Raw genomic sequence first — 400,820 nt, 5'->3', positions numbered from 1 at the left:
CTGCACCGCCCTGACCGCTGCCTGCACCGCCCTGACCGCTGCCTGCGCCGCCCTGACCGCCGCCTGCGCCGCCCTGACCGCCGCCTGCGCCGCCCTGACCGCCGCCTGCGCCGCCCTGACCGCCGCCTGCGCCGCCCTGACCGCTGCCTGCACCGCCCTGACCGCCGCCTGCGCCGCCCTGACCGCCGCCTCCTTCCACCGTTCCCGGCAAGCCCCCAGGCGAACCGCAGCCCCATGCCATCAGGAAGACCAACCCGAACCCCACGCTCCGACCCATGGCGCGCTCCTGTCTCCCCCGGCATTACAGCAGGTGCCGGGCCTTGATTTCGAGGTAACGATTGATGAGCGCGGGCGTGAGGTCGCCGGGCGCGACGTCGAGGACGAGCGCGCCGTGTTGCTTCAGGCGGCGCACGAGCTTGTCGCGAAACGAGAGGATCTCCGCGGCCGCGCCACGCAGATAGGGGCCGACGCCGGCAAGCGCCGCGGCCTCGCCCGAATGCCCCAGCGCGAGGGCGTCGACGTCGACGTCGCGCAAAAGCACGAGGAGCGGCAAATGGCGCGGCATGAGGCCACGCATGAGCTTTTCGAGCTCGGCGGCGGCGACCTCGTCGACGACCTGCGTGAAGAGCACGACGAGCGTCCGCTTTTTCACGCGGACGGCGAGCGCCTCGAAAGCAGCTCGATAATTCGTGGGGGCGAGGTCGGGCTCGATGTCGTAGCCGGCCTGCACGATCTTGCGCGTCGCGCGGGCGCCGCCCGTGAGCGGCGCATACGCGAGCACCTCCTCGGCGAACGCCATCATGGAGACCTTGTCGCCGCCGCGCGAGGCGACGTGCGAGAGCATGAGCGTCGCGTTCAAGGCGTGATCGAAGAGCGAGAGGCTCGCGAACTCGGCCGTCATGAGGCGGCCGGCGTCGATCAAGAAGACGACGTTCTGGTCGCTCTCGAGCTGGTACTCGCGGGCGGTGAGCTTCTTGCGGCGCGCCGTGGCCCGCCAATCGATGCTGCGATATTCGTCCTCGCGACGATATTCACGGAGGCGCTCGAACTCGCTCTCGCCGCCGAGGCGGCGCGAGGCGCGGACGCCGGCCGGGTCGCGGTCCTGCCGCGCGAGCAGCTCGTAGCCGCGGACGGCTTCGAGGTCGGGATACACCTTGACGGGCGAGCGCGCCGAAATGGGGTACTGGCGAATCCAGAGGCCGAGGGGCGAAGGATACCGGACGTGATGATCGCCGAGGACATGGGCGCCGCGGCGGGAGGGCGTGACGCGATATTTGAGGGTCGCATGCCCGCGCGGCAGGAGCTGCGTTTCGAGCGGGAGCTCTTCGCTCTCGGCGGAGGGAAAGAGCTCCTCCTGCACGCGCACGTGGAGCTTGCGCCGCGCGAGGGAGCGGACGTCGAGGGAGATGACGTTGGGCCGGCCAATCGAGAGCACGGCCGGGGCGCGGCGGACGACGGAGACGAGGCGGCGCCGCGCGAGCAGGGCGTCGAGGAGCGCGAGCAAGAGGATTGCTGCGTCCGTGAGGAGCATGGGGACGATCAATCCCCGGTCGAGCAGCGTAAAAAAGGAGAGGACGAGCGGCCCCGCGAACAGGAGGACGAGCGCGCGCGAGGGGACCATGTCGAAATCAGGCCGCCGTGCGCGGGACCTTCGCCTCGCGCAGGATGTCTTCGACGCAATCGTCGGCGCTCGTGCCTTCGATTTCGGCGTCGGGGTGGAGGATCAAGCGGTGGCGCAGGACGGCCGGGGCGAGCGCCTTGACGTCGTCGGGGGTGACGAAATCACGGCCCTCGCTGGCGGCCCGGGCGCGCGCCGATCCGAGCAGGCCAATCGATCCCCGCGGGGAGGAGCCGAGGTAGACGGCGCGATGGGCGCGGGTGCGGGCGACGAGGTCGGTGATGTATTCGAGGATGCCGTCGTCGACGCGCACGCTGCCGAGGGCCGCGCGCATCTCGAGGATCTCCTCGGCGGAGGCGATCCGTTCGAGGCCGGCGCGGTCGAGCTTGGCCGCGGAGAAGCCCTCGACGTGCTGGCGAAGGATCTGCTTTTCGACGGCGGCCCCCGGGTACCGGACGTGCAATTTGACGAGGAACCGGTCGAGCTGGGCCTCGGGCAAGGGATAGGTGCCCTGGGACTCGACGGGGTTTTGCGTGGCGATGACGAGGAAAGGCTCGGGCAAGGGGCGCGTGACGCCGTCCGTCGTGACGGCGAGATCCTGCATGGCTTCGAGCAGCGCCGATTGTGTCTTCGCCGGGGCGCGGTTGATCTCGTCGGCGAGCAGGAGCTGCGTGAAGACCGGGCCCTGGTGGAAGACGAAGCGGTCTTCTTTCTGGTCGAAGACGTTGCCGCCGGTGACGTCGCTCGGCATGAGGTCGGGCGTGAATTGAATGCGGCGGAAGCTCGCGCCGAAGACCTGGGCGAGGGTGCGGACGAGCAGGGTTTTTCCGAGGCCGGGGACGCCCTCGATGAGCACGTGGCCGCCGGCCAGGATCGCGAGGAGCGTGGTCTCGATGATCTCGTCCTGGCCGAGGAGGGCCTTGCCCGCCTCGCGGCGGATGCGGTCGAAGGTTTCGCGGAAGAGGGACAGGTTCATGCTTTTCGGGTCTTCTTGCGGGAGCGCTCGCGGGAGGTCCGCGCGAGGAAATGGTCGAGGGCGCGCATGACGGCGAAATCGGCAGCGGCCTGCGCCCGGTCCTTCCCGCGCGCGCGGCCAGGGACCTCGCCGGCGCGGAGGGACGCGGGCGCTGCCTCTTTTTGCGCCTCGGTGGCGTCCACGAGGACACGCATGACCTCGCCCGTGGGCTTACCGACGCGGACGCCGATGGCCTCGGCGAGCCCGGAGAGCCCCTGGCGGCCCTCGCGCGGGACACGCTCGCGGAGGCGCTCGACGGCCCACGAGGCATACAGGCCGAGGGCATGGCGCGAGGCGCCGGCGCGGGCATAGGCGAGGCCGAGGGCGCGGACGTGGTCGGCGAAGGCGCGGCGGCGATTCGCGGGCGGGTCGCGGAGCACGCCAAAGGCGCGGCCCTGCCAGAGGAAAAAGAGGCCGAGGAGCAAGACGAGCTGGAGGAGAATGGGCAAGAGGTGCGCGCGGCTCAGGGTCTCGAGGGGCGTGTCGGCGCCGAGGGAGGTCCACGCGTCGCAGAGCTCGACCTCGCGGTGGAGCGGGCGGAAGAGGGAGATCAGGAAGGCCGCGTTCTCCTCGACCGTCAAAGCGACATTCAGGAAGAGTTTGTCGTCGGCGAGGACGATGACGCGCCCGTCGCCGACCTGCTTGAAGGACGCATACACGCCATTCGAGCGGGCCAGCATGGGTTCGGCGTCCGTGAGGGTGAGCGAGGGGCCGCGGGGCACGGCGAGGACGAGCTCGCCGAGATCGACGCGATACCCCGGGGAGACGACGATGTCGCCCTCGCTGACGTTATCGAGGTCGAGGGACGCGCCGGCCCACGCGGGAAGATCGGAGACCCCCGCGACGACGAGATCACCACCGGCCTCGACCCAGCTTTGCAAGCGACGGAAATCGGCGGCCGAGATGTCGAGGTCCGGCAAGACGAGGAGGGTCGTGTCGTCTGCGTCGGGCAGTTTGTCGAGGGGCCCGCGGCGATGGCGGAAATCGATACCATACGCCGCGAGCATGGCGCCGACGCCGTGCGTGCCCGAGGGGGAGGTATCGCCGCGGAAGACGCCGTCGGATTCGTCCAATGCGGCGACGCGGCCACAAGAGACGGTCGCGGAGAGGCCGAGGATCACGGCGAGGATGCCGAGGGCCCGCGAGACGATCGGGACGACGCGGTCATGAATGCGAGCGAAGGCTTCGGCCGAAGCCGCGCGGGATCCGAACTGAACGCTCTCCACCTCCGCGACGATGCTGCGCATGTCGGCGGCGATCTCGGGCCGCTCGCGGCGGAGCGCGCGCACGTAATCGCCGTTCGTGCGAGACGCGTGGATCTCGATGATGCCGTCGCCGTCGAGGCGCCGGAGGAGCGCGGCATACACGTCGTCGATGGCGGGCCCGAACGCGCCGCGCTGGGCCGCCGCGCGGGCGCGGGCGAGCAGGCGCGCGACGTCGGTCTCGACGGGGCCGCGGGGCCCCTCGCGCCGCGGCCCCGGGGCATTCGCGGGCAGATCCTCGGGGAGAGGCTCGTCCTCGGGCGCGTCGCGCTCGGAGAGGACGTTTTTCAGGACCATCCACGCGACGAAGGCAATGAAGCCGCCGAGCAAGACGAAAAAGAGGACCCGCGCGAAGCCACTCGCGCCGGCGGCGTCGTCCGGCTCCGGAGGCGCGGGCGGCGGCGGCTCCGCGGATTTCGGGTCGGCCTGCCCCTTCCCCTCCCCCGCCCCGGGGCTCTGGCCAGGAGAGCTGCCGGGTTTGCCCGGGCCAGCCGTGCCGCTGGGTTTGCCCGAACCGGACACCTCACCGCTTCCATCCTTGCCGTGCTCGCCGCCGGGCTTGTCCTGCCCGGGCGCGCCCGCGCCGGAGCTGTCTCCATCACCGCTGGGGCCACCCTGGCCCTTCCCGTCGCCCGGGGCCCCGTCCGCCGAGGCGCTGCTGGACGAGCCGTCGAATCGACGGACGGCCGTGCGGTCATCGCGGCCGGACGATCGTCCGGCCAAACAGCGGGAGCCCGCCTTGCAGCTCGGGGAGATGCCGGGCGGGGGGCCGCCCTTCTCGATGGACGCAGACGGCTTGCGGCAGGCGGCGGGGAGCGAAGGACAAACCTCGCTGGTCTCGCCGACGAGGGGACAAAAGGCGCGCTCGTCCTCGCCGAGGGGATATTCGTCCTCGTGGCAGAACCGATAGCGCGGGTCGGTGAGGACCTCGCGGACCCGCTCGTCGGCGTTGTAGACCGGGCTCGCGCCGAGGATCGAGAGGAGCACGACGAACTTGATCACGCGGCCCTCCTGCGCTCCTGGGCGGCCCGCGCGCGGATCGCGGTGAAACGGAGCTGGATGTCCCAGCCGTCCTCCCGCGTGCGGGTGTCGATGTAATAAAGGAATCGCGCCGTGGAGACAAAAGGCACGGCCAGGAAAAACCCGGCGAGGGCCGCGAGCGAACCACCGTCGTGGAAGAACCAGCCCAAAGGACGGCCGAACTGGAGGAGGTCGTTCACGAGCCCGTCGAAGAGGAGTTCCGCCGTGAGGACACCACCGAATCGGGCGCCGAGGAGCATGAGGAGGACGAGGAACGCGTCCCCGGTGCGGCTCGCGACGAGGCGCTGGGCGCGCTCATACGCGCGCATCCCGGAGAGGCCTTCGAGCATGCAAGCCTCGTCGAGGAGCAGGAGGCGAATGCCCACGAAGGGCAGGAGCAGGAGGAACGTGACGACGCCGATCACGAGGCCCACGATGCGAAGGACGAACGAGCCGAGCAACGCGCCGAGCCGCTTGCGAAAGAGGGCAAAGACCGTGCGCGGGGTGATCGAGGGCGAAAAGATGATTTGGCTGACGGCGACGGTGAAGAGGGCCTCGACGAAGGGCACGGTGAGGAAGGCCGCGAGCCAGACGAGGAGCCAGGAAGCGTCGAGCGCATACCGGAGCGCGAGGCACCCGGCGAGGAGCGGGACGATGGCAACAAGGGTGAGCCGCGCGTAGAGGGAAAACGCGAGGGAGAAGCAGAGGCGAAACGCGAGGTCCATGACCTCGGTGAGGCTGCGCGGGCGCAGGACGATCGCGGCGTCGCCGAGGTTCAAGGTGCCTGCCCGCGTTCACGTCCGGCGAAAACGAAATACGCCGTGACGAGCAAGGAGAAGAGGGCGGCGACGGCCCATTTCACGGGCGGCGGCGCGGCCGAGGGGGACCAGAAGCCCTCGATGGCGGCGGCGATCAGCAACATGACGGCCGCGCCCACGACGAGGCAAACGATGTCGGGCGCGCTCTCGCGGAGGGAGCCGAGGCGGGTGCGGCCATGCGTGACGACGAGGGAATGCCCCATGCGGAGCCCCGCGGCGCCCGCGACGACGATGGCCGTGAGCTCGAAGGGGCCATGGCCGCACATGAACGTGCCGATGTTCCGGCCAAACCCGGCGGCCGTGACCCAACCGGTGACCATGCCGATGTTGAGCCCGTTGTAGATGAGGTAAAAGACGCTGCCGAGCCCGAAGAAGATGCCCGTGGCGAAACAACGAAACGCGATGCCGACGTTGTTCCTGACGTAAAACCCGGCCATCGCGGAATCGGCCCCCTCGCCGCGGCCCTCGTCGAAGCCCTTCGAATACATGTCGGCCATGCCGTCGAGCATGCTGCGCGGGAGGATCTGCGACGCCGCGTCGGGCACGAGGAGGGCGAGGACAATGCCCATGGCGCAGGGGATCAAGAAGAGCGCGGCGGCGAGGGCGAAAAACGACGCATTCTTGCGGAGCACCCGGGGAAATTCGCGGGTGAGGAAGGCCCCGAAGGCCGGAAGAGGGAACGGCTCGGCGCCGTACAGGGCGCTGTGCGCGCGGCCGGCGAGGTTGTCGAGGTACGCGACGAGGTCGGGCGTGCAGCGGGCGCGGCAAAGGACGAGGTCACCCGAGAGGGCCCGGTACAGCGCCGCGGCGCGGGAGATGGACGGGCCGTCGAGGTGGTGGAGGGCCTCGGCGCGCGAGACGAGGGTTTCGAGCTCGCGCCAATCGGCGCTCCGCGCCGCGACGATCTCGTCCTGGCTCTTCACAGCGGCCTCCTGCGCTCGCTGGCGCGGGCGTGGAGCAAGGCGAGGAGGCGCGCGGAGTCCTTGTTCCGGAGGCCCATGCGGCTCGCGAAGAGGGGCGCGACCATGGCCGCGAGCTCTTCTTCCCGCGCAGGGCCGAGGCCCTCCTTGCGGCGAAGAAAGAGCTCGATGGCTTCGAGCTCGTCGCCCGAGAGCGGGAGGCGCTGGGGGAGGCTCGCGAGCTCCTTCGGCGTGGGCGGAGGATCGATACGAAGCGCGGAGGCGACGGCGCGGCGCTCCTCGACGATGACCATGGTGCCCGCGACCATGTCGCCGAGGCGTCGAAACCGGCTGTCGCGGGCCATGACGACGAGGCCGATGGCATACCCCAGGGGGAGGAAATCCGCCGCGCGGAGGAGGTTGCGGAGGAAGCTGTCGCCCGTCCGCAAAGGATGGCCATGGACGGAGACGACGCGCAGATCGAGCGCGCGTTTGCCCGGGGTGCGGCCATTCCAAGCGACCTCCCAGAGCGTGTAATACCCCCACTCCAGAAGAAAAAGGATGACCAGGAGGAACCCGGTGGAGAGGCCGGAGACGGCGTCCCCGACGGCGAGGCCGCCCAGGAGGGCGATGAAGGCGAAGAGGAGGAGGACGGCGCCGCGAATCAGCCAGTCGAGCGCCCAGGCGACGACGCGGCGAGCAGGGCCGGCCACGGGGTAATGGAACCGCACGTGCTCGGGCGTCTCGATCTCCGCGGTGGTGTCGATCGGCTGGAGGCGTCGGGCCTGTTCGGCCATGGCGCCCGGATGACATCACAAGGAGGGGTGCGGGTCAAAGGGTGTCGACGTCTTCGACGACATGACCCCCCAGAGGGAGCGGCGTCACAGGCAGGGCATGTAGAGCGTCGCGTAGTTGCCGAAGCTTTGGTTCCATGCCTCCACGTGAATGACGAAACTCGCCGGCGCGCTCCCGGGATCGTGACAGTTACCCCAGTTGACGGTGTTCGCGCTCGGGAGCATGGGCATCGGCCCATCGAGCCACGCGGTATTCAAGTAATCGTACTGCCAGTACGCCGAATTGCCCCCACCCGAGTAATTGCAGACCATCCCGAAGCCGTTCTGGTGGGCGCAGCTCAGGTAGGGGACGGAGTTGTACCATTCCTCCGAGAGCCCCGGCCCCTCGATCTCCACGACTTCGTCCCCCACCTCCTCTTCCCCCGCCACGCACCCCGCGGCGAAGGGCATGACGAACAGCGCGGCAGCCAGCGACAAAGCGCGGTGATGAATCATGATTCTCCTCGACCTCTCTCCTCGCGCGGAGCACCCGCGCTCTACAGGAGTCGTTGCTCGCCGGCGTGTCCATCCTTCAGGAAATCGTTCGAGGCGGTCGCATCGAGCCTCCGATGCCCCGCTCACTCCTCACAGAACCCCTCCGTGCACATCCATTTCAAGTTCGACAGGAGGCGGCGGAGGTCGCGCAGGCAGCCGGTCCCGCCGTCGTACCCGAGGCTCTTGCCCGGGTCGTCGCCCCGCGGGAGCACCTCCTGGCGCTTGAGGTAGAGCGGACACGCGCATCCGGGGCAATCGTCCCGATCATGCCAGTAACAACGGCCGGCGCGGACCGGCGAGGCGTGGTGCGTCACCCGGGTGATCTCGAGGAGCTTGCGATCACAACGCTCGTCCCACGTGCCCTCGCAGCAAGACGGCTCGAATTCGCACACGTTTCGCCCACAGACGTCGCCGTCCCCGGGGACCTCCTCCGCCTCGCCCTCCGGCGCGCGGCTGCGGAGCTCGTCCGGGCTCCCGGCGACCCCAGGGCGAGCCTCCACGCGCGGCGCCTCCCGCACAGGCGCGAAGCTCTCTTCCTCGGCCTCGATGCGCGGAATCGTGTCGTGCGCCGAAGCGCCGAATACGAAGGCGACGGCCGCGAGGGCAAACACCACGCGGGGCGCACGGTCGAGCCACCGGGCGAGGCTGCCGCGCGACGGTTCGTTCACGAGCGCAGCGACGAACGCCGCCGAACGAATGCGCTCGGAGGGGCGCATGCGGCGAACGGGGCGAGAGGCCGCGAGCAGGCGCTTCGCCAGAGGAGAGAGCTCCTCGCCCCTCGGAGCGTGATCCCGCGCAGCCATCAGCGCCGCCCCGCCTTGCCGCCCGCCGCGCGCGCCGCCGCGCGCGTCATCGCCTTCTCGAAATCACGCCGCGCCGCATGAAGACGCGAATACACCGTGCCGACGGGAATCCCGAGCAGCACGGCGATACGGTCGCATTCGATCCCCTCGATCTCGTACATGACGAGGACGGCACGTTTGTCGAGGTCGAGCATGTCGAGGACCCGCTCGACCTCGCGGCGCTCCTGCCCACGCGCGAGCGCCTGCTCGGGATCGGCGTCGATGTCCTCGATGTCCCATTCGGGGTCCACGGGGATCTCGTGACGCACGTGGGCCCGGCGCCGGTGCGCCGCCGCGACGCGCCGGCAAATGCCGAAGAGCCACGCCGTCATGCTGGCGCGGCCGTCGTACGAGGCGAGGCGGCGGTGCACGACGAGGAAGACCTCCTGGTGCGCGTCCTCGAGCGCCGCGCCGCGCACGCCGAGGCGCTGCAAGCAGGCAAAGACGAACTCGGCGTGGCGCGCGTGCACGGCGGCGAGCTCGGGCGCAGGCGTGGATGCGTCCTCCCCGGCTGCGCCGGCGAACCACGTCGCGCTCTCGAACCAGGACCAGCTCACACGGGCACCCGATCCCATGTTGCTGGCACGAGCCGCAGTCCTTCACCAAAAAGGACACGGCCCGCGAGATCACCTGTATCGCCGGCTCAACCCACCCCAACGTAGAGCACGAGCACAATCGCCGCGACGAGGAGCAGCGCGCCGAGCCCGATGACGACGACCAGCCGAACGGACCGGGACGCCGCGGGCGCCGCGCGTGGCGTGGCCGTCGGCACGACCGTGGGCGCGGCGGCGGGCGCCGCGCGTGTCTCCGGCGGGAGGGGAATGCCGTGCTTCTGGAGCCAGGCACAAAGCGCTTCGTGCATCTCCGCGGCCGTCTGGAAGCGGGCGTCGGGGTCGCGTGACATCGCGCGACGAATGACCGCCGAAAGCTCGGGATCGAGCGAAGGCAGGTGCGTCTCGGGCGGCGGCGGGTCCTGCGAGACCACACGAAATGCGAGCTCGACCGCGTTTCGCACGTCGAAGGGGACCTTGCCCGTGACGCTCTCGTAAAGGATGACGCCCGCTGCATACACGTCCGTGCGCGGGTCGACCTTGTCGGAGCTGCGGATCTGCTCGGGCGACATGTACATCGGCGTGCCGACCATGGCCCCGGTGCGCGTGAGGGCCTGGCCCGCATTCGTGAGCTTCGAGGCGCCGAAATCGAGGATCTTGAGGAAGGGGCCGCCCTGGGGGCCCGGCACGAGGAAGAGGTTCGCGGGCTTCAAATCGCGGTGCACGATGCCGAGCGCGTGCGCCTTTGATAAGCCGGCGAGGAGCTGGACGACGAGCGAGGCGGCCTCCTCGGCCGGGAGCGGGCGGCGTTTCCGCATGAGATCGGCGAGCGTGCCGCCGTCGAGGTATTCGAGGACGATGAATCGTCCCTCGGGAGAGGCGCCCGCGCCGTGCACGAGGACGATGTGCTCGGAGCCGATGCGGCTCGCGGCCTCGGCCTCGCGCTCGAATCGCTGGACGATCTCGGTGTTCTGCGAGAGCTCGCGGTGCAAGAGCTTCACCGCGACGCGCTGGCCCCGCACGTCGTCGACGGCCTCGTACACGGCGCTGACCGCGCCCTCCCCGAGGAATCGCACGACACGAAAGCGCCCCGCGACGAGATGACCAGGCTCGAGCTCCATGGGTCTCCGTCAGGCCTCCAGGACGACCGCGCTCTTGGGATTCCAACCGACGACGACCGAGGTGCCCTGCTCGAGTTCCCCGTGCGTGGCCGGCGGCTCGGTCGCGACGACCCGCTCGCCGCTCTTGAGGCGCACCACGGTCTTCCAGACGGAGCCGACGAACACCGTCTCCTCGACGGTCCCGGGAAGCACGACGCCCTCGGATTCGTGGCCCTCGGCCTTGCGGACGGTGACCATTTCGGGGCGCACGCTCAAGGAGATGCCACGACCCGATTCGAGCACGGCGTCGGGCTCGATCGGGATCCGCGCGCCGCCGAGGGAAAACGCATGCGAGGAGCCCTCGCGATGCACCTCGCCCGCGAGCAGGTTGGTCTCGCCGATGAAATCGGCGACGAAGCGGGTCTTCGGGCGGTTGTAAATGGCGACGGGCGCGTCGATCTGCTCGATCCGGCCGCCGTTCATCACGGCGACGCGATCGCTCATCGTGAGCGCCTCCTCCTGGTCGTGCGTGACGTAGACGAACGTCATGCCGAGCTTGCGCTGGAGGCTCTTCAGCTCGAATTGCATCTCCTTGCGGAGCTTCAAGTCGAGCGCGCCGAGGGGCTCGTCGAGCAGGAGGACAGTGGGGCCATTGACGATCGCGCGCGCGACGGCGACGCGCTGCTGCTGGCCGCCGGAGAGCTCGCGCGGCTTGCGCGCGGCGAACGTGTCCATACGCACCATCGCGAGGACCTCCGTCACCTTGCGCTCGATCTCGGCCTTGGGGAGGCGCTTCTGTTCGAGCCCATAAGCGACGTTCTGGCGCACGCTCATGTGGGGGAAGAGGGCGTAGCTCTGGAAGACCGTATTGACGTCGCGCTTGTACGGCGGGAGCGCGGAGACCTCGCGGCCGTCGAGGTAGATCTCGCCCGAGGTGGGCATCTCGAAGCCGCCGATCATGCGCAGCGTCGTCGTCTTGCCGCACCCGCTCGGGCCGAGGAAGGTGAGGAATTCGCCCTTCTCGATGGATAGATCGAGCGATTTGACGACCTCGACGTCGCCGAAGCGCTTGACGACCTTGCGTAGCTCCACGATGCCCAAAACGTTTTACTCCTTGTCGCGGCCGCCGAGCGCGGTGCCGAGCAGGATGAGGCCGATCGATCCAGCAAAGACGAGGGTCGAGATCGCGTTGACCTCGGGAGAAATGCCCCGGCGCATCATGGCCCAGATCTGAATGGGCAGGGTGTTGTCGCCCGCGATGAGGAAAAACGTGACCGGAATCTCGTCGAGCGAGAGCGTGAACGAGAGGAGCGCCGAGCCGATGATGGCCGTCTTGATGTTCGGCAGGACGACCCTGAAGAAGGTCGTGATCGGCGGCGCGCCGAGATCCGCCGAGGCCTCTTCGAGCGATGGATCGAGGCGCCGGAGGCGCGCATAGACCTGCGTGAGCGTGATCGCGATGAGGAACGTGCCGTGGCCGATGAGGACGGCGAGGAGCGAGACGGGGACGCCGATGAGCGGAAAGAAGCTCAACATAGCGACGCCCGTGACGATGCCTGGCAAGGTGAGGGGCAAAAGGACGATCCGTTCGAGGATCCGTTTGCCCGGGAAATCGTGGCGCGCGAGCGCGATGGCGCCGGGGACGCCGAGGAGGAGGCCGATCGAGGTGCCGCCGAGCGCGACGAGGAGGCTGATGCGCAGCGCCGCGAGGAGCTGCTCGTCGTCGAGCAGCATGCGATACCAGCGGAGGGAAAAGCCGCGCATCGGGAAGACGTTCACCGCGTCGGGATTGAACGAATACACGACGACGACGACCATCGGCAGGTAAATGAACGCGAGGACGAACGCCGCCGCGGAGCCGACGAGGAACGTGGGCAGATCGAAGCGGCGCTTCAACGCGCGCCTCCCAGGCGGCCGCGGCCCGATTCGAGGCTCGCGAACGATTTCTCCGCGCGCGACGTCGTCTCCAGGAGCGCCACGACGACGACGAGCAAGACGATCCCGACGACGGAGCCGAGGGGACGATCGTTCGAGGTGCCGAAGAGGTTCTGCACGACGTTCGAGATCATGAGGTTGTCGGTGCCGCCGAGCAGGACGGGCGCGAGGAAATCACCGAGCGTCAGCACGAACGCGAAGGTGCCGCCCGCGATGACGCCCGGGAGCGAGAGCGGGAGCACGACGCGGAAGAACGTGGTGATACGGCCGGCCCCGAGGTCCTTCGAGGCCTCGACGAGCGAGCGCGGGATCTGCTCGAACGCGGTGTACACCGGCATGAGCACGAAGGGCGTGTAGATGTGGACGAGGCCGATGATGATGGCCCATTCACTGTAGAGGAACGCCTCGACGGGCGCGTCCGTGATCTTCGCCCATTGCAGAAAGGAATTCAGGATCCCTTCACGGCCGAGGATGATCTTCCACGCATAGGCGCGGACGATGTAGCTCACCCAGAGCGGGACGATGATGAGGCTGTAGAGCAATTCCTTCCCGCGGCGCACCTTGAAGGCGATGAAGTACGCGAGCGGCACGCTGAAGAGCACGGCGAGGCTCGTGACGGTCAGCGCGATCTTGAAGGTGTAGAGCAGCGTGCTGCGGTAGAGGGTCTTCGTGAAGAAGGCCTTCCACGCGTCGAGCGAGGGCTCGAGAACGACGTCGCCGAGGTCGTTCGTGCCGAGGAAGCTCTGAAAGAACAGGCCCAGGTAGGGCAGGACGAGGAAGCAGAGCAGCCAGAGCGCAGGGGGCAGGACGAGGAACAGGAGCGCCCGCCGCTTCGGCGGAGTTTGCGCGTGAATCGATGCCTTCGCGGCGGGCGCCGTATCCATTCGTGTTCGCCTACTTCGCGCTCTTCACCTCGTTCCAGAGCTCGTTGTACTTCTTGCGCTCCTTCACGTATTGCCAGAAGTTCAGGCGCTTGAAGTACGTCTCGCCCTCGGTGACACACGGGCTCTTCTTGAGGTCCTCGGACATGTGCTCCTTGGCCTTCGCGTTCGCCACGCAATATCCGCCCGTCGCCTCGAAGACAAGCGCCTGGGCCTTGGGCGTCGTGACGTAATCGAGGTACGCGAGCGCGAGGTCCTTGTTCTTCGAGGACGAGGTGATCATGAGCCTATCGATCCAGCCCGTCGCGCCCTCCTCGGGGATCACGCCCTTGAGGTTCAGCCCTTCCTTGTTGAGCGTGCCGACCGTGAGCGGCCAGCCGACGGCCAGGACGACCTCTTTGTTCTTGAAGAGATCGTTGAGCTCCCCCGCCGTCGCCCAGTACTTGCGCACCTGGGGCTTGAGCTCGACGAGCTTCTTCTTCGCCTCGGCGAGCTGCTCGTCCGTCATGTTGTAGAGCGCCGCCTGGTTCGTCTTGTCGAGCCCCATGATCTGGCCGACGAGATAGATGTTCGAGATGTCGTCCCAGAGCGTGACCTTGCCCTTGTACTGGGCGTCGTAGAAGACCTTCCAGCTCTTCGGCTCCTCCTTCACGACATTCGCGTCGTAAATGAGGTAGTCGGGGCCCCAGGTGAAGGGGACGCCGTATTGCTTGCCGTCCTTCTTCGCGTCGTCGAGGTTCTTCAGCGCATCCGCGAGGTCGCCCCAGCTCGCGATCTTGCTCGTATCGATCGGATCGACGAGGCCGCCCTGCACGAGGGTATACGCGACGTCCGAGGACGGCGAGACGATGTCGTACACGCCGGGGCTCGACTTGAGCTTCGCCACGAGCTCATCACTCGAACCGAAATACGTGCCCTTGACGGTGACGCCGTATTTCTCCTCGAACCCCTTCGTGAACTTGGGATCGGCATACCCCTCCCACGCGAGGATGTTCAAGGTCTGGCCCTTGAACTTCTCGGCAGGGTCGGCCGGCTTCTGCGCAGCCGCCGAGCCTCCAGGCGCCGCGCTGCCCGTCGGCGCCGCGCCCTCCGGCTTCTTTTCGCCCTGACAGCCGAGCGAAACGATCCCGAGCATGGCGAGGCCCGCCGCCGATACCCACGAAGACATACGAATCATCGCGAATCCTCCAATCCCCACGGTAGGTTCATCCCCTGTACGAAATGACGGTCTTGCGCTCGCTGTACTCTTCCATCGCGTAACGCACGCCCTCGCGGCCAAGACCGGATTCCTTCACGCCGCCATAAGGCATGTGATCGGCGCGATAGGTGGGGACCTCGTTGATCATGACGCCGCCGACCTCCAGATCCTCGACCGTACGGCGCGCGACGCGCAAGCTGTCGGTGAAGACGCCCGCCTGAAGGCCATACTTCGAGCGATTCACGGCCTCGATGGCCTCGCCGACGTCGCGGTACGTGAGCAGGTTCAGGACCGGCCCAAAGACCTCCTCCCGCACGATCGCGAGCGCCTCGCCCGGACGATCGAGGACCGTCGGCTGGAGGAGGTTGCCCTCGCGCTTGCCGCCGCAAAGGACGTTCGCGCCCGCCTTCTGCGCCTCGTCGATCCACGCCGTGATGCGATCGGCCGCCTTGCCGTCGATGACCGGGCCGACGAGCACGCCCTCGCCGCGCGGATCGCCCGTCTTGATGCGGGCGACCTCCTCCAGCAAGAAGCCGCGGAACGCCTCCTCGACGCTCTCCTCGACCCACACGTTTTGCACGGAAATGCAGACCTGGCCGGCATACGCGAAGGCCCCGTACGCGACGCGCGCGGCGGCGCGGACGAGGTCGGCCCCGCCATGCACGAGGACCGCCGCATTGCCGCCGAGCTCGAGCACGCTGCGCTTGCCGCGCGCCATGCCCTGGATGCTCCAGCCGACCGAGGCGCTGCCCGTGAAGCTGACGACGGCGACACGCGGATCACGAATCGCGCGGCCCGTGACCTCGTTCGGGGCGTTGATCGTCTGGAGCGCGGCGAGCGGAATGGTCTCGCGGCTCTCGGAGACCTCGTTCGCCGCCGCCTCGAAGACCTCGGCGAGCAGGCGGACGGCGCCCGGCGTTTGCGGCGCCGGTTTGATGAGCACGGGCGCGCCGATCGCGAGCGCAGGCACGACCTTGTGCGCGACGAGGTTCAGCGGGAAGTTGAAGGGCGTGATCGCGAGGACGGGCCCCCGCGGGACGAAGAGGCTCGTGCCCGGCTCGTACGCGCGGCCCGCCGCGTCGATGTCGACGGGGAAGACCTCGCCGCCATACCGCTTGGCCTCCTCGGCGCCGACGATGAACGTGGTGATCGCGCGGGACACCTCGGCGTCCGCGAGCGCCGCGGGTTTGCCGGCCTCGTCGACGATCGACGTGACGAACTTCGCCCGCTCCTCGTCGATCCGCCGCGCCATCGCGGCGAGGAGGCGGCTGCGCAGGTACCGGCTCGTCTTGCGGAAGCGCGTCTGCGCGGCCTTCGCGGCCGAGAGCGCGCGCTCCATGAGGGCTTCGTCCGCCTCCTCCGCGACCGCGACGATGCGGCCGCTGTAGGGGGATTTGATGGTGTGCGTGCGAGACGATTCCCGCCACGCGCCGTCAATGAAGAGCAGGTGCCGGCTCATGCGCTCCTCCCGAGTTCTGCGAGCCCCGCTTCGAGAATCACGAGCCCTTCGTCGAGCTCGGCATCTTCGAGGGTGAGCGGCGGGGCCAGTCGAATGACGTTGCCGTACGTGCCAGCGCCGAGGACGACGACGCCGTGCTGGTAGCAGTATTTCGCGAGCGCCTGCGCCGCGGCCTTGTCGGGCTCGCGCGTCCGAGGATCCCGCACGAGCTCGATGGCCCGCATGGGGCCGATGCCGCGCACGTCGCCGATGATCGGAAAACGCTCTTTCCAGGCGAGGAGGCGCGCGCCGATCTGCTCGCCGACGGCCTGAATGCGCTTCAAAAGCGCGCCGCCGTCGGCCTCGAAACGATCGAGCACGGCGAGCGCAGCCGCGATGGCGACGGGATTTCCGCCGAACGTGCCGCCGATCGCGCCCTCGACGGGCGCATCCATGATCTCGGCGCGGCCGACGACCGCGGAGATCGGAAGGCCCGATCCGAGGCCCTTCGCGAGCGTGACGAGGTCGGGCTCGACGCCGTAGTGCTCGCACGCGAAGAGCGCGCCGGTGCGGCCGAAGCCGGTCTGGATCTCGTCGACGATGAGGACGATGCCGTGCTCCTTGCAGAAGCTCGCGAGCTCTTGGACAAAAGGCACGGGCGCGTCGACGAAGCCGCCCTCGCCGAGGATGAGCTCGATGACGACGGCGGCGACGTTGTTCGCGCCGACGTGGTGCAGGACGAGCTCACGGAACTCACGCAGGGCCCACGCGGAGGCATCCGGCTCGGGCGAGCGGTAGGCGTAGGGGAACGGCGTGCGGTACACCTCGGGGACGAAGGGCGCGAAGCCCTGCCGATAGCCGACCTTGCTGGTCATGCTCATCGCGAGGTAGGTGCGGCCGTGGAAGGCGTGGTCGAAGACGACGACGCCCTGGCGTTTCGTGTGGGCGCGGGCGATCTTGACGGCGTTCTCGACGGCCTCGGCGCCGCTGTTCGCGAGGAAGGCCTTCTTCGCGAAGCTGCCGGGCGTGATGCGGTTCAGGCGCTCGCAGAGCGTGACGTAGCCCTCGTAAGGGACGACGTTGAAGCTCGTGTGCAAGAAGCGCTCGGCCTGCGCCTGCACGGCCTGCACGACGTCCTCCGGCGTGTGGCCGAGGTTCGTCACGGCGATACCCGACGCAAAATCGAGGAGTCGATTGCCGTCGACGTCCTCGATCACCGCGCCGTGCGCCTTCGCGACGAAGATGGGCGTGCCGTGGAACGGCCCCCGAGCGACCGCCGCGCGCCGCTGCTCCATGAGCGCCCGGCTCCGAGGCCCCGGGATCTCGGTCTTCAATTCGATCCGCATGCGGTCTCTCCCAAAAACGTCGGCTAGTACCAGCCGAGCGGGGCCTCGTCCAGATTGATGTTGACCTGCTTGGTCTCGAGATACGCCTCGATGCCGTAGAGCCCGAGCTCGCGGCCGGTGCCGCTCTGCTTGTAGCCGCCCCAAGGCATCTCGTTGAACGTCGGATGATACGTGTTCACCCAGGTGATGCCGGCGCGAAGCTCACGGATGACGCGGTGCGCGCGCGTGAGGTTCTTCGTCCAGACCGCCGCCGCGAGGCCGTACTCGCTGTCGTTCGCGAGCGCGATGGCCTCCTCCTCGGTGTCGAAGGGCAGGACGCTGAGGACCGGCCCGAAGATCTCCTCGCGCGCGATGCGCATCGAGGGCTTGACGTCGACGAAGATCGTGGGCTCGAGGAAGTGCCCCTTCGCGAGCGCCGGATCCGCGGGGCGTTTGCCGCCGCAGACGAGCCGCGCGCCCTCGTCGACGCCGATGCGGATGTACGACTCGACCTTGTCCCGGTGCGCCGCCGAGACGAGCGGGCCCATCTTCGTCGCGGCATCGAGGCCATGGCCGACCTTCACGCGCGGGATCTTCTCGACCATCGCAGCGACGAGGCGATCGTGGATCGATCGCTCGACGAGGAGGCGAGATCCCGCGGAGCAGACCTCGCCCTGGTTCGCGAAGGCGCCGAAGAGCGCGCCGTCGACGGCGGACTCGAAATCGGCGTCGGCGAAGACGATGTTCGGGTTCTTGCCGCCGAGCTCGAGCGTGACCTTCTTCAAGTTGCCCGAGGACGCGAGGAGGATCTTGCGGCCGGTGACGGTGCCGCCGGTGAAAGCGACCTTGTCGACGCGCGGGCTCTCGGCGAGCTCCTCGCCCGCGCCGGCGCCCGGGCCCGTGATGATGTTGACGACGCCGGGCGGAAACCCGACCTCGGTGAGGATGCGGCCGAGCTCCAAGGCCGTGAGGGGCGTCAGCTCCGACGGTTTGAGCACACACGTGTTGCCGGCCGCGAGGGCGGGGGCGAGCTTCCACGCGGCCATGAGGAGCGGGTAGTTCCAGGGGATGATCTGGCCGCAGACGCCGAGGGGCTCCCGGACGACGAAGCTGACGCTGTTCGCCGGGACGTTCATGGTCTCGCCGGCGATCTTGGTGGCGAGGCCGCCGTAGAACTCGAAGCAGTTGGCGGCGTCGGCGACGTCGAACTGGGCCTCGGCGAGGGGCTTGCCGCAGCTCTGGACTTCGAGGCGCGCGAGGGCGTCGGCCTCCTTGGTGAGGGCCTCGGCGAGCTTGAAGAGGAGTTTGGCGCGATCGAGCGCGGTGGTCTTGCGCCAGGGGCCACGATCGAAGGCCTCACGAGCGGCGTCGATGGCCGCACGCGCGTCCTCCCGGGAGGCCTCGGGGACCGTGGCGACGATCTCGCCATTGGCCGGGTCGTGAAGCTCACGCGTCTGACCGGAGACGCTGTCCACCCAATTCCCACCGATGAGCATCTGATAGCGTTTCATTGCGCGGCCCTCTCCTCCCCTCGGAAGGCGGGGAGTCTACCCGGGAAGAGGGCTGCCGCGGGAGAAAAAAGGGCGCGCGGGCGGACGAGGGAGCGACGCGGACGGAGGGGTGGGAGTGAGCGTGGGGGCGGGCGGAGGAGCAGGGGCAAACGAGGGGTGGGGTGCGTTGCGAGGTGCGGAGGGGATGGAGTAAGGTGCCCGAGCGCGGGCGCGGTCGAGTCGCGAAGCGCACGGATGGGACGGAGCGCATGGCGAAGCTCAAGCGGCTGAAGATCAACAAGTTCCGGAATGTCGAGCCGGTCGAGCTGCACTTCAGCGATGGGTTCAACGTGCTGCTCGGGATCAATGGGTCGGGGAAGACGACGCTGCTGGAGTTGATTGCAGCGCTCTTAAGCCGGGATCTCTCCACCATCGAGGACGAGGAGTTCTCAGTCGAGTATCGAATCGCGTTTGAATCTGCGGTGGTCGAGGTTGTGCTCGAAAACCGCCTGCGCCGCTCGGAACCTGTCGTCGCGATGGGGAGACGCGCACTCACGAAAGTAGAAAACGAACACGACTTGCTCGTCAAGCTCCGCATACGCGAGCACTCCGCCCCCGAGGAAGACGCGGAGGAGGATTGGCGCGATATCCCTGACGACGAATTCGGCGGTTCGCCATGGTCCCTCGGCATCCAGAACCGTGGAATCTGCGAATCGATGGAAACGCTCGAGCGCATTTCTCGATTCGACGAGTCCATCGACTTTTTCCGTTCACTGTTCAGCAATGACGACGTTCAACGGTTCATCACCGCCGTGGGCGATCTGGAAGACGAAGCCTCGGCGCTCTTCTTCGCATATCCTCGCCAGAAGGTATCACGCGCGCTCATGACCGCGCTGAGTGAGGAGAGCAAGGGCCAATGGTCCAAATGGCGCGAACCGAAGTCGTTCAGGTTCTCCACGGAGCACTTGCCATTCCTGTTCGAGATGATCCGCCTCGCCGGGTTGAAGGATGGATGGCTCGATCTCCGTCTCTTGATGACGCATAAAAACGTCGCTGAATCCGTCATGTATCAAGGATTCGGCGACATGGAGTTCTGGTTCGAACGTCAAGACGGCTCCCGCGTCCGCGCCGACAAGCTCAGCCACGGCCAGAAGCGCCTCCTCGCTTTCCTCTACTACCTCGACTGCAACCCGCACATCGTCATCGCCGACGAGCTCACGAACAGCCTGCACCACGCGTGGATCACCGCCTGCCTCCAGGCGATCGGCGACCGCCAAGCCTTCCTCGCGAACCAGGATCCCCTCCTCCTCGACGAGCTCGAATTTTCTTCGGCTGAAGACGTCAAGCGCGCCTTCATCCTCTGCCGCTGCGATACGAGCTCGGGCAAGGAGCGCCTCATCTGGTCCAACATGAGCGACTACGACGCCGAGCGCTTCTTCGAGGCTTACAACGTCGGCCTCCAGCACGTCAGCGAGATCCTTCGAGACAAGAACTTATGGTGAGCGGCCGACGCTTCGTCGCCAGCATCCTGGTCCTCACGGAGGATGGCCACCACGAACCCCTTCGCGCGCTCGTGCGGCGCATGCTGCGCCTCGTCGATCCGAACCACGACCCCACGTCCATCGACGTGCAGGGGGATCATCCCGAGGCGCAGGAGGCCGCAACGGCGAATCTCGCCAAAGGAAGCCACAAGCGCCTCGTCGCTCTCGCGCGCGCCATCGCGACGCACATCTACGTCGAGGCGAACTTCGTGTTCCATCACGTCGACGCGGACCGACCCTTCAGCGACACACGCCGCGATGTCCCGGAGAACGTGAGGTTCCACGAGCGGGTGCTCGGCGTCGTGCGCCAGCACATCGAACACCTGAGGCAGAAGCACAGCGACGGCCGAGCGCCCGACTCGTTCATGCATCGGGTTCGCGTCCTCGTGCCCTACTACAGCATCGAGGCCTGGCTCTTCCAGAATACGCGTGTCGGCCGCTCGTTGTGCCAGAAGCACCACCGGGGCCAACACGCAACGCAGTGGAACAGGTGGGAAGAGAAGCGTGAGGCGCTCGACGAGATCGAGAAGCCCAAGAAGAACCCGTGCGTGGACGCGCGGTACTACGTCGACCTGGCCAGCAAGGATTACCCGTCGAGCGCCGTTTACGACGTCGGAAAATCGTTCACGCAAGCTGTGGACGGCCTAAAGAAGTGCGAGCCGCTCTGCGCCGCACTCGCCGCGACCTACGCACCGGACACGCCGAACGCGGGCTCGGACGCGTAGGACGTAGCCCCTTATTGCCCCGCCCCCTCGGCCGCCTCCTCCACGCCCTTCGCCCGGCGCACCTTCCGGAAAAACTGATCCGCCCAATCCCGCGAGAGCCCTCGCTCGCGCGCGCGGGCCGTCAATGCATCGTGCAGCCCGTCCCGCTCGCGCGTGAGATCCGCGGCGAGCTTCTCCCGGCTGATACGCGTTTCGCCGCGCACCGTGGCCACCGCCGTCGTCCGCTTGAGCGCGACGTCGGCGGCCAGCGCCCAGGGTTCGAGGTCGCCGCGATGCTTGTCGAGGACGGGGTCGGTGGATTCGAACCACCCGAGCACACGCGCGACCTGCCGCGGCAATGCTTGGCGAATGAACTTGCTGACGGGGACCGGGAAGAACTGCGTCCACCGCGCCACCCCGCGCTCCTTGCCCACAGCGAGAAAAAGCTCGTCCCCGAACCGTTGGCAAGCACGATCGAGCCGCGTATTGGCGACGACACGCGCGGCGTCCGCGTCCGCCTGCGCCTCGCGAGCCGAGCGCTCCTTCGTACGAACGAGGTCGATCCTGGCGAGCCAGCCGTCCGTGAGGGGGAGGAGATCCTGCGCGTCGGGGTCGGCTTTCAGTCCGGAGCGCGTGAAAAAGACCTCGGCCTCGGCGTCGTCGAGCAGCAGCGTGGGGAAAACCTTGCGGGGATGGGACATGGGAACCTCCAGAAAGGGGTCACGTGCGAAACGTCGTGAGGCAGACGCGGAGGCCGAGGCGGCGATGCAAGGGGAGCACACTATCGACGGAAAACGCCCGTCGAGCGTCACGAGACCCGGGTGCAGCCGTTGCAAGGCGCGATGTGCGCGTACAAACGCCGGTTGCACGCGTTGCAAGCGGCATTCGTACACGCCGAGAGGTGTTTGCAACGCTTGCAAGCGGCTTTCGGTACACACCGAGAGGCGTTTGCAACGCGTGCAACCGGCGTTCGTACACACCGAGAGGCGCTTGCAACGCGTGCAAGCGGGTCTCCGAGCGGTGCATATGCCGTTTGCAACCGTTGCACGCGGCATTCGGACGTCACCGAGAGCGTTTGCACGCGTTGCGCGCGTCGATCGGCGCGAAAAAGCCTACTCCGCAAGCACCTCGGCCATCGAGCCGACCGTGGCGGCCCGGACGAGCCAGCGCTGGAGCATCTCGGGGTCGGCGCAGGAACGGACGCGCTCGCGGTCGTCGTCCGAGCACGCGATCCCCCGGGCGGCGATGATGGCGAGCAGGCTGTTCTGGAGGCTCGTGAGGGCTTGCTCCACTTGCGCCTCGGCCTGCTCCGCCTTCGCCTCCAGGCTCTGCATCATGCCTTTTAGACGGCCGATGAGATCGTCCGTGCCGAAGAGCGCGGCCATTCCGTAGAAAAACTCGAGCTTGCCGTTCTCGATGGCCAGGTCGAGCCCCAGCACGCCGGAGGCGTAACGCCCCCCCTGCGGCACGATACGTTGATAACGGCGCACCTCGGGGCTCGGCAGGCGGTAGCCGTGAAGCTGCTGCTTCTTGCGGTCGTAGACGAAATACTCGGGGATCCCGAGGCGAGCATATCGCTCCACGTTGTCGACGAGGTCTTTCTTGCGATAGCCCTCATAAAGGACCTCGATGACGAGGTCGAGCCCGCGCCCCTCGTCGGCCACGACCCAGGCCATCCGCTCGTCGTCTTCGGGCTGGGGGACGTCGAGGACGGCCAGGATGTCCGGACAAAACGCGCGCTCGCCGGGGTAAAGGACGTTGAGCTCCTCGGCCAGATAGATGCGGCGGCCGATCGCGTCGAAGTGCCTGCGGAGCCGGTCCGTCGCTCGACGCTTGGCCAGGTTATGCGGCTGGCCGTTCCCCATCGTGAGCCGCGGGTCGGAGAGCGCGTCGATCACCTCGACGAGGAACTTGTGCCGAGCGTCAGGCGTCATCGCGCGCCACGCCTCCGCCGACGGCGTCACGGGCGGTTCGGGGAGAGGAGCGTCACCCTTCTCGGCCGGAGGTGCCATGCACGAACGTATACCACGTCCATCCGCTCGACGTCGCACGCTCGTCTCCGCCCCCTCCCCGACCCAGCACGGAGCGCCCGCGCGTCGTTCAAGGACAGTATACGCGCATCATTGCCGCGTAGCCTCCCACCGACCGCCGTCCGTTTCATTCTGCAAGTTGCCCCAGGTCCCGGCGAAGTTCGGGTCTGCCGTGGAGCTACGCCGGAGCGAAGCGCGGCCCGCGCCGGCGCGCGGGAAAAACGTCATCCAGGTGCAGGAGAGCTGCACGCTCCCCGCGTCCTTCACGCAATCGAGGCGGCCCGGCGCGCCTCCGTCCTGAAAGCTACAAGCCACCATCGAGGCGTTCTCCGAGCATTGCATCGGCCCTCGCGTGCTCGAATAGGTGCCGGTGAACGAGACCGGAGCGGTCGGCACCGGCGGGGGCGCCGGAGGTGCGGGGGGCTGCGTGGTGGGGAAGGGGAACGAGGGAAGGGGGAAAGGCAGGCTCGGCAATGGGAGACCCGCCATGGGGAACGGGAAGGTCGTGCCGGGGAAAGGCAGGCTCGGCTGCGGCGTCGGCAGCTCCGGCGCTCCGCCGGTCCCGTAAAGCACCTGAATCGCGGACCGATCGAGCTGGGAGAGGCCCTCGCGCTGGCCGATACGGGCGTTCGGGTCCCGTGGGACGATCGTGGGCCTGCCGGAGCGGCTGAACGCATGCGGCGCGTAATGCATGATGCTCTGGTAATCGTAGGGGCCGATGTCCTGCCCCGCGCCGCCCCGCTGCTCGAAGTCGCTCCGATATTGAGACGGGATCTCGTCCCACACGATGGTGACGTACTGGTCGCGGTCATTGCGCGATTGCTCGTGGAAGAAGCCGGCCGCGTGCAGGATTTCGTGGACGATGCTGCCGCGCCCGCAGTCGGCGACCTGGATCTCCTGGGGGCCCCCGATGCGGCCGACGTACGAGCTGCACCCGCTGCCCTCGCCGCTGTTGCGAAAGACGACGTAATCGGCGTCGCCCGCGCGGGGGCGGAGCCGGAGCTGCGTGGTGTTCACGTGGGAGACGGCCCAGCCAATCCCTTCGACCGTGGCGGGCGGGACGGAGGCGTCAATCACATAGGGGATCTCGCCCCTCGGCCAGAGGTCCGAGCGGTTCTGGAGGCCCATCGCGCCTTTGATTTCCCCGGCGGGGCGCGGCGGCGTGCCATACCGGAAGGGCACGAGCGTGGCCGGGCCGAGCATCATGTCGCCCTCCATGACGGCCCATCCGTCGACGACATCAAAGCCGACGAGTTGCCTCGACACGTTGTTGGCGAGGTAGATGAATGCGCTGCCGAAATACCGAGGCGCGGCGGGGCGGTAGGCCTCGGTCTGCTGGGGAGCGGCCTGGGAAACACCGCTCCACGTGCCCGGCGGCGGGCCTGCCGTCCGCGCCGGCGCGGAGGAAGAGCCCTGGTTGCACCCCACGACGGAGAGGAGCAGCCCGAGCGCACCGGAGAGGGAGCGAAGGCTCTCGTTCATGCTCGAACGATTCCAGGCGTCGAGCGACGATTCCAGGAAATTCGCACGAGGGCCCGAAGAATGAGGTACGTTGCGCGAGCCATGGTCTCCGCATCGCGTCAAGCCCTCGTCACCCTCGTCCTCTTCGCCGCCGCCTGCGCGCCGAGCGAGACGCAGAGCAGCACCACCGTCCCCGTCGGTACCCCGGAGGAAGCAAAGCCGGACGCGCCGCCCGATACGTCGAAGGCGACCGAAGAATCGCCCGCGAAAGACGGGGAAACGACGCTCTTCGTCCACGCGGAGCGGGTCGACTGCATGGGCGTCGGCCCGATGCGGTGCATGCAAGTCCGCGAGGCGGAGAACAAGGAATGGGAGCGCTTTTACGACAGGATCGAGGGGTTTTCGTACGAAGAGGGGTACGCCTACGAGCTGCGGGTGAAGCGGGAGCCAGTGGCGAATCCGCCGGCGGATGGGTCGTCGGAGAGGACGCTGCTCGTCAAGATCGTATCGAAGAAGAAGCCGTGAGCGGACGAAGGACCTCGACGAACGAGGTCATCGTTTTCCGCCGCCGCCCCCGCCTCGACGAGCTCCGCTCCCCTTCCCCGCCGGCTTCTTGGCCGGCTTCTTGGCCGGCGGTGCGGGCGGCGGCGCGGGCGGCGGTTCCTTCGTATACGCGACGAGCACGGCACGCCCATCCCTGTATTCGGGCGTGATCTTCGTGAATCCGCTGGCCTTTGCGAACCCCGCCATGTCCCCGCGGTGCTCGCCCATCCATTCGCTGAAGCGCTTCCAGAGGTCGCGCGCCTCCTCTTCGGGCAGCGCGACGCCGTCCACGAGGGCGGCGAGGTTGCCGGGCTGGGCGGTCATTGGATTCCGTACTCCTTGAGGCGCCGATAAAACGTGCGGCGGGGCAAACCCACGAGGCGCGCGGCCTTCACGCGGTTCCAGTTCGAGGCCTGGAGCGCCGCGAGGATACGCTCGCGCTCGTCGGCCTTGTGCGCTTCGAGCGAGGAGAGCTTCCGCGAGGGCTCGGGCGAAGCGCTGCGCGGGCCTTCGCGGAGGCTCTCCGGCGGAGGGGGCGGGCGCGGGGCGAGGCGCGCCTCCGGGAGCTCGAAGTCCTCGGGCTCGAGCTCGGCTTGATCCGAGAGGACCCACGCATTCAAGAGGACGTTTTCGAGCTGGCGCACATTGCCCGGCCAGCCATGCCCCATCAGCCGGCGAAGCGCGGCCCGCGAGACGCTCCGGCGCTCACGGCCATAACGAGCCGCGAAGATGCCGAGGAAATGGTCGATGAGGATCGGGATGTCCTCGATGCGCTCGCGCAAAGGCGGGACGCGGACCTCGACGACGTGCAAGCGGTAGAGGAGGTCCTCGCGGAAGGTGCCAGCCGCGGTCATCGCCACGAGGTCCCGGTGGGTCGCGGCGACGACGCGCGTGTTGACAGGCTCCTCGCGGGCGCCGCCGACCGGGCGGACGACCTTTTCCTGGAGGACACGGAGGAGGCCGGCCTGCATTTTCGGGGGCATTTCGCCGATTTCGTCGAGGAGGATCGTGCCGCCCTCGGCCTCGCGGAAGAGGCCACGGCGATCCCGATCGGCGCCGGTGAAGGCGCCGCGCACGTGGCCGAAGAGCTCGCTCTCCAGGAGGTGCTCGGGAATGGCGCCGACGTTGATGCCCACGAAGGGTTTTTTGGCGCGCGGGCCGGCGTTGTGAATGGCCCGCGCCACGACTTCTTTGCCCGTGCCGCTCTCGCCGATGACGAGGACGGGGATGTCCGTGTCCTTGACGCGATCGATGAGCGCGTAGACGCGGCGCATGGCCTCGCTGCGGCCGACGAGGCCCTCGTAGCCGAAATGCCCCTTGATGACCGCGCGGGCGGAGCGGAGGTCGCGCTTCGTGGCCTTGAGCTCCTCGGTGCGCAGGCCGAGCAGCTCTTCGAGCTCGGCGCGGGCCACTTCGAGGTCGCCGTTCGCCCGTTCGAGCTCCTCGCTCTTCTTTTCGAGCTCCCGCGCGCGGCGCGCGTTCTCGCCGACGAGGCGCGCGGTCTCGATGGCGATCGCCACCTGATCGGCGAGCGCGACGAGCGTGGGGAGCTCGTCCGTGAAGGCCATCGCAGCGCGGAGGCGCGTCTCCAGGTAGAGCGCGCCGATGACCTCGCCGCCACGCGCGCGGATGGGCACACACGCGATCGACTGGAGCATGAGCTGGTGGACCGAGACATACCCGGCCATGCGGGCGTCCTCGCGCGCGCTCACCGTGACGATCGGCTCGCCGACGTGGACGACACGCTCGGCGATCGACTGCGAGAAACGCGCGTGCGCGTCGTCGCCCTCGCGGCCGCGGAAGGCGTGGACCGAGAGCGCGAACGGGAGCGCAGCCGTCGGATTGGCCTCGTCCCGCGGCAACGTGCTCTTGAGAATGACAAAGCCCCGCTCGGCGCCGAGGAGGGCGATCGCGTGGTCGGTGACCTTCTCCAGCAGGCGCGCGAGATCGACCTCGCCCGCGATGGCGCGGTTGATCTCCAGGATGCGCGCGAGGCGCTCCTCCGTGGGGGCCTTGCGCGGCGCGGCGAGCGTGCTCGAAGGCGAGGCGTTCGGCTGTGCGGGCGCCGCAGCCGGCGGGGTGTGCACGGAGGGCACGCAGAGCGCGCGCAAGGCGCGGCGGCGCGGGTCGTCCCAGAAGACCTCACGCAGGTCGCGCGGCAAGACGGAGGCGATCTCCTCCAGCACGGCGAGCGCGGCCTCCCGGTCGCGCCGCGCGAGCATGGGCTTGCCGCCGTCCTCGTGCAGGGTGGCGCGTGCTTCGAGGGCACGAGCGACGAAGTCCTTCTGGCCCGAGGCGCGCGCCGCTTCGAGCGCCTCTTCGCAGTGCGCCGCGGCCTGTCGTTCGTCGCCGCGCAGCGTGGCCACACGGGCGCGCGCGAGCGAGAGGAGCGGGCGATGCGCCGAGCCACCGCCGAGCGCCGCCGAGGCACGCTCGATTTCGGCATCGAGATCACGCGCGTCATCGCCGGACGTCGCAGGGGCGATCATCACGCGTTCGAGCCGCGCTTCGGCCGCGTCGACGCCTCGGCCGAGGCTCTCCCAGCTCTCGGCGCAGGCGCCGCAGAGGCGCTCGGCCGCGGCGGGATCTCCCGAGCGCGCGGCGTGTTCGGCTTCGAGCGAGAGGAGCTGCGCGCGCTGGCTCGGGCCGAGCTCGCTGCGCTGGAGCGCGAGCTGGTCGATGGAGACACGCGCCCGCGCGAGGCGGCCGAGGTAAAGCTCCAGGTTCGCGAGGTTCAAGAGCGCCTGGCGAAGCGTGGGGACGCGGCCCGAGCGGTGGCCCATGTCGACCGCGGCTTCGAGGTGCATGAGCGCGGCCGCGAGGTCGCCTTGCGCCTTGGCGATGCCCGCGAGGTTCAAGCGCGTCGTGGCCACGCTGCCCGCGTCGCCCGCTTGCTCGGCCGCGGAGAGGGCTTCTTCGTAGGCAGCCTTCGCGGGGTCGAGCTGGTCGTCGCGCTGGAGCGCGAAGGCGAGGGAGCCGAGCGCGACGGAGAGGATACGCGGCTCGCCGCCGACCCCACGCGCGAGGCGCACGGCGCGCGTGAGCGTGCGCTTGGCGTCGTCGTGCCGCGAGGAGAAGCTCTGCGCGAGGCCCGAGACGGCGAGCGCATCGGCGGCGATCGCCAGCATGGAGAGCGCGCGGCGGCCCTCCGCGCGGGGCAAAGGCGCGGCGTCGTCCGCGGCCGCCGGGAGGCCCGTGCGTTCGGCCGCGGCGCCGGCCTGGGTCTCGGCGCCCGCGTAGTCGCCGGCGCGGAGGAGCGCGCGCGCCGCATGGAGGCAATACGAGGCGGCGATCTCGGCGTCGGCCGCGAGGGCCTCGTCCTGCACGCGCTCGAGCTCGGCGATCGCGCGCAGGGCGTCGCCGCGGCTCGTGAACAGGCGCGCGCGGGCGATCGCCACGGCCGGTGAGGGGTCGTCTTCGAGGCGCGCGAGCACCTCGGCGGCCTCGTCGACGTGGCCCCGATCGAGCAGCTTCATCGCACGCTCACGATCGGTGCCGCGCTCGTCCTCCTCGGCGAGCAAGCGATCGACGTCCGCGGCGCTCGCGACGGGGGCACGCGCGATCGCCTCGACGATCGCGCGGATCTTGCCGGGCAAGTGGCCCGCGCGGCGCGCGACGTGATCCGCGACGACGTCGCCGAGTGAAGGGATCGCCGAGCGCACGAGGTCCCGCGCACGCGCCTCGTCGAGCGGCGGGACGGCGAAGAGCTCGAGCGTCGGGCCCGGCAGGTTCGGCAGGCGCTCCGGGTCGAAGGTGACGACGACGCGGGCGCCGGCCTCGCGCAGGGCGGCGAGGCGCGTGAGGTCCGGTTTCGCGAGGCGATCGGCGTCGTCCACGAGGACGATGGCGCCCGCAGGCTCCTCGGCCCCCGCGAGCTCGAGGTCCATCGCCTGGCCCGGGTCGGGCGCGAGCGCAGCTTCGACCCACGCCACGCCGCGCCCCTTCACGCCGAGCCACCACGCGACGCGTCGGAGGAGCGTGCTCTTGCCAGCGCCCGGCAGGCCCGTGACCACGATGCCGCCGCCCGAGCGCAGGTCCTCGATCTGCGCGTCGAGCGCGGCGGCGTGCTCGTCGAGGCCAACGATGGGCCAGACGAGCGCGTCGCGCGAGGCGAACGCCTCGGGCATGGGCAAGGACGCAGCGCGGCGGATGGCGCTCGCGAGCTCGTCTGCGCTCGGGAAGCGGCTCGTCGGATCGGTCGCGGTGGCGCGGCGCTCGACCTCTTCGAGCGCCGCGACGACGGCCGGATCGAGCCGAGGTCCCACCGCGACGAGGGCCTCGCGCAGCGTGACGCCGAGGGCATAGATCTCGGCGCGAACGCCGAGCGGCGCGCCCGTGAGCAGCTCGGGCGCGGCGTAACGCGGCGTGAGGCCCGACGGGCGCTCGCCGCCGTCGCGGAAGTTCGCCGCGAGCCCGAGGTCGACGAGCGTCGCCTTGCCGAAGGGCCCGACGATGATGTTCGCGGGCTTCAAGTCCCCGTGCAGCAAGAGCGCGCGGTGCAGGCGCGTGAGCTGATCGGCGGCCTGCGCGATCGCCGCGAGGATCTCCAGCGGCTCGTCTGGTTCTGCGAATCGCGCGGCCAGGCTCTTGCCGACGACGAGCTCCCGCACGAGGTAGGCGCGGGGGCTGTTCGGCAGGCGTCCGAAGCCGAGGATGCGCGGCACGCCGAGGCCTTCGAGGCCGGAGAGGGCCACGGCCTCGCGCACGAGGGCGAGCATTTCGGCCTCGTTCGCGCCTTCGGCGAGGACCTTCACGGCCACGGTCGCGCCGGTGATGCGGTCTTTGGCCGACCACACTTCTCCGCCGCCGCCCTTGCCAAGGGGCGCGATGGGCTCGTATCGGGGCGGGAGCTGCAACGTTCCCCTGGGCTCCTCGTTCAGAGGATGTAGTCGATGCTGGCGCCGAAGTAGACGCCCGAGCTAATGGCGAAGCCCACGTCGGCGCGCGCCTGGAGCATCTTGATGGGCTTGTAGCGGAAGCTCACCTGCGGCACGGCGATCCACGGGAAAATGAACGGCTTGGAGCCGCCGCTCGCCCAGCTCGGCTCGGCGTAGTCGCCGAAGTGGCCGTTGTCGACGTCGCAGTAGGTGGCGTCCGGTTCGCCGAAGGCCGTGCAGTCGTTCCACTGCGAGGGCACGCCGGGATCACTGCCCGAGCCCGGGTAGACCTGCCTCCGATGGAGGTCGCCGATGACGCCGCCGATGCCCACGCCGCCGCCGAAGAGGAGCGAGAAGCGGCTGCGGCTGTCGAGCGGCACCTCGTAGAGGATCTCGACCTTGCCGTAAATGACGGCGAGATCGCTCTGCACGCGCTCGTACGCCGTGACCGGCTGGCCCTTACCTTTGAAGAGCATCTCGCCCTTCGAGTAGTCGGCGTACGAGAGCGAGAAAATGTATTCGAGGCGGTCGCGCCGCGTGCCGAACTCGAGGCCCCCCATCGGCACCCCGACCGTGGCGCCGCCGTCCGTGAAGAGGTTCAGGATCGCCTTCGGGATGATGGCGTGGCGGTAGCGGAGGCCGACGTAACGGTACGCCTTCGTGGGATCCTCTTTCGTGTCCCAGATCCCGGCGTCGCCGCTGTCCTCCTTCTTTTTCTCCTTCTCGCCCGGCATCTTGTCGCCGGCCGCCGCCTCCTCCTTGTCGTTCGCCTTTCCGGCCATCGTATCTTCGGCGTCCTTGTCGAACCCGTCCTCGGAGGGCTGCGCATACGCGGTGCCGGCCACGAAGAGGGACGCGCCGAGGGTCAAGGGAGCAAAGCGGGTAAGCAGGGCCATGCGGGACATGGGGCGCTCTTTCGTCGGTGTGCTCGAAGGGAGAAGGACGCCCGAGACAGTACACGAGCCCGCCCGTCTTGAAAGCCCCCGCGACGCACCCACCCCACCGACACGCCCAGCCACGTGATCTTCCCAACTCGACATGGCCCACGTGCCATCCATTCCGGGGCCTCATGCGCGCGGCTTCCCGGTTTTCCTTGGAAACGAGGAGACACGCGAGGCCCCAATGTCCGGGAAGTGCTCGGCGCGTTGCATGCTCGGCGCATTCTTGTAGGTAATCGGAGGGGACCGATGATCCTGCACCAGCTCCGGGTCGAACAAGCGATCGATCGCGACGCGCGCGGGCGTTTCGTCAAGGAGCTGTGCGTCGTGCGGGGCGGCGGAGCCGAGGATGGAATTCCGCTGGCGATGGTGCGAAAACGCTCGGCGGAGCTTGGCGGGACGCGGGGGAGCGTGCTGCTCATTCACGGCTACGGGCAAAATCGGTACGCCTGGCACCTGCCCGCCCGGAGCCTGTCGAACTACCTGGCCCGCGAGGGCTTCGACGTCTTCAACCTGGACCTGCGCGGCCACGGCCGTTCCCGACACCTCGGCGCGCGGCGGCCGACCGACGTGAGCGAGTTCGTCAAGCAGGACGTCCCCTGGGCGCTCGAAGAAGTGCAACGGCTCGCCGGGCCGCACCCGGTGTTCCTCGTGGGACATTCGCTCGGCGGGCTCGTCAGTTACGCGGCGGCGCCCCTCGCCCACGGCGCGGTGGCCGGCGTGGTGACCCTCGGCAGCCCCTACCATTTCACGCGCGGCTCGCTGCCGCTGACGCTGGCCGGCCACCTGCTGCTCGCCGTGGACCGGCGGATGTCGTTCGGCCACGGGGCGCTCGGGCTGCGCGCCATCGGCGAGGTCGTCCGGCTCACGCGCGTGCTCGTCGAAAGTCCCGTGTTTCCACTGCCGATTCGCGGCTTCCGTCCGGGATCGATGGAGCCCGTGGTGCTCGCGCAGCACATGTCCCTGGCGATGGATAGCGGGAGCATCACGGTGCTCCGGAACATGTTCCTCGCGGCGGCGGAGGCGCGGCAGAGCGGGCACCGGCTCGGAGGGTTGTCCGGGTTCGTCGAGGGGTTCGAGGCGATGGACGTTCCGCTGCTCGTGGTCGCGGGCGAGAGCGACGATCTCGCGCCGCCCGCGTCGGTCGAGCCGGCCTATCGATCGAGCCGATCGGGGGACAAGACGTACCGCGTGTTCCCGCAAGGCCACATCGATCTGATCATGGGCAGCCGCTCGACGCATACGGTTTGGCCGCTGCTCACGCGGTGGCTCGGCGCGCGCGTCGCCCATTGAAGCGTCGCGCGGGAAGGGAAGAAAACAACGCTCGGGGGCCCGGCGCGGCCTGCGAGCCGAGCCCCCGAGCGCAAAGGCCGAATTCACCAGCCGACGGTGATCGCCAGCGGATCGGTGGAGGACGGGGGCGTCGAATCCGGCACGGGCTCTTCCGGCTGGCGGAGGACGACGCGGATCGGGCGCGGCGGCGGCGGCGTCGATTGCGCCTTGCGCCCGAGGGCCACGGCCACGGTGATGTCGGTGACGGGCATGATGACCTCGGCCCACGAGACATACCCCGGCGCCACGGCGCGCAGGACACGCCAGCGAAGCTCACACGGAATACGCCCGCGATGCGGCCCGACCGAGATCAACGTATCGTCGAGGAAGATACGGGCGCCGGGCGGCATGACCTGGACGCAAAGCAGGACCGTGGAATCGGGCGACGCCTCGGCAGAGCGCTTGGTCCTGGGCTGGGTCGACGGCGGATCGTCGTCGGATTCGTGAACGCCCGGCACGCAGCCATTGGCGAGGCCGTTCGAGTGCATTCGCTCCCCTCCCCGAGCCCACGCGCGGGGAAAATCCGGCGCGAATGGCTCTGCAGGACTCTGACAAACGTAATGGCAAACGCAAATCGAACCCACTTTTTATGAAAGGACGGGGGACAGAGGGCCGCCTACGCTGCACCCTCGGCTTGCCCGGGTCTGCTAGGCTCCGTCCATGTCCATCAAGGATCGGATCGTCTCCGAGGGAATGAAGTTCGCGTCGAGCCCGCAGGTCGCGAAGCTCATGCAGGACGAGCGGTTCATGAAGCTCGTGATGACGGCGATGAGCATGCCCGGGCGCGTCTCGACGTTCACGACGGAGCAAAAAGAGGCGTTCGCGAAGTCGATGGGCCTGGCAACGTCCGACGAGGTACGCGACCTGCGGCGGGTCGTCTCGTCGCTGGAGCAGAGTGTGTCGCGGCTGCGCGCGAAGCTCGAAAAGGACGCATCCAAGGACGCATCCAAGGACGCGTCCTAGGGCGCGGGCTCGGTCTGCCGGACGGTCTGAAGGAAGGTCCCGTCCTGGGTGGGCTCCTCGCCCGCCGCCTTGGCCTTCTCCTCGATGCCGGCGAGCTGCCCGCGGGCGGCCTCGATCTCGCGTTTCTCGTCGGGCCGCAAGGTCCCGGGCCGCTGGGCTTCGACCTGCTCGGCAAACCCGAGCCAGCGCTCGGCGCCGTCGTGGTCCCCGAGCTTCATCAGGGACAGCCCCATATACAACCCGTAACTCACCTGCTTGCGCGGCGAGAGCGCGGTGACTTCGTCCTCATGGTCCCCGAGCTTCTCGGCCGCTTCGAGGTAGCGACCGTCCTGGTAGGCGCGCTGCGCGCTGCCAAGGTATCCGCCGCAGCCGGCGGAAAACACCAAGAAGAGGGACGAACCAAGGAGCGCGCCGAGGCGTCGCATGACCGATCTATACCCCGGGAAAGACCAGGGCCCAATGGGGAGATCCGCGAAAATAGGCGCGAAATGGGTTTTGCGTAGCGCGAAGGCGGCTGCGCAGCGATGCAATTTGCGACGTTTCGCGTGTATTCGCGGGCGGGGCCGGGTTCACGGCGCACCGCGGCAAAATGAAAAAAGCTCCCCGCTCGGTGGGAGCGGGGAGCCTGGGGACGCGTTCGCGAGGGCTGGCTACTTCGTATCGCCGCGGGCGTAGATGCTGGCGACGTAGTCGAGGACGTCGCGCGCGGAGACCTCGTTGTACCCGAAGTATTTGATCATCCGCGTCTTGATGATGTCGATCTTCTCCTGGGTCTCCTTGTCGATGACGCTGGAGACGAGGGTCTGGAGCTTGATCGCGTCCTTCTGATCCTCGAAGAGCTTGAGCTCGAGCGCGCGGCGCAGGCGGTCGTTCGTGTGCCACTCGAACTTCTTGCCGTCGACCGCGAGCGCGCCGATGTAATTCATGATCTCGCGGCGGAAGTCGTCCTTGCGGTTCTCGGGGATGTCGATCTTCTCCTCGATCGAGCGCATGAGGCGCTCGTCCGGCTCGACGTCCTCGCGGGTGAACCGATCCTTGACCTTCTCCTTCAGGGTGTAGGCCTTGATCGAGTCGATGTAGTTCGCCGCGAGCTTCTGGATCGCGTCCTCGTCGGCGCTGATGGCGCGCTGGACCTCGTTCTTGACGATCTCCTCGTACTCGCGCTTCACCATGCCGATGCACTCGCCGTACCGCTTGCGCTGCTCGTCGCTCGAGATGAGCGAGTGGTGGCGCAGGCCCTTCTCGAGCTCGGAGAGGACCATGAACGGGTTGATCGTGCCCTCGCCGATGTCGTTGACGAGCGCGTTCGAGATCTTGTCCTGCACGTAGCGCGGGCTGATGCCCTCCATGCCCTCGCGCGGCGCCTCCTTGCGCAGCTCCTTCACGGTGTCCTGCGTGTAGCCCGGCAGGACCTTGCCGTCGTAGAGCTTCATCTTCTGCACGAGCGAGAGGTTGTGCTTCTTCGGATCCTCGAGCCGCGTGAGCACGGCCCACATCGCCGCGACCTCCAGCGTGTGCGGGGCGATGTGCTTGCCGCGGATCTTGTCGCGGTTGAAGTCCTTCTCGTAGATCCGGATCTCCTCCGACACCTTCGTGATGTACGGGATGTCGATCTTGATCGTGCGGTCGCGGAGGGCCTCCATGAACTCGTTCGAGAGGAGCTTCTTGTACTCGGCCTCGTTCGTGTGGCCGAGGATGACCTCGTCGATGTCCGTCTGGGCGAACTTCTTCGGCTTGATCTTGTGCTCCTGCGACGCGCCGAGCAGGTCGTAGAGGAACGCGACGTCGAGCTTCAAGACCTCGATGAACTCGACGACGCCGCGGTTCGAGATGTTGAACTCACCGTCGAAGTTGAACGCGCGCGGGTCGGAGTCGGAGCCGTACTCGGCGATCTTGCGGTAGTTGATGTCGCCCGTGAGCTCGGTCGAGTCCTGGTTCTTCTCGTCCTTCGGCTGGAAGGTGCCGATGCCGATGCGGTCCTTCTCGCTGAGCACGAGGCGGCGCACGCGGATGTGCTGCATGACCTTGCCCCAGTCGCCGCCGTAGCGCTCCATCAGCTTGTTGAAGATGAAGCGGCACGCCGGATCGAGGTCACCGTCGACGCGCACGTGGAAGGTGGGGTTCGAGAGCTCGAGCTCCTTGACCGCGCGGTCACGCCACGTCGGCGGGATGAGGCGCAAGGGTTCCTCGTGCATGGGGCACTTGAAGCGGCCGCTCTCGGGGCCCGCCATGCCGACGCCGTCGAGGTTCACCCAGTCGAACGTGTAGAGCGCTCCGTCCGTCGACATCGAGTAGTGCTCGATGCCCTTCTTCATGAGGCGCGCGATCGTCGACTTCGAAGAGCCGACAGGGCCGTGGAGCAAGATGACGCGCTTCTCGGGGCCATACCCTTCCGCCGCCGCCTTGAGCACGTGCACGAGGCGCATGAGCGGAATGTCGAGGCCGTAGATGGCGTCCTGGCCGCCGTTCAGCTCGTCCTTGAAGAAGTTGTACCGGACGAGCTTCTTCTTGTTGTCGGTGTACTCCTCGGTCCCGTACCGGATGATCATGTCGTACGCACGCTGGAACGCGTTGCGCGTGACTTGCGGCTGCTTGCGAATGAGCCCCAGGTACTCCTCGAAGCTCCCTTCCCAAGACAGGTCCCGATACAGGGCGTAATCCTGCATCGCTGCAATCTTGCCCACCAGACTTTGCGCGTCGCCCATGTGGATACCTTACATCACGGATCACGGTGACGCGAACGCGGCCGCGCCGTTCAAGAACGCCTTCCAAGAAGCCTTTTCCTGACCCTGCTCGGTGAAGAGGCCGAGCGAGCATGCATAGGCTGCGTACGGTCCTTCCGCAGGCTCGCCCAAGACGGACATGCGCTCTCCGCACCGAACAGAGCCGAGATCGTGCAGCGCCTCGACATTCACAAAGACGAAGCGATCCCGTCGCGGCGCGAGCGCACCAAAAAACGTCTCGAGGAAAAGCGCCTGCTTGTCGTCCGATCCCCCGACGAAGGACGAGCTCGGAGCCCCGACGGATTCGAGCACGATCTCCTTGTCCGCAGCACGCGCGAGGATCGTGTCGGCATGCGCGGAGATGTCGCTCGCACGTCCCGCCTCGACGGCGCCGAGCCCAGGCAGATACGAAGCGACCGCGACGTCGCTCGTATCGAGGAGCGGCAAGAACGAGGGATCCGGAGCCGCCACGCCCTCGAACGAGAAGCCCACGCCCGCGCGGACGTCCGGCGCAGCGAGCGGATGCGCGCGGACGTAGTCGAGGACGTCGCTCGCGAAGAGTTCGAAGGCCGCGCGCTCGTCCGGATGCGCGGCGAGGCGGACGTCGACGTCGCGGCCAAGCACGAAGAAGCGCGCCGCGCCGCCGAGCGCTGCGAACGCCGTGTCGATCGAGGCATGCGTGAAGGCGAGGACCTCAGGCGCGTTCCACGGTTTCTCCGCGAGGTCGGGCGGGAGGAACGCGACGGCGCGATCGAGGATGACGAGCGAGAAGCCGAGGACGACGCCGCGGCTGTGGAAGAAGGTTGCCTCCTCGGCGAGCGCCTGCGTGCCTTCATCCGTGGCGAGTTCCATCGGCGTGCGCCGGAGCATCGTGGCCCGCGCGCCGAGCGCGAGCGCGCCGAGGCGGGCCGCGATGACGTCGCCGGGCTTCGGCGCTCCATCCCCGACGGGGTTCGGCGTGAGGCCGATCCAAACGGGCGTGGAAGGGGCGTCCGGCGCATCGGGATCCCCGGCGTCGCCGTCGGGCAAGGCGTCGGCCCAGGCGGCGTCGAAGGAGGGACCGCCGTCGCCGGGATCCCCCGGACGAACGATGATCTGAGGGTAGCCGCTGTCGTCACACGCGAGCGGCGCGAGGGCGACGCCGAGGGGCACGCCGCCGAGCAAGAGCCAACGAAGCAAAGCGCGCACGAAGAGGATCGTAACGAATTCTTCGCGTGGTGGCTCGCGCGTGGACGCGCGAGGCGCGCTACGGCGGCCCGCCGTACCGCGGGGGCGCAGGCATGCTCGCTCCGGACGGCAGGCGAGAAGACCACTCCACGACACCAGGCGTGGCCTGCGCGGGCGCCCAGGCCATGCCGCCCTTCTCGAGCACGCCCGGCCACGAATCTACGTACTGCGGGGGCTCGGAGGGGCCGGACGCGTCGATCCAGAGCGCGTGTCCCGTGCCGGGCCTGCGCACGTCGACATGGACGAACTTGCTGTTCGGATAGAAGCCACAACCCACGTCGTCGAGCTTGCGGCAGAGCTCGAAGATCGTGGCGTTCGGGATGCCGTGGACCTGGATGTCCGCGGCGCGCGCGGCCGCGTGCATGCTCTGGTGGCTCGTGCCCGCGACCTTCGCGCCGGGGCGATAGCCGCTGTAGATGTAGATCGGACGCCACGGGAACGAGTCGGCGATGCGCTGCAACGCCCAGAGCAGGCGCGGGTGCACGAGGCGCACGTCGGAGATCCACTCGCCTTTGCGCACGGCCTCGGGATCGGGCTCGTCGGGGAGGAGATCGGCGGGGCGCGCGACGTCAGCTGGGCGCATCATGAGCGAGAGGCGATCGAGCGCCTCGGGCGCGACGGATCCATCACAACGCACGAGCGGGAAGACGTCACGCTCGCCGGAGCCGCGGACGAAGGTCACGGGGCGACGACGGCATCGCCAATCGCGGACGGGCTTCGGCGGCGGCGCCCAGAGCGAGTCGAAGCCGTTCGAAGCAAAGCTCGGTCCGGTCGAGGCGAGCAGCGCAGGTGCGCGCGCGGGATCGAGGCCGTTCCACGACCAAGACGGCAGGACGTCGGGCTCGATGCGCAGGATCTCCGAGCCCTCGGAGGCCACGCGGAACACCGGGAGCGCCGCGAAGGCCGCGGACGCGTCGTCGAGCAGACGAACGCGGCTCGATCCGAACGCGTGAAGGTCGTCGTGCGACGCGTGGGGTTCGTCCGCGGCGTCGCCCTCCGCTTGCGCGTGGCGCCACGCGAGCTGCAACCACGGCTCGTTCCGCCACTGGCCGAAGGGTCCCCAGATGTAGCGGCGCAGCGGGCCGGGGCTCTCGACCTCGGCGTTGAGGTACGAGCGCAAGAGGCCGAGGCGCGGCGCGGACGGGTCGTCGAGCTTGAAGGTGTAGAGCTTGGGCGGCTGATCGAGGAGCGGCCCCGCGTGGGTCGACGTCGCGGCCGCGAGCACGAGCGCGGCGATGCCGATCGAAGGAAGCGTGGACCCGAGCGAACCACGCGTCGTACGCGCAGGGCGCTTCGTCTTTTGATCCGAGCGAACCACGAGCTTCGTCATCCCAAGAGCTGGCTCTCCCGTTTTGCCACAACCCGCGAGGGGGCGTCAGCAATTCCCGCGCTCAAGCAGAAGAGGCGCGGCGCAGGCGATCGTGGACGGCAGCCCACGCAGAGCCCGCCGGAGGCGCTTCGACCACGACGCTGTCGCAGCCCGCGTCGTCGAGGCGATGGAGCGCCGCATAAAGCGCGGCCGCGTACCCCTCGGGGTCCGCAGGCAAGATCTCGACGGGAGGATCCACGGCGGCGCCAGGCGCAACCAAGGCCGCGCCGGTGACGAGGCCCGCAGCGCGGCGCCGCACGAGCTCGGCGCGCGCCTCGTCGGCAGGGACGACGACGAGCGTAGCGCGAGGCGCGTAGTGCCGCGCGGAGGTGCCCGGCGAAGGCGCGCGTTCGTCGAGCGAGACGGTGATTACGCCGGGATCGACGACGTCGACGTGGCGGCGTAGTTCGTCGAGCGAGACGGCGCCCGGGCGTAAAAGAACAGCGGGACTGCGAGAGACGTCGACGATCGTGGACTCGATGCCGTGCCGGCAAGGGCCGCCGTCGAGCACGAGCGGGATGCGCCCGCCGAGCGATTTCAGGACGTGCTCGGCCGTCGTGGGCGAGAGCGAGGTCGTGCGGTTGGCGCTCGGCGCCGCGATGGGCAAACGGCACGCTTCGAGGAGCGCGCGCGCGACGGGCGCGGCAGGCACGCGAATCGCGACGGTCGATCCGCCGGCCGCGACCTCATCGGCGACGGCGCCGGGACGCCGCGTGACGACGAGCGTGAGCGGGCCAGGCCAGAAGAGCGCGGCGAGGCGCTCGGCAGCAGGCGGGAAGTCGAGCGCGAGCGCGCGCGCCTCGGCGACGCCGGCGACGTGCACGATGAGCGGGTTCGTCGCGGGACGACCCTTCGCTTCGAAGATGCGACGCACGGCGGTCGGTTCGTCGGCGCGCGCGCCGAGCCCGTAGACGGTCTCGGTCGGAAAGGCGACGACGCGCTTGCCACGGAGGAGCGCGGCCGCGCGTGCAACAGCGGGCGGGTCGAAGGGCAGGAGCTCGGTGCGGATCACAGGCGCGGCGATCATGGAGCAAGGCGGGCCGCTTCGCACGCGGCGCGCGCGTTCTTCAAGGCGCGGCGCGGAGGTAACGCGGCTCGAAAGGCACGAGGGCGGCGAGGGTCACGAGCGCGACGTGCTCGGCCACGGGGCTCATGCCCGCCTGGCAGTCGGGCGGGATCGTCACGACGAACCCTCGCTCGAGCGCGTCCTTCGCGGTGGCGAACATGCCGATCTCGGTGGCGCAGCCCGTGAGGATGATTTGATCGGCGTGGAGCTCGTCGAGCAACGGCCCGAAAGAGCTGCCCGTGAAGGCGCTGTACGTCCGCTTGTGCACGAGGTGATCGCCGGGCGAGGGCGCGATCATGGGCCACACCTCGGCGCCCTCGGTGCCGGCGACGGCGTGGCGCGGCCAATCGCGGAAGTCCTCGTCGTCGGGCTCGTGCGTGTCGCACACGTAGATCACGGGGACGTTTTTCTCGTGCGCCCACGTGATGCGCTCCTTCACCGCCGGGACCACGTCCCGCGCGCGCGGGACCTCGAGCGGGCGGCCCGGCGTGAGGTAGTCGTTGATCATGTCGAGCACCACGAGCACGGGCCGCCTCGGACCACGCGGCCGCGGGCGCGTCGCGAGGAGGCGCTCGCGCAGGCGCTTCGGCGGCTCGACGGGCGGCGCGGCGTGCCCGAGGCGCGCGAGGTCCTCACGCAGCGCAGCGAGGTCAGCCGCGTCCTCGGGCGAAGCGGCGACGAGCGACGCGAGGGCCCTGTCGGGCGTGCCCGCGAGCGTGAGTTCGAGGAGCCGTTCTCTGCCGAGCCGATCCACCATGGAACGCGCTTTTTTTTCGTAGCACGTCCGTGCGGACGAACCCACGGCGGAGGCGCGCGCGGGCACCAGTTCCTTTGGTGGGGCCCAGGTGCCGCGGCGGTCAGGGCGCGGGCGTACCGCCCTCGGGTACGCCCTTGGCGGGCACGGGCGCAGCTTCTGCGCCCACGGTGATCGTCGCCTGCGTCACCTCGCCCGACGTCACCTCGATCGGGACGCGGGCGAGCGCGCGCAGCCCTTTTCCGCGAAGGTCGAGCTCGTACGCGCCCGGAGGCGCCTCGGCAGCGGCGCCGGCTTCCGCAACGGAAGATCCGATCCGAAGGAAGGGGACGAGCGTATCCCGTGGGGACAGGAACTCGACGCGCGCATCCGCGGGCGGAGGGAGCGGCTTGCCAGCCTCGTCCACGAAGCGCAGCTCGATCGCGCCCGGCACGCGCGCCTCGCGGACGAGGGCGAGCTCGGTGACGACGCCGAGCGTGTCGCCGCGCGGGGCCACCACGAAGAGCCGCTCGTAACGCGCCGAGCCGCCGGGCGGCAGCGTGACGTTCCGGGCGAAGCGGAGGCTCGTCGCCCCCGCGGCGCCTTCGATCTCGAGCGTGGGTCGATCGTCGGCGGGCGCGATCGCGTATGCCACGGAGGTCCCGAGCGCAGCCGCGAACGGGGCTTCGGCCGTGGCAGCGGCGGCAGGCGGCGGCTCGTGGCCGATCGCGGGCAGCGGCTCGGCCGAGCCCCAGTGGACGGTGTCTCCGAGGCTCGGGATCACGAGCGGCTCGTCGGCCTTCGAGGCGATCAGGGTCGAGACGAGGATCACGCGCGCGCCCGGGACGAGCATGTAACGCGTGGCGATCGTCACGCGCGGATCCCCCTCGGCGTGGCCACGCGCGAGCACCTGCGCCGCTCCGTCACGTCCTTGCGCGAGGCTCATCGTCACGCCGGTCAGGCAGCCGAGCGGCGCACCGAGGCACGTCCGCACGCGCCCGAGCGCGTCCTCGCGGATCTCGGAATCGGCAGCGTCCACGAGCGCGCCGTCCGAGGCGCTGATCACCGCCGCGATCGCGCCGTTGTCGAGGAGGACGTCGCCCGCCTTGGCCTCGACGAGCGCGCCGGCGAAGGGCTTTTTGTCCCCTTCGATGCGCGCGAGGGTGACCGCGGCGGGCGCTTCCGGCTCGGGCGCGCAGAACCCGGCCTTGCCTTCGGCGCCGCGGCGGAAGCGGCACATCGCGGCGACGCGCGCGCCTTCGCCGCCGTACATGACGACGCCTCCGCTCTGGATCGGCTCGACGCAGGCGGTGAGGCCGGTCGCGAGACCGAGGAGGAGGGTTCCGAGGGCGAGGCGTTTGCTGTTGTTGCCGGGCGGCATGATGAGCCTCCGACGCGCGAACGCGCCGGATCTTGGGACGTCACTCGTCGTCGACCATCTCGGGGTAGTCGCCGGGCGCGAGGTTGTCGAAGCGCGTGTACGACGACGCGAAGCGCACGAGCACCTTGCCCGTGGGGCCGTTTCGTTGCTTCGCGATGATGATCTCGGCGATGCCCTTCGCGTTCGTGGTCTCCGCGTTGTAGTACTCGTCGCGGTAGATGAACATGATCGTGTCCGCGTCCTGCTCGATGGCGCCGGACTCGCGCAGATCGCTGAGCTGAGGACGCTTGCCGTTGTCCTTGTTCGTGCGGGTCTCGACGGAGCGGTTGAGCTGCGAGAGCGCGATCACGGGGACACGGAGCTCCTTGGCGAGCTGCTTCAAGCCTCGGGAGATCTCGCTGATCTCCTGCTCGCGGCTGCTCGCGCCGTCGCGGCCCTTCATGAGCTGGAGGTAGTCGATGATGACGAGCCCCACGCGCCGCTCGGGCTGCCCCGGCCCGGCCGTGCGGTTGTACTCGGCCTGGATGCGGCGGACCTTCGCGCGGACCTCGAGGAGCGTGAGCGCGGACGTGTCGTCGACCCAGATCGGGAGCGTCGACAGATACGAGGCGCTCTCGGTGAGCCTTCGCCAGTCGTCCGGCTGCAAGAAGCCCTGGCGCAGCTTGCCGAGATCGACGCGGCCCTCGGTGCAGACCATACGACTCGCGAGCTGCTCGCGGGGCATTTCGAGCGAGAACACGCAGACGCCGTAGCCCGGCTCCTGCCGCTCGTAGCCATGGTCCGCCTCGCCGGGACCGGCGGCCACCGTGCGCGGCGAGGCGACGTTCACGGCGATGTTGAGGACGAACGACGTCTTGCCCATGCCGGGGCGCGCCGCGACGATCATGAGATCGCCGTCGTGGAGGCCGGCGGTCTTCGAATCGAGCCGCTCGTACCCCGTGGAGATGCCCGTGATGCGATCGCCGCGCTCGGCCGCGGCCGTGATCTGCTCGAACGCGGCCTTCAGGACCTGCGCGATCGGCTGCACGCTCGACGATTGCGCGGTGCGCGCGAGCGCGTAGATCGATTGCTCGGCGCCGTCGATGAACTCCTGCACCGTGCCGACGTCGCCGTACCCCTCGGCCGCGACGCGCTGGCAGGTGGCGATGAGCTGCCGCAGCCGCGATTTCTCGGACACGACCTTGGCGTGCGTGGCGACGTGCGCGACAGCGGGCGTCGCATCGGCGAGCTGCGCGAGATAACTGGCGCCGCCGATCTGCGCGAGCCACTCGCGATCCCGGAGCCAGGAGGCTATGGAGACGATGTCGATCGGCGTGCCGGAGAGTGCGAGCGCCGTCGCCGCCTCGAAGATGCGCTTGTTCGCGTCGCTGTAGAAATGTTCCGGCTTCAGGATCTCGAGGACTCGATCGAGCGCATCCCGCTCGAGGAGCACCGCCGAGAGCACCGCGGCCTCGGCGTCGAGGTCATGCGGAGGGACGCGGCCCGCGACAGGGGCCGGTTCCATCGGTTGGTTCGAACGTCCACGACGCTGCTGCGCGGTCTGCATGGCACTTCTTCACCAGATGGCCCCAAGCAATCCCGAAGATCTCCACATGGTGAGGCCCCAAATGGGAGACGCCCCGAAGGGCGGGCCCTCCGAGGCGTCAGGATCGTCGAGCGATCTACCAGGAAACCCCCGCGCGCGGTACCCGGATCGGCAAGACGATCACGAGGAAACGGCGACATCCGCCGACGTGGTGTGTGTGGGTGAGGCACTATGGGACCTCTCCACGCCCCAAGGCACGTCGCTCGACGACGCAACGCAGCTCTCTCTCACGCCGGGCGGCGGCGCGGTGAACGTGGCGCTCACGCTGGCACAGCTCGGCCTGCGCGCGGGGATCGTCGCGCCGGTGGGAGACGATGCGGTCGGTCACGCGCTCGTGGCACACCTGTCGCGGTGCGGGGTCGACGTGTCACGCATGCGCGCCACCAAGTCGACCCGCACGGGGCTCGTGTTCCTGACCCACGCGCCGACGCGCGCCGTAGCGTATCGCGCCGTGCAGGAAGAAGCGCTCGCGCTGCGGGACGCCTTGCCGCGCTCCTTCGACGCGAGCGTCGTCCATTTCTCCGGGCTCTTGCCCTCGCACGCATGCTTGCTCGCGCTCGCGCAGGCGGCGCGTCATGCAGCGCGCGAGGGAGCGCTCGTCACGCTGGACGCGAACCTCCGGCCTCGGCTGTGGGCAGGCGACGCGCTCGAGCGCGCGGATCCGCGCAGCCTCCTCGGCGGGGTCGACGTGCTCAAGGTGAGCGAGGACGATCTGCGCCTGCTCGGCGCGTCGGATCCACGGGATCTCATGCCCTTGCTTCACGCCGAGGCGACCGTGGTCGCGACGTTCGGCGCGGCGAACACACGCGCGCTCGGGCCCTTCGGCGAGGTGCACGCGGGCGGCCCGGCGCTCGCCGTGGAGAGCACGATCGGCGCGGGAGACGCGTTCGTCGCGGGGCTGCTCTCTGTGCTCGCGCGCGAGGGGCGCGCGGCGCTGCGGGATCGCGAGGCGATCGAGCGCGCGATCCAGCGCGGCAACGAGGTCGCGCGGAGCTCGCTCGCGGAGAGATCGTTGGTCGTGAAATGAACGAAGGCCCGGACCGATCGGCTCATCGCCGTTCGATCCGGGCCGACGCCTGCTCCTCGTGGGATCAGGACTTCGCCGCGACCGTGACGTCGATCGTCGCGGTCACGGACGTCGCGAGGCGAACCGGAACCTGGTAGGTGCCGAGCGCCTTGATCGTGTCGAGCTCGATGCGACGACGATCCACAGTGAATCCCTGCGCCGCGAGCGCCTCTTCGATGTCGCGCGAGGTCACCGAGCCGTAGAGCCGATCACCCTCGCCGACGGGCTTCGTGATCGTGATCTTCACGTTCGCGAGCTTCTGGGCGAGCTCCTCGGCCGCCTTCTTGCTCTTGACCGCGCGCGTCTCCGCGACCTTCTTCTCGTGCTCGATGCGAGCGACGTTCTCCGCCGTCGCGCCGACCGCGAGGCCGCGGGGGACGAGGAAGTTGCGAGCGTAGCCCGGGCGAACACGCACGAGCTCGCCGCTCTTGCCGACGTTGGGGAGGTCCTCGGTCAGGACCACGTGAATGTAGTTGGCCATGACGTCCTCCTCGTTACGCCGTCACGGTGAACGGCAAGAGCGCGATGTTACGCGCCCGCTTGATGGCGAGCGTGACCTTGCGCTGATGCCGCGCGCAGTTGCCGCTGATGCGGCGCGGGACGACCTTGCCGCGCTCCGAGATGAAGTACTTGAGCGCCTGCGGGTCCTTGTAGTCGATGAAGAGCGCCTTGTCGGCGCAGTAACGGCAGACGCGCTTGCGACCGGTGCGGCGGCGTCCGGGGGCGTCGGCGTTCAGATCCGGCGTCCGCCCGAAATCGCGGTCGTCCATGTCCATGTTGCGGCTGCCCGAATCCATTCCTCGTTGATTCATGGCTCAGCCTCCCTCTTCCTCGGTGCCGGTCATGTCCGCCTCGCCCTCGAGGTCGTCGAACTCGCCCGAGGCCGGCGCCTCGCTGGTGCGCTCCTGACGACGCTCCGGCTCGATCAGGCCGAGCTGACGCTCCCTCGACTCGTCGCGCTCCTCCTCGATCGGCGGCAGCTCGACGCGCTCGAACTTCACGTCCTCCTCGGCGATCGCGATCGCCGCGACCTCCACGTCGTTGCGGACGAGGACGGTCTGGTACTTGATCACGGTGTCCATCAGGCGCAGGTTGCGCTCGATCTCGGACACCACGCGGCCCGTGCCGAGGTACTTGAGGTAGATGTACACACCGCGGCGATGCTTGCGGATGTCGTACGCGAGCCGGCGGCGGCCCCAGTTCTCGACCTTGGTCAGCCGGCCTTGCTCGCGGCCGATCACGTCGGACAGGCGCGAGCCAACACGCTCGGCGGCGTCCGCGTCGATGTCGGGTCGCAGGATGTAGATCGTTTCGTATTCTCTGGCGCGGTTCGGCGCCGTCACGAGTCGACTCATGCTTCTCCTCTTGGACGATGGCCCCGGAGACGTCGTGCCCCGGAGCGAGGACGGCGCGCCCGCCGGTGTTCCTCACGGACAAACCAGCGAACGTGCCTCACGAAGGTGCGGAAAACGTCCGGGTTACTCTCCCTCGCGCTTTTCACCAGGCGAAACCGACGGTTTGTCTTCCGCCGCTTTCGCGTTCGCGGGCTCGGGCGACATGCGCGCCTCGCTCCGCTCCTTCGCTTGCTTCTTGCCGGCTTTCGGCCGGCTGTTTCGAACGTTCATCGCGGCGTCGAAGCCGCGGGCCGCGACTTCTAGCACAGAATCCGTCACGAGCTTCAAGATGTCAGGCAGGCGCGAGCGTTCGACCGCGTCGAACGGCGACAGCACGTAGTCCGCCACCTCCCCGCGAAACCCCGCCGACGGCCGCCCGACGCCCACGCGGACGCGCGCGAAGTCGCCCGTGCCGACGTGGGACATGATGGACCGCAGCCCGTTGTGGCCGGCGTGTCCGCCGCCGAACTTGAGCCGGACGTCCCCGAACGGAAGGTCGAGCTCGTCGTGGATCACCACGAGCTCCTTCGGGGCGATCTTGAAGAACGCGAGGGCGGGCTGCACGCTGCGACCCGACTCGTTCATGTACGTCATCGGCTGGAGGAGCACGCCCGGCTCGTCCCCGAGCGTCGCGCGCGACCACATGCCCGAGAACTTCTCGCGGAAGGCATCGGCGCGAGCGCGCGCCGCGAGCGCTTCGACGGCCATGAAGCCGACGTTGTGCCGATGCGACGCGTATTTCTCGCCCGGGTTGCCCAGGCCGACGACGAGCAGCATGACGAGGAAGTCGAGGCCCGAAGACGAGCGTGCCCCGCGGGACGACCTCGCTCGGAGGTGCGCGCCGCGGGGCGGATCGCTCGGACCGTTTGAACTAAAACTACTTCTTCTTGGCGTCCTTGGCGGGAGCCGCAGCCTTCGCCGCAGGAGCCGCGCCCTTGGCCGCGGGAGCCGCGCCCTTGGCCGCGGGCGCCGCGCCCTTCGCGCCGGCCGCAGGAGCCGCAGCCGCCGGAGCGCCCGGAGCGCCCGGAGCCGCAGCCGCGCCTTCCTCACCCTTCTCGGGAATGGCCACGACGACGACCGTCTGGTCCTCGGGCAGGCGCGTCTTGACGCCCTCGGGGAGCGGAACCGCGCCCGCCTTCACCGTGTCGCCGAGGTCGAGCTCGCTGATGTCGATCTCGACGAGCGCCGGGATCTTCTCGGGCAGGCAGCGGATGGGCAGGTTGCGGAAGATCTGCTGGAGGATGCCGCCGCCCGCGACGCCCTTCGACTTGCCAACGCAACGAACGGGGATCTCGACGTCGACCGGCTGGTCGAGCTTGACCTGCAGGAAGTCCGCGTGAACGAGCTCGCGCGAGATCGGGTGGTAGCCGTAGTCGCGCACCATGACGGTGAGCTTGTCGCTGCCCTCGACGGCCAGCTCGATGACCGAGTTCTTCCCGTGCGCTGACTTCAGCACCTCGAGGAGGGCCTTCGGAGAGACGGCGACCGGGAACGCTTCGAGGCCCTTGCCGTAGCAGATGGCAGGGATGTTCCCCGTGCGGCGGAGCCTGTTCGACGGGCCTTTTCCGCTTTCCTGACGACGGGTGGCGCTGAGCTTGATGATTTCCATCATGGGACGACTCTCCGGTTCCGATCCGAGACGCGGCGCTATAGCAGAGATCGATCGGGCTGTGCGCCGATTCCGACGATCCTCCGAGGCGAGGCCGCAAGCCTGAGAGGAAACTGCACGATTGTCCAGGCGCTGAGGGACACGAAACGACGAACGCGAGGCGAGGACGCGACTAGACGAAGAGGGAGCTCACCGAGTCCGAGTGGTGGATCCGGCGGATGGCCTCCGCGAGCAGGCGCGCCACGCTGACGACCTTGAACTTCCCGCACGCCTTGGCTTCCTCGGAGAGCGGGATCGAGTTGGAGACGATGACCTCGGCGAGCGGCGACTCCATGATGCGCGACAGCGCCGGGCCCGAGAGCACGGCGTGCGTGGCGCAGGCCGCGACGCTCTTCGCGCCCGCCTTCATGAGGGCGTTCGCCGCGTTCACCAGCGTGCCCGCCGTGTCGATGATGTCGTCGAGGATGAGGCAACGTTTGCCCTCGACCTCGCCGATGATGTTCATCACCTCGCTCTCGTTCGCGCGCTCGCGGCGCTTGTCGATGATGGCGAGCGTGCCGTCGAGACGCTTCGCGTAGGCACGCGCGCGCTCGACGCCGCCCGCGTCCGGCGAGACGATCACGCAGTCGCGGCTGTAGTGCTCGCGAAGGTGCTGATCGAGGAACGCCGGCATCGCGTGGAGGTGATCGAAGGGGATGTTGAAGAACCCCTGGATCTGGCCCGCGTGCAGATCGAGCGCGACGATGCGGTGCACGCCCGCGGCGACGAGGAGATCGGCCACGAGCTTCGCCGTGATCGGCGTGCGCGGCGCGGCCTTGCGGTCCTGCCGAGCGTAGCCGTAGTACGGGATCACGGCGGTGATGGAGCCCGCGGAGGCGCGCCGCAGCGCGTCCACCATGATGAGCAGCTCCATCACGCTGTCGTTCACCGGCGAGCACGTCGGTTGCACGACGTACGTGTCCACGCCACGGACGTTCTCCTGAATCACGCAGAACGTCTCCCCGTCGGAGAACCGCGAGACGCGGCACTTCCCGAGCGGGAACTCGAGACACTGGCAAATCTCCTGCGTGAGCGTGGGGTTTGCGTTCCCCGAGAAGATGCTCACTCTCTTGAACATCGGCCAGCCTCCCTGCCTGCCGAGGGTTCGGTCGACGCTCGGCCAGTCCGAGCGACCACGACAACCCCGAACGCCGAAGGGTCAACGGCGGCGCGGCTCTACCAGTCACCCCTACTTCCGTCAAGGATCTTGTGGTCATTGCGTCATGGCACGACCTCGGCTTTGCGCGGCGCCCCGGGTTTGACTAGGTAGCGCGATCGTGGATCGGCAGAGCGGCTCCCAGCGCGGCGAGACGAGCGGGCGTACCGGCACCCTCGTCGTGATCGGCAACTTCGACGGTCTGCACAGGGGCCACCGCGCCGTCCTGGCTGAAGCCGCTCGGATCGCCCACGAACGCGGGCTCGCTCCGGTGGTGCTGACGTTCGATCCACACCCGGCCGAGGTCCTCGGCCGCAAGGCGCCGCCGCTGCTCACGCCGCTCGCGCGCAAGATCGCGCTGTGCGAGCGCGCCGTCCCGGGGCTCCGGGTCGCCGCGGCGCCCTTCGATCGCGCGTTCGCGGCGCAGAGCCCGCGCGAGTTCGCCGAGCGCGTGCTCGGCGATCTCGGCGCGCGCGTGGTGATGGTGGGGCAGAACTTCCGCTTCGGCGCGCAGCGGGCCGGCGACTTCGCCGAGCTCGAGCGGCTCGGCAAGGTGCTCGGCTTCGAGACGCGATCGCACGCGCTCGTCGGCGACACGCACGGGCCGTGGTCAAGCACGCGCGCGAGGGAGGCGATCGCGCGGGGCGATCTCGACGAAGCGCAGCGCATCCTCGGGCGATGGCATGCGCTCTCGGGGACCGTGGTGGCCGGGGACCAACGCGGGCGGACGATCGGCTTTCCCACCGCGAACATCCTCGATGCGCCGGAGGCGCTGCCACCGCTCGGCGTGTACGCCGTGCTGATCGATCGTTTGTCCTCGGAAGGGGCGGGCGAGCGCGGCGTGACGATGCTCGGGCGCGGCGTGGCGAACCTCGGCGTGCGGCCCACGGTGGATCCCACGGCGGCGCGCCCGCGCCTCGAAGTCCACGTCTTCGATCGGAACGAGGATCTGTACGGCGCGCGGCTGCGCGTGCACCTCGTTCGGCACCTTCGTCCAGAGCAACGTTTCTCGGGGCTCGACGCGCTGAAGGCGCAGATCGCGCGGGACGCCGAGGAGGCGCGGCGCGCGCTCGAAGGCATCACGCCCGATCCCGAGGCCGGCTCGGCTTGGGCGTGAGCCGCGCGTATCATCGAACGCAACGCACGCGCGCCTTCACCGTCGTCGGCTGGTGATCGATGCGGCCCGTGAGGCCGTCGAGGACCCAGGCTTCGGCCGGCACAGCAGAGACGGGCGTGGACGACCAGAAACGGCCCTCGCCATCGGGGAACGACGTCGCCGCGGACATGGGCTCGTCCTCTTCGCCGTGGCCGAGGCTCACGAGCTCCTTGATGCTCGGTAGCCGAAAGCCGTTGGCGCCCCCGATCGAGAGCGACGCACAGAAAGCGAGCGCGCCTTGCCACGTGCTCACCTCCGGCGTGCTCAGGCGTTGCCAGACAAAGCCTGTGCGCCTGTCGACCAGCGTCTCACCGTCCGCGCCCGCTTCGAGGCACGACACGCGCGGAGGACCCACGACGCAACGAACGCGCGCCGCGAGCGTGCGATCGACCGACGTCATCGATCCGTGGACGAACCCGATGGCCCACACGCCGTCCATCGCCGTCGTCGAGGTCCAGTAGAGATCCGTGGACCACGTGGGTACGGAGATCATCGAGGGGTTGATCGCGGGCCCGTCGCGCCCGTAGTCCACGAGCGAAACGAGCTCCACACGGGAAGGGAGCCGCGCGCCGCCGCCGGACTTCTCGCAGCGCGCGCGCGCTTCCTCCCACGAGACGGGCGCCGAGGCCGCGTCGCTCTCCCACACGAGGTCGAGGATCTCGTCACGCACACCGTCGTCCGCGGACGCTCCGAACGAAGCCTCCTCGTAGCTCGGCAAGAGGCCGACGACATGGCCGTCCTGCCCCGCCGCGAGGCTCGGATCGTCACACGAGATCGCGTCGGATCCATCGGAGCAGAACCGCGTGGCCGAATCGGGGAAGCCCGCGCCCGTGCTTGCCTCGCACGCGCCCGCAGGGCCGCCCGACGGCGCGAGCGTGCGTGGCTCGATCCCCGCCACGATCTCGCAGCCGAGCGGTCCCGCGAGCAGGAGGGGCCACGCGCCGATCCGGATCAACGGAGGAACCGTCGTTCGTTTGGTGCTCAAAATGTTCCTCCCAGGAGCAATGCCGCGCCCGCTCCCGCGGACGGCACGATCGCAAGAGATGCGCGTGGATCCGCCGGGCTCTTCGAGCGCGAAACCCAGTAGAGCGTCGCGGACGTCATGAGACCGACCGCTCCCACGCCCAGCGCGACGTCGGCGATCCGCGCGGCCGTCCGGCCGTCGTCCGCCACGTCGAGCGACGCCACGTCGGGGCAAACCGCGCCCTCGCACCGCGCGCGTGCCTCGTTCTCCTTCACGAGCGCGCGGATCCCGAAAAACGTCCCCACACCGAGGGCGCCGAGCGAGATCCCCGCGGTCACATGCGCCGCGATGCGCGCGCCCGAGGGCCCCCCCGAGGCCCCGCGCGACGGCGCGAGCGCGGGCACCACCACGGTCACGCGGGCGCCCGGCGCGACCCGCACCGTCGCCCGAAACGCCGCCTTCCCTTCGGCCGTCGCGACGACCACGTGCTCGCCGGGATCGACCGGCGCGGGCTCACCGAGCGACGCCTCCGGGATCGAAGCGCCGTCGCGCTCGATCACCATCCCCGCGGCGCGCGCGCCCGGCCCGAGCACCACCACGAGCCGCGCGAGCTTGCGTTCGAGCGCGTCGAGCCGCTCGTGGGCGATCTCCGCGCGATCGGGCCTCGCGTCCGTGCGCGCCCACGCGAGGGCTTCACCGAACTCGCGGTAGGCCGTGGCCGTCTTGCCTTCCGCCTCGTGGCAGAGGGCGACGTTCAGGATCGTCCCGCCGCCCGGATCGAGCCGATGGCTCTCCGCGAGCTTCGGACAAGCCTCGACATACCGCTTCTCCCCCATGAGCTGCTTGCCCTCGCGGAAGAGGACCTCCGCCTCCGCCGCAGCGTCACCGTCCGCGCGGGCGGTGCCTTCACCGGCCAAGACGAGCGCAGCAAGCCCTGGGAGTAGAAATCGATTGGCACGACGAACGTATCTTTTATTTTCGGCTATCCAGCGGATCAAGGAAGCGCCCTCCTTTGCGGCGCCCTGTGGGCGCTCCAGAGGTTCGATAAGACGAAGTCGTTCCACCCTTGGGCACCTTCGCCGCCTGGCTCGACGCGGGGGCCGCAGGCTCCTCGGCGCCTTGGGCGGGTGGGTCGCTCAGGCCGTCCGGCGCCACGGCCACCGAAGGCTCCTTGGGCTGCTCGGGGGCCGCGCCTGATGGCCCCGGCGAGGGCGCGCGCGCGTCCGGCGTTTTTCCCGAGGACATGACGAGCGCCCCCACCACGAGCAGCGTCACGCCAAGCAAACCGAGCCCCGCGCGGAGGCGCATGGATCGTCGGAGCGCCGCGGGCCGGAGGGCCGTCGAGAGGAGACCGCGCAGCCCATCCGCGTCGCGGCTCCCGGCGCCGGCGTACGTCGGGAGTTTCTCCGGAGGAATGCCGATCACCCGGATCACCCGGCGCACGCTGGTCTCGCTGCGCTCGGGCGCAAACGGCCGGAGCGACGCGGCGAGCTCGGCCACGTCGGGCGTGCGTTTGTCCGGGTCTTTTTGCAGGCACTGGAGGATCGCCTTTTCGAGCCCCTCCGGTACGTCGGGACGAACGTCTCGCACCCGCGCGGGCGGGTCCGCGGCGATGCGAAAATACAGGGAAGAAATGGTCTTCGCCTCGAAGGGGCTGTGGCCCGTCAACAGCTCGTGCAGGACGATGCCGAGGGACCAGATGTCGGTGCGCGGGTCGACGTCGGTCGGGTCGCGCAGCCGCTCGGGCGAGGTGTACCGGGGCGAACCCACCACGAATCCATTACCCGTGAGCGTCACGAGGTCCTCCGGCTGCCCGGCGCCGCCCGGGCGGAGGAGCTTGGCGATGCCGAAATCGAGGACCTTGATGAGCGGCGAGCCGTCGGCGCGGCTCGTGAGAAAGAGGTTCGAGGGCTTGATGTCGCGGTGGACGATTCCCATGGAATGCGCCTCGGCGAGCGCCTCGCAGGCCTGGAGGATGTAATCGACGGCGTCCTCGATGGGCAGCGGGCCGCGGCGGCCGAGCATGCCCCGGAGATCGATTCCGGTGAGGTATTCCATCACGACGAACGGCGAGCCCCACGGCAGGGTGCCCATGTCGAGCACGCGCGCTACGTGCTCGCTCTTGATCGCGCTCGCGGCCCGCGCCTCGCGCAGGAGCCGCGTCACGGAGACGTCGCTCGCCGCGACCTTGGGGTGCAGGAACTTGAGCGCGACGCGCTGCCGGAGGCTCGCGTGCTCCGCCTCCACCACGACCCCCATCCCCCCGGCGCCGAGGACCCGCTGGACACGGTATTTCCCCGCGACCACGTCGCCCGGGCGCGGCAGCGAGGCCTCGCCGAGATCGAGATCGACGTCGACGTCGATCGCATCTTCCGCGCTTTTCATACCCCCCATGATCCCCGCGTTTTACGATAGCGCGCGAGGGCGGAAACACAATCGACGGCGGGCGATCTCAGCCTCCTCTGCGGCCCGCGCCGTTCGGGCCGAAACCGCACGGAATGCGGACGCCCTTGCATTGGTTTGTCATCAGCGCACAATGATGCGAATGCCCCGGACGGGGACGGGGCCATCGCCTCCCCTGCCCGGCCGCGCACGGATCCGGCCGCCCTGGGCAGCCCCCTCACGGGTAGCAACGTGCGTTCCGACGGCCGGGCGCGACAAAAATCCCCTCGGCCCTCCGCTTCCGTCTGCTAGAGCCTGCCCGTGACCGACCTCGTCGTCTTTCCCTCAGAACGCCCTCTGACGGGCAGCGTCCCGGTCCCGGGCGACAAGAGCATCGCGCACCGGGCCATCCTGCTCTCCGGTCTCGCCGAAGGACAGAGCCGCATCGAAGGCGGCGCGCTCGGCGCAGACAACATGTCCACGCTCGCCGCGCTCCGCGCGATGGGCATCACCACCGAAGAGCAGAACGAGACGTTGCTCGTCGAAGGCAAGGGCCTCTACGGCCTGCGCGCGCCGAGCGCGCCCATCGACTGCGGCAACTCGGGCACGACGATGCGCCTGCTCGCCGGCGTGCTCGCCGCGCAGCGCTTCGCCACCGTGCTCGTCGGCGACGAGTCGCTCACGCGAAGGCCGATGGAGCGCGTCGCGCGGCCCCTGCGCCTGCGCGGCGCCCGCATCGAGGGCAAGCTCGATCCGAAGCGCGTCGGAGAGATCACGGCGCCCCTCCAGATCGGTCCGCTGCCGGAGCCCAACGTGCTCGGGCCCCTCGAGTACGAGATGCCCGTCGCGAGCGCGCAGGTGAAGAGCGCGATCCTGCTCTCGGGCCTCTACGCCGACGGACCCACGTACGTGCGCGAGCCGCTCGTGTCGCGCGATCACACCGAGCGGCTCTTGCTCGCGCTCGGCGTCCCGCTCTCCTCGGTGGGCGCGATCATCCAGCTCGACGGCCCCTCGTTCTCGGGCAAACTCCCGCCGTTCTCGATCACGGTGCCTGGGGATCCCTCGTCCGCATCGTTCCTCGTCGTGGCCGCGCAGCTCATTCCTCAGAGCCGCGTGACCGTGCGTCGCGTGGGCCTGAACCCGACGCGCACCGGGCTCTTCGAGGTCCTGCGCGACATGGGTGGCTCGCTCGTCCTCGAACCGAAGGGCGAGGAGATGGGCGAGCCGATCGGCGACCTGCACGCCGGCGCAGCCGATCTGCGGCAAGGGCGGCTCGGCGGGGAGCTCGTGGCGCGCACGATCGACGAGGTGCCGATCCTGTGCGCGCTGGCGGCGCGCGCGCACGGCACGACGCTCATCGAGGACGCGGCCGAGCTTCGCGTGAAGGAGAGCGATCGCATCGCGATGATGGCGCGCGTGCTGCGCGCGTTCGGCGTGACGTGTGAGGAGCGGCCGGACGGGCTCGCCGTCGAGGGCAAGCCGGAAGGCAAGCTCAAGGCCGCGGACATCGAGAGCGGCGGCGATCACCGCATCGCGATGGCCTCGTGTGTGCTCGGCCTCCTCGCGGATGGGCCCACGCGCGTGCGCGACGCCGACAACATCGCGACGAGCTTCCCGCGGTTCGTCGGCACGATGCGCGCGCTCGGGGCGCGGATCGAGGTGGAGTCGAGCGGAGGGACTCCATGAGCAGCGGAGGGCGGAAGGCCGTGCGCGTCGCGATCGACGGACCGGCCGGCGCGGGCAAAAGCACGGTCGCGCGCAGGCTCGCGGAGCGGCTCGGCTACCTGCTCCTCGACACGGGCGCGCTGTATCGCACGGTCGCGCTCGCGGCCGTGCGCGCGCCGATCCGCTGGGATGATCGCGAGGCACTCGGCGCGCTCGCCGAGGATCTCGTGGCCCGCAAGCGCATGGTGATCGAGCGCGCTGAGGGCGCGACGGGCGGCGGCAGCGGAATGCGGGTCCTGCTCGACGGCGACGACGTCTCGATGGCGATCCGCTCGCCCGAGGTGAGCCTCGGCGCGAGCCGCGTCTCGGCCGTCCCCGCGGTGCGCGCCGCGCTGCTCGACATGCAGCGCGGCCAAGGCGCCGAGGGCGGCGTGGTGCTCGAAGGTCGCGACATCGGCACGGTCGTCTTCCCGGACGCGGAGGTGAAGTTTTTCCTGACCGCCTCCCCCGAGGTCCGCGCGCGCAGGCGTTACGAAGAGCTCGTCGCGCAGGGCAAGTCCGCCACCTACGAGGACACATTCGCGGACGTCGAGCGCCGCGACAAAGCCGACACGGAGCGCCCCGTGGCGCCACTCCGGCAGGCCGACGACGCGACCGTCGTCGACTCGAGCCACAGGGATGTCGCCGAGCTCGTCGAGGAGATGGCGCTTGTCGTCGAAGCGCGCGAGCGCGCCGGCTGAGGTCTTCCGCCGCGCGTTCGTGCTCGGCCTCGGCGCGCTCGCCTTCGGTACGGCGGCGTGCGGCGGCGAGGTGCCGGCCCCGAAGGCACCGGCGCGCGGCAAGCGTGACGTCCTCGATCCGGCCGAGCTCTTCCCTGCCGATCTGGATCTCGTGCTGCGCGTGGATCTCGGCCGCATGCGCGCGCAGCTCGGCCCCTTGGCAGACGTGCTCTCCGCGCGCGTCGAGGAGGAGAGCGGCGGCGAGGAGGCGCTCGTCTCGCAGGCGATCGCGCGCGCCAAGGTCGTGTGGATCGGCCTGCGCGCCGCTGACGCCGAGGCCGGGGATCGTGTCCTCGTCATCGAGGGCGACGTGGAAGACGTGCGGCCCGATCCCAAGCTGTTCCGCCTCGTCGATCCTCCGATCGCGGACGACATCCAGAGCTGGGAGCGCACGGGGCCCCTCGGCCGCGCCACGACCGCGCGCATCCACACGTTCGCCGGTCGTATGATTCTGTTCGTCACGCCGGTCGAGGTGGACAGCGTCGAGCGCGTGCTCCGAAAGGGCCCAGACGAGCGCCGCCGGGATCCCGCAGCCGAGGGCCTCGTCAGCGCGGACCTGCGCGCGCGCCGCCTGCCGCCTTCGCTTGAACGGCGCTTCCCTTCCATCGCGTCGATCCTCGGCGGCCTCGAGCGCGCCCGCGCGAGCGCGGTGATGGTCGGTGACGCCTTGCGTGTCGACGCCGAGATCACGGCCGGCACGGGGCAAGCCGCGGGCAAAGCCGAGAACCTGCTCCGCGCGCTGCGCGAGGGTGGGCAGGGCAGCCGCTACGCCGCGCTCTTCGAAGAGATGCGGATCGAGCGTGTCGATCGCGCCGTGCGTGTGCGCTGGGACCTCTCTTCGGACGTCCTGCGCGCCCTGCTCGAAGGCAAGCTCGCGGCGCCAGAGAGGATGCAAGGCGAACCTTGAACGCTTACGCTCGGGGGCGATGGCCGACACGCTCGTAGATCCGATCGAGCCCGTCCCCCCGACCCAGCGTGATCCCGATGCGCTCGGGGCCGCGCCCGTCCCTGCGCCGGAAGACCCCGCGATCGCTCCGCCCGAACCTCCGCCCGAGCCTCTCCCCGAACCTCCGCCCGAGCCGCGCGCCGAGACGCCGCGCCCGAGGCCGCGTGGGCCGCGCTTCGTGCTCGTGGCCGTGGCCGCGATCTTCGTGGTCGCAGCGATCGCGGGCCTCCTGGTCTGGAACTTCGTCTTGCGGTACCGCCCCACGGCGCGCGCGCACGTGCCTGGCGGGACGAACATCGCGATCCGGCTCGAAGCCGCGGACCTCGTGCTCTTCGGCCCCGTGCGCGAGCATCTCTTGAACCTCGCGCTCGACGAAGGCAGCGGACCCGAGGTCTCCGCGCCGTCACGTCCTTCGCGCGCCACGCGCATCCACGAGCAGACAGGCGTGCGTTTGCCCGCGGACGTGCGCGAGGTCGTCGTCGCATCGATGGACGGCAAGAGCTGGGTCGCGCTCGTCGGCGGTCGTATCGAGCGCGGGCGGTTCGTCCAAGGACTCGCCGAGGTCGCGCGCGAGGAGGGGTGGGTCGGGTTTCGCCGAGAAGGCGAGCTCTTCGTGGGACCTTCGATCGTGATCGGACAGGCGGACGACGGGACGATCCTCGTCGGCACGGATCGATCGATCGTGGAAGCCGCGCTCCCCGCGACGGAAGTAGGACAGAAGCTCGGTTTGCCCGAGAAGGGCGCGGTCACGTTCGCGATCGCGCGGCAGGCATTCGAGGTCTTGTCGGGGGCGAACAAGATCTCGCCGCGCGCGGCCGTCCTCGGAACGGTCGAGCGAGCCACGGGCACGCTCGCGCTCAGCGGTTCGCCGGAGCTCGTCGTTCGTCTCGAACCAACGAAAGCCGCGGATGCGCCAAAGCTTGAAGAAGGCGCGCGTGCGCTGCTCGCGGATCTCGGGCTCGTGCTCTTGCTCCTGCCGGATGTCGCGGGCGAGAAAGAGGCGCTGCGCGCGACCACGCTGAAGCGCGACGGGGATGTCGTCGTGCTCCGCGCGCCGTGGCCGTACGAGGGGCTGGATCGGGCGACGGCGGAGCTCGCGGGGAAGCTCCGCGGCGCGGAAAACCCTGGCAAAAAGCCTTGATCGCGCGTGCCCCGGCCGAACGCCACGTGGCTGGCCAGGGCGGACAAAACGGACCCCTTGGGGGCATTGCATTGACAAGGGGCTGGCCTCGGACTAGACGGACCGCTCTCCCGGATCCGGCTCGATGCCCGACGTGTGCCCGAGGTTGGCTCAATTCGAGCCGCACGCTCGCGCGGCGCATCGCATCCGAGCTCCGGGAAATCCTAGGGAAGGACGGTTTCAAAAGACCAGATGGCTAGTAACGCGAACGTGGAGATGACGGGATCCGACATGGGATCCAGCATGGAGAGCTTCGCCGCGCTCTTCGAGCAGCGGGTCGAGTCCGATTTCGCGCGCGAGGGCGAGATCATCGCAGGAACGGTCGTTCAGGTCGGCCGTGACTCGGTGGTGGTCGACATCGGTGGCAAGAGCGAGGGCGTAATCCCGCTCCGAGAGTTCGCGGATGCCACAGGTCAGGTCGGCGTCAAGCCCGGCGACAAGGTGGACGTCTACATCGAGAGCCGCGAGAACGACGACGGCCTCGTCACCTTGTCGAAGGAAAAAGCCGACAAGATGAAGGTCTGGGATGAGATCTCGAACGCCTGCGAGGCGGACGAGCTCATCGAGGGCACCATCAGCCAGCGCGTGAAGGGCGGCCTCTCGGTCACCATCCGCGGCGGCGTGAAGGCGTTCCTCCCGGGGTCGCAGGTCGACCTCCGCCCGATCCGCAACTTGGACAAACTGATTGGCCAGACCTACAAGTTCAAGGTCATCAAGTTCAACAAGAAGCGGGGCAACATCGTCCTCTCCCGCCGCGTCCTGCTCGAGCGCGAGCGCGACGAGATGAAGCAGAAGACGCTCGAGACCCTCACCGAGGGCATGACCGTCAAGGGCACGATCAAGAACATCACCGAGTACGGTGCGTTCGTGGACCTCGGCGGCATCGACGGCCTGCTCCACATCACGGACATGAGCTGGGGCCGCGTGAACCACCCGAACGAGGTGTTCAACGTCGGCGACGAGGTCACCGTCAAGGTCCTCAAGTACAACCCCGAGACCGAGCGCGTCTCCCTGGGCCTCAAGCAGACCCAGGAGGATCCGTGGAACCACGCCGAGGAGGCCTACCCGGCTGGCAAGAAGGTCCGCGGCAAGGTCATGTCGATCACGGACTACGGCGCCTTCGTGGAGCTGGAGCCGGGCGTCGAGGGCCTGATCCACGTGAGCGAGATGAGCTGGACCAAGAAGGTCAAGCACCCGTCGAAGCTCCTCGAGGTCGGCCAGGAGATCGAGTGCCAGGTGCTCGAGGTCGACGCGCGCGCCAAGCGCATCAGCCTTGGTCTCAAGCAGCTCGAGCCCGATCCGTGGATGCTCTTCACGGACAAGTACCACCCCGGCGACAAGATCGCGGGCAAGGTCCGTTCGCTCACCGATTACGGCGTGTTCGTCGGGATCGAGGAGGGCGTCGACGGCATGGTCCACAAGAGCGACCTCTCGTGGTCGGTGCGCGTCAACAACCCGAGCGACCTCCACCACAAGGGCGACGACGTCGAGGCGATCATCCTCTCGATCAACCACGACGAGAAGAAGGTCTCCCTCGGCATCAAGCAGCTCTGGGACGACCCGTGGCCGACGATGCTCAGCGAGTTCGCGCCGGGCCGCGTGATCGACGAGTCCCAGGTGATCAGCATCGTCGAGTACGGCATCTTCGTGCGCCTGCGCGAGGGCGTCGAGGCGCTCATCTCGACGGGCGACATCCTTGAGCCCGAGGGCACGAAGATCAAGGTCGGCGACCTCGTGAAGGTCGAGATCTCGAGCGTCGACACGATCGAGCGCCGCCTCTTCGCGACGATGAAGAACATCGGCGTGGAGAAGCCGCAGCCTGCCGAGCGCCCGAAGCGCGTGAAGAGCGCGGGCGGCGGCGGCGCGACGGCCGAGGAGGAGAAGAGCGTGGCCGGAACGGTCGGCGATCTCATCCGTGAGAAGCTGGCCGGCAAGCTCGACCTCAAGAACAAGGCGAAGGACCAGGAGTAATCCTGCCCCTTCCCGGGTGACCGTTCGCGGCGCCTTCCCCTCGCGAGAGGGAGAGGCGCCGCGGGCGTTTTGTCCTTACGATCGGCGCATGACACGACGCCTCGTAGCGCCCGTCGTCCTCGCCGCGCTCCTCGCCGCGCTCCCGGCGCGCGCAGATCCCCCGGACAACCCCGATCCTTTTTTCGGCCGCGACAAGGCCCTGCACTTCGGCTTCTCGGCTGCGCTCGCGAGCGGCGCGTACGGCGCCTCCGCGCTGGCCGGGCTCGACGGGCGGGCGAACCGCGTCGCCGTCGGCATGGCCGTCGCGCTGGGTGCTGGGTACACGAAGGAAATCCTCGACGCCGCGGGGTTCGGCACGCCCTCGTGGAAGGATTTCGCCTGGGACCTCATCGGGACGGCGGTGGGTCTCGGCGTCTCGCTCGCCATCGATTACGCCCTTTCACCGTCCCCGACCGAGAAATCCGGTAGGCCAGCGCCCGCGCGTTGATCGCCACCGGCCGGAGCCGGTGCTAGCGTGCCGCGATCGATGGGCAATCCGCTCTGGGCGCCGTGGCGCATGGAGTACATCCTTTCGAAGAAGGGTGGATCCTGCGTGTTTTGCGGCATTGAGGCTGCTCCGCCGGAGGAGCTCCGCGCGCGGCTCGTGGTGTGTGACACGCCGCGCGCGTTTGTCGTGTTGAACCGCTACCCGTTCGCCGCGGCGCACTTGCTCGTCGTGCCGCACGCGCACGTCGACGCGCTGGAGAAGCTCTCGCACGAGGATCACCACGCCCTCTTCGACCTCGTGCGCGAGGCGACGGTGCGCCTGCGCGCGGCCGTGAAGCCCGAGGGGCTCAACGTGGGCTTGAACCTCGGCGCGGCTGCGGGCGCGGGAATCGCCGAGCACTTGCACGCGCACGTTGTCCCGCGCTGGAGCGGAGACACGAACTTCATGCCGGTGCTCGCCGACGTACGCGTCGTGCCGCAGGCCCTCGAAAAGACGCGCGACTACCTCGTGCCATTCTTCGCGGACCTGCCGGGCGTACGTTTGCCCGCGGCGAGCGAGGGAGCCGGAACCCCGTGAGCGAAGCGCCGCCGCCCATGTCCACCCTGCCCCCGGAGCGCAAGACTGCGCGCCGCATCTTCCTCGCCACGAGCGCGGTGCTCGTCGTCGCGCTCTGCATCGTCGCGCACGAGGTGATGCTGCCGTTCGTGCTGGCGCTCGTCGTCGCGTACGTGCTGACGCCCGCGGTGCTGCGCGTCGAGCGCATGCGCGTGCCGCGCTGGGCCGCGATCCTGCTCGTCTACGCGATGACGCTCGGCGTGATCGGCGGGTTCATCGGGATGATCGTCCCGCGCCTCGTCACCGAGGGGCAGGCGCTCGCGGCCGAGTGGCCGAACCTCACGCGCAAGGTGCGGAACGAGTGGCTGCCGGCGATCGACTCGCGCCTCACGCGCTGGTCGGGGCAACGCCCCGCGGAGGAAGCACAGGCCCCCACGCCCAACCCGAGCCCGGAGATAGGCCCAGGCGAGCCGAGCAAGGCCGACGCGCGCGCCGAGGAACGACCGCCGCTGCGGATCGTGAAGCGCGACGACGGCTCGTACGACGTCTTCGTGAGCGAGGACCTGCGCCTGCACGAGGTGCATGCCGGCACGTGGGAGGTCGTGAACCAGGAGCCGAAGCGGCTCTCGAGCGCAGGCCTCTTGCGCGAGGGGTTCGACAAGGGGCTGCTCTACCTGCGCCAGAACGCGACCGTCGTGTTGCAGGTCGGCCAGCGGATCGCAGGCGCGATCTCGCGCGGGATCTTCAACCTGTTCATGACGTTGATGCTCGCGGGGTACATCATCCTGACCCACGAGAAGATCCTCGCGTTCTTCCGCGATCTTTGGGATCCGACGTCGCACCACACGTTCCATCGGTTCATGCGGCGGCTCGATCGAGGCCTCTCCGGCGTCGTGCGCGGGCAGCTTCTCATCTGCCTCGTGAACGGCGTGCTCTCGGCGATCGGCTTCTGGCTCTTCCACCTGAAGTACTGGCCGATCCTGTCGATCCTCGCGGCCGTGATGTCACTCATCCCGATCTTCGGCTCGATCTTGAGCTCGGTCCCGGCCGTGCTGGTCGGCCTCACGCAGTCGCCCATGACGGCGGTCGGCGTGCTCGCGTGGATCGTGGGCATCCACCAGCTCGAAGCGAACTTCCTGAACCCGAAGATCATCGGCGACGCGGCGAAGATCCATCCGGTCCTCGTCGTCTTCTCGCTGCTCGTGGGCGAGCACTTCTTCCAGATCACGGGCGCGCTCTTCGCGGTGCCGTGCATGTCCATCGCCCAGACCATCTTCCTGCACTTCCGCGAGTCCACGATGGGCCTCTCCGATCCCATGGCGTCGCACCCGCCCACGGCGAAGGTGCGTCCGGACGTGAAGGAGACGCCACCCGAGCCCGAAGCAGGCGCCCCGAGCTGACGAAGTCGGGAGGGCCCGCGCTACTGTTTCCCGTGGCACGTGGTATGAAGCGCTCGCCTTGAAGACGTCCGACAAGCCGAAGAGCAACACCCAGGAGAAACCGAAGACCGCGGACAAGCCGAAGGCCGCGGCAAAGCCGGCGAGCCCGAAGGACGCGCGCGAAGCGCTCATCGCGTCCGCGCGCGACAAACAGGCCGCGCAGCCCGATCCGCTTCAGATGCTCGAGCCGAAGAAGCTCGCGGTCCGGATCGGCATCCCGCTCGCGATCGTCTGGATCATCGCGCTCTTCATCTCGGGCTGGGTCTCGAAGGTCGTCGCGCTCGTCGTCACGATCGCGGTCGCGGCGCTCGTCGTCTGGGTGGTCCGGTACGCGAAACGCTCGCGCGCCGTGGCGAACCTCGTGCGCGGGGCGGACACGCCGGAGGCGCGCAAGGAGGCGATCGAGAAGCTCGAGAGCGAGTTCGGCAAGGACGATCCCGCGGCCGTGTTCGCTCGCGCGCAGCTCGAACTGCAGGAGGATCCGAAGAAGGCGCTCGCGACGCTGGAGAGCATCAAGCTCGACCGCGTGATGCCGCCCGTCGCGGACGAGGCGCGGGCGCAGCGCGCGATGATCCACCTCGTGCTCGGCGAGACCGAGGCGGCGAAGGGCCTCGTCGACAAGATCGATCTCGGCCGGCACAAGGACGCGAAGAGCCGGGCCACGATCGCGGCGATCGTGGGTGAGGCGTGGGCGCGCGGCGGTCAGGCGAAGAAGGCCGTGGAGCTGCTCGACACGCTCGATCCGAACGACGCGACGTTCGCCGACATCAAGCCGCAGCTCCTGCGCTCACGCGCGTTCGCGTATGCGTGGACGAACGACACAAAGCGGATGAAGCAGATCCTGCGTCAGCTCTCGGCGATCAACCCGCAGTACCTCGCGTCGTTCATCACGAAGAAGAAGATCCCCGGCGGCGTGCCGCCGAAGGGCGTGCACCCGCTCCTCGAAAAAGAGGCATTCGAGATGATCTCGAAGAGCGGAATGATCCCGCGCAAGATGGAGTACCGCAGGTCGTAACCTCAGCGCCGCGCCCTCTCCCGCGCGGGAGAGGGCGAGGATGCGTTACGCCTTCAGGTATTGCTGGACCGTGCTCAGCAACGTCTCGATGCCGACAGGCTTGCGCAGGTAGCCGTTCGCGTGGATCTTCGCGGCCTGCTGCCGCAGGTTGCCGTCGGCGGAGATCACGATGACGGGGATGTCGGCGATCTTCGGATCGCTGCGCTGCTCGGTTCGGAAGATCCAGCCGTCCATGATCGGCATCATCAGGTCGAGCAGGATGAGCTGCGGGCGCACGCCTTCACGGAGCAGGTCGAGGGCCTGCTTTCCATTGCTCGCACCGCGCACCTCGTAGCCCTCTTCTTCGAGGATCTGCGCAATGGTCTCACGGATGTCGGGATCGTCCTCGACGACGAGAACGCCGCGCCTTCCCTGCTCGATCGTGCCCATGGTCCCCACCCGGCGAAGGCGTGCCACTCTACTGACCCGCTCACGGCATCGCCAGCCCCCGTCCTACCCCACGGAACGAATTATCGTACGTCGGTCAGCGTACAACGCACACCTGTGACGAGATTCTCAGCCATGACCCAGGCATGCACGTTTTGTCGGATTGCGGCCGGTGAGCTTCCGGCCCAGCTCGTGCTCGACGAACCCGAGGTCCTCGCGTTCCTCGATCGCAGCCCTCTGTTCCTGGGCCATTGCCTCGTCGTCCCCCGCGCCCACGTCTCGACGCTGCTCGACCTGCCCGCGCCCTCGATCGCTCCGCTCTTCGGAGCTGCCCAGCGCATCGCCCGTGCGATCGAGCCGGCGCTCTCGGCGGACGGCTCCTTCGTGGCGATGAACAACAAGGTCAGCCAGAGCGTGCCGCACCTGCACGTGCACGTGGTGCCGCGCCGCAAGAAGGATGGATTGCGGGGGTTCTTCTGGCCTCGCGCGAAATACGAGAGCGACGAAGCAATGGCGCGTGTCGCGGAGGCGCTACGTACGGCGCTGCGATCTCCCGCATAATGCGCGCATGAGTGACACCCCTCCCTCGTCCCGCCCACGCTCCCGCGTGCGCGAGGTGGCGAGGCTCTGGTTTGGCCTCGAAGCGCCTGTCGGTCGGCGCGCCTATCTGCTCACGGGCGTCACGTTGATGGCGCTCAAGTACGGCCTCGACACGCTCCTCGTGTATCTCGCGTCGGGCGTCTTGTGGTCGCCGCTCGCGTACCTGAGCCCGGCGCTCACGTTGCGTATGAAGAGCATTCCGGACGCGCCGTCGTGGCTCTTCGTGGTGCTCGCGGTCGCGACGCTACCGTTCTTGTGGATCGGGATCTCGATGAGCATCCGGCGCGCGGCGAACGCGGGCCTGTCGCCATGGTTCGGCCTCACGTTCCTCGTGCCGGCGCTGAACTACCTCGTGATGCTCGTGCTCGCAGGGCTCCCGGAGCGCGGGGACACGTGGAAGGCGGATCCGACGTCGCCTTACCGTGCAGGCGGGCCGCAGGAGAGGATCCAGACGAAGATCGAGGGCTCGCTGCGGAGCGCGCTCCTCGGCGTCGCAACAGCCGTCGCGGTGGGGCTCGGGATGGCGGGCCTCAGCGTGTACGCGCTGGATCTCTACGGCCTGTCGCTCTTCTTCGTGACGCCGTTCGTGATGGGCGCGGTGAGCTCGTTCCTCCTGAACCGGGAGGCGCCGCAGTCGCTCAAGCGCGCGGTCGCGGTCGCGTGTTTGTCCGTGGCGATCACGGGCGGGGCGATGCTGTTGTTCGCGCTGGAGGGGCTCGTATGCCTCTTGATGGCCGCGCCGATCGCGGGCGTGGTGGCGGTGATCGGCGCGATCCTGGGTCGCGCGATCGCGCTGCAGGCGAAGACGCCGCACACGCACGCGGCCGCCGCGGTGCTGGCGCTGCCGGGGCTCGTGGGCGCGGAGGCGGCGGTGGTGCAGCCGGATCTGCGCGAGGTGAAGACGGTGATCGAGGTGGACGCGCCGCCGGATCGCGTGTGGGAAAACGTCATCGGCTTCCGCGAGCTCGCGCCGCCTTCGGAATGGTTCTTCCACACGGGGATCGCCTACCCGGTGCGGGCGCGCCTCGAAGGCGAAGGCGTGGGCGCCGTGCGGTACTGCGAGTTCTCGACGGGCCCGTTCGTCGAGCCGATCACGGTCTGGGACAAACCGCACCGGCTCGCGTTCGACGTATCGAAGCAGCCGCACGCGATGAAGGAGTGGAGCCCGTTCCAGTACGTGCACGCGCCGCACCTCGACGGTAGTTTGAGGTCCAAGCGAGGGCAGTTCCTGCTGACGGAGCTGCCGGGCGGGCGGACGCGGCTCGAAGGGACGACGTGGTACGAGCTCGAAATGGCGCCGAACGTGTACTGGGCGTTCTGGTCCGACAGCGCGATCCACGCGATCCACACGCGCGTGCTGGAGCACGTGAAGAAGCTCAGCGAGACGAAGTGACGCCGCGCGGGCGGGCTACGCCTCGACCCCGATCCGCCCCGCGCCTCCATCCACGGTGATCCGCTGCCCCGTCGTGATCCGCGCCGTCGCGCCGGCGACGCCCACGACGGCCGGGATCCCATACTCGCGCGCGACCACCGCGCCGTGCGACATGCTCCCGCCCATCTCCATCACGAGCCCGCCCGCCGTCAAAAAGAGCGGCGTCCAGCCGGGATCCGTGGAGGGCGCGACCAGGATCTCGCCGGGCTCGATCTTCGCGCCCACCGGATCCAGCACCACGCGCGCCTTGCCCGTGACACGCCCCGCGGAGGCAGGCGTACCCGACAAACCTCCCTCGCCCGACGCGGCGGCGGCCATCGTCTCGGGCTCCATGCCGTCCGAGAGCAGGATCCGCGGGACGTGCTTGCGGCCGAGCTCCTGCGTGATCATGCGGCGGCGCTCGGCCACGAGCGCGCGGAGATCCGTGCCTCCGGTGACGGCGCGTAGCTCGCGCAGGTCGAGGAGGAACACGTCGTCCTCGGCGGCGAGCTTGCCTTCTTGCACGAGCAGCCGGCCCGCCTGAAGCAGCAGCGAGCGCGCGTGCGCGAGGATGCGCACGATCCCGAACTTCGGCGCCTCGCGCGCGCCGAGGAGCCTGCGTACGCGTGGCACCGCGAACCGCGCGACCTCGCCGCGCAGAGCGCCCTTTTCGCGCGCTCGCTCCACGAGCTCCTCCGCCTTTCGCTCCGCCTCGCGCGCGCCACGCTCGAAGGCCACGTCCGGCGGCGACGCATCGTCGCCGAGCGAGAGGTAGTTCGCGAGGCTGCCGAGGATGTGCGTCGGATCGTCACGCCAACGCGGCACACCGATATCGATCTCCGCGACGCCGCGCGCGCCCCAGCGCGCGAGGAACGCTCCGAGCTCGCGCTGGAGCACGGCCGGCAGGGATCGATCGGCGTAACGCTTCGCAAGCGCAGCCGGAGCCTCCTCGCCGAGCACACTCCGCGACGCGGGATCTGCGCCCACGCGGCGCGAGAGCGACCAGAGCTCGAGATCCATCTCCGTCGTCGGGTTGTTCGGGAGCGATCGGAGCAACGTGTGCACCTCGTCCTCGGTCATCAGGCCCGAGAGCGCGCGACGGAAGAGGTGCATGCTCACGAGCGCGCCGATGATGCTGGGGATCGCGGTGAAGAGGAAGGGACCGACGCCCTCCCGGATCATGCGCTCGACCGCGTCGAGATACGCGGAGGGCGGCGACCCTTCTGGCACCTCGCCCACCGCGATCGCGGCGTCGACCTTCGCGGAGATACGACCGGGCACGGCGTCAGGCTCCCGAAGGGCACGCGCGAGCGTGACGGGCGCGCGTGTTCGCGCGAGCGCGCGGAGCGCCGCACGCGCGATCCTCCAGCGGGGCGTCTCCACGACGCCGAGCCGCTCATCATCGAGGACCGCGCGAACGGCGACGCCGCTGCGCGCCTCCATCCTGGACAAGGCGAACGCGGCGACACGCCGACCGAGCGGATCTCGCAAGATCGCGGTGATGTCGAGGAAGAGCCGGCTCGCGCCCACGGCGTAGATGGGTGGACCGTCGAGCGGCTCGCCGTCCCACAAGCCGAGACCACGCGACGCGACGCCTGCGAACGCGCGCCAGAACTGCAGACCCATCGGCGTGAACGGCCGGAACACGCCCTGCGCCACGTTGAAGCTGAAGAGGACGCGGAGATCGCCGTCCTTCGACAGCGGGCCCACGGGGATCGGGAACAACGTGGTGATCGGGCGTGACTGCACGAGGAGGATCTTTCCTTCCGGATCGATCGCCCACTCGATGTCCTGCGGCGCGCCGTAATGCGCCTCGACGCGCGCGCCCATCGCCGCGAGCGCGCGCGCCTCCGCGTCGGAGATGCAAGCCTCCGCCGAGCCGTCCGCGCGCTCCTCGTGGCGCGTCCCTCCGCCCGGAAGCGCCTCGATCACGAGACGTTTGTCCCCGAGGCGGCGCGTGACGATCTCGCCCGTGTCGACGCGAACCTCCAGGTGATCGGGGTTCGTCGCGCCACTCACGACCGCCTCGCCGAGCCCCGGCGCCGCGTCGATCACGGCCTCGCGGCGCCGCCCCGTCACGGGGTTCGCCGTGAAGAGCACGCCCGCCGCGCGTGCATGCACGAGGCGCTGCACCACGACGGCGAGCGACACGTCGCGTGGATCGATCGACCGATCCGCGCGGTAGACGACGGCGCGCTCCGTGAAGAGAGATGCCCAGCAACGACGAACGGCGTCGAGCAAGGCTTCCTTGCCGAGCACGCCGAGGTAGGTGTCCTGTTGCCCAGCGAAGCTCGCGTCCGGCAGATCCTCGGCCGTGGCCGACGAACGCACGGCCACGGCCGCCCCGCCGAGCTCGACGTCGTACGCGCGGACGCACGCCTCGGCGATCGCATCGGGCACGGTCACGGACGAGAACGCCGCGCGAATCTCGCCCGCGAGCGCCGCGAGGCGGGCGCGATCGTTCGGTTCGGTGCCCGCGAGCGCATCGAGCTTCGGACCGATGTTCGCCGCTTCCGCCGCGACGCGGAAGGCGGACGTCGTCAGGACGAACCCCGGTGGGACCGGCACCCCGGCGCGGATCATTTCGCCGAGGTTCGCGGCTTTTCCGCCGGCGATGGGGAGCGAGGATCGATCGAGCGCCGAGAGCGGGAGCACCGTGCCTTCTGTCGTCATCGTCGGACCTCCTTCTTCGTCATCCTTTGCGCGGCCTCGCCCAGGATGACGAAGGCCCGCAGTACGAGCGCGCGCTCCTCGTCCGAGAGCGACGCCATCATGCTGATCTGCACATCCGTGCGGCGATCGAGGAACTCCGCCACGAGCCGCGCCGCGCGAGGGCTCCGCGTGACACGCCGCGCGCGCCGATCCTCGGGATCCCCCTCGCGAACCAGCAGCTTGCGCCGCACGAGCTGATCGACGAGGCGGCTCGTCGCCGAGGGCGAACGGCCGACGAGCTCCGCGAGCTCCTTCAACGTGCGCGGTACACCGTCTTCGAGCAGGAGGAGCACGCCGAGCTGCAGGAGCGTCAGCTCGACCTCGTCGAGCGAGGAAATCGCCCCGATCAGCAAGTCGCGCGCCGACGCCATCCGCGTGACGCGGATGCTCTCTCGCAGCGCTCGGCGGTCATCGGCTTTCATGTGCACGACTGGAATCGTTGCATCCATGCACATAATTTTGCCAGAAAAAAGCCACGCTCGATTCGTGCCGAGCGCGGCGAAAGGGAGCCCGTGCGCGGGCCGGGCTCCCTCGTCGAGCCTCAGAACTCGCAGTGGCCGGGCGTGCGCGGGAACGGGATGACGTCCCGGATGTTGCCCATGCCGGTGCAGAGCAGAACGAGGCGCTCGAAGCCGAGGCCAAAGCCCGCGTGCGGGGCCGTGCCGTACTTGCGGAGGTCGATGTAGAACGCGTAGTCCTCGGGCTTCAGGCCGGCCTCCTGCATGCGCTCGAGGAGCACGTCGTACCGCTCCTCGCGCTGGCTGCCGCCGATGATCTCGCCGATCTGCGGCACGAGCACGTCCATGTTGCGCACGGTCTTCTTGTCGTCGTTCAGGCGCATGTAGAACGCCGTGAACTCCTTCGGGTAGTCCGTGAGGATCACGGGGCGCTTGTGGTGCACCTCGGTCAGGTACCGCTCGTGCTCCGTCTGCAAGCTCGAACCCCACTTCGCCGGGTACTCGAACTTCTGGCCGGACTTCTCGAGGACCTCGATCGCATCGGTGTACGTCATGCGCGCGAACGGGCCCGCGACGATGTTCTGGAGGCTCTCCTTCAAGCCCTTCTGCACGAAGCTGTCGAGCAGGTGGACGTCCTCCTGGTTCTGCTCGAGCACGGCGCGGATGACGTGCTTCAAGAACTCCTCGGCGATGTACGCGTTGTGATCGAGATCCGCGAACGCCATCTCGGGCTCGATCATCCAGAACTCGGCGAGGTGGCGCGTGGTGTTCGAGTTCTCGGCGCGGAACGTGGGGCCGAACGTGTAGATGTTGCCGAGGGCCATCGCGTACGTCTCGCCCTCGAGCTGGCCGCTCACGGTGAGGCTCGTGCGGCGGCCGAAGAAGTCCTGCGCGTAGTCGACCTTGCCCTCGGGCGTGCGCGGGAGCTTGTCGAGGTCGAACGTCGTGACCTGGAACATCTCGCCCGCGCCTTCGGCGTCGTTCGCCGTGATGATCGGCGTCTGGACGTAGAAGAAGCCTCGCGCGTGGAAGAAGTCGTGCACGGCCATCGAAAGCGTATGGCGGATGCGCGTGACGGCGCCGAACGTGTTCGTGCGCGCTCGGAGGTGCGCGATCGTGCGCAGGTAGTCGAAGCCGTGGCGCTTCTTCTGCAGCGGGAAGTCCTCGGGCGAGAAGCCGTAGACGTGCACGCGCTCGGCCTTGATCTCGATCGCCTGCTCCTTGCCCTGGCTCGCGACGACGACCCCCTCGACACGCAAGCTCGAACCGGTGCCGAGCTTCTTCACCTCGGTCTCGTAGTTCTCGAGCGTGCCGTCCGCGATGATCTGCAGGTTCTTCAAGCAGGAGCCGTCGTTGATCTCCAGGAAGGAGAAGTTGTTCTTCGCGTCCCGGCGCGTGCGGACCCAACCACACACGCTCACGCGCTGACCAACGGGCGACTGCTTGAAAAGCTCCTGTACGCGATGGATCTGCATGGCCCTACCCCAAAGCACCGCAGTTGCGACGGCGCAAGGGGCTTGCCGGATCGAGGCTCAGCCGGTCTCGATCGGGAGGGCCGCGTCCCGCGCCCAGTCGCTCCAGGATCCCTCGTAGAGAGCGACGTCCTCACGGCCGAGGATCACGAGGGCGAGGAGATCGTGGCAGGCGGTGACGCCGGAGCCGCAGTAACAAACGACGCTCTTCGCATCGAGCGCGCCGAGCGCCCGGTACCGCGCAGCGAGCGCCTCGCGCGACAGGAAGGCCCCGCCAGGCGCCACGAGGTTCTCCACGAAAGGCGCACTCCGAGCGCCGGGGACGTGCCCGGCGCGCGCGTCGATCGGCTCGGATCGGCCCTCGTACCGCTCGCGAGCCCGCGCATCGAGGACGACGGACGCCGGCGCGCCGAGCGCAACGAGGCGAGCGACGTCGGCTTTGTCCACGACGGGCGCGCCGCCGGGCCGAAGCGCGAGCGGCGGCGCGGGCGTCACGCGAGGACGGTCCGTTTCAAGCGAATGCCCCGCCGCGATCCAGGCGCCGATGCCGCCGTCGAGGACCCGGCCGCCTCGATGCCCGAAGTAGCGGAGCAACCACCACATGCGCGCGGCGATCGCGCCGCCGGCATCGTCGTAGGCCACGACGATCGAATCTTCGGTGACCCCGAGGCGCGAGAGCAGCGCCGCGAAGGTCTGCAACGCGGGCAGCGGATGACGGCCGGGGCCTCGCGCCGGATCCCCCGCGAGCTCCGCATCGAGATCCACGAACGACGCGCCGGGGATGTGGCCCGCGTCGTACGCATCGACGCCGCGCTTGCCCGAGAGATACCAGCGCACGTCGACGACAACGACGCGCGGATCGGACGCATGCGCCGCGAGCCAATCCACCGTGACGAGCGGGCCTTCGGACATCGGCGTTTCTCCCCTAGAACGTACCCGACAAACCCACGCTCCCCGGCCCGATGTACGGCACGATCACCGGCGCGAGGTGCGCGTCCTTCTTCACCGCTTTTTTCCCACCCCCCGACGGCAAGAGCCAGAACGTGAGCGCGAGTGCGCCCATCACGCCGCCGCCGATCGCGAGGCCGAGGCCCACCGTCTGGAACGTCCGTCGCTCGTCGTCGCGCGCCTTGATCTGGCCATAGTCCGTCGCGGGCAAGCTCGTGCCCGGCTCGCGCAACGCCGCGAGGTCCTCGATCTCGCTCGTGCGTGAAGCCGCCGTGTAGAGAAGCACGCCGGAGGCAGCGCCGAACCCGACGGTCAAACCCGTCGCGATCCACGCGAACGTCCGGCCGCCGCCCTTCGTCGGCGAGAGCGCCACGCGCGCCACACTTCCACGCTGCACCGTGACGTTCGTGCTCGACGTCGCGCCGTCCACCTGCATCTCGACCTCGTGCTTGCCCGGCTCCACGGCGACACGCCCGTCGTCGTCGGGATCCACGGGCTTGTCGTCGACGAGCACGACGGCCGAGCCCGGCACGTCGCCGAGCGCGACGATCGCCTCCTGGGCAGGCACCGTGAGCGTCTTCGTGAGCGCGGTCGTCGCGAGATCCCCGAACTTGTCCTGCGCGACGATCGTGATGTCGAGCTTCGCCTTCGGCCGAATGAACGAAGGATCGAGCGTGCCGCGCAGAGGCCCGTCGGGCGAAGGCGCGAGTGGAAGATCAAACGAGCCTTCGATCGCGCTCGATCGAACCCGCGCGATCACCCGCAGCCACGGCGGCGCGACGCTCGCCGTCGCGGAGATCCGCACAGGCGCCCACGCCACCTCCGGCGCTTCGATCTCGAGGTCGGAGAGCTTCACGCCCGCCCGCTCGATCCGATCCTTCCGCGCGCTCTCCGCGGCCGTGCGGCAAGCGGCGCGCACCTTCGGCGACTGATCCCGCGCGACCTCGGGATCGTAGCCCGCCGCGATGATCGCCTTCGTGCACGCCTGCGCGCCCGCCGCCTCGCCCTTCGTGACCAGCGCGGCCTGCGTCTCCAAGAGGCCCGCCTCCACCGCGAGCGTCGGCGGGATCTCCGACTTCGGCAGCGTGTTCAGCGTGCGCAGCGCGTCCGCGAACGCGCCGCTCTCGACCTGCTCGCGCGCCCTCGCCACGACGCTCGCGAGATCCTCCCCTCGCGCCTCCGTCCCCGCAGCGCCGAGCGCCGCACACATCGACACCGCCACCGCGACTCGCCCGAGCCGAGCGCCCATGCTCCGCGTCCCGTTCTTCATGGCAAACCCTACTCCGCTCTGCGCAGATCCACCCGGACCGATGATGGTTTGCCCGGCTTGATCGTGACCGACAGGCTGCGCGACGCGCCGAGCTCGCTGTTGCGCAAGACCACCGAGTGCGGGCCCGGCGCGAGCGAGATCGGCGCGAGCGGCGTGGTCCCGACAGAACGCCCATCCACGGTCACGTCGGCCCAAGGCGAGACGGACACGACGAGCGTGCCCGGCTCGTTCGAGTTCGCCTCCTCGACGGCCGCGGACGCGGTCGACGTCGGCGCCGCCCCTTGCCCGCCTTGCCGCGGATTCACGGTCCGCGCGCCCGTCCCCAGCGCCACCGTCGCCGTCGGCGTGGACGAGGTCGCGCCCGAAGCCGAGGTCGTCGGCTGCGCGTCGGGCTCCGCCGTGCTCGGCGCAGCCGCGATCGACGCCGTCGGCGCAGGCGCGACCGCGGACGGCGACGCCGACGCGGCGGAGGCATCCGTGCGTGGCCCCGATGCGCTCTGCGAGAGCACGAAAAACGCCGCGACGCCGCCGAGGATCGTGAAGCCCGCGAGCGCGAGCACGGGCAGGACCATCGAGCGACGCCCGCTCGCCTGCAAGCTCGACGGCGCGCCCGCGTCCGCGAAGCTCGCGACGTTCGTCACGCCGAGGCCGCCGCTCGTCGGGTTCGATCCGGGCGACGATCCCGGCGCGCCCATCGTCGAGAGGTGATGCCCGGACGTCGAGATACGCCCCGCGTTGGTCCCGGGTTGGGCCGCGCTCCCGTACGTGCCGTACGAGGGTTGCCCCGGCGCATCCGACGAGCGCGTCGTCTCCACGGGAAATGCGCTCGGCCGCTGCGCGCCCGTGCCGAGCTGCATGCTCCACTCTTGCGGCCGCTTCGCTTGCCCCGTGCCCGGCGCGTTTGATCCGCCGGCAGGCGCGCCCGCCACCTGCTCGACGCGCGCGCGAAGCTCGGCTTGTGCTTCCTTCACGGCCGCCGGCCCGAGCGCGCGCAAGGCCTCGTCCATCAAATACGCGAGCTCACTGCCGTCCGCGATGCGACGGCGTGGATCGAGCTCCGTCGCGCGATCGATCGCGTGCGCGAGCGCGTCGGGCACGCCCGGCATGATCTCGTGCACGCGCGCGACCGGCTCGCTCGCGATCATCATGAGGAGCTGCGTCTGCGTCTCGGCTTTGCGCAGCCTGCGCCCGAGGAGCCCCTCGAAGAGCGTGATGCCGAGCGCGAACACGTCCGCGCGCCCGTCGAAGGGCTCGCCGCGCGCCTGCTCGGGCGGCATGTACGGGAGTTTGCCCTTGAACACGCCGGTCTCGGTCTTCTCGCCGCCGAGGCCCGAGATGCGCGCCACGCCGAAGTCGGAGAGCCGCACGCGGCCGTCGCGCGCGACGAGGATGTTCGACGGCGTCACGTCGCGATGCACCACCCCGACGTTGTTGCCGTTCTCGTCGCACATGCCGTGCACGGCCTCGAGCGCGCGCGCGACCTCGCGGCCGATGTACGCGACCGTCGCGGGCGCGAGCGTGCCCGTGCGCTTGAAGATGCGATCGAGCGCGGCGCCGTCGACGAACTCGAGCACGAGGTAGAGCCCGCCCTCGGCGTTGCCGAGCTCGATCAGGCGCACGACGTTCGGGTGATCGAGGCGCGCGATCACCTGCGCCTCGGCGACGAACGAGTCGGTCGCGATGTCGCCGATGTCGCCCGCGGCGAGCAGGCGCTTGACCGCGACGCGGCGGCGGAAGTTGCGCGGCCCTTCCTCCTCGGCGAGCCAGACCTCTCCCATCGCGCCCTTGCCGAGCATGCGGATGAGGCGGTACTTGCCTGCGAACAGAGGCTGGGAGCCAATGGAGCCGATGCTCATACGCGCCTCAAGGTGCCGCCGGGGGCTCGGGCTCGGGTAGGATGGCCATGCGGATCGTGGCCGACGTCTCGTCCGTCTCGAGCCAGCCGACGAAGAGCTTGCCCGAGGTGAGGACCGCATGGAGCGCGCCGATGGTGCGCGTCGAGAGGCGCGGAATCGAAGCCACGCGTGTCGTCGCGGCGCTCGCCGGATCCACGAGGTAGACCACGAGCTCGGGCGCATCGACGGCCTCGCCGGGCGTCACGAGGATCGGCTTTGCGCCTTGCCGTCCGATCCACACGGGGCGCGGCGTATCGCGCAGGCCCGGCAGCGCGCCGATCGAGGTCTCGGCCGGCGGCATGGGATCCCCGATCGCGGGCGCCGCGACCGTGCGCAGCGCGGCTGGCCCCGACACGGGATCCGTCGGCTGTTTGTCCCCCAAGCGCGCCGAGGGCTCGATGTACGTGAGCGACGTGTCGTCGGCCGCGACCGGCACCGCGAGGCGACCGAGCTTCACCTCCGCCTCGCCGCCGCCGTCCGGTAGCAGCACCGCGCTCGGCCGCTCGTTGTCGAGGATCCACCACGCGCCCGTGCTCGTGCCGAACCCGCCGAGGACCCCCACGGCGACGGGCAAATTCGCGCGGGCCGGGTGGTACGTGGGATCGGGCGAGAAGAGTGTCCCGTCCTCCTGCATCGAGAAGATCGCGAGCTCCGCGATCGTCTCGAGGTTGTTGTCGATGGTCGTGGTCCGTGATCGGACGTAGCCGAGCTCGACACGATTGCTGCGGTGAAGGAGCTTCGGGAAGCTCACCGCGCCGTAGCCCACGGTCGCGAGGCGCTCCTCCTTGGCCCACGCGGATTCGAACGCGGCCGGTTGATCCTCGCGCCCCTCCGGCGGCAGATCGACGCGGTACGTGACGAGGCGCGGCTCGACCGAGGGATCCTCCGGGAGCGAGGGCGAGCTGATCGCCACGAGCACGCGATCCCCGCTCACGGGCAGGACGTCGAAGTAGGGTTCGAGCGAATCGCTGTCCGCGACGAAGCGGCCCACGATGTCCATGCGCGGGCTCACGGCGCCCGCGGGCGTGACGCGCGCGCCCACGAAGCGCTGCCCGTCATCGGAGTACGCGTACGTCTCCCACACGACGAGCACGCCCGACGCTTGCGGCACCACGCGCATGTCCGAGCCACGCAGGTAAGGGACGGTGCCGACGGTGACGGGCACGGGCGTGCCCGGCAGCGCGCAGACGCCGTGGATGCAGTCGTATCCCTCGGGGCAAGCGCCGTCCTCTGCGCAGAGCGCCGGCATCTCCCCGAACGAAGGTTCCCCGCAACCTGCCCCGAACATCCCGAGCGCGGCCACCATCACGCCCGAAAGAACCCGTCCCCTCGATCCCCTCAAGGTGCCCCCTGCCCTTCCGCCTTCTCGACCTGCGGCCCTCCGACCGGCCGCGAGAGACCCCGCACGTGGCTCGCTCGACCGAGGAGCATCCCCATGCCCTCGCGACGCAGATCCGACACGCCGATCCAGAGGTCCATGTTCGACTCGTAGAACTCGGTCCACGCGACGTACGCCTTGTCGCCGAGCCCATACGCGCGCGACGAGAAGATCGATCCGGTGCTCGTGCGCGGCACGCTCGCCACGATCCGCAGCGGCTCCGTCGGCGAGCGCCACGCGACGTCGACCGTCGGAAGCATCGGATCACGCGACACCGGCGCGACGAGCGCGCCTCCCTCGAACGGCGTGCCCACGAAGGGCGTCGTCGTCTCCGGCATCGTGAAGCCCTTGTCCTCCGTGGGCATGCCCATCGCCGGGGTGAACACGTAGCTCACCGCGAACGCCGCGTTCGCCGGATCGTAGTCGCCGCGCCGCATCGCGAAGACGCCGTCTTTCCAGCCGAAGAGCGGCTCGTCGGTCGTCGGCGCGAAGGTCGTCATCGAGACCATGCCGTCCATCGCGGTCGCGGGATCCAGCGTCGAGAGCGCGTAGCTCTCGAAGCCCACGCGCACCGTGAGCACGCCGCCGTCGTCGCGGAAGAGCTGGCAGTCGCCGGAGAGCGGCGGCACGTCGGGCGGCAGGCTCGCCGACGCCTTCCACGTGGGGTTCCAGAGCGAGCCTTGCCGTTCGAGGTGCAGCACCTCGACACGCCCGCCGCCGGAAGGCACGGTCCACGCGATGTTCAGCGTCGTCCCGTCGATCGCGGCGCCGACGTATGGAGGCTCCACGCCGCCGAGGAACGGCGTCGTCGTGGAGAAGAGCTTCTCCACCGCGGGCGTCGATCCGCTCGCCGACGTGCGCTCGATCCCGAGCAGCTCGAGCGTCGTCTCGTCGGAATCGACGTTCGGGAACCGCACGAGCACCACGCCGTAACGACCGTCCGGCAGCGGCACCACGGCCGAGGAGATCACCGCGCCGCCGTACGTGTAGATCGCGCGCGGCTCGGACACGTTGCCGTCGGGCGCGACGTGGATCTCGTAGATCCCGCGCGCGCCCGGGGTGAAGCCGTCGTTCACGAGGAGCGTCGCGCCCCCGCCCGGGGCCGAGAGCCAGAACATCTCGGGCGGGTTGATCCAGGCGACGCGCTTTGGCCTGCGGCTCGTGGGGCTCGCGCCGTCACGCACGCAGACCGTGGCCTGGCACGAATACCCTTCCGGGCAAAGCCCACCTGTGCCGCACGCGAACGGCACATCGCCGAGCTCGGGCGTGCAGCCCGCGCCGAGGAGCGCTGAAAGGACCCAAACGTAGCGGGCCGTCCGCCCGATCATGCGAGCAGTCTACCCCCGGACCCGGCCGATTTGCGTCGGAAATGCGCGCTGTCTGGCTCAGCCTTCGTGCGCGCCGCCGGACGCGGGGGCAGCGGAAGCAGGCTGCTTCGGCCCGCCCGCCTCGCGTTGTGGCCCATCGAGGTGGGGAAACCACTCGAAAAACTGGTGCAAATGGGCGTGCCTCGCGGGCTCGATGTACTCGAAGACCACGCCCCGATCGTTGATCTCCCAAAATTCGTTGGTGGTCACGGCGAGCATCTCGTTTTTGATCGAGCGCAGCCGATCGGGCCGCTCGTCGCGCATGTCGCGATGGATCCGCCGCGCCAGATCGATCTCGCCCTTCTGCAGGTAGTACGTCGCGAGCTTGACCTGGGCCTTGCGCACGCCGCGGAGCGACTGCTCCTGCTGCGCGACCTCCGCCTCCTTGTCGACCTCGAGGAAGTTGTGCAGGAGCTCGTCGCGCACGTCCGCGCCGAGATCGTAGGCGAGCTCGTTCAGCGCGCAGAGGTCGAAGGCCACCGTCTCGGTGACGAACGCGAGCTTCATCGCGTGCGCCGTCTGCGCGTAGTACTTGAAATGCCCCGCGATCCGGAGCGCCTCGTCGCCCCATCCTTGCGAGAGGATCTTCTCGCCGAGGTAGCGGTACTGGTTCAGGCAGTTGTAGGCCGCGGGCACGTCCCGCGCGTTCAGCGCGCGGCGCATGTACGTGTTGAAGAACTTGATCACCGTCGCGAGCGCGGCCCGGTCCTCCGCCGCGAGCGCCGCGAGCCCGATGTACCGCGTGCCGATCGCGATGCGGTTGACGATGTCGGGCATCTCCGTGAGCGCCTCGCGGAAGACCATCAAGAACTGCCGCAGCGCCTTGTATTCGAGCCAGGTGCGATCGCTCTGGAGCTTGCCGAGCGCGACCTCGTTCATGCTCACGAAGTCCGCGTCCTTGAGCAGCCGCCCGCGGATCGAAAACCAGCGATCGTCGAGCTCGCTCTTGTGCGGCATGTACGCGACCACGAGGTCGCAGATCGCGTCGACCGTGTTCGAGGCGATCCCCTTGTCCTTCTGCTCGATCGCGTTGAGCCCGATGTCGGCGAGGTGTTCGAGCGCCGAGAGCGCGGTCATGCGCCGGCCGTCGACCTCCTCCTCCGACTCGCCGCGTGAGCGCCGGAGCGCCTGCGCCACGCCGCCTCGTCGGATGCGCTCGACGATCTTGTCGGGTTCGAGGAAGTCGAAGACGTAATTGAAGTACGGCGCCATCACGAGCAGGCTCAGCGTGAGCAGCACGATCGAGCCGATCACGCCGAAGCGCGGGACGAAGGAGTGCGCCGGATCGGCCGCCTGCCGGATCGCGTAGTTCACCCAGAGCGAGAAGACCGCCGAGACCACGAAGAACGCGATCACCGCGCGGTTCGTACGGTCCCGGAAAAACATGTCCGTGATGCGCGGCGTGTACCGCGTCGCCGCGAGCTGCACGATGATCGACGCGACCGTGATGACGATCCCGAGGATCGCCGCGATCACCTCGCCCGTGCCGCCCATGATCCGGCTCGCGTCGTCGGGCGACATCTCGCCGAAGAGCGCGGTCACGCCGCCGGGCTGCGCGTGCGAAAGATCGAAGAGCCGGAGCGCGACGAACGCCGTCACGCTGACGATCGCGAGGATCGACAGCGGGTAGAGCCACAAGCTGTTCGAGAGCGCGAGGCGAGCTTTGCGCACGAGCCTCCTCGAAAGGACGAGAGCGCGGCTACGGGCTCTCGCCGCCCTCGAGGTCCTCGGCCAGGTAGCTCAGGATGACCTCGTCGAGCGATTTTTCGCTGATGAGATCTTCCCCGAAGATCGAGGTTCCCTGCGCGGGACGCGCGGTCGCGAAGATGGCCGGGGGGCGCGTTTGCGCGTATCGACCCGCCGACGACGACGGCGACGACGCGGGCTCCGGCGTGCCGAGCGCGCGGTAGACGCCCGCCGTGAAGAGCGCGCCGCCCTTCTTGATCGACGCGGGCGGTGGCGGGACGTCCTGCGTCTGCTGCACGAACGCCGGCGTTTCAGGCGCCTTCGTCTGCTGCTCGAGCGCCGCGAGCTGCAGATCGATCTCCGCGCTCGACGGCACCGCGGCCTGCGACGCGGGCGGTTTTCCGCGGAGCGCGGCCTGCAGATCCGCCGCGTTCATGAGCACGGAGGGGCGCTGCGGCAGCGCCGGGTTGTAGCTCGGCGGAGGCGCAGGCTCGGGCGGCGGCGCGGGCGCAGGCGCGGGCGCAGCGGCGGCCGGCGCAGGCGCAGGGGCGGGGGCCGCCGCCTCCACCTTGTCCTCGAAAATGTGGTCGAACTGCCCGTCTCGCAAAGCGACGAACATCGCTTTGTGCTGATCCTTCATCAGCTGACGGACCGTCTCCTGCACGTTCGCCTCGTTGAGGTGCTCCGCGTAGGAGGTCTTCAGGGTCTTCAGGATGCGCCCGCCGTCCGCAAAAAGATGCGTGATCACGTGCGGGTGACGGTGCCCCGAGTCTTCCGTTTGAATATGGAAGACACGCCCCTTGTGCTTGACGTTGTTGTTGAAGCCGAGAAGCGGTGAGATGACTTTCACGGCGATCGATGAGGCTCCTGAAGGCCCGAACAGAACCTACCATAGGGGCCGCCGATGCGACCAGGAAACGACGTGTAGATCGACACGACCGCTGGAATCCTGCGCGCCCACGGGCGCCATTCTTCTGGCTTGTCGAACTTCGTCACGGAAGACATCGCTCGAACTCGTCGGCGTTGTTCGCGCGCATCGCGCACTCGGCCTCGTCGACAGTGAGGTAGGTCGGGCAGCGAGCGAACGTGGGATCCGTGGAGGCGAGCGTCCGCGCCTGCGCCTTGCGCGTGGCGAGCTCGGAGGCCGGCGGCTTCTCGTCGATCGCGTGGATGATGTGCTCCACGTAACGGTCGAGCAGCGCCGCGCACGCGTCCGGGGAAGGATGCGCCGAAAGAGAGCGACGGACCGGCTTCGACACGACGAACCCCACGACGAGGAGCACGATCCCGAGCGTCGTGATCACCTCGGCGCGGGTCGCCGGTTTGCTCATTCGAGACACCGATCGACCTGCTCGGCCGTCGTGGCCTTGCGCACGCACTCCATCGCGCGCTGCGTGATCCGGCGGCCGACGCACTTGCTGACGAGCTCTTCCCCGCGCGCGGCGCGAACGGCGGCCGTCCTCTTCTGCACCTCGGCCGGGTCCGTCACGTTCTGCGAGGCGAGCTCGATCGCGGCGCTCTTGTCGAGGATCTCGTCGCACTCGGCGCGCGTCGCCGGGCGACCACACCCGACCCCGACGAACCCGAGCGCGAGCATCAGGGAGGCCCCGGCGAGGCCCCTCCTCGCGCTCGAACCACCCTGCTCCGTTACCCGCTGGCCCATGGCGTCGAGACCTTGGCGTGCCTCCGCCCGAGGCGCAACCTCGCCGCGCGAGGGGGCACGGCCTCGTACAGAGGTGCTGTCGAATTCTGGACGCTTGGATGGGCCTTGCTAAGCTCGATCCGTGAGCAAGGCGAAGGACAACCCAGCTTCCTTCGCGCCCGCAGGAGCGGGGAAGACGGCCAAGCCAAAGGCGCCGCGCCGCACCTCGCGCGAGCGCGAGCGCGAGCGCGAGCCGAAGGCGGACGTCGCCGCTGCCGTCGCGAAAGAGCCCTCCGCGCGCCGCGAGCGCGCCAAGGCCCCGGCGAAGAAGCGCCCCGCGCGGCCGAAATCCGTGCTCGCCGAGGACATGCTCCGCCGCGCGCTCGAAGCGCCGACGCCGCGCTCCCGCGCGCTCTGGGCCCGCCGCGGCCTCGCGACCCGCGCGCAGCTCGATCGCACGACGCAGGCCATGCTGCTCCGCCAGCTCTACCTCGCCTACTACGAGGAGGGCCGCTTCCCGCAGGCCGCCGCGATCGCCGAGCAAGCGCTGACGCTCGACGTCTTGCCCGACGTCGCCCACCAAGACGCGGCGCGCGCCAAACAGGCCCTCGGCGACGTCGAGGGCGCGGCCGCGCACCTGCGCCTCGCCGCGCGCATCGGCCCCGCGAGCCGCAAGGCGTTCCACTACTGGACCCTTGGCAGCCTTTTTTATCTGCATCACCGCTTCGCCGAGGCGATCGCCGCGATGTCGCGCGCCGCGCGCTGGGGCACGACGGACAAGCCCCTCTACCAGGGGCACCTCGCGCTCTCGCGGCTCGCGCTCGGGCAGGACGTCGATGGGATCGGCGATCTCATCGAGCGGCTCGCCGTCGCGCCCGCGGGCAACGGCTACGGCCGCTTCGTGCTCGGCCTGCTGGCCTTGCATGCTGGCCGACCGGACGACGCCCGCCGCTGGCTCGAGGCCTTCGTCGAACGCACCACGTCCGGCCGAAGGGCCGCCGCCATCGCGCTCCGCGACGAGGTCGAGGCGGCCCGCCAGGCCCTCGCTCGCCTGCCGGCCGACTGACGCGGACGTTGCTCGCGGTTCGGGCCGAGTGCCCGACCCTTTGGTAACATACGCGCCGTGCGACCCGCCTTCCGACGTGCTCAACCTCCTCTCCTCGCGCCTCGATCGCTCGCGCCGCTCGCCCTCGCCGTGCTCGCGCTCGGGGTGCTCTTGCTCTCGCCCTCCGCGGCTCTCGCGGCGGAGGACAGCCGCGATCTCTTCACGCGCTTGCGCGAGGACTACGGCCTCGTCGGTGGCGCCGTGGGTGCGTTCGCCGGCGGCCTCCTGACGTGCCTCACGCCCTGCGTCTACCCGATGATCGCGATCACGGTCAGCGTCTTCGGGGCCAAGCAGGCGTCGAGCCGAAAGCAGGCCGTTCTGCTCTCGCTCTCGTTCGTCATGGGCATCGCGGTCCTCTTCACCACGCTGCTCGTCGGCGCGGCGCTCACGGGCAACCTCTTCGGCGCGGCGCTCCAGAAGTGGTGGGTCAACGTCGGGATCGCGATCGTGATGGGCGCGATGGCCGCGTCGATGTTCGGCGCCTTCGAGCTCACGCTTCCCGAAGGCTTGATGCAGCGGCTCTCCAGCGTCGGCGGCGTCGGGTATGGCGGCGCGTTCGTGCTTGGCCTCGTGAGCAGCCTCATCGCCGCGCCGTGCACGGGCCCCGTGCTCACCGGCGTGATCCTCTGGATCGGCAAGACGCAGAGCGTGCTGCTCGGCGCGCTCGTGGGCTTCTGCTACGCGCTCGGCCTCGGCCTGCCCTTCTTCCTCGTCGGCGCGTTCGCCGTTGGCCTGCCGAAGGGTGGCAAGTGGATGGTCGCCGTGAAGTCGTTCTTCGGCACCGTCCTGCTCGTCTGCGCGCTCTACTTCCTGCGCTACGCCATCCCGGCGATGACCAAGGTGGCACGGCATGACACGATGTTCATGGTCGCGGGCGCCGGTGCGATCCTGTTCGGGATCCTGCTCGGCGCGGTGCACCTCGACTGGAGCGACGGCGGCCTCGGCGTGAAGATCCGCAAGGCGCTCGGCATCACGGCCGCGACGGCCGGTGGCTTCATCCTCTGGATCAGCATCGAGCTGCCGCCCGAGATGCCGCACGTCGTGGCGACGGCGGAGGCGGCGGCCGGCAAGCAGCTCCTCACGTGGGAGCACTCCGAGAAGGAGGCGATGGAGAGGGCGCAGCGTGAAAAGCGGCCGCTGATGGTCGATTTCACGGCCGACTGGTGCGGTGCTTGCAAAGAGTTCACGAAGCACACCTTCTCCGATCCGCGCGTCATGGAAAAGGCGGGCAACTTCGTCGCGGTCAAGGTCGACGCGACCAACGACGAGGATCCCGCGGTGGAGCAGGTGAAGGGCAAGTACAAGGTGGTTGGGCTTCCGACGGTCGTCATCTACGACTCGACCGGCAAGGAGCGGCAGCGGTTCACCGAGTTCGTCCCTGCCGACAAGTTCCTCAAGGCCCTCGAAGGCATCGACTGACGGACGCGCCCACGCCACCTCGCATCCTCTCCCGTCGCGAGGTCCGTCATGCCTATCGTCGTCCGACTTCTCTCCCTCTTCGTCCCGCTCCTCCTCCTCCTCGTCTCTGGCTGCTCCGGCGGTGAGCCCCGCCGGGGCCACCTCGTCGTCGGCGTCACGAGTGATCTCCGTGTCGGCGTCGACGTCCTGCGCTTGCACGTGATCCGCAAGGTCAACGGCGCCGTCGTCCGCGACGAGGAGCTCTTCTCCGACGGCGCGTCTCCCTTTCAGATCCCCCTCGAGATCGGCTTCTCGGACCTCGAAGACGGCGACGACGTCGACGTCGAGATCGAGGCCTTCGGCGGCACGAGCTTGCCGCTCGTCGTCCGGACCGCGGGCAGCACGATCCGCGCGGGCCGCACGCTCCTCTTGCGGGTCGACCTCGCGGCCGCGTGTGCCGGCTCGATGGCGCCGAGCTGCGAGGCGCCGCAGACGTGCACCGGCGGCGTCTGCGGCGCTTCGTACGTGAACCCCGCGATGCTCGAGGACTACAACGCCGGCTGGTCCAAGGGAAAGGCGGACATCTGCAAGCCGAACGATGGCCCGCCGACGCTGCTCGTGGGCAAGGGCCAGGCGGATTATCTGCCGACGAGCGACTACGACCTCGCGCAGATCGAGGCCGGCCCGCAGGGCGGCCATCACATCTGGATCGCGCTGCGCATGAAGAACCTGCGCCAGTCCGGGAGCATCACGACGCTGACGGGCCACGTCGACGAGCTCGACCTCGACATCAACCCGTTCACCGTGATCTTCACGTTCGACCCCGACGAGGGCGGGTTCTGCAAGCTCTACGGCCTGCGCTTCCAGATCGACGGCGGCACGGACATCGAGCAGCTCCTCGGCAAGACGCTGCTCGTGAAGGCCAGCGTGAAGGACAAGGACGGCGACGTCGGCACGGCCGAGCGCTGGGTGAAGTTGTCCTCGGACATCCTCTGATCAGCGCGTCGCCGCCGCGTCCTCCCCGAGCCGCGCCGCCTTCCACCGCGACCAGAAGCCCCCCGTCAGCACGTCGAGCGTGCTCTCCGCCTCCAGCACCACCAGCGTCGCGCGCGTCCGCGCCTCCGGATCAAGCGCTTCGTCGTCTCGCTCCACGCACGCGCGTTGCCACGTGAAGAGCGCTTCGAGGACACGCGCTTCGAGCTTGTGCCTCGTGGCGGCGCGCTCCTCACGCAGCCGCTCGAGCGCGACCTCCTCGTCGGCGAAGACCAGCCGATCGAGGCGGAACGTCGCGCGTGCTTCGAGCCACAGGCTCGATCCGCCGGACGCCGTCACGCGATCCGGATCGTACTCCGTCGGCGCGAGCGCGCGTGCTTCGTCGAGCAGGCGCGTCACGCGCAGCCGAAGCTCGGGCAGGAGGGCGGACGCGCGTGCCCGGGACGCCACGCGATCGACGCGCGCGACGTGCTCTTCGAGGCGCGCATGTTCGATCGCCGCCGACACGACGGCGCGCGCGACGGACGGCGAGAGCACGAGCCGCGGCGCTTCCCGTGGCGCCACCGCCTCGGCCGCCGGTGCGGCGGAAGGCGCGGGCTCCGGCGCGGGCGCGACCGGATCCACGCTCGTCGCCTTGGAGACGCGGCCTCGCGCGCGCCGTGCCCCCGCAGGCTCGGCGATCCTTTCGATCGGGACCCCCACGAGCACCATCGCGCCGAGATCGTTTCTCCCCTCGTCGCGACGCACGAACGACGCCTGCAACGAGACCCACAACGATCCCCGCGACGCGCCGTCGCTCCAGAGTTCGTGCATCGAGGCGTCGTCGAGATCCGTGACCGCGTGGAACGCCCAGTCGTCGTCCGGCAACGTCGACGCGGCGTGCGCCGGCGTCACGTGGAGAAGCACGGCGAGCGCGGCGGCGAGGGCCAGGGGAATGGAGAACCGTACTTCAGAGCCAACTCGTTGGACCATGCGCGTACATCGACGCGAGACGCGACGAGTTGCGCACGATCCGACGATTTGTCGTCGCGACCTACCGTTCGCGGGGTCCGGGACGAACCTGCTCGCTCGCGCCGCCGCGAGGCAGCTCGCTCGCGCCGCCGCGCGCAGGCGTGCTCGACCTCGACGCCTCGGCGGGCGCGCCGCGGTCGCCGAAATCGAGCGTGGGCCATCGAGCGCCGATCGCCTCGATCCGCCCGGCCGCGCCCTGCTGCGCGGGGGCCATGGTGCCCGTGAGGATCGGCCCGAGCATCGCCTCAATCTCGGCGGGTGCGGGCGCCCCGGCCGTCGCGCGCACCGGCGCTGCGGCTGCGACACCGGCCGGGCCGTGTGCGCCTCGCTCGGGCGTCCATCGCGCGACGCGCGTCGAGACCGACGTCGTGGGCTCGCTGCGCGACGTCATCACCTCGGCGCCGATCGCGAAGGGCTCGAACATGCCGTGCGCGAGCCAGCCGATGCTCACGCGCACGTTGGACCCGTGCTGCAAGTTGCGGAGGTAGGCGTCGCCGAAGAGCGCGTCGATGCGCAGGTCCCGTTGCTCGATGATCGGACCATCCCAGCTCGGGGTGACTTGCACCATGCGCACCACGAGCGCGCCGTCCGTATGCCGCGACCGCGCGCGCGCGAGGCTCAGGGGTCGCACCTCCCAGTAGAGGTAGATCGTCGCGGGATCGACGGCGATGGCCACGATCTCGTCGACGTCGTAGCGCTCGGGCAGCGGCAGCTCCTCGATGGCATCCGCCTCGGGCGCCGACCACGCAGGCGCTTCGGCTTCCGCTTCTGCCGCTGCCTCCGTGACCGCAGCCGCCTCCGCGACCGCTTCCGCGACCGCTTCCGCCTCCGCGACCGCAACCGGCGCCGCTTCCGCTTCCGCTTCCGCTTCCGCAGCCGCTTCCGCGACCGGCACCGCTTCCGGCACCGCTTCCGCTTCCGCGACCGCTTCCGCAACCGGCGCCGCTTCCGCCGCGACCTCGACCTCCGCGGCTTCCGCCGTTCTCTCGTCCTCGGTGGGCTGTTCCTCGCTGTCCGTCTTGCTCGGCGTGGTCACGGCTTCCCTCCGCATCTCTTCCTCGACCGCGGGCGCCGCTCCTCCTGCGACGAGCCGCTGCCTCAGCACGCGCGCCTCCGTGTGCTCCGGCTCCCGCGCGAGCACCTCATCCAGCACGCCGATCGCTTTGTCCACGAACCCCTGCGCCGCGTAGATCTCCGCGAGCGTCACGGTCGCGAGCGGCGGCGGCGCCGTCGGCCAGCCTTTCGCCGGCGGCGGCGCGCTCCGCACGGCGCTCGCCACGTCGGGCAGGTGCAGACCTCGCTCGATCACGCCTGCGAGCAGATCCCTCGCTCGCCCCATCCATCCACGCGACCGCGCGCGGTCCCGCTCGCTCCGCGCCGTGCGCGTCACGATCTCGTCGACGAGCTCCGGCATCGTGAGCGCGCGCGGGCGGGCAATGCCGAGCTCTTCCGCCAGCGCGATCAGCTCCTCACGCGTCAAACCCTCGAGCTCGTGCCGCTCCATTTCGCGCGCAACCTAGCACGAAGCTCGGCGCGACGAGAGCGTCCGAGGCGGGGGGATTTCATGGCGTCCGTTCGTCCGGAGCATCTCCGCAGAATGCCTTCGGAAAAGCGCGGAGCCACGGCGGCCTCGCACTAGACTTCGGACATGACGCCGCCGCACGTGCTCGCCTTCCGCGGCCAGGACCGCGCCGAACGCAGGCCGGGCACGCGCGCGTCCGGCTGGGCGCATTTCACGTTCACGAGCCTCGCCTCGCTCGGCGTCATCGTGTTCGCCGTCGCCCGCGTCGAGCGTGTCCGCCTCCTCGAAGCGCTCGTCGTCCCGAGCACCTTCTTGTTCGCGAACCTCGTCGAGTACCTCGTGCACCGCGGCCCGATGCACCGGAGAAAGAAGCTCCTGCCGATCCTCTACGAGCGCCACACCCTGCGGCACCACCGCTTCTTCACGCACGAGGCGATGGCGTGCGAGTCCGCGGCCGACTTCTCCATCGTCCTCTTTCCCCCCGTGATGCTCCTCGTGGTCCTCGGCGGCGTGGCCCTGCCGGTCGCGCTCCTGCTCTTCGCCGTCGCCACCCCGAACGCCGGCTGGCTCTTCGTGGCCACCGCCATGGGCTACTTCCTGACCTACGAGTGGCTCCACTTCGCCTACCACCTGCCGGAGCGCTCGCGCCTCGCGCGAAGCCGCCTCGTCCGCGCCCTGCGCCGGAGACACGCGCTCCACCACGACCTCGGCCGCATGGCGCACGAGAACTTCAACATCACGTTCCCGCTCTGCGACTGGCTCTTCGGGACGCTGGCGAGGAAGCACAACGACGCGTGAGGGGGTCGCCACGAGGCGACCCTTCCGCGTCACGATGACGCGAGCCCCCTGACGCCGCGGCGACCCGCTCGCGTCACGGTAACCAGCGACCGTCGACGCGAAGCGACCCGCTCGCGTCACGTCGACCAGCGACCCTCGACGCGAGGTAACCCGCTCGCGTCACGTTGACCAGCGACGGTCGACGCCGTGACGACACCCTCGCGTCACGTTGACCAGCGACCGTCGACGCCGGGGCGACACCCTCGCGTCACGTTGACCAGCGACCGTCGACACGCGGCGAGGGGCGCGAGATGGCTTGTCGGGGGAGCGGGGAGCGGGAATCAGCCCGCCGGGCGCTTGGAGGACGGCGCCCCGTCGTGACGCCGCTCGTATTGCGCCATGAAGAGAAGCGCGACGAATCGGTACGGCCCCCTCCGGACGAGCGCGTCGAGGCGGGCGTGGTTGGTGGGGGGCTTGGCGACGTCGAGGAGCGTCTGCCAGACGTCGTAACGAGCCTGGCAACGCGTGGACTCGTTGAGTCCGAACATCCCGATCGTGAGGCGCACGCGCGCCTGCTCGGCGCGTTCGAGGTTCCGGGCCGGCGCGAGCTTGCCGCTGCCCGGCTCGAAGGAGAACCAGCGCAGGAACGCCTGGAGATCATCGCCCTCCGCGGAGGCGACGTCGCCATCGGGCCGGAGCAAGCCGCAGGACCACTTCGTCTTCTTCAGGCCGCTGTTGCAGAGGGAGCACGAGGGGTAGAGGTTCTGCCAGGAGAGGCCCCACGCCGGGACGGCGTGCTCGGGGACGAAGTGGTCGATGGTCTCCGGAGACGACTCGCGCAGACGCGCGTCACAGTAGGCGCAGAGGCGTGGCTCGCCCTCGGGGCGGACTTCCTCGTGGAACCAGCGCGAGAGCTTCTTGTTCTGGTGCTGCCAGCCCGAGAGGGCGACCTTGGCCGATACGCCCGCGCGATCGAACAGGTAGGTGCGCTCCTTGTCGCGCCAGAACGCGGGCGCGCTCCGGCGGCGAAACGCCATCATGGAGCGGCGTCCTCGACCTGCTCGATCTTCGCGTCGATGGCGTCCTGGACCTCGACCTCGCGCATGGCGACGAGCGTGGCGACCTGTTCGTTGAGGTCCATCAGCCAGCGGCGAAGGGCCAGGAACGAGGGCCAGTCGATGGGGTGCCCCGCGGCGAGCGTGTTCACGGCGCGCTCGTGCTCTTCGAGCTTCCGCTCGGTCTCCTCGTCGAGGAACCGCTGCTCGATGCCGAAGACCTCTTTCACGACCCAGGCGAGCGACTGCCCAGGCTCCAGCTTGATCACGGTCTGCGGCCCGGCAACGAGGCGGTCCTTGCGCGGCCGGATGGAGAAGACGGTCCCTTCCCCCGCGGCGGCGACCGCGAAGGGCGAGTGGACCGTGGCGTAGATGCGCGCGTTCGGGAAGAGCTTGCGGAGCGTGGGAAAGAGGCGCGCCTGCATCGCGGGGTGCAGGTTGACCTCGACCTCGTCGAGGATGAGCCAGAACTCTTGATCGAACGGGGAGAGGTCCTTGCGCTCCCAGGGCGTGAGTTCGAGGCGCACGAGCAGATCGGCGAGCCAGGAGAGCGTGCTCCGCAGGCCCTCGCCGAGCATGTCGAGCGGGATCTCCTGATCGTCGAAGAGGAAACGCGGGGTGATGCGGCCGAGCTCGAAGCGGATCTCGACGCGACGATCGAGGACGCGGGAGAGGGCGACCTCGAAGCGATGGATGGCAGCGTCGAGCGACCGCTGGGAAGCTTCGAGCTTCTCGCGCTCCTCCCCGGTGGCCCGCGGGATGAAGGCGTAGGTGCGGGCGCGATCGTAGTCGAGGTTGACGAGGAGCTGGCCGAAGAACTGGGCCGCGGGGTCTTCGCCGAAGAAGAGGTCGCGCCGGCGGATGTGCTTGACGTCGAGCTCCCGTGGGCCGGGGCTGTCGATCACGGGTGTGGGTTGGTGGCCTCGAAAGGCGTAGGCAACGCAGCTCGGGACGCCGCTGCGCTCCGGCGGGAAGTTTCTTTGGACACGATCCCCATCGCCGAAATACATCTGGTAGGGGCTGCCCTGCACGGAGATGGAGGACGCTCCCGCCTGGACCGCCTTGGTCCTGCCATCGACATCGAGCGTGATAAGCGCATGCTTCTCGATGTTTCGAAAGCGTCGGCGCCACGCGATGGTCGGCAGGCGGACGTCAGAACCCGGCGCGTCTACGAGCACCCCCGGACACGCCGCCAGCGCGATCGCCTGCGCGATCGTCGTCTTCCCGCAGCCGTTCGGCCCTTCGAAAAAAACAAGCTCGCCCGAGCTCCCCGCGGGTGGCTCGGGCACCTCGAAGACCGCGTCCTCGAAGGGCCCGATGCCGGAGAGCTCCAGGCGAGCGACTCGCATACGCGAGGAGCCTACCCCACCGACTTCATCATCGCGACCGGCGCCGTCGCCGCGCTCGCGCGGAACCCGCCTGCCGAGAGCGTGTCCACCGGCGTCTTCCGGCGCGCCGGCTGGGCGAGCTTCGCGCCGTCGAGCACGGTCTCGCAGAGCTCGCCGAAGTCGTAGCCCTTCGTCGCGGCCGCCCGCGCGAGCAGGCCGTCCGGCGAGAGCGCCGGCAGCGTGTTCACTTCGAGCACGTACTCGTTCTCGCCCGCCGTCACGAGCAGATCGACCCGCACCGCGCCCGTGCAGCCGAGCGCGCGCGCCGCACGCTCCGCCAGGTTCTGCACGCCGCGCTCGCGCTGCGGCGAGAGCTCCACCTTCACGAGCTCGGCCGAGGGATCCTCCAGCATCGCCTTCGGCGTCGCCACCTCGAACGAGCCGAGCACCTGCCCGTCCAGGATCGCGACGTTGATCTCCACGCCCGTCACGAACCGCTCCACGAGCGCGATGTCGTCGTACTCGAACGCCTGCTCCAGCGCCGCCCGCAGCTCGTCGAGGTTGGTCACCCGGCTAACGCCCTGGCTCGACCCCTCGCCGCGCGGCTTCACGATCGCCGGGTACCCGAACGAGCCGTGCAGACCGTCGAGGTCCGAAAGGTCCGTGTCGACCGACACCGTGTAGTACGGCGGCGTGGGCACGTTGTGCAGGCGGAACATCTCCTTCGCCTTCAGCTTGTCCATCGCCAGCGCGCTCGCGAGCACGGACGAGCCCGTGTACGGGATGCGAAGCAGCTCCAGGAGCCCCTGCACGCAGCCGTCCTCGCCCATGCGGCCCGAGAGGGCCAGGAAGGCCACGTCGATCCGGGCTTTCTGAACCACGGACGCGAGGTCGGGGCCGTAGCTCTCGCCGAGCGACAGGCGGACCACCTCGTGGCCGCGCGCCGTGAGCGCCTCCGCCACGGCATGTCCGGCGGACAGCTCCGACGACGATCCACCCATGATCACGCCGACCCGCCTCCGCATCGATCGCCTCTTCATCGAATCTACCTCCGTCGACGTGAACGCTCGGACCACGTCACGACCTTCTTGCCGGCGGGTATCAGACAATCGACGGAGGGGTCAACAAAACGGACAACTTCGGATCTGCACGGGATGATTCGGGATCTAGAACATCGGAACGATGTTCTAGGGAGATCGCAACGCGAGGCGTCCTCCTCCGGGACTACACAACCTCGACAAGAACGGCGGTGATGTTGTCCTTCCCCCCACGCCCGTTCGCGAGGTCGATGAACCGCGTCACCGCGTCGGCGCCCCCGAGCGCCGTGATGTCCGGGATCTCCTCGGTGTTCAGGTAACCGTGCAGGCCGTCCGAGCAGAGCAGGTACCGATCCGCCGCCCGCACCGCGATCACCGCCGTGTCCACCTCGACGTAGTCCCGGTTGCCCACGGCGCGCGTGATCACGTTCTTGTGCGTGGCCTTCGCCGCCTCCGCGGGCGTCAGCAGGCCTTGCTTGATCTGCCAGGCGAGCAACGTGTGATCCTCGGTGAGCTGCACCGCGACGCCCTCGCGGATCTGGTAGATGCGGCTGTCGCCCACCTGCCCCAAGACCAGCGATCGCCCGAGGAAGAGCGCCGCGCTGATCGTCGTGCCCATCCCGATCTTGTCGCGCTCGAGCTCCGCCATCGCGTAGATGAGGTACGTCGCCGCCTGGATCGCCCCCTCCATGATCCGGCAGGCCGCGCGCGCCTGGGCCTCGTCGAGCTCCCCGTCGATCGGGCCGAGCGTGCCGAGCCCGCGCTTCACCATCCCGTGGATCGTGTCCACCGCTTGATGGCTCGCGACCTCGCCCGCGGCATGGCCCCCCATCCCGTCCGCCACGATGTAGAGCCCGAGCTCGTCATCATGGAAGAAGGCATCCTCGTTGCCCTTGCGATGCTTGCCGACGTCGGTGCGCGCCGCCGAACGGACAGGCCACCGCCCTCGAAGCGTCGGCGCTTCATTTTGACGCGAAGCGTCGTTCCGGTCGTGCGGTGTGCCCATCGTCGAGCTCGTATCATTCCGACGATAATCCGCCCCGGCCCCCCCTGTCGAGAGGGCCGTCCGCTCGGGTAGACTCCGTCGTCATCCCTATGGCAGCGCGGAGCTTCTGCACGAGCGTGACCTCCCCCGACGGGCTCTCGCGCGTCCTCCGGGAGGCACGCGGAGCCGTCACCTCCCCGACAGGAGGGCTCGTCTTCGTGACGGGCCCGCTCGTGCCGCACCTCCGCACGCTCGCAGGTCGCGTGGCGGCCGCATGGAAAGGCGTGCCGACCGTGCTCGTCCCCAGCGCCGGCGTGCTGCACGAGCGCGCCGAGCTCGAAGGGGTCCCCGCCGTGAGCGGCCTGCTCTGGAACGGAGGGCAAACGACGCCGTTCGCGCTCGACGGCGCAGACGACGCGCCCCGCGCGCTCGGCGAATCGATCGGGCACGCCCTCGGCGCGCGCCCCTCCTCGGCGCTGCTCTTCCACCGGGCCGAAGGCTTCGACACGAGCCTGCTCGAAGGCCTCGCAGCCGCGGCGCCCTCCGCGTGTGTCTTCGGCGCCGGCACCGTGGGCGCAGGCGGCATGGTGGTCACGGCCGACGGCGAAGAGCGCGCCGCGCGCGCCGTGGGGATGGCGATCAAGGGGCTCGCCTCGCCGATCGTCGCGACCTCGCCCGCGTGTCGCCTCGTCTCCGATCTCGCGCCGATCGACGAGGTCCACGCAGGCCTCGTGACGCGCGTCGGCGGCCGCAGCGCGCTCGACGAGCTCTCGCGATGCGCGCCCGGCGCCGACAACCCCGGCGCGCCCTCGCCGCTCGTGTTCGCCGCGCTCGCCGAGCCGGACGACGTCACGGAAGACGGGCGCCCGCGCTTCGTGATCCGACCCGTGCGCGGGATCGATCCCTCGCGGCGAGGCGTGATGATCGGCGCGGACGCGCGCCCCGGGCTGCGCATGGCCTTCGCGGTGCGGGACGCGCAGACGGCGAGGACCGAGCTCGAGGCGATGGCGCGTGTCGTCTCCAAGAACGCGCTCGGCGCGGCGCCGCGCTTCGCCCTCTACGTGACCTGCGCGGGCCGCGGCCAAAGCCTCTACGGCGTGCCCGACGCCGAGGTGCGGATCCTCCGCCAGCGCTTTGGCGATCTCCCGATCGCCGGCATGCACGCGGCCTTCGAGATCAGCCCACGCGAAGGCCGTCCGTCACGGCTCGACCTTTACACGAGCGTGCTCGCGCTCTTCCGCTCGCCGAGCTAACCGGCGCGCAGCGCGTCCAGCATCCGCGACACGCGCTCGTCGACGATCACGCGCGCAGCTTGGAACTCCGGTGTCCCGCGGAGCGGCGCGAGCAGCGGGCAACGATCCATCCACAGGAGATCGATGAGCCCGCTTTGCGCGCAGGGCAGGATCGAGCCGATGGCGCGCGCCACGTCGCCCACGTAGAGCGCGAGCTCGACCTCGACCTGCCGGAAGTACGCGGTCCGCCGCCATCCGCCTTCGTTGCTCGCCATCGCCTGCTGGAAGGTCGGCGAATCGAAGGGCGAGATCTTGTCGAGCAACGCGTCGCGGATCGCCATCTGGATGGGCGCATCGATCTTCACGTTCCGCAGCCGCTCGGCGACGCTCCTCAAGAGCTCCTCGTCGCGGTCCCAGATCGCGTACCGCGAAACGCCTGCGAAGTACGCGAACTCGCCCTCGACCGTCCGCACCTGTTCGAGGAGCTTCTGCGCGCCGTCCCGATCGCCGCGCAACACGCAGACACGCGCGAGGTTCCGGGACACCGAGGGCGCCGCCGGATCGAGCGAGCGCGCCGTCTCGAGCACGCGCGTCGCTTCGTCGAGCGGACCCGACTCCGAGAGGATCATCCCGATGAGCCCGTAGGCCTCGGCGAGCGCGGGCGCGCGCGTGATCGCCTGGCGCGCGCTCCGCACCGCGCCGGCCCCGTCGCCGGCCTGGAAGAGCCCGTGCGCCATGGCGAGGTGCGCCTCGGCGAGGTGCGGCGCCGCCGCGAGCGCGCGCTCGGCGGCTTGTTTCGCCAGCACGGCGTTGTCGCCGTTGAAGAACGACATCCGGGCGAGCGCGCTCGCGTAGCCGGACAGGATCGTCGGATCCTGCGGCGCGCGCGCGAGCGCTTGTTCGAGCAGCTTCACGGCTGCGCGCACGTGCTCCACCCAGAACTTCCGGTACTCGATGCGCGCCTTCAGGTAGAGCTCGACGGCCACGGGGTCCGTCGGCGACTCGCGCGCGGGCTGGGCCATGTCGACCGTCAGCGCGTCCGCGATCGCCTTCGCGACCTCGTCGTTCACCACGAAGAGATCTTTCTCCGGCCGGTCGAATCGCTTCGCCCAGAGCTGGAACCCGTCGGCCACGCTGAGCACGCGCGCGCTGATGCGCACGCCCGCCGGCGTCCTGCGCACGCTGCCCTCGACGACGACCTGCACGGCGAGCTCGCGCCCGATCTCGCGTGGGTCCTGATCGACGCCCTTCCAGCGCATCACCACGCCGCGGGGCCGCAGCTTGAGGCCACGCGTCATCGAGAGCGTGTCGATCAGATCGTCGGTGAGCCCTTCCGCGAGGTACTCGTCGTCCGGCGGCCCGCTGTTCCGAAAGGGCAACACCGCGACCGTCTTCTCGGCCGCCGCCGCCTGCGCGGCCGGTGTCGGCGTGCGGGAGCTCGTCGTGGGCGCCACGAGCGTCGTCACCGGCAGCTTGTTCATGGCCGGCAAGGTCAAGCTCGTCAGCTCCTCGGCCACTTCTTGCGCCGTGCGATATCGCTCGTCGCGATCCCGCGCCATGCACTTGAGGACGATCGTCCCGCACGCCGTCGGCAAATCGGCCCGTTTGACGCGAGGGTCCGGCGGCGGTTGCACGAGCCGCGCCGCGGCGACGCTCACGATCGACTCCCCGCGCCACGCCTTTTCGCCCGTGAAGAGCTCGTACAACATCGCGCCGAGGGCATAGATGTCCGCGCGCGTGTCGATGTCGGCGATCCCCTGCACCTGCTCGGGCGCCATGTACGCCGGTGTCCCGATCACCGCGCCGACCTGCGTCCGCGCGCCCTCGGGCTCGTGCATCCGCGCGATGCCGAAATCGGTGATCACCACGCGCCCGTCCTTCGCCAGGAGCACGTTTTCGGGCTTCAGGTCCCGGTGCACCACGCCGGCGGCGTGCGCGGCGGCGAGGCCCGCGCAGATCGCCGTCGCGATCTCCACGACGCGCGCGACCGACATCGCGCCTTGCCGGGCGAGCGCCACGTTGAGGGGTTCGCCCTCGACGTATTCCATGGTCAGGTACTTGTCGGCGCCGTGCTCGCCAATGTCGAAGACGCGGGCGACGTTCTTGTGGGTGACGCGGCGCGCGAGCTTCACTTCGCGGCGGAACCGTTCGAGCATCCCCGGCTCGTTCACGAGGTCTTGCCGCAGCACCTTCAGGGCCACGAGCTCTTCGAGCTCCTCGTCGCGGGCGCGGTAGACGCTGCCCATGCCGCCGACCCCGAGCAGGCCGAGCAGCGTGTATCGACCGGCCACGCGATCGCCTGGCGCGCTCGAAAGGACCATGCCTGTCGGCGCCTCGCTGAGGGGATCGGGAAACGTTGGGGTCGCCTTGAAGTCGGTCATGTACTGCTGCGACGGAGGCTAACCGATCTGGGCCTCGTTCGGTGCTACCCTCCGCCGCCCATGGACGCCGCCGTCGCGGTCCGCGCACTCACGAAGGTCTATCGTGTCCACGAGCGCCAGGCCGGTCTCGCGGCCGCGCTGCGCAGCGTTTTCCGCCGAACGTACAAGGAAGTTCGTGCCGTCGAGGACCTCTCGTTCACGATCGAGCCTGGCGAGCGCGTCGGCTTCCTCGGCCCGAATGGCGCGGGAAAAACGACCACCTTGAAGATCCTCTCGGGATTGCTGCACCCGACGAGCGGCGACGTGACGGTCTCGGGCCACGTCCCGCGGCGCCGCGAGGCTGGTTTTTTGCGGGCGATCACGCTCGTCATGGGCCAGAAGCAGCAACTCCTCTGGGACTTGCCGCCGGCCGAGACGTTCGACCTGAACCGGGCCATTTACGGCATCCCCGACGCGGCGTTCGCGGAGACCCTCCACGAGCTCGAATCCCTGCTCGACATCGGGGCGCTCAAGAGAAAGCCCACGCGCCAGCTCTCGCTCGGCGAGCGCATGAAATGCGAACTCGCGGCGGCGCTCCTGCATCGCCCGGACATCCTCTTCCTCGACGAGCCCACGATTGGCCTCGACGTCTCCATGCAGCTCGTCGTGCGGGATTTCATCCGCAAGTACAACGAGAAGCGCGGGGCCACGGTCCTGCTCACGTCCCATTACATGGACGACGTCGCCTCGCTCTGCCCGCGCGTCATCGTCATCGATCGGGGCAAGCTCCGCTACGACGGCGACCTCGCCAAGCTGGTGAAGACGATCCGCCCTGACAAACGGATTGTCCTCGTCTTCGCCGCGCCGCCGGATCGCGCGGCCTTGGAGCGTGTGGGGACCGTCGTCGAGCTCGAAGGGACGCGTGCTGTCCTGCGTGTCCCGCAAGCGGACGTGCGTGAGGCGGTGAGCCACCTCGTCGCGAGCGCGCCCACGAGTGACCTCACGATCGAGGATCCGCCGCTCGAAGAGGTCATGCGGGATCTCTTCGCGCGCCCCGCCGAGGAGCCGGCCGAGGCGACCCGGTGAACCTGCTCCAGGTCTATCCGACGCTCCTGCGGGTGGGCTTCTCGGCGGCGCTCGCCTATCGCGCCGAGCTCGTGATCTGGATGCTGACGACCACGATGCCGCTCGTCAGCCTCTCGATCTGGACGGCCGTCGCGAGCGAGGCGCCCGTCGGTCGATATGGCCCTGGCGAATTCGTGGGGTATTTCCTGGCCGCGCTCATCGTCCGCCAGTGCACGGGCTCCTGGCTCGTCTGGCAACTGAACCAGGAGATCCGCCAGGGCACGCTCTCCCAGCGCCTCTTGAAGCCGATTCACCCGCTCTGGATCTACAGCGCGGAGAACCTCGCCGCCTTGCCGCTCCGGGCCGCCCTTTGCCTGCCGGTCGTCGTCGTGGCCGTCGTGTATGCCGACATCACGCGGAGCGGCCCGCTCCTCGTGATCTTTTTCGCCTCCCTGCTCGGCGCGTGGCTCATCAATTTCTTCACGATGGCCATCATCGGCTCGCTCGCGTTTTTCCTGGAGAGCTCCACGAGCGTCTTCGAGCTCTGGCTCATCACGTTCATGTTGCTCTCGGGATATGTCGTCCCGCTCGAGCTTTTCCCCGGCTGGGTGCGCGGCGTCGCGGAGGCCTTGCCTTTCCGCTACACCCTGGGGTTTCCCGTCGAGGTCGTGATTGGCCTCGTGGACCTGAAATCCGCCCTGCGAGGCCTCGCCGTGCAATACACCTATGCCGCCGCGGCCGCGGCCACCGCCATCCTCGTGTTTCGCGCGGGCGTGCGGCGGTTCGGGGCGTTTGGCGGCTGAGCTACCCGAGAAACCCGCCCGCCGCCGCCCGCGAAAACCCCGCGTGCTGGCTCGCGCGCATCGCCGATTGCGAGAACATCCGAAACGCCCGCCGGATCTCCCCCACATCACTGCGCGGCGTCAGGATCCACCGATCCTCGATGCCCATCGCCCGGAACACGTCGCGGAACGGCGTATGCCCATCGTCGATCCCCATCGCCGCCACGATGTGCTGCTCGCTCGCCAGCATGTCGCGCACGAGCACCCGCACGTCGCTCGCCTTGGCTTTGCACGAGCCCTGATCCGCCCCATCCGTGAGGATCAACGTCACGCTCCGCACGGGCACGCCGCTCTGCGCAAACTCCTGCGTTTTGGCGATCACCGTCCCGAGCAGCACCACCGTTTGATCGTAGAGCGGCGTCCCGAGCGTGGGATCGTAGTTCTTCACGGTCATTCGCTCGGCGAGCGCGACGGGCCTGTACGGATAAAGCACGAATCCATTCAGGTACCGCGTATGCGCCAGGATCGAATCCTTCTGCTTCGACGAAGCGAGCGCCTCGACCACCGTGTTGTGCCCTTCCCGCAGGAGATCGGCGTTCCCGGAGAAACGGATCGACCCCGAATCATCCGGCATGATCGTCACGAGCACGACCTCGGACGCTTGCACGTCGTCCACGCCCACGCCGAGCCCGGCCTGGATCTGCGCCCCGATATCGAGCGCCGCGAGCGCCGCGAGCGCCTCCGGCGAGAGCGACCCTTCCTCCTCCGCCGCCTCGAACAGCCTTCGGATCTCGTGTCCCTTCCCATTCCCGTTCGTCATGACGTCCTCCTCTCCTATTTCAACCAGCGCCCGATCTCGTCCGTGCTCTTCACCAGGTTCATCCCCGCCGCCGCGAACTTGGCGAGCGCCTTGTCGGCCTCGGGCGTGAAATCCGCCACGAGCCCGCCCTTGCCGTCCGGCACCGTCACGGCCGACATGCAATCGGTAAGCAGGTAGATCTTCCGCGCGAGCGCGGCGTCGACCGAGGCGATCTCGCCGAGGATGTCGTCGATCGAGCTCTTCACACAATGGCTCGCCGCCTGCCCGGCGATGATCACCACGTCCGCCGCGAGCAGCGTCTTCAAAAAGAGCGTGTTCTTCTGCCCGAGCGGCTGCCCGTCGAAGCGCGTGAGCACCTCCGGCGAGAGCACCGAATAGTTCTCCGTGAGCGGATTGCCGCCCTTCACCTCCACCCACGACTGCGCCCCGCGCACGTACGAGTGAAAAAGCCTCGCCTCGTGGATCGCCCCCACGAGCGCGTGCCCGTCGCTCCCGAGCAAGCAATGCGGCGGCCACAGATAGAGCGTGTACTTCCCGGCCTTCTCCAGCTCCTCGCAATAATGCCGCACCTGCTTCACGAGCCACGGGTAGTTCCCGCCGCAGAGCCATTTCGCCATGGCCGGGTTCGGCCGCACCTCGCCCGCGTCGACGTCCCGCGTCGTGATCACCCGGTGCGCGGTCAGCGGCTTGCCCTCGCGATCCACCCAGAACGACGGGAAGAAGATCTGGTGCGAGAAATGCGTATCCATCGTCGTCGTGATCGCCGTGAGCACGTCGAGGTTCTTGTAAATGAACTCGGCGATGCGCCGGTTATCGTCGATCGCGCCCCGCCCGCTCCTCCCCGCCACGAAGAGCGCGCCCTCGGGGTGGCAAAAATCCTTCTGCACGTCGATGAGCAAGAGGTGCACGTTCGTCTTGTCCGCGCCGGCCGGACGGATGTCGAGCGCCTTGCGCCAGTCCTCGGCAGCCACGAAGAGCAGCTCCTCCTTGGGACGATGCCCCCATTTCTCGGCGCTCTTGTGATCGTAAAAGACCGGCAGCGGAAGTTCCTTGTGGTTCATGATGTCGCCTCTCATTTCTTTTCTGCGAATCAACCCATCCCGAGCGCCGTGATCTCGCGCGCTCCTACGACCCAGAGGCCCGCGGACCCCGCGAGGATCCGCGCGCCTTCCTGCACGAACGGCTCGGTGTCCGGAAAACGCCGCGCCTCGGCCGGCCCGCCCGGGCCGAGCTCGACCCGCACGAGGCCGCTGTCCGTGGCCACGAGGAGCGCGCCCCCGATCGCCGTTTTCCCCGCAATCGACCCGAGCCACGAGCCGTCGCCCGCCTCGGCCTCGGCCACGCCGAGCAACGCGCCGCTCTCGGCTATGACGGCGCACCGGTTCATCGTTCGACCGGCGCGCATATACGTCACGAAAAACCAGACCCGATCTTTATCGATCGCGGCGTCCGCGGCCACGATCTGCCCGCTCGGCCAGGGCAGCTTCACCGAATCACGAATCCCGCGGCGCTCGGTGTCCCACGTGAACACGACCGAGACCGCGCCCGCCCGATAAAACCCGAACCCGAGCCGCTCGCCGGCCCAGATGCGGGTCTGTCCCGCCAGCACCTCGCCCCAGGGCTCCGCGCCTTCCGCGAGGCCCGCGAGGGGCGAACCGAAGGGTCGCGCGGCGCGCCGGAACAGGCGCCCTCCATGGACGAACCATCGATAGCGATCATTCACCACGAACGCGGGCTCCTGCCCGAGGACATCCACCACAATCGCCTGCTCGGTTTGCCCGGCCTCGAATGCCACGACCCGCCCGCGCCGCGCGATGAACGTGGTTTTGCCCTGGATCCAGAACCGCAAAGCCCCGTCGATGGGCCCCCGCGCGAGCTCCGCCCCGTCCTCCCGCTTGTACACGCCCCCCTCGTGCACCACGTACGCCGGCGCATCGCCCACAAGCGACGCCGCGACCACCGTGCCGGACGTGGCGAATTTGCGAGACGCCTTCACGTGCCCCCGCACGACGATCACCTCGCGCGCCGCGCCGTGATCACAGACCGGACAACGCACCCGCGCATGCTCGGCCCCGCACGACACGCACGCCGTGAAGCGCAGGTTCTCCAGGAGCACGAGCGGAAACGGCGCCCGCGCGTCGCGCTCGAAGATCGACGAGAGCGTATGCAAAAGGTCGTCCGGCAACACCCCGTACGGGATCGCTGGCTTCGGATAACGCACCTCCGGGTCGAACACCGTGATCCGCCGCAATGGCCGCGCCGCCTCGGGGACACGTTTCGCCGGATCCCGCGGCCGATACACGCCGCCATAGGGCCCCACGCAGAGCAATGTGCCCATGACCATCACGGCGAACGCATACCAATCCGACGCGGCCGTGAAGGGCCGCACGGGCCACGGACGCGGCTCGCTCGTCTCGCAGAGCAGCGGATCGACGAAGCGCTCGGTGTACACGGGGCACGGAAACCGGCCAAACTGAAAACTGTCCGCGTCCACGATGTGCGCCTCGCCGTCCCGCGCGAGCACGTTCAGATCGTTGAAATCGCCGATCACCACACCGGCGTGATGCAATGCCGCCACGGTCGCCCGGAGATCCCGCAGAATCCGCGCCGCGCCCTCCCCCCCGAGCGCCCGGCGCCGCGCCGGCTCACCGAGGCCCATGAGCGGCTCGGCGCCCGCGATCAAGCGCATCGTGTACCCGAGAATCGTGCTGCCCTTCCGATCCTTCGCGAGCGCCATCGGCGAGGCGACCCGCGCCGGCAATCCCGCCGGAAACAACGGCATCTTCTCCTGCACGAGCGCGAGCCTGTCCGCCGCCGCGCGCGCCTCGACCGAGACCCCGGCGACGTCCGGATGATCCGGGCCTTTCCAGAGCTTCAGCGCGAGGCCGTTGCCCAGATCGAAGACGTCCGCCTCGCCGCCCTTGCCGATCGAGGCCTGCGGGCGCACGCGGTGGCGTTTGTCGTCGATGTACACTTCCATGGCACACGTCTCCCGTCCTCGCCTCGCGGCGAGCCCGAACGGCCATTTCATTGAAATCCCTCTGCTAGTCCGGGGCGCTCGTCTTCTTGCGGCGCACGACGAGCAACGTCGTATCGTCTTCGAGCAGCCCCGGCTCCTTGTGGATCCGACGCTCGTCCCAGAGCGGCCGCGTCACGTCCCGATTGACGAGCGCGAGCGACCGCCGCACCGCATCGGCATTCCGAAAGTACCGGTCCTCCGACCAAAACGCCCGAAGCGGCGGCACACGCTCCCCGTGCGCCCCGGGGATCCCCGCGCCTGCGAGCGCATCAAAATCCGCCGCGCCGTCCGTGCCGACGAGCACCGAAGTGAGCGTCGACGCGGGCAAGACGCGGTGAATCGAGACCCGCGGCCCCGCCCCCGAGAGCCCATACCCGAGGTACGGCGGCGCATTGCCAGGAAAAGGCCCGAGCCGCACGACCTCGTCCCCGACGACGAAGATCCCGTCCCCGGCGCCGAACACGACGGCCCGCTCGGCGGAGATCGCCACGCCGAGCACGGTGAACAGGAAAAACTCGGCCACGCCACGCGCGTGCGCGATCCCCATGTCCTGCGCGGCCGAGGCGAGCGCCACGAGCAGACGCTCCCGCACACGCTCGAACGTCGCCTCCTCGCCGATCGCCGCGCCGGCCTCCATCTCGCGGAGCACCTGCGATGCGAGGATCCGCGCCCCGATCGCCGCCCCGATCTCGTTGTGCGCGCCGCTGCCGCACCCGTCGCACACGACGCCGACGATCCCGCATTCGGCCGAACGAAACGCGAATGCATCCTGATTCGGCTTCCCCGCGAGGATATGCGAGCGCCCCGTCACGCTGCCCGCGGCCACCTCGAATCGTTCGTCGACGCGAATGACGACCTCCCGGCCTCAAATCTCGAACAAAAAGCCCTCTTTTTCGAGCTTGCGGTACGTCTTCTCGTCGAACGTATAAAGCCGCGCCGCCCGGTGCGCGACGTCCTGCTCGACCTCGTCGAGCTCGACCAAGAGCCCCGTCGCGGCCACTTTCTTGCGGAAGTTTCGCTTGTCGAGCTCGTACCCGAGCACCTTCTCGTACACGCGCTGGAGCTGCGTGAGCGTGAACTTCTTGGGCAAGAGCTCGAACCCGATCGGCGCATACCGCACCTTGCCGCGTAGGCGCGTGATCGCCTTGTCGACGATGGTTTCGTGATCGAAGGCGAGCTTCGGCAGGTCGTCGATCGCGAACCATGCTGCCTCCCGCGCGTCCGTGGCGGCGCGGACCCTGTGCTCGGAGAGCTTTACGAGCGCGTAATAGGTCACCGAAACGACACGCTCGCGCGGATCCCGGTCGACGGCCCCGAACGTATAAAGCTGTTCGAGGTACACCTTTTCGATGCCCGCCTCCTCGCGAAGCTCACGCCGCGCGGCCTCGTCGAGCGTCTCTTCGAGGCGCACGAATCCGCCAGGCAAAGCCCAGCGCCCGGCGAAAGGATCAACGCCGCGCCGAATGAGGAGGACCTTGAGATCCTCCTCGTCGAGGCCAAACACGACGCAGTCCACGGCGAGCGCCGGGCGCGGGTAACGGTAGGTCACGCTCATGATCAGGTCCGTGTAGGATGTACACGAACCTTAGTGTCGATTCGACACCACGTCAAGAGCGCGTGCGATCAGGCCTGGAAGATCGAGCGAAGATGGCAGGGCGTTCTGGTACCGACCCGCTCCACCCGCCCATCCGCATGCCGCGCGATCCCGACCTTCACCACGCGCCGACGCTACCACGGTCGCCCCACAACCACCGTCGAGCCCGCGTGGACGACGGACAGGACGGCAGGGTTCTGGCGGGTTCGCTCATCATCAAACGAAGGACGGTTTTGGGGGTTTCTGGACGCCAGGAAAGTCCGATACTGCGGCGATGAAACTACGACTCCGCGGTATCGCGTTCGGAGCCGCCACGCTCTTCGCGAGCATGGGTTCTGCACACGCAGATGGGCCGCCCCGTCTCACGAAGACGTATCCTCATGACGCGTTCCTGGTGACCGTGGCGGACGCTGCGACGTTGCAGGACGCCCTGGACACCCACGGCATCGTGCGCCTCGAGCGCGGGAGCTACCTTGCGTCGCCGCCCCTCGTCTTGCGCAGCGGGCAGCAACTCTACGGGCTGCGGAGCGAGCTGCCTCTGCTCACGATCGAGCCGGGCGCCACGGGGATCATCCTGGCCAACGTGCTCCTGGACTTCGCAAAGGGGGCCGTGTTTCCCCCGTCGGATCTGGTCACGCGACACAACCTCTTCTTCGAGCTCCGCCGCGGCATCAGGGTCGAAGGCGCGACGCTGGAAGAGAACACCTTCCTCGGCATGGAAGGTGGGACGATCCACATCGACACGAGCGCGGGTGGGTGGCTGCGCAACAACCGCTTCATCCGCATTCGCACGCAAGGGGATGGGCCGCTCCTGACGATGCTCGGAGACCCCGGGCACAAGTCCTATGGAAACGTCTTCCTGTGGGGCAACCACCTCACCGGCCCGAACAATACGGCGTCGGTCTCGGGACAGCGAGACGTGACCCTCGTGGGCTGGGACGACGAACCCTACGCCTCCAACACGGCCGATCCGATGTATCGCTTCGGGGACGTCGAGACGCTGAGGCTCTGGGCGCTGGGCGGGTACAGCCCCACCACGAATCAGCCGCTGTTCGATATCGACGCGACCGAGGTGCAGCTCAGTTCGGTGACGATGGGTGGGGTATCTCCCACGCCCATCACGCTGCGCGCTTCCGTCGCGCGCGCCTTCGCGTTTGGCTCGCGCCCGATCGAGGACAAGAACCCTGCGGGCCTGCGCCTGTTCGGGGACAACAGCATCAACAACAACTCGGGCTCCACCCTGAAGGATCACGACGAGCTCGTCACCGGACCTCTGCCCCAGGCGACCGCGGACGCGCTGACCGCGATGTACACCACCCACACGGGAGAGGTCTGGGAGCGCCCCGTCTTCGATCCCATCCCCGATCCGGCGGGACCGAACTGGAATCAAGATCTCGCATCGAAGCCCGACTCGACGGCGATGTTGCAGGAGCGCATCGACAACGAGGCCGCGGTGCTCCTCGAGCCTGGCATCTACTACATCTCGAGCCCGCTCCTGGTGCGCGGAGACACCACGATCATCGGAAGCGGTCCGGACGTCACCGCCATTGTCGCGAAGGACCCCAGCATCGAGGTCTTCGTCGACGACGACAGGACAGACCAAGAGTACCGCTACGGCATCACGATCGCAGACCTCACGCTCCAGGGGGGGCGCAACGGCGTGCACCATTACGGCCCGCCCGGTGTGCTCCGGCATTACTCTGAGTTTCTCTTCTCGAACCTGGTCTTCCGCAACTTCAGCCAAGCCGGCTTCTTCATCGACCAGACCGGCGGCTTCGACAATGGCGTCTTCTACAACGTCTCCTTTGTCGACTCGGATGTCGGGTTCAAGCAATACGTCGACCCGGCAGCCGATCAGGGTGGGGTGAACACCGGGTACATCGACAAGGTGATGTTCTATGGCAACCAGTTCGTGGGCAACCGCATCGGCATGGAGCTGCGGGCCCGTCGCGCCAACAACCTCAACTCCGTCGTCAACAGCCGGTTCCAGGGCAACACCGAGGGCACCCTCCTCGCGCAGAGTAGCAACCACCTGCAACTGGTGAACAGCGACATCATCAACAACGGGGGCGCGCCGACCGTACAGGGCGTCGCCGACGTCATCAGCTGCTACTTCCGCGCCGATGAGCTGGGCGTCTCGATGCTGAACAGCGGAAACGTCGAGGGCACGCGCTTCGAGCGTGGCTCCTCCTCCACCGCCAAGATCTACGAGCAGCCGGAGGACCCGTTCTACGCGCCGAACGGCGCCTGGTTCGACTGGTCGTACAACTACGTCGTCAACTCCACGGCCGACGACATCGACGTCGGCAACGTCGAGTTCGGCATCTTCCTCAACAACGACCTGCCGGCGCGGCCCGACCTCAGCAAGCCCGCCGCGACGGTCTGGATTGGTCAGGTCACGACGGTCGCCGACGGAGCGGTCAACCCACAGGCGCAGCTCCTGGTCGGCGCCAACTACGCCGAGCCAGGCACCGGTGGCGGCGGAGGCGGTAGTGGCGGCGGCGGAGACGGTGGTGGTGGCGGCGGAGACGGTGGCGGAGGCGGAAACGGAGAGAGCGGAGGCGCCGGCTGCGGCTGCGTGGCCCCCCGTTCCAGCGGCTCGCCCTGGTGGCTTCTGCCGGTGTTCTTGTTTGCGCTAAGTCGACGCCGCAGCCGTACGCACACTCCCCTGTCCTAGCGCGGCCGCGGCAATGGCCCGGGGGGGTGATGGCGAGTAGGCTTGGAGCGACACCCTATCAAAAGGGCGAACGATCGGGCCTGGAAAAGCGTCCTGACGTGGCTCCTCCGTCAGCTTCCCACCCGCTCCACCTGCCCATCCGCATGCCGCGCGAACCGCCCCTCCTCGCGCCCGTGCACCGGGTCGTCGCTCGGCCACGGCCACCCGCCGAAGCGGGTCCGCTGGTAATCCATCATCGCGCGCTGGATCTGCTCGCGGGTGTTCATCACGAACGGACCGTACTGCACGACCGGCTGCCCGATCGGGCGCCCCTGCAAGAGCAGGATCTCGGTCTCCTCGTCGCCGGCCTGGAGCCGCGCGTCTACGTCGCTCCGCACGCGCGCCGCCACGTGCCCCGCGAGCGCATGCTCGCCGATGCGCAACGACGCGCCCTTGAAGAAATACACCGTGCGCACCGATTGCGGGTGCGCCGCCTTCGGCAGCGTCCACGTGGCGCCCGGGGCCATTCGAATGCTCCAGATCGCGATGTCCGTGTCCGGCCGCGACGCCCACGATTTCGGCGGCGGCGAAGGCGCACGTTTCCCGTCGAGCGACCCCGCGATCACCGTGACCTCCGTGGATCGCCCCGCTTCGTCGAGGAACACGCACCGCGGGATCGTATCGCTCCACAACATCGCGAAGTGCGGCGGCACGAGTTTGTCCTCTGCCGGCAGGTTCAGCCAGATCTGAAACAGCTCGGCCGGGTTCGGGTTCGTCCGGTCGAGCAGCGGGAACATCTCGGAATGGACGATGCCCCCGCCCGCCGTCAGCCATTGCACGTCGCCCGCGCCGAAGCGCGCCGCCGCGCCGAGCGAGTCCGCGTGATCGATGAGCCCACGCCGCACGATCGTCACCGTCTCGAAGCCGCGGTGCGGGTGCTGCGGGAAGCCGGGCACGACCTCGCCGTGGTACATCCGCCAGCCGTCCTTGCCGGCGAAATCCTGACCGATGTTGCGCCCCGCGAGCGACGCGGCCGGCCCCATGCGCTCGTTGCCCGGGGGGTAAGCGTCGTCGTGGTGCACGCAAAAGAGGAAAGGATCGGCCGTCTCCCAGGGGAAACCAAGGGGGCGTGTCTCTTGCACGATGTCGTTCGCGGAGCTCATCTCAATACCCGATTCCCACGGCGGCGCGGACGTATTTCATCGCCATCATCTCGGCCACCATGAACTCGGCGAGGTCCGCCCGGCTCACCTCGTACGACTTGCCGGCGGGCCCGTCCTTCACGATCTTGTAATCACCCCTCTTCGGTCCGTCGAGGAGGCGCGGCGGGCGCACGATGGTCCAGTCGGAGTCGCTCGCGCGGAGGCGCTCCTCCGCCCTTCGTTGATCGGCGTACACGTGCCGCGCCATCCATCGACCCCCGGTCCGGTACCAGAACGGCTCGTTCGGATCCTCGATCGTCCCGGCCGACGTCACGCACACGAACCTGCGCACGTGGGCCTCGGCCATCGCCCACAGGATGGCCGCGAACCCGTCCGAAAACAGATTCGTCTCGCCGAAGTCCCTGCCGGTCCCGAGCGCTGAGATGACCGCGTCGACGCCGCGCATCGCGGGCCCGACGTGGCCCCACTCGAGTACGTCTCCTTGCACGAGCTCGAGGCGCGGCGACCAGGCGCCGACGGCCGCGGGCCTGCGCGCGAACGCCCGTACCTCGTACCCCGCGTCGATCGCCTGCGTGACGACCTCCCGACCGGTGGGCCCCGAAGCCCCGAAGACCAAGATCTTCATGCGCCGATCATCGTACGTCGGGCGCGACGTCGCAACGCGTATCGCCTACAATGCGGCCATGCGCAGGCTGCCCACGCCGCCCCCGAGCTCCGACATCACGCCCGAAGCACGGTACCTGCGCCGCCGCGAAATCCTCAAGAGCGCCGGGCTCTTCGTGGGGACGGCCGCGGCGATGGGCACGGGCCTCGTCGCGCTCACGGGCCGAGGCCGCCGCGCGACGATCACCGCCGAGCCGCTGCCCGCGGGCCTCGTGGTGCCGTCCGCGTCCGCGGCGCCCGCCGCGCCCTCGAGCTCGGCCGCTGCGCGCAATCCCTTCACCACCGACGAGCCGCGCACGCCTTACGAGGACGTGACGACGTACAACAACTATTACGAGCTCGGCCTCGACAAGGAAGATCCGGCGCGGAACGCGAAGACCCTGAAGCCCCGGCCGTGGACGGTGGTGTTCGAGGGCGAGATCAAAAAGCCCCAGCGGGTCGACATCGATACGCTCTTGAAATGGTTTCCTCTGGAGGAGCGCGTCTACCGCATGCGTTGCGTGGAGACGTGGTCGATGGTGATCCCGTGGCTCGGCTTTCCGCTGGGAAAGCTGCTCGAACGGCTCGAACCGACGTCGCGGGCGAAGTACGTCGCGTTCAACACGCTGATGGATCCGGAGCAGCTCCCGTTCCAGCTCACGGACGTGCTCGAATGGCCTTACCGCGAGGGACTGCGCCTCGACGAGGCCATGCACCCGCTCACGATGCTCGCGGCCGGCCTCTACGGCAAATCGCTCCCCGGGCAAAACGGCGCCCCGCTGCGGCTCGTCGTGCCGTGGAAGTATGGATTCAAGGGGATCAAGTCGATCGTGCGGATCGCGCTCGTCGAGAAGGAGCCGCAGACGTCCTGGAACATGGCGGCCCCGCGTGAATACGGGTTTTACGCGAACGTGAACCCGCAAGTGGCGCACCCGCGCTGGAGCCAGGCGATGGAGCGACGCATCGGGGACCTCGAAAAACGGCCGACGCTCCCGTTCAACGGCTACGCGGAGGAGGTCGCGTCCCTCTATGCGGGCATGGACCTCCGGATGTCTTACTGATGGCGACGCATGTTCTCCCCACGCCGGACAAACCCGCCGCGCCGCGCGCCGGCGCGGGCAAGCTCGGCTGGCTCGTCCCCGCGATCGTCACGGGAGGCCTCGTTCCGGCCGTCGTCCTCGCGGCGCGCGCGGCGCGAGGCGACCTCGGGGCGAACCCGATCGCCGAGGCGATGAACCAGCTCGGGCTGCTCGCGCTCGTCCTTTTGGTCCTCTCGCTCGCCGCGACACCGCTCCAGATCGTCACGGGCTGGAAATGGCCGATCCGCATCCGCAAATCGCTCGGCCTGCTCGGCTTCTTTTACGTCTGCGCGCATTTCCTGGTCTACGCGGTCGTCGATCAATCGCTCGCCCTTCGCGCGATCGCCTCCGACATCACGAAGCGCCCGTTCATCCTCGTGGGGTTCGCCGGGTTCGTCTTGCTCCTCCCGCTGGCCGCGACGTCGACCGCGAAGGCCCTCAAGCGGATGGGGTTTGCCCGGTGGAAACGATTGCACAGGCTCGCGTACGTGGTCGCGATCCTCGGCGTCGTGCATTTCGTGATGCGCGTGAAGAAGGACGTGACGGAGCCGGCGATCTACGGGGCCGTGCTCGCGGGGCTCTTCCTGATCCGGATCATGAACTGGGCGAGGGAGCGCGGAAACAAGCGCGGTTAGGCCGGGCCTCCCGCCAATCGACCCACCCCGAACCGCCCTGCCACGGCGAGCAGGACGCCCACGTTCCGCACCTCCTCAGTCGGCAGCAGGATCCGATTGCCCGAGGTGAGCCGCACTTCGAGCCACCGGAACGAGAGCTGCATCGCGTCGACTCCATTCCACGGCGAAGCGCCCCTGCCGTAATGAATCCCCGACGCGTCGACCACCATCGGCCAGAACGGGAGCTTCTCTCCCGCGTCGAGCGAGGCCACCGTCTCCGCGAGCAGCCCGGCCGCCGTCTCCTGTTGCACCCGCGTGGCCAGGTCCCGCGCGTTTTCGAGCTCCGCCGGAAACTCGGTCACGCGGCCGTCGCGCGAGCCGAGGCGCACGATGAACTCGGGCGAACGTACGGGCTCGTAGAAGCGCGCCCAGATGCCGGTCACGTCCTCCCAGAGAACCATGTGTTTCCCGGTGTACGTCGTGATGCCGATCCCCTCGTCATGCACGGTGACCAGCGCCCGCATGTCCCGCAGGAAGAGACGAAACGCGAAGGCCGCGACGGTCCCGAACATGCCCACCACGAAGAACGTCACGACCCAGGAGCCCGGATCCGAGCCGCCTCCGAGCGACGCGAGGAGCGACCCGATCGCAGCGAGGCCCGTGGACGCTCCGACGAAGAGCGAGGACGCGCGGCGCAGTTTGCTCGGGCGATACGTGGCGACGGGCGGCCCGAACGCGAGCGGAGCCGCGCGGTAAGGGCTGAGCGCGCGGGCGTTCGTGTCGTTCGGGGCTTCGAGGCGCGGGGGCACGGGGAGCGTGAGTATAACCGCGTCCGGCCCGGGGCGTGCTAGCCTCCGCGCGGACGCGAGATGCGGTATCTCTCCCTGCTCGGCCTCCAGCTCCGCAAGTCCGCGACCCTCGCGATGCAATATCGCTGGGATTTCGTGGTCAGCGGGGTCCTCGCCCTGCTCTGGACGGTCGCAGGCCTCGTGCCGTTCCACGTGGCCTTCCACGGCCGGCCGCCCGTCGGGGGCTGGACGTACGAGACCGCGCTCGTCGTCGTGGGCTTTTTCACGCTGCTCCGGGGCGTGCTCGACGGCGCGGTGAACCCCTCGCTCCTCACGGTCGTGCAGCAGATCCGCGAGGGCACGCTCGATTTCGTGTTGCTCAAGCCCGCCGACGCGCAGTTCCTCGTCTCGACCACGAAGTTCGAGGTCTTCCGCGTGTTCGACGCGATCGCCGGGCTCGCGCTCGTCACGGTCGCATTCGTGCGCCTCGGGCGCGTCCCGAGCCCGGCCGGCGTGCTGACGGCGCTCGCCATGCTCGCGGCGGCCACGGTGGTCCTTTATTCGATCTGGATCCTCGTGATCGCCGCGGCATTCTGGGTGGTTCGCGTGGACAACCTCGCGTACCTCTTCGATTCGCTCTTCGATTTCGCGCGCTGGCCCGTGTCCGTGTTCAAGGGGGTCTGGAAGATCGTGTTCACCTTCGTCATCCCGCTCGGCGTGATGACGACGTACCCGGCCGAGGCGCTGCTCGGCGCGCTCGCCGGGCAGACCGCCGTGGCCTCGATCTTCGGCGCAGCCCTGCTCGCCGTGATGGCGCGAGCCGTCTGGATCCGCGCGATCGGCCATTATACCTCCGCTTCGAGTTGACCCCCCGATGCCCGCCGATCTCGCCCTCGACACCGCCGTCACGCCCGTCCCCGGCTCGCCCGGCCATTACACGACGAACCTCCCCGACGCCTGGAGCTGGCACCTGCCCTCGGGCGGCGTGCTCATGACCGTGGCGCTGCGCGCGATCGAGGCCACGATCGCCGATGCGACGTTTCGCCCCGTCTCGGCGACGACGGTCTTTTGCAGCCCCGTCCCCGCCGGTCCGCTCGACATTCGCGTCGAGCTGCTCCGGCGCGGCAATGCGGCCGTGCAGGCGCGCGCCGCGCTCCGCGCGCAATCTTCCTCGGAGACGGACCTCGAAGTGAGCGCGACGTTCGCCCGCGAGCGGCCAGGCTTCGACCTGCTCGACACGGCGCCGCCGCGCGTGCCGGATCCCGAGGAGGCGCCCTCGATCGTGGAGCCGCGCCGCTCGGTCGCGGGCCGCAGCGAATACCCGTTCCTCGACAATTTCGATTCGCGCCTCGCGCTCGGGCACGTCTGGTGGAAGCCGGGCTGGCCCGCGGGCTCCGCTCGTTATGCGCGGTGGATGCGGTACAAGATCCCGCAGCGCCTCGCCGACGGTACGCTCGATCCCTTCGCGATCCCGCCGATCGCGGACCTGATGCCGCCGGCCCTGCGCCAGAAGCTCGGCCCGGAGGGCCCACATTTCCACGCACCGAGCCTGGACCTCACGGTGCATTTCCTCGACCCCACGACGAGCGATTGGCACCTCGTGAGCGTGTGGGCGCGAAGAGCGCGGGCGGGGTATGCGACGGCGGAGGCGGAGGTCTGGGGCGCGGACGGCAAGCTCACGGCGTACGCGACGCAGACGATGTTTCTGCGGAAGCCGACGCGGTAGCCGGCAAGAACGGCGCGAGGAGGAGCCCGAGGTAGCTCTTCGGCGCGGCGAAGGAGACGCCAAGGTCGTAGGCCTCGTCCTTCGCGGGGCAATGGTGTGTCCCGAAAAGCACGTCGAGGAAGGGCGCGACGTTCGCGAAGTTGTGCTGCGTGCGTTCGAGGCGCGCGTGGTGCCAGTGGTGGAGCTCGGGCGCGCCGAGGAGCCATTTCAGCGGGCCGAGGGGCAGGCGCACGTTGGAGTGGATGAAGATGGCCCACACGCCCCGGAGGACGATGAGGCCCGCGAGCGCCCGCGGCGCGAAGCCGAGCGCGAGCGCCGGCAGGTTCGTCGCGAGCTGCGTGAGGACGCCGTCGACCGGATGCTCGCGATGCGCCGCGACCCAGTCGAGGTGCTCGCTCGTGTGATGCACGGCGTGGAAACGCCAGAGGAAATCGAAACGGTGGCAGGCCCGGTGGTACCCATACACGCAAAGGTCGCCGAGCAGGACCACGAGGACGGCCTGGACGACGAAGGGTTGCGCCGCGAAAAACGCGCGGGGCCCTTCCGGCAAGTGGCCGCCGATCCACGCCGAGGCCGAGCGCGCGACGAAGATCGCGAGGGCGTTCCAGACGAGGTATTGGCCGAAGAAGAAGCCAAGGTCGAGGACGAGGGCAGGCCGGAGGATACGCTGGTGTCTGGCCGGAAAAACGCGCTCCAGCGGGACGAACATCACCACGAGCACAGCGAGGCTCGCGAGCGCGGCCCAGAGCGCGTCGAGCGCCTGCGAGAGCTCAGCGCTGGGCATGGGTGTTCGAGGGGGCTGCGTTGTTCGAGGGCGCTACGTCTTGAAGGATGCCCGACTCGCCCTTCGGGGCCGCGGAGCCTTGGGGTTTGGGCCGGAACAACTTCCCCGATTTCGTCGTGCCGAACATCTCGTCGCCCACGTCGAGCGAGCCCGTGGAATCCGGCGCGGCGGCGGGGTTTCCGGGCATGGGCCCCGGCGTGGCGGAAAGCGCGGGCGGCGGGACGGCGGCGCGCGGCTCGGGGAGGGTCGAGGGCGCAGGGGGCTCGTTGCGCGTGCAGCCGGTCGAGAGCGAGGCCTGGGTCACGAGGACGCCGAGGATGCCAAGCGAGAGCAGCAAGGTGGCCACGCGGAGGAGGAGCGAGGAGCGCGGAGGAGCAGGCATGGTCCCTTCGACGTACGAGACCCCCGCGCGCGTTGACGAATCCTTCGAGGACCCGCACGATGCCTCGCCATGGAACGAACCAAGGCGCGCTCGGCGGCGCTCCTGTCGCTCGTGGCCGCGCTCGCTCTACCTACCCCCGCGCGCGCGGACGCCGTCCCGCCCCCGCCGACCTCGTGTCCCAGCGAGACCCACGGCATCACGGGGCACGCCGGCACGGGCTGCGCGCCCGACACCTGCCCTCTCGGCTCGAACCCCGCCGTCTGCGACGCCAGCGCCCGGCCCTGCTGCTTGATGGAGGTGTGCAGCCCCCGCGACGCGAGGTCGTGCGCGCCGGGACAGGCGTGCGTCGAGGTGCGGATGTGCGTGGCGCCTGGGGTCATCCCGATGCGGGGACATCGCGTCGGCGAGTGGCGCGAGGCCGTGAGCTACGTGAACGAGGACAAGGGGTGCGCTCCGGGCTCGACGCAGGAAATCGTGGCCACGTGCATGACGAAGACCACGTCCGCCGTCAGCGCCCCGGGCCGCCGCCGCGGCGGCGGTATCTGCTCGATGGGTCTCGACGGGGCGGGCGAATCCCCCGCGCTGCCGCTCGCCGCGGGCGGGATGGTTTGTCTCGGCGTATGGGCGAGGAGGCGCAAGGCCCGATGCTGAAATGGCTGATCCTCGGGCTCGTGGTGTTCTTGATCTACCGGCTCGCGATGAAGCGGCCGCGCTACGATAGGCTGTTCTCGCCGGACCACCTGATGGAGTTGTCGCACGGGCTCGGCCGCGCCAAGGAGGCCGCGCTCGCGGGCGTGGGGCTAGCGCCACCCGCAGATCCGTTCGCCGCGGGCAATGCGTTCATCACGTCCGCCGATATCGCGATCGCGTACACGGTCGCGAGGGAGGGCGAGGAGGACGGCCACGAGCACCACGTCTCGATGTCCTATCGCGGCGGCGCGTTCGCCCGCGCGGCCGGGGGCTTTCTGGCCGCGGCGATCCTCCGCCTGCTCGGCGTGGAGGAGAAGCCGAACGTGCTCGCGGTCTCGAACAGCGGCGTCTATCACCTGGTGTTCAAGATCCCCGCCGCGGAAGAAGCGCGTTTCGCGGCGAAGAGCGTCCCGGTGCTCGACGAGGAGGCCGCGCAGGCCTTGCTCGGCACGGCCATGGACGAGCGGGGCCCGCTGCTCGCGCGCCTCGGCAAGCTCGACGTGAAGGTGCCGAAGGGAGGCGCGTGAAGCCGACGCACATCGCCGACCGAAAGGCGCGCGAGGAGCTGTCGCGGCTCCTCGAACGCTTCGCCCGCAGGCGCCGCCCGATCCGGGTCGTGAAAAAATCCGAATACTGGCACCAGCGGGCCGCGGGCGCGGCGCTCTGGGCCGTGACGTTCGGCGGCCAGAACAAGTACCTCACCCATTACGTGACGACGCTCGGCCACACGATCTACGTGCCCGACGATTTCGACGGCTGGGAGCCCACCCGCGCGCTCGAAATCCTCCGCCACGAGGCCGTGCACGTGGCGCAATTCGAGCGGTACGGCTGGGTCGTCATGGTCCTCTTCTACGGCGTCCTGCCCTTGCCGATGGGCCTCGCCTGGTTCCGCGCCCGCTTCGAGTGGGAGGCGTACGAAGAGACGCTGCGCGCCGTCGCCGAGATCGAGGGCCTCGCCGCGGCCCGCGCCCCCGCGCTGCGGGCGGAGATCGTGCGGCGCTTCACGGGGCCGGATTATGGCTGGATGTGGCCCTTCCCGCGCACGGTGGAGCGCTGGATCGACGAGGCGCTCGTGAGGATCGAGGGCGAGCTCGCGCGAAAGGCGCCCTCGACACCGTCGGCCGACACGCTGTAGCCTCTCTCCCCCGCGCCCCGGAGGTAGCCCGCCGTGTGGATCATCCTGGCCGTCTTCGCCGTCCTCGTCGTCGCCATCGCGATCTACGACGTGACGCAAACGAAACACGCGATCCTTCGCAATTTCCCGATCATTGGGCATTTCCGCTACCTGCTCGAAGCCGTGGGGCCGGAGCTGCGGCAATACATCGTCACGAACAACGACGAGGAGCGCCCCTTCAGCCGTGATCAGCGCCGGTGGATCTACTCGTCGGCGAAAAAGGAAAACAACTACTTCGGGTTCGGCACCGACAACGACCTGGAGCAGAGCCCGAACTACCTCATCGTCAAGCACGCGGCCTTCCCGCTGCCGGAGCTGCACGCGGGCGAGCCTGGCTACGACCCCGGCTACCGCGTGCCTTGCGCGAAGGTGCTCGGCGGCAAGCGGGGCAGGAAGAAGGCATTTCGCGCGAATTCGGTGATCAACTCGTCGGCGATGAGCTACGGCTCACTCTCGGGCGCGGCCGTCGAGGCGATCAACCGCGGCGCGAAGATCGCGGGCGCCATGCAGAACACCGGCGAGGGCGGCGTATCGCCGCACCACCGGCACGGCGGAGAGCTCGTCTGGCAAATCGGCACGGGGTATTTCGGCTGCCGCGACGAGCACGGGCGCTTCAGCATGGAGCGATTCCTGGAGTCGGTCGCGTCGGCGCCGATCCGCGCGATCGAGATCAAGCTGAGCCAGGGCGCGAAGCCCGGCCTCGGCGGCGTCTTGCCAGGCGCGAAGGTGACGGCCGAGATCGCGAAGATCCGCGGCATTCCGATCGGAGAAACCTGCATCAGCCCCGCCGCACACACGGCGTTCGCCTCGGCCGACGAGATGCTCGATTTCGTGGAGAAGCTCGCCGAGGCGTCGGGCCTGCCGGTGGGGATCAAATCGGCGGTCGGTCAGGAGAAGTTCTGGCACGAGCTCGCGAAGCTCATGGGGCGCGGCGATCGGGGCGTCGATTTCATCACGATCGACGGCGGCGAGGGCGGCACGGGCGCAGCTCCGCTCGTGTTCAGCGACCATGTGGCGCTGCCCTTCAAGATCGGGATGAGCCGCATCTACCGCACGTTCGCGGAGGCCGGGATCGCCGAGGATGTGGTCTTCATCGGCTCGGGCAAGCTCGGCTTCCCGCACGCCTCGCTGCTCGCGTTCGCGCTCGGCTGCGACATGGTGAACGTGGCGCGCGAGGCGATGCTCTCGATCGGCTGCATCCAGGCCCAGGAGTGCCACACGGGCCGGTGCCCCACGGGCGTCGCCACGCAAAACCGCTGGCTCGTGCGCGGGCTCGATCCGACGGACAAAGCGGCCCGATTCGCGAATTACGTGACCAGCCTGCGCAAGGAGCTGCTGCAGCTCGCGCGGGCCTGCGGCGTGCCGCATCCGGCGCTGGTGACGCTCGACGAGCTGGAGATCCTCGACGACCGGCTGCACGCGCGCTCGGCGGCCTCGGTGTTCGCGTATGAGCCGGGCTGGGGCCGTCCCTCGGCGGCGGACATGGAGGCGATTCACGCGATCATGGTCGGCAAACCGGCGCCGGTGCTGCCCAGCGGCGAGGGGCTCGTCATCGCGCCGGCCTGAGGGCTCGCTCGGACGTTCGAAAACGAAAGCGCCGCCCGGGAGGGGCGGCGCTTTTTCATTTCACGCGCGCGTTGGAGAGCGGCGCGAAAAACTCACTTTGCTTCGACGGGGATCGAGACCTTCTCGGTGAACGGCAGGCACGTCTTCTCGTCGCAAACGGCGCCCTTGAGCTCGGCCTCGATCGTCCTCTTGCCGGGCGCGGCGGCCGTCGCGACGACGGAGAAGCTCAGCTCGTCCTTCGAGATCTTCGCGTCGGCGGCGACGAGCTTCGCCTTTTCCACGGTCACGCCGTCGGGCGCCGTGAGAATGAGCTTGTGCGGGTACTCGAGGTTGACGTGATACGCGCCCTTCGGCTTGATGGTGACGGTCGCCGTCGCCTTGTTGCCGGACTTGCCGGACGCAGCCGAAACCTTGAGGTCGTACCCCTCGGCCGCGAATGCGGCGCCGGCAAAAGCGAGGATAGCAACAGCAGCGAGCGAAAGGGCTTTCTTCATGACGACCGTCCTCCTACGTGATTTCGTTTCAGCACGTCCCGTGCCAGACGTCAACGCCCGCTGCACACCCGGAACGGTCGCGAGGAAGTACCGTATCCTTGCGATTTTTCGTCGTTACGGGCCGGGACGTCAGGAGACGCAACATACGGGGATGGATCAAGTACGGACCGGGTGGGGAAATATTCATCCACCCAGGGGGACGATCCGCTGTTCGGCGCGATAAAACTCGAACCGCTGGTCCGTGCCGTGCCAGTACGCGACGCGGACCCGCGAAGGGATGGTGAGACCGCCCTCGGTGCGCTCCTCGTCGACGTCGACCCCGAACGGGATCCACGTGAAGCGCTTGTCCTTGGTCTGGTTCGACCAGCGAAGCAGGCTCGCCGAGCGCACCGCGCCCGCGTCGTCGATCGCGATCGCCACGGTGTGCGGCTCGCCCGCGATCCGAAGCGTGGCGCGGATCGCGTCGGGCCCCTCGACCTCCCAGCGCACGCCACGCGAAGGGAGCAACGCCGCCGGCGAGAGGATCGATTCGAGCGCGAGCCGGCCCGCCGCAGAGCGGCGCACGTCGAGGCCCCGCGCATGCGCCACGGGGAGCGCGCCGATCGCATAAAACTCGCTGCCCGCGTCCTCGCCTTCGAGCCAATCGGACCCCACGAAACGGCTGCCCCCCGTGCCGACCGCCGCTTTCCACACGAACCCGCGCGGCGGCGCGAGGAGCGCCTCGGCTTCCATCGAGCGCCACGCGTCCGTCGGCGACAGGCGCATCTCGCCGCGAATCGCGAGCCGCACGGCAGGATCGAGGGGCGCCCCCTCCGCGAGCGCATGCCGGAAGTAACGGGCCACGGGCTCGGGCAGGTCGTCGAGCTCGCGAGGATCGAAGCGACCTTCGCTCGGCCGGGGCAGGAGCGCGCGCCACCTTCGCTGCAGGACGCGGTCACCATAAAGCCGTCGGCCCGCGAGCAGAACCGCGCCGCCGAACAACGTGCCCGTGACCCCGTAGAGGATGCGGGGGATCAACCTGCCACCGCCACGAGAAGCCATCCGCTCCTTCGCCTTTCCTTTCAGGGCGTCGCGCCGGCGTCCATCTTCGCACGCGAGAGCAGGATGGCCACCTCCATCGGCGTGAGCGTGCCGCAGAGCTCGCTCATCGCAGGTTTCAACGTCTCGGCGTGGGGCTCGAACCCCTCGGCCGTGACGAGCACGTTCACCGGGCCGCTCGTCCAAAGCTCGCACAGGAGGGTCGCGAGATCCGTGGGCGGTGGCTTGCTTCGATCGACGTTGCAAACGAAGTTCGCGCCGTCGTCGAGCGTCTTCCACGTGGTCGCGTCGGACAGATCGAACGGTGGTTCATCACCCGCGCTCCACTCGACGACGATGCGCAGATCCGGCGGGAGGGGCTCGCCCTCCGCGCGGATGTCGAGGACGAAGAGCGGCTCGGGAGGTCGTACGGGACAACCCCCCTCGCCGCCATGTCCTCCGTCTACATCGGGAGGTGGAGGTTTGGGATGCTCACACGCCGAAAGTCCTGCAAGGACGGCCCGCAGGAGCCCTAAGCTGAAGACGAACGCTCTGCGTGAAGACACAGTGCGTCGAAGAATAACTGATTTTCCCGACGATCACTTGGGCGGGGGCGGGGGCGGGGCGATGGCGGCGAGGTTCAGGCCACCGGGGTACTGGTAACTCGTCTGCGCGCCGTACCCCATCACCTGAATTCCCACGGGCTCCGTCGCGGTGAGCACGTGCGAGCCATTCTTTCCAGGCCCGAGCGGGAGACGCACAACGCCGAACCCCGAGCTGATCACCGTCGGCGTCTGGGCCACCGGCTGGCCATCGAGGACGAGCTGCGCCCCGACCGGCTGGACGACGTCGACGTAACTTTCGTCGTAATCACTCGGCGCGAGGAAGACGTATTTCAGGCGGTACTGCTCGACGGCCGTCGCGAGGCTCTGCGCGGGATCTCCCTTCGGCTCGGTGCTGAACGGGTCGATGAGCGAGGAGCCAAGCTGGAACATGCCGACGGCGAACTCGTGATCGCCGCTGATCTCGAAGTTGACGTTCACCTGGCCGAGATCGAAGACCTGACCCGCATTGATGCTGAGCGGCGCGCCCGGCGGGGTCTGGCCGGCATACGTGAGCTTCGTGCCGTTGACGTTGCCGTAGATACGCACGACGTGCCCGACGGGGCCGCCGCCCGGCGAGGTCGGGACCGTCACGATGTACCGCTTGCCGAGCGTCTCGGCAGGGAAGACGGACTCCTCGATGTGATCACAATACCCGCTCGTCAGCGGGACGTTGATGCACGGCACGCCCGCGATGACCTGCACAGGTTTCGTCGCAAAGACCTGCGAGCCGGAGGGGTCGGCGTTCGGCGAAAAGACGATCTCGACGACCTCGCCACGGTTCACCGTGAACGACGCGAGGCCGTTCGGGCCCGTGCTCGGCAGGCCGCCGCCACCGACGATCTCGCCGGCCCCAGAGAGCTTCACCTGCACGCTCGTGCCGTCCTCGGTGCCCGTGATTGCGAAGTACGAGCCGATGTTCGCATCCGGCCAGCCGGCGATGCCCGTGACGCGATAGTTGCCGGTCATCGCCGTGCTCGGCAAGAGGAGCGAGGCGTCGTTGGAGTAGGACAAACATTCGCCGAGGCACTCCGGACCGGGGCACGTGCTCCAGTCCTTGCCGGGCGGTCCACCCTGCGGGCCGTATTCGAGCGCGTTGAACTGGTAGACCGTGACGGGGCGCGTGGTCACGAGGTGATAGGCGCCGTCCGGCACACGCACCGTGTTCGAGAGCGGCGTGGCGCTGCCACACGAGTTGGCGTCCGGGCCCTTCAGCTCGGGCACCCACGGCAGGTAGATCTTCGCGAGGTCGTTCGGCGGGACGGTCGCGGTGGCGATGGTGTTGGCCCCACGCGTGACCGTGACCTCGGCAGGCTGATCCCCCGCGTTCGCCACGACGACCGCGTAGTCGAAGATCGACCAGACGTTGTTCGCGACGACCGTCGGCCAGAAGTCGCAGCCGATGTACGTGCGCGCCGCCGCGGCCTCTGCGCACGTCGTCGGATCGACGCCGGGATCCCCGCCGCCGAGCCCTCCCGAGCCCCCCGAGCCGACGAAGATGTCGCCGCCCATGCCGCCGCTGCCCGGACCGCCCGGACCACCCGGTCCTTCCCCTCCCGCGCCCCCGTCGCCGAACTCGTTCCGGTTCGACGTCGCAGAGCAGGAGACCGCGAGGACTCCCGGAACGAGGAGAAGCGCAAACGCAACGAACGCTGTGTGCTTGAGCCGGGCTGAAGTCATGCGCCCGATTATCCGCCCCGCGCCGCGTCAGGCACAAGGAGGATCGGGCGCGCCCGTCGGCTCAGTGCGCGGCTCGGTTCCGCTCGTGAATGCTCTCCAGGATGATGACCGCCGTCTCCTCGATCGCGCGGCCCGTGACATCAACGACGGGCCACTCGGGGTGCGCGCGGAAGATGTTGTGCGCGAAGTCGAGCTCCGTGCGCACGTGCTCCCGCATCGCGTAATTCGTCTCGGGGGGCATGCCGAGCTGGCGCAGACGCGCCTGGCGGATCTCGCAGAGCTGATCGAGGCCGATCGTGAGGCCGACGATGCGATCACTCGGCGCCTCCTCGATCTCGTGCGGGAGCGGGACGCCGAGCACGAGCGGGAGGTTCGCGACCTTGAGGCCGCGCTGCGCGAGGAGCGTCGAGAGCGGCGTCTTCGAGGTGCGCGAGACGCCGACGAGGATGATGTCGGCCTTGCGGAAGTTGCGCGGCTCCTTGCCATCGTCGCTCTTGACGGCGAACTCGACGGCCTCGATGCGGCGGAAATACTCGTCGCTGAGCGGGAGCATCGCGCTCGGCAGGTTGATCGGCTCGCGATCGAGGAACGTGCCGAGCTTGCCGATGAGCGAGCCGATGACGTCGATCGCCTCGATACGCAGCTCCGCCGTCGCCGAGTGGATGAACTCGCGCAGCTCGGGGCTGACGACCGTGAACACGAGCAGCGCGCCTTCCTTCGCGGCACGCTCGAGGACCGGCCGCGCGACCTCCTTCGTGCGCACGCGCGTGTGCAGGCGGATCTGCACGCCCGCTTGCGGAAACTGGAGGAGCGCGGCGCGGACGACCTTCTCGGCGGTCTCCCCCGTCGAGTCGCTCAGCACGTCGATGAACTTGGACATGGGCTTGCTCATTCTCGTCTTCGTCTCGGTCGGATCGCGGAGGGCTTCTGTGCTCGTTCGAGCCACGCCGCTCGAACGACAAGCCTACCCAAAAAGGCTCTTCAACTTGTCCATGAAACTCTCGCGTTCGGGCTCCTGCGGAATTTCGCCCAGGGTCGAAGCGAGCCGGGCGATGAGCTCCTTCTGCTCGTCCGTGAGGCGCGTCGGCACTTCCACGCCGATTTCCACGAGTTGATCGCCACGACCGCCCATGACGCGGCGCACGATGCCCTTGCCTTTGACGCGCAGCACCGCGCCCGGCTGCGTCCCCGCGGGGATGCGCAACTTGCCCTTGCCTTCGAGGGTGGGGACCTCGACCTCGCCGCCGAGCGCGGCGACCGGGAAGGAGATCGGGACCGAGCAGACGACGTCGTCGCCGACGCGCCGGAAAAATTCATGCGGGGCGACGCGAATCGTGAGCTCGAGGTCGCCCGGCGCGCGATCGGGGCGCGTGCAGTTGCCGCCGCGCTCGACGAGGCGTGTGGCGCCGTTCTCGATGCCCGCGGGGATCGTGACCTCGATCGTGCGCGGCTTCGCGACGACGCCCGCGCCGCGGCAGCTCTTGCACGGATCGAGCACGATGCGGCCCGTGCCGCGGCAGCGCGTGCACGGCCGCTCGACGGCGATCGGAAAAACGCCCTGCTGCATGCGGACGCGGCCGCGGCCGAGGCAGAGGCTGCACCGCTCGGTCTGCGTGCCCTTCGCTGCGCCGACGCCGCCGCAGTCGTTGCACGGCTCGACGCGCTCGTAGGTGATCTCCTTGGTGCAGCCGAACGCCGCTTCCTCGAAGCTGATGCGGATCTCTTTCTGGAGGTTGCCGCGGTCGCCGACCTTGATGCCGAGCGCGCCGAGCAGGTCGCCGAAGAGCCCGTCGATGTTGAGGTCGTTCAGGTCGACGTAGCCCGCGCCGCCGAAGGGGCTGCCCGGCTGCGCGCCGGCGCCGCCGACGCCCATCGGGCCGAAGCGATCGAACGCGGCGCGCTTCTGCGGATCACTCAGGATCTGGTAGGCCGCGTTGATCTCCTTGAAGCGCTGATGCGCCCCGTCGTCACCCGGGTTCTTGTCCGGGTGGTGCTGCCCTGCGAGCTTGCGGAAGGCGCTCTTGATCTCGTCCTGCGTCGCCGAGCGGTCGACGCCGAGCACATCGTAGGGATCGCGCACGGAGGCCGGAATAGCACCGATCCGGACGAGGGCCCAGGGGGGTGAGGGCCAGAACGGACGGGGGCGTGCTCAGGGGAGAACTTTGCGCGTCGGGCACTCGCCGTCGCCCTGGTAGTCGCCGAGCGTGCGCGCCTGCGCGAGGACGTAGTCGTACGCGGTCTCGATGGGCACGCCGGCGAGGCTGTACTTGTCGGGCGGGAACACGGCGGCGGCCTGCGTCGCCTTCAGTTCGTCGAGCGTGGTCTCGCCGTCGTCGTTCGCGTCGGCGTCGGCGATGTACTGCGCGTAGCGCGCCGTGACCTCGGCGCCGGCCGTGATGTTGTTGAAGAACCAGTGATCGCCGTGGATCGTGGGTTTGACCGGCACGCTGCCGCCGGCCGGGACCGCGAAGCCGGGGATCTCGTCCTCCGTCGCGCAGTCGTCGTACGAGGCGCCCGCGGCGAGGCCCCAGCGGAACGTCTTCTGCGTGGTGCCGTTGTCGAGGGTGCCCGCGATGTAGAGCGACCATCCGTTGTCGACGAGGAGCGAGACGTCTGCCTCGGTCGTGTTCCCGAGGCCCTTGGCGCCGGGTTTGGCGTTCGGCAGATCGAAGCCGAAGCGGTCCCAGCGCGTCGCGCTCACGCCCTCGAACGTCGCCACCACGTAGCCGCCCGCGGGGACCTTCTTCAGGTCGAGGACGTACACGTCGGGCGCGGAGAGCGCCTCGGTCGCGTCGGAGCGCGAGGCGCGGATGTTGCCGATCGCGACGAGAAAACGGTCGTAGGTGACGCTCCAGCCGTCCTGGATGTCCTCGTCGCCCATGCCGGCGGAAAGGCCGTTCGGGATGGTGTCTTCGGCCTCGACGAAGACCTGGGCCGAGCCCTTCTCGGCCGTCGCGCCGTCCTCGCCGCCGCATCCGACGACGAAGACGGCCGCGCTCCCGAGGGCGAGGAGCTGCGCACGAATCCCGCACATTTGCTTCACTTGACTCACCTCCGCAAAAGCAACGCGGAACAAGTAGCAAACGAGTTGCAGTAGTGCAAGGGCGAACGGGGGCCCGCGCGCGGCGCATCGGCGCGCGCGGGGGAGCGCCCGGGGCGGCGTGAATCACTTGGTGAGGGGGTACGTGTCGATGACCGGGTCGGTCTCGTCGGGCCGGATCTCGTGCGACTCGATGGTCAGCGAGTCCTTGTTGGCCTTGAGGAACGAGTAGAAGCCGAACACGGTCTTGCTGTCGTAGGCCGCGCTGACGCCGGTCCACGTGCTGACGCCTTTGCCGTACGCATCGGCGCCCGCGCCGGCGCAGACCATGTAGACCGTGCCCTTCGCGGGAGGCTCCTGGACCACGGGCTCGAGCGTGCCCTCGGCGAGCGGGCCGGTGAGCGGCTTCGTGCGCTCGTAGTTGTGGTCGTGGCCGAGGACGATGAGGTCGACCTGGTACTTGTCCCAGATCGGCACGAAGAACTGCCGGCCGAGGAGGACGTCCGAATCGGTGCCGTGCGAGGAGGAGGAGAACTCGGCGTGGTGGTGCATGCCGACGATCCAAGGCACGTTCGCGCGATTCTGGTTCGCCGCTTCGAGGTCCTTCTCCAGCCACGCCTTCAACATCGGGGCGTAATCGGGTTTTCCGGTCGGGGACGTGACCCAGAAGTCATCGACGACCACGACGTGGACCGGGCCAATGTCGACCGAATAAAAGAGCTCGGGATAGTCGGCGAATTTCGCCGTGTCCTGGGGGAGCACGACGCTGCTGTAGAAATGCGTCGTGTGGTTCTCGTGGTTGCCGTGCGTCGAGAGCGTGAGGATCTGCCCGAGCGTGAGCAGGCTCCCGTCGGCGTCCTTCGCCGCGAGATCGAGCCATTTGTGCCATTCGCTCTGGTCGGTGGCGAAATTGATCATGTCGCCCGAAAAGAGCTCGGCCGTGACGCCGGCCTTCATCATGCGGCGCTGGATCAAGCGCCAGGCCTGGTTGTCCTGGCCGCGCGCGTCGCCCGAGACGCCGAGGACGACCTCGGCATTGGGATCCTTCGGCGTGGTCGTGAAGGAATGGACCTCGCTCCAGACCTCCTTGCCCGCGGGGCCGCCGCCAACGCGATAATAATAGGTCGTCGCGGGGGTCAGGCCGCAGAGGTAGGCCTCGTGCATGCGGTCGTCGCCTTGCGGGGCGATGAGGCCCTCGGGGGTCACCCACGTGACGCCGCCCTTGCGATTCGCCGCGGGCCAGGTCGCCGGGTCGGGCGTGGTGCCCCACTGAATCTCGCTGGCGAGCGTCTCCGGGTCGGTCTGCCAGCCAAAGCCCGCGGAGGTCGCGGGATCGGCGCGGCCCGGGGACCCGATCTCGACGTTGCCGCCGAGGCCGAGGCGAACGCGGCGGATGTCGGGCGCGGCCGAGGTCTTGGCGCTTCCGCGCTGGAAATTCAGGTATTCGGGGCGGGTGGCGATCTCGAAATCGCACCCCTCGGGCCGGAAACGCTCGATGTTCGGCTCGGGCGGCGGGGGCGGGTTCTGGTTCGGCTCGTCCGCGCAACCGACGGCGAAGAGCGCGCTCCCCACGAGCCCCAGGGAAATCAGCGTTCGTTTCATCAAGCGTTCCTCCACCCGAAAGACGGCGAGCGGAGGCAGCCTAGGCCGGCCCGGCCCCGGCGGGAAGAGTTACCCGGCGGCGAGGCGATAGCCGCCGTCCCCGGTGCGCAAGACGCGCCCCTCGCGCTCGAGCTTCACGAGGTGCGCTTCGAGGCTCATCCGCGCAAGGGGCCAGAGCAGAGGCGGCGTATCGGCGTAGGCGACGGGCAGGAGCGCGTCGAGGTTCGCGCCCTCGGCAGGCATCGGGGCAAAGGCCGCGACGACCTTGGCCTCGCGCGCGAGGCGATGCGCGATGTACCGGCGGAAGAGCGTGGTCGGCTCATCGATGGGATCGCCGTGCGCGGGGAGCGCGACCGCAGCGGACAACCCCGCGAGGCGATCGAGCTGCGCGAGGTACTCGATCATGTCGCCGTCCACGGGCTCGATGAGGATCGTGCCCTCGCTCGCGACCATGTCGCCGACGACCGCGGTGCCCGTGTCCTCGTCGAAGAGGCAGACGTGACCCGGCGCGTGGCCCGGGGTGTGGAGCACGCGGAGCGGCATGGGGTGCGGCCCATCGAGCACGATCCGCTCGCCGTCCTCGATGTGGCGATCGACGCGCGCCTCCCCGGCGAGGCGCGCGGCCGTCTCGCGATGCGCGAGCAGCGGCAGGCGCAGCTCGTTCGCGAAGAACCAGGCGCCGCCCACGTGATCGACGTGATGATGCGTGAGGACGATGCCGATGGGGTGACGGCCGCGGCTCGAAAGGGAGCGCGCCCACGCGAGCCACGCGCGCCGCTCGTCGTCGAACGGCGTCGCGGGCTCGATGAGCAGCACCTCCCGCTCGCCCAGCGCGTAGCTGTTCGTGTGGGTGGCGGGAGGCAAGGTGGGCGTGAGCGCGGGAAAACGCTCGACGCCCAGCGTGACGCGCCACGGCCGCCCCATGGCCCTACCGCTCGAGCACGACGGCGAGCGCCTCGCCGCCGCCGATGCACAACGTCGCGAGGCCGCGTTTGTCGCCGCGATCCTTCATGGCGTGGATCAGCGTGGTGAGCATGCGCGCGCCCGTGGCGCCGATGGGGTGGCCGAGCGCGACGGCGCCGCCGCGCACGTTGACGCGGGCGTTGTCGATGCCGACGAGCTTGTTCACGGCCAGCGTGACCACGGCGAAGGCCTCGTTGATCTCCCAGACGTCGATCTGCTCCTTCGTGAGCTTGGTCCGCGCGAGCGTGTTCTCGACGGCGGCCGCGGGCGCGGTCGTGAACCACTCCGGCTCCTGGGCGGCGCCGCCGTAGCCGGCGATCCGCGCGAGCGGCTCGAGGCCGAGCTCCTTCACGGCCTTCTCGCTGGCGAGCACGAGCGCGGAGGCGCCGTCGTTGATCGACGAGGCGTTCGCCGCGGTGATGGTCCCGTCCTTCTGGAACGCGGGCTTGAGCGTGCCGATCTTGTCGGGCCGAGCGGCCGGCGGGCCCTCGTCGAGCTTCACGACCACGGCGTCGCCCTTCTTCTGCGGCACGTTCACGGGCACGATCTCCGCGTCGAAGAGGCCTTCCTTCTGCGCGGCGAGGGCGCGGCGGAAGCTCTCCTTGGCGAACTCGTCCTGGGCCTCGCGCGAGAACTCGTACTTCTTGGCACACAACTCGCCGGCGTTGCCCATGTGGAAGTTGCCGTAGGGATCCCACAGGCCGTCGTGGATCATGCCGTCGACGATCTTGTTGTCGCCCATGCGGTAGCCGCTGCGCGCCTGCGTGAGGTAGTACGGCACGTTCGACATCGACTCCATGCCGCCCGCGACCACGATCTCCGCGTCGCCGAGCGCGATGCTCTTGGCGCCGAGGATCACGGCCTGCATGCCCGATCCGCAGACCTTGCCGACGGTCGTCGCCGGAACGTTCTTGGGGATGTTCGCGTAGATCGCGGCCTGGCGCGCGGGGGCCTGGCCGACGCCGGCGCCGAGCACATTGCCCATGAAGACCTCACCGACGCGGTCGGCCGGGACCTTCGCGCGCACGAGCGCGGCCTCGATGGCAGCGGCGCCGAGACGCGGGGCGGGGAGGGCGGAGAGGGCGCCGAGGAAGGCGCCGATGGGCGTGCGGGCGGCGCCGACGATGTACACGGGAACGGGCAAGGTCATCGCATCCTCCGGGAGCTCGGGCGCAACGTAGCGCGCGCCCCGGAGAAGCGAACTACTCCAACATGTTGCACTGCACAAGCGACGCGTCCCGATCGGCCTCGAGGGCCTTGGCGAGCAGGCGCCTGCCACGATGGAGACGGCTCATGACGGTGCCCACGGGCACACCGAGCTTCTCGGCAGCGTCCTTGTAGGTCATCTCCTGGAGGTCCACGAGGATGAGCGCCTCGCGATACACCTCCTGGATGGCTTCGAGCGCGCGGAGGGTCGGCGGCGAGAGCGCGGTCATCTCGGAGACCGCGGGCGCGGCCGTCCACGCGTTCGGGTCGGAATAGAGGACGTCGAGGGCGCGGCGCTCGCGGCGGTTTCGGCGGCACTTCGTGATGAAGACGCTGAAGAGGATCTGGTGGACCCACGCCTTCAGGTTCGTGCCGGGGCGGTACTGGTTCTCGAAGCGGAGGGCGCGCTCGACGGTGTCCTGCACGAGGTCCTCGGCGAGGGCGCTGGAGCGCGACATGCGGAGGGCGCGGCCGAAGAGCTCGGGGGCCAGCGCGGCGACACCTCGGCGGAGCTCCTCGATCGAGTTGGCCTGGGGGTTTGGGGGCGTAGCTCGGCTCGTCCGAGCGAAGCCCCCAAGCGTAGACCGCGACTTCGAGGGGACGGGCGTGGTGGCGAGGGCCTGAGCGAACATGGCGACGTGACCTCCTGGTGCTCGGGTCCTTTCGCAAGGCGGGTGCCCAGGCGTGGCACGTTCTAAGTGATTGGAATCATTGTGGCGCCACGGGGCCTGTGTCCCCCCGGCGTGTCAAATCGACACCGGGGCGTGTCCAGGCGCCAACCTGGCGTGGGAAGGCGGGGGATCGTTCGGGCGTACGGCCGCCCTTCAGCTCGCGAGCGGATCCGCGCCCCGGGCCAGGGCGGCGAGGATCTGCGGGACGAGGTCCGGGATCTCGCCGGCGAAGAGGCCACGATCGCAGCCGGTGCGGGCGCGCCACAGATCGCCGGCGAGCGCGTGCACGAGGACCCCCGCGCAGGCCGCTTCGTCGGCCGACATGCTGCACGCGAACGCCGCGATGAGGCCGGTCAGGACGTCGCCCGAGCCAGCCGTGGCGAGGGCCGGGTTGCCTGCCATGCAGATGAACAGGCGCCCCTCGGGCGTGGCGATGATCGTGCGGGCGCCCTTGAGGATGACCGTGGCGTTCGTGCGCGCGACGGCCTCGCGCACGGCGCCGAAGCGGTCCTGCTCGATCGCGGCGCCGCTGCGACCGAGGAGGCGGCCGAGCTCACCCGGGTGCGGCGTGAGGACGAGGCGGCCTTTGGCTTGCGCGAGCGACTCGGGGCGGCCCGCGAAGTGCGTGATGGCGTCGGCGTCGACGACCTTGAAGCCGTCCCAGCCGAGCACGACGTGATCCACGGCCGCGCGCGCCTCCGGGCCGAGGCCGAAGCCAGGGCCGATGGCCACGGTGCGGCGGCCGGCGAGCGCGGCGTCGAGCGAAGGGCCGATGCGGGTCGGGTCGATCCGTGTCGTCATCACTTCGACGACGCGTGATTCGAGCGACGTCGCGGCCTCGGGCCAGGTGCCGATCGTGACGAGGCCGGCGCCCGCGCGCATGGCGGCCCGCGCCGTCAGCAACGAGGCGCCGAGCTTGCCGGGCGAGCCCGCGACGACGAGCACGTCGCCGGCCTTGTGCTTGTGGACGCTCGCCTCGCGGGGCGCGAAGTACGAGCCGACGGTCTCGCGGCGGATGACCTCGGCGACGAAGCCGACGTGCGTGAGGATCGGCGGGTCGGGCACGCCGAGGTCGACGACGTGCACGTTGCCCGCGAGGCGCGCGCCCTCGGGCGTGAGCATGCCGATCTTGAGGTGGCCGAAGGTGACGGTGTCGTCGGCGCGCACCGCGATGCCGAGCGGCGCGCCGCTGTCGGCGTCGAGCCCCGAGGGGATGTCGAGCGCGACGCAGCGCGCGGCCGCGTCGTTGAGCACGGCGATCACGTCGGCGAGGTGGCCGGTGATCGGCCTGTCGAGGCCCGTGCCGAAGAGGGCGTCGATGACGAAGTCGGCGCGCGTGAGGGCCGTGTGCAACGGGCCGAGGCCCGCGCCCTCGGGCAGCTCGAAGAAGCGGCCGCCGAGGTCGATGTAGGCGTCGTGGTTGATGCGCGCGTCGCCCATCACCTTCTCGCTCTTGCCGGCGAGGTAGACCTCGACCTCGGCGCCGCGCGCGTAGAGGTGGCGCGCCACGACGAACCCGTCGCCGCCGTTGTTGCCCGTGCCGCAGACGACGACGACGCGCGCTTCGAGCGGATACGTCGCGGGCTGGCCGGGGCTCTGCACGTGGCGGACCGGGAAGGAGCGGGCGCGGGCGGAGATCGCGTCGGCCTCGCGGCTCGGCGTGTGCCGGCGGCGCGCCTCGATCATCGCGGAGAGGACGTCCGCCGCGCCGCGGCCGGCGTTCTCCATGAGGACGACGCCGGGCACGTGGCAGGTCTCGATCGCGTACTTGTCGAACGCGCGCATCTGGGCGCGCGTGAGCACGGGGATCATCGGGACCGACCCCGGGCGTTGTCAGCGTTCGGGGGCTCCGCTCCGGCAAGCGGAGCTCTGCCCCCGAGCCCCCGATCGACGGCCCTTCGAAGGTCCCGCACGGCGCGATCGAGCCCGAAGAAGACGGCGTCGGCGATGACCGAGTGGCCGATGTTCACCTCGACGATGTCGGGGATCGCCACGACGGGCCCGACGTTGTGGCGGGTCAGCCCATGGCCAGCGGCGATCTCCAGGCCGAGCGCCGCGCCGCGGGCCGCGGCGCGCTTCAGCCGGTCGAGCTCGTGCTCGGCTTGCTCGCCCGAGGCGTGGCAGTACTCGCCCGTGTGCAGCTCGATCTGCGCGACGCCGAGCGCCGCGGAGGCCTCGACCATGGCCTCGTCCGCGCCGATGAACAGGCTCACCTTGATCCCGCGCTCCTTGGCCATCTTCACGGCGGCCTCGACGCCCGCGCGTTGCCCGATCACGTCGAGCCCGCCTTCGGTCGTGCGCTCCTCGCGGCGCTCGGGGACGAGCGTGATCACGTCGGGACGCACCCGCGACGCGATGCCGATCATCTCCTCGGTCACGGCCATCTCCAGGTTCAGGAGCGTCTGGACCGAGGCGCGCAGCCGCGTGACGTCGTCGTCGGTGATGTGACGCCGATCCTCGCGCAGGTGCGCGGTGATGCCGTCGGCGCCGGCCGCTTCGCAGAGGCCCGCGGCGAAGACGGGATCGGGGTAACGCGTGCCCCGCGCGTTTCGCACGGTGGCGACGTGATCGATGTTGATGTGCAGCCGAACCGCCATGGGGCGGGACTCTACGACGAACACGCGCAAGGTCGAAGCACGCGCACGAACGAAGCGCACCGAAGCGCGGGCAAGCGCGGGCGGACGCGGAACGAGGTTCCAGGTCGAAGCGCTCGGGACAGCAGAACCAGGGACACGGCATCGGACGGCGTGCGATCGATCACATCGTGACGCGGGCCCGAACTCGGCTCGACCCGCAGGGTGCTGCACGAGCGCGGCATCACCGTCGCGTTTGCCCACGGAGGCGAGAGAGGCTCCGTGGGGCGTCGTCCCTCGACAGTTCTTTTGTACACAAATAAAAAGTAGTTCACGATCGGCCGTGATCTCTTGAATCGAGGCGCGTGAGCGCTACTTCTCGAAGGATGCAGGACGCGCACGCCTTCCTTCAGACCCTCGCGACCGTGCTCGGCGTCGCGGCGATCACGACGGTCGTTTTTCAGCGAATCCGGCAGCCGGTCGTCCTCGGATACATCATCGCCGGCCTCGTCGTCGGGCCTCACCTGCCCCTGCCGCTGAACGCCGACACGAGCACGGTCCAGACCCTCTCCGAGCTCGGCGTCATCCTGCTGATGTTCGCGATCGGCCTCGAGCTCAACATCGAGAAGCTCGTGCGCGTCGCGCCCACCGCGGGCGTCATCGCGGTCATCCAGGTCGCGCTCATGATGTGCGCCGGCGTCGTCGTGGGTCGCGCCTTCGGCTGGACGCAGATCGAGAGCATCTTCGCGGGCGCCGCGATCGCCATCTCCAGCACGACGATCATCGCCAAGGTCTTCGACGAGATGAAGATCGACCCGCGCCTCCGCGAGCTCGTCTACGGCGTCCTCATCGTCGAGGACATCCTCGCGATCCTGCTGCTCGCCGTGATGACCACCGTCGCGACCGGCAGCGGCCTCGACGCGACCACGCTCCTGCTCACGACCGGCAAGCTCGTCGGGTTCCTCGTCGTCATGGTCGTCGCCGGCCTGCTCATCGTGCCCAGGCTCATGCGGTACGTCGTGCGGCTCGGCAGGCCCGAGACGACCATCGTCACCAGCATCGGGATCTGCTTCGGCTTCGCGCACGCCTGCGCCGCCATGCATTACTCGGTGGCGCTCGGCGCGTTCGTCGCGGGCGTGCTCATCTCGGAGTCCGGCGAAGGGCACACCGTCGAGCACCTGATCGTCCCCATCCGCGACATGTTCGCGGCCATCTTCTTCGTATCGGTCGGCATGCTCATCGAGCCTTCGCTCGTGCTCGAGAACTGGGTCGCGGTCCTCGTCCTCTCGGTCGTGGTCGTCGTCGGCAAGGTCGTCGGCGTGGGGCTCGGTGGCATCGTGACGGGCTGCGGGATCCGCACGAGCGCACAGGCGGGCCTCAGCCTCTCCCAGATCGGCGAGTTCTCGTTCATCATCGTGGGCCTCGGCTCCACGCTCGGCGCGACGCGCCCGTTCCTCTTCGCGGTCGCCGTCGCGGTCTCCGCGATCACGACGCTGACGACGCCCGCGTTGATCCGTCGCTCGGAAGGCGCCGCGCGTTTCGTCGAGGACCATGTCCCTCGCAGGATCGGCACCTTCATCACGCTCTACAGCGCGTGGATCGAGCGCGTGCGCACGGCGCCCGCTGCCGCGACGACAGGCGCACGGCTGCGACGCCTGGGCGTGCTGCTCGTGCTCGACGCCGCCTTCCTCGTGGCGCTCCTCGTCGGCGGCGGGCTCTTGCACGAGCGCATCCAGCACGCAGCCGCCTCGTCCCTCGGGCTGAGCGAGGGCGCCTCGCAGGTGCTCGTCTTCGCCGCAGCCGCGCTCGTCGTATTGCCGTTCGTCTTCGGGATCGTCCGCCTGACGCGCGCGATCGGCCTCACGGTCGCGGGCGACACGAAGATCGGTCGTCCCGTCGCGCTCGTCGTGCAGCTCGGCCTCCTCGTGGCAACCGCAGCCGCCTCGGTCACAGCCGTCGAGCCCTTCGTGCCCCCGGGCGTCGGCATGTTGCTCCTCGTGGCGATCGCCTTCATCGCGATCGTCTCGTTCTGGCGAAACGCCCGGCAATTCGAGCTCGAGGTGCAAGCCGGAGGGACCGTCGTGCTCGACGTGCTCAAATCAAAGCTCGCCGGCGAGGCGACAGCGCACGCAGCGCATGGAGAAGGTCACGCCGCGGCGCCGCCCCCCGCTCCGAACGACGCGCCCTCGCTGCTCCTCGGTCTCGGCGCGCCGCGTCTCTTGCGCATCGCCCCCGGGAGCACGGCCGTCGGGCGAACCCTGGGCGAGCTCGACCTACGGGCCAAGACCGGCGCTGCGATCCTCGCGATCGTGCGCGACGGCAAACCCTCGATGATGCCCGGCCCGAAGGATCAGCTCGAGGAGGGCGACATCGTCGCCGCCGTCGGCTCGGAGGAGTCCCTTTCGAGCGCGGAGGCCTTGTTCACGGCACTGGAGGGGGACGTGCAGCCCGCGTGAGCCGCTCGCGCCGGGGCGCTGCCCCGGACCCCGCGGGGGCTGTCCGCCCCTCGACCCGGACCAGGCACGGCCTGGACCGGGGGTGGAAGAACTGCGCGGTGCGCAGTTCTTCCAACGGGCCGGTGGCAAGACCATGGGGGTGGGTCTCAAGTGGGCGGCGCGCACGCTGCCCGTTGAACCTGCAGCGCCGCGGTCATGGCTGGCGGCGTCGTCGCCCGTCTTGACCCTGGCTGTTCGATGAACTGCGCGAAGCGCAGTTCATCGACCCCGAGTCCAGCGCTTGCGCTGGTCCGGGTCCAGGGGTGGACAACCCCTGGTCGGGGTCCGGGGTGAAACCCCAGCGCAACGCCTTCGACCCGCTGCCTCAGCGCGCCACGGCCGCGTTGCTGGCCTGGACGAGCAGATCCTGGATGTGCTGCACGAGCTTGGCCGGGTCGACCACGACGCCCTCGGCGAGCAACGCTTGCTCGTAGAGCAGCTCGGACCAGAGCTTGATGGGCTCTGCGCTCGGGTCCTTCTCGGCGAGCGCGCTCAGGTTCTTCACGATGGGGCTCTCGGGGTTGAGCTCCAGGATGCGCTTCGCCTGGGGCGCGTCCTCGCCCATCATGCGCATGATCCGCTCCATGTTGACGCCGAGATCGCCTTCGGCAGCGACCAGGCAGCTCGCGCTGTCGGTCAGGCGGCGTGAGGCGCGCACGTCCTTCACCCGCTCGCCGAGCGTGGCCTTCACGGCGAAGACGGCGCTCTTGATCTGCTCGTTCGCCTTCTCGTCGGCCTTCTCGTCCTTCTCGCCGAGATCGATGTCGCCGTGCGCGATGCTGCGCAGCCGGCGCTTTTCGTACTCGTTCAGGGTCTGCACGACCCACTCGTCGACGGGCTCCGTCATGAAAAGGACGTCGTAGCCGCGCTTCTTGAAGGCCTCGACGTGCGGGCTCTTCTCCAGCCCGCGGCGGCTCGTACCCGTCAGGTAGTAGATCTCCTTCTGCGACTCCGGCATCGCCGCGACGTACTGCTTCAGCGAGATGAGCTCCGCCTCCGGCGTGTTCATCGAGCCGAACCGGCAGAGGTCCGCGATCGCGTCCTTGTTCTTCCAGTCGACCGACACGCCCTCCTTGAGGACCTTGCCGAACTCGCTCCAGACCTTCTTGTACGTCTCGGGCTCGCTCTCCGAGAGCTCCTTCAGGCCCTTGAGAACTTGCTTCGTGATCTGCGTCTCGATCTGCTTCAGGGCCTTGTCCTCCTGGAGCATCTCGCGCGAGACGTTGAGCGAGAGGTCCTCGGAGTCGACCACGCCGCGCAGGAAACGCAGGTAGATCGGCGCGACCTTGTCGCAGTCCTCGACGATGAGCACCCGCTTCGCGTAGAGGCGGATGGCGCGGCGATCCCGCTGGAAGAGGTCCGGCGGCGCCTTCTCGGGCACGTAGAGCAGCGCCTGGAACTGCACGGGCGCGTCGATCGAGACGTGCAGGTGCCAGAGCGGCTTTTCGCCCTCGTAGCCGCCCGTCACGTGCCGGAAGAACTCGGCGTGTTGCTCCTCCGTCACCTGCGACTTCGGCAGCGACCAGAGCGCCGCCTTGCGGTTCGAGACCTCGCCGTTCACCGAGATAGGGAAGTGCACGAAGTCCGAGTATTTGCGGATGATCTCCTTGATCCGGTAGGCCTTCGTGTACTCGCGCGCGTCCTCCTTGAGGTGCAGCGTGATCTTCGTCCCGGGGTGCGCGCGCTCGCCCGTCGCGACGGTGAACGTGCCGGATCCCCCGGAGCGCCAGAGCACGGGCTCGGCCTCGGGGAGCATGGATCGCGTCTCCACGTCGACCCGCGCGGCGACCATGAACGCCGCGTAGAAGCCCACGCCGAACTGGCCGATGAGCTTGACCGCGCCGTCCTTGTCCTGACTCGCGCGCAGGGCCTCGGCGTGCGACTTGAGGAACTCGAGCGAGCCGCTCTTCGCGATGGTGCCGAGGTTCTGGACGACCTCGTCGCGCGTCATGCCGACGCCGTTGTCCTCGATGACGATCGTGCGGGCCTCGTCGTCGAGCTGGATCGAGATCGCGGGCTCACCTTCCTGCTCGGTCACGTCCTTGCGCGTGAGGCCGAGGAAGCGGGCCTTGTCGAGCGCGTCGGAGGCGTTCGACACGAGCTCGCGCAGGAAGACCTCCTGGTTCGCGTAGAGCGAGTTGATGACGAGGGAGAGGACCTGCTGCACCTCCGCCTGGAACGGCATCTCCACGGCGGGAGGAGACACGGCCGGCGGCGCTTCGGGGGTCGGGGGGGCTTCTTGGGTCATGGCGACGACGAAATGGATCCGGTTTTTGGAAATGCAATCCCCCTCCCCGCACGAAATGAGGCGCTGCTAGAGTCCCTCGCGTGTTCCCGACCGAACGACCCCGCAGGCTCCGCCGCTCGCCCGCGATCCGGAGCCTGGTCCGCGAGACCTCCCTCGCCCCCTCGGACTTCATCCTGCCCCTCTTCTTCCACGAGGTGCTGGACGAACCCCGCCCCATCTCGACGATGCCGGGCGTCTTCCAGCTCCCGGTCGCCGCGGCCGCCGAGCAGGCGCGGCAAGCGCGCGCCCTCGGGCTCGGCGGGGTCATCCTGTTCGGCTTGCCCCGGACCAAGGACGCGAGCGGCTCGTCCGCCTACGATCCGAACGGCCCGGTGCCGCGCGCGGTCGCGGCCCTGAAAGACGCCGCGCCGGACCTCCTGGTGATCACGGACGTCTGCGTCGACGAGTACACCGAGCATGGGCATTGCGGGATCCTGAAGCCGGGCCCGCGCGGCGAGCTCGAGGTCGACAACGACGCGACGCTGGAGGTCCTGGCGAAGGCGGCGGTCGTGCATGCGGCGGCGGGCGCGGACATCGTGGCGCCGAGCGACATGATGGACGGGCGCGTGGGCGCGATCCGCCGCGCGCTCGACGGCGAGGGGCACGAGGGCACGGCGATCCTGTCGTACGCGGTGAAGTACGCGTCGAGCTTCTACGGGCCCTTCCGCGAGGCCGCGGACTGCGCGCCGAAGTTCGGCGATCGCGCGGGCTACCAGATGGATCCGGCGAACACGCGCGAGGCGCTGCGCGAGGCGCGGCTCGACGAGGAGGAAGGCGCGGATCTCCTGATGGTGAAGCCCGCCCTGCCCTACCTCGACGTGATCGCGAAGGTGCGCGCAGCGTCGCCGCTGCCGCTCGGCGCGTACAACGTGAGCGGCGAGTACGCGATGATCAAAGCCGCGTCGGCCGCGGGGATGATCGACGAGAAGCGCGCGGTGCTGGAGCTCCTGACGTCGATCCGGCGCGCGGGGGCGGACTTCATCCTGACCTACCACGCCGTGGACGCGGCGCGCTGGTTGGGCTGATGGGCCGCGCGACACGCTGGGGGATCGTCGCGGCCGCGCTCGCGCTCGTGGGCTCGAGCGGCTGCAACGCGATCAACTCGATCGGCCCGAACTGCGACCGCTCCACCGAGACCAACACGCCCGTCCGGTACACGGAGGGCACGGTGGAGCACGGCGTCTACATGAGCGCGCCGTGGAACGGGGAGCTGCTCTGGTTCCCCGCGGGGATGCGGTACGAGCTCGAACACGGGCTCGGCGAAGTGCCGCGGTTCGTGGACATCTGGCTGTCGTTCAAGAAGTGCGGGACGGGCGAGAGCACCATCGCGCCCGCGGCGGGCAACCAGGCGGAGCTGCGCACGGTCGACACGAACAAGCTCGTGATCGTGAACGGGAGCTGCGTGGACTACTGGCTGCTCGTGGTGGCGGGGACCGGCGACGGAGAGCCGAACCCGCCGGCGGATCCGGACGCGATGCCGCATGGGAGTTGCCCGGTCGAGGATGCGGGGATGTGAGGGACGACCCGCCCTCGCGGAACGACGACCCGCCCTCGCGGAACGACATCCCGCCCTCGCAGAACGACTCCCCGCCCTCGCGGAACGACTCCCCGCCCTCGCGGAACGACTCCCCGCCCTCGCGGAACGACTCCCCGCCCTCGCGGAACGACATCCCGCCTTCGCGGAACGACTCCCCGCCCTCGCGGAGCGACTCCCCGCCCTCGCGGAACGACATCCCGCCTTCGCGGAACGACATCCCGCCTTCGCGGAACGACATCCCGCCCTCGCGGAACGACTCCCCGCCCTCGCGGAACGACTCCCCGCCCTCGCGGAACGCCTACTCCGCGGCGTGCGCCTCGGTCCGGCTGAACTGGAGCTGGTAGAGGCGCGCGTACGCCCCGCCCTGCGCGAGCAGCGTCTCGTGGCTGCCCTGCTCGACGACGCGTCCCTTGTGGAAGACGACGATGCGATCGACCGCGCGGATCGTGGAAAGCCGGTGCGCGATGATGAGCGCGGTGCGCCCCTGCATCGCAGCCCATACGGCCTTCTGCAGGCGCGCCTCGGTGTCGCTGTCGATGTTCGCCGTCGCCTCGTCGAGCACGAGGATCGGCGGGTCGCGGTAGAGCGCGCGCGCGAACGCGATGAGCTGGCGCTCGCCCGCCGAGAAGTTCGATCCGCGCTCCTCGACCTTGGCTTCGAGCCCGCCCTCGCGACGCTCGAAGAGATCGAGCGCGCCGATCCGCTCCAGCGCGCGGACGACACGCGCCCGGTCGACCTCGACGTCGCCGGCCGCGATGTTGCTCGCGATCGTGCCGGGGAAGAGGAAGACCTCCTGGGGCACCACCGCAAAACTCTTGCGAAGCTCGTCGCGCGGCGCGTTCCGCACGTCGCGGCCGAAGACACGCACCGAGCCCTGCTTCGCTTCGTAGAGGCGCAGGAGCAGCGACGCGACCGTCGTCTTGCCCGCGCCCGTCGCGCCGACGAGCGCGATCTTCTCGCCTTTGCCCGCGTGGATCGAGACGTCGCGGAGGATGGGCACGCCGGGCTTGTACTCGAAGTCGACGTGATCAAGCTCGAACGCGATCGTGTCGTCCTTCTTCTCGGCCTGCCCCTCGGCGGCAGCCGCGGGCACCGGCGCGTCCTCGTCCTTGTTGTCGAGGAGCTGGAAGATGCGCTCCGCGCCGGCCAGCGCCGACTGGAGCTGCGTCATGCGCGCCGAGAGGTCGCGGATCGGGATGAAGAACATCTCGATGTACGCGACGAACGTGACGAGCGTGCCGAACGAGACACGATCCGAGAGCGAACGGACGCCCGCGTACCAGAGCACGGCCGCGATGCAGAGGCTCTGCACGAGCTCGATCGCCGCGTCGAGCGCCGCATCGAAGACGATCGAGCGGTTGTTCGCCTGCCGGTACGCCTCGTTGATGTCGTCGAACTCGAGCGCGCTCTGCTCCTCACGCGCGTAGGCCTGCACCACGGCCATGCCCGAGATCTGCTCGTTCAAGTACGCGTTCATGCGCGCCGTCTTGACGCGGATCTCGCGGAACGCGTCGCGGATCCGGCGCCGCGTCCACATGACGCCGAGCGCGACCGGCGGGACCGCGACGAACGTGATCAGCGCGAGCTGCCAGTCGCGGCGCAACATGACCACGATGATGAGGACGAGGCGCACGAGATCGCCGATCGCGTTCAACGTGCCCGAGGCGAACATCTCGTTGATCGCGTCGACGTCGTTCGTGACACGCGTGACGAGCCGACCGACGGGCGTGCGATCGAAGAAGCCGAGCTTGCGCGTGTGCAGGAAGCGGAAGACGTGCGCGCGCAGGTCCCCCGACGCGCGCGCGCCCGCGAGCTGCATGAGGTAGACCTGCGGGAACGCGATCGACTGCTCGACGAGCTTCAAGACGAGGATGAGGGCGCCCATCTGCATGAGCGTCCGCGCCGCGTCGGGATGCTCGAACGCGTCGAACGTGCGCCCCATCAGCCACGGCTGGAGCACGGCGAGGCCCGAGCCGAGGAGGAGCAGCACGAGCGAGAGGACGAGCCACTTCGCGTGCGGCCGCATGAACGGCCAGAGCCCCGCGAGGATGTTCGCGTCGAGGCCCTCGCCGAGGCGGTCCTCCTCGTGGAAGCGCGCGAGCGCCGTCTCGGCCCGGGTCTTGCCGGGCGCCGCCGCCTTCGCGCCGTTCGCCTTGGGATCCACAGACAAGGTCGTCATGCGGGCACGGCCTCCGGCGAGGGCATCGAGGAAGGCAGGTCTTCGGCGCCGAACGCAGCGAGCTTCTCCTCGATCTCCTGCTCCTCGGCGAACGACGCGTAGAGGCCGCCGGCCGCCACGAGCTCCTCGTGCGAGCCTTCCTCCACGACGCGCCCGTGTTCGAGCACGATGATGCGATCACAGCGCTTCGCCGCGGCGACGCGGTGGGTGATCAGGACGAGCGTGCGGCGCGCAGCTTGGCGCTCGATGGCGCCGAGGATCGCGGCCTCGGTCTTCGCGTCGACCGCGGACATCGGGTCGTCGAGGACGAGGACCTTGGGCTCGCGCAGAAGCGCGCGTGCGAGCGCGACGCGCTGCCGCTGGCCGCCCGAGAGCTGCACGCCGCGCTCACCGACGACCGTGTCGAAGCCGTCCGGCAAGGACTCGATCTCCTGGAGCACGCCCGCCTCGGTCGCGGCCGCACGGATCTTCTCCATCGCCTCCGGCGAGTCCTGCTCTTCGAGCGAGTAGCCGATGTTCTGCGCGACGGTCGTCGAGAAGAGGAACGCGTCCTGCTGCGCGTAGCCGATGCTCTCGCGCACGACCTCGAGCGGCAGCTCGCAGATGTCCTTGCCGTCGAGGAAGACCGTTCCGCGCGGCGTCGGCAAGAGCCGCGGCAGGAGCGTGGCGAGCGTGCTCTTGCCCGATCCCGTGCGCCCCAGGATCGCGAGGGATCCGCCCGCGGGGATGTCGAACCGGACGTCGTCGAGGACCTTCCGCTCCCCGTGGGCAAACGCGAGGCCCTCGACGCGCAGCGCGCCAGAGACGGCCTCGGGCGCGGGGAGCGCGCCGCTCACGACCTCGGGCACGGCGTCGAAGATCGCCTTGAGGCGCACGTAACTCGCCCGGCCGCGGGCCACGATCGCAGTCACGAAGCCGAGCGCGAGCATCGGCCAGATGAGGCGGCCGAGCGCGGTCCAGAACGAGATGAACGCGCCCTTCGTGATGTCCCCCTGGAGCACGAGCGAGCCGCCGTACCAGAAGACGATGAGCGTCCCCGCCGCGAGGATCGCGCCCATGATGGGCTGCATCGATCCGCGGATGCGCGCGAGCACGAGGTTCTTCTCGACGTAGTCCCGGTTCGCTCGCTCGAACGTGGCGATCTCCGCCTCTTCGAGCGCGAAGCTCCGCACCACGCGGACCCCCGCGAGGCTCGCGAGGACGCGGTCGCTCATCTTGCCGAGCGCCTCCTGGTTCTCGCGCATGCGCTGGAACATCTTCCCCGAGAAGGTGCGCGTGGTCAGCATGAGCACGGGGAACGTCACGAGCGCCGCGAGCGTGAGCTTCCCGCTCACGCGCACCATGACGTAGAGCGCACTCGCGAGCGCGAGGAGCGAGTTGACCACGTTGAGGATGCCGAAGCCGAGGAGGAGGCGGACCTGCTGGAGGTCGCTCGTCGAGCGGCTCATGATCTCGCCCGTGGGCATGCGCCGGAAGAACGCGGGGCCGAGCTTGTGCAGCCGCGCGAGCAGGGCCGCGCGCAGCTCGTACTCGACGTTCCTGCCGCCCGTGAACATCGTCCAGCGCGAGAGGACACGCACGACCGCGGCCATGACGACCACGCCCAGCATGAGCAGCGCATCCTGCGCCGCGTCGCTCGAGCGGAGCTGCTCGGCCGCGTCGACGGCGTCCCTCACGAGGAAGTCACGCTTCACCATGAGGAGCTGCTGCGCCGCGAGGAGGACCGCGCCGCTCAGATAGAGCCAGATGTTGCGGCGGAACTGAGCGCCGAGCCCTGTGGGGAACTCGGAGGGTGCGGCCTTTTGCATCAGCGCGCTTTGCGGGGCATCGGGGCCGTGGGCCGCCGGTGGGAGCTCTGGATCGCCGGTCGCTCGCGCCCCTCGGGGACGAGCGCGAGATCCGTCACCTCGATCCGCGTCGACAAGAGGCCGAGCAGCACACGCGCGCCGCCGCGTCCGTCGAGCTCGCCGACGATGCCGATCTTGTCCACGAACGCGCCGCTCAAGACACGCACGCGCGCGCCCTTTTCCATCGTGGTCGGCGCCGACGCGCTCGTGTTGCTCGAAGCCACGGGCGCAGGCGCCGAGGCCGCAGGCGTGGGCGCCACGCGAGGCGGCGCGGGCGTCTGCTCGCGCTCACGCGGCGCAGCCGGTGCTTGAGGAGCCTTCGCTTCTTGCGGCTTTCCGCCGCGCCGATCGCGATCGCCCTCGGCCTTCTGGCTCGGCTTGAACAACGTGTCGAGCGAGGGCTTGCGCGGCGCGCCATGCCCCGCACGCGCGCCAAACCCGAACGGGAGCGAAGACACGCGCGGCCCCTCGGCCTCGCCACGCGCCTTCGCCTCGGCGAGGGATCGCTCCCGCGCAGCGGCTTGCTCGGCTTGCCACTTCTCGGTCTGCGCCGAAGCCTCCGCGTGCGTCCGGGCCCGCTCGCGCTCGATGCCTTCGAGGCGCCGATCGAGCGCGATGTGATCGTTCTGCCGCGACCAAGCGACGAGCGTGTAGATCGGCGCGAGCGCGAGGAGCGCATCCTCGAGCTGCTCGTCGAGGATCTCCGCATGCTCCAGCGCGACCTCGCGCGGCACGGCCCATCCAATCCAGAGCGGCACCTGCCCCTCGGCCGCGCGCTCCAGCATCGCCTCGATCGCCTCCGGCGTCGCCGCGCTTGCAGCCACGCGATCCGCGCCGACGCCCACCGCGAACTGCTCGGGGAGCGCGCGCAGCGCGGCCGTGAGCTCGGCGGCGAGCGCCGTCGGTCCGGCCCCCTCCCCCGCATCCTTCGCCGCGAGGCGCGCGCGAAGGTTGTCGATGTCGACCTTCGCCTCAGGATGCACGGCGAAGCAAACCTCGACGCCGTGCGAGGCGATCCGGAGCGCGAGGAACGCATGCCGACCGTACGGGCTCGGATCATCGATCGCAGCCGAGATCGATCGTCCCGCGTCGAGCAGGCGCTCGAGCTCCTCGCGCGCCGCAGCGTCGCGCCAGAAGAAGACCCACTGGCACTCGACGCGTTTCTTGTTGCGCAGGGTCGGATGTTCGTCCGAGCCGTGCACGTCGACCGTGATCCCGAGCTCCGCGAGGCGCGTGATCACGCCGCGCGCCCAGGCAAGCGCGCGCTGCTTCACTTCGAGGCGCGGGCGCGAGTAGGCGTTCGACGTCGACTTCTCCGGGGCATAGGCGTCGAAGTCGCTGTCCGTCAGATGCAAGGGGGCGTGGGTCATCACTCTGCTCGAAGGGCGCTCTTCACAACGTCACGAGGTGCACGCGAACAAGCGTCACGCGCGGTGCGTAGCGAAGGCGGAATGGCGTCGTGGCTCCCCTTGTAGCACTGGCCAAAACGCGGTGATATCCCCTCGCGTCTTCACGCGTCGCGCACAGCCGAGGCGGACCACGGACGGCCCGTGGAAGCGAGGAACGAGCGCCTTGACCCCGAGGGGCTCCATGTCACCTTGCTCTCCACGATCTCCGAGCGCTCGTCCCACAAAGGGCGGGCGTTTTTGCCGTGAAATCAGGGGCGTGCCGAGCACACCACGCGGGCACGCGGGTCCGAGCACCCGCGCCCTTTGCGAAGAGTTTCCGGAGTGTCCATGGAGCAGCATCGAGACGAGCAGATCAACTGCGCGAGCTGCGGCTCGTCGTTCCTCTTTTCCGCCGACGACGCGGCCGCGCGCGCCGAGCGAGGGCTTTCGTCCCCGCCAACGCTGTGCAAGCCCTGCTGGCGCGAGAAGCGATCGAAGAGCACGAGCCGCAGCGAGGGCCCAGCCCGCAGCGCTCCACGCGGGCGCGAAGGCCGAAGGCACGATCCCCCCGCGCGCCCCGGCCGATACACGGGCGACGTGAACGAATACCGGAGCCCGATGCCCGATCCCCACTTCGCCCTGTACCCATCCTACGGCCGTCCCGCTTCGCCCGCTCCCCGCGGCGGCTTCTCTCCCCGAGGCCAAGCCCCGCGAGACGGCACCCAAGATCGCACGCAGAGCCCGCGCGCCTCCTCCAGCCCGCGTGGCCCGCGCGGTCGTGGTTTCCCAATCACGTGCGCAGCCTGCGGTGTCGCCGCCACGGTTCCCTTCAAGCCAGCCGAAGGCCAGAAGGTGTACTGCCGGGCTTGTTTCCAGGCGGAAAAGCCGTCCTGATTCTCTTGCAAAGGCGCGGAGCCGGGGCGCGGCCCCGGACCCCGCGGGGGCTGTCCGCCCCTCGACCCGGACCAGGCACGGCCTGGACCGGGAATGGAAGAACTGCGCGATGCGCAGTTCTTCCAACGGGCCGGTGGCAAGACCGCGGAGGTGCGTCTCGAGCCGGCGACGGGGCGTTGCCCGTCAAGCCGTCAGGGCTGCGGTCTTGGTCGGCAAGATCTTTGGTGGTCTTGACGGCGGCTGTTCGATGAACTGCGCATCGCGCAGTTCATCGACCCCGAGTCCAGCGCTTGCGCTGGTCCGGGTCCAGGGGTGGACAACCCCTGGTGGGGCCTGGGGCAAAGCCCCAGCGCAACGCCTCTGCTAGACGATCTCGCAGGTCAGCTCGGGCGTGAACCCGACCTCGCCTGCGGTGATCGCTACGCGCACGTCGAAGCTCGCGGCGCGGCGCGCGGTCTCCTCGACCATGCCCACGACCCAGAGACGCAACGCGAGCGAGGCTGGCTCGAACTCTGCGATTTGCAGGACGACCTTGCCGCTCTGGCTCGCGCCTACCTTCCATGCGCCGAAGCTGAAGAGCCGCGACCAGATCGAGATGCCGCGGCGGATCGCGATCTGAAGATCCGGCGCGGGTCGGAGCACGCTGCGCACCGTGTTGTGGAGCTCGCCGCCGATCGCGAGACGGCCGAGCGCGCGCCATCGGGAAGGCTCGTGCAGCGAGATCGCGGTCGCGATCTCCATGTACGCGTCGAGCGCTTCGAGGTCGTACGCGACGAGCGCGTTGATCGAGTCGTTGAGGAAATCTTCCGCGTAGCGCTGCGGGAGCTGCGCCACGACCTGCTCGCGCACGCGCGGCCCTGCGTCCTCGGTGAGGGCCTTGTCCACGGCGCGCAGCACGGCGCCGCGCACCTGGTACATCCCCGGGAACCGCGACGCTGCGCGCGGCTGGACGTACCGCGACGGCGGACCTGCGTTCGAAGAGGTCGCCGATGTGTTCGCGGAGCTCGCCGAGGAGGCCGTGCTCCGCGCCACGCCGAGGGGCTTCGGCATCGCCGGAGGCACGAGCGGCTCGACGTTGCGTGGCGAGGCGATGTAGTCGCCGCGCGGCGGAGGCCCGGGATCACTCGTACGGCCTGGGCTCCCCATGCTCGGCACGACACGCGTCGGCGCGTACGGCATCGACGAGGCGCCGGAATCCGTGAAGCTCGTCCGCACGCTGGGCCGGATCGGCGCGGGCACGGGGGGCGGCTCGCGGAGCGGCGTGTTCATGCGATCCGGCTCCGGCAGAATCGTGGCCGGCGGCGGGGGCGGAGGCGCGCCTTGGGATTGCGACACGCTCGCGTGCGCGACGCGTCGATGCAGGTTGATGATCCGGCCGAGCGCCGTCGAGCGCTTCGTCGGATCCGACGAGAACCGATCGAGCTCGCGCGCCACCTCGCCCGCGGTGGCGTAGCGCTTCATCGGATCCTTCTGCAGGAGCTTCGCGACCACGGCTTCGAGCCGCGGATCGACGTGCACGCCTGCCGCGGCGAGCGTGGGCGCTTCGGCGTGCACCACGCGGAATGCCGTCGCCACGGCCGTCGGCGCGCGGAAGGGACGCGTGCCGGTGAGCAGCTCGTAGAGCAGCACACCCACGGCGAAGAGATCACTTCGGCCGTCGATCGGCGCGTCGCCCGTGGCCTGCTCGGGCGAGAGATAGTCGGGCGTCCCGAAGACCACGCCGGTGCGCGTGCGCGGCGAAGGCCCGCTCGAGTCGAGCACTTTCGCGATACCGAAATCCAGAAGCCTTACGACGGCTTGACCTCGCGACACGTCGAACGCGACGAAGACGTTCTCGGGCTTCAGATCACGATGGATGATGCCGACGCGGTGGGCGGCGTCGAGGGCCTCGAGGACGGGGATGCACGTCGCGACCGAGGCGTCGACATCGAAGCGCCCGAGGCGCTGCAGCGCGGAGCCCACGCCCTCGCCTTCGAGGTGCTCCATCACGATGTAGGGGCCCATCTCGCCCACGCCCGCGTCGATCACGTCGACGATGTTCGGGTGGCGGATGCGGTTGACCGCCTGGGCCTCCTGAAAGAAGCGCTGCGCGAGCTCGGTGTTCTCCGACAGCTCGGGGTGGAGGAACTTGATCGCGACCGCGCGGCCGGCGAGCACGTTCTCCGCACGAAAGACGTGGCCCATCCCGCCACCGCCGATGCGCTCTGCAAGGCGGTACTTGTTGTCGACGATCGCGCCGGGGGCGGGAGTTCGAGAAGCCATTCAGCCGGTGGACATGCTCGGATCCAGGGGGACTCGCCTCGGGGTTCGGCCCAAGGCCCCGCCACGAGGGAGAGCCGCTACGATACCCGTCTCCCAGGGCGAAGAGCCACTTCGGATGGTGCCAAGATAGCGAATCTCGGAGAGAGTGGGGGTCTCTTCGTTCCGCCGCCTCCTCCCTGTGCGCCGTTGCTGGTCCATCCCACGTTCCATCCCGCGGATCGCGTGACAAACTTCACATTGATGCGTTGCCGTCCCGCCTTCAACCGGCAGGAACGCGGAGATCCACGAGGGTTGTCGCGAGCTCCGCGAAACCTCGGCCCATGGCAGCTTGGGTCACATACTTCGGCGGAACGGGCAACATGGGCAAGTACGCGCGCACGTTCGCCACGCCGATCGTCGTCGTGAAGGCCGCGAAGGCCGCCGCGTCGTTGCCGCTGTCGCCCACGAACGCGTAGGTCAGCCGCGCGCGGGTCGGGTCCTCCCCGAACGCCGCTTCGAGGAGGCGGAGCGTACCCGTGGCCTTGTCAGCCGGATCAAAGGAGAGGTGCAGGTGCACGCTCGACGCGAGCGTGTGGACGTTGCGCCGCGAGGCCTCCGCGCGCATGGCCGCGACGTCCTCGGCCGGCGCGCGGCAGTGCTCGCCGATGTCGAGGGTCACGTCCGTGAAGCGGGCGCTGTTGTCGTCCGCGAGCGCCACGGTCGGAAAACGCCGGACGAGCTCCTCGGCGAGGGCCCGAAGCTCCGCGCGCCTCGCCCCCGCCGCCGCGAGATCCGCCGGGAACACGAGGCGCAAGCGGGGCGCGCCAAACGGGCGCCGCTCCTTGACGAAGGCCACGGCGCCGTTCTCGGCGATCGCTGCGTCGAGCGGCCACTGCCGCACGAGCACCTCGGCCCAGCCGGCGGGCCGCCCCGTACACGCCACGAGCCGGAGCCCCGCCTCCCGCAGCCGGAAGAGCGACGTATACGCGACCTCCGTGAGCTCGCCGTGCTCGAGCAGCGTGTCGTCCAGATCGAACACGAGCCCGGAGAGGCCACGCGCCTCCTCCGGGCGCATGGCGGCGAGCGCGCGCGGCGCAGCCGAGGGGGACACGCCGGTCACAGCACCTCGAGCCGCGCGATCACGCTCTTCAGATAGAGGCCCTCGGGGAACGCCGCGCTCACCGGATGATCCGCGCCCTGGAAGTGCCGATCGAAGATGACCGCGTGCATGCGCGCCTCCCGCGCGCCGAGGGCGAGCGCGCGCGTCAGGTCGTCGATCGAGACGGCGCTCGAGCACGAGCTGAGCACGAGGATCCCGCCCGCCTTCGTGGCCCGGCAGCCCGCCGAGGCGAGCGCCTTGTACACGCCGAGCGCGCCTTCCTTCGCGCCGCGCGTCGGGGAGAGCTTCGGCGGATCGCAGAGCACGATGTCGAAGCCGCCCTCGGCCGAGGCCCGCGAGAGCGCCTGGCGCGCGTCGTCGCGCTGGAAGTGGATCCGCCCGAGCAGCCCGTTCTTGCGCGCGCACTCCGCGCCGACCTCGATCGCGAGCGCGCTCTCGTCGACCGCGACGACCTCCTTCGCGCCCCCGCGCGCCGCGGCCATCGCGAACGTTCCCACAAAGGAGAACGCGTCGAGCACGCGCCGCCCATGCGCGAGCTGCTCGACCCGCGCCCGGAGCGTGCGCTGATCCAGATAAAACCCCGTCTTCTGCCCGAGCGCGAGCGGGATCTCGTACAGGAGCCCGCGCTCTACGAACGAGAACCGGTCGACGCTCGTATCGCCGCGGACCACCCCCGCGGCCGCCTCGAAGCCTTCCTTCTTCGCGAGCTCGACCGAGGTGCGGTCGACGATCGCGCGCGGCGAGAGCAGCTCGGACAGCGCGTCGAACACGATCCCCTCGCGCCGCTTCACGCCGATCGTGCCGATCTGCACCACGGCCACGTCCCCGAGGACATCAACGACGAGCCCCGGCAGCCCGTCGCCCTCGGCGTGGATCAGCCGGTAGGCCGTGGTCTCGTGGCCCGCGGCGTGGTTCGGCAGGCCGAGATCACGCCGGTGCTGGATCGCGCGTTCGATGCGGCGGCGGAAGAGCGCGCCGTCGACGGGCGCGTCGTCGCGGGTGTAGATGCGGACGGGGATGGCCGACCGGGGGGTGTAGAGGCCGTGGCCCAGGGTCGCGCCGTGGGGGTCGATGACCTTGACCTCGTCGCCGGGGAGGGCGCCGCCTTCGATGCGGGCGATGGCCTGCGCGAAGACCCAGGGGTGTCCGGTCCAGACGGGCCTCACGTGGCCCGGCTTGAGGGTGACGACGGGGATGGGGGACCCTGGCCTACGCCCCTCGGGGCGCGCAGGACTCGGGTCGGGGGCATGGGCGGATCTCGCGCGCGCGTTCATGGGCGTCCCGCTCCCGGGGCGTGTCCGGTCGGAAGAACGAATGCCAAAGCCCCCCTCGGAAGGCATACCGATGGGCGGCTGACTGGGGTATTGTTTTCTGTAGGCAGGCGCTTGGCCACCGTGTGAACCTTTCATCACAGCCCGCCGTGGCGGACGATGCACGCGAGTGCACCGAGATCTCGCGGAAACCGTCTACCGAAGCGTGCTGGCCGATGGCACTCCGGTTGCTAGGCTGCAAGCACAAACGAGGAGTCGTCCCATGCGCCGCTTGACCCCTGCTTTGATCGTGGCTGCCGCTGCTCTGAGCCAACCCGCTGTCGCGTTGGCGGACTGCCCGCCGGGCTCGTGGTTCTGCGCGGATGAGGCACAAGCTCCCGCGCAGCCCCCGCCCGAAGCCGACACGCTCCCGCCTCCGCCGCCCGCCGTCGAGGTGGTCGAAGAAGAGGACGAGGCGCTTCCGCCGCCGCCCGCGCGGACCGCGCCCCAGGTTCGTCGTTCCCAACCACCGGTCGTCATTTATCAACCCGCGCCGCAGCAGCCGCAGGTCGTGCAGCAGCAGCCGGCGCAAACGCAGATCATCATCGTCGCGCCGGGTGCCCGGACGCACGTGGTTCGTCGGCACCACCCGGCGGTCCGCGTCACGCCGCCGCCCGCGCCTCCGCCGCCGGTCCGCGTGATGGCCGCGCCCGCGCGCCTGCGCACGCCGTTCGTGGCGCCCGCGAAGCGCCGCTGGCAGCCCGAGTGGGGTCTCAACCTGCGCCTGCAGGGCCTCTCGATCGGCAGCAGTGATCGTCGCGACAACGGCGAGCAGAGCGCTCATCCCGACGCCGGGATGGGTGGCTTCGGGCTCGGCCTGCGTTATCGCCCCGTGCCCGCGTTTGCCATCGAGGGCTCGTTCGACATCCTCGGCGGGACGGACTACAACGGCTTCGATCGCGTCGAGACCCCGTTCTCGTTGAACGGCATTCTCTACGTGAACCCGCGCAGCCGCGCGCAGTTTTACCTGACCGGCGGCGTGCACTGGTCGAGCGCGACGGTGCAATCGGAGGACGCGGATCCGCGTTTGTCGCCGACCCGCGACGGCAACAACTTCTCCGCCGAGTACAGCTACTTCGGCGGGCAGGGCGGCATCGGCCTCGAGTTCCGCGTCTCGCGCAGGCTCGCGCTCAACATCGACGCGCTCGCGTTCGTCCGCCACCGGACGGACGACAACGCCGAGACGGGCCCGGCCGAGTTCATCGATACGAACACGGGGCGCACGACGAACACCTCCGGCGGCGGCCTCTTCCGCGGCGGCCTGACGTTCTGGTGGTGATGCCCGCGCCGGGTCTCCCGGCGCGCGCCCCTCGCCGCTGCTAGATCTTCCGCACGCGGCCCGGCCCTCTCTGCCGCCGGGCCGCTTCCCCACCATGCAACGACTGCGGCGCCACAAGGCCCTCCTCCTGGCCATCGCCGGGGGAATCCTCTTCGCCCTCACCTCGCCCCCGACCGACCTCTATCCCGCCGTGTTCCTCGGCCTCGCGCTGCTCGCGTGGTCCCTCGAAGACGCGCCGACGGCGTGGCGCGCGTTCGGCCGCGGCGCGGCGTGGGCGACGGCCGCGGGCATCGTGGGCCTCCGCTTCGTGCCGAGCGTGGTGCAGCGCTTCACGCCGCTCGGCTCGGCAAATTCGTACCTCGCGCTCGTCCTCCTCGCCGCCGGGCAATCGCTCATCTGGGCGATCGGCGCGGCCGCGACGCACCTCGTCCATCGCCGCGCGCGCGCGCCGTTCGTCCTCGCGTTTGCCCTCGGCGTGTTCGTCGCGGTCTCGCTCCCCTCGGTCTTCGCGTGGACGCCGGCCGGCCTCGTGAGTCCATGGCCTGCGCTCGTGCAGCTCGCGGACCTCGTCGGGGAGCGTGGCGTGTCCGTGATCTTCGCCGTCTCCGCTGCGTTCCTCGCGCGTGCGCTCCGAGCGATGTTCGCGGAGGACGCGACCTCCATGAAGGCGCGCTTCAGCGCGAAGACCACGGTCCCGCTCGTGATCGCCGCAGCCATCCCCGCGCTGCTCGTGATCCATGGCGCGCTCCGCATCCGCTTTCTCACGACGCAGCCCTCGGTGGCGCGCACGATCCGCGTCGCGCTCCTCAATCAGGCCGTTGGTCCGACGGAGCGCTGGGACCCGAAAAACCACGCGGGGATCCTGCGCGATTTGCGGCGCCTCACGGAGGACGCCGAGGCGGGCGGCGTGGACCTCACGGTCTGGCCCGAGGCAGCCTACCCCTACCCGCTCATGCACGGCACGACGCAGGCGCCGCGCGGGCCACGCGCGGTGCACGGGGACGGCGCGCGCGGACCGATCCTGTTCGGGCTCATCATGCTGGAGAAGCCGACGGCCACGAGCCCCGGCGTCGTGGAGACGAACAGCCGCAACTCCGCGACCCTCGTCCTGCCCGATGGCTCGCTCCAGCCCTCGTACGACAAGCTCGAGTTGCTCTGGTTTGGCGAGACCGTCCCGCTCGGCGGCTACATCCCATGGTTGCGCCGCATCTTCCAGGCGAGCGGCGGCCTCGTGCCGGGCACCGAGCCGACGGCGCTCGTGCTTCCCCACGCGGACGGCCCCGTGCGCATGGGCGTGCTCAACTGCTACGAGGACACGCTCGCCGGTGTCGGCTTGCGGATCACGCGCGCGCTCCAGCCGAACTTGCTCGTCAACGTCACGAACGACGCGTGGTTCGTGGGGACCGCGGAGCCCGAGCTCCACGCGCGGCTCGCGGCCATGCGCGCGATTGAGCATCGCTTGGATCTCGTGCGCGCCGTGAACCTCGGCGTGCTCTCGTGGATCGACGCGCGTGGCGTCGTCGTCGCGCGGGACGCCTCCATGTCGCCCTCCACGCTCGTCGCGACGCCCACGCTGCGCGACGGATCCCTCACGGTCTATGGCCTTCTCGGGGACAAGCCGCTCGGCTTTGTCTTCGTGGCCGCGATCGCCGCGTTCGCCTGGCGATCTCGTCGTGAGGCGCGTTCGAAAAACGAAACCGGCGCGAGCGATGAAGCTCGCGCCGGCTCCGGCGAAACGGAAACGTAAACCGAAGATTCGGTTACGCGCCCACCTGATCCTTGAGACCCTTGACCGGCGTCGCGCGGACCTTGCGGCTCGCGGGCTTGCCCTTGATGGTCATGGGCTCCTTCGTGAACGGATTGACACCCTGACGATCGGCGGTGGCGGGCGTCGCCTTCGCCTTGAGCTTGACGAGCCCCGGGATCGTGATTTCGCCCGGACCATCCGATCCGAGTTGCTTGGCCACGAGCGCCGAGAGCGCGTCGAGGACGCTACCCACGGCCTTCTTGTCGAGGCTGGTGCTCTCGGCGAGAGCGGCCGTGATCTGGGCTTTCGTCAGCTTGCTAAGAGGCATCCTGCCCTCCTCTTGGATCGCCGCCCGATATCGGTGACGACCCCATGAAATGGCTCTGTCCGAGCACGTCCTGGACGCGAGCGGGCGACCGTTTAACAGGCGAAGAGTGGCCTCGCAAGGCAAAATCTCGGGAACGTCACCGGGGGGTGCCGGTGGTCCGCGCGCTCGCCACCGCTTCGAGCTCCCGTGTCCGCGCCGTCATCTCGCGATCCTCGGCCGCCGTCCGGTGGTCGTACCCGACGAGGTGCAAGAGGCCGTGCGCGAGGAGCATCGTGAGCTCCGCGAGCAGCGGACGACCTTGATCCGCGGCCTGCCGCCGCGCCGTGTCGATCGAGAGGATCACGTCCCCGAGAGGCCCTTCGTGGGGCCATCCCGCGCCGATCTCCGCGCCCTTCGCTCCCTTCGGCTTCCACCCGGGGGGACGCTCGTGCAGCGGAAAAGAAAGGACGTCCGTGGGTTTGTCCTTGTGCCGGTACGAACGATTCAGCTCGTGGATCGTCCCGTCGTCCACGAGCGCGATGCTGAGCTCGACCGCCATGAGGCCGAGGTGATCGAGCATCTTGCCGGCGCGGCGACGGAGCACCACGGGCGAGGCGCCTTCGAACGGCCCGCCCCGCGTCGCGACCTCCACCACGTTCGGCGCAGGCACGGGCGGGGCGGGTTTGCCCTTCTTCTTCGTCGCCACGGCTACGACTGCGGGATCTTCTTCGCGTCCGCGAGGAACTGCGCGAGGCCGAGGTCGGTGAGCGGGTGCTTGAGGAGCTGCTTGATCACCTTGAGCGGCAGCGTCGCCACGTGCGCGCCGATCATCGCCGCCTGCACGAAGTGCACCGGGTGGCGCACGCTCGCGGTGAGGACCTCGGTCTTGAACTCGTAGTTCCGGTAGATCTGCACGATCTGCTGGATGAGGTCCATGCCGTCGCCCGAGATGTCGTCGATCCGACCGACGAACGGCGAGATGTACGTCGCGCCCGCCTTCGCCGCGAGCAGCGCCTGCGACGCGGAGAAGCAGAGCGTCACGTTCGTCTTGATCCCCTCGGCTGTGAAGACACGGACCGCCTTCAGGCCCTCGTCGATGAGCGGGACCTTGACCACGACGTTCTTGTGAATCCGCGCGAGCTCCCGGCCTTCGCGCAGGATCTCCTGGGCCTCGACGCCGACGACCTCGGCCGAAATGGGGCCGTCGACCACCTCGCAGATCTCCGCGATGGCCACCTTCGTGGGCTTGCCCCCCTTCGCGAGGAGCGAGGGGTTGGTCGTCACGCCGTCGACGACGCCCATCGCCTGCGCCTCTTTGATCTCCGCGATGTCACCCGAGTCGATGAAGATCTTCATGCACGCTCTCCGGCGAGGTGCTTAGCGCGCGCGGCGCGGCGCGTCGATAGTGGAGCGAGGGTCACCGCGCCGCCCACGACGGCTGCGTCGATCAGGCGTGACGAACGCGTGACGCCGTTCGTCAGGACGCGCGGACGAGCAGCCGAGCCGCTCATCTTCGCGTAAGATGCGAGCATGAGACCGCCGCGCTTCACCCGTCCCTCGCTCTTTCTTTGCACGATGGCCCTGACGCTCCCACTCGCCGCGATCGCGGCCGGGTGTGCCGAAGGGGGCACCAGCATGACCACGACGAGCAGCAGCAGCGCGGGCCCAGGCGGGGCCGGCGGGCAAGGCGGCGTCGGCGGACAAGGGGGACAGGGCGGCGTCGCGGGCGAGGGCGGTCAGGGCGGCGCTGGAGGGCAAGGCGGTCAGGGCGGCGCTGGAGGCAGCGGCGGCGCGCCGAGCGGCGTCGTGATCGAGTGTCCGGGCGCTCCGCTCACGCCGCCGCCTCAGGGCACGTGTGCGGTCGTGAAGCAGGGGACCTCGGGCACGATCTTCCGCGGCACCGTGCTCGCGCCCGATCAGACGTTCCACCGCGGCGAGCTCGCGCTCGACACGACGGGCAGCATCGCCTGCGTCGACTGCGATTGCAGCGCCTCGCCCGCCGCGGCCGATCCCACGATCATCGAGTGCGCGGACGGCGTCATCTCGCCGGGGCTCATCAACGCGCACGATCACATCGGCTTCGCGAACAACCCGCCGAAGACGCACGACGGCGTCCGCTACACGCACCGCCATCAGTGGCGGAAGGGCGCGCCGGGGCTGCCGAAGATCTCGGTGAACGGCGGCGCGAGCGGCGACGTGGTGCGGTTCGCGGAGCTGCGCTTCGTGATGAGCGGCGCGACGTCGACGCTCGGCGCGGGCGGCCAGGCCGGCCTGCTCCGCAACCTCGACGTGCAGGGCCGGATGGAGGGCCTGCCGATCCCGCCCGCGGACTCCGACACGTTCCCGCTCGGCGACAGCGGCGGCCTCATGCTCGAGTCGGGCTGCAACTACCCCTCGCCCACGGCCGCCACGGCCATCGCCGACCTCGAAGCGTATGTGCCGCACGTCAGCGAGGGCATCGACAAGGCCGCGCACAATGAGATCACTTGCCAGATCTCGGGCGCGAACGACATCGTCCAGCCGCAGACGGCCATCGTGCACGCGATCGGCTTCAACGCCGACGACTTCGCCGAGATGCGCAAGGACTTCAGCACGGTCGTCTGGTCGCCGCGCTCGAACATCGATCTCTACGGCAACACCGCGAGCGTCACGCTGCTCGACACGCTCGGCGTGCCGATCGCGCTCGGCACCGACTGGGTGGCCTCGGGCTCGATGAACCTGCTTCGCGAGCTGCGCTGCGCGGACGAGCTCAACACGCTCCACTACGACGGCCATTTCTCCGACCTGGAGCTCTGGCGCATGGTCACCACGAACGCCGCGCTCGCCGCGGGCGCGGGGGACATCGTCGGCATGCTGAAGCCCGGCTACGCCGCCGACATCACGATCTTCGACGGCAAGGATCGCAAGGATCACCGCGCCGTGATCGGCGCCGGGGTCGAGGACGTCGTGCTCGTCCTGCGCGGCGGCAAGGCGCTCTACGGCGACGACAAGCTCGTGATCGATCCGGCCTTCGGGGGCTCGAACTGCGAGCCCTTGCCCGTCTGCGGGAGGGACAAGCGCGCGTGCGTCGCGAAGGACCTGAACGGCATCACGCTGAACCAGATCCGCACGGCCGGCGAGGCGTTCTACCCGCTCTTCTTCTGCAACGACGTGACGCCCAACATCGAGCCGAGCTGCGTCCCCTGGCGCACCGAGTACGCGAACGGCATCACGGCCGAGGACGACGACGGCGACGGCATCGCGAACGACGTCGACAACTGCCCCAAGGTCTTCAACCCGATCCGGCCGCTCGATCAGGGCGCGCAGGCCGACATCGACGGCGACAAGATCGGCGACGTCTGCGACGCGTGCCCCTTCGACGCGAACGACGGCTGCACGTCGCTCGACGCGAACGACATCGACGCCGACGGCGTGCCGAACGGCAGCGACAACTGCCCCGAAGCGGCGAACAGCGACCAGGCCGACGCGGACGCGGACGGGCACGGCGACGTGTGTGATCCGTGCGCCGAGCCGAACTTCGGCACGCCGCTCTGCCCGCCCAAGCCCATGCTCATCGAGGTGATCCGCAACCCGGCGCACCCCGAGCACCCAGCCGCGGGCTCGGCCGTCACGATCAAGGACGTCTTCGTCACGGCCCTCCGCCCGAACACGGGCAACAGCCGCGGCTTCTACGTACAGGATGCGTCGCTGAAGCCCTTCAGCGGCATCTTCGTCTTCACGGGCAGCACGGCGCCGCAGGTCCAGGTCGGCAACCGCGTCAGCATCACGGGCGAGTACGAGGAGTACTTCGGCCTCGGCGAGATCACGACGCCGATCGTGACCGTCGACGAAGCGAGCACGACGCTGCCCTTTGGCCCGATCGACGTCGCGGATCCCGCCACCATCGCGACGAACGGCATGTTCGCCGAGGGCTACGAGTCGATGCTCGTGCGCGTGGTGAACGTGGCGATCACGGTCGTAAACTCGGACGGACCGGCCGGCGACTACGACGAGTTCACGGTCACCGGCAACCTGCGCATCGACGACCAGATCACCGACGCGGCGCTGAACATGGGCCTGAACAACACGTGCGCGGTGGGATCGAAGTTCACCTCGATCACCGGCGTCCACGGCTACTCGTTCAACCACTTCAAGCTCATGCCGCGCAGCAAGAGCGACGTCGTGTTCGTCGACTGCGATCCGTTCGTCCCCTGAACGGTCCGCCCCCGCGAGGGGGACGCACGCCGCGTCCCCCTCCCCTTCCCCTCTCGTTTCAGCTCAAAGGTTCGTCGCGATCGCCACGCCGACGAGGTTCGCCCCGCCGACGACCATGGGCGTCGTGAACGCGCCGTTCTGCAGGCGCGCATGGTGCGCCTTGCCGGTCGTGTCCACGTAGACGAGCTCGGCCTCCGCGTCCCCCGCGCCGAGCGCGAGCGCGGGCCTTCCCATCGCCTTCAACGCGAGGTTTTCCACGGCCGAGAAGGCCACGCCGTCGAAGCGCGCCCAATGCAGGTTCCCCGTGGCGACCTCGCGGTAGGCGAGCAGCGCCCCGCCCGAGGGCAACGCGAGCAGCGCGAGATCCGTGGACTTCGCGCCCGTGATCTCGACCGGCGTCGTGCTCCACGTCCCGCCCTCGCGCGTGAGGAACACGAGCTGCTTGTCGTTCGCGCGCGTGAAGACGAGGACGAGCTCGGGACCTTGCGCCGACGTGAGCGCCGCGATCGCGGGCGTGGTGTCGTCGACGTCGAACGCCGCGAGGTGCTGGGTTGCCGCTTCCCACACGCCGGCCGCGCGGCGCTGCGTGTAGAGGTTCGGGTCGCCCCACCCGTCGTTCGTGATCACGGGATCCATCCCGAGCACGGTGATCGCCGCGGCCGCATCTCCCAGGCTGTACGTGTCGACTCCGACCTTCACCTCTTCGTTCGTCGGGGCGAACCCGCTTGCGGGCGTGTACGCCGCGTACCAGTAGCGGTTGTTGGTCACGTCCTGGTAGACGATGTGCGCCGCGGCGCTCGACGCCGCGATCCCGGGCGTGGCCCGCGTAGTCACGTTCGCCCCCACGTTCGTCACGAGCCCGAAGCCACCCGCCTCGGTCCACGTCGACGCGCGGATCCGATCCTTCGTCACGCCTTCGCTGCTGTGCAGGAGCGCGACGCCGGCCTTCTGGCCGGGGAGGATCACGAACGCCGGCGGATCGGCGCTCTTCTCGCTCACGGCCGTCTCCATCGTCCAGCCGTCCTTCGACTGGAACCGCTTCGTGACGCCGCCCTGCGTACCGGTCGCGAACATCACGAGCATCGGGCACGCGGGGCAACCGGCCACGTCGCAGCTCCCGGGCAAGCCGGGTTCCACGGGACAACCGCCGCCCATGCCGCCGCTCCCGCCACCGGCGCCGCCGCTCCCGCCGCCGACGCCGCCCGTGCCGCCTCCGCCGATCCCGCCTGCGCCGCCGCTGCCCGAGCTCGACGACGTCGTCATGCCGCCGCTGCTGCTGCTCGACGATCCTGCCTCGCCGACCTGCGCGTCGTCGATCGGACAACCGGAGAGCGCGACGCCGAGCAGCGCGAGCGTGAGCCCTTGCGAGTGCCCCTTCGCCATCGTCAGAAAGCTCCCTGGAGCACGAGCCCGCCGTCGCCGCGCCCGACGTACGGCACGACGTGCAGGCTCTGCGCTTGCGGCTTCTTCTGCGAGAGCCCGCGCGCGATGCCGACCACCGCCGCGCCGATGCCCACCGCGCCGACCGCCGTCAGGCCCACGAAGAGGTAAAAGCTCCGGTCCTTGCGCGTGTTGTCATCGTCGGGCCGGTACGGTTTCGTGGGATCACAAATGGGCGGCGTACCTGGGCAGTTCGCCTGGATCCTCTCCTCGGCCGCCATCTGATCGAAGCGGAAGTACACGCCGGCGCCGACCGCCGCGAGCCCGAGCCCGCCCGCGACGAACGCCCAGGCCGGCACGCCGCCCGAGGCCGGGGGCGGCTTGGGTTTGTCCGTGGGCGGCGAGGCCGGTGTTTTCGCGACCGCGACGGCGGGCACGAGCGCGAGCTCCACCCTCGCCTTCTGGCCTTCCGCGAGCTCGATGTTTCTTTCGATCGTCTCGAATCCCGGCGCACTCGCCTCGAACATGTGTTTGCCCGGATCGAGCGGGATCGTCTCGCCGAGCGCCGCAAGTGGCAGGCGGATGCCGTCGCGCACGACCTCGAGCCCCTCGGGCCGCGCGTTCACCACGAGCTCCACGTGCGCGAGGCGCGGCTCGATCTCCGCGATCCCGTCCTTCGCCACCTGTTCGAGCTGCTTCTTGCGCTCCTCGCCGAGCGTGTCCTGGTTGAGCTGCACCGCGCGGCGGTAGTCGACGAGCGCCTGCGTCAGCTTGCCCTCGTGCTCGCGGCATTTCGCGATGTTGATCAGCGTGCTCGCCGCGGGGTTCAGCTCCATGCTCGCCTCGAACTTCGCGCAGCCCTCGGCCCAGTTGCCGTCGGTCACGAGCTTGCGCCCGCTCAGGTAGAGCGCCTCGGCCGCCGCGGGATCCCGAGGGTTGTCCTCACCGAGCGCGCGCCCGGGGCACACCGAGACGATCAAAAGCGCGGAGACGGCGAACGCGTGCTTCCGCGTCGCCGAGATCGGACGTTCAATATTCATCGAGCGGATTTTTCCCCTTGGGTGGGGTCTTCGACGTGCCGGTGCCCGCGGGCTTGCCACGGCTCCACCCGCTGGTCGAGGGGAGCGGAGAGGCGGGTTTGTCCGAGGACGCGGCCGATGCGACGGGCGTGGCCGACGACGACGAGGGCAGAGGCTCCCCAGCCGGCGCGGCCGACGCGGAGGCCACAGGCTCGGGGATCGTGGTCGGCTCGGCGCTGGAGAGCGCCGCGGGGACGACGGCCGCGGGCGCCGGGGACGAGGACGTGGGCCCGGGCGTCGGCGTCGGCGCCATGGTGGGCGAGGGCAAGGGCAAAGCTGCGCGCGACCCGCCTTTGGGCCAGAACGCGAGCGCGGCGCCGACCGCGCCCACACCCGCAAAGAGCAGCACGAGCGCGAAGAGGGGCGTGACCGACGAGCGCCGCCTGGACCGCGGCTCCGCCGGCGAGCTCAGCGGCTCGCCGCTCGAACGGGTCAGCGCCGGCGCCGAAGGGTCCGCGCCGGGCGAGGTCGACTCGGGCGGCGGCTCCAGCGACGAAGGCAGGGGGGACGGCCCGCTCGCCTCGATGGCCGCGACGTACGCGGGGACGGGCGGCGCGGTCGCGGTGATCACGCCGTCGGCCGGCGGCGGCTGGGAGAGCGGCAGCTCGCGCGCCGGTTCGAGCACGATCGAGGGCAGCACCGCGCGCGTGCCGGGCGGCGGGGTCGAGGCCGCGGGCGGTTTGACGTCGAAGGCCTCCGCGAGCGCCGCGACCATGGCCACCGAGCCGTCGAACCGCGTGCTCGTGTCGAGCGCAGTGGCCCGGGAGAACCAGCCGTCGAATGCGGGGGGCAAGCTCACCCCGAGCTCCTTCGCGCGCTCGCTCGACGGCACCTGCGCGCCGCGCGCCACCAGCATCAGGTAGGGATAAAGCCCCTGGGCGGATTTGCGCTCGCGCGCCCAGTACGGCTTTCCGACGAGCATCGTGAACGCGATGTGGGCGAGCGAGTACCGATCGACATGGGGCCCGATGGCGTCCCCGGCAATTTGCTCGGGAGCCATGTAGAGCGGCGAACCGACGCTCTTCGTCGTGTTTGAGCTTCCCGTTCCGTCGGCCACGATTTTCGCCACGCCGAAATCGAGGATCTTGAGGCGCGGCGAACCATCGTCCCGGCGCGTCAGGAAGAGGTTCTCGGGCTTCAAATCGCGGTGGATGATGCCGGCGGCGTGCGTGCGATCGAGCGCGAGCGCGGCCTGGTGCAGGAGCGTGACGACCTCCTCGGGCGGCAGGCGCTTGCGCACCTTGAGCAGGGCGCCGATCTCCTCGCCCTTGAGGAGTTCCATCACGATGAACGGCATGCCGGTCGCTTCGTCCACGCCGGCGTCGAGCGTCTCGACGATGTGCTCGCTCTCGATCCCGGCCGCGATCTTGGCTTCGAGCTCGAAGCGGGCGCGCATCTCGGGGTCGCTCACGAGGCTCGGCAGCATCACCTTCAACGCGCGGCGTCGCTCGGTGTTCTTCTGCAAGACCTCGTACACCGCGCCCATGCCGCCGGCCTTGATGCAGCGCACGACCTCGTAGGCCCCGTGAAAGAGGGCGCCCGTCGCGAGGACGGCGATGTCCGCGTCTCGATCCCCGGCCATGGCCCCCCGAGGGTAGCAAAACGTCCCTCCTTTGGGCTCCTTTCCGACGACAAGAGCAAGATCCAACCCGATTGCTGCGTCGCAACAAATTTCGAGCGAAGCCTATGATCGTGATGCCAAACACTTATAGACCGAAGTGGCACACGCGTTTTCCAGGGGGCGTGACCAAGGCTATCGTCGTGGGCGTCGCGGGTGCTGGCTCGCGAAAGGAGAAATATGTCGCGCGTGCGGCCGCTCGTGGACCTACGAACGATGATCGAGCTCGGGCGCTGGCTCGGCCCCTGGACAGACGGGCAGGCCGCGCCCCACGACGTCACGCGCGAAGAGCTCTCCCTCGAAGGTCGCCGCGCCGGGGAGCGAGGTTTTTCGGCCTTCGTGTATCGATCCCGGCGCCAAACGCCGGTGGGCTCGCTCCTGCTCGTGCCGGGCCTCCATTACCTCGGCCCGCTCGATCCGCGGATGGATCGCTTCGCGCGGATCCTCGCAACCGCGGGCCTCACGGTGCTCGCGCCGCGCCTGCCCGATTTCACCTCGCTCGTGCTCGGCGAAGGCGTCTTCGACGACCTCTCGCGCGCCTTTTCGGCGCTGCTCGCGCTCCCGGGCCGCCCGCCGGGTCGGCCGGGCGTCTTCAGCATTTCGTTCGGATCACTCCCTTCGCTTTGGCTCGCGGCGCGCTCGCGCCTCGCCTCCGAGGTGGGAACCTTGATCGTCTTCGGCGGATATGCCGATTTCGGGGACACGCTGCGATTCTGCATTCACGGTCGCCCCGGCGCGGCGCACGACCCGCTGAACCGCCCGGTCGTGTTCATGAACCTCCTGCCCTGGCTCCACGACAAACCCGACGATCCGGCCCCGCTCGTCGCCGCCTTGCGGAAATACGTGGAAGCGACGTGGGGGCGGCCCGAAATGAAGGTCGACGGGAAATGGCAAGTCATTGCGCGGGCGGTCGCGGACGAGCTCGCGCCAGCGCATCAGCCCTTGTTTTACGCCGCGACGGGCGTCTCGGGCGACACGAAGGCGCTCGTCGACGCGGCGCTCGGCCGATCGGGCGACGCGTTCACGTGGCTCGATCCCGGCCCGCTGCTCGGGGACATCCGCTGCCCCGTGCATTTCATCCACGGCGCGGACGACGACGTGATCCCATACGAACAAGCGTTCGCCCTGGCCAAACGCCTGCCCGCGGGCGTTTGTCAGGGCATTCACGTGACGGGGCTGTACGGGCATACGCACAAGGCGGACGCGGGGACGACGCTGCGCGGCGTGCCGGCGCTCGTGCGGGAAGGGGCGACGCTTTTGAAGATGCTGTCGGCCGTGGCGCGATGTGGGCGCGGTTGACGAATCGAATCAGCGCGCCCGTCGCAGGGCCGTCTTCCACCGTCGATGCGTGCGCGCCGCCCGCGCCCGCGCGAGAATGCGATCACCCGGCAGCCACAACGATCGCGGCCGCTCCTCCTGCCCGCGCAAGAGTGCTTGCGTCGAGATCCCCAGATCCCCGGCAATCTCGTCCGCGGCGATCGCCCCCGAGAGCGCGCCTCCTTCCATGTAGCCTTGCGCGTCGAGGCTCGTGTGTTCGCCGGCGAAATGGATGTTCTTGACCCGCAGCGATTCGGCCCCGGTGATCGTCGTGTATTGCCCGACCTTGTAGGCCGAATAACTCGCCAGCGTGAACGGGTGCGTCGGCCAGTGGAACCGCGCGACCTTGTCGTTGTGGGCCGCTTTGGTTCCAGGAAAAACCTGGTCGATTTGATCCAGGAACTCGGCCGCGCGCTCCTCGGGGGTGCCCATGCCGATCTGGATGCCTGGATTGCCGCCGGTGAAATTCGTCAGGATGCCGCTCGCGCCCGGCTGCAGGCGGCTCGTCTCCCAGGTCGACTGGTACGGCAGATCCGAGAACGTCTCGCCATTCGACCCGGCGTCGCGCCACGGGCGCGAGGAGAAACCCACCATCAGCTTCGCGTTCGTACCGTAGCCGAGCTCGGCGATGGCGCGCTTCTTCGCGTCGGGCAGCTCGACGTCGAGCGTCACCTCGCGCAGCTTCGTGAACGGGAGCGCGAGCACCACGTGATCCGCCGTGACCTCGAACGTGCCGCTGCCGCGCGAGAACGTGAGCACGTACCGCCCGTCCGCCTCTTCGCGGAGCGCGACGAGCGCCGCTTCGAGCTCGATCTGCTCGGGGTTCAGGTCCTCGGCGAGGCGCGTGGGGAACGTGTCGTTGCCGTCTTTCGCGTGGAAGAGCTCGTCGCTGTCTCCGAAGACGTCGAAGGACGAGGTGTCCGTCGAGATCAGGAACATCATGTTGAGCACGTTCGTCACGTCGGGCTCGAGGCCGTACTCGATGTTGTACGCGACCTCGAGCAACGTCCGCACCGGCCCGCTCGTCCCGATCTGATCGAGCCACGCCGAGAGCGAGAGCGCGTCGAGCGCCTCGCCGCCGTTCGGTTTGTCGTAATAAACGAAGAGGTCTTCCTGATCGGTGAGCGTCGCGAGGGCCTCGTCGATCTTCGCCGCGATGGGCTCGAATCCCGACAGGATCTCGGCTTCCGTGAGCTTCGTGCCCCCGAAGTGGGCGACGAGGTGCTCGAGGCTCGGATCGTCTTCCTTGTAATCGAGCAGGTCGATCCCGAGCTCGGCCGCGAGGTCGTGCATCGTCTCGTGGCCCGTGTCGATGAGCTCGCCGCCGAGCTCGCAGTGCTGGCCGTCGGGGAACGTCGCGCGGTCGGAGTACATGCGGCCGCCGATGCGCTTCGAGGCCTCGTACACGGTCGCCGTGACGCCGAGCTTCTTCAGCCGATACGCGCAGTGCAGGCCCGCGATGCCGCCGCCCACGATGGCGATCGTCGGCTCCCCCGCGGGCGGCGGCTTCGGCGGATCTTCGCCTCCGCACGCGCTCGCGGCGATCGGCAAGGTGAGCGCCGCGGCGCTCATCTCCAGGAAACGACGGCGCGGCAAGGTCGCGCGCTCGCGCTGCATCGCGAGGAGCTCGGATGCGGGGATGCCGGTCTGGCGCGCGGCCCGGCTGATCTGGAGGAGGCGGGACAAGGATCGAAAGAGCGGTGTTCTCGCCATGGATTCCCCTGGGAAAAACGCAGCGGCGAAGCGCCGCGGCGCGAAGAAAGCCCGCCGCAGGATACCTCGGACTTGCCCCCGAACCCAAGGCGCGCATAGTCACCGACCTCATGTCCGACACGATCTCTCAGGCCCTCTTCGAGCGCGCGCGCGCCGTCATCCCCGGCGGCGTCAACAGCCCCGTCCGCGCCTTCCGCGCTGTCGGCGGGAACCCCGTGTTCATCGCCCGCGCCAAGGGAGCGCGTGTCTTCGGCGAGGATGGCAGCGAGTACGTCGACTACGTGGGCTCCTGGGGACCGGCGCTGCTCGGCCACGCGCACCCCGACGTGATCCGCGCCGTGCAAGAAGCCGCAGAGAGCGGGCTCTCGTTCGGCGCGCCGACATCCCGCGAGGTGCGCTTCGCCGAGGCCGTGCGCGCGCTTTACCCGGGCATCGAGAAGCTCCGCTGCGTGTCCTCCGGCACCGAAGCGACGATGAGCGCGATCCGCGTGGCGCGCGGCTTCACGCGCCGCGACGTCATCGTGAAGTTCGAGGGCTGCTACCACGGTCACGCCGATCACTTGCTGGTCAAAGCAGGCAGCGGCCTCGCAACGTTCGGCGTCCCCGACTCCGCCGGTGTGCCCGAGGGCACCGCGAAGACGACGCTGACGCTCGCGTTCAACGACATCCCGGCGCTCGAAGCGCTCTTCACGGCCCACGGCGGCGAAATCGCGGCCGTCATCGTGGAGCCCGTCGTCGGCAACATGGGCTGCGTGCCGCCCGAGCCCGGCTTCCTCGAAGCGATCCTCTCGCTCTGCCGCAAGCACGGCGCGATCTCGATCTTCGACGAGGTCATGACGGGCTGCCGCCTCGCGCGCGGAGGCGCGCAGGAGCGCTACGGCCTGCGCGCGGATCTCACGACGCTCGGCAAGATCATCGGCGGCGGCATGCCGCTCGCGGCCTACGGCGGCCGGGAAGACGTGATGAACGTGGTCGCGCCGCTCGGGCCCGTGTACCAGGCCGGCACGTTGAGCGGAAACCCCGTCGCGGTCGCGGCCGGGCTCGCGACGATCGAGCGGCTCGTGCCCGAGGTGTACGAGAAGGTCGAGAGGCTCGGCGCCGCGCTCGAAGCGGGCTTCAAGGACGCAGCCGCGAAGGCGGGCGTGCCGGCCACGGTGCAGCGCGTGGGCTCGATGATCACGCTGTTCTTCAACGACAAACCCGTGCGGTCGTGGGCCGAGGCCTCGCAGAGCGACACGAAGCGCTTCGCGGCCTGGCACGCGGGCATGCTCTCGCGGGGCATTTACTGGCCGCCGTCGCAATACGAGGCGGCATTCCTCTCGGCGGCGCACACCGACGAGGACATCACGCGCACGGTCGAGGCCGCGCGCGCGTCGCTCGGCTGATCGCGCCTATCCCCTCACCGCCGCGTCTTCTTGCGCGCCACGCGGGCCACGAGGCCGGCGAGGACGAGCGCGAGCGCGGCGGGAGATCCAGGCGCCGAAGGCGAAGCGCTGCAAATCCCGGACGGCTGGTTCTCCTGGAAAGGCGCGGGGCCGGGGCCGACGTCGTCCGGGATCGAGCCGCCCATGCCGCCGCCGCCTGCGCCGCCCGCGCCGCCTGCGCCGGTCGAGCTCGACGACGAAGCTGCCGTCGAGCTCGACGCGCTGCTGCCGCTCGCGTTCGGGTCGACGATGTTGATGGCGGCGCAGGAGTAGTAATAAGGCTTCGAGGCGCCTTCCATGTACTGGCGGAGCTGGATCACGCAGTTCTCGCAAGGCGTGTCGGGCACGGTGATCGTCGTGCTCACGAGCCCACCCGACTGCGAGTTCGCGTCGTTGCCCTCGTAAAACACCGAGGCGTCGAGATCGGCGCGCTTGACGGCTTCGATCGCCTTCGTCGAGATCGCCACGCGGAACTTGCCGTTGTGGTTGACCGTCTCCTTCCACGTGACCTGGACGGTCTGTCCCACGACGAGGTCGGTGACCTTGTAGCCCGAGGCCGGGCACGCCGAGGCGGAGCTGTCTTCGGCGGGATCCTCGGGCCCGGCGCCGAAGTAGCAGCCACAAGGGCCGCTCTTCGCGTTGTCGTCGTTCGTGAGGGGTGGCGGGTTCATCAGCACGGCGTGGGCAAAGGCGCTCGAACCGGCGAAAAGAACCGCGGCGAAGGCGAGAAGGGCAGAAGCTCGGGAATCCATGGTCACCTCGGACGCGTCGAGGGTACCCGAGTCACGTGGGCGAAGGGAGAGGCACCCCGGACGGGGCGCTCGCGGCGCGCGAACACATCACGCAAAGCCGTCGCGAAAGGAAAAACCCAGCCGGGCGAGAACGCGGCAGGCTCAGAAAGAGCCGGGCGGCATGCTCGGCGGGATGGCCTTGACCTTGTAACGCATGCGGAAGGCCGCGATCGTAGCGCCGAGCTCGGCGCGCGAGACGAGGCGGCCGCGGCCGCGGATGCATTCGAGCAGCTCTTGATAGAGCTCGTAGAGGAGCATCTCGTCGACGAGCGTGTTCGTCGTCGCGGGGAAGAGCTGGTTGCGCATCGCGATCTTCGAGCTCGCCACGGCCTCGTCGGTCACGCGGACGAACCCGACGGCGTGGAAGTTTCCGGCCGCGTCGACGCCGATCACGGACGAAGCGACGGGGCTCTTGCATTTGCCCGACTCGTAGATGCGGCGGATGTTCTTGCGCACGTCGCCGAGCGCGCCCGAGGTCGGATCGAATTCCGCCGCGGAAGCAGCGGAGGTGGCCGAGAGCGACGCCGTCGAGCCAGGCCCCGCGGTGCCGAAGAGATCGATCTCGCCGCTGCGGAACGAGCGCGATTTCTCCCCGCCGCTCGGCATGCCCTTCGAGGCGAACCAGCTCTCGAGCATCAACGTCATGAGCTCGACGCTGTGGTGCTTCTTCGAGAGGTGGAAGGCGTGCACGCGGACGAGCGGCAGGAGCAGCTTGCGGCAGATCTCGTTCTCCTGCTGCTGCTTGACGCTCGCCACGTCGGTCGGGTGCGAGGTGCCGTCGAACTGGACGACGAAGAGCGGCGTGCGCTCGGCATCCACCGCGAGAAAGTCGAACGTGGCGCGGGAGACGAACTGGAGCAGCTCCTCCGAAAGCCCGTTGCCCTCCGTTCGAAAGACGTCCTGCGCTTTGACGCGCATCAGCACGCCGGCGCCGAGCCTCTTGCAAACGGTCGAAAGTCCGAAGCTTACTGCCTCTTCGGTGTGGTGAACGAGCTTCTTCAGGTTTCCGTTCATCGCGCGACCGCTTGCTTACGGTAGGCTGATAGCGCGGCTGACCGCAACCGGAGACGACAGCGATCCAAGGTGATTCTCTTTACAGGATCCCCAGAAGACCCACCTTGTCCCGGGGTTCGCCCGCGAAAGCGCGGCATCGTCACGCCGCGCGCGTACAGCCTTCACGTTGCACTCGTGCTCTTCGTTCTCTTCGTTCTTGCTCCATGCCTCACGCTCGGATGCAGGTCGGAGACGCCACGCGCGAGCACGTGCCCCGCAGGGTTTCGCGCGGACGACGCGCGGGCCGAGGCGATCCTCGCGAAGCTCGGGGAAGTGCCCGCGGGGGCGCGCGCGAGGGACCAAGCGCTCGCGAAGGGCGGGGTCTCATTCTGCTTCGGCCGCATCGGCGTGTCGTCGGTGACGACGTCGGGCGCCGTGCTGATCGATGAGGCGCTTGGAACGGAAGAGGCCGCCGCGCGGGTCGGGCACCTGCTCACGCACGTGGCCGAGGGGCTGCGCGTGGAGCCGCGCAGCGGTGAGGACGAGAGCTGCGAGGTGATCACGGAGCGCGCGCTCGCCGCGGAGTCCGCTGCGCTGTCGCTGGAGCTCGGCCTGCGCCGCGCGTTTGGCGTCGGCTCGTCGGCGCGCGTGCGTTACGAGTTCGAAGGGGCCTACTGGGAGGCGCCGGAGGCGGCGCGCGAGGGGCTCGTGCTCGACTACCTGCGCACGCACCCCGACGGCGCGCCGGGCATCGACGCGCTCGCCTCGGGTTACGCTCGCCGCTGCCGCGAAGCGCGCGACGCCGCCTCCGCGCGTTGACGGCGGCGTGCGAAGGTCGCAGCCCCGAGCGCCCCGAGCGCGAGCGCCCCGAACGAGGCTTCGAGCGGCGCGCCCTGCGCGAGCCGACACCCGCACCCGCCGTCGCTGCCGGACGACGACGCCGAGCCCGAGGAGGACGCCGCGGGGACACACACCTTCTGCGTCTTGCAGGTCGCGCCCTGGGTGCACTCGTTGCCGGCGGGACACTGGCTTTCGACCTTCGTGCGCTCGTAGTCCATGGGGTTCGCGTCGGGCGGCAAGAGCCCGGCGCATGAGATCGTGGAGATACAAAGCGGTTTGTCCTTGCACGTCTCGCCGTTGCCACACTCCGCGTCGGAGGTGCACTCGACGGGGCTGCAATAAGGCCCGCCGTGGCAGGTCGCGCCTTCGGTGCCCTCGGGGCAGTCGTCCGGCGGCGGTCCGACCACGTCCGCACGCGCGGGCGTGACGACCGCGAAAGCCGAGAGCCCGAGGACCGCGATCCAGAAGGACGAACGTTTCATCGACGAACCTCCACGCCCTTTGCCCTACGCGATCCCGCGCGTGCCGTCGACAGCGAACGCGCAGCGTCGCAGCCCCGCGCGCCGCGCGCTACGTTTCGGGGCGAGCCCCATGGACGCCCTCCGCGCACGCATCGCGCGACGCCTCGAGCGTGGGATCGAGCCTTCCCTGCCCGGCCGCGCGCTCGCGAGCGCGTGGGCTGCGATCGCCGCCGCGCGTGTTGCGCGCCCCGTGACGCTCCCCGAAGGCGCGCGGGTCATCGGCGTCGGCGGTGCTGTTCTCGGAGGCGCGGGCAAGACGCCCGTCGCGATCGAGCTCGCGCGCGCGCTCGCGCTCGAAGGCCACGACGTCGCGCTGATCGGACACGGCTACCGTGCGCGCGTGGCCTCGCCGCGCCGCGTCCTGCCGACGGACGTCGTCGACCTCGTCGGCGACGACGCGCTCTGCGCGGCGCGCGCGCTCGCCGCCACGAACACGCCCGTCTTCGTGGCGAAGCGACGCGCGGAGGCCCTCGCACTCGCGGTACGGTCCGGAAAAACCTTGCTCGTCGTGGACGGCCTCCTCCAGACCTCGCCGCGTCGCCTCGACGATGCCGTGCTCGTGCTCGACGGTGCTTCTCCGTTCGGCGCCGGCGTTTGCCCTCCGCTCGGGGATCTCCGCGCCCCTGCCTCTGCGCTGCTCGAAGCGGCCGATCACGTCGTCGCGCTCGGCGACGCGCGCTCGCCTGCCCTGCCCGCGTCCGCCCTCTCGCTCGCCTCTTCGATCGAAGGCGCGCTCGACACGGCCTGCCGCCGTCACGACCTCGCTTCCCTCGCTTCACGCTGCGTCGGCCTGCTCGTGGCCATCGCGCGCCCCGATCGCTTGCTTCCTGCGCTCGACCGTGTGGGCATCCACCCGCGCGCCGTCGTTTGCCTGGCCGACCACGCCCGCTTCGACACGGCGACGCTCGATCGTGCCCGGGACCTTGGCCTCGATGCCTGGCTCACCACGGCTCGGTGCGCTACCAAGCTCCCGCCTCGGCTCGGCGGTGCCCCGGTCCTCGCCCTCGATCATCGGGTCTCTGTGGGCCCGCTCCTTGCTCGACTCTCGTTTCGAGGCTCGCGCGAGGGCGCACCTGCCTGTGCTAGGCTCCCGGCCCCATGAAATGGAAGCGTTCGCTCTGGTTGGTCGTGACGGCGATGGCGCTCGTGAGCGCTCCTCTTTCCACGGTGGGCTGCGCAGGTGGCTCGGGAGGCGCAAAAGCCCCGGATTTGCAGCCTGCTGACCTGCCGGCCGGCGCGAGCTGGACCGGCGTCTACTTCAGCGAGCTCTACGGCTACCTGCACCTCGTTCAGGACGGCAACGCGGTCGAGGGCAAGTGGATCCGTCCGCACAAGGACAAGTGGGGCAAGCTGAAGGGCGAAGCCACCGGCGATGTCATCAAGTTCGAGTGGACCGAGTACACCACGGGCCTCGTCGGCCCCAACGCGGCGAAGAACGGCCGCGGCTACTTCAAGTACAAGCGCCCCACGGGTGACAACGTCGACGACACGTTCTCCGGCGAGATCGGCTTCGACAAGGACGAGGTCGGCGAGCCCTGGGACGCGGTCAAGCAGCGCAACGTGAACCCGGACCTCGCGTCGATCGGCGGCACGGGAGCCTCCGACATCGGCGGCGGCGACTGGGATTCGGAGAACAAGGAACAGGGCGCGCCCGAGGAGCCGGCGAACCCCTGACAGGAGGCTCGGGGACGTTCCCTCGCCCGAGCGAGATTGCGAAATGGCACGACCTCAACCGCAAGGAATCAAGTTCCGCGAGCCCCCCATTTTCGAGCGTGGGACGAAGGGGCGCTCGGGCGCCTCGCTCTCCCCGCTCGACGTGCCGGACGTCGATCCGGCCGCGCACTTCGGCGCGCTCGCGCGCAAGGAGGCCGCGGGTTTGCCCGAGGTGAGCGAGCCCGAGGCGTTCCGGCACTTCGTGCGCCTCTCGCAGTGGAACTTCTGCATCGACTCGCAGCTCTATCCGCTCGGGTCGTGCACGATGAAGTACAACCCCAAGATCAACGAGTGGGCCGCGCGCATCCCGGCCTTCTTGAAGATGCACCCCGAGACGCCGGACGAGCTCGCACAAGGCTCGCTCGAGGTCATGTGGCACGTGCAGCAGATGCTCTCCGCGGTGAGCGGCATGGACGCCTGCTCGCTGCAGCCTTCGGCAGGCGCGCAGGGCGAGCTGACCGGGCTCATGATGATGCGCGCCTACCACGCGTCGAAGGGGCGCAGCCCGAAGAAGGTCTTCATCCCGGAGAGCGCGCACGGCACGAACCCGGCCTCCTGCGCGCTGAACGGCCTCGTCGCGGTGAAGATCGAGAAGAACCCCGGCGGCGTCGTCACGCCGCAAGAGGTCCTCGCCGCGATCGAGCGTGAAGGCGGCGACGACGTCTGCGGCCTCATGATCACGAACCCGAACACGCTCGGCGTCTACGAGAAGCACCTGCCCGAGATCATCGAGATCGTGCACGGCAAGGGCGGCCTCGTGTACGGCGACGGCGCGAACACGAACGCGATCATGGGCCACGCGCGCCCCGGCGACATCGGCGTGGACGTGATCCACATCAACCTGCACAAGACCTTCACCACGCCACACGGCGGCGGCGGCCCCGGCTCGGGCCCGGTCTGCTTCAAGAAGCACCTCGAGCCCTTCCAGCCCGGCCCCGTGCTCGTGCGCAAGGACGACGGCACGTTCGCGTTCGATCGGGATCGCCCGCATTCGATCGGCCGTCTGCGCGCGTTCTACGGCAACTTCGGCATGTTCATCCGCGCCTACACGTACCTGCGCGAGATGGGCGGCGAGGGCCTCAAGATGGCGAGCGCGCTCGCGGTCCTGAACGCCCGCTACCTGTGGGCGATGCTGAAGGACACGTACGCCGCGCCGGTGCCGGAGGCGTGCATGCACGAGGTCGTGCTGAGCGACGTCGACCTGGAGAAGGCGACGGGCGTCAAGACGCTCGACGTGGCCAAGCGCCTGCTCGACTACGGCTTCCACGCGCCGACGATCTACTTCCCGCTCGTCGTCCCGGGCGCGCTCATGATCGAGCCGACCGAGACCGAGACGAAGGAGACCCTCGACGAGTTCATCGACGCGATGAAGGCCATCGCCCGCGAGGCCCAGGAAGATCCGGCCCTCGTGAAAGGTGCGCCGCACAACACCGTCGTCGGGAGGCTCGACGAGGCTCGCGCGGCGCGGCAGCCGCGGCTGCGCTGGCGGCCGCAGGCGGGCTGACCACGGGCTCCGGTTCGCCCCAAATTCGCGAACCGGGGTTGTCCGTGCGTACAATGTCGTCCGTCGGTCGCTCGCTCCCACCGCGGAGCGGGCGACGTATCAGAGCGTGAAGGCCTGAACGAGCAACGACGTGTCCCGGACCATCACCGACAACGTCGGAGAAATCGAGACGATCTGCAAGACCGACCCCGCGCGCGTGGGGGACCTGGTCAAGCTCGTCTTCCGCTCGGACGATGACGCGGATCCCCCGTTCAACGTCCGGATCAAGTCGCCCTCGGGCAAGGTGATCATCGAGCGGGTCCTGCGTGATCTCCCCACGGGAAAGCCGCAGAGCGCGCCGCCGATCGAGTTCACCGCCTCGGCCCCGGGCGCATACAAGATCGAAATCTGGCAGCTCTACGGCAAGATTCGCGGAAACGCGGTGCTCAACGTGATCTCGGCGATGTAGCGAGCGCCGCGCGCCGCTTTCGGGAATAAAGGCGCCGCCGCGCCTGTCCACGCGCCGCGAGCCTTGCTATGTGCACGCCGCACGATGATCACGCGCGCGAGGCGCGGGATCGAGCCACGACGGCCATGCGGCAACGCCCGCCCAGACAACCTTCCCGGTTCATGCCATGCACGACGTCCGCGCCCTGAACGAGCTCGTCGCGAAAGAGAGTGCCTTCGTCGACAACCTGATCGCCGAGGTCGGCAAGGTGATCGTCGGGCAAACCTACATGGTCGAGCGGATCCTGATCGGCCTGCTCACGGGCGGGCACGTCCTGCTCGAAGGCGTGCCGGGTCTCGCGAAGACGCTCACGGTCCGCACGCTCTGCGACGCGCTCCACGCGAAGTTCTCGCGCATCCAGTTCACGCCCGATCTGCTGCCGGCCGACGTGATCGGCACAGTCATCTACAACCACCAGAAGGGCGAGTTCTCCTCGAAGCTCGGTCCGATCTTCGCGAACCTCGTGCTCGCCGACGAGATCAACCGCGCGCCGGCGAAGGTGCAGAGCGCGCTGCTCGAGGCGATGCAGGAGAAGCAGGTCACGATCGGCGACTCGACCTACAAGCTGCCCGATCCCTTCGTGGTCATGGCGACGCAGAACCCGATCGAGCAGGAGGGCACGTACCGTTTGCCCGAGGCGCAGGTCGATCGCTTCATGCTGATGGTGAAGGTCGGGTACCCGACCCGCGCGGAGGAGCGGCAGATCATCGACCGCACGACGGGGCTCATCGAGGCGAGCGCGAGCAAGATCATCGAGCCCGAGACGCTCGTCAGCGCGCGCAAGGTCGTGCGCGACGTCTACATGGATGACCGCGTGAAGGACTACATCGTCGGCGTGGTCTTCGCGACGCGCGAGCCGAACCAGAAGGGCATGAAGGAGCTCGCGAGCATGATCGAGTACGGCGCGAGCCCGCGCGCCTCGATCGCGCTGGCGCTGGCGGCGCGGGCGCACGCGTTCTTGCGGCACCGCGGGTACGTGACGCCCGAGGACGTGAAGGCCGTGGGGCCGGACGTCCTGCGGCACCGCATGGTGCTCACGTACGAGGCCGAGGCCGAAGAGGTGACGACCGAGCAGGTCGTGCGGCGCGTGTTCGAGGTGGTCGAGGTGCCGTGAAGGCCCGCGGCCGTACGAAGAAAGGGGCGACGAAGGGCCCGAGCTTCGGGGAGCGCCTCCGTGCGTTCTTCGGGCTCGGCGACGAGCCCCCGCCGGACGAAGCGGCGAGCAAGAAGGACGGCGCGAAGGCCGGCGCCGCGGACCTCCTGAAGCGGCTGCGCGTGATCGAGATCAAGACGAGCCACCTCGCGAACGAGCAGCTCTCGGGGTCGTACTCGTCGGTGTTCCGCGGCCAAGGGCTCTCGTTCCGCGAGGTGCGCGCGTACAACCCCGGCGACGACGTGCGCTGGATCGACTGGAACGTGTCGGCGCGCATGAACGAGGCCTTCGTGAAGGTCTTCACCGAAGAGCGCGAGATGACCGTGATGCTCGTGGTCGACGCGTCGGAGAGCGAGCTCTTCGGGACGCGGCGGGCCTCGAAGGCCGTGGTCGCGGCGGAGATCTGCGCGCTCTGCGCGTTCAGCGCGATCCGCAACAACGACCGCGTGGGCCTCGTGCTGGCCACGGACCGCGTGGAGAAGATCGTCCCGCCGAAGAAGGGCGACAAACACGTGATGCGCGTCGTCCGCGAGATCCTGGGGCACGAGCCGGAAAGCGCGGGGACGAACCTGCGGGTCGCGCTGGAGACGCTCTCGAAGGTGCAGAAGCGGAGGAGCGTCGCGTTCGTCGTAAGCGACTTCTTCGACCACGGCTACGAGCGGGCCCTCGCGCTCGCGGCGAGCAAGCACGACGTGATCCCGGTGGTGATCGAGGATCCACGCGACGCGGAGCTGCCGGACGTGGGCTTGGCGACGTTCGAGGACCTGGAGACGGGCGAGCAGGTGCTCGTCGACACCTCGGATCGCAAGGTGCGGGAGCGATACGCGGCCGAGATGCGGAAGATGCGGCGCGACCGGGACAAACTGTTCAAGAAGCTCGCGGTCGACACGGTCACGATCCGAACGGACCAGAGCTACGTGGAGCCGCTGCGTCAGCTCTTCGCGAAGCGCGCGAGGAGGGCACGGCGATGATGACGACGAGGCGCCTCGCGGCGTTCGCCTTCGCAGCCGCGGTGATGGCCTTCGCGGCAGCGCGCCCGGTGCTGGCCGAAGAGACGGACGCGGACGCGGGCGCGCGGGTGTGGGCGTCGTGCGTGGAGCGTGTCCCCGAGGGCGCGAGCCGGCCGAAGATCACGGAGACCTTCCCCGAGCGCGGGACGAGCGGCTGGGCCGCGCCGCTCGAAATCACGGTCGTGCACGGCAAGGGCGAGACCGTGATGCCCGGCGGGGTTCGGGTCGAGCGCAGCAGCGATCAGTACAAGGCGCTCGAAGAGGCAGGGTTCGTCCTGCCCGACCCGGACGGCGGCGCAGGCCCGATCGCGGTCACGGAGGCGGGCGAGACGTCCTCCACGACGAAGCTGACGATCCCGTTCGTGGCCCTGCCAAAGAACCCCGGCCGCAACGTGATGATGCTGCCGCCCGTGCCGATCACGCTGGCGCGCGCGAGCGGGGATCTCGTCACGGTCTGCACGGCGCCGCATCCGATCTTGGTCGAGGATCCGATCGCGAACGAGCTCGATCCAAAGGTCCGACCGAACCCCGAGGGAAGATCGCAACGCGAGGAGTGGGTGCTCGCCAAGCAGCTCGCGGTGGGCGCGCTCGTGGGGGCGATCCTCACGGCGATCGGCGCGTGGCTCTTCCTACGGTGGTCACGTCGCCCGAAGCCCGTGCCGTACGTGGCGCCCAAGCTGCCGTGGATCGCTGCGATCGAGGAGCTCGAAGCGATCCGCGCCTCGACGCTGATCGCCGAGGGCCGCAACGACGAGTACTTCGACCGCGTGAGCGACTGCGTGCGCAAGTACCTCGGCGCGCGGTACGGCTTCGACGGCCTCGAAAGCACAACCGACGAGATGCAGCGGACGCTCGCGCGCGTGCGGCCGCCGGTGCGCGGGCTCGACACGATCACGCGCTTCCTCGAAGAAGCCGACCTCGTGAAGTTCGCGCGTGTCGTGCCGAGCGAAAATGACTGCCTCGCGGCGCTCGATCGCGGCATCACGATCGTGCGCAACACGACCCCGCCCCAGGCGGGATCCGGGGAGGCCACGAGCCGCAAAGAAGCTGCGGGAGGGTCGGCATGAAGCGGTTCGCCCTCGTCCTCCTACAAACCCTCGTGGTGCTCGCGCTCGCGCTCGCGTGGCCTTTCCTCTCGCGACGCGACGCCTGGGAGAGCGCGAGCTTCGAGCTGCCGTGGTTGCTCCTCGGCCTGACGATCGTCCCCTTCCTGCTCTGGTGGGGCACGGCGGGGCAGGACCAGCGTACGCCGCGGCTGCGCATTGGCACGGTCCTGCCGTTCGTCACGGGTCCACGCGGCGTGCGCGCAAAGCTCCGGGATCTGCCGGGCGTGCTACGCGCGGTGTCGGTCGCGCTGCTCGTCACCGCGATCGCGCGCCCGATCTCGATCCTGCGCGACGAGCGCAGCGACGACAAAGGCATCGACATCGTGGTCGCGCTCGACCTCTCGGGCTCGATGCGCGCGATCCTCGACGCCAAGCCGGGCGACCTGCCAGGCCGGATCTCGCTGCCGCGCGGCAAGCGCCTCACGCGGCTCGATACGGCGAAGATCGTCCTTCAGGACTTCATCTCGCGCCGGAAGACCGACCGCATCGGTGTCGTTGTCTTCGGCAAGAGCGCGTATGTCCTCTCGCCGCCCACGCTCGACTACCACCTCCTGAGCGAACTCGTCGGCAAGATGACGCTCGACGTGATCGACGGATCGAGCACGGCGATCGGCGACGGGCTCGCCACGGCCGTCGCGCGCCTCCGCCGGAGCGACGCGCACTCGAAGGTGATCGTGCTGCTCACGGACGGCGACAACAAGGAAGGCCTGGTCTCGCCGCAGTACGCGACGCACCTCGCGACCAGCGTAGGCGCGCAGATCAGCACGATCCAGATCGGCAACGACGACGAGGTCGACGTCGAAGACGGCTTCGATCCCCTGGGCCAGCCGCGGTACGTGCGCCGCCGTTACCCCGTGAACCCCGAGCTGCTCAAGTGGATCGCCAAGACCACGAACGGTGAGGCGTACATCGCGACCGACGCGCAGGCGCTCGCGCAGAGCATGCACGCGGTGCTCGACAAGCTGGAGAAGACCCGCTTCGAGGCGAGCCGCGGTTCGTTCGAGGATCTCTTTCCGTTCCTGCTCGTGCCCGGTGTCGTGCTCGTGGGCCTCGACGCGTTGCTTCGGGCGTGGCTGCTCCGGAGGTTCCCGTGATCTTCGGCGCGCCCGTCTTCCTCTTCTGCACGGCCCTCGCCGCCCTCGTCGCGGTCCTGCTCGCGCTCGGCGCGATCTACCGGCGGCGCGCGGCCCAAGCCTTCGGCGATCTCGAACGCATCGAAGCGCTGCGCACGAGTGATCCCTCCGTGCGCCGCGCATGGAAGGCCGTCCTCCTCGTCATGGCCACGGCGCTCGCGTTTTTCGCGGCGGCGCGCCCGCAGTACGGCAAGGGGACGCGCCTCGTGCCAGCGACGAACGTCGACGTGGTCCTCGTGCTCGACTACTCGAAGAGCATGTACGCGCGGGACGTCGAGCCCTCGCGCATCTTCCGGGCGAAGGTCGAGGTCGCGCGGCTCGTGAAGGAGCTCGAAGGCGCGCGTTTCGCCGCCGTCGCCTTCGCCGGCGAGCCGATGGGGTTTCCTCTCACCGCCGACGGCGCCGCGGTCGCGCAGTTCCTCCGCCAGCTCGACCCGAACGACATGCCCATCGGCGGCACCGCGATCGCCCGCGCCCTCACCCTCGCGCGCGACCTCTTGAAGCGGGATCCGAAATCGTCGGAGCACAAACGGATCATCTTGCTCGTCACGGACGGCGAGGATCTGGAGGGGGATCCGGCCGGCGTCGCGCGCCAGCTCGGCGCCGAGGGCACGACGGTGCACGTCGTGCAGATCGGCGGCCGCACGCCCGAGCGGATCCCCGAGGTCGGCGAGGACGGCCGCGTCGTCGGGTTCCGGACGGACCGGAACGGAAAACCCCTCACGACGGCGCTCACCGTGAACGGCGAGAAGCAGCTCGCGGCGATCGCCACGTCGACGCCCGGGGGCGAGATCATCGTGGCGGACAAGGGCACGACCGGGATCGATCGGATCGCCGCAGATCTGCGCAAGCAGATGAAGAGCGAGCTCGCCGAGAAGATCGAGACGGTCTACGCCGACGTCTACTACTACCCGCTCGGGCTCGCGATCCTCTTGCTCGTGGCCGAGGCGCTGATCACGGACGCGCCGCTCCGGATCCTCCGCCGAAGGGCCGCGCCGAAGCCGATCCCGCGCGCCGGCGAGCGCAAACGAAAGGAGGCGCGTCGTGTCCCGGCCTGATCGCAAAGAGCGCGTCGCCCGCGCCGCGCGTGCATCGAGCGCGCTCCGCGACCACGCCAAGACCGCGGCGATCGCCGTCTTCACGCTCGCTTGCGTCGCCGGCGGCGCGACCTGGCTCGCGTCCGGATGCAGCGGGTGGGATCCTCGCTCGCCCTTCGAACGCAACGCGCCCGCGGTCGATCAGGCCCTCGCCGATCTCGACGCGGGCCGCTTCGAATCGGCCGAGCAGGCCCTCGAAAGTTACCTCGGCACCGGGCCGTGTACGGACGCGGGCCTCGGGCTGCCGGACGCCGTTCGCCAGAAATACAACGGCTCGTTTGATCTCGGCCTCGTGCTGTTCTCGGTCGCGGAGAAGTACGGCCGGCGCTTCGGCGAGGAGGAGCAGAGCGACGGCGGCCCCGAAGAAGAGCAGCTCGCCGCGATGCGCTCGCTCGAGGTCGACTGCGCGCTCATCGTCGTGCGTGCGATCGCCGAGGATCCGAAGGTCCCGATCGATCTCCGCGCCCGCGCGCACTACCTCGCGGGCAACCTCGAATTCTTGCGGAAGAAGTACGAGGAAGCCGTGCGCCACTACGACGACGCGCTCGCGCTCATTCCGGGTTTGCCCGAGGACGCGTCCGCCGACGGCATCGGGCGCGACGCCGCGTGGAACCGCGCCATCGCGCTGCGCCGCATCGAGGATCAGAAAGACGCGGGCCAGGACGCCGATCAGGACGCGAACCAGGACGCAGGCCAGGACGGCAGCGACGACGCGAGTGATGGCACCGACGGCGACGATGGATCCGATGGCTCGGATGGGTCCGACGGCGGCAACGACGCGGGCGAGGACGCAGGAGACGACGGCGGGAAAGACGCGGGCGACGACGGCGGTGGCGACGGCGGAGAGGACGCGGGCCAGGATGCGGGCCAGGACGGCGGACAGTCGCCGCCTCCGCCGCCGCAACCAGCCTCGCCGGAGCCCCAGCCGGGCCAGGAAGATCGCATCCTCGACCGCTTCGAAGAGGCGCCGACCTACCAGGAGCAGGAGGCCAAGATGAAGGCCGGCACGCGGCGCGGGCGCGTGATGGAGGACAAGTGAGGGCCGGGGCGCGCGCGTGGGCTCTGGCCGCGCAGGCCGCGATCGTTTCTGTCGCAACGATCGCGCACGCCGAACCGCAGGTCACGACCCGCGTGAGCGCGCGCAAGGTCGAGGTCGGCGAGCCCTTCTCGATCCAGCTCTCCGCGCTCGTCCCGCCCGGCGAGCCCATGCCGAGTGATCCGCGCCTCGCGCCGCCCGCGGGCGCCACGATCCAGGGCGGCCCGGCCGTCGGCACCTCGATGGTCTCGATCAACGGCAACACGCGCCTCGGCATCGACGCGAGCTGGCAGCTCGTCTCGAACGCACCGGGCCGCGTGAAGATCCCCGCGCCGAGCGTGCTCTGGTCGGGGAAACGTTTCTCTGGACAGACCGTCGAGGTCGAGGTCGTCCCCTCGACGGGCCGCTCACGCAGGCCGCAGAGCCCGTTCCTCTTGCCGGGCGGTCCTGGGATCTTCGGGCAGTTCGGGTTCGGCGGCGGCCACGATCCCTTCGCGGACGACGACGACGACGACGAGCCGCAGCCCGCGCTCGACGAGAAGCTCGAGCTAAAGACCGCGCCCGATCCATACGTGTTCGTGCATGCGCGCGCCGACAAGAAAGAGGCCGTCGTCGGCGAGCAGGTGACGGTGTCGTTTTACGTCTACCAGCGCGTGAACGTGGAGATGGCGCCGGCGCACGACGCGTCGATGACCGACTTCATCCGCATGTCGATGATCTCGACGCCCGGCTTCGAGCCGCCGTTCCGCACGCGCGCCGGCGGCAAGACGTACATGGCGCGCCTCATCGATCGCGTCGCGCTCTTCCCGGTCCGCACGGGCGATCTGCACGTCGGACCCATGACCATCAAATTCTCGGGCCAACGCGTCGGCCGCCTGGTCGATCGGTCGAGCGAGGACATCGTCGTGCGCGTGACCGAGCCGCCGCGCGCGGGCCGCCCGCCGGGCTACGTCCTCGGCGACGTCGGTCGGTTCTCGCTCTCGGCCACCGTCGAGCCACGCCGCCTCACGCAGGGCGGATCGATCGCGGTCAGCGTGCAGGTGAAGGGCAACGGCAACTTCCCGCAGACGCTCGCGGTGCCGGCGCGCACGGGCGTCGAGTGGCTCGATCCCGAGAAGCGCGAGTCGATCGGCCCGCAAGGCGCGATCATCGCGGGGTATCGCTCGTTCGGCTACGTCGTCCGCATCCAGGAGGCGGGCCAGGTCGATCTCGGGAAGATCAATCTCCCGTACTGGGATCCCTCGTCGAAGCAGTACGAGGTCGCGAGCGTCGAACTCGGCAAGGTCGACGTCGCGCCCGATCCTCGATCGTCCGCGAGCGCTTCCCCGAGCGCCGCGCCCGGCGCCGATCCCGCGGCGCCGAAGGGCGAGGCCGATCCTTTCGCGACCCTCCCTGCCCCGCGCGCCACGCTCGGCGCCTTCGTCGCGCCCTCCGCGCCCCTCTTCGACGGCGCGAGCCTCTACGTCGTCATCGCCGCGCCGCCTCTCGCGTACGGCATGCTCGCGGCCGCGGCCGCGGGCGCGCGGCGCCTCCGATCCCGCAGAGCCGCGGGAGCTTCCTCGCCCGAGCGCCTCGCGAACGTCGCGCTCGACGAGGCCGATCAAGCCCGCGGGCGAGGCGACACGAAGGCCCTCTCGGCGGCCGTCGAGCGCGCGATCCACCACGCAATCAAGGCCGCGACCACGCTCGAATCGCGCGGCATCCTGCTCGACGATCTCGCGACCGAACTCGAAGACGCGGGCGTCCCCGAAGACCTCGCGACGCGCACGCGGCGCCTGCTCGACGAGGCTTCGGCGCTTCGCTTCGATCCGGGAGCGAGCGCGTCGAGCCTGGAAGAGCTTTCGACACGCGGACGCGCGGCCGTGCGTGATCTCCTCGCCGTCTCCGGGAGGGCGCGGGGATGAGGCGCGGGCAGGCCGCGGCGATCGCCTTCGTGCTCGGGTTCGCGTCCGCGAGCGTCGCGCGCGCGGCGACGCCCGAAGAACTCCATCACGAGGGCACCGAGGCCCTCGGCCGCGGCGCGTACAGCACGGCGATCGAGCGCTTCGAGGCCCTCGCCGACATGGGCTTCGTGCACCCCGACGCGAGCTTCGGTCGCGGCCTCGCCTATGTCGCGCGCGTGCGCGCCGGCGCCGATCGACCCGGGGATCTCGGCCGCGCCGCGGCGGCCTTCGAGGAGACGCTCCGCCTTCGTCCTTCCGACATCGAGGCCGATCACGCTCTCGACCTCGTGCGCGCGGAGGTCGTGCGGAGGCGCGCGCGGCACGGCAAGGACGCGACGACGGTGCGGCCCACGCTCGATCGTGCCGTCCTCGGCCTCGCGTCCGAGCGCGCGTGGAGCTTGCTCGCGCTCGCGGCTTCGATCCTCCTCGCGATCGGCCTCTTCCTCCGGCGGAGCCGCGCCGCTGCGTTCTCGGTCGCGGGCCGCATCATGGCGCCGACGGCGCTCGTGCTCCTCCTCGTGTTCTTGCCGCTCACGATCGCCGCGCGCAGGCTTCGGCTCACGACACGCGCGGGTGTCATCGTCGTGCCCGAGGTCCACCTCGTCGACGATCACGGCACGGCGCTCGGTGGCGATCCGATCCCGGAGGCGCACGCTGTCGAGGTCGGCGAAGTGCGCGGCGGGCTCGTTCACGTGCGGTGGGGCGCGACGGAGGGATGGGTCTCGGGCGGCAGCGTCCGCTTGCTCTCGCCGTAACGTCCGCCTGGCGACCGTGGACGATGTCGCGAGAACGCCAGGTCGCCGTGTGCTAGGTTTCCGCCGTGTGGGTCCGCCGCGCTGCCATCCGTCCGGTACCGTCCTTCGCGCAGGTCCCTTTACGGGCCCTCTCGGAGGTCGAGGAGCAGCTCGCGGAGGATGACGAAGAGGCGCGGCAGAAGCTCGACGAAGCGTTCGCCCGCTTCGAGCAGACGCAGCCTGCGATGGCCGATCGGATCGCACAGGTCCTCGGCGGGCCTCTCGATGAAACCGCGCTCGCGCTCGGATACTTCCTGACGCTCGCCGTCTGGCTCGCCTTCGACAACGTCTTTGGGGAAGAGCTCGTGGAGGTCACGCCCCTCGCGCTCGCCGGCGTGGAAGAGTCGCTCAAGCTCGACGAACAGCTCCGCATGGCCGATCCGGCCGAGGCGGTCGACTCCGACGACGTCATCGCGATGGAGCAGCCCGATGTGCTCTCGTTCGTCCACGAGCACGTCGACGCAGCGCTCGAAGCGAACGCGAGCGAGGTGGACGTCGACGACGTGCACGAGATTTATCGCATCGTGCTGATCGAGGTCCTCGCGCTGAGTTATGCGGTCCGGCCCCCGACGAACTGGGGCATCCAGATGACGACCGAGTTCACGGCCTGATCGCCCCTGCATCCTCGGGTGACCGCGTTGACGCTCCGTCGGCGTCGGCTTACGCCCGTCTCATGCAGAAACTCGGCATTGTCTTGGGCATTGCAAGCGTCGTGTTCACGTCGGCTTGCACGGGCGGGGGTGACACCGGTCTCACGGGAGGGACGATCACGGGGCCGACGGGGAGCGGATCGGGCACATCGGGGCCAGGCGGCAGCGGCAGCGGCGGCGACGGTGGCACCGGCGGTGACGGTGGCATGGGCCAGGGTGGCGCGGGTGGATCGGGGCAAGGCGGCGCGGGCGCGGGCGGCGGCACGCCGATGCCGGTGTTCGATCCGAACAAGGACGGGCCGTTCACGATCGCCGAGATGGACGACAAGCAGTGGAAGGCGTCGACCGGCGACACGGTGCCGATGCACGCGGCGTATCCCACCGAGGGCCCTTCGAGCGGGCCGTATCCGGTCGTCGTCGTCGCGCACGGCTTCCAGATCGCGGCGAGCCAGTACTACGGCTACTTGAAGCGCCTCGCGAGCTTCGGGTATGTCGCGGTCACGCCCGACTATCCGACGTCGTTCTTGGGGAACGACAACACGAAGGCCACGCAGAACATCATCAGCGCCCTCGACTGGGTCGAGTCGAAGCCGAGCCTCCAGGGCGACACGAAGCTCGCGGGCGCCACGGGCCACTCGCTCGGCGGCAAGCTCGCGATCTACGCGGCGAAGCTCGACGATCGCTTTCAGGCTTCGATCGTGCTCGATCCGGTCGACGGCGCGCCCAGCAATCCGATCGACCCGAACCCGATGTGCACGGCCCCCGCGTGCATCGACGTGAGCGAGCAGCTCCCGATCGACAAACCCACGGGTTTCCTCGGCGAAACGCTCGACGGCATGAGCGGCGGCTTCCAGCCCGCGTGCGCGCCCGCGGCGGAGAACTTCATCACGTTCTACGCGGAGACCACCTCGCCGAGCGTCGCCGTCACGATCAACGGCGCGAACCACGTCGGCTTCGTCGACAACACGCAGACCTGCGGCGTCGCCTGCAGCGCGTGCAAGATGCCCACGCTCGACAACGCCACGGTGAACGCCCTCTCCCGCGCCTACGTCACCGCGTTTTACGAGCGCTACCTGCGCGGCAACAAAGGCTACGACACCTACCTCACCGGCGCCGAGGCGCAGGCCCGCTACGTCGATACGGGCATCGCCTCGATCCAGTCGAAGCCCTAGCAACCTCGTGCAGCGCAGCCTTTGCGCGGAGCCGCACCGGTTGCATCACGACGTGAGCTTCTCGGCGTGCCGGACCACGAGCACCGATCGGTCCGCGTGGTTCACGACCTTCGCCGCCGTCGTCCCGATCAGCCGATCGAGCCCCTGATACCCGTGCGACCCGATCATGATGAGGTCCACGTTCTCGTCCTTGGCCGCCTGGCAGATCGCCTGCCACGGCGTGCCGACGGCGACCCGCACCGGCCCGCGCAGCTCCTCGGGCACGCGCTCGAGCTCCTTCTCGACGTAGCGCAGCGCCTCTTGTTCGAGCAGCCCTTCGAGCGACGACGGCGGCAAGGCGTAGGCCTCCGGCGGCAGCTCGACCGGGATCCCGATCGCCCGCATCAGGATGAGCCGGCTGTTCGTTCGCCGCCCGAGGTCGATCGCCGCGTCGAGCACGTCCTTCGCCCGCGGGGAAGCATCGAGACCAACCAGAATCCGGTGCATAATCCGTCGCTCTCCTTGTTCTACGCGGCACGGGCCTAACACGGCCCGTGCCATGCGCCCAGCACCCTCGTCGCGCCACGCCGGCACAGATCTTCCAGGCAACCAGGGTCCACGATGCGATGGCTACGCGTCCCCGAGAGCTGGCCCCGCCGGCGGGTCTTCCCCGTCCTCGGCCTCCTCTTCGCCCTCGGCACGCCCCTCGGCCTGCTCGTGCTCCGCGCCCTCCTCGCCGGCGCGCCACCCACGCCTGCCTCGCTCGTCACGGAAGCCAAGGCTGATCCCGTCACCCTCGGCTACCTCGTGTTCACCTCGTTGCTCGTGTTCGTCCTGCTCGGTCGCGCCCTCGGCGCACGCGAGGACGCGCTCGCCGAGGCCAGCATGAAGGACCCGCTGACGGGCCTCTCGAACCGTCGCCACCTCGATACGCGGCTCGCCGAGGAGATCACGCGCCTCGTGCGGTACGAGGGCTCCGTCGCGCTCCTCCTGCTCGACGTCGACCACCTCAAGGAGATCAACGACCGCGGCGGCCACGAGGCTGGCGACGTCGCGCTGCACGCCGTCGCCGAGGCCTTGCGCCGATCTTGCCGCGCGATCGACCTGCCTTCGCGGTACGGCGGCGACGAGTTCGCCGTGCTCTTGCCGGAGACGACGGCCGTGCAGGGCGTCGAGCTCGCCGAGCGGATCCGTGCGTCCTTGCGCGCCGTGCCCGGCGCGCCGACCGTGTCGATCGGCCTCGCCGACCTCTACGCAGCGGCCGCGCCCCTGCCCCTCGCGCTCTTCGAGGCCGCCGACGCGGCGCTCTACGCGGCCAAGACGGCAGGACGAGATCGCGCGGTCGTCGCGCCGCCCACGCCTCCACGATCGTCGGCCCTCGGCGAGGGACCCGCGGGCTGATTCTGCGCTACGCTGGGCGTTCGAAAGGACCCGCGATTGAGCCGAGGCGATAGTCTGCCGCTCTCTCCGAGCGTCGACGCCATCCTGTCCATCGACGCCGTGCCGCCGCCCACGACGCTCCTTCGCACGCCGGCCTTCTGCGACATGATCGTGGGGTACCACCGTCTGCGCCTCCTCCACGACGGCGCGCAGACCTTCCCCGCGATGCTCGAGGCCATCGCGCACGCGCGCTCCACCATTTGCCTGGAGACGTACATCCTGCGCGATGACCACGTCGGACAGACCTTCGCGTATGCCCTCGCCGAGCGCGCGCGCGCGGGCGTCGAGGTCAACCTCCTGTACGACGCGTGGGGTTCGTCCGTCTCGGGGGACTACGTCGCGTCCCTGGAGGAGGCGGGCGTGCGGGTCGTCGAGTTTCGCCCCGTGCGCATGGCGCTCCAGAATCGGAAGCTCTTGCGCCACGTCGTCCGGAGAAACCACCGCAAATCGCTCATCGTCGACTCGCACATCGCATTCACCGGCGGGATCAACATCTGCGGCGATTACGCGCCGAAGGACATCGCCAGCGCCCCGCCCTGGCGCGACACGCACCTCGCGCTCGAGGGCCCTGCGGCGCTCGAGCTGCAATACTTCTTTTTGCGCACCTGGACGAAGGCCAAGGGCCCGGCGCTCGACGAGCCGCGCTACAGCTTCACGGGTCGCCGCGCGGATCCGCGCGTCCGCGTGATCACGAGCGACATGCACCGCGGCCGCGCGGGCATCCGCGACGCCTACCGCGCGGCCATCAAGAGCGCCAAGCGGCGCATCTGGATCACGAACGCCTATTTCCTCCCCTCGCTCGGCCTCCTCCACGCGCTCAACGACGCGGCCAAACGCGGCGTCGACGTGCGGCTCATGGTCGCCGGCACGACGGACGTCCCGGCGGTCCTGCACGCTTCGCGCTCGATCTACGGGCGCCTCCTCGAATCCGGCGCGCGCCTCTACGAATGGACGGGCCGCGTCCTCCACGCGAAGACGGCGGTCGTCGACGGGCATTGGTCGACCGTCGGGTCGAGCAACCTCGACATGCAATCGCTGCGGCAGAACCTGGAGGCGAACGCGATCATCGAGGACGAGCGGTTCGCGCTGGCGATGGAGGCCATGTTCCTCTCGGACCTCCCCCATTGCCACGAGGTCACCCGGACGAGCTGGGGAAAACGTCCGCCGTGGGAGCGGGCTGCCTCCTGGGCGGCCTATCTCTTTCGGGATTGGCTGTAACGACGAAACGCGCCCCCGCGACGCATGCAAAGGCCCGCCCGTTGCATGACGCCCGTCCATCATGTCGAGCAGCAAGCCCCCGCCTCGGAGCCCGCTCCCCGAGGTCCATCGTCTTCCGATTCGCGTCCTCGGCACCGGCGGCAAAGGATTGCTCGTCGAGTGCCCCCGCCGCACCAAGGAAGTCCACGTCGATCGCTGCGCCCTCTGCGCGGCGTGCACCGGCCTCTCCATCCGCGATCGATACCTCGTCTGCACCGGCGCTCCCGACGCGCACGAGACCGAGGAGAACGAACCTCCACGGGCCGGCGACGCACCCCTTGCATCCGAGGCGCAAGCTTTGCGCCACCGCGGCGTCCGGATCGGCTGGTTCGGCGCGGACCTCCCCTTGATCGAAGGCAGGATCGAAGGCAACGTGGACGACGGCTCGTCGCCCGAGCTGCCGTGATCATGGACCGGAAGGCTGCTTCTCCTCCTCCCCGCGCGCAAACGGACGAAAGCCTGGTCCAGGAGCTCCTGCGGTATGTGCGCTTCAGCGAGGAGGACGCGCGCCTCCTCCGCGCGCTCCGGCCCCTCGCGGCCCCGCATTTCGAGCGCATCGCCACGGCTTTTTACGACCGCATCCGCGAGCACGGCGACGCGCACGACGTCTTCACCGGCGAGGCGCAGATCAAGCGGCTCCAGGGCTCCATGGTCCGCTGGATGGATCGGCTCTGCACAGGCCCGCACGACGAGGCGTACTTCAAGAAGACCCTCGAAATCGGCCGGATCCACGTCCAGATCGGCCTCCCGCAGCGCTACATGTTCACCGCGATGGCGCTCATCCGCGTCGCGCTCCTCCGCGTCGCCGACGACACCATGGGCGACGACGCGCGGGCCTGCCGCGAGGCGCTCGACCGCGCCCTCGACCTCGAGCTCGCGGTCATGCTCGAGAGCTACCGCGATCATTTCCTCGCGCGCACGCAGCAGCGCGAGCGCCTCGAACGGGCCGAGGTCGACCTCGCCTTGCGCCGCACCGAACACCGCTACGTCAGCGCCGTCGAGCTCGCCCGCGTCCTCGTCGTCGGCCTCGATCGCGAAGCCAAGATCCGCCTCTTCAACCGCGAGGCCGAGCGCGTCACCGGCCTCGGGCGTGAGGAGGTCTTCGGCGCGCGTTTCCACGAGGCGCTCCTGCCCGAGGCCCTCCACGAGGAGCAAGCGGGGCTCTTGCAGACGCTCCTCGACAGCCACGACGGCCGCGCCTCGCTCGACGACGTCGAGAGCGCGGTTCGCACCCGCGCCGGCAAAATCCGCGACGTACGCTGGCACTTCGCGTATGCGCCGGGCGACGACGACGACATCGTCCTCTTCGCCGTCGGCCGCGACACGACCGACGAGAACGCGCTCGCCGTGCGGCTCCGGCAAAACGAGAAGCTCGCGGCCGTCGGCACGCTCGCCGCGGGCCTCGCGCACGAGATCAGAAACCCGCTGAACGGCGCCCAGCTCCACGTCACCTTCCTCGAACGAGGCCTGCGCAAGAGCGGCGCCGACGGCGAGCAGCTCGAAGCCGTCCACATCGTGGGCGAAGAGATCAAGCGGCTCGGCAAGCTCGTCAGCGAGTTCTTGGATTTCGCGCGCCCCAAACCCCTCGAACTCCGCCCCACGCCCGTGCGCGCCGTGTGCGAGCGCGCGGGCAAGCTCGCCGAGGCCCGCGCGCTCCAGACCGGCGTCACGCTCACCCTGGAGCTGCCCACGAGCGAGCTCGTGCTCGATCTCGACACGCCCAAGATCCAGCAGGTCCTCCTGAACCTCCTGCAAAACGCGATCGAGGCGCTCGAACCCACGGGCGGCGGCACGGTCACGCTCCGGGCGCGGCGAAGGCCGCGGGACGTCGTCATCGAGGTCGAAGACGACGGGCCCGGCCTCGCGAGCCCCGACGCCCCGATCTTCGACCCGTTTTTCTCGACGAAGCCCGAGGGCACGGGCCTCGGCTTGGCCATCGTCCACCGCATCGTCACCGACCACGGCGGCACGATCGACGTCGACAGCCACCCTGGCAGGACGATATTCCGTGTCTCGCTCCCCGTCCGCCTCGGCGCGCACGACGCCGAGGGGAATGCGGGGAAGGTCCTCCCTTGAGGCTCCCATGACGGATACGAAAATCGCGGGCAAACCCAGGGCGCGCGTGCTCGTCGTCGACGACGAGGCGAGCGCCCGCTCCGGCCTCGAAAAGCTCTTGCGCCAGGAGGGCTACGCGGTCGACGCCGCGGCCGATGGCCCGAGCGCGCTGCAAATCGCCGCCGATCGCCCGCCGGACGTGGTCGTGACCGACCTCAAGATGCCGCGCATGGACGGCCTCGAGCTCTTGCAGAAGCTCCGCGCCACGTACCCTGGCGTCCCCGTGATCATGGTGACCGCGTTCGGCGAGGTCTCGACCGCCGTCCAGGCCATGCGCAGCGGCGCGGACGATTTCATCACGAAGCCCGTCGATTTCGACGCGCTGGCGTTCTCGATCGAGCGCGTGATCGAACGGACGAACCTCAAGGCCGAGGCCGAGGAGCTGCGCCGCCAGCTCCGCGAGCGCGAGGGCGAAGGGTTCGAGGGCCTCATCGGATCGAGCGCTGCGCTGCAGAAGGTCTACCGCGTCGCCAAGCAGGTCGCCCCGGCCCGCGCCACGGTCCTCATCACGGGCGAGAGCGGCACGGGCAAGGGCGAGCTCGCGCGGGCCATCCACAAAAAAAGCCCGCGCGCGAGCGGCCCCTTCATCACGTTGCATTGCGCGGCCCTCGCGGAGAGCCTCCTCGAAAGCGAGCTCTTCGGCCACGAGCGAGGCGCCTTCACCGGCGCGGACAAACGCCGCGTGGGCCGGTTCGAGCAGGCGAACGGCGGCACCTTGTTCCTCGACGAGGTCGGCGAGATCCCGCCGGCGACGCAAGTCAAACTCCTCCGCGTCTTGCAGGAGCGCACCTTCGAGCGGGTCGGCGGCAACGACCCTGTCGAGGTCGACGTCCGCCTCATCGCCGCGACGAACCGCGACCTCGCGAAGGACGTGCACGACGGCCGTTTCCGCGAGGATCTCTATTACCGCCTGCACGTCGTGCACGTCGAGATGCCGCCGCTCCGCCTGCGCGGCGGCGACGTCCTCCTGCTCGCGATGCATTTCCTCCGGCGCTTCGCGATCGAGAACAAAAAGCGGATCGACGGCGTGACCGACCGCGCCCGCGCCAAGCTCCTCGCGCACCGCTGGCCGGGCAACGTGCGCGAGCTGGAGAACGCGATCGAGCGCGCTGTCGTGCTCTGCGAGGGCCCGCAGATCGACGAGGACGACCTGCCGATCGACGTCGCCCCGCTGCCCAAGGGCGGCGTCCGCATTCCCGGCGCCACGATGGCCGAGATCGAGCGATTCGCGATCCTCTCCACGCTCGACGCGACGAACGGCTCCACGGCGAAGGCCGCCGAGATGCTCGACATCAGCGTCCGCACGATCCAGTACCGCCTGCACGAGTACGGCGTCGCCGCGAAGGAAAAAGAGAAAAAGGGCGCCGGCTGAGAGGGTATTCCACAGGCGTCGCGAGCGGCTCGCGCAGCCGCCTGGGGAACACCCTCTGCGTGGCACGGGGTTTGTACGTCCCTTGCGCGTGGACACGCAAGAACGGCCGCGGCGACTGGTCCTTCTGGTGGACGACGACATCCGCTCGGCGCGTATCTTCGTGCGGATGCTCCGCGAAGACGGCTTCGACGTCGAGGTCGTGCACGACGGCGCCCACGCCATCGGCAGGCTCTCGCGCGCGCCCATGCCCGACGTCCTCGTCACGGACCTGCAAATGCCGCATGCCGACGGCATCGCCGTCGCGAAATACGCGCGCTCCGAAAACCCCGCGCTGCCGATCTTCATGGTGACGGGGTATCCCGAGATCGTCGCGGCCCGCGCCAAGGCATTCGATCCCGAGCCACGAATCTTCACGAAGCCGCTCGATTATCCGACCTTCGCGAAGGAGCTCGATCGGTCGGGCACGTGAGCGCACGCCTTGCGCGCTGGCGCAAACCGCGCGCCCCGCGGGGGGTTTCTCCGTGCTAGGTTCCCGCCCATGACGGAGTTTCGTCGTTTCCGCGGCACCATCGGTTACCTCACGAACGAATCCCTCGAGGCCGCGGTGAACTGCGCCCTCGCGCTCGAACGTCCCCTGCTCGTGAAGGGCGAGCCTGGCACGGGCAAGACCCTGCTGGCCGAGGCCATCACGCAGACGCTCGAGACCGAGCTCATCCCCTGGCACGTGAAGAGCACGACCCGGGCGCAGGACGGCCTCTACGTCTACGACACGGTCCAGCGCCTCTACGACTCGCGCTTTGGCGACGGCGACGTCCGCGACATCCGCCGTTACATCAAGCTCGGGCCCCTTGGCCGCGCGCTCGCCGCGGAGAAACGCGTGGTCCTCCTCATCGACGAGATCGACAAGGCGGACCTCGAGTTCCCGAACGACCTCTTGCACGAGCTCGATCGCATGCGGTTCCGTGTGACCGAGACGGGCGACGAGTACGTGGCGAAGGAGCGGCCCGTCGTCGTCATCACGAGCAACAACGAAAAAGAGCTCCCGGACGCGTTCCTGCGCCGCTGCGTCTTTCACTTCATCGATTTCCCCGAACGCGAGTTCATGCGGCAGATCGTGAACGTCCACCACCCGGAGCTCGCGCGGGCGCTCGTGGACCAGGTCCTTTCGGTCTTCTACGAGATCCGCAACATGTCGCGGCTCCGCAAGCGCCCCTCCACGAGTGAGCTCATCGACTGGATCGCCGCGCTCCGCAAAGCCGGCATCGACGAGGTGAAGCTCGAACAGGCGCTCCCCTTCCTCGGCGCGCTGCTCAAAAAAGAGCAGGATCTCGTCGCGTTCGCCGATCAGCTCGCGGGCGGCCGCAAATACCGCTCCTGACGCGTCGCATCCTGGATCCTTTTTTCCCCACGGTGGGACCTCGAAGATCCAGGATCGTTGCCCCACCCCCTCCCAGTTTCACGCAATGACACGGTAGTCCTACGTCGTGGCTGCGTCTTTTTGTCCTCCAACGGATGGCATGACGAATGCAATGATACCTGGGCGGCTCCCCTCGAAAAGCCGGCACGAAGTTGCTTGACGCCGGAACGAAAACGGGGGAAAGCCGAAAGCCCGTGCACGAAGGTCTTCGGGTCTTCGGGTTCGGCTGGAAGGCCGTCATCTGCCAGCGCGCAATGAGGCGTAGACTGAGTCCAGGGGACGGCACGACCAAACGGAAGAGGTTTGCACCATGGCTCTCAATGCGTATCTCCGTCTGAAGGGGCAGAAGCAGGGCGAGATCAAGGGCTCCGTGACCCAGAAGGGTCGCGAGAACAGCATCATGATCATCGCGGTCTCGCACGAGATCATGAGCCCCCGCGATCCGGCGAGCGGCCTGCCGACCGGCAAGCGCATGCACAAGCCCTTCATCGTGACGAAGGAGCTCGATAAGGCGTCGCCGCTGCTCTACAGCTCGCTCGTCAACAACGAGAACATCTCGGAGTGGGAGCTCAAGCACTTCACGCCGCAGGTGAAGGCGCAGCAGGGCGTCGGCACCGAGGTGAACCACTACACGGTGCGCCTGATCAACGCGAACATCGCGTCGATCAACTTCCGCATGCCGAACAACCGGAACCCCGATCTCATGAAGTACGCCGAGTACGAGGAGATCGCGTTCACGTACCAGAAGATCATCTGGACGTGGACCGAGGGCGGCATCACGGCCGAGGACGACTGGGAGACCCCGATGGGCTGATGTTGGGCTAACGCCCAGCAAACCAAACCGGGCGGCCAAACGGCCGCCCGGTTTCATTTTGTCGCCCCGCAAAAACCCGGAGGGATGGGGGGGCGTCGCCCCCCACACCCTTACATCCTGCTCACCCGCCGGTGCCGGGCAGCGTGGCCGCCGAGAGCCACTGGAAGCCGTCCAGGATCGCGAGCGAGTCGTACGACGCGTCGCCCACGTCCCACAGCGCGATCCGGATCTCCACGATTTGCCCGGGGATCACATTGCCCGCGGTCGTCAGCCAGAACGTGCCGCCGCCGATCAGACAATCACCGTCCGATTCGAAGCCCGTGCCCATGAGCTGCGTCGAGCCGAGCGAGCACGAGGTCGCGCTGACGCTCGTGTCCCAGCAGAACGGCGACGTGGCCTGCGAATCGCACACGGCGAAGAGATTCGTGCCCTGCGCGATGTTGATCCCGATCGGCCATTTCTGGTTGCCCGACGTGAACGTCATCAGGTTCTTGTCGACCGGGTTCGGCGTCGGCGACGGCACGCCGGTCGGCGTGTCGACGAGCGCGATGAACTGGTCGTTGTAGCTCGTGCAGACGAACTCCGGGTATTCCGCCGACATGAAGTACGAGTTGAACGAGAAGGCCCGCGCGTTCGTGGGCGCCCGCAGCCGGAGGACGAGCATGACCGAGTCCTCGGCTTCCGGCGTGTTGCTCGCGTTGCAGCCCGGGGAATCGGGCAGGCCGTTCGCGGGCTTGAGCGGCAAGTTTGGCGTGGCGAACCAATCCTTGACCGAATGCTCCCCGCCGCCCGAGATCAGCACGTTGCTCACCGGCGTGTGCTCCGACGACACGTTGAAGCCCCCCGGCGCGCCGCCGTTCGGCCCCGGGTTCGTCTGCGTCGCGTCCGCGGCGATGCCGCTCGAGAGCACGACGGCGCTCTTGCCCTCCAGCACGGCCGGCGTGATGCCGCCGAAGCTCTGGCGGATCGAGGTCGCCTGCATATCGACGAGCGCCGAGCCGTCGGCGCGCAGGAGCTTGGCGCTGATGAGGCCCCACGTCTTCTCCGCCTTCGGCGCGTTCTCCGTCGTCACGCGGCAGATGCCGAGCGCCTTCGCGTAATCGGTCGGGGACGACGAATTCGAGACCAGCCCATCGTCGCAAGAGACCGTGTCTTCCAGGTCGAAGAGATCGGTCTTCGCGTTGCAGTTGTCGTCGATGCCGTTGCCCACGACCTCGATCGCGCCCGGGTTCACCTTCTCTGGCTCGGCGCCGCAGAGGCCGGGTTTGTCGCAGCAATCACCCTCGCTCGCGAGCCAGCCGTCGTTGTCGCAGTCCGTCGTCGTGCTGTCGCAGACCTGACAGGTCCCGTCCACGCACGTCGCGCCGGTGGCGCACTTGTTGCCGCACGTCCCGCAGTTCGCCGGGTCCGACGCCGGCAAGACGCAGAGCTGTCCGCATTGCAGGAACGGCGCATTGCATTCGCCGATGCTCACGCACATGCCTGCCGCGCAGAGCTGCCCCGAGGGGCACGCCGTACCGCACGCCCCGCAATGCGCCGGGCTCGTGTCGAGATCCACGCAGCTCGACCCGCACAGGGCCGAGCCGCCGAGGCACGTGACGCCGCATTGCCCCATCGAGCAGACCTGGCCCGCGGCGCACGCCGTTCCACACGCGCCGCAATTCGCCGGATCCGTGTCGAGATCCACGCAGACGCCGTTGCAAGCCGTCGCGCCCACGCACGACGTCCCGCATTGCCCCGCCGAACAGATCTGCCCCTCGGCGCACGCCGTCCCGCACGCCCCGCAGTTGTTCGGGTCGTTCGCGAGGTCCGCGCAGAGGTCGTTGCATTGGGTCGTGCCGCCGAGGCACGTGATCCCGCACTGCCCCTGCGAGCAGAGCTCGCCGGCCGCGCAGGCCTTGCCGCAGGCGCCGCAGTTCGTCGGGTCGAACGCGAGGACCGTGCAGGCCTCCCCGCAGAGCGTCGTGCCGGGCCCGCAGACCGAGCCGCCACCCTGCCCTGCGCCGCCCATCCCCGCGCCGCCCTGCCCCGGGGAGCCGCCCTGGCCCGCGGTGCCGCCCTGCCCGCCGGCCGCGTCGTCGCCGCCTCTCCCATCGCCGCCCGAGGCCGTGTCCGAGGTGCTGGTCGCACACCCCGCCCACGTCGCCGCCGCGCCCACGGCGAGCACCGTTACGAGCGTCGCGTTCTTGAAACCAAGATTGGATACGCTGGAAAATTTTGTCATGACGAACGTCCCCCGTTTGGAAGGAACGGCCTTCCTTACCAGAGTTTCCTCCGGGCGAGCGCCCTTTGTCGGCGCAGCGCACGTTTTCGCCTGGGGTTGAAATCGTCGCGCGGTTTCGCTAAAGGCGTCGCCTCGTGTACTCGGGTGCGCGTATCGCCGTGGTGATCCCGGCGTTCCGGGAAGAGGATCGGATTGCGGAGACGGTGCGGACCGTGCCTTCGTTCGTGGATCACGTCGTCGTGGTCGACGACGCGAGCGACGACGCCACCTCGGCCGCCGCGCGCGCCGCGGGGGACACGCGCCTCGTGCTCGTGCGGCACGCGGACAACCGCGGCGTCGGGGCGGCCATCTTGACCGGGTATCGCGAGGCGCGGGCGCTCGCGGCCGACGTCGCGGCCGTGATGGCAGGCGACGGGCAGATGGATCCGCTCGACCTGCCCGCCGTCGTCGGGCCCGTAGCGCGCGGCGAAGCCGATTACGTCAAAGGCGATCGCCTGCGCCACCCCTCCGTGTGGAAGGACATGCCGCTCCACCGGCTCCTCGGCACCTCGGCGCTCGCGTGGATGACGCGCCATGCGGCGGGATTGCCGTCGCTATCGGATAGCCAGTGCGGGTATACCGCGATCGGCGCGGCGGCGATGGATTGCCTGCTCCACGAGGGGATGTGGGCGCGGTATGGATACCCGAACGACTTGCTCGGCACGCTCGCCCGTCATGGACATCGCATTCACGAGGTCGCTGTAAAACCCGTCTACCGCGGCGAGGCGAGCGGGCTCCGGCCCTGGCATGTGTTCACGATTGGATACGTGGTCGGGCGCGTCGCAGCACGTCGCGCGGCGTCGTCGCTCAAATCACGCTGATCACGCGCTCGCCATGTCTCCAACGGATCACGCCGAATCGTCTTCTCGAATTTCTTCTCCTCCCAAAGAACCCGTTTCTCCGGACCGTCATCGAACCGCCGCCGCCTCACGCCGGCCCGAGGACCTCTCCCCGACGGACGCCTCATCTAGGGGCTAACGTTCGGCCACGTCCGCGGCTAGCGTGGCGGCGTGGCCAGGACGGAGTCGACCAGGAAAAAGGAGCAAGAGCCTTTGACCAAGAGCAGCGGACGCAAGCTCTTCGGGACGGATGGCGTTCGTGGGACCGCGAACGAACCGCCCATGACGCCCGAGATGGCGTTGCGACTCGGGCGCGCCATCGCGTTCGTCGCGCGGCGCGGAAAAGGCCGCAAGGTGCGTGTCGTCATCGGCAAGGACACGCGGCTCAGCGGCTACATGTTCGAGACCGCGCTCGCCTCGGGCATCTGCGCGATGGGCGGTCACGTCATGCTGAGCGGCCCGATCCCCACCCCGGCCGTCGCGCAGCTCACGCGGAGCATGCGCGCCGACGCCGGCGTCGTGATCAGCGCCAGCCACAACCCGTACGGCGACAACGGCATCAAGATCTTCGGCCCCGACGGCTTCAAGCTGCCGGACGCCGAGGAGGCCGCGATCGAGCGGCTCATGGAGGGCGGCGAGCTCGACGCGCTCCGCGTCACCGGCGCCGCCATCGGCGACGCCATGCGGCTCGAAGACGCGCGCGGCCGGTACGTCGTGTTCTGCAAGAACACCTTCCCCGCGCAGCTCTCGCTCGACGGCGTCAAGCTCGTCTGCGACGCCGCGCACGGCGCCGCCTACAAGGTCGCGCCGCTCGTCTTCGGCGAACTCGGCGCGGACGTCGTCCCGCTCGGCGTGAAGCCGAACGGCCGCAACATCAACCGCGACTGCGGCGCCTTGCACCCCGACCACGTGGCCTCCGAGGTCGTGCGCAAGGGCGCCGCGCTCGGCATCGCGCTCGACGGCGACGCCGACCGCGTGATCATGGTCGACGAAAAGGGCCAGATCGTCGACGGCGACGTGATCATGGCGCTCGTCGCGCTCCGCCTGCTCCGCCAGGGCAAGCTGCCGCACGGCACCGTGGTCAGCACGGTCATGTCGAACCTCGGCCTCGAACGCGCGCTCGCGGCCGAGGGCGGCCGCGTCGAGCGCACCGCCGTCGGCGACCGGTACGTCGTCGAGGCCATGCGCGCCGGCGGCTACAGCTTCGGCGGCGAACAATCCGGTCACCTCATCTTCCTCGACCACGCGACCACGGGCGACGGCATCGTGGCGGCGCTCCAGGTCCTCGCGATCATGCTGGAGTCGGGCAAGCCGCTCTCGGAGCTCGCGTCGCGGGCCATGCAGCGCGTGCCGCAGGTGCTGGAGAACGCCACGTTCGTGCGGCGCTTGCCGCTCGAATCGATGCAGACGATGCGGCTCGTCGTCGACCGCGTGGAGAAGACGCTCGGCGGCAAGGGCCGCGTGCTCGTGCGCTGGAGCGGCACGGAGCCGAAGCTCCGCGTGATGGTCGAGGGCGAGGACGAGGCGCTCATCGCCCGGTACGCGCAAGAGATCGTCGAGGCCGCGAAGAGTGACGTCTCGAGCGTCGCGGCGGGGTAAATTCCGCGCGTGCTCCTCCTGCTCGATGTGGTGACGCGCGCCGCGCGTCTTCTCTTGCTCGCGCTCGCGCCGCCGCTCTTCTCGCCCGAGCCCTCGCCCCCCGCAAACCCGATCGTCGCGGCCATCCTGGCCGTGCTCCTCCTCGGCGCCGTTCTCTACGGCGCCGTACGGCTCCGCGCGTGGGGGGTGCCTCGGCGGGGGTTCGCGTGGAGCGCGGCGTTCGCGTGGGTCTCCGTCGCGGCCGCGCTCGGCGCCGCGCTCTACTTCCGCGACGGCCGCGCGCCGCTCGGCCAGGGCGTGGTGTTCGTCGCAGTCCCGGCCTGGGCCTCCCTCCTGCTCGTGGCCTCGACGCTCGCGGGCGAGAAGCTCCCGCGTGTTCGCCATGCGCAGGGCTTTGCGGCCCTCGCCGTGCTCACGCTCGGCGCGCTCGTCTTTGCGTCCGCTTCGTCCTGGCTCACCTCTCCCATGCAGATGTGGTGGGAAGCGCTGCGACGCGACGGCGAGCATCCCCGCGCGATCGGCGAGCTCACGCGCAAGCCGCTCGGCGCGCGGGACTTTCTGGCGGCCCGCGCCGTCGTGGACGAGTGCTTGCGGCTGCACCCCGGGAGCTGCCGCTGCCAGGGCGAGCACGCCGAGATCGCCATCCGCGCCCGCGACTTCGTGCAGGCCGAAGGCCTCGCGCGCGCCGCCCACGAGCGTTGCCCCAGCGACGCCGCTCTGCGCGCCCTCCATGCGGAAACGCTCGGCCTGAGCGGTCAGTCGATGCAGGCCGAGGAGGCGGCCCGGCGCGCCCTCGCCCTCGGCGGCGCGGAGGCGCGGCTGCGCTACGCCCTCGCCCTCGCGCTCGCCGGTCAAGGCAAGGACGCCGAGGCGATGCGGGAGGCGAGGCGCGCCGTCGAGCTCGGGGCCGGCCGAAGCGCCGCGCTCTTCGTCGGCGCCTCGGCCCTCGTGAAGGGTGATCTCGACGAGGCCGCCCGTGCGCTCGGCCCGCTCGTCGCCGCTGAGCCGGGCGACGCCGAGGCGCAGTACGACCTCGGGCTCGTGGCCGATCGCCGCGGCGACTACAACGCCGCGCGCGCGGCCTACCTCGCGGCCCTGCGGGCGGACCCGACCTTCGCGGACGCGCGCTACAACCTCGCGCTCCTCACGTTCCGGCGCGGCGTCGTCGACGAAGCGAAGCACCACACGCAGAAGCTCCGCGAGGCGCACCCCAAAGACCCGCGCGGCGCCGAGCTCGCCCGGTCGTTGGGCCTCCAATAGTGGGAACGCAAGCCGTAGGCGCTCAAGGCTTCTGGGAAAGCCGCGCGCGCGCGGCCTCGGCGGTCTTCGTGTCGCCGATGCCCTCGGCCATGCCGAGCATCTTCGTCCAGAGCGGGCGCGCCTCGGCCGGCCGCCCGGCCTGGTCGAGCGCCGTCGCGAGCTGGAATGTCGCGCCGTAGTGATCCGGGTGATGCGCGAGCACGGCGCGGAAATGCGCCGCCGCGGCCTCGGGGTTTTTCCTGTTGTAGAGCGCGTCGAGGCCGAGCTGCATCGAGGCCGTCGGATCGTCGAGCGACAAGGTGTTGAGCTGCGCGTCGATCGCAGCCGTCCGCGCGCGGGCGTGCTCGGCCGTCTTCGTGTCGCCGATCCCGTCGGCCATCGCTGCCATCTTCGCCCAGAGCGGCCGCGCGCCGCGGGGATCTCCGGCCTGTTCGAGCGCCGTCGCGAGCTGGTACGTCGCGCCGTAGTGATCGGGGTTTTGCGCGAGCACCTCGCGGAACCGCGCCGCCGCGAGGACGGGATCGTTCTGCGTGTAGAGCGCCGCGAGCCCGAGGTTCATCGGATCCGGCTGCGCGCCGGGGCTCCGCGGAGCGGCCGCGCGCGGGCTCGGCGGCACGGCCGGCAGGACCGCGCCGCCCGGTTTTCCGGCTGGAAGCGGGCTCGACGCTTTCCAGGCGATGACGATCGCCAGCACGCCGACCACGACGGCGCCGAGCCAGAACACCACGAAGCTCGGCCCGCCGGCCTCTTTCGGCGCGCGCGCGGCGGCCTTCGCGGCGGGCTTCTCCGAGGCCTCTTCGTCCCTGCTTTTTGCGTTGGTTTCGGGTTCCGTCACGGCGACTTTCCTTCGAACGACGAGCCCCACGAGCAGGGCCCCGAGCGCCGCGAAAAAGACGAGCGGGAAGGCGCCCGCGCCCGCACGCGCAGCGGGACCCGGCAGGGCCCCGAGCGCGCGGAGGACGTCGTACGTGGTGGGATCATAGGTGCGAAAGGTGATGAACGTCTCGTGGAACAGGGCGAGCTCGAGCACGGCCGAGGGGATCACCCAGGCCGCGACGAACGCGGCCCCGCGCGCCCGCCCGGCCCAGGGGAACGTGACGAGCGCCCACGCGGCGAGCAGGCGGAGGATCGGGTCGAGCACCACGAGGAAACGCAGGTTCTTGGGCAGCCCCGCGAACGCGACGAGCGAGACGAGCAGGAAGGCCACGAGCCAGCGCGCGCCACGATCGTCGCGGGGGCGCTCGGCCAGACGCGCGAGCGCAAAGGTCGCGAGGACGCAGACGATCGGCGCAAGCACGAAGAGGTCGAACAGGGGCCGGTGCGGCGGGCCGCCCTGGTACTGGATGTTGTAGTCGCCGAGGAACGAGGCCTGCGTGACGCGGAGCAGGTCGAAGAAGGCCGAACCGTCGCGGCCGAGGAGAACGAAGCCCGCGAAGAAGAGGACCGGCGGGGCCAGGAAGAGCAGCGCCTCCGCGGCGCGGATGCGCGAACGCGAGGCGAGAATGGTCGCGGCCGCGAGGGCCGCATACGGAAAGACGAACGCCTCCTTCACGGCGAACGCGAGCGTCGCGAGGAGCACGAACAACGCCATGGGTCGAAGCCGCGCGCGGAGCGACGACGGGCGTTCGTCCTGGAAGAGCCGCACGAGCGCCCACGCCGCGGCCAGGAAGACCGCGCAGTACACCTCGTCCTGGAGCGCGCGGCGCGAGAGGGCGAGCTGGAGCGGCGACGTCACCGTGAGCGCGGCGGCGACGAGCCCTGCGCGTGGACCCACGAGGCGCGCGCCGAGCAGGTACGTGAACACGATCGACACGATCCCCGCGATCGTCGAGAGCCACGCGAGCGCGCGGCCGTCACACGGCGCATCCGCAGCGCACGCGAGCGAGGTCATCACGAAGTAGCCCCACCGGAGCGGCGTGGGGGACGCCGCGAGATCCGCGCGTTCGAGGTGGGTCGCGACGAGCCGCGGGTACGCGGACCACCCCTCGCGCAGGAGAAACTGCGTCGAGGAGACGTAGTACGCCTCGTCCGCGGGCGCATACGACGCGGCGTCGTTCCACAGGATCCGGAGCGCCGCCCCGAGCCCCACGAGCCCGAGCAGCACGGCATACGTGCGGACGAACGTCACGAGTGCCGCGCCGAACGAGCGCAGGATCATCGTTTCGCCTGGGGAGGTTTTTCCGGGGCGGCCTCGGCAGCTTTCTCCTGCGCCGCTTCGAGCGCCTCGACGCGGGCCTTCGCCTCGCGCTGGAGATCGGCGACGTGCTGCTTCTGCGGGCCTTCGAGCGGCAACCCGAGCAGCCGACGAAACGCGGCGAGCGCCTGCGGAGTGCGCCCGAGGTCCTGGTTCGCCATGCCCACGCCGAAGAGCGCCGGCGGCGCGACCGGATCGGCCACGAGCACCCCTTCGAGCACGTCGAGCGCCGCGACCGACTTCTTCCGCCGCGCCAGCGTGAACCCGAGCGCGATCGACGTCCCCACGTCGGGCCGAAGCTCCAAGGACGCCCGGAGCGCCCGCTCCGCCTCGTCGAGGTTGCCCGCGCCGAGCAGCGCCTGCCCGAGCAGGCCGAGCGCCTCCGGGCTCCGCGGATCCATCTGCGCCGCGCGCTGGAGGTCCGCCGCGGCCTCGGCGTGTTTGCCCTGCTGCAGGCGCGTTTGCCCCAGCGCGAGCCGCGTCCCGAAGTCGTCCCCCGCCTCCAGCGCCGCCACGAACCGCTCGATCGCGCCGGGCGCATCCCCTTCGGCGAGCTTGATCTTCCCGAGCCCCGCGAGTGGCCCGGCCGCCCCGGGCCGCAACACGAGCGCCCGCTCCAGCGCGACCTTCGCCTCCGCCGCAGCCTCCGGCCTTCCGGCGAGCAACGCGCCCAGCGCCGCGTGCGCCACGTACGCATTCGGATCGGCCTTCACGGCCTCGGCGAGCTTCAGCCGCGCGCCTTCCCGGTCCCCGCGCCGCGCGAGCACGTTCCCGAGCGCGGTCAAGCACACGGCTTCGAGGCCCTTCTCCGTCCCGCGCAAAAACTCCGCCTCGTACGCCACGTCGTCCAGCGCGTCCGCGGCGACCCGCGCGGGGCTCTCGGCCATGAGGGAAACCCGCGCCCGCATCTGCGCCCGTTGCACGCGCGCATCGTGCGGCGCGAGCTCGTGCGCGTGGGCGTACGCGGCGAGCGCCTCCCCGTACCGCCCCTCCGCGAGCGCCTGATCCCCCCGGCCGAGGTGTGTCACGGCGAGGTCGGGCAGCGCGTCGCACCCCCCGGCGAGCGCCACGACCAGCAAAAAAGGCCGCAAGACGGCTTGGCAAGCCGCGGCGCGAGCGGAGATTCGGCGATCCATGGGCCTGCCGTTGTACTCCGCCGGGTCGCCCTCGCGGAAGCGCGTCGCGTCTGCCACGCGGCTTGACAGCCCACGCGTGGTCAGGGTTTTCTGCAGATATGCGCCTAGATCGCCGCCTGGGGCGGACTCGGTCGATCCTGGCTGGGGCCGCGGTCTTCCTTTTCGCGTGTCCGTCCCTCGCGCAAGACGCGAGCGCGACCGGCGCCCTCGAGCGCTTCCAGCCCTCCGTTGCCGGCGACGCGCTCTTCGGCGTCCCCTCCCCGGGCGTCGGCGGTCACCTCATCCCGCGCGCCAAGGCCGTCGTCGACTTCGGCCTGAGCCCGCTCTCGATCCAGGAAGGCGACACCCGCTACGCCATCGTCTCGCAGCAGACGTTCCTCCACGTGAACGCCTCGCTCGCGCTCTGGGATCGGCTGCTCGTCTCGCTCGACATGCCCTTCGCGCTCGCGCAGGGCGGCGACAGCCCCACCGTCCTCGGCGCGCAGTTCGCCTCGCCGCAATCGGCCGAGGTCGGCGACCTGCGCATCGGCGCGCGCGTGCGGCTCTTCGGCGCGGATCGCGGCGCCTTCCAGGTCGGCCTCGGCGGCTACCTCTACACGCCCACCGGCCCGGCCGGCTACGCAGCCGAAGGCGCGGTCCGCGGCGAGCCACACGTCATCCTGGGCGGCCGCGTCGATCGGTTCCTGTACAGCGTCTCGGTCGGCACGACCCTGCGCGCCTCGGCCCGCCCGCACACGTTCGACGCGCGCGCCGGCGCGGCCGTGGTCTTCGGCAAGGACTTCTTCCAGGTCGGCCCCGAGCTCTCGCTCTCGACACCGTTCTCGCGCGAAGTCCTCCTCGACACGGAGGACACGCGCATCTCCGTCGCGTCCCCCGTCTCGGCCGAGCTGCTCGTCGGCGCCAAGCTCCGCCCGCTGCCCTTCCTGGTCGTCGGCGCGGCCGCAGGCCCCGGCCTCACGCAGGGGTATGGAACGCCCGTCTTTTCGGCAGTCGGCAGCATCGGCTACGAGCCCCAAGCCGCCCCGGCCGACAAGGACACGGACGGCGACGACATCCCCGACAAACGCGACGCCTGCCCCGAGACGCCGGGCCCCGCGAACGACGATCCCCACAAGAACGGCTGTCCGGTCGACACCGACGGCGATCACATCGCGGACAAACAGGACGCCTGTCCGAACGAGCCCGGCCCGAAGAACGAAGATCCGACGAAGAACGGCTGCCCGCCCGACACCGACGGCGACTCCATCGTCGACACGAAGGACGCCTGCCCGAGCGAGCCCGGCGCGAAGAGCGCGGATCCCAAGAAAAACGGCTGCCCACCCGACACGGACGAAGACGGCATCCTCGACGCCGTCGACGCCTGTCCCAAGGATCCCGGCGCGCCAAACGAGGACCCCAAGAAGCACGGCTGCCCGCCCGATCGCGACGCGGACACGATCCCCGACAAGACAGACGCATGTCCCGACGTGCCCGGAAAGCCCGATCCGGAGCCGCAGCACAACGGCTGTCCAAGGGTCGAGGTCACGTCGAAAGAGATCGTCATCCGGCGCCAGATCCGCTTCCGGTTCGGGTTGTCGAGCCAGTACCAGACGGTGGATCCGATGAGCGACGACCTCCTGCACGAGGTCCGCGACGCGATCCTCCAGCACCCCGAGATCGAGCTCATCGAGGTGCAAGGCCACGCCGACGCGGTGGGCGCCGACGAGTACAACAAGATCCTCTCGCAGAGCCGCGCCGACTCGGTGCGCGCCTGGCTCATCAAGCGCGGCATCCCACCCGAGAAGCTCGTGGCCAAAGGCTACGGCGCAACGGTGCCCGTCGACTCGAACGAGTCGAAAGAAGGCCGCCAGCAGAACCGCCGCGCAAACTTCGTGATCATCAAGAAAAAGGAGCCTTGAACCTCGCCCGAGGCCGGCTCTACAATCGACTCATGGCTTCCCTCGCGCGTCTCTCGGTCGGATCCCTCGCGATCTTCGCGGTGATGGGCGTCCTCGGCTGCGACGCAGGAGGCCTGCTCGTCGTCGAGGACAAGGAAAACGAGCCCCCGCCCGTCACAGCAAAGGGCCACCCCGCGACGGAAATCGTCGCCGGCGGCACCCAGGTGCGCAACGGCAAGTACAAGCTCATCTACACGATGGGCCAGCCCACGCCGCAAAGCGTCCAGAAGCAGCCCGAAGGCCGTCGCCTGAACGGCGGTATGCCCGGCGCCACGCAAGAGCCCTGACCTGGGCCGCCGCGCCGGGGCAACGCCCCGGCGCAACGGCCTGCGAGGAGAGGTTCGGCTATCGCCCGTCGTGCATGAGCGGCAGGAGCGCTTGCAGCCATGCGAGCGACGGATCCGCGGCCGCGCTCGGGCCCTGCGTGCTCGGGTTATCGATACGCGCGGGCCTCGACGGAAGCGGCTCCGGCGTGATGCCAAAGCGTAGATCCGCGTAATGGGAGAGGCGCCCAGCCGGCGTGATCTCGTCTGCGCGGTTGCAGACGACGTGCCACTGGAAGGGCATGTTGGACGCCCCGCCGCCGAGCTCCACCACGTCGAAGCCTGTCGCGGTCTTGTTTTTTACGACCACGCCGCGCGTTTGCTCGTTTTCTTCGAGCTGGATGAACACGCGGAGCGGGTGCCGCTCGTCGACCTGGACGTTGGACGTGAAGATCGGGTCGAGCTCGACGTGGGCGAAGCCGTGGTCGAGCTTTGCCTCGCCGTAGTCCTCGAAAAGCACCTCCGGGGCCTCGGGCGCGTAGAGGGTCACGCGGCGCTGGCCCGCGGCATCGGTCGGGTCGAGGACGGTGGTCGAGACGACGCCGATGCCCAGGATCTTGAACATCGTTCCGCCGTCCCAGAAGTTGATGCGGGCGACGTCGTTGGCGTTGTCGGTGTACACGGCTTGTGAGACGCCCGTCGGGGCGGTGTTTTTCGAAAAGGTGCCTGTGTCCCAGCCGGTGAACGCGCCGCCGGAGCCGGCGACGAGGATGAAGCCGCCGACGTTTTGGCCCGCGCCGTGGATGGCGGTGCCGCTCGGGCTGTTGTTGTCGCCGTATACGGCCGCGAGGCCTCTCTGGCTCGTCACGCCATACACGCCCGAACCACCGACCGCGTCCAGGGCTTCCGGCGCGGAGTTGATGCCGACGATCGCTGCGCCGGTGGTCGTCGTGTTCTCGGAGAGGATTGTGCGGACCGTGCTCGCCGAGGTGGCGTGGAACGGGGAGTTCGGGGCGGTGGTGCCGAGGCCGACGTTGGTGCCGTTGTCGAAGAGCCGCGAGTTGCCGCCCGTCGTGGCGCTCGTGAACTTGATGATGTAGTTCGTCGTGCCGTTGATGTTCGCCGAGCCCGCCGGGCCCTGGAGGCCTTGCGGACCCTGGGCGCCCGTCGCGCCGATCGGGCCCTGCGCGCCCACGGCGCCCGTCGCGCCGATCGGGCCCTGCGGACCCTGGATGCCTTGCGGACCCTGCGCGCCCACGGCGCCCGTCGCGCCGATCGGGCCCTGCGGACCCTGGATGCCTTGCGGACCCTGCGCGCCCACGGCGCCCGTCGCGCCGATCGGGCCCTGCGGGCCCACGGCACCTGTCGCGCCGACCGGACCGATCGGACCCTGCGGCCCCTGAATGCCTTGCGGCCCCTGGGCGCCCATGGCGCCCGTCGCGCCGATCGGGCCCTGCGGACCCACGGCACCTGTCGCGCCAGTGGGTCCCACCCCTCCCACGGGACCCGTCGCACCCGCCGGCCCGACGGGTCCAACCGCGCCCGTCGGGCCTACGGCCCCCTGCGGGCCCATCGCACCCGTCGCGCCCATGGGTCCGATGGCCCCCTGAGCACCCGTCGCACCCTGCGGACCCATGGGTCCCACCGCGCCCGTGGGACCTACAGCCCCTTGCGGACCCATCGCACCCGTCGCGCCCATGGGTCCCACGTCTCCCTGAGCACCCGTCGCACCCTGCGGACCCATGGGTCCAACCGCGCCGGTGGGGCCTGCGACCCCTTGCGGGCCTACCGCACCTGTGGGCCCCATGGGTCCGATGGCCCCCTGAGCACCCGTCGCACCCTGCGGACCCATGGGTCCCACCGCGCCGGTGGGACCTACAGCCCCCTGCGGACCCATCGCACCCGTCGCGCCCATGGGTCCCACGTCCCCCTGAGCACCCGTCGCACCCTGCGGACCCATGGGTCCAACCGCGCCCGTCGGGCCTACGGCCCCTTGCGGACCCATCGCGCCCGTCGCGCCCATCGGACCCACGGGACCCACGGCGCCGGTCACACCGGTCGCGCCGGTTGCGCCGGCCGGACCCATCGGCCCCATCGGACCCGCAGGCCCGATCGCGCCGGCCGGCCCCATCGGTCCTATCGGCCCGACCGGACCCGCCGGACCCATCGCACCCGCCGGACCCATCACGCCCGTCGCACCTGCGGGACCCGCCGCGCCCTCCGCACCCGTCGGGCCTTGTGGACCCGTCGGACCCACGAGCCCCGTCGGCGGACCCACCCACTCGCCGTTGTTGTTGATGACCTCGGTCCCGTTGATCGTGACGCTCGTCGGGTGGATGTCCCCGTTCACGTCGTTCGCGAGCAACGCATACGGCACGCTCTGGATCGGCGCGCGCGGCTCTAACTCCGGATCGTCGGCGATCGTGATCCCCAGGTACCGCACCGACCCGTCGAACAGTTTGTCGAACGGCACGAGCGAGCCGAGCGAGACGGAGTAAAACCCCTCGTCGAAGTCGACCTTGTGCTCTTCGCTCCAGAGCGGCGTCTGCGCGTTCGGCGCGTCGTAGATCGCGAACCTCACCGTCAGCGAGCCGTGGATCGGCGCGTCGTCCGCGTCGAAGAGCCGCCCTTGGTTGGTGATCGTCACGGGCACGGCCGCGCTCGCGCTCATCGCCGCCGCCGACACGCTGCCCGCGAGGAGTGCAGCCGTGATCCACCGCCGGATCGTATGCGTCTTCATGCCAAGCGCTCCGCCGAGTCGAAAGAGCCACAAGCCGATCCGCGAACGCGCGCGCGTGGGATCGAGCGCGCGTGGATCTCCTCTCGATCGTAAACGCCTCGCGAGAAAACAGTCAATCGCCGCGGTGGCTCCGCGGACGTGGTCTCCCGAGCCAGCCAAAGACCACCACCCCGAGCAGATTCGCCGCGAGGTCGCCGAGGCTGAAGGTCCGCACCGGCGAAAACTTCTGCGCGCACTCCTCAATCGTGGCGAGCAGCCCCACCACCGACGGCCCCGCCGGCAGCCCCATCCGCGGCACGCGCGCGTCGCCCGTGGCCCGCCGCGCGAGGAACGAAGCGCCGCCGAGCAGCAGAAAGTGCAGCACCTTGTCGAGGTAGGGCGTCGACAGGACGGCGAGCGGCAGCCCCCGCGCATACGCGAGGCCCGAGACGATCCCGAGCAGCACCACGTACCCCGCCAGGGCGAAGCGCCACGCGCGGACCGAGTGCTTCCCGTCCCTCTCCGGATCCGTGCCCACAAACGACGAAGGGCGCCGCTTGTTCTGCGGCGCCCTCGTCGTCCTTCGTGCCGGTGGAGCTGAGGGGAATCGAACCCCTGACCTCCTGACTGCCAGTCAGGCGCTCTCCCAACTGAGCTACAGCCCCGTCGTGCTTGGGAGGCGCAGTATCTACAGCCTCCCAGCGCGTTTGTCTCCTGTTTTTTTGGCGATCCAACCCACACCGATGCACTTTTCCGCCTGCGCGGACGGCCGGGGGTGGGTCTGCTCGGTCAGAAGCCCATCAACTTGGCGATGTAGTACTTCATGGTCTCGGTCGTCCCGCCGCCGATGCGGAAGAGCCGCTGGTCGCGCCAGGCGCGGGCGATCGGGAAGTCCTCAATGTAGCCCCAGCCGCCGTGGAATTGCAGACACGTGTCCATGATGTCGCTCACCACGTCGCCCACGAGCACCTTCGCCATCGAGATGTATTTCACCGTGTCGAAGCTGACCGCCTGCTTCTTCACGTATCGCTCGTCGTTGTATTGGTCGACGCACTTGTAGACGAAGGACTTCGCCGCCTCCGCCCGCGTGAAGAGGTCCACGAACTTGTGCTGCCAGACCTCGCGCTTGAGGATCGGCTTGCCGAACGCCACGCGATCGCGGCCGTACGCGATCGACTGGTCCAGCATGTAGAACCCGCCGGCGAGCGCGCTGACCGAGCCGATGAGCCGCTCGCTCTGGAAGTTCTGCATCAGGTACATGAAGCCCATGTTCTCCTCGCCGAGCAGGTACCGCTTCGGCACCCGCACCTCGTCGAGGAAGAGCTCCGCCGTGTCCGAGGACTTGTTGCCGACCTTCTTCAGCTTCTTCGAGACGCTGAAGCCCGGCAGGCTCGTCGGGACCAGGAAAAACGAGCAGCCGTGCGCCCCGCGGTCGGGGGTCGTCTTCGCCAGCAGCGTCACGAAATCGGCCCGCGTCCCGTTCGTGATGAACGTCTTTTGCCCGCTGAGCACGTAGTCGTCGCCGTCCTTGCGCGCCGTCGTGAGGATGCCCGCCACGTCGCTGCCCGCCGCAGGCTCGCTCACGCCGAGCGAGATCACCTTGTCCCCCGCGAGCACGGGCTTCAAAAACTCCTCGATCTGCTCCTTCGTCCCGAGGTCGCTGATCACCGGGGTCGCCATGTCGCTCTGCACGAGCAGGCCCATCGTCACGCCGGCCAGGCGGGAGCGCGGCAGCTCCTCCGCCTTCGCCGCGCTGAACCAGTAGTCGAGCCCCATGCCCCCGTGCTCCTCGGGGAAATGGGCGCCGAGGATGCCGAGCTCACCGGCGCGCTTGAACACCCAATTCGGGAAGCACTCGTCGGCCTCCCATTCCTCCGCGTGTGGCGCGAGCTCCTTCTCGGCGAACGCGCGGACGGTCTTCCGGAACTGCTCGTGCTCCTCGGTGAACGGCTGCCACATGGCCACGAACTCCTCGGTTTGCGCCGGCCCCCGGGGCGCTCTCACCCCACGATTTCCCGGCGTTTCCACGATGATTCGTACACGAAATATTCGCGGGCGCAAGAGGAAGAAATGTGAGGCTGTACCCCGGCCGGCGAAGCCGAGGGAACCGCGCGCCCCCGCTCCCAAGCTCTGCTAGCCTCGGTCCCCCCGGATGCGGTTCCTCCTCCTCTCGCGTAACCAGAACCTCTACTCGACCAGCCGGATCGTCCTGGCCGCCCGCGCGCGTGGCCACGAAATCACGGTCATCGACCCGCTCGACCTGCAGATCGTCGTCTCCAAGGGCCGGTCGAGCCTGCTCCACGAGGGCAACCCCGTGCCTCGGTTCGACCTCGTGATCCCCCGCATCGGCGCGAGCATCACGAACTACGGCCTCGCCGTGGTGCGCCAGTTCGACCTGATGGGCGTGCCCGTGCTGAACAGCGCGGTCTCCATCGCCCGGAGCCGCGACAAGCTACGCGCCTTGCAGCTCCTGAACCGCAAGAACATCGACGTCCCCGCGACGATCTGCGCGCGGAGCCCCGCCGGCGTCGACTCGGCGCTCGCCCTCGTCGGCTGTCCCGCCATCGTCAAGCTCCAGCAAGGCACGCAGGGCATCGGCACGATGATCGCCGAGACCCCCCAGGCCGTGCACTCGCTCCTGGAGACGCTCTGGGCCATGGGCCAGGACATCGTCCTGCAAGAGTACGTCCGCGAGTCGAAGGGCCGCGACATCCGCATCCTCGTGGTCGGCGGCCGCGTGATCGCCTCGATGCGCAGGGTCGCCAAGCCCGGCGAATTCCGCTCGAACCTGCACCGCGGCGGCAAGGGCGACAAGGTCAAGCTCCTGCCCGCCTACCGCAACGCGGCCATCCGCGCGGTCAAGGTGATGGGCCTCGAGGTCGCCGGCGTCGACATGCTCGAATCGAAGAAAAAGCCGAAGATCCTCGAGATCAACAGCTCCCCCGGGCTCGAAGGCATCGAGCGCGCGAGCGGCATCGACGTGGCCTCGGCCATCATCGAGCACGCCGAGAAGTACGCCCTGACGCACGGGCGCATCTCGCAACGCGAGGTCGATCTGCGCATCACGAACGTGATCCACGACGAGCGTATGGCGCCCCGGCGCGTGCCTCCCCTCCCCTCCCGCATGAACGGCCGTCTCAATGGCCGGGCCCGCGGAGCGCCGTCTTGAGCCTGCGGATCGAGCCCGCGGAGGGCGCGCTCGTCCTCACGATCGACCGACCGAAGACCCGCAACGCCCTCGACCGAGACCTCACCCGCCGCATCGCCGAGGCCGTCCGCGCGGCCGAGGCCGACCCCGCGGTCCGCGGCATCGTGCTCACCGCGACGGGCGAAGAGACGTTCGTTTCGGGCGGGGATCTCCACGAGATCGGCCGCGCCGTGCGGGAGCAGGCGGGCCCGTCCGTGGTGCTCGACATGTACGACGACCTCGTGGTCCTGGAGACGAGCGCGCTGCCCGTCGTGGCCGCGGTGCAGGGCAACGTCTACGGCGGCGGCTGCGAGCTCTTGCTCCTCTGCGACATGGTGATCCTCGAGGCCCACGCCTCGCTCGCGTTCCGGCACGCCCGCATGGGCCTCTCGCCGGCCTGGGGCGGGCTCACGCGGCTCGTCGAGCGCGTGGGGCCCATCGAGGCGCCGCGGCTCATGTTCTCGGCCGAGAAGGTCGGCGCCGAGGAGGCCGCGCGTATCGGGCTCGTGAACGAGGTCGTGCCGAAGGGAACATCCCGCGAGCGGGCGCTCGAGCGCATCGGGCGGATCGCCGGCGGCGCCCGTGACGTGGTCGCGGCGCAGAAACGCGCGCTCACGGCGGTCCGCGCGGCGATGCGCGGCGACGCGATCGAGCGCGAGCGGGCGACCTTCGCCGAGGTCTGGGGCGGCCCCGTGCATCAAGCCGCGCTCGACGCGTTCTTCAAGCGCCGCGGGTAGGTTCTACGGGACGTACTCGAACCCGTGGCCGCGGCGGCCGATGCGCCAGCGCTTCGAGGCCGCGTCCCAGTCGAAGGACGACACGGGCCCGCTGCCCGCGGCCGTGCCGACTTTGCGAGCGCCGCGTGGGCTCGCCGTGATCTCGTAGACGTCGCCGCCGGGGAGCATGCACCCGTGCGTCCCGCCGTCGCGCCGGGCGTACTTCTCGCCGAACGAGGCGTCCGCGGGCGTGTCGATCGGCGCCTCCAGCGCGCCGCCGGGCCCGAGGTACACGAGCCGGAGCTTGTTGTCCTTCGAGGTCACGATCGCGCGTGTTCCGTTGTCGAACGGCAGCATCGCGCGCATCCCGAGGCCCGGAAGCTCCCCGAGGATCACCGTCTCCACGTCCGCGGCGGGCGCGCCGTGGGCCACGCGGTGGACCACGCAGACGCCCGTGTCGCAGAGGACGTACACCGTGTCGGCGTCGAGCGCGCTCCCCGAAAGCGTGGAGGGCGCGGCGTAATCGGACGAGCGCAGCGCCTCGCCCGTGCGCGGCCCCCAGCGGTAGAGCGTGCCTTGCGGCACGACCAGCACGTCGCCCGAGGGCAGGAGCGCGATGCGAATCTTGAACGAGCCCACGCTGCCCATGAGCGGCCCGAACTGCGGCCCGAGCCGCCCGTCGAGGGCCACGGCGCGCACCCGGAGGTCATCGACGGCCACGTAGGCCGCGCGGTCCACCGCGGTAAGCCCCGCGCAACAGGCGATCTCCACGACGTTGCCGCCGAGCTCGATGGGCGCACGGATCGAAGGGGCTCCGCGCAGATCGTCGACCCGCCAGAGCATGTTGTCGTCCCCGCCGCCGATCAGCGTCTTCGTGACCGGATCGTAGGCGACGGCTTGTTGATCGCGCATCGTGAAGAAGGGCCGGTTCGTGGACCGCCAGCGCTCCACGAGCGGCTCCGAGCCGAACACCTTGCGGCCCTTCAAGACGTCGACGATCGCGAACTCGTCGTCGTCGCTCGCATACGCGACCTCCCCGGGCCGATCCGGCAGGGGGAAGACGTCGTTCACGTCCTCGTCCGTGTCGAACACGTGGGTCTTGCCCGTGGCCACGTCGAGGAGCGTCACCGTGTCGCTCTCCGAGCCGAACGCGACGTGCTTGCCATCCGCGGAGAACCGCATGCGCACCGGCACGTCGACCGTCGCCGCCGTGCGCTGCTTGAGGCTCGGGTACTCGACGACCCGCACGCGGCCGCCGGAGAGCGTATAGGCGAACCGCGCGCCGTCCGGGGCCGCGGCGACATCCAGCACGGGCCCGGGGACGAGGCGCGAGCGCTTCGCCAGCGTGTTCGTATCGTGTTGCCAGAGGCCCGTGGCGCCGGCGACGACGAAGGAAGACCCGTCCCCGATCGGCGCTGCGGCCGTGGCCGCATGCGGCACGAAGCGCGTCTTGCCGCTCGCCTGCTTCTGCAGCGCCCCACGAATGGGCAGCCTGCTGTCGAGGCTCAGGCTCGGCTCCTTCGCGCTCCCGTGGACGGGCTGACGTTCGGCCTGCGCGCCCTCGGGCGCGAGCGGCGCGCTCGGCTCGCCCGCCTCGGCCTCGGCCTCGGATGCGCCCGCTCCGCCGCCCACGCCGAGCGAGGGCCCCGTCGTGGGCGGCGACGATCCCGGCCCCGGCAGCCCCTTCATCAGCGACGAGCACAGGCCCATCGGGCAGCCGCAGCACCCCGATGCGCCGAGCACGAGGGGAAACAGGATCCCGGCCGCGACACGCGCGAGCAGACCGAGGGCTTGGGTGCGCACCCGGACATGAGAGCGAAAGGGCGGGCGCATGGCAAGCGAGGCCGCGGCGAGCCCCCGGCGAAGCGCGGAGACCCTCCACGAAATCGAAAGGACGCGACCCGCAGCACCGCCATGCAAACGGCGCATTGGCTGTCATGAACCTGACAGGAACGAATTCTAAATTGCAGGATTGCAATGTTGCGGCGTACGGTGGTAACAGGATGGCAAGCAGGACAACTCATGCTCCAATCGTTCCTCGACGCATGCCCGGGTATCTATTTCGTGACGAGCCCCGAGGGCGTCATTACAATGGCGAACCGGGAGGCCGCGCGCTTCTTCGGCCAGGAGGGCGTGGAGGGGCGCTCGCTCTTGGAGGCTGTGCATCCCGAGGATCGGGGCGCCTTCCAGGCGTCATGGGCGCGTCTGCCGGAGGACGGCGAGGCGCTGCGCGCCGTGAGCAGGCTCCGGGGGGCGGACGGGCACGACCAGGCATTCTCCTGGAGCGCGCGCCGGGTGAGCGATGGCCCCGCAATCCACGCTGTGCTCCTCCCCGCCGCGCCCGCGCCTGCCGTGCCGCCGAGCGAAAGGGATCCGGAGCGGATCCTGCGCATGTTGCTCGACAACCTGGAGATCGCGGTGACCGTCGTGGATCGGAACGGTTATGTCACCTTGAATGACGGCAAGAGCCTGATCACGAGCGGCCTCGGCCCCAACTTCAACCTCGGCAAGCACCTCCCCGAGGCGTACGCGCATGACGCCGTGATCCTGGAGAACGTCGAGCGCGCCCTTCGCGGCGAGGACCGTCACTACATCGTCGAAGCGCACGGCGTCCTCTGGGAGAACTGGTTTTCCCCGGTCAAGAACGCGGACGGCGAGGTCGTCGGCGCCATCTGTTTGTCGTTCGACAAGAGCGACTCGAAGCGCGCCACGCAGGAGCTGCAAAACCGGATCAACCTGATCGAGCGGCAGCAGGAGGTCATCCGCAACCTGGAGACGCCGATCATCGAGGTATGGGACCGCGTGGTGACGCTCCCCATGGTGGGCGTCGTCGACAGCGCCCGCGCGGCGCGGGTGATGGACGACCTGCTCACGGCGGTCTCCAAGCAAAGCGCTCGGTATGCGATCCTGGACCTCACCGGCGTCGAAATCGTGGACACGGCGACGGCGGCCCACATCCTCTCGCTGATATCGGCCATTCGCCTGCTCGGCGCCGAGGGCATCATCACGGGCATCCGGCCGACCGTCGCGCAGACGGTGGTGAGCCTGGGGCTCGACCTGTCGCGGGTGATCACGTGCGCGAATCTGCGCGAGGGGCTGAGGCTTTGCATTCGGCGGATGCACGCGCAGGCGACGGCGGATGCGAGTATGGGGGCGCTGGTCTGAATCGGCTCAGGTGAGCGAGGCAGGAGGGGGTCGGGGGCCGCTGCTCGTTTCGCGTCTGCACCCGCCCTGGGCCTGCGCGAGCGCTCCTGCCTCGGTCCGGAGGACCCCCCTCGGGGTGGCTTCGCGCTCGGTGCTTCCCTCGTGGAGCCTGGGAGGGGGTGCATGCACGCAGTCTGTTTCGTGGGGAGGACCTGCTTCAGGGTGGGGAGACGTCATGCAGGGGGGGACGGGCGCCTGCGCCTGGGTAGCTCGGCTCTCCGATCGCGGAGGCAGGAGGCACCCCCGGGGTCGTCATGGGCTGTCGATGGAACGAGGGCCGGCAGGCCCTGGTTGGTGTCGGGGCGGAGGATCCAAAAGGAAACTCCGACGCGGGGCCTCGGGATTGTGAGGGGGAAGGAGAGAGGACCCTGTCCGGGGTGGGCGGTTCGTTTCGGGAGAGGGGGGAGGGGCATTGAATGAGGCATCCCAACGACATCTCCGGCATCAATGTCACACACGCAGCACTGACATTATTTCTGCACAGAGCGGCTCTGGGTCCTCCACCGCCATCAGCGATTCGTATATCGACTCGTGCAGGCTGCCGGATTGTGAGGGCGCCAGGAGGTAGAGGAGTGCCGCCAGGGCGCGCGCCTGGGAGAACCAGGCCAGCGACGCCTCCGTCCGACCGTCCAAGTCGGCCTCGGCATGCAGGTCGTTGGAGTCGAGCGCCTCCACCCGCTGCCTGAGACGCATGATCAGCACCTGATCCGCCTGCTTCTCATCGCGGAGACAAGCGCGCGCGGCATCCACATCAGCGTCGCTTATGCCGACGGTAGCAAGAGATCCCTCAGACGCGCGCAACGCCGCAGATCTCTGCTGCTCGGGCGAGGCGCTGCGATAGGCGGCCATCAGCAAGGGATGACTTGATTCGAGTCGAGTGAGGCTCATCGGATGTCGGTCACCGCGCAGAGGGGACACATTATGTCGCGACGATCTCCCTCGGCAAGCGCCCGACCAAGATGGAGTCCAGCGCGCTATAGATATTGGCCCCAGCCAGTTGAATCCTGTCGCCGAGAAGATAGACCCGGCCTATGTCATCGATGGCGAGAAACACCACACCATGGTACGCCTCGCCCAATGGAAAGAGATCACTCCCAACCGGCTCCCGGAAGTCGCCGAACCGGTCTTCTTCGCCGCTCGCAAGCTCCGGGTCCAAGTTGAAGCCTCCGCGGGCGCACTCGAGACCGGGCCCTTTGCAGTCCACACGAAGACCGCCAAACTCCTCCAGAACTTTTTCGGCCGCCATCGACATGCGAAACCCGTTGGGGGTTTCCAGCGTTTGCCGCCACCGCGCAACACGCCGCGTATCCCGGCGACCTCGGAACCATCCGGCGCCCCGCAGTCGGGCTTCGGTTTGGGCAGACCATGCCGGAGACTCGGACATCTTGCCCCGATTCCCGCCGCTCAATTCCGAATCGCGCCGGACGCCGTACCCGCGGGCGCCTCCGGGCCATCCGCCTTGTCCTTGGCGGGCTTCGTGCTCTCCCATTCGCGGATGGGCCGGAGCAAGGCGTCGGCGCGCGCCGCCGTCTCGGGCTTGCCGCGCTTGACCGTGCCGGCCACCTGGATGACGTAGGCGCGAAGCGAATCGAGCAGCGTGTCCTTGCTGTCGCGCACCTCCGGCGCCTCCTCCGGGACCTCGGTCGTCCCGATGACGGCTCCATACACGGCCTGCATCTGCTCGAGCAGCTTGAGGACGGGCGTCGCGCCGATGGCGTCGATACGTGCGCCGAGCCCCTCGCGGTCAATCGTCGAAAGCTTGGTCTCGATCGCCGCCCACTCCTCCTTGACCTTCAGGTTCACGAACTTCCGGCCATCGGGGAAGACACGAGCCATGAGGACCTGCGCATCCTGCCCCTCCGGCAGGAACTCCGCGAGCGAGGCCCACGCCGAGCAGATGTCGTGGAAGGCGCCGCCGACCTTGTCCACGCGGCGATCGGCCTCTTTGACCGTGACAAGGCCGACGGGCGTCTTTGCGACAGCCTGCTGGAGGACGATACGATCCGCGACGATTTGAATGACGGCCTCCGTCACGCTCGCAGGGAGATCGTTGTACTTGGAGGCGGCCGACTCGACGGCGCTCGCAAGAGCGATGGCGCCATTCGAATCCACGCGGGGGAGCTGGACGAGATCAACAGGGGTGAAGGTACGGGACATAGGTGCGGCACCGTACGTGCTTCAGGGGACCATGTCCAGCCCGTCGGACGTGAGGGCAGACACACGCCACGTTGACAGGATCCGGAATGTCTGATCGCCTTGGGCGGTGACGTATCCACGCCTACGTAAGCCCCTCTCGTTCGGGGTCCTCGGTTGCGCGACGGCGGCGCTCGTGCCCCTCGGTTGCCCGGCCAAGATCCTCCATCCCGCGCAGCCGGACGACCGCCCGCGTGTCCCCGATGCCACCGCAGAGCGCTTGCGCGAATGCGTGGAGGAGTACGGTGGCGACCTTCCCCGGGGGTACTACACGTTCGACTACACGGTGAAGGTCGATGAAGAGGGCGGCGTGGTCGATGTGGCGTCGAAGGGCGTGCCCCACGCGGATCTCGCGGGGTGTACGCGGATCGCGCTGCGCGGCATGACTGTCCCGGAGGAGCTGCTCGGGCTTCGCAAGCTGCGCCTGTCGGCGTCGCCCGCGCCTGCGAACGGGCAGACGCTGGCCGAGCGTGGCCTCGTCGGGCACCCCGGGGTGCTCGTGGCCGTGGCGGTCGCCCTCGCCGACCTCATCATCGAGGCGGCCCCCATCGTCGTCGTGATCGCCGCGTCGGTGGAGATCGGGAAGGGGGATATCGCGGAGGCGGCTCGGAAGCGGCCCAAGCCGAACTTGAACCGATGCCTCGACGCCGCCGCGGGGGGCGGTGCGCTTTGGGAGGATTTGTGCAATGCCTTCACCAATACCGGGGACCGTAAGGGATGTTGGAGCAAAGCGGAGGTGAGCGAACAAGAGAAGCGCAACTGGTGCTTTAATAGGTTCGGAAAATGACCATGTCCAAGCCTCGCAAGACCACCTCGAAAACCAAACGAACGCGCTGGATTGCCGAGCGCCGCCTCGAGCGACGTGATGCCGTCGGGGGCATCGTCGTGGTCCGCATCGGTTCTCCTGAATTACCCCCTGGCGACGACGTGTGGAGATGCCCCTTCGTCATCCTGGGGTTGGGTGATGACTCGATTCGATTTGGAAAAAGCATTGATTCGATGGCGGCGCTCCAAAATGCCTTGAGGGGCATTCGCAGCAAGCTCGTGCAGAGTGGTATTCCGCTTCGATGGGAGGGACTTGACGAAGATGACACTGGTTTTTCCATGGAGGCGGACAGAGGCTATGGACTCGCGTTTCAACAACGCATTGAACAAATGATCCTCGATGAAGAAGAGAAGCTCGTCCGTCCCCTTCGCGAACGCCACGAGCGTCGCGAGGCTCACCGCAAGGTGCGGGCGAAGCCGCGAACGGAATGACTCAGACTGGCGGCTCCTCGTTGTTCTCCCGCGCCGCGCGGTCCCCGAGCTCCAGCAGGCGCGACCCGGGCAACGTCGAATTGATCTCGCGGCCCCTCCACCGCTCCACGCTATGGCCCGGCGGCGGCAACAGACGCGCGAGCGCCGTGGCCATCAGCCCGAACAGCCGCGGCGCGAGGCCGTGCAACACCGGCAAGATCCTCCCCACGAGCCCGAGGTGCACCTCCCGTTGCCCTTCCCGTGCCGCGCGCACGATGCGCTCGGCCGCGACACGCGCGTCAATCGAGAGCAACGGCAGCGACGAGAGCACGCTGAACCAGGCGAACTCCTCCTTTTGCCGCCCGAGGAACTCCGCATTGTAGAACGAGCCCGTCCGCATCGGCCCCGGCACCACCGTCGTCACCTTCGTCCCGCGCGCGCGCAGCTCGGCCGCGATCGCCTCCGAAAAACCCACCATCGCGAATTTCGACGCCGTGTAGCCAAGCATGTGCGGCAGCGGCACGCGCCCGCCGACCGAGGTCACGTTCACGATCCGCGCGTCCGGCCCGAGGTGCGGGATCGCCGCGAACGTCATGTGCGCCGCGCTCCAGAAATTCGAGCGCATCGCCTCGTCGACTTTCGCCGTGTCCATCATGTCGAGCGGGGCCACCTGGATCACGCCCGCATTGTTCACGAGCACGTCGATCCGCCCGAACCGCGACACCACGCTCTCGACGAACGCGGCCGCTTCGGCTGGATTGCCGAGGTCGCGCGCCTCGCCGAGCACGTCCGCGCCATGCCGGCTGAGCAGCCGCGTCGCGCGCTCCACGGCCTCCGCGTCCCGCCCGCAGATCGCCAGCCGCGCCCCCTGCCGGACGAGCTCCTCGGCCATGAGCAGCCCGAGCCCGCGCGACCCGCCGGTCACGACCGCGACCTTGCCTTCGAGGCGAATGGCGCGCGCCCGCCGAGCGAGCCAGCCGATCGACAACCCCAGCACCGACAGCCCGGCCAGCGCGGACAACCGCGACATGCGCCCGTGTAGAAATCGCGCCACGGCTCCCTCCCTTGGCTTTCGAGGGGCAAACCGCGTACCACGACGAACGGGCGACCCGGCCCGGCCGCCCATGCAATGTTACAACTGGAAAAACTGCCGGATCTTGGCGAGCAGCGCCGAGCTCTTCGCTTCGGCCTCGGCCCGCGTGCTCCGGGAGGCGCGCGCGGAGAGGTTTTCCTCCAGGGCGATCTGCCGATCGACGAGCGAGCGTGTGATCTGCTCGACGAGGCGCGGATCCGCGGCGAGCACCTCCTGGAAGGCGCCTTTGTTCAGCTCGACGAGCTCACAGTCCGTCGTCGCTTTCACCGTGGCGGCGCGCTTCTCGCCCGTCATGAGCGACATTTCCCCAAAGAATTGCCCCGGGCCGAGCCTCGCCACTTCGGCGACGCTCCCGCCTTCGCCGCGGCCCACGATCACCGCGAGCTCGCCCTTCTGCACGATGAAGAGCTCGCTGCCCGTCTCGCCCTGACGAATGACGGCCTCGCCGGGCATGAAGTGGCGCGTGCGCGAGAGCCCCGCGAGCCGCTCCAGCGAGGGCTCGGGCAGCGGCGCGAGGAAATCGACCGCCTTGAGCACCGCCATCCGGCGCCCCGCGTCCTGCTTCGTCTCCTCCGCGCGCGACTCCGCCGTCACCGCGTGCATGTGCACCGTGCGCATGCCGTACGGAATGGTGATGCCCGCCCGCTTGAAGGTGTGCCAGATCCGGTGCCGCACCGTGGAGTCGATCCGGTCGCGCAGCGCGAAATCCTCGATGAAGTAATTGACGACGTACTCGATGCCGTTGTCGTTGAAGCCCCGCGTCTGCGCCGCGGGCGGCGGCTGCGAGAGAATGCCGGGGATCTCTTGAATCGCCTGGAGCAAGGCGTCCTCGACGACACGCGGCGAGGCATCGTAGGGCGCGTGCACCGTCACCGTGCGCCGCGCGATGTTCGTGGGCTTCGTGAAATTGCGGATCGTCGTCTTCGCGAGCACGCCGTTCGGGATGATGAGCTCGACCTGCTCCAGCGTGAGCACCGTCGTGGCGCGCCAGTTGATCTCGATCACCCGGCCGATGAGCCTCGCATCGGCGTCGAGCCCGATCCAGTCGCCGACCTCGAACGGCCTCTGCGCCTGGATCGCGAGCCCGGCGAAGAGGTTGCCCAGGGTCTCCTGCAGCGACAGACCGATCACGGCCGTGAGCAGCGCCGAGGTCGTGAGCAAGGAGCCGGGCTCGACGCCCACCTCCCGCAGCACGATCGCCAGCGCCCCGAGATAAACGAGCCCCTGGACGATGTCGCGGATGATCCGCGGCAAGGGCTTCGACAGGCGCGCGCGGACGACCCCGTCGACGACGAGCACGAAGAGCGCGCGGGCCAGCGAGAAGAGCAGGAAACACAGGCCGAGGACCTCGATCCCGCGCTCGATCTTCCCTTCCGGCAGAGGCAAACGGACGAGCACGGTGAGGACGTGCAACCCGAGCAACACGAGCGGCGTCCGCAGCGTGGCGCTTCGCTCGGCGCGCGGCAGGGCGAGCGCGCAGAGGAGGAGCACCGCTGCGCCGATGCCAATGCCAATCGCGCCCGTGCCGAGGGTATGGACGACGTGCTGGGAGAGGTCGGAGCTCACGTTCTGCAAGGAAAACCCGGTTTGGCGGCGCCCTCAGGGGCAGCCCTGGCCCGGCCCGTCGCAATCGTTGAAACAAGACTGGCAGACGAGGCAAATCGCGGTCTCGTTGTAGAGATCGAGCCCGTCGGGGAACGTCTCCAGGCACTTGTTGAAGCAGAGCTGGTCCTGGCAGCTCGGCAGGCAATTGAGCAGGCCCTCGCAGTCCGGCATCGCGAGGCACTTGCTCCACAGTCCGTTGCACGGGCCGTTCGTCGAGCACTCGACACAAACCCCGCAATCGCCCTGGTTGTCGCAGGCCATGGGGCCGCTCGAGACGCTGCTGCTCACGACGCTCGGGCCGCCGGGGCCCGGGCCTACGCTCGACACGCTGGGGCCGGGGCCCACACTCGAAGTGATGGATGCGGGGCCGTCGGACGAGGACTGGCCCGTCCCTCCGGCCCCGCCCGTCCCCTCGCTCGGCGCGTCCACGACGACCTTCGCGCCGCAACCCGCAGCGAGCCCGAACCCGAGGGCGACCATCGAAAGAGCGACGGCGTGCTTCATCGCGCGCAGCATACATCCACTCCGCCGGGAGCCAGCAGGATCTTTCTTCCCCTGGGCGCCGGTTCGAGGCATGAATGGGGGCGATGGGCGAGGCCCTCTCCCGCGTCCTGGATCCTGCTGCGCTCGACGCCTGCGACAAGCCACGCGGGCGGCACGTGATCGAGGTGCCGCGCGGCTGGGCCGGCGCCGTGGTCGAGGTCGTGATCCCCGCGCGCGTCACCTGCGCCCGCTGCGACGGCGGCGGCTGCGATGGATGTGGTCGGCGCGGAGGCCACCGCGTCCCGGGGGATCCGACAGCGCGCCTCGTGCGCGTGCGCCTGCCGAGCGAGATGGAGGGCGGCGTCGTGCTGCGGATCCTGCGGCCGTTTGGCGAGGAGGGCGTGGGCATCGCGCAGCTCCACCTCGAAGCGCGCGCGGGCGCCGCCGCGAGCGCGGGCGTCACGTGGTGCGAGGCGGCCGCGCCCGACGAGCCGCGCGCCGAGGGCGCAGAGCGCGCGGAGCCTCGTGTTCCCGTGCCGCGGCTCGGCGCCCGGAAGGCCGCGGCGTACGCGACGATCGCCGTCGCGCTCGCCGCGCTCGTCGCGTTCGTCGTCGGGCGCTGACATCCGTTCGCAGCAGCGTGTACGATGCCGGCATGTTGCTCGGCTTCGGCCTTCGCGCACGCGCGTACGCCGCGTGGCCCACGTTGGTTCTCGCCACGGGGCTCGTCGTCGCTTGCGACAAACCTGCGTCCGGCCCCACGCCCCCGGCCGCGTCCGCGTCGGCCTCCGCGCCCGCACCCGCGCCCATCGCCGCACCGCCGGAGCCTCGGCCGGGCGAATACGACGAGCCACGCCGCGTCCTCGCGCGCATTCAGGGCAACCTCGAACGCGTGGCCGATGGAAAGGAGCCCGTGAAATTGCCTCCCGGCGTGGAGGCGCATCCGTTCGATGCGCTCGCCGGGGCGTACAAGGCCGTGCTCGCGGGGGATCCGAGCGCGGCGGACCAACTCGCGGCGGTGGCCGAGGCGGCGCAATCGAAGCTCGACGCCCTCCTCGCTGCGGCCCGGCGCGAAGGCAACGAGGGCAAACCCAAGGACGGCGACACGGCTGATTACGTGCGCCGCGTCGGGGCGATCGCCAAGGCGAAAGCCGAGGGGCCCGAGGGGACGATGATCCGGCTCGTGGCCACGATGCGGCTCGTCGATGCCGCGCTCGTGCTCGCGAGCGCGGACGACTATCGGAACGTGGAGTACGACCTCTTCAAGCGGTCGGAGGGGTACGTCCTCCGCGAGACCGATCGGTACCGCGACGGCGATTGGCTGCGCCTGCCCTGCCGCACGATCCTCGGTCGGCGCGCCCTCGTCGAGGCGGCCGCGAAGCGCCTGGAAAAGGCCGCAGGCCCTGTCGTCGGCTGCCCCACGCCCCAAGGCCGGGAGCTCGATTTCGACCTGATGGAGCGTTTTGCGAAGGATCCGGCCACCGCTGTGGCGGACGTGCTCCCCAAGAAGGCCGAGCCACCGAAGGAAAAGCCCGCCGCCGCCGAGCCGACGGTGCCCCCCGAGCCCTGGGATCACGACACGGCGCTCGTGTTCATGGGAGAAAAACCCGACGCGGCGGAGAAATCGCTCGAAGCGGCGGCGAAGAAGAGCGTCGTGGGCAAGCTCGATCACGCGCTGTTCTTGCATGCGTTCCGGCCGCCCTCGGCAGCGCGTGACGCAAAGATCAAAAAGCTCCTCGGCGAGATCGAGAAGGCGAGCCGCGCGGCGGCGAAAAAACGCGACGACGAATTCATCCTGAAGGACGAATCGGTTGGCCTCCGCGCATACGACGGCACGGACGCGAGCCTGCTCGGGCTCCTCCGGGTGGCCTCGTCGACCGAGGCCGCGAATACGTCGCCGGCCTTTTATGCCATCCCTTGCGCCGTGCTCGTCGCGCGGCCAAAGCTCCTCGAAGCGACGACGCCGCTCTTTGGGGGCAACCGCGACAATTTCCTCCCGCGCTCGGGTTGTAGCTGGGGGCGCGGCTTCGTGCGGGGCTTCCCCGACCGGGAGCTCGATGCGTACACGAAGGCGAGCGTCGAGGCCGACGGCAATTTTTATCTCAACCACGGCGGCACGCTCCGCTTCGCGCTGGCGAGCGCGCTCAAGGAGAGAGAGGAGACGATGCGGGTCAACCCCAGAGCGCTCCTCGAGAAACCCGAGCCTGCCATGGCGCCCTACGAGACGTGGTCGTACATGACCCCCGAGAGTCGCGTCATCTTCGGTCGGCTCTCCCGCCTCGCCGAGGCCCTGGAGAAGAAGCTCGTCGCCCATTATCAGAGCCGTGGCCTCGACGAGAAGCAGGCGAAACATGTCGCGCACGTGGGCCTGTTCGAGGCCGTATGGGGCGCCTCGTGTGGGGACGCGCCGCCGCCCCGCTCCTTGCGCAAGCTCGTCACGGAGGGCGCGCCGGCTGCGGAGATCCGCGTGTTCATCCAGGCCGGCGAGCCCCAAAACGCCGCGCGCCTCGCGCCGTTCGAGACCTGCGCGAAGAGCACGGGCAAGGATCCGCTCGTGCACATGGCGGTGCTGAACCCCGCGGCGCTGCCGGTCCTGTGGGAAATCTCGGTCGAACCCGGCAAGAAGAGCGAGCTCGACCTCGTGGTCGATCCCAACGCGCCGAACGATTTCGGAAAAACCCCGCTCATGGCGGCGGCGCAGCAGGACCGCGTGGAATCAGCGCGCCTCCTGCTCCAGCGCGGCGCGGCCGTGGATCGGACGACGTTTCAGACGAGCGAGCCGAAGCTCGGGCACGACGCGCGCACCGCGCTCATGTACGCGGCCGCGCGCGGCTCGCTGCCGATGATCCGGCTCTTGCTCGACGCGGGCGCCGACAAATACGCGGCCGATACGAAGGGGCGGAGAGCCTTGCATTACCTGCTCGGCCACGGGCCGGTGCCGGCGAACAGCGTTCTTTCAGCGGTGGATCTCGCCGAGGCGACGAAGCTCCTCTTCTGAAGGCAGAATCGGCGAAGGCGCCCCCGGCGACACGATCCACACCCGCCGCATCGCGCGCGTCACGGCCACGTGGAGCGCCCGCCTATGCTCCGGTGCATCCGGCCAAAGCTTCGCGCTTGCGTCCGGGATGATCACGTAATCGAACTCGAGCCCCTTCACCTCGGCGACCTCGGTTACCTCAATCCCAGGCCCGAACGAAAAATCCCCATCCCGCACGAGGCGGCACGGCATGCCCCGCGTGACAGCCTCATGCACGGCCCGCGCCGAAGCCTCGTCGCGCGCAATCACCGCCACGGAGGCATACGGGTCCTCGGCCCGCAAATGCCGCAACGCCTCGCAAAGAACCGCCGCGGCGTGCCCCTCGCCGGCCGTGATCGTCCGCAGCACGTCCGCACCTTCCCGCGGCGCGCGCGGCACCTCCACGGGCGCGTCCGCGCCGAGGATCACGTGGGCAAACTCCACCACGGGCCGCGGCGATCGGTACGACGTCTCCAAAAACGCCGGCTCGCTCCGCACGGCGAGCGCCTCCATCACAGCCTCCCACGAGCGGAAATGGCCCGACCGATCAATCCGCTGCGCCGCGTCCCCGGCCACGGTCACGCTTCCCTCAGGGTCGAGCGCACGCCCAATCACGCGGAGCTCGATCGGCGCGAGCTCCTGGGCCTCGTCAAGCACGATGTGCGCATAACGTGACAGCGCCCCGGCCCGCGTCGCGCTCGCGCCCGTCCGGCGATGGAGCAATTCGAAGAGGAGCGCATAATCCTCCACGTCCACCGTGCCCGACGTCTCCTCGGGCGTGCCCGCGTCGAGCGTCCGCCCGTCGAGCGTGGCGAGCCTGTCCGCGTCCACGTGTGCATACGCCTCCTCGCTCGTCATCGCGAGCTGTTGCTTCGTATGCGCCGCGACTTGCTCCACGATCCCCGCGGGGAGATCGCCCTCCGACGCCTCAATCGCACGCGCGAGCAGCGCCCGATCCCCGACGAGCCGGCGGTGATCCCCCCGCACCCGCGCGAGTTTGTCCTGCTCCTCGGCCAGCGCCTCCCGGAGGAGCCGCCCCTTCTCGCCGGTCGTTTCTCGCGCCAACCCCGCCTCGATCACCCGCAGCCGGTCCCGCAGGAAGGGCTCGTCCCGCGCTTCGAGCGCCTTCCGGAGCGCGCCGCGGAAACCCAGCAGGCGGTCGAGCTTGCGCGCAATCGCGCGCGTGTCCTCGTCGATCAGCCGATCGATCGCCGCAAAAAGTGCCGGATGCCGCTTGAGGCGGCTCGCGGCGAAGGGCGGATCCGGCGGCTCATGGTGCGGCACCCACGAAAACACGCGGCGCGCCTCGGCTCGGATCCAGTCCTCGAACGTGCGGACGAAGACGCCCTCCACGGCGAGCCCTTCGAGGATCCGCTCGGACAACCGACGGAGCCCCGGCTCGGGAACGAGCACGAGCATACGTTTGGCCGGAAAGACCTCCGGGAACCGCCGGCGCAGCGCGGCCACGCGGTGCAGCGCCACCGTGGTTTTTCCCGACCCGGCCGAGCCGAGCACGAGCAGCGGCGCGCGTGGCTCCCGATCGACGAGGGCCTGCTGCTCAGCGTCGAGCGTGATGAAGGGATTGCGTGTCTCCGGCGTCCGCCGCGGCGACGTGGGATCCACGAGCCGCGGGGCCCATGCGCGTGGCTCGAAGCGCCACGTGTCCCCCTCGTGCAGCAGCACGCCGCCCGAGACGGTGATGCTCGCGAGCGCGCCGCCTTCGAACGTCAGGAGACGCCGCTCCTCAACGTGGCCCTCGATGACGCGGCCGTCCACCTCGATCTCGTACGCCTCGCCCTCCTCGCACGAGAAAAACACCCCGGCGATCGGCGATTTTCGCCATTCCACGATCGTGACGCCGCGCTTGCCGTCGAGCAGCGGCGCCGCGCCGAGCAACACGTCTCGGACGCGGCCTGCCACGCGGACGCGGAGATGCGCGAAATAAGGCGCCGCCGGATCTGGCAGCCTGTCCACGCGTGCCCGCGAAAGCCGTGCCTGCTCCTCGTGCATTTGCGCGAGCAGCGCCGGCTTGTCCTCCTCTCCAGCCGTGTTCCATTCGTCCCGGAGCGCGCGCAGGCCCTCCCCATCGGGCCTCGCGCCACGACGAGGGCCTCGCGCCTCTGCGAGAGCCTCGTGCGTCCGCGCGAGGAGCCGGAGCTCCTCGGCGACGATAGGCCCGGGTTCGCTGGAAAAGGGCCGTTCGCCCGTACCTTCCATGCTCCCTCCCGCCGGGTGACGAAAAGGTCACCGGCGAGGCGGAAACTACGGGCGAGGCCCCTTTCGAGCAAGACTTGAAAACGAGAATGTTTTTGCTAAGATGTATGGCGTTGGTGAGGGGGACGATTCGTCACTCGGTGACGTAGACGGTGCCGAGGCACATCTCGTCGTTCGTCCCTTCGCCCCAGTTGATGTCGTACATCTCGGGGTTGTCCCAGGTGCACTTCAGGTGGAGCTGATCGCCCGGCTCGAAGCGGGTGGGGGTCGTCAGGCGATAGCTCCCCTGCCAGTGGAAATTCCAGGACGGGATGTCGAGGAGGCATTCCTCCGCGCCGCCGCGCACGTGCTGGAGCGAGGTGCTCTTGCCGCGCGTGTGCATGTGCAGCCCGCCGCTGTAAATGGTCACGGGCGTGTTCGACGGCAGCGCGCCGCCCGTCATGAGGCTCAAGTACGTCGTCGGATCGGCCGTGACCTCGTGGACGACGTCGCTCGTGTGCGCGGGGATCGTCATCGTCTGCTGCGTGACCCAGGAGATCTTCGTGAACGGCATGATCGCGGCCTTCTTCTCCACGGTCTTGTCCGTGCGCACGAGGAGCTTCGTCTGATCCGGGACCGGCGCCGCCGACAACGTGTTGTAATGCATCTGGACGATGAGCTTCGAGCCCGGTGGAATCTCGATGCCCGTGCCCTCCGGATAATCGGCGCCGGTGCTGCCCGGCACCCACGCGCCGACCCAGCCCGCGGACGCAGGCCCGCCGCCGGGGCCGCCGTAGCAGGTCCAGCCGACGCCCGGCTCGGCGTCGTCGAGCGCCTGGAACTCCGCGAGCTTGTCCGGCTTCGCCACGAACGCGATGACGTGGTGGACGATCGGCCGCTCGCCCGGCTCGACGCCGAGGCCCGTGATGTACGTCGTCTCCTGCGCAGGCCAGTCGACGAAGAAACAATGGTAATCGTCCGGCGAGATCTTCGGCGTGTAGGCCTCGGGGATCGGCAATTCGAGATCGACGCGGGAGAGCGTCTCCGCGTTGTCCACCACCGCCACGGGCGCGTCCGCGGCGTTGCCCTCGGGCGCCCCGTCCGCGATCCAGCGCTTGATCGTGTCGATCTGCTCGTCCGAGAGCGACCGATCGCCGAGGTAATCGTTGCAATCGTTGTCCAAAGGCCAGGGCGGCATCGTTTTCGCCACGACGGCAGCCTCCACGGCCCCGCGCATCGCGTGCACCTCCTCGTACGTCGTGAGCGCGAACGGGCCAACCCCGCCCTCGGCGTGGCATTTGCCGCATTTCGTGTCGACGAGTGGCTTCACGTCGCGATGGTACGTCGGTCCTCCCGCCGCGGGCGTGCCCGGCCCGCCGCTGCTCCCTTCATTCGTGCAACCCGCCAAAACGCCGAGCCCCACGAGCACACACGCGATCCGGACGCCGTCGAAAGCAAGCATGTTCTCCTCCTTCACCGCGATTGATTCCGCGCCGCGCGCTCGAGCATTCCTTCGAGCTCGATCCGCACGGCGCAGGTGGCCTCGTCCACCGAGAGCTCCTGGTTTCTCCGGAGCTCCTCCCACATCAAAAAACTCGCCGCCGCCGCGAGCCCCCCGAGCAGCACGCCCCGCGCCTCCTCCGGCGTCGCCTCGATCTCGGGCTCGAACACCGCGCGAATGGCGGCCCGGTGCCTGCGCGCCGCCTCGCGGAGCTGCCCCGCGAGGAAGGCCGAGTCGTACGAGAACAGCACGGCCGCGCGGCGCACGGGCGCGACGTGCTCATGGAACCGACAAATCATCTCCGCGAGGGTCCGCGCCCGCTCCGCCGCCGTCCCCTCCCGCGGGAGCTGCGGCCAGATCGCCATGACCGTCTCCATCCGGCGCCGCGCCGCGCACGCGAGCAGGTCGTCGAGATCCGTGAAATGGTTGAAGATCGCCCGCCGCGACACCCCCGCGCGCTCGGCGACCCGCTCGGCCGATGGACGCACGACGCCCTCCGCGAGCAGCGCGAGCAGCGCCTCCACGATCGCCTCCCGCGTGCGCTCGGCCCGCGCGTGTCGCCCATCGGCCTGCGTCTGCGTGGCGGACTCCTTCGCGCGGGTCACGAGGACCACTCTACTTATCTGCACTCACGGTGCAAGTAGTTTTTTGCACGTCAAGTGCATGTTCTCTCGTGTTAGAGGCCTCGCATGCCTGACGTCCACCTCGAACGCGACGGCGCCGTCGCCACGCTCGTCCTCGACGATGTGCGCCGCAAAAACGCCATGAGCCCCGAGCTTGGAGACGCGCTCGCCGCGCGGGTCCGCGAGATCTCGCGCGACGCCTCCGTGCGCGCCGTCGTGCTCGCGGGCGCGGGGGACGCGTTCTCCGCGGGCGGCGACCTCGCCATGCTCGAACGCCTGCGCGCCGCGAGCTTCGCGGAGGCGCGGGCCTTCATGCTCGGGTTTTACCACCGGTATCTGTCGATCACGGAGCTCGACGTGCCCGTGGTCGCGGCCGTGCGCGGGCCGGCGATCGGCGCGGGCCTCTGCGTCGCGCTCGCCGCCGACCTCGTCGTCGTCGACGAAGACAGCCGGCTCGCGCTGAATTTCGCCTCCCTCGGCCTGCACCCGGGAATGGGCGCGACGTACCTCGTTCCACGCCGCGCAGGCGCCGAGCGCGCCGCCGAGCTCCTGCTCGCCGGCCGCCGCTTCACGGGGCGCGACGCCGCCGCCTGGGGCATGGCCCTCGAAGCGCTCCCCGGCGATCGCGTGCGCCCCCGCGCCGCCGAGCTCGCCGCGCAAATCGCGGAGTCGGCCCCGCTCGTGGTGCGCGCATTGAAGCGCTCCCTCGGCATCCATCGCGGCGCGCTCGCCGAGGCCCTCGACCGAGAGGCCTACGAGCAAGCCGTGAGTTACGCGAGCGAGGACCTCGGCGAAGGCCTCAAGGCCACGAGCGAGAAACGAAAGCCGGCCTTCTCCGGCCGCTGAATCCGCGATTCACGCGTTTCCCTCGGACCGTCCCCGCGGCCGCGCGGCCGCCTTCCGCGCCGGCACGCGCATGCAGGCGCGCAGCGCGGCGCGCAAATCCGGCCACGTACGCGCGCCGCCGAGGTCGGCCGAGAGCGAGACGAGCGCCTGCGCCACCTTCGGCTGAATGCCCGAGAGCGCGCCCTCGGCGCCGAGGAGCTGCACGGCCCGCAGGATACGCACGATGTGCTCGGCCACGGCCCCGTCGACGTCCTCCACCGCCGTCAGATCGATGATCACGTGCTGGCTCTGCGTCCGCACCACGGTATCGAGCAATCCCTGCATGATCCGCTCGGCGCGCTGATCGTCGAGCACGCCCACCACGGGGAGCGTGATCACGCCGTCCCATACCTCGATGATCGGCAACGAGAGGTGCTGGATCTGCTCCTTTTGCTCGGCGATGACGCGCAGCTTCTCCTCGACCTCCTGCTTCGCCGCCACCCGCGCCGTCACATCCGTGACGAACCCTTCGAGCGCGATGAGCGCCCCCGACGCGTCGAATACGCCGCGCCCCCGCTCCTCCACCCATCGCAGCTCGCCGGATCTCGGATAGAATCGATATTTCAGGCCATAAGGCAAACGCGCTGCGATTGCGGCCTGAATTTCGCCCCACACGCGCGCGGCGTCCTCCGGGTGCACGAGGTCGGCGACGGAGATGATGGCGCCCTCGCCCGCCATCTCCTCGGCCTTGTACCCGCAGATGAGCTCACAACCCGCGCTCACGAACTCCATGCTGTACCGCTCGTCGTTGCGACACCGGTAGACCATGCCCTGCAGGTTCCCGAGCAGCGTGCCGAGGAATCGCTCTCGTTCCCGCGCCTCGGCCTCCGCGCGCCAAAGTGCGGTCACGTCGTGCGCGACAATGCGGAAAAGCCGATGCTCGGCAAAGGAGACGCCGCGCCATTCGAGCCAACGCAGCTCGCTGTCGGGCCGAACGAGCGGGAGATCAAACGAAACGACGTCCCGTGTCGTCCCGCGCACGAGCGCCGCCGACGCCTCTGCGCGGGCGTCCGGCGCGAAGAGCGCGACGAGCCCCGCGGCTTGGAGTTCGTCCTCGCTCCGCCCCGCGACCTGGCAAAACGCCGGGTTCGCGCAGACGATCCCCCCATCGAAATCCACCTCGAGGCAAGGAGCGGACTGGAACCGGAAAAATCGCTCGGCACTGGGATCTCGATGCGTCGTCATACAAATGGAAAGCGGGTCCGAGATCCATCTCAACCGCGGGGTCGACCCAGGTCAAGACCAACCAGCGCGAAATCGTGCGCGAAGAAAAGCGTCAGCCGCGCAACGCTGCCATTGCGACAGCCGGGATACGCCCCCATCCAGGTCGGGCGTAATACCGAAGCAGCCGCTCCGCCGTGACGGCCATATTGCGGTGATCGTAGAAGAAGGGTGGCCGTGGAAACGTCTTCAGCGGTCCCCGGAGAACGGCCTTCTCGATACGCCCGAGCATGACGGTGTTGTGCACGAAGCCGATGCCGCTCTTCACGTCGGCGAGCGTCACGCTCGGATGACCCCCCCAGGGCGCCGTGACGGTCCCGTACACAAGCCCAGGCCAGTGATTCACGGCGACGGCGCCATAACGGAGCTCGTCGATGGCGCGCTCCAAGGCTGCCCCGACGACGGGATCTTCCTCCAGAATACTCGGACAAACGATCGACGCGGAGAGCGTGCCCCAAAGGGTGTCGTTGCAGAAACGCGTCGCGGCGGCGAGGAACTCGGCCGGATCCTGGGAGCCGACGGAGACCTCGCTGACGATGCCGCAGAAGGGCTCGGTCGAGAACAGCGGCTCGCGCGCGTCCGCCGCGTCGAGGTCGGTGATCATCGTCCAGGGAAGGGTCCCCGGGCTCGCCTCGCCGACGAGACGCACGCGCTCGTGCCCCTTCACGAGCGAAGCATGACGTTGCTCCGCGCCCGGATAATACGCCTTCCGCGGGCGAACCTCGCCGAGGGCCTGCTGGAGTTTGTCGAGGAACAGGTCCCGTTGCGCCCAGCCGCGGGCGAGGACGAGCATCTTCGCGGCGTTGCAGTTGAACGAGGCGTTGTTGACGATCTGCGTGGCGATGCTGCGCGCCTGGAACCAGAGCTCGTCCTCGGCGTAGAGGTAGGGCACGACGACGACGGGGCTCACGTTGCCGAGCTCCGAGGTGATGGGCTTCTTCAGGACGGGATCGTTCGCCGCGCGCCGGGTGTCCTGCTCCGCCCCGGGTTTGCCCCACACGATGATGTCGTGCGTGTGCTGCGAGCCCGTGATGTGCACGTGCGAGACCAGGCGATGCGACGCGAGGTAGCCGCCGACCTCCGGCCCGCCATGCACGATCCGGACGAACCCCCGCGAGACGAGCGGCGCGAGCATGTCCTCGAGGATCGGCCCGAGGTACGCGTTGACCGGGCTCGTCTTCAAGACGACGACGCGCCCCTCGTTGAAGAGCGTGTGCAGCGTATCCATCGGCCCGATGCTCGCGACGTTGCCCGCGCCGAGCACGAGCGAGACACCGCCCTCGGGGTCGGCTTGCCTGTAAAATGCGGCCTGCTCGGCGCGGACATCGGCGCGTCGGACGCCACGCTCGAGGTGCACGTCGCAGGTGAACCCCGAGAGCAGCGCGCCGTCCGCGCCGCGCATGGGGAAGACGCGGACCTTCGTGCGGCCGTCATCTTCGCGGACGGCGCGGAAGGGCAGGCGGGGCGCGCCGCGCGCGGCGATCTGGTCGAGGGCGTCGGCGAGGGCGGAGACGTTGCTCGCGATGGTGCAGGGGCCGGCGAGCCACTCCTCGCCGGCGATGGGGGCGGCGGGGTCGATGCCTTTTTCGAGGCAGCTCGCCTGAACCATTCGCAGGGCGGCGGCCTCGACGCGCGGCAGGACCTCCTCGCGCAGGAGCCGGGCCTTGTCCCGCGGGGGCAAACGCGCGAAGGCGCGGGCGTTATCCCCGAGCTCGGCGAGGGTGCGGTCGAGGTCGTTGGGGCTGGGCTCCACGCGGGAGATGGGGCGGTCTTCGGCGACGCTGACGGTCATGAGGGGCGGGAGGGTAGCCCAGGCGGCCGAGGGATTCGACAGGGGGCTTGGGGGGCGGAGGTCCGATCTCGAAGCGGAGCCCCCAAACGTCGAGGACGCGCGGGAGCGTTGCTTGTGTCGTGGCGCGTGGGGCCGGGCTCCGGTACATTCGCAGACGATGGCACGTCGTTCTTCGCCTTGGATCTTGCTCGCCACGGTCACCGCGGCGCTCAGCGTGACCGCGGCCGCGCCGGCGCAGCAGCCTTCCCCCTCGGGGACGGCGACAGCCCCCACCGCGCTCCCGACCCCGCCGCCTCCGCCAGCGCAGGGACAACCGCCGCAGGGCACGCCGCCGCAAGGGCAACCGCCGCAAGGACAACCGCCGCAGGGCACGCCACCGCAGCAGCCCGGCTACCCCCAGCAGCAGCCGGGGTATCCTCCGCAGCAACCGGGATATCCGCAACAATACCCACAAGGGTACCCGCAACAACAGCCGGGCTACCCGCAGCAACAACCGGGATATCCGCAACAATATCCGCAGGGGTATCCGCAGCAACAGCCGGGCTACCCGCAGCAGCAACCCGGCTACCCCCAGCAACAGCCCGGCTATCCGCAGCAGCAGCCCGGCTACCCGCAGCAGCAGCCCGGCTATCCGCAGCAGCAACCGGGGTATCCGCAGCAGGGGTACCCGCAGGGGTATCCGCAAGGGTATCCGCAGGGCTATCCGCAAGGGTATCCGCCGCCGCCCGGGTATCCGGACGCGGCGGGGGGCACGGGCCCGACGCCTCCGCCGCCTCCGCCGCCTCCGAAATGCTGTCGCTGGTCGGCGCGCGTGAATCCGTTCGACCTGCTCTTCCGGCGCCTGAGCTTCGAGGCGGAGGTCGCCGTGTGGGGCCCGATCGCGGTGCAAATCTCGCCGACGTGGATCTGGGGTTCGCCCACGGAGAACCTCGACGCGAGCGGCTGGGCGCTGGCCGGCGATATCGGCGTGTATTTCGAGGGCAAAGCGCTGCGTGGCTTCTGGCTCAAGGGCCACGTCGGCTACGAGAGCTTCGACGCGACGGTGACGCACCCGCAGCTCACGAACGTGAGCGCGACGCAAAACGTCAGCTCGATGATCCTCGGCGGCATGATCGGCAACACCACGGTCTTCACGCGCGACGGCGGATTCTCGCTCTCCGGCGGCATCGGCATCGGCGTGGCATTGGCCGATCCGGTCACGATCATTGCGGAGTCGAAGGATCCGCGCTTCCCGAGCGTGGGCGTGACGTTTTACGACAAGGAAGGCGCGATCCAGATTCTGGGGACGTTCGGGCTGGGCGTGACGTTCTGATCCTTGCGGGGGCCAGCCCTCCGAGACCGTCGATCGGGAGGGACAGGCTGGCCTCGCCGCCCCGCCCCTTCCTGTCCCCTTCCCTCCGCCCGCCAGCTATGTTAAGCGGGCTCACATGTCCCAATCTTCGCTCGATCCCGCCCTCTACGCCCGCGCTCCGGTGATGACCGTCGAGGGTGGCATCACCTTGTGCCGCGTCCTCGCGGAGTCTTGCCCCGCGGGGATGCCCTCCTCGGTGACGAAGGCCGCCAAACGGCTCGTCGATACGGCCGAAGCCGCGCAGGTCGCACATACGGCGCGCAAGAAGGCGCTCGGCAAAGGAACGGACGAGGATTCGCGGCCCATCGATCGAGCCGGTGACAATTCGTGGAGCGCGCTGCGCGGGCGCCTCCAGGCATACACGTTGCTCCCCGAGGCCACGTATCCGGACGCGCGACGCGCCGCGGAGATCCTCGCGGAGCTGTTCGGCGAGGCCGGGCTCTCGTTCTTGACCGAGTCCTACCCCGAGCAATACGCCATCGCGGAGTCCGTGCTCCGGCGCATCGACGGCGAGGCCTTCGTGACCGATATCAACCGGATTGCGGGCAAGGAGTTCCTCGACAACGTGCGCGCGCAACACGTCGCTTATGGCAAGATGGTCGCGGGGCTCCTCCAGCGCGAAACGGCGCTGACCGAGGATCTCGGCGTGCACGTGCGGGCCATGGGGGAAGAGCTCGTCGATTATGCGACGAAGGTGCTCGCCACGGTGGAGCGAGACGAGCCGGCCACGGTCACGCGGGCCCGGACGGCGCTGCGGCCGATCGACGCGTTCCGGGAGGCGACGCAGAAGCGGCCCTCCGGCGGAAACACGGCCGGGGAGGCCGAAGGGTCTCCCGAGAACGGGTGAAAGCGGGCCGCGGAGGCCGATCGGTCTGGCCGAGGCTCCTTGCGAGGCGCGCGAGGAGGTCGATGGGCGCGCGAGAAGACGTTCGACGGTGTCTTGGAAGGCCGGGAGGTCTTCGGAACCGGGCTGAAAGGGTCGCGGGGAGGTCGACCGGGCTGTTCGAGGTGGTTGCGGCCTGCCCGGGGAGGTCGTTTGGCTTGCCAGATCACAAAGTGGGGGCGCCCCGCATCACCGCCCCTTCGAAGCCGTCTGCCGCCGGGAGACCCTCTCCCGCAGCAGATTGAACCCGAAGATCGAAATCGCCGCGAGCACCGCGCCCATCGCGAGCCGCTCGTCCCAGGCGTGCAGCTTCCCCCGCGCCGCCTCGACCGCCTGCCCGAACAGATACCCCGCCCCGGTGACGAGCACGGCCCACACCGCCGCCGAGATCACATTCAGCACGAGAAAACGGGCCGTCGGAATGCGGCTCAGGGCGATCGCGACCGGCGCCACGTTGCGAAGTCCATAAATGAAGCGGAATCCCAGAATGAACAGCACCGGGTGCCGCTCCAGGAGCGACGTCGCCCGCCCGATGTGCGACGCGAGCTTCGGACGCCGATCGACGAAGGAACGCCCGAAGCGCTTGCCGAGGAAATACGCGACCTGGTCGCCCATGGCGGACCCGACGAACGCCGTCAAGACGACCCACGAAAACCGCAGATGCTGCTGATGGGCCGCAAAACCCCCGAGCATCGCCACCGTCTCGCCCTCGAAGAACGTGCCGATGAGCACGGCGACGTACCCGTACACTTGAATGAGATGCTCCACGTCCCCCCCGTGGCGTCACCCGCTCAGAACACGATGCGCCCCATCAAAAGCCGCACGCCCGCCGATTTCGGCGTCGCTTGCACGAGCTTGATCTCGGTCTTGTTCAAAAGGACGAGCGTGATCCCCGTGGCCACCAGCGCCGCGCCCACGCCGAGCGTGACGAAGCCGCCCGTCGTGAGAGCTTTGTTTTCGCCCTGGGTCACTTTTCCTTCGCTGTTCAGCGTCGCGCCGTCGGCGCTGTACCCAATGCCCAGCATGATCGCGCCGCCGAGGACGGCCGCGCCGCCGAAGCCGCCAAAAAGAAACCCGAGCTGCCGGCCCAGGAAGCTCCCGCCGTCCACGTTCGCCACGACGTCGCCGCCCACGTTCGACAGCAAAAACCCCCGCGAGGGCACCATTCCGTCGGCGCCGAAGAAAAAGACCTCGTTTTTGCGGCCGTCCACGATCCGATCGCAGGGCGCCTCGCACGCCGTCCGCACGAAGATCCCCTCGCCCGCCTGATCCGAGACCACCCCCGCGATCCGCAAGAGCTTCACCCCCGGCCGGTCTGCCTCGATGTGAATCCGCGGCGTGCCTTTCCCCGGCTCTTGCGCGGGCTCCTTCGCCGGCTCCGCGGCGGGCGCCGCGGGCTTCGGCGCCTCGGGTTTGGCAATGCCGGACGGCGGCGCCGTGGGCTCGGCGGCCTCGGGCACCTTCGGCGACGCCGGCTCCTGCCCCGGCGCGGGCGGCGTGGGCGGGGCGTCGGGCGGCGCTACGGGCGCATCGGGCGGGCCCGGGATGGCCTGGGCAAACGCGGGCGGCGCGAAGGCAAGGGCGGCAAGGACGGAGGCGAGGCAGGCAGAGCGCATGAGGCTCTCCGATACTGGCGAAACGCGCCTCGGGCAAGGGGAAATACGATCAGCGCCGCCACTTCCGGCCGAACAGGAATCGAATCGCGCCGGGCGCTCGCCGGCGCCAGTTTTTTTCGTTGTGGGCGCCGCGTTTTGCCGCGACGAACTTCAGCGAATGCGGATCGTAGCCGCGCTCGACGAACCTGGTTGCGAGGCGCTCGGCCGCCCGCAAGAGGCCGCCGCCCGCCTCCAGCGCGCCCGCGTCGAGGTAAATGCGCGAGGCGCGCGGGCGCGGGTGCGCGTCGATCCAGTCGAAGATCGCGCCTTGCCCGATCTGGAGCGACGGCGACATGCTCATCGCCAGCCCGAACCGCTCCGGCGCGCGGAGGTGCACATAAAGCGCGGCGAGCCCGCCCATCGAGGAGCCGCCGACGCCCGTGTCGGCCGGATCCGTCGACACCCCGAAATGATGTTCGATATGGGGGCCGAGCCCGCCGCGCATCCAGTCGAGCAAAAGCTCGAGCCTGCCGGGACCCGCGCGCGTCGGGAACGGCGAGAGCTCCTCGATGCGCTCGTGCCCGCCGTGGTCGATGCCCACGATCACGGGCACACGCTCGCCGCGCGCCGCGAGCCGCGCCCCCACCTCGTGCAGGTGCCAGCCGCCGACGAACGAGGGTTCGTCGTGGAAGAGGTTCTGCCCGTCGAAAAGGTAGAGCACGGGCGGCTTCATCGGCGCGCGGCGCGGCGGGACGTACACACGGACATGACGCGCCGAAAGGCCGGGGACGTGAAACGGGCCGAGGAGATGAACGGTGGGTTCGGACATGAGGTAGTCGAGATTGCGCGAACAGGACACACCTAGAGCGCCGACCCGTTCGGCGCTCTGCGAGATCGCGAAGCGAGCTCGCCTCGGGGGGTGAATCGACCGGGCTTTGCCCGGGCGAGAGGGGGACGCGAGGCGTCCCCCTCGGGACAAGCTCGTTCACGCGAGCGTGCGGTGTTGTCCCACATTTCCGGCGACCTTGCGAGGCCGCGCGCATGGATGGTAAGGGACGTGGCGATAATGACCCACGACGTCGAAGGCTTGATCCGCGGGGCCGGCCTGCTCGAAGGCCTCGGGCAGGACGCGACGAACAGCCTGCTCGAGGGGATCGTCGTCCAGCGGTACGAATCCGGCGCGCAGATCGTGCGGGAGGGTGAAATCGGGGACGCGGCCTTCGTCCTGGTCGAGGGCATTTGCCAGGTGTTCGGCGCGCGGCCGGGCGGCGGCGTCATCCGCCTGGCGCGCCTCGAACCCGGCGCGCTTTTCGGCGAGCAAGCCCTGCTCGGTCGCTCGGGCGGGCGAAGGGCGGCCACCGTACGCGCGACGGGCCCCGTCGCCGTGGCCCGCATCGCCGCCCAGGATTTCCGCAATGCCCTGCCGCCCGATCACCCGCGCCGCGAGGCGCTCGTGCGCCTCGGCGAGGCGCAGCTCCGCGACCGGCTCGTGCAGCAGTCGAGCTTGTTTCGAGCCTTGCGTGAGCTCGGCGGCGCCGAGGACGGCGAGCACGATGGGCTCGGCGCCAAGCTCGTCACGTACGAGCGCGGCGAGGCGCTTTTTTATCAGGGCGAGCCCGCCGACGCGGTGTACGTCGTCGTCACCGGGGCCGTCGGCGTGTATGTCGAGAAAGACGGGCGCCCGCAGCTCCTCTCGCGCGTCGAGGCCGGCCATTGCGTCGGCGAGCGGGGCCTCTTGCGCCGCGAATCCCGCTCGGCCACCGCGGTCGCCGAGGACCCGGTCACGGCCTTCCGCGTGCCCGGCGATCGATTCCTCGCGATCCTCGAGCAATCTGACGAGCTGCGGGAATACTTCGACAGCCTGGAGAGCGTGTACGAGCTGCCCCACCGCGGGTTCGTCACCATCTTCGCGGGCAGGTTCCTGGGCAAACCCTGCATCACCTCGCTTTATCACCTGCCCCGCGGCCGTCACGCCGTCGCCTCGCACGTCCCGGGCGAGGAGCTCCACCACCTCGCCGTCAGCGAGCCGGGGCTCGAAGGCCCGCCCGACGAGCGCGGGAAATACCGATTCATCGACGCGCGCCGCGGCCTCGAACGCGAAATCGTGGTCACGCCCAACGACGGCCGTATCCTCTCGTTCACGGCCCGCGGCGATTGGGTCGATCTCCCCAAGCTCTACGCGCTCGCCCTCGAAGGCGGCTCCCTCTCGCCCTGGCAATGCGCGGCCTTCACCGAGACGGGCTCCATCGACCTCGAATCGCCGCCCTCGCTCCGGCCTGACGACGAGATCGTCTGCACCTGCATGCGCGTGCGCAGGCGCGACCTCCGCCGCGCCATCCTCGCCGGCTGCAATACGCCCGAGGCCATTCGCGACCGCACCCGCGCCGGCAGCGCCTGCGGCGCGTGTCTGCCCCGCATCGCCGACATGCTCGGCAAGAGCGCCTGGACCTCGGCCGAGATCGTCTCCGCCACCGATGTTTGTCCGGGCGTACGCGCGTTTCGTCTCGTCCCTCGCGACGGCGAGATCCTCCCCGCCGAGCCGGGCCAGCACGTCGTCATCCAGGCCGAAATCGACGGCCGCTTCATCGAGCGCCCGTATACCCTCTCGGCGCCCACGTCGAGCGGCCAGTACGAGATCACGGTCAAGCGGCTCCCGGGCGGCGTGTTCTCCACCTGGCTCTTCGAGCGCCGCCCCGAGGACGCGCTCATCCGCGTCTCCGCGCCCGGCGGCCATTTCACGATGCCGCCGAACGATCGCCCCGTCGTGTACCTCGTCGCCGGCATCGGCGTGACGCCCGCCATCGCGGCGTGCCGCGCGATCCGCGAAAAGGGCGGCGCGCGCCGCGTCCACGTCGATTATTCGGCGCACAGCCCCGCGTCGGCCCCTTATGCGGACGAGCTCCACGCGCTCGCCGCCGCTTGCCCGAACGTCACGGCCCGCATTCGTTTCACCGAGGTATGGGGCCGGCTCGGCGCCGCCGAGGTCGCCTCGCTCGTCGATACCCACCCCGACGCCGATTGGTTCCTCTGCGGCCCCATCCCGTATCTCCGCGCGATGAGCAAACTCCTGCTCGAACAGGGCGTGCTCGATACACACCTCCACATCGAAGAGTTCATCGCGGGCAGCGTCGTCGTCGCGCAGCCCGGCCGCAGGCCCTCCTTGCTCGCGCCCGCGACGCTCGTGCCCCCCGCGCACGTGCCGCCCTTGCACCTGCCGCCCTCGTTCCCCGCGAGCCTCCTGCCGAAACCGCCGCCGGCCGTCGACATCTCTTATGCGTATGCGCCGAGCTCGTCCGCGCGCCCCGCGCTGCCTCCCACGACGCCGCCGAGCGCCCCTCCACCGCACGCCTCGGGCATGCTCCCGCCGGCCCCGGGCACCATCGCGCCGCCCTCGTCCGCCCCCGCTTCCTCGCCGATTCCCTCCTCCAAATCACGCGCGGACGGCGTTTGTCCCTTCGCGCACGGCACCCACCGGGAGGACGGCCTCGGCGTCATCCCCCCCGTCGTCGCGGGGCAGGACACGAGCGTCGCCGAAGAAGCGCGGGCTTATCTCGCCCAGTTTTACCGGGAAAAGGGGGCTCCTCGGGCATTCGAGGTCCGATGGGCCCAGGTCTCCGCCGAGCTCCAGCGCACGGGCACCTACGTCCAGACCTACGACGAGCTCTCCTTCGGCGCCAAGCTCGCCTGGCGCAACTCCACCCGCTGCATCGGGCGCCTCTTCTGGAACGGGCTCGAAGTGCGCGACATGCGCCATCTCACGGACGAGGACGAGATCCTCTCGGCCCTGGTCGAGCACATCGAGCTCGCCACGCACGGTGGAAACCTGCGCGCCATGATGACCGTCCTCGCCCCGGCCAACCGCGCCGGCGAGGGTCCACGTATCTGGAACGGCCAGCTCCTGCGTTATGCGGGATACCCGAATCCGGACGGCACCGTCACCGGGGATCCGATGAACGTCGAGCTCACCACGAAGGCGCTCGAGCTCGGCTGGAAAGGCGGCGCCCGCACGCGCTTCGACCTGCTCCCGCTCATCGTGAAGCTCCCCGGCCGCGAGCCGCGCTGGATGGAGATCCCGCGACGCGTCGTGCGCGAGGTGCCGCTCGTGCACCCCGATCTGCCGTGGTTCGCCTCGCTCGGGCTCCGCTGGTACGCGCTTCCGGCCGTCTCCGAGCTCCTGCTCGACATCGGCGGCGTGAAGTATCCGGCCGCGCCTTTCAACGGCTGGTACATGGCGACCGAGATCGGCGCGCGCAATTTCAGTGATCCCTATCGCTACAACATGCTCCCCGTGATCGCCGAGCGGCTCGGGCTCGACATCCAGCGCTCCTCCTCGCTCTGGCGCGACCGCGCGCAGGTCGAGCTCGTGCGGGCCGTCGTACATTCGTTCGAGCGCGCGGGCGTGAAGATCGTCGACCACCACACGGCCTCCGAGGACTTCGTGCAGTTTGCCCAGGCCGAACAAGGCCAGGGCCGCTGCGTGCACATGCGCTGGAGCTGGATCGTCCCTCCCATCGGCGGCAGCGCGACGTCGGTGTTCTACATGGATGAGGACCGTCATCCCGATGTCACGCTCAAGCCGAACCTCTTCTATCAGCCGAAGCCCTGGACAGGGGCAGCCTGATCCTCCGCCCGAGCGGACGTCGACCTTCTGCCTGGGACAGGCCCATCGCACCACCAGCAGGACGTGAGCGCGCAGTGTTTCGTCGCAGGTGGGTGTTCCCCTACGGAATTGTCAATGGAATGGCGTACACTTCCCTGTGATTGTTTCACGAGCGTGTCGAGACAGACTATGCAGCGGGTAAAAACCATGTAGGCTGTCTGCTGGGGTGTGATTCACCTGGAGGTCCGTATCAATGGCTCCGCACGTCCTGCTCGTCGATGACAGCACCACCGTTCGTATGGTCATCGCCGCGGAGCTGCGGGAAGCCGGCTTCCGGGTGACCCCCGTGCCCACGCTCGACGCGGCCCGGCGCGCGATCGCGCAGTACCGCGAGCGCGACCCGTTCCAGCTCGCCATCCTCGACGTCCTCCTGCCCGACGGCGACGGGATCGACCTGCTCCGCGAGATTCGTCGGGATCCGGCGCTCGAGCGCCTGCCGGTCATGATCCTCTCGAGCGACGCGCGCTTCGGCTCGCGCCTCCGCGGCCTCGGCGTGGGCGCCGACGACTTCGTAGGCAAACCCCACTCGAAATCGTATCTGATCAACCGCGCCCACGCCCTCACCGGCAATCCGCAGACCGAGGCCGCCCCGCGCGCCTTTCGCGTGCTCCTCGTCGACGCCGACGGCGCCCTGCGCGAGGCGCTCGGAAAGGTCCTCCGCATCGGGCACGGCTGCGACATCGTCTCGCTGGAGAGCGTCGACCAGGCCGCCCAGTTCCTCGACCTCGAAGGCGCGGGCGTCGACGGCGCCGTGGTCGACCGGAGGTGCTTCCTCCGCGTGCTCGGCCTCCTCCGGGCGAAGCAGCCGAACGGCGTGCCCATGATCGTGCTCGACGATTCTCCCTCGGCCACCTGGCCTCCCGTCGCGACCACGAAGCGCAACGCGGCCCTCGCCTCCGCGCTGGTCATGCCTCGCACGATCGAGCCGAGCACCGTGGCCGATGTCATGGTGCACAGGCTGGTCGAAGAAGCCTCGCCTGCCGTTTCATCGAGCAGCAAAATTCCGATTACCACGATTGACGCCGTGCGTCGGCTCGCGCGAGGCGCCTGAACCATTCGTGGGTTCACCCCCACCGAAATGACAGAAAGCTGAAACTCCTGGGCGGAGGCGGCGGGTAGCCTTCGTTGCCTTGTCCAAGTCCACCGTCGATCCGACCGCGCTCGACATCGAGCTCCCCGCGGTGCCTTTTCCCTCGGTCCCCGCGCCGGCGCCCGCGCCGCCCGCCCGACCGGAAAACTGGACGCGCAGCCTCTTCCACGTCCTCTCCGCGCTGGTCGCGCTCGTCATGCTCCGCATCGTGCCGAGCCGCGGGTGGTTGATCGCCGCGAGCGTATCGCTTTGCGCCTGGGCCTGGTCCTGCGAGATCGCCCGTCGCCTGAGCCCGGCCGTCAATGAGCGGATGATGAAGTTCTTCTCGCGTGTCGCCCACCCGATGGAGCGGCACCGGGTGAACTCGTCCACCTGGTATCTCACGGCCCTGGTCGGCCTCTCGCTCTTCGCATCCTTTCAGGCGGCCGAGCTCGGCGTCGTGATCCTCGGCCTCGCCGACCCGGCGGCGGGCTTCATCGGCCGCCGCATCGGACGCACGAAGATCCTCGCGAACCGCTCGCTCGAAGGCACGCTCGGCTTCTTCGCCGTCGGCACGCTCGCCGCGCTCGCGACGCTCATGGCCTTCCACGGCCTGCCGCTCCCCGCGATGCTGCTCATCGCCTCCGCCGGCGCGGCCGCGGGCGCGATCGCCGAGCTCGTCTCCTCGCGCCTCGACGACAACTTCACCATCCCCGTCACGGTCGCGATCGCCAGCTCCATCGCAGGCGCGTTCGCCCCGGCGTCCTGATCTATCCTGGGCGCCCATGCGCCCGCTCCTCGGCTTGCTCGCCTTCCTCCCGTGCCTCGCCGCGTGCAGCGACGAGCCGCCCGGAGGCGCCCCGCCGCCCGCGCCCGACGCGGGCACCGACGCCGGCCCCGCCTCGTTCCGCAGCGCCCTCTACCCCGAGGACTGGACGCCCTCGTTCACGGACGCCGAAGGCCACTTCCTGCACGACTTCTCCTACGCGGGTTACCACCACGCCGAGGCCCCGCCCGGCGCGCCCGCTGCGGCCCCGACCTTCGACGTCGTCACGCAGGGCGCGGATCCCACCGGGCAGATGGACGCGACCTTGGCCGTGCAGGCTGCCATCGACGCGGCCGCGGCCCAGGGCGGCGGGATCGTCACGTTCCCCGAGGGCCTTTATCGGATCGACGACAAGCTCGTCGTCTCCGCGTCCGGTGTTGTCCTGCGCGGCGCAGGCGCCACGAAATCGCGGCTCCACTTCACGCGATCGGCGGGCATGGACTACGACGCGCACCTCGCCTTCCTAGGCAAGGCCGAGCCGAACCTCGAGCTCCCGCTCGCCGTGGACGCGACCTCGCGCGCCGACGTCGTCGAGGTCGCGAGCGCCGAGGACCTCGCGCCGGGTGACGACGTCCTCCTCGGCTGGAACATCACGCCTGCCTTCCTCGAAGAGCACGGCATGACGGGCACGTGGACGGCCTTCAACGATACCTGGCAGCCCTTCTTCCGCCGGACCGTCGTCGCCGTCGACAAGACCTCCTCGCCGCACCGGATCACGCTCGACGTGCCGCTGCGCTACCCGGCCAAGCTCCGCGACGGCGCGAGCCTAACGCGCGTCACGGGCCTGCTCCGCGAGTGCGGCGTCGAGTCGCTCGGTGTGTCGAACGCCGTCTCCTGGGCCGAGGCCTGGGCCGCGTCGCAGGTCCACGCGATCGACCTCCGGCGTGTCGTCGACTGCTGGATCAAGGACGTCGCCTCGTTCCCCTCGCCCGCCGCGCCTGCCGAGGGCCCGGGCAGCGGCGCGCACCTCGCCTCGGGCGGCATCCTCCTCGAAGAGGCCACGCGCGTCACCGTCCAGCATGTCTCGCTCGGCCTCGCGCAAAACCGCGGCGGCGGCGGAAACGGCTATCTCTTCGAGATCCGCCGCTCGAACGAGATCCTCGTCGCGGACAGCGAGGGCGACGGCGGGAGGCACAACTTCATCCAGAACTGGGGCTTCGGCACGACCGGCTGCGTCTTCTTACGCATTCAAAGCAAAAACGGGGAATCGCTCACCGACATGAACGACGCATCGGGCTTCACGGGTTTGTCCGAGTTCCACCACTCGCTCGCCACGGCGAACCTCATCGACGCCTCGACGTTCGACGACGGCTTCTCCATCGTGAACCGCAACGACGAGAGCACGGGCGCCGGCCACACGGGCACCGAGAACGTGCTCTGGAACAACCGCGGCAAGGGCGCGCTCCGATCGCTCCAGTTCGGCACGGGGTACGTGATCGGGACCGAGGGCCTCTACGTCACGACCGAGTCGCCGCTGCCGATGGCCCTCGGCACCCAGCCCGTCGACTGGGTCGAGGGCCTCGACGAAGGCGACGCGCTCGACCCACCTTCGCTTTACGAAGATCAACGCAGCCGCCGCCGCGCGCGCTGACGCTACACGAGCGCCGCCCGACCGGCCTCGTTCGATCGTACGAGCCGCAAGAGCTCCTCGGACACGCTCGACAGCTCCGAAGCCGTCTGGAGCGTCTGCTTCGCGCTCGTCTGCACCTCGCGCGCGGCCTCTGACACGGACTGCATCGCCTGGTTCACCTGCTCCATCGCCGTCGTCTGGTGCCGCGTGCTCGCCTCGATCTCGCGCGACGATCGCGCTGTGTCCACCACGTACGTGCGGATGCGCTCGAAGCTCGCGCCCACGTCCTCGAAGCTGCGCGTGCTCGCCTCCACGGCTTTTGCGCCGTTCTCCGTGGCCATCACGGTCGTGTTCGTCGCGCCTCGCACCTGCTCGACCAGGTGCTGGATGTCCCGCGCCGCGCCGGACACGCGATCCGCGAGCTTCCGGATCTCGTCGGCGACCACGCCGAAGCGCCGCCCTGCGTCTCCCGCGCCTGCCGCCTCGATCGTCGCGTTGATCGCGAGGATGTTCGTCTGCTCGGCGAGCTCGCGGATGATGTCCACGATGCCCCCGATCTCCTGGGATCGCTGGTTCAAGCCGAGCATGTGCGCGACGACCCGATCGACATGCTTGCGGGTCCCATCGACGGTCTCGCGCGCCGCGGTCACGGTCTGATCGCCGCCGCGCGCGGCCGAAGACGTGTCCTCCGCGATGCGACTCACCTGCACGGCGCTCTCGGCGATCTGGCGCGAGGTGGCCGTGAGCTCGCGGATCGTCACGGACACCTGCTGCGAGGTCGCGACCTGCTCGTTCGTCGAGCTCGCTTGTTGTGTCGCGGCGGCCTCGAGCTCGCGCGCGGCGGCGCGCATGCGCGCGGCGGCGGCGCCGATCTGCCGGTTCAGCGCGCGGACGATGTAGGCGCCCAGGCCGCTCACGCAGACGAACGCGAGAACACACGCGCTCACGAGCGTCTGGGCGAACGAACGCACGAGCTCGTCGACGACCGCAGCCCGTATCCCGAGCAGCGTGCGCTCCTCGGCGATCATCTCGTCGATGACGGCCCGCACCGCCTCCATCGTGCGTTTGCCACGACCCGCGGAGACGAACTTCACCGCGGACTCGAGCCCCTCGCTCTTGCGCACGTCGATGGCGCCGGAGAGCGCGATTCGCTCCTCTCCGACGAGCCTTCTCAGCTCCGGAAGGCGCTGCTGCTGGCGCTCGTTGGCGCTCGTCAGGCGCTCGACCTCGGCGATCTCTCGCTCGATGGCCTCGTCTCCGTCGCGGTAAGGCTCCAGGAACCCCTCGCTCCCGGTGATCACGTAGCCGCGCTGGCCCGTCTCCATGTCCTGGAAGGCGGAGAGCGTGCTCGACAGCGCCGTCAGGACCTCGCGGGTGTTCCCCACGGCATCCGTGGCCACAAGGAGGCGCTGGGTCGTCGCGTAGGCGTACGCGCCGATGAGCACCAGAAAAATAAGAGGAAGCGCGATGGCCGCGCTGAACTGCTTGCCTACTGTCCAGGTCCTCGACCCTGCCATGCGTCCCATCCTCCGACCGCTTGCGAGCTCCCCTCGCGGCCCTGCGCCGATTTCGAGAGCGGCCCAGGGTTTACTTTACGGCACGGAAGCACCCAGGACGTATGCATTCCGAGGGTGCCGTGAATCTTCGAAGGACGCGCGGCCCATCGAGCGTCAGCACAATGACGCCGCGCCCCCGGATCCCACGACATTTCGCGAATGGCATTCGGGAGATTCCGAGCTTCGCCGCTTCTTTGCCCTAGTGGTAGCCCGGACACACCGTTTCGAGATCACGAGACGTCGTCCTCGGTCACGCCGTCCCGCAGCGACAGAAGAATCGAACGAGCCGGTGTTTTCGTTCCGCGAGGCGCCCCAACGAACGAAACGAAACCCTCCGTCTCGTTTTGCAACGAGCCTCCGCAGGATTCACCACTTTCGTGTGAAGCTGGATGGAGACTCCATGTGCGTTGCCTCGCCGAGGGGAGCGCAAGGGTTGCAGGCTTCACGCAAAGGTTGCAGGAAGGGGCTCGACAAGCGGGACGGGAGGCTTGTATATGACTTGGCAAACGTCTTGCCAGGCGCCGCCCCTATGACCACGCCCCTCCTCGTCTCGACGCTGATGAAATCCCCCGTGCTGTCGGTGTCGCCCGACACGCTCGTGGATGAGGCTTACCTGCTGCTCGCGTCGCGCCGCATCTCGTCGGCGCCCGTCGTCGACGCCACGGGCAAGGCGCTCGGCGTCGTCTCGTTGACCGACCTCCTGCGCATCGGCCGCCTGCAACCGGCCTCGCTCGCGGGCATCCAGCCGATCGACCTGCCCACCGAGCCCGTCTCGGATCACATGCACAAGGGCGTGCTCACGGTCTCGCCGAACGCGCCCGTGACGGCGGCGGCGCGGATCATGGCCGACGAGCACGTGCATCGCGTGTACGTCGAGCAGGAAGGCAAGCTCGTCGGCGTCTTCAGCATCGAGGAGGTGCTCTCCTCCGTGCGCGCGCTGCGCCTCGAAGCGCCGATCGGCGACGTGATGACGAAGCCCGTGATCTCGCTCCCCCTCACGGCCACGATCGCCGACGCCACCTCGCGGCTCGACCGCGCGCAAGTGACGGGCGTCGTGATCGTCGACGAATACCGCCACCCGGTCGGCGTCTTCACGCAGGTCGAGGCGCTCGCGGCGCGCAGCTTCGCGCCCGAGACGAAGGTCGAGGACGTGATGAACTACGGCATCCTCACGCAGCACGTGAAGACGCCGCTCTACCGCGCGGCGGCGCACGCCTTCGAATCGCGCGCGCGCCGCGTGCTCGTGCTGGAGAACGGCGAGCTCGTCGGCCTGATCACGGGCCTCGACTTCGCGCGCGTGCTCGCCAGGTCCTGATCAATAAGGCTTCTGCCCGACGAAGTTCCCGGGCGGATCGTAGTTGCAAACCCAGAATTCCCAATCCCCGCCGCCGAGCGGCGAGCCCGTGCTGCATTTCGCCATGCCGCAGCCGAGCCTCGTCGATTTCGCCCAAACGACCTGGGTGTAATGGCCGCAGACGGCCGAACACTCGTTCGACGAATAGATGTAATCCTCCTTCTCGGAGACCCAGTTCGAGACGACCTTCTCCGCGGTCGAGCCATTGGAGCTCGCGTAGAGGTTCTCGCCGTAGTCGTTGCCGCTGTGCTCCCATACGCATTTCTCCGCGTAGGCCTGGGCGACGGCGGCGATCTCGGACGACCAGACGAGGGGCGGCAGCGGCTCTGCGGGCGGCGGATCGACGGACGCGCGCGCCGCGTTGTGGGCCTCCGTGATCCCTTGCATCGAGGCTGGCTCGCCTGCATTCGTGTTGCCGTCTCCGTCGTCGTCGGAGCAGCCCGCGGCGGTCAGGAGGAAAGGAACGAGCACGAGCCCATAGAAAGGTGAAATGCGTTTCATGGCGCGATCGTGGCACGCCGCGGCGTCGGGACGCAAGCCGCCTCGGGGCAGGCCTGCCGGATCGACGCCGACGTCCTGGAAAGCGCTGCACGACGCAGGCTCTGCATCACCTCTCCGTTCCAGAGGGAAACGAGCGACGACGACGCGAGCGAGCCGATCACCGGCGCCTCGTACGCCACGGGATGCACGCTGCCATCCGGATCGATGCACGCCTGCTCCCATTCCATGCGACACGTCAGAAAACGCGCGCGGTTGGCGAAATCGTCGGCCGCGCGAAACACCCGAAACGCGGAATCTTCGCCGGCAACGCAAGGGCAGGCGCCGCGGGGATCGAGGTGATCCACGAGCACGACGCCCGCAGGCGCGAGGATCGCCCCGAGCGCACGGACCCCACGGAACACCCGCTCCCCCCGCGGATCGATCCATTCGGCCTGCGCCCGTGTCGTACACGGGAAAACCTCCTCAACCTTCAACCAATCGACCCCGAGCGAAGCCACGAGCCTCCCGAGCGCAGGCAATTCGTCCACGTTCGATGCCGTCACGACCGTCGAGATCCCGATCCGCACGTCGACCCCACGCGCCGCGCGCCGCCGGACCATGCCCTCGATATTTTTCACGAGGGTCGCGAACCGTCCGCCGATCCGGAGACCGTCGTTGGTCCCCGCCGTCGCGCCGTCGAGCGAGAGCGAAAGGCTCGTCAGCCCGAGATCGCAGAGCGCATCGAACCGCGCCTCGTCGAGCGCCATTCCATTCGATAGCAAATGCACGTCCGTGCGGCCCGGACGCCCCGCGCGGCCCCTCTGGATCGCCGCGAGCACCTCCGGGAAGATCGGCGCCACGAGCGCCTCGCCGCCGTGCACGAAGCCCACGTATTCGGCGGCTGCGAACGGCTCCCGCAGCGCGTCGAGCAGCCACGGCTGCATCGTGCGAGCGCGCCCGCTCCGCGTCTTCTCCGGCGCGTCCGTGATGCAATGGGCGCAGCGCAGGTTGCACCGCTCGGTCACGGTCACGTAAAGCCGCACGGGCAAGGGCGCGACCACGCGCCCCGCGCGAAACGCGTCGCCGGACGTCTCCGACGCCGACGGCCCCTCGATCGAAATCGCCGCCGCGTCCTCGCCCCGCCCCGCGCTTTTTGGCGCCTCCGGCCGCGGGATCGTGAACCATTGCCCCGCCCCGCCCGCGCGCCCGACGAGCCGCCCCGATTCCAATCGAAACACGTACGAGACGCGCCGCGCCGACGCTGGCAGCCGCGCCTCGAAGACGACGTGCTCGTCCTCCTCCGCCGCGACCTGCATGGCCTCCTCGCGCCCCCCTGCGCCCTCGTCCCACCGCACGACGAGGCCGCTCCCGTGCCCGCGACGCAGCGCCGCGCGAATGCAGAGCCGACCGTCCTCCACCACGCCCACGAAGGGGCGCACCGGCGCGTGCAGGATCGGCTCGTCCGCGCCGCCCACCACGAGCACGTTGTTCCGCAGGCCGCCCCGCGCCCGTGTCCGCGGGTTTGCCGGATCGAGCTCCCAGCGCGCGCCTTCCACGTGCAGCTTGTACTCGTGCACCCCGATCGCCGCCTCGATCGTCGCCTCGAACGACCCGTCCTCGCGCCGCGCCATCGGCGTCGGATGAAACGCCGACCATTCCCCGCAGATCGACGCGAACGCCGCGGGTCGCTCCGGCCGGTAGAAAAACGTCACGGGGACAGAAGCCACCCGCGCACGATACGCGAATCCGCGCTTCGCGGGAGGTCCTCCGGCTTCGCGTGCCGTCTTCCACCGACGTGTCCGCGCGCCTCCGGAAAGCGTGGACAAGGTCCCTCCCTTGTCTCTTCCCTGCCCCTCGGCTCCGCTGTACCTTGTGCGTAAGGCCATGGTCCAAAGACGTCCGCATCCTGGGCGCTCCCGCGCGCGGTGGCTCGGGTTTTCAGCCGCAATCGCCGTCTTCGGCGCTTCGCTCACCGCATGCGTCGGCGTCATCGGCGACGCGGACGAGGACACGACCGAAGCGGAGTCGCTCGTCCTCGCCGCGCCCGCGCTCCCGCGCCTCACGGCTGCGCAGTACCAGAGCTCGCTCGCCGAGCTCTTCGGCGCGAGCATGCCCAAGGCGCCGCTCGAAGACGACACGAAGCCATTTCTCTTCTACAACATCGGCGCTTCGAGCACGACGCTCTCCGAGTTCGGCGTGCAGCAGTACGAGGAGTCCGCTGACGCCATCACGCGTTACGCGTTCGCCGATCCGGCCCGGCGCGCGGCCTTCGTCGGCTGCGAGCCCGCCGCGCCCGGCGACGCCTGCGTCGAGAGCTTCCTGCGTCGCTTCGGCCGGCGCGTCTTCCGGCGCCCGCTCACGAACGAGGAGGTCACTCGCTGGGTCGGAATCGCGCAGACCCTCGCGGATCCGAGCGCGTGGGAGGGCCTGCGCCTCGCCGTCTCGGGCGTGCTCCAGTCCCCTCATTTCCTTTATCGGGCCGAGGTCGGCGTCCCCGACGACGCGGCCCCCGGCCGGCGCAAGCTCACGGGATACGAAATGGCCACGCGCCTCTCGTTCCTCCTCTGGAACCAGGGCCCGGACGACGCGCTCCTCGACGCCGCCGAACAAGGTGACCTCGACAAACCCGAGGGCGTCGCCGCGGCGGCCGAGCGCCTGCTCGACGACCCGCGCGCGCGCTCGGCCATGCAGGCGTTTTTCCGGCAATACCTCGACCTCGGCCGCCTCGACGGCGTCCAGCGCGACCCGGCTGCGTATCCGTATTTCACGCCCACCCTCAAGGAGGCCATGCGCCGCGAGGTCGAGCTCCTCGTCGACGACGTCGTCTTCGGGAGCCGCGGCGACGCGCGCAGCATCTTCAGCACCCGCAAGACGTTCGTGAATGCGGACCTCGCGGCGCTGTATGGCATCGAGGCGCCCGGCGCGACGACGGACACGTTCGTCTCGGTGGAGCTGCCCGCGGACGGCCCGCGCGCTGGCCTGCTCACGCTCGGCGCGTTCCTCACCATGAATGCCCACGAGACCCGCACCTCGCCCACGGCGCGCGGCAAATACGTCCGCGAGCGTGTCCTTTGCCTGGAGGTCCCGGCCCCGCCCCCGGGCGTCGACACGACCCTCGATCCGCCGATGGGCGACCCCAAAACGGTGCGCGAGCAAATGGAGGCGCACCGCACGAACCCCGCCTGCGCCGCGTGCCACAATTTCATGGACCCGCCCGGCTTCCTCTTCGAGCATTTCGACTCGTCGGGGTATTACCGCACCGTCTTCGCGGACGACGTGCCCATCGATTCGTCCGGCGACCTCGACGGCAAACCCCTCGCGAATGCGCGCGATCTCGCGACGGTCCTCGAAACCGAACCCCGCGTCGGCCGCTGCATGGTCCAGCAGCTTTATCGCCACGCGCAGGGGCGCGTCGAGACGAAGGGCGAGCGGCTCGCGCTCGAAGACCTCGCCTCGCGCTTCGCCGGCGCCTCCTTCGATTTCCGCACCCTCTTGATCGAGCTCGTCACGCACGACGCCTTCCGTTACATCGGCGAAGAGGAGAGCCCGTGAAGACCACGCCCCTGTCCCGACGAACCTTCCTCCGGGGCGCCGTGGGCGGCACGGCCGTCGCCCTCGCCTTGCCCACGCTCGAAGCAATGCTCGGTGCCCGCGGCGCCGAGGCCGCGTCCACCGGGCCGATCTTCGGCATCTTTTTCTGGGGCGGCGGTTTGCCCTGGCACGATGGCCACGGCGCGCCCCAGGCCGGCCACCCCGATCTCTGGACGCCCGCCACGACCGGCAAGGACTATACGCCGAGCGAGCTGCTCGCGCCGCTCGCGCCCTACCAACCGAGCCTCGTGACGGGGTTGACCCCGCACACCGAAGTGCCGGATCTCCCGGCGGGCCAGAGTGACGGGCACATGCGTGGCTTCATGGTCTCGATGACCGGCGATCGCATTCGCCCCGAGGGATTCGATCACCCCTCGCACACGCTCACCGCGCTGCGCCCGACGCTCGACCAGTACGTCGCGAAACACCCGAATTTCTACGGCCCGGAAATCCCGCGCTTCCGCTCCCTCGTCCTCGGCGCCAGCACCGCGCGCTTCCACGATTACGGGCACTGGAACGCGATCTCGTACAATGGCCCGGACGACCTGAACCCGCCGATCCTCGATCCAGGGCAGCTCTACGATCTCCTGTTCGGCGTCGCAGCGGACACGGCCGGCATGAAGCGACGGGCGCTCCTGCTCGACGCGGTCCTGGAGGACGCAAAAAGCCTCTCGGGCCGCGTCGGCGCGGCGGACAAGCAGCGCATCGAGGCGCACCTCGAACACCTCCACACCGTCAAGAACCGCCTCGAATTCTCGGGCGAGTCGTGCGCGCCCCCGGGCAAACCCGCGCCGAACGACGAGCTCGTCGCGAAGACCGATATCATGGGCTCGCTGCTCGCCTCGGCGCTCGCGTGCAACATGACGCGGGTCTTCTCGTTCATGCTGAGCTCCCCCGCGACGACCCACGTCTTCGGGAACCTCGGCGTGCCCAACGATTTTCATACCACCGTCCACGAGGGCGCCTGGGAGCACGCCCGCGCGGGCATCCTGTATCAAATGCAGGCCTTCGCGGCGTTCCTCGGCCGGCTCCAGGCCGTCGTCGAGCCGACGGGCGGCACGCTGCTCGATCGCGCGCTCGTCTTTGGCCTCTCCGAATATGGCGAGGGCTATCAGCACAGCGTCGCCGAAATGCCCTGTGTCCTCGCGGGCGGCGCCCATGGGAACATCCGCCGCAACGTCCACGTCCGCGATCCCGGCGGCAATTACAGCAAGGCCCACGTCACCATGCTGCGCGGGGTCGGCCTGGAGACGCCGAGCTTCGGCTGGAACGGCGGCCAGACGTCCGAAGCCTTCGGCGACATCCTCGTGTGAGGCGCGTGCCATTGCCTTCCGATCCTTCCTCGGTTTTGCGAACCCTCGGCGCCGCGGCATTGCTCCTCGCGTCGTCGCTCCTCGTCCCGCGGGCGGCGTTCGCCGTCCAGCCGACGGGTTACATCGATAACGCCGGGTGCGACGCCATCGCCGGCTGGGCCCAGGATCCCGACGTCCCGAGCCAGCCCATCGACGTCCACGTCTATTACGGCGGCCCGGCGGGCACTCCGGGCGCGCCTGCCATCGCCGTCCGCGCGAACGTCCACCGCGACGATCTCTGCGCGGCCATCGGCTCCTGCGAGCACGGCTTCTTCGCCCCCTCGCCGCTCGCTCTGCACGACGGCAATGCCCGCGACGTCTACGCCTACGGGATCGACACCGGCGGCGAGGGCAATCCGGCGCTCGGCAACAGCCCTCGCACGCTCCAGTGCCCGCCCGCCGCGCAATCCGGCGTGCGTCGCAAGGTCGATGGCGCCCCCACGTACGACGCCTGGCGATTCTCGTCTTTTTGGGACCTCCTGCCCCTGCCCGCGGCCGACGCCGACCTCCTCCCCGACGGCCCGAATATCCCCGACAAACCCGAGATCGTCCAGGCCGACGACGGCACGGGGCAGGTGTGGCTCGTGGACGGCGGCGTGCGCCGGCTCGTCTCGCCGGGTGCCGCGGCGACCTGGCGCTTCGACCTCGGCACGGCCGCCGTGCGCCCCGCGGCCGAGGTGAATGCCCTCGTCGAGGGAACGCCCCTCCGCCCGCGGCCCGTGCTTTTCATTCGTGGCGCGCTTTATCTCGTGGACGACCCGCAACCCGTCGTCCCCGGCGGCGCGAGTTCCTCGACGTCGGGCGCCGGCGGCGCGGGTGGAGGCAGCTGGGGCGAGGGCGGTGAAGGCGGCGAAGGCGGCGACCTCACGCCGGCCAAGCCTCCGAGCGGCGCGTGCACGATGGGCACGCCGGGAAGCGTAGACGCATCTGCGGTTTTCTTGCCAATCTTTGGCGTGCTCGCGTTCGCCGCGCGACGCCGGCGGCGCCGATAATACCGAAATTCAATCGATCGGCGGCAGCGGCCGCGGACCGGGCGGATCGAGCGGCGGCTCCTCGCTCGGCTCCCCCACGAAACGCGGCGCGCCTCGATCATCAATCGCGACCCGCAAAAACCGATGCCCGGTCACCCCCTCCCGGCTCACGTCGAGCGCGAGGAGCGTGCCCGTGTGGCTCCCCGTCCGCGTCATGCCCGAAAACACGAAATTGCCGATCCCGTGCGCGATCAGCCGCCCTCGATATCGCTCCGCCGGCTGCACCACGTGGGCATGCGCCGCGATGACCGCGTCCGCCCCGGCGTCGATGAGCTCGCGGCTCGCCTCGCGCTGATACTTCGTGGGCGTGAGCATGTATTCGATCCCCCAGTGAACGAACACGATCACGACATCGGCCCGCTCCCGCGCCCGCGCCACGTCCTGACGCGACCGGGCACGACCTCGATCCACGTGACCGATCAGCGCAATTCGTATCCCGGACACCTCCCGCACCACGAACGCCTCGCGCCCGGGGCTCGCCTGCGTCGTTCCAAAAGCACCGAGCCCCGCTGAATCGAGGCGCTCGAGCATCTCGAAATACCCCGCCTCCGACATGTCCAGCGTGTGGTTGTTCGCCACCGACACCATATCGAAGCCTGCATCCAGGAGCAGGCGCGGCGTCTCCAGCGGCGCGACCAGGGGCTCGGGGATCGCGGCCTCGCCCTGCGATGTCACCACGCATTCGAGGTTTCCCACGAGAAGATCGTACGACCGCAGCCGCTCGGCCACCTGCGCAAAAGGAAACCCCGGCTCCTGACCTTTCTTGATCACCACCCCGACGCCGAGCGCCATCGACACGTCGCCCACGAAAGCGACAGTCGCGCGCGGCGCCCGGGCCGCGGGCGGCGCCTCCAGGGACACGGGCGGCGGCATGGGCCTCCGAATGGCGCTCGCGAGAGGGACCGGGGAGCCGGGCGCCCCCGACGCACCGCTCGAAAACCACGCCGCCGCGAGCACGAGCCCGAGGAGCGTCAGAGCCGAGGCGCGGCGCGCTTGCATTCCGACGAGACCCTACACCATCCCCTCCCCGCGCGAAAATTCTCGAGCGCTCAGACCGCGAGGACGTCGCGCAGATCCAGCCCCGGAATCGCCTCCGCGTGCTCGTGCACGAGCCGCCGAACGCCCTCGGCCAGCACTTCCTCGATCTTTCCCCGAACGAGCCCGGGGACGAGCGTGGCCTCGGACGCAGGATCCTGGACCGCGAGCGCGAGCCCCGCGTCGAGCGCCACCTCGCCCCCGGCGAAGCGCACCACCCCCGCGACCACGCGCACCAGCGATTCGAGCCCTGCGACCTCTTCCAGCGTCCCGCGCAGCCGCAACTGCGACAGCGTCACGGCCCCGCCGCGATCGATACGAATGCACCCAAGCTCCACGAGCGGGCTGCCGCTTTGGACGACCGAAAGCGCCTCGCTCGTGATCGTGATCGATTGCAGGTTCGCGGCCCGGACGCGCTCCGCGTTCGACGCACCGGCGGCGATCGTCGCGAGGTTCCCGCTCCCCTTGATTTGCACGTGGATCGCCCCGCCGGCCGACGCCGAGAGCCCCGTGCCGTTCTGCTCGTGCACGAAGGGCTCGCGCAACACGAGCGTCGCCTCGACCGCCGGATCCCCGAGATCCGCAATGGAGACGTCCGACTTCCCGCTCGAAGGCGCGCTCCGGAAATTGTCGGCGATGGCCTCGAGCGTGGCGAGCGCGGTCTCGTCCTGCATCGGATCGTAGCCGGGGACCGCCATCTTCGTGCCGCGCAGGCCCGCGGCGAGGATCTCCACGATCTGCTTTTTGGCCTCCCCCGTGAAATCCAGGAGCCCCTCGCCCGGACCGTCGATCGAGGAGACCCACGCCTCGACGCGCGCGTCCGAAAAGTGCACGTCAGCGCCCCCGAACAGCATGTTCTTCGCAGGCCACAATGCGTCGACGACGATCGGCGGATCACACCGCAAGGTCAGCCGATCCTGCGCGATCCGCAGCCGCACGCGGCTCGCGAGCTCGGTCCGGAGCGCGCGGGTCCACGTCCGGCTGAGGTTCTTGCCGCGAGGCAGCGTGAAGGACAAACCAATGTCACGAAGCTCCACCCCCGGAGGGAGCTGACCGAGGAGCTTGCTCGTCGTCGGGTCCGCCATGTCGCCCATCCCCACACCCATGTACGAAGTTGCGAGACCGATGAACTTTTTACCGCGACCGGGTACCAAAGGCAACACCCACCCGGGCAACAATTCTTCACCTGCCGGGAGTTGACTTTGTGACCGGTGGTCACTAACACGGGGTGACCACCGGTCATTACCAAGGACGGGTCATGCATCTTCGCCACTTCTTAATCAGGACCGCCATCCCTTCCCTCGCCTTCGCCCTGCCGGCCCTCGTGGGCTGTGGCGGCACGGAGCCCGCGACGCCCGATCAGCCTGGACAGGAAGAGCTGCTCGCGCCCCCGGAGGCGGGCAAGGGCGTGCAGTTCAAGATGGTCACGAAGCTCGACGCCGGCACCGAGGGCGAGCATTGCATGTTCGTGCAGGCGCCCGCCGAAGGGCTCTTCGTCAGCCGCGACGAGGTGCGCTACTCGAAGGGCAGCCACCACTTCCTGCTCTACCAGACGAGCTACGAAGAGATCCCGACCCAGAAAGAGGACGGGACCGTGGTCGACACGAGCGGCGTGTTCGACTGCTCCGACGGCGCCACGAATGGCTGGGCCGTGGAGAAGCTCGTCGCCGGCTCGCAGAACGCCGACGGCGAGTCCATGCTGCGCTTCCCCGAGGGCGTGGCCATGAAGGTGCGCCCGGGCGCCGTGCTCCTCATGAACGCGCATTACATCAATGCCTCGATGAAGACCATCGAGCCCGAGGTCCGCGTGAACCTCTACACGGTCCCCGAGGCCGAGGTGAAGACGGAGGGCGACATCCTCTTCCTCTACAACCCCTTCATCCACGTCGGGGCGCAGGCCGAGGGCCGCGCGCGCATGCGTTGCCCCGTGCACAAGGACATCACGATCGCGAACGTGCAATCCCACATGCACGCGCGCGGCGTCGGGTATGCCGCGTCGATCGAGGGGAAGGCGGAGCCGTTCTACACGAGCACCGAATGGGAGAACGTGACCGTCAAGGATTTCGGCGAGGGCCTCCAGATCAAGGCGGGCGAGCGCTTCGATTACTGGTGTGACTACTCGAACGCGCAGGCGAAGGACGTCTTCCAGGGACCGCGCTCGACCGACGAGATGTGTATGCTCATCGGCTCGTATTACCCGGCGGATCCGGCCACATCGAACTGCCTCGCCGAGCCCTCCTCTCCCAACACGCCGAACTTCCTCGGCGGCGAGTGGGTGGGCAATGGCCAGGCGACGTGCGCCGAGTCGTTCGCCTGCGTGCAGCAGGCCCTCAATGGGGGCGGCCTCGAGGCCATGACGCCCTGCGTGACGAACTCCGCCGAAACGGTCTCGCGGGAGTTCTCCGACGCCTTGCGTTGTTTCTTCAAGATCGGCCCGGGCCAGGATCCGGCGATGATCTGCAAGACCGAGTTCGAAGCCTGCCTCGCGAAGTAACCCTCCCCGAACGGCTCACGCTCGCCCGCGCGTGAGCCGCCCCCTCTCCCCGCCTCAATCGAGCGACAAGAGCCCCCGCCGCACCGCGAGCAGGATCGCGCCCACGTGCACGCCGTGGAGGATCTGCCCGCGCTCGATTGCAGGCACGATTTCTTTCGGCTCCATCAGCGCCACGTGAATGTTCTCCGTGGGATCCATCCGCTGCTCCGAGGCCCGGCGCGCACCCGCGGCGAAAAAGAAATGGGCGCGGTTCGTGTGCCGGCTCGGCTCCGTGTTCGTGGTCAGGAGCGGCAGCCAGGTCGCCGCGACGAACCCCGTCTCCTCCTCGAGTTCGCGCCGCGCCGCCTGCTCGGGCGTCTCGCCTGCGTCGATCACGCCTGCCGGCAGCTCCCGGCTCACGCGCGCCGCGCCGTGCCGGTACTGGTCGACGAACACCACCTGCCCCTCCTCCGTCACCGCCAGCACCGAGGCCCAGTCGGGCGCCTCGATCACGTGGAACTCGTCGATCTCGCCGCCGTGCGGCAATGCGATGCGCTGCTCGTGGACGGTCAACCATCGACGCGCGACGATCGGGCGGCTCTGCATCACGGACCAGGGCTTCATGCGCCCTTCCCTACCCTCCCTCCGCGGCCCCCGCAAGGCCGCCGTCGCGATCCGCGCATCCGAGAGGCGCCCGGCCCCCCCACGATTGCATCGGGCGGAGCCTCACGACCAATGCAACGTTTCATTCCACCCACGGGTTTGTCAGGACGCGCAGCACACCAGGAACCTACGCCACCCGGGCGTGGACCAGACAACTACGCTTCTTTTTTATACGTGTTTTTCACGGTTCTACCCGATTTCGACGAACCCTGGGGTGCCCAATGGAACTTCGTTGGCGTCGGCACCCGGACCGGTGAAATCGTGCGCTTGCATTGACGTGCCTGCTCGCGCCCTGCTTCCTTGCGTCATCCACATTCAATGTCCCGATGGCTCCACCGTGGGTGCCGGGGCCATGGAGAAAATACGATGAGCGCTGGTACGAAGAACTTCGGCCTTGCGGGCCGATCCGTGGTTGCTTTCGTCCTCGTCTCCGGCGCGCTCGGCGCCGGGTGTGCGGGAACGCCGAGCGGCGACGAGTCCGTGGCCGATACGTACGCGAGCTTCGAAGAATTCGAGGCCGTTACGTATCGTGAGCCTGACACGGGCATCTACATCGTCGACGGCGACACGCCCATCGACGACATCAAGAAGCTGGAGGAGTTTTACGAGACGTACGTCCGCCACGGGGCGCTCATCATCCACCGCGCGGGCGGCCAGGATGCAAAGTGGAACGACACCCAGAAGCTCAACCTCACGTACTGCGTGAGCACGACCTTCGGCAACCGCTACGACGCGGCGGTCCAGGCCATGAAGAACGCGACGGCCGCCTGGGAGGCCGTGACGAACGTGAAATACCAGCACGTGTCCGCCCAGGATGGGAGCTGCACCGCGCAGAACAGCAATGTCCTCTTCGACGTGCGTCCCACGAATTCGGGCGGCCAGTACCTCGCGCGCGCGTTCTTCCCCGGCGACTCCCGCAGCAGCCGCAACGTGCTCGTCGACACCAGCGCGTTCGGCAACAACGGGCCGACCACGCTCACCGGCATTCTGCGGCACGAGCTCGGCCACACCCTCGGCTTCCGCCACGAGCACACCCGCCCCGAGGCCGGCACGTGCTTCGAGGACAACCAGTGGCGTGAGCTCACGTCCTACGACTCCAAGTCCGTCATGCATTACCCGCAATGCAATGGGACGGGCGACAAGACTTTGAGCCTGACCGAGAAGGACAAGCAAGGCGCCGTTCTCGTCTACGGCGCGCCCGGCGGCGCGCCTCCGGCCCCGGGCGATCCCGGCCCCGGCGACCCCGGCCCCGGCGACCCCGGCAATCCTCCGGCGCCGGGCGGCTCGCCGACCACGCAGAGCTTCAGCGGCACCGTGAGCAAGACGCAGCTCGTGCAGCTCGCCCCGCTCTCCGTGGCCGCCGGGACGACGTTCCAGGTCACGATGACCGGAAAGGGCGACCCCGATCTTTACGTGCGGTTCGGCGCGCAGCCCACGGCCTCGAAATGGAATTGCCGCCCGTACAAGACCGGCCCGAACGAAGCCTGCAGCCTGACGGTTCCTGCCGGACAATCCCAGGCGTTCGTCGCCGTGTATGGATACAACTGGGGCCAGTATCAGCTCTCCGTGACCTATACGGCGCCCTGAGGCCGATGCGCCTTCGCAGCTCCGCGCGGCGCCCCTCCCGCCGCGCGGAGCTGCCGCTTTTCCCGGATCCCCCACGATGACGATCGGTTTTCCCGCCGACGCCCGCCCGCTCCCGTGGTTGACCGCGCCCCGGGGCTAGGATATCCCCGCGCGATGCGAACGCGCTCGGCCCTCCTCGCCCCCTTTTTCTTCCTCGTCGTCGCCTGCGGCGGCGGCGCCGCCCAGGAACCGAAGACGTCCGCGGACGCAAACACGAGCGAGGGCAGCGGCGATGGCCAGCCCCGGCCGCCCGAGTGCGAGGCGGTCGGCAAGCACCTCGTGGCCCTCGAAGATCGGCCCAAAGGCAAGGGCCCGGCCGATGAAATGCGCTCGCTCACGGGCGCGTTCCTCCGCCTCTCCGACGCGCTCAAAAAGGAGCCCATCGAGACGCCCGACTTCAAGGAAGCCGTCGCCGAGCTCGCCACCCAGGCCGAGAGCTTTGGCAACCAGCTCAAGTCGATGGGCCCGATCGTCGACGAGATGGAGCAGATCAAGGGCCAGCTCAGCGCGTGGGAGAAGAAGGTCACGTCCACGGCGAACGCGTTCGACGCGACGTGCAACAACGGGCCGAAGGCCGAGTGCGAGGCCCTCGGCGTCGAGCTCCAGAAGGTCCCCCGCATCGAGGGCGAGAAGTTCGCCGAGCACGCGGCCGCGATCGAGAAGTTCATCGCGGCGATGGAGAAACAACAGGTCAAGGACGCGAAGGTGAAGTCGAGCCTCACGGCCATGCTCGGCGCGCTCAAGGAGGGCGTCCCGCCCATGCGTCGGTTCGCGACCCTGCTCAACGAGTCGAAGAAGGTCGACCCCGCGGGCGACGAGTTCAAGGCCAAGGTGAACCGCGTCGCGGCGATGTGCGGCGTGAAGCCGGAGGAGTGAGCCTCTCCTCGCTCGCCATCGCCCCTCGATCTCGATGTCCGCGCCTGCCCAAGCCCTCGGCGCGCCCGCGAAACCCTCCGGGCTCCGCGCCTTCTTTGGCCTCGATCTCCTCGACAACCGTTACCCCGCGCTCCACGGCCTGCGCGTCCTCGCGATCGTCACCGTCGTCCAGTACCACGTCACGTGGATCTTCTGGGGCGAGCAGGGCATCCCCCTCGATCGCGGCTTCGTCGACCGATCCCTCTCGATCTTCTTCGGGATGGATCTCTTCTTCCTCCTGAGCGGCTTCCTCATCGGCTCGATCCTGCTCCGCTCCCTCCAGAAGAACGGCACCCAGGATCTACGCCGCTTCTATCTACGCCGCGTCCTGCGCACGTTCCCCTCGTACTACGTGGTGCTCACGACCCTCGCGCTCGCGCTCCCGCTCACGGCGACGCAACGCGCGCACCTGCCCTACGAGTACACGTACCTCACGAACTTCGTCTCCTTGCACCGCCCCGACATCATCATGTTCTGGGGCTGGTCGCTCTCGCTCGAAGAGCAGTTTTACCTGACGGTCCCGCTCCTCTTTTTCGTGCTCCACCGCCTGCGGAGCGAGCGCGCGCGCTTCTGGCTCCTCGGCGCGCTCTTCTTCGCGGCGCTCGTCGTGCGGCTCGTCATCTACTTCCGTTACCGCCCGTGGAACGATTTCATCCTCTACGGCGCGCTCTACTTCCGCACGCACACGCGCTTCGACACGCTCGTCGCGGGGATCCTGCTCGCCTTCCTCCACCAGCGCCACGGCGAGGCCGTGGGCCGCTTCCTCGCGCGGCCCTTCCACCGCGCGCTCCTCGCGATCCCGGCGCTCACGTGCCTCTGGCTCCTCTTGAACCCCGCGATGTTCGGCGAAGAGCACGTCCAGCTCGTGCATGTCTTCGCCTGGGGCACCGTGACGAGCCTCATGTACCTCTGCGCCCTGCCGCTCCTGCTCCACGGCGACGGTTGGATCCACCGCGGCCTCTCGGCGCCCTTCTTCCGCCGCGCCGCGACGCTCGGCTACGGCGTCTACCTCGTGCACATCCCGATCATCGACCACGTCGTCCTGCCCGCCGCGAAGGCCCTCCACGCGAAGCGCGTCTCGCTCCTCCTCGTCTGGCCCGCGTCCCTCGCCGCGACGATGCTGATCTCGTTCGTGATCGGCTACGCGATGCACGTGCTCATCGAAAAACCCTCGCTCCGCCTCCGGGAGCGCTTCGCGGGCTAGGGATCAAAGGGCTTTCCGAATCCGCGCGGCGGCAGCTCCGCGAAGGAGAAACCCTTCCGGCCCTCGGTGATCCACGAGAGCGACGGCGAATCGAGATCACGATCGAGCTCGAAGCGCGCTGATCGCGGGCCGCGCGGGCCGACGTCGAGGACCGTCACGCGGACGCCGGGCACGGTGAAGACCTCGCCCGGCTTGAGCGGGGCGTCTTGGCTGCGGAAGAGCGCGCCCGGGCCCATCGGGAAGAGGCTGTGCTCCGGGGGCACGCGGATGTCGAGCGTGCGCGCGTCGCGCCGCAGCACGAGCGCGTGCCCCGTCTGCGCGAGGATCCGCCAGCGCGCGGGCAAGCGGCCCCGATCGTCGAGCGCGAACGGCAGGAAAAACGCGCTCGCCATGCAGCGGATCACCACCACCTCGGCGTCCTCCGGCGCCTCGATCTGCCCGCGCAGCTCGGCCGAGTGCTTCGTGAAATCATCGGCGGATCGCTGCTGCCTCCGTGCCATGAGCCACGCGGTCCCGGGCCCGTGCACGAGGTGCGCGAAGCCGAGCGCCACCGCGGCGAGCCCCGTGAGCTGCGCCGCCGCGCTCCTCGGCCCGCGCGCCGCCTCCTCGCTCGCGGGGGAGAACCACGCGTATTCGAGCAGCATGCCGACCGCCGGCGCGATGCCGAGCAAGCTCGCGCCGAGCACGCGCGGCGAGGGCACCACGGGAAGCACCGGCACGAGCGCGAGCACCGAACCGAGGAGGAGCCACGCGATCTGCGGGCGGCGCGCCTCGTCCTGCGCCGCGTACGCGCGCCGCAGCGGCACGTAGAGCAAGGCCGCGGTGCCGATCACGACAAGCACGGGCAGCACGAGCGGGGTGGTGTTGGGCAACAAGATCTCGTCGTCGAGCGCGAGCCAACCATCCGCGAGGAGCGTGGCGAACCTCTGCGGCACGGCGCGCAAAAACAAGCCCGTCTCGCGGAACGGATCCGTGTAGAAGCCCGAGCCGAACGAGCCATACCCGCCCCGGTGACGCACGTAGAGGTACACGGCCGTGGGCCACACGAACGTCGAGACGAACGCGGCGCGCCGGAGCAGGCTCTCGCGTTTGCCCACGATTTCCAGGGCGAGCACGTAACCGCCGAAGCACACGGCGTACTCGCCGGAGAGGAGCGCCAGCGTGAAGAGCAGCGTCGCGAGCGCGGCATCCCGCACCCTTCGTTCCTCGCGAAAACGCGCGTGCGCGGCGAGGGCCGTGATCCCGAACGTGAGCGAGAGAAGCGCCTCGCGGTTGGCGAGCCAGGCCAGTGGAATCGCGTGGGCGGGCGCGAGCGCGAACACGGCCGTCGCGATCGCCGCGGCCCGCCCCGAAAGCGCGCGCCGGAAGAGCGCGCGCGCGCCGAGCACCATCGCCGCCCACCAGGCGAACGAGTGCAGGTGCATCAGGAGCGGCGCGCCGCGAAACGCTTGGTGTTCAAAGTAGTGAAGCGCGCTCGCGAGCGGGCGGAAGAAGCGGATCTGAAGCTCGGGGTGCGCCCACCAGGGGAGCATGCCGCGCGCGGTGAGGGCCGCGCGATCGGTGTCGTTGATGAAGTCGTACAGGTCGAACGGGCCCCGCTTGCCGGGGAACGTCCCCTCGATCATCGAGGCCTGGAGGTAATCGTCGAGCAGGAAAGGCGTGCGGATCGCGGGGAGGTAGACGATGACGCCGAGCAGCAAAATGAGCCCGAGCCCGAGCCAGGTGCGTCGACGTTGCATGACTTCTGACAACGCTGCAATTGTCGCGCGGGGCTGCGGCGCGCGGGAAGAACGAGGGGCCGCGTCGTTCGTCATTGTCGAGAGCCACAAGGAGAGAGTTGTGGAGAGCGCGGCATTCGGGTACTCTCAGACCACAAACTCGTGAAATACGCTAGCGTCACCTGGTTGGTCCTTGGTCTCTTCGCAGTGAGCTTCTCCGCTTGCGCCACCTCCGAGCGGCCGGAGTTCGGCAACCAGCCTTCGGGCGGCGACGGCGGCTCCGGCGGTGACGTCGGAAACGGCGGCGGCGGCGGGGCCGGCGGTGATGTCGGAAACGGCGGCGGCGGCGGGACCACGGCGTCGAGTTCCAGCAGCAGCAGCAGCAGCAGCGGCGGGGGCGCGGTCTGCGTGGACCAGTGCAACTCCGACGCGGACTGCCAGAATAGCTGCCCCGCGGCCCCGCAAGGCGGCGCCAACTGCTGCGACGTGCCGACCCATGGCTGCTACATCGTCGGCTCGTTGTCCTGCCCGACGGGCCAGGGCGGCAGCGGCGGCACGCCCATGTATTGACGGTTCTCGGTCAACGTGGGGGCTCGTCCCCCCACACCTCCCGCAAGACTTCTTCAAAAGCGTCGATCGACCCGGACGGCAATCGTCGGCCCGAGCCCCCAAGCGGCTCCGCGGCATGGGGCGATGTCACCATACTGACAGGGAAACCGATCCACCACCCACGCGGCGCCGGCCGATGCGCCAATCGCGAGCGAGCCCGGCTCGCCGTGCCCGTGGATCCATTGCCGAACGCCGAGGGTCGCATAGGCCCATAAATCGAGGCCATATCCGCCGTCCAGGGTGATGGCCAATCGTCGCGTCACCGGCACGTCGAGCCCGCCGGTCACGTGCGAGAGCGCGAACTGCGCCTGCTGCGTGTAATAGTTTCGGATCAGCGAGTACCCGAGCTCCGCCCGCACATGCGCGCCGTCCAGGCTGCCGAGCCGCACCGCCGGGGCCACGGAGAGGCCACTCGGACCAAAATATTGCATTCGCCCTCCGATGCCGAGACCGACCTCGACGTAATCGGAGGCGAACGCCCCGCGCAGCCGGGCATGCACGATGGTGCCCGGCCCCTCGGGGACGAGGACGAACGCGAACGGAGAGAGCTCGAAGCCGAGCTTGAAGGGCCGCTGGAAATAATACTCGACCGAGAGATCCCCGATCGCGCCCCCGCCCGGCCCGATCATGTTGAAGAACGGCCGCACGGTGCCCTGCACGCGGACCATGTTCCGCGCGAGCGGCGGGAGCATCCACGACCGCTCGACCTCGGGCGGGGCCGTTTCCTCGGCAGCCTCGGCCCGCGTCGCCCCCGCGGCGAGGGCGACCACGAGGGCGGCCGCATGCAAGCGTGTTTGCTTCATCCGCGGACCCTCGCGACCTCGAGCTCCTCGGCGTGGCGCAAGAGCGAGCGGAGACGCTCCTCGTGCGAGCGCGTGTCGATTCGATCCTGCGGAATGACGCCCGCGCGGAGCGCCGCTTCGATCCCCGGTTGGCTCGTAAAACGAAAGCTCACCTCCTCCACGCGCCGCCGGTCGATCTCGATGCGGGGCAGCCTGCCCACGCGCCCCGGGCGCAAACCCGCCCGCGCAGGGTCGATGCACGACGCGAGATCCTCTGCCGCATCCATGCGAGGTCCGAGGCTCTCGATGCCGAACCGCGTGGCCAGCGTGGCCGCGATCGAGACGTGCTCGAAGGGCGTGGAGACGACCTTCCCCGCGCGCACGGACGGGCCGATCACCAACGAGGGGACGCGGAAGCCGAGCTGGCGGAACGCCGGGCGCGGGTCCTCCGTGGTCGGCGGGGGCACGTGGTCGAAGAACCCGCCGTATTCGTCGAACGTGATGATCAGCAGCGAACGCCCCCATTGCGGGCTCTCCTGCATCGACCGCACGATGCTACCGACCAGGGCCTCGCCGAGGGCCAAGCTGTGCGGCGGGTGGAGGTCGGAGGACCAGAAATCGGGATCAATGAGGGAAAAGTTGGGCAGGTTGCCGGTGCGGGCGTCGTGGAAAAAGGTCTCGATCCGCGTGCTGACCATCGGCTCATTGCCCCCGAGCGGGCGCCCCCGGAAGGCCGCGTGATACCAGTGCGCGGGCCCAGCGGTGTATGCCTTCGCGGACCAGCAGCCCTTGCCGAGCTTTTCCCATAACGTCGCCGGCCCGTCCGTGATCGGATCGTTCGTCGTGATGCCCTGCGACGTCGCGGCGTGCAGGAAAAACCGATTCGGCCAGGTCGGTCCGAGCACGGATGCAAACCACCGATCGCAGACCACGTATTGATCGGCCAGCGCATAAAAGAGCGGAATCTGGCTCCGATCGTGGTACGTCATCGCGTCGCGTTGCCGCCACCGGGCCCCCGTGTTTGCCCGCAAAAACCCGTCGTTTCGCCCTCCAGCGAAGGCCACGTGCGCCGCGTCCCAGGTGTGCAGCGGGCCGTGATGCGCGCACGGGGCCGCCGCCCAGTGCATGGCCATGGTGGTGCCGTCGTCGTCCGCGTTCGTCTCGCCGCCTGCGAGCCCGTCGATGGCTTGCCGCGCGGGGTAATCGGGGTCGAACGCGAGCGCCCCGAAGAAGTGGTCGAAGGAGCGGTTCTCCATCATGACGACCACGAACGTGTCGATCCCGGCGAGCAATCGCCTCGGCGTGGGCGCGCCGCTCGCGTCGAAATCGGGGCCCACGGCCGGCGCCGCGGGTCCGGCCTCGCAACGATCGGGCCCCGCCGCGCACCCGCTCCCGAGCGCCGCGGCGCCGATGCCTGCCCCGAGCCCTTTCAGCGCCGCGCGGCGAGACACCTGTCCCGTGAGCCCTCGCAGAGAATTTCGTCGTGCCATGGCTGAGTCCGTCCATATCATCAGCACGACTTCGACGACGAGCAAGCTCGTTCGTCAGGGCGCGAGGCTTTCGATCCTCGGAAATAAAAGGAACTTTCGTGATGGCGTGATATCGAGGCGGGGAGCGTCGAACGCACGGTCCGGCGCAGCCGCAGATTCCCGGAATGCCAGAGATGCCTACGCCGCCGCGAGGGGCGTCCGCTCACGCGGCAGGCCGGTGAGCTTCGCGTAGAGCTCGAGCGCCTGCGCGACCACCTGATCCATGTTGGAATACCGGTACGTCGCGAGCCGGCCGACGAAATGGACGCCGGGCGTGGCCGCCGCGAGCGCCTCGTATTTCCGGTAGAGCTCGGCGTTCTCGGGCCGCGGGATCGGATAGCAGGGATCGCCCTCGGCGCGCGGGTATTCGTAGACGAGCGTCGTCTTCGGGTGCTCCTGCCCCGTCAGGTACTTGCATTCGGTCACGCGCGTGTACGGGTGCTCGTTCGGGTGGTTCACGACGGGCGCCGGCTGGAAGACCTGTGTGTTCTTCGTCTCGAACCGGAACTCGAGCGAGCGGTACGGGAGCTTGCCGTAACAATCCTCGAAATACGCGTCGATCGGCCCCGTGTAGATGACCTGAGCGTGCGGGATCGATTCCTTCACCTCGCGAAAATCCACGCCGAGCATGACCTTGATCTTCGGGTGGTCGAGCATGCGCTCGAACATCCGCGTGTAGCCGCGGAGCGGCATCGCCTGGAACGTGTCCGTGAAATACCGATCGTCGCGGCTCGTCCGGACCGGGATGTGCGCGGTCACCGAGGCGTCGAGCTCGGAGGGATCGAGGCCCCATTGCTTGCGCGTGTAATTCCGGAAGAACTTCTCGTAAAGCTCGCGCCCGACCTTGCCGACGATGACGTCCTCGCTCGTCCGCACGCGCGGGGCCTTCTCGGCCCGCGCGGCGAAGAACGCTTCGAGCTCGAACGACGTCAGGCGGAGGTTGTACAGGCGATTGATGGTATCGAGGTTGATCGGGATCGGGACGAGCTGCCCGTCCACGGACGCGAGCACCCGGTGCTGGTACGGCCGCCACGTGGTGAAGTGCGAGAGGTACTCGAAGACCTCCTTCGAGCTCGTGTGGAAGATGTGCGGCCCGTACTTGGGGACGAGCAGGCCCTCGTCGTCGTAATGGTCGTACGCGTTGCCTCCGATGTGCCGGCGCTTGTCGAGGAGGAGGACCCGCTTGCCCGAGCCGCGCGCGAGCCGCTCCGCCAGAACGCTGCCTGCGAACCCAGCGCCCACGATCAGCCAGTCGAACATGGTTCCTCCGGGGCGCCGCTCCGGACGAACACCGCGGCGCAAGGCATCGAAGGGGGCATGGGTGCCCTCCTAGGGCTCGCTGCGCGGGCGGGAAGCCCCTTCTCGAACAGGCGGCTCAGAGCCCCGTCGGGTACGTCTCCGGCGCCTCGCCGGCCTCCCAGCGCGCGGTCTTTTCGAGGGGCTCGACCGCGCGCGTCAGATCGAAATGAATGACCGCGTCGAACTGGGCGGCGAGATCGGCATAAAAATAATGACTCGCCCGCTCGCTCGCCGGCAGATACACGACCCCGATCGCCCGCTCGAGCCGCTGGGCATGAAGCGGCAAGAGCCTCGGATCCCGCAAGAGGAGCGCGAACTGTTCGAGCCCCGTGGCATGCAGGATCGCCTCGTAGCTGTCGGGACGGGCGGGACGCACGCGTTTTTGCTCCACCTCGGAGCCCCAACCCGACGCCGCGGAGACCATCCCCGCATACGTGGTGAACCCGATCGAAAACACGTCCGGGTGGCGCTCCTTCACGATCTGACCGACGTTGAGCTCGCCCTCGTGGGACATCTGCGTCGCCCGCGCATCGCCGAGGTGCGAGTTGTGCGCCCACACGACGACCTTCGCGGGGGCGCCGCGACGACGCCCGAGGTGCGCCCGCAGCGCATCGAGCGTCTCGGCCATGTGCTCATCGCGCAGGTTCCACGAGGCGGCCCCTCCGCGGAACATCGCGCGATAGTACCGCTCCGCGTTCTTCACGAGGCGCGCGTTCTGCTCTGCGAAAAAGGCCTCGTCCTCGCCCTCCTCGTCCGGACCACGGCGAGCGTACTCGGGCGCGCGCCGCTCGATCTCCATGAGCTGCCGGACGACCTCGTCCTCGCACGACGCCGCCATCCCGAGGCTCGTCGCATACCCGTAGGCCTGCGTGTCGTGGCCGAAGAGTTCGAAACACCCGTACCGCCGCCGCGCGACCTGGGCCCCTTCGGGATCGATCCGGTCGAGATAAGCGAGCACGGCCTCGATCGACGTGTTCATGCTGTAGAGATCGAGCCCGTAGAACCCGGCGACGCGGTGCGGGTGCGCGTCGTTGTGCTCCCGTAACCACGTCACGAAATCGAGGACGTCCGTGTTTCGCCACATCCACGCGGGGAACCGCTCGAATCCGCCGAGCGCTTCGAGGGGCCCGGGGTCCGGGCCCCTGCCTCGGACGAAACGATTGATGCGATAGGCGTCCGGCCAGTCGGCCTCGACCGCGACCGCGCAGAAACCCTTGTCCTCGATGAGCCGGCGCGTCAGGCGCGCGCGCTCGCTGTAGAACTCGTGCGTCCCATGCGACGCCTCGCCGAGAAGAACGAGCGTCGAATCTCCGATGGCATGGAGCAATGCATCATGGTCGTGCCGCGTCCCCGCGAGCGGGAGAGCGCACGCCGCCACGGTGCGAGGTAGTGCCCTCTCGAGCGGCGCATGCGTAGCCATGTTCGCGTCATGGTACGTCACGGTCGGAATCACAAGACACCATTGAGGCATCACGCGTGTGGAGGCCGCGCGGGCGCCGCGCGCGCCCGAAGCCGCTCGCGCGCAAAAGCGCGGCCTGCGCGCTCGCTCCGCGCCCACGATCCAGAGCCGAAGATGTGCGCGTCGGCCGTGACAACAATGAATGTTCGCCTAAGTAAAACTTCGTTGCGCATGACGAAATCATGTTTGGCTGGGATCTTGGTTGTGGCATAGTCTCGAACATGCCTAGAAGAAAGACGGCTGCTCCCTTCACTTCCAAGATTGGTGCCCGGATCCGCGCGCTGCGCGTCGAGCGGAACCTGTCTCTGGCCCAGCTCGCGGACGCGGGTGGTCTATCCAAAGGCCATCTTTCCAGCGTCGAGCACGGGCTCGCGGCGATCACGGTCGAAACGCTGGAGCGCATCGCGCGTGCGCTCGAAGCGCTCCCGATGGATCTCGTGACGTTCCCCGAAGAGGACGATCGAGGCCGGATCGCGGACATCGTGCGCAGGTTGCCGAAGAAGGAGCTGCCGAAGCTGCGCCGCGAAATGCTGGCGCGCGCCCCGGCAGAGGCCCAGGCCCCGACGCGTCGCCGTACCAGCGCGCGCGCTTAGACCTACCGGTCTCCCGGCAGCTTGGGTATTTTTTCGTAATGCCTCGGATTCGAGGGCTGCGTCTCCGGGGGCGTCGGCGTATGCAGGGCGTTCGGGGGAATGTGGCCCTCGGCGTCGGCCTGCGGCGACCGAGGCGGGCCGCTCGGGGGGACCTCCGGCTCGCTTCGATCGTCGGGTCTCGATTTCTCCTTCCCTATCACCTTCGTGCTCCAGTCTGCCGCGGACGCACCCTCGTGCGCCCGGACGCGCCCCGGGATGCAGAGGTCATGCCGGCGCCCCTCGCGTCCGCTCGCAACGACCCGCGTCAATTCGGTCTGCGGCGCAGCACCGCGGCGAGCTGCCGGGCCTCGGCCACCGCGTGATCGTCGTATCCATGCATCGAAATCGACACCCGCCCACCTGGAATGGGCGACTCGACGAGGGGCACGCTCATCGCCTTGTCGTTCACCACGATGGCGAGTCGCTCCTTCACATGCTCCCGCGTGGCCGCGTGAAACCGCTCGCCGCCCGCGGCGTCGAGCGTCACGAGCACGACCGGCGCCTGCACCGGCCCTTTTCCGTCGTCCTCGAGCACCATCGCGTCGACCACGTTTGCGTGGGTCACGATCGCTCCTCCCGCGACCACGTACGTGCGAAGGCCAATGGGCCGCGGCTCCCCCGTCTCGTCTTCCTCCATCACGTCGCCGAGGACGAACCTGTGGCCGGCCGGGAGAGGCAACGTCGAGAGCCACGGCGAGAAGCGCTCCTTTGCCTGAACGTACGTCTCGCCCGGCTTCTTGACGAGCATGGCATATTGGAGCGTCACGGGAAGACCCGACCGCGAGAGCCTCTGCTCGGCACGCACAGATACACTCTCGGGCAGCGTGCCCGCGGCCTTCGCGAACGGTTCGAGCTCATCGTCGACCACCACGATCTCCATGGTGATCGGCCGCAACCCCGCGAGGTCCACGGCGTCGTCCTTTTTTTTCGCGCAAGCGGACGGCGACAGGGCGAGCGCGACGAGGAGCATGCTTCGAGCACGAACGAGCATGCTCTTTGGCGTATCCCAGGCCACCCGGCGCCGTCAACCCTGCTCGCCCGTCTCGGCCCGACGCGACCGACGGAGGGCTCCGTGAGGGGCCCGCGGCAAACGCCCGCGGACAAACGAGACAAGCAGGTTCGTCCCGGCGAGGGCACGTTCGTCGCGGAACGTGGTCTGCATGCAGAACCGCCGCTCCAGCATCGGTGATCAGGGTTTGCCCACGGACTGGGTTCGTCCGTGTGAAACGGAGGCAGCCGAGGACTTCCCGCCGCGCGTCCCGGTGACGTCCACGAGCCTGCGCAGCGTCGGGTACAACCCCGAGGCGCACGAGCTCGACCTCGAATTCAAGGACGGCAGGCTCTACCGCTACAGCGGCGTGCCCCCGGAGGTGCACGACGAGCTGCTCCACGCACCCTCGCTCGGGAGGTATTTCCTGGCCAACGTGCGTGGACAGTACCCGTGCGAGCGGCTCTGCTGACACGCAGAGCCGCCGACGTCCCTCTCAGCGAGGATCGAGCCGGAGCAGGGGCGCGCTCGCGATGGGGTTCCAGGTGAAATCACCGCCGAGCGAGTACACGAGCGCGACCGGGATCTCGTACCGATCGAGCGTGTACGTGATCGTCACCTCGAGGTCGTCGCTGCCCGTGACGAGCGCCTTGCACGCCTCGCCCACGGCCTTTCCATTGGACGGGCTCTTCGTCCCGCGGTTCGTCGCGATCTTCACCTCGGCGCACACGAAGGCCTTCGCGAGCTTCTCGCGCTCGCCTTTCATGCCGCTCTTGTATTTCGTCTCCGCCGCGCTCTTCGCGGCCTTCGCCTTCGCCTCGGCCGCCTTCGCGTCCGCCACCGCGGCGGCGTCTCCGCCGTCGGCCTTCTGGAGGTCCGCAGCCGCCTTCTCGTATTCGCTCGACGCGATGTCGAACGGAACCCGCAGGCGCCGATCGATGCCGTCTCCCTGCAGGTGCAGGTTCCACGTCACGCTGAGCTTGCGTTGCCCCTTCGAAAGCGCCGAATCGTCCACGTGATCGGTGATCGTCGCGTTCTTCACCGAGCCGGAGAGCTCGTTCTTCGTGAACGTCACCTCGGGCCTCGCCCCCGGCACGTCCTCGCGGGAAACGCCGAGCAGGCTGAGCTTCGCCTTCGCCATGTCCTGGTAGACGACCTTGTTTTCCTTGACGTACACGAGGACGTTGCCCGACGCGTGCACCATCTCCCCGCTCGGGAGCTTCACCATTTGCATCGTCATCGACGGCGGCGGCAGGTCGAATTCGAGCGGCGCGGCCTCGAGGATGTCCGCCCGCGTGTAGCGGATCGGGTAGCGCAGCTCGAGGTGCGTGAGCGGCACGGCGGGGGCGTCCTTCGACGCGTCCTTGGCCGCCGTCATCGTGAGGACGTTGTTGCGCGCGCTCCGATTGCCCTCCGCCTCCTCGCGGACGGGCACGAAGGCGACGTGGCCCGACGCCTTGTCGCGGATGCGCACGGAATCCCCGACGAGCGCCAGATCGAAGGCCCCCTCGTCGAACACCGAGGCGTACGATTTCACGAACACCTTGTTCGCCTTGACCACGATGCGACCCCGGATCTGCGAGGGCGGCATGTCCGCGATCACGACCGATTCGCACTCGTTCTTCCGCGACACGAGCCGGATCTTCTCCCCCGGCCGCCAGACGCTCTCGTTCGTCGAGTTGCTCTCGTTCCGCCACGCCGAGGGCTTTTCGCCCGTGAACGGGTCGGCCTTCGCGTCGTCGGGCACGTTGTTGAAATGGAGGGTGTACGTGGTGTTGTAGAGGTCGCCGACCGAATCGGGGCTGAACTTGCACTCGACCTCGCGGTCGCCATTGACGAAGCGCAGGCTGCCCTCGAACCACGCGTCGGAGAGCACCTCGCCCGTATCGTTCGTCGCCTCGATGATGATGCCGAGGCCATACGCGGAATTCTGGTCGCGCGTGCTGAACGTGCCATTGTCGCGCACGCTCGGCATCGCGCGCTCGGACGAGTACGGGTGGAAGAGCTGGAGGTCCTTGATGCTGACCTGAATGCTCTTCGTCGAGGGGGGCGTCGTCGGCTGCACGGCCGCCCCCTCACTCCCGCCAGCGGGCGCCGCCCCCGTGGATGCAGGCGCGGCGGCCGACGACGCACCGGAAGTTCCCGGCGCAGCGCCCCCCCCGGCGCCCTCCTTGTTTCCACACCCCATGCCGGCCCCGACAAGGGCGGCAAGGAGGACCCAGCTCATGCGAATGTGATTGTCCGGACGCATTGCGGGCCACCGTCTGCGAAGTGACCAGCCCTTGTCAAGCGATTTTGCGCCCGAACACGACTCTCCGATACGGAACAGTCTACCTCGCTCGCCCGCGTCGACGCCGCACGGCAAACCCGAGAAGGAGCGCCGCCGTCGCCGCCGGGAAGCCCGTCGGCGCGATTCCGTTCGTCCTGCAACTACAGCCGCCGCCCATGATCAGGTCGCTCCCGCCCGCGCCGGTGCCCGCGTCCCCGCCTGTGCCGGCATTCGAGCCGCCCATGCCCCCGCCAACGCCGCTCCCATTCCCGCCGGCGCCGCCCGTGCCGCCTTCGCCGCCGCTGCCGCCAGCGCCTCCCATACCACCCGCGCCGCCCGTGCCGCCGCCTCCGCCAACGCCGTCGTGCACGCACACGCCCGCCGCGCACGTGCCCCCCGGGCAGGCCGCGCCTTCGGGTTTGGTGGGATATGCGCACATGCCGCTCACGACATTGCAAGCGCCCTCCTCGTGGCAGGCGTCGGGCGGCGCGCACGTGATCGGATCCGCGCCGAGGCAAACGCCGACCTGGCACGTGTCCGTCTGCGTGCAGGCATTGCCGTCGTCGCAAGACGCGCCCTCCGGTTTGAGCGGCGTGGAGCATTGCCCGGTGACGGGGTCGCACGTGCCGATGTCATGGCAAGCGTCGATCGGGTCGCAGACGACCGGGGTCGTCCCGACGCATGTGCCCGCCTGGCAGAGGTCCGTCTTGCTGCACGCGTTGGCATCGTTGCAGGCCGCGCCGTCGGGCTTCGCGGGATTCGAGCAGCCGGTCACCGGATCACACACGCCGGCGACGTGGCAATCGTCCGACGGGGCGCAAACGACGGAGCTTTTGCCCGTGCAGGTCCCCGCCTGGCAAACGTCTTCCGTGGTGCAGACATTCTCATCGCTGCAAGCCGTCCCGTCCGGCGCGCTCGGGGTCGAGCAGAAACCGGTTTGCGGATCGCAGGTGCCCTGCACATGGCAGGCGTCGCTCGGCGAAGGACAAACCACGGGGTCCGTCCCGACACACACGCCGCTCTGGCAGACGTCCTTCTCGCTGCATGCATTGCCGTCGTCGCAACTGGGGCCGGTGAGCGGCGCGCAGGTGCCATCCGCGGCGGCGCCGGCGGCGACGGAGCAGGCATCACAGGCGCCGGCATGACACGCAGTATCGCAGCAGACGCCGTCGACGCAGAAGCCGCTCTGGCAATCGAGGCCGATGGCGCAGGCCGCGCCGAGCGCGTCGGCCCCGGTCAGCAGCTCCGCGGTGCCCACGTACCCCAGGCCATGCTGCCCCCCTGCGACGAGGACCGTGCCCATCCCGAGCAGCGCCGCCCCATGGCGATGGCGCGCGCCGACCAGCGCGCTGGCCGGGATCCAGGTGTTCAGCTCGACTTGATAGATGTCCGTGGTGCCCGACGACGAAGTGTCGGGCCGCATCCCGCCCGTGACGAGCACCTGGTTGCCTGGGAGCAACGTGGCCGTGTGGAGGCGCCGCGCCTCGCTCATCACGCCCGCGGACGTCCAGGCGTTCGTCGCCGGATCATAAAGCTCCGCGGTGTCGATGGCGCCATTCGACGAGCTCGTCCCGCCCGCGACGAGGACGTGGCCCGTCGGCAGGAGCGTCGACGTGTGCTGCGCGCGCGCCGCATTCATCGACGGGATGGTGGTCCAGGTGTTCGTCGTCGGATCGTAGATCTCCGCGGAGACATAGGCCGGCGAGGTCGGGCTCGGCGCGCCGCCGATGGCGAGCACCTTGCCATTGGGAAGCGCCTGGAGCGCGTGCGTGACGCGCGGATCGTTCATGGGCCCGGTCGGCGTCCAGATGTTCGAGATCGGATCGTACACCTCTGCCGTGGCCATCGCCATCTGGCCGTTGTACGGCATGCCGCCCGCGGCCATCACCTTGCCATTGGCCATCAGCGTGACCGAGACGGAGCAACGCGCGACGCCGAGGGGGGCCCCAAGGGACCACGTCTTCGACGCGGGGGAATGAATTTCGGTGAACCTGAGGCAATCCGCGCCGCCGTCCCAGCCTCCGGTGATGAGCACCCGCCCCCCCGCGAGGACGGCCGACTGGTGCCCGGCGCGCCCATACGTCAAGGACCCCGCATACGTCCAGGTCCCGGTGGCGGGATCGTAGAGCTCGCTGGACGCCACATAACTCACCCCATTGTGCCCCGAGGTCACGAGGACCTTGCCGTTCGGGAGCGAATTCGTGGTGTGATAGGCTCGTACCGCATTGAGGGCCCCGGTCGGCGCCCACGCCGGATCGACGAGCACCTCCTCCCCGTTTGCGTCGACCCATAACTCGATCGTATCGCCGCGCGCGACGAGCCGCGCCGCGACGGCCCGGCCCGAAGCCGCGAACGCCTCCGGCGCCGTCACGCGGATTCGCGAGGCGCCGCGGCCATCGAAGAGCTCCACCGCGTCACCCGCCTGCCGCACTGCGGCGCCCTCGATCGTCCACGCGACCGCCGCGTGATCGGCCGCCGCAACGCCCTGCTCCAGCCACAACCATTCCTCGTATCCCGCTCCCGTCGCCGTCCAGAACGAAGTCCCGTCCGCTCGCCCGTACACGACCGCGTGCGCGGCGATCGCGCCCTCGCCCCCTGCGCCGATCTCCCGCACGTGCACCGAAACATCCCCGGGCAGCTCGAAGCGCACCGGATCCTCGGCGCGACGCGGGAGCAGCACGCGGAGGCCGCTCGGCAAAGGCCTCGTCTCCGCATGAGCCTCCTCGATCGCATCTCCGCCCGGCAAGGCCGGCGACCGGACCCAGCGCGCGTTTTGCGCGCCGCTCGGCGCCGGGGAAAACCCCTCGTCGCCGCCCACGAAGAGCGCGTCCGCGTCGAGGATCCGCGCCGCCTGCGCCGGGAAACGCGCGCGCAGCGCCGCCGCCTCGCGCGGGATCTCGCGGGGCGTGAATTCGGCTCGCGCGGGCCCGGACCACGCCCCCGGCGGCTCCTCGCCGCTGCACCCCGCGCCGCCCCAGGCAGCGCCGAACGGAAGCAGGAGGAGCGGCGCGAGCAGGGCACGCCGGCACGGGCGAATCGATTGCATGCGGTGGATCTCCTGAAGCAGGTCCGAAAGGGGTGCATCGAAGACCCGAGGACGCGCGGTGTCAAGCCCCTCCCCGCGTCAATGGCCAGACACCACGTTTTCGTATCGCACGGAAACGACCTCCACGACGCTTGACGGACTGCGCAAAACTCCGTGAGATCGATTCCTTCCCTCGTCATCCCGGCGAGGGGCGCGCGCTGGAGATTTTCATGCTTTCGAAGATCACTCGTTCGACTTCATTCGCCGCGGCCCCCGTGCTCCTGGGGCTCCTCGGAGCGTTCGCTTTCACGCAGGGCTGCGGCACGGATCCCGGCCCGAGCGCAAGCGGATCGAACTCCACGGGGACCCACACGGGCGGCACGGGCGGCGTCGGAGGCACGGGCGGCGTCGGAGGCACGGGCGGCGACGGGGGCGCCGGAGGGAGTGGCGCCGCGGACGCGGGTCCGCCCTGGGATCCGACCCTCGGGTGGACCAACTTCAAGGAGAGCGACGACACGCAAAAGATCTACGTATCGAGCTCGGATGGGAGCGACGACAACGACGGCCTTTCGCCGGAGAAGGCCGTCAAGACGATCGCCAAGGGCAAGCAGCTCCTGCGCGACGGCTTCCCGGATTGGCTGCTCCTCAAGCGAGGCGACGCCTGGAACGAGGGGCTCGGCACGTGGACGCTCTCGGGCCGAGGCACGTCGGAGTTGATGGTCGTCTCGACATACGGCGACGCCGTCGCGCGCCCGCTCCTCAAGACGGGCGCGAAGCGCGGGCTCTCCGCGGACGCCGGCCCCACGCTCCAGCACCTTGCTTTCGTGGGAATTCATTTTCACGCAAACACCCGCGACCCCGCGAGCCCCGATTTCGTGGGCCCGGCGGGCGACGAGGGCGTGGTGTGGCTGGCGAAGGGCGGCGACCTGCTCTTCGAGGATCTGATGATCCAGTCCTACACGAACAACCTGAGCCTCCAGGGGGTCGAGGGCAAAATCAACAATGTCCGGCTGCGCCGCTCGGTCATCGTCGACGCGTACAAACTCGAGGATCCCAATCCGAGCGTGACCACCGACGACGCCGAGGGCCTCACGGCGACGAACGTCGACGTGCTCATCCTCGAAGGGAACGTCTTCGACCACAACGGCTGGAATTCACAGGTGCCCGGCGCGAATGCGACGATCTCCAACCACAACGTCTACATCCAGCCGTCGTGCTCGAAGGTGACGATCCGCGGCAACATCACGACGCGCGCGGCGAGCCACGGGCTCCAGGCGCGCGCGGGCGGCACCGTGGACAATAACCTCGTCATCGCCAATCCCATCGGCTTCTCGTTTGGCTTGACGAATGGGCCGGCGACCCCGCTCTCCGGCGGCGTCAGCGGCACCGTGACCGGCAACGTGGTGGGTGAAGCGGGCGACATCACGGAGGTCGAGACGCGCGGGGTCGGGATCCAGATCGGCAACATCAAGTCGGCGGTCGTCGAGAACAACATCCTCGCGCACGACAAGACCGTAGGGAGCAACCACGCCGCATTCGAGCTCACGCGCAAGTACGACCCGATGCAGGTCCCGGACGAGGCGATCAAGGACCTCACGATCCGGAACAACATCGTCTACGACTGGCGCGGCGGGATCCGCTTCTCCACGACGGCGCTCACGAACGTGAAGGTCGAGGCCAACGATGTCCAATCGCCGCTCCGGGGCGAGGAGCTCGCGCGGTTCTTCAACCAGCCGTACAACGCCGGCGTGAGCTTCCTCGGGAACCACTGGCATTCGAGCGCGCCCGCGAAGGGCTGGTTCGAATCCGGCGCGAACGCGACCGGCCAATCCTACGACGAGTGGCTCGTGACGACGAAGGAGACGGACGCCACGAACACGGCCGTCTCGTACCCGGATCCCGAGCGCACCCTCGGCGCGTACCACGGGGCGATCGGCAAGGAGGCCACGCTCGACGCGTACATCGCCGAGGCGCGCAAGCAATCGCGCTTCAACTATCGATACGAGTACACGGCAGCCGCGCCGATGATCTACATTCGCGAAGGATTCATCAAGAACTGACGGAGGACGAGCGCGCTCGGCCGCGGGCGCGCTCGCGCCTTCCCCTCCCCCCTCCCCCTCCCCGGGCCACGCTTGACATGCCGGGCGAAGTTTGTCTTGCTGCCCGCATGCCGCGCGTGTTCCGTTCGCTCCTCCTCGCGCTCTCGTTTTCGCTCGCGGGCTGCACGGACGCCCTCCGCGGCAGCCCGCTCTCGGAGGTCCCGAAGCCCGTCGGGGTGATCGCCCGCGCGACGAGCGCCGAGCCCGGCGGCCTGCGCGTGCTCGCGAATGGCAGGTCGCAACAATACGGGACGGAGGGCGCGTGGCTCGCGACCGACGAGGACGAGCTGCGCTCGCTCTGGCGCGCCGTCCACGCCAAAGGCCCTCTGCCGCGTGTCGATTTCGAGACCCACGTGGTGCTCGGCGCGGCGTATGAAGGCGGCGCCTGCGAGCCGGAGCTCGATGCGGTCGAGGTCGACGCCGCGGGCACGTTGAGGCTTTCGAGGAAGTATTTCGGCGGCGAGTGTATTTTGATCGCGATGGGCATCGCGCAGGTCATCGCCGTCCCTCGACGGATCTTGCTGCCGCGGTTCGTGTACCTCGCGGATCCGCCCCACGCGGCGTACGCATTCGAGTTGCCGGAGGCGAAACCGAAGGCGTCGGCGCCGTCTCGAACGCCTCCTCCGATGGCTTCCCTCGAACGCCCCTCCCTGCCTGCCCCGCTCGGCGTGGTCGCGCTCCCGCCGCGGGGCCATCTCGCCCTCCGCACGCTCGACAATGAGCGCGCCGTATGGGTCGTTGTCCACCGCTCGGGCGCCATCTCGGTCCTGTCCGCCGACAAGCCCGCGTACGACGATATGCCTTGGCTCCGCCGGAAGGTGCAATGGCTCTCCGGGATCGGTCGATTCGACTCGGAGCACGACGCGGCGGGGCGATCGGTCCACGGCCACGCTCCGCTCGAAGCGCGTCTCTTCGCGCGGCTGAGCGACGGGCGTATCGCCATCGGCGAGCCCGCTCCGCTCGCGCCGGGTCCCATCGAGCCGAGGACCGAGGCGCCGAAGCTGGAGGGTCCGTCGGAGCCGTACACGGGCCTGCCGCTCCTCCCGATCGACGAGCTCCCGGAGGGCCGCCTGTCGCTCGTGGACAGCGCGCTCGTCTTCGGCGCTTCCGGCCCGGTGCGCCTCTGCACCCCGCCGACGCATCACAAGCTCAGCGATCGATTCCGGGGTTGTCCGAACAACGCCCCCGCGGTCGTGGGATCCCCTTCGATGGAGCGATCCCGGGTGACGGCCCTGCTAGCGCCGGTGCTCGTACGGCAGCGCCAAGGCGCGATCGATCTCGCGATCCTGGTATCCGACGGGGTCGCCGGGTACTCCGCGGAAGGGGGCGTCCCCCGGCCGGCCCCGCGAGGCCCGTCACGCGCGCGTGGCGCGTTGACGCTCGGCGCCGCGGCGCGCGGAAATACGAGCGGCGCGCACGACGGTTTTTCCCTGAATTGTGTCATCGCGGAAGGCTCGCCGGACGAGACCTGGACGTTCACGGCCCCGCACGCCGGCCTTTATGCCTTGCAGCTCGACAGCGAGTTCGACGGAGCGCTCGCGCTTTCCCAGCCGGGCGGAGGGCTCCTCACTTGCAATGATGATCGGGCCGGCTACTACAGCTCGTCCATCGTGCACGTTTCCCTCGCGCGAGGCGCGCAGGTCCAGGTCGTCGTCGACGGCTTCGGCGGCGACGCGGGCGCATACACGCTCCGGGTCCAGGAGGAGGCGCCGCTCGCGCATGGCGGCGTGCTCGCGCTCGGGCGAGAGGTCGCGGGGGATACCTCGAAATCCACCGACGACTCCGCGGTCTGCGCAGCCTACGGCAACGACGACGAATGGCTCCTCGAAATCAAGGAGGCCGGCGATTACCTCTTCCGCGTCGAGACGTCGGGCTGGACGCCGGTGTTGTACATCCTCGTCGAGGACGAGACGGACACGCATGCGTGCTTCGTGGAGCGCACGCCGCGTCGCCCGTTGATCAAAGAACAGTACCTCATGGCCCGAAAATACAAGATTATCGTCGACGGGCCCAGAGAGAAGGACGCGGGGCCCTATCGGTTGCGGGTCGAACGAAAAAACCCGTAGCGGCCTCGCGAGGCGCGCCTGAAGAGGAAAACACGGGAGGACATGGATGCGACTTTGACGTGCACGCGGAGCGGCTCGACGTTCCCGTGCATGACGTGGTCCCGCAAAGCGATTTCCGGTCTGGTCGTTTCGTCCCTCGCAGCCTTTGTCGGATGCGGCGCGGATCCCTCGCCCAACGACAACCACGAGCCTCGCGTCGGGAGCGAGGCCTTTGCCTCGTGCCCCGCGACCAGCCCGCGGGCGGGCAGGCTCGACGATACGTTCGGCGAGAACGGAATGGCCCGCGTGAGCTTTGGGGCCGATGACGACGGCGGGTATTTCGGTCTGGATGTCGCGGGGGATCGCATCCTCGCGGCAGGCTGGGGCGCGGGCGGGCTCGGCGGCGTTCGTTTCCGCCTGACCCGGTTCACCCCGTCCGGGAGGCTCGATCCTACGTTCGGCACGAATGGCACGGCTGGCACCGGGTTCGCGTCTTCGACCGCCGACGCCGCATATGCCGTCGCCGTCGGGCACCAGAGCGACGGCGGCATCGTCGCGATGGGCCACCGTGACAAGTTCCACGGCGAATCCGCGAACATCGCGCTCGTGCGTTTCGAGCCGGACGGGTCGATCGGGGGCTCCGGGTTCGGCACCGACGGGAAAAGCCTGATCGACCTCGGCGGCGAGGAGTCCGTCACGGATGGCCTGGTTCTTCCGGACGACAAGATCCTCGTGGTCGGTGGGCGCGGCAGCCGGGAGATTCTCATTGCCCGCGCCACCCGGACCGGCGCGCTCGATACCACGTTCGCTGCACCGAAGGGATACGTGACCGTCCCCGTGGGCGTCTCCGCGCACGCCCAATCGGTCGCCCTCGACGCGAGCGGCCGCATTCTCGTGGCCGGCACCGCGGACCTCGACCAGGGGGGAACCATCATGGTCGTGCTTCGCCTGACGGCGGACGGCGTGCTCGATCCCTCGTTCGGCGGTGATGGCGTGATCGAAGCCGGCCGTGACACGAGCCGCGAGCGCGCGGTGTCCGTCGCGCCTTCTGCCGACGGCACCATGGTCGTGGCCGGCGACACCGGCGGGGACGACCCAGCTTTCGTGGTCCGCCGCTTCCTCGCAGACGGCAGCCCCGACCTCTCGTTCGGCTCCGAGGGCCGCGCGGAAGGGCCACGCCACGCGGGCAACATGCGAGCCGAGGACATGGTGGTATTGCCCGGGGGGGGTATCCTCGTCGTCGGCAATTCCCCGGAAATCGAAACAATCGTCGAGCCCGTCCTCGTGCGCTACACGTGCGACGGGAAGGTCGACACCACGTTCGGGGTGCACGGCATCCTGCGGGTTTACCTGGGGGAGAGCGGGGTCCTGCATACCGTCCGGCGCGACGCGGACGATCGGGTCCTGCTTGGCGGCGCCGATGTGGGGATGAGCCCGGGGCCGGGCACGTATGGAGTGGTCGTTCGCATGTGGATGTAAAGAAACGGTCCACGCGCAGGGACACGTGTGTTATGGGACGGCATGCTCCCTCTGCCGTCCGTGGACGCCGCGCTCCCCACGATCCACCGGCTCCTCGTCCGGTTCGACGAGGCACTCACGCGGCTCGGCGGTCGCCCGAGCGCGCTGGAGCTCGAGCGCCCCACGTTCCTCGTCCATGAGGCCCTGTCGGGGCAGTCCCGCGAATTCCACAGCCACGCGCACGTGCTGACCCTCACGGAGGGGATGGGCCCGATCGAGACCCTCGCGGGCATCTTCCACGATGTCGTGTACGTGCAGGTGGATCAGGGATTTCCTCGGATGATCAGCGATCTGCTCCGCCCGCTGCTCACGCCCGTGGATGGGACGGGGTATCGGATCGGGCTCGGCGTGCTGGAAGACCCGGCCGCGACGCTCGTCGCGCGGATCTTCGGCCGCGAGCCCGGCGACGAGCTGACGCCGCTGACCGGCCTGAACGAGCTCGCGAGCGCGTTCGTCGCGGCCAAGTGCCTCGCGCCCTTCCTGCCGCCGCGCCACCTCGCCGAGATCGCCGCCGCCATCGAGGCGACGATGCCGTTCCGCGAGACGGCCACGTTCGATCGCCTGACCGGGCGCCTGCGGGACCTCGGCATCCCCGGGCTCGACGCGAATGCCTGCGAGGACGCGGTGCGCGCGGCGGTGCGGCTCGCGAACCGCGACGTCGAGAACTTCGCCGAGGCCGATCCGGCGCGGTTCCTCGACAATACCTGGCGGCTGCTGCCCGAGAACAACCCCGCGCTCCACATGCCGAACGTCTATCGAAACGGGGAGTATCGGCTCGCCTTGCAGCGCATGGAGGGCTTCCTCTCGACCCTCGCCGCCGAGCGCGTCTTCCACGCGTTCCGCGGCGAACCCTCGCCGGAGGTCCATGCCCGGAGGATCGCCCAGGCCCGCCGCAACATCTCGCTCGCCGTGCGATACCTGCGGGCGAAGCTTTATACGATCGCGCTCATCGAGGCGTTCGCCTGCGCCACGGGCGGCGACGCCCCCATCGAGCTTTTCCTCGGCGGCATTCCGGACGAGAACAACACGAACCCCGTGCGGGCCGAGCTCTTCCTGCAGCCGGCGCCGGATTCCTCCTCGGACCTCGATCCCGTCCTGCTCCGCCTGCTCGAAGAGGGGCGCGCGAGCCCTTCGAGCTTCGACCTCGGCGCCTCCCCGTATACCGCGTTCCTTTACCGAGCGTTCGGCGAGCGCGCGCTGATGGAGCGGCTCGAATCCACGCGCCCGTGGATCCGCGGGCGGGTCCCGGCGCGAGATTGGCTGAACACGCAGGCTTGCCCGCCGATCGCCGCGCTCGCCCGCGCCATCGCGCGCGTCACCATGACGAGGCGCGAGGCGCTCGAAAAGCTCGCGGATGGGATGAGCCTGGTGGTGGGCTGACCGCGGACGCCAAACCGCCGGCGGCATGCTGACGCGGGGCGTCGATCTCAGGCGCGCGCGCCATCACGCGACACCATTGACGCGACTCCCTGGACACGCGTAGCGTGACTATGTCGAGGGGGATCTCGCGCGGGTTTTCCCCGGCGGCCTCCGCGAGGACGAGACGCCCATGAGGTTTCGCACGATTCGCCGTCTGCTCGCGGCCACGGTTCTGGTGGGTGGCCTCTGCGCCACCTCGAGCGCGGACGCGGCCGTTCCCCTGACGATCACCAACCAAGGGCGGCTCTTCGACGCGGACGACGCGCCGATCCACGGCTCGCTGACGGTGAGGTTCGCGATCTACGACGCGCCGAACGCGCAGACGCCGCTCTGGAGCGAAGAGCACAAGGTCGACTTCGACGAGGGGTTTTACTCGGTCTCGCTCGGCTCGCTCGTGCCGTTCGACAAACTGTTCGACGGGTCGGTGCGGTACCTGGGAATCACGATCGCCGACGATCCTGAACTCGAGCCGCGCGCGCCGATCCAGAGCGTGCCGTATGCACTCTTGGCGAACGACGTGAACGGGGACATCCACCCGACGAGCGTGACGGTCAACGGGACCGAGGTCATCAACAACAACGGCGAGTGGGTGGGTCCGCCGACGGGGCTCGTGGGTCCGACGGGTCCACAAGGCCCGACAGGCGCGGAGGGCGCGGCGGGGCCCGTGGGTGCGACGGGCGTGATGGGTCCGGTCGGGCCGATGGGTCCGACGGGCGCGGCGGGCGCGGTGGGTCCGGCAGGTGCGATGGGGCCCATGGGTCCCGCGGGTCCGGTCGGGCCGATGGGACCCATGGGGCCGGCGGGCGTGATGGGTCCGGCGGGTCCGATGGGCCCGATGGGTCCGGCCGGCGCGACCGGCGCGACTGGCGTGACCGGCGCCGTGGGTCCGATGGGCCCGACGGGCGCGATGGGCTTGCAAGGGGACGTAGGCCCCACCGGCGCGGTTGGACCCATCGGTCCACAGGGTGCCACCGGTGCTCAGGGAGACGTCGGACCCATGGGCCCGACGGGTGCGATGGGTCCGCAGGGGGTCGCAGGCCCCACCGGCGCGGTGGGACCCATCGGTCCACAGGGTGCCACCGGTGCTCAGGGAGACGTCGGACCCATGGGCCCGACGGGTGCGATGGGTCCGCAAGGGGTCGCTGGCCCCACCGGCGCGGTTGGACCCATCGGTCCACAGGGTGCCACCGGTGCTCAAGGAGGCATCGGACCCATGGGCCCGACGGGTGCGATGGGTCCGCAAGGGGTCGCAGGCCCCACCGGCGCGGTTGGACCCATCGGTCCGCAAGGCGCGACCGGCGCCGTGGGCCCCCAGGGTCCCGTCGGCGCGACCGGCGCCGTGGGTCCCGTGGGTGCGACCGGCGCCGTGGGTCCCCAAGGCCCCATCGGTCCCACCGGCACGCAAGGCCCCCAGGGTACCCAGGGCCCGATCGGCCCCGCAGGCGCCACCGGCGCCGTGGGTCCCCAAGGCCCCATCGGTCCCACCGGCACGCAAGGCCCCCAGGGTACCCAGGGCCCGATCGGCCCCGCAGGCGCCACCGGCGCCGTGGGTCCCCAAGGCCCCATCGGTCCCACCGGCACGCAAGGCCCCCAGGGTACCCAGGGCCCGATCGGCCCCGCAGGCGCCATGGGTCCGCAAGGCCCCGCAGGTACCGCTGGCGCCACCGGCGCCCAGGGCCCCGCCGGTCCTGTCGGCGCCACCGGCGCACAAGGCCCACAAGGCGCGCAAGGTCCACAAGGCGCGCAAGGTCCGCAAGGCCCGGCCGGCTCGGCCAACATCAATGGCACGGTCAATACCGTCATCAAATTCACCGGCGCCACGACCGGCGGCAATTCGAGCATCACCGACGACGCCACCACGGTGACCACCACCGGTCGATTCGACGTCACCGGCGGCGTGGGCACGGTCTACGACACGGCTCCCATCGAGGTTCGCACGACCGCGACACCGCGCATCGCCTTCCACTGGCCGGGCGTCGTCGCCTCGCAGCTCGGCATGGGCAGCGACGGCATCATTCGCACGTACAACAACCCCGGCACGGCCTACGAGCAGTTCGCCGCGTCGAACATCCACGCGAACGGCTACCTGCGCATCGCCTCCGACCCCGACGGCGGCGGCAACATCCGGTTCACGGCGGCGAACCCGTACATCGTCGCGAGCTCGTACGTCATCGTTCCCGGCGGCGCCTATTTCAACGCCGGCACCGTCTACTTCACGGCGCAGGCGCAGTTCCGCGGCGGCATCCACAACGACACGGGCGCGGCGCTCCGCATCGACGGCGGCACGTCAGGCATCAACTACTTCCCCGGCACCATCGGCGTCGGCACGGCGAACCCGGCCGAGCAGGTCCACGCGACCGGCAACATCCGATCCGACGGGATCGTGTACTGGGGCAATGGCCTCACGCGGACCGAGACGAAGGACAACGCCGACGCGACGGGCTCGCGGAGCGGCTTCTTCGAGACCTCCGCGCCGTCGAATTATTATCCGAACGCGTCGGGCTGGCAGCACCTCATCGACGTGCGGCATTCGAACGGCGGCAACAACTACGCGATGCAGATCGGCGGCAGCTTCTTCGACCAGGACCTCTGGTATCGCAAGACGAACAACTCCGGCGCCACGACCTGGCTCCAGCTCATCGGCGCCGGCCCGAGGCAATGCACCGCGCCGTTCAACTCCTACGGCGTCACCACCACGACGAGCCTCGGAGGCATCACGCGCTCCAATACGATCTGCTTTACGCCGTATTTCGCGCCGCAGAACTTCAACAACGCGCAGAACGTCTGCGCCGCGCTCGGCGGGCATATCGAGACCTACAACGAGCATTACCGTTTCCTGCAGACGTACGGCCTCATTGCACAGGCCAACGGCGACTGGCTCGGCAATCGCGCCAACGACGACAACGCCTACTGCATCAACAACACGAGCGACATCAACAACTTCGAAGGGCATTGCGACAAAGGCGCAAACCACTGGTTCCGCTGCGTCAACAGCTCCAACTACAATGAGTGACAAGGCCGGACGCGCGAGGGTCGCCTCGATCGTCGCGCTCGCGGGCCTCGTCGTCGGGGCGGCCCTGTTCCTCCACGCGCGCCTCGGCGAGGCGCCGGCGGCGCGCGGTCCGACGGCGAGCCCCGTGGGCGTCGAGCACGCGCCGGTCACGTCCCCGGCGACGACAGGGCCCATCGCGACGACAGGGCCCACGGGGAGAGCCGCGACGAACACGGCGACCCCGGAGCCGGCGATCGCCGCGCCCGAGGAAACACGGGAGCCGCTCGATCCGAGCGACTACGTGCGCAATGGCTCCAAGGAGCCCCTCGTGCCGCGCGAGCTCCGGGTCGAGGTCGAGGTCTCCCCCCGCGGCGCGCTGACGGCCGAGCCGCTCGCCCCGCGTGTCCTCGAGGTGAACGCCGAGGTCGGCTCCCGCGACGCCGTGACGACGGAGCCGCTCACACCTCGGGTCCTCGAACTCCCGCCTGCGACCCACGAACCCTGAACCAAGGGCGCCGAGCGGCCTTTTCTCCCGGCCGCCTCGGGCGTAGAACGGCCCCGATGATCCCGAGGCCCCTCGCCCGCGCCCTGCGGCTGCCTTCGCTCCTCCTCTGCGTCGCGATGTTCTGGGCCTGCAACCGCACCCCCGAGCTCGCGCGGGAGCACCTCGCGCAGGGCGACGTCGCCCTCGCAGCGGGCCGTTACCCGCAGGCGCTCGCGGCGTACGGCCACGCCCGCGAGCTCGCGCCCACGGACCCGGACGTGCAACGCGCCCTCATGCGCGCGCGGGTCCACCTCATCGCGGAGAGCGCCGCGCGCATCGCGCCCGAGGCCATCGACGACGCTCGGTACGAGGCCGAGCTGCTCCTCGAGACCGACAAACCACGCGCGCCCGTGTATCTGACCGCGCTCGGCAACATCCTTTCCCGGCAGGGCGACGCCGAGGGGGCGAAAATGAAGTTCGCCGAGGCCCTCGCGATCGACCCGAGCTCGACGCTCGCGCATACCGCGCTCGGGCTCGTGTTCATGAGCCGCAAGGAGGACGCGGCGCGCGCAAAGTCCGAATTCCAGCTCGCGCTGAAGGTGAAGCCGGAAAACGCCGGGGCGCTCGTGGGGCTCGGCCAGATCGAGCTCGCCGAGGGCAACATCGCGGGCGCGGCCGAGCACCTGGAAGCGGCGCTCCGGATCACGGACAGCTTCGACGCGCGTTTGGCCCTCGGGCGCGCGCGGGCCACGCAGCAGAAGAGCGGCGAGGCGATCCCGCATTTTCAGCGCGCGGCGGAGCTCGACCCGAAGAGCGCCGAGGCCGTGGGTTCGCTCGGCCAGGCCTTGCTCGGCGCGGGCAGGCTCGAAGAAGCGGAGCGCGCGCTCCGGGCCGCGGCGATGAAACGCCCGGATCCGGAGACGCGCAATGCGCTCGGCTTCGCGCTCGTGCGGCAGAAGAAGGCGGCGGCCGCGCTCGACGTCTTTCGTGGCGTGCTCGCGGACGACGTGGCCTCGGCGCCCGCGCTCCTCGGGGCCGGCGTCGCGAGCGAGGACCTCGGGCAAAAGGAGCAGGCCCTCGCCTTTTATCAAAAGCTCCTCGGGCTCCCGGCGAGCGGCCCCGGCGGCATGGTCGCGGACCTGCAGCGACAGGCGCAGAGCCGGATCACGGCGCTCGCGGCGGCGCCGCCGCCCGCCTCGGCCTCGGCCTCGGCGGGCCCGGCGGCGCCGCGCCGTCGGAACGAACCGCAGCAGAATCCGTTTTAGCTCCTCGCGCCCGACAAACGCTCGATTCGTGGCCCTTTCACCCCCTTCGTGGGCGTGGTAAAGGAAGGGGCCATGACGCGAACGAAAAAAGCTCTGATCGCGGTCGGCGCGCTCCTCGTGGCGGGGGGCGCGGCGTTCGTGGGGTGGATGGGCCCGCGCAACGTGATCGGCATGTTGCGATACGACCAGCGCGAGGAGGGGCAGCTCAAGGTCGGCGAAGCGGCGCCGGACGTGGAGATGGTCGCGCTCGCGGAGGGGCGGCGGGAGAAGCTCTCGGCGTACCTCGGGGACAAGCCGCTCGTCTTGATCTTCGGCAGCTTCACATGACCGCCGTTCCGGCGCTCGGTCGAGCGTCTGAAGGCGATGGCCGGGCGTTATGGCAAGAGCGCCCGATTCCTTACGGTGTACATCAAGGAGGCCCACCCGACCGACGAATGGCAGATGGACGTGAACGAGGAGCAGAGCGTCTGCTACCCGCAGCCGCGGAGCACGGAGGCGCGCGTCGCCATCGCCGCCGATTTCGTGAAGCGATTCAAGTACGACATCCCGCTCCTCGTGGACCCGCTCGAGAACCCCGCGAACGCGGCGTATGCGGCGTGGCCGGAGCGGCTGTACGTGATCGACGAGAAGGGGCAGGTCGTTTACAAGGGCGGCATGGGCCCGTTCGAGTTCCACCCGGAGGAGGTGGAGGCCTGGCTTTCGCGTAGGTTTCCGGGGGATTAAAGCGAGAACTTCGTCCCGATCCGCGCGTAACTCGAGGCGATCTTCGCCGTCAGGCTGTTCTTGAGGTTGCAGACGCTCCCCGTCCCCATATCGTAATGGCTGTACGTGAGGCACGCCGTGTCCTGCGCGCACGCGAGGGCGCAGTACCGCCAGTCCGTGGTGAGGAACGAGTCATAGGTGCCCCCCGGCCGGTCGGTGCCGGTCTCGGAGATCAACCCGCCCGTATACTTCATCGTCTCGAGGATCCACGAGAGGTGGTACTCGACGCTCGTGTACTTGGCGTGCGCGCCCCATTCGAACGTGGTGCCATAAAGTACGCCGTGGACGACCCTCCGCCCCGTGGTCGCGTTCCACGTATAAAACGGTCCGCCCGAGTCGCCCTCGTTGACGTTCGGATCGTCGACGATCATGTGTCCATCGTTGTTGTCGGACGAATAGGTGTGGCTGATGAAATAGCGGAGGTCCTCGTCGGGGTTCGGCTGGCCCTCCAAGCAGGTCCAGGCTGGATTGCAGCTATCGTGCCGGCCCCGCCCGACGATGTGCCCCGTCACGTTGTTGCCCGGATACACGAGCGGGAGTTCCGCGGCGAGCGCGCCGGAGGGGATGTTCGCATCGAGCGTGACGAGCGCGATGTCGGCGAACTTGCCGTTGACGTCGTCGAAATCGTTGCTGGACGGGGAGACGCCCGGTCGGATGTCCACGTCGACGATGGTGCGCGTGGTCCCGGTCGGGAGCGGGCCGTCGTAGAACCGGACGACGTTGCCGGCCACAGGCATGCAATGGGCCGCCGTGAGCACGTGTTTCGCGCCGATGATGACGCCCGTGCAATACCCCGTGTACCCGGGCGCGGCCAGGCCCACCGTCGACTTCGCCAGGGCGCTGCCCGAAGAGACCGCGGTCCCGTCGACGATCGACGCGCTCACGGCCCCGATCTCCCCGTCCTCCTGCGGTGATTCCTCCGTCGAAAAAGCACACCCGGCAAGCGCCATACAAGCAACGACGGGGACGAAACGCGCGTGTTGGTCGATCATGATGAATGCTCCACTTGAAAGAAGGCCGAATACGTGTCGTGGAGCGACTCATCAACAGCCGTGCCAAGGGGCGAGCCATGCCTGACACGGAGGGGGACGAGGGCATTTTTCGCAGAAATGCGATCGGGGCGTGGAAAACCTGCCACCTGGACACAGCAGGTGCAGGCCCGAGCAGGCAGCAGGTGCAGGCCCGAGCAGGCAGCAGGTGCAGGCCCGCCCCTGCCCGGCGCCGCCCTCACGAGCACGGGTCACCCCCGCGCGGGCGCTCAGCGGACGCGCAGCACCGGGTGCTCGTCGCCGACGGCGGGCACCGGCAAGAGCCCGTTTTCGACGGCGCCGTCGTCGCTCTCCGGCTCGCAGAGGTACACCGCGATCGCGCCGAGCGGCTGGTCCGTATCGACGCGCGACCATCCCGCGGGCGCGGTCCGGCGGTCCTTCCGCCATTCCACGGCCACCTCGCCGACGGCCGCCGCTTCCAGGATCCCGCGCCCTCCCTCCGTCCCGAGCGACGTCACGCGCGCGACCTCGACGTCGTACACGCCCTCGGCCGCCCCGACGCGCAATCCGTGGCGGCGCAGGTGCTCGGCCACGGCGGGCGGGACGAGGTAGGCGCGGGGCCGATCGACGACGACGGTGCCCTCGAAACGCCCCAAATAAGGGATCTGCACCGCGACGGGCGCACCTTCCAAGGTGCGGGGCGAGCGCGTGAGGACCGAAACGGGCGCCTCCATGCGATCGAGGCGATAACGCACGGCGACCCGATCCGGCGGCGCGGCGCTCGACGCGACGACCTGGCGAATGTCGTCCGCGTGCTTCGCGGCCCAGGAGAGCGTCTCGATCTGCCACGCCGTCGCGGTGCGGACGCGCTCCTCGAACGGCAGGTAGCTATAACATTCGAGGAGCAAATCGAGCCGGTTCGTGAGGCCGCGGTAATTCGAGCCGAAGCGCGGATGGTGCGGATACGTCATCCAACCGAGGCCCACGTCCGTCCCCGCGTCGACCTCACCGCCCGCGTCGAGCACGCGCTCGTCCTCGACGAAATTGCCATACCATCCGCTCTCGAACCCGCGGGCGCGCACGGCGGCGATGACCTCCGGCACGAGGCGCTCGCGCATGAAATCGATCGGCTCGCGTCGCCCGGACGCGACGGTGTGCGGCACGTCGACGGTCATGTGGAAGCGATGCACCGAGCCGTTCGTCGCGTGGTTGTCGATCGTGAGGTCGGGCGCCCACGGAAGGCAGACGTTGTCCTGCAAGGCCCGCATCTCGGGCGCGGCCTGGCGCATGTAATCGCGGTTCAGGTTGATGCCATGGCTCTGCGTGCGCGTCCCGACCACGGGGCCGATCTGGCCGCTGAGCTTCTTCAAATCGAGCCGTCGATTGACGGGGTCGAGCGCGTCGTTGCCGTCCGGATTGAAGAGCGGGGCGACGAGCAGCGTGATCGTGTCGAGCCAATCGGGATGGCGGCCGTCGAGCAGGTCGCGGACGAGCGCGAGGCTCGCCTCCTTGCCCTCGACCTCGCCGGGGTGAATGCCGTCGAGCATGAGCACGACGGGGCGCTCTTTGCGCCGGGCCTCCTCGGGGGTGCGCACGTGGTCCTTCGAGAGGATCAGGAGCGGCAAATCGCGGCCGCCGGGCGAGGTGCCGAAGGTCGTGACGTGGAGGCGCGGGTCGTTCCGTGCTTCGAGCGCGCGCACGAAACGCATCACGTCGGCGTGGAGGGAGGTCTCGCGGAAGGAGGTGGACTCGGCGCGGGTGAGCAACATGCGGCGTGAAGTAGCACAGAACGACGGCCGCGTGGACGGGCCCCTCGTTATGCCGCCGCGCGATCTAAAGCTCGGACAGTTTTTTCCCGCCGGACGCCTGCTCCTCGATCGGCGGAGGTGGCGGCGGAGGCGGGGGCGGCATCCCGGGGAACATGGCCGAGCCGAGCACGAGGGCAATCCGGCCCATCGAGCGAAACGAATGAAGCAGGCGACGGACGAAGCGCCGCCAGGCCCTTCTCCGAGGGCTTTGCACCAAAGGCGACATCGCTTTCTCCTTGCTGTGGAATCGAAGGCCGCGGGAATGGCCGTCGAATTCAGCAAAGGAGCGCGCAATGGAGGAGCCAGCGATCCGCGGGGACGAACGAGGCGCTCGAATCCGCCGGGCGCGCAGTCGTCGCACGGACGAACGGGGCTGCCTGCGCGGGCCGGGCCTCGACCTCGACCGCGGCCTCTGGCGCCTCGGCGTTTTGCGACGCGACCTCGCGCGCCGCCGCGGCGTACTGTGCCGCCGCCCCCGCGTACGCGAGGAGCACCACCGTGTCCGGAACGACCTGCGCGGAGCGCGCCGGCGCCGCCGGTAGCATCAGCATGAGGCAGGCGAGGAGCACGCGGAGCGCGCGCACGATTCGCCAGGGGTGCGGATGCATGGGCGGAGCCTAAGGCGAGCGTCGCCCCGGCGCAACACCCGCTGCGCGCGACGGCTCGGCCTGCGCGGGCTTCCCCGCGGAGCCGTGGACAGCCGGGTCCGGGAGGGCTACGAGAATCGAGCCATGCCCCGGCCCATCGCCCCGTCCGCGCGCCGCGACGCCTTCGAGCGCGACGGTTTCCTCGTCTTGCCCGGATTCGTCTCGGCCGCATCGTGCCTCGCGCTGAAGCGCCGCGCCGAGGAGCTCGTCGACGCCTTCGACCCGGAGGCGCACCGCTCGATCTTCAGCACCCACGAGCAGACGCGCACCTCCGACGACTATTTCCTCGCATCGGGCGACAAGGTCCGATTTTTCTACGAGGAGGGCGCGCTCGGCCCGGACGGGCGCCTGCGCGTGCCCAAGGAGCGCGCGCTCAACAAGATCGCCCACGCGATGCACGATCTCGATCCGGTCTTCGATCGATTCTCGCGCACGCCTGCCCTCGCGGCGCTGACGGCCGAGCTCGGGCTCGCCCGTCCGGTCCTGGTGCAATCGATGTACATCTTCAAGCAGCCGCACATCGGCGGCGAGGTGGTTTGCCACCAGGACGCGACGTTCCTCTATACCGAGCCCATGACCGTCACGGGCCTGTGGTTCGCGCTGGAGGACGCGACGATCGAGAATGGCTGCTTGTGGGTGGTGCCCGGCGGGCACCGGCAGGGGCTCAAGAAACGTTTTTTGCGGGATGCGCGTGGGAACACGCGATTCGAGGTGCTGGATCCGGTCCCCCTCGTCGAGGACGGCGCCTTCCCCCTCGAAGTCCCGGCAGGCACGCTGGTCGTGCTGCACGGGCTCTTGCCCCATCGAAGCGAGGAGAACCGCTCGGCACAATCACGGCACGCGTATACGGTGCACGTCGTCGAGGCCGACGCGCATTACGCCGCGGACAACTGGCTCCAGCGGCCGGACCTGCCCTTGCGTGGGTTTTCCTGACGGCCTCTCTCAGCTCCCGCTGAGAATGCCGTACAGCTCCTTCTTCGTCGCCTCGTCGTCCGCATCCACGGCGACGAGCGTCGTCCCGACGAGCCGCGTGTCGCCATCGGCGACCGCCTTGTCAAAATGGACGATCTCGATCGCGAGCGTGCCTGCTTCCCCCGAGAGGAACCGGTGGTTGTACACGACGCCGCTCGCCGAGAGCCGGCCCCCCGAACGGCTGCCGCTGTTCGTCAGGCCCCACTTCTTCACGGCATCGTCGAATTTCGTGTCGTTGAAGAGCTCGTCGGTGGCCTTCTCCGGGGGGCAAATCGCGGCGACGTCCTTCGCGAAGGGCGCGAGATCCGGCGCGGGCTTCTTGTCCTGCGGCTCCCAGCCGAACCGGATCAGCGCGCCCTTGCCCGTCGTGATCGCCGGCTTCGGCGCGCCTTCGGACGCCTCCGCGAATGCGTCGATCCAGACGCGGGCCGAGCGCTGGTCGTCGTCCTTGCCCTTCGTGATCTTCAGGTACAACGAACGCCAGTTCTCGCCCTGATCCTCGCTCGACTCGATCGTCCAGCCCGCCTTCTTCAGGCGCTCCTCCGCGGCGCTCGCCGAGGCCTCCTTGCCTGCGGAGGCGTTCTTCGAATCGGCAGCAGCGCCGCCCGTCGAATCCGACTTGCTGCATCCGTAGCCGGCCGTGGTGAGAGCGAGCACGAGAACCAGGGAGTTTCGCAGGCGCATGAATCCTCTCGAAGGGGAATGATCAGACCCGGTGGAACCGAGGGTGGCGCCCCGTACCAGGCAAATCGTCCCGATGTCAAGATGGGCCTGCGTGAAAAACGCGCGGTGGGGGGGACAGCATCCCCGGGACGACTACGGATCCGGCCACAACTTCATCTGCGGATCCGGCCAGCGGAAGGGATTCTGCGCCGCGTTCGCGTTCGCGAAATCCGTCTGGCAGGAGGCGATGTTGTTGGGCTGGTTTGTCAAGGTCCAGAACGAGGCGCAGACGTTCTCTGAGATGAAGGTCCGGCATTCCTCCATCGTGTGCTCGCCCGGCGTCGGCTGGCTGTAATAGTTGCGCACGAAGTCCCATGCGATCTTCTGCATGTCGGCCACAGGCGCGGCGTCGATGCCCGCGGGGACGGCCGCGCCGACCGGCGAGGCGCGGAAGATCGACGCGTACGTGACGAGCGCGAGGTAATAGGCGCCGAGCGGCGTCATGTGCACGTTGTCGCTGAAGATCCTGTCGAGCTTCTGCGGCGTCGTGCCCGTGATGCCTTGCACTTCGTCGTTCAGGATCCGCTCCACGAGATCAACGAGCGCCGCGCCCGCGGGGAGCACCTCGACCCTCCCCCCCGCATGGCCCGCGAGCGAGAGGTTCACCTTCGTCGCCACGCATTCCCACGCGTAGAGCGCGTTCTTCTCGTGGTTGATCCACGTCGTCGGGGCATTCTTGTCGACATCGAGCCAGCTATGGTAAAACAGCGTACGCCCGGCCGGGTTGCCGTCGATCAATCGGTCGTGGAAATGGCGCAGGAAGCCGAACGTATCCTCCCACCAGATCGTGCCCAGGATGTCGTGTCGCTCCGTGATCACGAGCGTATCGTAGAGCTCGCCGGGCCCGAGCGTCTTCGGGGAGAGGAGCTCTTCGATCACGTTCATGTCGCTGCCTTCGCGGTTCTTCCCCGTGCTGTATCCGGGCCAGCCCGGCGCGTCGAAGCTCCCGCCTTTGGTCCTCACGCGGATGGGCGAGCCGATGCCGATCTGCTCGTTGAAATTGAAGTCCTTGCCGAGGCTCTGCGCGATGGTCAGGACGTGGTCCGGCAATGGATTGTCCGTGAGGCTGTGCCCGGACAGGAACATGCGCGCCGACATGCGCTCCGGGAAGTCCCCGCCCCCGCCGCCGCTGCCCATCCCGCCGGTGCCGCCCACCCCGCCGCCGCCTGCGCCGCCGCCTGCACCACCATTCCCGCCCGCGCCGGTCCCGCCGGCACCGCCCGTATTCGACGACGACGGGTCATCCGAGCATCCGGACGCCGCGACCACGGCAGCCACGCCCGCCAGCACGAGCGCAATCCACGGGCTCCTCCATCCACGATGATTCATGATCTCCTCCAGAAAAAGCAAGAACCGTAACGACTCGTTTGAGTCCTAACGGTCTATGCCATTCCCTGTCAAGGAGCAGGAACCGAGGGCTGGTTACCGCTTGCGTTTCCGCTTCTCGCCGAGCACCGCGCGTTTCGTGGCGAGGTACGCTCCCGCGTCTGCCTTCTCGCCGTACGCCCAGCTCTTCATGAGCGGTACGATCTCGTCGTCCCACGGGTCCGCGAGGCGCAGGCGCACGAAGTCCGCGTAGAGCGCCGAGAGTGAGGTCTCGAGGTCTTCGAGCAGCATCATGCGCTCGTAAAAGACCTCGTGTTTCTCGTCGTTCTTCTTGAGCTGCGTGGGCAACTTGAGGCCCGAGAGCGCCAGCGAATCGGCCTTGAGCGTCCAGGCATACTCGCGCTCCCCGCGCACGAGGCGCATCTTCGCCTCCTTCGGGAGCTTGCCCTGCCGGAGCGCCTCTTTCGCCTCCGGCGACGAGGCCGGAATCGCGCCCTTGAGCCGGCTCTCTTCTTTCTCCAGGACGAGCGTGATCTGCGCCTCCAGCCACATCGAGACCGGGTCGGCGCCCGTGGGCTGCAGGTTCGTCTCCTGCATCTCGCTCTCGAACCAGAGCCAGACCACGAATTCACGCCCCATGAAGCGGCGCCCTTCGATGAGATCCAAGAGCTCCATCAGCGCGCCTCCTCTTCCAATCGGGCAAGGATCGTCGGTTCGAGCCCGGCCATGGCCCGCGCCTCCTTGGCGTCGAGGCCGAGGCGATCGGCGGCCGTGCCCGGGCTCTCGGGCACGAGGTCGACCTTGAACGTGCGCTTGAAGAGGTCGTCGAGCAGGGCCGCGATACGCTCGGATTGGCTGTACAGGTGGAGGATGTTCGTCCGCAGATTCCAGACGACGTCGTAACTCTTGAGCGAAGGCACGAGCTGGCGCCGCAGCTTGCGCACGACCATCGTCTTCAACTCGGTCTTCGCCTGCCGGCCGAGGCGCTCGAGCCCCCTCTTGGCGAGCAGCGCCTGCTCGGCGTCGCGCAGGTGGGCCTTGAGCAGGGGGCCGGGGATGACCCACCGATCCAGGCGCAAGCCGAGACAAACGTACTCGTTGTAGAAGACCTTTTCGTGATCGAGGTCCGTGATGAAGGGATCCTCGATGCTGGCCCAGCCCGCGCCCTCGTTCTTCTCGTCATCGGGCGAGAGGGGCTGGAAAGCGTTGGCACGGATGCGCTTCAAGGTCGTTCCGGGAACATCGTCGGGAATGTCACCGGTGACGTAGAAGCGCGAGAACGTGAGGCTACCGCGGAGCGCACCCAAGGTGGCGCCCATGTACGAGCTTCGTCGCGCGGAGGCAAGAGAGTTGCGGTGTCGTCACGCCCATGCCGCGCCCTCGGCCAAGCCGAGCCGCTTGCACACCTCGACGAGCGCCACCTCCGCGCCGGCGGCGATGGGCATGATACCCGGCTTGCTGATGCGCGGCGTGGGATCGATGTTGAAGACGGGCACGCGCCGCGCGCGCGCGGATTGCGTCACGAGCTCGGTCACGCCGACCGAAAAGGACGTGCCCGCGAAGATCACGAGCCGCGCCTGCACCTTCGCGGCGTCGAGCACGCGGCTCCACTGGTAGTCGTCGTGCCCGGCATACACCTCGTCGAACCAGAGGACGTGCATCCGTAGAAACGCGCCACACGAAGGGCAACGCGGCACATTCGCCTCCACGGGGTTTGCCCGGAACGCCGTGAGGTCGACCTCGCTCGCGGCGATCGATCCCTCGAGCGCGCCGAGCTCGCAGCCGCTCCGGGAGCACCGATACCGATCGCTCGTGCCGTGGACCTTGACCATGCGCTTCGATCCGGCCTGCTCGTGCAGGGTGTCGACGTTCTGCGTGACGAGGAGGAAGTCGCCGCCCCTCTCTGTCTGGAATCGCTCGAGCGCCGCGATGGCGTGGTGCCCGGGGTTTGGCTTCGCGCCGGAGACCTTGTCGAATCGCGACAGATACCATTGCCACGAGCCCGCGGGATTCTCGCTGAAAAACGCGCGGGTGCCGAGCTCGGTGACGTCGCGCTTCCAGATGGCGTCGGGATCGTTTCCGCGGAACGTGGGAATTCCGCTGGCGTGGCTGACGCCCGCGCCGGTGACGATCAAGATCTGTTCGGGGTGCGTGGACCGCACATCGTCCGTGAGCGCGTCGAGGGCGTCCTGCATGCGGAGGACGTTAGCACGGAGAGCGGGCGCGAGGAGCGTCGAGGAGAACGGAGCAGCCCCCCCCGGGGCGGCTTCAGGCCTTGCCCGCGCCGCGCGCCGAGAGCTCCCGCCGGAGCTTGGGCAGCTCTTTCTTTCCGATCTTGGTGCGGATGATGTCGGCGATGCGACCACGCTCGTCGTCCTCCGGGAACGTGAGCAGATCCATCGGCAATACGTCCAGCCCTTGCGCGATGCGCACGAGCGTCTCGATCGTGATCGCCGCGAGCCCGTGCTCGATGCTGGAGAGGTGCCCCTTCGACAGTTGACCGACATCGGCAACGTGCTGAAGGGACAGACCGCGTTCGAGGCGCAGCGCGCGGATGCGCGCGCCGACCTTGGCTGCGGCGGGAGAAGGTATGGTGCGTCTGGGCATGATGTTACGATGCCACAACATCGCTCCGGCGACAAACGAAAGTTTGGCGGCGCGTAGTGGGGACCACGCGTGGCGCAGGGGCTGCGCCACCCCGGTGCGCGTGCGGCGGACGGATCGAGAACGCCTCGAATCGACCGAAGTCGCAAAGCTCGGGCGTGGGCGGACGTCCTCCACACACGGATAACGGCCGAAGGCGCGCCCGCCACGCGTGCTCGGGCGGAGCGGCCGTGCCTCTTGCGGGTCGCGGCGCATGCACCACATGCCTTCGGGGAGATCCCCATGACGCGCGCTGCACGGAAGCTCGATCCGCGTGACCTCGGCCGATTGCAAGCCCGCCCCACGCCCGGCCCCCGCGACGAGGCCCAGCGCGGCGACAGGCCGCTCGGCCTCGGCGACAAACGCGACGGGATCCTCTTCCTCCCGTCGAGCTACGATCCCGCCCGCCCGGCTCCGCTGATGCTCTGCCTGCACGGCGCGGGCGGCGAGGCCCGTCATCGCATCGATCCCATTCGCCCGGAGGCGGAGCGCGACGGCGTCATCCTCGTCGCACCCGATTCGATGGGCTCGACCTGGGACCTCTTGCGCGGCGGCTACGGCCCCGACGTCGCCCGCATCGATCGCGCGCTCACCGCCGCCTTCCATTGCCTCGCCGTCGACCCGACGCGGATCGCGATCGAGGGGTTCTCCGATGGAGCCTCGTATGCCCTCTCCCTCGGCCTCACGAACGGCGACCTCTTCCGGTTCGTCTTCGCGTTTTCCCCCGGATTCATGCGGCCGCTCACGCAGGTGGGGTCGCCCGAGATCTTCATCAGCCACGGCGTGAACGACCGCGTCCTGCCCATTCGATGCAGCCGGACCCTCGTCCCCACCCTCGAATCCGCGGGATACACCGTGACGTACCGCGAATTCGACGGGGGGCATTCCGTCCCCCAGGGTATGCTCCGGGAGGCGATGGATGTCCTCCAAGGGGCGACGACGTGATCAGTGCCGCCTTCGGTTCGTCTCGAACCCGCCGACCATGATGGCGTGGTCGAGCGGCTCGGCGCGGCCGAACGTCTCGGCGCGCGCCTTGTCCGCGCAAGGGCCGCAGAGCAGCACCTTGCCCACGTCGACCGCTTCGTACAGGCGAACCTCCCCGAGCACCGCGCAGGTATGACAAGCGCCCACGCCGCGGACCGCCCCGCTCCGCCGGGAGGCGAGCGTGGGGAGAGAATGGCGCTCGGCGGGCGCGTGAGGCCTCGCCATCCCCACGGGGGCGCGCTCGGGCATCGGCGCGACGCGGGCTTTCCCGTTCGGACCGACCTTCACGAGTTTCCGCGCCTTGCCCTCTCCGGCGGCGCTCGTGGGTGCGTGCCGCTTCATCCGTTCCTCGAAGCGGATATACAGAAGCCCCCGGGGCCTGTCCAGACCGGACGCCCCGGAGGCTCCTTCACACGGCGGCGCGTGTGCTAGCGAATCGTGGACGCCTTCCGCTTCCGGGCCACGCGCCTCCGCCGCGCGAACGTCGCGGCGGCGAGCACGAGCGAGCCGAGGAGCAGCGGGGAGGCGCCGCCTGCGGCCGTGAGCGAACAGCCGCCGTCGACATCGTCACCGCTCTCGTCCGATCCGCACTGCGACTCGCCCCAGACGGCGTCCTTCTTCTCGAGATAGTCCGAGCAGGCAAAATGCTCGCTGCTGCTGGTCGACGCGAGCATTGCGTTGATCGCGTCCTGCTTCGAGATCTTGGGCACGTCGAGCCCGCAGGAGAGCTCGACGGATCCAGCCGTGTCGAGCTGCACCGCCGCGTACGAGGAGGTGTTTTCCGTGATCCCGACGAGCACCGGAACACCGACTTTGGTACCTGCGTTGTAGACCTCGATCGTATCGCCCACCATCGGGGAGGTGGAGGCAGCACCATGGAGGGCGTCGACCTTCGCGGTGGCCCTTCCACTTCCATCCCCCATGACGGTCGTCAGGGTCGCCTCGGCCACGGCGACGACATAGAAACCGTTGCTCTGGCAGAAGCAGGCGTCGGCCTTGCTGACGAAGCAATACGACGGCTGGATCCGGGCCGCCTCGGCCGCCGTAAGCCCGGCCCGATCGAGCCAGGCGCGAAGCACGGCGTCCCCCTCGATCTCGCGGACGAAGGCGTTGTTCGCCGACCGGGCCACGCGCGCGACGAGATCGGCCTCGCCGGTCGCCTCGATGAGGTGCGCCATCGCGCAACGCGTCCCGAAAGCGTCGACGAAATAGGGCATGCGGATCCCGGGGAAATCGAGGTTCCGCGGGAAACGCCCGGTGCGGGCGTACCGCTGGAGCTCGGCGATCAGGCCCGCGCGGGCCGCGCGTTGGTCGGGGGACAGGTGGCTCGTGTCGCGCGCGCGGAGCTCGGCGAGGACCGCGCGAAAATGGGCGACGAGGCGCGCTTTCTCCCTGGCGAGCGGGGAACGCCCGTGGCGCAGCGTGGCACGCCGGCGGGCAGCGGGAGACGAGCGACGAGACGTGGAGGTCAAAGCGAAGATCATTCTAGCTCCTTCGGGGCGCCCATCCGCGCCCGGCGCCGCCGCGTCTAGCAGGAGTCATGCCGTCGCAAAAAGAGCATTCAACGCAATGGCGAGCCAGCCGGCGAGCAGCAGGAGGCCGCCGAGGGGCGTGACGGCGCCGAGCACGCGGCGGCCGGTCAGCGTCATGACGTAAAGACTGCCTGAGAAAAGAATGATACCGCCGAGGAAGAACCAGGGCGCGAGGGCGCTGCCTTCCTTCGTGGGCGTGGGGTGCAAGGCCGTGAGGCCTATCGCGAGGGCGTGGAGGAGGTGATATTGGGATCCGGTTTGCCACCAGGTGAGGCGCTGCTCGGCGTCCGGGAACTGCGTGACCCATTTCTTGAGCCCGTGCGCCCCGAACGCGCCGAGCGCGACCCCGACGAAGCCGACGACGCCGGCGAGCAGGAGGGAGAAACGTTCCATGCGCAGAGCGTGACGCGCGTGTCGCGATCGTGCACGAGCCGGGAGGGACGAAAGTACCTGGGACGGAGCGGGTCTGTCGAAGTATGCTGCCCCGATGAAGCGCCGCGCCGCCCTCCCCTTCGCCGTCGCCCTCGTGCTCGCGGCCTGCGCGCCCACGCAGTGGAGGAGCGCTCCGCCGTGCCTCAGCGGTTCGGTCCCTGAGGTCGGGCGTCCCGTCCCCGACGAGATGTTCGCCCTGATGCGGCGCGAGCGGGACCGAGCCGCGCGCGCGCCGCTGCTCATGCAGGCCCACATCCGCGAGACGATTCCCACGCTTTTCCCCGACGTCAGCGACCTCCTCCTCGCGCCGCCCTGTGCCGAGGAGCTCGAGGCGGAGAGCGCGGCGACGTTCGACGAAAAACCCCTCGTGTTTTCGCGTTCGCTCGTCGCGCGCATCCGCACCGTGCACGACGCCGAGATCCTGATGGCGCTCGCCAAGCGGGACGAGGCAAGCATCACCGCGTATGAGCTCGGCCCGGACGAACCCGGGCCGCGCCCGCCGAAATCCTTCGTTCGGTATCTCGCGCTCGCCAGCATTCCCGCCTATTGGGTCGTCGACAACGTCCCGGAGGGCCGGCGGCTCCTGCTCGATCGGGTGCGTACGAGCAAGGACGCGCGCGAGCAGCTCCTCTTGCACGGCGCGGCCTCCGCCGTCTATTCGCAGATGTTATGGGGACATCCCGAGCGCGCGGTGGGCGACGAGGGGCCGGTGATCTTCCGCGGCCTGCTCCCCGAAGTGAAGCGGAGGCTCGAAGGGCCGGCGGAGGCGGACTCGCTGGAGCTCGTGATCCTGCAAATCAACGATCTGGGCGCCTTCGGCGTGCGGTTTGGCCTGGAGCGGGAGGCGCGGGCGCTCGTGAACGGGATCCTCGCGGCGAAAGGCGAGGTGCCGCTGACGCGAGGCATTCCGGGCGCGACGCGTGATCTCGCGGAGGCGGCGCGCGCGGCGCTTTTTGATCTCGACACCCCCCAGAAATCGACCAGCGCGGCGGATCTGCCGCGTCCGCGACGAGAACAATTCGATGCCCATGCAGAGGCGCGCTCCGTCGAGCCCGCGGGCGGCAGGGTCCCGGAGGCCGCCGCGCTCGCCCGCGTGCGCGAGCTCGACAAGGAGCTCGAAACGCTGCGCTTCAACGCGCCGCGCTGCTACGTGCTCAAAGAGCTGGGCCACTGGATGCCGGCGGCCGAGGCGTCGCGGCGCTTCGACGCCTTCATCGCGCCCATCTTCGAGGGGGAGCGGATTCGCCTCGATACCGAGACCGTTTGCCGCATGCGGGTCGCGCTCGGCCTCCACGGGGTGGACGAGGCGCGACGGGTCGCGCTCCTCGAAAAGCTCCTCACAGCGAAGCCCGCGCAAGTCGGCCCGCGGGATCGGAGCCGCGACGAACATGGCCCGGCCATCGCCTACCCTGCCAACGAGCAGCCCTTGTGGATGGCCGCGGCGGGCGAGCTGCTCGCGCACCCGGAATGGATCGAGCGGCACGCCGAGGTGCGCGCCTGGCTCGAAGAAAAGGCCCTCGCGCCCATCCCGCTCGACGCTGCGACGGCAGAGGTGTGGACATACTTCCAGCCCTCGTTCGAGCGTGTGATCACGTTCCACGCCTCCGGCGCGCCGGGCGCGTCGATGGATACGGCGCGCGCGATTCTACGCGGCTACATGCAGCCGATCGACCCGGCGGATCAGAAAAAGATCTCCCACATCTACTTCGGCGAGGTATCGAGGGCACGCATGCGCGCGCTCGGCGAGTACGGGAAGCTCGTCGGGCTCGTCCCGGAGGTCACGGCGTACCTCGAAGAACGCAAAACGGATCGCACGGCGGCCCTCGCGCTCTACATGCTGAACCTCTAGCGCTGTCCGACGAACGACAGTAGCATCCCGCCCCAGGAGGAAGCCCTCGCATGACGGACCAAGCCAAGTACAACATCAACCTCGACGTGAAATTCCAGCATCTCGAACGCATCGACGTTCCCGCCGTCGTCGCCGCGTGCACGGAGACGTGGCAAAACCGAACGCTGACGCAGGTCAATGGCAGCGTGGTGCGGCTCGGGGTGATCGAGGGCGATTTCCACTGGCACAAGCACGACGACGATGACGAGTTTTTTTTCGTCCTCGAAGGCAAGCTCCTCATCGATCTGGAAGATCGGACAATCGAGCTCGGGCCGCAGCAGGGCGTGACGATCACGAAGGGCGTGATGCATCGGCCGCGGGCCCCGGGGAGGACCGTCATGCTCATGGTCGAGACGACGGCCATTCAGCCCACGGGCGATCCGTGAAGGCCCCGGCGGATCCGCCACGCGGGGCCGCGCGTACGTGGGGCGTGATGCGACGTCTTTTGCTTCCCGCCCTCGTGCTCGTCCTCGGCTGTAGCGCGACGCCCCAGGCACCCCAGGTCGCCCCGCGCGGGCTCGTGCGCGCAGGGACGCCGGACGCGGTGAACCTCGCGCTCGCGCGGGCCAAGGAAAAGAACCAGCTCTTCACGTGGCATTCGTTTTCGCCGGAGACCTTCGCGCGCGCCCGCGCCGAGCGGAAATTCATCCTCCTCGACGGCGCGGCCTCGTGGTGCCATTGGTGCCACGTGATGGACGAGACGACGTACCACGACGAACGCGTGGGCCGTCTCCTGAACGAGAAGTTCGTCGCCATTCGGGTCGACATCGACGAGCGCCCGGACATCGGCGAACGGTATGTCGACTGGGGCTGGCCGGCGACGATCCTGCTCTCGCCCGACGCCGAGGAGATCGGCAAATACCGCGGATACCTGCCGGCGGACGAGCTCTTGCCCATCCTCGAAGCGATTGCCCAGGCAGACGCGGAGGGCAGCGGCAAAGCACCGGATCCAGCGCGAATCGTGCCCTCGCCCGAGGCCATGCCGTGGATCGCCGCGCGCGTCTCGATCGACATGGATCGTTATTTCGACCGGGAAGAGGGGAGCTGGGGCGACTTTCAAAAGTCCCCGCTCGGCGCGAACGTGCTCTTCGAGCTCCGGCGCGCGGGGCACGGGGACGACCTCGCGCGCAGGCGCGCCGTGTTTACCCTGGAGAAGCAGCGCGCGATCCTCGACCCGGTCTGGGGCGGCATCTACCAGTATTCCGCGGGCTCGACGTGGGCCGAGCCCCATTACGAGAAGCTGATGCCGTACCAGGCGGCGAACCTCGAAGCCTACGCCGCCGCGCACAAGGCCACCGGCCGCAAGGAGTTGCTGGAGGACGCCCGCGGGATCGCGCGGTACCTGTCGACCTTCCTGTCGAACGCCGAAGGCGCGTTCCTCGTGAGCCAGGACGCGGACGTGGGCGCGCACGAACCGGGAAAACCGTTCATCGACGGGGACGTGTATTATCGCCTCGACGACGCAGGGCGGCGCAATCTCGGGGTTCCGCGCGTCGACGACCACGTGTACGCCTACGAGAATGGGCTCGCCATCGCGGCGATGTGCATGCTGTTCGAGGCGTCAGGCGACAAGGACGTGCTCGCACGGGCGGAGCGGGCCGCGGCCCTCGTGACGGCGAGCCACGTGGGGACCGACGGCGCGGTCGAGCATGACGCAAAGGCGCGGTCGCCCGTGCATTACCTCGCGGACGCCGCCGGGTTGGGCCGGGCGCTCGTGCGGCTCTTCGAGGTCACGCAAAACGCGGCGTACCGCGAGGCGGCGCTGCGGATCGCGGACGCCATGGAGAAGACGCTCCTCGACACCACGACGGGGGCGTTTTTCGCGCACACGAACGATCCTTCCGCCGTGGGGGTGTTCGCGCGGCGCGAGCGTCCGTTCGCGAGCAATACGCTCGCCGCGCGGTTCCTCGCGGGGCTCGGCCGGATCACGGGGGATCAAACGTTTGGCGCGCGCGCGAAGAGGACCCTCGGGGCCATCGCGAGCCCCCGCGGGGTGGCGGAGCAGGGCCGGATGGTCGGGGAATTCTTGCTCGCGCTCGATGAGGCGGGCGTTTTTCCGTGGCCGGGCGCGCGCTGACGGAACCGCGGGGGCCCCTGTGGGTCTTGCAGGGACGAGCGGGCTCGTGGAACACTGCGCCGCCGCTTCGTGGCAGGAGGACGCGTGAAGCCCTCGATAACATCCATCCCCGTCGTTCTGATGTTCGCTGCCTCGGGCTGCGCGAGCGCGCCACCGTCGCCGCCGCCCGTCGCTTCCCCACCGCCTGCGAATGCGACGGCTGTGCAGGAAAACCCAACGGTCGAGCCCTCGCCGCCGCCTCCGCCCCCCGCGGCCAAGCCGAAGGTCTTCGGGTTCCGGGATTTTCTGTCCATTGCAGGCGTGCGCGCGGGAGCCACGCTCGACGACATCGAGGCGGCCTGGGGCAAGGGGGAACGGACGAAGGACAAGATCCGGTACAAGGACGGGCCCACGGTGTCGGTCATGCCCTCGGGGGGATTGATGATCGACGTCCATCTGGCCGCGGCGGACTGGGTGAAACGGTACGCAGACGGGCCGCTATCCATCTGGGGAAAAACCTGCGAGGAGGCCGCCGACGCGCTCGATTTCACCGATGTCGTGGGCGGTTATACGACCTGCAAGCATTACGAGAAGGACCTGTTCCTCGACGTAACCCTCATGTGCGGCCAAGGCCACGTGAACACAGTCGCCGTCGTGTGGTATCCGTTCGCCCCGGGCAGCGCTCCCCATCCGCTGCCGCCGGATCATTGCAACTGATCCCTTGAATCCCCAAGCCGTACTCGATCTGCTCACCGTGCTCGCCGATGGCTCGATCCCGGCGGACGAGCGCCTCACGCAGGCAATCGGCGCGGGGAGCATTCCTGCCTCCGTGCTCCTGCGTTTCGCCTGCGATTGTGCCGACCGAGCCCTGGAGAAGGAGCGGGAAGCGCGGCGCGAGCCCGAGGTGTCGAGCGTGGAGGCGGTCCGGCGGACGCGGCAATGGATCGAGGGTCAATGGCCCTGGAAGCCGACGCCGAACGAAGACAAACCTTCCCCCGGCGGGCCCTTCGGCAGCATCGCCATGGCCGACGCCATGCTGGCGCGCAATCTGTCCCCGGCGCGGGTCCTCGCGGGCGTCGGCGCAGAGGCGCGCCGGGTCGTCGAGGCATGGGAGGCCCGCGCGCCGGCGGCCGCTGCCGAGGCAGCCGCGCTCGTCGCGGAGGCGGCCGCCGAAATGGCCGAGGCCGAGGCCGAGGCCGAGCACGCGTGGAAGGCCGAGGAGAGCTGGACGAACGTCGAGCTCGATGCCGCCATGCAAGCGGCCGCGGCCCGGGGACCGGGCGCCTGGGCTGCGAAATCAGAAATGGATTCGGGGGCCATCGCGGCCCGGTTGTCTCGACGACGGAAGGCAGCGGCGAGCCGCGCGGCCGTGGAAGTGTCGCGCCTCGCCGCGACCCGCGCGGCCGAGGACGCGGCAACGTCGATTCCCGAGGAAACCTCGGCCGGCTTCACGTCGTGGTTTCGATCCCTGTGGACGCCGCGGACCCCCTCGCCCGATCCCGTGGCGGCCCGCGCTCGGGCCGAGCAGGCCCGCTGCGAGGAGTACGCCTGGCATGTCGCGCGTCTCTGCGCATTGTTGGCGCAGGACGAACCAGAACCCTAAAATCGATTCAGGGGACGAGCAGGAGCTTGCCGACGACCTTGCCGGCGCGTGATCGGACATGCGCCTCCTCGGCCTCCGCGAGCGGGAGTTTCGCCTCGATGATGGTCTCGATCTCGCCCTTCGCGAGCGCCGCGACGAGCGGCGTGAGGCTCGCGCGCGTGGGTTTGCCGAGGAGCGTCTTCGTCCGGCGCGAGAACAAGAGCGAAGGATAGTCGGCGGGCCGGATGACCACGAGGCCGAGGAGCCCCGTCGCGTTCAAGAGCTTTCGGCACGCGGACGAGGAGTACACCGCAGAGCCGATGGCATTGAGCACGAGATCGAAGGGGCCGAGGCGGGCAGCGGCTTCGAGCGGGTCGCCTGCATTGTAGTCGATGGCCGTGGCGCCGAGCCGCGTGACGAGCGGCACGTTCCGCGCCGAGCACACGGCGGCCACGGTCGCGCCATACGAGCGGGCGAGCTGCAAAGCAAACAGCCCCACGCCGCCCGAGCCGCCGAGCACGAGGACCCGCGCGTCGGGCTGCGACGAAATGCCGGCCTCCTCGAGCCAGCGCCACGCCGTCACGCCGGCGACGGGGAGGCTCGCGGCCGCGTCGAAGGAGACCGACGCGGGCAGCTCGGCGCATTGATCGGCGCGCACGACAACCTCGTCGGCATAACTGCCGCGCTGGTTGCGCGAGAAATCGGTGCCGCCGACGATACGGTCGCCGACCTTGGGTGTCTCGACGCCGCTCCCGACCTCGACGACCTCGCCGGCGAAATCAATGCCGACGACGAGCGGGCCGGACGGGCCGATGATTCGCTGCGCCGTGCCGAGCGGGCCGCCCTCGCGCATTTTCCAGTCGACGGGGTTGACGCCGATGGAGCGGACGCGGACGCGGAGTTCGTCCGCGCGGAGCGGGCGCGAAGGCAGCTCGACGAGGCGCAGGGGTTCACGGGACGAACGGGAGGTCGCGACGATCATCGGCTCGTGTCCCCGTGGTCAGTTCGAGCTCGTGTCGAGGGAGCCGCTCGCGCGCCCCGAGGCGTCGACCGAATAACAGAAGGTGTTTTTCGAGGAGGAGAAGGGCATGCGGGTCACGCTGCCCTTGCAGGTCGAGGCGCCTTTTTTCCCCTCGAAACTCCAGTCGAAGAGCCCCGACGGCGAGACGTGGAGGTCGGTATAGCCCTCCTCCGCGAGGGAACCACGCACGCTCGAAAACCCCATGGCCCAGTAGAGCGGGACGCACAAGATCACGCCGCCTGCAATGAGGAGTTTCTTCCGGCGTTCCTTCGCCGCCGCTTGCTCGAGCGCGGCGATGTCGGGATCGTTCTGAAACGATGAGTCCATGACCTCGCGTACCACATCCACCCGATGTATGCGAGCAAATAGGGTTTCGATGGTGCACGTCACCCCGACTCGACACTGCGTGTCGGGCGGGGCAGCAAGGCGGCTCGGCGCGCGGCGCTGCCGTCCTCGGTGAGCTTTCGAATCGCGAAGGCGAGGCCGTCGCGCAAGGTCGCCAGCGTGCGCACGCGCGAGATGTCGAGGCCGAGGGAGACCATGGTCTGCGCGACGTTCGGGCGAATCCCCGTGATGATTCCTTCTGCCCCGAGGAGGCGGACCGCGGTGATGATATTGAGCATATGGCCGGCCGTCGCCGTGTCGACGATGTCAACGCCCGTCAGATCGAGGATGGCGAAGCGCGCCTGCGTGCGCGAGACCTCGGCGAGGAGGTCGTCCGTGACCCGCGCCGCGCGCTTGCTGTCGACGACGCCGACCATCGGCAGCGTGAGGACATGGTCCCATACCTGGATGATCGGGGTCTCCAGGTTGAAGATGACCTCCTGCTGCCGTTGAATGAGGGCGAGCTTCGCTTCGAGCTCCACCTTGGCCTGGTGCGCCTCGGTGACATTCAGGCTCAGGCCAAGGACACCCGAGGCCTTTTTGTCGTCCTCGCCGAACGGAATGACCCAGTTGTCCCAGACGGCGCCGTTCATGTGCGAACGATCGTGCGCCGCGCTGCCCAGGAGGGCGCGCTGCACGAGGTGATCGCCCGGGGAGATGTCGAAGATGTTTTTTCCGAGGAGCGTGCCCCGTTCGAACCCGGCCGACGCGCAGCCCTGGCCGTCGTGAAACGTGAATGCTCCTGTCTCGTCGGTCGCCCATACGACGACGTCGAGGTGATCGAGGAGGCTCTGGAGGATCCGCGCCATGCGAAGCATCTCCTTCTCGGCGGCGAGCCGCTCCTCCTCGGCGCGGAGCCTTTGCTCGCGCTCGGCCTCGTAGCGCCTTCTCTCCCCGAGGTCACGGCAGACGACCACGGCGCCGCAGATGTCCCCGTCAGCGTCGCGGATTCCGCGCGCCACGCATTCGACGAACCTGCCCCCCGGCAGCCGCTCGCTCCGCACGAAGAGCTCGATGGCGTCGGCGCTGTCGCCCTGCAAGGCCCGGACGAGGGGCATTTCGTGCGCCGGGACGAGGGTCATGCCGTCCGGCTGATAAAGACCATATCGCAACGACCACTCCCCGGGGGCCGCCTCGCTCGACCGTTCCCCGAAGATCGCGGTCGCGGCGGCATTAAAATGGATGAGGCGCCCATCGCGGTCGCAGATCACCACGCCGTCCGCGAGGCTTTGAATCGCCGCGCGGAGGAGGCGTGTTTCGCCGTCCTGGTCGAAAGGGCTCGCCTCGTGGTGGTATCCATTCGTCTCGGCCGACGCCGGTAGAGCCAGACGAGCTTCGAGCTCGGCGACCCGCGCGCGCAATTCCGCGCACTCCTGTTCATAGGCAATCAACGACACGCTGTCCTCCCCCCTCTGTCCCACACGAAACGCGTCGTGGAGCAGACTGTCGTTCACGTTATCTGCGAATTATGTCGCTGCGTCAACGGACTGACGTGCCAAAGATGAGCCTACCCCGACATTCATGCGCGGCCCGCAAGTCGGGAGAAGCCTGATTCAACGATACCTGCGACGACGGGAGGAATGCGAGGGAGCGGGATTCAGAGGGCCTTCGGGCTGCGGGTCGGCCGGGGAAGCGATCCGGCTCCATGCGCGGCGCCGGAGGATCCAGCGAGTTCTCGAATCGCGAACGAGAGGCCGTCGCGCAAGGTCGCCAGCGTGCGCACACGCGAAAGGTCGAGGCCGAGGGAGATCATGGTCTGCGCGACGTTCGGGCGAATCCCCGTGATGATCCCTTCGGCGCCGAGGAGGCGAACGGCGGAGATGATATTCAGCATGTGGCCCGCCGTGGCCGTGTCGACGACGTCGACGCCCGTCAGATCGAGGATGGCGAAGCGCGCCTGCGTGCGCGAGACTTCGGCGAGGACGTTGTCCGTGACCCGCGCGGCGCGCCGGCTGTCGACGACGCCCACCATCGGCAGCGTGAGGACGCGGTCCCATACCTGGATGATCGGGGTCTCCAGGTTGAAGATGACCTCTTGCTGTCGTTGAATGAGGGCGAGCTTCGCCTCGAGCTCGAGCTTGGCCTGGTGCGCCTCGGTGATGTTCAGGCTCATGCCGATGACGCCCGCGGGCCTGCCGTCATCGTTCACCGGAATGGCCCAATGCTCCCAGGCGACCCCATGCGCGCCGTTGCGATCGTGCTGGGGGACGCCCGCGAGGGCGCGGTGGATGAGCAAGTCGTCGGGGTATACGTCGCGGGCGTCCTTTCCGACGAGCGCGCCCCGCGCGAGCCCCGCCGCTTCGGCGCCGCGGCCGTCGTGAAACGTGAAGACGCCTTTTTCGTCGGTCGCCCATACCACGATGTCGAGGTGCTCGAGCAGGCTCTTCAGGATGCGCGCCATGCGAAGCCGCTCCTTCTCGGCGGCGAGCCGCTGCTCCTCGGCGCGGAGCCGCCGCTCGCGCTCGACCTCGTAACGCCTGCGCTCGCCGAGGTCGCGGCACACGACGACGGCGCCGCAGATGACGCCGTCCGCGTCGCGAATGCAACGCGCGGAGCATTCGATGTACATGCCCGCCGGCAGGCTCTCTCGTCGCACGAAGAGCTCGATGCGGTCGACGTTCTCCCCCCGAAGCGCGCGATGGGAAGGCAAATCGTTCGTGGGGACGAGGGTGACGCCGTCCGGGAGAAAAAGGCCGTATCGCGTGGACAGCTCCTCGGAGGGGACATCACTCGACCGCTCGCCGAAGATCTGCGTCGCCGCGGCGTTGAAGTGGATGGTCCGGCCATCGCGGTTGCAGATCACGATGGCGTCGGCGATGTTATGGATCGCTGCGCGCAGGAGGCGCGCCTCGGCATCGGGGTCGGAAGGGACGGCTTCACGACGGTGGCCATTCATCACCACGGGCGATCGAACGGAGAGGCTCGCCTCGAGCTCGGCGACCCGCGCGCGGAGCGCCGCGCACTCGTTTTCCATCGGAAGATACACGCTGTCCTCCCCCTTCTGACCAGGCGGATCCGAGCGCCAATTGAATCACCCTACGAACACGATGCGCGTACGTCAACGGATTGGCGCGCCGAGCACAGAATCGTCGGAACGGTACGTCCTGCGATTCCGGGCCGCGTCGAGGTCACGGACCGGTCCCACTTGCCGGCTCGTCGCCCGCGTGAGCCGTCAGCCGACTTCGGCACACGCACGTGGGCGACACCACATTATTGACGCTGCCTCCGGGTGAGAATCGTCACGTTCCGTATCGATGGGCTTGGACGCGGACGACGGTTTCAGGCATGAGGCACGCCATGTCCGTACCGGTTCTGCCGAAGCGCGCGCGTGTCGTCGTCGTCGGTGGCGGCGTCATTGGCTGCTCCGTCGCTTACCACCTGGCTCACATGGGCTGGAAGGACGTGGTCCTGCTCGAACGGGACCGCCTGACCTCCGGCACGACCTGGCACGCCGCCGGGCTCATCGTGACGTTCGGCTCGACGTCGGAGACGTCGACGGAGATGCGCAAGTACACGCGTGATCTCTACACCCGCCTCGAAGCGGAGACGGGCCTCGGCACCGGGTTCAAGCCGGTCGGATTCATCGAGGTCGCGGCGGATCCGGACAGGCTCGAAGAGTACCGGCGCGTCTCGGCGTTCAACCGCCACTGCGGCGTGGACGTGCACGAAATCTCGCCCTCGCAGGTGAAGGAGCTCTTCCCGCTCGCGCGGACGGACGACATCCTCGCCGGCTTCTACGTGAAGGAGGACGGCCAGGCGAACCCGGTCGACATCACGATGGCGCTCGCGAAGGGCGCCAAGATGCAAGGCGCGACGATCCTGGAGAACGTGCCCTGCACGGGCGTGATCACGAAGCGCGGCGCCGTCGCGGGCGTGCAGACGCCGTTCGGCGACATCGAGGCCGAGTACGTGGTGAACTGCGCGGGCATGTGGGCGCGGCAGCTCGGCGCGAAATCGGGCGTCAACATCCCGCTGCAATCGGCCGAGCATTATTACCTCATCACCGCCAAGATCCCCGACCTGCCGAAATCGATGCCCGTGCTCGAAGACCCGGGCTCGTACGGGTATTACCGCGAGGAGGTCGGCGGCATGATGGTGGGCCTCTTCGAGCCCCTCTGCGCGCCGTGGAAAATCGAGGGCGTGCCGGATGATTTTTCCTTCGGCGAGATCACCCCGGACTGGGACCGGATGGGTCCTTATGTCGAGAGGGCGATGCGGCGCGTGCCGGTCACGCTGGAGGTGGGCGTCCGCAAGTTCTTCTGCGGCCCCGAGAGCTTCACGCCCGACCTCGCGCCTGTCGTCGGCGAGGCGCCGGAGATCAAGAATTACTTCGTCGCCGCGGGCCTGAACTCGATCGGCATCCTGACGGGCGGCGGGCTCGGGCGCGTGCTCGCGCACTGGATCATCAACGGCCGGCCCGACGTGGACGTCACGGGGATGAACATCGACCGGCTGCACACCTACCAGGCGAACCCCGAATACCGCCGCACGCGCACGGTGGAGTCGCTCGGGATGGTCTATCAATGCCATTACCCGACACGCTCGATGCAGACGGCGCGCGGCGCGAAGACCTCGGCCATTCACGATCGACTCGCAGCCCAGGGCGCCTATTTCAAGGACGTGAGCGGGTGGGAAGGCGCGGACTGGTATGCGCCGCCCGGCACGCTCCCCAAGGTGGAGCGCCTCTCGTGGGGCCGGCAGAGCTGGTTCCCGTCCTGGGAAGCCGAGCACCGCGCCTGCCGCGAGGGCGTGATCCTCATGGACATGTCGTTCATGGCGAAATTCCTGGTGCAGGGCCGGGACGCGGGGAAGCTGCTCGATTACATCTCCGCGAACAGCGTCGACGGCGCGCCGGGCGTCATCACGTACACGCAATGGCTGAACGCCGGCGGGACGATCGAGGCGGACCTCACGGTCACGAAGCTCGACGACGAGCGTTACTGGGTCGTCGCCTCGGACACGGCGCACCGGCACGCGCTCACCTGGATGCGCCGGCACACGAAGCCGGACATGCACGCGTTCGTGACGGACGTGACCTCGGGCTATGCGCAGATCAACATCCAGGGGCCGCGCTCGCGTGAGCTCATGCAAAGGGTGACCTCCGAGGACATGTCGAACGAGGCGTTCCCGTTCCGCGCCGCGCGGGAGATCGACATCGGGTTCGCCCGCGCGCTCTGCGTGCGTATCACGTACCTGGGCGAGCTCGGCTATGAGCTCTACATCCCCACGGAGCAAGCCACGCACGTCTACGATCGCCTCGTCGAGGCGGGCAAACACGTGGACCTGAAGCACGCCGGGCTCAAGGCGCTGGCGAGCCTCCGCATGGAAAAGGGCTACCGCGATTACGGCCACGACATCGACAACACCGATTCGGTGCTGGAGGCGGGGCTCGGCTTCGCGGTCGATCTGAAAAAGGCGGATTTCCTCGGTCGGGACGCGGTGCTCGCGAAGAAGGCCGCTGGGCCGCTCACGCGCCGGATCGTGCAGGTGCTCGTGAAGGATCCCGAGCCCTTGATGTTCCACGCCGAGGTCGTGCGTCGCAATGGCAAGCCCATCGGCTACGTGCGCGCCGCTTCGTACGGACACACGGTCGGGGGCGCCGTCGGCCTCGTCATGGTGGAGGCCGGCGAGCCCGTCGACGCGAAGTACCTCGAAAACGCCACGTGGGAGGTCGAGATCGCCGGCAAGTCGTACCCGGCCGTCGCCTCGCTCAAGCCGCTCTACGATCCGGAGGCGAAGCGCGTGAAGGCGTGAACGCCGGAAACGTGTGAGCGGGCCAAGCATCCTGGTTGACGGCGGGGCGCCGTTTGTCTCTCCTAGGCGCCATGGCCGCGATCGAACAACTCGCAGAGGGCGTCAGCACGGTCGACGAGCTCCTCGCCGAGCCGCTCCTGGAGCCGGATCCTGAACGTGAAGATTGGGCCCAAGCGCGCCCGCGTGTCGTGTTCGTCCGCGACGCGGTGGAGCGGGACGTGCTCTCGCAGCTCGACGACGCGCTCTTCGCCGCCGACGACGAACTCGCCCCGCGCATCAAAGGCCGCGTGGCCGTCCTGCTCGGCGACGTCGCGGGCCTGAAAGCCGCGAGCGGCGATCTGGACGGGGCGCGGCGCCTGCTCGGCAAGGCGGCCCCGCTCGCGCAGACGCCCGAGGCGCGGGCCGAGCTCGAAGCAGCCGCGGAGGAGCTCCCGGTCTTCGCGCGGCTCACGCATGCGCGGTGGCTCCAGCGCGCGGGCCATTTCAAGCGGGCCGATCGAGCCCTCGCGCAAGCCCGCCGGCAGGTGAAAAGCCGGGCGCTGCGGGATGCCCTCCGCGAGGTGGAGAAGGCCCCACGACCACTCGAACGCGCGCCGACGCTCTTCACGCTGAACGGCATCGGCTTCCGGCTCTACGGCGAGCGCGACCCCTGGCCCGACGGCTCGTACGTCGCGACGTACTGCTTTTGCGTGGTGTTCATCCCGATCGTGCCCGTCGCCGCCTACCGCGTCCGGCAGGTGAGCACGATGAGCTACCAGTTCCTCGCGAAAGAACCGCTCGGGCCGATCGCGAAGGTTTGGCGGGGCGTCGCCCTGCTCGGGACGCTCGGCGTGGTGGCCTCGGTGGCCGTGACGAGTTACCTCGACTCGCCCACGCGCAAGGCGTCCGTCGCGCTCGCGGAGGCGCGCGAGGCCGAGGCGAAGGGGGATCCCGAGGGCGCGCTCTCGCAATACCGGCTCGTGCTCGGGACCTATCCCGGCGAGGTCGACGTGGACGAGGTCGCCGCGTCGATCGTGCGCCTCGTGACGGCGGAAGACGTGCACGAGCCGGCGACGGTGGCGTCCCTCGAAGCGATCAGCCGGGTGATGAACGCCTTCTACGAGCTGCCGGCCGACGCGCGGGACGGCAAGGCCGCGGTCTTGCTCGCAGAGCGGCTCTCGGCGTTCGCGGATCAGATCGGCGAGGATACGCCGGAGAAAGCGGCCGCAGCGCTCACCGTGCTCGACATGGCCGCGCGCGTGAGCGAGGGGCGCGCAGAGGCGGCGGCGATCACGGCGCGGCGCGCGCGTCTCCGGAAAAACCTCGCCGACGGAATGGCGGAGAGCCGGCCGCTCGGCGCCCTGCGCCATTACGTGGCGCTCGGGGATGCGGCCTCGATCGAGGCGGCGAAGAAGATCCTCGACAGCTTCGGGCCGGCGCCGTCGCTCTGGATCGAGGCGGAGACCGAAGTCGAGGCGTGGGCGGAGCTGGCCTCGAAACAAGGCCAGGCGGACGGCGCGGCCGACGTGAGGGCGCGCCTCGAAGAAGCTCGGAAGAAGCTCGCGGAGGATCGGGCGATCCTCGAAGCGAACGACGAAGTGGCGCTCGTGGTGGCGATCGTGCAGCGAAAGGGGCACCAGGAGCTCGCCGTGGGGATGGCCGCGGGGCAGCGGAGCCGCGGCGAGACGAAGTCCGCATTGAAGCTGCTCGGCGGGCTCGGTGCGCCCGGCCGGCTCACGGCGCTGGCGCAGCAGGCGCTCGCCGATACACACGCCGAGGCGGGGGCGCTCGACAAGGCCGACGAGATCCTCACGGCCCTCGTGAACGAGCGCCTCTCCGACTTTCAGGAAGCACAACGCGCGTTTCGCGCGGCGAGCTTGAAGGTCCAGGGCCGCATCGAGGCCGATCTGCGCGCCGGGAAGGTGCCGAGCGAGCTTCTATCGAAGCTTCAAGGCGCGACCGAGGCGCGGGAGCGAGAGCTCATCCAGGCCTACGTCGCCGAGCAATTCCGCAAGGACCCCACGCTCGCGTCCATGCAGGACACGCTCCTGCGGCACGAGGCGGTGATCCCCGCGTCGATCTCGCTCGGCATGATCAAGCTGCGGCGGGCCTCGACGACGACGGGCGACACGCAGCGGGCGCTGCTCGAACAGGCAGAGCGCGCGTTCCTCGCGTTGCGCGGCGAGGCGGCAGGGGATCCGCTCTATCACCTCGGCCTCGGGCAGGTCTATCACCGGCTCGGGCGCGCCGCGGACGGCGACGCGGAGCTCGAAGGGCTCCTCCAGAAGAAGGACCCCACGCTGTCCATTCGCGTCGCGAACGCCTATCGCGAGCTCGGCCTGGAGCCCAAAGCGCGGCAGGTGGTGGAGGCCGTGTACAACGACACCAGCGTGGAGCAGGACAAACGCTACGTCGCAGCCTCGCTCCGCGCGAACATCTCGACGAGCTTCGAAGATCGCGCGAAGTGGCTAGGTCTCGCCGATCCGAACTCGCCGTACGTCAAGGCGCAGCTCCTGCAGGTGAAGGGCGCGCGCGCGGTTTCGCAGGGCAACCTCGCGGAGGCCGATCGGGCCTTCGCCGAGGAAGCGGCGTTCCACGAGAAGGACGCGGCGCGGGACGCGTCCTCGGCGAACAACGCGGCCATCGCGCACGCCGGGCGTTACCAGGCGACGGGCGACGTCGCCCACCTGCGCGCGGCCGTGAAGGGCTTGGAGACCGCCGTGCGGCTCGAAGGCGACAGCGCGATCTTGCTCGGGCACCTGGCGGACGCGCTGGATCAACTGGCGATCCTGAGCGTGCTCGATCGATGGGTGGACACGCGGGCCTTGCGGCTCGACGCCAGCGACGCGTGGCAGCTCGCGCGGGCGATGCTCGAAGGACCACTCCGCGCGGAGATCCTCGCGGCGCTCGAGAAGGACGCGAACGAGCGGCGCGCGCTCTCGGTCTCGCGAACGGAGCAGGTCCTCGCGCCGCAAAAGGCCTCGGCGTATCGTCGCGAGCTCGATTGGCTCAGCCTGCGCGGGGACGGCAAGGGCCTCGGGGAGCTCTCGGCGCGGCTCCAGGCGTTGCCGCCGTTCGACGCGCAAAACACGGCGGCGGCGCGGGCGACGTGGCTCGCGGAGGAGCAAGACGCGGAGCTCGCCAACGCCACGAAGCGCGAGGCAGAGGTCTGGCGCAGCCGCATCCAGGAGCTGGAGAAGTCCCGAAAGGCGCCCACCGCGGCGGCGGCGTGGTTCACGCTCGGGGACCTCTTGTGGTTGCGGACGATGGTCGACAGCTCCGTGGAGAACGTCGACGAGATGGCGAAGGCCTACCGGCGCGCGCACGAGCTCTGGCCCGAGGGCATTCCGGCGCGGTCGTTCAGCGCCGGCCTCGCCGCCGTGGCGATCGGCAAGGCGCGGGCCGCCTCCCCTGCCCTCGCGAAGGCGTGGGAGACCGAGCGCCGGCAGTTCTCGACCCTGCTGATCGCTCACCGCGCGAGCCTCGGACCGGACGCGGCGGAGGTGCTCGCGGCGTTGCGCAAGCAGCCTGAATTCGCCGAGGCGGCGACGCTGCGGCGAGGCAAGCTCGACGGGCGGCCGGAGCTCGCGGACTGGATCCTCGCGCGCCTCGCGGGCGACGCGGAGCTCGAAAAGGAAGCCGAGAACGTGTTCGATTGGGACGTGGCGCGCCACCGGGTGGAGATCGATGCGCGCATGTATCCCGGGCAGCCGCAGGAGCAACTCGAACTCGGGTTGGTTCGCTCGCGGGGAAAAACGCCCTAGCGGCCCGATGTTTGACAGATCAGTCCAGAACGTGTAGAGGGTGAGGACACGCATGGCCCGCCCGAAGGAGTTCGACCGCGACGAGGTGGTGAAGCGGGCCATGGCCGTCTTCTGGGAGAAGGGGTACGAGGCGACGTCGACGGAGGATCTGCTGCGCGCGATGGGCATCGGGCGCCAGAGCATGTACGACACGTTCGGTGACAAACGCCGGCTCTACCTCGAAGCGTTGCAGCGGTATCAGGCGGAGAGCGGCGCGCAGCTCATCGAGCGCCTGCAGGCCGAGGAATCACCGCTCACTGCGATCGAGCAGGTCTTGATGGCCGTCGCCGCCGAGACGCCCGCCGAACGCGCGCGGGGATGCATGTACGTGAGCTCCATCGTGGAGCTCGCGCAGAAGGATCCGGAGGTCGCGTCGCTGGCGAGGTCCGGCACGATCCTCTGCGAGACCGCGTTCGAACGGATCGTGCGTGAAGGAAAGCGCAAGGGCGAGATCACTCCCTGCGTCGACGAGCGGAAAGCCGGGCGGTTCCTGCTCGCCACGGTGCAAGGCCTGCGGGTCATGGCGAAAGCCGGATCCACACCGGAAACCCTCCGCGACATCGCCGCCGTCGCGCTCACCTCCCTGAAAGCTCGGTAGTCCCTGCGGGCGCGCGCGGAGGCGCGCGTCCGCGTGTTCGTTCGCTTCATTCTGGACAGTTCAGTCAACCAAGGAGTCCGCTGATGTCTCTCGATCGCTACTATCTGCTGGGCCGCTCGGGCCTTCGTGTCAGCCGCCTGGCCCTCGGGACCATGACGTTCGGCACCGACGGGGCCTGGGGCGCGTGGGGTTCGACGGAAAAAGCCGCCCGCGCCGTCTTCGACCGCTATCTCGACGCAGGCGGCAACTTCCTCGACACCGCGGATCTCTACACGCGCGGGACGAGCGAGACCCTGCTCGGCAAGTTCATCGCCGAGCGCGGGGCGCGGGATCGGGTCGTTTTGACCACCAAGTACACGTACGGCCTCGACCCGGGAAACCCGAACGCCGGCGGAAATGGCCGCAAGAACATGATACGCGCGGTGGAGGCGTCGCTCCGGCGGCTCGGGACCGATTACATCGATCTGTACCTCCTGCACACGTGGGACCGCCTCACGCCCGCCGAGGAGGTGGTGCGCACGTTCGACGACCTCGTGCGCGCCGGGAAGATCCGTTATGCCGGGCTGTCCGACGTGCCTGCCTGGTATGCCGCGCGCGCGCAGACGTTCGCCGAGGCGCACGCGCTCACGCCGTTCATCAACCTGCAGCTCCAGTATTCGCTCGTGGAGCGCCACATCGAGCACGAGTTCGTGCCGCTCGCGCAGACGCTCGGAATGGGCATCACCGCGTGGAGCCCGCTCGGCGGGGGCCTGCTCTCCGGCAAATACCGGCCGAGCCAGGGGCGCGGCGAGGGCGAGGGGCGGCTGACGAAGGACGAGGCCGGCAGCAAGCTCGGATTGTTCACGGAGCAGAATTGGCAGATCGTCGCGGCCGTCGAGAAGACGGCGAAGGAGCTCGGCCGCAGCATGGCGCAGGTGGCCTTGAACTGGACGGCGACACAGCCGGGCATCGGCTCGGTGATCCTGGGCGCGACCAAGCTCGCGCAGCTCGAGGACAACCTCGCCGCGCTCGATTTCGAGATTCCGGCCGAGCTGCGCAAGGAGCTCGATCAAGCGAGCGCGCAGCCGCTGCCGTTCCCCTACAAGATGTTCGGGGACGCGTATCAGAAGCAACTCCACGGCGGGGCTGCCGTGGGCGACAAACCGGTCGGGTACACGCCGCCGGTGTGGACGGGCAATCCCGCCATCGCGGGCTGAGCGCCGACGGAGCCTGCGGCTGGGGGGGGTCAGTCGTCCTGCGACGGAGAGAAAGGCGTGATGGGCGTGGACTCCTCGATCTCTCGCTTGGGCGGGGGGCCCACGCGGAGGTTCGAGTCGATCAGGACAGCCCGACGCGGGCGCGGCGCGCTGACCTGGGCCTTGCAGAGCGCCTCCACGACGCGGTTTCGCAGCGCGTCGTTCGTCTCCTTGTTCTCGCCGGGCGGCACGCGCGCGCTGATACGCAGGACGATCGAGCCCTCGTTCAGCTCCTCCACGCCGACCTCCACGTTCGCAGGAGCGCCCGTCCGCGCCTCGACCTCCTTTTCGGCGATGCTCGTGAGGAGCGCACGCACCCGCGACACGTCCTCTTCATAAGGCACGTGCACGTCGACGACCGCATTCACGTACGAGCGTGAATGGTTCGCGACCTTGCGCACCTCGCCGTTCGGAATCGAATGAAGCACGCCGAGCTCGTCGCGGATCTTCGTGATCCGAACGCCGATCTCCTCCACGCGCCCCTGGATGCCGCCGATCTCCACGAGATCCCCGACGAGAAGCAGGTTCTCGAAGAGGATGAAAAAGCCGGCCACGATGTCACCCACGAACGTCTGCGCGCCAAAACCAATGGCGACGCCGATGACGCCGGCGCCGGCGAGCAGCGGCGTGGGGTCGATCGAGGCCTCGCGGAGGCCCATCACGAGCGCCGAGAAATAGATCGCATACCGCACGAAGCCCAGGGCCACAGGGACCAGGGTCTTTCGTTGCTGGAGCGTCTGCGGGTTCGCCTCGGCCACCTTGCCGAGGAAGAGGTCGTTGATGAGCAGGACGGCGAGCTCGACGAGGACCCGGCTCGCATAAAAGATCGCGATGATCCGGATCCCGACCCGACCCGCCTGGGAGAGCCACGTATCCGGGGTGAGCGCATCCGCGACCCACGTCGCCGCCGTCAGGTAGACGCAATAATCGACGACCCGCTTCGTGATCCCGAGCAGGTGCGAGAGGTTCCCGAGGTACCGGAGCGGGCTCTCGAGGCGGGCGAGCCGCGTGGAGTTGTCGAAGATGACGTCGAGGAGGAGGTATCCGATGCCCGTCGCGAGGCGGCTGAGGTAAAACGCGCCCAGCGTGTAGGTGGCGAGCAGGACGGTGCGCTGCGTGCCCGGCGCGAGCTCGAGCTTCGCGGCGATGAGGACCGCGGAAGCGCCGAGGACGACCACGCGCAACGCTTTGCGCAGGCGTACCGTGACCTCGGCGACCGGCTCGCGCCGCTTGTCGAGCCACTCCGAGCGCGCGACCGCCTGCCCCAGCCCGTCGGCGAGCCCACGGGCGAGGGCGTCGACGAAGAGCGCGCCGAGGGCAATGCCGGCCGCGGTGAGCAGCCGCATCTTGGCGAGCGCAGGATCGTCCCCGGCGAGCGCGACGAGCGCGTTCTTCGCCACGTCGAGGGCGCGGATCCCGCGATACGTGGCGAAAAACGCGCCCGCCATGAGCCCGGCCCCGACGAGCGCGACCCACACGAGCGCGCGACGACGCACGCGGCTCCGGAACGCCTTGCGCTCGTCCGCCGTGACACTCTCGAGCGTCGGCGAGCGCAAGACGAAGGCGTAAGCCCGATGAATCACCCTGACCACGAGCTCCGAGAGGAGCATGAGCATCACGATCGCGATGCACAGGGCGACGAGGTTGTGGAGCAGCAGGTCGAGTTGCAGGGTCATCGGGGTCGCCGCGGCTATCGCCCGATCTGGACGTTCTCCAGGATGCCGAGCGCGTCAGGGACGAGAACCGCCGCAGAGAAATACGTGCTCACGAGGTACGAAGCAATGGCCTTCTCGTCGGTGCCCATCTTGCGGGCCGAGACGCCGGGCTCGATTTCCTCGGGCAGGCCCGTGCGGTGGAGGCCGATGACGCCCTGATGCTCCTGCCCGGTGCGCATGACCAGGATGGAGCTCGTGTCGTCCGCGTGGATGGGGATCTTGTCGCTCGGCAAGATCGGGACGCCACGCCACGCCGCGACCTTGGCGCCGGCGAGCTCGACGCTGGTCGCGAGGACCCCGCGGCGATTGCACTCCCGGTGGAAGGCGGCGATCGTGCGCGGGTGCGCCAGGAAGAACTGCGATTTGCGGCGCCGGCACAGGATCTCGTCCATGTCGTCGGGCGTCGGGGGGCCGCTGCGCGTATGAAGGCGCTGCTTGAGGTCGGCGTTGTGCAGGAGGCCGAAATCGCGATTGTTGAGGAGCTCGAATTCCTGCCGCTCGCGCAGAGCGTTGACGGTCAGGCGGAGCTGCTCTTCGAGCTGATTCATCGGATCGTTGAAGAGATCCGAGACACGCGAGTGCAGCCGGAGGACCGTCTGCGCGACGCTGAGCTCGTATTCACGCGGCGCGGTCTCGTAATCGACGAACGTCCCCGGGAGCGTGTGCTCGCCGCTGTGACCGGCCGTGATCGCGATCGCCGCCTGCCCGAGTTTGTCCTGGGGCTTCTTGAGCCGCTCCTTGAGCGACTCGACATGCGCGTGGAGCGCCGGGGAGCGTGTGATCATCTCCTCGAACACGCGCTGCGGGAGCTCGAGCACGATGCACGGCGTGACGGCCCGGACCGAATACGTCCAGACATCGTTCGACTCGACGACGGACTGATCTCCGAAGTGATCGCCGTCCCCGAGCACGTCGAGGATCGTGTCGTCGCCGTACTTGCCCACGCCGAGCTTCTGGGCCTTCCCGTGCGCGAGCAGGAAGATGGTCTCCGCGGGCTTTCCGCGCTCGGCGATCAGCGCGCCGGGCTTGTACTCCCGCTGGATGAACCGGCTCGCCAGGGCGTCGAGCACGGCATCGTCCGAGAAGCCTTGCAGGAGAGGCAACTCGCAGAGCTCCTGCGGGATCACCTGCACCTTCGCCCCGATGTTGCCGAAGCTCAGCCGCCCGTCGCCGACCGCATAACTCAGCCGGCGGTTCACGCGATACGTGCCGCCCGTGACCTCGACCCAGGGCAACATCCGCAAGAGCCAGCGGGGCGTGATGCCCTGCATCTGCGGATGCGACTTGGTCGTCGTCGCGAGCTTCCGCGCCCCGAGCGTGCCGAGGCTCGAACGCTCGCCCTCGTTCCCGTTCCCAGGTTTTTCGGCGTTTGCCATGACGTACCTTTCCTTCTACGCGCTTCGGAGGGCAGAGCGCTCCGCGTATCCCCTGCCTCGTAGGCGGGGCACACGCGGAGCGCCTACCGCTCGCGGCTCATTCGTGGGCGCGACCGATCTCGACGCTCTCCAGGACGCCGAGCGCGTCGGGGACCAGCACGGCCGCCGAGTAATAGAGGCTGACGAGGTACGAGATGATGGCCTTCTCGTTGATCCCCATGAAGCGCACGTTGAGGCTCGGCTCGACCTCGTCCGGGATGCCGGCGTGGTGCAGGCCGATGACGCCCTGGTTCTTCTCGCCGGCGCGCATGAGCAGGATCGAGGTCGTCCGCGTATCGGAGACCGGGATCTTGTTGCAGGGGAAGATCGGCACGCCACGCCACGCCGGGACGTGATTGCCGTTCACCTCGACGCTCTGCGGATAGATGCCGAGGCGGCTGCACTCCTGGCCGAACGCCGCAATGGCGCGCGGGTGCGCGAGGAAGAACGTCGGCTCGCGCCAGACGGTGGCGAGGAGCTCGTCCATGTCGTCCGGCGTGGGCGGGCCACCGCGGGTGTGGATGCGCTGCTTGAGGTCGGCGTTGTGCAGGAGGCCGAACTCGTGGTTGTTGATGAGCTCGTGCTCCTGGCGCTCCTTCAGGGCCTCGATGGTCAGACGGAGCTGCTGCTCGGTCTGGTTCATCGGCTCGTTGAACAGGTCCGCGACGCGCGTGTGGATCTGGAGCACGGTCTGCGCCACGCTGAGCTCGTACTCGCGGGGCGAGGTCTCGTAATCGACGAACGTGCCGGGGAGGACAGGCTCACCGGAGTGGCCCGCCGAGATCTCGATCGCGGCCTCGCCCGTGGTGTCCTGCTTCTTCGAAGAGAGCGCCTTGAAGCTCTCGATGTGCTTCTTCAGCGACGGGTACTGCGCGACGAGCTCCTCGAAGACGTTCTGCTGGAGCGTCAGGATGGTGCACGCCGTGACCGCCTTGGCCGTGAACGTCCAGTAATCCTGCGTCTCGAGGAGCGCCTGGTAGCTGTAATGGTCGCCGTCCGCGAGGACCGCGAGGACCGTCTCGTCGCCGTACTTGCCCGCGCCGATCTTGTTGATCTTGCCGTGCGCGATGAGGGCGATGTGATCGGCCTCCTTGCCGCGCTCGGTGATGACCTCGCCGGGCTTGTATTCACGCTGCACGAAGCGGTTCGCCAGCGCGGTGAGGACCTCGATGTCCTCGTACCCGCGGAGGAGCGGCAGCTCGCAGAGCTCCTGCGGGATGACCTGGATCTTGGCGCCGGTGTTCGTGAACTCCACGCGCCCGTCGCCCACGGCGTAGCTCAGGCGGCGGTTCACGCGGTACACGCCGTTGACGTGCACCCACGGCAAGAGCTTGAGCAGCCACCGCGACGAGATGCCCTGCATCTGCGGCGCCGACTTCGTCGTCGTCGCGAGCTGCCTCGCGGCCGCCGTCGCGAGGCTCGTGAGCTGCTGATCGATCGAACCCGACTTCCCTGAGATAGACATGAGTCCCTCTTTCCCGGACGGCTAGGACCGCCCGTGCTTCACCGGCACGGACCGCGCCGTACCCATCGAAAGATCCGCCTTCGCAGCAGGAGCCACGGCCCCGGCCTTTCCGGCACCGAAGAAACTGCTGATACGCGCCGCAGAGGCGCCAAACCCACGCGCGCCCTCGATCGCCCGTTCGATCGGGTGGCGCTCGAGCTCCGCGTCCACATACCGGCTCGTCATGACGTGCCAGTGGAGAACGCCGGCCATGTACAATCGCTGCTTCTCGACGTACCCGAGCACGGCCTCGCGGGCCTCCTTCTCGAGGTTGAATTCGTCGAGGATGCGGGGCAGCTCGGTCGCGACGATGTGCTCGAACTCTACGATGCGCGCCGTGAGCAGGTCATTGACGACCTCCTTGGCGTGCAGCGCGTCGCATTCGAGGAACCGCTCGACGACCAGCACGAGGTTCGAGAGCTCGCCCTCGAACTCGATCTCCTTGCGGTACGAATAGAGGTCGTTGGTCCACCCGCCGACGTCGGCCGTGGTGTTGTCGAGGCTGCGCATCGTCCGCGTGCGGAAGACCTCGGCCGGGACCACGTCGCCGAGCGTGAGCTTGGACAGGCCCATCGTGAGATCGGCGCCGAACGTCCGGCGGCGCATCTCGACGTAATCGACCGGATCCGGGATCCGGTTCTGGGTCTGGTTCAAAAGCTCCCAGAGCCAGCTCTCGGTCATGCTCTCGATGGCGCGGCGGAGTGTCTGCCGCGCGTTCATCGACATGGGGGTCGCCGTGCGAATCCAGAGATCCAGGAGGCTGCTCTCGATGGGGTTCTCGGGCACCGGGGCGCCCGTGCAGTCGAGGGGCATGAACAACGAGAGCCGGGCATTGAACCGCTTCGCGCCAGCCATGTCCCGCGTCGCGCCGAAGACGAGGGGGAAATAATCGTCGCCGTACGTCCCCCAGGTGAGCCAGCCCGAGCTCAGATCGAGCGCGTGCGGGGTCGCGTCCGGGTGAATGCCCGCGGCGCAGAGGGGGAAATCGAAGCCGATGAGCCTGCGCTCGTCCCAGAGCCCCGAGCCGAAGACGCCCGGCACGACGTCGATCATCCCGAACTTGCGGGCCCATTCGACGGTGTTCCGGCGCGACGCGGGCAGATGCGGGCTCAAGCGGAGCTTGAACGGCATGTGGATCTTCGGCAGCGGCATCCGGCCCACAGGCCGGAATGGGGTGTGGGTCAGCGTCTTGATCCGCTGCAATCCCAGGGCGCCGGGCGTGAGCCGGATGCGGAACGCGGAGGTGCCGAGCCCCGTCGGCGCGCCGAGGAAATCGGGCACCGACGCGGACTTGTCCGCGTGTTCGTTCATGTAGCGGCTCGACCGCATGTGCCATTCGTGGCCGCCGGATTGCCAGTCCTGCAGGCCCTTGACGTACTTGGCGACGTCGAGGGCTTGCGCCGGCGAAAGCCCGTACTCCACGCAGAGCGCCGGCACCTCGACGAGCGCCGTGTTCTCGAATTGCTGGAGCCGCGACGTCAGGATCTCGTTCGTCAAATCGGCCGCTTTTTGCGTGGGGACGCCGAGGAAACGCTCGAGGACGAGCACGCAGTTCGCGTTCTCCCCTTCGTCCTCGACCTCGCGCTGGTACGAGAACAGGTCATTGCGCAGGTGGACGCCGTCCGAGAACGTGTCGCGCAGGACCTCGAGGGGTCGCGTCGCGGCGACGGCGGCCGGGACCTCGGCGCCGACGGCGATCTCGACGAGGCCCGCGGACCAGGGCGCGCCGCCGACCTTGCGGCGCATCTCGATGTATTCGACCGGGTTCGCGACGCGGTTCTCCTGGATATTGGCGAGCTCCCACATGCACTCGAGGAGCAGGTTCTTCGTCGCTTCGAGGAAGCGCTTGCGCCAGTCGACCGAGGTGAGCGGGACGGTCCGCGCCCACAGATCCGCGAGCGCGCGCTCGACCACGTTCGTCGGCTCCGGAGGCGTGCCCGTGGGCACGACGGGCATGAAGAGCGGCAGGCGATCGAGGTACGCCTTCGCGCCGCGCATGTCCTTGGTGCGCTTGTAGATCTCGAGGAAATGGTCGTCGAAGAAGAACACCCAGACATACCAATCCGTGATCAGGTCGAGCTCGGACGCGGGCGCATCGGGATGCGTGTACGCACAGAGCAGCGCGTAGTCGTGCGCGTCGAGATCACTCTCGTCCCAGATAGGCTTTCCCTGGGGATTCTTCTCCAGGATGCCCATGTCGTAGGACCAGGCCTTGGTGTGCGCGCGTGCACCTTCGAGGTGCGGATTGATGCGCGCCGGATACGGCATGTAGAAGTCGGGCAGCGTAAAAGGTTGCATGTTCGCTGACTTCTCTCGCGTCGTCACGACCATGACGCGGGCGACGGTGACCCGATTGTCCTGGCGGTGGATGATCCAGACGCACCTCGGCCGACCCACACGCGAACGTGTGGTGATGCGTTATTGGGATTGGACCATACAAGCCGTTCAGGATCTTCCGGACAGGGCGGATCTAGTCAGTACGTTCGCTCAAGTAAATTGAAATCTCACCGTCCGTCACGTTAATATCTTGCTCGTACCTCACTCGAACCGGGCGGGCGGGTGAATCTGCTTGATCTTCATGGACTTCCACGCTGCGGTGTTTGGCCACGGGGTTTGGCCATGACCCCGATGACGCAAATTTTTCCGATGTCATCGGGGTGGTTTTGTCGCTGATGCTTTCGTTTGAAAGCATTTTTTCGTACATTCACGCGAATTATGAAGGAATCTTAAGGACGAGCTGACTCCGCAGCGCACAGCAGACCGTACGCACGAGCACAAACGCTGGCGCGAGTGCGTTGCTGGCGCGAGTGCGTTGTTGAGGAAGGCGCGACGGTCGACGCATGCGTTCACCGCCGCAGCGTCGGCGCGAACGCCGGCGCTCGTCGTGCCCTCGCGGCCTGCTCGAATGCAAATGCCATTCCGAGGAGCTCTCCCTCGGCATACGCGCGGCCCATGAATACGAAGCCGAGCGGGAGGCCGTGGCTTTCGCCCATCGGCACCGTGATGCTCGGCGTGCCGGCGACCGCCGCGACTCCATGACTCGTGCCCATGAAATGATCCCCGAGGACATGGTCCGTGAGCCACGCCGGGGCCATGCTCGGCGCGACGACGGCGTCGAGCCTTTCGCCGTCGAGGACCGCGAGCAGGCCCTCCTTCCCGGCGAGGCGCCGTGCAGCCTCGCGCGCGTCGAGATACGCCGCATCCGTGAGCGGCCCGAGCGCCTGCGCCTTCTCGAAGAGCTCCTGGCCGAAGAACGGCATCACCGTGTCGGCGTGCGCTTTGTTCCACGCAATCAGGGCCTCCAGCGACGCGTGCGGCGCGCCGCTCCGGCGGAGGTACATATTCAGGCCGTCCTTGAATTCGTACAACATGAGCGTGAACTCGGGCTCGTTCCAGCGATTGTACGTGTCCATCTCGACGTCGACCAGCTCGGCGCCCTGCGCCCGCAACGTCGCCATCGACGCCTCCGCGGCCCTATCGACATCGGGATGGGTTCCCATGGCCTGCCGGAGCACGCCGAGCCGTTTGCCCCGGAGCGCGCCCGGCTTCAAGTAGATCGTGTAATCGCGCGGGAGCGCGCCTTGCTTCCACGCGGCCGGATCAGCCGGATCGACGGCCGCGAGGGCGCCGAGCAAGATCGCGGCGTCGGTGACGGTGCGGGCCATCGGCCCTGCGGTGTCCTGCGATATCGAGATCGGAATGATGCCGCTGCGGCTGATGAGCCCCACCGTGGGCTTGAGCCCCACGAGGCCATTCACGGACGAAGGGCAAAGGATGCTGCCGTCGGTCTCGGTGCCGACCCCGATCGCGCCGAGGCTCGCGGCGATGGCCGCGCCCGTGCCCGAGCTCGATCCACAAGGATTGCGATCGAGCACGTACGGGTTTTTCGTCTGGCCCCCGCGTGAGCTCCACCCGGAGGTCGCGCGCGTCGACCGGAAATTCGCCCACTCGCTGAGGTTGGTTTTTCCGAGGATCACGGCGCCCGCCGCGCGAAGGCGAGCGACGAGGAAAGCGTCCTCTTTCGGCCGATGGGCGGCGAGCGCGAGCGACCCGGCCGAATTCACCATTCCAGCGACGTCGATGTTGTCCTTGATGAGCACGGGAATGCCGTGCAGAGGCCCGCTCCGCATCCCGGCCCTGCGCTCCGCGTCGAGCGCCGCGGCGTCCAGGAGCGCGCGCGGGTTCAGCTCGACGATCGCGTCGAGCCGGGGGCCGGCATCGTCGATGCGCGCGATTCGATCGAGGTACGCCTGGGTGAGCTCCCGCGCGGTGAGCGTGCCCTCGGCCATGCGATCACGCGCGTCCGCGGCGCTGAGCTCGACGATGTCGAGGGAAATTGCAGAGGTCCTGCGGGCGATTCTCGATACGTCGGCGGCCCCAGCGCCGCCGCCTTTCGCCGTCCCTCCGTCGCATGCTCCCACCAGTGCCGCGCCGAGCAGCGTCGCGCCCATGAGCCATCGCGAGTTTTTCATGACCACACGCCGTCGAGAGACTGCCACAACGAGGCTCGAGAAAACAAGGCGGTTATTCGGAACGCGCCAGCGAGAGCAGCCGCTCCGCCTCTTTCAGCGCCGCGCCCCGCTCCCGCGCGAGCAGCGGATTCTCTTTGAGCGCCGCTTCCAAGGAAGCCTTGGCCTCCCGCGCCGCTTGCCTCCTTGCCTTTGCGTCTCGCGCGGTGGCGCGGGCGCGCAGGAGGTGGAGGGCGCCCTTCGACGCGAGCGCCGGCGCCAGGGTCGGATGGATGGCGAGCGCCTTTTTCGCCATCACCAGCCCCAGGGTCAGGTCGTTTTCGGCGTTTTTCTTCCGTTCCAGGAGCCAGCCGGCGCGCAGCTCGTACACCTCGGCCAGCGCCTCGTAGACCTGCGGATTGGCGCGCTCCTTTGCAATGACGGGCAGGAGCGGCGCGAAGGCCGCGTCGAACATCGCGGCATCAGCCTTTTCCTTCGCCAGGGCCCAGCGCAGCGCAAGGGTCTCGGTGCGCGTTCGCTCGACGCGGTAATCCACGTCCCAGGGCGACGCCTCCGCGCTCTTGCGGAAAAACGCGCGCGCCGCCTCGATCGCCTTCGTCGGGTCCTTTCCTTGTCGCAACAGGTAAAGCGCCTGCGTCATGGAAAGGAGCCCGTGGAGCTCGTCGTTCGCGGAGTCCGGCGCGAGCTGCTCCTTTTCACGAAGAAACGCCTCGGCGCGTTCCAGGGAGGCGCTCGGATCCTGGCCGGCATTGCATGCATGAGACGCACCGAGCCAGAATGCCCAGGCCGAGACATGCGCCGCGTCCAGCGTATTTTGCTCCTTGACGGCGGCGACGGCCGCGAGCGCGCTCGACACCCACGTATCCGGCGAGCGCCCTTTCTCCATGAGATGCTGCGCCTCCTGCAAATGGGCGTGCGCCTTGTATATGGCTGGGTACGTGAAGGTCGGGTTCTGTGCGAAGGCTTGATCGCAGCGGGACGTCGCGCGCTCGACGGAAGCACCGGGATCGACGCCGCGCCAGAGCTCGCTCCGGACGCGCTCGAGGTACGACGCGCATACCTCGCTGTAGGGCCAAAGGAAGCCTGGATCGAGCCGGATGGCCTCCTCGTACGCCGCGATGGTGCGGTCCGTCGCGGCCCGCGCGTCCAGCCCTCGGCTCATGAGGTAAAGGAGCTCGACCCGGTATGCGGCGCCGCGGAGGTAATGCGCCATCGGGTCGCCCGCCCGAAGGCGAGCCGCCTCCTCGGCGCGCTCGATGGCGGCCCGGAGGATCGGTTCCGGATCCTCCTTCCCGGGGCCATTCATCGTTTGCCAGGCGAACGCGTTGTGGGCGAAGGCCATCGTCAGGCGCGCCGAGCCGCGCTGCGGGTCTGCCACCAACGCCTTTCCGCACGCGCTCGTCGCTTTCTCGAAGCTCGGTCGCAAGAGCTCGGGCCGGGCGTCCGACGCGAGCACGATCTGGGTCCAGAGCTCACATTCGGCCTCGTGCACGGCGGGATCACTCCGCGCGATAGAAGCGGCCTCCGCATAGGCTGCTGCCGCCGGCTCGAACGACTGCATCATCTTGTCGTAATCGAACGCAGCGTCCCGCCCGAAACGCTTGCCTTCGGCGAAATGCGCGTCCCCTTCGAGCTTCTTCGCCTCGTGGAGCCACGGTGATTGCGCGAACGCTTCGTGCGCCTTCGCGAGCGCGACGTCGTTTTGCCCCTCGTGGAGCGCGATGAGGCCCTCCACGTAGGCCGGCGACGAGAGCCGTGCCCCGAGCGCCGCGCGCAGGTGGGCGAGGGCGGGCAATTTGTACTCGGCGTCGAGCGCTGTGAGCCTTGCCTTTTTGCGCGCCTCGTCCTGGATCCGCTTCGTCTCTTCGAGGGCCTCGCGGTAGAGCTCCACGAGCGCGAGGCCCATGGCATAACGGAGCTCCGGCGGCGTATATCCGGCGGCCTCGGCGCGGCGCAGATGGGAGAGCGCCTCCTCGGGCTCCTGAAGCGCGAGGAACCCCCGCCCGATCGCGTAATGACCCGGCCCCTCCCCCGCCCGCCCGAGGGTCGCCATGCGCGCCTCGATATCCCGCAACTGCTGCCGCACGATGCTCTGCTCCCGCTCAATATCATGCAGCGGGAGGCTGTACGCGCGTGACAGGAAGAGCTCCATCTCCTTCACGTCCTCGCCGAGCTCCCGCGCGAGGGCCGTCTGCTCGGCCAGGGCTTGGCGCTGCCGGATCCCGAAGACGCCGAACACCAAGGTCACCGCAAACAGCGCCGCCCCGAGCGCGACGCGCACCTTGTGCCGCCTCGCGGCCTTGAGCAGGACGTATCCGAGCGACGCCGGGCGTGCCAGCACGGGCTTGCCGTCGAGAAACCGCTGCAGATCCTCACCAAGGGCCAGCGCCGACTCGTATCGCCGCCCCTGCTCCTTTTCGAGGCATTTCATGACGATGGCCTGGAGGTCCTCTGGGACGTCCGGACGAACCTTCCCGAGCGGCGGCGGATCCTCGGTCAGGAGCTGCTGCATGACCGCGAGCGCATGGGGGCCATCAAAAGGAGGCCGACCCGCGAGCAGGTCATAAAGCGTCGCGCCCAGCCCATACACGTCGGTTCGCCGGTCCAGCGCCTCGGCATCTCCGCTCGCTTGCTCGGGCGCCATGTAGGCGGGTGTCCCGGCGAGCGAGGCCGTCATCTGGATTGACTTCCCCATCTCGCGGGCAATGCCGAAATCCATGATGTAGGGCTTGTAGGCCCCGTCCTCGCCCTGCTCGATCATGATGTTGCCGGGCTTGACGTCGCGGTGGATGATTCCGAGCCGGTGCGCCTCGTGGAGCGCCATCGATACTTGCTGAACCGCGCGCACCTTCTGCTCGCGGGTCATCCATTCGCCAGCAAGATCGAGCGGCTCGCCCGCGATGTATTGCATCACGATATAGGGCCGGTCGCCGTCCGTCCCCACCTCGTAGACCTTGCACGCGTGCTCGTGCTCGATCCGCGCCTGCGCCCGCGCCTCGCGGAGGAGCGTCCGGTTCGTCTCCGGGTCCGCCTGGTGAAGAAATTTGACGGCGACGTCGCGGCCGAGGTGCCGATCCCTGGCGCGATAGACGGCCCCCATCCCACCGGAGCCGAGGAAATGGAACTCCCCGAAACGCGTGAGGAGCCCCAGCGGAATGCTCGACGGACTCGACGGGCTCGACGGCGTGCTCGAAGGCGTGACGTCCGGCTGTGGGGTCTCCACCAATGTAACAGGAGTCACAGGGCGCACACGGACACCATGACCTATCAGGAGGGGCTCGCCATGGGACCAAGGTCCCATGGTGTAACGGTTGCAAGAAGCCTACCGTAACGTTCGGTCACGGCTGAGACCCAGGCCACATGCGCTCGCAAAATCGTCAGGACACTGACCGATGGAGGCGCCGACCAGGGCACTCAGCGCCGAGCGCAGAGAGAAGGAAATCATGCTGTCATTTCGCTTGCTCACGGGGGTTGTTCTTGGAACCGTGCTCACACTCACCGGCTGCGCTACCGCGGTGGATCCGGATGATTTTGCGCAGGCTCCGGAGTTCGACCCCCAAGGCGGTCCCATCAAGGGTTCGGGGGGGATGAACGGCCTGCTCCCGGCCGACTACCACGCCAACGTCGCCGCGCTCGTGGCTGCGTTGGGTGGAGCCGCTGCGGATCCACAGAACCCGTCGGTTGTCAACCCTGCGATCGTGTCGAGCGGGCTGCTCGCCACCGAAGGCGGGCGAGAGGTCTTCTCGTACGCCGCGCGATGCACGCTCCCGGCAGGGACGCAGCTCACGAGCGGGAACCGCGTCTACACGGGCGGCGGGATCCTCAGCACGACCGGCTCATGGCTGAGCGCGAGCCTCACGACCTCGCAGAAGGAAGACGCGCTCACGTGCATGGTGACGCACCTCAACCCCTTCGGCGCCCACGTGCCGTTTTTCCTCTCGGGGCCCAGCATCGCCGGGACGGAGAGCGGGGACGCGCAAGGGTTCACCATCGAGGAGGCGATCTGGCAGGTGAAGCTCCAGGGCCCGAGCGAGACCCCGGTCTACTACGCCTGGCCCCGCACGGACCTGCTCAACACCTGCGGGCTGGTCACGACGCTTTCCTGGGTCACGCGCATTTGCGGTACGGCCCTCAACACCTGCGGCGTGCAGGTTCGTTACGATCGCGCCACGGCTTGCACCGGCTCGGACGGGAGCTTCACCTGCAACGGCAAACCGGCCATCCAGACCTCGCTCGAGGAGAGCGACCTGTGCATCCTGCACCTCAACGTCCTCGGCATCGGCCTTCTGTAGCTTCGTTCAAGGCAGGCGAGGCTGATGCCTGCCTGCCTCGACGCCCGAGGACAGCACCCCTCACAGCGGCTCCGGAAATCGAACGTGGCTTCACGATGACGCCGCGCTCCATGTATCCTCCGGCCCCGTGAGCCGCCTCGCACTTCCCGCGCTCCTCGCCGTCCTCGTTGCGGCGCCCCTCCTCCCCTCCCCCGCCTTCGCTGCCGATGCGACCACGCTCGGCGCCCCCACGGTCCGCGTCTTTGGCGTCGACCAGGGCCTCCCCCACAGCGTCGTCAATGTCGTGACCTTCGACAGCCGCGGCCACCTGTGGATCGGTACGCAGGCCGGCGCGGCGTACCACGATGGCCAGCGCATCACGCCCTTGCCCATCCCGACGGGAGGCTCGCCGAGCTGGGTCCAGGCAATCACCGAAGCGCAGGACGGCTCGGTCTGGTTCGGCATGATCGACGGCGCCGTCTTCCGGTTCGCCGACGGGGTTTTTCAGCGGTTCGGGGCCGCCGAGGGCCTCCCGAACGGGACTCCGATCCGTACCCTGCTCGGATCACGCCGTGGGCCCGCGGTCTGGGTGGGCACCATCGATGGGCTTTATCGGTTCGAGGACGGGCGTTTCCACCGCGTCGAGCTCGGGCCGGGCGCCGAGCACCCGGACATCGCCTCCCTCCTCGAAGGGACCTTGCCGTCCGGCGAGCCGACGCTCTGGATCGGCGCCCACGGGCTCTTTCATTGCGAGGAGGGACGCTGCGCGCGCATCGAGATGGGCGGCGAGGCACCGAAAACAGACCGCGTCTCTTCGCTCTTGCAGACCACCGATGGGAAGGGCCGGAGCGAGTTATGGGCGGGCACGCGTTCCGGCCTGCTCCGCCATGCGGACGGCCTCTGGGAGCGCGTCGCGCCGGACGCCTCGCCCGCGTCTCGTTTGCCAATCCGCGCGCTCGCCGAGACGGCAGATGGCTCGGGAGGACGTACGATCTGGGCCGGCACCTACGGCGGCGGCCTCGCCCGCTTCGCGAAAGGGGAATGGGCGACGCTCACGACGGCGAACTCCAATCTGACCGACAATTACGTCCTTTCGGTCGCGGCGAACGGCCGCGCGTTGTGGATCGGCGCAGGCGGGCTCGCGCACCTCCGGCACGACGCGTGGGTGGCGTTCACCCCGCGCAATTCCCCTCTCACGGGCTCGGCCATGGGTCTCGCCGAGGTGCGCAGCGCGGGCGGCGAGAGCGAGATCTGGCTTGGCGCGGACAACAAGCTGCTCCGGCTCTCGGAGCAGGGGCTCTCTCCAGTCCTTCCCCCCGACGTGTCGGACAAGCTCGGAACGATGCTCACGGCCCTCGTGCCCTCTCGACGCGAGCCCGGGGTGGTCTGGATCGGAAGCGACCGCAGCGAGTTCCACCGCTGGGAGGCCGGTCGGCTGAAAACGTACGGCGCAAAGGACGCGCCGTTCCTGCAGGGTGCGGTCTACGACATCCGGGAATCGATCGACGGGCGTGGCCTTTGGGTCGCGACGCTCGGCGGCGTCGGGCGCCTCGACGAGAATGGCACCTGGCAGGTCTTCCAGAAGACGAGCTGCCCGCTCCTCGACAACCAGGTGCACGCCCTTCTGGAGACCACGCGCCCGGGCGGCGGGACGAGCACGTGGTTTGCCACGGCCAAGGGCCTCTCGCGCCTGGAACATGGCGCGTGGAAGAGTTACACCACGGCGAACGCGCCGCTCGGCTCCGATTATCTGATGACCCTCGCCGAGCTGCGCGACGCGCGCGGGGCGCGCGTGCTCTGGATCGGCACCATGGGCGCCGGCGTCGCGCGGTATGACCTCGACGCCGAGGTTTGGCTCGACCGGCTCGACACGAAGAGCCGTCCGGCGCTGCCGAGCGACGACATCGCGCAGGTGCGCGCCGACAGCCGGGGGCGCCCCTATCTCTTCACGGTACGCGGCGTCGCGCGCCTCACGCCCCGCGCGCCCACGCCGGACGACCCGGCGGCGTTTTCCCTGTACACCTACACGATGGACGACGGGCTGCCGAGCAATGATTGCCAGCAGAATGGCTCGCTCGTCGACAGCCGCGGCCGCATCTGGGTCAGCACCGCGGGCGGCGCGGCCGTCTTTGATCCGGCGGGCGAAATCGAGGACGTCACGCCGAAGCCCCTCGTCCTCTCCGCGAACCGCGCGCCGGGCGGGGTGCTCTTGCCGGACACGGCGCTCCCCTGGGATCAGAACACCCTCGCCTTCGACTTCTCGCTCCTCTCCTTTTTTCGCGCGCGTGACACGCGATACCGCATGCAACTCCTGGGCTTCGATCCTTCGCCGAGCGATTGGACCACGGACACGAAGGCCCGGTACACGAACCTCTCCGCGGGGACGTACACCTTCCAGGCCTGGGGCCGCGACTATGCCGGCAACGTGGCGGGGCCCGTGTCGATCGCGTTCCAGGTCAAACCCGCGCCCTGGCGGACGTGGTGGGCTTATTTCGGGTATGCCCTCACGCTCTCGGCGCTCGTGTACGGAGGCGTGCGGATGCGGGTCCGGGCGCTCGCGCGGCGCAATGTGGAGCTCGAACAGCAGGTGGAGGAGCGGACGGCCGAGCTGAAAGCGGCCAAAGAGGCCGCCGACGCGGCGAACCGCGCGAAATCGAGCTTCCTCGCCAGCATGAGCCACGAGCTGCGCACGCCGCTCAATGGCATCCTCGGGTATACGCAGCTCCTCGGCCGGTCCCCGCGGCTCTCGCGGGAAGACCTCGCGGGGCTCGGCGTCGTGCAGCGCTCGGGCGAGCACCTGCTCGGGCTCATCGACGATGTCCTCGATCTCGCCCGGATCGAGGCCGGCAAGATGGAGCTCGTCCCGGCCGAGGTCCACCTCCCGGCATTGCTGCAAAGCGTCGCCGATCTTTGCCGGGTGCGCGCGGAGGCGAAGGGGCTCGTGTTTCATTACGCGAAAGCCGAAGGCGGACCCACGTTCGTCGAGGTCGACGCGAAGCGCTTGACGCAGGTCCTCCTGAACTTGCTCGGCAATGCGGTCAAGTTCACCCGCGAAGGGAGCGTCACGCTCCGCGTCGAGGCAAAGGACGGGGAATTCATCTTCCGCGTGGAAGATACAGGCCCGGGGATCTCGCCCGATGATCTCGCGCGGATCTTCGATCCGTTCGAGCAGGCCGGCGACCGAGGGGCGCGCGCCGAGGGCGCCGGGCTCGGCCTCTCGATCAGCCGGAAGATCGTGGAGCCAATGGGAGGCCGGATCGACGTGGAGAGCACGCTCGGCGAGGGCAGCACCTTCACGGTGGCGCTCCGTCTTCCGGTCCTCGCGGAACACGCGTCGGCAAGCGATGCGGGCCCCGGCGAGGTGATCACCGGCTACGAGGGCGCGCGGCGGGTGGTGCTCGTCGTCGACGACAACGAGGGCAATCGAACGTTCTTGCGGGACGCCCTCGGCCCCCTCGGGTTCGAGGTCGCCCTGGCCGAGGACGGCGCGCAGGCCCTCGCGCGGATCGAGGCCGAGCGGCCCGATCTCGTGATCCTGGACCTCGCCTTGCCCGACCTCCCCGGCGACGAAATCGCGCGCCGCCTGCGCCGCCTTCCTGAACGCGCCGGTTTGCCCCTCGTGGCCTCCTCCGCGAGCGTGGACCAGGCGCAACAGCAGCGCGCCAAGGACGCCGGCTGCGACGCGTTCCTCCCCAAACCCGTGCGCCTCCCGGAGCTCTTCGACGTGCTCGCGCGCCACCTCGCCCTCACCTGGATCCACGCCGCCCCCGCCACGACCGAGGCCGCGGACGATCCCGCGCCCGCGCCCCGGCTCGAGCCGCCCGCGGACGTCCTCGCGCGCCTGCTCGACCTCGCCGAACGGGGGCGGATCCCGGAGCTCTTGCAGGAACTCCAGGAAATCCAAGCCGCGGACGAACGGCTCGCCGCGTGGGCGGGCGAGGTGCGGGCGCTGGCTGAAGAATTCCGCCTCCACGAGCTTTCTGCCGCGCTCGCGCCCCGCGGATAGGACCTTGGTCCCATATTGCGTCGAGCGGCGGCCTGGTACACCCAGCGCATGCGTGAGCAAGGCCCGGCTGCCGCGGAGGGGCGCGCGCTCGGACAGGCGTCAGGCGTCCTGAACGCGATCCACGAGACGCACGAGGTCGGCCACCGATTCCGCGCCGAGTTTTTCCATGACCCGGCCCCGATGCACCTTGATCGTCTTCTCGGCGGTGCCGAGCTCCACCGCGATCTGCTTGTTCAGCAGGCCCCGCGCGACGAGCAAGCACACTTCCCGCTCGCGCGGCGTGAGCGCCGCGAACCGCGCTCGAAGGGCCTCCTTCTCCGCCCGCGCCGCGCGCGCCTCGGCGTCCCGCGCGAGCGCCCGCTCCACCGCCGCGAGCAGCTCGGTGTCGTCGCAGGGTTTGGCGAGAAAATCGACCGCGCCGCCCTTCATGGCGCGCACCGAGCTCGGCACGTCGCCGTGCCCGGTCAAGAACACCAAGGGCAGCTCGAAGCCCCGCCGCGCGAGCTCCTCCTGCAGGTCGAGGCCGCCGATCTCGGGCATGCGCAGGTCCACGACCACGCACCCCGGCCGATCCGCGGGCGCGTGGTCGAGGAACCCGCGGGGCGAGGCGTGCGCCTCGACCGCATACCCCGCCGAACGCAGGAGCCGCTCCAGGCTGCGCAGCACGGAGGGATCATCATCCACGACGAATATGGTGCGCTCCGTTTGTGTCATCGCTTCCTGGTCCTGCGATCATGACGTTACGTCGCTGGCATTCCTCCCCCAGTTCTCCGACCCTGTCAACGATGCGCGCGCCCCTCGTCCTGCTCGTCGACGACGACCCCCAGAGCTTGAAGCTCCTCTCCGACGCGCTCGCGGGCCAGCCCTTCGCCCTCGCGGTGGCGCTCGACGGGGCGATGGCGCTCCGGCAAATCCAGCGCGAGGAGCCCGACCTCGTGCTGCTCGACGCGATCATGCCCGGCATGGACGGGTTCGAGGTCTGCCGGCGCCTGCAGGCGGACCCGGCGACGCGCGACATCCCGATCATCTTCATGACGTCGCTCGCGGACACGGCGAGCCGGGTGCGTGGGCTCGAGCTCGGCGCGGTCGACTACGTCACCAAGCCGTTCGTGCGCGCCGAGCTCGCGGCCCGCGTGCGCGCGCAGATCGCCGTGCGCGCCGGGGCGCGGGCGCTCGCGGAGAAAAACGCCGAGCTCGAACGGGCCGCCGCCGAGCTCGCCCGCGCGAGGGATACCCTCGAAGCCGAGGTCATACGCCGGACCGACGAGCTCATGGCCACGAACCAGCGCCTCACGCACATGAACCGCGTGGCGGCGATGAGCGAGCTCGCGGCCTCGATCGCGCACGAATTGAACCAGCCGCTCGCCGCGATCCTGAGCAACGCGCAGGCCGCGCGGCGCCTGCTCCAGCGGGCAACGCCGGACGTGAATGAAGCGCTCTCGGCGCTCGCCGACATCGTGGACGACGACCGGCGCGCGGCGACGATCATCCAGCGCATGCGGGCGATGTTGAAGAAGGGGACGCCGCGCGCGGAGGGGCAGAACCTGAACGAGCTCGCGAGCGAGGTGGCGCGGCTCGTGGGCAATGACGCGCTCCTCCGGGGCGTGGCGTTGCGGCTCGACCTCACGCCGCGGCTGCCCGAGGTGCGCGGCGACGGCATTCAGCTCCAGCAGGTCGTGCTGAACCTGGTGGTCAATGCGCTCGACGCGGTCGCGGATCGCCCGGCCGGCGCGCGCCTCGTGGTCGTGCGGACGCGCGGCAATGGCAAGGATCGGGTTTTGCTGTCGGTGGAGGATTCGGGCAAGGGAATCGCGCCGGCCGAGATGGAGCGGGTCTTCGAGGCGTTTTACACGACGAAGGCCGAGGGGCTCGGCGTGGGGCTTCCGATCAGCCGGTCCATCGTGGAGGCGCACGGGGGGAGGTTGTGGGCCGAGAACAACCCCGGGGAAGGCGCGACGTTCTGGTGTGCGCTGCCGATCGGGGAGGAGCAGGGCGGGTAGCGGCCGACGTACCGGCGGCTCGTGTGTCGCCGTGATCCTGCTCCGCCCAAAGCTTGCAACCGTTGCCCTCGCGTCTCCAAACGTCCCGACCCCCACGCGTCACCGTGACGCGCGGGTGTTCAAGTCTTCGAACACCCTCGCGTCACGCTCGCCTCCGGCTCTCCGAAGCTTCGAACACCCTCGCGTCACGTTGACCCGGGCCCGCTCGAACGACCGATCCCCCTCGCGTCACCGTCTCCCTCGGGTCTCCAAACGTTCGATCCCCCACGCGTCGCCGTGACGCGTGCCCGTTCGAAGCTTCGAACACCCACGCGTCACCGTCTCCCGCGACCCTTCGAACGTCCGAGCACCCTCGCGCGCCCGAAACCTGCGGGTCCTGCGTGGGCTCTTCCGTCGCGCGTGCAACGGGACGAAACGAACGGGGAGACGCCTCGTGGAACGTCAGCCGGCGGGCGACGCGTGCGTGATGGGATGGCCATGCCCGCCGATCTTCGGCAGGCGGAACCAGAATCGGCTCCCGCAGCCGACGACGCTGTCGACGCCGACGGTGCCGCCGTGGGCCTCCACCACTTCGCGGACGATCATGAGCCCGAGGCCCGTGCCTGCCATCCCGCTGTTTGCCCGCGCATAACGCTGAAACAGCTTCGGGATTTCATGCGGCGGGATGCCGCTGCCGGTATCCTCGACGCCCGCCTCGATGTACGTCTCCGTCTCCGCGAGCGTGGCCGTGATCTTGCCGCCGCGCGGGGTGAATTTGATGGCGTTCGAAAGGAGGTTGGCGACGACCTGCCCGAGCCGCCGGCGATCGGCCAGCACCGTGGGCCGCGGCAGGGCATGCACCTCGAACGAGAGCTCGCCCGAGACGAGCAGCGGGCGCAGGACGTCGGCCACGCCGTCGACGAGCGACACGAGGTCGATCTCTTCCTTGATGAGCTTGAAATGCCCGCCCTCGATGCTCGCGAGGTCGAGGAAATCGTTGATCATGCCCACGAGCATCCGGATCGAGCCCTGCATCTTGTGCAAATCCACGACGGCCTCGCGCGGCAGGGGCCCGTGTTTGCCCAGCAGGATGAGCTCGGAGCGCATCAGCATCGCGCTCAGCGGCGAGCGCAGGTCGTGCGCGATGATCGAATAAAAATCCAGCCGCCGCACCTCGGCCATCCGCCGGGCGGTGACGTTGCGCAGCGCCAGGATCGTCGAGCCCCCGCCGAGGTCGACAGGAAACACGCGGACCGTGGGCGCGTAGACCTCATTGTCGATGGTGATGTCCGGCAGCGCGAATGCCTCCACGCCCGTGGCGGCCGCGAAGAGCTCGGCAGAAAGCTCCGGCAAGAGCTCGCAGATCGACTGGCCGAGGAGCCGCGCCGGCGCCCATCGGCCGAGCGCCTTCTGCGCCTCCGGGTTTGCATACGTGATCCGCTGCCCCTCCCCCAGGACGAGCAGCGCGTCCGGAACGTTCGCCAGCAAATGACGTACGGTCGCCTCCGCTTTCTCGGCGCGGTCGAGCAGCGTTATCGAGCGCACGAGCGCATCGACCCGGGCCCCGAGCTCGTTCGTCGCGTACGGCTTCGACAAGTAATCGTTGGCGCCGGCCGAGAGCCCCTCGACCACCTGCTCGGTCTGCTGTCGGACCGTCAGCAAAAGAATGCCCATGCGAGCGTGCGCACCGCTCGAACGAACAAAACGACAAACCTCGATGCCGGAAACACCGGGCATCACCCAATCGAGCACGAGCACGTCCGGCGCTGGTTGGCTCCCCAAGGCCTCCAGGACAGCCGTCCCATCAGGAAAAACCTGAACGGCGTAATGATTTTCCAGGGCACGGCGAGCGCGCTCGGCGTCGAGCGCGGAGTCATCGACAATCCAGACGACCCGTCTCTGGGAAGCGCGGCTTGCAGCAGGCATGTTCATCGTTCGCTACACTGCGACCTCCCCCCTGTCAAAGGTGCAGCGGCCGAATTCTGCGTCGAGACGAACACGCACACGCAGCATTGCGTCGCGACGGCGGAAGTACAGCAAAAAGCTGTCGTTCATTGTGCATGAGCGTGCTTGACGGGCTTGGACGAGGGAGCTAATGGACCGGGTCCTCCGAGGGGGTCGCGTGACGGAAATTCTCGTCGTCGATGACAGCAAAGTGATGCGCGAAATGATCGTCGCCTGCCTTCGGGTGGGGGAGGACTTTACGTTCACCCACGCCGCGAGTGGCCTCGAGGCCATCGAAAAGCTGGCGCTCAAGGCCTTCGATCTCGTCGTGCTCGACCTGAACATGCCCGACATCGGCGGTTTCGAGGTCATCGAGTTCATCCGTGGTCAGGACAAACTGCAGCGCCTGCCCGTCCTCGTGGTAACCACCCGAGGCGACGAAGGATCACGCGCGCGCGCCCTCGCCGCAGGCGCCTCCCAGTTCATGACGAAGCCATTCACGCCCGATGCAATCCTGGCGAACGTGCAGTCGATGCTGCACCTGGATGCGGCGGGATTCCATGAGTAACGCGTTTTATGGGTAACGCGTTCGACGCGAGCGAATTTTTAGCCGGGTTTCTGGTCGAAGCCGAGGAGCACCTCTCGGCCTCGACGACGAACCTGCTCGCCGTCGAAACCTCCCTGCGCAAAGGCGAGAACAACCCGCGGGCCGTGCGCGAGCTTTTTCGCTCGCTCCACACCATCAAGGGGCTCTCGGCCATGGTGGGGATCGAGCCCATCGTGGACGTCGCCCACGCCATGGAGACGGTCCTGCGAAAGGCCGACCGAGCGGCCGGGGCGCTCTCGGCGAATGCCGTCGAGGCCCTGCTCGCGGGACTGCGCGCCATTGGCGAGCGGGTGCGCGCGTTGTCGACGAGCGCGCCCGTGGCGCCTGTCCCCCCGCAGCTCCTCGACGCGCTCGCGGCGCTGGAAATCACGCAGGACGCGTCGCCCGCCACGGTCGAGCTCGTCCTCGACGCCGGCCTCTCCGCCAAGCTCTCGGCCACGGAAAAAGCCCAGCTCCTCCAGGGCGCGGAGAGCGGGCGCCGCGCGCTGCGGGTCGATTTCGTGCCGTCGCCTGCCCGCGCGGCCGAGGGGACGACCATCACGAGCGTGCGCGAGCGCATCGGCGCCTTCGCGGAGATCGTGAAGGTCGTGCCGCTCTCGATCCCCGCGAGCGACACGGCGCCCGGGGGGCTCGCCTTCGCCCTCCTCGTGCTCACGGACGCGACCAACGAGGCGCTCGCGGCCGCAGCCGCGACCCAGCCGGAGCACGTCCAGGTGCTGCACACGCGGCGCATCGACGGGGCCGATCCGCTCGCCGAGCCCGAGGCCGCCGAGGAGGACGTCGGCGAGGGGCGAAAGCGCGGGATCGTGCGTGTCGAGGTGGCGCGCCTCGACGACGCGCTCGAACGGCTCTCGGCGCTCGTGATCACCCGCTTCCGCCTGGCGCGCGCCGTGGACGCGCTCGCCGCGCAAGGCGTGAACGTGGGCGAGCTCGGCGAGATCGTGAAGGGCTACGGCCGGCAGGTGCGGGATCTGCGCGGCGCGATCATGCGGGCCCGGATGGTCCCCGTGGCCGAGCTGCTCGACCGCGTGCCGCTCATCGTACGAGGCCTGAGCCGCGCCACGAAAAAGCCGGTCCGCGTCGTGATCGACGCCGGCAAGGCCGAGCTCGACAAGGCCGTGGCGGATCGGGTCTTTCCGGCGATCGTGCACCTCATCCGCAACGCGGTCGACCACGCGATCGAGCCCCCGGCCGAGCGGCGGCGCCTCGGCAAGCCGGAAGAGGGGCTCGTGCGGGTGACGTGCTTCGAGCGCTCCACGAACCAGCTCGAGCTCGGCATCAGCGACGACGGGCGCGGCATCGACCGCGAGGCCGTCGCCCACCGGGCTTCGCGCCCGGTGCCCGCGGACGACGCGGGGTTGCTCGATCTGATCACCCTCCCCGGGCTGACGACGCTCGACCACGCGACGAAGACGAGCGGACGCGGGCTCGGGATGGACATCGTGAAGCGCGCCGTGGTCGAGCTCGGCGGCGAGCTGTCGCTCGGGACCACGCCCGGCGCGGGGACGACGTTCACGCTCTGCATTCCCCTCACGATCACCATCGTCGACGCCTTCTCCTTCGTCTGCGGCGAGCAGACCTTCGTGGCGCCCGTCGCGGCGATCGAGGAGGTCGTCGAGGTCGTGCCGGAGGCGCTCGTGCGCGGGCCTTCGCGGCATACAAGGTTCGGCGAGGTGAGGTTCATGGAGCGGCGCGGCGAGATCGTGCCGCTCGTGAACCTCGCGTCCGTCTTTTCGCTCGCGTCCCGAGAGGAGCCGAAGGCGCTCGTCGTGCGGCGCAATGGGGCGCCCCTGGCGTTCGGGATCCAGCGGATGGTCGGGCAGCAGGAGGTCGTCATCCGGCCGCTCGAGGATCCACTCGTGAAGGTGACCGGCGTCTCCGGCTCGACCGATCTCGGCGACGGCCGGCCGACGCTGGTGCTCGACCTGGTTGCGCTGAGCGGGGCGCTTTCCCAGAACCGCACGGAGGTGCCCGTATGAGCGAGCTCTACGTGGTCTTCAAAGTCGACGACGGAGAATACGTCCTCCAGGCCGCGGACGTGCTCCAGATGGAGTCGTTCGGCGGCGCGACGAAGGTGCCGGGGACGCCGCCCTACGTCGCGGGGCTGATCCACATTCGGGGCCGCGTGGTGCCGGTCATCGACGTGCGACGGCGCTTCGGGCTTTCGAGCATCGAACCGACCCTGGATTCACGGGTCATCGTGGTCCAGAGCGGCGAGCGCACGGTGGGGCTGCTCGTCGACAGCGCGCGAGAGATCATGAAGATCCCGCCGGAGGGGCTGCAAGCGCCGCCGGCGTGGATGGGGGGCGACGGCGCCGGCTTCGTGAGGAGTGTGGCCCACGTCGAGCGCAGGCCAGGCGAGAAGCGCCTCGTGATGCTGGTCAATTTCGAAAAAATCATCGGGCAGGAAGGCATTTATGGCGACGAACGGAACGGCTGAGATCGATCTGGCGCTCTCGAAAGCTGCGGAGGCCGAGCGGGACCTGCGCCGGACGGCCACGCAGGCCGACGCGATCGAGCAGGCCGCGTCGCGCCTCGCCGAGGGGAGCGAAGGGCGGGCGTCCTCGGGCCAGGAGCTCCGCGCATCGCTGGAGGAGCTCGCGGACGAAGTCGAGGGGACGAGCATCACCCTGCAAACGCTCGCGCGCGCGCAGCAGCGCATCCGCGAGGACGCGGGCGAGGTGCTCCGGGGCCTCGAATCCACGGCGAGCGGCCTCCAACAGCTCGCGCCGAGCATCCACGGGATCAAGAACGACACCGAAGCGCTCGCGGCCTCGGCGGAGGGGACGGCGGCCGGTACGGAAGAGATCGCCCGCTCCATCAAAGGGGTCGGTCAGAACGCCGAGGAGCTCGCGACCGCGAGCGAGGAGCTGCTCGCGACCGCGGTCTCGAACACGAAGGACCTCACCGATCTCGCCGAGCGGGGCGAGTCGAACGCGGCTTCGATGGAGGAGGTCGCGACGACGATCGAGCAGATGGCCAAGGGCATCGGGAGGCTCTCCGCGGATGCCAAGGGCGTCGGCGAGCGGATCCTCGGCATGTCCACGGCCGTGACGAGCGCGGGCACGACGCTCGAGCGCGTGACGCGCGACGCCACCGAGATGGCGACCGCCGTCGAGGAGACGTCCGCCACGGCCGAGCAAATGGCGCGATCCATCAAGAGCGTCGCCGAGAACGCGAAGGCCCTCGAGGAGGCAGCGGCCTCCACGACGAGCATGGTCACCGAGATCGCGGCGTCGGTGGAGCAGGTCGCCGTGACGGCCGAGCGGAACGCCGTGGTGATCGAGACGAACGCGACGGCCGCGGAGCAACTCGCGCGCTCGGCGCAGGTGATGGCGCAAAGCGCCGAGCAGATCAACCAGCTCGGCGCGACGAGCACCGCCGCGTCCGCGCAGGTCGAGACGTCGACGCGGCGGATCGTCGAGATCGTCGATCATGCGCGGAAGACGGCCGACCAGAGCGTGGTCATCGCGCGGGAAGGCGCCGCCACGGTGGGCAAGTCGATCGCGGGCCTCGGGAGCATCCGCCAGGCGATGGTCGAGTCCGCGGGCGTGATGAAGGAGATGGGCCGCCGCGCCGAGGAGATCGGCGACATCGTGCAGACGATCAACATGATCGCGGACCGCACGAACCTCCTGTCGCTCAACGCCAGCATCGAGGCCGCCCGCGCCGGCGAGCACGGGCGGGGCTTCGCCGTCGTCGCCGAGGAGATCCGCGCCTTGTCCGATCGCGCGGCCGCGGCGAGCGCCGACATCGCGAAGATCGTCCGGGGCCTGCAGGGCACGGCGCGCGAGGCGGTCACGGCGTCCGTGGAGAGCGTGAAGACCGCGGAGGAAGGCTCGCGCCTCGCCACCGACGCCGAGCGCGCGCTCGGCACCATCCTCGAAGGGGTCGAGGGGCTCGGCCGGTCGGTCCGCGACGTGGAGCGGGCGAACGGCGATCAGGTCCAGGCCGTCTCCTCGATGGCCCAGATCGCCGCGCGCGTGAACGACGAGGGCAAGGCGATCGCCCGCGCGGCCGCCGAGCAGACCAGCGCCATCCAGGCGCTCGCGCAGGGCAGCGGCGAGATGCGCCGCATGGCACGGCAGACCAAGGAAGCGACGGGCGAGCAGGCCCGCAGCCTGCGCGACGTCGTCCGCGCCAACACGCTTCTCACGGCCAACGCCGAGAGGGTCTCGCGCGCGATGGGCGAGCAGGCCTCCGGGGCGGCGCAGCTCGCCAAGGCGGCGATGCAAATGCGCTCGCTGACGCACCAGACGAGCACGGCGATGAACGAGCAGACGCGGGCGCTCACGGGCGTGGGCGCGCTCGCGCAGGAGGTCACGAGCGCCGCGCAACGGATGGTCACGGGCCTCGCCGAGCAGGCGGCCGGCGCGGCCGAGGTGGCGCGGACGGTGGATGACGCGCGCAAGCAGGCCGGGCAGGTCGCGCGCGTCGTGGCCGAGCGTTCGCGCGCGGCCAAGCAGCTCGACGTGGCCTCGCGTCAGGTCGCCACGCTGGCGGCGGCGGTGAAGGGCGCGGCGGTCGAGCAGACCAAGGCCGCCGCGGCCCTCGCGAAGGAAGGCGAGGCCGTGCGGCGCATCGCGAAACAGGCCGCGCGCGCGGTGGCCGAGCAAGCGGAGACGGTCGCCATGCTGGCCACGGCCGCCGTGAGGCAAACGACGACGATGCAGACGATCACGAGCGCCTCCGCGGAGCAGACGGGCACCGCCGAGAAGCTCGCGAGGACCTTCGTCGACCTGCGCGGACGCACGCGCGCCGTCGCGGGAGCGCTGCTCGTGCAGGCGCGGGATGCGCTCGCCACGCGGGACGCGCTGGGCCAGGTCGTCGGGCAGATGGCGCGCATCCGGGATGCGAGCACGGGACATGCAGACACCGTGGCGAGCCTGTGGTCTGCGCTCTCCCGGCTGCGGGCGCTGAACGGGACCGCCGGAGGAGCGGCGTCCGAGTCATGAGCACGTCTCCGGGGGGCTTCACGTTCTCGGAAGCGGAAAAGCAACGCATCGAGGCGATCCACGAGCTCGAAGCGGTGGGCGCACCCGGCGTGCCGGCGCTCGTCGAGATGCTCGCCGACCCGAGCTGGACCGTCAGGCGCCGGGTCGTCGCCTCGCTCGCCGCGATGGGCGACGTCGCGGTGGAGCCGATCTGCCTCGCCCTGCGCGAGCGACGCGACAACGAGGCGCGCATCGCGGCCGCCGTCGACGTGCTCTCGGCCTCGACCGGGAGCGCCGACCCCGCGGTGCTCGGGCTCGCCGACGCCGACTCCCCCGCGGTCCTGGCGGACGCGGCGCAGATCCTCGGCCGCCGCAAGAGCACGGCCGCCCTGCGCAGGCTCTCCGAGCTCACCTCGCATCCCGACGACAACGTGGCCGTCGCGGCGATCGAGGCGCTCGGGCGCATCGGGGGCAGGCGGGTGGTCGAGTCGCTCGTGCGGGTCGTGACGGGGGGCAACTTCTTCCGCACCTTCCCGGCCATCGACGTGCTCGGGCGCAGCGGCGATCCACGCGCCGTCGAGCCGCTCGCCGATCTGCTGCTCGACATGAGGTACATGCTCGAAGCCGCGCGTGCGCTCGGCCGCACCGGCAACCGGGCCGCCGTCACGCCGCTCGTGCGCCTGCTCGCGCGGCCCGGCGACGCGATCGTCCGCGCCGTGGCCCTCGCGCTCGCAGAGCTGCGCGAGAGGCACGCCGAGCTTTACGGCGTGGTCGCGCCGATCGACGAGACCTTGCGCCGTTCGGTGCCCGTGGCGGCGACCGTGCGGCGGTTCGTCCAGGGCCTGCGCGGCGCGGGGCAGGCCGAACAAATCGCGATCTGCGCGGTGCTTTCGGCGCTGGGCAGTGACGCCGCGATCCCGGATCTGCGGGCGCTGCTCGATGGCCCGTCCGCCGTGGCGGCCGCGGCCGCCGCCGCGCTCCTCGAGCTGGGTCAGAGCTCGGATGCGCGCGTGCTCGACGCGCTGCGCGACGGCGATGGGCCTCGGCGTCTGCTCCTCCTGCCGCTCGTCACGAGCAGCGCCGCGATGGCGGAGGTGGTCCGTTGCCTTGACGACGAGGCCCCCGAGGTGCGCGCCGCGGCGTGCGATACGCTCGCCCGGCTCGGCGATCCTTCCGCGGTCCGCGTGCTCTTTCCGCTCCTCGCGGACCCGAACGGCCGCGTCGTGCACGCGGCGAGCTCGGCGATCCAGTCGCTCGGCAGCGCGGACACCGAGGCGCTCGCGCTGGCGGCCGCTCGAAACGAGCACCCAGGCGTCCGCCGCGCGGCGCTGCGCATCCTCGGCTACTTCGGTTACGATGCCGCATTGCCGGTGTTCCTCGACGCGCTCGGCGATGCGGATGCGCGTGTCCGCGAGGTCGCCATCGCCGGACTGCCCTACCTCGACGCCCCCTCGGCCCTCGACGCCCTGGTGGCGCTGGCGAGCGGGACCGACGCGCGGGCGCGCGCCGCGGCGGTTCGTGCCCTCGGGCAATCGACCGCCGCGCCTCGTGTCGTCGCCTGCCTCGTGGACGCGCTCGGGGATGCGGATGCGTGGGTTCGCTACTTCGCGTGCAAGTCGCTCGGGCGGCTCGGGGACGAGGCGTCGGCTCCGCGGATCGCCGCGCGGCTCGACGACGAGGCCGGGCACGTGCGGGTGGGGGCGGTCGAGGCGCTCGCGCATCTGCGGGGCGAGGTCGCCGTCGCCGCGCTGCAGAAGGCGGCCGAGGAGCGGGATCCGGACGTGCAGCGCGCGGCCCTCATCGGCCTCGGCCTCACGGGGCGGCCGGAGTTGATCCCGCACCTCCTGGCCGGGCTGGCCTCGCCCGACCCCGCGACCCGGATCGTGGCCGTCTCGGCGATCGCGGGCCTGCCCTCGCCCGAGGTCTTGCCCGCGCTCGTGCGGGCCGCGGGGGACAACGACGAGAGCGTCGCCGCGACGGCCATGGGCATCCTCGCGCAGCGGCCCGGGGTCGAGGCCACGCGGGCGCTCGTCGGCCTCCACGCCGCGAACCCGGGGACGACGCGCGCCTTCACCGCGCTCTCGGCGCCCTTGCCGGGCCGGATCGAGGGCCTGCTCGAAGCGCTCGCGACGGCGGACGACGAGCTCTCGGCGCAGCTCGCCTCGGCGCTGGCGCGGATGCGCCGCGAAAGCGCGAACGAGGCGCTCCTGGCGGCGCTCGGCCTCCCGAACCCGGCGGCGCGCAAGGCGGCGGCGACCACGCTCGCCGCGCTCGGCACGCGGCAGGCCCACGTTGCGCTCGAACAGGCGGCGCGGGTGGATCCGGATCCCGAGGTCCGACGGGTGTGCTCCCTCGTCGTAGCGCAGTGGGCCGCATGAACGGCTTGCCGATGTCCCCCCAGGTCTTCGCCATCCTCGGCGCTTTGATCGAGGAAAAGCTCGGCATCCATTATGGGCCTCTCGACAAGGATCTGCTCGGCGACAAGATCGCGATGCGCGCGGTCGAGGCGGGGTTCGATTCCCTCCTCGATTACTACTACTATCTGCGTTACGATCCCGCGGGAGAGGCCGAGTTCGACGCGCTGGCCGACGTCCTCGTCGTCGGCGAGACCTATCTCTTCCGCGAGTTCGATCAGCTCGAAGCCCTCGTGCGTGACGTGCTTTTGCCCCTCGCCGAGGCAGGCGGCCCGCGCAGGCCGCGTATCTGGTCGGCCGCGTGCGCGACCGGGGAGGAGCCGTACAGCATTGCCATGTGCCTCGCCGATCGAGGCCTCCTCCATCAGGTCGAGATCGTGGCGAGCGACCTGAGCACGCGCTCGCTCGCGGCCGCGCGCGCGGGTGCATACGGGCCCCGGGCGCTGCGCAGCCAGGTGAAGGTCCCGCCCTTCGCCTGGCGCTTCCTGCAGAAGAACGGCGAGCGCATCGTGGTGAGCGAGGAGATCCGCAAAGCGGTCGATTTCCGGCGCATCAATTTGCTCGACGGTGATTCCATCGGAAAACTCGGTTTTTTCGATGTCATTGTTTGTCGCAACGTGCTCATTTACTTCCAGGACTCGACAGCGCGGCGCGTGATCGACATGCTCACCGGGGCCCTCTTGCCCAGCGGCGCCCTGCTCGTCGGGGTGTCGGAGTCGCTCTTGCGGCTCGGCACCGCGCTCCGGTGCGAGGAGCGCGGCGGGGCCTTCGTCTACCGAAAGGCGGGCTGAAAGCGCACGCATGGAACGACCAATCCGGGTGCTCGTCGTCGACGATTCGGCTTTTGCGCGCAAAGTCTTGCGGGAGGTCCTGAGCAAGCAGCCGGGCATCGAAGTGGTCGATATCGCGCGGGACGGCCTCGACGCGCTCGAAAAGATCGCCGAGCACCGGCCCGACGTCGTCGTCCTCGACCTCGTGATGCCGAACCTCGACGGCATCGGCGTCTTGCGCGCGCTCCCCACGACCGGCGCGCCCGCGGTCGTGGCGGTCAGCATCTCGGACGCGCAGAGCGAGCTTGGCCAAAAGGCGCTCGCGTACGGGGCGGTCGACCTCGTCCAGAAGCCCACCTCGCTCGCGACCGATCGGCTGTACGAGGTGTCGAACGAGCTCGTGAGCCGGGTCCTCGCGGCGGCCGTTCTCCGGCGGGGCGCGGCGCCATCCCTCGAAACGCCGGTGGCGCGGCCCTCCCGCGGGACGAGCCTCGTCGTCGTCGGGGCCTCCACGGGCGGCCCGCAGGCGCTCACGCGCCTGTTCACCTCGCTGCCGCGTGATTTTCCGGTCCCTATCGTCGCAGCCCTGCATATCCCGCCGGGGTATACCGAGGCGCTCGCCCGCCGCATCAACGACGCGAGCGCGGTCTCGGTCCAGGAAGCTCTCGATGACCAGGAGCTCGCGCCCGGTCTCGTGGTCCTGGCGCGCGGAGGCACGAACCTGCGGATCGAGCGCCGGGCGGAGCGGCCCTACGCGCGCCTCGAAATGGGCTACGTCGGAGGGCTGCACCGCCCCTCGGTGGATCTCCTCTTCCGCAGCGCCGCCGAGGGATTCGGCGCCGGCGTGCTGGGCGTCGTGCTGACGGGAATGGGGGATGACGGCCTCGAAGGCGCGCGCGCCATTCACGCCGCCGGCGGGAGGCTCCTCGTCGAAGCGGAATCGTCTTGCGTCGTTTACGGCATGCCGCGGTGTGTCCGCGAGGCGGGCCTCGCGCTGGGAGAGGCGCCGATCGACAAGATGGGCGAGCTGCTCGTGGGGCACGTCGCCTGAGCTGCGCGTTCGGCTTGGCTTGACATGCGGCCGTGACCGCCGTCTCATCGGCCGACGAGCCTGCGCTTTGATGACCTCGTTCAAATATCCCCGCGACATGATCGCGCCGCTGAAGGCGCGGTGGTACGAGTGGGCCCGACAAGAGAGCGAGCCTCCGGCGCTCCCGAGCGACGACAAGCTCGCGCTCCTGCTCGAGGTCGCATACCACGCGAGCTACACGGCGGACGAGCGCCGCGGCACGCAGTTCCGCGCTGTCGTTTGCAGCCCCGACCTGCGCGAAACGGAGATCGATCACCCGCTGCGGATCGATCCGCCGAGGAGCTTCACGCCGCACGAAATCATGCGCCTGGCGCCGGCCGCGGACGCGGCCAAGGTCATGCTGACCGTCGATGCGCGCGGGGACGTGCCGCTCATCTGGGGATTCTGCAATGGCGCGGACATGCAGCTCACCGTCTCCGTGATGGCGCCTGGAAAGCTCTCCGTGGGGCGCAACATGCGCAGCCTCGTGGCCCTGGAAGACGGGCGTATCTTCGAGGAGGGCGAGCGGCTCGGCGTCTTTCAATCCGTGATCGAGGCGCTCGCCGAGGCGACCGACGCGTTATGGGACGGCGTCAAATGGCCCGGGGGATCGTGGTCTCCTCAGGTGAATTACCCGGCGCACCTGCACGACGTCCTTTCGACGATCCGCAAGCTCGGTCACGGGGGCACGGTCCTCGTCATCCCCGATCGTGAATGCCAGTCCCTCTCCTGGCGACAGCTCGTCAAGATCAAATACCAGTGCGAGGACGACTCGGTCTGGCCGCTCCTGCGGAAATCGGTCTTCCAGTTCGACGAGGATTCCCCCGGCCGCGGCGCCATGGAGTTCCAGTATGCGGAGGACAAGGCGCGCCGCCTGCTCGAACGGCTGCCCGGCCTCACGGCGGTGGACGGAGCGCTGCTCCTCACGGACCGGTATCGGGTGCTCGGCTTCGGCGTCGAAGTGCTCGCGCAGACCGAGCTCGAAACGATCTTCCTGCCGGACGGGACGTCCCGGAGCGTCGAGGCCTACGGCACGCGGCATCGATCCGCGTTCCGCTTCTGCGCGGCGTACCCTCGCGGAGCGGCTTTTGTTTGCTCGCAGGATGGCTCGATCAAATGCGTGCGCAATCGCGATGGAAAGGTCACGTTGTACGAGTGAGGGAGGTACGTCATGCGAAGAGGATTCTTGTGCTCGCTGTTCGTGCTGGTTGCTGGCTGCGCGGAAGACCCGAAGGATCCGCAGGAGCAACCTGGATCTTTTCAGCCCGGACTCCAGTATGCCGGAGCGATCGCCACCGGAAACGCGGGGGCGCCGGGCATCGAGCTCTCGGCCCCGCTCTTCCCTGACGCGCGCGTCTTTCAGGTGTTCCAGGATGCGAGCGTGTATCCCGCGCTCTCCGAGGCCGAGCGTGCCGCACTCCTCGACGACGTGTACACCTTCGCGCAGCTCGTGCCGCTCTGCGCGCCCACGCACCCGGGCATCAAGCAGCAGGTCCCAGGCGGGCCTCCCCTCACGCAGGCGGAAATCGCCGCCAATTACGACGAAGTGGCGCGCTGCGCGTACGAAGATTACGGCGCCAAACCTTATTGGGTCCCGCAGCACGTGAGCGACGTCGACGTGTGCGTAGCGACGCTCGGCGAAGATTGGCGCATGCCGACCGAGGCCGACGTCGGCGCGTTCGACGAGAGCGACTTCGCGTTTTTCCAGGCGACGCTCGCGGCCCAGCAGGGGCAGGATTCGTTCCCGCTCCACTTCTACTATTCGCTCGACGTCTACGTGCGCGCCGACGACGGCTCGCTCGCGCTGGGGAACCTCGTGCCGCAGACGGACCACGTCGTGCCGCTCCCCGTCTCGGGCGCCGCGATGACGGAGCTTTACCTCGGGAATGGCCAGCCCATCGGCCTGCGCTGCCTCCGGGTCGCAAGCCCTGCACCTTGAGGCCACGGCTCCCCTTCGGCTGTCTCGCCACACCCGTACGCTCGCCTGCCCTGTCGCACGTCTCGCACGCAATCCTTTCACGTACCGGCGAGCGAGCTCGTAGCATCCGCCCCGGGGTCCGTGGCTCGCGCCCCGAGGTGCTATGCTCGCGGGGAGGGTCGAAGAAATGGCCACGCCGGACATCCTGCTCATCGGACACGTCGCCCGGGATCTGCTCCGCACCGATCCGAGCGACGGCTACCGCCTCGGGGGCACGGTGAGTTTTGCCGCCGTCACGTCCGTGAAGCTCGGGCGCAGGCCCACGATCGTCACTGCGGCGGCGCCGGGCCTCGACGTCTCCGAGCTGCCGCGCGAGGTCGAGCTCCACGTCCTCCCCTCGGCGGCCACGACCACCTTCGCCAATGCCTATACCGAGGCGGGCCGCATTCAGCATTGCAGCATGCGCGCGCGACCGATCACCGCAGCCGATATCGAACCCTCGTTGCGCCGACCGCGGGCCGCGCTGCTCGGGCCGATTGCCGACGAGATCACCCCCGACGTCGCCCACGTCCTCGCCGAGGAAACGCTGGTCATAGCCACGCCCCAGGGATGGATGCGGCACTTCGACGAACACGGGCGTGTCCATGCCAAACCATGGGAGAGCGCGCCCGAGATTCTCCCGCACGTGGATGCCGTCGTGCTCTCGCTCGAAGACATCGGCGCCGACCTCCGCCGCCTCGACCCGATCGTCGCGCAGGTGCCCCTCGTGGTCGTCACCGAATACCGGGACGGGAGCACGCTCTACCGACGCCGCGACGACGGGTCGCTCTCCGTGACGCGGATCCCACCCCGCCCCGCCCGGGAGATCGACCCCACCGGCGCTGGAGACGTCTTCGCGACGGCCTTCATGATTCGTTTCCAGGAGACCGGTGATCCGGTGGAAGCGGCGCGCTTCGCCAATGTCACCGCCTCGTTTGGCGTCGAGGCCGTCGGGGTCGCCGGAATTCCGAGCCGCGACGTGGTGCTCGTGTATATGCAGGAGAACCCCTTTCGCATGGGCGCGCACGGGTGACGTGTGGCAAGCTGGGGCTCCGTCCCATGCCGCGCCCCCGCCCCCTCCCGAAGCGCCCGATCCTCCTCGCCGCCCTCGTCCTTGCGGCGGTCGCCCTCCTCGTGCTTTTCCTGCCACCTTCGAGCCTCGCGAAGCCCGCATCCTGCGAGAAGCCCGCGATCGTCGTCCGCAAGAAGGACGCCGCGCTCGATCTGCACTGCGGCGAAAAGCTGTTCCACACCTTCTCGGCCACATTCGGGGCGCAGCCCGTCGGGCAGAAGGAGCGCGAGGGGGACGAGCGCACGCCCGAGGGGGTCTATCGCATCACGAGCAAATCGGAGAGCGAGCGATTCCATCGATTCCTCGGGATCTCCTATCCGGAGCCCGTCGACCTCGCGCGTGCGAAGAAGAATGGGATCGACAAACCTGGCGGCGGCATTGGCATCCACGGGACGAAGCGGAAGCTCGCGGCGCTCGCGCGGGCGTGGATCCGCCTCTCCAGCGCGACCGGGCTCGGGCAGGTCTGGGGCCCGACGGACGGCTGCATCGGGCTCGCCAATGAAGACGTCGACGTGCTCTACGCGCTCGTCCCCGTCGGCACGAAGGTGACGATAAAGCCCTGAGCGTGCGAGAATGAACGCGCCAAGGACCCGCCGCGCATGACCTTCAGCAACGCCACCCCCTATGTCGCGCTTGACGTCCCCACGACCGGCCCGGACGGCCACGCCCTCGTCGTCGCGGTCGTCAAAGCGACGTTCGACATTCTCCCCGGCGGACGTATCGTCCCCTCGGACGACCCCATCCCGTTGCGCCCGAACGACATTCCGCTCGACGCCAAAAACCCGAACGGCAGCATCGTGCTCCCATCGGACCTCTGCATTGAGAAACACGGGGCCGACGTCATCGTCCTTGGCGACGCCGTCTCGAAGCGCCGTGTCGAATCGATGGACGTCGCCGTGAAGGTGAAAGACCGCACGGTCCAGCTCCGCGTCCACGGCGAGCGGCGCTTCACCCAGGGCGTCGCCGGCGTGGTCATGGGTCCTGCCGTTCCCTTCGAGCGCATGCCGATCGTCTACGAACGCGCCTATGGGGGCATGAGCGAGGACCTCACGCTCATCGAAGAGCGAAACCCGGCCGGCGTGGGCGTCGCCAAGCGCAAACGAGACCTGCTCGACCGCCCCGCTCCACAAATCGAGCACCCGCTCCGCCCGCACACAGATGCCGGAGACAAACACCCGCCCGTGGGGCTCGGTCCTATCATGACACATTGGCTCCCGCGCCGAGCCTGGGCCGGGACGTTCGATGAGGCATGGCAAAAGACACGAATGCCCCTCATGCCGGTTGACTTTGACATCCGGCACAACAATGCGGCGCACCCGGATTTGCAGTTCGAATCGCCGCTTGCACCGGGGGACACGGTCTCCGTTCTCGGCATGCACGAGGACGGCGTGATGTCGTTCGAGATCCCTGCGTTCCCCGTCGTCGTGCGAGGGCGCTTCGACGGTGGGGAGAAGATCGTCGAACGTCCCGTCATCGATACCCTCGTCGTGCATCCGAACGAACGGCGCTTCGAGATCGTCGCGCGGAAGGCGTTCCGCATCGGCCGCGGGCAGCGGGTGTTGCGGGAGCTTCAGGTGGATCTGAACTCTTGATTTCGAGGCGTTCCTCTCAAACGGCCCGCCGCACCTGCCACCACGTCCCCCGCATCGCCGCGTGATCCCGCTCCCGCGCCGCATGCACGAGCCCGGCGAGCGCGCGATCGAGCTCCTTCCCCCAGGCGGCTCCATTCGCGGGCGCGTGAATCCCCGCGCGCACGGCCAGCTCATCGAGCTGCCGTTCGAGCGCGATCCGATCGAGCGCACCCGAGGCGCACGCTTCGGCGACCCGCTCCGCCGTCCATCGCTCGCCGCTGCGATATCGAATGCTCGAATCCAAGCGCATCGCCTCGATCGCCTTCCGCCAAGCCCCCGCATCCTGACGCAGCGAAGGCGCGACGCGCTCGCCGAACAGCATAACGAGCGCAGCCTCGGCAGCGTCCGCCAGCTCCTCGTTCGCGAGCTGCCGCAGAAGGTAGGACCAGGTCCCCGCATGCCCGAATCGCGCGAGCGCCGACAGCGTCGCCGCGGAAGGAGGCGTCCGCGCGAGACAAGCTGCAAGCGCCGCGCGATCCGATAGGTCGCCCGCGAGCACGAAAATCTCCGCGCCAAACGGCTGCAACCGGGCCGCGCGTGGCCCGCCGTCACGCAGCTCGAAATACGGCTCCTGGTGACCCGCGCGAAGCATCGCCCGCGCAGCCGCCCATACCACGGTGGGCGCAGGATGCCCGAGGCACTTCCCGAGCAGCGGCACGAGGCGCGCCGCGTCCTCGGCGGACAATGCATCCACCACCTCGGCGGCCGCCGCTGCGACGGGCGAATTCGGATCGAGAAGAAACGCGCGAATCTCGTCGACCCCGAGCACGTTTTGCCGCCCGAGCACGAGCACCCCCACGGCGCGCACGACCGGATATGGCGAGACGAGCAAGGTCCGGCAAACGCCATTCCGCTCGGGATGCGGCGCGACCAGGAGAGCCTCTGCGGCCGCGCGCGCGTGGTCCGTTGCCGTCGGCGGAAGCGCCGTCAAACCGTGCGCCATGGCGTCGAGCGTATCGCCCCCGGACAAACACGCGAGCGTGAACACCGCGGCCCACGTGCTCCAAGGACTCGGGGATTCGAGCGAGCGTTTCCACGCGTCGAGGACGAGCCGAACACACGGCCCCCCGATCGACGCAATTGCATCCACGCATTGCAAGAGGCGCTCTTCGACTTCGCCGCGGAACTCGAGCGGTCTCTCTGTGCGATGTCGCGCCAGCATCGCCGCACGGTCCATGCACGACGCGACGACATCCGCGTAGAAAGACTCCTCCGAAATGGGCGTCCCCTTGCCTTCTTCAAGGGCGACGAGCGGCTTCGGCGGAACAGGGAGATCAAGCTCGTCCGTCGGCCCCTCGACATTCTCGGCAGCCCCCTGTGCGGAAGCCTGCGCCCCCCACAGGCTCGAATCAAACGAATCACGCTCGACCTCGCGCAGCGTCGGCCTCTCGCATGCAGCCACGAGCACGCCCGCATTCGCCCTGTGCGGCGCCCCTGCACGCTGCGGCGGATACACGAGCCCGCGCGCGACGAGGCACGCATTGTGGGCCGCCGCGAACACGTCCAACGTATCCGCGTCGACGTACCCATTGGCAGCAAGCAGGGTCGCGTGTTGCGCGACCGTCTGCACCGCCGTCACCAGGCGCTCGAGCTCCGCGAACCGCGTCGCCTCGGCCGCGTCGAGCGCCGCCGTCAACGGTCGAACGAGCGTCGCCTTCCAGGCATGGTCCGGCAGCGCCAGCGCCCGGTCCAGGGCTTCTTGCATCGGCCCGCGGAGGACCTCCTCGAACGTCGTCATGGCGCCCCCACCCGGACCGCCGCAATGCCACGCGTGCCATCCGGCGAGATGGCCCATGCCAGAAACGAATCGCTCGGCGCGCGCAGCGCCGACGTCTCGTGCCGCAAAACCGAGAGCCCGTACACGAGGTTCATCGCGCCGGCCGCGGCGCCCACGCGTCCCACGTGGTCCTCGATCCCCTCGAACACGCACGCCGTGCCAAACCGGGCACTCTCGCGCGCCGATGCAAAGTACCAGTCCTGCGCCCGCAGATCGTCCGTGCAGGATTGCCCGAACACGTGCGCGATCGATTCCGTGCTCGGCATGCTCGAAAGCACCTGCGTCATGGCCACGCCGTCCGCCGGCTCGTCGTTGTCATCACGCGTGTTCCCCATCGCCGTCGTGGCGCCCTGCAGCGCGCCGATCACAGGCATGCCGACACGACGCGCGTTCGGCGGTGACATGAGCACCACCGCGGCCGCGCCTTCCGAATGCGGCAGAGGCGCGCGCGCCCACGGGCTCGGCGGACGCAGGACGGCGTCCGCGAGAAGGTCCACGCTCACCGCCGAATCCACGGCCACGATACAAACCGCCTGCGGCCCCTGCTTCGACAGCGTATTGCCCGCATCTGCGAGCGCGTCGAAGAAGGCGGCTTCTCCCTCGTAACGCTGCATGGAACCGAGGCGACGCTGCCGCGCAATCGCCCGCGCCGTATCGGCCAGAAGCTCCGTCGAGAGTCCCGGCCGCGGCGCGGACGTCACCACCAGCAGGGAAACCTGCACCTCGGGCACGAGCGCCGCCGTCGCCTCCTCGATGGCTCGTTGCGCCATTTGCATGAGCCGGGAAGGAAGCGGCTCGACCGCGCCCAACCATCGACAATACCGCACGTCGATCCGCTCACCCGTATCCCGCACGAAGGGCGAAGGCGACGGTGCCGGGACGCCCGCGGCCGCGAAAAACGCATGCTGCCGCGCCGTCATTGCGCTCGGTGACACCATGCCTGCCCCGACGATGGCCAAGCTCATGTGTGTCCCGTCACGCCGCTCTGCTTCGAGGAGCGGTTGATGGTGATCGTGCCGGCCTCGATGAGCACGCCGCTCTCCGACGCGGTGATCGTAGCGCCCCCGCAATTGAACGACACCTTGCCCCCTTGCAAGGTCAAACTGCCGCCCACCTCGATCGTCAGCGCGCCACCCGCTTTGATCGTGTGCTTCCCGGATGCCTGACTCGAGAGCGCCCCCGCAATCGTCGTGCGCACGGGCCCTTTCACGTCCCGCGCGAGCACGCCCTTGACATCGATCTTCAGGCTCCCGAGGGTTTCACTGGACGCACCCAGCACCGAAACCCCGCCGCGCGCCGTCTTCGTCGTGTAGCTACCTCCAATGAGAAATGAGGAAGGCCCCACGGTATACCAGCCGATGTCCCCGGGCGTCACGATGGCGCTCGCGCCGGCAATGATTTCGGTCATCGCGCCCTTCACTGACGTATTTCGATGCCCGGGGCCGGGGCCGCCGGCGCCCGCATTGTCGCTCGCGCCCGTGCCGCCGCCTCCGCCCGCCGTGTCGCCGCTGGGGGGAGGTCCCTCGCGCCACGGTGCAGGCTGCGCCGCGCCCTGCGCCACGGCGAAAATGGCCTCCCCGCCGGGAATCATGCCGGCCGCAATTCCAACCGCACCGAGCCCCACGCCTTTCAACGCCCCGGCCGCGCCTCCGTGTTTGTAACCTTCGTACCCGGAAAGCGCCAACCCCCCGCCCGCCGCAAGAAATTGCCCATATTGCCCGAGCGCCCCGGCGCCCGACATCGCGGCGGCCTTCGCGAGGTTCAGGAGTCCATTGACCGGATTGCCCACCTTCTCCAGCACAGCCGCGCCGACGAGCACGGACTCGCTCCCGACGCCGACGATCGTATGGCCCTTGACGTAGATCTCCTGCTCCCCGCCGACGGTCGCCGATTGCGAACCCACCGCCGTGCGATACGCCTGCGTGACGCTCACATTTTCATTGCCGCCGACCGTACGCGTCTGCGAGCCCGTGATTCCGACATTCTCGTTCTTCACCGTCTGCGTCACCATGTCGTTCGACACGCTGACGGATTTGCCGAACTGGGCCTGAACGAAGACGTGTTGTCTGCCGGCCGCGTCGTCGAAGCGAATCGAGTTCGTTCCGCCGCTGCCCGGCGAGCTGTAGGTCTGCAGCGCCGTGACCGTCTTGTTCGCGGGGAGCTGGTACGGCGGCGCGAACTTCGCATTGTACGTCCTGCCGAGCACGACGGGCTTTTCGGGATCACCGTCCTCGAACGCGACGAGCACCTCCCACCCCACGCGCGGGATCGCCATGGATCCGGGCATGTTCGGCTGCATCACGCGAATCGGAAGCGTTGCCTTCTCGTCGCCCTTGCCTTCGAGGTCCCACGGAAATTGAACCTTGATTCGCCCTTGCGCGTCCGTGTGAATCTCCTCTCCAGCGGCCCCCGTGACGAAGGCGCTCTGCACACCGGTGAGACGGGGCCGCGCTGCCGTACGCGGCAGCCGGTACGGTGTATCCCGCGGAAGCGCGCGCACCTCGACCGCCACGCGCGCATCCCCGAAGGTCCATTGGTGCTCCACCGCGACGACCGTATACTTTCCAGCCGGTTTTGCGCTGCCCGCATAATCGCCCTGCGCTTCGATGGTGAAGGACAAACCGGGCGTGAGGGCGACCGCCGTCGTACGAAAGACGAGCTCCAGGGCATCCGCGCGGAGGGTTTCGAGCCGAAGCCTGGCGCGCGCGTCTCCCTCGTCCGGCTCGCGAAATCCACCTGGCCCCTCGTACACTTCGACGGATTGCTCCACGTCCGTGCCGGCCTTCGACGTCGCGGAGAGCGCTAGGTCCGGCTTTTCATGGTTGTAGTCGCGCAGCGTCACTTTCCCGGGCCTGCGTTTGGCGAGGATACGCGCGTCAAAGGCCGCTATCTCGAACATGCCGAGCGCCGACACGTCGACCAGCGGCAGCGGCTCCTCCAGCGCCGCGAGCGAATACGTGGTGGCGTCTTCGAGCACGATCCGCTCGACGCCCTCCTCGTCGGCATCGAACCGAAACACGAGCCCCTCGTCCTCGCACATGCGCCGCACGAAGGCCGCGTCGTTCTCGGCATACTGGACGACGTATTCCCGTTCGATGTGCGACTCGTAAAGCCGGAGCTCGACCTGCCTCCCATCGTACCCGGCCTCGAGCAGCACCTTCTTCACGATGTCGGGAATCGTCATCTTCTGGAAAATGCGCGACCGCGTCCGGAGCTCGACGGCCGCGAGGCGCGAATGCACCGTGGCTCGATAGCGCCGCTCCCCGTTCGGATTCGCCGTGGCCACGGCAGAAAACCGCGTGACGATTCCCCCGACGACGCGCGCCCCGATCCCTCCCTCCAGCACCACCGCGCAGGGTTTGCCCACGACATCGGCCGGCGCGACGCCTTCTGTCGAAAAGAGGTCGAACTCCAGCTCGGTGGATTGCCCGAGCCGCTCCGTCCCCCGCAGGCTACGACAGGAGAGGGTTTCGGCACCGTCGACGAGAAACCGCACGTTGTGCACGGCCTACCTCCGATGTTTCTTCAGCTTCACGACCTGGATCATGGCCTTGTTCACCGGCACGGGCGCAGGCGCCTTCCACTTCGGCGGCTTCTTCTTCGAGACCGGCACATACCCCAGCGGCGCCCCCGGAAACCCTTCGGGCGCCCCCGGAAGCTGGCTTTTCCCCGAAAGCAGCGCCGCGAGCACGGCGCTCGTCGATCCGCCGAGCTCCACGGGCATCGGGCAAACTCCATCCTCCCCCGGGGGCCCGAGATACACGACCTTCCAACGATCCGGCGCGCCGACACCCAGCCAATAAAGCGCGCCGCCGTCCCCGAGCACGGCCCAGGCGATCCATTTCTGCCCGCGGGGCGGATAGGCCGCGAGCGCGGCGCGCCGCTCCGCCTGCTTCGCCAGCAGCGGCGCGACCACCGGATCACTCGTCTCCATCTGGAACCGCGAATCACTCCCGAGCAGCGCGAGGTGTTCGAGCCGCGCGAGCGATTGCCTGCCGAGCTGCGCGCCCAGCTCCTCGGCGAATGGACTCAGAATCCAAACGAAACCACCGAGGCAACCTGCCCCATATTCCTCGATGAAGGCCTTGTAATCCGATGGAAGACCATGCCCGAAGAGGCCCTCCACCTCGGCCCATCCGAACTTGGCGGACGCGCCCTCGGGGCGCGCCGGCTTGGGGAGCAGCTTGGTCACGCTGGCGATCGACATGGCCTACTTCCCCTTCCCCGCGCGCCTCGCCGCCTCGTGCAATGCAAACGTCGGCCGAACCGGCTCCTCGTTCACCCCCGCCTGGAAGATCCCCCAGGAAATACGCTCTGAAAGGACATCATACAGAAACGCCGACATCGGCCCCGCAAACTCCGCGTACTGGCCGCGGGAATCCGCGACGAGGGTCCACTTGTCCGGCGTGCCCTTCGTCAGCCAGCAGAGCGCGTCGCCGTTGATGGTATACCCCCACGGCAGCAACCCCCCGGGCTCCGGAAACACGGGATAGGGCAGGTTGTTGATCTCCCCGAACGGCACCGGAAGATCACGCGCGCCCGGCACCTGCGCGTTCCGGCGCACAAGATGCAGCGTGAATAGCATGAGCTGCATTCGCTCCATCCACGGCAGCTTCGCCGAGAACGGATTCATGACATGCAGGTACTTGTTGATCCAGCCGGTGCCGTACGTCCCAACAAACTGCTTGTAATCCCCGGGTAGCTCCGTCCCAAGGAGCGATTCCGCGGGCGCCCAGTCGTTCTTCGCCGGAACCTCCTCGGGCTTCTTCGGCGGAAGCAGCCACTTCGTGAGTGACGCCATCGAGCTTGCCATGTTTGTCCTCAAAGGAGCGGGAGGCTGAACGGGCTGCCGCTGCTGGGGTTGGCGCTGAGCGTGACCGACTTGGGCCGACCGTTGCCGTAGTTCGTGATGGAGATGTTGTAGTCGACCGGCCCATTCTGCGCAGCTTGAAACACGCGATCCTCGAACATCCGCATGTCCGTCTGGTTCGCTGCGGCTTTCATCGTGACAAGGTTCTGCTCCCAGTCGCCCGGTCCGCCCATCCGGTTCGGCCAGAGGTGCGCGCGGTCGTACCCCGGGCTGATCCACCCGGGCGGGAGAATCGCGCCGTACGCATCGGTGCCGAGCCCGGATTGACACATCTCTTTCGTGATCCTGGCTTGCATGCCGTTGATGTAACCATTGGCGTCGGTCGTGAACTTGACGTATCCGAGCCCCGGACAAGGGGCAAGGCCCAAAGGGTCGATGGTCGTCGTCGGATTGCCGCCGAAACCAAACAGGTCCGGAGACCCGTGCAAACCGAGCGGATCGGGGCTCAGCCATCGACCGACGCGAGGATCGAACATGCGATACCGCGTCGCCGTGAGGCCGGTCTCGTCATCGGCATATTGACCGAGGAGCCGCAACGGGGTCCTCGCCGTGGGGCGCCCTCCGGCACCATTGCCTTTCTCCTGGAGCACACGGCCAAACACCGAGTGCTCCGCCGTCCACGCGACCTCGCCCCGCGTATCGATGAGGTCTTTCGCCGTGCCGAGGTGATCGGTGATGTAAAAAAATGGTTTGCCGTCCTCCTCGTGCAGCACGGGCACCGGCGAAAATGGCTGCCCCACGAACGCCTTTGTCGCCCCTTCGGAGGTCACCTCCGCGGCGAGCGTGTTGACGTCCCAAAGGTATTCGACAACCCGCGCCTGCGGCATGCCCCCGTCCTCGGGCGCCGGACCGATGACCTGCTTCCGAATGCGGCGGCCGAAGGCGTCGTATGTGAAGAGAAGCCGTTCCCCGCTCGGGAGCTCGGCCTCCCGGAGCTGGTGAAACGCGTCCCAGTAGTATTTCGTCTCTTTTTGGCCGTCCGGCCGATGGTCGCGAAGCGTTCGCTCCTCGATACGCCGACCGTTGTCGTCATAGCCGAATTCGAGGTCGGGCGTACGCAAAAGCACGTTCCCCTGGCGAACGGCCCACGGCGCCGATTGCGTGCCGCTCGCGGCCCACCGCGAAAGCGCACCAGCGGCGTCGTATTCGAGCACCTCCGCGCGTGCTCCCGAACGCACGGACGTGAGCCGACCACACGCGTCGTGCTCGTATTGCACGGTACCCCAGTGAAGATCGTATATCGCGATGGGCAACCCGCCGAGCCCGACTTGCCACGCACGTCGCGAAACGACGTTCGGCTGTCCCGTCCCCGATCGCACCGCAGCCGTACGATCGATGGGCCACCCCTGCGGGCCATACGTGGTCATGACGTCGAGCCCGGCCTCGTAGACGTGCCGGCGCACCTCACGCCCGCGCGGATCACGCACGAGCAGCACCTTGTGGCCGTCGTGATCGATGCCGACCACGCGACTCGCCAGATCATAGAAATACGACGTGCGTTTCCCATGCGGCAGGACACGCGCCACGAGCCTCCCCCGTTTGTCGTATTCGTACTTCGTCGCGCGCCCGTTCACCGCCGTCCCCACGATGCGGTGCAGCTCGTCGAGCTCGAACTCCACGACCGTCTTGCCCCACGTCTCCTCGACGACGGCTACGAGAATTTCGCCAAGCTCGTTTCGCTCGAAGGTGCGCGTGCCATGCGGGGAGTCTTCGACGACCAGGCGTCCGCCGGGATCGTATTCGAAGCTCCGCCAGGTCCCGTCCGGGTACTCGACGCGCGTCATCCGACCGGTGCGCGCGTGAAAATAACGCAACAAGCGCCCGTCGAACGTCGCCTCCTCGCGGACGCGGGAGGCACGGTCGTAGAGGAATTCGTGTTGCTCCCCCTTGGGATTGCGGACGAACCGGAGCCGCTCGTCGACGTCGTGCGTGAACGTCCATGCGCCGCCGTCCGGCTCGACGACACCCGCGACCTGCCCCGTGCCACAAAATGCCAGCGCGACGGTATGCCCGCGTTCCGTCGTATAGGTCGCGGGGCACCCGAGCGCATCGTAGGTAAACGAGACCTGGCCGCCATCGGGCAGCGTGGCCGACATCAACCGGCCCAAAGCGTCCCACGTATACCGCGTCACCGCACCCGTCGGGTCCGTTTTCTGCACGAGGCGACCGAGCGCATCACTCTCGTACTGCGTCACCTCCCCGAGCGGCCCTTCGAGCTGCTTGATGTTTCCTTCTGCATCGTGCGAAATCTCGAGGAGGGTCCCATCGGGGCCGTACATGGCGGTAAGAAGACCGCGGCCATCATACGCAAGCGAAAAGGCGATGCCCGAGGGCTCCTCGTATCGAATCAGCGCGCCGCGTCCATCGTACGTGTACCGGGTCGTGAGCCCTGCGGCGTCGGTCTTGGCCATCATTCGATCGCCGTCGTACGCCCACGTGGCGACATTGCCCGCTGGATCCGTGGCTTTGACCAGATGCCCGCGCGCGTCGTACTCATACGAGAACGTCTCCCCTCCGCCATTCTTGCGTGCGATCACGAGGAGATCGTCGTCGTATTCGTTTGCGTCGACGTACGCACCGTCGAAGCTACGCTCTTCGAGCACTGCACCATGCTCGTTCCACGTGAAGACCCTCGCCGCCGGGTTTCCATGCGCCGTCGTCGTCCCCTGCGTCAGGTCGTACGTGAACTCGAAGCCGTGCAGCCCTCCATCCCCCCACGCCTTGACGCAGCGGCCGGTCTGCGGGTCGTACGCATATCGCCAGGAAACGTTATTTTTCGCCCTCTTCTCCACGAGCCGGTGGCGCCCATCGTAGGCATACCGCTCGGTATACCCGAGGGGGTCGGTGACGCTCGCGAGCTCTCCCGCGTCGGTGTACGCATACCGAATCGTCGCATGAATCGCTCCCCGCGCGACCACGTCGAGCTGCACGATACGCCCGGACGAATCACAGGAGAGCCGGAGCTCACGCCCGATCGCATCGACCACCGATCGCAACCGCTCGTCCGCATATACGAGCTCGACGCGGTTGCCCCACGCGTCCTCGATGGACCGGAGCATGGCGGGGCCTGTACGCGTGACCGGCGAAAACGTGAGCGTGTACCCATCGTCGAGAACCTGGAGCACGTAGCTCTTGCCGTCCGCGCTCCGCGCGAGCTCCCTCCGCCGGCCACGATGGAAGGCGCTTTCTCGCGGAGACAGCGCAGGGAAAACGACGTCTCGCCCATCCTCCCCGCGCACGACGGTCTTCCCCTTCTCGACCACCACGTACTGATGAAACCCGTACGAGAAGCCGCCTCGCCCGAGCGGTGTCGCCTCCGTCGCGCGGCTCGACGCATAATGGCGAGCAAAGCGCACCGGAATGGGGCCGTGAAGCTCGTAGTCGACATGCGTATCGACGACGTCCCCCGAGGCAACGGCGACCGGCTCCGCGGCGACGTACACCTTCGCCGCGTGTTTCTCGCTCTTCGCGTTCATGGCCCTCGTGAATGAGAGGCCCGAAATGAACTTCCCTTTCGATTGGTGGACCTCGAGATCCTTCGACAGGAGGTTCAGCACCACGTCGTCGCCGGTCACGCAAAGCTCGACGTTCGAGCCTCTCGCGCTCTTCGAGCCCGAGATCGTCTTCGCGACCTTGAGCACGGCGTGCGTGACGATGTCCTTGATGGGCAGCGCATTCGCCGGCAGGTTCGCGGGCGTCTCGATATCCATCGTGCTGCCCTTTTTCAGCACGGGATCACCGCCGCACGTGATCTGCTGACAAACGCTCTTCGCCGTCGACGATTTCGCCACGTACAGGAACGGCGACGCCACTGGCCCCGTGGGCGGCGGCGGAGGAATCATGCTGGTCGCGGGCGGGCCCGGGGCCACGTGCCCGCTCCCGGTCGTCGCGACGTTTTTTCCCCTGACGGTCGTGGCCATTCCCGCGCTCCTCGGTTCAGGGCAACTCCACCAATGCCGAAAGGAATCGCACGAGAGAACTCATGTCGACCACCATCCGCTCCCCCTCCGCCCGCAAAATCCCTTCCTTTTCGAGCCGCAACGCCGCCTGTCCCGATTCGATCGTGATGCTCCGATCGGCCCGCAGCCGAAGATCCTGCGCAGAAAGGGTCACGAGGCCGCTCGCCTCCCGCACGAGCCCGCGGGACGTCTGAAGCGCGCCGAGCACCGTGGGGCCCCGCTCCGTGTCCGTGACGAATACCGTGCGCCCCGTCCGGAGGCATTCCTCGGCAAACGCCGGCTCGACCTCGTCCGCGAGCACCGCCGTCACCCGCCTCCCGTCGGCCGTACGCACGCGATAGGCGCCATCGGAGGCAAACTCGATCTTGCCGACGAAGAGGCCGGGCCCGAGCGCGGCGGGCGCGGGTTTCTTCGCGCGCGCCGCGGGCTTCGTTTTCGACGCCGGAGGCGCGCTGTCATTCGTAGTTTTCGTCGCCGTCGTCCTGCGCATCGACAGACCCCTTGAATTCACCGTCAATCGTGATGGATCCGGGCGTGATGGTCACGGTGGCCCCGCCCGCCTTGATCTTGATCTGACCCGTCGCTTTCACGACCACGTTCGACCCCTGCAACTTGGCCGAACCCCCAATCGAGTAACGCGCCGTGGCGGCGAAATCCTCGACCCGATCCCCGCCGGCCGTGACCTTGCGGGAGGCCAGCGTCTCGGCAAGCGCGCCCTTGACCTCCTGCGCGAACTTGCTCGCCTTGATCGTCTTCGCGCCCGCCACCATTTCGGAGCGCGCCCCCATGACGTTGACTCCGTAATTTGCGCCCGCGAGCATGTTGCACGAGCCGCCCACCATCACCGTCGCCGCGCCGGTCGTTTGCCGCTTCGCGTGCTCGATGGCCGTCTCCGCCTTCGCCGCGCCGACCATCCGCGTGAGCGTGGCGCAGCTCGTCGTCGAGTCGCCGCCAATGTCGAAGATACGTGCGGCACCCACCATGACGGATTCGCTGGCCGCCTGGATGGACATGTTCGCGTTGACGCTCACCGTGCGATTCCCTCCCACGGTAGAACTCTGCGCACCCGCCACGCCGACGTCGTGCACTTCGCCCACGATCACCTTGCGCGTGGCGCCCACGGTCCACGTATCGTCCGCGGTGATGACCGTGACCTTGTCGTTCTCCGTGCGTTCGTTGTAATCACGCGACGCCTTGAATGCGAGGCCCTCCGCGCCCGCCGTGTCATTCATGCTGACGACGTTGGCGCTCCCGCCCCCCGGCGTGGTCGAGGAGCCGAACGCGGTGACGACCTTCTCGCCCGGAAGGCCGTTCGGCGGCTGCGCCACTCCATTGTAGAGCCGCCCGAGGACGAGTGGTTCGTCCGCCGAGGAGGCGTGAAAGCTCACCACCGTCTCCCAGCCGACGCGTGGGAGGAAAAACCCGCCCGTGGTCGGAGGATACACGACGCGTGTCCACGCCGAGCTCGTGTCGTCCTCTGCCCGTCGCCGATCCCAACGCAGCAGCACCTTCGTGCGGGCGAGTTTGTCCGGATGAATCTCGGCGCCGCCGGGTCCGGTCACCGTGGCGGTTTGAATTCCTCCCACGCGCGGGGCCGGCGTGCGGGCCGGCCGGAACGGGGCGTCGATCGGCACGGCCTCGAAGAAGGCTTCATAACGATCGTTGCCCTCGGCTGCCCGATCGATCGCGCGATGCTCGACCGCGAGGAGGAGCCAGCGCCCTTGCAATCCTTCTGGCCCTTCGAGCTCGACGACATGACCCGGCGAGAGCGCCCTGCACGACGTCGCCGCGGTGAGCACCTTTCGCCGCGCACGAAGCTCCTCCATGCGCAGCTTCACGAGCGCAGCACCGGACGCCGGATTTCGGTATTGACCCGGGTACTCGTACACTTCGAGCGCGTCGCCGTCGACCTTCGTCTCCGCAGTGAGATCGAGGCCGGGATTCTCGAAATCGTAATCTTGAAGGCGCACCCGCTGCGGCACCATCTTCTTTCGCAGCCGCGCTCCGTACACGCTCTCGCCCGTGTCGAGCCCCGCGCGCTCCCTGACGGGCAAGGGGCCAACGGGCGCATCCTCGAAGCCGGAGGGGCCATCGACGAGGACGACTTTGTCCCTGCTCCCGAACGGCGCGAAAAACGAGATTCCTTCCTCCGCGAGGATCCGCCGCACGAAATCCAGGGTGCTCTCGAACGCCTGCACGTATTGCGCGCGTTTGTCGAGCGACCTTGAAACGCGGACGTCCAGCTCGACTCCCGCCTCGGAGAACACCTCGCGCGTGATCTCCACAGCGTCCTGGTCGAGAAAGACGCGATAATCCTTCGTGTCGGCGAGGAGCGCGAGTGTCTGCACGATGCGGACGTTGTAGCCCCGATCCCGCGCTTCCACCGCATCCACGAGCCCCTCGAAGACACGCTCGCCGCCGTCGAGGAGCGTCCACGAAATCTTGGCGGGCTTCGTGATCAGCGACTCCGGCGCGGCGGACACTGTATTCGTATCTCCGCCGAACACATCCAACACCACGTCAAAAGAGGCCGGCGCGCAGATCGCCTCGCGCCCCGAGAGCTGCACGACACGCAAGGGCCCCTCCATGCCCTCGATCTCCAGTTGCGCAAATGCATCGAGCGGCATGTCACCCCACCTTCGTGCCCGACTTCCGGGTGATCGTGCCTTTGAGCTTCGTCTTGCCCTTCTTCGATTGCACCTTGCCGCCCGACATCACGAGCGCGCCGGCCGTGAGCGAGCCGCCGATTTCAATCGTGATCGAAGGCGCTTCGAGCACGAGCTCCGCGCCGGCCTTCATCGTCGCGCTTCCGCCCACTTGCACCGTCCCGGTCGCTTTCCCACCCGTCGAAATGTGGCTCCCGGCCTTTTCGGTCGTCGGGCCTGCCGTCACCGTCTTCGCGCCGCGCACGTTGTCGCCATACCCGCCTGCGCATGTGATCGTGCGCGAACCGCCCACGACCTCGTTGCTGACCGCAGCGACGGAGGCCCCGTACCCGAGACCGCCGTTCAGCGACATGCTTCCGCCCACGAGCTGCGTGAATGCGCCGTCAACCTTCGTGTTCGACTGGTTGCACTGAATCACGTACGCCGCGCCGATGAGCTCGTTGTACGCGCCCTTCGCGCTGACAACGCGGTTCGCGGTGACCTTGATGTGCTCGACCGCGCCGATCATCTCCGACCGCGCGCCCTTCACCGCCGTGACCATGTCGGTGCCGACATCGACCGTCTGCGAGCCGCCGATCGTGAGCGCTTGCGAGCCGTTGATGGCGAGTTTGTACGCGAGCGTAACATCATGCGTCTCGTTCGCCGAGACGCGCGTCGTCGCGCTGCCGCCGACGACCACGGTTTGATCACGCGACGCATGCAGGAACATCTCCTGGCTGCCTGCGCCGTCGCCGATCCGCAGCTCGTTCGTGGTGCCGTCGCTGGGCGAGGTCGCGGATTGCAACGTCGTCGTGGCCGCGGCGCCGGGCAAACCATAGGGAACGATCGCCGTCGTATTGTACGAACGTCCGAGGACAAACGGTCGGTCGGGGTTGCCGTCCACGTACGCCACCGGGACCTCCCAGCCGACGCGCGGCAGGAGCATCGCGCCGGCCATGTTCATCTGGAGCGTGCGAACCCAGGACGACGAACGATCGTCGAGCGTCCCCGCGCGATCCCAGGGGAACCGGATCTTCACGCGCCCGAGATCATCGACGTGGATCTCCTCGCCGCTCGGCCCCGTCGTGAACGCGGGCTCGACGCCTTCGACCTTCGGGCGGCGCGCCGGCAGCGCGGGTCGAAACGGTCGATTCGCGGCCGGGACGAGCGTCACGCGATTCTCGTACTTCGTTGGCGTCGCGCCGCTGCGTGAGGGAGCGTCGAACGCATGCTCCACGCGCACGAGGAGGTACCGCTGGTTCATCCACGCGTCGGCCGCGCCCTCGAGGTCGAGGAGGCGACCGGGCGTGAGGCGGATCGTCTCGCTGCGTCCTTTCGCCACGACCTCGAAGCGGCGGAGCTGTTCGAGGCGCGCCTTCGCGCGATCGTTCGCGCCACGCGCCGTGAGCACGCACGCGGGGTACTCGAAGTACGAGAGCGCGCCTTCGCCTGCATGCCCATCCACGGGCACGTCGGGCTGGCGCACGTCGAGGTCACGCACGTGCACGGAGGTGGGCACGATCGACTGCTCGATCTCGAACTCGACGAACCCGCGCGCGCCGGCGAGGCCGCTCTTGTCGTCGAACGTCACGACGGGTGAAGGCTCGACGCCGTCGTGCGAGCCGAGCGCGTCGCCGAGCACGATCACGCTGCCCGTGCCTTCGACATGATCGATCCAGAAGTTGATGCCCTCCTCGGCGAGGAGCCGCTGCACGAAAGCGAGGTTTGTCTCGCCGTACGCCACGCAGAAGAGGCGCTTTTCGTAGCCTCCGCCGGCGAGGCGCGTGAGGATGCGATCGGCCGGGATGCCGGCGTCCGTGAGCACTTCGCGGACGATCTCCTCGGTGATCTTCTCCTGGAAGATGCGGTACCCGCTGCGGAGATCGAGGGCGAACATCGCCGCAGAGAGCGTGAGCACGCAATGCGACCCGTCGCGATCCGCGCCCTCGTCCTCGGCGTCGATCACGAGCAGCTCGATCGCGCGGGTCGAGCCGTCGAGCGTGTCGGCGCAGGTGAGCGTCGCGGGCGTGCCGACGATGGCTTCGATGTCGATCGGCTCGTCGGGAGAGACGAGGTGGAGGGTCCACGCGGGCAGCTCGTTCATCGCTTCGACGCCGCGCGCCCGCAGGATGCGGGTGCCTTCGGGGAGGGCGTCACTTACGAGCTGGAGTTCGATCGTCAACGTCGACCTCGGCGCACATCTTCGCGGATCCTTCGCGTGTTCACAAGATAGAATGCCGGCGAGCGAATTCAATACGGGCGCAATAAAACGACGTATTGTGCTTCGCGCTGGTCGGCGCGTGCGCGGCGTGTCTAGAATGTCCACGTGCAAACGCCTTCCCCCGCGACGACTCCCTCCGTCGACGCCTCGGGCGAGCACCCGCGCGCGCATCCGCGGCTCGCGGGCGTGGCGCTCGCGCAGCTCGCCGGCGTGCGCGCGGGCCTCGCGGCGGGCTGGCCACTCGAAGACGTGCTGCAAAACGAGGGCGTGGATCCGGCGCGGCACGCCAAGGCCGAGGACGCGTGGGACGAGCGCCTGGCGGAGGACGACGCCGAGGAGCTACTTCATCTCTTCGACACGTGCCAGGCGGAAGCCGCAGAACGCTACCGAAGGCCCATCCCGCCGCTCGACGAGGAGCTCGGCGCGTGGCTCGATTTCGCCAGGCACTTCGCCGCGCAGGAGGAGCCCGTGCCTTGGCTCGCCGGGTTCGGGCTCCGCCTCGCCGACGTGTTCACGCTACATCGTTTGTGGTCAAAACGATTGATGGAGGAGCCGTCCCTCCGCGAGCATGCGCATCGTTTGCTTGCGGCGACGCCCGGCGACGTGCCCACGCCTCGGCCGGGACAAGGCATTCTGCATCCGCCGGCCCCGCTGGGGGAGATGGTGGATCTTCCGGAGGACGAGGCGCCGATCGACGACGAGGACGTTGGCGAGGACGACGATGCGCCCGAGGCGGCCCCGGCCGATTTCTTCGCGCCGCTGCCACACGAGGGAGACGCAAAACCAATCACGCCCATGGCCATCGAGCCGCCGCCGCAACCCTCGGCGCCCGATCCGGATCTGCCCGTGGATACGCTGCCGCCGGTCTCCCTTGCGGCGGCGCCTTCGATGCCGTTCCAAAAGCTCCCGCTACCGCAGCCATTGGTATCGTTTGCGCCGGAGCCCGCGGAGGCGGAGCCCGTGGATCGGCTCGCGCAGACGCTCCCCGCGCCGGAGTTCGTTCCGGCGGATCCTCTTCCCTTCCAGCGTGAAGCGACGCTGGCCACGGGCGACACGAAGGGCTTGGATCTGGGCTCGACGTTGCCCGTCGGATTCATCGCGCCGCGCGAGGTATTGCCGTTCCAGGAGCCAACGAAAGGCAAGGCCTCAGCCACGAAGAACCAGGCCAGGGCCGTCACGCAGCCACTCCCGGCCTTCGTTCCCGGGGAAGCGCTGCCTTTTGATCCGAAAGAGGATGATTCGACGAACGAGGACACGGGGCCGGCGACGGCCCCCTTCGAGGGCGCGGTGCCGCCCGATCTATCCCTCGAAGCCCACGCGGAGTTGTGCGCGAAGCTCGCAGCGTCGCCGGACGAGGCCGAGCGGATCTTTGCGCGGTATGGTTTGGCGGAGCCACGCGCGAGGAAGGCCGTGGACGAGGCCTGGAAGGAGCGGCTCCGGAGGGATCCGGCGCTCTACCAAGAGTGGCAGCGGCTCTATCGGATGTTTTCCGAACGCTGAGGGGGACGGATGAAAAAGTTCGCGTTCGGATGTGCGGGGGTTTTGCTCGTTTTGCTTGGGATCTCGATCGCAGCCGTCCACGTCAGCATGCAACAGATCGAGAACGCGTCGGAGACCATGTTTCAGCAATTCGCGGTGGGCGCCCCGGTGATCCCGTTCTCCCTCGCGCCGGCCGGTCGCACCTATGTTTCATTTCGGCACGACAATCAGAAGCCGTGCCTGATCGCGACCGTCAGGGGTGATCGCGTGACGTTTTCGTACGAGGAACGGCACGAGAGCGTCGACACGGCCGATTTTCAGAAGAAGCTCGTCTCTCTGCGGGAGATCGTCGCGCCTTGCACGACGCTCTCCGTGGACGTCTTCCCCTCGATCCCAATCCCGCCGCGGGCCTCGTTCGTGGTTCGTTACGATCCGCAAGGGAACGTCTCGAAGCTCGAAGCGCCTCATATCTGGGACTGAGGCCCGGAGCACGGCTCCTTCACGCAGGCGCGAGTTCGACCTCGATTCCGAAGTGATCGGAGACGAACGTGCCCTCTTCGTCGATCGGCTCGACACCGACGAGCGTCGCCGCGCGAGGCGACCATGCGCGGCTGCGCAAGAACACGCGGTCGATGCGCTTGTGGGAATGCTCGGCGTGCATCACGTAACGCATGAAGTTGATGCTCGTGTCGACCGTGTGGCCCGGACGATCGCCGTGCAAGGCAGGCCAGACATCGACGAACGTGGGGTCGAGCGCGGCATTTTCGGCCGCGGCATCCGGCGCGAAGTTCATGTCGCCTGCGAAGACCACATCGGGGCTCGATGCCGCGAGGGAAGGCTGGATGATCCCGAGCTGCGCAACACGCGTCGACACGCACTCCGACGTGCTCTCCAGGTGGACCGTTGCCACGGTGATCCCACAGGAAAGCTCGGCCGAGAGGAGGCGTCGACCCATTTCCGTCGGCAAATCGAGCATGACGAGGCGACGAATGGGGATACGTGAGAGCAGCAAGACGCCGTAACGGCTGAAGGTGCTGCCGTCGACGTCGGAGACCTGATAACCGGCGCGGACCCAGGGAGTATCCACGATTGCGGCGAGGAGCTTGCGGGTGACCTCCTGCAACAAGATCACGTCGGGGCTCCGGCGCGAAATCTCCGCGAGAAGCGCGTCCTGACGCACGCGGGACTTGTGGGCACCAAACCACACGTTCCACGTGAGAATCTTCAAGGGGCCGGCGGCCATGGGCCTCGCAGGCCCGGCAGCCTGCCATTGCGCACGCGCAAAGGCGTGAGGCGGGATGACGGCGGGGCTCGGCGCCTTCGACATGGCATACCTTACCACCCTCCAGGAGGGTCGACCAGACCCCGCCGAGCCGAGCAAGCAGCAGGGATCCCCGCCGTCGCAAAGACGTGGTAGCCTCCGGCGCACGTCATGTCGTCCTCGTCGTTGCACCGCATCTGCCACGAATCCTGGGAGCTGATACAGGTTTTCCGGGGGCCCACGATCCCGCGTGAAGGGGAGCTCTTGTTGCTCGAACAGGGCGGGCAGGAGACCAAGTATCGCGTCATCCGGGTGATGTACAAAGCTGCCCCCGGAGGCGAGCTCTTGGCGACCGTGTTCGTGGCCCCGGCTTGAAAGGCGGGCGGAACGCCTGATTCAGAGCACGAACCGCGCAGCCGCCGCGGCGACCGCGCCGATCGCCGCGCCCGCGAGCAGCCAGGCCAGGCGTGAGGGGCGCGGGGATTCACTTTCGCCGAGGGGAAACTCCACCGCGTGCACACGCTCGGCCTCGGCGTCGACCAGCAAGACCCCGTCCACGTCGAAGGCGATGCGGTATTCGAGGAGCTGGCGGCGCGTGCCGGGCGTGTCGATCCGCGGCGCAGCGCGGCCCGTCTTCACCTCGGCCACGAAACGCTTGTCGCCCCAGCCCACGAGGTAATCGGCGCGAAGATCGATCGCCACGGGATCCCCGTCGACCCGCACGCCATACGTGACGGCCACCTGCCGACCGAGAATGGTGAAGCCGAGATCCCGGAGCAAGCCCTCGGCGCGAAGCTCGCCCGCCGCGCCTCGCTCCCGACGAATCGCAATCGTGCGCCGCCGCCAGAAGCCACGCCAAACGATACGCGTCGTCTGCACCAAAGCGAGCAGCGCCGCCGCCGCGAGGAGGACGAGCAGGACATCGGGCGGGAGCGCGCGCAGATCCACCTGCCACATGCATGACAACAGAAGCGCGCCGTGGGCCAACTTTTCGGCAGGGCATCGTTTCCCGCGCCCTCTCGGGCAGCGCGGCCCACGGCGTGGGTCCTCCGAGGCCCGGGAGGGAGGAAATCTTCGATGATCATGTTCGGCCCCGCGGGTGCCAATGCTTTGGCTGGCCCTACGGTGCGTGGCCTATGCAGGGCATCGGTGGCCCGAGATCGGTTGGCAATGAACGGCCATCCGCCGGGTTGCACGAGCAATGCATGCACGCTCCGTGTCCCGTAGCATCCACAGGATCGCCCAAGTTGGCCTTCGCCCACGTGGCCATCCACGTGCCGGGCCCTACGCGTATCCTTTCCCTCCGAGGCGCCCCGCCGCCGCGTCGTAATCGTGCACGAGCCGCCCTTTCGCCGGCGCCCGCGTTGCTCGCCAATGCGCGGCTGCGCTAAGATACGCGGCTCGCGTGCGCTGAAGCTCGATGAGCGTGGTCCACAAAACATCTACAGAAGCGTATGACCTCATCGACCTTCAGCGAGCCCCATTCGAGCGGTCTGCCCTACTATCAGGAGCTGGCGCGAAAAGGCGAGGTCCACTTCGAACCGTCCCGGGAGATGTACCTGGTCCTTTCGCACCGGCTCGTCCGAAGAGTGCTCACCGATCCGCACACATTCTCTTGTCGGAACGGGATTGAGGACGTATTCAAGGATGCGACGTCGGCTCCGGCGCTCCTGGGATTGGATCCCCCGGACCACACCCGCCTGCGTGCTCTCGCCGCAAGCGCATTCACGCCGCAGACCGTCGCGAGGCTGAAGCGGTGTACCTACGAGCTCGCCCATCGGGCTCTGAACGAGGTGATCGAGGCCGGCGCCATGGATGTCGTCGCCGACATCAGCGACAAGCTGCCCCTGATGGTCGTCGCGGGAATCCTCGGCCTTCCCCGCGACGATTGGAAACATTTCCTCCGCTGGTCGCATTACATCGCGGCCGCCGCCGCCCCGACCGTGACCCGAGAGAAAGAGGCCGACCACCGGGTCCCGCTCCTGGAGATGCGCCGGTATTTGCTCGCGGAAATCGAGGACCGCCGCGCGCGGCCCATGGAGGACCTGCTGAGCCGATTCGTTCACGCCGACGTGGAAGGAGCACGGCTGGACACGGAGGAGGTCCTCTCGCTGACGATGCTCCTCGTCTCGGCGGGCCACGGCACCACGGCGAACGGGATCGGACAAGGAATTCGCTGGCTCCTCGCCCATCCTGATCAACTGGACAAGCTCCGGCGTGACCGCCGCCTGCTCCCCACGGCCGTGGAGGAGATCCTTCGTTATGATCCGCCCATGTACATGGTGCCACGCGTCGTGACGCGCACGGTGGAGCTCGAAGGGCACACGCTCGAAGAGGGAAATCGGCTGCTCTACGTCGCGGCCACCGCAAACCGCGACGAAAATGTTTTTTCGCATCCGGACCGATTCGATGTCACCCGCGATCCGAACCCGCATCTTTCCTTTGGTTATGGGATCCACTTCTGCCTCGGCGCGGCCCTGGCCCGGCAGGAGATGCGGGCCGCGCTGGACGTGATCCTCGATCGGTGTCTTCATCTGGAACGGGCCGACACAGCGCCGCTCGAGCATGGTGGAGCGGTGCATCTGAACGGTCTCAAGCATCTGCGTGTGAGATTTCAGCCCGGCGCGCAGTGCTCCGTCGACGTGGCTGCCGCCTGACGTCCCTGGTGCGGCAAGAGGCCGTTTCGGAGCGTCAGGAAGCCTGGGCCCCCACCTCCGCCCACGGCTTCCCATCCACGACGAACTGCCGGTACGCTCGTATTGCCTTGATCGCATTCCACCCGAGCGCCCCGATCACCTTGCCGTTTTTCCCGTACAACGCGACGAACTGACGCTTCTCGGGATCCCCCTCGACCACGGCCACCTCGGCCTCCGGCGAGAGGATGCCAAACGTCTGGATCTTCGTCTCGTATTGGTCCGTCCAGAAAAACGGCACTGGCGTGTAGGGTTTGTCCTTCCCGACGATGTTCGCGGCCACGGCCATCGCTTGCTCGACCGCGTTGCTGCGACTCTCCAAGCGCAGCCGCACCCCGAGGCCCTCGTGATGGAAGCTCGCCGCGTCGCCCACCGCATACACGCCTTCCGCCGCGCGGCAACGCGCGTCGCATACGATGCCGTCGGAGAGGTCCAATCCGCTGCCCGCGAGCCAGCCGGTCGCGGGGCGCGAGCCGATCGCCACCACGACCCTCTCGGCAGGCAACACCTCGCCATTCTCCAGGAGCACACCGGCGACACGCCCGTCGTCGCCGCCGACGAGCTGCTTCACCGCCACGCCGAGCCGGAGATCGACGCCTCTTTCCGCATGCAGCTTGGCGAGAACCCCGCCCACGAGCGGCCCGAGCTGGCCCGCGAGCGGCGCCGATTGCGGGCCCGTGAGCGTCACCGCGAGGCCCATGCTCCGCGCCGTCGCCGCAATCTCCGTCCCGAGCACGCCCTCACCGACCACCACCAAACGCGGGTTCTCGAGCAGATCCGCGCGGAGGGCGACCGCGTCGTCCACCGTCCGCAAGACGTGCACGCCCGCCCATTTCTCCTGCCCAGGAAGACGCCGCGGCTCGATGCCCGTCGCCAGCACGATCACGTCCGCGCGCAAGACCCGGCCCGCCGCGGTGTGCACCTCGCGCGCCGTGAGGTCCAGACGAACCGCCGGATCTCCGAGGATCACCTCCGCGTCGAGCTGCGCCACCGCGGACTCCGAGCGCAGAAATGTCTTTTCCGGCTCCACCGCGCCCGACAGGACCTTTTTCGAGAGCGGAGGCCGATCATAAGGCAGGTGCCGCTCCGCCCCGAGCAGCGTGACCCCGCCCGCGTACCCCTCACGCCGGAGCGCCTCCACGACGGAGAGGCCTCCCAGGGAAGCGCCCACGACAAGCACGCGCGACGGGGTTTTCATCACGCGCTCTCGCCCAGCCGAATCGCAGCGCCAGGGCAAACGGCCGCCGCCTCCCGAACCGGGCCGTACTGCTCGGGCGGCGGCTCGGCGTCGAGCACGATCACGATGCCATCGTCCCGCTGATCGAAGACCTTCGGCGCGACCATCACGCATTGGCCCGCGCCGCAGCATTTGTCATAGTCCACGATCACCTTGAGCTTCGAATTGGTTTCCATGCGTCTCTCCGCTTTCGTTTCATTTCGTCGGGGTCACCGGAGCCGTCCAGAGGCCGACCAGCGCGTCCACGAGCCCTACCGCCGCCGCGTCCCACGTGGCCCGCGGCGTGGCGCTCCCCGCTTGCAACGCGCGCTCGCGCTCCGCGCACATGTGCACGACGAGATGCCGGCACATGTCGCCGCGCTCCTCCAGCACGCCCTTGGGCCAGATCGGCATGAACCGCCCGAGCCCCGCGATGCTCTTTTGCATGGCCGGCGTGGCCATCATCTCGTCCGTCACGAGCTTGCGCAAAACAGGGTCCGTCATGACCTGCGCGTAGAAACGCGCGAACCAGCTCGGCGTCCCGAGCGAGGCGATATGGTCGACGGTCGGCCGCACGAGGCACGCGAGCCAGTCGCGCAGATCCGACGAACCCTTGATCTCCGCCAGCATCTCCTCGCGCCGCAGCTCGATGAAGGGGACATGTCGCCGCACGATCGCGAGCACCAGATCGCTCTTGGTGCCGAAGTGATAACCGACCGCGAAGTTGTTCGCCTGGCCGGCCGCCTCGCTCACCTGGCGGTTCGAAACCGCCGCCACCCCATGCTCGGCGAAGAGCTTCTCCGCCGCGTCGAGGATGACCTCTCGCGTATCGTTTCCGTGCGAATGTCTCATTCTCGAGCTGGCCATGCTCACCAGCGTACCAGGACCTTCTCGATTCCGCCGACGAGCAGGCCCTCGCGGCGCGGCAACTCGTTCGGCGCGACCGCGAGATCGAGCGAGGGCAAACGACGCAGGAGCACGCTCAGCACCGTCTGCAATTCGGTCCGCGCGAGCGCCTGACCCACGCAGGAGTGGGCCCCCGCGCCGAACGTGAGGTGCGGGTTCGGCGAGCGGTTCAGCACCATCTCGTCCGCCCGCTCGAACGCCTTCTCGTCCCGGTTCGCCGCGGCCATGCTGCAAATGATCGTCGAGCGGCTCGGCACCTTCGTGCCCGAGAGCTCGATCTCCTCGCTGATGAAGCGCGGGAGCCCGAAGCCCGCATTCGCGTCGAAGCGCAGCACCTCTTCCACCGCGCTGCGGACGAGGGTGGGCTCGGCCACGAGCTGCTCCCAGCGCCTCCGATCCGAGAGCAACATGGCCATCATCTTGCTGATCATGTTCGAGGTGGTCTCGTGCCCGGCCACCAGGACGCCTTGCGCCGTCATCAGGAGGATCTTTTCGTTGATCTGCTCGCCCTGGTCGGCGGCGCGGATCAGATCGCTGAGCAGGTCATCCCCGGGCTCGGCGCGCTTCTTCGCGATGTGGCCCATGAGGTAATGGACGAACTCCATCTGGGCCTTGTCGACCTCCTCCTGGGTGAACTGCGTCATGGTGAGCATCGAATTGGACCAGTGGGCGAGTTTGTCTCGGTCGTCCACGGAGATGCCCAGGATCTCGGCAATCACCCACACCGGCAAGGGGAAGGCGAGGTCGCTCACGAGGTCGGCGGGCGCGCCTTTCGCGATCATCTTGTCGATGAGCTGATGGGCCATCGTCTCGATGCTCTGCTGCATGGCAGAGATGCGCTTGACGGTGAACCACCGCATGATGAAGCGCCGCCATTTCTCGTGCTGCTCGCCACCCGAGAGCTCGGCCGCGTCCTTGTTCTCGAACACGCTGCCGCCCTCGTTGGTCGTGATCCTCGCTGCGCCTTCCTCGGCGAGGTTGCGGGTAAACCGCGGATCCGAGAGCACCTGGCGCACGTCGTCATAACGCGTGATCAGCATCGCCTTGTCGCCGCTCGGCAGCCGAATATGGGCGACCGGGCAACCCTGGCGGAGCTTCGCCCACTCCTCCGGCGGATCGACGGCCGTGGGGGCACGCAACGGATAATCCAAGACCTGCTCGCTGCTATCAGTGCTCATCAAGACCTCCAGCCACGGTTCTAAGGCACGCGACTTATGAAGTCAAGTGACTTAAACCAGGACGTGAAATTCCGATGCGGGGAGGCCGCCGGAGGCGGGCGCCACGCAGGAAACGTCGTCAGGAGGGGGTGGCGGGAGGCCTTTCGGCGCCGGCGTGTTTCTGCTCAGCCCGGCCGCGGGTCTTGCGTCCCCGCAGGCCCCCGAGCAAAAATTCGGTCGTTTCGTCCGCGATCAAGTCCGGCGGCTCCCCCGCGAGGATCGCGCGGCGCGCAGCGACCATGACGCCGACCATCATATCCACGAGGCGCGGCACATCGGCGACGGGACGGAACACGCCCGCTGCAATGCCTTGCTCCACGATCCCCGCGACGATCGTGAGCACGGGCGCGAAGCATGCGGTGAGGGATGCGCTCACCTCCGCGGGCAACATGGTCTCCGTCATGTTGACGATCGGGAGCCCGCGGACGCCCGGGACGAGGGCCGCCAACTGGCGGCGAACGACGAGCGCGAGCCGGTCTTCGGGGTCGTCGATCCCCGAGGACGCCTCCACGAGCGCGGCCACGAAGGGCTCGACTTCGGACTTCACGACGGCGACGAGCAGCGCGTCCTTCGTGGGCGCGTAGTTGTAGATCGTATTCCGCGCAATCCCGGCGCGCCTCGCCACGCCGGCGAGAGACAAGGACGCGTACCCTTCCTCTTCGATCGCTTCAAGGAGGCTGTCGCGCAGCCGTTTCCAGATGATGTCCCGATGTTCGGCGATCGTGGGCGCGTCGATCCTCGGCATTCATGTCGTCATCGTAGAACATCGAGCGGTTGTCAAACCGATCGATGCTCTACGCGGCAAATTCGACGTTCACCGGTCCGGAGAGGAACTGCTCCAGGGCGGTGGGGGCGCCTTCCGAACGTTTCTTGCCCTGGGCCCGCCGCATCAAACCCTTGCAGAGGATGTCGATGATCGGGCTGCTCGGCGTGAAGAACTGCGCTTTGATCAGCGCAGACCGCTGATGCTGGCGGGCAAAGGGCATCAGCCGTTCCTCCCACGTGCCGAGCGCAGCGTCGATCTCGTGGGGATGTCGCGAAAGGAGCTCCCCGAGGAGCGAGCCACCGGCGAGCCCGAGCGACGCGCCCATGCCGGAGTAGAGCGTCAAGCACCACGCGGCGTCCCCCAAAAGGATCGTGCGACCGGAACGCCAAGAGCGCATGCTCACCTGGTTCACGGAGTCGAAGAGGAAGTCCCTGGAACCGTCGAATTGCTCGAAGACGTGGTCGAGGATTTCGCCGAAGGGCTCGGGCCCATACGCGCGCCGGAGCACAGTCCCGACCGACGCGCGAAACTGCGCGTCGATATCGCGGGTGCGGTAGGAGAACAGCGCGGTCGGCGGGCGATCCTCGAACGGAAACACCCACAACGAGCGGCCCGGCTCGGCGAGCACGATGCCATCGTTGATCGGGAAATACGGCACTTGTTTGTCGAGCTGGAACGCGCAGATCATCGCGTGGAGGGGCTTCAGGTAACGCTCGTGCGGGCCGAAGACGAGGCGCCGCACGGTCGAGCGCACCCCGTCGGCGCCCACGACGAGATCGAATCGCTCGTCCTGCGCTTTGCCCGTCCGCGAGCTTTGCGTCGTGACGACGGCGCCGCCTCCGATATCGACGATGGCCGTGGGCACGGTTCCGTAGCGCACCTCCACGTCCCCGAGGTTCTCGAACAACGCGGCCTCGATGTCGCCACGGAGCACGCCTTGCGGATCACCCGGTTGATCGAGGAATCCGTTGATCCTGTGTCGATCGCCGGCGCGCGTCACGTCCCACGTCTTCGCGTTTTTCGGCGTGCGCGTGTGGAGATCGGGCATGACGCCGAGTCGCTTGGCGGCGCTCAAGCCCGTGCCGAAGAGCCCGATGAAATAGCCGCCGAGACGACGCTGCGGCGCTCGCTCGATCAGGGTCACCTGCCATCCCGCTCGCCGCAATCCAATCGCCGATGCCATGCCGGCGACGCCAAGTCCGACCACCAAGGCTGAACGCTGTCTGCTCATGGAAAGCTCCTACGCTCGTTGGCCAGGCCACATGAAGCGCCTTGCGCTCGCTCGTCCTTTTTACGACGGACCGTCGCAAAGATCAAGGACAACACGAAACGGCTCCAGGAGCGCCCTCCCGAGCGCCCCGGCGCGCGTGATCGGCGCCGACGAGGTGGTTCAGCCGCGGCGGAGTCCGGTGGCGCTGGCGAGCAGCATATCGCGCACGGGTTGGGCGCGGTCGCGCGAGACGGGCACGCACACGCCGCGCCGCTCGGGGCCGATGCCTATGCCGACGAAAATGCGCGTATCTCCTCCGTCGCGCTCGAGCTCCTTGATGTAGGCCGCATTGACGAGCCAGTTTCGGTGGACACGCGTGAGCGCTCGCCCGAAGGACGCCTCGATCGACGCCAACGACAGGTCGAGGTCGAACGTGCCGTGGGGCGTGTGCACGGAGGTGAGCCGATCGGCGGCCTCGAATGCCCAGACCTCGCTGGGTTCGAGGAAAACCAGGTTCTTGCCCCGGCGCGCGACGATGCGCAGCGGGCCCGCGGCCGGCGACGGGCGCTTGCGCGCGTGGAGGCGGCGCAAGCATTGGTCCACGCGCTCCTGCGTGAAGGGCTTGAGCAGGTAATCGTCGACGCCGAGCGCGAAGGCCTCGATGGCGTGCTCCTTGAACGCCGTGGCCAGCACGAACATCGGCCGGCGGGAATCGTGCACCGAGGCGCGCACGAGATCGAGCCCCGTGGCGTCGTCGCTGCCGGTGAGCGCGATGTCCACGAAGACGACGTCCAATTCGGCTCCGCCCGCCGCGAGATGCAATGCCTGCCTCGCCTCGCCCAGGCTGGCGACGGCGCCGACGACCCCGGCGAGGCTCGACGCCTCGATGAGCTCGACCAGGTAATTGCGGGCCGGCCACTCGTCCTCGACCACGAGCGCGCGGAGCCGGTAGGCATCCCCCGCCGCGGGAACCGTATTCATCGAGAAACCTCCAGGTTCGCGCTCATCGTGCGCGGCGCGTGCAGAAGGACGCAGGGGAGCTCGACGGTGCATCGTGTCCCCTCGGCCGATGATTCAATCTGCAGGCTCGCATTCGTGTATTTAAGCTCCATGCGCCGGCGCACCGCGTGCAGACCCAATGCCCCCGAGCGCGTCGGCTTGGCCGGTATGCCGGGGCCATTGTCCTCGACCGTGCAGACGAGGCGACGCGAGGCCCCGTCACCGCTCTCCGTGATCGCCGCGCACACCCGCACCTCTCCGCCCCCATCTCGTCGCAGGGCGCCATGCTTCACGGCATTCTCCACGAGCGGCTGCAGGAGCAGCGGGGGCAAGAGGACATCGGTGGCTCGATCCGCGATGTCCCACTGAAAGCGCAACATCCCTGCGTGGCGCGATTCCAGGATTTCGGCATAACGTTGAAGCCATGCGATCTCCTCCCCCAGCGTCCGCATCTCGTCGACATCGTGCAGCGCGTCGCGCAAGAGGTGGGCCAGGCAAGCGAGAAGGCGGCGGGCCTCGCGCGGGTCCTGCGTGACGAGGCCCGCGATGGCGTTGAGGGTGTTCAGCAGGAAATGGGGTTCGAGCTGCGCGCGCAGCCGGACGAGCTCGCCCGCAGTCCGCAGCCTGTCGGCCTCGAGCTTGAGCTTCTCGGCTTCGAGCTTGAGCTTCTCGGCCTCGAACGCGCGCCGCCGGGCATCCTCCGTGGCGAAGGGATACAAGAACGCCAGCGCCCATATGGCGCAAATGAAGAGGCCGAACGTGATCCCAAACCGGATGACGCGCGGATACGTCGCGGGGGGCCCGGGGGGCTGCGGGATATGCAACCACTGCTGCACGAACCAGAAGCCCAGGATGAGCATCGTGCCCGCGATGGAGGCAACGGCGAGGCTCACGAGCAGGGTCTTCGCCGAGCTGAGGCGCCGGCGCGTGGCCCAGTGAAAGACCCCCGAGAGCGCGAGCAGGAGCGCGGGCACACCCGTCGTCAAAAAGAGCAGGTTCGCCGTGTTGTTTCTCTGCGGGTCGGAGGGCGTGAGAGGCCAAAAGAAGATGGCCAAGATGACGGCCGTCGTCGCCACGAAGCGCTTCCAGCCGAAGAAATACACATAGGGGGGCAAATCGCTCGCGGAAGGCGTGCCTCTGGACAGCTCGGGCTCGGGGACGCTCATATGCAACTTATACAGCTACCGGCCGTCCCGCGCAGGGAACACGTGGATCGGACAAGTGGCCGTGTTCCCCGGACGAGTCGTGCCCTGCCGGGGACGAGCCGCTCAGCGCCGGACCGGGCCCCGGTTGGCCCGGCTTCTCGTTTCTGGGCACCGTGACGCATCGTGGTTTGGCAGGACGAGCGATGCGGCATCGATGTCGTATTCGTTGCCACGGCACGACGAAGGCCCGGCCTTGTTGCAATGCGACGATCAGGCGTCGGCTTGCGGGGGCGGCGCCGTCGAAGGCTCGGATGCACGTTCGGCGGCGCGAGGCCGCGCTTTCCAGGCATGCAGCAGAGCGAGCCCGGCCGGGAGCATGACCACGCAGGCGACGAGGTTCACGCCAAGGCCGAGCAGCGAGAGCGTGCCGACGCTGCCGAGACCTGGATGCGTCGCCAGCGCGAGCACGCCGAAGCCAAAACCGTCGGTGAGAATGGCGCCGGTGACGTCCCAACCCGTATGTTGCCAAACTTTTTCGAGTGGCTCGCCCGCATCCACGCGCGCGAGCAGGTGCGCGCCGTCGTCCACGCTGATCCCGAGGAGGATCGGCAATACGATCATGTTCAGATAATTCAGCGTGGCGCCGAAGACGGGGAGCAGCGCGATCGTCACCGCGAGGCAAAGGATGGCCGGCGAGAGCGCGAGCAGCGCGAGCCGGAAACGGCCGAGCGTGATGTAAAGGACGATCAGGACAAACACGCCGGTGACCACGAGGATACGCGGGGCGTCACGCTCGATCGTCTCGAGCACGTCGGCGAGCACCATAGGCTCGCCGGCGGCCGCAAGCGCCTCGCCCCCAGGCAAATCGATGCGGCGGAGCTGCGCCGCGAGCCGCTTGATCCCGGCGGCTTCGCCCATGCTCACGGTCGGGTAGAGCAGGACGAAGTGCACGGGGTCGGCGCCGGGGTGGGGCTCGAAAGTGTGGCGCAGCGCCGGCGGCAGGTCGGGGGGGCCAAAGGGCTCGGCCGCGGCCATACGCTGAAGGCGCTCGAGGCGGCTGCGCGTGTCCGCGTCGAGGCTCTCGGGGCGAATGCGCGAGGTGATCCGGGCGATGTCGCGCAAGAGCGGGCGCTTCGCCTCCTGGTCGGTCGGGAGCAGATCGGCGCGCGTGGCGATCAGGCCGATGGTGGCGTCGGGGCCGAGCGCATCCATGCGCGCGCGTACGGCGGCAGAGACCTCGCGCGCCTCGGCCTCGCTGCGGGCGAGCACGACCATGGGGGTCTGCGAGCGGCCGAGCAGCGCGTTGACCTCGCGGTCGCGGCGAAAGCTCGGCAGGTCGGCGTCGTCGAGGTGGGAGAAGTCGGCGTCGAAGCGGGCGCGGGGGAGCTGGGTGAGCGCAAGGCCACACGCGACGACCAGGCCCCAAAAGAGCAGCGGGGCCGCGCGATGCATGAAGCGCACGCCGGGGAGCTCCACGCCGGCGCGCACGGGCGCGAGGCGGGGCGCGTGGCGCGCGAGCACGCCGAGCAGAGCGGGGAGCAGCGTGACGTACGCGAGCAGGACGAACAACGTCCCGAGCGCGGCGAGCAGGCCAAACTCGCGGAAGGCGCGGAAGTCGGTCCAGGTGAGGCAGGCGAACGCCGCGGCGGTGGTCAACGCGGCGGCGAGCGAGACGCGGCCCGCCTCGCCGAAGGCGCGACGGATCGCTTCCTCGTCGGCCGCGCCGGCGCGTCGCTCTTCCTCGTAGCGGCCGAGGAGGTGGACGCCGTGGTCCATGCCGATGCCCACGAGGATGGCGCCGATGAAGGCGGTCAGGATGTTGAGCGTCCCGAAGAGCGCGCCCGCGGCGCCGTACGCCAGCGCGAGGCCCGCGTAGAGCGGCGCGAGCACGAGGCCGATGGCGAGCAAGCGCCGGAAATGGAAGGCCAGGTAGGCGATGACGAGGCCAAGCGCGAGCGAGGAGGTCAGCGCAAGGTCGCGCCCGAGGACCGCCTGGAGGTCGACGCGCTTCGGGTAGCGGCCGGTGAGCTCGACGCGGAGATCCGGCGCGTAGGCCGTGGGCTGTGCTTCCTGGAGCACGCGCTTCACGTCGGCGACGACCTGCTTTGCGAAGGTGAGGTCGGAGGCCAGCCGGATCGGGCGGACGAGGACGGCCAGGGTTTTGCCGGTCTCGTCCTCGTGGTACGGCCCGCGACGCGCGCCGCCGGTGTTTTCGAGGCGCTTCTTGTATTTGGCTTCGAAGTCCGCGACGTCGACCGAGGGCGGCTGTTCGTCGTCGATGTCGATGTAGGAACGCTCGATCTCCCAGCGTTGGCGCGCGGCGAGGCGCTCCCGAAGCGCGGCGAGGTCGGGCTGATCCGCGAAATAAAGGGCGCGGTCCTCGAAAAACTCCGCCGGAAAGCGGTGGTCGACGTACTGCACCGTTTCGAGCTTTTCGAGGCGGGGCGTGATCTCGTCCGCGAAGCGCCGCCGCGCGGCCTGGTCCCCGCCCTCGACCAGGAGCACCACGTACCCCACCCCGCCGAAGCGCGCCCGCAGCGCCTCGATGCCCTGCACGCTCGGGTAGCTAGGCGGCAAGAGCTGGGTGATGTCGGGGTCGAGCTTGAGCCGGCCGGCGGACCAGGTGCCCAGCGCGGCGGCGAGAGCGACCAGCACAATGGCGAGGCCGGCGCGCCGAAACGCGGCGACCGCCACGCGCGCGAGGACCGCGCGGATGGCGGCGGGCACGGGGCCGAGGCGCGCGTCGCCGTCGGGATCAGGCGCGGCTGACATCACGCTCCCTTGGATCGCTCAGGGGGACGTCGTCGTTCACGTCATTCGTGGCGGGCCCGAGCGCGAATACGTGGTCGCGGAGCAGAGGGTAGTTCCAGGTGACGAATACGACGAGGCGGGTGAGGACCCAGGCGAGGCGGTCGTTCATGGCAGGCAAGAAGAGGAGCACGGCGACGCCGCCGGCATTGAGGGCGGCGCTCGAGCCGGAGACGAACAGGAAGCGCATGGCCTGGCTACCGCGCGGGCCGGCTTCGGCCTCGAAGGCCCACACGCGCGAGAGCGTGAAGGCCACGATCCCACCGGCCACGCAGCCTACGCCCGTGGCGAGCGGCGGCGGCGCGCCGGTCCCGATCATGAGCATCTGCACGACGGCGAAGTCGAGCGCCGTGGCGAGCGCGCTCACGGCAATGGTCCGAGGCAAGGAACGGCGGTCGTCGCGCGGCAAGCTACCGCTCAGCGCGCGGACCAGGAACGCGAGCCGCTGGAATGCGGTCGCGTGGGACGTCAGCGCGATGAGGGTGACGCCGGCGGCCGCGATCCAATGCGGCGGGCGCGGGTCTTCTGGGGAGATAATGGCCTCCAGGATGGGGCTGAGCGCGACCGAGAGGCCGAGCACGAGGATACGCTCGGGGCGCTGCATGAAGCCCACGTCTTTCATGGTGGCGCCGAGCGCCTCGCCGCGGGCGCGCACATAAGGGACGAAGAGCGAGCCGGTGAGCGCGAGCAGGCAGGGCAAGAGCACCCAGCTCTCGCGGTAATACCAGGCGAGGCCCACCAGCACGGCCGACTCGCAATAACGATCGAGCACCGAGTCGAGCGCGGCGCCGCTCGGCGAGGCCTGTCCGGTGGCGCGCGCGACCCGGCCGTCCAGGTAATCGAGCGCGCCCGCGCTGACATAAAGCCACCCGCCGAGCGCGAAGCGGCCCGCCGCAATGGCGACCCCCCCGCCCGCCGCGAGGCCCACCGCCAGCGTCGTGATGGCATTGGGAGGCACGCCCGCGGCAGCGAGCCCCTGCCAGAGCGGGCGCATCAGCCACGCGAAGAAGTGGCGCGCGCGCGCGGTGGTCAGCCCGCCGAGCCCACGCCCGTCGGCCTCCTCGTCGTGGAAGCGGCCCCAGGCCAGGGTGCGCACCACATAAGCGGCGAGGCCAATCAATGCATACGCAATGAGCAGCAGCGCGGGCGCTGCCGCGGTCCAGATGCGCAGGGCGGCCGAGAGGCTGCCGGTGAACCAGTCGGAAAGCACGCTCATACCGAGACCTCGGGGGAGGCGCCGTCTTTGCGCGGCGCCGGTTCGAGCAGCGCGCGCTGCACGAGGAGGACCACGCGATCGGCGGCGAAGGCCACCATGACGCCGGCGATGATGTCGAGGATGTAATGGTGCCGGAGGTACATGGCGGAGAACGCCATGACCGCGGCCCAGGCGACGGTGAATGCGCGCAGCCGGCCGCCCAAGGGCCAGGAGACGAGCGCGGGGAGCACGGCATATCCCACGTGCAGCGAGGGCATGGCCCCGAACACGTTGGAGCTGCGCGCATAAAACGTGTGGAAGATATGGACCCCGAACAGGGCGTCGAACCGCGCTCCCCCGGCGGGATTCGAGGGCGCGTCGAGCACCGCGGGACCTGCGCCGTAGAGGTCGACGTACCAGGGCGGCGCCGCCGGCCAGGCGATCCAGATGATCCAGCCGAGCAAGCTCGCAGCCGCGAAGGCCCATGCGAGCCGCTGCATGCGCTCCTGATCACGAACGTACAGGTACGCCCCGACCGCGAAGACCTGGATCAGGTAAAGGAGGTACACGACGCCGGTGAGCGCATCGAGGGCCGGGTGCGTCGCGCGTGCGACGAGCTCCGAAATGGGCACCCGCCCCGCGCTCGTGCCGACGCCGAAGAGCGAGCGCTCGGCTTCGAGAAGATCGGCCACGTGGACCTCCCCGCGCAGGTGAATGAAGAGGCGCAGGAAATCGTAGGCGAGCCCGGTGAGCACGAAGGGCGCAGCGATCGCCGCGAACCGCCGCGCGCGTGGCCCGGCCCATACGAGGACCAGGAACATGCCCACGAAGAAAAAGTGCTCGGGCCGGAGCCCCAGCGTCGCGTGAATCAGCAGGAGGAGGAGCGGGGCGCCCCCGAGGGACGCCCATACCCATGTGCTCCCGTCACCCGTCGGCCGTAGCTTCATCACTCGCCTCGCCACGTCGCCGCCGGGATCAGTCGTAGTATTCGTTGCCGAGGTGGGTGATCAGCTCCTCGCCGATCATCCACCGCAGCGTGTTCTTGAGCTTCATCGATTGGATGAAGAGGTCATGCTCCGGGTAGAGCTCCGGCGCCGTCATCGGGCTCTTGAAATAGAAGCTCAGCCACTCCTGCGTCCCCCGCATCGACGCGCGCGACGCGAGGTCGAGCAAGAGCGCTAGATCGAGCACGATCGGCGCCGCGAGGATCGAGTCCCGGCAAAGGAAGTTGACCTTGATCTGCATGGGATACCCGAGCCACCCGAAGATATCGAGGTTGTCCCAGCCCTCCTTGGCATCGCCCCGCGGTGGGTAATACTCGATGCGGACCTTGTGGTAGATGTTGCCATAGAGGTCCGGATAACGCGGAGGCTGGAGGATTTGCTCGAGGACGCCGAGCTTGGAGACCTCTTTCGTCTTGAACGAGTTCGGATCGTCGAGCACCTCGCCGTCGCGGTTGCCGAGGATGTTCGTGGAGAACCACCCCTGCAATCCCAAGCTGCGGGCCTTGAGCCCCGGGGCGAGGATGGTCTTCATCAGCGTTTGCCCCGTCTTGAAATCTTTGCCCGCGATGGGCACGCCCATCTCCCGCGCGAGCTGCCAGGCGGCGGGGAAATCGACGCAGAGGTTCGGCGCCCCATTGGCGAAGGGGACCCGCTCCTTGAGGCATGCCCAGGCATAAATCTGCGAGCTGGAGATGCTCGGATCGTCGGCGGCGAGGCCGGCCTCGAAGGCCGCGATGCTCTGGTGCACGTCTCCGGGGGCGATGTAAACCTCGGTGCTGCCGCACCAGATCGCCACGGCGCGCTCGGCCCCCTGGCGCTCGATGAACCCGCGGATGTCCTCGCGGACCTGCTCGACCATGTCCGCCTTGGACCGGGCCGCCTTGACGTGCGTGCCGTGGAGGCGGCGCACGTATTCCGGGTAAAAAGCGCCTGCCATGGGCTTGATGTGCGCGAGCTCCTCGGCCACCGCGTCGACGTGGCGCGATTCGAGCACCTCCGCGTGCCGCGCGACCTCGAGCGCGTTGTCGGGGAAGATGTCCCAGGCGCCGAACACGAGGTCGTCGAGCGACGCGAGCGGGACGGCGTCGCGGACGAGCGGGAAGCGATCCTCGGTGCGCTTGCCGAGGCGAATGGTGCCCATTTGCGTGAGCGAGCCGATCGGCTTGGCGAGCCCTTTGCGGGCGAGGAGCACGCCGGCGATGAAGGTGGTGGCCACGGCGCCGAGGCCAGGGAGCAAGACGGCGAGCTTGCCGGTGGCGGGGCGAATCGTCTGCGGGCGTTCTCTCACGGCTCTCCTCGGTTTTCGGCAGCAGGGAAGCTGCGCACGTTCGATTTTGGGCGGCTGACGCGGCGCTTGGGCACTTCGATCCGACGAGCGGCCTGATCCATCCGACGAGCCCGGCCTTTTGGACCACGAACCCAATGGCGCGCAGGAACCTCCGGCGCGTCGGTGTTGCTTCGGTCCCGTATGACAGGACCGAGGCGTGGATGACCTTCAGGGCGCTTGCTCGGCATGGGGGTCGCTCGTCCCTCCCCCACGCCCCTCCTTGCCCGCTCCGCGCCCGACCCTTCGTCGAAAAACAGCTATTCTCGAAGGCGACCCGCGTTAGTTTCCTGCCATGCGTTCCGCGTCGACGCGATGCGCCCCCTTGGGCCGCGTCGCGAGGTATCGCTTGGCGGCGGCGACGGCCTCCGCGGTACGGCCGGCGCGCTGGAGCGCGACGGCTCGCAGGTAATCCGCCTCGTCGGCACGTGCATCCGCCGGGTACGTCGAGACGAACTGCTCGAACTTCTCGGCGCAGTCGGCGTAATTGCCGCGACGAAGCGAAGCCATCGCGTCGGCAAACGCGCGCGACGCGGCCGAAGGGACACGTACCGGCGGCGGAGGCGCGAAGGTGGGCGCGGAAGAGGGCGTCGCTGTCCAGGAGCTCTCTTCCATGACGTTTTCGTTCGGGTTGTCCGACGAGGGGTCCGACATTCCCCGATGGCTACGCACAGCCGCGGCGCGCGACGACGTTTTTCCTTTCGCCGGGGCGCTCGGGACGACCGCGGACGACGTGGGTTCCGGCGCGGGTATCGCCGCGGGTTTTTCCTTGTCGGCCGCCTCGACCGCCGCGTCGCCCGTCGCCCGCCACGATCCGCCTGCCGGAATCACCGCCGTGAATCCCGCATACTGAACTTCGGCCGTCCCTTGCTCCACGGCCACGCTGCGGATCCGGCCTTCCTTGGCCTCGATCCGCAATGCCGTCGCGCGGACCTCGATCTGCGCGTCTTTCGTGCGCACGACGAACCGCTCCCCCGCCGCGAGCCGGCTCCGCGCCACGTCGAGGGCGCCGTCCTCGAGGATCACCTCGTCGAGGCCCGCGCTTCGATTGCGCGTGAAACGTGCGTCGTCCGACGGGCGCACCTGCGGCTCGGAAGCGCCTTGGAGGCGCGGCGGCGCGCTCATGTGCAGCGCGAGGGCGACCCTGCTGGTCGTGGCGGTCCATTGCCCGCCAAAAAAGCCAAACGCCCCCGCGATGCCCAGCGTCGCCGCCGCGAGCACGAACCGCGCCTTTCCGAACGAGACACGTGGCGTCGGCAGCGCCGTCGCGCGTTCCAGGAGGGAAACACGCGCCCGCTGGTGCGAGAGCTGCGTCGCCCGCTCGCGCGGCGCGCGCACGGCATCCCCGATTCGCGTGAGATCACGCGCGAGGCCGGCGCATACAGCGCACGATTTGAGGTGGCGCTCCATCGACGCCCCCTCCTGCGGGCCGAGCCGCCCGTCCCGGAGGGCTTCCACGAGATTCATCCACGGGCACTCCGGAGACGTCATCGCCCCCCCCTTTGCAGCGTTCGCCGAAGCTCGGCCCGCGCCTCGTGCAGGCGCCGCCAGACCGTGCCGACCGGCGTGCCCAGGATCTGCGCGACCTCGGGGCCGGACATGCCGTTGTATTCGACCATCACCAGCACGATCCGCCGCTCGTCGGAGAGGCGCGCGATCGCCGCCTGCAGGAGCGCCTCCTCCTGGGCCTGGTTCACGTGCTCCTCCGGACTCTGCCGCGACGCCGTGGGGGCTGCGCAAAACGCATCATAAAGCGCGCGCAGCCGCACGAACGTGCGTTTGCGGCGCCGGAGGAGCTGCGTCGCGATGCCCATCAAAAAGGGCAATGCCGAGGCACGCCCGTCGAACGAGGCGGCCGCGCGCGTCGCCGTGAGGAATGTCTCCTGCACGAGATCGTCGACATCCGCGACGTTGGGCGCGGCGCGCAGGAGAAACTGACGCAAGGGCTCGTGGTAACGATCGAAGAGGATGCCCAGCGGCCCGAGCTCGCCCTCGGCGATGGCAAGGAGCAGCTCCGCGTCGCTCAGCGCGGCGGCATTCGAGAGGCGCTTGGTGGCCAGCGGGCTCATCGAATCGCCATCTCGATCCCGACCCCGAGGCCGATCGTGTAGGCCGGAAAAGGCCCCGTCGACCACACGCGCGCGCTCGGTGAGATTTCGCCGTCGAGGGCAATCACAGCGCGAAACGCGTCGGTGAGCGGGACGACGACCTGGGTCTCCAGGCCGATCCGGAAATGGACACGCGTATCCTGGTCGAACTTCTTGTCGCTCTCGAGATCCTCCTCCGGCACCACGCTCGTCACCACGGCGAGGGAAGGCCGAAGCGCGGGCCGCAGCTCGATGGATCCGAGGGTGATGGAGCGAAAGGCCGAGGCGCCGATGCACAGCTCGCCCATCGGCGGCAGCCCCTCGACGAGCGGCATCGACAAACCATCGAGGCGCAGCCAAACCCCACCGCCCCACGACTGGAACGGCACCGCGGCCATGAGGGTCCCCCCACCCCAGATCCGGTGCGCCGGCCCCGCGTAACGGGGTCCGAGGAGGGCGCCCAGGAGCACACGCGGCGGCCGCTGCTCCGCCTCCGGCGTGGGGGCGGGCGGCATGCTCTCGGGGCTCGGAGGAAGCGGCTTCGCGAGGAGCGCCTCACCGACCGGCCTGACGTCGTCCGGCGCGTCGACCTCACGCGTGACGGCATGCCCATCCGCGTCGACCACGGTGACCTTGGCCGCGTCGACGGTGACGACCAGATCGACCTGGCCGCCCACACAGCTCCAGGGCTGCCCCGGTGTGCCGGTCGCCGCGACCAACGCCTCGACCGCGTGTCGCCAGGCCTCGGGCTGGGCAGACACGTTTGCCCCGAGCCGCGCCGGCGTACACGGCTGCGGCGGCGTCACGCTCACCGGGGTGGGGAGCAGCGCCGAGAGGCTCAGGCCGAGAAGCGTCGTGGGCAGCGTCAATGCAGCGAGGACTCCACCCCTTCTTACCCGCTCAGCGGCGAACCCTTCGGGGAAAAATCGCGCCAGGGTCTTGCCGCTCGCTCGGAAGCGTGGCGCTCGATACAGGGCCAACCCGCATCGGGTCCGTCCTGCGGCTGGTGCTCGTGGAAGCTAACCGGGAGCACAAGGGAATGCGCCGGCGGCATGGGTTGGTTTGTCCACGGAGACGGGGGAAGATCACGGATGTGTGGCCGCCGTGGTTCCGACGACCCGACACGCGCGCGCGACGCTGGATGCGGCGGGCGCGCCTGTTCGTGTTCTTCTTGCTCGGTTTGATGGGAAGAACTAGGCTCCGCCGCGGGGACGACGGACACGCCTGTTCGCATTCTTCCGCCTCGGTTGACCGGCGGAGAGGGTTCCGCGCATCCTTCTGCGCCCCGTAATTGACACGCAGACACACGAAAAGATCACCGAAGGAGATCAGACGAGCATGAAATCGACCAGCCGGATGATTGCTTTTTCCCCCGCAGTCCTGGCGCTCGCATTGAGTGGTTTCCTGGTTGGCTGCAACAAATCGTCGACGGATTCGGCTGCGCCCGCAGGCTCCGCGACCGGCGCGTCGGCGGCGGCCTCGGGCAGCGTTTGCGACGTCGCTGCCTTCGAGAAGGAGCAAGACGAGAAGGGCCGCCAGAGCCACACGCCGAGGAAGCTCACCGGCTGCAAGCTCGAGTCGTACAGCCCGAAGAGCAAGACGGCGCAGTTCTCGGGCAATGGGAAGATGAAGCTCTCGTGCGTGAACATCCCCAATCCGGAGGGGATGCAGGTCGGCGACCTCGCGGACATCGAAGGCAAAGAGGATGGCGCTGGTTTCGTCACCCTCTACGACTGTACCGTGAAGAAGAAGTGACCGCTCGCGCGGCGGCGCAGAGCTCCCATGCCATGCGCCTGTATCCGCCGCAGGGACCATTCCTCGTCCTCGATCGGGTCGCCTGAACCCGATCCGATCCCGAACGACCCCAGCGAAATTTGCCGCCCCACGCACTTGTTGGGCGACGCACAGCCATGCGTTCGACCCGGGCCACGGCCCGAACCGGTGGATCTCAGGAGCGTCATCCAGACGACAGCGGGCTGCGCAACGAAAATAGCCTGCCGGCCGAGAGCTGTGGTAGTCGTCTCTACATGGGCCTCGGTCCCGGATACCCGGTTTCGAAGCACGTGAAGCTCGTGCGCCTGCTCGGCAGGGGCGGCATGGGAAGCGTGTGGATCGCGGACCACCTCGGGCTGAAAACGCAGGTCGCGGTGAAGTTCGTCGCGGATGTGCACGCCAGCGACCCGGCGACGCGGATGCGTTTCCAACGCGAGGCCACGAGCGCGGCGCAGATAGGGAGCCCCCACATCGTAAATATCCATGACCACGGGATCACGGGCGACGGGATCCCGTACATGGTCATGGAGCTCCTCGATGGGGAAGACCTGTCGGCGCGCATCAAACGAGCAGGCCCCCTGCACCTCGACGAGGTCGCCAAGATCATCTCGCAGGCCTGCAAGGCGCTCGGCAAGGCCCATCGGCTCGGAATCGTGCATCGGGACGTCAAGCCGAGCAACATCTTCCTCCTCGATACGGAGGGAGACACTTTCGTCAAAGTGCTCGACTTCGGCATTGCGAAGCCGGGGGGCGGCGAATCGAGCGAAGTGACGAGCACCGGGATGATCGTCGGGACCATCCTCTACGCGAGCCCCGAACAACTCCTCAACGCCAAGAGCGTGGATTTCCGCGCCGACCTCTGGTCCCTGGGCGTCGTCGCCTACCGCGCGATGACGGGAAAGCTCCCCTTTTCGGACGAAAATGGGATCGGCGCATTGTTCCTGGCCATGCAAGCTGGGCGTTTCGTCCCGCCGAGCCAGATCGTGGACACCATCCCGCCCGAGGTCGACGAATGGTGCAAGCAGGCCTTGGCGCACGATCCCGCGGCGCGCTTTGGCTCGGCCCGGGAGATGGCAAACGCGCTCTACACCGCCCTGGGGAGGACGTCGTCCCCTTCCCTCACGCGTGCTCCGCATAAGGCGACCGACCCGTCTTCACGCCACGTCACCCGCGGAGAATCGACCGGGGCTGGCTCCACCGTCGGAGGGAGCGTACGGCGGGACGAGCATGTCACGGTTCTCGAGAACGGGTATCGGTCGTTTTCGTCGGACGACGACGCTTCGCGCGACGACGCCCGCCTCTCCACCGACGATTCCGCGCATCACGGCGAGGACGAAAACTCCCGACACGCGGCGAAGGATCCGAGCTCCCTCGGGGGGGCCGCATCGGCGACGACGTACGTCGGGGAGGCGGCGGCCCACGCGTCGGGGCGGCCGGGTGCGGGGCGACGCCGGGCCGTGATCATCGCGGCGGTGGTGGGCCTCGCAGGAGCAGGCGCGCTGGGGTTTGTCTTCCTGAAGCGCCCCGTGCAACCGTTCGTCGGGGCGTCGACGCCGGCCATCGAAAACGCGCCCGATGGAATCACGGCGTCCGCGAGCGCGACCACGAATGCCCCGAAGGAGCCGCCTGTGGTCGCGCCGGTCACGAGCCGCGTGGAGCTCGCGCCGAGCACGCCTGCGCCAAGTGCGTCGGTGTCCAATGCCTCCGCTCCGAGTGCGTCTGCGCCGGGGCCGAACCCGAAGCCGTCGGCAAAGCCTGGCGGCCCTCCGCGCAGCACTCCGCTACCCGAGAAGGATTATGGATTCTGAACGGTCGGTGATTTCGAGTCGCGTCACGCTGGTGCGTTTCTTCCGGGGGTTCGCGAGGGTGTCGAGCGTTGCGGCGTTGTTCGTCACGACGGCTCTCCTCGCCCCGCCTCTCGCGCTCGCAGAGCCCTCCTCGGCGGACAAGGAGACCGCCCGAAACCTCATGAAGGAGGGCGACGCGAAGTTTGCCACGAGAGACTACGCAGGCGCCCTCAAGGCGTATCAAGCGGCCCACGCGATCATGCAGGTCCCGTCCACGGGGCTTCCCCTCGCCAAGGCCCAGATCGAGCGCGGGCTGCTCGTCGAGGCACGCGACACGTTGTTGCAGGTGTCGCGTCACCCCAAGGATGCCAATGAGCCAGCGGCATTCGCCAAAGCCCGCGAAGAGGCCGCGGAGCTCGCGCAAAAGCTCACGACGCGGATCCCGTCCCTGGTCATCGTGGTGGACGGCGCGTCGAGTGATGTTGCCGTCGTGGCCGTGGACGGCGCGTCGATCCCGGCGGCGGCGCTCTCCGCTCCACGCAAAGTCAATCCGGGCTCCCATACGATTACCGCCTCTGCGAGTGGATTCCATCCCGCGAGCACGACGGTCAACGTGAAGGAAGGCGCGAGCGAGAAGGTGACGATCAAGCTCGTCCCGGCCGATGGCAGCAAGCCGCCGCCGGCCCCGGCTGCGCAGACGATCGAGGGGGGCGGGAAGATCCGAATCGAGAGCGCCGCGAACGAGGGGAACGTCTTCATCGACGGGCGAGCCGTGGGCGCAACGCCGCTGGAGGTGCCCGTCACGGCGGGCGTGCACGAGGTCGAAATCCAATACCCGGGCGGCTCACGCGAGAAAAGGCAGGCGACCGTCGCCGCCGGCAAGACCGAACGCGTGGAGTTTCGTCCCTCCCCCATGGATGAAGTGGCGCGGCACCGCAAAGGTCTCCACTTCGGCGGGTCGTTCAGCCCTGCAATGGCGGTGTATACCGAGGGCGGCGCGGTCATGTTCGGCGCGGCGGCGGGTTTTGTGATGAACATTGGCATCACGCCGATGTTCGATTTCCGCACGGGCGGCACGCTGACCGTCATGCACCGATTCATCGAAGATCCGAGGTATCAGGTGACCCAGGTCTCCGTCGTCGTGCCGGCCATGCTCCGCGTCAACTGGAGCCCGTGGTTCTCCTCGGCCGCGGGTCTTTCGGCTGGGTTCGTGGCGGATCTGCAGCAGGACCCGGTGCTCTTTGGTGCGTCGGTGGGCCCGGAATGGTCGCTCATCTCCATGTGCGCCGGCGACCGACGCCAATACGAGATCTCGTTCAATCAGGGGCTACGGTTCGGCCACGCCCGAAATGACTTTCATCAATCGGTCACCTTCACGTACCTCTCGCTCGATTGATGGGATGCGTGCCGCGGCGACGCGCACGCCATGGGAGAAACCAGGCCGGACGGACATCCCCCAGCCTCCGTGGCCGCCCTCGGAGGGTCTGTCAGGTCCACACCGCGTACGTCCACCACGAAAAATATGCCGGCCGCTGGAATGAAGGCCCGGTCCATTTATCCTCCAAAGGAGAATGTTGAGCAAGGGGTCCTCCTGGACGTTTGTGGGATGATTTTTCCTGTCCGTTTGAGGTACACTCGGTCTGCGGATACTTTGTTCCACCTACGTTGAGGACACGGACGAATGAGACGCTGGACCTTTCTCGCCATCCTGGTCGCCCTCGCGCCCTTGGACGCGTCGGCCGAGCCTCCCCCGCCCTCGCCCGCGCAGGCCGGGGCCCCATCGCAGGTGCGCGCTCCGGCGCCCGCGAGCGCGCTCGCGTCGGAGGGGTTCACGCTCCTCGACGAGGAGAAGGGCGTCCGCGTCCACCGCCGCGAGAAGCGCTCCGGCGTCGAGTTCGCGGCCGAGGCGAGCTTCCCGGCGCCGCCCGAGCAGGTGCGCCGCGCGCTGCTCGATTACGCGAACCACCAGAAGTGGCAAGAGCGCCTCAAGGAAAACAAGGTCCTCGCCCGCAACGCCGACTCTCTGGTCGTCTATCAGCGGCTCGACCTCCCGGTCATCGACGATCGCGACTACACCATTCAAGTCACCTGGGGCGCCGAGGGCCCGATCCTCTGGATGCGCTTCGCCGCCGCCAACGAGCGCGGGCCGAAGCCCGTGGCCGACGTGGTCCGCGTGAACACGCACGAGGGCGCCTGGCGATTCGAGCCCGAAGGCGGCAAGGGCACCCGCGCCGTTTACCGCTTCCACCTCGATGTCGGCGGCAACGTCCCCTCGTGGCTCGGGAAGGGGCAGGCCAAGGACGACATCATCGACTTCTTCGTTCGGCTCAACAAAGAGCTCCCGAAATACCGCTGACGCGCAAGCGCTCCTTCGGCGATCTCACGCCGCGCGATCGTGCGCTCCCCATGTTCGTACGCTTGCTCGGCGGAGGGTCTTCGCGGTAAAACGGCGCCCATGCAGCGCCCCATTTGCCAAGCCCACCCCGGACAACCCGCGGTGGCCTCGTGCAGCCAGTGCTTCGTGGCCCTCTGCACGGTCTGCCGGCAGTTCGACGGCATGCAGCCCCATTGTCCCCATTGCCTGCGCAAGCTGCGCCGGGCGCCGCTCGTACGTGCCCTCGTCGCCCTCGTCGTGCTTGGCGGGATCGGGGGCGGGGGCTATTGGGCCTATCGCACCTACCAACCGCGCTACGACTACGGAGCTGCCTCGAACACGGTGCACAAACTCGAAGCCGAGCTTCAGAAGGAGCCTTGCGACCGCCCGAAGACGCTCGAGCTCCTCGAGACGATGCTCGCGGCCGGCGACAGCCGCGGGGTGCTGGCGCGGGCCGCCGCGTTCTCCGCCGCATGCGGCGAATTCGTGCAGACGAGGCGCATCACCTACCGCGCGCACCAGCGCCTGGGCGAGGCGGACGCAGCGGCGACCGATCTGACGGCGCTGGTGAATTCCGAGCCTTATCAATTCCATTATCGTGCGTGGCGGGGCGTGGTGTACCAGGAGAAGGGCGACCTCGACCGCGCGGCGGAGGATTTCCGCCAGGCGCTCCTGCTCTACCCGAAGCTCACCGACATCCCGCTCAACCTGGCGACGGTCTACGAGAAGCAGGGCAAGCCTTGCGAGGCGGCCTTTCCGTTGCAGCAGCTCGTCTTTCATCATTCGCGCGCGCCCTGGACGCCGGGCATCCGGGCGCGCATCGCCGATCTCCTGCAAAAAGGGGGCTGCTCGGTCGTGGGCGAGGGCCGCGCGACGCTACGGATGGAGCCGGGGCAGCTCCAGATTCGCGCCAAGGTTCGCCTCGACGACAAGGAGACAGCGTCCTTCGTGGTGGATACCGGGGCAAGCTATGTGACGCTGCCACGAGCGCTCGCGGAGAGGCTGGGCCTCGACCTCGCCGGGGCACCGAAGGTCGAGCTGCAAACGGCGAATGGGCGAAAGGAGGGGCTTTTCATCTTGCTGGGCGCCATCGCGGTGGACAAACTCGCAGCGAAGCGCGTACCGGCCGTGGTGGTCGACGATCTCGGCCCAGGCGTCGAGGGGCTTCTGGGGTTGAGCTTCCTGTCGCGTTTCGAGCTTCGGCAGGCGGATGGGGTGATCGAAATCGCGGTTCCGACGCCCTGAAGGCGGCCGTCCTACCCCGGGAGCCCGGATGGTGCCGGTAGATTCCAAACAGTGCGCTAAAAACAGGCATTCTCACCGACCACACGTCATCGAGCACCCGATGGCGAAGACAGCACACAGCCGAAGGCGGATCTCATGCATATGATCGAGTCCCTGCAGACGGGGCGGTTGGGAGTCACATTCCAGTTGCCCTCACACTCGAAGATCTGCCGCGACGAGAGGGAATGCGCCGAACTCGTCGATGAGCCGAAGGGCGTGGTATGGTGGTTTTTCTTTTTTCCCGACCTTCATCTCGATGTGCACGAGGAACATCGGGCGGACTTGAGAAAGTCGCTTGAATACTACGCGCGAGCGATGTTCGATGATATGTTTCATAAGCGTGACCGTGTCGACGAGCAGCGTTCGCCTCGGACCGCGGATCCCACATGGTCTCCGATGATCGATGTCGAGCCTTTGAACATTGACGGTGCGGAGGCCCTGCGAACGGTGCACCGAATGGCCTACGAGCCCGGGAGCGAGATGATCATGGGACACCTCCTCCTCCCCCTCCGGCAGGGTCTGTTCGAAGCACGCGTGTTGTGTGTCGACAACATGACCGGGGTCCGCGAAACGCTGCTCGTCAACAAGCGGCTGAAGGAAAGGTCACCGAAGAGCGAGGAAACCTTCAAGCAGATGACGGCGACATTTCGACAGGCCGACTTCGATGACCCGCGGCACGACGATGCATTCCCGGAGCATTCGCTGAGCCGGGCACGGGCCGCCCTTCGTTGGCTCTGCATCGAATCGAATCTTCGTGTGATGGAGCGACCGTCTCCTTTCGAGCAAGGCGAGGTTGAGCTGTCGCATATGGGCTGTGCCCTCGTGCCGCCACCGCGGTTCCGCTACGACGCTCCGAACGGCCCGTCCCAAGAGGGATGCTTTCGTCGAGTATCGTTTTGCGGTACGGACGGGGTGGAGCGGATGTACGTGAATTGCTGGGACGACTTCGCTCGCGATACAGCGACCCATCTCCCAGGGGTGGCCGAGTCGATCGCACGGATGCTTCATGAGGACAGCGACATCAAAGACATGCGCGTGACGGTCGAGACGCTTGCCCCCCTCGACCAACGGCCGCTGGCTCTGGTGATTGTGGAGGGGATGGGCCATCTGGGGTTGCTACGGAATGTGATGCTCTTCTTCCGAGACGAGCACCAACTCCCTTGGTCGTTGAGCCGATTTGGAACCGCAGCGGTCCCGCGCGAGGCATTGGCTGCGGAGCTTACCGAGGCAGCGCGCTCCTTCCGATTCATCCGTCCTCCAAAGCAGCAGAAGCCTTGGTGGAGATTTTGGTGAAGCAGAGAGCGAGCTGCCAGGCGAGAGGCCTCGAACGCGTCGCCGCCCGCCCAGCCGATCCCGCCATGGCGACCTCCGTCCCCCGCTGCACGGGGATTGTGCATTGATTCGAGCCGCCGGCCTGGAGTAGGATCACGCGCCTTACGGGTGAGTGAGCGAAGGGTCGACCCTTCGCGCAGAAAGTCGCAGGTCAACCATGCAGCATCGTCTTCACGCTTGCAGCCTCGCGCTCCTCTTGACCGCATTCTACGCGGGTTGCAGCTCGGACCCCTCGAATTCGAACGCGGGCGGCGGCGGAAATGGCGGTGACAGCACCGGCACGAGCAGCAGCAGCACCGGCAGCGCAACGGCCAGCAGCGGAAGCGGCGGCTCCGGCGGCTCCGGCCCGAATCAAACTTTATGCTCCTCCGGCAAATACATCATCTGCGAGGATTTCGAGGCCACCGAGGTCGGCGCGGTCCCGCAAGGGTGGACCAAGCACGGCGACCCTGCCGCGGTTGCCGACGATGAAGCGGCGAGCGGCGCCCACGCGTTGAAATTGGGTCCGATGGTCAACGGGGAGCGACGCATCTATCATGACGGCTCCAAGCTCGGCAGCGGGCATTGGGGCCGCATTCGCTACAAGGTCGCGCTCCCCGTCCCCGACGCCTTCGTCCACTCGACCCTCGTCGCGCTTTACGGCGACGGCCCCACCGTAGGGCCGGAGGAGGTCCGCGTAGTGGATACCGTGAAGGAGGACAAGGACGGCTGGAACAACGACGGCAACGGCTCTCACGTCCAGTACCTCTACAACGTCCAGCCCAACGGGGCCGAGTTTGGCAAGGGAAGCGATTATAGCTGGATGTTCGACGACCAGTGGCATTGCGCCGAATGGCACATCGACGGGCCGACGCAGAGCTACGACTTCTACATCGACGACGTACACGTCGATCAGATCAGCATCGCGAACGGGGCTGGCAATTACGAGGGCTCGCAGATCCCAAACGCCTTCAGCGAGGTGCGCATCGGCTGGACGAACTATCAGCAAGCCCCGCCTGGCTTCACGGCGTGGATCGACGATATCGTGCTGCATGACGAGCGCATTGGTTGCCAAGATTGAGGCGCAGCACGGACGGGACATGAACCGCGGCAGATCTGCTGCCGGGGGAGGCAGTAGACGATCGGTCCGTCGTGATGTCCGAGGCGCATTGTCGGTGCACTCCCACACGAACGCAGCTATCGACGCGCCGGCACAGCCCAGCCAGCGCAGTTCGTGCGCGTCATGCCCGAACTCAGCCCAAGGCACCTCCGGTCGTGGATCGCGGGAGCGGAGCTGCCGCGGAAGGCGGCGCAAGCGCCGGGGTTTCCCCCCTGATTCTGCTCGGGATTCCTTGCTCGCCTCGACGTCCAGAACGTAACCGTTTGCCAGGTGCACGGGACCAGACCTTCGCTCGCCGGGAGTAGCCGACTGAGCAGAGCGAGGACACGAGCACGTTGCGCCGGGTCACGGTCGCCTTCGTGAAACGTGCAAATCTTTGCTGTTATCGTGGAAGACCGCTCCGGTTCGTAATGACGCTTGCCGACGGCAAATACCGTACAAGATTCCCGTAACGTAGTTTCCGGGCATAAGTTGCACAGCCGTGGGCGAAAAAAAGCCTTTTGATGTCGGCACGCGACATGCAGGGTGAAATGGCAGAACATCAAAGGGTGGGGAATCCCCCCAGGAGCAAAACAAATGAAATCGTATTGTATGCTTTTCGCCATGGCGTTCTCGGCGATGTCGATGGTTACCGCGCTGGGTTGCGGCGATGAGAGCAACAAGACGGTCTCGGACCTCGATCTCACCCCCGACACGAGCTCGATGAAGAAGGGCGAGACGCTTCAGTACACGCTGAAGGTGATGTATTCCGACGGGTCGGCGGACGGGGATATGTCCGGCGATGCCGAGTGGGTCTCGAGCGATCCGGCGACCGCCACCGTATCCGCGGACGGCCTCGTGACCGCGATCGACGAGGGAACGGTCACAATCACCGCTCGCTACGGTGGCGAGGAAGAGACGGAGTCTCTCGTCGTTCTGCCCTGACGTCAGCGCTGCGCTGATTCGGATGGGTGAGAGGCCCAATCTCGGGGAGATCGGGCCTCTCCGCTTTGGGAGAGGTCATCGCGTTCTGGCGCGCTCATTCGCGCCTGATTGCGATCCTGATCGAGTCGACGCGAGCGCGATTCTACCCCTGTAGACGCAAAGGGGGATCTCGACGACCTGCGTGACGACGAATGCTCAGAGCCGGTCCACCCCTCACCCCGCGGACCGCGCGCGGCGCTTCGCTCGGCAAAGGGCGAGCGCGGCCAGGGCGACGGTGATCCCGAGCGGCGCGCCTTCGTTCGAGCTTCCCGCGGCGGACACGGAGCAACCCTTTTTCTCGGCCACGGACACGGTCGCGGCGGACGGCGCAGGCGCAGGCGTTTTTGCGTCGGCGGGCTGCGGGGTCGCGGTCTTCGCCTCCGTCGGGGCATTCGCGCCCACCACGCAGCGTAACCGCTGCCGCCCCCCGAGGGCCTCCTGGGCGACGCACGTGCCGGCCGCGCCTGCGGGCTCGGCGCACGCATCGCCGGCGGCCTTGTTTTGACAGGCCACTTCCTGCGGTCCGATCAAGTCCGCGGCCGCGGAGGCGGGGCCGACGAGCACAGCGATCGCGAGGAGAGCGCCGGAGAGCCGGTACGCGAGGGAGGGGTTGTCCTGGGAAATGGGAGCGCGCATCCTGCACACCTCGCTCGTTCGCCGGGCGAAGTCAAGGGAGACGGGGCGCGTCATGACAGGGCGGCCACGGTCCGGTCCCGCGGCTTCGACGCGTGCGGGCTGCGCGGGGACGTCTTCTCCCCTCGCCTCGAAGCCTCCTCCCAACCCCTCTCCCCAAACCTTCGGCCTCCCGCCGCTCTCTCCCCTCCGGCCGACCGAATCTTTTGCTCCCCCGAACCGCTCCACCCTTCCATTCCCCTAACACCTCGCATGTGCGCACCTTCCGTCAAGCGCGGCCTCGACGCCATCGCGCCTCATACCGACCGGATCGCCGAGGAGCTGCCGAACATCGACGTCGCCGAGCTCCAGAGGCTCGACGACCTCGCGCTCGACGTCATCTATGCCGCCGCGCAAATCGACCGCTCGAGTGATGGCTCCACCCCCGCTCTGCTGGGCTTCCGTGTCACCCCCTCATCTCCCAGGCGCAAGGAAGTAGAGCAGTCTTCGCGCAGTCGGAACGCCGGCCGATGGCTCGACGAACGCCGCGGGGAAGTCGTTCGGGGACGCTCGTCAGACATGAACGCATCTCCGTGGCGTGGGTGGATCACGAGCATCACGAGGGCGGCGACCACGCGCGGGATCCCTTCCTCATGCCGAGACGAAACGCGACTCCGCGGAGCAGCCGTCGCCCTCGTGATGCTCGTGATCCGATAAAATCGCTCCCGGAAAGGCGCAACGGACGCAACTCGCCCAGAGAGGTGCCCTCGCGCCCTTCCGGGAGCGCGCAACGTAACTTTTCGACAAACGCGACGCTCGTCAGCGCTGGCCGGCCAAGGCACGGAGCGCCGCGGCGCGAAGGTTCTCCCGATCCTCGTCGGGATGCGGTCTCTCGCGTGCATCGAGCTCCACGAGCTCCAGGGCACGTCGAGCATTCCCACGACGTAATGCGGCCTTCGCCTTGAAGAGCCATGCATCCGACGCCGAAGCTCCATCGGAGCTCGGTCCATTGGACGAATTCGCGCCGGACCGCGGCGTCGTCGTCGGCACAGCAAAAATCGACGACGACGACGCCACCGGAGGCGGCGCACATGCGCTCGACTCCATCCGCGGCGCCTCCGCACTCCGCCTCGGCTCCGCCTGCACCAACACCGCCCCCGGTTCATCGGCCGAAGCGAATGGCCTCGGCTGCGTGATGGCCAGCGCAAGGACGCCAGCCGCCACGCTCGGCAACACGCGGAGCGGTTCGCCGAGCACGCGCGCGCTGACACGGAAGAACTCGCGCACCCACCCCCCGAATGCCTCGGCCACTCTCGTCGCCGCGAGGAAACTCCCGAGCCCGACCAGAACAACCACGCTTCGAATGCCGCGGGGCCTCTTGATCGTGTCGAGCGTCGTCAGCTCGAAACCGGCCATTTTGCGGCCACGACGTAGCCACGTCTCGACGGACTTGACGCTCGCGCCGATCCTCGCTGCGGTCTCCTGGGCATTCTCCCCGAGCGCGTTGCCCTCGATAGCAAGCCGATACTCCGGCCGCAGCCGTTGCCAGATCCCCTCGATCCGCTGACGCTCCTCCAAAGCCGTGATCGCATCCCGCGGCTCGGGCACGAGCAACTCCATAGCCGGCCCCTCGACGAGCTCCTGCCGTGCCAGCGCCCTGCGCTCCTTGATGTGCGTCAGGACGCGGAAACTCAGGATTGCCAGAACGATCTTCATCCGTTCGTCCGGCGCGCTCGGAAGCGGCTTCTCTCGTGCATAAACGTCGACAAAAACATTGGCGACGACATCCTCGGCGTCCTGGTCGCGAACCCCCTTCGCTCGTGCTCGCTCATAAAGAATCGGGACGAGCGTGATCAGCTCATCGTATTCTTCTTTTTTGGGTTGGTTCACGGTAAAACCTCTTGGGTCGCCCCAACGTCCCCTCCCTCGTAGAGGGTCGACGAGACCCAAATCCCTTCAACGATCGACATGCACCCCGAAAATATCCGGGAGACCGTGTTCCACCGAACCAAACGGCGCACAAGACTGGGTTTTACGTTCCTGGCTCCCGCATTCGCCCTGTTGGCCGATGCACCCGCGAACGCCGAGCCATCCCACTACCGCGTGGAGCTCTCTGCGAAGCAGCTCCCGACCTGCGACTGCGCATCCCGCCCATCGTGACCGCTCGTTACGCGCCATCGTGACCACCTGTTTCGCGCCATCGTGACCACCCGTTTCGCGCCATCGTGATCGGAGCGAAGCGACGCTCTGGCTGTTCAGGGTTCCT

333 protein-coding genes, 1 tRNA gene and 1 pseudogene are annotated in these 400,820 nt (G+C 68.9%); 142 read left to right on the top strand and 193 right to left on the bottom strand.

Translation table 11 applies throughout. The features are described from left to right. From QHF89_RS07840 to QHF89_RS07755, 18 genes and pseudogenes are all read right to left on the bottom strand, one after another. Window positions 1-277 (bottom strand): annotated as a pseudogene (locus tag QHF89_RS07840) (hypothetical protein); the annotation flags it as partial. 24 nt (window positions 278-301) lie between these two features. Then, on the bottom strand, window positions 302-1,621 hold the full coding sequence (locus QHF89_RS07835) for a DUF58 domain-containing protein (protein WP_136965730.1): 1,320 nt from the start codon (window positions 1,619-1,621) through the stop codon (window positions 302-304). Window positions 1,622-1,628: 7 nt separating this feature from the next. Then, window positions 1,629-2,594, bottom strand: coding sequence for an AAA family ATPase (locus tag QHF89_RS07830; RefSeq protein WP_136929552.1), 966 nt, complete (start codon window positions 2,592-2,594; stop codon window positions 1,629-1,631). After that, window positions 2,591-4,897 carry a DUF4350 domain-containing protein gene (locus QHF89_RS07825; protein ID WP_136965731.1) on the bottom strand — a complete coding sequence of 769 codons (2,307 nt, stop codon included), beginning with the start codon at window positions 4,895-4,897 and terminating at the stop codon, window positions 2,591-2,593. Before QHF89_RS07825 ends, QHF89_RS07830 begins: the two co-directional genes overlap by 4 nt. Next, window positions 4,894-5,694 (bottom strand): hypothetical protein, encoded by an 801-nt coding sequence (locus QHF89_RS07820; protein ID WP_136965732.1) that lies wholly within the window; start codon window positions 5,692-5,694, stop codon window positions 4,894-4,896. The genes QHF89_RS07825 and QHF89_RS07820 overlap by 4 nt, the downstream gene beginning before the upstream one ends. Further along, window positions 5,691-6,656 carry a stage II sporulation protein M gene (locus QHF89_RS07815; protein ID WP_136965733.1) on the bottom strand — a complete coding sequence of 322 codons (966 nt, stop codon included), beginning with the start codon at window positions 6,654-6,656 and terminating at the stop codon, window positions 5,691-5,693. The genes QHF89_RS07820 and QHF89_RS07815 overlap by 4 nt, the downstream gene beginning before the upstream one ends. Further along, the gene (locus QHF89_RS07810) at window positions 6,653-7,429 is read right to left on the bottom strand and encodes an RDD family protein (RefSeq protein ID WP_136965734.1); all 777 of its coding nucleotides are present in this window, start codon (window positions 7,427-7,429) and stop codon (window positions 6,653-6,655) included. Before QHF89_RS07810 ends, QHF89_RS07815 begins: the two co-directional genes overlap by 4 nt. An 84-nt stretch (window positions 7,430-7,513) precedes the next feature. After that, the gene (locus tag QHF89_RS07805) at window positions 7,514-7,921 is read right to left on the bottom strand and encodes a hypothetical protein (protein WP_136965735.1); all 408 of its coding nucleotides are present in this window, start codon (window positions 7,919-7,921) and stop codon (window positions 7,514-7,516) included. A gap of 122 nt (window positions 7,922-8,043) precedes the next feature. Further along, window positions 8,044-8,676, bottom strand: a complete 633-nt coding sequence (locus QHF89_RS07800; protein WP_136965736.1) for a hypothetical protein — start codon at window positions 8,674-8,676, stop codon at window positions 8,044-8,046. 86 nt (window positions 8,677-8,762) lie between these two features. Beyond that, a complete protein-coding gene (locus QHF89_RS07795) occupies window positions 8,763-9,359 on the bottom strand; it encodes an RNA polymerase sigma factor (protein ID WP_170229118.1) in 597 nt (198 codons plus the stop codon). An 86-nt stretch (window positions 9,360-9,445) separates the two neighbouring features. Next, window positions 9,446-10,474 (bottom strand): serine/threonine-protein kinase, encoded by a 1,029-nt coding sequence (locus QHF89_RS07790; RefSeq protein ID WP_136965737.1) that lies wholly within the window; start codon window positions 10,472-10,474, stop codon window positions 9,446-9,448. A gap of 9 nt (window positions 10,475-10,483) precedes the next feature. Then, entirely contained in the window at window positions 10,484-11,545 is a 1,062-nt protein-coding gene (locus QHF89_RS07785) for an ABC transporter ATP-binding protein (RefSeq protein ID WP_284720209.1), read from the bottom strand. A gap of 15 nt (window positions 11,546-11,560) precedes the next feature. Then, window positions 11,561-12,349 (bottom strand): ABC transporter permease, encoded by a 789-nt coding sequence (locus QHF89_RS07780; protein ID WP_284720208.1) that lies wholly within the window; start codon window positions 12,347-12,349, stop codon window positions 11,561-11,563. Then, window positions 12,346-13,272 (bottom strand): ABC transporter permease, encoded by a 927-nt coding sequence (locus QHF89_RS07775; RefSeq protein WP_136965739.1) that lies wholly within the window; start codon window positions 13,270-13,272, stop codon window positions 12,346-12,348. The genes QHF89_RS07780 and QHF89_RS07775 overlap by 4 nt, the downstream gene beginning before the upstream one ends. A gap of 10 nt (window positions 13,273-13,282) precedes the next feature. Continuing rightward, on the bottom strand, window positions 13,283-14,446 hold the full coding sequence (locus QHF89_RS07770) for an ABC transporter substrate-binding protein (protein WP_136965740.1): 1,164 nt from the start codon (window positions 14,444-14,446) through the stop codon (window positions 13,283-13,285). A 28-nt stretch (window positions 14,447-14,474) separates the two neighbouring features. Continuing rightward, window positions 14,475-15,926 carry an aldehyde dehydrogenase family protein gene (locus tag QHF89_RS07765; RefSeq protein WP_136965741.1) on the bottom strand — a complete coding sequence of 484 codons (1,452 nt, stop codon included), beginning with the start codon at window positions 15,924-15,926 and terminating at the stop codon, window positions 14,475-14,477. Next, window positions 15,923-17,251 carry a 4-aminobutyrate--2-oxoglutarate transaminase gene (gene gabT, locus QHF89_RS07760; protein WP_136965742.1) on the bottom strand — a complete coding sequence of 443 codons (1,329 nt, stop codon included), beginning with the start codon at window positions 17,249-17,251 and terminating at the stop codon, window positions 15,923-15,925. Before gabT ends, QHF89_RS07765 begins: the two co-directional genes overlap by 4 nt. Window positions 17,252-17,274: 23 nt before the next feature. Continuing rightward, entirely contained in the window at window positions 17,275-18,741 is a 1,467-nt protein-coding gene (locus tag QHF89_RS07755; RefSeq protein WP_136965743.1) for an aldehyde dehydrogenase family protein, read from the bottom strand. A gap of 248 nt (window positions 18,742-18,989) precedes the next feature. On the opposite strand from QHF89_RS07755, the gene QHF89_RS07750 reads away from it, so the two are divergent. Then, window positions 18,990-20,222 (top strand): AAA family ATPase, encoded by a 1,233-nt coding sequence (locus QHF89_RS07750; RefSeq protein WP_136965745.1) that lies wholly within the window; start codon window positions 18,990-18,992, stop codon window positions 20,220-20,222. Then, window positions 20,216-20,986 (top strand): hypothetical protein, encoded by a 771-nt coding sequence (locus QHF89_RS07745; RefSeq protein WP_136965746.1) that lies wholly within the window; start codon window positions 20,216-20,218, stop codon window positions 20,984-20,986. The genes QHF89_RS07750 and QHF89_RS07745 overlap by 7 nt, the downstream gene beginning before the upstream one ends. Before the next feature lie 11 nt (window positions 20,987-20,997). Here the strand turns inward: QHF89_RS07745 and QHF89_RS07740 are convergent, their stop codons facing one another. From QHF89_RS07740 to QHF89_RS07730, 3 genes are all read right to left on the bottom strand, one after another. Further along, complete coding sequence (locus tag QHF89_RS07740; RefSeq protein ID WP_136965747.1) at window positions 20,998-21,666, bottom strand: hypothetical protein; 669 nt, start codon at window positions 21,664-21,666, stop codon at window positions 20,998-21,000. 411 nt (window positions 21,667-22,077) lie between these two features. Continuing rightward, a complete protein-coding gene (locus tag QHF89_RS07735; RefSeq protein WP_284720207.1) occupies window positions 22,078-22,899 on the bottom strand; it encodes a Uma2 family endonuclease in 822 nt (273 codons plus the stop codon). 186 nt (window positions 22,900-23,085) lie between these two features. Beyond that, entirely contained in the window at window positions 23,086-24,477 is a 1,392-nt protein-coding gene (locus tag QHF89_RS07730; RefSeq protein WP_136965749.1) for a M12 family metallopeptidase, read from the bottom strand. 81 nt (window positions 24,478-24,558) lie between these two features. Here QHF89_RS07730 and QHF89_RS07725 point away from each other — a divergent pair, with 81 nt between their 5' ends. Next, on the top strand, window positions 24,559-24,981 hold the full coding sequence (locus QHF89_RS07725; RefSeq protein ID WP_284720206.1) for a DUF4377 domain-containing protein: 423 nt from the start codon (window positions 24,559-24,561) through the stop codon (window positions 24,979-24,981). A 27-nt stretch (window positions 24,982-25,008) separates the two neighbouring features. On the opposite strand, the gene QHF89_RS07720 is transcribed toward QHF89_RS07725, so the two are convergent. The 3 genes from QHF89_RS07720 to QHF89_RS07710 are packed head-to-tail and all read right to left on the bottom strand — an operon-like array spanning window position 25,009 to window position 30,781. After that, window positions 25,009-25,323 (bottom strand): hypothetical protein, encoded by a 315-nt coding sequence (locus tag QHF89_RS07720; RefSeq protein WP_136965751.1) that lies wholly within the window; start codon window positions 25,321-25,323, stop codon window positions 25,009-25,011. Beyond that, window positions 25,320-29,855, bottom strand: coding sequence for a sigma 54-interacting transcriptional regulator (locus QHF89_RS07715; protein ID WP_136965752.1), 4,536 nt, complete (start codon window positions 29,853-29,855; stop codon window positions 25,320-25,322). The genes QHF89_RS07720 and QHF89_RS07715 overlap by 4 nt, the downstream gene beginning before the upstream one ends. Window positions 29,856-29,875: 20 nt before the next feature. Continuing rightward, window positions 29,876-30,781 (bottom strand): hypothetical protein, encoded by a 906-nt coding sequence (locus QHF89_RS07710; RefSeq protein WP_136965753.1) that lies wholly within the window; start codon window positions 30,779-30,781, stop codon window positions 29,876-29,878. Window positions 30,782-31,063: 282 nt separating this feature from the next. Here QHF89_RS07710 and QHF89_RS07705 point away from each other — a divergent pair, with 282 nt between their 5' ends. Beyond that, window positions 31,064-32,107, top strand: a complete 1,044-nt coding sequence (locus tag QHF89_RS07705; RefSeq protein WP_136965754.1) for an alpha/beta hydrolase — start codon at window positions 31,064-31,066, stop codon at window positions 32,105-32,107. 83 nt (window positions 32,108-32,190) lie between these two features. Here QHF89_RS07705 and QHF89_RS07700 read toward each other — a convergent pair whose 3' ends face one another. Continuing rightward, entirely contained in the window at window positions 32,191-32,634 is a 444-nt protein-coding gene (locus QHF89_RS07700) for a hypothetical protein (RefSeq protein WP_136965755.1), read from the bottom strand. 172 nt (window positions 32,635-32,806) lie between these two features. Between QHF89_RS07700 and QHF89_RS07695 the strand changes: the two genes are divergently transcribed. Continuing rightward, window positions 32,807-33,109, top strand: coding sequence for a hypothetical protein (locus QHF89_RS07695; RefSeq protein WP_136929525.1), 303 nt, complete (start codon window positions 32,807-32,809; stop codon window positions 33,107-33,109). On the opposite strand, the gene QHF89_RS07690 is transcribed toward QHF89_RS07695, so the two are convergent. From QHF89_RS07690 to dnaB, 8 genes are all read right to left on the bottom strand, one after another. Beyond that, window positions 33,106-33,534 carry an outer membrane protein assembly factor BamD gene (locus QHF89_RS07690; protein ID WP_136965756.1) on the bottom strand — a complete coding sequence of 143 codons (429 nt, stop codon included), beginning with the start codon at window positions 33,532-33,534 and terminating at the stop codon, window positions 33,106-33,108. The two genes, QHF89_RS07695 and QHF89_RS07690, sit on opposite strands and share 4 nt — an antisense overlap. Window positions 33,535-33,759: 225 nt before the next feature. After that, window positions 33,760-35,814 (bottom strand): PrkA family serine protein kinase, encoded by a 2,055-nt coding sequence (locus QHF89_RS07685; RefSeq protein WP_136929523.1) that lies wholly within the window; start codon window positions 35,812-35,814, stop codon window positions 33,760-33,762. A 21-nt stretch (window positions 35,815-35,835) separates the two neighbouring features. Next, the gene (locus tag QHF89_RS07680; protein ID WP_136965757.1) at window positions 35,836-37,020 is read right to left on the bottom strand and encodes a hypothetical protein; all 1,185 of its coding nucleotides are present in this window, start codon (window positions 37,018-37,020) and stop codon (window positions 35,836-35,838) included. Between the two features lie 58 nt (window positions 37,021-37,078). Then, window positions 37,079-38,389 (bottom strand): YcbK family protein, encoded by a 1,311-nt coding sequence (locus QHF89_RS07675; protein ID WP_136965758.1) that lies wholly within the window; start codon window positions 38,387-38,389, stop codon window positions 37,079-37,081. 61 nt (window positions 38,390-38,450) lie between these two features. Further along, window positions 38,451-39,455: an L-threonylcarbamoyladenylate synthase gene (locus tag QHF89_RS07670; RefSeq protein WP_284720205.1), complete on the bottom strand. Its 1,005-nt coding sequence runs from the start codon at window positions 39,453-39,455 to the stop codon at window positions 38,451-38,453. Window positions 39,456-39,495: 40 nt separating this feature from the next. Further along, window positions 39,496-40,251 carry an isochorismatase family protein gene (locus QHF89_RS07665; RefSeq protein WP_136965759.1) on the bottom strand — a complete coding sequence of 252 codons (756 nt, stop codon included), beginning with the start codon at window positions 40,249-40,251 and terminating at the stop codon, window positions 39,496-39,498. Window positions 40,252-40,351: 100 nt separating this feature from the next. Next, on the bottom strand, window positions 40,352-41,608 hold the full coding sequence (locus QHF89_RS07660; RefSeq protein WP_136965760.1) for a hypothetical protein: 1,257 nt from the start codon (window positions 41,606-41,608) through the stop codon (window positions 40,352-40,354). Between the two features lie 40 nt (window positions 41,609-41,648). Further along, the gene (gene dnaB, locus QHF89_RS07655) at window positions 41,649-43,112 is read right to left on the bottom strand and encodes a replicative DNA helicase (RefSeq protein ID WP_284720204.1); all 1,464 of its coding nucleotides are present in this window, start codon (window positions 43,110-43,112) and stop codon (window positions 41,649-41,651) included. Window positions 43,113-43,200: 88 nt separating this feature from the next. Between dnaB and QHF89_RS07650 the strand changes: the two genes are divergently transcribed. Continuing rightward, entirely contained in the window at window positions 43,201-44,220 is a 1,020-nt protein-coding gene (locus QHF89_RS07650) for a carbohydrate kinase family protein (RefSeq protein ID WP_284720203.1), read from the top strand. A 64-nt stretch (window positions 44,221-44,284) separates the two neighbouring features. Here the strand turns inward: QHF89_RS07650 and rplI are convergent, their stop codons facing one another. The 6 genes from rplI to QHF89_RS07620 all read right to left on the bottom strand — a co-directional run bounded on the left by rplI (window position 44,285) and on the right by QHF89_RS07620 (window position 48,379). Next, window positions 44,285-44,740 carry a 50S ribosomal protein L9 gene (gene rplI, locus QHF89_RS07645; protein WP_136929516.1) on the bottom strand — a complete coding sequence of 152 codons (456 nt, stop codon included), beginning with the start codon at window positions 44,738-44,740 and terminating at the stop codon, window positions 44,285-44,287. A 13-nt stretch (window positions 44,741-44,753) separates the two neighbouring features. Further along, window positions 44,754-45,071 carry a 30S ribosomal protein S18 gene (rpsR, locus tag QHF89_RS07640; protein ID WP_136929515.1) on the bottom strand — a complete coding sequence of 106 codons (318 nt, stop codon included), beginning with the start codon at window positions 45,069-45,071 and terminating at the stop codon, window positions 44,754-44,756. 3 nt (window positions 45,072-45,074) lie between these two features. Beyond that, the gene (rpsF, locus tag QHF89_RS07635) at window positions 45,075-45,614 is read right to left on the bottom strand and encodes a 30S ribosomal protein S6 (protein ID WP_136929514.1); all 540 of its coding nucleotides are present in this window, start codon (window positions 45,612-45,614) and stop codon (window positions 45,075-45,077) included. Window positions 45,615-45,737: 123 nt separating this feature from the next. Next, a complete protein-coding gene (pth, locus tag QHF89_RS07630; protein WP_136965763.1) occupies window positions 45,738-46,430 on the bottom strand; it encodes an aminoacyl-tRNA hydrolase in 693 nt (230 codons plus the stop codon). A 100-nt stretch (window positions 46,431-46,530) separates the two neighbouring features. Next, on the bottom strand, window positions 46,531-47,265 hold the full coding sequence (locus QHF89_RS07625) for a 50S ribosomal protein L25/general stress protein Ctc (RefSeq protein ID WP_284720202.1): 735 nt from the start codon (window positions 47,263-47,265) through the stop codon (window positions 46,531-46,533). Window positions 47,266-47,434: 169 nt separating this feature from the next. Beyond that, the gene (locus QHF89_RS07620; RefSeq protein WP_136929512.1) at window positions 47,435-48,379 is read right to left on the bottom strand and encodes a ribose-phosphate pyrophosphokinase; all 945 of its coding nucleotides are present in this window, start codon (window positions 48,377-48,379) and stop codon (window positions 47,435-47,437) included. A gap of 199 nt (window positions 48,380-48,578) precedes the next feature. Between QHF89_RS07620 and QHF89_RS07615 the strand changes: the two genes are divergently transcribed. Next, entirely contained in the window at window positions 48,579-49,574 is a 996-nt protein-coding gene (locus QHF89_RS07615; RefSeq protein ID WP_136965764.1) for a bifunctional riboflavin kinase/FAD synthetase, read from the top strand. 10 nt (window positions 49,575-49,584) lie between these two features. Here QHF89_RS07615 and QHF89_RS07610 read toward each other — a convergent pair whose 3' ends face one another. From QHF89_RS07610 to QHF89_RS07600, 3 genes are read right to left on the bottom strand one after another with little or no spacing between them, the layout of a single operon-like run. After that, window positions 49,585-50,598: an Lcl C-terminal domain-containing protein gene (locus tag QHF89_RS07610; RefSeq protein ID WP_284720201.1), complete on the bottom strand. Its 1,014-nt coding sequence runs from the start codon at window positions 50,596-50,598 to the stop codon at window positions 49,585-49,587. Beyond that, complete coding sequence (locus QHF89_RS07605) at window positions 50,595-51,494, bottom strand: hypothetical protein (RefSeq protein WP_284720200.1); 900 nt, start codon at window positions 51,492-51,494, stop codon at window positions 50,595-50,597. Before QHF89_RS07605 ends, QHF89_RS07610 begins: the two co-directional genes overlap by 4 nt. A 55-nt stretch (window positions 51,495-51,549) precedes the next feature. Continuing rightward, the gene (locus QHF89_RS07600) at window positions 51,550-52,962 is read right to left on the bottom strand and encodes a serine/threonine-protein kinase (protein ID WP_284720199.1); all 1,413 of its coding nucleotides are present in this window, start codon (window positions 52,960-52,962) and stop codon (window positions 51,550-51,552) included. A gap of 318 nt (window positions 52,963-53,280) precedes the next feature. On the opposite strand from QHF89_RS07600, the gene aroA reads away from it, so the two are divergent. The 9 genes from aroA (at window position 53,281) to QHF89_RS07555 (ending at window position 62,996) form a co-directional block, all read left to right on the top strand. Further along, window positions 53,281-54,645 (top strand): 3-phosphoshikimate 1-carboxyvinyltransferase, encoded by a 1,365-nt coding sequence (aroA, locus tag QHF89_RS07595; protein WP_136965767.1) that lies wholly within the window; start codon window positions 53,281-53,283, stop codon window positions 54,643-54,645. Continuing rightward, the gene (cmk, locus tag QHF89_RS07590; protein WP_136965768.1) at window positions 54,642-55,364 is read left to right on the top strand and encodes a (d)CMP kinase; all 723 of its coding nucleotides are present in this window, start codon (window positions 54,642-54,644) and stop codon (window positions 55,362-55,364) included. Before aroA ends, cmk begins: the two co-directional genes overlap by 4 nt. Further along, a complete protein-coding gene (locus QHF89_RS07585) occupies window positions 55,333-56,310 on the top strand; it encodes a hypothetical protein (RefSeq protein ID WP_136965769.1) in 978 nt (325 codons plus the stop codon). The genes cmk and QHF89_RS07585 overlap by 32 nt, the downstream gene beginning before the upstream one ends. 19 nt (window positions 56,311-56,329) lie before the next feature. After that, window positions 56,330-57,490 (top strand): hypothetical protein, encoded by a 1,161-nt coding sequence (locus tag QHF89_RS07580; RefSeq protein WP_284720198.1) that lies wholly within the window; start codon window positions 56,330-56,332, stop codon window positions 57,488-57,490. A gap of 231 nt (window positions 57,491-57,721) precedes the next feature. Further along, entirely contained in the window at window positions 57,722-59,500 is a 1,779-nt protein-coding gene (locus QHF89_RS07575) for a 30S ribosomal protein S1 (RefSeq protein WP_136929504.1), read from the top strand. An 88-nt stretch (window positions 59,501-59,588) separates the two neighbouring features. Beyond that, entirely contained in the window at window positions 59,589-59,987 is a 399-nt protein-coding gene (locus tag QHF89_RS07570; protein WP_136965770.1) for a YfiM family protein, read from the top strand. A 27-nt stretch (window positions 59,988-60,014) separates the two neighbouring features. After that, window positions 60,015-60,563 carry an HIT family protein gene (locus tag QHF89_RS07565; protein ID WP_284720197.1) on the top strand — a complete coding sequence of 183 codons (549 nt, stop codon included), beginning with the start codon at window positions 60,015-60,017 and terminating at the stop codon, window positions 60,561-60,563. Then, on the top strand, window positions 60,560-61,942 hold the full coding sequence (locus tag QHF89_RS07560; protein ID WP_284720196.1) for an AI-2E family transporter: 1,383 nt from the start codon (window positions 60,560-60,562) through the stop codon (window positions 61,940-61,942). Before QHF89_RS07565 ends, QHF89_RS07560 begins: the two co-directional genes overlap by 4 nt. 58 nt (window positions 61,943-62,000) lie before the next feature. Next, window positions 62,001-62,996, top strand: coding sequence for a tetratricopeptide repeat protein (locus tag QHF89_RS07555; RefSeq protein ID WP_211365356.1), 996 nt, complete (start codon window positions 62,001-62,003; stop codon window positions 62,994-62,996). Between the two features lie 45 nt (window positions 62,997-63,041). Here QHF89_RS07555 and QHF89_RS07550 read toward each other — a convergent pair whose 3' ends face one another. Next, entirely contained in the window at window positions 63,042-63,425 is a 384-nt protein-coding gene (locus QHF89_RS07550; RefSeq protein ID WP_136929590.1) for a response regulator, read from the bottom strand. 132 nt (window positions 63,426-63,557) lie between these two features. Between QHF89_RS07550 and QHF89_RS07545 the strand changes: the two genes are divergently transcribed. Further along, on the top strand, window positions 63,558-63,983 hold the full coding sequence (locus tag QHF89_RS07545; RefSeq protein WP_136965772.1) for an HIT family protein: 426 nt from the start codon (window positions 63,558-63,560) through the stop codon (window positions 63,981-63,983). 7 nt (window positions 63,984-63,990) lie between these two features. Then, the gene (locus QHF89_RS07540) at window positions 63,991-65,415 is read left to right on the top strand and encodes a hypothetical protein (RefSeq protein ID WP_136965773.1); all 1,425 of its coding nucleotides are present in this window, start codon (window positions 63,991-63,993) and stop codon (window positions 65,413-65,415) included. A 15-nt stretch (window positions 65,416-65,430) separates the two neighbouring features. On the opposite strand, the gene QHF89_RS07535 is transcribed toward QHF89_RS07540, so the two are convergent. The 12 genes from QHF89_RS07535 to QHF89_RS07480 form a co-directional block, all read right to left on the bottom strand. After that, the gene (locus tag QHF89_RS07535) at window positions 65,431-68,106 is read right to left on the bottom strand and encodes a PEP/pyruvate-binding domain-containing protein (protein ID WP_136965774.1); all 2,676 of its coding nucleotides are present in this window, start codon (window positions 68,104-68,106) and stop codon (window positions 65,431-65,433) included. Further along, on the bottom strand, window positions 68,103-68,567 hold the full coding sequence (locus QHF89_RS07530) for a MarR family winged helix-turn-helix transcriptional regulator (protein WP_284720195.1): 465 nt from the start codon (window positions 68,565-68,567) through the stop codon (window positions 68,103-68,105). The genes QHF89_RS07535 and QHF89_RS07530 overlap by 4 nt, the downstream gene beginning before the upstream one ends. 119 nt (window positions 68,568-68,686) lie before the next feature. After that, window positions 68,687-70,078 (bottom strand): asparagine--tRNA ligase, encoded by a 1,392-nt coding sequence (gene asnS / locus QHF89_RS07525; protein WP_136929498.1) that lies wholly within the window; start codon window positions 70,076-70,078, stop codon window positions 68,687-68,689. Window positions 70,079-70,135: 57 nt separating this feature from the next. Beyond that, window positions 70,136-70,987: a sulfurtransferase gene (locus QHF89_RS07520; protein ID WP_136965776.1), complete on the bottom strand. Its 852-nt coding sequence runs from the start codon at window positions 70,985-70,987 to the stop codon at window positions 70,136-70,138. A 13-nt stretch (window positions 70,988-71,000) separates the two neighbouring features. After that, window positions 71,001-72,293, bottom strand: a complete 1,293-nt coding sequence (locus QHF89_RS07515; protein WP_136965777.1) for a hypothetical protein — start codon at window positions 72,291-72,293, stop codon at window positions 71,001-71,003. An 8-nt stretch (window positions 72,294-72,301) separates the two neighbouring features. Then, entirely contained in the window at window positions 72,302-74,149 is a 1,848-nt protein-coding gene (locus QHF89_RS07510) for a serine/threonine protein kinase (protein WP_284720194.1), read from the bottom strand. Between the two features lie 7 nt (window positions 74,150-74,156). Next, on the bottom strand, window positions 74,157-75,494 hold the full coding sequence (locus QHF89_RS07505; RefSeq protein WP_136965778.1) for a hypothetical protein: 1,338 nt from the start codon (window positions 75,492-75,494) through the stop codon (window positions 74,157-74,159). Window positions 75,495-75,526: 32 nt separating this feature from the next. Next, complete coding sequence (locus tag QHF89_RS07500; RefSeq protein ID WP_136965779.1) at window positions 75,527-76,894, bottom strand: hypothetical protein; 1,368 nt, start codon at window positions 76,892-76,894, stop codon at window positions 75,527-75,529. Window positions 76,895-76,951: 57 nt separating this feature from the next. Next, window positions 76,952-78,604: a DUF2254 family protein gene (locus QHF89_RS07495; protein WP_136965780.1), complete on the bottom strand. Its 1,653-nt coding sequence runs from the start codon at window positions 78,602-78,604 to the stop codon at window positions 76,952-76,954. Window positions 78,605-78,632: 28 nt separating this feature from the next. Continuing rightward, window positions 78,633-79,469 (bottom strand): RomY N-terminal domain-containing regulatory protein, encoded by an 837-nt coding sequence (locus QHF89_RS07490; RefSeq protein WP_136965781.1) that lies wholly within the window; start codon window positions 79,467-79,469, stop codon window positions 78,633-78,635. 142 nt (window positions 79,470-79,611) lie between these two features. Continuing rightward, window positions 79,612-79,950, bottom strand: coding sequence for a hypothetical protein (locus QHF89_RS07485; protein ID WP_136929491.1), 339 nt, complete (start codon window positions 79,948-79,950; stop codon window positions 79,612-79,614). Next, window positions 79,947-80,282: a hypothetical protein gene (locus QHF89_RS07480; RefSeq protein WP_136929490.1), complete on the bottom strand. Its 336-nt coding sequence runs from the start codon at window positions 80,280-80,282 to the stop codon at window positions 79,947-79,949. Before QHF89_RS07480 ends, QHF89_RS07485 begins: the two co-directional genes overlap by 4 nt. A 121-nt stretch (window positions 80,283-80,403) precedes the next feature. Here QHF89_RS07480 and QHF89_RS07475 point away from each other — a divergent pair, with 121 nt between their 5' ends. From QHF89_RS07475 to QHF89_RS07465, 3 genes are read left to right on the top strand one after another with little or no spacing between them, the layout of a single operon-like run. Beyond that, on the top strand, window positions 80,404-81,327 hold the full coding sequence (locus tag QHF89_RS07475; RefSeq protein ID WP_284720193.1) for a tetratricopeptide repeat protein: 924 nt from the start codon (window positions 80,404-80,406) through the stop codon (window positions 81,325-81,327). 57 nt (window positions 81,328-81,384) lie between these two features. Then, window positions 81,385-82,785 carry a protein-disulfide reductase DsbD family protein gene (locus QHF89_RS07470; RefSeq protein ID WP_284720192.1) on the top strand — a complete coding sequence of 467 codons (1,401 nt, stop codon included), beginning with the start codon at window positions 81,385-81,387 and terminating at the stop codon, window positions 82,783-82,785. 48 nt (window positions 82,786-82,833) lie between these two features. Continuing rightward, window positions 82,834-83,760, top strand: coding sequence for a hypothetical protein (locus QHF89_RS07465; protein WP_136965783.1), 927 nt, complete (start codon window positions 82,834-82,836; stop codon window positions 83,758-83,760). Here the strand turns inward: QHF89_RS07465 and QHF89_RS07460 are convergent, their stop codons facing one another. After that, window positions 83,761-84,729, bottom strand: coding sequence for a hypothetical protein (locus tag QHF89_RS07460; protein WP_284720191.1), 969 nt, complete (start codon window positions 84,727-84,729; stop codon window positions 83,761-83,763). It abuts the gene before it with no gap. A gap of 61 nt (window positions 84,730-84,790) precedes the next feature. Next, the gene (locus QHF89_RS07455) at window positions 84,791-86,272 is read right to left on the bottom strand and encodes a DUF4912 domain-containing protein (RefSeq protein ID WP_136965784.1); all 1,482 of its coding nucleotides are present in this window, start codon (window positions 86,270-86,272) and stop codon (window positions 84,791-84,793) included. A gap of 144 nt (window positions 86,273-86,416) precedes the next feature. Here QHF89_RS07455 and QHF89_RS07450 point away from each other — a divergent pair, with 144 nt between their 5' ends. Further along, entirely contained in the window at window positions 86,417-87,088 is a 672-nt protein-coding gene (locus QHF89_RS07450; RefSeq protein WP_136965785.1) for a sterol desaturase family protein, read from the top strand. A gap of 320 nt (window positions 87,089-87,408) precedes the next feature. Here the strand turns inward: QHF89_RS07450 and QHF89_RS07445 are convergent, their stop codons facing one another. From QHF89_RS07445 to QHF89_RS07430, 4 genes are all read right to left on the bottom strand, one after another. Beyond that, window positions 87,409-88,107, bottom strand: coding sequence for an HNH endonuclease (locus QHF89_RS07445; protein ID WP_136965786.1), 699 nt, complete (start codon window positions 88,105-88,107; stop codon window positions 87,409-87,411). Continuing rightward, a complete protein-coding gene (locus QHF89_RS07440) occupies window positions 88,104-89,471 on the bottom strand; it encodes an AAA family ATPase (protein WP_136965787.1) in 1,368 nt (455 codons plus the stop codon). Before QHF89_RS07440 ends, QHF89_RS07445 begins: the two co-directional genes overlap by 4 nt. An 11-nt stretch (window positions 89,472-89,482) precedes the next feature. Next, window positions 89,483-90,490, bottom strand: a complete 1,008-nt coding sequence (locus QHF89_RS07435; protein ID WP_136965788.1) for a D-alanine--D-alanine ligase family protein — start codon at window positions 90,488-90,490, stop codon at window positions 89,483-89,485. A gap of 184 nt (window positions 90,491-90,674) precedes the next feature. Next, window positions 90,675-91,493: a PP2C family protein-serine/threonine phosphatase gene (locus QHF89_RS07430; protein ID WP_136965789.1), complete on the bottom strand. Its 819-nt coding sequence runs from the start codon at window positions 91,491-91,493 to the stop codon at window positions 90,675-90,677. 89 nt (window positions 91,494-91,582) lie between these two features. On the opposite strand from QHF89_RS07430, the gene QHF89_RS07425 reads away from it, so the two are divergent. Further along, window positions 91,583-92,725 carry an FIST signal transduction protein gene (locus QHF89_RS07425; protein ID WP_136965790.1) on the top strand — a complete coding sequence of 381 codons (1,143 nt, stop codon included), beginning with the start codon at window positions 91,583-91,585 and terminating at the stop codon, window positions 92,723-92,725. Here the strand turns inward: QHF89_RS07425 and QHF89_RS07420 are convergent. Continuing rightward, entirely contained in the window at window positions 92,722-95,085 is a 2,364-nt protein-coding gene (locus tag QHF89_RS07420) for a protein kinase domain-containing protein (RefSeq protein ID WP_136965791.1), read from the bottom strand. The genes QHF89_RS07425 and QHF89_RS07420 overlap by 4 nt on opposite strands. A gap of 60 nt (window positions 95,086-95,145) precedes the next feature. On the opposite strand from QHF89_RS07420, the gene QHF89_RS07415 reads away from it, so the two are divergent. Together QHF89_RS07415 and QHF89_RS07410 are read left to right on the top strand one after the other, a co-directional pair. Continuing rightward, window positions 95,146-96,150 (top strand): ABC transporter ATP-binding protein, encoded by a 1,005-nt coding sequence (locus QHF89_RS07415; protein ID WP_136965792.1) that lies wholly within the window; start codon window positions 95,146-95,148, stop codon window positions 96,148-96,150. Further along, complete coding sequence (locus QHF89_RS07410) at window positions 96,147-96,932, top strand: ABC transporter permease (protein WP_284720190.1); 786 nt, start codon at window positions 96,147-96,149, stop codon at window positions 96,930-96,932. Before QHF89_RS07415 ends, QHF89_RS07410 begins: the two co-directional genes overlap by 4 nt. Before the next feature lies 1 nt (window position 96,933). Here QHF89_RS07410 and QHF89_RS07405 read toward each other — a convergent pair whose 3' ends face one another. Genes QHF89_RS07405 through QHF89_RS07385 form a run of 5 tightly spaced genes read right to left on the bottom strand, consistent with a single transcriptional unit; the run spans window position 96,934 to window position 102,305 of the window. Then, entirely contained in the window at window positions 96,934-97,731 is a 798-nt protein-coding gene (locus tag QHF89_RS07405; RefSeq protein WP_136929477.1) for a hypothetical protein, read from the bottom strand. 14 nt (window positions 97,732-97,745) lie between these two features. Further along, on the bottom strand, window positions 97,746-98,792 hold the full coding sequence (locus QHF89_RS07400) for a cysteine hydrolase family protein (protein WP_284720189.1): 1,047 nt from the start codon (window positions 98,790-98,792) through the stop codon (window positions 97,746-97,748). Window positions 98,793-98,821: 29 nt separating this feature from the next. Then, entirely contained in the window at window positions 98,822-100,762 is a 1,941-nt protein-coding gene (locus QHF89_RS07395) for a hypothetical protein (protein WP_136965794.1), read from the bottom strand. Window positions 100,763-100,775: 13 nt separating this feature from the next. Continuing rightward, the gene (locus tag QHF89_RS07390; RefSeq protein ID WP_284720188.1) at window positions 100,776-101,576 is read right to left on the bottom strand and encodes a protein phosphatase 2C domain-containing protein; all 801 of its coding nucleotides are present in this window, start codon (window positions 101,574-101,576) and stop codon (window positions 100,776-100,778) included. Between the two features lie 39 nt (window positions 101,577-101,615). After that, window positions 101,616-102,305, bottom strand: a complete 690-nt coding sequence (locus QHF89_RS07385) for an NUDIX hydrolase (protein WP_136929473.1) — start codon at window positions 102,303-102,305, stop codon at window positions 101,616-101,618. 313 nt (window positions 102,306-102,618) lie between these two features. On the opposite strand from QHF89_RS07385, the gene QHF89_RS07380 reads away from it, so the two are divergent. Then, window positions 102,619-105,021 (top strand): right-handed parallel beta-helix repeat-containing protein, encoded by a 2,403-nt coding sequence (locus tag QHF89_RS07380; RefSeq protein WP_136965796.1) that lies wholly within the window; start codon window positions 102,619-102,621, stop codon window positions 105,019-105,021. A 110-nt stretch (window positions 105,022-105,131) separates the two neighbouring features. Here the strand turns inward: QHF89_RS07380 and QHF89_RS07375 are convergent, their stop codons facing one another. Both QHF89_RS07375 and QHF89_RS07370 read right to left on the bottom strand, forming a co-directional pair. Then, a complete protein-coding gene (locus QHF89_RS07375) occupies window positions 105,132-106,163 on the bottom strand; it encodes a pirin family protein (RefSeq protein ID WP_136965797.1) in 1,032 nt (343 codons plus the stop codon). A 1-nt stretch (window position 106,164) separates the two neighbouring features. Then, entirely contained in the window at window positions 106,165-106,788 is a 624-nt protein-coding gene (locus tag QHF89_RS07370; RefSeq protein WP_136929470.1) for an NAD(P)-dependent oxidoreductase, read from the bottom strand. A gap of 58 nt (window positions 106,789-106,846) precedes the next feature. Between QHF89_RS07370 and msrP the strand changes: the two genes are divergently transcribed. Both msrP and QHF89_RS07360 read left to right on the top strand, forming a co-directional pair. Continuing rightward, window positions 106,847-107,866: a protein-methionine-sulfoxide reductase catalytic subunit MsrP gene (msrP, locus tag QHF89_RS07365; protein WP_136965932.1), complete on the top strand. Its 1,020-nt coding sequence runs from the start codon at window positions 106,847-106,849 to the stop codon at window positions 107,864-107,866. After that, window positions 107,866-108,519 carry a protein-methionine-sulfoxide reductase heme-binding subunit MsrQ gene (locus QHF89_RS07360; protein WP_136965798.1) on the top strand — a complete coding sequence of 218 codons (654 nt, stop codon included), beginning with the start codon at window positions 107,866-107,868 and terminating at the stop codon, window positions 108,517-108,519. The genes msrP and QHF89_RS07360 overlap by 1 nt, the downstream gene beginning before the upstream one ends. Here the strand turns inward: QHF89_RS07360 and QHF89_RS07355 are convergent. Beyond that, window positions 108,516-109,307 (bottom strand): DUF6585 family protein, encoded by a 792-nt coding sequence (locus QHF89_RS07355; RefSeq protein WP_136965799.1) that lies wholly within the window; start codon window positions 109,305-109,307, stop codon window positions 108,516-108,518. The genes QHF89_RS07360 and QHF89_RS07355 overlap by 4 nt on opposite strands. A 60-nt stretch (window positions 109,308-109,367) precedes the next feature. On the opposite strand from QHF89_RS07355, the gene QHF89_RS07350 reads away from it, so the two are divergent. Both QHF89_RS07350 and QHF89_RS07345 read left to right on the top strand, forming a co-directional pair. Next, window positions 109,368-110,153 carry an ABC transporter permease gene (locus QHF89_RS07350; RefSeq protein WP_136965800.1) on the top strand — a complete coding sequence of 262 codons (786 nt, stop codon included), beginning with the start codon at window positions 109,368-109,370 and terminating at the stop codon, window positions 110,151-110,153. 7 nt (window positions 110,154-110,160) lie between these two features. Further along, window positions 110,161-111,012 carry an acyl-CoA thioesterase gene (locus tag QHF89_RS07345; RefSeq protein WP_136929466.1) on the top strand — a complete coding sequence of 284 codons (852 nt, stop codon included), beginning with the start codon at window positions 110,161-110,163 and terminating at the stop codon, window positions 111,010-111,012. Here the strand turns inward: QHF89_RS07345 and QHF89_RS07340 are convergent. Beyond that, on the bottom strand, window positions 110,963-111,796 hold the full coding sequence (locus tag QHF89_RS07340; protein WP_136965801.1) for a sterol desaturase family protein: 834 nt from the start codon (window positions 111,794-111,796) through the stop codon (window positions 110,963-110,965). The two genes, QHF89_RS07345 and QHF89_RS07340, sit on opposite strands and share 50 nt — an antisense overlap. Further along, on the bottom strand, window positions 111,783-112,178 hold the full coding sequence (locus QHF89_RS07335) for a hypothetical protein (protein WP_136965802.1): 396 nt from the start codon (window positions 112,176-112,178) through the stop codon (window positions 111,783-111,785). The genes QHF89_RS07340 and QHF89_RS07335 overlap by 14 nt, the downstream gene beginning before the upstream one ends. A gap of 69 nt (window positions 112,179-112,247) precedes the next feature. Here QHF89_RS07335 and QHF89_RS07330 point away from each other — a divergent pair, with 69 nt between their 5' ends. The 4 genes from QHF89_RS07330 to QHF89_RS07315 are packed head-to-tail and all read left to right on the top strand — an operon-like array spanning window position 112,248 to window position 115,608. Next, window positions 112,248-112,829 carry a hypothetical protein gene (locus QHF89_RS07330; RefSeq protein WP_136965803.1) on the top strand — a complete coding sequence of 194 codons (582 nt, stop codon included), beginning with the start codon at window positions 112,248-112,250 and terminating at the stop codon, window positions 112,827-112,829. Further along, window positions 112,823-113,395 (top strand): hypothetical protein, encoded by a 573-nt coding sequence (locus tag QHF89_RS07325; RefSeq protein WP_136965804.1) that lies wholly within the window; start codon window positions 112,823-112,825, stop codon window positions 113,393-113,395. Before QHF89_RS07330 ends, QHF89_RS07325 begins: the two co-directional genes overlap by 7 nt. Beyond that, the gene (locus QHF89_RS07320) at window positions 113,392-114,003 is read left to right on the top strand and encodes a hypothetical protein (protein WP_136965805.1); all 612 of its coding nucleotides are present in this window, start codon (window positions 113,392-113,394) and stop codon (window positions 114,001-114,003) included. The genes QHF89_RS07325 and QHF89_RS07320 overlap by 4 nt, the downstream gene beginning before the upstream one ends. Window positions 114,004-114,036: 33 nt before the next feature. Then, window positions 114,037-115,608 (top strand): FMN-binding glutamate synthase family protein, encoded by a 1,572-nt coding sequence (locus tag QHF89_RS07315; protein WP_284720186.1) that lies wholly within the window; start codon window positions 114,037-114,039, stop codon window positions 115,606-115,608. A gap of 92 nt (window positions 115,609-115,700) precedes the next feature. Here QHF89_RS07315 and QHF89_RS07310 read toward each other — a convergent pair whose 3' ends face one another. The 13 genes from QHF89_RS07310 to QHF89_RS07250 all read right to left on the bottom strand — a co-directional run bounded on the left by QHF89_RS07310 (window position 115,701) and on the right by QHF89_RS07250 (window position 129,480). After that, a complete protein-coding gene (locus QHF89_RS07310; RefSeq protein WP_136965806.1) occupies window positions 115,701-116,102 on the bottom strand; it encodes a hypothetical protein in 402 nt (133 codons plus the stop codon). A gap of 183 nt (window positions 116,103-116,285) precedes the next feature. Beyond that, the gene (locus tag QHF89_RS07305) at window positions 116,286-117,143 is read right to left on the bottom strand and encodes a DUF6544 family protein (protein WP_136965807.1); all 858 of its coding nucleotides are present in this window, start codon (window positions 117,141-117,143) and stop codon (window positions 116,286-116,288) included. Between the two features lie 20 nt (window positions 117,144-117,163). Further along, window positions 117,164-117,685, bottom strand: coding sequence for a hypothetical protein (locus tag QHF89_RS07300; protein WP_136965808.1), 522 nt, complete (start codon window positions 117,683-117,685; stop codon window positions 117,164-117,166). 33 nt (window positions 117,686-117,718) lie between these two features. Continuing rightward, window positions 117,719-119,401 (bottom strand): IgGFc-binding protein, encoded by a 1,683-nt coding sequence (locus tag QHF89_RS07295; protein WP_136965809.1) that lies wholly within the window; start codon window positions 119,399-119,401, stop codon window positions 117,719-117,721. Between the two features lie 61 nt (window positions 119,402-119,462). Next, window positions 119,463-120,293 (bottom strand): pyruvate, water dikinase regulatory protein, encoded by an 831-nt coding sequence (locus QHF89_RS07290; RefSeq protein WP_136929456.1) that lies wholly within the window; start codon window positions 120,291-120,293, stop codon window positions 119,463-119,465. A gap of 72 nt (window positions 120,294-120,365) precedes the next feature. Further along, entirely contained in the window at window positions 120,366-121,481 is a 1,116-nt protein-coding gene (dnaJ, locus tag QHF89_RS07285) for a molecular chaperone DnaJ (protein WP_136929455.1), read from the bottom strand. Between the two features lie 69 nt (window positions 121,482-121,550). Further along, window positions 121,551-122,435, bottom strand: coding sequence for a hypothetical protein (locus QHF89_RS07280; RefSeq protein WP_136965934.1), 885 nt, complete (start codon window positions 122,433-122,435; stop codon window positions 121,551-121,553). 132 nt (window positions 122,436-122,567) lie between these two features. Then, the gene (locus tag QHF89_RS07275; protein WP_136965810.1) at window positions 122,568-124,043 is read right to left on the bottom strand and encodes a purple acid phosphatase family protein; all 1,476 of its coding nucleotides are present in this window, start codon (window positions 124,041-124,043) and stop codon (window positions 122,568-122,570) included. 69 nt (window positions 124,044-124,112) lie between these two features. Beyond that, window positions 124,113-124,967, bottom strand: a complete 855-nt coding sequence (locus QHF89_RS07270; protein WP_136965811.1) for an MBL fold metallo-hydrolase — start codon at window positions 124,965-124,967, stop codon at window positions 124,113-124,115. 4 nt (window positions 124,968-124,971) lie between these two features. Further along, window positions 124,972-126,156 (bottom strand): thiolase family protein, encoded by a 1,185-nt coding sequence (locus QHF89_RS07265; protein WP_136965812.1) that lies wholly within the window; start codon window positions 126,154-126,156, stop codon window positions 124,972-124,974. Between the two features lie 52 nt (window positions 126,157-126,208). Further along, complete coding sequence (locus QHF89_RS07260) at window positions 126,209-126,844, bottom strand: RNA polymerase sigma factor (RefSeq protein WP_136929450.1); 636 nt, start codon at window positions 126,842-126,844, stop codon at window positions 126,209-126,211. 192 nt (window positions 126,845-127,036) lie between these two features. Beyond that, the gene (locus tag QHF89_RS07255; protein ID WP_136965813.1) at window positions 127,037-128,695 is read right to left on the bottom strand and encodes an NAD(P)H-hydrate dehydratase; all 1,659 of its coding nucleotides are present in this window, start codon (window positions 128,693-128,695) and stop codon (window positions 127,037-127,039) included. Continuing rightward, window positions 128,692-129,480, bottom strand: coding sequence for a pyridoxine 5'-phosphate synthase (locus tag QHF89_RS07250; RefSeq protein ID WP_136965814.1), 789 nt, complete (start codon window positions 129,478-129,480; stop codon window positions 128,692-128,694). The genes QHF89_RS07255 and QHF89_RS07250 overlap by 4 nt, the downstream gene beginning before the upstream one ends. Window positions 129,481-129,842: 362 nt before the next feature. On the opposite strand from QHF89_RS07250, the gene QHF89_RS07245 reads away from it, so the two are divergent. Further along, complete coding sequence (locus tag QHF89_RS07245; RefSeq protein WP_136965815.1) at window positions 129,843-131,912, top strand: monovalent cation:proton antiporter family protein; 2,070 nt, start codon at window positions 129,843-129,845, stop codon at window positions 131,910-131,912. Between the two features lie 364 nt (window positions 131,913-132,276). Here QHF89_RS07245 and htpG read toward each other — a convergent pair whose 3' ends face one another. Beyond that, on the bottom strand, window positions 132,277-134,199 hold the full coding sequence (htpG, locus tag QHF89_RS07240; protein ID WP_136965816.1) for a molecular chaperone HtpG: 1,923 nt from the start codon (window positions 134,197-134,199) through the stop codon (window positions 132,277-132,279). An 80-nt stretch (window positions 134,200-134,279) separates the two neighbouring features. On the opposite strand from htpG, the gene hemB reads away from it, so the two are divergent. Both hemB and QHF89_RS07230 read left to right on the top strand, forming a co-directional pair. Then, entirely contained in the window at window positions 134,280-135,263 is a 984-nt protein-coding gene (gene hemB / locus QHF89_RS07235; RefSeq protein WP_136929443.1) for a porphobilinogen synthase, read from the top strand. Beyond that, window positions 135,263-135,754: a hypothetical protein gene (locus tag QHF89_RS07230; RefSeq protein WP_136965817.1), complete on the top strand. Its 492-nt coding sequence runs from the start codon at window positions 135,263-135,265 to the stop codon at window positions 135,752-135,754. Before hemB ends, QHF89_RS07230 begins: the two co-directional genes overlap by 1 nt. Before the next feature lie 319 nt (window positions 135,755-136,073). On the opposite strand, the gene QHF89_RS07225 is transcribed toward QHF89_RS07230, so the two are convergent. From QHF89_RS07225 to QHF89_RS07215, 3 genes are read right to left on the bottom strand one after another with little or no spacing between them, the layout of a single operon-like run. Continuing rightward, window positions 136,074-137,954, bottom strand: a complete 1,881-nt coding sequence (locus tag QHF89_RS07225; protein WP_136965818.1) for an ABC transporter ATP-binding protein — start codon at window positions 137,952-137,954, stop codon at window positions 136,074-136,076. Then, a complete protein-coding gene (locus QHF89_RS07220; RefSeq protein WP_136965819.1) occupies window positions 137,951-139,762 on the bottom strand; it encodes an ABC transporter ATP-binding protein in 1,812 nt (603 codons plus the stop codon). Before QHF89_RS07220 ends, QHF89_RS07225 begins: the two co-directional genes overlap by 4 nt. Further along, a complete protein-coding gene (locus tag QHF89_RS07215) occupies window positions 139,762-141,171 on the bottom strand; it encodes a KOW domain-containing RNA-binding protein (protein ID WP_136965820.1) in 1,410 nt (469 codons plus the stop codon). Before QHF89_RS07215 ends, QHF89_RS07220 begins: the two co-directional genes overlap by 1 nt. A 366-nt stretch (window positions 141,172-141,537) precedes the next feature. On the opposite strand from QHF89_RS07215, the gene QHF89_RS07210 reads away from it, so the two are divergent. After that, window positions 141,538-142,083 (top strand): CxxC-x17-CxxC domain-containing protein, encoded by a 546-nt coding sequence (locus tag QHF89_RS07210; protein ID WP_136929435.1) that lies wholly within the window; start codon window positions 141,538-141,540, stop codon window positions 142,081-142,083. Between the two features lie 363 nt (window positions 142,084-142,446). Here QHF89_RS07210 and QHF89_RS07205 read toward each other — a convergent pair whose 3' ends face one another. The 3 genes from QHF89_RS07205 to QHF89_RS07195 form a co-directional block, all read right to left on the bottom strand. Continuing rightward, window positions 142,447-144,345 (bottom strand): serine/threonine-protein kinase, encoded by a 1,899-nt coding sequence (locus QHF89_RS07205; protein ID WP_136929434.1) that lies wholly within the window; start codon window positions 144,343-144,345, stop codon window positions 142,447-142,449. Between the two features lie 259 nt (window positions 144,346-144,604). Then, window positions 144,605-145,435 carry an HAD-IIB family hydrolase gene (locus QHF89_RS07200; protein WP_284720185.1) on the bottom strand — a complete coding sequence of 277 codons (831 nt, stop codon included), beginning with the start codon at window positions 145,433-145,435 and terminating at the stop codon, window positions 144,605-144,607. 5 nt (window positions 145,436-145,440) lie between these two features. Next, entirely contained in the window at window positions 145,441-146,718 is a 1,278-nt protein-coding gene (locus tag QHF89_RS07195) for a class I SAM-dependent rRNA methyltransferase (RefSeq protein WP_136929433.1), read from the bottom strand. A gap of 259 nt (window positions 146,719-146,977) precedes the next feature. On the opposite strand from QHF89_RS07195, the gene QHF89_RS07190 reads away from it, so the two are divergent. Beyond that, window positions 146,978-148,033 (top strand): outer membrane beta-barrel protein, encoded by a 1,056-nt coding sequence (locus QHF89_RS07190; RefSeq protein ID WP_136965821.1) that lies wholly within the window; start codon window positions 146,978-146,980, stop codon window positions 148,031-148,033. 94 nt (window positions 148,034-148,127) lie between these two features. Beyond that, window positions 148,128-149,780: an apolipoprotein N-acyltransferase gene (lnt, locus tag QHF89_RS07185; RefSeq protein WP_136965822.1), complete on the top strand. Its 1,653-nt coding sequence runs from the start codon at window positions 148,128-148,130 to the stop codon at window positions 149,778-149,780. A gap of 13 nt (window positions 149,781-149,793) precedes the next feature. Here lnt and QHF89_RS07180 read toward each other — a convergent pair whose 3' ends face one another. The 4 genes from QHF89_RS07180 to QHF89_RS07165 all read right to left on the bottom strand — a co-directional run bounded on the left by QHF89_RS07180 (window position 149,794) and on the right by QHF89_RS07165 (window position 151,619). Then, a complete protein-coding gene (locus QHF89_RS07180; protein ID WP_136929430.1) occupies window positions 149,794-150,108 on the bottom strand; it encodes an HU family DNA-binding protein in 315 nt (104 codons plus the stop codon). Window positions 150,109-150,244: 136 nt separating this feature from the next. Then, window positions 150,245-150,793, bottom strand: coding sequence for an rRNA maturation RNase YbeY (gene ybeY, locus QHF89_RS07175; protein ID WP_284720184.1), 549 nt, complete (start codon window positions 150,791-150,793; stop codon window positions 150,245-150,247). A gap of 2 nt (window positions 150,794-150,795) precedes the next feature. Beyond that, on the bottom strand, window positions 150,796-151,443 hold the full coding sequence (gene fsa / locus QHF89_RS07170) for a fructose-6-phosphate aldolase (RefSeq protein WP_136929429.1): 648 nt from the start codon (window positions 151,441-151,443) through the stop codon (window positions 150,796-150,798). Further along, window positions 151,440-151,619 carry a hypothetical protein gene (locus QHF89_RS07165; RefSeq protein WP_136965823.1) on the bottom strand — a complete coding sequence of 60 codons (180 nt, stop codon included), beginning with the start codon at window positions 151,617-151,619 and terminating at the stop codon, window positions 151,440-151,442. Before QHF89_RS07165 ends, fsa begins: the two co-directional genes overlap by 4 nt. Between QHF89_RS07165 and QHF89_RS07160 the strand changes: the two genes are divergently transcribed. Next, entirely contained in the window at window positions 151,618-154,281 is a 2,664-nt protein-coding gene (locus QHF89_RS07160; RefSeq protein WP_136965824.1) for an amidohydrolase family protein, read from the top strand. The genes QHF89_RS07165 and QHF89_RS07160 overlap by 2 nt on opposite strands. A gap of 63 nt (window positions 154,282-154,344) precedes the next feature. On the opposite strand, the gene QHF89_RS07155 is transcribed toward QHF89_RS07160, so the two are convergent. Genes QHF89_RS07155 through QHF89_RS07145 form a run of 3 tightly spaced genes read right to left on the bottom strand, consistent with a single transcriptional unit; the run spans window position 154,345 to window position 158,322 of the window. Further along, window positions 154,345-155,664, bottom strand: coding sequence for a hypothetical protein (locus QHF89_RS07155; protein WP_136965825.1), 1,320 nt, complete (start codon window positions 155,662-155,664; stop codon window positions 154,345-154,347). Between the two features lie 2 nt (window positions 155,665-155,666). Further along, complete coding sequence (locus QHF89_RS07150; protein WP_136965826.1) at window positions 155,667-156,701, bottom strand: PEGA domain-containing protein; 1,035 nt, start codon at window positions 156,699-156,701, stop codon at window positions 155,667-155,669. Then, a complete protein-coding gene (locus QHF89_RS07145; RefSeq protein WP_136965827.1) occupies window positions 156,691-158,322 on the bottom strand; it encodes a serine/threonine protein kinase in 1,632 nt (543 codons plus the stop codon). Before QHF89_RS07145 ends, QHF89_RS07150 begins: the two co-directional genes overlap by 11 nt. Before the next feature lie 216 nt (window positions 158,323-158,538). Between QHF89_RS07145 and QHF89_RS07140 the strand changes: the two genes are divergently transcribed. Next, window positions 158,539-159,657: an alpha/beta hydrolase gene (locus tag QHF89_RS07140; RefSeq protein WP_136965828.1), complete on the top strand. Its 1,119-nt coding sequence runs from the start codon at window positions 158,539-158,541 to the stop codon at window positions 159,655-159,657. A gap of 9 nt (window positions 159,658-159,666) precedes the next feature. Here QHF89_RS07140 and QHF89_RS07135 read toward each other — a convergent pair whose 3' ends face one another. Next, a complete protein-coding gene (locus QHF89_RS07135) occupies window positions 159,667-161,388 on the bottom strand; it encodes a flavin monoamine oxidase family protein (protein ID WP_136965829.1) in 1,722 nt (573 codons plus the stop codon). Window positions 161,389-161,498: 110 nt separating this feature from the next. Here QHF89_RS07135 and hemL point away from each other — a divergent pair, with 110 nt between their 5' ends. After that, window positions 161,499-162,773 (top strand): glutamate-1-semialdehyde 2,1-aminomutase, encoded by a 1,275-nt coding sequence (gene hemL, locus QHF89_RS07130; protein ID WP_136965830.1) that lies wholly within the window; start codon window positions 161,499-161,501, stop codon window positions 162,771-162,773. Between the two features lie 14 nt (window positions 162,774-162,787). On the opposite strand, the gene QHF89_RS07125 is transcribed toward hemL, so the two are convergent. Both QHF89_RS07125 and QHF89_RS07120 read right to left on the bottom strand, forming a co-directional pair. Continuing rightward, a complete protein-coding gene (locus QHF89_RS07125; RefSeq protein ID WP_136965831.1) occupies window positions 162,788-163,564 on the bottom strand; it encodes an SCE4755 family polysaccharide monooxygenase-like protein in 777 nt (258 codons plus the stop codon). Between the two features lie 141 nt (window positions 163,565-163,705). Beyond that, window positions 163,706-164,617: a DUF2726 domain-containing protein gene (locus tag QHF89_RS07120; RefSeq protein ID WP_136965832.1), complete on the bottom strand. Its 912-nt coding sequence runs from the start codon at window positions 164,615-164,617 to the stop codon at window positions 163,706-163,708. Window positions 164,618-164,791: 174 nt separating this feature from the next. Here QHF89_RS07120 and QHF89_RS07115 point away from each other — a divergent pair, with 174 nt between their 5' ends. Then, window positions 164,792-165,415, top strand: a complete 624-nt coding sequence (locus QHF89_RS07115; RefSeq protein ID WP_136965833.1) for a hypothetical protein — start codon at window positions 164,792-164,794, stop codon at window positions 165,413-165,415. Here QHF89_RS07115 and QHF89_RS07110 read toward each other — a convergent pair. Further along, a complete protein-coding gene (locus QHF89_RS07110; RefSeq protein WP_136965834.1) occupies window positions 165,367-165,918 on the bottom strand; it encodes a hypothetical protein in 552 nt (183 codons plus the stop codon). The genes QHF89_RS07115 and QHF89_RS07110 overlap by 49 nt on opposite strands. Window positions 165,919-166,027: 109 nt before the next feature. Between QHF89_RS07110 and QHF89_RS07105 the strand changes: the two genes are divergently transcribed. From QHF89_RS07105 to QHF89_RS07040, 14 genes are all read left to right on the top strand, one after another. Further along, window positions 166,028-167,059, top strand: a complete 1,032-nt coding sequence (locus tag QHF89_RS07105) for a tetraacyldisaccharide 4'-kinase (protein ID WP_136965835.1) — start codon at window positions 166,028-166,030, stop codon at window positions 167,057-167,059. Beyond that, window positions 167,056-167,631: a hypothetical protein gene (locus tag QHF89_RS07100; RefSeq protein ID WP_136965836.1), complete on the top strand. Its 576-nt coding sequence runs from the start codon at window positions 167,056-167,058 to the stop codon at window positions 167,629-167,631. Before QHF89_RS07105 ends, QHF89_RS07100 begins: the two co-directional genes overlap by 4 nt. A gap of 43 nt (window positions 167,632-167,674) precedes the next feature. After that, on the top strand, window positions 167,675-169,174 hold the full coding sequence (gcvPB, locus tag QHF89_RS07095) for an aminomethyl-transferring glycine dehydrogenase subunit GcvPB (RefSeq protein WP_136929414.1): 1,500 nt from the start codon (window positions 167,675-167,677) through the stop codon (window positions 169,172-169,174). 130 nt (window positions 169,175-169,304) lie between these two features. Beyond that, window positions 169,305-169,622 (top strand): p24 family protein, encoded by a 318-nt coding sequence (locus QHF89_RS07090; RefSeq protein WP_136929413.1) that lies wholly within the window; start codon window positions 169,305-169,307, stop codon window positions 169,620-169,622. A 166-nt stretch (window positions 169,623-169,788) separates the two neighbouring features. Then, entirely contained in the window at window positions 169,789-170,775 is a 987-nt protein-coding gene (locus QHF89_RS07085; RefSeq protein ID WP_136965837.1) for an AAA family ATPase, read from the top strand. 146 nt (window positions 170,776-170,921) lie between these two features. Beyond that, the gene (locus QHF89_RS07080; protein ID WP_136965937.1) at window positions 170,922-171,785 is read left to right on the top strand and encodes a DUF58 domain-containing protein; all 864 of its coding nucleotides are present in this window, start codon (window positions 170,922-170,924) and stop codon (window positions 171,783-171,785) included. After that, window positions 171,782-172,891, top strand: coding sequence for a hypothetical protein (locus QHF89_RS07075; RefSeq protein ID WP_136965838.1), 1,110 nt, complete (start codon window positions 171,782-171,784; stop codon window positions 172,889-172,891). Before QHF89_RS07080 ends, QHF89_RS07075 begins: the two co-directional genes overlap by 4 nt. After that, window positions 172,888-174,024 carry a vWA domain-containing protein gene (locus tag QHF89_RS07070; RefSeq protein ID WP_136965839.1) on the top strand — a complete coding sequence of 379 codons (1,137 nt, stop codon included), beginning with the start codon at window positions 172,888-172,890 and terminating at the stop codon, window positions 174,022-174,024. Before QHF89_RS07075 ends, QHF89_RS07070 begins: the two co-directional genes overlap by 4 nt. Further along, complete coding sequence (locus QHF89_RS07065; RefSeq protein ID WP_136929409.1) at window positions 174,021-175,121, top strand: vWA domain-containing protein; 1,101 nt, start codon at window positions 174,021-174,023, stop codon at window positions 175,119-175,121. Before QHF89_RS07070 ends, QHF89_RS07065 begins: the two co-directional genes overlap by 4 nt. Beyond that, window positions 175,108-176,199 carry a tetratricopeptide repeat protein gene (locus QHF89_RS07060; protein WP_284720182.1) on the top strand — a complete coding sequence of 364 codons (1,092 nt, stop codon included), beginning with the start codon at window positions 175,108-175,110 and terminating at the stop codon, window positions 176,197-176,199. The genes QHF89_RS07065 and QHF89_RS07060 overlap by 14 nt, the downstream gene beginning before the upstream one ends. A 92-nt stretch (window positions 176,200-176,291) precedes the next feature. Continuing rightward, a complete protein-coding gene (locus QHF89_RS07055) occupies window positions 176,292-178,100 on the top strand; it encodes a BatD family protein (RefSeq protein WP_284720181.1) in 1,809 nt (602 codons plus the stop codon). Continuing rightward, entirely contained in the window at window positions 178,097-178,894 is a 798-nt protein-coding gene (locus tag QHF89_RS07050) for an outer membrane protein assembly factor BamD (protein ID WP_136965841.1), read from the top strand. Before QHF89_RS07055 ends, QHF89_RS07050 begins: the two co-directional genes overlap by 4 nt. 65 nt (window positions 178,895-178,959) lie before the next feature. Further along, window positions 178,960-179,544, top strand: coding sequence for a hypothetical protein (locus tag QHF89_RS07045; protein WP_136965842.1), 585 nt, complete (start codon window positions 178,960-178,962; stop codon window positions 179,542-179,544). Between the two features lie 62 nt (window positions 179,545-179,606). Then, window positions 179,607-180,755: a poly(ethylene terephthalate) hydrolase family protein gene (locus QHF89_RS07040; RefSeq protein WP_136965843.1), complete on the top strand. Its 1,149-nt coding sequence runs from the start codon at window positions 179,607-179,609 to the stop codon at window positions 180,753-180,755. A gap of 45 nt (window positions 180,756-180,800) precedes the next feature. On the opposite strand, the gene QHF89_RS07035 is transcribed toward QHF89_RS07040, so the two are convergent. After that, the gene (locus tag QHF89_RS07035; RefSeq protein ID WP_284720180.1) at window positions 180,801-181,241 is read right to left on the bottom strand and encodes a universal stress protein; all 441 of its coding nucleotides are present in this window, start codon (window positions 181,239-181,241) and stop codon (window positions 180,801-180,803) included. 114 nt (window positions 181,242-181,355) lie between these two features. Here QHF89_RS07035 and QHF89_RS07030 point away from each other — a divergent pair, with 114 nt between their 5' ends. The 8 genes from QHF89_RS07030 (at window position 181,356) to tssD (ending at window position 189,149) form a co-directional block, all read left to right on the top strand. Next, a complete protein-coding gene (locus tag QHF89_RS07030) occupies window positions 181,356-182,135 on the top strand; it encodes a GGDEF domain-containing protein (protein WP_136965845.1) in 780 nt (259 codons plus the stop codon). 36 nt (window positions 182,136-182,171) lie between these two features. After that, window positions 182,172-183,392 carry a cardiolipin synthase ClsB gene (clsB, locus tag QHF89_RS07025; protein ID WP_284720179.1) on the top strand — a complete coding sequence of 407 codons (1,221 nt, stop codon included), beginning with the start codon at window positions 182,172-182,174 and terminating at the stop codon, window positions 183,390-183,392. A gap of 61 nt (window positions 183,393-183,453) precedes the next feature. Next, a complete protein-coding gene (locus tag QHF89_RS07020; protein WP_136965846.1) occupies window positions 183,454-183,837 on the top strand; it encodes a hypothetical protein in 384 nt (127 codons plus the stop codon). A gap of 2 nt (window positions 183,838-183,839) precedes the next feature. Beyond that, a complete protein-coding gene (locus QHF89_RS07015; protein ID WP_136965847.1) occupies window positions 183,840-185,507 on the top strand; it encodes a protoglobin domain-containing protein in 1,668 nt (555 codons plus the stop codon). Between the two features lie 7 nt (window positions 185,508-185,514). After that, the gene (locus QHF89_RS07010) at window positions 185,515-186,918 is read left to right on the top strand and encodes a sigma-54-dependent transcriptional regulator (protein ID WP_136965848.1); all 1,404 of its coding nucleotides are present in this window, start codon (window positions 185,515-185,517) and stop codon (window positions 186,916-186,918) included. A gap of 127 nt (window positions 186,919-187,045) precedes the next feature. Further along, window positions 187,046-187,387, top strand: a complete 342-nt coding sequence (locus tag QHF89_RS07005) for a response regulator (RefSeq protein WP_284720178.1) — start codon at window positions 187,046-187,048, stop codon at window positions 187,385-187,387. A 69-nt stretch (window positions 187,388-187,456) separates the two neighbouring features. Continuing rightward, complete coding sequence (locus QHF89_RS07000) at window positions 187,457-188,296, top strand: AAA family ATPase (RefSeq protein WP_136965850.1); 840 nt, start codon at window positions 187,457-187,459, stop codon at window positions 188,294-188,296. 349 nt (window positions 188,297-188,645) lie between these two features. Beyond that, complete coding sequence (gene tssD / locus QHF89_RS06995) at window positions 188,646-189,149, top strand: type VI secretion system tube protein TssD (RefSeq protein WP_136965851.1); 504 nt, start codon at window positions 188,646-188,648, stop codon at window positions 189,147-189,149. Between the two features lie 121 nt (window positions 189,150-189,270). On the opposite strand, the gene QHF89_RS06990 is transcribed toward tssD, so the two are convergent. Continuing rightward, complete coding sequence (locus QHF89_RS06990) at window positions 189,271-191,373, bottom strand: MXAN_6577-like cysteine-rich protein (protein WP_136965852.1); 2,103 nt, start codon at window positions 191,371-191,373, stop codon at window positions 189,271-189,273. Between the two features lie 134 nt (window positions 191,374-191,507). On the opposite strand from QHF89_RS06990, the gene QHF89_RS06985 reads away from it, so the two are divergent. From QHF89_RS06985 to QHF89_RS06975, 3 genes are all read left to right on the top strand, one after another. Then, the gene (locus tag QHF89_RS06985) at window positions 191,508-192,233 is read left to right on the top strand and encodes a glycosyltransferase (protein ID WP_284720177.1); all 726 of its coding nucleotides are present in this window, start codon (window positions 191,508-191,510) and stop codon (window positions 192,231-192,233) included. Between the two features lie 189 nt (window positions 192,234-192,422). After that, complete coding sequence (glmM, locus tag QHF89_RS06980) at window positions 192,423-193,850, top strand: phosphoglucosamine mutase (RefSeq protein WP_276567954.1); 1,428 nt, start codon at window positions 192,423-192,425, stop codon at window positions 193,848-193,850. A 9-nt stretch (window positions 193,851-193,859) separates the two neighbouring features. Beyond that, a complete protein-coding gene (locus QHF89_RS06975; protein ID WP_136965853.1) occupies window positions 193,860-195,110 on the top strand; it encodes a tetratricopeptide repeat protein in 1,251 nt (416 codons plus the stop codon). Between the two features lie 22 nt (window positions 195,111-195,132). Here QHF89_RS06975 and QHF89_RS06970 read toward each other — a convergent pair whose 3' ends face one another. Both QHF89_RS06970 and QHF89_RS06965 read right to left on the bottom strand, forming a co-directional pair. Continuing rightward, complete coding sequence (locus QHF89_RS06970) at window positions 195,133-197,268, bottom strand: tetratricopeptide repeat protein (RefSeq protein ID WP_136965854.1); 2,136 nt, start codon at window positions 197,266-197,268, stop codon at window positions 195,133-195,135. Then, window positions 197,265-198,497 (bottom strand): tetratricopeptide repeat protein, encoded by a 1,233-nt coding sequence (locus QHF89_RS06965; RefSeq protein WP_284720176.1) that lies wholly within the window; start codon window positions 198,495-198,497, stop codon window positions 197,265-197,267. The genes QHF89_RS06970 and QHF89_RS06965 overlap by 4 nt, the downstream gene beginning before the upstream one ends. A 41-nt stretch (window positions 198,498-198,538) precedes the next feature. On the opposite strand from QHF89_RS06965, the gene QHF89_RS06960 reads away from it, so the two are divergent. Beyond that, window positions 198,539-200,338, top strand: coding sequence for an OmpA family protein (locus QHF89_RS06960; RefSeq protein WP_136965856.1), 1,800 nt, complete (start codon window positions 198,539-198,541; stop codon window positions 200,336-200,338). Then, a complete protein-coding gene (locus QHF89_RS06955; protein WP_136965857.1) occupies window positions 200,335-200,664 on the top strand; it encodes a hypothetical protein in 330 nt (109 codons plus the stop codon). The genes QHF89_RS06960 and QHF89_RS06955 overlap by 4 nt, the downstream gene beginning before the upstream one ends. Before the next feature lie 58 nt (window positions 200,665-200,722). Here QHF89_RS06955 and QHF89_RS06950 read toward each other — a convergent pair whose 3' ends face one another. The 4 genes from QHF89_RS06950 to QHF89_RS06935 form a co-directional block, all read right to left on the bottom strand. Beyond that, window positions 200,723-203,380: a collagen-like domain-containing protein gene (locus QHF89_RS06950; RefSeq protein ID WP_284720175.1), complete on the bottom strand. Its 2,658-nt coding sequence runs from the start codon at window positions 203,378-203,380 to the stop codon at window positions 200,723-200,725. 112 nt (window positions 203,381-203,492) lie between these two features. Next, window positions 203,493-203,897, bottom strand: a complete 405-nt coding sequence (locus tag QHF89_RS06945; protein ID WP_136965858.1) for a VanZ family protein — start codon at window positions 203,895-203,897, stop codon at window positions 203,493-203,495. Window positions 203,898-203,951: 54 nt separating this feature from the next. Further along, window positions 203,952-204,024: transfer RNA gene (locus QHF89_RS06940), tRNA-Ala, on the bottom strand. Between the two features lie 124 nt (window positions 204,025-204,148). Next, window positions 204,149-205,318 carry an acyl-CoA dehydrogenase family protein gene (locus tag QHF89_RS06935; protein ID WP_136965859.1) on the bottom strand — a complete coding sequence of 390 codons (1,170 nt, stop codon included), beginning with the start codon at window positions 205,316-205,318 and terminating at the stop codon, window positions 204,149-204,151. Window positions 205,319-205,511: 193 nt separating this feature from the next. Between QHF89_RS06935 and QHF89_RS06930 the strand changes: the two genes are divergently transcribed. Together QHF89_RS06930 and QHF89_RS06925 are read left to right on the top strand one after the other, a co-directional pair. Continuing rightward, complete coding sequence (locus tag QHF89_RS06930) at window positions 205,512-206,528, top strand: ATP-grasp domain-containing protein (protein ID WP_136965860.1); 1,017 nt, start codon at window positions 205,512-205,514, stop codon at window positions 206,526-206,528. Further along, window positions 206,525-207,283, top strand: a complete 759-nt coding sequence (locus tag QHF89_RS06925; RefSeq protein ID WP_136965861.1) for an enoyl-CoA hydratase/isomerase family protein — start codon at window positions 206,525-206,527, stop codon at window positions 207,281-207,283. The genes QHF89_RS06930 and QHF89_RS06925 overlap by 4 nt, the downstream gene beginning before the upstream one ends. Window positions 207,284-207,286: 3 nt before the next feature. On the opposite strand, the gene QHF89_RS06920 is transcribed toward QHF89_RS06925, so the two are convergent. Beyond that, window positions 207,287-209,065 (bottom strand): WD40 repeat domain-containing protein, encoded by a 1,779-nt coding sequence (locus tag QHF89_RS06920; protein WP_136965862.1) that lies wholly within the window; start codon window positions 209,063-209,065, stop codon window positions 207,287-207,289. Between the two features lie 219 nt (window positions 209,066-209,284). Here QHF89_RS06920 and QHF89_RS06915 point away from each other — a divergent pair, with 219 nt between their 5' ends. Further along, on the top strand, window positions 209,285-210,427 hold the full coding sequence (locus QHF89_RS06915; RefSeq protein ID WP_284720174.1) for a PAS domain-containing protein: 1,143 nt from the start codon (window positions 209,285-209,287) through the stop codon (window positions 210,425-210,427). A gap of 489 nt (window positions 210,428-210,916) precedes the next feature. Here QHF89_RS06915 and QHF89_RS06910 read toward each other — a convergent pair whose 3' ends face one another. From QHF89_RS06910 to QHF89_RS06900, 3 genes are all read right to left on the bottom strand, one after another. Then, window positions 210,917-211,315 carry a hypothetical protein gene (locus tag QHF89_RS06910; RefSeq protein ID WP_136965864.1) on the bottom strand — a complete coding sequence of 133 codons (399 nt, stop codon included), beginning with the start codon at window positions 211,313-211,315 and terminating at the stop codon, window positions 210,917-210,919. 70 nt (window positions 211,316-211,385) lie between these two features. Then, window positions 211,386-211,850: an SUKH-3 domain-containing protein gene (locus tag QHF89_RS06905; RefSeq protein WP_284720173.1), complete on the bottom strand. Its 465-nt coding sequence runs from the start codon at window positions 211,848-211,850 to the stop codon at window positions 211,386-211,388. Window positions 211,851-211,870: 20 nt separating this feature from the next. Next, window positions 211,871-212,623, bottom strand: coding sequence for a hypothetical protein (locus QHF89_RS06900; RefSeq protein ID WP_136965866.1), 753 nt, complete (start codon window positions 212,621-212,623; stop codon window positions 211,871-211,873). A 106-nt stretch (window positions 212,624-212,729) separates the two neighbouring features. Here QHF89_RS06900 and QHF89_RS06895 point away from each other — a divergent pair, with 106 nt between their 5' ends. Then, on the top strand, window positions 212,730-213,446 hold the full coding sequence (locus tag QHF89_RS06895; protein ID WP_136965867.1) for a hypothetical protein: 717 nt from the start codon (window positions 212,730-212,732) through the stop codon (window positions 213,444-213,446). Then, complete coding sequence (locus tag QHF89_RS06890) at window positions 213,443-213,916, top strand: DUF6968 family protein (RefSeq protein WP_136965868.1); 474 nt, start codon at window positions 213,443-213,445, stop codon at window positions 213,914-213,916. The genes QHF89_RS06895 and QHF89_RS06890 overlap by 4 nt, the downstream gene beginning before the upstream one ends. A gap of 1 nt (window position 213,917) precedes the next feature. Here QHF89_RS06890 and QHF89_RS06885 read toward each other — a convergent pair whose 3' ends face one another. The 3 genes from QHF89_RS06885 to QHF89_RS06875 form a co-directional block, all read right to left on the bottom strand. Beyond that, the gene (locus tag QHF89_RS06885; protein WP_284720172.1) at window positions 213,918-214,949 is read right to left on the bottom strand and encodes an SDR family NAD(P)-dependent oxidoreductase; all 1,032 of its coding nucleotides are present in this window, start codon (window positions 214,947-214,949) and stop codon (window positions 213,918-213,920) included. 78 nt (window positions 214,950-215,027) lie between these two features. Continuing rightward, window positions 215,028-216,554 carry a cyclic nucleotide-binding domain-containing protein gene (locus QHF89_RS06880; protein WP_284720210.1) on the bottom strand — a complete coding sequence of 509 codons (1,527 nt, stop codon included), beginning with the start codon at window positions 216,552-216,554 and terminating at the stop codon, window positions 215,028-215,030. Window positions 216,555-216,587: 33 nt separating this feature from the next. Next, a complete protein-coding gene (locus QHF89_RS06875) occupies window positions 216,588-217,097 on the bottom strand; it encodes a hypothetical protein (protein WP_136965870.1) in 510 nt (169 codons plus the stop codon). An 83-nt stretch (window positions 217,098-217,180) separates the two neighbouring features. Here QHF89_RS06875 and QHF89_RS06870 point away from each other — a divergent pair, with 83 nt between their 5' ends. Both QHF89_RS06870 and QHF89_RS06865 read left to right on the top strand, forming a co-directional pair. After that, window positions 217,181-217,699, top strand: coding sequence for a hypothetical protein (locus tag QHF89_RS06870; RefSeq protein ID WP_136965871.1), 519 nt, complete (start codon window positions 217,181-217,183; stop codon window positions 217,697-217,699). A gap of 32 nt (window positions 217,700-217,731) precedes the next feature. Further along, window positions 217,732-220,074 carry an ankyrin repeat domain-containing protein gene (locus tag QHF89_RS06865; RefSeq protein ID WP_136965872.1) on the top strand — a complete coding sequence of 781 codons (2,343 nt, stop codon included), beginning with the start codon at window positions 217,732-217,734 and terminating at the stop codon, window positions 220,072-220,074. On the opposite strand, the gene QHF89_RS06860 is transcribed toward QHF89_RS06865, so the two are convergent. The 3 genes from QHF89_RS06860 to QHF89_RS06850 all read right to left on the bottom strand — a co-directional run bounded on the left by QHF89_RS06860 (window position 220,033) and on the right by QHF89_RS06850 (window position 224,391). Further along, window positions 220,033-222,309: an ATP-binding domain-containing protein gene (locus QHF89_RS06860; RefSeq protein WP_136965873.1), complete on the bottom strand. Its 2,277-nt coding sequence runs from the start codon at window positions 222,307-222,309 to the stop codon at window positions 220,033-220,035. The two genes, QHF89_RS06865 and QHF89_RS06860, sit on opposite strands and share 42 nt — an antisense overlap. 130 nt (window positions 222,310-222,439) lie before the next feature. Beyond that, window positions 222,440-223,747, bottom strand: coding sequence for a monooxygenase (locus tag QHF89_RS06855; protein WP_136965874.1), 1,308 nt, complete (start codon window positions 223,745-223,747; stop codon window positions 222,440-222,442). Window positions 223,748-223,758: 11 nt separating this feature from the next. Then, window positions 223,759-224,391: a TetR/AcrR family transcriptional regulator gene (locus QHF89_RS06850; RefSeq protein WP_284720171.1), complete on the bottom strand. Its 633-nt coding sequence runs from the start codon at window positions 224,389-224,391 to the stop codon at window positions 223,759-223,761. An 84-nt stretch (window positions 224,392-224,475) separates the two neighbouring features. Between QHF89_RS06850 and QHF89_RS06845 the strand changes: the two genes are divergently transcribed. Continuing rightward, window positions 224,476-225,255 (top strand): enoyl-CoA hydratase/isomerase family protein, encoded by a 780-nt coding sequence (locus tag QHF89_RS06845; protein ID WP_136965876.1) that lies wholly within the window; start codon window positions 224,476-224,478, stop codon window positions 225,253-225,255. 9 nt (window positions 225,256-225,264) lie between these two features. On the opposite strand, the gene QHF89_RS06840 is transcribed toward QHF89_RS06845, so the two are convergent. After that, complete coding sequence (locus QHF89_RS06840) at window positions 225,265-226,479, bottom strand: PAS domain-containing protein (RefSeq protein WP_136965877.1); 1,215 nt, start codon at window positions 226,477-226,479, stop codon at window positions 225,265-225,267. A gap of 91 nt (window positions 226,480-226,570) precedes the next feature. Beyond that, complete coding sequence (locus QHF89_RS06835; protein ID WP_136965878.1) at window positions 226,571-228,307, bottom strand: aldehyde dehydrogenase family protein; 1,737 nt, start codon at window positions 228,305-228,307, stop codon at window positions 226,571-226,573. A 157-nt stretch (window positions 228,308-228,464) separates the two neighbouring features. Between QHF89_RS06835 and QHF89_RS06830 the strand changes: the two genes are divergently transcribed. Both QHF89_RS06830 and QHF89_RS06825 read left to right on the top strand, forming a co-directional pair. Continuing rightward, window positions 228,465-229,619 carry a hypothetical protein gene (locus tag QHF89_RS06830; RefSeq protein ID WP_284720170.1) on the top strand — a complete coding sequence of 385 codons (1,155 nt, stop codon included), beginning with the start codon at window positions 228,465-228,467 and terminating at the stop codon, window positions 229,617-229,619. Window positions 229,620-229,734: 115 nt separating this feature from the next. After that, complete coding sequence (locus QHF89_RS06825) at window positions 229,735-230,505, top strand: hypothetical protein (protein WP_136965879.1); 771 nt, start codon at window positions 229,735-229,737, stop codon at window positions 230,503-230,505. A gap of 225 nt (window positions 230,506-230,730) precedes the next feature. Here QHF89_RS06825 and QHF89_RS06820 read toward each other — a convergent pair whose 3' ends face one another. The 3 genes from QHF89_RS06820 to QHF89_RS06810 are packed head-to-tail and all read right to left on the bottom strand — an operon-like array spanning window position 230,731 to window position 232,965. Continuing rightward, on the bottom strand, window positions 230,731-231,309 hold the full coding sequence (locus tag QHF89_RS06820) for a DedA family protein (protein ID WP_136930594.1): 579 nt from the start codon (window positions 231,307-231,309) through the stop codon (window positions 230,731-230,733). 23 nt (window positions 231,310-231,332) lie between these two features. Beyond that, entirely contained in the window at window positions 231,333-232,157 is an 825-nt protein-coding gene (locus QHF89_RS06815) for a hypothetical protein (RefSeq protein ID WP_136965880.1), read from the bottom strand. A 49-nt stretch (window positions 232,158-232,206) separates the two neighbouring features. Further along, window positions 232,207-232,965, bottom strand: coding sequence for an alpha/beta hydrolase (locus tag QHF89_RS06810; RefSeq protein WP_136930592.1), 759 nt, complete (start codon window positions 232,963-232,965; stop codon window positions 232,207-232,209). A gap of 237 nt (window positions 232,966-233,202) precedes the next feature. Between QHF89_RS06810 and QHF89_RS06805 the strand changes: the two genes are divergently transcribed. From QHF89_RS06805 to QHF89_RS06790, 4 genes are all read left to right on the top strand, one after another. Next, window positions 233,203-236,757, top strand: a complete 3,555-nt coding sequence (locus tag QHF89_RS06805) for a nitric oxide synthase oxygenase (RefSeq protein ID WP_284720169.1) — start codon at window positions 233,203-233,205, stop codon at window positions 236,755-236,757. A gap of 232 nt (window positions 236,758-236,989) precedes the next feature. Then, a complete protein-coding gene (locus tag QHF89_RS06800; protein WP_136965882.1) occupies window positions 236,990-237,847 on the top strand; it encodes a response regulator transcription factor in 858 nt (285 codons plus the stop codon). Window positions 237,848-237,926: 79 nt separating this feature from the next. Beyond that, a complete protein-coding gene (locus QHF89_RS06795) occupies window positions 237,927-238,634 on the top strand; it encodes a diacylglycerol/polyprenol kinase family protein (protein ID WP_136965883.1) in 708 nt (235 codons plus the stop codon). A 16-nt stretch (window positions 238,635-238,650) separates the two neighbouring features. Beyond that, entirely contained in the window at window positions 238,651-240,282 is a 1,632-nt protein-coding gene (locus QHF89_RS06790) for a glycosyl hydrolase family 28-related protein (RefSeq protein WP_136965884.1), read from the top strand. Between the two features lie 2 nt (window positions 240,283-240,284). Here QHF89_RS06790 and QHF89_RS06785 read toward each other — a convergent pair whose 3' ends face one another. Beyond that, a complete protein-coding gene (locus QHF89_RS06785; RefSeq protein ID WP_284720168.1) occupies window positions 240,285-241,778 on the bottom strand; it encodes a CHASE3 domain-containing protein in 1,494 nt (497 codons plus the stop codon). A 568-nt stretch (window positions 241,779-242,346) separates the two neighbouring features. Here QHF89_RS06785 and QHF89_RS06780 point away from each other — a divergent pair. Next, window positions 242,347-243,132, top strand: coding sequence for a CBS domain-containing protein (locus QHF89_RS06780; RefSeq protein WP_284720167.1), 786 nt, complete (start codon window positions 242,347-242,349; stop codon window positions 243,130-243,132). Here QHF89_RS06780 and QHF89_RS06775 read toward each other — a convergent pair whose 3' ends face one another. Together QHF89_RS06775 and QHF89_RS06770 are read right to left on the bottom strand one after the other, a co-directional pair. Further along, window positions 243,133-243,672: a CAP domain-containing protein gene (locus QHF89_RS06775; RefSeq protein WP_136965887.1), complete on the bottom strand. Its 540-nt coding sequence runs from the start codon at window positions 243,670-243,672 to the stop codon at window positions 243,133-243,135. Then, complete coding sequence (locus QHF89_RS06770) at window positions 243,669-245,378, bottom strand: radical SAM protein (protein WP_284720166.1); 1,710 nt, start codon at window positions 245,376-245,378, stop codon at window positions 243,669-243,671. The genes QHF89_RS06775 and QHF89_RS06770 overlap by 4 nt, the downstream gene beginning before the upstream one ends. Before the next feature lie 157 nt (window positions 245,379-245,535). On the opposite strand from QHF89_RS06770, the gene QHF89_RS06765 reads away from it, so the two are divergent. Genes QHF89_RS06765 through QHF89_RS06755 form a run of 3 tightly spaced genes read left to right on the top strand, consistent with a single transcriptional unit; the run spans window position 245,536 to window position 249,586 of the window. Further along, on the top strand, window positions 245,536-247,203 hold the full coding sequence (locus tag QHF89_RS06765; protein WP_136965889.1) for a DUF1592 domain-containing protein: 1,668 nt from the start codon (window positions 245,536-245,538) through the stop codon (window positions 247,201-247,203). Further along, window positions 247,200-248,555 (top strand): DUF1552 domain-containing protein, encoded by a 1,356-nt coding sequence (locus QHF89_RS06760; protein ID WP_136965890.1) that lies wholly within the window; start codon window positions 247,200-247,202, stop codon window positions 248,553-248,555. The genes QHF89_RS06765 and QHF89_RS06760 overlap by 4 nt, the downstream gene beginning before the upstream one ends. A gap of 35 nt (window positions 248,556-248,590) precedes the next feature. Continuing rightward, on the top strand, window positions 248,591-249,586 hold the full coding sequence (locus tag QHF89_RS06755; RefSeq protein ID WP_136965891.1) for a hypothetical protein: 996 nt from the start codon (window positions 248,591-248,593) through the stop codon (window positions 249,584-249,586). Between the two features lie 9 nt (window positions 249,587-249,595). On the opposite strand, the gene QHF89_RS06750 is transcribed toward QHF89_RS06755, so the two are convergent. Next, window positions 249,596-250,624: a CapA family protein gene (locus QHF89_RS06750; RefSeq protein ID WP_136930581.1), complete on the bottom strand. Its 1,029-nt coding sequence runs from the start codon at window positions 250,622-250,624 to the stop codon at window positions 249,596-249,598. A 50-nt stretch (window positions 250,625-250,674) separates the two neighbouring features. Continuing rightward, window positions 250,675-251,754, bottom strand: coding sequence for a hypothetical protein (locus tag QHF89_RS06745; protein ID WP_136965892.1), 1,080 nt, complete (start codon window positions 251,752-251,754; stop codon window positions 250,675-250,677). 164 nt (window positions 251,755-251,918) lie between these two features. Here QHF89_RS06745 and QHF89_RS06740 point away from each other — a divergent pair, with 164 nt between their 5' ends. After that, window positions 251,919-253,154, top strand: coding sequence for a hypothetical protein (locus tag QHF89_RS06740; protein ID WP_136965893.1), 1,236 nt, complete (start codon window positions 251,919-251,921; stop codon window positions 253,152-253,154). Between the two features lie 54 nt (window positions 253,155-253,208). Here the strand turns inward: QHF89_RS06740 and QHF89_RS06735 are convergent, their stop codons facing one another. Continuing rightward, a complete protein-coding gene (locus QHF89_RS06735; protein WP_136930578.1) occupies window positions 253,209-253,757 on the bottom strand; it encodes an NUDIX hydrolase in 549 nt (182 codons plus the stop codon). Window positions 253,758-254,162: 405 nt separating this feature from the next. Between QHF89_RS06735 and QHF89_RS06730 the strand changes: the two genes are divergently transcribed. The 3 genes from QHF89_RS06730 (at window position 254,163) to QHF89_RS06720 (ending at window position 257,541) form a co-directional block, all read left to right on the top strand. Then, window positions 254,163-255,383, top strand: coding sequence for a matrixin family metalloprotease (locus QHF89_RS06730; protein WP_136965894.1), 1,221 nt, complete (start codon window positions 254,163-254,165; stop codon window positions 255,381-255,383). A 153-nt stretch (window positions 255,384-255,536) separates the two neighbouring features. Then, the gene (locus QHF89_RS06725) at window positions 255,537-256,298 is read left to right on the top strand and encodes a hypothetical protein (RefSeq protein ID WP_136965895.1); all 762 of its coding nucleotides are present in this window, start codon (window positions 255,537-255,539) and stop codon (window positions 256,296-256,298) included. Between the two features lie 34 nt (window positions 256,299-256,332). After that, a complete protein-coding gene (locus QHF89_RS06720) occupies window positions 256,333-257,541 on the top strand; it encodes an acyltransferase family protein (protein WP_136965896.1) in 1,209 nt (402 codons plus the stop codon). Here QHF89_RS06720 and QHF89_RS06715 read toward each other — a convergent pair. Next, a complete protein-coding gene (locus QHF89_RS06715; protein WP_136965897.1) occupies window positions 257,538-259,280 on the bottom strand; it encodes a hypothetical protein in 1,743 nt (580 codons plus the stop codon). The two genes, QHF89_RS06720 and QHF89_RS06715, sit on opposite strands and share 4 nt — an antisense overlap. A 141-nt stretch (window positions 259,281-259,421) precedes the next feature. Here QHF89_RS06715 and QHF89_RS06710 point away from each other — a divergent pair, with 141 nt between their 5' ends. Then, a complete protein-coding gene (locus tag QHF89_RS06710) occupies window positions 259,422-259,829 on the top strand; it encodes a hypothetical protein (RefSeq protein ID WP_284720165.1) in 408 nt (135 codons plus the stop codon). A gap of 53 nt (window positions 259,830-259,882) precedes the next feature. Here QHF89_RS06710 and QHF89_RS06705 read toward each other — a convergent pair whose 3' ends face one another. The 4 genes from QHF89_RS06705 to QHF89_RS06690 form a co-directional block, all read right to left on the bottom strand. After that, window positions 259,883-260,671, bottom strand: coding sequence for a hypothetical protein (locus QHF89_RS06705; protein WP_136965898.1), 789 nt, complete (start codon window positions 260,669-260,671; stop codon window positions 259,883-259,885). After that, a complete protein-coding gene (locus QHF89_RS06700) occupies window positions 260,668-262,140 on the bottom strand; it encodes an alkaline phosphatase family protein (protein WP_211365399.1) in 1,473 nt (490 codons plus the stop codon). The genes QHF89_RS06705 and QHF89_RS06700 overlap by 4 nt, the downstream gene beginning before the upstream one ends. 177 nt (window positions 262,141-262,317) lie before the next feature. Further along, window positions 262,318-263,439 (bottom strand): UDP-galactopyranose mutase, encoded by a 1,122-nt coding sequence (gene glf, locus QHF89_RS06695; RefSeq protein ID WP_136965899.1) that lies wholly within the window; start codon window positions 263,437-263,439, stop codon window positions 262,318-262,320. A gap of 115 nt (window positions 263,440-263,554) precedes the next feature. Then, a complete protein-coding gene (locus QHF89_RS06690; RefSeq protein WP_136965900.1) occupies window positions 263,555-264,898 on the bottom strand; it encodes an erythromycin esterase family protein in 1,344 nt (447 codons plus the stop codon). A gap of 260 nt (window positions 264,899-265,158) precedes the next feature. Between QHF89_RS06690 and QHF89_RS06685 the strand changes: the two genes are divergently transcribed. Next, on the top strand, window positions 265,159-265,530 hold the full coding sequence (locus QHF89_RS06685; protein ID WP_284720164.1) for a helix-turn-helix domain-containing protein: 372 nt from the start codon (window positions 265,159-265,161) through the stop codon (window positions 265,528-265,530). 304 nt (window positions 265,531-265,834) lie between these two features. Here QHF89_RS06685 and QHF89_RS06680 read toward each other — a convergent pair whose 3' ends face one another. Beyond that, the gene (locus tag QHF89_RS06680) at window positions 265,835-266,539 is read right to left on the bottom strand and encodes a SecDF P1 head subdomain-containing protein (RefSeq protein ID WP_136965902.1); all 705 of its coding nucleotides are present in this window, start codon (window positions 266,537-266,539) and stop codon (window positions 265,835-265,837) included. A 190-nt stretch (window positions 266,540-266,729) separates the two neighbouring features. On the opposite strand from QHF89_RS06680, the gene QHF89_RS06675 reads away from it, so the two are divergent. Next, window positions 266,730-267,029: a KTSC domain-containing protein gene (locus QHF89_RS06675; RefSeq protein WP_136965903.1), complete on the top strand. Its 300-nt coding sequence runs from the start codon at window positions 266,730-266,732 to the stop codon at window positions 267,027-267,029. Window positions 267,030-267,053: 24 nt separating this feature from the next. On the opposite strand, the gene QHF89_RS06670 is transcribed toward QHF89_RS06675, so the two are convergent. Both QHF89_RS06670 and QHF89_RS06665 read right to left on the bottom strand, forming a co-directional pair. Then, window positions 267,054-268,622 (bottom strand): hypothetical protein, encoded by a 1,569-nt coding sequence (locus QHF89_RS06670; protein ID WP_136965904.1) that lies wholly within the window; start codon window positions 268,620-268,622, stop codon window positions 267,054-267,056. A gap of 265 nt (window positions 268,623-268,887) precedes the next feature. Further along, complete coding sequence (locus tag QHF89_RS06665) at window positions 268,888-271,872, bottom strand: Kelch repeat-containing protein (RefSeq protein ID WP_136965905.1); 2,985 nt, start codon at window positions 271,870-271,872, stop codon at window positions 268,888-268,890. Window positions 271,873-272,081: 209 nt separating this feature from the next. On the opposite strand from QHF89_RS06665, the gene QHF89_RS06660 reads away from it, so the two are divergent. The 8 genes from QHF89_RS06660 to QHF89_RS50325 all read left to right on the top strand — a co-directional run bounded on the left by QHF89_RS06660 (window position 272,082) and on the right by QHF89_RS50325 (window position 284,396). After that, the gene (locus tag QHF89_RS06660) at window positions 272,082-273,911 is read left to right on the top strand and encodes a right-handed parallel beta-helix repeat-containing protein (protein ID WP_136965906.1); all 1,830 of its coding nucleotides are present in this window, start codon (window positions 272,082-272,084) and stop codon (window positions 273,909-273,911) included. A 116-nt stretch (window positions 273,912-274,027) separates the two neighbouring features. Then, complete coding sequence (locus QHF89_RS06655; protein ID WP_136965907.1) at window positions 274,028-276,016, top strand: hypothetical protein; 1,989 nt, start codon at window positions 274,028-274,030, stop codon at window positions 276,014-276,016. A gap of 90 nt (window positions 276,017-276,106) precedes the next feature. Next, window positions 276,107-277,474 (top strand): hypothetical protein, encoded by a 1,368-nt coding sequence (locus QHF89_RS06650; protein ID WP_284720163.1) that lies wholly within the window; start codon window positions 276,107-276,109, stop codon window positions 277,472-277,474. Window positions 277,475-277,516: 42 nt separating this feature from the next. After that, window positions 277,517-278,893, top strand: a complete 1,377-nt coding sequence (locus tag QHF89_RS06645; protein ID WP_136930560.1) for a hypothetical protein — start codon at window positions 277,517-277,519, stop codon at window positions 278,891-278,893. A 169-nt stretch (window positions 278,894-279,062) separates the two neighbouring features. After that, entirely contained in the window at window positions 279,063-281,945 is a 2,883-nt protein-coding gene (locus QHF89_RS06640) for a hypothetical protein (RefSeq protein WP_284720162.1), read from the top strand. Next, window positions 281,938-282,429 (top strand): hypothetical protein, encoded by a 492-nt coding sequence (locus QHF89_RS06635; protein ID WP_136970979.1) that lies wholly within the window; start codon window positions 281,938-281,940, stop codon window positions 282,427-282,429. The genes QHF89_RS06640 and QHF89_RS06635 overlap by 8 nt, the downstream gene beginning before the upstream one ends. A 56-nt stretch (window positions 282,430-282,485) precedes the next feature. Further along, window positions 282,486-283,673: a tetratricopeptide repeat protein gene (locus QHF89_RS06630; RefSeq protein WP_136970980.1), complete on the top strand. Its 1,188-nt coding sequence runs from the start codon at window positions 282,486-282,488 to the stop codon at window positions 283,671-283,673. A gap of 72 nt (window positions 283,674-283,745) precedes the next feature. Continuing rightward, window positions 283,746-284,396, top strand: a complete 651-nt coding sequence (locus QHF89_RS50325; RefSeq protein ID WP_465251808.1) for a deiodinase-like protein — start codon at window positions 283,746-283,748, stop codon at window positions 284,394-284,396. On the opposite strand, the gene QHF89_RS06615 is transcribed toward QHF89_RS50325, so the two are convergent. From QHF89_RS06615 to QHF89_RS06600, 4 genes are all read right to left on the bottom strand, one after another. Continuing rightward, window positions 284,393-285,427: a trypsin-like serine protease gene (locus QHF89_RS06615; protein WP_136970983.1), complete on the bottom strand. Its 1,035-nt coding sequence runs from the start codon at window positions 285,425-285,427 to the stop codon at window positions 284,393-284,395. The genes QHF89_RS50325 and QHF89_RS06615 overlap by 4 nt on opposite strands. Before the next feature lie 266 nt (window positions 285,428-285,693). After that, entirely contained in the window at window positions 285,694-287,193 is a 1,500-nt protein-coding gene (locus tag QHF89_RS06610; protein WP_284720161.1) for a M14 family metallopeptidase, read from the bottom strand. Between the two features lie 64 nt (window positions 287,194-287,257). Next, window positions 287,258-287,380, bottom strand: coding sequence for a hypothetical protein (locus QHF89_RS06605; RefSeq protein WP_269749880.1), 123 nt, complete (start codon window positions 287,378-287,380; stop codon window positions 287,258-287,260). 127 nt (window positions 287,381-287,507) lie between these two features. Further along, the gene (locus QHF89_RS06600) at window positions 287,508-287,840 is read right to left on the bottom strand and encodes a hypothetical protein (protein ID WP_136970984.1); all 333 of its coding nucleotides are present in this window, start codon (window positions 287,838-287,840) and stop codon (window positions 287,508-287,510) included. A gap of 123 nt (window positions 287,841-287,963) precedes the next feature. On the opposite strand from QHF89_RS06600, the gene QHF89_RS06595 reads away from it, so the two are divergent. After that, window positions 287,964-288,812 (top strand): phytanoyl-CoA dioxygenase family protein, encoded by an 849-nt coding sequence (locus tag QHF89_RS06595; RefSeq protein ID WP_136970985.1) that lies wholly within the window; start codon window positions 287,964-287,966, stop codon window positions 288,810-288,812. Window positions 288,813-288,821: 9 nt separating this feature from the next. On the opposite strand, the gene QHF89_RS06590 is transcribed toward QHF89_RS06595, so the two are convergent. The 6 genes from QHF89_RS06590 to QHF89_RS06565 all read right to left on the bottom strand — a co-directional run bounded on the left by QHF89_RS06590 (window position 288,822) and on the right by QHF89_RS06565 (window position 293,507). Continuing rightward, the gene (locus tag QHF89_RS06590; protein WP_136970986.1) at window positions 288,822-289,535 is read right to left on the bottom strand and encodes a hypothetical protein; all 714 of its coding nucleotides are present in this window, start codon (window positions 289,533-289,535) and stop codon (window positions 288,822-288,824) included. Window positions 289,536-289,667: 132 nt separating this feature from the next. Next, the gene (locus tag QHF89_RS06585) at window positions 289,668-290,903 is read right to left on the bottom strand and encodes a hypothetical protein (protein WP_284720160.1); all 1,236 of its coding nucleotides are present in this window, start codon (window positions 290,901-290,903) and stop codon (window positions 289,668-289,670) included. A gap of 93 nt (window positions 290,904-290,996) precedes the next feature. After that, window positions 290,997-291,575, bottom strand: coding sequence for a hypothetical protein (locus QHF89_RS06580; RefSeq protein WP_136970987.1), 579 nt, complete (start codon window positions 291,573-291,575; stop codon window positions 290,997-290,999). Next, window positions 291,575-292,219, bottom strand: coding sequence for a hypothetical protein (locus QHF89_RS06575; protein ID WP_136970988.1), 645 nt, complete (start codon window positions 292,217-292,219; stop codon window positions 291,575-291,577). Before QHF89_RS06575 ends, QHF89_RS06580 begins: the two co-directional genes overlap by 1 nt. A gap of 42 nt (window positions 292,220-292,261) precedes the next feature. Further along, window positions 292,262-293,095, bottom strand: coding sequence for an SIR2 family NAD-dependent protein deacylase (locus tag QHF89_RS06570; protein ID WP_284720159.1), 834 nt, complete (start codon window positions 293,093-293,095; stop codon window positions 292,262-292,264). A 73-nt stretch (window positions 293,096-293,168) separates the two neighbouring features. Continuing rightward, window positions 293,169-293,507, bottom strand: coding sequence for a helix-turn-helix domain-containing protein (locus QHF89_RS06565; RefSeq protein WP_170229226.1), 339 nt, complete (start codon window positions 293,505-293,507; stop codon window positions 293,169-293,171). Between the two features lie 279 nt (window positions 293,508-293,786). Here QHF89_RS06565 and QHF89_RS06560 point away from each other — a divergent pair, with 279 nt between their 5' ends. Next, complete coding sequence (locus QHF89_RS06560; protein ID WP_136970991.1) at window positions 293,787-294,488, top strand: alpha/beta hydrolase; 702 nt, start codon at window positions 293,787-293,789, stop codon at window positions 294,486-294,488. Here QHF89_RS06560 and QHF89_RS06555 read toward each other — a convergent pair whose 3' ends face one another. From QHF89_RS06555 to QHF89_RS06545, 3 genes are all read right to left on the bottom strand, one after another. Beyond that, the gene (locus tag QHF89_RS06555) at window positions 294,489-294,869 is read right to left on the bottom strand and encodes a hypothetical protein (protein WP_136970992.1); all 381 of its coding nucleotides are present in this window, start codon (window positions 294,867-294,869) and stop codon (window positions 294,489-294,491) included. It abuts the gene before it with no gap. A gap of 86 nt (window positions 294,870-294,955) precedes the next feature. After that, window positions 294,956-296,011 (bottom strand): hypothetical protein, encoded by a 1,056-nt coding sequence (locus tag QHF89_RS06550; protein ID WP_136970993.1) that lies wholly within the window; start codon window positions 296,009-296,011, stop codon window positions 294,956-294,958. A gap of 54 nt (window positions 296,012-296,065) precedes the next feature. Beyond that, on the bottom strand, window positions 296,066-296,452 hold the full coding sequence (locus QHF89_RS06545; RefSeq protein WP_136930546.1) for a DUF423 domain-containing protein: 387 nt from the start codon (window positions 296,450-296,452) through the stop codon (window positions 296,066-296,068). Window positions 296,453-296,546: 94 nt separating this feature from the next. Between QHF89_RS06545 and QHF89_RS06540 the strand changes: the two genes are divergently transcribed. From QHF89_RS06540 to QHF89_RS06520, 5 genes are all read left to right on the top strand, one after another. Then, a complete protein-coding gene (locus tag QHF89_RS06540) occupies window positions 296,547-298,340 on the top strand; it encodes a hypothetical protein (RefSeq protein WP_136970994.1) in 1,794 nt (597 codons plus the stop codon). A gap of 50 nt (window positions 298,341-298,390) precedes the next feature. Further along, complete coding sequence (locus QHF89_RS06535; protein WP_136970995.1) at window positions 298,391-298,765, top strand: cupin domain-containing protein; 375 nt, start codon at window positions 298,391-298,393, stop codon at window positions 298,763-298,765. A gap of 47 nt (window positions 298,766-298,812) precedes the next feature. Next, the gene (locus tag QHF89_RS06530; protein ID WP_136970996.1) at window positions 298,813-300,456 is read left to right on the top strand and encodes a DUF255 domain-containing protein; all 1,644 of its coding nucleotides are present in this window, start codon (window positions 298,813-298,815) and stop codon (window positions 300,454-300,456) included. A 120-nt stretch (window positions 300,457-300,576) separates the two neighbouring features. After that, window positions 300,577-301,152: a hypothetical protein gene (locus QHF89_RS06525; protein ID WP_136970997.1), complete on the top strand. Its 576-nt coding sequence runs from the start codon at window positions 300,577-300,579 to the stop codon at window positions 301,150-301,152. Window positions 301,153-301,156: 4 nt separating this feature from the next. Next, window positions 301,157-302,038, top strand: a complete 882-nt coding sequence (locus QHF89_RS06520; protein WP_136970998.1) for a hypothetical protein — start codon at window positions 301,157-301,159, stop codon at window positions 302,036-302,038. Between the two features lie 7 nt (window positions 302,039-302,045). Here QHF89_RS06520 and QHF89_RS06515 read toward each other — a convergent pair whose 3' ends face one another. The 4 genes from QHF89_RS06515 to QHF89_RS06500 all read right to left on the bottom strand — a co-directional run bounded on the left by QHF89_RS06515 (window position 302,046) and on the right by QHF89_RS06500 (window position 306,408). Further along, complete coding sequence (locus tag QHF89_RS06515; RefSeq protein WP_136970999.1) at window positions 302,046-302,999, bottom strand: NAD(P)-dependent alcohol dehydrogenase; 954 nt, start codon at window positions 302,997-302,999, stop codon at window positions 302,046-302,048. Between the two features lie 18 nt (window positions 303,000-303,017). After that, entirely contained in the window at window positions 303,018-303,365 is a 348-nt protein-coding gene (locus QHF89_RS06510) for a hypothetical protein (protein ID WP_136930539.1), read from the bottom strand. Window positions 303,366-303,424: 59 nt separating this feature from the next. Then, entirely contained in the window at window positions 303,425-304,819 is a 1,395-nt protein-coding gene (locus QHF89_RS06505) for a PAS domain-containing protein (protein WP_284720158.1), read from the bottom strand. Window positions 304,820-305,019: 200 nt separating this feature from the next. After that, the gene (locus tag QHF89_RS06500; protein ID WP_136971001.1) at window positions 305,020-306,408 is read right to left on the bottom strand and encodes a PAS domain-containing protein; all 1,389 of its coding nucleotides are present in this window, start codon (window positions 306,406-306,408) and stop codon (window positions 305,020-305,022) included. A 311-nt stretch (window positions 306,409-306,719) separates the two neighbouring features. On the opposite strand from QHF89_RS06500, the gene QHF89_RS06495 reads away from it, so the two are divergent. The 4 genes from QHF89_RS06495 to QHF89_RS06480 all read left to right on the top strand — a co-directional run bounded on the left by QHF89_RS06495 (window position 306,720) and on the right by QHF89_RS06480 (window position 314,752). Continuing rightward, window positions 306,720-309,176 (top strand): GcvT family protein, encoded by a 2,457-nt coding sequence (locus QHF89_RS06495; RefSeq protein ID WP_136971002.1) that lies wholly within the window; start codon window positions 306,720-306,722, stop codon window positions 309,174-309,176. Between the two features lie 71 nt (window positions 309,177-309,247). Further along, window positions 309,248-312,919, top strand: coding sequence for a hypothetical protein (locus QHF89_RS06490; RefSeq protein ID WP_136971003.1), 3,672 nt, complete (start codon window positions 309,248-309,250; stop codon window positions 312,917-312,919). Window positions 312,920-312,971: 52 nt separating this feature from the next. Then, window positions 312,972-313,556, top strand: coding sequence for a TetR/AcrR family transcriptional regulator (locus QHF89_RS06485; RefSeq protein WP_136971004.1), 585 nt, complete (start codon window positions 312,972-312,974; stop codon window positions 313,554-313,556). Window positions 313,557-313,639: 83 nt separating this feature from the next. Further along, window positions 313,640-314,752, top strand: a complete 1,113-nt coding sequence (locus QHF89_RS06480; protein WP_136971005.1) for an aldo/keto reductase — start codon at window positions 313,640-313,642, stop codon at window positions 314,750-314,752. Between the two features lie 29 nt (window positions 314,753-314,781). On the opposite strand, the gene QHF89_RS06475 is transcribed toward QHF89_RS06480, so the two are convergent. The 6 genes from QHF89_RS06475 to QHF89_RS06450 all read right to left on the bottom strand — a co-directional run bounded on the left by QHF89_RS06475 (window position 314,782) and on the right by QHF89_RS06450 (window position 327,117). Further along, the gene (locus QHF89_RS06475) at window positions 314,782-316,467 is read right to left on the bottom strand and encodes a mechanosensitive ion channel family protein (RefSeq protein WP_136971006.1); all 1,686 of its coding nucleotides are present in this window, start codon (window positions 316,465-316,467) and stop codon (window positions 314,782-314,784) included. Between the two features lie 14 nt (window positions 316,468-316,481). After that, entirely contained in the window at window positions 316,482-317,882 is a 1,401-nt protein-coding gene (locus QHF89_RS06470) for a family 2B encapsulin nanocompartment shell protein (RefSeq protein WP_136971007.1), read from the bottom strand. A gap of 97 nt (window positions 317,883-317,979) precedes the next feature. Then, window positions 317,980-319,386, bottom strand: a complete 1,407-nt coding sequence (locus tag QHF89_RS06465; RefSeq protein WP_136971008.1) for a family 2B encapsulin nanocompartment shell protein — start codon at window positions 319,384-319,386, stop codon at window positions 317,980-317,982. 21 nt (window positions 319,387-319,407) lie between these two features. Further along, window positions 319,408-321,723 (bottom strand): family 2 encapsulin nanocompartment cargo protein terpene cyclase, encoded by a 2,316-nt coding sequence (locus tag QHF89_RS06460; RefSeq protein WP_136971009.1) that lies wholly within the window; start codon window positions 321,721-321,723, stop codon window positions 319,408-319,410. Between the two features lie 548 nt (window positions 321,724-322,271). After that, window positions 322,272-323,897: an amidase gene (locus tag QHF89_RS06455; RefSeq protein ID WP_284720157.1), complete on the bottom strand. Its 1,626-nt coding sequence runs from the start codon at window positions 323,895-323,897 to the stop codon at window positions 322,272-322,274. A 52-nt stretch (window positions 323,898-323,949) separates the two neighbouring features. Continuing rightward, complete coding sequence (locus QHF89_RS06450) at window positions 323,950-327,117, bottom strand: serine/threonine-protein kinase (protein ID WP_284720156.1); 3,168 nt, start codon at window positions 327,115-327,117, stop codon at window positions 323,950-323,952. A gap of 364 nt (window positions 327,118-327,481) precedes the next feature. Between QHF89_RS06450 and QHF89_RS06445 the strand changes: the two genes are divergently transcribed. Together QHF89_RS06445 and QHF89_RS06440 are read left to right on the top strand one after the other, a co-directional pair. After that, on the top strand, window positions 327,482-328,186 hold the full coding sequence (locus tag QHF89_RS06445) for a hypothetical protein (protein WP_136971011.1): 705 nt from the start codon (window positions 327,482-327,484) through the stop codon (window positions 328,184-328,186). Between the two features lie 127 nt (window positions 328,187-328,313). After that, window positions 328,314-332,171, top strand: a complete 3,858-nt coding sequence (locus QHF89_RS06440) for a hybrid sensor histidine kinase/response regulator (protein WP_136971012.1) — start codon at window positions 328,314-328,316, stop codon at window positions 332,169-332,171. 99 nt (window positions 332,172-332,270) lie between these two features. On the opposite strand, the gene QHF89_RS06435 is transcribed toward QHF89_RS06440, so the two are convergent. Next, complete coding sequence (locus QHF89_RS06435) at window positions 332,271-332,885, bottom strand: response regulator transcription factor (RefSeq protein ID WP_136971013.1); 615 nt, start codon at window positions 332,883-332,885, stop codon at window positions 332,271-332,273. A gap of 71 nt (window positions 332,886-332,956) precedes the next feature. On the opposite strand from QHF89_RS06435, the gene QHF89_RS06430 reads away from it, so the two are divergent. Further along, window positions 332,957-334,171, top strand: coding sequence for a response regulator (locus tag QHF89_RS06430; protein ID WP_284720155.1), 1,215 nt, complete (start codon window positions 332,957-332,959; stop codon window positions 334,169-334,171). 441 nt (window positions 334,172-334,612) lie between these two features. Here QHF89_RS06430 and QHF89_RS06425 read toward each other — a convergent pair whose 3' ends face one another. Then, window positions 334,613-336,076: an ATP-binding response regulator gene (locus QHF89_RS06425; protein WP_284720154.1), complete on the bottom strand. Its 1,464-nt coding sequence runs from the start codon at window positions 336,074-336,076 to the stop codon at window positions 334,613-334,615. A 196-nt stretch (window positions 336,077-336,272) separates the two neighbouring features. Between QHF89_RS06425 and QHF89_RS06420 the strand changes: the two genes are divergently transcribed. From QHF89_RS06420 to QHF89_RS06365, 12 genes are all read left to right on the top strand, one after another. Continuing rightward, entirely contained in the window at window positions 336,273-336,662 is a 390-nt protein-coding gene (locus QHF89_RS06420) for a response regulator (protein ID WP_136971016.1), read from the top strand. A gap of 8 nt (window positions 336,663-336,670) precedes the next feature. After that, on the top strand, window positions 336,671-338,680 hold the full coding sequence (locus QHF89_RS06415) for a chemotaxis protein CheA (protein ID WP_136971017.1): 2,010 nt from the start codon (window positions 336,671-336,673) through the stop codon (window positions 338,678-338,680). Continuing rightward, a complete protein-coding gene (locus QHF89_RS06410) occupies window positions 338,677-339,141 on the top strand; it encodes a chemotaxis protein CheW (RefSeq protein WP_136971018.1) in 465 nt (154 codons plus the stop codon). Before QHF89_RS06415 ends, QHF89_RS06410 begins: the two co-directional genes overlap by 4 nt. Continuing rightward, window positions 339,119-341,656, top strand: coding sequence for a methyl-accepting chemotaxis protein (locus QHF89_RS06405; RefSeq protein ID WP_136971019.1), 2,538 nt, complete (start codon window positions 339,119-339,121; stop codon window positions 341,654-341,656). The genes QHF89_RS06410 and QHF89_RS06405 overlap by 23 nt, the downstream gene beginning before the upstream one ends. After that, on the top strand, window positions 341,653-344,013 hold the full coding sequence (locus QHF89_RS06400; protein WP_136971020.1) for a HEAT repeat domain-containing protein: 2,361 nt from the start codon (window positions 341,653-341,655) through the stop codon (window positions 344,011-344,013). Before QHF89_RS06405 ends, QHF89_RS06400 begins: the two co-directional genes overlap by 4 nt. Then, on the top strand, window positions 344,010-344,840 hold the full coding sequence (locus QHF89_RS06395; protein ID WP_136971021.1) for a CheR family methyltransferase: 831 nt from the start codon (window positions 344,010-344,012) through the stop codon (window positions 344,838-344,840). The genes QHF89_RS06400 and QHF89_RS06395 overlap by 4 nt, the downstream gene beginning before the upstream one ends. Before the next feature lie 10 nt (window positions 344,841-344,850). Beyond that, window positions 344,851-345,870: a chemotaxis-specific protein-glutamate methyltransferase CheB gene (cheB, locus tag QHF89_RS06390; protein ID WP_136971022.1), complete on the top strand. Its 1,020-nt coding sequence runs from the start codon at window positions 344,851-344,853 to the stop codon at window positions 345,868-345,870. 70 nt (window positions 345,871-345,940) lie between these two features. Beyond that, window positions 345,941-347,047: a putative sensor domain DACNV-containing protein gene (locus QHF89_RS06385; protein ID WP_136930513.1), complete on the top strand. Its 1,107-nt coding sequence runs from the start codon at window positions 345,941-345,943 to the stop codon at window positions 347,045-347,047. Between the two features lie 12 nt (window positions 347,048-347,059). Continuing rightward, a complete protein-coding gene (locus QHF89_RS06380) occupies window positions 347,060-347,827 on the top strand; it encodes a hypothetical protein (RefSeq protein ID WP_136971023.1) in 768 nt (255 codons plus the stop codon). 166 nt (window positions 347,828-347,993) lie between these two features. After that, a complete protein-coding gene (locus QHF89_RS06375) occupies window positions 347,994-348,878 on the top strand; it encodes a PfkB family carbohydrate kinase (protein ID WP_284720153.1) in 885 nt (294 codons plus the stop codon). Between the two features lie 26 nt (window positions 348,879-348,904). After that, window positions 348,905-349,480, top strand: a complete 576-nt coding sequence (locus QHF89_RS06370; protein ID WP_136971025.1) for a L,D-transpeptidase family protein — start codon at window positions 348,905-348,907, stop codon at window positions 349,478-349,480. Between the two features lie 36 nt (window positions 349,481-349,516). Continuing rightward, entirely contained in the window at window positions 349,517-350,509 is a 993-nt protein-coding gene (locus QHF89_RS06365; RefSeq protein ID WP_136971026.1) for a DUF2169 family type VI secretion system accessory protein, read from the top strand. A 16-nt stretch (window positions 350,510-350,525) separates the two neighbouring features. Here QHF89_RS06365 and QHF89_RS06360 read toward each other — a convergent pair whose 3' ends face one another. The 9 genes from QHF89_RS06360 to QHF89_RS06320 are packed head-to-tail and all read right to left on the bottom strand — an operon-like array spanning window position 350,526 to window position 365,981. Next, entirely contained in the window at window positions 350,526-352,286 is a 1,761-nt protein-coding gene (locus tag QHF89_RS06360; RefSeq protein ID WP_136971027.1) for a hypothetical protein, read from the bottom strand. Continuing rightward, window positions 352,283-353,290 (bottom strand): hypothetical protein, encoded by a 1,008-nt coding sequence (locus tag QHF89_RS06355; protein WP_136971028.1) that lies wholly within the window; start codon window positions 353,288-353,290, stop codon window positions 352,283-352,285. The genes QHF89_RS06360 and QHF89_RS06355 overlap by 4 nt, the downstream gene beginning before the upstream one ends. After that, window positions 353,287-355,830: a type VI secretion system Vgr family protein gene (locus QHF89_RS06350; protein WP_136971029.1), complete on the bottom strand. Its 2,544-nt coding sequence runs from the start codon at window positions 355,828-355,830 to the stop codon at window positions 353,287-353,289. Before QHF89_RS06350 ends, QHF89_RS06355 begins: the two co-directional genes overlap by 4 nt. A gap of 3 nt (window positions 355,831-355,833) precedes the next feature. Further along, entirely contained in the window at window positions 355,834-356,532 is a 699-nt protein-coding gene (locus QHF89_RS06345; protein ID WP_136971030.1) for an SMI1/KNR4 family protein, read from the bottom strand. 3 nt (window positions 356,533-356,535) lie between these two features. After that, a complete protein-coding gene (locus QHF89_RS06340; RefSeq protein ID WP_136971031.1) occupies window positions 356,536-357,138 on the bottom strand; it encodes an SMI1/KNR4 family protein in 603 nt (200 codons plus the stop codon). A gap of 8 nt (window positions 357,139-357,146) precedes the next feature. Beyond that, a complete protein-coding gene (locus tag QHF89_RS06335) occupies window positions 357,147-361,115 on the bottom strand; it encodes an RHS repeat-associated core domain-containing protein (RefSeq protein WP_136971032.1) in 3,969 nt (1,322 codons plus the stop codon). 16 nt (window positions 361,116-361,131) lie between these two features. Beyond that, window positions 361,132-361,644, bottom strand: coding sequence for a hypothetical protein (locus tag QHF89_RS06330; RefSeq protein ID WP_136971033.1), 513 nt, complete (start codon window positions 361,642-361,644; stop codon window positions 361,132-361,134). After that, window positions 361,610-363,781, bottom strand: coding sequence for a type VI secretion system Vgr family protein (locus tag QHF89_RS06325; RefSeq protein ID WP_136971034.1), 2,172 nt, complete (start codon window positions 363,779-363,781; stop codon window positions 361,610-361,612). Before QHF89_RS06325 ends, QHF89_RS06330 begins: the two co-directional genes overlap by 35 nt. 1 nt (window position 363,782) lies before the next feature. Beyond that, window positions 363,783-365,981 (bottom strand): type VI secretion system Vgr family protein, encoded by a 2,199-nt coding sequence (locus QHF89_RS06320; RefSeq protein WP_284720152.1) that lies wholly within the window; start codon window positions 365,979-365,981, stop codon window positions 363,783-363,785. Between the two features lie 144 nt (window positions 365,982-366,125). Here QHF89_RS06320 and QHF89_RS06315 point away from each other — a divergent pair, with 144 nt between their 5' ends. Then, on the top strand, window positions 366,126-367,520 hold the full coding sequence (locus tag QHF89_RS06315) for a hypothetical protein (protein ID WP_136971036.1): 1,395 nt from the start codon (window positions 366,126-366,128) through the stop codon (window positions 367,518-367,520). Between the two features lie 9 nt (window positions 367,521-367,529). Continuing rightward, window positions 367,530-367,979, top strand: coding sequence for a hypothetical protein (locus QHF89_RS06310; protein ID WP_136971037.1), 450 nt, complete (start codon window positions 367,530-367,532; stop codon window positions 367,977-367,979). A 19-nt stretch (window positions 367,980-367,998) separates the two neighbouring features. On the opposite strand, the gene QHF89_RS06305 is transcribed toward QHF89_RS06310, so the two are convergent. After that, window positions 367,999-368,826: an endonuclease/exonuclease/phosphatase family protein gene (locus tag QHF89_RS06305; RefSeq protein WP_136971038.1), complete on the bottom strand. Its 828-nt coding sequence runs from the start codon at window positions 368,824-368,826 to the stop codon at window positions 367,999-368,001. Window positions 368,827-368,931: 105 nt separating this feature from the next. On the opposite strand from QHF89_RS06305, the gene QHF89_RS06300 reads away from it, so the two are divergent. Beyond that, window positions 368,932-369,135, top strand: a complete 204-nt coding sequence (locus QHF89_RS06300; RefSeq protein WP_136971039.1) for a hypothetical protein — start codon at window positions 368,932-368,934, stop codon at window positions 369,133-369,135. 21 nt (window positions 369,136-369,156) lie between these two features. Here the strand turns inward: QHF89_RS06300 and QHF89_RS06295 are convergent, their stop codons facing one another. Continuing rightward, window positions 369,157-369,717, bottom strand: a complete 561-nt coding sequence (locus QHF89_RS06295) for a hypothetical protein (RefSeq protein WP_232379363.1) — start codon at window positions 369,715-369,717, stop codon at window positions 369,157-369,159. Between the two features lie 497 nt (window positions 369,718-370,214). On the opposite strand from QHF89_RS06295, the gene QHF89_RS06290 reads away from it, so the two are divergent. Next, window positions 370,215-371,417: a cytochrome P450 gene (locus tag QHF89_RS06290; RefSeq protein ID WP_136971040.1), complete on the top strand. Its 1,203-nt coding sequence runs from the start codon at window positions 370,215-370,217 to the stop codon at window positions 371,415-371,417. 34 nt (window positions 371,418-371,451) lie between these two features. On the opposite strand, the gene QHF89_RS06285 is transcribed toward QHF89_RS06290, so the two are convergent. From QHF89_RS06285 to QHF89_RS06215, 15 genes are all read right to left on the bottom strand, one after another. Then, window positions 371,452-372,651: an NAD(P)/FAD-dependent oxidoreductase gene (locus QHF89_RS06285; RefSeq protein WP_136971041.1), complete on the bottom strand. Its 1,200-nt coding sequence runs from the start codon at window positions 372,649-372,651 to the stop codon at window positions 371,452-371,454. Beyond that, window positions 372,651-372,866 carry a ferredoxin gene (locus QHF89_RS06280; RefSeq protein WP_136927559.1) on the bottom strand — a complete coding sequence of 72 codons (216 nt, stop codon included), beginning with the start codon at window positions 372,864-372,866 and terminating at the stop codon, window positions 372,651-372,653. The genes QHF89_RS06285 and QHF89_RS06280 overlap by 1 nt, the downstream gene beginning before the upstream one ends. Window positions 372,867-372,885: 19 nt before the next feature. Beyond that, entirely contained in the window at window positions 372,886-373,521 is a 636-nt protein-coding gene (locus QHF89_RS06275) for a TetR/AcrR family transcriptional regulator (RefSeq protein ID WP_284720151.1), read from the bottom strand. Between the two features lie 17 nt (window positions 373,522-373,538). Further along, a complete protein-coding gene (locus QHF89_RS06270) occupies window positions 373,539-374,753 on the bottom strand; it encodes a cytochrome P450 (protein ID WP_136971043.1) in 1,215 nt (404 codons plus the stop codon). A gap of 118 nt (window positions 374,754-374,871) precedes the next feature. After that, entirely contained in the window at window positions 374,872-375,537 is a 666-nt protein-coding gene (locus tag QHF89_RS06265; protein WP_136971044.1) for a TetR/AcrR family transcriptional regulator, read from the bottom strand. Window positions 375,538-375,586: 49 nt separating this feature from the next. Continuing rightward, a complete protein-coding gene (locus QHF89_RS06260; protein WP_136971045.1) occupies window positions 375,587-376,789 on the bottom strand; it encodes an FAD-dependent monooxygenase in 1,203 nt (400 codons plus the stop codon). A 159-nt stretch (window positions 376,790-376,948) separates the two neighbouring features. Next, entirely contained in the window at window positions 376,949-377,749 is an 801-nt protein-coding gene (locus QHF89_RS06255) for a LytR/AlgR family response regulator transcription factor (protein ID WP_284720150.1), read from the bottom strand. Beyond that, complete coding sequence (locus tag QHF89_RS06250) at window positions 377,746-378,933, bottom strand: sensor histidine kinase (RefSeq protein WP_136971047.1); 1,188 nt, start codon at window positions 378,931-378,933, stop codon at window positions 377,746-377,748. Before QHF89_RS06250 ends, QHF89_RS06255 begins: the two co-directional genes overlap by 4 nt. Window positions 378,934-379,182: 249 nt before the next feature. After that, a complete protein-coding gene (locus QHF89_RS06245; RefSeq protein WP_136971048.1) occupies window positions 379,183-381,684 on the bottom strand; it encodes an efflux RND transporter permease subunit in 2,502 nt (833 codons plus the stop codon). Next, entirely contained in the window at window positions 381,668-382,936 is a 1,269-nt protein-coding gene (locus tag QHF89_RS06240; RefSeq protein ID WP_136971049.1) for a CDP-alcohol phosphatidyltransferase family protein, read from the bottom strand. The genes QHF89_RS06245 and QHF89_RS06240 overlap by 17 nt, the downstream gene beginning before the upstream one ends. Then, the gene (locus QHF89_RS06235; RefSeq protein ID WP_136971050.1) at window positions 382,933-383,862 is read right to left on the bottom strand and encodes a phosphatase PAP2 family protein; all 930 of its coding nucleotides are present in this window, start codon (window positions 383,860-383,862) and stop codon (window positions 382,933-382,935) included. Before QHF89_RS06235 ends, QHF89_RS06240 begins: the two co-directional genes overlap by 4 nt. A 28-nt stretch (window positions 383,863-383,890) precedes the next feature. Beyond that, window positions 383,891-385,207 (bottom strand): inositol-3-phosphate synthase, encoded by a 1,317-nt coding sequence (locus tag QHF89_RS06230; RefSeq protein ID WP_284720149.1) that lies wholly within the window; start codon window positions 385,205-385,207, stop codon window positions 383,891-383,893. Between the two features lie 318 nt (window positions 385,208-385,525). Then, window positions 385,526-386,710, bottom strand: coding sequence for an outer membrane protein assembly factor BamD (gene bamD / locus QHF89_RS06225; protein ID WP_284720148.1), 1,185 nt, complete (start codon window positions 386,708-386,710; stop codon window positions 385,526-385,528). 20 nt (window positions 386,711-386,730) lie between these two features. Further along, on the bottom strand, window positions 386,731-387,312 hold the full coding sequence (locus QHF89_RS06220) for an RNA polymerase sigma factor (protein WP_136927570.1): 582 nt from the start codon (window positions 387,310-387,312) through the stop codon (window positions 386,731-386,733). Next, complete coding sequence (locus QHF89_RS06215) at window positions 387,309-388,199, bottom strand: hypothetical protein (protein ID WP_136971052.1); 891 nt, start codon at window positions 388,197-388,199, stop codon at window positions 387,309-387,311. Before QHF89_RS06215 ends, QHF89_RS06220 begins: the two co-directional genes overlap by 4 nt. A 469-nt stretch (window positions 388,200-388,668) precedes the next feature. On the opposite strand from QHF89_RS06215, the gene QHF89_RS06210 reads away from it, so the two are divergent. From QHF89_RS06210 to QHF89_RS06175, 8 genes are all read left to right on the top strand, one after another. Next, entirely contained in the window at window positions 388,669-389,085 is a 417-nt protein-coding gene (locus tag QHF89_RS06210) for a hypothetical protein (protein WP_136927572.1), read from the top strand. Window positions 389,086-389,357: 272 nt separating this feature from the next. Next, window positions 389,358-390,911, top strand: a complete 1,554-nt coding sequence (locus tag QHF89_RS06205; protein ID WP_284720147.1) for a serine/threonine-protein kinase — start codon at window positions 389,358-389,360, stop codon at window positions 390,909-390,911. After that, on the top strand, window positions 390,901-392,286 hold the full coding sequence (locus tag QHF89_RS06200; RefSeq protein ID WP_284720146.1) for a PEGA domain-containing protein: 1,386 nt from the start codon (window positions 390,901-390,903) through the stop codon (window positions 392,284-392,286). Before QHF89_RS06205 ends, QHF89_RS06200 begins: the two co-directional genes overlap by 11 nt. Window positions 392,287-392,571: 285 nt before the next feature. Then, window positions 392,572-393,246: an START domain-containing protein gene (locus QHF89_RS06195; protein WP_136971055.1), complete on the top strand. Its 675-nt coding sequence runs from the start codon at window positions 392,572-392,574 to the stop codon at window positions 393,244-393,246. A 99-nt stretch (window positions 393,247-393,345) separates the two neighbouring features. Next, a complete protein-coding gene (locus QHF89_RS06190) occupies window positions 393,346-394,509 on the top strand; it encodes a TIGR02281 family clan AA aspartic protease (RefSeq protein WP_136971056.1) in 1,164 nt (387 codons plus the stop codon). Between the two features lie 135 nt (window positions 394,510-394,644). Continuing rightward, entirely contained in the window at window positions 394,645-395,841 is a 1,197-nt protein-coding gene (locus tag QHF89_RS06185; RefSeq protein ID WP_136971057.1) for a hypothetical protein, read from the top strand. A 196-nt stretch (window positions 395,842-396,037) separates the two neighbouring features. After that, window positions 396,038-396,940 (top strand): hypothetical protein, encoded by a 903-nt coding sequence (locus QHF89_RS06180; protein ID WP_136971058.1) that lies wholly within the window; start codon window positions 396,038-396,040, stop codon window positions 396,938-396,940. A gap of 642 nt (window positions 396,941-397,582) precedes the next feature. Then, the gene (locus tag QHF89_RS06175) at window positions 397,583-397,903 is read left to right on the top strand and encodes an Ig-like domain-containing protein (RefSeq protein ID WP_211365282.1); all 321 of its coding nucleotides are present in this window, start codon (window positions 397,583-397,585) and stop codon (window positions 397,901-397,903) included. A 213-nt stretch (window positions 397,904-398,116) separates the two neighbouring features. On the opposite strand, the gene QHF89_RS06170 is transcribed toward QHF89_RS06175, so the two are convergent. Further along, on the bottom strand, window positions 398,117-398,578 hold the full coding sequence (locus QHF89_RS06170; protein WP_136971059.1) for a hypothetical protein: 462 nt from the start codon (window positions 398,576-398,578) through the stop codon (window positions 398,117-398,119). Between the two features lie 795 nt (window positions 398,579-399,373). After that, window positions 399,374-400,444 (bottom strand): RNA polymerase sigma factor, encoded by a 1,071-nt coding sequence (locus tag QHF89_RS06165; RefSeq protein ID WP_136971060.1) that lies wholly within the window; start codon window positions 400,442-400,444, stop codon window positions 399,374-399,376. Window positions 400,445-400,820: the final 376 nt, after the last annotated feature.

Source organism: Polyangium sorediatum, from assembly GCF_029946465.1.
Lineage (GTDB): Bacteria > Myxococcota_A > Polyangia > Polyangiales > Polyangiaceae > Polyangium > Polyangium fumosum.
The sequence above is the reverse complement of the archived record's forward strand: the minus strand, read 5'-3'. Positions and strand labels throughout refer to the sequence as shown.

Coding starts and splice junctions, on each gene's coding strand:
- QHF89_RS07835 (WP_136965730.1), bottom strand. CDS start 1,621: ATGGTCCCCTCGCGCGCGCTCGTCCTCCTGTTCGCGGGGCCGCTCGTC.
- QHF89_RS07830 (WP_136929552.1), bottom strand. CDS start 2,594: ATGAACCTGTCCCTCTTCCGCGAAACCTTCGACCGCATCCGCCGCGAG.
- QHF89_RS07810 (WP_136965734.1), bottom strand. CDS start 7,429: ATGGCCGAACAGGCCCGACGCCTCCAGCCGATCGACACCACCGCGGAG.
- QHF89_RS07805 (WP_136965735.1), bottom strand. CDS start 7,921: ATGATTCATCACCGCGCTTTGTCGCTGGCTGCCGCGCTGTTCGTCATG.
- QHF89_RS07800 (WP_136965736.1), bottom strand. CDS start 8,676: ATGCGCCCCTCCGAGCGCATTCGTTCGGCGGCGTTCGTCGCTGCGCTC.
- QHF89_RS07790 (WP_136965737.1), bottom strand. CDS start 10,474: ATGGAGCTCGAGCCTGGTCATCTCGTCGCGGGGCGCTTTCGTGTCGTG.
- QHF89_RS07775 (WP_136965739.1), bottom strand. CDS start 13,272: ATGGATACGGCGCCCGCCGCGAAGGCATCGATTCACGCGCAAACTCCG.
- QHF89_RS07770 (WP_136965740.1), bottom strand. CDS start 14,446: ATGATTCGTATGTCTTCGTGGGTATCGGCGGCGGGCCTCGCCATGCTC.
- QHF89_RS07765 (WP_136965741.1), bottom strand. CDS start 15,926: ATGAGCCGGCACCTGCTCTTCATTGACGGCGCGTGGCGGGAATCGTCT.
- gabT (WP_136965742.1), bottom strand. CDS start 17,251: ATGCGGATCGAATTGAAGACCGAGATCCCGGGGCCTCGGAGCCGGGCG.
- QHF89_RS07755 (WP_136965743.1), bottom strand. CDS start 18,741: ATGAAACGCTATCAGATGCTCATCGGTGGGAATTGGGTGGACAGCGTC.
- QHF89_RS07750 (WP_136965745.1), top strand. CDS start 18,990: ATGGCGAAGCTCAAGCGGCTGAAGATCAACAAGTTCCGGAATGTCGAG.
- QHF89_RS07745 (WP_136965746.1), top strand. CDS start 20,216: ATGGTGAGCGGCCGACGCTTCGTCGCCAGCATCCTGGTCCTCACGGAG.
- QHF89_RS07740 (WP_136965747.1), bottom strand. CDS start 21,666: ATGTCCCATCCCCGCAAGGTTTTCCCCACGCTGCTGCTCGACGACGCC.
- QHF89_RS07735 (WP_284720207.1), bottom strand. CDS start 22,899: ATGACGCCTGACGCTCGGCACAAGTTCCTCGTCGAGGTGATCGACGCG.
- QHF89_RS07730 (WP_136965749.1), bottom strand. CDS start 24,477: ATGAACGAGAGCCTTCGCTCCCTCTCCGGTGCGCTCGGGCTGCTCCTC.
- QHF89_RS07725 (WP_284720206.1), top strand. CDS start 24,559: ATGGTCTCCGCATCGCGTCAAGCCCTCGTCACCCTCGTCCTCTTCGCC.
- QHF89_RS07720 (WP_136965751.1), bottom strand. CDS start 25,323: ATGACCGCCCAGCCCGGCAACCTCGCCGCCCTCGTGGACGGCGTCGCG.
- QHF89_RS07710 (WP_136965753.1), bottom strand. CDS start 30,781: ATGTCCCGCATGGCCCTGCTTACCCGCTTTGCTCCCTTGACCCTCGGC.
- QHF89_RS07705 (WP_136965754.1), top strand. CDS start 31,064: ATGATCCTGCACCAGCTCCGGGTCGAACAAGCGATCGATCGCGACGCG.
- QHF89_RS07700 (WP_136965755.1), bottom strand. CDS start 32,634: ATGCACTCGAACGGCCTCGCCAATGGCTGCGTGCCGGGCGTTCACGAA.
- QHF89_RS07695 (WP_136929525.1), top strand. CDS start 32,807: ATGTCCATCAAGGATCGGATCGTCTCCGAGGGAATGAAGTTCGCGTCG.
- QHF89_RS07690 (WP_136965756.1), bottom strand. CDS start 33,534: ATGCGACGCCTCGGCGCGCTCCTTGGTTCGTCCCTCTTCTTGGTGTTT.
- QHF89_RS07685 (WP_136929523.1), bottom strand. CDS start 35,814: ATGGGCGACGCGCAAAGTCTGGTGGGCAAGATTGCAGCGATGCAGGAT.
- QHF89_RS07675 (WP_136965758.1), bottom strand. CDS start 38,389: ATGACGAAGCTCGTGGTTCGCTCGGATCAAAAGACGAAGCGCCCTGCG.
- QHF89_RS07670 (WP_284720205.1), bottom strand. CDS start 39,455: ATGATCGCCGCGCCTGTGATCCGCACCGAGCTCCTGCCCTTCGACCCG.
- QHF89_RS07665 (WP_136965759.1), bottom strand. CDS start 40,251: ATGGTGGATCGGCTCGGCAGAGAACGGCTCCTCGAACTCACGCTCGCG.
- QHF89_RS07660 (WP_136965760.1), bottom strand. CDS start 41,608: ATGCCGCCCGGCAACAACAGCAAACGCCTCGCCCTCGGAACCCTCCTC.
- dnaB (WP_284720204.1), bottom strand. CDS start 43,112: ATGGAACCGGCCCCTGTCGCGGGCCGCGTCCCTCCGCATGACCTCGAC.
- QHF89_RS07650 (WP_284720203.1), top strand. CDS start 43,201: ATGGTGAGGCCCCAAATGGGAGACGCCCCGAAGGGCGGGCCCTCCGAG.
- rplI (WP_136929516.1), bottom strand. CDS start 44,740: ATGGCCAACTACATTCACGTGGTCCTGACCGAGGACCTCCCCAACGTC.
- rpsR (WP_136929515.1), bottom strand. CDS start 45,071: ATGAATCAACGAGGAATGGATTCGGGCAGCCGCAACATGGACATGGAC.
- rpsF (WP_136929514.1), bottom strand. CDS start 45,614: ATGAGTCGACTCGTGACGGCGCCGAACCGCGCCAGAGAATACGAAACG.
- pth (WP_136965763.1), bottom strand. CDS start 46,430: ATGCTGCTCGTCGTCGGCCTGGGCAACCCGGGCGAGAAATACGCGTCG.
- QHF89_RS07625 (WP_284720202.1), bottom strand. CDS start 47,265: ATGATGGAAATCATCAAGCTCAGCGCCACCCGTCGTCAGGAAAGCGGA.
- QHF89_RS07620 (WP_136929512.1), bottom strand. CDS start 48,379: ATGTTCAAGAGAGTGAGCATCTTCTCGGGGAACGCAAACCCCACGCTC.
- QHF89_RS07600 (WP_284720199.1), bottom strand. CDS start 52,962: ATGAAAAGCGCGGAAGATGCGATCGACGTCGACGTCGATCTCGATCTC.
- cmk (WP_136965768.1), top strand. CDS start 54,642: ATGAGCAGCGGAGGGCGGAAGGCCGTGCGCGTCGCGATCGACGGACCG.
- QHF89_RS07580 (WP_284720198.1), top strand. CDS start 56,330: ATGGCCGACACGCTCGTAGATCCGATCGAGCCCGTCCCCCCGACCCAG.
- QHF89_RS07575 (WP_136929504.1), top strand. CDS start 57,722: ATGGCTAGTAACGCGAACGTGGAGATGACGGGATCCGACATGGGATCC.
- QHF89_RS07570 (WP_136965770.1), top strand. CDS start 59,589: ATGACACGACGCCTCGTAGCGCCCGTCGTCCTCGCCGCGCTCCTCGCC.
- QHF89_RS07550 (WP_136929590.1), bottom strand. CDS start 63,425: ATGGGCACGATCGAGCAGGGAAGGCGCGGCGTTCTCGTCGTCGAGGAC.
- QHF89_RS07545 (WP_136965772.1), top strand. CDS start 63,558: ATGACCCAGGCATGCACGTTTTGTCGGATTGCGGCCGGTGAGCTTCCG.
- QHF89_RS07540 (WP_136965773.1), top strand. CDS start 63,991: ATGAGTGACACCCCTCCCTCGTCCCGCCCACGCTCCCGCGTGCGCGAG.
- QHF89_RS07535 (WP_136965774.1), bottom strand. CDS start 68,106: ATGACGACAGAAGGCACGGTGCTCCCGCTCTCGGCGCTCGATCGATCC.
- QHF89_RS07530 (WP_284720195.1), bottom strand. CDS start 68,567: ATGAAAGCCGATGACCGCCGAGCGCTGCGAGAGAGCATCCGCGTCACG.
- asnS (WP_136929498.1), bottom strand. CDS start 70,078: ATGCAGATCCATCGCGTACAGGAGCTTTTCAAGCAGTCGCCCGTTGGT.
- QHF89_RS07520 (WP_136965776.1), bottom strand. CDS start 70,987: ATGTCCGAAGGCCCGCTCGTCACGGTGGATTGGCTCGCGGCGCATGCG.
- QHF89_RS07515 (WP_136965777.1), bottom strand. CDS start 72,293: ATGAAGAACGGGACGCGGAGCATGGGCGCTCGGCTCGGGCGAGTCGCG.
- QHF89_RS07510 (WP_284720194.1), bottom strand. CDS start 74,149: ATGAGCATCGGCTCCATTGGCTCCCAGCCTCTGTTCGCAGGCAAGTAC.
- QHF89_RS07505 (WP_136965778.1), bottom strand. CDS start 75,494: ATGGTGGCCGCGCTCGGGATGTTCGGGGCAGGTTGCGGGGAACCTTCG.
- QHF89_RS07500 (WP_136965779.1), bottom strand. CDS start 76,894: ATGATCGGGCGGACGGCCCGCTACGTTTGGGTCCTTTCAGCGCTCCTC.
- QHF89_RS07485 (WP_136929491.1), bottom strand. CDS start 79,950: ATGAGCAAACCGGCGACCCGCGCCGAGGTGATCACGACGCTCGGGATC.
- QHF89_RS07480 (WP_136929490.1), bottom strand. CDS start 80,282: ATGGGCCAGCGGGTAACGGAGCAGGGTGGTTCGAGCGCGAGGAGGGGC.
- QHF89_RS07465 (WP_136965783.1), top strand. CDS start 82,834: ATGCCTATCGTCGTCCGACTTCTCTCCCTCTTCGTCCCGCTCCTCCTC.
- QHF89_RS07460 (WP_284720191.1), bottom strand. CDS start 84,729: ATGGTCCAACGAGTTGGCTCTGAAGTACGGTTCTCCATTCCCCTGGCC.
- QHF89_RS07455 (WP_136965784.1), bottom strand. CDS start 86,272: ATGGAGCGGCACGAGCTCGAGGGTTTGACGCGTGAGGAGCTGATCGCG.
- QHF89_RS07450 (WP_136965785.1), top strand. CDS start 86,417: ATGACGCCGCCGCACGTGCTCGCCTTCCGCGGCCAGGACCGCGCCGAA.
- QHF89_RS07445 (WP_136965786.1), bottom strand. CDS start 88,107: ATGATGGCGTTTCGCCGCCGGAGCGCGCCCGCGTTCTGGCGCGACAAG.
- QHF89_RS07440 (WP_136965787.1), bottom strand. CDS start 89,471: ATGCGAGTCGCTCGCCTGGAGCTCTCCGGCATCGGGCCCTTCGAGGAC.
- QHF89_RS07435 (WP_136965788.1), bottom strand. CDS start 90,490: ATGAAGAGGCGATCGATGCGGAGGCGGGTCGGCGTGATCATGGGTGGA.
- QHF89_RS07430 (WP_136965789.1), bottom strand. CDS start 91,493: ATGGGCACACCGCACGACCGGAACGACGCTTCGCGTCAAAATGAAGCG.
- QHF89_RS07425 (WP_136965790.1), top strand. CDS start 91,583: ATGGCAGCGCGGAGCTTCTGCACGAGCGTGACCTCCCCCGACGGGCTC.
- QHF89_RS07420 (WP_136965791.1), bottom strand. CDS start 95,085: ATGACCGACTTCAAGGCGACCCCAACGTTTCCCGATCCCCTCAGCGAG.
- QHF89_RS07415 (WP_136965792.1), top strand. CDS start 95,146: ATGGACGCCGCCGTCGCGGTCCGCGCACTCACGAAGGTCTATCGTGTC.
- QHF89_RS07405 (WP_136929477.1), bottom strand. CDS start 97,731: ATGACGAACGGGAATGGGAAGGGACACGAGATCCGAAGGCTGTTCGAG.
- QHF89_RS07400 (WP_284720189.1), bottom strand. CDS start 98,792: ATGAACCACAAGGAACTTCCGCTGCCGGTCTTTTACGATCACAAGAGC.
- QHF89_RS07395 (WP_136965794.1), bottom strand. CDS start 100,762: ATGAAATGGCCGTTCGGGCTCGCCGCGAGGCGAGGACGGGAGACGTGT.
- QHF89_RS07385 (WP_136929473.1), bottom strand. CDS start 102,305: ATGAGCGTGACCTACCGTTACCCGCGCCCGGCGCTCGCCGTGGACTGC.
- QHF89_RS07380 (WP_136965796.1), top strand. CDS start 102,619: ATGAAACTACGACTCCGCGGTATCGCGTTCGGAGCCGCCACGCTCTTC.
- QHF89_RS07375 (WP_136965797.1), bottom strand. CDS start 106,163: ATGAGCTCCGCGAACGACATCGTGCAAGAGACACGCCCCCTTGGTTTC.
- QHF89_RS07370 (WP_136929470.1), bottom strand. CDS start 106,788: ATGAAGATCTTGGTCTTCGGGGCTTCGGGGCCCACCGGTCGGGAGGTC.
- msrP (WP_136965932.1), top strand. CDS start 106,847: ATGCGCAGGCTGCCCACGCCGCCCCCGAGCTCCGACATCACGCCCGAA.
- QHF89_RS07360 (WP_136965798.1), top strand. CDS start 107,866: ATGGCGACGCATGTTCTCCCCACGCCGGACAAACCCGCCGCGCCGCGC.
- QHF89_RS07350 (WP_136965800.1), top strand. CDS start 109,368: ATGCGGTATCTCTCCCTGCTCGGCCTCCAGCTCCGCAAGTCCGCGACC.
- QHF89_RS07345 (WP_136929466.1), top strand. CDS start 110,161: ATGCCCGCCGATCTCGCCCTCGACACCGCCGTCACGCCCGTCCCCGGC.
- QHF89_RS07340 (WP_136965801.1), bottom strand. CDS start 111,796: ATGCCCAGCGCTGAGCTCTCGCAGGCGCTCGACGCGCTCTGGGCCGCG.
- QHF89_RS07335 (WP_136965802.1), bottom strand. CDS start 112,178: ATGCCTGCTCCTCCGCGCTCCTCGCTCCTCCTCCGCGTGGCCACCTTG.
- QHF89_RS07330 (WP_136965803.1), top strand. CDS start 112,248: ATGGAACGAACCAAGGCGCGCTCGGCGGCGCTCCTGTCGCTCGTGGCC.
- QHF89_RS07325 (WP_136965804.1), top strand. CDS start 112,823: ATGCTGAAATGGCTGATCCTCGGGCTCGTGGTGTTCTTGATCTACCGG.
- QHF89_RS07310 (WP_136965806.1), bottom strand. CDS start 116,102: ATGAAGAAAGCCCTTTCGCTCGCTGCTGTTGCTATCCTCGCTTTTGCC.
- QHF89_RS07305 (WP_136965807.1), bottom strand. CDS start 117,143: ATGGCTTCTCGTGGCGGTGGCAGGTTGATCCCCCGCATCCTCTACGGG.
- QHF89_RS07295 (WP_136965809.1), bottom strand. CDS start 119,401: ATGACTTCAGCCCGGCTCAAGCACACAGCGTTCGTTGCGTTTGCGCTT.
- QHF89_RS07290 (WP_136929456.1), bottom strand. CDS start 120,293: ATGAGCAAGCCCATGTCCAAGTTCATCGACGTGCTGAGCGACTCGACG.
- QHF89_RS07280 (WP_136965934.1), bottom strand. CDS start 122,435: ATGTGCGGGATTCGTGCGCAGCTCCTCGCCCTCGGGAGCGCGGCCGTC.
- QHF89_RS07275 (WP_136965810.1), bottom strand. CDS start 124,043: ATGAAACGAACGCTGATTTCCCTGGGGCTCGTGGGGAGCGCGCTCTTC.
- QHF89_RS07270 (WP_136965811.1), bottom strand. CDS start 124,967: ATGGGGCGGCCGTGGCGCGTCACGCTGGGCGTCGAGCGTTTTCCCGCG.
- QHF89_RS07265 (WP_136965812.1), bottom strand. CDS start 126,156: ATGACCTTGCCCGTTCCCGTGTACATCGTCGGCGCCGCCCGCACGCCC.
- QHF89_RS07260 (WP_136929450.1), bottom strand. CDS start 126,844: ATGTTCGCTCAGGCCCTCGCCACCACGCCCGTCCCCTCGAAGTCGCGG.
- QHF89_RS07255 (WP_136965813.1), bottom strand. CDS start 128,695: ATGATCCCCGTGCTCACGCGCGCCCAGATGCGCGCGTTCGACAAGTAC.
- QHF89_RS07250 (WP_136965814.1), bottom strand. CDS start 129,480: ATGGCGGTTCGGCTGCACATCAACATCGATCACGTCGCCACCGTGCGA.
- QHF89_RS07245 (WP_136965815.1), top strand. CDS start 129,843: ATGCAGGACGCGCACGCCTTCCTTCAGACCCTCGCGACCGTGCTCGGC.
- htpG (WP_136965816.1), bottom strand. CDS start 134,199: ATGACCCAAGAAGCCCCCCCGACCCCCGAAGCGCCGCCGGCCGTGTCT.
- QHF89_RS07230 (WP_136965817.1), top strand. CDS start 135,263: ATGGGCCGCGCGACACGCTGGGGGATCGTCGCGGCCGCGCTCGCGCTC.
- QHF89_RS07225 (WP_136965818.1), bottom strand. CDS start 137,954: ATGACGACCTTGTCTGTGGATCCCAAGGCGAACGGCGCGAAGGCGGCG.
- QHF89_RS07220 (WP_136965819.1), bottom strand. CDS start 139,762: ATGCAAAAGGCCGCACCCTCCGAGTTCCCCACAGGGCTCGGCGCTCAG.
- QHF89_RS07215 (WP_136965820.1), bottom strand. CDS start 141,171: ATGACCCACGCCCCCTTGCATCTGACGGACAGCGACTTCGACGCCTAT.
- QHF89_RS07210 (WP_136929435.1), top strand. CDS start 141,538: ATGGAGCAGCATCGAGACGAGCAGATCAACTGCGCGAGCTGCGGCTCG.
- QHF89_RS07205 (WP_136929434.1), bottom strand. CDS start 144,345: ATGGCTTCTCGAACTCCCGCCCCCGGCGCGATCGTCGACAACAAGTAC.
- QHF89_RS07195 (WP_136929433.1), bottom strand. CDS start 146,718: ATGAACGCGCGCGCGAGATCCGCCCATGCCCCCGACCCGAGTCCTGCG.
- QHF89_RS07190 (WP_136965821.1), top strand. CDS start 146,978: ATGCGCCGCTTGACCCCTGCTTTGATCGTGGCTGCCGCTGCTCTGAGC.
- lnt (WP_136965822.1), top strand. CDS start 148,128: ATGCAACGACTGCGGCGCCACAAGGCCCTCCTCCTGGCCATCGCCGGG.
- QHF89_RS07180 (WP_136929430.1), bottom strand. CDS start 150,108: ATGCCTCTTAGCAAGCTGACGAAAGCCCAGATCACGGCCGCTCTCGCC.
- fsa (WP_136929429.1), bottom strand. CDS start 151,443: ATGAAGATCTTCATCGACTCGGGTGACATCGCGGAGATCAAAGAGGCG.
- QHF89_RS07160 (WP_136965824.1), top strand. CDS start 151,618: ATGAGACCGCCGCGCTTCACCCGTCCCTCGCTCTTTCTTTGCACGATG.
- QHF89_RS07165 (WP_136965823.1), bottom strand. CDS start 151,619: ATGCTCGCATCTTACGCGAAGATGAGCGGCTCGGCTGCTCGTCCGCGC.
- QHF89_RS07155 (WP_136965825.1), bottom strand. CDS start 155,664: ATGGCGAAGGGGCACTCGCAAGGGCTCACGCTCGCGCTGCTCGGCGTC.
- QHF89_RS07150 (WP_136965826.1), bottom strand. CDS start 156,701: ATGAATATTGAACGTCCGATCTCGGCGACGCGGAAGCACGCGTTCGCC.
- QHF89_RS07145 (WP_136965827.1), bottom strand. CDS start 158,322: ATGGCCGGGGATCGAGACGCGGACATCGCCGTCCTCGCGACGGGCGCC.
- QHF89_RS07140 (WP_136965828.1), top strand. CDS start 158,539: ATGTCGCGCGTGCGGCCGCTCGTGGACCTACGAACGATGATCGAGCTC.
- QHF89_RS07135 (WP_136965829.1), bottom strand. CDS start 161,388: ATGGCGAGAACACCGCTCTTTCGATCCTTGTCCCGCCTCCTCCAGATC.
- hemL (WP_136965830.1), top strand. CDS start 161,499: ATGTCCGACACGATCTCTCAGGCCCTCTTCGAGCGCGCGCGCGCCGTC.
- QHF89_RS07125 (WP_136965831.1), bottom strand. CDS start 163,564: ATGGATTCCCGAGCTTCTGCCCTTCTCGCCTTCGCCGCGGTTCTTTTC.
- QHF89_RS07120 (WP_136965832.1), bottom strand. CDS start 164,617: ATGAACGGAAACCTGAAGAAGCTCGTTCACCACACCGAAGAGGCAGTA.
- QHF89_RS07110 (WP_136965834.1), bottom strand. CDS start 165,918: ATGAAACGTTCGTCCTTCTGGATCGCGGTCCTCGGGCTCTCGGCTTTC.
- QHF89_RS07105 (WP_136965835.1), top strand. CDS start 166,028: ATGGACGCCCTCCGCGCACGCATCGCGCGACGCCTCGAGCGTGGGATC.
- QHF89_RS07100 (WP_136965836.1), top strand. CDS start 167,056: ATGAAATGGAAGCGTTCGCTCTGGTTGGTCGTGACGGCGATGGCGCTC.
- gcvPB (WP_136929414.1), top strand. CDS start 167,675: ATGGCACGACCTCAACCGCAAGGAATCAAGTTCCGCGAGCCCCCCATT.
- QHF89_RS07085 (WP_136965837.1), top strand. CDS start 169,789: ATGCACGACGTCCGCGCCCTGAACGAGCTCGTCGCGAAAGAGAGTGCC.
- QHF89_RS07075 (WP_136965838.1), top strand. CDS start 171,782: ATGATGACGACGAGGCGCCTCGCGGCGTTCGCCTTCGCAGCCGCGGTG.
- QHF89_RS07070 (WP_136965839.1), top strand. CDS start 172,888: ATGAAGCGGTTCGCCCTCGTCCTCCTACAAACCCTCGTGGTGCTCGCG.
- QHF89_RS07050 (WP_136965841.1), top strand. CDS start 178,097: ATGAGGCGCGGGCAGGCCGCGGCGATCGCCTTCGTGCTCGGGTTCGCG.
- QHF89_RS07040 (WP_136965843.1), top strand. CDS start 179,607: ATGCAGAAACTCGGCATTGTCTTGGGCATTGCAAGCGTCGTGTTCACG.
- QHF89_RS07035 (WP_284720180.1), bottom strand. CDS start 181,241: ATGCACCGGATTCTGGTTGGTCTCGATGCTTCCCCGCGGGCGAAGGAC.
- QHF89_RS07030 (WP_136965845.1), top strand. CDS start 181,356: ATGCGATGGCTACGCGTCCCCGAGAGCTGGCCCCGCCGGCGGGTCTTC.
- QHF89_RS07020 (WP_136965846.1), top strand. CDS start 183,454: ATGTCGAGCAGCAAGCCCCCGCCTCGGAGCCCGCTCCCCGAGGTCCAT.
- QHF89_RS07015 (WP_136965847.1), top strand. CDS start 183,840: ATGGACCGGAAGGCTGCTTCTCCTCCTCCCCGCGCGCAAACGGACGAA.
- QHF89_RS07010 (WP_136965848.1), top strand. CDS start 185,515: ATGACGGATACGAAAATCGCGGGCAAACCCAGGGCGCGCGTGCTCGTC.
- QHF89_RS07000 (WP_136965850.1), top strand. CDS start 187,457: ATGACGGAGTTTCGTCGTTTCCGCGGCACCATCGGTTACCTCACGAAC.
- tssD (WP_136965851.1), top strand. CDS start 188,646: ATGGCTCTCAATGCGTATCTCCGTCTGAAGGGGCAGAAGCAGGGCGAG.
- QHF89_RS06990 (WP_136965852.1), bottom strand. CDS start 191,373: ATGACAAAATTTTCCAGCGTATCCAATCTTGGTTTCAAGAACGCGACG.
- QHF89_RS06970 (WP_136965854.1), bottom strand. CDS start 197,268: ATGATCCTGCGCTCGTTCGGCGCGGCACTCGTGACGTTCGTCCGCACG.
- QHF89_RS06960 (WP_136965856.1), top strand. CDS start 198,539: ATGCGCCTAGATCGCCGCCTGGGGCGGACTCGGTCGATCCTGGCTGGG.
- QHF89_RS06950 (WP_284720175.1), bottom strand. CDS start 203,380: ATGAAGACGCATACGATCCGGCGGTGGATCACGGCTGCACTCCTCGCG.
- QHF89_RS06935 (WP_136965859.1), bottom strand. CDS start 205,318: ATGTGGCAGCCGTTCACCGAGGAGCACGAGCAGTTCCGGAAGACCGTC.
- QHF89_RS06930 (WP_136965860.1), top strand. CDS start 205,512: ATGCGGTTCCTCCTCCTCTCGCGTAACCAGAACCTCTACTCGACCAGC.
- QHF89_RS06915 (WP_284720174.1), top strand. CDS start 209,285: ATGCTCCAATCGTTCCTCGACGCATGCCCGGGTATCTATTTCGTGACG.
- QHF89_RS06910 (WP_136965864.1), bottom strand. CDS start 211,315: ATGGCCGCCTATCGCAGCGCCTCGCCCGAGCAGCAGAGATCTGCGGCG.
- QHF89_RS06905 (WP_284720173.1), bottom strand. CDS start 211,850: ATGTCCGAGTCTCCGGCATGGTCTGCCCAAACCGAAGCCCGACTGCGG.
- QHF89_RS06900 (WP_136965866.1), bottom strand. CDS start 212,623: ATGTCCCGTACCTTCACCCCTGTTGATCTCGTCCAGCTCCCCCGCGTG.
- QHF89_RS06890 (WP_136965868.1), top strand. CDS start 213,443: ATGACCATGTCCAAGCCTCGCAAGACCACCTCGAAAACCAAACGAACG.
- QHF89_RS06875 (WP_136965870.1), bottom strand. CDS start 217,097: ATGAAGCACGCCGTCGCTCTTTCGATGGTCGCCCTCGGGTTCGGGCTC.
- QHF89_RS06870 (WP_136965871.1), top strand. CDS start 217,181: ATGGGCGAGGCCCTCTCCCGCGTCCTGGATCCTGCTGCGCTCGACGCC.
- QHF89_RS06865 (WP_136965872.1), top strand. CDS start 217,732: ATGTTGCTCGGCTTCGGCCTTCGCGCACGCGCGTACGCCGCGTGGCCC.
- QHF89_RS06860 (WP_136965873.1), bottom strand. CDS start 222,309: ATGGAAGGTACGGGCGAACGGCCCTTTTCCAGCGAACCCGGGCCTATC.
- QHF89_RS06855 (WP_136965874.1), bottom strand. CDS start 223,747: ATGCTTGCTTTCGACGGCGTCCGGATCGCGTGTGTGCTCGTGGGGCTC.
- QHF89_RS06845 (WP_136965876.1), top strand. CDS start 224,476: ATGCCTGACGTCCACCTCGAACGCGACGGCGCCGTCGCCACGCTCGTC.
- QHF89_RS06840 (WP_136965877.1), bottom strand. CDS start 226,479: ATGACGACGCATCGAGATCCCAGTGCCGAGCGATTTTTCCGGTTCCAG.
- QHF89_RS06835 (WP_136965878.1), bottom strand. CDS start 228,307: ATGACCGTCAGCGTCGCCGAAGACCGCCCCATCTCCCGCGTGGAGCCC.
- QHF89_RS06830 (WP_284720170.1), top strand. CDS start 228,465: ATGGCACGTCGTTCTTCGCCTTGGATCTTGCTCGCCACGGTCACCGCG.
- QHF89_RS06825 (WP_136965879.1), top strand. CDS start 229,735: ATGTCCCAATCTTCGCTCGATCCCGCCCTCTACGCCCGCGCTCCGGTG.
- QHF89_RS06815 (WP_136965880.1), bottom strand. CDS start 232,157: ATGCGCTCTGCCTGCCTCGCCTCCGTCCTTGCCGCCCTTGCCTTCGCG.
- QHF89_RS06810 (WP_136930592.1), bottom strand. CDS start 232,965: ATGTCCGAACCCACCGTTCATCTCCTCGGCCCGTTTCACGTCCCCGGC.
- QHF89_RS06805 (WP_284720169.1), top strand. CDS start 233,203: ATGACCCACGACGTCGAAGGCTTGATCCGCGGGGCCGGCCTGCTCGAA.
- QHF89_RS06800 (WP_136965882.1), top strand. CDS start 236,990: ATGGCTCCGCACGTCCTGCTCGTCGATGACAGCACCACCGTTCGTATG.
- QHF89_RS06790 (WP_136965884.1), top strand. CDS start 238,651: ATGCGCCCGCTCCTCGGCTTGCTCGCCTTCCTCCCGTGCCTCGCCGCG.
- QHF89_RS06785 (WP_284720168.1), bottom strand. CDS start 241,778: ATGGCAGGGTCGAGGACCTGGACAGTAGGCAAGCAGTTCAGCGCGGCC.
- QHF89_RS06780 (WP_284720167.1), top strand. CDS start 242,347: ATGACCACGCCCCTCCTCGTCTCGACGCTGATGAAATCCCCCGTGCTG.
- QHF89_RS06775 (WP_136965887.1), bottom strand. CDS start 243,672: ATGAAACGCATTTCACCTTTCTATGGGCTCGTGCTCGTTCCTTTCCTC.
- QHF89_RS06765 (WP_136965889.1), top strand. CDS start 245,536: ATGGTCCAAAGACGTCCGCATCCTGGGCGCTCCCGCGCGCGGTGGCTC.
- QHF89_RS06750 (WP_136930581.1), bottom strand. CDS start 250,624: ATGCAAGCGCGCCGCGCCTCGGCTCTGACGCTCCTCGGGCTCGTGCTC.
- QHF89_RS06745 (WP_136965892.1), bottom strand. CDS start 251,754: ATGGGCGACATGGCGGACCCGACGACGAGCAAGCTCCTCGGTCAGCTC.
- QHF89_RS06740 (WP_136965893.1), top strand. CDS start 251,919: ATGCATCTTCGCCACTTCTTAATCAGGACCGCCATCCCTTCCCTCGCC.
- QHF89_RS06735 (WP_136930578.1), bottom strand. CDS start 253,757: ATGAAGCCCTGGTCCGTGATGCAGAGCCGCCCGATCGTCGCGCGTCGA.
- QHF89_RS06730 (WP_136965894.1), top strand. CDS start 254,163: ATGAGCGCTGGTACGAAGAACTTCGGCCTTGCGGGCCGATCCGTGGTT.
- QHF89_RS06725 (WP_136965895.1), top strand. CDS start 255,537: ATGCGAACGCGCTCGGCCCTCCTCGCCCCCTTTTTCTTCCTCGTCGTC.
- QHF89_RS06720 (WP_136965896.1), top strand. CDS start 256,333: ATGTCCGCGCCTGCCCAAGCCCTCGGCGCGCCCGCGAAACCCTCCGGG.
- QHF89_RS06715 (WP_136965897.1), bottom strand. CDS start 259,280: ATGCAACGTCGACGCACCTGGCTCGGGCTCGGGCTCATTTTGCTGCTC.
- QHF89_RS06705 (WP_136965898.1), bottom strand. CDS start 260,671: ATGAAGCAAACACGCTTGCATGCGGCCGCCCTCGTGGTCGCCCTCGCC.
- QHF89_RS06700 (WP_211365399.1), bottom strand. CDS start 262,140: ATGGCACGACGAAATTCTCTGCGAGGGCTCACGGGACAGGTGTCTCGC.
- glf (WP_136965899.1), bottom strand. CDS start 263,439: ATGTTCGACTGGCTGATCGTGGGCGCTGGGTTCGCAGGCAGCGTTCTG.
- QHF89_RS06690 (WP_136965900.1), bottom strand. CDS start 264,898: ATGGCTACGCATGCGCCGCTCGAGAGGGCACTACCTCGCACCGTGGCG.
- QHF89_RS06685 (WP_284720164.1), top strand. CDS start 265,159: ATGCCTAGAAGAAAGACGGCTGCTCCCTTCACTTCCAAGATTGGTGCC.
- QHF89_RS06680 (WP_136965902.1), bottom strand. CDS start 266,539: ATGCTCCTCGTCGCGCTCGCCCTGTCGCCGTCCGCTTGCGCGAAAAAA.
- QHF89_RS06675 (WP_136965903.1), top strand. CDS start 266,730: ATGCAGAACCGCCGCTCCAGCATCGGTGATCAGGGTTTGCCCACGGAC.
- QHF89_RS06665 (WP_136965905.1), bottom strand. CDS start 271,872: ATGCAATCGATTCGCCCGTGCCGGCGTGCCCTGCTCGCGCCGCTCCTC.
- QHF89_RS06660 (WP_136965906.1), top strand. CDS start 272,082: ATGCTTTCGAAGATCACTCGTTCGACTTCATTCGCCGCGGCCCCCGTG.
- QHF89_RS06650 (WP_284720163.1), top strand. CDS start 276,107: ATGACGTGGTCCCGCAAAGCGATTTCCGGTCTGGTCGTTTCGTCCCTC.
- QHF89_RS06645 (WP_136930560.1), top strand. CDS start 277,517: ATGCTCCCTCTGCCGTCCGTGGACGCCGCGCTCCCCACGATCCACCGG.
- QHF89_RS06640 (WP_284720162.1), top strand. CDS start 279,063: ATGAGGTTTCGCACGATTCGCCGTCTGCTCGCGGCCACGGTTCTGGTG.
- QHF89_RS06635 (WP_136970979.1), top strand. CDS start 281,938: ATGAGTGACAAGGCCGGACGCGCGAGGGTCGCCTCGATCGTCGCGCTC.
- QHF89_RS06630 (WP_136970980.1), top strand. CDS start 282,486: ATGATCCCGAGGCCCCTCGCCCGCGCCCTGCGGCTGCCTTCGCTCCTC.
- QHF89_RS06615 (WP_136970983.1), bottom strand. CDS start 285,427: ATGATCGACCAACACGCGCGTTTCGTCCCCGTCGTTGCTTGTATGGCG.
- QHF89_RS06610 (WP_284720161.1), bottom strand. CDS start 287,193: ATGTTGCTCACCCGCGCCGAGTCCACCTCCTTCCGCGAGACCTCCCTC.
- QHF89_RS06605 (WP_269749880.1), bottom strand. CDS start 287,380: ATGGGCCGGATTGCCCTCGTGCTCGGCTCGGCCATGTTCCCCGGGATG.
- QHF89_RS06600 (WP_136970984.1), bottom strand. CDS start 287,840: ATGCATCCGCACCCCTGGCGAATCGTGCGCGCGCTCCGCGTGCTCCTC.
- QHF89_RS06595 (WP_136970985.1), top strand. CDS start 287,964: ATGCCCCGGCCCATCGCCCCGTCCGCGCGCCGCGACGCCTTCGAGCGC.
- QHF89_RS06590 (WP_136970986.1), bottom strand. CDS start 289,535: ATGCGCCTGCGAAACTCCCTGGTTCTCGTGCTCGCTCTCACCACGGCC.
- QHF89_RS06585 (WP_284720160.1), bottom strand. CDS start 290,903: ATGAATCATCGTGGATGGAGGAGCCCGTGGATTGCGCTCGTGCTGGCG.
- QHF89_RS06580 (WP_136970987.1), bottom strand. CDS start 291,575: ATGGAGCTCTTGGATCTCATCGAAGGGCGCCGCTTCATGGGGCGTGAA.
- QHF89_RS06575 (WP_136970988.1), bottom strand. CDS start 292,219: ATGGGCGCCACCTTGGGTGCGCTCCGCGGTAGCCTCACGTTCTCGCGC.
- QHF89_RS06570 (WP_284720159.1), bottom strand. CDS start 293,095: ATGCAGGACGCCCTCGACGCGCTCACGGACGATGTGCGGTCCACGCAC.
- QHF89_RS06565 (WP_170229226.1), bottom strand. CDS start 293,507: ATGCCCAGACGCACCATACCTTCTCCCGCCGCAGCCAAGGTCGGCGCG.
- QHF89_RS06560 (WP_136970991.1), top strand. CDS start 293,787: ATGACGCGCGCTGCACGGAAGCTCGATCCGCGTGACCTCGGCCGATTG.
- QHF89_RS06555 (WP_136970992.1), bottom strand. CDS start 294,869: ATGAAGCGGCACGCACCCACGAGCGCCGCCGGAGAGGGCAAGGCGCGG.
- QHF89_RS06550 (WP_136970993.1), bottom strand. CDS start 296,011: ATGATCTTCGCTTTGACCTCCACGTCTCGTCGCTCGTCTCCCGCTGCC.
- QHF89_RS06545 (WP_136930546.1), bottom strand. CDS start 296,452: ATGGAACGTTTCTCCCTCCTGCTCGCCGGCGTCGTCGGCTTCGTCGGG.
- QHF89_RS06540 (WP_136970994.1), top strand. CDS start 296,547: ATGAAGCGCCGCGCCGCCCTCCCCTTCGCCGTCGCCCTCGTGCTCGCG.
- QHF89_RS06535 (WP_136970995.1), top strand. CDS start 298,391: ATGACGGACCAAGCCAAGTACAACATCAACCTCGACGTGAAATTCCAG.
- QHF89_RS06530 (WP_136970996.1), top strand. CDS start 298,813: ATGCGACGTCTTTTGCTTCCCGCCCTCGTGCTCGTCCTCGGCTGTAGC.
- QHF89_RS06525 (WP_136970997.1), top strand. CDS start 300,577: ATGTTCGCTGCCTCGGGCTGCGCGAGCGCGCCACCGTCGCCGCCGCCC.
- QHF89_RS06515 (WP_136970999.1), bottom strand. CDS start 302,999: ATGATCGTCGCGACCTCCCGTTCGTCCCGTGAACCCCTGCGCCTCGTC.
- QHF89_RS06510 (WP_136930539.1), bottom strand. CDS start 303,365: ATGGACTCATCGTTTCAGAACGATCCCGACATCGCCGCGCTCGAGCAA.
- QHF89_RS06495 (WP_136971002.1), top strand. CDS start 306,720: ATGTCCGTACCGGTTCTGCCGAAGCGCGCGCGTGTCGTCGTCGTCGGT.
- QHF89_RS06490 (WP_136971003.1), top strand. CDS start 309,248: ATGGCCGCGATCGAACAACTCGCAGAGGGCGTCAGCACGGTCGACGAG.
- QHF89_RS06485 (WP_136971004.1), top strand. CDS start 312,972: ATGGCCCGCCCGAAGGAGTTCGACCGCGACGAGGTGGTGAAGCGGGCC.
- QHF89_RS06480 (WP_136971005.1), top strand. CDS start 313,640: ATGTCTCTCGATCGCTACTATCTGCTGGGCCGCTCGGGCCTTCGTGTC.
- QHF89_RS06475 (WP_136971006.1), bottom strand. CDS start 316,467: ATGACCCTGCAACTCGACCTGCTGCTCCACAACCTCGTCGCCCTGTGC.
- QHF89_RS06470 (WP_136971007.1), bottom strand. CDS start 317,882: ATGGCAAACGCCGAAAAACCTGGGAACGGGAACGAGGGCGAGCGTTCG.
- QHF89_RS06465 (WP_136971008.1), bottom strand. CDS start 319,386: ATGTCTATCTCAGGGAAGTCGGGTTCGATCGATCAGCAGCTCACGAGC.
- QHF89_RS06460 (WP_136971009.1), bottom strand. CDS start 321,723: ATGCAACCTTTTACGCTGCCCGACTTCTACATGCCGTATCCGGCGCGC.
- QHF89_RS06455 (WP_284720157.1), bottom strand. CDS start 323,897: ATGAAAAACTCGCGATGGCTCATGGGCGCGACGCTGCTCGGCGCGGCA.
- QHF89_RS06445 (WP_136971011.1), top strand. CDS start 327,482: ATGAACGGCCTGCTCCCGGCCGACTACCACGCCAACGTCGCCGCGCTC.
- QHF89_RS06435 (WP_136971013.1), bottom strand. CDS start 332,885: ATGACACAAACGGAGCGCACCATATTCGTCGTGGATGATGATCCCTCC.
- QHF89_RS06430 (WP_284720155.1), top strand. CDS start 332,957: ATGCGCGCGCCCCTCGTCCTGCTCGTCGACGACGACCCCCAGAGCTTG.
- QHF89_RS06425 (WP_284720154.1), bottom strand. CDS start 336,076: ATGCCTGCTGCAAGCCGCGCTTCCCAGAGACGGGTCGTCTGGATTGTC.
- QHF89_RS06415 (WP_136971017.1), top strand. CDS start 336,671: ATGGGTAACGCGTTCGACGCGAGCGAATTTTTAGCCGGGTTTCTGGTC.
- QHF89_RS06410 (WP_136971018.1), top strand. CDS start 338,677: ATGAGCGAGCTCTACGTGGTCTTCAAAGTCGACGACGGAGAATACGTC.
- QHF89_RS06405 (WP_136971019.1), top strand. CDS start 339,119: ATGGCGACGAACGGAACGGCTGAGATCGATCTGGCGCTCTCGAAAGCT.
- QHF89_RS06400 (WP_136971020.1), top strand. CDS start 341,653: ATGAGCACGTCTCCGGGGGGCTTCACGTTCTCGGAAGCGGAAAAGCAA.
- QHF89_RS06395 (WP_136971021.1), top strand. CDS start 344,010: ATGAACGGCTTGCCGATGTCCCCCCAGGTCTTCGCCATCCTCGGCGCT.
- cheB (WP_136971022.1), top strand. CDS start 344,851: ATGGAACGACCAATCCGGGTGCTCGTCGTCGACGATTCGGCTTTTGCG.
- QHF89_RS06385 (WP_136930513.1), top strand. CDS start 345,941: ATGACCTCGTTCAAATATCCCCGCGACATGATCGCGCCGCTGAAGGCG.
- QHF89_RS06380 (WP_136971023.1), top strand. CDS start 347,060: ATGCGAAGAGGATTCTTGTGCTCGCTGTTCGTGCTGGTTGCTGGCTGC.
- QHF89_RS06375 (WP_284720153.1), top strand. CDS start 347,994: ATGGCCACGCCGGACATCCTGCTCATCGGACACGTCGCCCGGGATCTG.
- QHF89_RS06370 (WP_136971025.1), top strand. CDS start 348,905: ATGCCGCGCCCCCGCCCCCTCCCGAAGCGCCCGATCCTCCTCGCCGCC.
- QHF89_RS06365 (WP_136971026.1), top strand. CDS start 349,517: ATGACCTTCAGCAACGCCACCCCCTATGTCGCGCTTGACGTCCCCACG.
- QHF89_RS06360 (WP_136971027.1), bottom strand. CDS start 352,286: ATGACGACGTTCGAGGAGGTCCTCCGCGGGCCGATGCAAGAAGCCCTG.
- QHF89_RS06355 (WP_136971028.1), bottom strand. CDS start 353,290: ATGAGCTTGGCCATCGTCGGGGCAGGCATGGTGTCACCGAGCGCAATG.
- QHF89_RS06345 (WP_136971030.1), bottom strand. CDS start 356,532: ATGTCGATCGCCAGCGTGACCAAGCTGCTCCCCAAGCCGGCGCGCCCC.
- QHF89_RS06340 (WP_136971031.1), bottom strand. CDS start 357,138: ATGGCAAGCTCGATGGCGTCACTCACGAAGTGGCTGCTTCCGCCGAAG.
- QHF89_RS06335 (WP_136971032.1), bottom strand. CDS start 361,115: ATGGCCACGACCGTCAGGGGAAAAAACGTCGCGACGACCGGGAGCGGG.
- QHF89_RS06330 (WP_136971033.1), bottom strand. CDS start 361,644: ATGCGCAGGACGACGGCGACGAAAACTACGAATGACAGCGCGCCTCCG.
- QHF89_RS06325 (WP_136971034.1), bottom strand. CDS start 363,781: ATGCCGCTCGATGCATTTGCGCAACTGGAGATCGAGGGCATGGAGGGG.
- QHF89_RS06310 (WP_136971037.1), top strand. CDS start 367,530: ATGAAAAAGTTCGCGTTCGGATGTGCGGGGGTTTTGCTCGTTTTGCTT.
- QHF89_RS06305 (WP_136971038.1), bottom strand. CDS start 368,826: ATGTCGAAGGCGCCGAGCCCCGCCGTCATCCCGCCTCACGCCTTTGCG.
- QHF89_RS06300 (WP_136971039.1), top strand. CDS start 368,932: ATGTCGTCCTCGTCGTTGCACCGCATCTGCCACGAATCCTGGGAGCTG.
- QHF89_RS06295 (WP_232379363.1), bottom strand. CDS start 369,717: ATGTGGCAGGTGGATCTGCGCGCGCTCCCGCCCGATGTCCTGCTCGTC.
- QHF89_RS06290 (WP_136971040.1), top strand. CDS start 370,215: ATGACCTCATCGACCTTCAGCGAGCCCCATTCGAGCGGTCTGCCCTAC.
- QHF89_RS06285 (WP_136971041.1), bottom strand. CDS start 372,651: ATGAAAACCCCGTCGCGCGTGCTTGTCGTGGGCGCTTCCCTGGGAGGC.
- QHF89_RS06280 (WP_136927559.1), bottom strand. CDS start 372,866: ATGGAAACCAATTCGAAGCTCAAGGTGATCGTGGACTATGACAAATGC.
- QHF89_RS06275 (WP_284720151.1), bottom strand. CDS start 373,521: ATGAGACATTCGCACGGAAACGATACGCGAGAGGTCATCCTCGACGCG.
- QHF89_RS06270 (WP_136971043.1), bottom strand. CDS start 374,753: ATGAGCACTGATAGCAGCGAGCAGGTCTTGGATTATCCGTTGCGTGCC.
- QHF89_RS06265 (WP_136971044.1), bottom strand. CDS start 375,537: ATGCCGAGGATCGACGCGCCCACGATCGCCGAACATCGGGACATCATC.
- QHF89_RS06260 (WP_136971045.1), bottom strand. CDS start 376,789: ATGAGCAGACAGCGTTCAGCCTTGGTGGTCGGACTTGGCGTCGCCGGC.
- QHF89_RS06255 (WP_284720150.1), bottom strand. CDS start 377,749: ATGAATACGGTTCCCGCGGCGGGGGATGCCTACCGGCTCCGCGCGCTC.
- QHF89_RS06250 (WP_136971047.1), bottom strand. CDS start 378,933: ATGAGCGTCCCCGAGCCCGAGCTGTCCAGAGGCACGCCTTCCGCGAGC.
- QHF89_RS06245 (WP_136971048.1), bottom strand. CDS start 381,684: ATGTCAGCCGCGCCTGATCCCGACGGCGACGCGCGCCTCGGCCCCGTG.
- QHF89_RS06240 (WP_136971049.1), bottom strand. CDS start 382,936: ATGAGCGTGCTTTCCGACTGGTTCACCGGCAGCCTCTCGGCCGCCCTG.
- QHF89_RS06235 (WP_136971050.1), bottom strand. CDS start 383,862: ATGAAGCTACGGCCGACGGGTGACGGGAGCACATGGGTATGGGCGTCC.
- bamD (WP_284720148.1), bottom strand. CDS start 386,710: ATGAATCTCGTGGAAGCCCTCCGGGACGGGCGGCTCGGCCCGCAGGAG.
- QHF89_RS06220 (WP_136927570.1), bottom strand. CDS start 387,312: ATGAGCCCGCTGGCCACCAAGCGCCTCTCGAATGCCGCCGCGCTGAGC.
- QHF89_RS06210 (WP_136927572.1), top strand. CDS start 388,669: ATGAAATCGACCAGCCGGATGATTGCTTTTTCCCCCGCAGTCCTGGCG.
- QHF89_RS06205 (WP_284720147.1), top strand. CDS start 389,358: ATGGGCCTCGGTCCCGGATACCCGGTTTCGAAGCACGTGAAGCTCGTG.
- QHF89_RS06200 (WP_284720146.1), top strand. CDS start 390,901: ATGGATTCTGAACGGTCGGTGATTTCGAGTCGCGTCACGCTGGTGCGT.
- QHF89_RS06195 (WP_136971055.1), top strand. CDS start 392,572: ATGAGACGCTGGACCTTTCTCGCCATCCTGGTCGCCCTCGCGCCCTTG.
- QHF89_RS06190 (WP_136971056.1), top strand. CDS start 393,346: ATGCAGCGCCCCATTTGCCAAGCCCACCCCGGACAACCCGCGGTGGCC.
- QHF89_RS06185 (WP_136971057.1), top strand. CDS start 394,645: ATGCATATGATCGAGTCCCTGCAGACGGGGCGGTTGGGAGTCACATTC.
- QHF89_RS06180 (WP_136971058.1), top strand. CDS start 396,038: ATGCAGCATCGTCTTCACGCTTGCAGCCTCGCGCTCCTCTTGACCGCA.
- QHF89_RS06175 (WP_211365282.1), top strand. CDS start 397,583: ATGGCGTTCTCGGCGATGTCGATGGTTACCGCGCTGGGTTGCGGCGAT.
- QHF89_RS06170 (WP_136971059.1), bottom strand. CDS start 398,578: ATGCGCGCTCCCATTTCCCAGGACAACCCCTCCCTCGCGTACCGGCTC.